355 protein-coding genes, 9 pseudogenes and 1 riboswitch (2 of these 365 only partly in view) are annotated in these 461,373 nt (G+C 74.5%); of the genes and pseudogenes, 195 read left to right on the forward strand and 169 right to left on the reverse strand.

Going from position 1 to position 461,373, the window contains the following annotated elements:
* A protein-coding gene (locus ACH4PU_RS04620; RefSeq protein ID WP_398265896.1) for an SMP-30/gluconolactonase/LRE family protein crosses the window boundary here: on the forward strand, window positions 1–29 show its end. Its footprint begins 985 nt before the window's first position; 29 of the gene's 1,014 nt are visible here — the last part of the coding sequence; its start codon lies beyond the left edge, outside the window; its stop codon occupies window positions 27–29.
* Between the two features lie 14 nt (window positions 30–43).
* Here the strand turns inward: ACH4PU_RS04620 and ACH4PU_RS04625 are convergent, their stop codons facing one another.
* Entirely contained in the window at window positions 44–367 is a 324-nt protein-coding gene (locus ACH4PU_RS04625) for a plasmid stabilization protein (RefSeq protein WP_398265899.1), read from the reverse strand.
* 134 nt (window positions 368–501) lie between these two features.
* Complete coding sequence (locus ACH4PU_RS04630) at window positions 502–1,038, reverse strand: DUF6328 family protein (RefSeq protein WP_398265902.1); 537 nt, start codon at window positions 1,036–1,038, stop codon at window positions 502–504.
* 213 nt (window positions 1,039–1,251) lie between these two features.
* Between ACH4PU_RS04630 and ACH4PU_RS04635 the strand changes: the two genes are divergently transcribed.
* On the forward strand, window positions 1,252–1,407 hold the full coding sequence (locus tag ACH4PU_RS04635) for a hypothetical protein (protein WP_004955622.1): 156 nt from the start codon (window positions 1,252–1,254) through the stop codon (window positions 1,405–1,407).
* Window positions 1,408–1,459: 52 nt separating this feature from the next.
* Here ACH4PU_RS04635 and ACH4PU_RS04640 read toward each other — a convergent pair whose 3' ends face one another.
* Complete coding sequence (locus ACH4PU_RS04640) at window positions 1,460–2,140, reverse strand: HAD family hydrolase (protein ID WP_398265905.1); 681 nt, start codon at window positions 2,138–2,140, stop codon at window positions 1,460–1,462.
* Window positions 2,137–3,342 (reverse strand): zinc-dependent alcohol dehydrogenase, encoded by a 1,206-nt coding sequence (locus tag ACH4PU_RS04645; RefSeq protein WP_398265908.1) that lies wholly within the window; start codon window positions 3,340–3,342, stop codon window positions 2,137–2,139. Before ACH4PU_RS04645 ends, ACH4PU_RS04640 begins: the two co-directional genes overlap by 4 nt.
* A gap of 184 nt (window positions 3,343–3,526) precedes the next feature.
* Here ACH4PU_RS04645 and ACH4PU_RS04650 point away from each other — a divergent pair, with 184 nt between their 5' ends.
* Together ACH4PU_RS04650 and ACH4PU_RS04655 are read left to right on the forward strand one after the other, a co-directional pair.
* Window positions 3,527–5,092 (forward strand): FAD-dependent oxidoreductase, encoded by a 1,566-nt coding sequence (locus ACH4PU_RS04650; protein ID WP_398265911.1) that lies wholly within the window; start codon window positions 3,527–3,529, stop codon window positions 5,090–5,092.
* Between the two features lie 277 nt (window positions 5,093–5,369).
* The gene (locus ACH4PU_RS04655; RefSeq protein ID WP_398265913.1) at window positions 5,370–6,335 is read left to right on the forward strand and encodes a glycosyltransferase family 2 protein; all 966 of its coding nucleotides are present in this window, start codon (window positions 5,370–5,372) and stop codon (window positions 6,333–6,335) included.
* Between the two features lie 61 nt (window positions 6,336–6,396).
* Here the strand turns inward: ACH4PU_RS04655 and ACH4PU_RS04660 are convergent, their stop codons facing one another.
* From ACH4PU_RS04660 to ACH4PU_RS04675, 4 genes are all read right to left on the reverse strand, one after another.
* Complete coding sequence (locus ACH4PU_RS04660; protein ID WP_398265916.1) at window positions 6,397–7,647, reverse strand: serine hydrolase domain-containing protein; 1,251 nt, start codon at window positions 7,645–7,647, stop codon at window positions 6,397–6,399.
* 121 nt (window positions 7,648–7,768) lie between these two features.
* The gene (locus ACH4PU_RS04665; protein ID WP_398265919.1) at window positions 7,769–8,548 is read right to left on the reverse strand and encodes an SDR family NAD(P)-dependent oxidoreductase; all 780 of its coding nucleotides are present in this window, start codon (window positions 8,546–8,548) and stop codon (window positions 7,769–7,771) included.
* 57 nt (window positions 8,549–8,605) lie between these two features.
* A complete protein-coding gene (locus ACH4PU_RS04670) occupies window positions 8,606–10,993 on the reverse strand; it encodes a glycoside hydrolase family 65 protein (RefSeq protein WP_398265922.1) in 2,388 nt (795 codons plus the stop codon).
* The gene (locus tag ACH4PU_RS04675) at window positions 10,990–11,745 is read right to left on the reverse strand and encodes an HAD family hydrolase (RefSeq protein WP_398265925.1); all 756 of its coding nucleotides are present in this window, start codon (window positions 11,743–11,745) and stop codon (window positions 10,990–10,992) included. The genes ACH4PU_RS04670 and ACH4PU_RS04675 overlap by 4 nt, the downstream gene beginning before the upstream one ends.
* A 673-nt stretch (window positions 11,746–12,418) precedes the next feature.
* Between ACH4PU_RS04675 and ACH4PU_RS04680 the strand changes: the two genes are divergently transcribed.
* The 8 genes from ACH4PU_RS04680 to ACH4PU_RS04715 all read left to right on the forward strand — a co-directional run bounded on the left by ACH4PU_RS04680 (window position 12,419) and on the right by ACH4PU_RS04715 (window position 20,259).
* A complete protein-coding gene (locus ACH4PU_RS04680; RefSeq protein ID WP_398265928.1) occupies window positions 12,419–13,258 on the forward strand; it encodes an SDR family oxidoreductase in 840 nt (279 codons plus the stop codon).
* Window positions 13,255–14,352: a class I mannose-6-phosphate isomerase gene (locus ACH4PU_RS04685; RefSeq protein WP_398265931.1), complete on the forward strand. Its 1,098-nt coding sequence runs from the start codon at window positions 13,255–13,257 to the stop codon at window positions 14,350–14,352. Before ACH4PU_RS04680 ends, ACH4PU_RS04685 begins: the two co-directional genes overlap by 4 nt.
* 130 nt (window positions 14,353–14,482) lie before the next feature.
* Window positions 14,483–15,280 carry a class I SAM-dependent methyltransferase gene (locus ACH4PU_RS04690; protein WP_398265934.1) on the forward strand — a complete coding sequence of 266 codons (798 nt, stop codon included), beginning with the start codon at window positions 14,483–14,485 and terminating at the stop codon, window positions 15,278–15,280.
* Between the two features lie 92 nt (window positions 15,281–15,372).
* Entirely contained in the window at window positions 15,373–16,461 is a 1,089-nt protein-coding gene (locus ACH4PU_RS04695) for a glutamate--cysteine ligase (RefSeq protein ID WP_398265937.1), read from the forward strand.
* Between the two features lie 157 nt (window positions 16,462–16,618).
* Window positions 16,619–17,488, forward strand: coding sequence for a MetQ/NlpA family ABC transporter substrate-binding protein (locus ACH4PU_RS04700; protein WP_398265940.1), 870 nt, complete (start codon window positions 16,619–16,621; stop codon window positions 17,486–17,488).
* Window positions 17,489–17,493: 5 nt separating this feature from the next.
* Window positions 17,494–18,522 carry a methionine ABC transporter ATP-binding protein gene (locus ACH4PU_RS04705; protein WP_398265945.1) on the forward strand — a complete coding sequence of 343 codons (1,029 nt, stop codon included), beginning with the start codon at window positions 17,494–17,496 and terminating at the stop codon, window positions 18,520–18,522.
* The gene (locus ACH4PU_RS04710) at window positions 18,512–19,174 is read left to right on the forward strand and encodes a methionine ABC transporter permease (RefSeq protein WP_398265949.1); all 663 of its coding nucleotides are present in this window, start codon (window positions 18,512–18,514) and stop codon (window positions 19,172–19,174) included. Before ACH4PU_RS04705 ends, ACH4PU_RS04710 begins: the two co-directional genes overlap by 11 nt.
* A gap of 71 nt (window positions 19,175–19,245) precedes the next feature.
* Entirely contained in the window at window positions 19,246–20,259 is a 1,014-nt protein-coding gene (locus tag ACH4PU_RS04715) for a CapA family protein (protein ID WP_398265952.1), read from the forward strand.
* An 80-nt stretch (window positions 20,260–20,339) separates the two neighbouring features.
* Here the strand turns inward: ACH4PU_RS04715 and ACH4PU_RS04720 are convergent, their stop codons facing one another.
* Window positions 20,340–21,929, reverse strand: a complete 1,590-nt coding sequence (locus tag ACH4PU_RS04720; RefSeq protein ID WP_398265955.1) for an adenosine deaminase — start codon at window positions 21,927–21,929, stop codon at window positions 20,340–20,342.
* Window positions 21,930–22,254: 325 nt separating this feature from the next.
* On the opposite strand from ACH4PU_RS04720, the gene ACH4PU_RS04725 reads away from it, so the two are divergent.
* Window positions 22,255–22,542: a DUF1876 domain-containing protein gene (locus tag ACH4PU_RS04725; RefSeq protein ID WP_185944736.1), complete on the forward strand. Its 288-nt coding sequence runs from the start codon at window positions 22,255–22,257 to the stop codon at window positions 22,540–22,542.
* A 28-nt stretch (window positions 22,543–22,570) separates the two neighbouring features.
* On the opposite strand, the gene ftsH is transcribed toward ACH4PU_RS04725, so the two are convergent.
* Window positions 22,571–24,478 (reverse strand): ATP-dependent zinc metalloprotease FtsH, encoded by a 1,908-nt coding sequence (ftsH, locus tag ACH4PU_RS04730; protein ID WP_398265959.1) that lies wholly within the window; start codon window positions 24,476–24,478, stop codon window positions 22,571–22,573.
* Window positions 24,479–24,784: 306 nt separating this feature from the next.
* On the opposite strand from ftsH, the gene ACH4PU_RS04735 reads away from it, so the two are divergent.
* From ACH4PU_RS04735 to ACH4PU_RS04745, 3 genes are all read left to right on the forward strand, one after another.
* Window positions 24,785–25,177 carry a hypothetical protein gene (locus ACH4PU_RS04735; protein ID WP_398265962.1) on the forward strand — a complete coding sequence of 131 codons (393 nt, stop codon included), beginning with the start codon at window positions 24,785–24,787 and terminating at the stop codon, window positions 25,175–25,177.
* 36 nt (window positions 25,178–25,213) lie between these two features.
* Window positions 25,214–25,741, forward strand: a complete 528-nt coding sequence (locus tag ACH4PU_RS04740) for a hypothetical protein (RefSeq protein WP_398265965.1) — start codon at window positions 25,214–25,216, stop codon at window positions 25,739–25,741.
* Window positions 25,742–25,952: 211 nt separating this feature from the next.
* Complete coding sequence (locus ACH4PU_RS04745) at window positions 25,953–26,126, forward strand: ATP-binding protein (RefSeq protein WP_398266953.1); 174 nt, start codon at window positions 25,953–25,955, stop codon at window positions 26,124–26,126.
* 3 nt (window positions 26,127–26,129) lie between these two features.
* Here the strand turns inward: ACH4PU_RS04745 and ACH4PU_RS04750 are convergent, their stop codons facing one another.
* A complete protein-coding gene (locus tag ACH4PU_RS04750) occupies window positions 26,130–27,215 on the reverse strand; it encodes a branched-chain amino acid aminotransferase (RefSeq protein ID WP_398265968.1) in 1,086 nt (361 codons plus the stop codon).
* Window positions 27,216–27,270: 55 nt separating this feature from the next.
* Window positions 27,271–28,881 (reverse strand): M28 family peptidase, encoded by a 1,611-nt coding sequence (locus tag ACH4PU_RS04755; RefSeq protein WP_398265970.1) that lies wholly within the window; start codon window positions 28,879–28,881, stop codon window positions 27,271–27,273.
* Window positions 28,882–29,295: 414 nt separating this feature from the next.
* On the opposite strand from ACH4PU_RS04755, the gene ACH4PU_RS04760 reads away from it, so the two are divergent.
* Window positions 29,296–29,835 (forward strand): DUF4232 domain-containing protein, encoded by a 540-nt coding sequence (locus tag ACH4PU_RS04760; protein WP_398265973.1) that lies wholly within the window; start codon window positions 29,296–29,298, stop codon window positions 29,833–29,835.
* Window positions 29,836–30,161: 326 nt separating this feature from the next.
* Entirely contained in the window at window positions 30,162–31,022 is an 861-nt protein-coding gene (locus ACH4PU_RS04765; protein ID WP_398265976.1) for an oxaloacetate decarboxylase, read from the forward strand.
* A gap of 43 nt (window positions 31,023–31,065) precedes the next feature.
* On the opposite strand, the gene ACH4PU_RS04770 is transcribed toward ACH4PU_RS04765, so the two are convergent.
* The gene (locus tag ACH4PU_RS04770) at window positions 31,066–32,292 is read right to left on the reverse strand and encodes an aromatic acid exporter family protein (protein WP_398265979.1); all 1,227 of its coding nucleotides are present in this window, start codon (window positions 32,290–32,292) and stop codon (window positions 31,066–31,068) included.
* A 459-nt stretch (window positions 32,293–32,751) separates the two neighbouring features.
* On the reverse strand, window positions 32,752–34,353 hold the full coding sequence (locus tag ACH4PU_RS04775) for a hypothetical protein (protein WP_398265982.1): 1,602 nt from the start codon (window positions 34,351–34,353) through the stop codon (window positions 32,752–32,754).
* Window positions 34,354–34,666: 313 nt separating this feature from the next.
* On the opposite strand from ACH4PU_RS04775, the gene ACH4PU_RS04780 reads away from it, so the two are divergent.
* The 7 genes from ACH4PU_RS04780 to ACH4PU_RS04810 all read left to right on the forward strand — a co-directional run bounded on the left by ACH4PU_RS04780 (window position 34,667) and on the right by ACH4PU_RS04810 (window position 41,535).
* A complete protein-coding gene (locus ACH4PU_RS04780) occupies window positions 34,667–35,782 on the forward strand; it encodes an HpcH/HpaI aldolase/citrate lyase family protein (RefSeq protein ID WP_398265986.1) in 1,116 nt (371 codons plus the stop codon).
* On the forward strand, window positions 35,779–37,023 hold the full coding sequence (locus tag ACH4PU_RS04785; protein WP_398265989.1) for an aminotransferase class I/II-fold pyridoxal phosphate-dependent enzyme: 1,245 nt from the start codon (window positions 35,779–35,781) through the stop codon (window positions 37,021–37,023). Before ACH4PU_RS04780 ends, ACH4PU_RS04785 begins: the two co-directional genes overlap by 4 nt.
* A gap of 19 nt (window positions 37,024–37,042) precedes the next feature.
* Complete coding sequence (locus ACH4PU_RS04790; protein ID WP_398265992.1) at window positions 37,043–37,591, forward strand: MaoC family dehydratase; 549 nt, start codon at window positions 37,043–37,045, stop codon at window positions 37,589–37,591.
* Window positions 37,588–38,904, forward strand: a complete 1,317-nt coding sequence (locus tag ACH4PU_RS04795; protein ID WP_398265995.1) for a peptide ligase PGM1-related protein — start codon at window positions 37,588–37,590, stop codon at window positions 38,902–38,904. The genes ACH4PU_RS04790 and ACH4PU_RS04795 overlap by 4 nt, the downstream gene beginning before the upstream one ends.
* Before the next feature lie 14 nt (window positions 38,905–38,918).
* Window positions 38,919–40,073, forward strand: coding sequence for a glycine amidinotransferase (locus ACH4PU_RS04800; RefSeq protein WP_398265998.1), 1,155 nt, complete (start codon window positions 38,919–38,921; stop codon window positions 40,071–40,073).
* Between the two features lie 5 nt (window positions 40,074–40,078).
* Window positions 40,079–41,020 (forward strand): zinc-binding alcohol dehydrogenase family protein, encoded by a 942-nt coding sequence (locus ACH4PU_RS04805; protein ID WP_398266001.1) that lies wholly within the window; start codon window positions 40,079–40,081, stop codon window positions 41,018–41,020.
* A 95-nt stretch (window positions 41,021–41,115) separates the two neighbouring features.
* Window positions 41,116–41,535: a cold-shock protein gene (locus ACH4PU_RS04810; protein ID WP_398266004.1), complete on the forward strand. Its 420-nt coding sequence runs from the start codon at window positions 41,116–41,118 to the stop codon at window positions 41,533–41,535.
* Window positions 41,536–41,885: 350 nt separating this feature from the next.
* On the opposite strand, the gene ACH4PU_RS04815 is transcribed toward ACH4PU_RS04810, so the two are convergent.
* Entirely contained in the window at window positions 41,886–43,085 is a 1,200-nt protein-coding gene (locus ACH4PU_RS04815; RefSeq protein WP_398266007.1) for an FAD-dependent monooxygenase, read from the reverse strand.
* Window positions 43,086–43,279: 194 nt separating this feature from the next.
* On the opposite strand from ACH4PU_RS04815, the gene ACH4PU_RS04820 reads away from it, so the two are divergent.
* The 4 genes from ACH4PU_RS04820 to ACH4PU_RS04835 all read left to right on the forward strand — a co-directional run bounded on the left by ACH4PU_RS04820 (window position 43,280) and on the right by ACH4PU_RS04835 (window position 47,037).
* Window positions 43,280–44,509 (forward strand): MFS transporter, encoded by a 1,230-nt coding sequence (locus ACH4PU_RS04820; RefSeq protein WP_398266010.1) that lies wholly within the window; start codon window positions 43,280–43,282, stop codon window positions 44,507–44,509.
* 76 nt (window positions 44,510–44,585) lie between these two features.
* Window positions 44,586–45,671, forward strand: coding sequence for an S-(hydroxymethyl)mycothiol dehydrogenase (locus ACH4PU_RS04825; RefSeq protein WP_398266013.1), 1,086 nt, complete (start codon window positions 44,586–44,588; stop codon window positions 45,669–45,671).
* Window positions 45,671–46,300 carry an MBL fold metallo-hydrolase gene (locus ACH4PU_RS04830; RefSeq protein WP_398266016.1) on the forward strand — a complete coding sequence of 210 codons (630 nt, stop codon included), beginning with the start codon at window positions 45,671–45,673 and terminating at the stop codon, window positions 46,298–46,300. Before ACH4PU_RS04825 ends, ACH4PU_RS04830 begins: the two co-directional genes overlap by 1 nt.
* Before the next feature lie 104 nt (window positions 46,301–46,404).
* Window positions 46,405–47,037, forward strand: coding sequence for a pyridoxamine 5'-phosphate oxidase family protein (locus ACH4PU_RS04835; protein ID WP_398266019.1), 633 nt, complete (start codon window positions 46,405–46,407; stop codon window positions 47,035–47,037).
* A 211-nt stretch (window positions 47,038–47,248) separates the two neighbouring features.
* Here the strand turns inward: ACH4PU_RS04835 and ACH4PU_RS04840 are convergent, their stop codons facing one another.
* A complete protein-coding gene (locus ACH4PU_RS04840; RefSeq protein WP_398266021.1) occupies window positions 47,249–48,817 on the reverse strand; it encodes a long-chain-fatty-acid--CoA ligase in 1,569 nt (522 codons plus the stop codon).
* A gap of 150 nt (window positions 48,818–48,967) precedes the next feature.
* Window positions 48,968–49,432 (reverse strand): annotated as a pseudogene (locus ACH4PU_RS04845) (L,D-transpeptidase); the annotation flags it as partial.
* A gap of 456 nt (window positions 49,433–49,888) precedes the next feature.
* On the opposite strand from ACH4PU_RS04845, the gene ACH4PU_RS04850 reads away from it, so the two are divergent.
* Complete coding sequence (locus tag ACH4PU_RS04850) at window positions 49,889–50,923, forward strand: hypothetical protein (protein WP_398266024.1); 1,035 nt, start codon at window positions 49,889–49,891, stop codon at window positions 50,921–50,923.
* Between the two features lie 78 nt (window positions 50,924–51,001).
* Window positions 51,002–51,526, forward strand: a complete 525-nt coding sequence (locus tag ACH4PU_RS04855) for a GNAT family N-acetyltransferase (protein ID WP_398266027.1) — start codon at window positions 51,002–51,004, stop codon at window positions 51,524–51,526.
* A gap of 14 nt (window positions 51,527–51,540) precedes the next feature.
* Here ACH4PU_RS04855 and ACH4PU_RS04860 read toward each other — a convergent pair whose 3' ends face one another.
* Both ACH4PU_RS04860 and ACH4PU_RS04865 read right to left on the reverse strand, forming a co-directional pair.
* Window positions 51,541–51,858 carry a hypothetical protein gene (locus tag ACH4PU_RS04860; RefSeq protein WP_004942040.1) on the reverse strand — a complete coding sequence of 106 codons (318 nt, stop codon included), beginning with the start codon at window positions 51,856–51,858 and terminating at the stop codon, window positions 51,541–51,543.
* A 129-nt stretch (window positions 51,859–51,987) separates the two neighbouring features.
* Window positions 51,988–53,739: a pentapeptide repeat-containing protein gene (locus tag ACH4PU_RS04865; RefSeq protein ID WP_398266030.1), complete on the reverse strand. Its 1,752-nt coding sequence runs from the start codon at window positions 53,737–53,739 to the stop codon at window positions 51,988–51,990.
* Between the two features lie 171 nt (window positions 53,740–53,910).
* On the opposite strand from ACH4PU_RS04865, the gene ACH4PU_RS04870 reads away from it, so the two are divergent.
* The 3 genes from ACH4PU_RS04870 (at window position 53,911) to ACH4PU_RS04880 (ending at window position 55,421) form a co-directional block, all read left to right on the forward strand.
* On the forward strand, window positions 53,911–54,489 hold the full coding sequence (locus tag ACH4PU_RS04870) for a gluconokinase (RefSeq protein ID WP_398266033.1): 579 nt from the start codon (window positions 53,911–53,913) through the stop codon (window positions 54,487–54,489).
* Window positions 54,490–54,565: 76 nt separating this feature from the next.
* A complete protein-coding gene (locus ACH4PU_RS04875; RefSeq protein ID WP_398266037.1) occupies window positions 54,566–54,970 on the forward strand; it encodes a tautomerase family protein in 405 nt (134 codons plus the stop codon).
* A gap of 55 nt (window positions 54,971–55,025) precedes the next feature.
* Window positions 55,026–55,421, forward strand: coding sequence for an NUDIX domain-containing protein (locus ACH4PU_RS04880; RefSeq protein WP_398266040.1), 396 nt, complete (start codon window positions 55,026–55,028; stop codon window positions 55,419–55,421).
* 65 nt (window positions 55,422–55,486) lie between these two features.
* Here the strand turns inward: ACH4PU_RS04880 and ACH4PU_RS04885 are convergent, their stop codons facing one another.
* The gene (locus ACH4PU_RS04885; protein WP_398266043.1) at window positions 55,487–56,464 is read right to left on the reverse strand and encodes a sporulation protein; all 978 of its coding nucleotides are present in this window, start codon (window positions 56,462–56,464) and stop codon (window positions 55,487–55,489) included.
* A gap of 96 nt (window positions 56,465–56,560) precedes the next feature.
* On the opposite strand from ACH4PU_RS04885, the gene ACH4PU_RS04890 reads away from it, so the two are divergent.
* The 3 genes from ACH4PU_RS04890 to ACH4PU_RS04900 all read left to right on the forward strand — a co-directional run bounded on the left by ACH4PU_RS04890 (window position 56,561) and on the right by ACH4PU_RS04900 (window position 60,207).
* Complete coding sequence (locus ACH4PU_RS04890; RefSeq protein WP_398266046.1) at window positions 56,561–57,001, forward strand: hypothetical protein; 441 nt, start codon at window positions 56,561–56,563, stop codon at window positions 56,999–57,001.
* Between the two features lie 121 nt (window positions 57,002–57,122).
* Window positions 57,123–58,403: a wax ester/triacylglycerol synthase domain-containing protein gene (locus tag ACH4PU_RS04895; protein WP_398266049.1), complete on the forward strand. Its 1,281-nt coding sequence runs from the start codon at window positions 57,123–57,125 to the stop codon at window positions 58,401–58,403.
* A 238-nt stretch (window positions 58,404–58,641) separates the two neighbouring features.
* Window positions 58,642–60,207 carry a GMC oxidoreductase gene (locus tag ACH4PU_RS04900; RefSeq protein ID WP_398266052.1) on the forward strand — a complete coding sequence of 522 codons (1,566 nt, stop codon included), beginning with the start codon at window positions 58,642–58,644 and terminating at the stop codon, window positions 60,205–60,207.
* Here ACH4PU_RS04900 and ACH4PU_RS04905 read toward each other — a convergent pair.
* A complete protein-coding gene (locus ACH4PU_RS04905) occupies window positions 60,155–60,970 on the reverse strand; it encodes a DUF72 domain-containing protein (protein ID WP_398266055.1) in 816 nt (271 codons plus the stop codon). The two genes, ACH4PU_RS04900 and ACH4PU_RS04905, sit on opposite strands and share 53 nt — an antisense overlap.
* Before the next feature lie 510 nt (window positions 60,971–61,480).
* Complete coding sequence (locus tag ACH4PU_RS04910; RefSeq protein WP_398266058.1) at window positions 61,481–62,587, reverse strand: hypothetical protein; 1,107 nt, start codon at window positions 62,585–62,587, stop codon at window positions 61,481–61,483.
* A gap of 452 nt (window positions 62,588–63,039) precedes the next feature.
* Here ACH4PU_RS04910 and ACH4PU_RS04915 point away from each other — a divergent pair, with 452 nt between their 5' ends.
* The 3 genes from ACH4PU_RS04915 to ACH4PU_RS04925 all read left to right on the forward strand — a co-directional run bounded on the left by ACH4PU_RS04915 (window position 63,040) and on the right by ACH4PU_RS04925 (window position 65,694).
* Window positions 63,040–63,750 (forward strand): restriction endonuclease, encoded by a 711-nt coding sequence (locus ACH4PU_RS04915; protein WP_398266061.1) that lies wholly within the window; start codon window positions 63,040–63,042, stop codon window positions 63,748–63,750.
* Window positions 63,751–63,848: 98 nt separating this feature from the next.
* A complete protein-coding gene (locus tag ACH4PU_RS04920; RefSeq protein ID WP_398266064.1) occupies window positions 63,849–64,298 on the forward strand; it encodes an HIT family protein in 450 nt (149 codons plus the stop codon).
* A gap of 97 nt (window positions 64,299–64,395) precedes the next feature.
* Complete coding sequence (locus tag ACH4PU_RS04925; protein WP_398266067.1) at window positions 64,396–65,694, forward strand: phosphoribosyltransferase; 1,299 nt, start codon at window positions 64,396–64,398, stop codon at window positions 65,692–65,694.
* 152 nt (window positions 65,695–65,846) lie between these two features.
* On the opposite strand, the gene ACH4PU_RS04930 is transcribed toward ACH4PU_RS04925, so the two are convergent.
* The 4 genes from ACH4PU_RS04930 to ACH4PU_RS04945 all read right to left on the reverse strand — a co-directional run bounded on the left by ACH4PU_RS04930 (window position 65,847) and on the right by ACH4PU_RS04945 (window position 70,422).
* Window positions 65,847–66,701: a hypothetical protein gene (locus tag ACH4PU_RS04930; RefSeq protein WP_398266070.1), complete on the reverse strand. Its 855-nt coding sequence runs from the start codon at window positions 66,699–66,701 to the stop codon at window positions 65,847–65,849.
* 9 nt (window positions 66,702–66,710) lie between these two features.
* A complete protein-coding gene (locus ACH4PU_RS04935) occupies window positions 66,711–67,271 on the reverse strand; it encodes a papain-like cysteine protease family protein (protein WP_398266073.1) in 561 nt (186 codons plus the stop codon).
* Between the two features lie 624 nt (window positions 67,272–67,895).
* On the reverse strand, window positions 67,896–68,906 hold the full coding sequence (locus ACH4PU_RS04940; RefSeq protein WP_398266075.1) for a hypothetical protein: 1,011 nt from the start codon (window positions 68,904–68,906) through the stop codon (window positions 67,896–67,898).
* Between the two features lie 631 nt (window positions 68,907–69,537).
* Window positions 69,538–70,422 (reverse strand): helix-turn-helix domain-containing protein, encoded by an 885-nt coding sequence (locus tag ACH4PU_RS04945; protein ID WP_398266078.1) that lies wholly within the window; start codon window positions 70,420–70,422, stop codon window positions 69,538–69,540.
* 112 nt (window positions 70,423–70,534) lie between these two features.
* Between ACH4PU_RS04945 and ACH4PU_RS04950 the strand changes: the two genes are divergently transcribed.
* Window positions 70,535–71,332, forward strand: a complete 798-nt coding sequence (locus ACH4PU_RS04950) for an alpha/beta fold hydrolase (RefSeq protein WP_398266081.1) — start codon at window positions 70,535–70,537, stop codon at window positions 71,330–71,332.
* Window positions 71,333–71,370: 38 nt separating this feature from the next.
* Here the strand turns inward: ACH4PU_RS04950 and ACH4PU_RS04955 are convergent, their stop codons facing one another.
* The gene (locus tag ACH4PU_RS04955) at window positions 71,371–71,661 is read right to left on the reverse strand and encodes a hypothetical protein (protein WP_398266084.1); all 291 of its coding nucleotides are present in this window, start codon (window positions 71,659–71,661) and stop codon (window positions 71,371–71,373) included.
* 6 nt (window positions 71,662–71,667) lie between these two features.
* On the opposite strand from ACH4PU_RS04955, the gene ACH4PU_RS04960 reads away from it, so the two are divergent.
* Both ACH4PU_RS04960 and ACH4PU_RS04965 read left to right on the forward strand, forming a co-directional pair.
* A complete protein-coding gene (locus ACH4PU_RS04960) occupies window positions 71,668–72,048 on the forward strand; it encodes a zinc-binding dehydrogenase (RefSeq protein WP_398266087.1) in 381 nt (126 codons plus the stop codon).
* Window positions 72,049–72,202: 154 nt separating this feature from the next.
* A complete protein-coding gene (locus ACH4PU_RS04965) occupies window positions 72,203–72,985 on the forward strand; it encodes a hypothetical protein (protein WP_398266090.1) in 783 nt (260 codons plus the stop codon).
* Window positions 72,986–73,187: 202 nt separating this feature from the next.
* On the opposite strand, the gene ACH4PU_RS04970 is transcribed toward ACH4PU_RS04965, so the two are convergent.
* Window positions 73,188–73,406 (reverse strand): hypothetical protein, encoded by a 219-nt coding sequence (locus ACH4PU_RS04970; RefSeq protein WP_185944789.1) that lies wholly within the window; start codon window positions 73,404–73,406, stop codon window positions 73,188–73,190.
* Window positions 73,407–73,589: 183 nt separating this feature from the next.
* On the opposite strand from ACH4PU_RS04970, the gene ACH4PU_RS04975 reads away from it, so the two are divergent.
* Together ACH4PU_RS04975 and ACH4PU_RS04980 are read left to right on the forward strand one after the other, a co-directional pair.
* Window positions 73,590–74,954 (forward strand): cryptochrome/photolyase family protein, encoded by a 1,365-nt coding sequence (locus ACH4PU_RS04975; RefSeq protein ID WP_398266094.1) that lies wholly within the window; start codon window positions 73,590–73,592, stop codon window positions 74,952–74,954.
* Window positions 74,955–75,098: 144 nt separating this feature from the next.
* A complete protein-coding gene (locus tag ACH4PU_RS04980) occupies window positions 75,099–76,841 on the forward strand; it encodes a pyruvate dehydrogenase (RefSeq protein WP_398266097.1) in 1,743 nt (580 codons plus the stop codon).
* Between the two features lie 243 nt (window positions 76,842–77,084).
* On the opposite strand, the gene ACH4PU_RS04985 is transcribed toward ACH4PU_RS04980, so the two are convergent.
* Together ACH4PU_RS04985 and ACH4PU_RS04990 are read right to left on the reverse strand one after the other, a co-directional pair.
* The gene (locus ACH4PU_RS04985; protein WP_398266100.1) at window positions 77,085–77,309 is read right to left on the reverse strand and encodes a hypothetical protein; all 225 of its coding nucleotides are present in this window, start codon (window positions 77,307–77,309) and stop codon (window positions 77,085–77,087) included.
* 20 nt (window positions 77,310–77,329) lie between these two features.
* The gene (locus ACH4PU_RS04990) at window positions 77,330–77,608 is read right to left on the reverse strand and encodes a hypothetical protein (RefSeq protein ID WP_398266103.1); all 279 of its coding nucleotides are present in this window, start codon (window positions 77,606–77,608) and stop codon (window positions 77,330–77,332) included.
* 270 nt (window positions 77,609–77,878) lie between these two features.
* On the opposite strand from ACH4PU_RS04990, the gene ACH4PU_RS04995 reads away from it, so the two are divergent.
* A complete protein-coding gene (locus tag ACH4PU_RS04995; RefSeq protein WP_398266106.1) occupies window positions 77,879–78,559 on the forward strand; it encodes a response regulator in 681 nt (226 codons plus the stop codon).
* 10 nt (window positions 78,560–78,569) lie between these two features.
* Here ACH4PU_RS04995 and ACH4PU_RS05000 read toward each other — a convergent pair whose 3' ends face one another.
* The 4 genes from ACH4PU_RS05000 to ACH4PU_RS05015 form a co-directional block, all read right to left on the reverse strand.
* Entirely contained in the window at window positions 78,570–80,969 is a 2,400-nt protein-coding gene (locus tag ACH4PU_RS05000) for a phosphoketolase (RefSeq protein WP_398266109.1), read from the reverse strand.
* 464 nt (window positions 80,970–81,433) lie between these two features.
* Entirely contained in the window at window positions 81,434–81,904 is a 471-nt protein-coding gene (locus ACH4PU_RS05005; protein WP_398266112.1) for a hypothetical protein, read from the reverse strand.
* A 23-nt stretch (window positions 81,905–81,927) separates the two neighbouring features.
* On the reverse strand, window positions 81,928–88,467 hold the full coding sequence (locus tag ACH4PU_RS05010; protein WP_398266115.1) for a polymorphic toxin-type HINT domain-containing protein: 6,540 nt from the start codon (window positions 88,465–88,467) through the stop codon (window positions 81,928–81,930).
* A gap of 555 nt (window positions 88,468–89,022) precedes the next feature.
* Window positions 89,023–93,336: a LamG-like jellyroll fold domain-containing protein gene (locus ACH4PU_RS05015; RefSeq protein WP_398266118.1), complete on the reverse strand. Its 4,314-nt coding sequence runs from the start codon at window positions 93,334–93,336 to the stop codon at window positions 89,023–89,025.
* Window positions 93,337–93,396: 60 nt separating this feature from the next.
* Between ACH4PU_RS05015 and ACH4PU_RS05020 the strand changes: the two genes are divergently transcribed.
* A complete protein-coding gene (locus ACH4PU_RS05020) occupies window positions 93,397–94,131 on the forward strand; it encodes an NUDIX domain-containing protein (protein ID WP_398266121.1) in 735 nt (244 codons plus the stop codon).
* 39 nt (window positions 94,132–94,170) lie between these two features.
* On the opposite strand, the gene ACH4PU_RS05025 is transcribed toward ACH4PU_RS05020, so the two are convergent.
* Both ACH4PU_RS05025 and ACH4PU_RS05030 read right to left on the reverse strand, forming a co-directional pair.
* Window positions 94,171–94,509: an NIPSNAP family protein gene (locus ACH4PU_RS05025; protein WP_398266124.1), complete on the reverse strand. Its 339-nt coding sequence runs from the start codon at window positions 94,507–94,509 to the stop codon at window positions 94,171–94,173.
* A gap of 40 nt (window positions 94,510–94,549) precedes the next feature.
* On the reverse strand, window positions 94,550–96,301 hold the full coding sequence (locus ACH4PU_RS05030; protein ID WP_398266127.1) for a GAF domain-containing protein: 1,752 nt from the start codon (window positions 96,299–96,301) through the stop codon (window positions 94,550–94,552).
* Between the two features lie 303 nt (window positions 96,302–96,604).
* Here ACH4PU_RS05030 and ACH4PU_RS05035 point away from each other — a divergent pair, with 303 nt between their 5' ends.
* The 3 genes from ACH4PU_RS05035 (at window position 96,605) to ACH4PU_RS05045 (ending at window position 101,387) form a co-directional block, all read left to right on the forward strand.
* Window positions 96,605–97,249, forward strand: coding sequence for a vitamin K epoxide reductase family protein (locus tag ACH4PU_RS05035; RefSeq protein ID WP_398266130.1), 645 nt, complete (start codon window positions 96,605–96,607; stop codon window positions 97,247–97,249).
* Window positions 97,250–97,451: 202 nt separating this feature from the next.
* On the forward strand, window positions 97,452–99,134 hold the full coding sequence (gene ctaD, locus ACH4PU_RS05040) for a cytochrome c oxidase subunit I (RefSeq protein ID WP_398266956.1): 1,683 nt from the start codon (window positions 97,452–97,454) through the stop codon (window positions 99,132–99,134).
* 267 nt (window positions 99,135–99,401) lie between these two features.
* Window positions 99,402–101,387: an ABC transporter ATP-binding protein gene (locus tag ACH4PU_RS05045; RefSeq protein ID WP_398266134.1), complete on the forward strand. Its 1,986-nt coding sequence runs from the start codon at window positions 99,402–99,404 to the stop codon at window positions 101,385–101,387.
* 82 nt (window positions 101,388–101,469) lie between these two features.
* Here ACH4PU_RS05045 and lepB read toward each other — a convergent pair whose 3' ends face one another.
* Complete coding sequence (gene lepB / locus ACH4PU_RS05050; protein WP_398266137.1) at window positions 101,470–102,372, reverse strand: signal peptidase I; 903 nt, start codon at window positions 102,370–102,372, stop codon at window positions 101,470–101,472.
* A 328-nt stretch (window positions 102,373–102,700) separates the two neighbouring features.
* Between lepB and ACH4PU_RS05055 the strand changes: the two genes are divergently transcribed.
* Complete coding sequence (locus ACH4PU_RS05055) at window positions 102,701–103,765, forward strand: methyltransferase (protein ID WP_398266140.1); 1,065 nt, start codon at window positions 102,701–102,703, stop codon at window positions 103,763–103,765.
* A gap of 316 nt (window positions 103,766–104,081) precedes the next feature.
* Here the strand turns inward: ACH4PU_RS05055 and ACH4PU_RS05060 are convergent, their stop codons facing one another.
* On the reverse strand, window positions 104,082–104,654 hold the full coding sequence (locus ACH4PU_RS05060) for an NUDIX domain-containing protein (protein ID WP_398266143.1): 573 nt from the start codon (window positions 104,652–104,654) through the stop codon (window positions 104,082–104,084).
* Between the two features lie 158 nt (window positions 104,655–104,812).
* Here ACH4PU_RS05060 and ACH4PU_RS05065 point away from each other — a divergent pair, with 158 nt between their 5' ends.
* The 4 genes from ACH4PU_RS05065 (at window position 104,813) to ACH4PU_RS05080 (ending at window position 106,547) form a co-directional block, all read left to right on the forward strand.
* Window positions 104,813–105,322 carry a DinB family protein gene (locus tag ACH4PU_RS05065; RefSeq protein WP_398266145.1) on the forward strand — a complete coding sequence of 170 codons (510 nt, stop codon included), beginning with the start codon at window positions 104,813–104,815 and terminating at the stop codon, window positions 105,320–105,322.
* Between the two features lie 34 nt (window positions 105,323–105,356).
* Window positions 105,357–105,806, forward strand: a complete 450-nt coding sequence (locus tag ACH4PU_RS05070) for a DUF523 domain-containing protein (protein ID WP_398266148.1) — start codon at window positions 105,357–105,359, stop codon at window positions 105,804–105,806.
* 94 nt (window positions 105,807–105,900) lie between these two features.
* Window positions 105,901–106,239, forward strand: coding sequence for a DUF3140 domain-containing protein (locus tag ACH4PU_RS05075; protein ID WP_398266151.1), 339 nt, complete (start codon window positions 105,901–105,903; stop codon window positions 106,237–106,239).
* Between the two features lie 116 nt (window positions 106,240–106,355).
* The gene (locus tag ACH4PU_RS05080) at window positions 106,356–106,547 is read left to right on the forward strand and encodes a CsbD family protein (RefSeq protein WP_398266154.1); all 192 of its coding nucleotides are present in this window, start codon (window positions 106,356–106,358) and stop codon (window positions 106,545–106,547) included.
* A 147-nt stretch (window positions 106,548–106,694) separates the two neighbouring features.
* On the opposite strand, the gene ACH4PU_RS05085 is transcribed toward ACH4PU_RS05080, so the two are convergent.
* The 3 genes from ACH4PU_RS05085 to ACH4PU_RS05095 all read right to left on the reverse strand — a co-directional run bounded on the left by ACH4PU_RS05085 (window position 106,695) and on the right by ACH4PU_RS05095 (window position 109,014).
* Window positions 106,695–107,669: a zinc-binding alcohol dehydrogenase family protein gene (locus ACH4PU_RS05085; protein ID WP_398266157.1), complete on the reverse strand. Its 975-nt coding sequence runs from the start codon at window positions 107,667–107,669 to the stop codon at window positions 106,695–106,697.
* 100 nt (window positions 107,670–107,769) lie between these two features.
* Window positions 107,770–108,240 carry a cyanase gene (gene cynS, locus ACH4PU_RS05090; protein ID WP_398266160.1) on the reverse strand — a complete coding sequence of 157 codons (471 nt, stop codon included), beginning with the start codon at window positions 108,238–108,240 and terminating at the stop codon, window positions 107,770–107,772.
* A 147-nt stretch (window positions 108,241–108,387) separates the two neighbouring features.
* A complete protein-coding gene (locus ACH4PU_RS05095) occupies window positions 108,388–109,014 on the reverse strand; it encodes a carbonic anhydrase (protein WP_398266163.1) in 627 nt (208 codons plus the stop codon).
* A gap of 125 nt (window positions 109,015–109,139) precedes the next feature.
* Here ACH4PU_RS05095 and cynR point away from each other — a divergent pair, with 125 nt between their 5' ends.
* On the forward strand, window positions 109,140–110,048 hold the full coding sequence (cynR, locus tag ACH4PU_RS05100; RefSeq protein WP_398266166.1) for a transcriptional regulator CynR: 909 nt from the start codon (window positions 109,140–109,142) through the stop codon (window positions 110,046–110,048).
* A gap of 47 nt (window positions 110,049–110,095) precedes the next feature.
* Entirely contained in the window at window positions 110,096–110,563 is a 468-nt protein-coding gene (locus ACH4PU_RS05105; RefSeq protein ID WP_398266169.1) for a hypothetical protein, read from the forward strand.
* On the opposite strand, the gene ACH4PU_RS05110 is transcribed toward ACH4PU_RS05105, so the two are convergent.
* A complete protein-coding gene (locus tag ACH4PU_RS05110; protein ID WP_398266172.1) occupies window positions 110,535–111,257 on the reverse strand; it encodes an alpha/beta fold hydrolase in 723 nt (240 codons plus the stop codon). The genes ACH4PU_RS05105 and ACH4PU_RS05110 overlap by 29 nt on opposite strands.
* Before the next feature lie 71 nt (window positions 111,258–111,328).
* On the reverse strand, window positions 111,329–111,835 hold the full coding sequence (locus ACH4PU_RS05115) for a hypothetical protein (RefSeq protein ID WP_398266175.1): 507 nt from the start codon (window positions 111,833–111,835) through the stop codon (window positions 111,329–111,331).
* 94 nt (window positions 111,836–111,929) lie between these two features.
* Between ACH4PU_RS05115 and ACH4PU_RS05120 the strand changes: the two genes are divergently transcribed.
* Complete coding sequence (locus ACH4PU_RS05120; protein WP_398266178.1) at window positions 111,930–112,421, forward strand: hypothetical protein; 492 nt, start codon at window positions 111,930–111,932, stop codon at window positions 112,419–112,421.
* A gap of 20 nt (window positions 112,422–112,441) precedes the next feature.
* Here the strand turns inward: ACH4PU_RS05120 and ACH4PU_RS05125 are convergent, their stop codons facing one another.
* The 3 genes from ACH4PU_RS05125 to ACH4PU_RS05135 form a co-directional block, all read right to left on the reverse strand.
* Window positions 112,442–113,044: a GTP-binding protein gene (locus ACH4PU_RS05125; protein ID WP_398266180.1), complete on the reverse strand. Its 603-nt coding sequence runs from the start codon at window positions 113,042–113,044 to the stop codon at window positions 112,442–112,444.
* A gap of 281 nt (window positions 113,045–113,325) precedes the next feature.
* Window positions 113,326–113,949 carry a DUF4232 domain-containing protein gene (locus ACH4PU_RS05130; RefSeq protein WP_398266183.1) on the reverse strand — a complete coding sequence of 208 codons (624 nt, stop codon included), beginning with the start codon at window positions 113,947–113,949 and terminating at the stop codon, window positions 113,326–113,328.
* A 37-nt stretch (window positions 113,950–113,986) separates the two neighbouring features.
* The gene (locus ACH4PU_RS05135; RefSeq protein WP_398266186.1) at window positions 113,987–115,228 is read right to left on the reverse strand and encodes a 4-hydroxybenzoate 3-monooxygenase; all 1,242 of its coding nucleotides are present in this window, start codon (window positions 115,226–115,228) and stop codon (window positions 113,987–113,989) included.
* Window positions 115,229–115,678: 450 nt separating this feature from the next.
* Here ACH4PU_RS05135 and ACH4PU_RS05140 point away from each other — a divergent pair, with 450 nt between their 5' ends.
* From ACH4PU_RS05140 to ACH4PU_RS05215, 16 genes are all read left to right on the forward strand, one after another.
* Entirely contained in the window at window positions 115,679–116,278 is a 600-nt protein-coding gene (locus ACH4PU_RS05140; protein WP_398266189.1) for a hypothetical protein, read from the forward strand.
* A complete protein-coding gene (gene gmd / locus ACH4PU_RS05145; RefSeq protein ID WP_398266192.1) occupies window positions 116,275–117,363 on the forward strand; it encodes a GDP-mannose 4,6-dehydratase in 1,089 nt (362 codons plus the stop codon). The genes ACH4PU_RS05140 and gmd overlap by 4 nt, the downstream gene beginning before the upstream one ends.
* The gene (locus ACH4PU_RS05150) at window positions 117,360–118,304 is read left to right on the forward strand and encodes an FkbM family methyltransferase (RefSeq protein WP_398266195.1); all 945 of its coding nucleotides are present in this window, start codon (window positions 117,360–117,362) and stop codon (window positions 118,302–118,304) included. Before gmd ends, ACH4PU_RS05150 begins: the two co-directional genes overlap by 4 nt.
* A complete protein-coding gene (locus tag ACH4PU_RS05155; protein WP_398266198.1) occupies window positions 118,292–120,031 on the forward strand; it encodes an amidohydrolase family protein in 1,740 nt (579 codons plus the stop codon). Before ACH4PU_RS05150 ends, ACH4PU_RS05155 begins: the two co-directional genes overlap by 13 nt.
* Before the next feature lie 134 nt (window positions 120,032–120,165).
* Window positions 120,166–121,554, forward strand: coding sequence for an aspartate aminotransferase family protein (locus tag ACH4PU_RS05160; protein ID WP_398266201.1), 1,389 nt, complete (start codon window positions 120,166–120,168; stop codon window positions 121,552–121,554).
* Entirely contained in the window at window positions 121,551–121,856 is a 306-nt protein-coding gene (locus ACH4PU_RS05165) for an acyl carrier protein (RefSeq protein WP_398266204.1), read from the forward strand. Before ACH4PU_RS05160 ends, ACH4PU_RS05165 begins: the two co-directional genes overlap by 4 nt.
* Window positions 121,853–122,983 carry a beta-ketoacyl synthase N-terminal-like domain-containing protein gene (locus ACH4PU_RS05170; RefSeq protein ID WP_398266207.1) on the forward strand — a complete coding sequence of 377 codons (1,131 nt, stop codon included), beginning with the start codon at window positions 121,853–121,855 and terminating at the stop codon, window positions 122,981–122,983. The genes ACH4PU_RS05165 and ACH4PU_RS05170 overlap by 4 nt, the downstream gene beginning before the upstream one ends.
* Window positions 122,983–124,071 carry a 3-oxoacyl-ACP synthase gene (locus ACH4PU_RS05175; RefSeq protein ID WP_398266210.1) on the forward strand — a complete coding sequence of 363 codons (1,089 nt, stop codon included), beginning with the start codon at window positions 122,983–122,985 and terminating at the stop codon, window positions 124,069–124,071. The genes ACH4PU_RS05170 and ACH4PU_RS05175 overlap by 1 nt, the downstream gene beginning before the upstream one ends.
* 2 nt (window positions 124,072–124,073) lie before the next feature.
* Window positions 124,074–125,438, forward strand: a complete 1,365-nt coding sequence (locus tag ACH4PU_RS05180) for a class I adenylate-forming enzyme family protein (RefSeq protein ID WP_398266213.1) — start codon at window positions 124,074–124,076, stop codon at window positions 125,436–125,438.
* A gap of 47 nt (window positions 125,439–125,485) precedes the next feature.
* Window positions 125,486–125,776: a phosphopantetheine-binding protein gene (locus tag ACH4PU_RS05185; RefSeq protein WP_398266216.1), complete on the forward strand. Its 291-nt coding sequence runs from the start codon at window positions 125,486–125,488 to the stop codon at window positions 125,774–125,776.
* The gene (locus tag ACH4PU_RS05190; protein ID WP_398266219.1) at window positions 125,773–126,804 is read left to right on the forward strand and encodes a BtrH N-terminal domain-containing protein; all 1,032 of its coding nucleotides are present in this window, start codon (window positions 125,773–125,775) and stop codon (window positions 126,802–126,804) included. Before ACH4PU_RS05185 ends, ACH4PU_RS05190 begins: the two co-directional genes overlap by 4 nt.
* Window positions 126,801–127,541: a 3-oxoacyl-ACP reductase FabG gene (gene fabG / locus ACH4PU_RS05195; RefSeq protein WP_398266222.1), complete on the forward strand. Its 741-nt coding sequence runs from the start codon at window positions 126,801–126,803 to the stop codon at window positions 127,539–127,541. The genes ACH4PU_RS05190 and fabG overlap by 4 nt, the downstream gene beginning before the upstream one ends.
* A 34-nt stretch (window positions 127,542–127,575) precedes the next feature.
* Window positions 127,576–128,865, forward strand: coding sequence for a glycosyltransferase (locus tag ACH4PU_RS05200; RefSeq protein WP_398266225.1), 1,290 nt, complete (start codon window positions 127,576–127,578; stop codon window positions 128,863–128,865).
* Window positions 128,862–129,854: a Gfo/Idh/MocA family oxidoreductase gene (locus ACH4PU_RS05205; protein WP_398266228.1), complete on the forward strand. Its 993-nt coding sequence runs from the start codon at window positions 128,862–128,864 to the stop codon at window positions 129,852–129,854. The genes ACH4PU_RS05200 and ACH4PU_RS05205 overlap by 4 nt, the downstream gene beginning before the upstream one ends.
* 777 nt (window positions 129,855–130,631) lie before the next feature.
* Window positions 130,632–131,888 (forward strand): MFS transporter, encoded by a 1,257-nt coding sequence (locus tag ACH4PU_RS05210; protein WP_398266231.1) that lies wholly within the window; start codon window positions 130,632–130,634, stop codon window positions 131,886–131,888.
* A 20-nt stretch (window positions 131,889–131,908) separates the two neighbouring features.
* On the forward strand, window positions 131,909–133,024 hold the full coding sequence (locus ACH4PU_RS05215; RefSeq protein ID WP_398266234.1) for a hypothetical protein: 1,116 nt from the start codon (window positions 131,909–131,911) through the stop codon (window positions 133,022–133,024).
* Window positions 133,025–133,074: 50 nt separating this feature from the next.
* Here the strand turns inward: ACH4PU_RS05215 and ACH4PU_RS05220 are convergent, their stop codons facing one another.
* Complete coding sequence (locus tag ACH4PU_RS05220; RefSeq protein ID WP_398266237.1) at window positions 133,075–133,626, reverse strand: AAA family ATPase; 552 nt, start codon at window positions 133,624–133,626, stop codon at window positions 133,075–133,077.
* A 280-nt stretch (window positions 133,627–133,906) separates the two neighbouring features.
* Here ACH4PU_RS05220 and ACH4PU_RS05225 point away from each other — a divergent pair, with 280 nt between their 5' ends.
* Both ACH4PU_RS05225 and ACH4PU_RS05230 read left to right on the forward strand, forming a co-directional pair.
* On the forward strand, window positions 133,907–135,169 hold the full coding sequence (locus ACH4PU_RS05225) for an acyltransferase domain-containing protein (RefSeq protein WP_398266240.1): 1,263 nt from the start codon (window positions 133,907–133,909) through the stop codon (window positions 135,167–135,169).
* Window positions 135,166–136,161, forward strand: a complete 996-nt coding sequence (locus tag ACH4PU_RS05230) for a GDP-L-fucose synthase family protein (RefSeq protein ID WP_398266243.1) — start codon at window positions 135,166–135,168, stop codon at window positions 136,159–136,161. Before ACH4PU_RS05225 ends, ACH4PU_RS05230 begins: the two co-directional genes overlap by 4 nt.
* A gap of 3 nt (window positions 136,162–136,164) precedes the next feature.
* Here the strand turns inward: ACH4PU_RS05230 and ACH4PU_RS05235 are convergent, their stop codons facing one another.
* Both ACH4PU_RS05235 and ACH4PU_RS05240 read right to left on the reverse strand, forming a co-directional pair.
* Window positions 136,165–137,013, reverse strand: coding sequence for a MaoC/PaaZ C-terminal domain-containing protein (locus ACH4PU_RS05235; protein WP_398266246.1), 849 nt, complete (start codon window positions 137,011–137,013; stop codon window positions 136,165–136,167).
* Window positions 137,014–137,078: 65 nt separating this feature from the next.
* Window positions 137,079–137,894, reverse strand: coding sequence for a mycofactocin-coupled SDR family oxidoreductase (locus tag ACH4PU_RS05240; protein WP_398266249.1), 816 nt, complete (start codon window positions 137,892–137,894; stop codon window positions 137,079–137,081).
* Between the two features lie 393 nt (window positions 137,895–138,287).
* Between ACH4PU_RS05240 and ACH4PU_RS05245 the strand changes: the two genes are divergently transcribed.
* Complete coding sequence (locus ACH4PU_RS05245; protein WP_398266252.1) at window positions 138,288–140,768, forward strand: SpoIIE family protein phosphatase; 2,481 nt, start codon at window positions 138,288–138,290, stop codon at window positions 140,766–140,768.
* Window positions 140,769–141,110: 342 nt separating this feature from the next.
* A complete protein-coding gene (locus ACH4PU_RS05250; protein ID WP_398266255.1) occupies window positions 141,111–141,542 on the forward strand; it encodes a cysteine/serine endopeptidase inhibitor in 432 nt (143 codons plus the stop codon).
* A 141-nt stretch (window positions 141,543–141,683) separates the two neighbouring features.
* Here ACH4PU_RS05250 and ACH4PU_RS05255 read toward each other — a convergent pair whose 3' ends face one another.
* The gene (locus ACH4PU_RS05255; RefSeq protein ID WP_398266258.1) at window positions 141,684–142,625 is read right to left on the reverse strand and encodes an NAD-dependent epimerase/dehydratase family protein; all 942 of its coding nucleotides are present in this window, start codon (window positions 142,623–142,625) and stop codon (window positions 141,684–141,686) included.
* A 276-nt stretch (window positions 142,626–142,901) separates the two neighbouring features.
* Between ACH4PU_RS05255 and ACH4PU_RS05260 the strand changes: the two genes are divergently transcribed.
* Entirely contained in the window at window positions 142,902–143,321 is a 420-nt protein-coding gene (locus ACH4PU_RS05260) for a hypothetical protein (protein WP_398266261.1), read from the forward strand.
* Between the two features lie 33 nt (window positions 143,322–143,354).
* Here the strand turns inward: ACH4PU_RS05260 and ACH4PU_RS05265 are convergent, their stop codons facing one another.
* Window positions 143,355–143,756: a hypothetical protein gene (locus ACH4PU_RS05265; protein ID WP_398266264.1), complete on the reverse strand. Its 402-nt coding sequence runs from the start codon at window positions 143,754–143,756 to the stop codon at window positions 143,355–143,357.
* Window positions 143,757–144,032: 276 nt separating this feature from the next.
* Here ACH4PU_RS05265 and ACH4PU_RS05270 point away from each other — a divergent pair, with 276 nt between their 5' ends.
* The gene (locus ACH4PU_RS05270) at window positions 144,033–144,671 is read left to right on the forward strand and encodes a DUF6545 domain-containing protein (protein WP_398266267.1); all 639 of its coding nucleotides are present in this window, start codon (window positions 144,033–144,035) and stop codon (window positions 144,669–144,671) included.
* Between the two features lie 366 nt (window positions 144,672–145,037).
* Window positions 145,038–146,207, forward strand: coding sequence for a PfkB family carbohydrate kinase (locus tag ACH4PU_RS05275; protein WP_398266270.1), 1,170 nt, complete (start codon window positions 145,038–145,040; stop codon window positions 146,205–146,207).
* A 423-nt stretch (window positions 146,208–146,630) separates the two neighbouring features.
* Here ACH4PU_RS05275 and ACH4PU_RS05280 read toward each other — a convergent pair whose 3' ends face one another.
* From ACH4PU_RS05280 to ACH4PU_RS05290, 3 genes are all read right to left on the reverse strand, one after another.
* Window positions 146,631–147,584, reverse strand: a complete 954-nt coding sequence (locus ACH4PU_RS05280; protein ID WP_398266959.1) for a hypothetical protein — start codon at window positions 147,582–147,584, stop codon at window positions 146,631–146,633.
* Between the two features lie 75 nt (window positions 147,585–147,659).
* A complete protein-coding gene (locus ACH4PU_RS05285) occupies window positions 147,660–148,550 on the reverse strand; it encodes a fumarylacetoacetate hydrolase family protein (RefSeq protein ID WP_398266273.1) in 891 nt (296 codons plus the stop codon).
* A 109-nt stretch (window positions 148,551–148,659) separates the two neighbouring features.
* On the reverse strand, window positions 148,660–149,769 hold the full coding sequence (locus ACH4PU_RS05290) for an epoxide hydrolase family protein (protein WP_398266276.1): 1,110 nt from the start codon (window positions 149,767–149,769) through the stop codon (window positions 148,660–148,662).
* Between the two features lie 94 nt (window positions 149,770–149,863).
* Here ACH4PU_RS05290 and ACH4PU_RS05295 point away from each other — a divergent pair, with 94 nt between their 5' ends.
* On the forward strand, window positions 149,864–150,790 hold the full coding sequence (locus tag ACH4PU_RS05295; RefSeq protein WP_398266279.1) for a LysR family transcriptional regulator: 927 nt from the start codon (window positions 149,864–149,866) through the stop codon (window positions 150,788–150,790).
* Between the two features lie 121 nt (window positions 150,791–150,911).
* Here ACH4PU_RS05295 and ACH4PU_RS05300 read toward each other — a convergent pair whose 3' ends face one another.
* The gene (locus ACH4PU_RS05300; protein ID WP_398266962.1) at window positions 150,912–151,478 is read right to left on the reverse strand and encodes a TetR/AcrR family transcriptional regulator; all 567 of its coding nucleotides are present in this window, start codon (window positions 151,476–151,478) and stop codon (window positions 150,912–150,914) included.
* 101 nt (window positions 151,479–151,579) lie between these two features.
* Between ACH4PU_RS05300 and ACH4PU_RS05305 the strand changes: the two genes are divergently transcribed.
* A complete protein-coding gene (locus ACH4PU_RS05305; RefSeq protein WP_398266282.1) occupies window positions 151,580–152,512 on the forward strand; it encodes a DMT family transporter in 933 nt (310 codons plus the stop codon).
* A 376-nt stretch (window positions 152,513–152,888) separates the two neighbouring features.
* On the opposite strand, the gene ACH4PU_RS05310 is transcribed toward ACH4PU_RS05305, so the two are convergent.
* A complete protein-coding gene (locus ACH4PU_RS05310; protein WP_398266285.1) occupies window positions 152,889–153,323 on the reverse strand; it encodes an Rrf2 family transcriptional regulator in 435 nt (144 codons plus the stop codon).
* 129 nt (window positions 153,324–153,452) lie between these two features.
* Between ACH4PU_RS05310 and ACH4PU_RS05315 the strand changes: the two genes are divergently transcribed.
* A complete protein-coding gene (locus ACH4PU_RS05315) occupies window positions 153,453–154,208 on the forward strand; it encodes an SDR family NAD(P)-dependent oxidoreductase (protein ID WP_398266288.1) in 756 nt (251 codons plus the stop codon).
* On the opposite strand, the gene ACH4PU_RS05320 is transcribed toward ACH4PU_RS05315, so the two are convergent.
* A complete protein-coding gene (locus tag ACH4PU_RS05320) occupies window positions 154,158–154,391 on the reverse strand; it encodes a DUF6192 family protein (protein WP_398266965.1) in 234 nt (77 codons plus the stop codon). The two genes, ACH4PU_RS05315 and ACH4PU_RS05320, sit on opposite strands and share 51 nt — an antisense overlap.
* 312 nt (window positions 154,392–154,703) lie before the next feature.
* Window positions 154,704–156,329: an MFS transporter gene (locus ACH4PU_RS05325; RefSeq protein ID WP_398266291.1), complete on the reverse strand. Its 1,626-nt coding sequence runs from the start codon at window positions 156,327–156,329 to the stop codon at window positions 154,704–154,706.
* 178 nt (window positions 156,330–156,507) lie between these two features.
* Here ACH4PU_RS05325 and ACH4PU_RS05330 point away from each other — a divergent pair, with 178 nt between their 5' ends.
* Window positions 156,508–157,059, forward strand: a complete 552-nt coding sequence (locus ACH4PU_RS05330) for a MarR family winged helix-turn-helix transcriptional regulator (RefSeq protein WP_398266294.1) — start codon at window positions 156,508–156,510, stop codon at window positions 157,057–157,059.
* A gap of 201 nt (window positions 157,060–157,260) precedes the next feature.
* On the opposite strand, the gene ACH4PU_RS05335 is transcribed toward ACH4PU_RS05330, so the two are convergent.
* Window positions 157,261–157,872 (reverse strand): TetR/AcrR family transcriptional regulator, encoded by a 612-nt coding sequence (locus ACH4PU_RS05335; protein ID WP_398266297.1) that lies wholly within the window; start codon window positions 157,870–157,872, stop codon window positions 157,261–157,263.
* Window positions 157,850–159,367 carry an MFS transporter gene (locus ACH4PU_RS05340; RefSeq protein WP_398266300.1) on the reverse strand — a complete coding sequence of 506 codons (1,518 nt, stop codon included), beginning with the start codon at window positions 159,365–159,367 and terminating at the stop codon, window positions 157,850–157,852. Before ACH4PU_RS05340 ends, ACH4PU_RS05335 begins: the two co-directional genes overlap by 23 nt.
* Window positions 159,368–159,585: 218 nt before the next feature.
* On the opposite strand from ACH4PU_RS05340, the gene ACH4PU_RS05345 reads away from it, so the two are divergent.
* Together ACH4PU_RS05345 and ACH4PU_RS05350 are read left to right on the forward strand one after the other, a co-directional pair.
* On the forward strand, window positions 159,586–160,785 hold the full coding sequence (locus ACH4PU_RS05345; RefSeq protein ID WP_398266303.1) for a MalY/PatB family protein: 1,200 nt from the start codon (window positions 159,586–159,588) through the stop codon (window positions 160,783–160,785).
* A gap of 165 nt (window positions 160,786–160,950) precedes the next feature.
* On the forward strand, window positions 160,951–161,592 hold the full coding sequence (locus ACH4PU_RS05350; RefSeq protein WP_398266306.1) for a 50S ribosomal protein L25/general stress protein Ctc: 642 nt from the start codon (window positions 160,951–160,953) through the stop codon (window positions 161,590–161,592).
* A gap of 65 nt (window positions 161,593–161,657) precedes the next feature.
* On the opposite strand, the gene ACH4PU_RS05355 is transcribed toward ACH4PU_RS05350, so the two are convergent.
* A complete protein-coding gene (locus ACH4PU_RS05355) occupies window positions 161,658–161,945 on the reverse strand; it encodes a helix-turn-helix domain-containing protein (RefSeq protein ID WP_398266309.1) in 288 nt (95 codons plus the stop codon).
* Window positions 161,946–162,026: 81 nt separating this feature from the next.
* On the opposite strand from ACH4PU_RS05355, the gene map reads away from it, so the two are divergent.
* On the forward strand, window positions 162,027–162,794 hold the full coding sequence (map, locus tag ACH4PU_RS05360; protein ID WP_398266967.1) for a type I methionyl aminopeptidase: 768 nt from the start codon (window positions 162,027–162,029) through the stop codon (window positions 162,792–162,794).
* On the opposite strand, the gene ACH4PU_RS05365 is transcribed toward map, so the two are convergent.
* Window positions 162,781–163,548 (reverse strand): Mut7-C RNAse domain-containing protein, encoded by a 768-nt coding sequence (locus ACH4PU_RS05365; RefSeq protein ID WP_398266311.1) that lies wholly within the window; start codon window positions 163,546–163,548, stop codon window positions 162,781–162,783. The genes map and ACH4PU_RS05365 overlap by 14 nt on opposite strands.
* A gap of 113 nt (window positions 163,549–163,661) precedes the next feature.
* On the opposite strand from ACH4PU_RS05365, the gene ACH4PU_RS05370 reads away from it, so the two are divergent.
* Entirely contained in the window at window positions 163,662–164,339 is a 678-nt protein-coding gene (locus ACH4PU_RS05370) for a lytic transglycosylase domain-containing protein (protein ID WP_398266314.1), read from the forward strand.
* Window positions 164,340–164,478: 139 nt separating this feature from the next.
* Complete coding sequence (locus ACH4PU_RS05375; RefSeq protein WP_398266317.1) at window positions 164,479–165,303, forward strand: Tellurium resistance; 825 nt, start codon at window positions 164,479–164,481, stop codon at window positions 165,301–165,303.
* A 39-nt stretch (window positions 165,304–165,342) separates the two neighbouring features.
* Here the strand turns inward: ACH4PU_RS05375 and ACH4PU_RS05380 are convergent, their stop codons facing one another.
* Together ACH4PU_RS05380 and ACH4PU_RS05385 are read right to left on the reverse strand one after the other, a co-directional pair.
* The gene (locus ACH4PU_RS05380; RefSeq protein ID WP_398266320.1) at window positions 165,343–166,086 is read right to left on the reverse strand and encodes a tyrosine-protein phosphatase; all 744 of its coding nucleotides are present in this window, start codon (window positions 166,084–166,086) and stop codon (window positions 165,343–165,345) included.
* 82 nt (window positions 166,087–166,168) lie between these two features.
* Window positions 166,169–166,732, reverse strand: a complete 564-nt coding sequence (locus ACH4PU_RS05385; RefSeq protein WP_398266323.1) for a CGNR zinc finger domain-containing protein — start codon at window positions 166,730–166,732, stop codon at window positions 166,169–166,171.
* Between the two features lie 90 nt (window positions 166,733–166,822).
* Between ACH4PU_RS05385 and ACH4PU_RS05390 the strand changes: the two genes are divergently transcribed.
* The 7 genes from ACH4PU_RS05390 (at window position 166,823) to ACH4PU_RS05420 (ending at window position 172,856) form a co-directional block, all read left to right on the forward strand.
* The gene (locus ACH4PU_RS05390; protein ID WP_398266326.1) at window positions 166,823–167,329 is read left to right on the forward strand and encodes a carboxymuconolactone decarboxylase family protein; all 507 of its coding nucleotides are present in this window, start codon (window positions 166,823–166,825) and stop codon (window positions 167,327–167,329) included.
* Window positions 167,326–168,255, forward strand: coding sequence for a phosphotriesterase (locus tag ACH4PU_RS05395; protein ID WP_398266329.1), 930 nt, complete (start codon window positions 167,326–167,328; stop codon window positions 168,253–168,255). Before ACH4PU_RS05390 ends, ACH4PU_RS05395 begins: the two co-directional genes overlap by 4 nt.
* A gap of 256 nt (window positions 168,256–168,511) precedes the next feature.
* The gene (locus tag ACH4PU_RS05400) at window positions 168,512–169,816 is read left to right on the forward strand and encodes a sensor histidine kinase (RefSeq protein ID WP_398266332.1); all 1,305 of its coding nucleotides are present in this window, start codon (window positions 168,512–168,514) and stop codon (window positions 169,814–169,816) included.
* Entirely contained in the window at window positions 169,804–170,460 is a 657-nt protein-coding gene (locus ACH4PU_RS05405) for a LuxR C-terminal-related transcriptional regulator (protein ID WP_398266335.1), read from the forward strand. The genes ACH4PU_RS05400 and ACH4PU_RS05405 overlap by 13 nt, the downstream gene beginning before the upstream one ends.
* A 275-nt stretch (window positions 170,461–170,735) precedes the next feature.
* Window positions 170,736–171,296, forward strand: a complete 561-nt coding sequence (locus tag ACH4PU_RS05410) for an SMI1/KNR4 family protein (protein ID WP_398266338.1) — start codon at window positions 170,736–170,738, stop codon at window positions 171,294–171,296.
* Window positions 171,297–171,505: 209 nt separating this feature from the next.
* Window positions 171,506–172,120, forward strand: a complete 615-nt coding sequence (locus ACH4PU_RS05415; RefSeq protein ID WP_398266341.1) for a hypothetical protein — start codon at window positions 171,506–171,508, stop codon at window positions 172,118–172,120.
* Between the two features lie 208 nt (window positions 172,121–172,328).
* On the forward strand, window positions 172,329–172,856 hold the full coding sequence (locus tag ACH4PU_RS05420) for a DUF4142 domain-containing protein (protein ID WP_398266344.1): 528 nt from the start codon (window positions 172,329–172,331) through the stop codon (window positions 172,854–172,856).
* Window positions 172,857–172,955: 99 nt separating this feature from the next.
* Here ACH4PU_RS05420 and ACH4PU_RS05425 read toward each other — a convergent pair whose 3' ends face one another.
* A complete protein-coding gene (locus ACH4PU_RS05425) occupies window positions 172,956–174,527 on the reverse strand; it encodes an LCP family protein (RefSeq protein WP_398266347.1) in 1,572 nt (523 codons plus the stop codon).
* Between the two features lie 271 nt (window positions 174,528–174,798).
* Here ACH4PU_RS05425 and ACH4PU_RS05430 point away from each other — a divergent pair, with 271 nt between their 5' ends.
* Entirely contained in the window at window positions 174,799–176,214 is a 1,416-nt protein-coding gene (locus ACH4PU_RS05430; protein ID WP_398266350.1) for an MFS transporter, read from the forward strand.
* Window positions 176,215–176,316: 102 nt separating this feature from the next.
* Here the strand turns inward: ACH4PU_RS05430 and ACH4PU_RS05435 are convergent, their stop codons facing one another.
* Together ACH4PU_RS05435 and ACH4PU_RS05440 are read right to left on the reverse strand one after the other, a co-directional pair.
* On the reverse strand, window positions 176,317–176,697 hold the full coding sequence (locus ACH4PU_RS05435) for an RNA-binding S4 domain-containing protein (protein WP_398266353.1): 381 nt from the start codon (window positions 176,695–176,697) through the stop codon (window positions 176,317–176,319).
* A gap of 56 nt (window positions 176,698–176,753) precedes the next feature.
* Window positions 176,754–177,029 carry a hypothetical protein gene (locus tag ACH4PU_RS05440; protein ID WP_398266356.1) on the reverse strand — a complete coding sequence of 92 codons (276 nt, stop codon included), beginning with the start codon at window positions 177,027–177,029 and terminating at the stop codon, window positions 176,754–176,756.
* A gap of 158 nt (window positions 177,030–177,187) precedes the next feature.
* On the opposite strand from ACH4PU_RS05440, the gene ACH4PU_RS05445 reads away from it, so the two are divergent.
* The 6 genes from ACH4PU_RS05445 (at window position 177,188) to ACH4PU_RS05470 (ending at window position 183,310) form a co-directional block, all read left to right on the forward strand.
* A complete protein-coding gene (locus tag ACH4PU_RS05445; protein ID WP_398266359.1) occupies window positions 177,188–177,673 on the forward strand; it encodes a DUF1453 domain-containing protein in 486 nt (161 codons plus the stop codon).
* Window positions 177,674–177,887: 214 nt separating this feature from the next.
* Complete coding sequence (locus tag ACH4PU_RS05450; RefSeq protein WP_398266362.1) at window positions 177,888–178,601, forward strand: IclR family transcriptional regulator; 714 nt, start codon at window positions 177,888–177,890, stop codon at window positions 178,599–178,601.
* 619 nt (window positions 178,602–179,220) lie between these two features.
* Window positions 179,221–180,315 carry a PP2C family protein-serine/threonine phosphatase gene (locus tag ACH4PU_RS05455; RefSeq protein WP_398266365.1) on the forward strand — a complete coding sequence of 365 codons (1,095 nt, stop codon included), beginning with the start codon at window positions 179,221–179,223 and terminating at the stop codon, window positions 180,313–180,315.
* 104 nt (window positions 180,316–180,419) lie between these two features.
* Window positions 180,420–181,877, forward strand: coding sequence for an MFS transporter (locus ACH4PU_RS05460; protein ID WP_398266368.1), 1,458 nt, complete (start codon window positions 180,420–180,422; stop codon window positions 181,875–181,877).
* Between the two features lie 59 nt (window positions 181,878–181,936).
* Window positions 181,937–182,413, forward strand: a complete 477-nt coding sequence (locus ACH4PU_RS05465) for a MarR family winged helix-turn-helix transcriptional regulator (RefSeq protein ID WP_398266371.1) — start codon at window positions 181,937–181,939, stop codon at window positions 182,411–182,413.
* Window positions 182,414–182,611: 198 nt separating this feature from the next.
* On the forward strand, window positions 182,612–183,310 hold the full coding sequence (locus ACH4PU_RS05470) for a DUF4232 domain-containing protein (RefSeq protein ID WP_398266374.1): 699 nt from the start codon (window positions 182,612–182,614) through the stop codon (window positions 183,308–183,310).
* Between the two features lie 494 nt (window positions 183,311–183,804).
* Here the strand turns inward: ACH4PU_RS05470 and ACH4PU_RS05475 are convergent, their stop codons facing one another.
* From ACH4PU_RS05475 to ACH4PU_RS05485, 3 genes are all read right to left on the reverse strand, one after another.
* Complete coding sequence (locus ACH4PU_RS05475; RefSeq protein WP_398266377.1) at window positions 183,805–185,307, reverse strand: FAD-dependent monooxygenase; 1,503 nt, start codon at window positions 185,305–185,307, stop codon at window positions 183,805–183,807.
* Entirely contained in the window at window positions 185,300–185,962 is a 663-nt protein-coding gene (locus ACH4PU_RS05480) for a PadR family transcriptional regulator (protein ID WP_398266380.1), read from the reverse strand. Before ACH4PU_RS05480 ends, ACH4PU_RS05475 begins: the two co-directional genes overlap by 8 nt.
* Before the next feature lie 499 nt (window positions 185,963–186,461).
* Complete coding sequence (locus ACH4PU_RS05485; RefSeq protein ID WP_398266383.1) at window positions 186,462–187,331, reverse strand: SDR family oxidoreductase; 870 nt, start codon at window positions 187,329–187,331, stop codon at window positions 186,462–186,464.
* A gap of 138 nt (window positions 187,332–187,469) precedes the next feature.
* On the opposite strand from ACH4PU_RS05485, the gene ACH4PU_RS05490 reads away from it, so the two are divergent.
* Window positions 187,470–187,808: a transposase gene (locus ACH4PU_RS05490; RefSeq protein ID WP_398266386.1), complete on the forward strand. Its 339-nt coding sequence runs from the start codon at window positions 187,470–187,472 to the stop codon at window positions 187,806–187,808.
* Between the two features lie 534 nt (window positions 187,809–188,342).
* Here the strand turns inward: ACH4PU_RS05490 and ACH4PU_RS05495 are convergent.
* A complete protein-coding gene (locus tag ACH4PU_RS05495) occupies window positions 188,343–189,326 on the reverse strand; it encodes an NAD-dependent epimerase/dehydratase family protein (RefSeq protein ID WP_398266388.1) in 984 nt (327 codons plus the stop codon).
* 119 nt (window positions 189,327–189,445) lie between these two features.
* Here ACH4PU_RS05495 and ACH4PU_RS05500 point away from each other — a divergent pair, with 119 nt between their 5' ends.
* The 3 genes from ACH4PU_RS05500 to ACH4PU_RS05510 all read left to right on the forward strand — a co-directional run bounded on the left by ACH4PU_RS05500 (window position 189,446) and on the right by ACH4PU_RS05510 (window position 192,579).
* Entirely contained in the window at window positions 189,446–190,945 is a 1,500-nt protein-coding gene (locus tag ACH4PU_RS05500) for an FAD/NAD(P)-binding protein (RefSeq protein ID WP_398266391.1), read from the forward strand.
* 145 nt (window positions 190,946–191,090) lie between these two features.
* Window positions 191,091–192,053: a hypothetical protein gene (locus ACH4PU_RS05505; RefSeq protein WP_398266394.1), complete on the forward strand. Its 963-nt coding sequence runs from the start codon at window positions 191,091–191,093 to the stop codon at window positions 192,051–192,053.
* Window positions 192,054–192,186: 133 nt separating this feature from the next.
* Window positions 192,187–192,579 (forward strand): nuclear transport factor 2 family protein, encoded by a 393-nt coding sequence (locus tag ACH4PU_RS05510; protein WP_398266397.1) that lies wholly within the window; start codon window positions 192,187–192,189, stop codon window positions 192,577–192,579.
* 620 nt (window positions 192,580–193,199) lie between these two features.
* On the opposite strand, the gene ACH4PU_RS05515 is transcribed toward ACH4PU_RS05510, so the two are convergent.
* Window positions 193,200–193,880 carry an adenosylcobinamide amidohydrolase gene (locus ACH4PU_RS05515; protein ID WP_398266400.1) on the reverse strand — a complete coding sequence of 227 codons (681 nt, stop codon included), beginning with the start codon at window positions 193,878–193,880 and terminating at the stop codon, window positions 193,200–193,202.
* Window positions 193,881–194,105: 225 nt separating this feature from the next.
* On the opposite strand from ACH4PU_RS05515, the gene ACH4PU_RS05520 reads away from it, so the two are divergent.
* From ACH4PU_RS05520 to ACH4PU_RS05530, 3 genes are all read left to right on the forward strand, one after another.
* Complete coding sequence (locus ACH4PU_RS05520) at window positions 194,106–194,465, forward strand: hypothetical protein (protein WP_398266403.1); 360 nt, start codon at window positions 194,106–194,108, stop codon at window positions 194,463–194,465.
* Window positions 194,462–195,391, forward strand: coding sequence for an anti-sigma factor RsbA family regulatory protein (locus ACH4PU_RS05525; RefSeq protein WP_398266406.1), 930 nt, complete (start codon window positions 194,462–194,464; stop codon window positions 195,389–195,391). The genes ACH4PU_RS05520 and ACH4PU_RS05525 overlap by 4 nt, the downstream gene beginning before the upstream one ends.
* Before the next feature lie 618 nt (window positions 195,392–196,009).
* Window positions 196,010–196,501, forward strand: a complete 492-nt coding sequence (locus ACH4PU_RS05530; protein WP_398266409.1) for a hypothetical protein — start codon at window positions 196,010–196,012, stop codon at window positions 196,499–196,501.
* Window positions 196,502–196,874: 373 nt separating this feature from the next.
* Here ACH4PU_RS05530 and ACH4PU_RS05535 read toward each other — a convergent pair whose 3' ends face one another.
* Entirely contained in the window at window positions 196,875–197,732 is an 858-nt protein-coding gene (locus ACH4PU_RS05535) for an alpha/beta fold hydrolase (RefSeq protein ID WP_398266412.1), read from the reverse strand.
* Between the two features lie 99 nt (window positions 197,733–197,831).
* Between ACH4PU_RS05535 and ACH4PU_RS05540 the strand changes: the two genes are divergently transcribed.
* Window positions 197,832–198,242: a winged helix-turn-helix transcriptional regulator gene (locus tag ACH4PU_RS05540; protein ID WP_398266415.1), complete on the forward strand. Its 411-nt coding sequence runs from the start codon at window positions 197,832–197,834 to the stop codon at window positions 198,240–198,242.
* A gap of 52 nt (window positions 198,243–198,294) precedes the next feature.
* Here ACH4PU_RS05540 and ACH4PU_RS05545 read toward each other — a convergent pair whose 3' ends face one another.
* Entirely contained in the window at window positions 198,295–199,182 is an 888-nt protein-coding gene (locus ACH4PU_RS05545; protein WP_398266418.1) for an aldo/keto reductase, read from the reverse strand.
* 1 nt (window position 199,183) lies between these two features.
* Window positions 199,184–200,107 (reverse strand): NAD-dependent epimerase/dehydratase family protein, encoded by a 924-nt coding sequence (locus ACH4PU_RS05550; RefSeq protein WP_398266421.1) that lies wholly within the window; start codon window positions 200,105–200,107, stop codon window positions 199,184–199,186.
* Between the two features lie 115 nt (window positions 200,108–200,222).
* On the opposite strand from ACH4PU_RS05550, the gene ACH4PU_RS05555 reads away from it, so the two are divergent.
* Complete coding sequence (locus ACH4PU_RS05555; protein ID WP_398266424.1) at window positions 200,223–200,753, forward strand: Lrp/AsnC family transcriptional regulator; 531 nt, start codon at window positions 200,223–200,225, stop codon at window positions 200,751–200,753.
* Between the two features lie 293 nt (window positions 200,754–201,046).
* Here ACH4PU_RS05555 and ACH4PU_RS05560 read toward each other — a convergent pair whose 3' ends face one another.
* From ACH4PU_RS05560 to ACH4PU_RS05570, 3 genes are read right to left on the reverse strand one after another with little or no spacing between them, the layout of a single operon-like run.
* A complete protein-coding gene (locus tag ACH4PU_RS05560) occupies window positions 201,047–201,511 on the reverse strand; it encodes a hypothetical protein (RefSeq protein ID WP_398266427.1) in 465 nt (154 codons plus the stop codon).
* 35 nt (window positions 201,512–201,546) lie between these two features.
* Window positions 201,547–203,109 carry an MFS transporter gene (locus ACH4PU_RS05565; RefSeq protein WP_398266430.1) on the reverse strand — a complete coding sequence of 521 codons (1,563 nt, stop codon included), beginning with the start codon at window positions 203,107–203,109 and terminating at the stop codon, window positions 201,547–201,549.
* Window positions 203,106–203,756 (reverse strand): response regulator, encoded by a 651-nt coding sequence (locus ACH4PU_RS05570; protein ID WP_398266433.1) that lies wholly within the window; start codon window positions 203,754–203,756, stop codon window positions 203,106–203,108. The genes ACH4PU_RS05565 and ACH4PU_RS05570 overlap by 4 nt, the downstream gene beginning before the upstream one ends.
* A 239-nt stretch (window positions 203,757–203,995) precedes the next feature.
* Here ACH4PU_RS05570 and ACH4PU_RS05575 point away from each other — a divergent pair, with 239 nt between their 5' ends.
* From ACH4PU_RS05575 to ACH4PU_RS05585, 3 genes are all read left to right on the forward strand, one after another.
* Complete coding sequence (locus ACH4PU_RS05575) at window positions 203,996–204,577, forward strand: universal stress protein (RefSeq protein ID WP_398266436.1); 582 nt, start codon at window positions 203,996–203,998, stop codon at window positions 204,575–204,577.
* A 229-nt stretch (window positions 204,578–204,806) separates the two neighbouring features.
* Window positions 204,807–206,066, forward strand: coding sequence for a glutamate--cysteine ligase (locus ACH4PU_RS05580; protein WP_398266438.1), 1,260 nt, complete (start codon window positions 204,807–204,809; stop codon window positions 206,064–206,066).
* A gap of 124 nt (window positions 206,067–206,190) precedes the next feature.
* Window positions 206,191–206,970 carry an alpha/beta fold hydrolase gene (locus tag ACH4PU_RS05585; protein ID WP_398266441.1) on the forward strand — a complete coding sequence of 260 codons (780 nt, stop codon included), beginning with the start codon at window positions 206,191–206,193 and terminating at the stop codon, window positions 206,968–206,970.
* A 4-nt stretch (window positions 206,971–206,974) separates the two neighbouring features.
* Here ACH4PU_RS05585 and ACH4PU_RS05590 read toward each other — a convergent pair whose 3' ends face one another.
* Window positions 206,975–207,829, reverse strand: coding sequence for an arylamine N-acetyltransferase (locus ACH4PU_RS05590; protein ID WP_398266444.1), 855 nt, complete (start codon window positions 207,827–207,829; stop codon window positions 206,975–206,977).
* 301 nt (window positions 207,830–208,130) lie between these two features.
* Between ACH4PU_RS05590 and ACH4PU_RS05595 the strand changes: the two genes are divergently transcribed.
* Entirely contained in the window at window positions 208,131–208,670 is a 540-nt protein-coding gene (locus tag ACH4PU_RS05595; protein ID WP_398266447.1) for a hypothetical protein, read from the forward strand.
* 216 nt (window positions 208,671–208,886) lie between these two features.
* Here ACH4PU_RS05595 and ACH4PU_RS05600 read toward each other — a convergent pair whose 3' ends face one another.
* Window positions 208,887–209,744 (reverse strand): DUF5995 family protein, encoded by an 858-nt coding sequence (locus tag ACH4PU_RS05600; RefSeq protein WP_398266450.1) that lies wholly within the window; start codon window positions 209,742–209,744, stop codon window positions 208,887–208,889.
* A 414-nt stretch (window positions 209,745–210,158) separates the two neighbouring features.
* Between ACH4PU_RS05600 and ACH4PU_RS05605 the strand changes: the two genes are divergently transcribed.
* On the forward strand, window positions 210,159–212,309 hold the full coding sequence (locus ACH4PU_RS05605) for a hypothetical protein (RefSeq protein ID WP_398266453.1): 2,151 nt from the start codon (window positions 210,159–210,161) through the stop codon (window positions 212,307–212,309).
* Here ACH4PU_RS05605 and ACH4PU_RS05610 read toward each other — a convergent pair.
* The 4 genes from ACH4PU_RS05610 to ACH4PU_RS05625 form a co-directional block, all read right to left on the reverse strand.
* Window positions 212,283–213,173: a helix-turn-helix domain-containing protein gene (locus ACH4PU_RS05610; RefSeq protein ID WP_398266456.1), complete on the reverse strand. Its 891-nt coding sequence runs from the start codon at window positions 213,171–213,173 to the stop codon at window positions 212,283–212,285. The two genes, ACH4PU_RS05605 and ACH4PU_RS05610, sit on opposite strands and share 27 nt — an antisense overlap.
* A gap of 492 nt (window positions 213,174–213,665) precedes the next feature.
* Window positions 213,666–214,721: a hypothetical protein gene (locus tag ACH4PU_RS05615; protein WP_398266459.1), complete on the reverse strand. Its 1,056-nt coding sequence runs from the start codon at window positions 214,719–214,721 to the stop codon at window positions 213,666–213,668.
* Between the two features lie 95 nt (window positions 214,722–214,816).
* Window positions 214,817–215,476 carry a pentapeptide repeat-containing protein gene (locus tag ACH4PU_RS05620; RefSeq protein WP_398266462.1) on the reverse strand — a complete coding sequence of 220 codons (660 nt, stop codon included), beginning with the start codon at window positions 215,474–215,476 and terminating at the stop codon, window positions 214,817–214,819.
* Window positions 215,477–215,527: 51 nt separating this feature from the next.
* Window positions 215,528–216,103 (reverse strand): hypothetical protein, encoded by a 576-nt coding sequence (locus ACH4PU_RS05625; protein WP_398266465.1) that lies wholly within the window; start codon window positions 216,101–216,103, stop codon window positions 215,528–215,530.
* A gap of 325 nt (window positions 216,104–216,428) precedes the next feature.
* Here ACH4PU_RS05625 and ACH4PU_RS05630 point away from each other — a divergent pair, with 325 nt between their 5' ends.
* Complete coding sequence (locus tag ACH4PU_RS05630; protein ID WP_398266468.1) at window positions 216,429–216,833, forward strand: YchJ family protein; 405 nt, start codon at window positions 216,429–216,431, stop codon at window positions 216,831–216,833.
* Here ACH4PU_RS05630 and ACH4PU_RS05635 read toward each other — a convergent pair.
* The 10 genes from ACH4PU_RS05635 to ACH4PU_RS05680 form a co-directional block, all read right to left on the reverse strand.
* Entirely contained in the window at window positions 216,815–217,330 is a 516-nt protein-coding gene (locus tag ACH4PU_RS05635) for a GNAT family N-acetyltransferase (protein WP_398266471.1), read from the reverse strand. The genes ACH4PU_RS05630 and ACH4PU_RS05635 overlap by 19 nt on opposite strands.
* Window positions 217,331–217,484: 154 nt before the next feature.
* Window positions 217,485–217,958, reverse strand: coding sequence for a C40 family peptidase (locus tag ACH4PU_RS05640; RefSeq protein WP_398266474.1), 474 nt, complete (start codon window positions 217,956–217,958; stop codon window positions 217,485–217,487).
* 6 nt (window positions 217,959–217,964) lie between these two features.
* A riboswitch (cyclic di-AMP (ydaO/yuaA leader) is annotated at window positions 217,965–218,116 on the reverse strand.
* Window positions 218,117–218,296: 180 nt separating this feature from the next.
* Window positions 218,297–219,379, reverse strand: coding sequence for an endo alpha-1,4 polygalactosaminidase (locus ACH4PU_RS05645; protein WP_398266477.1), 1,083 nt, complete (start codon window positions 219,377–219,379; stop codon window positions 218,297–218,299).
* The gene (locus tag ACH4PU_RS05650) at window positions 219,349–220,017 is read right to left on the reverse strand and encodes a spherulation-specific family 4 protein (RefSeq protein WP_398266480.1); all 669 of its coding nucleotides are present in this window, start codon (window positions 220,015–220,017) and stop codon (window positions 219,349–219,351) included. Before ACH4PU_RS05650 ends, ACH4PU_RS05645 begins: the two co-directional genes overlap by 31 nt.
* Window positions 220,014–220,919: an NAD-dependent epimerase/dehydratase family protein gene (locus ACH4PU_RS05655; protein WP_398266483.1), complete on the reverse strand. Its 906-nt coding sequence runs from the start codon at window positions 220,917–220,919 to the stop codon at window positions 220,014–220,016. Before ACH4PU_RS05655 ends, ACH4PU_RS05650 begins: the two co-directional genes overlap by 4 nt.
* 9 nt (window positions 220,920–220,928) lie before the next feature.
* Window positions 220,929–221,642 (reverse strand): sugar phosphate nucleotidyltransferase, encoded by a 714-nt coding sequence (locus ACH4PU_RS05660; RefSeq protein ID WP_185940993.1) that lies wholly within the window; start codon window positions 221,640–221,642, stop codon window positions 220,929–220,931.
* A 131-nt stretch (window positions 221,643–221,773) separates the two neighbouring features.
* Window positions 221,774–222,820, reverse strand: a complete 1,047-nt coding sequence (locus ACH4PU_RS05665) for an SDR family NAD(P)-dependent oxidoreductase (RefSeq protein WP_398266486.1) — start codon at window positions 222,818–222,820, stop codon at window positions 221,774–221,776.
* Window positions 222,821–223,211: 391 nt separating this feature from the next.
* Window positions 223,212–224,651: a hypothetical protein gene (locus ACH4PU_RS05670; protein WP_398266489.1), complete on the reverse strand. Its 1,440-nt coding sequence runs from the start codon at window positions 224,649–224,651 to the stop codon at window positions 223,212–223,214.
* The gene (pelF, locus tag ACH4PU_RS05675; protein ID WP_398266492.1) at window positions 224,648–226,177 is read right to left on the reverse strand and encodes a GT4 family glycosyltransferase PelF; all 1,530 of its coding nucleotides are present in this window, start codon (window positions 226,175–226,177) and stop codon (window positions 224,648–224,650) included. The genes ACH4PU_RS05670 and pelF overlap by 4 nt, the downstream gene beginning before the upstream one ends.
* Window positions 226,178–226,243: 66 nt before the next feature.
* Entirely contained in the window at window positions 226,244–228,421 is a 2,178-nt protein-coding gene (locus ACH4PU_RS05680) for a hypothetical protein (RefSeq protein WP_398266495.1), read from the reverse strand.
* Between the two features lie 668 nt (window positions 228,422–229,089).
* On the opposite strand from ACH4PU_RS05680, the gene ACH4PU_RS05685 reads away from it, so the two are divergent.
* Window positions 229,090–230,205 (forward strand): carbohydrate-binding protein, encoded by a 1,116-nt coding sequence (locus ACH4PU_RS05685; RefSeq protein WP_398266498.1) that lies wholly within the window; start codon window positions 229,090–229,092, stop codon window positions 230,203–230,205.
* Between the two features lie 67 nt (window positions 230,206–230,272).
* Here ACH4PU_RS05685 and ACH4PU_RS05690 read toward each other — a convergent pair whose 3' ends face one another.
* Window positions 230,273–231,004 (reverse strand): 2OG-Fe dioxygenase family protein, encoded by a 732-nt coding sequence (locus tag ACH4PU_RS05690; protein WP_398266501.1) that lies wholly within the window; start codon window positions 231,002–231,004, stop codon window positions 230,273–230,275.
* Window positions 231,005–231,145: 141 nt separating this feature from the next.
* A complete protein-coding gene (locus ACH4PU_RS05695) occupies window positions 231,146–232,036 on the reverse strand; it encodes an alpha/beta fold hydrolase (protein WP_398266504.1) in 891 nt (296 codons plus the stop codon).
* Between the two features lie 335 nt (window positions 232,037–232,371).
* On the opposite strand from ACH4PU_RS05695, the gene ACH4PU_RS05700 reads away from it, so the two are divergent.
* The 3 genes from ACH4PU_RS05700 to ACH4PU_RS05710 all read left to right on the forward strand — a co-directional run bounded on the left by ACH4PU_RS05700 (window position 232,372) and on the right by ACH4PU_RS05710 (window position 237,070).
* A complete protein-coding gene (locus tag ACH4PU_RS05700; protein ID WP_398266970.1) occupies window positions 232,372–233,454 on the forward strand; it encodes an alpha/beta hydrolase in 1,083 nt (360 codons plus the stop codon).
* Window positions 233,455–233,785: 331 nt separating this feature from the next.
* Entirely contained in the window at window positions 233,786–235,591 is a 1,806-nt protein-coding gene (locus ACH4PU_RS05705) for a protein kinase (RefSeq protein ID WP_398266509.1), read from the forward strand.
* 117 nt (window positions 235,592–235,708) lie between these two features.
* A complete protein-coding gene (locus ACH4PU_RS05710; RefSeq protein ID WP_398266512.1) occupies window positions 235,709–237,070 on the forward strand; it encodes a DUF6777 domain-containing protein in 1,362 nt (453 codons plus the stop codon).
* Here the strand turns inward: ACH4PU_RS05710 and ACH4PU_RS05715 are convergent.
* A complete protein-coding gene (locus ACH4PU_RS05715) occupies window positions 236,987–237,592 on the reverse strand; it encodes a LysE family translocator (RefSeq protein WP_398266515.1) in 606 nt (201 codons plus the stop codon). The genes ACH4PU_RS05710 and ACH4PU_RS05715 overlap by 84 nt on opposite strands.
* Before the next feature lie 82 nt (window positions 237,593–237,674).
* Here ACH4PU_RS05715 and ACH4PU_RS05720 point away from each other — a divergent pair, with 82 nt between their 5' ends.
* A complete protein-coding gene (locus ACH4PU_RS05720; RefSeq protein WP_398266518.1) occupies window positions 237,675–239,294 on the forward strand; it encodes a PLP-dependent aminotransferase family protein in 1,620 nt (539 codons plus the stop codon).
* Window positions 239,295–239,319: 25 nt separating this feature from the next.
* On the opposite strand, the gene ACH4PU_RS05725 is transcribed toward ACH4PU_RS05720, so the two are convergent.
* Window positions 239,320–239,901, reverse strand: a complete 582-nt coding sequence (locus tag ACH4PU_RS05725; protein ID WP_398266973.1) for a TetR/AcrR family transcriptional regulator — start codon at window positions 239,899–239,901, stop codon at window positions 239,320–239,322.
* Between the two features lie 108 nt (window positions 239,902–240,009).
* Between ACH4PU_RS05725 and ACH4PU_RS05730 the strand changes: the two genes are divergently transcribed.
* The 4 genes from ACH4PU_RS05730 (at window position 240,010) to ACH4PU_RS05745 (ending at window position 244,324) form a co-directional block, all read left to right on the forward strand.
* Window positions 240,010–240,453, forward strand: a complete 444-nt coding sequence (locus ACH4PU_RS05730; protein ID WP_398266521.1) for a nuclear transport factor 2 family protein — start codon at window positions 240,010–240,012, stop codon at window positions 240,451–240,453.
* Between the two features lie 163 nt (window positions 240,454–240,616).
* Entirely contained in the window at window positions 240,617–241,741 is a 1,125-nt protein-coding gene (locus tag ACH4PU_RS05735) for a serine hydrolase domain-containing protein (RefSeq protein WP_398266524.1), read from the forward strand.
* A 228-nt stretch (window positions 241,742–241,969) separates the two neighbouring features.
* The gene (locus ACH4PU_RS05740; protein ID WP_398266527.1) at window positions 241,970–242,947 is read left to right on the forward strand and encodes a DUF6528 family protein; all 978 of its coding nucleotides are present in this window, start codon (window positions 241,970–241,972) and stop codon (window positions 242,945–242,947) included.
* Window positions 242,948–243,067: 120 nt separating this feature from the next.
* Window positions 243,068–244,324 (forward strand): SLC13 family permease, encoded by a 1,257-nt coding sequence (locus ACH4PU_RS05745; RefSeq protein ID WP_398266530.1) that lies wholly within the window; start codon window positions 243,068–243,070, stop codon window positions 244,322–244,324.
* A 285-nt stretch (window positions 244,325–244,609) separates the two neighbouring features.
* Here ACH4PU_RS05745 and ACH4PU_RS05750 read toward each other — a convergent pair whose 3' ends face one another.
* The 3 genes from ACH4PU_RS05750 to ligD form a co-directional block, all read right to left on the reverse strand.
* Window positions 244,610–245,809: a hypothetical protein gene (locus ACH4PU_RS05750; protein ID WP_398266533.1), complete on the reverse strand. Its 1,200-nt coding sequence runs from the start codon at window positions 245,807–245,809 to the stop codon at window positions 244,610–244,612.
* A 224-nt stretch (window positions 245,810–246,033) separates the two neighbouring features.
* A complete protein-coding gene (locus ACH4PU_RS05755; protein ID WP_398266536.1) occupies window positions 246,034–246,438 on the reverse strand; it encodes an SH3 domain-containing protein in 405 nt (134 codons plus the stop codon).
* A 103-nt stretch (window positions 246,439–246,541) separates the two neighbouring features.
* The gene (ligD, locus tag ACH4PU_RS05760; protein WP_398266539.1) at window positions 246,542–247,591 is read right to left on the reverse strand and encodes a non-homologous end-joining DNA ligase; all 1,050 of its coding nucleotides are present in this window, start codon (window positions 247,589–247,591) and stop codon (window positions 246,542–246,544) included.
* Window positions 247,592–247,669: 78 nt separating this feature from the next.
* On the opposite strand from ligD, the gene ACH4PU_RS05765 reads away from it, so the two are divergent.
* From ACH4PU_RS05765 to ACH4PU_RS05775, 3 genes and pseudogenes are all read left to right on the forward strand, one after another.
* Window positions 247,670–248,731, forward strand: a complete 1,062-nt coding sequence (locus ACH4PU_RS05765) for an ATP-dependent DNA ligase (protein WP_398266542.1) — start codon at window positions 247,670–247,672, stop codon at window positions 248,729–248,731.
* Between the two features lie 138 nt (window positions 248,732–248,869).
* The gene (locus ACH4PU_RS05770; RefSeq protein ID WP_398266545.1) at window positions 248,870–249,253 is read left to right on the forward strand and encodes a hypothetical protein; all 384 of its coding nucleotides are present in this window, start codon (window positions 248,870–248,872) and stop codon (window positions 249,251–249,253) included.
* Window positions 249,254–250,152: 899 nt separating this feature from the next.
* Window positions 250,153–251,166: pseudogene (locus ACH4PU_RS05775) on the forward strand (glycoside hydrolase family 6 protein); the annotation flags it as partial.
* A gap of 330 nt (window positions 251,167–251,496) precedes the next feature.
* On the opposite strand, the gene ACH4PU_RS05780 reads toward ACH4PU_RS05775, so the two are convergent.
* Together ACH4PU_RS05780 and ACH4PU_RS05785 are read right to left on the reverse strand one after the other, a co-directional pair.
* On the reverse strand, window positions 251,497–252,573 hold the full coding sequence (locus ACH4PU_RS05780) for a hypothetical protein (RefSeq protein ID WP_398266547.1): 1,077 nt from the start codon (window positions 252,571–252,573) through the stop codon (window positions 251,497–251,499).
* A gap of 213 nt (window positions 252,574–252,786) precedes the next feature.
* Entirely contained in the window at window positions 252,787–254,754 is a 1,968-nt protein-coding gene (locus tag ACH4PU_RS05785; RefSeq protein ID WP_398266550.1) for a glycosyltransferase family 2 protein, read from the reverse strand.
* 248 nt (window positions 254,755–255,002) lie between these two features.
* Here ACH4PU_RS05785 and ACH4PU_RS05790 point away from each other — a divergent pair, with 248 nt between their 5' ends.
* The 4 genes from ACH4PU_RS05790 to ACH4PU_RS05805 all read left to right on the forward strand — a co-directional run bounded on the left by ACH4PU_RS05790 (window position 255,003) and on the right by ACH4PU_RS05805 (window position 257,364).
* On the forward strand, window positions 255,003–255,131 hold the full coding sequence (locus tag ACH4PU_RS05790; RefSeq protein ID WP_221902538.1) for a DUF6126 family protein: 129 nt from the start codon (window positions 255,003–255,005) through the stop codon (window positions 255,129–255,131).
* A gap of 276 nt (window positions 255,132–255,407) precedes the next feature.
* Window positions 255,408–255,770, forward strand: a complete 363-nt coding sequence (locus ACH4PU_RS05795; RefSeq protein WP_398266554.1) for a DUF6233 domain-containing protein — start codon at window positions 255,408–255,410, stop codon at window positions 255,768–255,770.
* Window positions 255,771–255,930: 160 nt separating this feature from the next.
* Entirely contained in the window at window positions 255,931–256,896 is a 966-nt protein-coding gene (locus ACH4PU_RS05800) for a hypothetical protein (protein WP_398266557.1), read from the forward strand.
* Window positions 256,897–256,974: 78 nt separating this feature from the next.
* Window positions 256,975–257,364, forward strand: a complete 390-nt coding sequence (locus ACH4PU_RS05805; protein ID WP_398266560.1) for a hypothetical protein — start codon at window positions 256,975–256,977, stop codon at window positions 257,362–257,364.
* An 85-nt stretch (window positions 257,365–257,449) separates the two neighbouring features.
* Here ACH4PU_RS05805 and ACH4PU_RS05810 read toward each other — a convergent pair whose 3' ends face one another.
* Entirely contained in the window at window positions 257,450–257,863 is a 414-nt protein-coding gene (locus ACH4PU_RS05810) for a hypothetical protein (protein ID WP_398266563.1), read from the reverse strand.
* A gap of 285 nt (window positions 257,864–258,148) precedes the next feature.
* Here ACH4PU_RS05810 and ACH4PU_RS05815 point away from each other — a divergent pair, with 285 nt between their 5' ends.
* Window positions 258,149–258,427 carry an acyl carrier protein gene (locus ACH4PU_RS05815; protein WP_398266566.1) on the forward strand — a complete coding sequence of 93 codons (279 nt, stop codon included), beginning with the start codon at window positions 258,149–258,151 and terminating at the stop codon, window positions 258,425–258,427.
* Window positions 258,424–259,647, forward strand: a complete 1,224-nt coding sequence (locus ACH4PU_RS05820; protein WP_398266569.1) for a beta-ketoacyl-[acyl-carrier-protein] synthase family protein — start codon at window positions 258,424–258,426, stop codon at window positions 259,645–259,647. The genes ACH4PU_RS05815 and ACH4PU_RS05820 overlap by 4 nt, the downstream gene beginning before the upstream one ends.
* A gap of 64 nt (window positions 259,648–259,711) precedes the next feature.
* Here ACH4PU_RS05820 and ACH4PU_RS05825 read toward each other — a convergent pair whose 3' ends face one another.
* Both ACH4PU_RS05825 and ACH4PU_RS05830 read right to left on the reverse strand, forming a co-directional pair.
* A complete protein-coding gene (locus ACH4PU_RS05825; RefSeq protein ID WP_398266572.1) occupies window positions 259,712–259,924 on the reverse strand; it encodes a DUF5302 domain-containing protein in 213 nt (70 codons plus the stop codon).
* Window positions 259,925–260,046: 122 nt separating this feature from the next.
* The gene (locus tag ACH4PU_RS05830) at window positions 260,047–261,474 is read right to left on the reverse strand and encodes a HEAT repeat domain-containing protein (protein WP_398266575.1); all 1,428 of its coding nucleotides are present in this window, start codon (window positions 261,472–261,474) and stop codon (window positions 260,047–260,049) included.
* A 347-nt stretch (window positions 261,475–261,821) separates the two neighbouring features.
* On the opposite strand from ACH4PU_RS05830, the gene ACH4PU_RS05835 reads away from it, so the two are divergent.
* Complete coding sequence (locus ACH4PU_RS05835) at window positions 261,822–263,264, forward strand: PP2C family protein-serine/threonine phosphatase (RefSeq protein WP_398266578.1); 1,443 nt, start codon at window positions 261,822–261,824, stop codon at window positions 263,262–263,264.
* A gap of 37 nt (window positions 263,265–263,301) precedes the next feature.
* Here the strand turns inward: ACH4PU_RS05835 and ACH4PU_RS05840 are convergent, their stop codons facing one another.
* A complete protein-coding gene (locus ACH4PU_RS05840; RefSeq protein WP_398266581.1) occupies window positions 263,302–264,801 on the reverse strand; it encodes a hypothetical protein in 1,500 nt (499 codons plus the stop codon).
* A 354-nt stretch (window positions 264,802–265,155) separates the two neighbouring features.
* Between ACH4PU_RS05840 and ACH4PU_RS05845 the strand changes: the two genes are divergently transcribed.
* Both ACH4PU_RS05845 and ACH4PU_RS05850 read left to right on the forward strand, forming a co-directional pair.
* The gene (locus ACH4PU_RS05845; RefSeq protein ID WP_398266584.1) at window positions 265,156–266,271 is read left to right on the forward strand and encodes an aminoglycoside phosphotransferase family protein; all 1,116 of its coding nucleotides are present in this window, start codon (window positions 265,156–265,158) and stop codon (window positions 266,269–266,271) included.
* Window positions 266,272–266,497: 226 nt separating this feature from the next.
* Window positions 266,498–268,549, forward strand: a complete 2,052-nt coding sequence (locus ACH4PU_RS05850) for an N-acetylmuramoyl-L-alanine amidase (protein ID WP_398266587.1) — start codon at window positions 266,498–266,500, stop codon at window positions 268,547–268,549.
* A gap of 61 nt (window positions 268,550–268,610) precedes the next feature.
* Here the strand turns inward: ACH4PU_RS05850 and ACH4PU_RS05855 are convergent, their stop codons facing one another.
* The gene (locus ACH4PU_RS05855) at window positions 268,611–269,111 is read right to left on the reverse strand and encodes a hypothetical protein (protein ID WP_004942599.1); all 501 of its coding nucleotides are present in this window, start codon (window positions 269,109–269,111) and stop codon (window positions 268,611–268,613) included.
* A 127-nt stretch (window positions 269,112–269,238) separates the two neighbouring features.
* On the opposite strand from ACH4PU_RS05855, the gene ACH4PU_RS05860 reads away from it, so the two are divergent.
* Entirely contained in the window at window positions 269,239–269,970 is a 732-nt protein-coding gene (locus ACH4PU_RS05860) for a leucine-rich repeat domain-containing protein (RefSeq protein ID WP_398266591.1), read from the forward strand.
* A 191-nt stretch (window positions 269,971–270,161) separates the two neighbouring features.
* Here ACH4PU_RS05860 and ACH4PU_RS05865 read toward each other — a convergent pair whose 3' ends face one another.
* Window positions 270,162–270,398 (reverse strand): DUF397 domain-containing protein, encoded by a 237-nt coding sequence (locus ACH4PU_RS05865; RefSeq protein WP_398266594.1) that lies wholly within the window; start codon window positions 270,396–270,398, stop codon window positions 270,162–270,164.
* Between the two features lie 210 nt (window positions 270,399–270,608).
* On the opposite strand from ACH4PU_RS05865, the gene paaK reads away from it, so the two are divergent.
* From paaK to ACH4PU_RS05880, 3 genes and pseudogenes are all read left to right on the forward strand, one after another.
* Window positions 270,609–271,895: a phenylacetate--CoA ligase PaaK gene (gene paaK / locus ACH4PU_RS05870; protein WP_398266598.1), complete on the forward strand. Its 1,287-nt coding sequence runs from the start codon at window positions 270,609–270,611 to the stop codon at window positions 271,893–271,895.
* A gap of 166 nt (window positions 271,896–272,061) precedes the next feature.
* Window positions 272,062–272,406: pseudogene (locus ACH4PU_RS05875) on the forward strand (penicillin acylase family protein); the annotation flags it as partial.
* A gap of 66 nt (window positions 272,407–272,472) precedes the next feature.
* On the forward strand, window positions 272,473–272,781 hold the full coding sequence (locus ACH4PU_RS05880) for a penicillin acylase family protein (protein ID WP_398266976.1): 309 nt from the start codon (window positions 272,473–272,475) through the stop codon (window positions 272,779–272,781).
* 84 nt (window positions 272,782–272,865) lie between these two features.
* Here the strand turns inward: ACH4PU_RS05880 and ACH4PU_RS05885 are convergent, their stop codons facing one another.
* Window positions 272,866–273,450 carry a CGNR zinc finger domain-containing protein gene (locus tag ACH4PU_RS05885; protein ID WP_398266601.1) on the reverse strand — a complete coding sequence of 195 codons (585 nt, stop codon included), beginning with the start codon at window positions 273,448–273,450 and terminating at the stop codon, window positions 272,866–272,868.
* Between the two features lie 95 nt (window positions 273,451–273,545).
* Between ACH4PU_RS05885 and ACH4PU_RS05890 the strand changes: the two genes are divergently transcribed.
* Window positions 273,546–274,814, forward strand: a complete 1,269-nt coding sequence (locus ACH4PU_RS05890; RefSeq protein WP_398266604.1) for an MFS transporter — start codon at window positions 273,546–273,548, stop codon at window positions 274,812–274,814.
* 576 nt (window positions 274,815–275,390) lie between these two features.
* Here ACH4PU_RS05890 and ACH4PU_RS05895 read toward each other — a convergent pair.
* Complete coding sequence (locus tag ACH4PU_RS05895; RefSeq protein WP_398266607.1) at window positions 275,391–276,350, reverse strand: hypothetical protein; 960 nt, start codon at window positions 276,348–276,350, stop codon at window positions 275,391–275,393.
* A 189-nt stretch (window positions 276,351–276,539) separates the two neighbouring features.
* On the reverse strand, window positions 276,540–276,842 hold the full coding sequence (locus ACH4PU_RS05900) for a hypothetical protein (RefSeq protein WP_398266610.1): 303 nt from the start codon (window positions 276,840–276,842) through the stop codon (window positions 276,540–276,542).
* Between the two features lie 1,374 nt (window positions 276,843–278,216).
* On the opposite strand from ACH4PU_RS05900, the gene ACH4PU_RS05905 reads away from it, so the two are divergent.
* The 5 genes from ACH4PU_RS05905 (at window position 278,217) to ACH4PU_RS05925 (ending at window position 282,669) form a co-directional block, all read left to right on the forward strand.
* Complete coding sequence (locus tag ACH4PU_RS05905) at window positions 278,217–278,906, forward strand: rhodanese-like domain-containing protein (RefSeq protein ID WP_398266613.1); 690 nt, start codon at window positions 278,217–278,219, stop codon at window positions 278,904–278,906.
* 251 nt (window positions 278,907–279,157) lie between these two features.
* Window positions 279,158–280,522, forward strand: a complete 1,365-nt coding sequence (locus ACH4PU_RS05910; RefSeq protein WP_398266616.1) for a rhodanese-like domain-containing protein — start codon at window positions 279,158–279,160, stop codon at window positions 280,520–280,522.
* Between the two features lie 145 nt (window positions 280,523–280,667).
* Complete coding sequence (locus ACH4PU_RS05915; protein WP_398266619.1) at window positions 280,668–281,417, forward strand: sulfite exporter TauE/SafE family protein; 750 nt, start codon at window positions 280,668–280,670, stop codon at window positions 281,415–281,417.
* A gap of 193 nt (window positions 281,418–281,610) precedes the next feature.
* Window positions 281,611–281,970: a hypothetical protein gene (locus ACH4PU_RS05920; protein WP_398266622.1), complete on the forward strand. Its 360-nt coding sequence runs from the start codon at window positions 281,611–281,613 to the stop codon at window positions 281,968–281,970.
* Window positions 281,971–282,213: 243 nt separating this feature from the next.
* Window positions 282,214–282,669, forward strand: coding sequence for a nuclear transport factor 2 family protein (locus ACH4PU_RS05925; protein WP_398266625.1), 456 nt, complete (start codon window positions 282,214–282,216; stop codon window positions 282,667–282,669).
* Here the strand turns inward: ACH4PU_RS05925 and ACH4PU_RS05930 are convergent.
* Window positions 282,659–285,202, reverse strand: a complete 2,544-nt coding sequence (locus ACH4PU_RS05930; RefSeq protein WP_398266628.1) for a tetratricopeptide repeat protein — start codon at window positions 285,200–285,202, stop codon at window positions 282,659–282,661. The genes ACH4PU_RS05925 and ACH4PU_RS05930 overlap by 11 nt on opposite strands.
* Window positions 285,203–285,539: 337 nt before the next feature.
* Window positions 285,540–286,307 (reverse strand): phosphatase PAP2 family protein, encoded by a 768-nt coding sequence (locus tag ACH4PU_RS05935; RefSeq protein WP_398266631.1) that lies wholly within the window; start codon window positions 286,305–286,307, stop codon window positions 285,540–285,542.
* Window positions 286,308–286,574: 267 nt separating this feature from the next.
* Between ACH4PU_RS05935 and ACH4PU_RS05940 the strand changes: the two genes are divergently transcribed.
* Window positions 286,575–287,897 (forward strand): sensor histidine kinase, encoded by a 1,323-nt coding sequence (locus ACH4PU_RS05940; RefSeq protein WP_398266634.1) that lies wholly within the window; start codon window positions 286,575–286,577, stop codon window positions 287,895–287,897.
* A 419-nt stretch (window positions 287,898–288,316) separates the two neighbouring features.
* On the opposite strand, the gene ACH4PU_RS05945 is transcribed toward ACH4PU_RS05940, so the two are convergent.
* Window positions 288,317–289,432: an NYN domain-containing protein gene (locus ACH4PU_RS05945; protein WP_398266637.1), complete on the reverse strand. Its 1,116-nt coding sequence runs from the start codon at window positions 289,430–289,432 to the stop codon at window positions 288,317–288,319.
* A gap of 162 nt (window positions 289,433–289,594) precedes the next feature.
* On the opposite strand from ACH4PU_RS05945, the gene ACH4PU_RS05950 reads away from it, so the two are divergent.
* Window positions 289,595–290,245 (forward strand): response regulator, encoded by a 651-nt coding sequence (locus ACH4PU_RS05950; protein ID WP_398266640.1) that lies wholly within the window; start codon window positions 289,595–289,597, stop codon window positions 290,243–290,245.
* A gap of 39 nt (window positions 290,246–290,284) precedes the next feature.
* Here ACH4PU_RS05950 and ACH4PU_RS05955 read toward each other — a convergent pair.
* The 12 genes and pseudogenes from ACH4PU_RS05955 to ACH4PU_RS06010 all read right to left on the reverse strand — a co-directional run bounded on the left by ACH4PU_RS05955 (window position 290,285) and on the right by ACH4PU_RS06010 (window position 342,412).
* Window positions 290,285–291,437, reverse strand: a pseudogene (locus ACH4PU_RS05955) (serine hydrolase domain-containing protein).
* Between the two features lie 143 nt (window positions 291,438–291,580).
* Window positions 291,581–293,368 (reverse strand): FAD-dependent monooxygenase, encoded by a 1,788-nt coding sequence (locus ACH4PU_RS05960; RefSeq protein ID WP_398266643.1) that lies wholly within the window; start codon window positions 293,366–293,368, stop codon window positions 291,581–291,583.
* Window positions 293,355–294,164, reverse strand: a complete 810-nt coding sequence (gene ubiG, locus ACH4PU_RS05965) for a bifunctional 2-polyprenyl-6-hydroxyphenol methylase/3-demethylubiquinol 3-O-methyltransferase UbiG (RefSeq protein WP_398266646.1) — start codon at window positions 294,162–294,164, stop codon at window positions 293,355–293,357. Before ubiG ends, ACH4PU_RS05960 begins: the two co-directional genes overlap by 14 nt.
* A gap of 42 nt (window positions 294,165–294,206) precedes the next feature.
* Entirely contained in the window at window positions 294,207–296,048 is a 1,842-nt protein-coding gene (gene asnB, locus ACH4PU_RS05970) for an asparagine synthase (glutamine-hydrolyzing) (protein ID WP_398266649.1), read from the reverse strand.
* 111 nt (window positions 296,049–296,159) lie between these two features.
* The gene (locus ACH4PU_RS05975) at window positions 296,160–296,663 is read right to left on the reverse strand and encodes an SRPBCC family protein (RefSeq protein ID WP_398266652.1); all 504 of its coding nucleotides are present in this window, start codon (window positions 296,661–296,663) and stop codon (window positions 296,160–296,162) included.
* A gap of 17 nt (window positions 296,664–296,680) precedes the next feature.
* Window positions 296,681–297,370: a class I SAM-dependent methyltransferase gene (locus ACH4PU_RS05980; RefSeq protein WP_398266655.1), complete on the reverse strand. Its 690-nt coding sequence runs from the start codon at window positions 297,368–297,370 to the stop codon at window positions 296,681–296,683.
* A 127-nt stretch (window positions 297,371–297,497) separates the two neighbouring features.
* A complete protein-coding gene (locus tag ACH4PU_RS05985) occupies window positions 297,498–305,183 on the reverse strand; it encodes a beta-ketoacyl synthase N-terminal-like domain-containing protein (RefSeq protein WP_398266658.1) in 7,686 nt (2,561 codons plus the stop codon).
* 50 nt (window positions 305,184–305,233) lie between these two features.
* The gene (locus ACH4PU_RS05990; protein ID WP_398266979.1) at window positions 305,234–310,996 is read right to left on the reverse strand and encodes an SDR family NAD(P)-dependent oxidoreductase; all 5,763 of its coding nucleotides are present in this window, start codon (window positions 310,994–310,996) and stop codon (window positions 305,234–305,236) included.
* Entirely contained in the window at window positions 310,993–317,523 is a 6,531-nt protein-coding gene (locus ACH4PU_RS05995; protein ID WP_398266661.1) for an SDR family NAD(P)-dependent oxidoreductase, read from the reverse strand. The genes ACH4PU_RS05990 and ACH4PU_RS05995 overlap by 4 nt, the downstream gene beginning before the upstream one ends.
* 37 nt (window positions 317,524–317,560) lie before the next feature.
* The gene (locus tag ACH4PU_RS06000) at window positions 317,561–323,512 is read right to left on the reverse strand and encodes a type I polyketide synthase (protein ID WP_398266982.1); all 5,952 of its coding nucleotides are present in this window, start codon (window positions 323,510–323,512) and stop codon (window positions 317,561–317,563) included.
* Window positions 323,513–323,617: 105 nt separating this feature from the next.
* Window positions 323,618–334,024: an SDR family NAD(P)-dependent oxidoreductase gene (locus ACH4PU_RS06005; RefSeq protein ID WP_398266664.1), complete on the reverse strand. Its 10,407-nt coding sequence runs from the start codon at window positions 334,022–334,024 to the stop codon at window positions 323,618–323,620.
* Window positions 334,025–334,129: 105 nt separating this feature from the next.
* The gene (locus tag ACH4PU_RS06010) at window positions 334,130–342,412 is read right to left on the reverse strand and encodes an SDR family NAD(P)-dependent oxidoreductase (protein WP_398266668.1); all 8,283 of its coding nucleotides are present in this window, start codon (window positions 342,410–342,412) and stop codon (window positions 334,130–334,132) included.
* A gap of 680 nt (window positions 342,413–343,092) precedes the next feature.
* Between ACH4PU_RS06010 and ACH4PU_RS06015 the strand changes: the two are divergent.
* The 3 genes and pseudogenes from ACH4PU_RS06015 to ACH4PU_RS06025 form a co-directional block, all read left to right on the forward strand.
* Window positions 343,093–343,383 (forward strand): annotated as a pseudogene (locus ACH4PU_RS06015) (winged helix-turn-helix domain-containing protein); the annotation flags it as partial.
* Window positions 343,384–343,398: 15 nt separating this feature from the next.
* Window positions 343,399–343,902 (forward strand): BTAD domain-containing putative transcriptional regulator, encoded by a 504-nt coding sequence (locus ACH4PU_RS06020; RefSeq protein WP_398266985.1) that lies wholly within the window; start codon window positions 343,399–343,401, stop codon window positions 343,900–343,902.
* Window positions 343,903–344,337: 435 nt separating this feature from the next.
* A complete protein-coding gene (locus tag ACH4PU_RS06025) occupies window positions 344,338–344,838 on the forward strand; it encodes an NUDIX domain-containing protein (protein WP_398266671.1) in 501 nt (166 codons plus the stop codon).
* 37 nt (window positions 344,839–344,875) lie between these two features.
* Here ACH4PU_RS06025 and ACH4PU_RS06030 read toward each other — a convergent pair whose 3' ends face one another.
* Window positions 344,876–345,478, reverse strand: coding sequence for an HD domain-containing protein (locus ACH4PU_RS06030; protein WP_398266674.1), 603 nt, complete (start codon window positions 345,476–345,478; stop codon window positions 344,876–344,878).
* 711 nt (window positions 345,479–346,189) lie between these two features.
* Here ACH4PU_RS06030 and ACH4PU_RS06035 point away from each other — a divergent pair.
* A complete protein-coding gene (locus ACH4PU_RS06035) occupies window positions 346,190–347,515 on the forward strand; it encodes a CAP domain-containing protein (RefSeq protein ID WP_398266677.1) in 1,326 nt (441 codons plus the stop codon).
* 81 nt (window positions 347,516–347,596) lie between these two features.
* Window positions 347,597–347,764 (forward strand): annotated as a pseudogene (locus ACH4PU_RS06040) (helix-turn-helix domain-containing protein); the annotation flags it as partial.
* A 210-nt stretch (window positions 347,765–347,974) separates the two neighbouring features.
* On the opposite strand, the gene ACH4PU_RS06045 reads toward ACH4PU_RS06040, so the two are convergent.
* On the reverse strand, window positions 347,975–348,154 hold the full coding sequence (locus ACH4PU_RS06045; protein ID WP_398266680.1) for a hypothetical protein: 180 nt from the start codon (window positions 348,152–348,154) through the stop codon (window positions 347,975–347,977).
* 654 nt (window positions 348,155–348,808) lie between these two features.
* Here ACH4PU_RS06045 and ACH4PU_RS06050 point away from each other — a divergent pair.
* Window positions 348,809–350,386, forward strand: a complete 1,578-nt coding sequence (locus ACH4PU_RS06050; protein WP_398266684.1) for a BTAD domain-containing putative transcriptional regulator — start codon at window positions 348,809–348,811, stop codon at window positions 350,384–350,386.
* A 60-nt stretch (window positions 350,387–350,446) separates the two neighbouring features.
* Here the strand turns inward: ACH4PU_RS06050 and ACH4PU_RS06055 are convergent.
* The 3 genes and pseudogenes from ACH4PU_RS06055 to ACH4PU_RS06065 form a co-directional block, all read right to left on the reverse strand.
* Window positions 350,447–351,592: pseudogene (locus ACH4PU_RS06055) on the reverse strand (MalY/PatB family protein); the annotation flags it as partial.
* The gene (locus ACH4PU_RS06060; protein ID WP_398266687.1) at window positions 351,589–352,023 is read right to left on the reverse strand and encodes a GFA family protein; all 435 of its coding nucleotides are present in this window, start codon (window positions 352,021–352,023) and stop codon (window positions 351,589–351,591) included. The pseudogene ACH4PU_RS06055 and the gene ACH4PU_RS06060, both read right to left, overlap by 4 nt.
* Entirely contained in the window at window positions 352,013–352,969 is a 957-nt protein-coding gene (locus ACH4PU_RS06065; protein WP_398266690.1) for a 2OG-Fe dioxygenase family protein, read from the reverse strand. The genes ACH4PU_RS06060 and ACH4PU_RS06065 overlap by 11 nt, the downstream gene beginning before the upstream one ends.
* A 267-nt stretch (window positions 352,970–353,236) precedes the next feature.
* Here ACH4PU_RS06065 and ACH4PU_RS06070 point away from each other — a divergent pair, with 267 nt between their 5' ends.
* From ACH4PU_RS06070 to ACH4PU_RS06130, 13 genes are all read left to right on the forward strand, one after another.
* A complete protein-coding gene (locus ACH4PU_RS06070) occupies window positions 353,237–354,553 on the forward strand; it encodes a trans-sulfuration enzyme family protein (protein WP_398266693.1) in 1,317 nt (438 codons plus the stop codon).
* On the forward strand, window positions 354,550–355,572 hold the full coding sequence (locus ACH4PU_RS06075) for an OsmC family protein (protein WP_398266696.1): 1,023 nt from the start codon (window positions 354,550–354,552) through the stop codon (window positions 355,570–355,572). The genes ACH4PU_RS06070 and ACH4PU_RS06075 overlap by 4 nt, the downstream gene beginning before the upstream one ends.
* Window positions 355,569–356,855 (forward strand): lysine N(6)-hydroxylase/L-ornithine N(5)-oxygenase family protein, encoded by a 1,287-nt coding sequence (locus ACH4PU_RS06080; protein ID WP_398266699.1) that lies wholly within the window; start codon window positions 355,569–355,571, stop codon window positions 356,853–356,855. Before ACH4PU_RS06075 ends, ACH4PU_RS06080 begins: the two co-directional genes overlap by 4 nt.
* Window positions 356,852–358,099: an MFS transporter gene (locus ACH4PU_RS06085; protein ID WP_398266702.1), complete on the forward strand. Its 1,248-nt coding sequence runs from the start codon at window positions 356,852–356,854 to the stop codon at window positions 358,097–358,099. The genes ACH4PU_RS06080 and ACH4PU_RS06085 overlap by 4 nt, the downstream gene beginning before the upstream one ends.
* 5 nt (window positions 358,100–358,104) lie before the next feature.
* Entirely contained in the window at window positions 358,105–359,115 is a 1,011-nt protein-coding gene (locus ACH4PU_RS06090; protein ID WP_398266705.1) for a class I SAM-dependent methyltransferase, read from the forward strand.
* An 85-nt stretch (window positions 359,116–359,200) separates the two neighbouring features.
* Window positions 359,201–367,996, forward strand: a complete 8,796-nt coding sequence (locus tag ACH4PU_RS06095) for an amino acid adenylation domain-containing protein (RefSeq protein WP_398266709.1) — start codon at window positions 359,201–359,203, stop codon at window positions 367,994–367,996.
* Window positions 367,993–368,475 (forward strand): VOC family protein, encoded by a 483-nt coding sequence (locus tag ACH4PU_RS06100; RefSeq protein ID WP_398266711.1) that lies wholly within the window; start codon window positions 367,993–367,995, stop codon window positions 368,473–368,475. Before ACH4PU_RS06095 ends, ACH4PU_RS06100 begins: the two co-directional genes overlap by 4 nt.
* A complete protein-coding gene (locus ACH4PU_RS06105; RefSeq protein WP_398266713.1) occupies window positions 368,472–369,446 on the forward strand; it encodes a hypothetical protein in 975 nt (324 codons plus the stop codon). The genes ACH4PU_RS06100 and ACH4PU_RS06105 overlap by 4 nt, the downstream gene beginning before the upstream one ends.
* A 4-nt stretch (window positions 369,447–369,450) precedes the next feature.
* On the forward strand, window positions 369,451–370,356 hold the full coding sequence (locus ACH4PU_RS06110; protein WP_398266715.1) for an LLM class flavin-dependent oxidoreductase: 906 nt from the start codon (window positions 369,451–369,453) through the stop codon (window positions 370,354–370,356).
* Window positions 370,357–370,406: 50 nt separating this feature from the next.
* Complete coding sequence (locus ACH4PU_RS06115) at window positions 370,407–372,206, forward strand: gamma-glutamyltransferase family protein (RefSeq protein WP_398266717.1); 1,800 nt, start codon at window positions 370,407–370,409, stop codon at window positions 372,204–372,206.
* Window positions 372,207–372,240: 34 nt separating this feature from the next.
* On the forward strand, window positions 372,241–373,521 hold the full coding sequence (locus tag ACH4PU_RS06120) for a peptide ligase PGM1-related protein (RefSeq protein ID WP_398266720.1): 1,281 nt from the start codon (window positions 372,241–372,243) through the stop codon (window positions 373,519–373,521).
* Window positions 373,518–374,471: a fatty acid desaturase family protein gene (locus ACH4PU_RS06125; protein WP_398266723.1), complete on the forward strand. Its 954-nt coding sequence runs from the start codon at window positions 373,518–373,520 to the stop codon at window positions 374,469–374,471. Before ACH4PU_RS06120 ends, ACH4PU_RS06125 begins: the two co-directional genes overlap by 4 nt.
* 44 nt (window positions 374,472–374,515) lie before the next feature.
* Entirely contained in the window at window positions 374,516–374,728 is a 213-nt protein-coding gene (locus tag ACH4PU_RS06130; protein WP_185940916.1) for an MbtH family protein, read from the forward strand.
* On the opposite strand, the gene ACH4PU_RS06135 is transcribed toward ACH4PU_RS06130, so the two are convergent.
* Window positions 374,662–376,353: a BTAD domain-containing putative transcriptional regulator gene (locus ACH4PU_RS06135; protein ID WP_398266727.1), complete on the reverse strand. Its 1,692-nt coding sequence runs from the start codon at window positions 376,351–376,353 to the stop codon at window positions 374,662–374,664. The genes ACH4PU_RS06130 and ACH4PU_RS06135 overlap by 67 nt on opposite strands.
* A gap of 301 nt (window positions 376,354–376,654) precedes the next feature.
* On the opposite strand from ACH4PU_RS06135, the gene ACH4PU_RS06140 reads away from it, so the two are divergent.
* Complete coding sequence (locus tag ACH4PU_RS06140) at window positions 376,655–377,728, forward strand: cation diffusion facilitator family transporter (RefSeq protein ID WP_398266730.1); 1,074 nt, start codon at window positions 376,655–376,657, stop codon at window positions 377,726–377,728.
* Window positions 377,729–377,804: 76 nt separating this feature from the next.
* On the opposite strand, the gene ACH4PU_RS06145 is transcribed toward ACH4PU_RS06140, so the two are convergent.
* From ACH4PU_RS06145 to ACH4PU_RS06185, 9 genes are all read right to left on the reverse strand, one after another.
* Complete coding sequence (locus ACH4PU_RS06145) at window positions 377,805–378,890, reverse strand: acyltransferase family protein (RefSeq protein ID WP_398266733.1); 1,086 nt, start codon at window positions 378,888–378,890, stop codon at window positions 377,805–377,807.
* A 238-nt stretch (window positions 378,891–379,128) separates the two neighbouring features.
* Window positions 379,129–380,181, reverse strand: coding sequence for an NAD-dependent epimerase/dehydratase family protein (locus ACH4PU_RS06150; RefSeq protein WP_398266736.1), 1,053 nt, complete (start codon window positions 380,179–380,181; stop codon window positions 379,129–379,131).
* Between the two features lie 47 nt (window positions 380,182–380,228).
* The gene (locus tag ACH4PU_RS06155) at window positions 380,229–381,803 is read right to left on the reverse strand and encodes an MFS transporter (RefSeq protein WP_398266739.1); all 1,575 of its coding nucleotides are present in this window, start codon (window positions 381,801–381,803) and stop codon (window positions 380,229–380,231) included.
* Between the two features lie 224 nt (window positions 381,804–382,027).
* Entirely contained in the window at window positions 382,028–383,518 is a 1,491-nt protein-coding gene (locus ACH4PU_RS06160; RefSeq protein WP_398266742.1) for an amino acid adenylation domain-containing protein, read from the reverse strand.
* A 2-nt stretch (window positions 383,519–383,520) separates the two neighbouring features.
* A complete protein-coding gene (locus tag ACH4PU_RS06165) occupies window positions 383,521–389,259 on the reverse strand; it encodes an amino acid adenylation domain-containing protein (RefSeq protein WP_398266745.1) in 5,739 nt (1,912 codons plus the stop codon).
* Complete coding sequence (locus tag ACH4PU_RS06170) at window positions 389,256–392,246, reverse strand: thioester reductase domain-containing protein (RefSeq protein WP_398266748.1); 2,991 nt, start codon at window positions 392,244–392,246, stop codon at window positions 389,256–389,258. The genes ACH4PU_RS06165 and ACH4PU_RS06170 overlap by 4 nt, the downstream gene beginning before the upstream one ends.
* 36 nt (window positions 392,247–392,282) lie before the next feature.
* Window positions 392,283–395,357 (reverse strand): type I polyketide synthase, encoded by a 3,075-nt coding sequence (locus tag ACH4PU_RS06175; protein WP_398266756.1) that lies wholly within the window; start codon window positions 395,355–395,357, stop codon window positions 392,283–392,285.
* Window positions 395,358–395,359: 2 nt separating this feature from the next.
* The gene (locus ACH4PU_RS06180) at window positions 395,360–395,584 is read right to left on the reverse strand and encodes an MbtH family protein (RefSeq protein WP_398266759.1); all 225 of its coding nucleotides are present in this window, start codon (window positions 395,582–395,584) and stop codon (window positions 395,360–395,362) included.
* 91 nt (window positions 395,585–395,675) lie between these two features.
* Entirely contained in the window at window positions 395,676–397,082 is a 1,407-nt protein-coding gene (locus ACH4PU_RS06185) for a hypothetical protein (RefSeq protein ID WP_398266762.1), read from the reverse strand.
* Between the two features lie 280 nt (window positions 397,083–397,362).
* Between ACH4PU_RS06185 and ACH4PU_RS06190 the strand changes: the two genes are divergently transcribed.
* Window positions 397,363–398,601, forward strand: a complete 1,239-nt coding sequence (locus ACH4PU_RS06190; RefSeq protein ID WP_398266766.1) for a cytochrome P450 — start codon at window positions 397,363–397,365, stop codon at window positions 398,599–398,601.
* On the opposite strand, the gene ACH4PU_RS06195 is transcribed toward ACH4PU_RS06190, so the two are convergent.
* Window positions 398,541–399,425 carry a YqcI/YcgG family protein gene (locus ACH4PU_RS06195; protein WP_398266769.1) on the reverse strand — a complete coding sequence of 295 codons (885 nt, stop codon included), beginning with the start codon at window positions 399,423–399,425 and terminating at the stop codon, window positions 398,541–398,543. The genes ACH4PU_RS06190 and ACH4PU_RS06195 overlap by 61 nt on opposite strands.
* 304 nt (window positions 399,426–399,729) lie before the next feature.
* Here ACH4PU_RS06195 and ACH4PU_RS06200 point away from each other — a divergent pair, with 304 nt between their 5' ends.
* Window positions 399,730–401,319 carry a methyltransferase gene (locus ACH4PU_RS06200; protein ID WP_398266772.1) on the forward strand — a complete coding sequence of 530 codons (1,590 nt, stop codon included), beginning with the start codon at window positions 399,730–399,732 and terminating at the stop codon, window positions 401,317–401,319.
* Window positions 401,320–401,802: 483 nt separating this feature from the next.
* Window positions 401,803–402,570, forward strand: a complete 768-nt coding sequence (locus tag ACH4PU_RS06205; RefSeq protein WP_398266775.1) for a LuxR C-terminal-related transcriptional regulator — start codon at window positions 401,803–401,805, stop codon at window positions 402,568–402,570.
* A 65-nt stretch (window positions 402,571–402,635) separates the two neighbouring features.
* On the opposite strand, the gene ACH4PU_RS06210 is transcribed toward ACH4PU_RS06205, so the two are convergent.
* Window positions 402,636–403,409, reverse strand: coding sequence for a thioesterase II family protein (locus ACH4PU_RS06210; RefSeq protein ID WP_398266778.1), 774 nt, complete (start codon window positions 403,407–403,409; stop codon window positions 402,636–402,638).
* A 389-nt stretch (window positions 403,410–403,798) separates the two neighbouring features.
* Here ACH4PU_RS06210 and ACH4PU_RS06215 point away from each other — a divergent pair, with 389 nt between their 5' ends.
* Genes ACH4PU_RS06215 through ACH4PU_RS06225 form a run of 3 tightly spaced genes read left to right on the forward strand, consistent with a single transcriptional unit; the run spans window position 403,799 to window position 418,253 of the window.
* Window positions 403,799–407,227, forward strand: coding sequence for an amino acid adenylation domain-containing protein (locus tag ACH4PU_RS06215; protein WP_398266781.1), 3,429 nt, complete (start codon window positions 403,799–403,801; stop codon window positions 407,225–407,227).
* Between the two features lie 5 nt (window positions 407,228–407,232).
* Window positions 407,233–411,453: a type I polyketide synthase gene (locus ACH4PU_RS06220; protein WP_398266784.1), complete on the forward strand. Its 4,221-nt coding sequence runs from the start codon at window positions 407,233–407,235 to the stop codon at window positions 411,451–411,453.
* Between the two features lie 2 nt (window positions 411,454–411,455).
* Window positions 411,456–418,253: an SDR family NAD(P)-dependent oxidoreductase gene (locus ACH4PU_RS06225; protein ID WP_398266787.1), complete on the forward strand. Its 6,798-nt coding sequence runs from the start codon at window positions 411,456–411,458 to the stop codon at window positions 418,251–418,253.
* 128 nt (window positions 418,254–418,381) lie between these two features.
* Here ACH4PU_RS06225 and ACH4PU_RS06230 read toward each other — a convergent pair whose 3' ends face one another.
* From ACH4PU_RS06230 to ACH4PU_RS06245, 4 genes and pseudogenes are all read right to left on the reverse strand, one after another.
* Entirely contained in the window at window positions 418,382–419,056 is a 675-nt protein-coding gene (locus tag ACH4PU_RS06230; RefSeq protein WP_398266988.1) for an HNH endonuclease family protein, read from the reverse strand.
* A 174-nt stretch (window positions 419,057–419,230) separates the two neighbouring features.
* The gene (locus ACH4PU_RS06235; protein ID WP_398266790.1) at window positions 419,231–419,611 is read right to left on the reverse strand and encodes a hypothetical protein; all 381 of its coding nucleotides are present in this window, start codon (window positions 419,609–419,611) and stop codon (window positions 419,231–419,233) included.
* 148 nt (window positions 419,612–419,759) lie between these two features.
* Entirely contained in the window at window positions 419,760–419,990 is a 231-nt protein-coding gene (locus ACH4PU_RS06240; protein WP_398266793.1) for a hypothetical protein, read from the reverse strand.
* Between the two features lie 713 nt (window positions 419,991–420,703).
* Window positions 420,704–421,270 (reverse strand): annotated as a pseudogene (locus ACH4PU_RS06245) (TerD family protein); the annotation flags it as partial.
* A gap of 306 nt (window positions 421,271–421,576) precedes the next feature.
* On the opposite strand from ACH4PU_RS06245, the gene ACH4PU_RS06250 reads away from it, so the two are divergent.
* A complete protein-coding gene (locus tag ACH4PU_RS06250; protein ID WP_004940892.1) occupies window positions 421,577–421,843 on the forward strand; it encodes a GlsB/YeaQ/YmgE family stress response membrane protein in 267 nt (88 codons plus the stop codon).
* Window positions 421,844–421,877: 34 nt separating this feature from the next.
* Here the strand turns inward: ACH4PU_RS06250 and ACH4PU_RS06255 are convergent, their stop codons facing one another.
* On the reverse strand, window positions 421,878–422,276 hold the full coding sequence (locus ACH4PU_RS06255) for a YciI-like protein (RefSeq protein ID WP_398266797.1): 399 nt from the start codon (window positions 422,274–422,276) through the stop codon (window positions 421,878–421,880).
* Window positions 422,277–422,873: 597 nt separating this feature from the next.
* Here ACH4PU_RS06255 and ACH4PU_RS06260 point away from each other — a divergent pair.
* The gene (locus tag ACH4PU_RS06260) at window positions 422,874–424,298 is read left to right on the forward strand and encodes a glutamate decarboxylase (RefSeq protein WP_398266800.1); all 1,425 of its coding nucleotides are present in this window, start codon (window positions 422,874–422,876) and stop codon (window positions 424,296–424,298) included.
* Between the two features lie 73 nt (window positions 424,299–424,371).
* The gene (locus tag ACH4PU_RS06265) at window positions 424,372–425,241 is read left to right on the forward strand and encodes a class II glutamine amidotransferase (RefSeq protein WP_398266803.1); all 870 of its coding nucleotides are present in this window, start codon (window positions 424,372–424,374) and stop codon (window positions 425,239–425,241) included.
* A 25-nt stretch (window positions 425,242–425,266) separates the two neighbouring features.
* Here ACH4PU_RS06265 and ACH4PU_RS06270 read toward each other — a convergent pair.
* Window positions 425,267–425,398 (reverse strand): annotated as a pseudogene (locus ACH4PU_RS06270) (alpha/beta hydrolase); the annotation flags it as partial.
* Between the two features lie 67 nt (window positions 425,399–425,465).
* Here ACH4PU_RS06270 and ACH4PU_RS06275 point away from each other — a divergent pair.
* Window positions 425,466–426,119 (forward strand): TetR/AcrR family transcriptional regulator, encoded by a 654-nt coding sequence (locus ACH4PU_RS06275; RefSeq protein ID WP_398266806.1) that lies wholly within the window; start codon window positions 425,466–425,468, stop codon window positions 426,117–426,119.
* 266 nt (window positions 426,120–426,385) lie between these two features.
* Here the strand turns inward: ACH4PU_RS06275 and ACH4PU_RS06280 are convergent, their stop codons facing one another.
* The 8 genes from ACH4PU_RS06280 to ACH4PU_RS06315 all read right to left on the reverse strand — a co-directional run bounded on the left by ACH4PU_RS06280 (window position 426,386) and on the right by ACH4PU_RS06315 (window position 434,326).
* Entirely contained in the window at window positions 426,386–427,435 is a 1,050-nt protein-coding gene (locus ACH4PU_RS06280; protein WP_398266809.1) for a 2-aminoethylphosphonate ABC transporter substrate-binding protein, read from the reverse strand.
* Between the two features lie 25 nt (window positions 427,436–427,460).
* Window positions 427,461–428,252 carry an ABC transporter permease gene (locus tag ACH4PU_RS06285; RefSeq protein ID WP_398266812.1) on the reverse strand — a complete coding sequence of 264 codons (792 nt, stop codon included), beginning with the start codon at window positions 428,250–428,252 and terminating at the stop codon, window positions 427,461–427,463.
* On the reverse strand, window positions 428,239–429,126 hold the full coding sequence (locus ACH4PU_RS06290) for a 2-aminoethylphosphonate ABC transporter permease subunit (protein WP_398266815.1): 888 nt from the start codon (window positions 429,124–429,126) through the stop codon (window positions 428,239–428,241). The genes ACH4PU_RS06285 and ACH4PU_RS06290 overlap by 14 nt, the downstream gene beginning before the upstream one ends.
* Entirely contained in the window at window positions 429,119–430,183 is a 1,065-nt protein-coding gene (locus ACH4PU_RS06295) for an ABC transporter ATP-binding protein (protein ID WP_398266818.1), read from the reverse strand. Before ACH4PU_RS06295 ends, ACH4PU_RS06290 begins: the two co-directional genes overlap by 8 nt.
* Window positions 430,180–430,881, reverse strand: coding sequence for a phosphonatase-like hydrolase (locus ACH4PU_RS06300; RefSeq protein WP_398266821.1), 702 nt, complete (start codon window positions 430,879–430,881; stop codon window positions 430,180–430,182). Before ACH4PU_RS06300 ends, ACH4PU_RS06295 begins: the two co-directional genes overlap by 4 nt.
* A gap of 5 nt (window positions 430,882–430,886) precedes the next feature.
* Window positions 430,887–432,017 carry a TIGR03364 family FAD-dependent oxidoreductase gene (locus ACH4PU_RS06305; protein WP_398266823.1) on the reverse strand — a complete coding sequence of 377 codons (1,131 nt, stop codon included), beginning with the start codon at window positions 432,015–432,017 and terminating at the stop codon, window positions 430,887–430,889.
* A gap of 132 nt (window positions 432,018–432,149) precedes the next feature.
* Window positions 432,150–432,926 carry a GntR family transcriptional regulator gene (locus ACH4PU_RS06310; protein ID WP_398266826.1) on the reverse strand — a complete coding sequence of 259 codons (777 nt, stop codon included), beginning with the start codon at window positions 432,924–432,926 and terminating at the stop codon, window positions 432,150–432,152.
* A 302-nt stretch (window positions 432,927–433,228) separates the two neighbouring features.
* A complete protein-coding gene (locus ACH4PU_RS06315; protein ID WP_398266991.1) occupies window positions 433,229–434,326 on the reverse strand; it encodes a bile acid:sodium symporter family protein in 1,098 nt (365 codons plus the stop codon).
* Between the two features lie 468 nt (window positions 434,327–434,794).
* Here ACH4PU_RS06315 and ACH4PU_RS06320 point away from each other — a divergent pair, with 468 nt between their 5' ends.
* Window positions 434,795–438,859: a Pls/PosA family non-ribosomal peptide synthetase gene (locus ACH4PU_RS06320; RefSeq protein ID WP_398266829.1), complete on the forward strand. Its 4,065-nt coding sequence runs from the start codon at window positions 434,795–434,797 to the stop codon at window positions 438,857–438,859.
* Entirely contained in the window at window positions 438,856–439,551 is a 696-nt protein-coding gene (locus tag ACH4PU_RS06325) for a BPL-N domain-containing protein (RefSeq protein WP_398266832.1), read from the forward strand. Before ACH4PU_RS06320 ends, ACH4PU_RS06325 begins: the two co-directional genes overlap by 4 nt.
* Window positions 439,552–439,839: 288 nt before the next feature.
* Here the strand turns inward: ACH4PU_RS06325 and ACH4PU_RS06330 are convergent, their stop codons facing one another.
* On the reverse strand, window positions 439,840–440,532 hold the full coding sequence (locus ACH4PU_RS06330; protein WP_398266835.1) for a phosphatase PAP2 family protein: 693 nt from the start codon (window positions 440,530–440,532) through the stop codon (window positions 439,840–439,842).
* A complete protein-coding gene (locus ACH4PU_RS06335) occupies window positions 440,532–441,209 on the reverse strand; it encodes a DedA family protein (RefSeq protein WP_398266838.1) in 678 nt (225 codons plus the stop codon). The genes ACH4PU_RS06330 and ACH4PU_RS06335 overlap by 1 nt, the downstream gene beginning before the upstream one ends.
* Before the next feature lie 115 nt (window positions 441,210–441,324).
* Between ACH4PU_RS06335 and ACH4PU_RS06340 the strand changes: the two genes are divergently transcribed.
* The 3 genes from ACH4PU_RS06340 to ACH4PU_RS06350 all read left to right on the forward strand — a co-directional run bounded on the left by ACH4PU_RS06340 (window position 441,325) and on the right by ACH4PU_RS06350 (window position 443,399).
* Window positions 441,325–441,696: a BlaI/MecI/CopY family transcriptional regulator gene (locus tag ACH4PU_RS06340; RefSeq protein ID WP_398266841.1), complete on the forward strand. Its 372-nt coding sequence runs from the start codon at window positions 441,325–441,327 to the stop codon at window positions 441,694–441,696.
* The gene (locus ACH4PU_RS06345) at window positions 441,693–442,625 is read left to right on the forward strand and encodes a M48 family metalloprotease (protein WP_398266844.1); all 933 of its coding nucleotides are present in this window, start codon (window positions 441,693–441,695) and stop codon (window positions 442,623–442,625) included. Before ACH4PU_RS06340 ends, ACH4PU_RS06345 begins: the two co-directional genes overlap by 4 nt.
* Window positions 442,626–442,778: 153 nt before the next feature.
* Window positions 442,779–443,399 (forward strand): phosphatase PAP2 family protein, encoded by a 621-nt coding sequence (locus ACH4PU_RS06350; protein ID WP_398266847.1) that lies wholly within the window; start codon window positions 442,779–442,781, stop codon window positions 443,397–443,399.
* A gap of 308 nt (window positions 443,400–443,707) precedes the next feature.
* Here the strand turns inward: ACH4PU_RS06350 and ACH4PU_RS06355 are convergent, their stop codons facing one another.
* The 3 genes from ACH4PU_RS06355 to ACH4PU_RS06365 all read right to left on the reverse strand — a co-directional run bounded on the left by ACH4PU_RS06355 (window position 443,708) and on the right by ACH4PU_RS06365 (window position 447,322).
* The gene (locus ACH4PU_RS06355) at window positions 443,708–444,847 is read right to left on the reverse strand and encodes a HoxN/HupN/NixA family nickel/cobalt transporter (protein WP_398266850.1); all 1,140 of its coding nucleotides are present in this window, start codon (window positions 444,845–444,847) and stop codon (window positions 443,708–443,710) included.
* Window positions 444,848–445,248: 401 nt separating this feature from the next.
* Entirely contained in the window at window positions 445,249–446,640 is a 1,392-nt protein-coding gene (locus ACH4PU_RS06360; RefSeq protein WP_398266853.1) for an ATP-binding protein, read from the reverse strand.
* 4 nt (window positions 446,641–446,644) lie between these two features.
* A complete protein-coding gene (locus tag ACH4PU_RS06365; protein ID WP_398266856.1) occupies window positions 446,645–447,322 on the reverse strand; it encodes a response regulator transcription factor in 678 nt (225 codons plus the stop codon).
* A 258-nt stretch (window positions 447,323–447,580) separates the two neighbouring features.
* On the opposite strand from ACH4PU_RS06365, the gene ACH4PU_RS06370 reads away from it, so the two are divergent.
* A complete protein-coding gene (locus ACH4PU_RS06370) occupies window positions 447,581–448,141 on the forward strand; it encodes a hypothetical protein (protein ID WP_398266859.1) in 561 nt (186 codons plus the stop codon).
* A gap of 29 nt (window positions 448,142–448,170) precedes the next feature.
* The gene (locus ACH4PU_RS06375) at window positions 448,171–448,680 is read left to right on the forward strand and encodes a hypothetical protein (protein WP_398266862.1); all 510 of its coding nucleotides are present in this window, start codon (window positions 448,171–448,173) and stop codon (window positions 448,678–448,680) included.
* An 88-nt stretch (window positions 448,681–448,768) separates the two neighbouring features.
* Here the strand turns inward: ACH4PU_RS06375 and ACH4PU_RS06380 are convergent, their stop codons facing one another.
* Window positions 448,769–449,032: a hypothetical protein gene (locus ACH4PU_RS06380; protein WP_398266865.1), complete on the reverse strand. Its 264-nt coding sequence runs from the start codon at window positions 449,030–449,032 to the stop codon at window positions 448,769–448,771.
* Between the two features lie 268 nt (window positions 449,033–449,300).
* Here ACH4PU_RS06380 and dhaK point away from each other — a divergent pair, with 268 nt between their 5' ends.
* On the forward strand, window positions 449,301–450,293 hold the full coding sequence (gene dhaK / locus ACH4PU_RS06385) for a dihydroxyacetone kinase subunit DhaK (protein ID WP_398266868.1): 993 nt from the start codon (window positions 449,301–449,303) through the stop codon (window positions 450,291–450,293).
* Window positions 450,294–450,305: 12 nt separating this feature from the next.
* Here dhaK and ACH4PU_RS06390 read toward each other — a convergent pair whose 3' ends face one another.
* The 4 genes from ACH4PU_RS06390 to ACH4PU_RS06405 all read right to left on the reverse strand — a co-directional run bounded on the left by ACH4PU_RS06390 (window position 450,306) and on the right by ACH4PU_RS06405 (window position 455,663).
* Window positions 450,306–451,724, reverse strand: a complete 1,419-nt coding sequence (locus tag ACH4PU_RS06390; protein ID WP_398266871.1) for an NADP-dependent succinic semialdehyde dehydrogenase — start codon at window positions 451,722–451,724, stop codon at window positions 450,306–450,308.
* A gap of 505 nt (window positions 451,725–452,229) precedes the next feature.
* Complete coding sequence (locus tag ACH4PU_RS06395) at window positions 452,230–453,723, reverse strand: MFS transporter (RefSeq protein WP_398266874.1); 1,494 nt, start codon at window positions 453,721–453,723, stop codon at window positions 452,230–452,232.
* A 495-nt stretch (window positions 453,724–454,218) separates the two neighbouring features.
* Window positions 454,219–454,776: a hypothetical protein gene (locus tag ACH4PU_RS06400; protein WP_185940874.1), complete on the reverse strand. Its 558-nt coding sequence runs from the start codon at window positions 454,774–454,776 to the stop codon at window positions 454,219–454,221.
* Window positions 454,777–454,874: 98 nt separating this feature from the next.
* The gene (locus ACH4PU_RS06405) at window positions 454,875–455,663 is read right to left on the reverse strand and encodes a glutamate racemase (protein WP_398266878.1); all 789 of its coding nucleotides are present in this window, start codon (window positions 455,661–455,663) and stop codon (window positions 454,875–454,877) included.
* A gap of 176 nt (window positions 455,664–455,839) precedes the next feature.
* Here ACH4PU_RS06405 and ACH4PU_RS06410 point away from each other — a divergent pair, with 176 nt between their 5' ends.
* Window positions 455,840–457,000, forward strand: a complete 1,161-nt coding sequence (locus ACH4PU_RS06410; protein WP_398266994.1) for a glycosyltransferase — start codon at window positions 455,840–455,842, stop codon at window positions 456,998–457,000.
* 31 nt (window positions 457,001–457,031) lie between these two features.
* Here ACH4PU_RS06410 and ACH4PU_RS06415 read toward each other — a convergent pair whose 3' ends face one another.
* Window positions 457,032–458,297 (reverse strand): TerD family protein, encoded by a 1,266-nt coding sequence (locus tag ACH4PU_RS06415; RefSeq protein WP_398266997.1) that lies wholly within the window; start codon window positions 458,295–458,297, stop codon window positions 457,032–457,034.
* Window positions 458,298–458,504: 207 nt separating this feature from the next.
* Between ACH4PU_RS06415 and ACH4PU_RS06420 the strand changes: the two genes are divergently transcribed.
* From ACH4PU_RS06420 to ACH4PU_RS06435, 4 genes are all read left to right on the forward strand, one after another.
* Window positions 458,505–459,029, forward strand: a complete 525-nt coding sequence (locus ACH4PU_RS06420; RefSeq protein WP_398266881.1) for a DUF6643 family protein — start codon at window positions 458,505–458,507, stop codon at window positions 459,027–459,029.
* 203 nt (window positions 459,030–459,232) lie between these two features.
* Entirely contained in the window at window positions 459,233–460,054 is an 822-nt protein-coding gene (locus ACH4PU_RS06425; RefSeq protein WP_398267000.1) for an MOSC domain-containing protein, read from the forward strand.
* 273 nt (window positions 460,055–460,327) lie between these two features.
* A complete protein-coding gene (locus ACH4PU_RS06430) occupies window positions 460,328–460,954 on the forward strand; it encodes a hypothetical protein (RefSeq protein WP_398266884.1) in 627 nt (208 codons plus the stop codon).
* A gap of 146 nt (window positions 460,955–461,100) precedes the next feature.
* Window positions 461,101–461,373: the 5' portion of a right-handed parallel beta-helix repeat-containing protein gene (locus ACH4PU_RS06435; RefSeq protein ID WP_398266887.1), read on the forward strand. Its footprint extends 2,151 nt past the window's final position; 273 of the gene's 2,424 nt are visible here — the first part of the coding sequence; its start codon is at window positions 461,101–461,103; the stop codon falls past the right edge of the window.

Here is a 461,373-nt window from a genome sequence, read left to right on the forward strand (position 1 = left end):
CGGCGGTGGGGGTGGTGGAACTGCCGTGACCCTTGGGGCGGTCTCAGCGGCCGAGGGCGCGCTTCAGCTCGTCCTTGTTCATCTGCGACCGGCCCTCGACGTTCTTCTTCTTGGCCTCTTCGTAGAGCTGGTCCCTGGTCGGGCCCTTGGCCCCGGAGTGCGACCGCTGACCGCCCCGCTTGGAGGACGACATGTCCTGGAGGGAGGTGCGGCTGGCCGTCCTGGACTCGCCGGCGCGGGCGCGTTCCTTGTTGACCGTGCGGCTCGCGATCTCCTTGGCGCGCTTCTCGCTCGCGCCGCGCGACTCCGCGCTGTCCTTGATGTGCTCGTACTGCCGCTCGCGCTTGGGGCTGGATCCTGCGGGCATGGTGGTGCTCCTTCGCTCGCTGCGCTCGTTCCCCCCTGGGCTCGTCTGCCCTCACCGTGACACGCCATGCGGGGCGCCGCCGGGGGAACGGGACCGATCGGGGGCGGGACGGCGGACCCGCCGGGCGGCGGGTGTCACTTGCGGGCGCGGTAGCGGAACAGGGCCCAGCACGGCAGGGCGAACCAGCAGAACACGAACCACACGACGATCCCGGCGACCACCCACGGCACCGCCGGGCCGCGCAGGGCGACCCGCAGGATGAGCAGCAGCGCCGAGGCCACGGTGGCGAGCAGGAGCATCAGGCCGACGACGGTCAGCCGGGACACCCACACCACCGTCTCGGGCTTCAGCCGCCGGCCGGTGACGATCCGGTGGAAGGAGACGGGCCCGACCAGGGAGCCGGTGGTGGCGGCCCCGAGCAGCACCGTGACGACGTAGATGGTGCGGTCGGTCGGGGCGAGGGTGGTGAAGCGCGGGGTGAAGGCGACGGTCAGCAGGAAGCCGAAGAGGATCTGCACACCGGTCTGGGCGACGCGCACCTCCTGGAGGAGTTCGGTCCAGCGCCGGTCGGCGCGCTCCTCCGGCGTCTCGTGGCGCCCCTCCATCTCGTGCCGCTCGGTCTCGTCCTCCCCCCTCCGCGCGCGGTGGTCGCGTTCTCCGGGCGTGGGCATGGGGCGTCCTCCTCTGGCCGGGGCGGGTACCCCCGCGCATACCCGGCCATGCACGCCCCGGGGCGGCGCCGGAGCCCCCGCCGACGGGAGGGCGGGCTCCCGGTCGCCGGAATCCGGGGGCGGACGACCAGGACAAAACGGATCAGGCGGAGGACACTGGAGATGCACAGGCCGTCCCCACGGCGGGTGGGCGACCGACAGGAGGTGATCACTGTGGTGCCGCTGCTGCTGGTCCTGATCCTCGCGATCATCCTCTTCGGCGCGGGTTTCGCGGTGAAGATTTTGTGGTGGATCGCGCTGGCCGTGCTGGTCATCTGGCTGCTCGGCTTCCTCGTCCGCTCCGGCGGAGGCCGGTGGTACCGCTGGTAGCGCGGGCCCGCGCCCGGCGAGCCGCCGGGCGCGGGTCACCGGCCGCGCCTGCTCAGGCCTTCTCCAGACGGGCGAAGGGGCTGTCGTCCAGCCCCGCCAGCAGGTCGGCGGGGTCGCGGTAGACCGCGACCGCGCCGGCCTCCTCCAGTTCGGCGCGCGCGATGCCGCCGGACAGCAGGGCGACGCAGTCCACTCCGGCCTTGCGCGCCGCGTGGACGTCCCAGACGGTGTCGCCCAAGAACAGCGCGCGCCCGGGCTCCGTCCCGGCCTGTTCCAGGGCCTGCCGCACGGGGTCGGGGGCGGGCTTGCTCGCCTCGACGTCGTCGGCGCTCGTCGCGGCCAGGATCGCGTCGTCCGCCCCGATCGCCTCCCGCAGCGCGGCCAGTTCGGAGCCCTGGGCCGACGTGGCGAGGACGACGCGCCAGCCGCGCCCGGCGAGGGTCCGCACCAGTTCCCGGGCGCCCTCGACCACCGGCAGCCGTTCGAACCAGGTGGCGTAGAGCGTCTTGTGCGCGGCGCTGATGTCTTCGTCGGCGTCGCGGTCGCGGTCCTCGCCCAGCAGCCGGTCGAGGAGCCTTCCGGAGCCCATGCCGATGGTGTGGTGGATGTCCGTCATCGCGACCCGGTGCCCGGCCTGGCGGAGCGCCTCGAACCAGCAGACGGTGTGCAGGTAGTTGGTGTCGACGAGGGTGCCGTCGACGTCGAGGAGGGCCGCGAGCGGCCGGCCGGTCACGCGGCGGCTCCGGGCTTCAGCAGGGTCTTGACCATGCCGTCCTCCTTGGCCTGGAAGGTCCGGTAGGCGTTCGGGCCCTCCTCCAGCGGCAGCGTGTGGGTGGCGAAGCCCTCGACGCCCAGCGGGTCGGCGTCGTCGAGCAGCGGCAGGATGTCGTCCACCCAGCGGCGGACGTTGGCCTGGCCCATGCGCAGCTGGATCTGCTTGTCGAACATGGTCATCATCGGCATCGGGTCGAGCATCCCGCCGTAGACGCCGGAGAGGGAGACGGTCCCGCCGCGGCGCACCGCCTCGATCGCCGTGTGCAGCGCCGACAGCCGGTCCACACCGGCCCGCTCCATCAGCTTCCGCGCCCACGCGTCCGGCAGCATGCCGACGAGCTGGTGGGCGGTCTTCCCCGCCGGCGCGCCGTGCGCCTCCATGCCGACGGCGTCGATGACGGCGTCGGTCCCGCGCCCCTGGGTGAGGTCCCGGATGGCGGTGACGACGTCGTCGCCGGGTTCGGTGTGGGCGCGCAGGTCGAGGACGGTGACACCGCGTGCGGCGGCCCGGGCCAGCCGCTCGGGCACCAGGTCGACACCGATGACCAGGCTCGCGCCGCGGTGCAGGGCGATCCGGGCGGCCATGTCGCCGATCGGTCCGAGGCCGAGCACGGTGACGGTTCCGCCGGGCGGGATCGCGGCGTACTCGACGGCCTGCCAGGCGGTGGGCAGGACGTCGGAGAGGTAGACGTACCGCTCGTCGGGCGGCCCGTCCGGCACCTTGACCGGCAGCGTGTTGCCGAACGGGACCCGCAGGAACTCGGCCTGCCCGCCGGGCACTTGGCCGTAGAGTTTGCTGTAGCCGAACAGGGCGGCGCCCATGCCGCGCTCGCGCACCTGGGTGGTCTCGCACTGCGACTGCAGGCCCTGGTTGCACATGTGGCAAGCGCCGCAGGAGACGTTGAAGGGCACCACGACACGGTCGCCGGGCGCCAGGGCGGTGACGTCCGGGCCGGTCTCCTCGACGACGCCCATCGCCTCGTGGCCGAGGATGTCGCCCGGGTCCAGGAACGGTCCCAGGACTTCGTAGAGGTGGAGGTCCGATCCGCAGATGCCGGTGGAGGTGACGCGGACGATGACGTCCGTGGGCTCCTCCAGCCGGGGGTCGGGGACCGTCTCCACCCGGACGTCCCGCTTTCCGTGCCAGGTCAGGGCCCGCATGCCGTCTCCCTCGTGCCGCTCGTCATCGCTCCGTGCCTGTCGCCCCGGCTCCGGGAGGCCGGATTCCGGATCCCGGGTTCCCCGGCGGCGTCCGCCGAAACCGGGACGCGGGCGGGTCGGCCGAACGGACGAACCGCGGGCGCGCACCCGGGTACGTCCGCCGCGCGGGGGAATCCGTTCCTCCATGGCGCACCCTTCCGGCCCCTCCGGCCCGCTCCTGCACGGTGACCCCGAGTCGTACTGGCTGTCCACCGCTCCCGCCTCCCCCGACTCCGCGTACCCCCCGCTCACCGGCACCGGGACCGACGTCGACGTGGCCGTGATCGGCGGCGGCGTCGCCGGGCTCAGCACCGCGTGGGAACTGGTGCGCGCCGGACGGTCCGTGGCCGTCCTGGAGGCGGACCGGATCGCCGCCGGGGTGACGGGCCACACCACCGCCAAGGTCACCGCCCTGCACGGCCTGGTCTACGCCCGGCTGCGGCGCACCCGCGGCCCGGAGGGCGCGCGGCTGTACGCGCGGTCGCAGGGCGAGGCGGTCGAGCGCGTCGCGGAGGTGGCGGCGCTGCTGGAGGCCGACTGCGAGCTGGAACGACGGCCGGCCTTCACGTACGTCACCCGCCCGGAGGGCCGCGGCGAGGTCCGCGAGGAGGTCAACGCGGCGGCCCAGGCCGGGCTCGACGCGACGTACGTGGAGCGGACCGGCCTGCCCTACCGGGTGGAGGCGGCCGTGCGCCTCGACGACCAGCTCCAGTTCCACCCGCGCAAATACCTGCTCGCCCTCGCCCGGGACCTGGTCGCGCGCGGCGGCGCCATCCACGAGCACACCCGGGTCACCGGCCTGGACGAGGGCACGCCCTGCCGGGTGACGACCGCGGACGGCGCCGTGCTCACCGCGCGGGACGTGGTGGTCGCCACCCACTACCCGGTCTTCGACCGGGCCCTGCTGTTCGCCCGCCTCTCGCCGCGCCGGGAACTGGTGGTCACCGGCACCGTGCCCGCCGACCAGGACCCGGGCGGGATGTACATCACCTCCGAGGGCGGTACGCGGTCCGTCCGCAGCGCGCCGCACGAGGACGGGCGGCGGCTGCTCATCGTCACCGGGGAGAGCTTCAAGCCCGGCACCGCCGACGTCGCCGCCCGCTTCGAGCGGCTGGCCGCCTGGGCCCGCGAGCGCTTTCCCGCCCTCGTGTTCGACCGGCACTGGGCGACCCAGGACAACGACTCCACCGACACCGTCCCCCTGGTCGGCGCCTTCCACCCGCGCGCCCGCCACACCTGGGTCGCCACCGGCTTCGGCGGCTGGGGCATGAGCGGCGGCGTCATGGCGGGCCGGCTGCTCACGGAACTGATCGACGACCGGCGCCCGCCGTGGGCCGACCTGTACGACCCGCGCCGGCTGTGGCCCCAGGTCCGCGAGGTTCCCGCCTTCCTCCGGCACCAGGCCGAGGTCGCCCGCCACTTCGTCGGCGACCGCCTCCGGCCGGGCGGCGCGGACGCCGTAGCCGGCATCGCCCCCGGGACCGGCGAGGTGGTGCGCGTCAACGGCCGGCACTGCGCCGTGTACCGCGACGAGGACGGTACCGCGCACGCGGTGTCGGCCCGCTGTACGCATCTGGGGTGCCTGGTCGCCTTCAACGCGGCGGAACGGGCGTGGGAGTGCCCCTGCCACGGGTCGCGGTTCGCGCCCGACGGGTCGGTGCTTCAGGGGCCGGCGGTACGGCCCCTGAAGCGGCGGGAGGTCGGGGGGTGAGGGTGCCCCGGTCCCTCCCTTTCACCGCTTCCTGGGGCTGCGCCCCAGACCCCCTTGTCGCGGCTTCGCCGCTCGTCCTCAATCGCCGGACAGGCTGGATTTCGCGGCCGGGCGCACGATTCAGCCCGTCCGGCGATTGAGGACAACCGCGCGAAGCGCGGTTTCGGGGGTGCGGGGGCCTGCCCCCGCAAGAAACGGTGAAATGGGGGTCCCTCCTCCGGGGGGGACCGGGGCACCCCCACCGTTTGCGCCCCCGCGCAACGGTTACCCAGGGACCGTGCCCCCCGCCCCCACCCCCCGCGTAGGCGTCGTCCTCATCACCCGCAACCGCCGCCCCCGCCTCCTCCACACCCTCCGCCACCTCACCGAACTCCCCGAGCACCCCCCGATCCTCGTCGTCGACAACGGCTCCCGCGACGGCACCCCCGCCGCCGTGCGCGACCTCCATCCACGCGTCCGTCTCCTGGAGACGGGACGCAACCTCGGCGCCGTGGGCCGCAACCTCGGCGCGGCAGCCCTGGACACGCCTTACGTCGCGTTCGCCGACGACGACTCCTGGTGGGAGCCCGGCTCCCTCGCCGCGGCGGCCGAGCTGTTCGACGCCCACGCGCGCCTCGCCCTGATCGCCGCCACCACCCGGGTGGGCGCCGAGGGCCGTCCCGATCCCATCAACCGCGTCCTCGCGGCCTCCCCTCTCGGCCGGGCGCCCGATCTGCCCGGCCCGTCCATCCTCGGCTTCCTCGCCTGCTCGGCCGTCGTCCGGCGGGAGCCCTTCCTCGAAGCGGGCGGTTTCGACCCGCTGCTGCACTTCGGGGGCGAGGAGACCCTGCTCGCCCTCGAACTGGCCCGGAGGGGCTGGGGGCTGGTCCACTGCCCCGCCCTCGTCGCCCGGCACGTCCCCGACCCGGCGCCGCGCGCCGGCCGGCCCGCGCGGGCGCGGCGCAACGAGCTGCTGACGGCCTGGCTGGTCCGTCCCCTGCCGTACGCCCTCTCCCGCACCTGGTCGCTGGCGCGGGACTGCTCCGGCGACCGGGAGGCCCGGCGCGCGCTGGCCGGGGTCCTGCGCCGGCTCCCCGCCGCCCTGGCCCGCCGGCGCCCCCTGCCGCCGGCCGTCGAACGCGGCGCGCGGCTCGTCGAGTCGGCGCCCTGCCGGAACGGCCGCCCGTCATCGTCGTCGACAACGCCTCGTCCGACGGCACGACCCGGGCCGTCCGCGAACTCCGCCCCGGGGTCCGGCTGCTGACCCCCGGCCGCGACCTGGGCGCCGTCGGCTCGCGACCTCCGCTGCGTCGGCTGAGCCGCCGCTAGCCCTTCCCCTTCGTGGCCGCTTCCGCTATGCGGAGGGTCATCTTCATCTGGGACTGGTCGCGGTGGGTGGGGTTGAAGGAGTACACGAGCCGGCGCTGCTGATCGCGGGTGGCGACCATCGCCGAGTTGTAGCCGTACCGCTCACCGGTCTTGCCCCAGAACGTCACCCCGTTCACCGTGACCGTCTGCAGCCCGGCGCCGTAGCGGGCCGGATTGCCGTCCACCATGCGGACGTTCGCGGGCGGCAGCGTGAACATCTTCTCCAGCTGTGCCGCCGGCAGCAGCCGGCCGGAGAAGAGCGCGGAGAGGAAGCGGTCCAGGTCCCCGGTCGTGGAGATCATCTCTCCTTCGCCCCAGGCTTCCGTCTGGTCGTACACCGTGGCGTCCCGCAGGGTGCCGTCGGACATCGCCAAGTAGCCGTGCACGTGCGGCCCGTGGATCGTGACGTCCTTGCCGGGCACGGACGTCCGGGTGAGGTGGAGGGGGCGGATGACCCGCTTGCCTATCTCCTGCCCGTAGGCGTGGCCGGTCACCTTCTCGATCACCATGGCGGCCAGCACGTAATTGATTCCTCTGTACTCCTGCTTGGTTCCCGGGGCGAATCTCATCGGTCCATGGCTCACCAGGGACACCATCTCCCGCGGCGTCCAACGGTCGTAGCGGTGCTGGAGGACCTTCTCGGGGGTGGAGACATCGGGGGTGCCCTTCTCCGCCGGCAGGCCGCTGGTGTGGTTCAGCAACTGGGTGATCGTGATCGGCGGGAAACCGGCGGGCAGCACACCCGGCAGGTAGCGCTGGACGGGGGCGTCGAGGTCCACCTTGTGCTCCGCGGCCAGTTGCAGCACCACGGTGGCGACGAACACCTTGGTGATGCTGCCGATCCGGAACGCGTCCTCCTGCCGTACGGGACGCTTCGTCCGGAGGTCCGCGACGCCCGACGTGCCGTACCAGCGCCCGGCCGAGCCGTCGACTCTCACCTGCGCGGCCGTGGCCTGCGGGTCGCCGAGGTTCGCGAGGGCCGCACGGAGGGCCTGGATGTCCAGCGGGGGTACCGCCTGCCCCCGGGCGGTGGCGGGGGTCGAGGCGCCCCCCGTGTCGGCCGCGGCCAGGGCGGTCGGCGCCCCCGCGGTCAGGAGCAGCGAACCGGCCAGCGCGGCCCCGGCGAGGGCCCGTCGGCCGCGCCGGGCAGCGGAGGGCGCGGACGCGCCGGTAGAAGACGAAGTGGACTTCGGAGAAGAGGAATTCATGGGCTCCATGCTTCTCCGCCGGCAGCGGCCCGGCATCCGGGCCTTCCCCCACTTCACCCCTGACCCCACCCTGAGAAAATGCCGACGTCCCCTCAGGGTCGCCCCGTGGGAGGGACTCCGCTCAGTGCACCGAGAACCCTCCGTCCACGAACACCGACTGCCCCGTCACATACGCCGAAGCCCGGCTCGCCAGGAAGACCGCCGCCCCCGCGAAGTCCTCGGCGATCCCGTTCCGTCCGACGAGGGTGCGGGCGGCGAGCGCGGCGACCTTCTCCGGGTCGGAGGAGAGGCGTGCGTTGAGCGGGGTCATGACGAAGCCGGGGACGAGGGTGTTGCAGGTGACACCGTACGGTGACCAGGCCTCGGCCTGGGAGCGGGCGAGGGATTCCAGGGCGCCCTTGGAGACGCCGTACGCGCCGCTCTGCACGAACGCCCGGTGCGCCTGCTGCGAGGTGACGTGGATGATCCGCCCGTATCCGCGCTCGGCCATGCCGGGCCCGAACCGCTGCCCGAGCAGGAAGGGGGCCTCCAGGTTGACGGACAGGGTGGCGTCCCACACGTCGTCCCCCAGCTCGCCCATCGGCGGACGCAGGTTGATGCCCGCGCTGTTGACGAGGATGTCGGGCTCGCCGAACGCCCGGACGGCCTCCTCCGCGGCGGCGCGGACGCCGTCCCGGGTGCCGAGGTCGGCGCTGACCCGCGCCGCCCGGCCGCCGTGTGCCGCTATCTCGCGGACGGTGTCGTCGAGTTCGGCTTCTCTGCGGGCCACCACGACGACGCTCGCCCCGGCCCGGGCGAGGGCCACCGCCATCGCCCGGCCGATGCCGGAGCTGCCGCCCGTGACGACGGCGACCCGCCCGTGCAGCGAGAACAGGTCGGAGAGGTAATCGGTTGCACTCATGACCGCACCCTAGGGCGCGTCCCAATGGTCACACCAGCCTCACCGACCCCACCTGAATCATCGATGTCCCGGAGGCGCCTCTGACTCGGCGTGGGCGACCGCCCGGCGCCGCGCCGGGCTGCGCCCCGCGGGCTGTTCCGGCGCGGGCCGGGCCGGAAGCTTCGGCACCTCGCGGGACTCCGGCGCGGCGGGCGTGACCGTCAGTCGCTCGCCGCAGTGCCAAATGTCCAGGGCCTCCCCTTCCAGGAGGGTGTACGTGGCCGTGGTGCCCGTGATCTCCACCCGCAGCCTGCGCCCCCTGACCTGGAGGGTGAAGGCGAGCCTGCCGAGCTGTTCGGGCAGCCGGGGCGCGAAGGCGAGCGCGTCGCCATGGTCGCGCATCCCGCCGAACCCCATGACCAGGGCGAACCAGGTGCCGGCGAGGGAGGCGATGTGTATCCCGTCGCGGGTGTTCCCCTCCAGGTCGGAGAGGTCCATCATGGCCGCCTCGCCCAGGTAGTCGTAGGCGAGCCGCATATGGCCCACCTCGGCGGCCATGACCGCCTGCCCGCAGGCGGAGAGCGAGGAGTCGCGGACGGTCAGCGCCTCGTAGTAGGCGAAGTTGCGCGCCTTCTGCTCGGCGGTGAAGGCGTCACCGCGCAGGCACATGGCGAGGACGAGGTCCGCCTGTTTGACGACCTGCTTGCGGTAGAGGTCGAAGTAGGGGAAGTGCAGCATCAGCGGGTACTGGTCCTCGCCCGTCCGCGCGAAGTCCCACATCTGGTGGCCGGTGAACCCCGCCGACTGTTCGTGGACGCCCAGTTCCTCGTTGTACGGCAGCGTCATCCGGTGGGCCGCGTCGCGCCAGGCGGCGGTCTCCTCGTCGTCGACGCCGAGGGTGCCGGCCGTGTCGGGGTGGCGCTCGGCCGCGTGCGCCGCCGCACGCAGGTTCTGCTGTGCCATCAGGTTGGTGTACAGGTTGTCGTCGCAGACGGCGCTGTACTCGTCGGGGCCGGTCACACCGTCGATGTGGAAGTCGCCGTGGTGGTCGTGGTGGCCCAGCGACCGCCAGAGCCGGGCGGTCTCGACGAGCAGCGGCAGCCCGATCTCCCGCTCGAAGTCCTCGTCGTCGGTGGCGGAGACATAGCGCACCACCGCGTCCGCGATGTCGGCGTTGACGTGGAACGCGGCCGTGCCGGCCGGCCAGTAGGCCGAGCACTCGTCGCCGTTGATGGTCCGCCAGGGGAACGCGGCACCGCGCAGCCCCAGTTGGCGGGCGCGTTCCTGGGCGGCGGGCATGGTGCTGTGGCGCCAGCGCAGCGCCTGTTCGACGGCCTGGGGGGCGGTGTAGGTGAGCGCCGGGAGGACGAAGGACTCGGTGTCCCAGAAGCAGTGGCCGTCGTAGCCGGGTCCGGTGAGGCCCTTGGCGGGCAGGGCGCGGGCCTCGCCGCGGGCGCCCGCCTGGAGGACGTGGAACAGGGCGAACCGGACGGCCTGCTGGATCTCGGCGTCCCCGTCCACCTCGACGTCGGCGCGGGCCCAGAAGTGGTCGAGGTAGGTGCGCTGTTCCTGGAGCAGCCCGCGCCAGCCGGTGCTGGTGGCGCCGGCGAGGGCGGCGTCCACCTGGTCGTGCAGGGCGGAGACGGAGCGGACGGCCGACCAGCCGTGGGAGACGAACTTCTCCACCCGCAGCCGCTGTCCCGAGCCGAGCCGCGCGGCCACGGTGAGCCGGCTGAGGTTCTCGCTGCTCTCCGACGACATCTCGGTCTTCTCGGGCCCGTCCACGACGTGGTCCGCCGAAACGGCGACCTTCAGGTCGCTGCGGGCCGTTCGGTGCAGCAGCCGCAGCCGGGAGCCGTGGGCGGCGGCCTGCTCCGGGACGAGCGGGTCCTTGAGCTGGGACGCCGTCCGCGGGTCGCCGCCCAGGTCGGGCATCTCCTCGTTGGCCACCAGCTCCGACTGGACGACGATCCGCACGTCGCCGTCGAGGGGTTCCACCTCGAACGCCACCGCCGCCACCGCGCGCTGGGCGAAGGAGACCAGCCGGGTGGAGCGGACGCGGACGCTCCGGCCGCTGGGCGACGTCCACTCGGCGGTGCGGTGCAGCAGGCCGGTGCGGAAGTCCAGCACCCGTTCGTGCCGGTGCAGCCGGCCGTAGCGGAGGTCGAACGGCTCGTCGTCGACGAGCAGCCGGATCACCTTGCCGTTGGTGACGTTGATGACCGTCTGGCCGGATTCCGGGTAGCCGTAGCCGGCCTCGGCGTAGGGCAGCGGGCGGAACTCGAAGACGCCGTTGAGGTAGCTGCCCGGCAGCCCGTGCGGCTCGCCCTCGTCCAGGTTGCCGCGCCAGCCGATGTGGCCGTTGGACAGCGCGAAGACCGACTCGCTCTGGGACAGCACCCCCAGGTTGAGCTCGGTCTCGCGGAGGCACCAGGGCTCGACGAGGTAGGCCGGATGAGTAATCACGCTGTCTCCCCCAGATGATCCGAAAGAAGGTCCGAAAGGTCGTCCACGACGACGTCCGCACCGTGTTGGCGCAGCGCGTCGGCCTGGTCCGCCCGGTTGACGCCCACGACGTGGCCGAACTTCCCGGAGCGCCCGGCCTCCATGCCGGCCAGGGCGTCCTCGAAGACCGCGGCCTCGGCCGGCGTCACACCGAGCGCCTCGGCGGCGGCGAGGAACGTGTCGGGGTGCGGTTTGCCCGGCAGGTGCCGTTCGGTGGCGACCAGGCCGTCGATCCGTACCTCGAACAGGTCCTCGATGCCCGCCGCGACGAGGACGTCGCGGCAGTTGGCGCTGGACGAGACGACGGCCCGGCGCAGCCCGGCCGCCCGGACGGCCTCGACGTACCGCACCGAGCCGGGGTAGGGCTGGACGCCCTCCTTCTTGATCTTCGCCAGGACCAGGGCGTTCTTGCGGTTGCCGAGGCCGTGCACGGTCTCCCGGTCCGGCGGATCGTCGTCGTCCCCTTCGGGGAGGGTGATGTCGCGCGAGGCCAGGAAGGTCCGGACGCCGTCGGCCCTGGGCATGCCGTCGACGTACGCGTCGTAGTCGGCCACCGGGTCGAACGGGCGGAAGTCCGGCCCGTCGCGCTGGGCGAGGAAGGCGTCGAACATCTCCTTCCAGGCCGCGGCGTGGACGGTCGCCGTCCGGGTGAGGACGCCGTCCAGGTCGAACAGGCAGGCGCGGACGGTGGCGGGCAGGCCGAGAGCGGTCACGGTGTTTCCCCTTTCCCTGGTCGCGGCACCGCCTGCCCACGGAGGGGGCGAATCACTCGTTCGCCCGCACGGGGCAGCGGTCCCGTCGAGGCGGTCTGCCCGGCCGGGGGGCCGTTGACGCCCGAGGGCGCCGCCGCCGGTCCCTCACGCGCGCGGACCCGGGAGCGCCCACGGCCGTACCCGGGTCCGCACACGGGCGTACCCGGGTCCGCGCACGCCCGCGTGAGATCCCCGCGCCCAGCGGGACGGTGAACCTCACGAGCGCCGGTCCGCGCCCTCCCGCGCGCGGCTCCCGAGTGCGGCGGTACGGCTTCTCCGCTCCCACCCGGGTCCGCGCACGCCCGCGTGGCGCCCCCGCCGCCGGGGGTCCCCACACGCTTCCTCGCGAGGCCGCCGTCACCGGCGCTCTCCCGCGCGGCCGCGCGCCGTGCGCCATCCGGCCACACCGCCCGGCACGGGCGGCCCGCCTCTCCCCGCCGCGGCGGCGGACCGGCGAGGCTGGGCGCCGGTGCCGACCGTCGGCGGGGTGCCGCCCCGCGGTGCGCATCCGGCCCGTCCGGCCGGGTACGCGGAGCCGGTACCGAGAAGACCCCCAGGGAAGATCCCCCACGGAGGATCCCCAGACATCCCCGCGCGCCCTCCCCGAGGGCCGAGCGCGGAGCGAGGAGGCACCATGACCCGGCCGGCACAGCAGCAGGAGGTCCCGGGCGTCGAGAAGGAACTGCGGCCCCGGGCCGACCACGGCGAGGAGAGCTACCAGGGGTCGGGGCGGCTGAAGGGCAAGGTGGCGGTGGTCACCGGCGGGGACAGCGGCATCGGCAAGGCCGTGGCCATCGCCTACGCCCGGGAGGGCGCCGACGTCCTGATCTCCTACCTGGACGAGGAGGAGGACGCCCGGGACACCGCCCGCTGGGTGGAGCGGGCCGGGCGGCGGGCCGTGCTCGTTCCCGGCGACCTCGCCCGGCCGGAGCACTGCCGGGCGGTGATCGCCAAGGCCGTCGAGGAGTTCGGCCGGATCGACGTGCTGGTCTCCAACGCCGCGTTCCAGATGACCCACGGGACGCTGGAGGAGGTCACGGACGAGGAGTGGGACCGCACCCTCGCCACCAACCTCAGCGCCATGTTCCACCTCTGCAAGGCCGCGCTGCCGCACATGGGCGCCGGGGCCTCGATCATCGGCAGCAGCTCGGTGAACTCCGACATGCCCGTGCCGACGCTGCTGCCGTACGACGTCACCAAGGCGGGCGTCGCCAACTTCTGCGCCGCCCTCGCCCAGCTCGTCGGCGAGCGCGGCATCCGCGTCAACAGCGTGGCCCCGGGCCCCATCTGGACGCCGCTGATCCCCTCCACCATGCCGCCCGAGCAGGTGGAGCACTTCGGCGAGCAGACCCCGCTGGGCCGTCCCGGCCAGCCCGCCGAGGTGGCGCCCGTCTACGTCCTGCTCGCCTCCGACGAGGGCAGCTACATCTCCGGCGCCCGCGTCGCGGTGACCGGCGGGAAGCCCATCCTGTGAGCGCGGCGCCCGGCGTCCCCTGGTACCCGCTGGAGCTGACGACGCCCGTACGGCAGCACGTCTTCGGCGGCCGGGCCATCGCGGACCGGCTGGGCCGCACCGGGCTGCCGGCGGGCCGGGTCGCGGAGACCTGGGAGGTCAGCGACGTGGACGGGGACATCGCCCGGGTGACCGACGGGCTGCTGGCCGGGCGGACGCTGCGCGAGCTGTTCCTCGGGCACCCGGACGAGCTCGCCGGGCCGGGCCGGCGCGGCCCGCACTTCCCGCTCCTCACGAAGTTCATCGACGCCCACGGCGCGCTCCCCGTCCACCTGCACGCCGACGACCGCACCGCCCGGCGGCTGGAGAACCAGCCGCACGGCAAGACCGAGGCGTGGCACATCCTGCACGCCGCCCCGGGCGCCACCGCGTACGCCGGAGTGCGGGAGGGCGTCGGCCGGGACGCCCTGCGCCGGGCACTGCTGCGGCAGGACTTCGACGCGGTGCTGCGCCGGATCCCCGTCCGCGCCGGGGAGACGGTCTACGTGCCGGGCGGCACCGTGCACAGCTTCGGGCCGGACACGCTCGTCTACGAGATCGAGCAGACCTCGGACGTCCAGCAGCACGCCATGCGGCACCGGATGGAGGACGGCTCGCCGCTCTCGGACGACGAGTGGCACGCCAACGTCGGGCGGCTGCTGGAGCAATGGGACCCCGCGCCGCGGCCCCGGTGCCTGCCCGGCCTGGCGCTGCCCGCTCCCGGCGGGACGCGGACGCTGCTGACTGCGGGACCGTACTTCGCGCTCGAACGCTGGACGGTCCCCGCAGGGGAGACGCTGCGGCACTCCTTCACCGGCGCCCTCGTCGTCACCGTCCTCGACGGCCCGGCGGAACTGAGCTACGCCGGCGGCACGCTGACTGTGGGACGGGCCCGGACGGTCCTGCTGCCGGCGGCGCTCGGCGAGGTGGAGCTCACCGGTCCCTGCTCGGCCCTCGCCGGCCGGGTGCCGGACGATCTCGACCGGGACGTCCGCGCGCCCCTGCGGGCGGCGGGCCACGCGCCGGAGGCGGTGGCCGCGCTGGTGGCGTCCAATCCGGACCCCGCGGCGGACTGAGGGGCGCCGGACGGGTTCCGTACGCGCGTACCGCGCGCGACACGCGGGCAGGAACGTGCCTGCGCGGCGCGGGCCGTGGAACGCGGTGCCATGGCCGAGGGGGACGGGACAGGGAAAGGGGTGGTGCCGGATGCCCGTGCCGTTCGCCGGGTCCGGCCTGGTGCGCGTACTGGAGGTCGAAAGCGCCGCCTACCGGCGGGCGTTCGAGCTCTTCCTGGCCGGGACGGACGAGAAGGAGGACATCGAGGCGCGCCTGGTCGGCCTCGTCGAGGGGCTCGGGCGGCGCCGGGTGTTCCTGGACGTCGGCGCGGGCGAGGGGCGGACCACCGCCCGCCTGGCGCCGTACTTCGGGCGGACGGTCGCCGTCGAGCCCAGCGCGGCGATGCGGGAGGCGCTGCGCCGCGCGTGCCCCGGTGCCACCGTGGTGGCGGAGCCCGTCGACCGTGCCGAGCCCGGGGTCCGGGCGGATCTGGTCCTCCTCTCGCACGTGCTGTACTACCTGCCCGGGGAGGAGTGGGCCGGCGCCCTCGACCGGGTCTTCGACTGGACCGCGCCCGGCGGCACCCTCCTCGTCCTGCTGCAGAATCCGGACAACGCGTGCATGCGCATGGTCCGGCACTTCACCGGGGCCCGGTTCGACGTGCGGACCGCCACCCGGCGGCTGGTGGAGCGGCAGGCGGGGCGGGTCGCCGACTGGTCCGTGGAGACGGTGGACAACGCGTACCGGACGGCCGATCCGGGCGAGGCCCTGGACACCGCCGAGTTCATGATCAATGTGCCCGGTCTGAAGGACCTGGACCCGCTTCCCTCCCGGGCCGGTCTCGCCGCCTACGTGGAGGAGCACTTCGCCCGGCCGGACGGCACGTATGTCATCGGTCACGCCCACGACGTCGTGCGGGTCCGCCGCGCGCCGGATCCGCCCGGCTGAGAGCGGTTGCGTTTCGTCGGCGCAACCCAGCCCGACCTGGGTATACGGGCTGCGAACTGCAAGCGGAACCCTGGGAAGGGGCGGATGGCGGCATGCGAAGCGTCGGAGTGGAAGAGGAGCTCCTCCTGGTGGATCCGGACAGCGGGGAACCGCGGGCCGTGGCCGGGACGGTGCTGGCACTGGAAGACCTGGCCCGGGGGGACGATCCGGAGCTGGAGAAGGAGCTCCAGCGGGAGCAGCTGGAGACGGCCACCCGGCCGACGGCGGACATGACGGATCTGGCGGCGGAGGTTCGGCGGCGGCGCGCCACGGCGATCGAGCGGGCGGGGGCCGTCGGCGCCGCGGTGGCGGCCCTGGCCACCTCGCCGCTGCCGGTGGCCCCGTCGCTGAGCGCGGGCCGGCGCTACCGGCAGGTGGCCGAGGAGTTCGGGCTCACGGCCCAGGAGCAGCTCACCTGCGGGTGCCATGTGCATGTGAGCGTCGCGTCGGACGAGGAGGGGGTGGCGGTCCTGGACCGGATCCGCCCCTGGCTGGCCCCTCTGCTCGCGGTGAGCGCCAACTCCCCCTTCTGGCAGGGCCACGACAGTGGTTACAGCAGCTACCGGAGCCAGGTGTGGGGCCGCTGGCCGTCGGCCGGACCGGTGGAGGTGTTCGGCGGTCCGGAGCGGTACCACGCCCACGTACGGCAGTTGCTCGACACGCGGACGCTGCTCGACAAGGGCATGATCTATTTCGACGCGCGGCTGTCGCGGAACTACCCCACCGTGGAGATCCGGGTGTCCGACGTCTGCCTGGACCCGGACGACACGGTGCTGGTGGCGGCGCTGGCCCGGGGGCTGGTGGACACGGCGGCCCGCGACTGGCGGGCCGGCCGGCCGCCGGAGCCGGTGTCCGTGGGTCTGCTGCGGCTGGCGTCGTGGCGGGCGGCGAAGTCCGGCGTCACGGACGGGCTGGTGCACCCGCTGGAGTGGACCCCGGCCCCGGCGGAGACGGTGGTGCGGGCGCTGGTGGACCACGTCCGCGACGCGCTCTCGGACGCCGGCGACCTGGCCCTGGTGGAGGAGTCGGTGGCACGGCTGTTCGCCCGGGGCGGCGGCGCGGACCTCCAGCGCGCGGCCCTGGCCCGTACGGGCGAGCTGCCGGCGGTCGTCAAGGAGGCGGTCGAGCGCACGGCCTCCTGAGGGCCACCCTCCCTGACATCCTTTGTTTCATTTCAAGGAAGTGAACCCTTCCTTTCATCGCCAGGCCATTCCAGGTTTCGCTCCTACGATCTCCAGCAACCGCCGGTGATCGTCTTCCGCACCGGCCCTGTGTCGGCACCACCCGGAATGAGCCCTCATGAAACACGTACTCCGCCGCGCCGCGGCGACGTCCGCCGCAGCCGCCCTCGCCGCCCTGCTGTCGGCCTGCGGGATGTCCGGCTCGGCCGCCGACGGACAGGTGCGGATCGGGGTGAACGGGTCCGACCCGGAGTGGGACGTGCTCGCCGAGGAGGCCAAGAAGGAGGGCATCGACGTCACGATCGTCAACTTCGACGACTACCAACTGCCCAACCGGGCCCTGGCGGACGGTGACATCGAGCTCAACGCCTTCCAGCACCTGGCGTTCCTCGGCAAGTTCAACCAGCAGAACGGCACCGACATCGTGCCGCTCGCCTCCACCTCCGTCGCCCCCATGGGCCTGTACTCGCTCAAGCACAAGTCGGTGGACGACATCCCCGACGGCGCCCGGATCGCGATCCCCAACGACCCGTCCAACCAGGGCAGGGCGCTGCTCGTGCTCCGCGAGGCCAAGCTGATCGGGCTCAAGGAGAAGGCCGGCATCTACGGCACGCCGGACGACGTCACCGACAACCCCAGGCACCTCAAGCTCACCCCGGTCGACGCCCAGCAGACGCCGCGCGCGCTCAAGGACACCGCGGCCTCCGTCATCAACGCGGGCGTCGCCGAGCAGGCCGGCTACCGCGTCGGGCAGGCCGTCTTCCGGGACGACCCGGAGAGCGCCGCCACCCGCCCGTACGTCAACGTCATCGCGGCGCGGGCGAAGGACAAGGACGACGCGACACTGCGCAAGGTCGTCCGGCTCTACCGGTCGGCCAAGGTCCAGGCGGCCGTGCGGAAGTCCGGCAAGGGCGCGCGCTACGTGGTGGACATCCCGCCCGCCGCGCTGGAGAAGGAGCTCGACCGCCTCACCAAGCAGGGGAGCTGACGGCCGTGATCGAACTGCGGGACGTCCGCAAGACCTACCCCGGCAAGCACGGCACGGAGTTCACCGCGGTCGACGGGGTGTCCCTGACGGTCGCCGAGGGCGCCGTCCTGGGCGTCGTCGGGCACAGCGGCGCCGGGAAGAGCACCCTGCTGCGGCTCGTCAACCATCTCGAAGTCCCCACCGCGGGGCGCGTGCTGGTCGGTGGCCGGGACCTCACGGCCCTCGACGAGCGGGGGCGGCGGGCCGTCCGGCGCTCCATCGGGATGGTCTTCCAGCACGTCAACCTGTTCCGTTCGCGCACGGTCCTCGGCAACGTCGCCTATCCGCTGCGGCTGGCCGGCACCCCGCGTGCCGAGGCCCGACGGCGGGCCCTGGAGGTGCTGCGCTTCGTCGGCCTGGAGGACCGCGCCCGGCACTGGCCGGAGCAGCTGTCGGGCGGCCAGCGGCAGCGCGTCGGCGTCGCCCGGGCCCTGGCCACGTCGCCGAAGGTGCTGCTGTGCGACGAGGCGACCTCGGCCCTGGACCCGCAGACCACCCGGGAGGTGCTGGAACTGCTGCGGCGCGTCAACGCCGAGCTGGGCATCACCATCGTCCTCATCACGCATGAGATGGACGTGGTCCGCTTCCTGTGCGACCAGGTGGCCGTGATGTCGGAGGGCCGGGTGGTGGAGAGCGGCGAGGTGTACGAGGTGTTCGCCCGGCCGCGGCACCCGGTCACCAAGGTGTTCGTCCGCTCCGCGCTCGGGGACCCGCCCGAGGGCGAGGCGCTGGAACGGCTGCGCGGCCGGCACGCCGGGCGGCTGGTCACCGTCCCGGTGACGCGGGACGCGCCGGGCGCGGCGCACCTTTCGCGGCTGCTGCGCGAGCACCGGGTGGACTTCACGATCGCCCACGCGGGCGTCGGCGAGGTGCGCGACGCCGCGCTCGGCAGCGTGACGCTCGAACTGCGGGGCGAGGAAGGGGACGTGGACGCGTTCGTGGCGGCGCTGGACGCCGTCCGGACCACGACGGAGGTGGGCGCCGGTGCACGCTGACTGGAGCGTTTTCTGGCCCAAGGTGGTCGACGCGACCGGCGAGACGGTCTACATGGTGCTGGTCACCCTGGCGCTGTCGGCGGTGCTCGGCATGGCCGTCGGCCTCGCCCTCTACGCCACGCGCAAGGGCGGGGTGCTGCCGAACCGGCTGGTCTTCGCCGTGCTCAACACGCTGGTGAACGTCGTCCGGCCGGTGCCGTTCGTCATCGCCATCGTCGCGCTCTCCCCCGTGACGCGCGAGGTGGTGGGCACGATGATCGGAACGGACGCGGCGGTCTTCCCGATGGTCGTCGTGGCCACCTTCGGCGTCGCCCGGATCGTCGAGACGAACCTGCTGTCCGTCGAGTCCGGGGTGATCGAGGCCGCCCGGTCGATGGGCGCCGGCCCGCTGCGGATCCTGCTCACCGTGCTGGTGCCCGAGGCCCTCGGGCCGCTCGTCCTCGGCTTCACGTTCATGCTCGTCGCGCTGATCGACTTCTCGGCGGTGGCCGGGACGGTGGGCGGCGGCGGGGTGGGCAATCTGGCCATGTCCTACGGCTATCTGCGGTTCGACACCTCGGTGATGGTCGTGGCGGTGGCGGTGCTGATCGTTCTCGTGCAGATCGCGCAGCTGCTGGGAAACGCGCTGGCCCGCAAGGTGCTCCGCCGCTGATCCCCGCCGCTTGCGCGGCCGCCGGGCCACGGCCGAGACTGAAGGGAGCGGCAGGCGGGAGGTAAGCGCCGGTGACCGTGACCGTGGCCCTGGCCGGGGACACCATGCTGGGACGCGGCGCCGCTGAGCGGCTGGCGGCGGCGCCCGCGCCGGACACCCTGGTCTCCCCCGGAGTGCGGGAGGCCCTGGCCGAGGCCGATCTCTTCGTCCTCAACCTGGAGTGCTGCGTGTCCGCGCGCGGCGAGCCGTGGCCGGCCCCCGGCAAGCCCTTCTTCTTCCGGGCGCCGCCGGTGGCCGCGCGGATCCTCGCCCGCCTCGGCGTGGACTGCGTGAACCTGGCCAACAACCACGCCCTCGACTACGGCGCCGACGCGCTCGCGGACACGCTGGACCTGCTCGGCGAGGCCGGGATCGCGGTGGTCGGTGCCGGTGCCGACGCGGCCGGAGCCCGGACGGCCGCCCTGCTGGAGGCGCGCGGCCTGCGGCTCGCGGTACTCGGCGCCACCGATCACCCCGAGGACTTCGCCGCCGCCGCGGACCGCCCCGGCGTGGCCTGGGCCGACCTCCATCACGGCCTGCCGGACTGGCTCCACGACGCGGTCGCGGTCGCGGCCGGGGCCGCCGACGCGGTGCTCGTCACCCCGCACTGGGGCCCCAACATGACCTCCGCCCCTCCCGGCTACGTCCGCGAGGCCGCCACCCGGCTGCACACGGCGGGCGCCGCACTCGTCGCCGGCCACTCGGCCCACGTCTTCCACGGCGCCGGCCGGCGGACCCTGTACGACATGGGCGACTTCGTCGACGACTACGCCGTGGACCCCGTCCTCCGCAACGACCTCGGCCTCCTGTTCCTCGTCACCTTCGACGGCACCGCCCCGACCCGCCTGGAGGCCGTTCCCCTCCAACTCGGCTACGGCCACACGGAACTCGCCTCGGAACACGCCCGCGCCTGGATCCGGCACCGCTTCTCCCGCGCGTCGGCGGACCTGGGCACGGCGGTGGCCGTCGGGGAGGGCGGAAGACTGACTGCGGACTGGCGGGAGCCATTCGGCCCGTCCGGCCGGTCCAGCCCGTCCGGCGTTTGAGGACCTCGCGGCGAAGCCGTGCGACGCAGGGGGTCCGGGGCCTTCCCGGGAAACGGGGAAAGGGCGGGGCCGGGGCACCCTCACCCCACCGGCGGAGCCGCGGGCACGCCCCGGGCCCGCCCCCCGAACCGCTCCTCGAAGCGGCCGAAGGCCGCCTCCTGCTTCCACTCCACCGCCGCCTTGGGACTGCCCCCCAGAAGCGCCGCACAGGCCGGCCGAGGCCGCCCCGCCCCGGCCCGGTCATGGGCACAGGGCGCCGCGGGGACGAAGCCGCCCCGATCCCGCCACAGGCTCCGCCCGGGCAGGAACCCGTACTCCAACGACGTCCGGGCGAGATCCTTGAGCGCCCGGTAGCCAAGCCGGTGGGCGGTGACCGCCCGCTCGTACTCGGTCGTGATGTCGCTCCGCTCCACCCCCGCGTCATCCGTCGCGAGCGCGACGGGCACCCCGTGCTCCCGGTAGAGCGCGAAAGGGTGCCGACGCCCCGCCACCCCCAGGATCTGGGCGTTGCTGACCAGCGGGATCTCCACCAGGACCCGCCGCTCCGCCATCACCGCCAGCAACTCGCGGGAGGCGTCCTCCCACCCGATGTCCACCCCGTGCCCGATCCGCCGGGCGTGCCCGGTCAGCACAGCCTGGCGAATGTGCGACCGCAGGGCCTCCGGCCCGACCAGCCCGGGCGCCAGCTCGCCGGCGTGCAGGGTGACGGGAACGCGCGGGTACCAGGCGTGCAGCCGGTGCAGTATGCGCATGTGCAGCCCGTAGTCCCGCAGGGCGACGGCGCCGTCCTCGGGCGAGACCAGGTTGACGGAGACGAACCGCCGGTCGGACCGGGCGAGTTCGAAGCCGAGGAGCAGCTCGGTGAAGACCTGCTCGGGGGCGGCGGAACGGTCGACCTGGGTGATGAAGCGGATCTCCAGCCCGCACCCGGGGCGGGGCCGCCGCGTCCCGCAGCGGGAGGCGGCGCGGAATTCGGCGGCGGCCCGGTCCATGGCGGCCCGGGCCCGGACGACCAGCCGGCCGAGCCCGTCCCCGGCGAGCAGCCGGCCGCGCAGCCGGCGGAGGTCCGGGTCGAAGCCGACCCGCGCGGCGAGCGCGGCCACCCCGGCGGTGGCGTGGGTGACCATGGTCTCCAGGTAGAACTGGTGCTGTGCGGCGGCCCGGTCGGCGACCTCGCTCAGCAGCCGGCCCATGTGCCCGATCTCCACCGGCTCGAACTTCTCGAAGGTGGCGAAGAAGTGGTCGTGCCCGGACTCGCGGCCGGGACGGAAGTCCTGCATGGACCAGGCGCGGACGAGGTGCCGGTGGAAGGCCCGGTCGGCGTGGACGTCGGCGGCCGGTCTGCCGCCGGCCGGGCAGGGCGGCGGCACGGCGCGCAGCCGTTCCTTCTCGATGCACAGCCCGTCCCGCGCGGCGAGGTCGACGAGCAGCTCGGTGCTGGCGGCGCCGCCGAGGTGGTTGTGCAGGTCGGCGCCTTTGGGCAGGGCGTGGAGGAAGGCGCGGAGGGCGCGCCGGTCGGTGCGGACGGCTTCCATGTAGGCGGCGGTGGCGGCCTCCGCCCCGGGCGCGGGGCTCCGCCGGTCGCGGCCGGGGGTGCCCCAGGCGGGCAGGACGGCGGCGCAGAGGACCGCGGCCAGGGTGCCGCGCAGCAGCGTGCGTCGTGGGCTCACGGAACCTCCTGGCGACGGCCGTTGTCCGGGGTGACGACACTGGTCTACCGCCCGGCCACCGCCGTTCACCACGGCAACGCGACATCACACGCACAACGGGCTTGTCCACTCTGCGCAGTTGACGCCCCGGGTCCACGGCGTTCCACCTGAACGACGCGCCTCAGGGAAGGGTCACGGCCCGCCACGGAACGGTCCGCTCCGCACAACGGGCAACTGCGCTGCGTACGGGAATCGCCACACTCCGCACCCGGACCGGTCGTGGACGGTCGCCCGGACGCCGGCGGCGGCAGAATGGAGGCGGGGACACCCGAGCGAGGAGTGAGCCATGGAGCACACGACCGAGTGGAGGATCCGGCTGGACCTCACCGAGGACGGCGGCACCACGAAGGCCCGCGCGGTCCTCGACACCGGCGCCACCACCGTCACGGGGCAGGGCGTCGCCCGGTGCGCGCCGGGCGACCAGGACGTCCCGGTGATCGGTGACGAGTTCGCCGCGGGCCGCGCCCTGCGCGAGCTCGGGGACCGGCTGATCGGCACGGCGGAGCGGGACGTGGCGACGCGCGGGGCGGGGCCGGAGCCACGGCGGTCGCCGATGTACGGCTGGGAGCTCTGAACGGCGGGCCGCCCCCCGCCCACGCCGGTCACACGCCCTCCCGCCGCAGCACGTCCAGGACCACCGCGCCGTCCACCGTCTCCTTGGCGACCAGCAGGTCCGCCAGCCGGTCGAGGGCGGTTCGGTGTTCGCGGAGCAGGCCCAGCGCGCGTTCCTCGGCCTGCCCCAGCAGCCGGGCCACTTCCTGGTCGACGATCCGCTGGGTCTGCTCCGAGTAGGGCCGCCGTTGCAGTTCCTCGGCCGTCTCGCCGAGCAGTTGCTGTCCGGGCGCGGCGTACCCGACGGGTCCCAGCACGCTCGACAGGCCGAACTCCCGGACCATCCGGGTGGCGATGAGGGTGGCGCCCGCCAGGTCGTTGGCGGCGCCGGTCGAGCCCTCGCCGAAGACGACCAGTTCGGCGGCCCGGCCGCCGAGCCGGACGGCGAGCAGGTCGGTGAGGTAGCCCTCGCTGTACAGGTGCCGTTCCGCCTCGGGGAGTTGCTCGGTGACGCCGAGGGACACCCCGGCGGGCAGGATAGTGACCTTGGCGACGGGGTCGGCGTGCTCGCACAGGGCGGCGACGAGGGCGTGGCCCGACTCGTGGACGGCCACCGAGCGGCGTTCCTCCGGCAGCAGGGCGTTGGAGGTCTCGCGGCGGCCGAGGAGCACCCGGTCGCGGGCGGTGTCGAGGTCGTGCGCGGTGAGGACGGCGCGGTCGGCGCGGACGGCGTTGATGGCGGCCTCGTTGACGAGGTTGGCGAGGTCGGCGCCGGAGAAGCCGGGGGTGGCGCGGGCGACGGTGGCGAGGTCGACCCCGGGGTCGAGGGTCTTGCCGCGCGCGTGCACGGCGAGGATGGCCGCCCGTTCGGCCTGGTTGGGCAGCGGCACGGTGACCTGCCGGTCGAAGCGGCCGGGGCGCAGCAGGGCGGGGTCGAGGGCGTCGGGCCGGTTGGTCGCGGCGACGACGACGATGCCGCTGCTCTGGTCGAAGCCGTCCATCTCGGCGAGGAGCTGGTTGAGGGTCTGCTCGCGCTCGTCGTTGCCGCCGAGCCGGGTGCCTCCGCCGCGCCGGCCGCCGACGGCGTCGATCTCGTCGATGAAGATGATCGAGGGCGCCCGTTTGCGGGCCTCTTCGAAGAGGTCGCGGACCCGGGACGCGCCGACGCCGACGAACATCTCGACGAACGCGGAGCCGGTCACGGACAGGAACGGCACGTCGGCCTCGCCGGCGACGGCCCGGGCGAGGAGGGTCTTGCCGGTGCCGGGCGGCCCGACCATGATCACGCCGCGGGGTCCCTTGGCCCCGGCCCGGGCGTACCGCTCGGGGCTGCGCAGGAAGTCGACGACCTCGCCGATCTCCTGTTTGACGCCTTCGTAGCCGGCGACGTCGGCGAAGCCGGTGGTGGGCCGCTCGGCCTCGATGATCTTCGCGCGGGAGCGGCCGATGGCGCTGATGCCGCCGGACAGCGAGCCGGCGGCGCGGCGGGCGCCCCAGAGGAAGAAGGCGCCCAGGAACAGCAGGGGCAGGAAGGCCAGCAGGACGGAGAGCCAGGGGCTGCCCTGGCCGCTGCGGGAGGCGGTGATCTCCACGTGCTGCGCCTGGAGCCGCTGTTCGAGCTGTCCGGCGCCGAGGGCGGTCGGCAGCTGGGTGGTGAACTCGGTGCCGTCCTTGAGCCGGCCGGTCACGGTGCCCTTGTCGCCGATGTCGACGCTGCGCACCTGCCCGGCGTCCACCTTGGCGACGAAGTCGCTGTACGACTGCTCGTGCGTCTCGCCGCCGGGCAGGCCGCGGGCGAGCAGGATGACGATCACGAACAGCACCAGCACGAGGGCCAGCACCCAGCGGCCCCAGCCGGGCTTGGGCTGCGGCGGGGGGCGCCGGGGCGGCTCGGGCGGGGGCCCGGGGCGCCCCGGCGGCGCCAGGTGCCGGTGCGGCAGGCGAATGCGTGTGATCACGGACCGTTCTCCCTCGCGGGGCGGCGCGGTGGCACCGCCCCCGTTGTCCCAGTCGACCCAATCCTCCTGGTCATCCCCTTCGTCCAGGATCGGGGATCAGGGCCCCACCCGGCAGAGCCGAACGGGGTCGCACTGGGCCACCCGGGGCATGCGCCCCTGCTCAGCGGGTACGCGGCCGGACACCCCGGGTGGTCCGCCACGGACGGACCCGCCCCAGGTGCCGCCCGCCCGGCCGGCCCGTACGGTCGAGCCGGGGGACGGCGCGGCGGCAGCGGCCGACGACGGCACGACGCAAAGGAGCCCCCGGTGACCAACCCGGACAGCGCGGATCACGTCAGCGTCCATCTGACCGGCTGCGGCCGGGAGACCGCCGACGCGGTCATCGCCGCCCTGGACGCCGTCTTCCCCACCTCCCCCGGCACCGTCGTCGCCGAGCGGAGCGAGGGCCGGGGGACGGCGCCGGGCAAGCCCGTCGTCTGGTGCACGGTGGTCGACACCCGGACCCGCCGCCCGCGCACCGGCCCCGGTCCCGTACCGCTCGACGCCCCCGTCACCGTCGACCTGTTCGGCGCCGCGCAGCCGGTGCGCCAGGTGCACGACGAGCTGGCCGGGGCCTTCGGGGTGGAGGAGCACGGCACCGTGCCGGGCGAGCACGAGCTGGAGGTCCGCCTCGTCCTGACGCCGGCCACGGGCGCCTGAGCGCCGGGGGCCCCGGACCCCGTACCGTACGGTCGTATGGCACAGCAGACGGTTCCCGACGCCCACCCCCCGGCCCCTCCCGCCCGGCGCCCCCGCCGGGCCCTGCCCGTTCTCCTCGTGTCGGCGGCCGCCTGCTCCGTCCTCCTGACGTCCTGCGGCACCGACCCCGGCCCCCGCGACGACCACCGCCGCCCGGGCACGGCGAGCGACGCGGCCCCCGGCGATGACGAGGCACGTGACGAGGACGGCGCCTACGACGAGGACGACGATGCCGACGGCGCCGCCGCGGAAGCCGGGGACGACGAGGCGGCGGACCCGGACGGCGAGAACGCGGAGGACGACGAGGACGACCAGGGCGACGACGAGGAGGAGACCTCCGAATCCGCCTACGACGACGGCTTCGCCACCGGCCAGGACGTCCTCGAGGCCGGCGGCAAGGGCTCGGCCGTCCGCGAGGTCGTCTGGGGCGGCTGCGAGAACCGCGCCCACGAGGCCGGCACCGCCCACCCGGAGGCCTGGACCCGCGGCTGCCGCGAGGGGGTCCAGACCTTCCGCGACCGGTGACCTGACGAGCCGGTGACACGGCGACGGCTCCGCAGCGTGATCACCGTCGCCCGCCCCAGCGCTCCCCGGGCCCTCGTCACCCGGACGGTGACGTCACGGCCCCCGACCAGCTCCGCGAGCCGCGCCCGCCCGGGCCGGAGCCGCCCCCGCTCGTAGAGGACGAAGCTGGTGCGGACCCGGGCCGGCGGCCGGGGCCGGTCCCTGTAGCCGGCTGGAGGACGGGCGTGCCAGGTCGTCCGGCGGTGCCGGGCTCGGGCTGGCCATCTCCCGCGAGATCGCGCTGCTGCACGGCGGGGCCCTGTGGCTGGCCGACGCGGACCCGGGGGCGCGGTTCGTGGGCCGGTTCCCGTCGGCCGGCGAGCCGGTCGCGGCAGGGGCACGCTGAGGGTCAGAGCACCCGCCGCAGCCACCCGTGCTTGTCCTCCGCGCGGCCGAACTGGATGTCCAGGACGCGCTCGCGGAGGGCCAGGGTCTTCTTGCCGGGGGTGCCGTCGGCGATGGGGAAGGCGTGGGCGTCGCTCCTGAAGCCGGTGACCGGGGTGATGACGGCGGCCGTTCCGGCGGCGAAGACCTCGGTGACGCGGCCGTCGGCGGCGGAGGTGCGGAGTTCGTCGAAGGTGACGGTCCGTTCGACGGGAGTGAGGCCGAGGTCGGGGGCGAGGGTGAGGACGGTGTCGCGGGTGACGCCCTCCAGGATGGTGCCGAGGGACGGGGTGACGAGCTCGTCGTCGGAGGTGATCAGGCAGAGGTTCATGGTGCCGGATTCCTCCAGGGTGCCCCGGCCCGCGCTGTCCAGGTACAGCACCTGGTCGCAGCCGTGGTTCCGGGCCTCGATCTGGGCGGCCAGGCCGGCGGCGTAGTTGCCGCCGCACTTGGCGGCTCCGGTGCCGCCCGGGGCGGCGCGGGTGTAGCGGCCGCTGATCCAGAGGGTGACGCCGGTGACGCCGGAGGGGAAGTACGGGCCGGCCGGGCTGGCGATCACCGAGTAGCGCGCCTCGGCGGCGGGCCGTACGCCGAGGAACGCCTCGGAGGCGAACATGAAGGGCCGCAGGTAGAGGCTCTCCTCGCCGGTGGGGACGGGGACCCAGGCCGCGTCGGCCCGGACCAGTTCCCCGATGCTCGCGAGGAAGTCCTCCTCGGGCAGTTCGGGCAGGGCCAGCCGCCGGGCGGACCGGATGAAGCGGCGGGCGTTGGCCTCCGGGCGGAACAGCCAGACGCTGCCGTCGGAGTGCCGGTACGCCTTCAGCCCCTCGAAGATCTCCTGGGCGTAGTGCAGGACGGCGGCGCTGGGGTGCAGGGTGAACGGGGCGATCGGGCCGATGCCGCGGTCGTGCCAGCCCTCGTCCGCCGTCCAGGTGGCGGTGGCCATGTGGTCCGTGAAGTACCGGCCGAAGCCCGGCGCCGCGAGCCGCGCGGCGCGTTCGGCCTCGGGGACGGGGCGGGTGGTCCGGGTCAGGGGGAAGGCGGTGCTCATGGCCGGCTCCTCACGCTGGGCGGTCCCGTCATCGTAAGCGCCCGGGACTCGGGGCTCACCGGCCGCGGGCGGTGCCGACGTCGGAGACGTCGACGGCGAAACGGGCGGTCGCCCAGGCCATCGCGTCGCCGAACTGGCCGAGGATGGTCCGGTCGAGGTGGGAGAGCGTGTCGCAGGCCTGGTGGTAGCAGGGGTCGGTGAGTTCGCCCGCGGTGCCGCCGAACAGCCGCTGCCACTCGGGGGTCTTGAGGTGGTTGTAGCCGGCGGAGCCGCCCCCGGCGGGGATGCCGGCGGCCATGAACGCCGCGAAGTCGGACCGGCCGTCGAACTCCAGCGGGACGGTGGGCAGTCCCCGCCGGGCGAAGCGGTCGGTGAAGACCTTCTCGACGGTGTCGGTGCCGGGCGGTACGGCGCCGGTGCCGTGGTAGACCATGCGGGCGTAGTTGGGCGAGGCGATGGTCTCGAAGTTGAGGACGAGCGCGGTCTCCCGGCGCTCCCGGTCGCCGAGCTGCCCGACGTAGTACCCGGAGCCGATCATGCCCTCCTCCTCGGCGCCCCAGAAGGCGAAGCGCACCCGGTTGCGGACCTGGTCCCGGTGCGGGGCGAGCCGCAGGGCGGTCTCCAGGACCATGGCCGCGCTGCTGCCGTTGTCGTTGAGGCCGGGACCCTCGGTGGCGCTGTCCAGGTGCGAGCCGAGGACCACGGTGCGGTCGGGGCGGCCCTCCGGGGTGTCGGCGAGCAGGTTGTACGAGTCGGTGGTGACGGCCCGGCCGCGCAGGTCGAGGAAGAGGTCGACGGGGCCGCGGGCGGCGTCGGCGGCGAGCCGTTCGGCCTCGCCGCGCGGCAGGTTGGCGGTGGGGACGCGGGCGACGGCGGGCGGGCGGACGGTGGAGCGGATGTTCATGTCCGCCGGCTGCTGGTCGACGTTCACCAGCAGGGCGGCGACGCCCGCCGCGGCGGCCAGTTCGGTCTTGCGGGGCAGGTCGCAGCCGCCGTAGCGGGCGAGGACGGCCTGGCCTCGGACGTCCCCGGCGTAGTCGGCGGCGTCGCAGCCGTACGCGTTCCGCGGCAGGACGGCCAGGCGTCCGCGCCATCCGCCGTCCGGGGTGGCGGGCGAGAACCGGGCGAGCAGCGGGTGCAGGACGCGCGGGTCGGGCGCGGTGACCTGGGCGGTCTGGGCCACGGGCACGCTGTCGGGGAAGGAGAAGCGCTGGACGCGGACCTGGTAGCCGGCCTCGGTCAGCCGCCGGGTGACGTAGCGCGCCGAGGCGTCGTACCCCGCGGTGCCGGCGGCGCGGATGCCGCCGTGTTCGTCGGCCGCGCGCTGGAACGCCTCCAGGTGGCGCCAGGCACCGGCGGCGGTGACCTCCGAGGCCAGCCGGCCGGCCAGCCGCTCGGCGTCCGCCCGGCCGGCGCCCGCCCGCACGGAGGGCGCGGGAGTGGCTCCGGGGGCGGGGGCGGCCGTGGCCACGAGGAGCGCGGCGCAGGCCAGGGCGCAGGCCGGCGCCGCCGTCCGGAAGGGCGTCCGGGCCAGGGCCACGCGCCACCGGGCGCGCGCCGGGCGGCCGGCGGCGGGGCAGGTGGCGGCCGGCTCGGGGGAGGACGAGGGAGGCGCTCCCTGAAGAGCACGCCGAGCCGTCCGTCGCATCATCCGTCGCAAGAGCATCTGGAGTCCCCCGAGTACTCGTCCGGCCTGAACCGCGTGTGGCGGGGCAGCCTAACGTGCCCGCTGGGGCGCGCAAGAGGCCGGGCGGTGGTTTCGGGCCGATGTCCGGCCCGGCCGAACTTCCCCCGAGCGCCCTCCATTTCGCCGATTGACCGCCCCCGAGGGGGCCATGAGAATCGGAACGCCCTGTCCACCTGGCGCCCGACCGGGCGCGACCGGGTCTTTCCGGGAGGGGAAGCAGGCGGGAACGATGAGGGAACCCGGGGGAAATCCTAAGAAAGGAAAGGGAATTCCGGCCGCCGGGGTGGCGCGTTCTCTACGCTCCGGCGCGTTCGAGGGCGCATGCGACGGGTAGGCGCAGCGAGCATGACAGCACGTGAAACCCAGGGGAAAACTCAAGGAAAGGGACTGCTCGTGACACGCCTCACCGTCACACGCCTCGTGAGTGTCGCCGCCGCCGCGGGGATCGCGCTCGCCGCCGCGTCCGGGACGGCGGGCGCCGCCCAGGACGGGCCGGAGACCGCGCCGGGTACCCCGACGTGCGGCACCTCCGACCTGCGGATCTCGTTCGCCGAGCGGCTGGGCGGCGGAATGAACCACGCGGGCGGCACACTGGAGTTGAAGAACACCACCCAGCGGACGTGCGCGCTGCGCGGGTACCCGGGCCTGGGCCTGGCGGACTCCCAGCGCAAGGATCTGCCCTCGCGCACGGTGCGGGGCAGCACCTGGTACGCGGACGACCCGGGCAACAAGCTCATATACCTCAAGCCCGGCGAGGCCGCGCAGGCCAACGTGGCCTGGACGCACTCCGGCACGGCGGCCCGCAAGGGCACATACCTGCTGGTGACGCCGCCCGCCGCGCGGACGCACCAGGCGATCCCGCTCGACGATCTGGTGGACAACGGCGAGCTGCACGTCACCGCGGTGGCGCACAAGGTGCCGGTCCGCGGCTGACGTCCGGCACGGCGGGGGGACCGGGCCGTCCCGAGCGGTGCGGGCGCCATTCGGCGCAAAAGCACCGCACCGCCCGGGACTTTACCCTCCCCTGATTGCCCCATGACCAAGACTTGACTAACCTCCGGACCGGAAGTGAGGGGCGCCACTCCGCACCCAGCGGACCCGGGCCCACGTGCACGGCAGAGCACCGCACACAGCACAGAACCCGGGGCACGCCGTTCCCCACGGCGGACACCCGGGTCCTGGTCAGCAGCGCGCGGCCGGTCCTCGGCTTGGCGGCAGCGGTCGGCGCGCGCGTCGCCCAACTCACCCCGGAGGGTACCGTGAACCACCCGAATCGGCTACGCGCCGCGATAGCGGACACCGGCACCACCCCGCTCATCGGCGTCTTCGACATGTTCTCCGCCTCCGTGGCGGCCCGGCACTACGACGGCATGTTCGTCTCCGGCTTCGGCTTCGCCGCGTCCCACTACGGCCTGCCCGACATCGGCTTCATCGCCTGGCCCGACCTCGTCGGCTTCGTCCAGCGGCTGCGCCAGGCGTTCCCCGCGCAGCACCTGCTCGTCGACATCGACGACGGCTACGTCGACCCCGAGACGGCCTGCCATGTGGTGCGGTCGCTGGAGCAGGTCGGCGCGTCCGGCGTGATCCTGGAGGACCAGAAGCGGCCGCGGCGCTGCGGGCACGTGGACGGCAAGCTGATCCTGCCGCTGGAGGAGTACCTGGAGAAGCTCGACATGGTGCTCCGGGCGCGCCGCGACATGGTGGTCGTGGCGCGCACCGACGCCACGGACGAGCCCGAGATCCTGCGCCGCGCCAAGGCGTTGGCGGCGACGGACTGCGATGTGGTCCTCGTCGACGGGGTGCGCAGCGTCGACCGGATCCGCAAGGTGCGGGACGTCATCGGCGACAAGCCGCTGCTGTTCAACCAGATCGCGGGCGGCAAGTCGCCCCGGCTCTCACTGCCCGAGCTGTCGGAGCTGGGCGTGGACGTCGCCATCTACAGCACCCCGTGCCTGTTCGCGGCGCAGACCGCGATGGACGAGGCGCTGGCCGGGCTGAAGCGGGACGACGGGCGGCTGCCCGCGTTCACGCCGGCGTCCGTGGGGGTGGCGGACTGCCTGACGCTGCTGGAGAGGAACATCTCCCGCCACCACGACCGCGAGCCGGTGGCCGCGGGCTGACGCGAGCCCGGGGCGCCGCGTGTCGCGCGGCGCCCCGGGACCGTCAGGCGCGGGTGCTCCGGCTGCCGAACCGGCTGCGGACCACCCGCCGCCTGAGCCGGTGGAGGAGCGGCCAGCGCTCCCGGGACGCCCGGGAGTGCCGGTCCAGCTCCTCCGTCAGCCGCTCGGTGCGCTTCTCGACGTCGAGTTCGTCGAGGATGCGGTCGATCTCGGCGAGCAGCGAGCCGTGCAGCTGCCACTGTCCGGGGTGCTCGCGGACCTTGTCCAGCAGCAGGTGGGCGGCCCGGTCGCGGCTCTCCCGGCCGATGGCCAGGTCCTCGACCAGCCGGGACTCGGCCTCCTCGGCGTTGGCGCTCACCTGGCTGGTGATCAGCACGGCGAAGCTCTCGAGGGCGCGGGCGAGGTGGTGTATGACGTCGGTGAGCGCGGCGGCGACGTCCTCGGGGAAGAGGGGCTCGTCGGTGCGCTCGCGCGCCAGGTCGGTCAGGGAGCGGCACATCACCCGGACCACGACGGCGGAGATCTCCAGCGCGTCCAGCCCGGTGCGCAGCACGATCCGGGAGAGCAGGCCCTCCTTGACCCGGGGGTTGAGCCGGAGGCTGTCCTCGGCCTGCCGGAGCGAGACGTCCACCTCGGCGACGTCGTGGTCCAGCCGGCGCGCCTCGTGCAGCCGGGCGGCGGCCTCCGCGACGGGGGTGGGCCGGCCGACCTCGGAACCGAGGTGGCGGAGGAGTCCGCTTATCCGGCGCGCCAGGTCCTGGATGGCGTCGCCGGCCGGCTCCACCCAGACGGGCGGTACGAGCAGCACGTTGAAGAGGAGTCCGACGACGGCTCCGATCAGGGTCTCCAGGACCCGGTCCCAGGCGGTCTCCGTCACCCGGGTGACGCCGAGGACGAGCATGGCGCTGATCGCCACCTCGGGGACGAACTCCCCTACGTGGACGAAGCGCCCGATGACCAGCGACGCCAGGATGATCAGTCCCAGGCTCCACCAGGTGAGGCCGACCAGGACGCTGAAGCCGATGGCGATCAGGACGCCCGCGACGACGGAGTTCACCCGGCGGATGCCGGTGGTCAGGGTGGAGTACAGGGTCACCTGGACGACGAGCAGGGCGGTCAGCGGCGCGGTGAGCGGCGCCGGTTCCTTGCTGAGCGTCAGCGCCACGGCGTACGCGATGACGGCGGCGGCCGTGGACCGCACCGTCTGCGCGACCGCGGGCTCTCTGCCGCGTCGGACCAGGGTCGTCAGGGGTTCGGGAAGATCACGCACCGTAGACGCTTTCCCGATCACTCGCGCGGCAGACCCCGAGGTGAGGCACGCCACCCGGGTGGTCGCGGGGCCTTCTGCCGCCGCGCGGTGACGGCTCACCGGCGGAAGCGGGGGCCCGGCCGGGGCCGGCCGGCGCGGCGGTACGGCCGGGCGACGGGCAGGCCCACCACCAGGCAGGCCGGACGACGGCACGCCGACCGCCGGGCAGGCCGCGCGACGGCAGCCGGGCGCGCCCGCGCCGGACGGGACGGACCGTCCGGCGGCCTCCGGGACCGGCCGGCCGTCGACGGCCGGCCGACGGGCCGACGCCCGCCACCGCCGACGCGCGGGCCCGTTCGGCGGACGGCGTCCGGCCGGCGGTCCGTGGACGGACGGCGGCGGACGACGACGGCCATAGGCGGCGAGGCAGCCGGCGACGACGGCCGTAGGCGGCTCCGCCCGCCCGGCCGCGGCCTCTCCTCAGCGCACCGCGAACGGGACCGTCGCCGCCGCCAGGGCGGAGACCGAGATCAGGAGGCCGGCCAGGAAGGCGATCAGGCGGCGCTGGGCGCGGAGCCGGGCGTCGCGGACGGCGTCCTGTACGCGCCGGGCGCGTTCGGCCGTCGCGCAGGCGGCGAGGAACTCCCGCTCCGGGCCGCCGGGCGGGTACGCCGCGGCCGGGCGGCCCGGGGCGGGGGGCGCGGCCTCCGCCTCCGCCTCGGCGAGCCGGCGGCCGCGCCAGAGCGCCGCCGGGTCGCGGCCGGACTCCTCCCAGGCGCGGGCCGCCCGGGTGAGCCGCCGGCGGCGGCGCAGCGCGTCCGGGTCCTCGGTCGTCCAGGCGGCGAGCCGGGGCCAGCCGTGGGCGACGGCGCCGTGGGCGAGGACGGCCCGGTCGTGGTCGAGGGTGAGCACCCGGGCGGCGGCGAGGCGTTCGAGGACGGCGGCCGTGCCGGGGTCGTCGCCGAGTTCGCGGCGGTCGAGGGCGCGCGGCGCCCCGTCGTCGCCGGTCTCGGTCAGGCGGAGCAGGATGTCCCGGGCGCGGTTCCGCGGGCCGTCGGCGAGTTCGTCCCAGACCGCCTCGGCGCCCCGGGTGACGGCGCCCTCGAACCCGCCGGCGGCGCGGAAGCCGGCGAGGGTGAGCCGGTTGCCGTCGCGGTGCCGCCAGGTGGCGAGGAGGGTGGCGGAGAGCAGGGGGAGGCCGCCGGGCTGCCGGTGGGCGCCGGCGACGAGGACGGCGAGCAGCCGGTCCTCGACCGTGCAGTCGGCCGCGGCGGCCGGATCGGTGACGACGCGGGTGAGGTCCTCGGGGGCCGGCGGCGGCACGGTCAGCGGTGCGCCGGCGAGCAGGGGGTGGCCGGCGAACCGGTCGTGGAGGTCGGTGCGCAGGCCCAGCACCAGCCGGCAGGGCGCGGCGCGCAGCACGTCCAGGAGGCCTGGCAGGTCCGGCGGGCCCGCGGAACGGCCGCGTCCGGCCGGGGCCGGCCCCTGTGCCTGGAGCCGTTCCACCTGGTCGACGACGAGGACGGAGTCGGGGTCCGGGAGCCGGGCGAGGCAGCGGGCGAGTTCGGCGACGGGGTCGGGCCCCGGGACGAACGTGCCGACGGCGGGCGGGTCCCCGGCGGTGAGGAGCCGGTGGACGACGCCGGCCTGGAGGAGCGAGGTGGTCCCGGCTCCGGAGGCGCCGGTGACGACGACGAGCCGGTCCCCGCGTAACCGCTCGACCGCCTCCTCCACCAGGCGTTCCCGGCCGAAGAAGCGGTCGCCGTCGGCCGCCGTGTACGCGGCGGGGCCGGCGTAGGGCGGAGGCCGGCGGCGGGCGAGGGCGGAGGCCACGGCGTGCCAGCGGTCCGCCCACTCCCCCACGTCGCCGCCGCAGGCGCGGACGTAGGCGCTGGTGACGGCGAGGGTCGGGAACCTGCGGCCGCCCGCGGCGACCGAGAGGCTGGCCGCCGAGGAGTGGGCGCGGAGGGCGAGTTGGCGGTACGTGGGGCTGCCCGCCCGTTCGCGCAGGGCGCGCAGGTCCGCGGCGAAGCGCAGCAGGGGGCTGTCGCCCGGGTCCAGGGGCCGTTCACGGCGTGCCACTGCCCTGCCTTTCCAGCCGTGCCGCACGGCGCCGGGCCAGGGGTGGGGCGGCGGCGCGAGCGAGCCGAACGTAGCGGTGGTCCTTACGGTAACGGTCAGGCAATGGCCAACAACACTATGATTTCCGTCAATTCGACAATGACAGTTCGGTCATGAATGACCAATCCCGATTGTTCGGCGTTGTTCGGAGTTGCTTGTTCGCGGCACGCGGAGCGGTCTCGAACAGCCTGGGTGCGGTAGGCATGGAACCGCGGGGGCGGATCACGACGCCACCGCGCCCTGCTCTCTTCCGCCGGCCCTCGTCGGAGATCCCATGAAGTACTCGCGGTACTGCCGGTCCCTGCTGTCCACCCCCGCCACCGCCGTCCATCGCTACGCCGCCGGCCACCGCTCGGGGGCCGACATCTCCATGGTCGATCTGGAGGATTCCGTTCCGCCGGCGCGGAAGGAGGAGGCGCGCAGACGGGCCGAAGGCTTCTTCACCCTGCCCACCGCCGCCACGACCCGCTGCGCGGTGCGCATCAACACCATCAGCGGGCCGGACGGCCTGCGCGACCTGCTGGCCCTGCGCCAGTACGCGGTCAAGCCGCCGCTCGTCCTGATCCCCATGGTGGAGTCGCGCCGCGACGTCGAGATCGTGGAGCACGTGCTGGGCCCGGAGTGCCCGGACACCGAGTTCATCGCCGTCGTCGAGACCCCGCGCGGTCTGCAGCACGCGCCCGGCATCGCCTCGTCCTCCCGCAGGCTGCGGGCCCTGGTCTTCGGTTCGGCCGACTACGCGTTCGCCACCGGCGCCCGGATCACCTGGGACGCCCTGGCCTACGCGCGCGGCGTGCTGGTCAACAGCGCGCGGGCGGCCGGGGTGGAGGTGATGGACGCGCCCTTCTTCGAGGTGCACGACGACGGCGCGCTGCGCTGCGAGGCGGCCCTCGCCAAGGACATGGGCTTCAGCGGCAAGATCGCCGTGCACCCCCGCCAAGTGCCCTTGATCAACGAGGCGTTCTCCCCGGACGACGACACGCTCGGCCGCGCCCGCCGGATCGTCGCCGCCGGACGGGAGAACGGCCGGGACATCACCGTGGTCGACGGCGTGATGATCGGCATCCCGTTCTTCGAGGCGTCCCAGCGGCTGATCGAGGAGTTCGGCGACGGGCTCCCGGCACCGTCCCGGGAGTTCGGCGACGGGCCTCCCGGCCGCTCCGAGGAGTTCGGCACAGGACTGCCCGACACCTCCGGGGAGTTCGGCACGGGACTCCCGGGAACCTCCGGCGACGGACGCGCGGGACCGTCCGCGCCGCCCCGGAGAGGCGAAGGAGCACCGCCCCCGAGACCCGCGGCCCCGCCGCACCGGCACCAGACCCCCGCCGCGCCCCACCCGTACCCCGACGCCCCGCGCTCCACCACCGCCACGCAGGAGAGGGAACAGTGAACGAGACCCCCCCGAACCCCACGGACGTCACCGGACCGCACCGCTACCGCAACAGCGCCACCATGATCCGCACGGCCGACCCGGCCTGGCTGGGTGCCGCGCAGGCCGGGCTGATCGGCGTGGTGGCCGACTCCCCCGACGCGAACAACCGGCTCGTCACCCCGGACGGGCACGAGTTCGTCAACATGTGCTCCTGCTCGTACCTGGGCCTCAACCACCACCCCGCCGTGGTGGAGGGCGCGATCGAGGCGCTCCGGGAGACCGGCGCCACCTCCCTGGTGATGCCGACCACCCGGGTCCGGCACCGGCTGCTGGCCCGGCTGGAGGAGGAGCTCGGCGACCTCTTCGGCTGCCACGCCCTGCCCGGCGCCTCGTGCAGCGCGCTCACCGCCGGCATCCTGCCGCTGATCGCGTCGGGCCACCTGTCCGACGGGCAGCCGCGCGTGATGGTCTTCGACCGGTTCTGCCACTTCTGCATGTCGTACATGAAGCCCGTCTGCGGTGACGAGAGCCTCGTCCTCACCTGTGACCACAACGACCTCGACCGGCTGGAGGAGATCTGCCGGACGTATCCGCGGGTCGCCTACGTCGCCGACGGCGCCTACTCCATGGGCGGCGCGGCGGCCCTGGACGGGCTGCGGCGGCTCCAGGAGCGGTACGGCCTCTTCCTCTATCTGGACGACTCGCACTCGCTCTCCATCCTCGGCGAGCACGGCGAGGGTTTCGCCCGCTCGCAGTTGGAGATGAACGAGCTGACCGTCATCACCGCCAGCCTGGGCAAGGCGTTCGGCACCGCCGGCGGCATCGCGATGCTCGGCAGCCGGGAGAAGTTCGAGTTCCTGCACCGCCACGCGGGCCCGGTCGGCTGGTCGCAGAACATCTCCTTCCCGGTCGTCGGCGCCTCCCTCGCCTCGGCCGCCATCCACCGCTCCCCCGAGTTCGGGGAACTCCAGCGCAAGCTCCAGGAGAACATCGCCTACTTCGACGCCGCCTTCCCCACCGCCTTCGCCGGAAACGGCCTGCCCGTGCGCCGCATCACCGTCGGCGACCCGGAGGCGGCCGTCAAGCTCTCCGCCGACATGTTCCAGCGGGGCTTCTACTGCTCGGCGGTCTTCTTCCCCATCGTCCCCAAGGGCGAGGCGGGCCTGCGCATCATGATCCGCGCCGATCTGTCCCGGGAGAAGCTCGACGAGTTCATCGGCCACATCAAGGACCTCTCCCCCACGTCCCCCGCACACTGAGAACGGACGGTACGGATCCATGGCGGACGACGCCCCGCCCAGCGGCTACGAGCGGCTGGGACCGCAGCACTACCGGGAAGTGGTGGGCTTCCTGTACGAGGAGTTCACCGTCGGCGACGTGATCGAGCACCGGCCCGGCCGGACCATCACCGAGATGGACAACGTCCTCATGAGCACGTTGTCGATGAACGACGCGCCCCTGCACATCGACGCCGCGTTCTGCGCGGACACCCCCTGGGGCCGGCCGCTGGTCTCCAGCCTGGTCACCCTGAGCATCGTCGGCGGCATGACGGCCCGCAGCACCAGCGGCAAGGCCCTGGCCAACCTGGGCTGGGACCGCATCCGGCTGCCCAACCCGGTGTTCACCGGCGACACCCTCTACGCCAGCACCGAGATCCTCGGCAAACGGCTCTCCCGCAGCCGCCCGGGCGAGGGCATCGTCTCCTGCCGGACCACCGGCACCAAGTCCACCGGCGAGGTCGTGCTCGTCTTCGAGCGCAGCTTCCTGGTGCCCTGCCGCGACCCCGAGCCCGGCGGCCCGGCCGCCGCGCCGCGGGGGGACGGATGACGGCGCTCCTGATCGGCAACAACCGGGCCGCGGAGATGGCCGGCGTCCCGGACGGCACCCCGGACGAGCGGCGGCGGGCGGCCCGGGGCGCCCAGCGGCTGCTGTGGTGGGCCCGGGACGGCGACGTCCTGCTGCTGCCGGAGGCGCCCGACGACGCCTTCGCCGACCACGTCACCGGCCTCACCGGCACCCGCCGCGCCTCGCTCACCGTCGTCACCGCCGGCCTCCCGCCCACCGGGGCCCTGCCGGACGCGGCGGTCGCGGCCGTCCGCGCCGCCCTGGCCGGCCGGACCGTCGACCGGGTGATGCCGGTGTACGCCGACACCTGCGTCACGGACCTCGTCCGGCGGCTGGGCGCCGAACGGGCGCTGCCGGGCTGGGCGTTCCACGCCCAGGGCGGCAGCGCCCTGGTCAACAGCAAGGCCGCCTTCCGCGCGGTGGCGGCGGGCACCGGGACGCCCGTCGCCACCGGCACGGTGGCCGGCACCCCGGACGCGGCGGGCGCCGCCGCGGCAGAGCTGCTCGCCGCCGGGCACTCCGCCGTCCTCAAGGCCGCGTTCCACTCGGGCGGCCTCGGCAACGAGGTCCTCACCACCGACCCGGCCGTCCGTCCGCTCGGGGCGCACCGCGCCGTCGTCCTCCCCGGGCCGGACGCCGCCCGGGAGTACACGGCCCGGCACTGGTCCGGGCTGTCGTCCGGTGGGCGGCACCCCGTGGTCGTCGAGCGGTACCATCCCGAATCCGTCCCCGTGTACGCCGAGTTCGAGATCGGTGACGCGGGGGTCGTGCTGTCGGGTCACGGCGAGATGCTGATGGACCCGATGCTGGACGGCGAGACCGTGCCCGCCGCCCTGCCGCCGGACCTCCTGGACCGGCTGGTCGGGGGCGGGCGGCGGCTGTGCGAGGCGTACCACGCCCTCGGCTACCGGGGGACGCTCAGCGCCGACGCGATCGTCACCCCCGCCGGGGAGCTGCTGTTCACCGAGGCCAACGGCCGGCTCACCGGCTCGTCGCACCTGCACTCCGTGCTCGCGGCGCGGCTGGTGGGCGAACCCCTGCGGTCCCGGCGGGTGTTCCTGGAGCAGGGCGCCTGGCGGGTCCCCTCCTTCGGCGCGGCCCTCGCCGCGCTGGAGCGGTCCGGGCTCGCCTTCGACCCCGCGACGCGCACGGGCGTCGTCCTCGTCGGCGACCGCGTCCCGGTGGACGGCACGGTGGTCCCCTGTGTGATCGCCCCCGACCGGCCCGCCGCCCACGCCGTGCGGCGCTCCCTCCCCGTGTTCGCCGCCGAGCCCGCCTCCGCCCCCGGCTCCTAACGAAAGGCCGCCGCATGTCCCTGAACAGTTACGACAGTTGGTCCCCCTTGCGTGAAGTGGTCGTCGGCTCGGCCGAGAACTACTCCTCCCACGAGCGGGAGCTGTCCTTCGACCTGTTCTTCCACGACGAGATGCCGTACAGCCGCATGTACTACCCGCGCCACCGGGCGCCGGGGGAACAGGAAGGAACCGACACCGGGGCCCGGCAAAGCCCCATCAAGAAGCGCTACGTCGAGGAGCTCCAGGAGGACGTCGAGGGGATGGTCGAGACCCTCACCTCCCTCGGCGTCACCGTGCACCGGCCCGCGCCGCTCGCCGAGCACATAGAGGTCCGCACGCCGACCTTCCGGGCCGCCGTCATCCCGGCCCTCAACGTCCGCGACAACAGCATCGTCCTCGGCGACGAGGTCATCGAGACGGCCCCGCAGGTGCGCGCCCGCTACTTCGAGACGCAGCTCCTCAAGCCGGTGTTCGCCGACTACTTCCGGCGCGGCGCGCGCTGGACGGTCATGCCCCGGCCGCTGATGACCGACGCCTCCTTCGACCTGTCCTACGTCACGGCGCACACCGCCCCCGGCGAGCTGATGGAGCCGATCACCGATCCCCGGCCGTCGCCGTACGACGTCGGGCACGAGATGATGATCGACGGGGCGCAGTGCCTGCGGCTGGGCCGGGACGTCTTCGTCAACGTCTCCACCGCCAACCACGCCCTCGGCTGCGACTGGCTGGAGCGCCATCTGGACGGGCGGTTCCGGGTGCACCGGCTGGACTCGCTGTCCGACAGCCACATCGACAGCACCGTGCTGGCGCTCCGCCCCGGGCTGCTGCTGGTGCGCACCCCGCAGATCGCCGAGCGGCTGCCCAAGCGGCTCCGCTCCTGGGACATGATCTTCCCGCCGGAGCCGGAGGACAACCAGTTCCCGGTGTACGACGATGACGACCTGCTCCTGACCAGCCGCTACATCGACCTGAACGTGCTGTCCGTCGCCCCCGACACCGTGCTCGTCAACTCCGCCTGCCCGGAGCTGATCCGGACGCTGGAGAAGCACCGCTTCACCGTGGTGCCGGTGCGCCACCGCCACCGCCGCCTCTTCGGCGGCGGCCTGCACTGCTTCACCCTCGACACGGTCCGGGAGGGCTCCGCGCCCGAGGACTACCTGGGGGGCTGAGCGGCATGCGAGCGGTGGTGATACGCCGGTTCGGCGGTCCTGAGGTGCTGGAGACGGCGGAGCTCCCGGAACCGGTCGCCGGTCCGGGCGAGTCCGTCGTCGACGTGGTGCTGGCGGGCGTCAACTACGGTGACCTGGAGGTACGGGCGGGCGTCTATCAGCCGCCGCGGCTGCCGGCGGTCCTCGGCGCGGAGATCGTCGGCGTCCGGCGGCGGGACGGCCGGCGGGTGGCCGCGCTGCTGCGCGACGGGGGCGGCTACGCGGAGGTGGCCGTCGCCCGGGACGCGTACACCGTGGAACTCCCCGACGGCATCGACGACCCCTCGGGCGCCGCCCTGGTCGAGCAGGGCTGCACGGCGTACGCCGCCCTGGTCACGGCCGGCCGGCTGCGGGCGGGGGAACGGGTGGCGGTCGCCTCCGCCGCCGGCGGTGTCGGCCACCTGGCGGTGCAACTGGCCCGCGCCCTCGGGGCGTCCGTGGTCGCGGGGACGGCCTCGTCGCCGGCCAAGCGGGAGTTCGTCCGCCGGCTCGGCGCGGACCACGCGGCCGAGGGGCCCGAGGAGCTGCCGGCGCTGCTCCCGGACGGCGTGGACCTCTACCTGGACTCGCTGGGCGGCCCGCGCGTCGAGGCCGCGCTCGCCGCCCTGGCCCCCTTCGGCCGGCTCGTCTCCATCGGCCACCGCGAGGAACCGGCCGTCGTCGCCGTCGACGCGCTCACCCGGCGCTCGCTCGGCGTGGTGACGCTGTGGATGCGGCAAGTCCTGGAAGCGGACGGCCTGTTCGCGGAGGTGGCCGGCCGGGTCCTGGCGCTCGCCGGCGAGGGGCGGCTCGTCCCGCACGTCGACCGGATCGTCGCGCTGGACGGCGTCGCCGGCGCGCACGAGGCCGTCGCCGCCCGGGAGACGTGCGGCAAGCTGCTGGTGGACGTCCGGGCGGCGGGGTGTTGACACGGGGATTGTGCCGGGCGGCGGCGGCTGGATAAGGTCCCGACGGGCCCGCGACAGGGCCGTTGCTGGCACGCGGTGGTAGGTGGGGAATGTCTGTGGTCACGGGTAAGATAATTCGCTTCGACGAATTCCGGGGGTATGGGTTCGTCGCCCCGGACACCGGCGGCGAGGATGTGTTCGTCCACGTCAACGACGTCCAGGCGGACAAGCGCCTGATCGTCCCCGGCGCTTTCGTCGAGTTCTCCGTGGAGGAGGGCGAGCGGGGCCTCAAGGCGTCCCACGTCCGCCTGCTGGACCGGACGTCGGCCCGGCCCGTGGAGGTCCCGGCGGAGGGCTACGTGCCCGGCCCGTCGGGCGACGACGGCGACTGCGACGTGCTGTCCGCCAAGGAGTTCACGGACGAGGTCACCGAACTCCTCCTCGGCGCGGCGCCCACCATGACGGCGGAGCAGATCCTCCTGGTCCGCCAGCGCCTCGTCCGCCTGGCCGTCAACCACGGCTGGGTCGAGGCCTAGAACGCCAGGCGGTGCGCCGCGCTCCCGGGCGCGGGGCACCGGACGATCGGAGAGGTCCGGAACCATCAGTTCCCCGCACGCCCCCGGCCGGCCGGCCGCGCACTACACCGTCACCGCCTACCCGAAGGACTCCGACTTCCCAGCGAGCGAGACGGAGCTGACGGACGCCGACCCGGCTTTCCTCGCCGGGCTGTTCGGCATCCCGGTCGAGCGGTTCGTGGACGTCTACCCCATGGACGCCGAGCACATGGCGGTGCTGGAGCGGACGGCCGGCCTCGCCTTCGACCCGGCCGCCTACGACTACTTCCTCGAGGTCACGGCCGGCTGACGGCGGACGGGCGTCCGCCCGCTCACCCCCGCGCCGGCGTCGCGAGCGCCCCCACCGGATCGTGCCCGTGGATCCAGGCCAGCCGGTCCGGGAGCGTGGTGAGGTGCGCGTCGCGGGCCGTGGCCTGGGGGCCGTCGGGAAGGTGGAGGCAGGTGGCGTTCTGCCGGGAGCCGGCCTGGATGGCGCGGGTTCTGGGGCGGCGCGTCAGCTCGTAGCGGCGCAGGGCGGCGGGGACGTCGGCCGGCGCGGCGCCGGCGAGCAGGGCGGCGAGGACGGCCGCGTCCTCCAGCGCCTGGTTCGCCCCCTGTCCGTGGTGCGGCAGCATGGGGTGCGCGGCGTCGCCCAGCAGGGTCACCCGGCCGCGCGTCCAGACGCGCCGGGGCTCGCGGTCGTACAGCGCCCAGCGGCCGGGGCGCTCGACGGCGGCCAGCAGGCCGGTGAGGGCCGGATGCCAGCCGTCGAACGCGGCCAGCAGGTCGGACGTCCGGCCTTCCGTGACCCAGGACTCGACGGTCCACGCGGGGTCCGGGACGACGGCCAGGAGGTTGAGCAGGCGGCCGCCCGCGACCGGGTAGACCACCACGTGCCGGCCGGGGCCGACCCACAGCCACAGGACGGGCTCGGCGAGTTCGGGCAGGTCCGGCAGCCGGTCGAGGGGGACGAGGGCGCGGTAGCCGCTGGTGCCGGAGAAGACCGCCTCGTCGGGGCCGAAGACGGCGCCGCGGACGGCGGAGTGGATGCCGTCCGCGCCGACCACCGCGTCCGCCTCGGCCGCCGAGCCGTCGGCGAAGCGGACGACGGCGCCGTCGGGGGTCTGCTCCACGCCGGTGCAGCGGGCGCCGAAGCGCACCGGTATCCCGTCGGCGGCGGCGAGCAGCGCGTCCTGCAGGGCGGAGCGTTCGAGGTGCCAGAAGGGGGCGCCGAACCGCCGCTCGTAGCCGTCGCCGATCCCGAGCCCGGCCACCGTCCGGCCCGTGCGCCAGTGCCGGAAGTCGACGCGCAGCGGGGCGACGGACGTCGCCGCGAGCCGCCGGTCGACCCCCAGGGAGCGCAGCACCCGGTGGCCGTTGGCGCCGATGGCGACGCCCGCGCCGGTGGCCGTCGGCTCCGGCGCCTGTTCGTGGACGACGGCGTCGAGGCCGCTCCGCCGCAGCGCGACGGCGGTGGCCAGTCCGCCGATGCCCCCGCCGACGACCGCGATGCTGGGCCGTCTTCCGGCCATGGTCCGCTCCCTCCCGCCCGGCGGTCCGGTCCGCGTCCCGCCCGGACGCCGAGCCTACCCACGGGTCGACGGGCCGCGCACGGGTTCGGTTCCGGACGATCGGCCGACGTGCCGACCGGCGGGTGGCGGGTTTCCGACAGGAGTTGGCACATTATCGGAAGCGGGACGCGCGAGGGAGCCGTCACGATCGGGGGGTGCCGAAGAACCGATCCCTCACTTTCCGCGACCGCCCGATCGCGCTGCTGTCCTCGGGACATGCCTGCGTGGACGTCTACCAGGGAGCCGTCGCCGCCCTGGTCCCGTTCTTCGTCTCGGAGCGGGCCTACACCTACGCCGCCGCCTCGGGCGTCGTCCTGGCCGCCTCGCTGCTGTCGTCGGTGGTGCAGCCGCTGTTCGGGGCGCTCACCGACCGGTGGGCGATGCCGTGGCTGCTGCCGGTGAGCACGCTGGTGGCCGGGGTGGGCGTCGCCCTCAGCGGGCTCGGCGGCTCGTACGCGCTGACGCTGGCCGCCGTCGCCGTGTCCGGGATCGGGGTGGCCGCGTACCATCCCGAATCCGCACGGGTGGCGCGCCGGGCGAGCCGGGGCAGCCATGTGGCGATGGGCTGGTTCTCCCTCGGCGGCAACCTCGGCTTCGCCGCGGCGCCGCTGCTGGTCTCCGCCGTCGTCGCCACCGGCGGTCTGCGGGCGACGCCGCTGCTGGTGCTCCCGGCCGTCGCGGGCGCGGCCCTGTGCGCCGCGGCGCTGCGCGGAGTCCGCGCGCCGGGGGACGCGGCGGGCCCGAAGACCACGCCCCGCCCGGCCGGACGGGACGACTGGGCGTCGTTCCGCCGGCTGACCGGGGCCATCATGTGCCGTTCGGTCGTCTTCGTCGGCCTGAGCGCGTTCGTGTCGCTGCACGTCCGCCAGCGCACCGGCTGGGGGCAACTGGCCGGTACGGCGGCCCTGTTCGTGCTGTACGTCGGCGGCGCGGCGGGCACGGTGGCGGGCGGGAAGCTGGCCGGGCGGTACGGGCGGACGACGGTCGTCCGCTGGTCGTACGCCCTGGCGGTGCCGGCGGTCGCGGGCGTGGTCCTCGTCCCCGGCCCGGCGCTCTACCTGTTCGTGGCCCTGACCTCGGCCGCGCTGTACGTGCCGTTCTCCCTGCACGTCACGCTCGGCCAGGACTACCTGCCGCGCCGGGTGGGCACCGCGAGCGGCGTCACCCTCGGTCTGGCGGTCAGCGTCGGCGGCGTCGCGAGCCCGCTGATCGGCGCCCTCGCCGACGTCTCGTCGCTGCGGGTCGCTCTCGCGCCGCTGATCGCCCTGCCCGCCGTCGGCTGGCTGCTGCTGCGCCCGCTGCGCGAGCCCGACGCGCCGGTGGCGCCCCGCGTGTCCGGCGCGGCGCCGGCGGCCGATGCCCCGAGCGCGCCCCGCGAGGCGTGAGCCGCGTCGTTGGACGCCGGGTGCCGTGGTGCGCGAGAGTGGCCCGAGACGTAATGATCAAGGAAGGGACAGTGCCGTGGCACAGGAAGTCCGGGGCGTGGTGGCGCCGGGGAAGAACCAGCCGGTGCGGGTCGAGACCATCGTGGTGCCGGACCCGGGGCCCGGCGAGGCCGTGGTGAAGGTGCAGGCGTGCGGCGTCTGCCACACCGACCTGCACTACAAGCAGGGCGGCATCAACGACGACTTCCCGTTCCTGCTGGGCCACGAGGCGGCCGGCGTGGTCGAGGCGGTCGGCGAGGGCGTGACCGAGGTGGCGCCCGGCGACTTCGTCGTCCTCAACTGGCGTGCCGTCTGCGGCCAGTGCCGGGCCTGTCTGCGCGGCCGCCCGCAGTACTGCTTCGCCACGCACAACGCCCGGCAGAAGATGACCCTGGCCGACGGCACCGAGCTGACGCCCGCGCTGGGCATCGGCGCGTTCGCGGAGAAGACGCTGGTCGCCGCCGGCCAGTGCACCAAGGTCGACCCCGAGGTCTCCCCCGCCGTCGCCGGGCTGCTCGGCTGCGGCGTGATGGCGGGCATCGGCGCCGCGATCAACACCGGCGGAGTGGGCCGCGGCGACTCGGTGGCCGTCATCGGCTGCGGCGGCGTCGGCGACGCGGCGATCGCCGGGTCGCGGCTCGCGGGCGCGGCCCGGATCATCGCCGTCGACATCGACGACCGCAAGCTGGAGACCGCCCGCCGGATGGGCGCCACCCACACGGTGAACTCGCGGTCCACCGACCCGGTCGAGGCGATCCGCGAGCTGACCGGCGGCTTCGGCGCCGACGTGGTCATCGAGGCGGTCGGCCGCCCGGAGACGTACGAGCAGGCGTTCTACGCCCGCGACCTGGCCGGGACCGTCGTCCTGGTCGGCGTCCCCACCCCGGACATGCGGATCGACCTGCCGCTGCTCGACGTCTTCGGCCGCGGCGGCGCCCTGAAGTCCTCCTGGTACGGCGACTGCCTGCCCTCCCGTGACTTCCCGATGCTCGTCGACCTGCACCTCCAGGGCCGGCTCGACCTGGCGGCGTTCGTCACCGAGACCATCGGCCTGGGCGACGTCGAGGCGGCCTTCGACCGGATGCACCAGGGCGACGTGCTGCGCTCGGTGGTGGTGTTCTGATGCCGGCCCGGATCGACCACCTCGTCACCTCGGGCACGTTCTCCCTCGACGGGGGCACGTGGGAGGTCGACAACAACGTCTGGATCGTGGGCGACGCCCAAGAGGCGATCGTCATCGACGCGGCGCACGACGCGGACGCCATCACGCGGGCGCTCGGCGACCGCCGACTGCTGGCCGTCGTCTGCACCCACGCGCACGACGACCACGTCAACGCGGCCCCCGCCCTGGCCGAGCGCACCGGCGCGCCGGTCCTGCTGCACCCCGCCGACCGGCCCCTGTGGGACCGCACCCACCCGGACCGCGCGCCGGACGGCGAGCTGGCGGACGGGCAGGTGCTGCGGGTGGCCGGCACGGAGCTGACCGTGCTGCACACGCCGGGGCACGCGCCGGGCGCGGTCTGCCTGCACGCCCCGGAGCTGGGCACGGTGTTCACCGGGGACACCCTGTTCCAGGGCGGCCCGGGCGCCACCGGGCGGTCGTTCTCCGACTTCCCGACCATCGTCGCGTCGATCCGTGACCGGCTGCTGACCCTCGACGCCGCGACGGTCGTCCGGACGGGCCACGGCGAGCCGACGACGATCGGCGCGGAGGCACCGCACCTGGAGGAGTGGATCGCCCGCGGCCACTGAGCCGCGCGGGCCTTCGGGCGCGCCGGCCGGCCGGTGACCGGACCGGCCGGCGCGCCTAGGATCGACAGCGTCACGGAGCACACCGCACGACGGGGGGAACCACCATGGACATGACGGACCTGGTCGAGATCACCGAGCCCGGCGAACTGACGGAACTCCTCGGGGAACCCGTCCCCCGCCTCCGCGACAAGACCCGTGCCCGGCTGGGCGAGCTGGACCGGCAGTGGCTGGAGCGCTCGCCGTTCTGCCTGGTGGCGACCTCGGACGCGGACGGCAACTGCGACGTCTCCCCCAAGGGCGACCCGGCCGGCGGCCTGGCGCTCGTCCTGGACGACACCACCCTCGCCATCGCCGAACGCCCGGGCAACCGGCGGGCGGACGGCTTCCACAACGTCCTCTCCAACCCCCACGTCGGCCTGGTCTTCCTGGTGCCCGGCCGCGGTGACACCCTGCGCGTCAACGGCCGGGCCCGGCTGGTGCGCGAGGCGCCGTTCCTCGACCGGATGACCGTCAAGGGCCACCGCCCGCTCCTCGCTCTGCTGGTCGAGGTCGAGGAGGTCTTCTACCACTGCTCGAAGGCGTTCCTCCGCTCCGATCTCTGGAAGCCGGAGACCTGGCGGCCGGACGAGGTCCCGTCCCGGGCGCGCATCGCCAAGATCCTGGAGCGGCCCGAGGACTCCATGGAGGAGCTGGAGCGCTATTACGGGGCGCGGTACGCGGAGCGCCTGTACGGCTGAGGGGGGTTGCCCCGGTCCCGCCCTTTCACCGTTTCTTGCGGGGAGGGCCCCGCACCCCCTGAAACCGCGCTCCGCGCGGTTGTCCTCAATCGCCGGACGGGCTGATTTCAGCCCGCCCGGCGATTGAGGACGAGCGGCGAAGCCGCGAAAAAGGGGGTCTGGGGCGCAGCCCCAGGAAACGGTGAAAGGGCGGGACCGGGGCACCCCGCCGTCAGCCGACGGCCGCGCCCCGCAACACGTTCTTGTCCACCTTGCCCGTGGCGTTGCGCGGCAGCGCCGCCACCACCTCCACCGACGTGGGGCACTTGAACCCGGCGAGCCGCTCGCGGCAGAACGCCCGCAGCTCCGCCGGATCGACCGGCACCCCGTCGGCCGTCACCAGGACGGCCCGTACCGCCTCGCCCCACTTCTCGTCGGGCACCCCGACCACGGCCGCCTCGAGGACGGCGGGGTGCTCGGCCAGCACCCGTTCGACCTCGGCGGGGCAGACGTTCTCGCCGCCGGTGATGATCAGGTCCTTGAGCCGGTCCTCGACGAAGACGTAGCCGTCCTCGTCGATCCGGGCCAGGTCCCCGGTGCGCAGCCAGCCGTCGTCGGTGACGGTCTCCGCCGTCGCGGCGGGGTTGCCGAGGTAGCCCTTCATCCGCCCGGGGGACCGGATCCACAGTTCGCCCCGGTGGCCCGGCGGCAGCTCGGCGCGGGTGGCGGGGTCGACGACACGGGCCTCGACGCCCGGCATCGGACGGCCGGCGGAGACGAGGCGGTGGGTCCGGCCGGGGTCGCGGTGGGCCTCGGGGGCCAGGGCCGTGGCGGCGCCGGAGAGTTCGGTCATGCCGTAGAGCTGGAGGAACCGGACCTCGGGGAACAGCGCGAGCGCCCGCCGCAGCACCGGGAGCGGCATGGGCGAGGCGCCGTAGAGGCAGTACCGCAGCCCGGCGAAGGCGGCGACCGCGTCCGGGCCGCCGGAGAGGATGCCGGGCAGCAGGGCCGGCACCAGCAGCAGGTGGGTGGCGCCGTCGGCGACGGCCCGGCAGATCGCCTCGGGGTCGGCTTCACGCAGGACGACGGTGGCGGCCCCGGCGAGCAGTGCGGTGACGGCGTAGCAGACGCCGCCGACGTGGAAGAACGGGAGGACGGCGAGGCTGCGGTCGGCCGGGCCCATGGGGAGGACGGCGAGCAGCGAGGCGCTCTGCTCCAGGATGCCCCGGTGGGTCAGTTCGGCGCCCTTGGGGGTTCCGGTGGTGCCGGAGGTGTAGAGGACGACGCAGGTGTCGTCGGGGTCGAGGTCGTCGCGGGCGGCGAGCGGTTCGGCGCCTGCCAGCAGCGAGGCGTAGGTCTCGGCGCCGTCGCCCGGTTCGGCTCCGTCGCCGGTGACGACGAGGCGGGGCGGGGCGTCCAGCGCGCCGAGGGCCGTCCGTACGGTGTCCAGCACCTCCGCGTCGGCGAAGAGGACCGTGGCGCCGGAGTCGGCGATGACGTGGGCGAGTTCGGGCGGGGCGAGGCGCCAGTTGAGGATGGCGGTGGCCGCGCCGGTGCCGGCGGCGGCGAGGACGGTCTCCAGGCAGGCGAGGCCGTTCCGGCCGACGACGGCGACCCGGCTCCCCCGGGCCGCACCGAGGGCGTGGAGGGCGCCGCGCAGCAGGTCGGCGCGGGAGCGGAGGGCGCTCCAGGTGAGGCGGAGACGGCCGCAGACGAGTGCTTCGGCGTCGGGCGCGCGGGCCGCCCAGTGGGCCGGCAACTCGTGCAGCAGGCACGGGCGTTGTACGAGCGGTGTGGGCATCCGTTCCCCCCGGTCGGCGCTCCGGGCAGCGTACCCGCGCACCGGTCGGTCCGCTACCGGCGGACCGGCGGGGAGCACAGCGGCGGGCCGGGGGGGAGCACACCGGCGGGCCGAGGCGTCGAAGGCCCGGCCCGCCGGCGCGCGGCCCGGTCAGGTGCCGGGCTTGCGGCCGTAGATGAAGACGTCGTCGCCCTTGTGCAGCAGGTTCCAGTACGCCTGGGCGTCCTTCATCCGCATGTTGACGCAGCCGTGGGAGCCGGGCGGCGAGTAGACGCTGCCGCCGATGGCGTGGAACGCCTGCCCCCCGTCGAAGAACTGGCTGTACGGCATGCTCACGTCGTACAGCGACGAACGGTGGTCCTTGTCGCGCCAGTAGACCTTCTTGAGGCCGGTGCGCGTGGCGAAGCCCTTTCTGCCCGAGCGTATGTGGACCGGGCCGTACTTGATCTTCTTGCCGTCCTGTATCCAGCTCACCTGGCGGGTGAGGTCGACACAGGCGATGCGGCCCTTGTCCGTCGGGCAGGAGACCTTGGCGGGCGCCTTGGCCGGGGCCTTGGCGGGGGCCGCCTCGGCGGTCCCACCGGCCGTCACGGCCAGGGGGACGGCCAGTCCGGCGGCGCCCAGGACGATGCCCAGCCGGGTCCGCAGAGGGGTGCGTTTCATTGTCATGAACGGTAAGACCATCGAAATCCCCACTTGGTTGCATACCGCACCCGCCGCTTCGGATACCGCTTCCGGCGGAATCCGATCTTCCTCCGGCTCCCGGTCGACCAGCCGCCCACCTGGGGTTAGGCTCGTCCGGGCGGCGGGGCGAACTCCCTTGCGTGCCACGGCCCTTGCCACGGCACCCGCCTCGTCCTCCGCCTGCCCCCGTCGGCCCCGCCGACTCCTCGGCCCCGGGAACACCGGCCCGCCGACCCGTCCCCCCGTTCCCCAGCACCAGGACCTCCTCGTGACCCTCCCCCCGCCCGCCGCCGGCCCGCCGGCCGTCCGCTCCGCCCGCGTCCGCGCCCGGACCACCGCCCACCGCCCGCCCGCCACCCGGCCGGCCCTGCACGACGGGGTGGGCTGATGGCCAGGGAGACGACGGCCCCCGCCGCCGACGGCTTCCGCCCGGTCCACCATCCGGCCGGACTCGACGACGCCCTGCGGATCGCGGTCGAGGAGGTGTGGGCGGGCCGCTGGATGGCCATGCGGGACCTGCTGGAGCGCACCGGCGCCGACTGGGCACTGCGCACGGCCCGTACCCAGGTCCTCGGCGCGGTGGCCGCCGGTTCGACGATCGTCGAGGCGTGGGCCGCGGAGGAGGGCCACAGCGTGGACGCCCGGGTGATGTGGGCCCGGGTGGTGGTGCAGCGGGCGCAGCGCGCGCACCGGCAGCGGCACCCGGAGGCCGTCCACCTGGAGCACCAGGCCCGTGAGGCGTGCCGGCTGGCGGTCGAGGCCGCGCCCGGCGACCCGGTGCCGTGGATCTGCCTGCTGACGCTGGCCTCGCTGGACGAGCGCCAGGAGCGGCCCGAACACCAGCTCCAGCCCTGGGAGATCATGCTGCCGCCGGGCCCGTGGGGACTGCTCTCCCGGATCTGGGAGCGCGACCAGTGCAACCGCGAGGCGTTCCACCGGATGCTGCAGTTCTTCCAGGCGTGCACGACGGGCGCGGCGGCCTCCGTGTCGGCGGTCGACTTCGCCCGCTGGGTGGCGTCGTGGGCGCCGGCCGGGTCGGCGCTGCTGACGCTGCCGCTGTTCGCCTACGCCGATCTGCACCGGCGGCAGGCCGCGGATCCGCGGGGGCAGGGCAGGTCGGACGCGCTGCTGCGCTCGCAGTGGTCGGTGGACCCGATCCGCTCCGAGACGCTGCGGGCGTACCAGGGCTGGTTCGCCGCCCTGGGCCGCGGCGGGCCGGCGCCGCTGTCCGTGGCCGATCTGTCGCACCTGGCCTTCGCGATGTGGTCGGCCCGGCACTACGCGGAGGCGGCGGAGGTGTTCGCGGCCATGGGCGCGCACACCTCCGTCCAGCCGTGGGCGTCGTTCACCGCCGACCCGAGCCGGCCGGACCTGGCGACCGAGGAGTTCCTGCGGGCGCGGCGGCACTGCCTGGGCGCGTGACGGGCGGACGCGGCCGCCGCCGCCCGGGAGTGACCCGGATCACGGCCGGGCGGCGGGGAGTTGTGCGATGTTGCCCGGATGAGCGCTTCCGCGGATCCGTCCGGACCGGTCACCGTCCGTCTCACCGACTACTCCGCCACCGACATCTTCGGCGACGCCGCCGACCCGTCCGGCGTCGGGCACTTGGGGTTGACCTGGCGGCCCAAGGACGAGCACTTCGGCGTCCGCTGGGACGGCCGCCTGGTGGCCCACGCGGGGCTGGTGGACCTGCCGTTGACGGCCGGCGGCGTCCGGATGGACGTGGCCGGGCTCGGCGGGGTCGCCGTGGCGCCCGGGATGCGGGGCCGCGGCCTCGCCCGGCGGGCCGTCACCGCCGCCATGGACGACGCCCGGTCCCGGGGCTTCTCCTTCGGCCTCCTCTTCTGCCTGCCGGACCGGGTGGGTCTCTACGAGCGGCTCGGCTGGCACCTGGTGACGGACGAGGTGGAGGTGGAGCAGCCCGACGGCCCGCGCGTCATGCCGCTGCGGACCCTGTGGACCGGGCTGCGGGCGGGGGCCGCCTGGCCCCCGGGGCCGGTACGCGTGCACTCGCTGCCGATGTGACGGAGCGTCGGTGTTCAGTGCCCCCCGAAGCGGACGCTGGAGAACGCCGCGTCGCGCGGCGCCCGCTGCCCGGGGGCCACGCGCACGGCCGTGCCCGAGCACTTCTTGCCGCTGAAGATCGTGGCCGGGGAGTCCGTCCCGTTGTGGGCGCCGTGCGCTTCCTGGCTCATGGTGAAGCAGCGGTTGTCCGGCGGGTTCTCGACGAAGAACGGCTTGTTCTTGGGGCCGAGGAAGCCGAACGGGCCCTTCGCGGCCACCGCCGCGTCCACGGGTCCGGCCATGGCCAGCGCGAGCCCGGCGAGTACGACGACGATCGGACGGAAGAGACGCATCTGCGGTCCTTTTCCCGGTGATGGGCGATGAGCCCGGAATGAGTTCATCGCCCTCAACGACGCCGCCCCCGCGCACGACACGTGCGGTGTCAACTCCCCGCCGGGGGCGGACGCCCGCCCGGGTTCCGTTCACCGCCGCACCCGGTTGCGGACGGCGACCGCGGTGACGCCCAGCAGGACGGGCGCGACCAGCCGGAACGTCCCGTCCACGCAGGTGCCGGCGAGGGTGAGTTCCGGGGTGCCGGAGCGGAGGCCGACGGCGCTCAGGACCGTCCGTACGGAGGTCTCCAGCCGGCCGCCGGCCGTCCCCCGCTCCGGCTGCGCCCGGGCCGGGGACGCGGCCGGTACGGGCCGGTGCGGCTCCGGCGGCAGGCCCCACAGGGCCACCGCCGCGACGGTGGCCAGGGTCGTGGCCAGCAGCCACAGCAGGGTGCGGCCGACGCGCAGCGCGTAGCCGGAGACCGCCCAGTAAAGGAGGAGCAGGGTGCGCCGGCCGTCCGTCCGCTCGCCGCTGTGGCGGCGCATCTCCATCTCGCCGTAGTGGAAGTCGCCGGCGCCGGGGTGGTTCCTGCCGTTCTCCAGCGAGGTGCGCAGCTGCCGGTAGGTGGAGGCGAGCGCCGCGGGCGGGCGGACCTCGACGCCCTCCGGCGCGGGCGTCCAGCCGCGGGAGCCGCGGGCGGCGCGCCAGTGGTGCTCCTCGGCCAGCACCTGGCGCGGGGCCCACCGCCGGACGGGCAGGAGGGGCACGCGGAGGCCGGGGGTGCGGGCGAAGACGCAGCATCCCTCCAGGCCGAGCCGGTCGAGGTGGAGGGCGCCGCCGAACAGGCAGGAGGAGAGGTCGAGGTCGTTGAGGGCGAGGTTGCCCGCGTCGGAGCCGCTGAGCGAGCGGACGCGGACGCCCGGATCGCCGGACGCGACCACCTCTTCGAACGGCCGGCAGCCGGCCGCCCCGGACAGGAACGGCCGGGGGTGCGCGGTGACGCTCAAGGACCGTTCGGCGATGACGTCGACGAGGTCCACCGTGGCGTACCGCAGCCGCAGCGCGGCGCCGGAGGCCCAGGAGGACTTGCGGCAGTCGACGGACCCGGCCGCGGCCTCCAGGGTGGTGGTGCCGAGGAACCGCGTCCAGGAGAGGTCGAGGGTGCCCCGGCAGGCCAGCGGCCCCAGGGCGGGGGCGGTCCGGAAGGTGGCGCCGCGGAAGGTGGCGCCGGCGTGGAAGACGGTCGCGCCGAAGTAGCAGTCGCCGTGGAAGTCGGCCTCGCGGAAGCAGACTTCGCCGGCGAGGCGGGCCGCGCTGAAGTGGGCGCTGTCCTGGAACGCGGCCCGGGCGAAGCCGGCTCCCGCCGGGAACCGCGCCCGGCTGAACCCCGCGTCGCGGCGGAAGCACGCCTCGCCGAATCCGGCGTGCCCCGCGAACCGCGCGTCATGGAACCACGCGTGGTCAAGGAACGACGCCTTCCGGAACGATGTCTCGTCGCCGAAGGCGGTGTCGTTGAAGTCGGCGCGGCCGAGGAACGCGGCGCCGTCGAAGCAGGCTCCGTCGGGGAACGCCGCCCGGGTGAAGCGCGCCTCCGCGAGGAAGAGGGCCTCCTCGAACGCCGCGTGGCCGACGACGGCGCGGCCGGGACCCTCGTCGTACAGGGCGTCGAGGAGCGCGTCGAGCAGGTCGTCGGTGAAGGTGGTGCCACGGTGGTCGACGCGGGCGCCGGGGCGCAGCCCGGCGAGGTACGCCGCCCGGCCGGGCCCGTCCAGGTGGGCGAGGCAGGCGCGGGGCCCGCCGCCGGGCCGCGGCACCGCGCGCCCACGGCAGCCGACGGGGTCGTCCGGCCCGGCTCCGCGTCCGCAGCGCGGCCAGACCGGCGGCCGGGGTGCGCGTGTCATGCCGGGCGGGACGCGGCGGCCGGGCGGCCCGGTTCCCGGCGGCGGGCCGCAGGGCATGCGCACCCTCACCTTCCGAAACCACCCGAAAGAGAAGCGACTTAAAAGCAAAAAGAGACGAATAAAGATGAAAACCGCCGAAGCGGAACGATCCCACCGACCTACCGTCCCGCCATGACGCGACCTGCTGCCTCCACCGCCCATCCCTCCCGTCCGTCCTTCGCCCGCCCCCTGCCGCTCGTCGTGGTCATGGGCGTCTCCGGGGCGGGCAAGACGACGGTCGGCCGGCTGGTCGCGGACCGCCTCGGCGCCCCCTTCGCCGACGCGGACGCCTTCCACCCGGCGTCCAACAAGGCCCTGATGGCGGCCGGCATCCCGCTCGGCGACACCGAACGCGCCCCCTGGCTCGCCACCATCGCGGACTGGCTGACCGCCCACGCCGCCGGGGGCGGGGTCGTCACCTGCTCGGCGCTCAAACGCCGCTACCGGGACGCCCTGGCCCGGACGGCCCGGCGCGCCCTCTTCGTCCACCTGGACGGCCCCGCGGAGGTCATCGCCGACCGGCTCGCCCACCGCACCGGCCACTTCATGCCGGCCTGCATGCTGGGCTCGCAACTGGCCGACCTGGAACCCCTCGCACCGGACGAACACGGCGTCCGCGTCCCCGTCGACCGCCCCGCGCGGCAGGTCGCCGACCTGGCCCTCGCCCGTCTGCCCTGCCCGCACGGCACCGGGGCCGCCTGCCCGCGCTGATACCCCGTCACCTTTCTGTACCTACTGGTATGTACACTCGTCGTGCAGGAACGTTCCCGGCAAGAGGAGCCCCGCCATGCCCCTGGTCCGCATCGACACCCTGGGAGCCGGCCGCGACCGGCTGGACGCGCTCGGCCGCGCCGTCCACGACGCGCTCCAGGAAACCCTCGGCATCCCTGCCGACGACCTCTTCCAGATCCTCACCGACCACGACGGCACCACCGGCACCCTCCGCTACGGCGGTTACCTCGGCGTGGACCGGGACGAGGGCATCGCGTACATCGCGATCACGATGCGCGCGGGCCGCCCCGCCGAGCGGAAGCGGGCCCTGTACCGGCGCATCGCCGAACTCGCGCACGCCTACGCCGGCGCCGAACCGCGGAACGTCTTCGTCACCGTCACCGAGAACGCCTCGGCCGACTGGTCGCTGGGGCACGGAGAGGCGCAGTACGCCCCCGGTCCCGGCCCTGTGATTGCATGACTCCTCCCGCGCGGCACACCGGCCGCCGGAGAGGACCGGAGAAGGAGCGGAACCCGTGCTGATCGACACGGTGGCCTGGGTGCGGGTCGAGGACGGGCGGGTCCTCTGCGCGAGGCCGAAGGGGAAGGACGTGTTCTATGTGCCCGGCGGGAAGCGGGAGGGCGCGGAGAGCGACCTGGAAACCCTGCTGCGCGAGGTCGAGGAGGAGCTGACGGTCCTCCTCGACCCCGGGACGGTCGCCCACGTGGGCACCTACGAGGCGCCGGTACCGGAGCTGCCGGACGGCACGGTGGTCCGGATGAGCTGCTACACGGGCGAGTACGGCGGGACGCTGACGGCCAGTGCGGAGATCGAGGAAGTGGCCTGGTTCTCGTACGCGGACCGCCCGCTCGTCCCGCCGGTCGACCGGCTGCTGTTCGACGACCTCAGGGCGGCGGGCCTGCTGCGCTGACGCCGACGCGGGACGGGTGCCGGCCGTACGGAAGCCGCCGCGCTGTCCTGATCCCGGCCGTCGTCCTAGTCGTCGTCCCCGCCCTCGTCCTCGAAGAAGTCGCCGATCTCGTCGACGACTTCGGCCGCCACCAGCCCGCCGACCACACCGGCCGCCACACCCGCCGCACCGGCGGCGACGACGGTGCCCATGCCGGGGCCGGACCGGTGGCCGCCGTCGTGGAGCCGGCCCTCGCGGTGGATCCCGTGGTGCGGCTCCTGGTGCGCCCGGCGGGCGCCGTGGTGCTCGACCAGCCGCTGCACCCAGGACTCGACCTCCGCCGACCAGTCGCGTCCCGCCGTGTCGTGGCCGACGTGGAAGCGGGTGGCGACGTCGTGCCCGCCGGAGAGGAAGCCGCCGCGCTTGTCGGCCTCCAGCACGACCTCCATGCCGTCGGGCGCGGCCAGGAAGGTCACCTCGATCTCGTGGACGGCGTACGCGTACTGCGGCGCCGGGGCGAACTCGATCTCCTGGTAGAAGGGCAGCCGCTGGCCGCTGCCACGGATGTGGCCGAGCTCCAGGTCGGCGGAGCGCAGGCCGAAACCGAGCCGGCCGAACGCGTCCAGGACCGCCTCCTGCGCGGGCAGCGGGCGGACGGTCAGCGGGTCGAGGTCGCCCTTGTCCCGCGCCCCGGCGACGGCCAGTTCGGTGCGGACGCCCAGGACGGTGCCCAGCGGCCGCCCGTACAGCTCGGTCACCGGTGTCTCCCACGGCACCGGCACCGCGAACGGGATGTCGCGCTCCTCGCCGGCCGCGAGCCGGAAGCCGCCGGCGACCGTGTGCCGGTCGAAGACGACGGTGCCGTGGTGCTCCTCGTCGCCGCGCTCGGCCTCGACCCGGGCCTCGAACTCCAGCGTGACGTGCTCGACGTCGAAGTCCGCCTTGCCGCCGCGCAGCCGGACGTGACCGGTCAGGGCGCCGCCGGGCGGCACCGGGCCGTCCAGGACCGTGTCGACCGTGGGGCCGCCCACGCCGAGCGCACCGAGCAGCTTCTTGAACACCATCGCGGCGTCCCCCGCCTTCTTTTCCCTCTGTGTTCCGTACCGTGTACGGCACCACCTTGCCCTGCCCGGGCGGCCCGCGGAAATTCCCCTGATCAGATGACCTTCCCCGGGAAGGGCCCGCGTCCCCGCCCGCCGGCCGGTCTACTGACCGCCGACGGCCGCGCCACCCGGGTGCGGCACTTGGAGACGGGGAAGACATTGGGCATCAGGAAGAAGACCGGGACCGTGCTCGCCGCCCTCGCCCTCGGCCTGGTGGCGGCGGCGCCCGCGCAGGCGGGGGTCGACGGGCACTGCGGCAAGTACCTGTGTGTGATGACGGCCCATCACAACCGGTTCGTGCAGGACATCACGGTGGAGACGAAGGACGGCCTGCCCGGCACCCTCCGCGCCTACTGGGGCGACTACCACTCGCCGAAGGCGCACGCCGCCTCCCACCGCTGGGAGGTGGGCCGGGAGCAGAAGGGCGCCAAGCTGGTCTGCGGCGGGCTGGAGCGCGACGGCCGGACCATCGAGGACGGCGTCTGCGTCACCATCTGACGGCCGGGCCTCCGCCGGCTGTGTCCCTGCCGGTCCGCGGCCGGGCCGGGCGCCATAGTGGCTGTCTGACGGGCGGCGCCCCCGCCCGTCGGTCAGCCACAGCGCAGGAAGGGTCCCGGCAATGCTCGTGCTTCCCACGGACCGCGGCCACGCCCCCGTCCCGTTCGGCCCGTCGGACAGGTACCAGTACCTGCGCGCCCGGACGGCGGCGGACCCGGCCCGCACCCACGTCTGCATCGCGGCGCGGATGACGGGACCGCCGCCCGGCCGCGAGGAGGTGGAGCGGCTGGTGGCGGACGCGGTCGCGCGGGTGCCGGCGCTCGGGTACCGGGTGGCCGGTACGGGCCGCCGGGCACGGTTCGAGCCGGCGGGCGCGCTGGACGTCTCGCTGCACGTCGAGGAGGTCGAGGTACCCGCCGGACGGTCCCTGGGCCGGTGCGCGCTGGACGCGCTCGCCGCGCCCCTGCCGGCGGACCGGCCGCTGTGGGGCGTCCGGCTGATCCGGGGCCACCGCCCGGACGAGTACCTGCTGGCCTACCGGGCGGCCCACCTCTTCCAGGACGGCCTGGCGATGGCGCAGGCCATGGGCGCCGCCCTGTCCGGCGCCCGGCTGCCCGCACCCGCGCCCCGGCCCGCGCCCCGGACGCCGTCGCCGCGGACGGTGCGCGCCTGCGCGCGGTTCCTCCCGCACCTGTTCGGGCGCACGGCGCACTGGCTGCCGCCGGGCTCCGCCGTCACCGGCGGGCGGACGCTGCACACCGCCACCCTGGACCGGTCGGTGTTCGACGAGGTCACCCGCCGCACCGGCGCGTCCGCCGCCCAAGTGGCGCTCGCCGCGCTGGCCGGCGCCCTCCGGGCGTGGACGCCCGAGCACTGGTGCGGCGCGGGCGGCCGGCGGCAGCGCCGGGGCCTGCGGGTCTATCTGCCCGTCAGCCTCCGGCACCCCGGAGACCGCGCGGCCCTGGGCAGCGCACTGGGCGTCATGCCGCTCACCCTCCCCTGCGCCGAGCCCTCCCCCGCGCGGCGGCTGACGGACGTCGTCCGGGACACCGGGCCGATGACGCTGTACCGGTTCCGCGAGCTCTTCGGCTGCCTCCTGCGGGCCCCGGGGCCGGTGGCCTGGCTCGCCCACCGCGCCGTACACCACTGCTCGCCGCCCCGGCTGGGCGTCACCGTCATCCCGGCGGACGCCCACGCCGCCGTCCCGGGCATCGCGGGCCTCATCCCGGTGTCCCCACCGCTCGGCTCCTCTCCGGGCGGCTGCGTCTTCGTCCTGGAGAAGACCCGGGTGTCCGTGTCGTTCCTGTTCGACGCGGGCGTGCCGGGCACGGAGCGGCTGCCGGGTCTATTGGGGGCGGCACTGGAGGAGCTACGGGGGGCGCATAGCCCGTCCGGCGTTTGAGGACCTCGCGGCGAAGCCACGGTGCCGGGGTTCGGGGCAGCGCCCCGGAGGAAACGGTGAAATGGGGGTGCCCCCTCTGGGGGAGGGACTGGGGCACACCCGAAAGCCCGGCGCCAGGAAGGGGATGCCACTCCGCCGGACAGGTCGTCCCCCCGCACGCGACCGGGCGCGTCCCGTGACGGCTGGTGCGGCACAACCGATGGTGTGGGCGGAGCACGCGCACGATCAGGAGGCAAGAATGCCAGGACGAAGCCGCCGCGAGGCACTGAGCCTCGCGGCCGGAACCGGCCTCGCAGCCCTGAGCGCGGCAACCCTGGGAAGCCGCGCCGCCGCAGCGGCGACCCGCACGGACTTCCGCGCCCTGGTGGTCGGTTCGGGCTTCGGCGGAGCGGTCGCGGCGCTGCGCCTCGGGCAGGCGGGGGTGGACACGGTCGTGCTGGAACGCGGCCGGGAGTGGCCGGTCGCCCCGGCCCGCCCGCTGTTCGGATCGGTCAACGGGGTGACGGACACGATGTTCTGGTTCCGCCGCACCGCCCGCTATCCGGGCCTGCTGCCCGTGCCGGTGCGCCCGGGCCCGGGAATCCTGGAGGTGGCGGAGGAGCCGGGACTGGACATCTGGTGCGGGGCGGGCGTCGGCGGCGGGTCGCTGGTCTACACGGGGGTGACGGTGGCTCCGCCGCGCCGCTGCTTCGAGCGGCTGTACCCGTCGGGGCTGCGCTACGAGGAGTTCGCCCGCGTCTGGTTCCCGCGGGCGCGGGCGATGCTGGGCGCCTCGCCGATGCCGCGCGACGTCTACGCGTCCGGTCCGTTCCTCCACTCCCAGGTGTGGGACCGGCAGGTGACCCGGGCGGGTTTCCGGCCGGTGCTCCTCGACTCGACGTTCGACTGGGGAGTGGTGCGCGGTGAGCTGGCGCACCGGGTGCCGCTGTCCGCGACGGCCGGCGACTCGGACTTCGGCTGCGGCAACGGCGCGAAGAAGTCCCTGACACGCAACTACCTGCCCGCCGCCCTGGCCACGGGCCGGGTACAGCTGCGCCCGCTGCACGAGGTCCGTTCGGTGGGCCGGCGGCGGGACGGCCGCTTCCGGCTGGAGGTCCGCCGGCTGACGCCCGGCGGGGCGGTGCTGGGCACCGAGGAGTTCACCTGCGACCTGCTGTTCCTGGCCGCCGGCACGCTCAACACCAACCGGCTGCTGGTCGCCGCCCGCGACCGGGGCACCCTGCCCGATCTGCCGGCCGCCGTGGGCGAGGGCTTCGGCGACAACGGCGACCAGGTGACGCTCCGTTCGCAGCCGCTCGTCCAGCACGGGGCGACGCAGGGGTCGCCGTGCGCGTCGGGCGTGTTCGTCCCGGACGGCCTCGGGCTGCCGCTGCGCGCGGAGAGCTGGGTGCTGCCCGGGTTCCACGGGCTGCCGGCGGTCGTCACCCTGAGCATGACGGCGGACGGCGACCACCGGGGCGCGTTCCGCTCCGACCCGCGGACCGGCCGGGTCCGGCTGACGGGCTGGGGTGACGGGTCGGCGGCCGCGGCCCGCGCCGCCCAGGCGTTCAGCCGGCGCGTCATCGCCGCCAACCCCGGCACCCTGCCGCTGACCGTGCCGCTCCCGCCGTACACGGCGCACCCGGTGGGCGGGTGCGCGATCGGCCGGGTGACGGACCCGGAGGGGCGGGTCCGGGGCGTGCCGGGGCTGTACGTCGTCGACGGCTCGCTGCTGCCGGGGACGGTGGGCGGCGCCAACCCGTCGCTGACCATCACGGCGCTCGCCGAGCGCGCGCTGGCGGGGATCGTCGCGCGGGCGGGGTGACGGCCGGGGCGGGCGGAGCGCTCACCACGTCCAGCCCGGCGCGTACGGCCGCCCGCGCGAAGACCGCCGCGTCGGCGACGGCGGCTCCGCCCGGATCGTTGTTGAAGTATGCGTGGACGTCGGCCTGTCGGGGCCAGGTGTCCGCCACCCGTGCGGCCCACGTGGCGAGCGCCTGGCGGCCGTAGCGCGGCCAGGGCCGGGCCCGGCCGCCGTGGAAGCGCAGATAGCCCCAGCCGGCGGTGCGCCACAGCGGCCCGGCGGGCCGGGAACCGGCGTCGGCCCAGCACAGGGCCGCGCCGCGGTGTTCGAGGACGGCCCGTACCTCGTCCGTCCACCAGGAGGGGTGGCGGGGCTCGACGGCCACCCGGACGCCGGGCGGGAACTCGGCGAGGGCGGCGTCCAGCGTCGCGGGGTCGGCGCGCAGGGTGGGCGGCAGTTGGAGCAGGACGGGCCCGAGCCGGTCGCCGAGGCCCGCGGCGTGCCGCATCAGCCGGGCGACGGGCTCGGCCGGGTCGCGGAGCCGCTTGATGTGGGTGAGGAAGCGGCTCGCCTTGACGGCCATCACGAACCCGTCGGGCGTGCGGTCGCGCCAGTCGGCGAAGGTGTCCGGGGAGGGCAGGCGGTAGAAGGCGTTGTTGTTCTCGACGGTGGCGAAGTGGCGGACGTACTCCTCCAGCCACAGCCGCTGGGGCAGTCCGTCCGGGTAGAGGCCGCCGCGCCAGTCGGCGTATTGCCAGCCGGAGGTTCCGACGAGGAGGGGCATGGGGGGATGCCTGCCCGGGCGGGCGGGCCGTCTCACGGTCCGCCGCCTTTCGGGTGGTGTCCGGCGAGACGGGCGGGGGCCGGGGCGGTGGGCACGGGGGGCGAGGGCCCGTCGGGTGCCGCCCTTCGCGGTCGGCGAGCGGCGGGGGAAGCGATCCGGGGCGGGCACCGGAGCGCGCCGTGGGAGGACGGGTCCGTCAGGCGGCGGCCGCGCAGGTGAGCCACCGGTCCTTCTGGCGCGTTACGGCCGGGAGGGCCGGCCGGGGGACTCGGGGCCCCGGCCGTCAGGAGCCTGCGGTGGCTCGCGATCCGTCCGGCGGGAGGCGGCTGCGGCGCCCGCGCCTTCGACGTCGATGAGACCCACCCCTTCGGCCCCGGTGGTGCGCCGCGTCCACGGGGCTCCTCCTCGAGCGCGGCACGCCGGGAGCGCCGGTCCCGCGCACGCGGTCCGGTCGCCGGCCCGCGCACCCGCCGGGCCGGTACTCCCACACGGGCCACGCTTCCGTGGTGGCTACTTCTCCAGCCAAGTGATCATGATGCCGCCGCTCGTGCCGTCATGCCCGCGGTGCCCGCCGGCTCCGGTCGCACCGGGTACGCCACGGTTGCCGTAGAGGCCCCCGTGGCCGCCGTCGCCACCGCGTCCGCCGGCGCCGCCCTTGCCACCGCTGCCTCCGTCGCCACCCGCACCGTAGTGGTGTCCGGCGTACGCGACCGCCGCTCCACCCGTGCCTTCGTTGCTGTGGTAGGGGAAGATGCGGTATCCGCCCCCCTCGCCGCCGGTGTGGGCTCCGCCGCTCTCGCCCCGGTCCCCGTCGGCGCCCTCGTGCCCGTCACCGCCCGCACCGCCGCCGTGTCCGGGCGCTGCGGCCAGCGTCTTCCCCCCGCACTCGCCGGCCGTGCCGGGGGTGGTAGCGCCTCCGTGGCTCCGAGCGGGGCCGCCCTTCCCGCCGGGGGATCCGTATCCGCCGAAGGCCGCGCGGTAGCCGCCGGTGCCGCCGGCGGCCACCGCGTCGTTCGGCGAGGCACCGCGCCCTCCCCTGCCGCCGTCCGCGGTGAGCCAGGGGCCCAGGATGCCGATGTGGGTGGGTCCTCCGGACTGGCCGGGCTGCCCCGGGTCGTTGCCGTGTCCGGCCCCTCCGTTGGAGTTGATGTCTCCCGCCGAGCCGCCGTGGCCCTGGCCGGTCCCGCCCCCGCCGCCCTTGCCCCCGCGCCCGACGTGGACGTCCAGGTGGCCTTCCGGCGGCAGCCGGAGCCGGCAGCTGACCACGCCGCCCGCGGCCCCTCCGCTCCCGCCCCCGCCGGCGGCCCCGCTGCCGCCGGCACCGCCTCCGCCGCCGCCCGCGGCGGCGTGCGCGTCGCTGCCGTTTCCACCGTTCCCACCGCCGCCTCCTCCGCCGCCGCCTTGGCCGCCGGCGCCACCGCCGCCTCCTCCGCCGCCGCCCCAGGCGGTCACCCGCATGAACTTGGCCCCCTGCGGGATCATCACCTGCGAATCCCCCGGCGTGGTGATCACGTGTGGGGCCGGCAGCACGGGGTCCGCGTCCGCCGCCGGCATGGCCGTGAGACTCGCCGCGGCGACCACCAGAGCCCCCGGCCACGCCCGCTTGCTCGGTACCACTGAGAAACCTCCCCTTGAGTCGTCCCGCGACGCGAACCGGTCTTGGCGGTCCGAGCACGTCACCGGGGCGGGCCCTTTGCTAGTGGTCACCGCGCGAACCGGTCAAACAATTCGATGAGCCGGCCCGACCGCGCCCCACACACACGTTCGCTCTTCGCCGGAACGGTCGTGGATCTCGGGTCGTCCTCGCCCCTCCCCTCCCTTTGCACGTCACTTCAAACACGCCGGCGGTCACCGGTTGCGATGAACGCGCGATGTCCGCGTGGCCGGTACGGCAAGCCCCGGACCGTCCGCACACCGACAGGGTGACGGCGTCCTTCTCCGGCCGTTCCCGCACCCGAACGGGGGCCGTGGCCCCCGGCGAAGGCCGCCCGGCCGCCTTGAACCCGCCGGAAGGGGGCACACGCACCACACCGGATGATCTTGAAGTCTTCGCAGGGGGGAGCCGCAGAATGTCGATGACCGAACCCTCCGTCTCCCGGCGGGGCCCCGCCGGACGCCGGGCGGCCCCCGGCTTCCGCCGGACCGCGTTCGCGCTCGCGCTGCTCGCCATCCTGGTCTGCGGCGCCGGGCTGACCCTGCGGACGGCCGCCGGTCACGCCGCCGGGGATCCGGCCGGGGCCGTGTGCGGCGTCCTCGTGCTGGGCGCCGCCGGGGTGGTGGGCTTCCGGGGACGACACCGGCTGCGGCGCGCCTTCGGGGCGGCGGCCGCGGACGCGCGCCCCTCCCCCGTCGCGGCCCCCGCCCCGCCGGTGGACTACGCGGCCCTGGACGCCGCGGAGTTCGAGGAGGCGGTCGCCCGGCTCTGCGAACGGGACGGCTGTACGGACGTACGGGTGGTCGGCGGGGCCGGCGACCTGGGGGCCGACGTGCTCGCCACGGCGCCCGACGGGCGGCGGATCGTCGTCCAGTGCAAGCGGTACGGGCCGGACCACAAGGTCGGTTCGCAGGACCTCCAGCGTTTCGGCGGCACCTGTTTCACCATCCACGCCGCCCAGGTGGCGGCCGTCGTGACCACGAGCGACTTCACCGGGCCCGCCTTGGAGTACGCCGCCCGCAGCGGCATCCTCTGCCTCGACGAGCGGGCGCTCGCCGGGTGGGACACGGGGAGCGCCCCGCCGCCCTGGCGGTGCGCGGGCGATCTCACCGAGCCGTGTCCGTGAACCCTTGAGGAGCCGGGCGTGCCCAAAGGGCGCCCGGAGCGCATCGTCCGGGGGGGCCGCGGGGTGCGCCGCCGGTGCTCCGCGGGAAGGCTGGGGTCATGCGCGAGGAACTGGACTCTTCGGCGGCGGACTGCGCGTTCTGCGCGATCGTGACGGGCGGGGCGTCCGCGCACCGGGTGCTGGTGGACGAGGTGGCGGTGGCGTTCCTGGACGCACGGCCGCTGTTTCCCGGGCACGTGCTGGTGGTGCCCCGGCGGCACGTGGTGACCCTGACCGACCTGCCGGAGGCGGACGTGGGTCCGTTCTTCGCGCGGGTGCGGCGGGTCGCCGGGGCGGTGGAGCACGGGATGGGCGCGGCCGGTTCGTTCGTCGCGGCGAACAACAAGGTGAGCCAGTCGGTGCCGCATTTCCATGTGCACGTCGTGCCGCGCGACCGGAAGGACGGGCTGCGGGGCTTCTTCTGGCCGCGTACGCGGTACGCGTCGGAGGACGAGGCGGCGGAGGCGGCGGCGCGGATCACGGCGGCCCTGGCGGACGGGAACGGCTGAGCGTTCCGGCCGGGTTGGTGCGCACCGGCGGGGGTCGCATAGTGGAAGGGAGACCTTTCCCGCCGGCCGGGCGTACCCCGGCTGCCGGAGGTGGACGATGCGATTCGACGACCGAGTGGACGCGGGCCGGCGGCTGGCCGAGCGGCTGGAGCATTTGCGCGGAGACGATCCCGTCGTGCTGGGCCTTCCGCGCGGCGGCGTGCCGGTGGCCTACCAGGTGGCCCGGGCGCTGCGGGCCCCGCTGGACGTGATCCTGGTGCGCAAACTGGGTGTTCCCTCGCACCGCGAGCTGGGGTTCGGGGCGCTCGGCGAGGGCGGGGTGCGGGTGGTGCGCGACGACATCATGCGGCTGGGCCGGGTGGACGAGGACGATCTGATGGAGGTCCAGCGGGCCGAGGAGCACCACCTGCGGGAGCAGGCCGACCGCTTCCGCGGCGGGCGGCCGCGGGTGCCGCTGGAGGGCCGGACGGCGGTGGTGGTGGACGACGGGATCGCCACCGGATCCACGGCCGCCGCGGCCTGCAAGGTGGCGCGGGCCCAGGGTGCCCGGCGGGTGGTCCTGGCGGTGCCCGTGACCTCGCCGGACGCGGTGGAGTCACTGCGCGGCGAGGCGGACGAGCTGGTGTATCTGTCGGCGCCGGCCGGGTTCTCGGCGGTGGGCGAGTGGTACCGGGACTTCTCCCAGACGGAGGACGACGAGGTCGTCGCCCTGCTGCGGCACGACACGTCCGCGCCGCCCCGCACCGGGGCGCACATCCACGGCCCGGCCCCGGTGAAGCTGCCGGTGGACGACCGCACGGTCACCCTGGACGGCGACCTGACGATGCCGCCGGGCGCGCCGGCGGTCGTGCTGTTCGCGCACGGCAGCGGCAGCGGCCGGCACAGTCCGCGCAACCGTGCCGTGGCCGGGGTGCTCAACCGGGCGGGCCTGGGGACGCTGCTGTTCGACCTGCTGACGCCGGAGGAGGCGGAGGACCGGGCGAAGGTCTTCGACATCGGTCTGCTGGCCGGCCGGCTCGGGCAGGTGACGGAGTGGATGCGCCGCGAGTCCGTCCCGCTGTGCTACTTCGGCGCGAGCACGGGCGCGGCGGCGGCCTTGTGGGCGGCGGCGGAGGAGGGCCGGGAGGGACCGGCGGCCGTGGTGTCCCGGGGCGGCCGGCCGGACCTGGCCATGGACCGGCTGGAGGCCGTGCGGGCGCCGACGCTGTTCCTGGTGGGCGGCCTGGACGAGACCGTCCTGGACCTCAACCGGCGGGCGGCGGCCCGGTTGCGGTGCGAGAACCGGCTGGTGGTCGTGGACGGCGCCACCCACCTGTTCGAGGAGCCGGGTGCCCTGGACACGGTGGCCGAGCTGGCGTGCGAGTGGTTCACGGACCACCTCGGCACGGCCCCCTGACGGCCACACCCGGCATCCCCGCCCTCTCGTCGGGGCGATGTCCGCGTCCGGGCCGTCCGGGCAGGACTTCGCCCCGGTGCGAGGCCGTGGACGGCCCGGGACCGGGGCGAAGCCTGGAGGGGAAGTACGGGTCGTTCGGTCGTTCGCGTGCGTCAGCCGAGACGCGCGCGCTTGCGGCGGCGGAGGCCCGCGGCTCCGACGGCGAGGGCGAGCGCGGCGCCCGATCCGCCGACGATCAGCGGGGTCGAGGACGTCGACGAGTGCGGCCGGCCGGTGCCGAAGCCGCTGGAGTAGCCCTTGGTGTCGTACTGCGAGCCGGGCTGCTTGTCGGCGTAGCGGGCCTTGACCAGCTTCTGGTAGTCGGCGAGCGACACCGACGACTGGCCGTTCAGCCCCTGCCGGGCGGCGTCGTTCAGCGGTTCGACGGTGGTGAGCTTCACCTGGTAGTAGCCGTGGATCTGCGGCTCGCTGAACACCGTCGTCGTGAGGTCGGCCTTGCCGGCGTAGGTGGCGTCCGTGTCGCCCTCGCGCACGGCGGCCAGGTGCCAGCCGGTGGTGCCGGTCGGGGCGAGCAGGACGGTGGCGGTGCGGCCGGCCGAGGTGGTCACCCCGGCGACGGCGTAGGCGAGTTTGACCGCGTCGGTGAGGGTGGGCTGGGAGGTCCCGGCGGCGAAGGCGGGTGCGAGCTCGTTCAGCGCCAGCGGGTCCTTGATGGTGAAGGACGGCACGCCCTCGCACGGATCGGCCTTCGCGGGGAGCGTGACCGCCGCGCCGGGCGACCCGCTGGGCACCGGTGCGCTGAGGAAGCGGCAGACGGCGTCGTGGGTGGCGGTCGACTTCAGCGTGTCCAGGGCCGCCTGGAGGTTGGGGAGGTCGGCCGGGCCCTTGGCGGCGCCGGCCGGGCCGGCTCCCACCGACAGCAGGACGGACGCGCCGAGTGCCAGGGTGACGGGGAGGCGGGGGAATCGGGCGCCCCGCCGCGTCGCGGACGTTCTCTGGTCGCGCATGTCACTCTCCTAGCCTGAGATGCCGGTGCGGGAGTGGGTCCACTTGAACGAGCTGTTGCTCACGTAGTCGTTGTAGTTCCACCACGTGTAGGTGGTCGTGTCCGGCCAGGGGTCGCCCACGCCGATGGTGTTGTTCGACGTGTCGTAGCCGTAGACGACGTTCATGTGCCCGCCGCCGGAGGTCCAGCCGATGCGTGCTCCGACGGGCCGGGGGCCCCGCACCTCGGTCTGGATCTCGCTGAACGTGGCCGCCCTGCTCAGGCCCGTGCCCGTGTGGGACATGCCGAGGCTGGCCCAGCCCCTGGCCATGTCGTCGAGCGTCGCCGGCTGGTTGTTGCAGCCGTAGGCCGGGTTGGCGCGGGTGCAGAAGTCGGTCTGGGTCGAGCCGTAGCCCTGGAACTTGGCGATCGTCAGACCGGAGGCCACCCAGCACCACTGGGTTTTCTCCTGCTTCAGCATGGTGATTTGGTCGTACGCGGCGTCCGCGTGTGCCGTGGTGGCGGCTCCGAGGAGCCCGGACACCGCCAGTGCCAGGGCCGTTGCCGTGGTCGTGTGCTTGAGTCTGCTCATTTTCCTGCCTTCCCGTCGTCGGGTGCGACGAGCAGATGGCCGGATCATCCGACCCCCTCGTTGGAGGGCAGTCATATGACAGCTCGCGTTGCCAGGGCTGACTAGCATCTGTCGATAACTTCAACACCAAAGAGTGCTATATGTGCTTATCACTCTTACTTGTGATCTTTGCTTTCTTTTACACCACGTTTCGCCACCGGTAGGCAATCAGCCCCTTTGGGAGGCTCGCACCACCACGCACTCAAGCGGCCTCGTTTCGGGCGCGAATGAAGCAGAAGACAATGGGGGCCCGCTCGTGACGGGTGTTGTCGAAAACCCGTCATGTGTCATGCCGCAGGTGATCGGGAGATTGAGCGAGCAGCGCGCAAGTAGTGATCAGGTAATGATCAGTTAGTGATCGGTCGGAAAATCCGCGGATCGCCGATTCCCGCTCGGAGCGGTCGCGGCGCCATGGAGCGGGTGGCCGGTTCCTCGCCGCCGCGAGAGCGCGCTTTCCCCGGCGTTCCGGGCCGCGGACGCGCTGGGGCGCGCGCGGTCGCTCCGCCTCGGCCGGGGCCCCGCGCGGACACGCGAGCCCCGGCCGAGGAGATCCACGGCCGACGGGGATACGCCCCCGCCTCCGGGTTACCAGGTGACGATCATGTACCCCTTGCCGCCGGACCCGCCACGGACCCCGTCGCCGCCGTTGCCGCCGGGGTCGGCGGGCGAGTGGTGCAGCACCGCACCCGAGCCCGAGGTCCCACTGCGCCCTCCGCGCCCACCGGGTCCGCCGGCGCCGATGCCCTCGGGCAGCCTCATCCCTCCGGGCCCCACGTTCTTGGCGGGTTCCCCGCCGGCCCCCGGAAAGTACTGCTGCGTCCCCTGCTTGCCGGCGCCGCCCTGGAGGGATTCCGTCACCGTGCCGCCGGGGCACCTTCCCGGCCACGCCTTGCGCGTGACCCCGCCGGCGGCACCGTCCTTGCCGTCGTGGGCGCGGTTACCGCTCCTGCCGCCGCCCTCACCGCCGGTTCCCTCCAGTCCACGGTGACCGGCGGGCCCTTGGTCGACATTGGCCACCTGCACGCCTTTCGCCGCGTCGAACAGCTCGGTCCGGCGCTGGGTCTCATTGCCGTTGTTGCCGGGCCGGCCCGACCGCCCGTTCTGCCCGTCCTGTCCGGAATTACCGGAACCGGCCGCACCGCCCTGGCCCTTGAGGCCGCCTTCACCCCCGCTGCCGCCTCCGGCGATCGTCACCCGGTAGGTGTGGGAGGCGTCCAGTGCGATGTGGCAGACCAGGTAGGAGCCACCACCGCCGCCACCGCCGGCCCCGCCCGCTCCACCCGAGCCGCCCCTGCGCCCGTCGGCTCCGGTGTTGGGGTCCAGGACGTCCTTCACGGGGGCCTCACCACCGCCGCCACCACCACCGGCCCCTCCCCCGCCACCCGTGCCGCCGGCACCCCAGATGTAGACGGTCGCCTTGCCCACCCCCGCCGGGGGCTTCCACGTCGTGGACGCGTCGAAGGCCTTCCGCCGCTCGGCGGGCGCGGCCTCGGCACCGGGGCTCAGGGAGACCGCCAGCAGGTGGGCGACGACCAGCGCGGCAGTGGCTCCCCATGCCGCGCGGTGTCTCACCGAGGGCACTCGCACGTGCTTCATCCGCATGTTCTCCTCATCCGTCCGACCACTCGTCCGACCATCCGTTCGGCCACCTGCTCGATCGTTCATTCGACGTGCTCCTTCAGGAAGAACCGGGGGCGCCGCGGAATCCGCCCGAACATCGGCTGCGAGCGGCCGGAAAGGCGGGCACCGCCGTCGCCGCAGGCCGTCCGGCGGCAGGTCTGTTTCCTACGGTCACAGCGCAAGCCGGTCAAACCATCGGATGAGCAGGCCGAAAGCGATCCCTTACACATGTATGGAGTTCGACCTGCCGTGCTGGTGCGGTTTCGCCCCGACGTCGCCCGCCGGCCGGCCGGAGAGCCACCTCAAACACTCCGCCGACGTACCGAAGGAGTGAACCCGGGCCCTGCGGATAACCCCGGGCGTCCGCCGACGGCACATCGTCCCCGTCGGAATGACCCCGGTCCACTCCACACGGCCGTCTCACCGGTACGGGGGATCGGGCACGACCCGGCCTCCGACGGGACGGGTGGAACGCGCTCGCCGCGTACAGGGCGAGGGCGCCGGGACGGCACCCGTCGCGGCCCTCGCACCCGGCTCGCCTCGGCACCACGCCGAACGACGCGGCGAGGTCCCGCGCTGCCCGTGACCGGACCGCGCACGGAGGACCTCAGGCCCCGCCGCCGGCCGCCGCGTAGGCGGCACGCCACGCGGCCGGAGGTACGGCGGCCTGGCGCCGGAAGAAGGTCGTGAAGGCGGCGGCGTCCCCGAAGCCGAGCCGTCGGGCGCAGCCGGCGACCGGCAGATCGGTGTGCGCGAGCAGTCTCTTGGCCTCCAGCAGGACGCGCTGATCGAGGAAGACCTTGGCGCCCGTGCCCGTGGCGGCGCGTGTGGCCCGGGTGAGGGTGCGCACGTCGTAACCCAGCGCCCGTGCGTAGTCGGCCACGTGGTGCCAGTCGGTGAAGTGCTCCTCCACGGCGGCCCGGTAGCGGCGGAACACGTCCGCGGACCGGTGGCCGGCCGCGGCCGTGTCCGTACGGGCGGGTGCGTCGGGGAGCGCGCGCAGGAGCAGCGCCGCCAGCAGGTGGGAGAGCAGCGCGGGAGACGCCAGGTGCGGAGTGCGCACGGCCGCGTCGTGTTCGCGGGCGAGGTGCCGGGCCGCGAAGAGGGCGAGGTCCAGGCGCTGTCGGTCCAGGTGCCAGCATGCCGGCGTGGCGGCCTCCGCCGCGGTGAAGCCGGGCAGGAAACCGGGCCGGAAGAGGACCAGCGGGCCGTCGCAGGTGTCGGTGTCGCTCCAGCGGTGCACCATGCCGGGCCGTATCCATACGGCGCTGCCCTCCGTCAACCGGTAGGCGCCGAAGTCCGCTTCGTGGCCGCCGGTGCCGGAGGCGATCAGGGCGAGGACGTGGAAGTCGGGGCGCTGGGGCAGTACGCGGTGGCGGCGGACGTCCATCCGCCGCAGCGCGGCGAAGTCCAGGACCTCCACGCCGTGGGACGAGCCGACGGCAGGTGAGTAGCGCAACTGCCGCACCGGCGCCGGGTGTCCGTTTTCCACAACGACCGAGTTCCTTTCCACCGGGCGGCGGTTCTCGCCGCTCGTACGGTCGAGCATGTGCCTGGCAGTGAGGTCAGGCCCCCGCAGATTACGTGTTCGAGGTGTGGTGACGATGGAAACGACAAGGCCGGTGCCGGTGCCGGGCGGGACCCTGGACGTACGGGTGGCAGGCCGTACCGGACCGGCGCTGGTGTTCGTCCACTACTGGGGCGGCTCCGCCGACACGTGGGACGGTGTGATCGCCCGTCTCCCGTCCGGGCAGGCGACGGTCCGTTTCGACCAGCGCGGCTGGGGCACCTCCCGGCCGCTGCCGGGCCCCTACCGCCTCGACCGGCTCGCCGACGACCTCGCCCGCGTACTCGCCGCGTGCGGAGCGGGGCCCTACGTCCTCGTGGGTCACTCCATGGGTGCCAAGGTGAGCCAGCTCCTCGCGGCCCGCGGGCCCGCCGGCCTGGCCGGCCTGGTGCTCGTCGCGCCCGCGCCGCCCGAGCCACCCGTCACGGTGACCGAGGAGTACCGGCGGGGACTCTCCCACGCCTACGACTCACCCGCCGCGGTACGGCACGCCCTCGACCATGTCCTGACCGCCACACCGCTGCCCGGGCCGGTGCGGGACACCGCGGTGCGCGACAGCCTCGCCGCGGGGCCCGAGGCCCGGCGGGAGTGGCCGTTGCGCGGCATCGCCGAGGACATCACGGGCGCCGTCCGCCGCATCACGGTTCCGATGACCGTACTGACCGCGGAGAACGACGTGGTGGAACCGCCGCGCGTCCTGCGGGAGTTCCTGCTGCCGCACATTCCGCACGCGACCCTGACGACCGTCCCCGACGCCGGTCACCTGCTCCCCCTGGAACGCCCCGGCGCCGTCGCGGCGGCCATCGGCGACTTCCTCGCGGTTCTCCGGTCCTGACCGGTCCCCGGCCCTGTCCTGAGTGGCTGTACCGGCGCCTACGCCGACCGGCCCCGGCCGGCCGCCTGCGCGGTCCTCGGCTCCGCCGGGAAATCCGACGCGTCCGGGACCACGTCGAAGACGCACCGCAGTTCGGCCGCCAGGGCGTCGCGGCCCGGGGCGCCGGGGAGGGCCACCCACGCCTCCAGGGCGTGCCGGTGGGCGGCGACGAAGAAGTCGAGCACGAGGCGGAGGCGGAGGACGTCCCCGGGGTCGTCGACGCGCAGCCGGCGCGTCAGGATCTCGGCCGCCGCGCGCACGGCGACGGCCTGCGGGCACTCGGCGCACACGAGGTCGTGACCGGCCCGGAAGCCCTCACCGACCCGGTGCACGGCATCGTCGACATGGTCGGCGGACGGCACCTCGTCGAGGGATACGCCCGGCTCGCCGAACACGGCACCCTCGTCAGCGTGGGCCGTGCGGCAACGGAGCCCGACACCTTCCCGCCCGGCGCCTTCTCCGGCGTCCCGGAGGCCCACGACCGGGCACTGGTCAGCTTCTTCCTCCTGCGGTGCACCGGACTCGACGAGGACCTGACCCTCCTGGCCGGCCTGGTGGCGTCCGGGGAACTGGACGCCCGGATCTCCTGGCGGGGCACGTGGGACAAGGCGGCGGACGCCATCGGCCTCCTCGTCGGACGGCGCCTGCACGGCAAGGCGGTACTGGACCTGTCCTGAGCGCGGTCCAGGCCCGTGTGGGACGCCCGTGTGGGAGGCCCCGTTTGGGAGGCCCGTGCGGGATCCACCGCCACCGGCAGCGTTGATCATTTGAGTACGGAAACTGAGTACGAACGCTCAGGTCCGACCACCAGCCGGGCGGCAGGCTGGAGTCATGACCACGCCGCTCACCGGACCCCAGCCGCACTCCTCGCGCCCGCCGTTCCCCGCCTTCCCGCCGCCCCTGCCGCCCGTCCCGCCCGCGCGGCCGCGGCGGCGGGCGGTGGTGGCCGGGGCCGTCGCCCTGGCCGTGCTGGCCGGTGGTTCGGCCGGGGCCTGGTGGCTGACGCGGGACACGGACGGGTCCCCGCTGGCCGGGCGCCCGCGGGTGACGGACCGCGCGGCCGGGCTGTCGTACGCCATCCCCAAGGGCTGGGAGCAGGACCGGAAGGAGAAGCTCATCGACGCCTTCACCACGGCGATCGGCCGGAAGAAGCAGGACGACCACCACATGGCCGTCGTGCTGACCGGTCGCTCGGGCGCGATCGCCCAGGACCGGCTGCGGATGTGGGCCGAGCGGTCCGCCCGTTCGAACGCGGAGTTCTTCTACCCCGACCGGCCCGTCGCGGCCGAGGAGTCCCGGCCGGCCTCGGTGGACGGGCACCCCGCCCACACCGTGACCCTGCGGGTGGACGCCGAGGAGGGCGGCCCCGCCCGGCTGCGGATGACGCTCCTGCGCGTGGACGACAGCCGGGCCGCCTTCCTCCTGGGCATCGACCAGCCGGCCGGTGGGCCGGTGCAGGAGGAGGTCGACCAGGTGCTGGAGAGCGCCACCGTGCCGGGAGGACACCCGAGCCCCGACTCCGGCTCCCGGACGGGGGCGCTTTCACAGCCCGGCCCCCGGGTCGCGGAAGCCGCCGCGGCACCGGCGGCCGTCACTGACCGCCGCCGCCCCTGACCCGCCGGCGTACCCGACGGCGGTCGGCCCGACGGCTCAGTCGCTCCACGCGCTCCACGCTTCAGGTCGTCACCCCCGGCCGCCGCCGGAGCCGACGGGTGCGCCGACGGCCGTCGCTCCCGCCCGGCTGTCCCCGGCTGCCCCGGACGTTCGGGCCCCCGAGTCCGGCCACCACCGGACCCCGAGCCCCTTCACCCCCACCTCACTCCTCGAAGAACTCCCGCACCACCCGCTCCGCCGCCTCGTCCGCCGCCGCGGCGGGTGAGAGTTCGCTCAGGGTGTCCAGGTCGGTGTCCTCGCTGAGTTCCGCCTCCCAGGCGGCGGCCAGTTGCTCCTGCCGTTCGGGCGGCTGGCTCTCGACCTTCTTCCGGCTCGCGGGGCTCAGGGCCGCCAGGAAGCGGGGCAGTTCGTCGGCGGGCATACGGGCCTCTCTCGTCGCGGTCGCTCCTCCCCCGCCGCACCCGGGGTGCGTGGGGGTTCCTGATCAGGTGTTCCAGGCCCCGGCCCGGCATCCCTGCGCGGGGCCGCCCGCTCACCCGAACGGCCCCCGCGCCGCGGCCCGGCGCGTCCCCGGCCGCCGCGGAACGCGCCGTAGCCTGGCGCCATGCCCGTCGCCCTCGCCCTGTTCACCTCCGACCTGCGGCTGCACGACAACCCCGTGCTGCGGGCGGCCCTCCGCGCGGGCGACCGCGTCGTCCCGCTGTTCGTCGTCGACAGCGGCGTCGCCGCCGCCGGCTTCGCCGCGCCGAACCGGTCCGCGTTCCTCGCCGGCTGCCTGGCCGACCTCGACGAGGGGCTGCGGGCGCGCGGCGGCCGGCTGGTCGTCCGCCGGGGCGACGTGGTCGAGGAGACCTGCCGGGTGGCCGCCGCGACGGACGCGGCGGAGGTGCACGTAGCCGCCGGGGTGAGCGGCTACGCGCACCGCCGCGAGGAGCGGCTGCGCGCCGCCCTGGAGGCGGACGGGCGGCGGCTGCGCGTGCACGACGCGGTGGTCACGGTGGTGGCCCCGGGCGAGGTGACGCCCACCGGGAAGGACCACTTCGCGGTGTTCACGCCGTACTTCCGCCGCTGGTCGGCGGAGCCGCCCCGGGCGGTCGCGGCCCCGCCCCGGCGCGTCGACGTCCCGGAGGTGGACGGGCTGCCGGTGCCCTCGGCCGCGGACCTCGGGGCCGGCGGCGCGGCGCCCGCCCTGCCCGGGGGCGGCGAGCGCGAGGGCCGGCGGCGGCTGACGGCCTGGCTGCGCGACGGCGTCGAGCGCTACGCCGAGTTCCACGACGACCTGGCCGCCGACGCCACGTCCCGCCTCTCCGCGTACCTCCACTTCGGCTGCCTGTCACCGCGCGAAGTGGTGACGCGGGCGCGCGGGGACTCGCCCGGCGCCGAGGCGTTCGTCCGCCAGCTGGCCTGGCGGGACTTCCACCACCAGGTGCTGGCCGCCCGCCCCCGGGCCGCCTCCGCCGACTACCGGACGCGCCACGACCGCTGGCGGCGGGACGCCGGCGAGTTCGACGCCTGGCGGGCCGGGCACACCGGTTACCCGGTCGTCGACGCGGCGATGCGCCAGCTCGCCCACGAGGGCTGGGTGCACAACCGGGCCCGGATGATCGTCGCCTCCTTCCTCGCCAAGACCCTCCACCACGACTGGCGGGAGGGCGCCCGGCACTTCCTCCACCACCTCGTCGACGGCGACCTGGCGAACAACCAGCTCAACTGGCAGTGGATGGCCGGCACGGGCACCGACACCCGCCCCAACCGCGTCCTCAATCCCGTCGTCCAGGGCCGCCGCTTCGACCCCGACGGCGTCTATATCCGCCGCTGGGTGCCCGAACTCGCCGACGTCCCCGGGCCCGCCGTCCACGAGCCGTGGAAACTGCCCGCCGCCGTCCGCTCCGGGCTGCGCTACCCGGAGCCGCTCGTCGACCTCGCCGAGGCCCTGGCCCGCTTCCGGGCGGCACGCGGCCTGGTCTGAGCGGGCCTACTGAGCGGCCCCGGAGCGCGGCCGGCCCGCACGAAGATGCATGACCAGGTGTTCCGTGGGTGGATGGGGGCAGGGGCGCGAGTGACCGGCCGCGCGCCGGTCGCGTACGACACGGCGGAACGGAGGAGCGTTCTCATGGCCAAGCAGACGGTGGCGGAGCAGTTCGTCGACATCCTGGCGCGGGCCGGGGTGCGGCGGCTCTACGGAGTCGTCGGCGACAGCCTCAACCCGGTGGTGGACGCGGTGCGCCGCAACGCGGCCATCGACTGGGTGCACGTCCGCCACGAGGAGGCCGCCGCGTTCGCCGCGGGCGCGGAGGCACAGCTCACCGGCAAACTGGCGGCCTGCGCGGGCTCCTGCGGCCCCGGAAACCTGCACCTGATCAACGGTCTGTACGACGCCCACCGTTCCATGGCCCCCGTGCTCGCGCTGGCCTCGCACATCCCGAGCGGCGAGATCGGCACCGGCTTCTTCCAGGAGACCCACCCGGACCGGCTGTTCCAGGAGTGCAGCCACTACTGCGAGCTGGTGTCCACCCCGCAGCAGATGCCGCGCGTGCTGCGCACCGGCATCCAGAACGCGATCGGGCGCGGCGGCGTCGGCGTCATCGTGCTGCCCGGGGACGTCGCCGGGGAGCCGGCCGCCGCGCCCACCGGGGACCACGCGCTGGTCACCACCCGGCCGTCGGTGCGTCCCGGGGACGCGGAGATCGACGCGCTGGCGCGGATGGTCGACGAGGCCGGCAAGGTGACGCTGTTCTGCGGCGCCGGCACGGCGGGGGCGCACGACGAGGTGATGCGGTTCGCCGAACGGGTCAAGGCGCCCGTCGGCCACGCGCTGCGCGGCAAGGAGTGGATCCAGTACGACAACCCGTACGACGTCGGCATGAGCGGCCTGCTCGGCTACGGCGCCGCCTATGAGGCCACCCACGAGTGCGACCTGCTGATCCTGCTGGGCACCGACTTCCCGTACACCGCGTTCCTGCCGGACGATGTGAAGATCGCCCAGGTGGACGTGCGGCCCGAGCGCCTGGGCCGGCGGTCCGCGCTGGACCTCGCGGTGTGGGGCGACGTCCGCGAGACGCTGCGCTGCCTCACGCCGAAGGTGCAGGTCAAGAGCGGCCGGAAGTTCCTCGACAAGATGCTGAAGAAGCACGCGGACGCCCTGGAGGGCGTCGTCAAGGCGTACACGCGGAAGGTGGAGAAGCACACGCCGATCCACCCGGAGTACGTGGCGTCGGTGCTGGACGAGGAGGCGGCGGACGACGCGGTCTTCACCGTGGACACCGGCATGAACAACGTCTGGGCCGCCCGCTACCTCACCCCCAACGGCCGGCGGCGCGTCATCGGCTCGTTCACCCACGGCTCGATGGCCAACGCGCTGCCGCAGGCGATCGGGGCGCAGTTCCTCGACCCGGACCGGCAGGTGGTGTCGATGTCCGGGGACGGCGGGTTCTCCATGCTGATGGGCGACTTCCTGACGCTGGTGCAGTACGGGCTGCCGGTGAAGGTGGTGCTGTTCAACAACTCGTCGCTGGGGATGGTGGAGCTGGAGATGATGGTGGGCGGCCTGCCGTCGTACGGCACGGCCAACCGCAACCCGGACTTCGCGGCGCTAGCGACGGCGGCCGGGGCGTACGGGGTGCGGGTGGAGAAGCCCAAGCACGTGCGGGGCGCGCTGCGGGACGCGTTCCGGCACAAGGGCCCGGCGCTGGTGGACATCGTGACCGATCCCAACGCGCTCTCGATGCCGCCGAAGATCAGCGCGGACATGGTGAGCGGGTTCGCTCTGTCGGCGGGGAAGATGGTGCTGGACGGGGGTGTGGGGCGGATGGTGCAGATGGCGCGCTCGAATCTGCGGAACATCCCGCGGCCCTGACGGTTCCGGCCCTGATCGTCATCGTCCCGGTGACCCGCCCGGCGGCCCGTGCGCATCCGCCGGACGGGCCGGTCCACTGCCGCTTCGCGTCCGCGCCCGCCGCTTGCCCGTCCGCCGCCGCTGAACGCTCGCTGCCGCCGACCGTGCGCTACCGCCGGGCCACGGCGACCGCTGACGTCGGGTCGGCGGGTCGCCGGACCGCCGGGTCGCCCGGTCGTCGGGCCGCCGGGTCGCCGGCGACCGCTAACGCCGGGTCAGCCGAGGCCCGCCGGACGCGTCCTCCACCCGGTAGCGGTCGGCCAGCGTCGCGAGGGGTTTCCCCACGCACTCGTCGGGGACCGCGAATTCCGCCGTCTTGCGGTCGTCACCGGGTACCGGGCGGACCCCGATGCGATCGTCGCCCTCCTCCACGACCTCCGCCAGGGCGAGGATGTCCCCGTTCTCGTCGAATACCGCGTGCACGCGCATGAGCGAACCGTCCGTTCCCGTCACGGGGTCACAAGGACGAGGGTGAAAATGAACTCGGAGCTCCCGGTCGCCCGGAGGGTCACTCCCCAGAACGGCGGGATCGGGTCGTTGAAGTCCCAGAACGAGAACTCGGACACGTACTCCAGCTGCGCGTTCCGGTCGCTGAACGACGTGTGGTTCACACAGGGCCGGATCCATGAGCTGCCGGGCGGGACCTTGCCGAAGTCAAAGGCGAAATTGTTCTGTTGACCGTTGCCGAGGAACAGCAGCCCGCTGCTCTTGACTTCCAGACCGGCCATGTTCCACCGCCTTTCCGAAATCGCCGTGCGCGAAAGGGGCGCTGTGGGCACAGCGTGCGCCCGGGCCACGGACACCGTGAACCGCCGTGACGCGAACACCACCCGTTCGGCTCCGCAGGACGGGACGGTGGTGGCCGGTGCGCCGCGCGGGCCCCGGGGGCGCCGTCCGGAGGTGGGGCCGTTCGGCCCATGGCACCACCCCGTACGATCGACCACGATCGACACCAAGCGTGACCGGTGCGACCGGCGCGGACGGTGACAGGAGGGGCAGTGGAACAGGCAAGGGTCTTCTCTGCGGAGAAGCCGATCCGGGTGTTCCTCCTGGACGACCACGAGGTCGTCCGGCGGGGCATCCAGGACCTGCTGGACGCCGAGGACGACATCACGGTGGCCGGCGAGGCCGGCACGATCGGCCAGGCCCTCGCCCGGGGTCCCGCGCTGCGCCCGGACGTCGCCGTGCTGGACGTCCGGCTGCCCGACGGCGACGGCATCTCGGTCTGCCGGGAACTGCGGTCGCGGATGCCGGACCTGGCCTGTCTGATGCTCACGTCGTTCGACGACGACGACGCGCTGCTGGACGCCATCATGGCGGGGGCGGCGGGTTACGTCCTCAAGCAGATCAAGGGCTCCGACCTGGTGGCGGCGATCCGCACGGTCGCCTCCGGGCAGTCCATGCTCGACCCGGCCACCACCGCCCGGCTGATGAGCAGCCTGCGCGGCGACGAGGGCGCCCACCCGGAGGACGACCGGCTGGCGGGCCTGTCGCCGCGCGAGCGCGACATCCTCGCGCTCATCGGCGAGGGCATGACCAACCGGCAGATCGGCCGGCAGCTCTTCCTCTCCGAGAAGACCGTCAAGAACCACATCTCGCGGCTGCTCGCCAAGCTGGGTGTGGAGCGCCGCATCCAGGCGGCGGTGATCGCCTCGGAGGCGGCCCGGGCGGGCGGCTGAGCCACCGCGCTCACCCGTCCCAGCTCCACTCCTCCACCTCGGGCAGGTCCGTGCCGTGCTCGCGGATCCAGGCGTGGTGGCGGGTCCGGACGTCCTCCATCGCCTGCCGCACGGCGGCCGCGCGGACGGCGAGCCCGGGGACGCGGTCGATGACGTCCATGACGAGCCGGTAGCGGTCGAGGTCGTTGCTGACGACCATGTCGAAGGGCGTGGTCGTGGTACCGGACTCCTTGTAGCCGCGGACGTGGAAGTTCGGGTGGCCGGCCCGCCGGTAGGCGAGGCGGTGGATGAGCCACGGGTAGCCGTGGTACGCGAAGACGACGGGCCGGTCGGTGGTGAAGAGGGCGTCGAACTCGTGGTCCGGCATGCCGTGCGGGTGCTCACCGTGCGGCGTCAGCCGGGCGATGTCGACGACGTTGACGACGCGGACGGCCAGGTCGGGCAGGTGCCGCCGGAGCAGGCTCGCTGCCGCGAGGACCTCCTGTGTCGGTACGTCCCCGGCACAGGCCAGCACCACGTCCGGCTCCCGTCGTCCGTCCTCGGTGCCGGCCCACTCCCAGACGCCCGCGCCGCGGGCGCAGTGGGCGCGGGCCTGCTCCAGGGTGAGCCAGTCGAAGCATGGCTGCTTGCCGGCGACGATGACGTTGACGTAGTCGCGGCTGCGCAGGGCGTGGTCGGCGACGGAGAGCAGGGTGTTGGCGTCCGGTGGCAGATACACCCGCACGACTTCCGGACTCTTGTTGAGGACGTGATCGACGAAGCCGGGATCCTGGTGCGAGAACCCATTGTGGTCCTGCCGCCACACATGGGACGTGAGCAGGTAGTTGAGGGAGGCGATGGGCCGCCGCCAGGGGAGCCTCCGGGAGACCCGCAGCCACTTGATGTGCTGGTTGACCATCGAGTCGACGATGTGCACGAACGCCTCGTAACAGGAGAACAGCCCGTGCCGCCCGGTCAGGAGGTACCCCTCCAACCACCCCTGGCAGGTGTGCTCGGACAGGATCTCCATCACGCGCCCGTGCCGGTCGAGATGCTCGTCGGTGGGCAGAGTGCCCGCCTGCCACGCCTTGCCGCTCGCGCCGTAGACCGCCTGCAGCCGATTCGAAGCGGTCTCATCAGGCCCCACGAGACGGAAGTCGCGACGGTCGGAAGTGGCCGCCATGACGTCGGCGAGCAGCCCGCCGAGAACGGCGGTCGGCTCGTGCCGCCCGGCGCCCGGCCGGTCCACGGCGACCGCGTGCCGCTCCAGGGGCGGGACGGGCAGGTCGTGGAGGAGCAGCCCGCCGTTGGCGTACGGGGTGGCGCCGAGCCGCCGCGTCCCCTCGGGCACGCACTCCAGCACGTCCGGGCGCGGGCGTCCGCGCTCGTCGAACAGCTCCTCCGGCCGGTACGACCGCAGCCACGCCTCCAGCTGCCGCAGGTGCTCGGGATTGTCCCGGACCCCGGACAGCGGCACCTGATGGGACCGCCAGGTGCCCTCGACGGGCAGCCCGTCGACCTCGCCGGGCCCGGTCCACCCCTTGGGCGTCCGCAGCACGATGACGGGCCAGGAGGGCCGGTCCGCGATGCCCTCCTCCCGGGCGGTACGCCGGATGGCGGCGATGTGGTCCAGCGCGGTGTCCATGGCGACGGCCATGGCGCGATGGACGGTCATCGGATCGTCTCCGGTCACGTGCAGGACATGATGCCCGTACCCGTGCAGCAGCCGGTCGAGCTCGTGCTCGGGCAGCCGGGCGAGGACGGTGGGGTTCGCAATCTTGTACCCATTGAGATGGAGAATGGGCAGCACGGCGCCATCGCGCACAGGATCGAGGAACTTGTTGGAATGCCACGAGGCGGCCAACGGCCCGGTCTCGGCCTCCCCGTCCCCGATGACACAGGCCACGAGCAGCTCGGGCCGGTCGAACGCGGCCCCGTAAGCATGCGAGAGCGAGTACCCGAGCTCCCCGCCCTCGTGAATCGACCCGGGCGTCTCAGGCGCCACATGACTGGGCACCCCACCGGGAAACGAGAACTGCCGGAACAGCCGCCCCATCCCGTCCGCGTCCTGCGTGACGTCGGGATACGTCTCGCTGTAGCTCCCCTCCAGCCACGAGTTGGCCACCACAGCCGGCCCGCCATGCCCGGGCCCCCACACACAGAGCGCCTCGATCCCCCGCTGCTTGATCACCCGGTTGAGATGGGTGTACACGAGGTTCAGCCCGGGCGAGGTCCCCCAGTGCCCCAGCAGCCGCGGCTTGATGTGCTGCGGCCGCAACGGCTCCGCCAGCAGCGGGTTCCCCATCAGATAGATCTGCCCGGCGGCCAGATAATTGGCGGCCCGCCAGTGCGCGTCCAGCGCGACGATCTCGGGGTCGGACGGAGGCCGCGCATCGTCGGCGCGCTCCTGAGACTGCTTGGGCTCCGGCATGCTCCCACGGTTCCACTTCCCGGGGCGCGACGCCATGGGAGCAGGCGGCGCGCGGGGGCGGCACACGGATCGTCGGATTCTTGGGACGCCGGAAATGTGCCCCCCGGGCCTCGCAGGACGACCACGCCGACCTGGACAAGCGCAGGTTCGCCTTCTGCGGAGATGACCACGCTGAGGCGAACGCGCACTGTTAAGCGCCTGCTGGAGCTGCGCAGGCGGCGCTCGGCACCCGGAGACGCCGAGGCATCACGCTTTGGCAGCGACGAACTGTCATCCTGCGCCGCCTTCGTCCACTGCCCGTGAACTGCTGCCGGCACCCCGTGCCGAAGCCCCGCCAGGATGCACGTGACGGAGCTTCGGATTCACAGATCTTTACCCGTCGCAATAGAACTGAATTCCAACGGGTCGGAAATCCGGGGAACGCAAAGCTCGGCTCTTTTTTACCACCGAGAGCTACGCGCCAATCATGACAACTTACCGCCATGACTTTCGGCGAAACTGCGAGAAGCTTCCCGAATTTCGGGATCGTCACTCTCGGCAGCTTTACCGATCACGGCGGCCAGAGCCTCCCACGCTTCAACCTCGACCAGCACGTCAGCCAGCCGGAGGTAGTCGTCGACTTCACCGCCAGATAGGCACTCTAGCGCTACCCGCACGAATCGCGATTGATCAATTTCTTGCCGAGCTGCCCGGATCGTCTCACAAGCCGGCACTGTCCACCCGGTCGACATGGAAACGTCAACCAGGAGATCGAGCAGCTTCGGAACATCGTCAGGGAAGAGATGGAGGAAATCCAGGGCGACAGCTCGATCCCACGCTGAACCGCTCGAAAGCGCCTTCGCCAGCAAGTCCACACGTGAGGGCAGCTGGTTCACCTCGGCCCGACATCGAGCGACCTCTTGCTCAGCTGCTACCAAAGCACGCCACTCCTCCATCCCCAGGGCGTCTCTTTCTGGACTCACAACTTCTTCCCTATGTTCTGCCATTTCATCCCTTTGATGAGGTCCACATACTCATCAAACGACATGCGACGCGTTGGGTAAATGGTGTGGTGACCAAGTGCGCGCGGACCTCCGACCCCTTTACCGTCGGCGATCACACCCAGCCCGTCGGGAAGTGGACCCGTAGGAGTACGAAGCTGCCCCTTCAGTCCGACACGACTTGCGTTCGCTACCGAATCAAACGTGGAGAGCCCCTGCACGTCCAAAGATTTCAGCTGCTCAGCAGTAGGCCCATTCACGAAGCCAGCCGCATCCACATCGATATCTTTCCCGGGGCGAACCCTCGGCCCACCCACTGTGTACAGAGAGCAGTTGCTGTTGTGAACGAGTACCGGAGCCTTACCCGCCAGCACATAGTACGCGTGCACGCCGCTGACTGTCAGGTCATGTGTGTGCTGCTGCTTGACGAAGTGTCGGGTTCCCTTGACCCGGAGCGTTTCGCCCTTGGGGCTGAGAAGGTAGGAACCGGGGCTCAGTTCATCGGCATTGACCCACTTCTTGCCGACAGCCTCCCAGAACGGGTGGGTATCCGTAGCGATGATGCTCGCAGCGCCCCGCTCCGTTTCGACCGTCAGATCGGTGAAGTCCTTGTCGTGCTCGGTGTCGAACGTGGCGACGACCTCGCGTGGTGTCTCCTTGCCCGTTTCCGGATCTGTCGCCAGGACTCTGTCGCCCGTCCTGACGTCTTCGATCGGCTTGCTGCTGCCGTCTTCGAGCAGGACTTCGGTCCCGGGCGTGAAGCTGTGGAGGCAGGAACCCTTTCCTGAGCCCCGTCCGCCGGACCGGGACCCGCCGCCCAGTCCACGCCCCGACTCACCTTCCACGCCGGGGATACCCCACAGCGCCGCTCCGGCCAGGAAGCCGTTTTTCCAAGATCCCATGCCTCTGGGGCAACTGAGACCAGTGCAGGAGAGGTACGCAAGGTACCGGACTCGGTTCAGCGCCGTATCCGCCTCCGGACCACCCCGGTTGATGGCGTCGCTCCAGCAGTTGATCGATTCGCCCATGCAGGAGCGAATGATCTCCTGATAGAGCGTCTCCTGGAATTTCTTCTTGTCCTTCCAGTTGATGGGGACCTCGACGCCCGCGTAAATCTCTTCCATGCCTCGGCTGGCCGGGTGTTCGTACCCACCGGATTCACCGCCCCCGTACCCGCCACCGTCGTAGCCACCGCCGTCATCACCGCCCTCGTCGCCGGACGAGGACTCTCCCGGCATCCGCTGGTCCCAGCCGCCGTCCGAGCGCCTGGTGCACTGCATCCCCGGCATGGTCCAGCAGTCCGCCGGCTGCAGACCCGAAGGGTCGGAAAGGGTCGCCGGGTTGTTGTGGGCGTAGGTGTAGCCGTGGTTCTGCTGGGGGTCGCCCAGGTCCATCACCGGGTCCACGCTGATGAATCGGCCGATACCGGGGTCGTATTCGCGGGCGCCGAGGTGAGTCAGACCCGTCGTCGTGTCGTTCGTGCCACCGACGAAGCCCTTGGTGCCCGGCCAGTTCTTCGGCTGTTCACCTCGTGGGTTGCCGAAGGGGGTGGTGCGTCGCTGAGTTGCCGAAGCGCCCTTCGCGTCGATGGCGAGTTGGCCCGTACCGAGGTGGTCCGCGACGACGAACGAGCCGCTGCCGTCGTCGTTCTGGACGGCCTGGACACCGTTGCCCAGGTCGAGGTAGCGGGTGGCCTTCGGTGTCTTGGCGCCCTTGGCGAGGGTGATCTCCGTGGCGCCGAGGTAGAGCGTGGTCTCGGTATCCGTGCGGCCGATGAGACGTTGGCCGTCGGCGTCGTAGACGTAGGAGGCGCTGTCGGCGGCCTTGTCGTTCCGGAACTGGACGGCCTTCGCCAGGCGCCCTTCGACGTCCCAGTCCAAGGTCTGCTTGTCACCGGCGATCGTCCGGGTCGTGGTGTTGCCGATGGAGTCGTAGGCGTAGGAGTCCTTGGCCGTGCCTGTCGGCGCGGTCGTGTCCACCGCCGTCAGCGTGTGCGGCTGCGGGCCGCCTGCCGGCGGGTAGGAGTAGGTGCGCTTGGTGTCCTTGGCGCTGTCGCCGCCAGTGTCGTGGCGGGTTTCCGTGAGACGGTTGCCGGTCTTGTCGTAGGTGTAGGAGTTCCAGTACGGGGCCGGACCGCCGATGGACTTGCCGTCCGGGGCGTTGGAGCAGGACGGCGTGGGCTGGGTCCATTCGTCCGTGACGCGCCGCAGGTAGTCGTAGGTGAAGCACTGGGTGTCCAGGCCACCCGACGCGGCGTCGGAGACCGCGCGGACGTTGCCGGTCTCGTCGTACGTGTACGTGGCGGCCTTGTCCGCGGTGGGCGCGTTCTCACGATCGACGCGGGTGGTGGCCAGCCGCTGTGTGCCCCACTCGTAACCGTTGGTGAGCTGGGTGAACTTGCCGCCCCCGGTCATCTTCGCCTGGAGCGGCTTGCCCGTGAGGCTGTAGCTGGTGACGCTCGCCTTCAAACCGCCGGAGCCGATGACCTCCGTGGGGCGCAGCAGCTTGTCGTAGCTGTAGACGATGCCGTCGCCCGACAGGGAGCCCGCCTTCGGGAGCATCACGCCCTGGACGCTGCCGGAGGGGTTGTAGGTGGTGCCGAAGTAGTACTCCCCGGCCAGGGCGCCTTCGTTGGCGGGGATCGCCACTCGTGACCGCGTGGCGCGGTACAGCGAGTCGTACTCGTCGATGCGGTTGGTGTAGGCGTTGCCGTTCTCGAAGCGGGTCGAGGTAGCGGGTTGGCCCTTGCCCCGGTTGACCGTGTCGTAGGTCCACTCGGCGAGCTTCGTGCCGTTGGCCGAGCCCTCGCGGAGCTCGGTCTTGCGGCCGAGGTTGTCGTAGGCGTAGTAGAGCGTGTTCTTGCTCTTGCGCGAGTTGGTGACGCTGATCAACTGACCGCGGTCGTCGTACGTGCTGGTCACCGGGCCCTTGTCCGGGTCCTCGGAGGAGATCGCACGGCCAAGTTGGTCGTAGGCGTACGTCCAGGCGTTCCCCGCCGGATCGGTGAACTTGGTCAGTTTGCCCGTCGGACCGTACGTATACCGAGTGACGTCCGCTTCCCCGTCGGCGCCGCGGTCGTGGTGCTGGCGGAGTTCCGTGGTCTGGCCCCGCGCGTCGATCACCGTGGTCGTGGCCGTGGATCCGACCGGCGGGATCACCGTTGTGCGGTCGCCGCCGTAGATGGTGCGGGTCGTGGACAGCACCTTGCCGGCGTCGCTGTTGCCGGCGATCTGCTTCGTTTCGGTGGCCCGACCCAGTCCGTCGTAGGCGGTCCAGGTCTGGGACTCCACCTTCAGGGCATCGTCCGGTGCGAAGAGGGTCGTCGCGGGAGCGCCGAGGGCGTAGTACGTCGCGAAGGACTTTGTGGCCAGTCCGCGCTCGTCGTAGAACGTGTCGGTGAGCAACCGGCCGCCGTCGGGGCCCGGTGCCTGGGTCTGGCGGGGGCGAAGAAGTCCGTCGTAGATCGTGTACGACGTCAATTGGCCGTAGTTGTCGTTGAGGGTCCGGGTGGCGACAGCTGCCGGCTTGCCCTCGGCTATGTAGTAGGCGAATTCGAGGCTGGGCGCTCCGCCCGCCCCCTTCGCCTTGTTGGGGAGCCACACCTTGGTGCTGCGGCCGAGCGCGTCGTAGTCGAAGTCCGTGCGCCGGTCGTTGGCGTCCGTCTTGCTGAGCGGCTGGCCGCGCAGCGGGTCGAGCGTGGTCGTGCTCGTCCAGGCGGTCGACGGGTCTCCCGCCTTGGCCGGCGGGGCAGTCGCGGTGACGGTGTCGGGGAAGCCCGTGGCGGGCGAGTAGGCGGTCGTGGTGGTGCGGCCGTCCGTCCGCTTGGTGGTCGAGCGGCGCTCGCCGGACCGGTCGAAGACCACGTCGGCCGTGAGGTCGGTGGACGACAGTTCCCGTCCGTAGCCGTCGAAGGTCTTGCCGGACTCCAGGTAGACCGCCTGCTGTCCGTCGTCCTTCTTCAGCGTGGCAACGCTGGTCGCGTCGCCCTTGGTGGGAGCCGCTCCGTAGGTCCCGCCGTCGTACGCCGTGCGGACGTCGGCGACGACCGCCTTGGTCCGGTCGACCGACGACGCCTTGTCACAGGAGGCGGCGACGGTCACGGCACGCGACGGCAGGCTGAAGATGTTGGCGTCGGGGTTGTCCGCGTACGTGGTCTGAGTACACCGGTCGTCGGCATCGGTTTCGGTGTCGCCGAAGTCGTCCGTTTGTTTGGCGCGGCCCGTCTTCGTGTCGTACTCCGTCGCCGTACGGGTCTGCCGCCATTTCTCACCCGCGCCGCCGTCCAGCGAAGTGAAGGTGCGGGACGACTCCGTGCCGGTGAAGTTCGCGGTGACCGTGCCCCAGGAGCGTTCGCGTTTGCCGGTCTCGTGGTGCCAGGGCCGGCTGACGGTTTTCGACAGAACCTTGCCGCCGGGGCCCGAGTAGGTCTCGGTGCGGTACGTGAAGCCGGCCGAGGACTCGTGGTCGGCGATCGGGCCGCCCTCTTCCTCGCTCAGGAGGATGCTGACGCTCTTCTTGCCTCCGTCGGAGTCCTTCCGGTCGCCATCCATGCCACGGAGGAAGTAGGTGTCCTCCTGGGACTTCATCGCGTCCGAGCCCTGGCCTCCCTTTTGGACCCGGACGTGTCCGTATCCGCGCCACTGGGACCAGGTCTTGAACTTCTCCTTGGTCAGCCCGTCGTCATCGTCGTAGTGCCAGGCGGCACCGTCGAGGTAGTCGTAGCGCGTGACCTGGTCGGGCGCCCCGCCCGTGCGGTCGGTGGCCGCCACGGCTTCGACCACGTACTTGTTGAACCACTGCTTGGTCGGGTCGTCACTGCTGCTCCCGCCGATGAACTGAGGAAAGCAGCGTGTGGTATTGGATTCGGGTGTGGGAAGTTTCGCCCAGTCGCAGGCCGGTTGTGAGTAGACGACGTCCGTCTGTCCGCCGAACTCGTCCGCGATCGTGGCGAGGCGCTCCTTGATGAAGGGCGCTTTGCCGTCCCCGGTCTTGTCCAGGCGGTTGGTCCGCTGGATGTAGGCGAAGGTCGTCTTCGGCAGAGTGATGGCGGGGCTCGCGGACTGACCGGTGTGCTGGACGGAGTCCAACAGGAGCTGGTAGTCGATGTCCGCCGTGCCCCAGCGGTGGTTCAGCTTCCACGAGTCGACGGGCGCGTACTTGCCGTCACTCTTGAGGACGCTGGTGGAGACCTCCGTCAGGCGCTTCCGTGTCCAGAAGGACGGAGAGAAGCGGCCCTTGTCGCACTCGGTTCCCTCCTTGCAGTTCAGGTCCCACGGAGTGTCGTACCAGTACGCTTTCTTGTCGTCGATGGTGTTCTCCGCACAGGTCACCTTGTCCTTGTCCTGCGGGAGGCACCGCTCGGCGTTGGTGAAGTCGACCTTGGCCAGCGGCTTGGCATACAGGTCCGCGGACTTCAGTCCGTACTCAATACGCTTGAGGTAGCCTCCGCGCGCGTACGGGGTGTCGTCCTTCTTCTCCAGGTCGCGGCCGTAGGAGTTGGTCTCCTTGCCGTAGTAGTAACCGACCGCGTTGCCGTGCCGGTCGACGGCGTAGTCAAGGTTCCAGCGCCAGGCCTGCTGGCACCACGAGTCCTTGAAGCCGGTCTTGTGACAGGGCTCGCCCGAGTTGTTCCCGTAGACGGGGACGGTCCAGGTGGAGTCGGTGGTGTCCTTGCCCTTCGCCCAGCCGTTGAGCTTGTGGTAGCCGAAGTAGTAGCGGGTGCCGCCCGGAGTGGTCAGCCGCCAGTACTCGTTGTCGTTGTCGCCGTTGTCGTGCTCGCTGCCGGAGAGCCGGGCGATCCTGGTGCCGTCGTCGCTCTTCAGCTTGAATTCGTTGCCGCCGGCCGGGACGAGTTCTCCCGCCTTGCCGTTGAAGGAGATGAAGGCGTTGTCATAGGCCCAGCAGAGATCACCGGGCTTGTTGCCGTCGTCGTGCTTCTCCCCGTCGTCGTAGCACGGCTTGTAGCGGCGCTCGATGAATCCGGGCCACATGTCGAAGCCGTCGCCCACCCAGGACGACTGGTTGTTGGTGTTGCCCGTGCGGCCGTCGATCGTCGAAGACGAATAGCTGAGCCCGATGTTGGGCTTCATGCTGCCGGGTACGTCCGGCACCGGAATGTCGTAGGACCAGCTGAAGGCACCGCTGTTCAGGTCGGTCTTCCAGGTCGCCGACGGTGACAGGGGCGTGGCCTTGTAGTCGCCCTTCTCGCCCGATGCGGCCGGGGCGGCGGCAAGGACGGTCGCACTCCCAGGCCGGAGACCGATGCGATCGGCGGTCAGCACCTGCTTTTCGGTGTCGTTCTTCGTGGCGAGGGGCTTTGCGGTCCGGCAGGCGGCCTTGTCGGGAGAAGTGACCGCGCAGGAAGGGAGTTCGACGAGCCGCAGCCGCGACGCGTACCCGCCGCCGAAAGCCTGCGCATAGCCGGAATAGTCGATCCGTACGCCCGCGCTCGTGGGCGCCGTGGGCTTTGCGGTGCTCTTGCCGGACGCCGGGGTGATGACGAACAGTGGCCCGTCCACCTGGGCCCGGCGGCTCGCCTCCGGTTCCAGAACGCGGACTTCGGCTTTGTCAGGTGACGTATCCGGCTTGCCCGGCCCCTTCGAAGGCGCGAAGAGACTGAGCGGGACGCTTCCCGCCTTCTCCCGCCCTCCCGCCGCGGTCGGCGCACCTGTCAGTTCGACCAGGGCTCTCCCGCTCGGGCTCCACGAGGCGCGGGGCGCCTGCCCGGGAACCCTCGGAGCTGGATCGACCTTGCGTGGTTTGCTCCCGATTGCCTTACCCGCTACCGGCTTTCCCGGTGATGGTGTGCCGGGCAGGTTGCCGGCGGCGTCGGCCGCCGATGCGGCCACGCCCTGCAGCAGTGCCCCCACCAAGACCGTGGACACTCCGAGTGCCACACGTCTGTGCCAGGGGGCTATTCGTACTCCGGACTTGCCTTTCATCTCTCGTCATCCCTCGCTGAGGCAGCGCGAACACGCCGTGCGCGCTGCGAGTGCTGCGGAATCCATCTGCGACGGCACTGCACGAATCCAGTGGGGAGCCCGACCGTCGCGGGCTCCCCACGCGTGCGCGGGTCAGCCGTGGGGAATCCGGGTGGGCAGGTCGCGCTCTCCGATCGCGAGCTGCTTGATCTGGGCGTCGCTCAGCGCCCCCTGGAAGGCCCACACGTCGTCGATCTGCCCCGACCAGTACTCGGTGCCGGTTCCCTTCGCCATCGTTCGCCCCAAGTGCAAGGACTTGGTGGCACCGAAGGAGACGGCGTTGCCCACCCGGGAAGACCGGTCGGAACACCCGGCGGCCTTCGCGGCATCGGGATCCGCGGGGCACGAGAACTCCTCCAGTACGCCGTTCGCGTACAGCCGGAGCTCGTCCGAGAAGCCGTCGTAGACCAGAGCGAGGTGGTTCCACTCCCCCGCGTCCTGGTAGGCCTTGTGGTCCACCGTCGTGACCGTGACGTCCTTCTCCGCGTCCTTGCCGGGCAGTGTCACCTGCCAGCGCCCGTGTCCTTCACCCGAGCTCTTGTCGCCCGGGAGGTACCGGACGGCGAACGCGCTCTGCGACGCGCCCTCCGCGCTCATCACCGTCATGGCGCGGCCCGGCTTGTCCGCCACGCGTTGCGCCCACGCGGTCATGGTGAAACTGCCACTGGTGTCGACGGGAACTCCGTTGGTGAAGGCCGCGGCATTCACGCCGTTGAGCTTCAGGCCGCTCTTGTCCACATGCCCCTCGCCGATGGCGGCGCCACCGGTGAGCGTCATGTCGTGCCGCGCCGCCCGCTGATCCGGAAGGGCGTCCGGTGAGACGGCCGGGCTGCCCGACGCCGCCTCGAATTGCCAACGGCCCTTCACCAGGGGACGCTGCTTCACGAGCTGGCGCACTTCGTGGACCGAGACAGGGCGATCGTAGATGCGGAGTTCATCGATCTCGCCGGGAAAGAAGTTGTCCTGCTTGCCCGAATAGGCGCCGGCGCCGATCTGCAGTTGCTTGTCGGCGTACCAGGAGGCGGCCAAGGGTTCGCTGCCGGCTTCCACCCCGTTGACGTAGAGGGTGAGAGTGCCGGCGACGATGTCCCGGACGCCTGTCAGGTGCGTCCACTCACCGCCCTGCGGTCGTGCGCCCGCGCTCTGGACCACTTTGTTGGACGTGGCATCGGTGGTGTCCTGCGTGTGCTGGTTCAGCACCCACTTGTCGTAGGAGGGCGAGTAATAGAGCTCGACACCACTCGCATGGGATCCGGCCTGGGTGACGACCACAGCCGTGTGCGTCGGCTTGTCCTTTGGCAGACGGACCCAGGCGGAGACGGCGAAGGCACCCATGGTGTTGAAGTGGGGGGCGTCCACGGTGGCGTAATCGTGCACGCCGTCAAGAGAGAGCGCCTTGCCGTCGACGCCATCGGAGCCGGGCTGGGGGCTACCGTGGAAAACCGCCGGCATGACGTCGGCGCGCCCGGTCACTTCCTTGGCACCGGGTTCCTCGTCCAACGGGAAGACCGCACGGGCCGGGCGTCCCGGACCGCGAATGTGTTCCTTGGCGTAGAGCCGGGAGACCTCGTTCGCGGAAGCGGGCTTGTTGAAGATCTCCAACTCGTCGAGCTGTCCGGGGAAGAACGCGTTCGGCTTGCCATTGGACGATGAGGCGCCGATCAGCAGACCGCGACGAGCGTCCCAGGGTGTCTTGTACGAAACGGCGCCTTCCTGTCGGCCGTTGACGAACAGCCGCAGTTCGTCGTCACCGCTGTCGTAGACGCCGACCAGATGCGTCCATTCCCCCGGCTTCACACCGCCGGGTTTCTGCTGCATGACCCGGACGGGCAGTGCGCCGTCCGTGTCCGAGGCGAACTGGCTGAACGCCCACCGGTCATAGTCCTTGGAGTAGTACAGCGAGAATCCGGGCGAGTGGTTGCCGGGCTGGGTGGCGACGGCCGCCGGTTCCGACGGCATCTTCGACAGCTTCGCCCAGGCGGAAACCGTGAATCCGCCGGAGGTGTCCACGATGGGCACGTCGGTGCCGGCGTACGCGTCCGTCCCGTTCAGCGTCAGGGATTTGCCCATGACGCCATCGGTCCCGGTGACCGCGCCCCCGTGCAGCTCCGCCGTCCGGGCCGGGGTGCTGCCCTCGGCCTGCTTGGCGTCCGGCCCTTCGTCCATCGCCCACGTGGCCCGTTCCGGCTGGCCGGCACGCACCTTGTAGCGATAGGTGTACGGCTCGCTCATATTGCCGACGGCGTCGAGCGCCTGAACAGTGATGAAGTTCAGGCCCGCGTCACCGGGAAGGGCCTTGATGGTCCTCGCGGCTCCCTCCGTGGTGCCGAGCGTGTTCTTCGGAGTGGCGTCCCCGTTGATGCCGTAGATGTACTTGGTGATGTCCTTGCCGGCAGGGCCGACGGTGAAGGAGCCGTAGCGGCCTGTCCCGTCGTACCAGGGATCGTCGTCGTCACCGGACGAGCCCGGCTTCGACTCGGGATAGTCGGCGGATGTCATCTTGGGCGCGGGCAGGACCTTGGGGTCACGGACGAAGTAGCAGCCACTGGGCGAACCTGCGTACGACCAGGGCGAGTATCCGCGTCCGTCGTAGGAGCGCGCGTACCAGTTCACCGGGGTGTTCACGGCGATGTTGGACGGCAGGGTGACGTGGAAGTCGGAGCCGGACTTCTTGAACGAGGTCAGCCCCGGCTTCCAGCGCGCGATGGTTCCCTTGCCGTCACCCGCGTCCCACTCGGCCTGGAACTCGACCGCGACGTCGTCGCCGTCCGGATCGGTGACGTGGTCGGCGTGGATCACTCCCAGGCTGCGTACGTGAACCGCCTTCTCCGGGATCCTGCATTTCCCGCCGTACTCCATCGACAACTGGGACATGGAGATCTGCGGCGGCGTCTGGTTGTACTGGACGCGCAGGTATGCCCGGTCGGCGAACCGCTTCCAGGCGTAGGTGTCGCTCTCGTCCGATGCCCGCAGGCCGAACGTCACCGAAGACCACGACTTGCCCGCGGCCTCTTTGACCGTGTCGAGAACCTTGAACTCCGCGTCCGCACTGGCGCAGCCCTCGAAGCCGTACGCGAAGTCGTACTCGCCCAGCTTCTTGATCCAGAAATCGGAGGAGTCCTGGGAGTTCCACGTGGTCGAGGAATCGATGCCCTTGGTCCGCCACAGCTGGACCCCCTTCTTCGTACACGAGGCCGCCCAGGTCTCGGGCACCACGAACTCGGCCGAGAGGATGGTCTTCCCCGCGAACCTGGAGGTCGGTATCTCGTAGAAGAGACGCTTGGTGTCACCCGGGTTGCAGTGGTTCCAGTCGCAGTAGCCCATGCCGGCGTCGGTCTTGCCGTTGAACTTCCACTGCGGCTCGTTGGCCCAGTACTTGGAGGCCATGGTCCACGCCGACGAACGAGGCGAATACCACTGCGGATCGATGTACACCGGGTACACGGTGTCGGGACCGGTCAGCACCTTCTTGTCGGGGGTCAGAACCAGTTCCCGCCCACCGTCCGGCACGTCGACCGCCACGCGGGCGAGTTGCCCGGACTCTGCCGGACCGGAAACCTCGCGCCGGTTCGCGGTGACAGACGGGACCTTCCTGGAGTCAGGTCTGCGAAGTGCTGCTCCGGACCGGTTCGGGGCGGACGAACCGGGGCTGGAGTCCCACATCATCGGGGTGGGTGCTTCGAAGACCGTGCCTCCTGCTCCCTGGTCGATCGCGTTGAGACCTCCCTGAGCCGTCTCCTGGACCGCGACTCCCTCCCCGGCGATCTTCAGACGGAGGTGCGCGAGCTCCGGATTGGCCGCCGCCTTCGCCGACTTCACCACCAGCAGTTGCGTGAATCCGTCCACTTGGGCGGTGAGCCGGAGATCGACGTCCGGCAGGACATCGGGATACGTCGCCGTATCCCCCTCCAGCCGCGGACTCGGAAGCCTGGTCGGCCAGTCGAGAGCCAGCTTGCGGCCCGCCTTGTCGAGCTTGACCAAAGAAGTGTCGCCACCTCCGGAGAACGAGACTCCGACGGTGGCGACGTGCGGCGAGACCGACCCCTCGGGCGTTCTTTCCAACGCGACGTCCGTGGGCCGCCATTCACCGCCCACACGCGCCCTGACCGGCCTCAGGTACTCCCGCGTCTCCAACGTGCCGTCCGGCTTGGCGACGACATCCCAGCTCTCACCACGCTGAGAGGCCACCTCCACGTTCTTGCCCGACCGCTTCGCCTGGGCGAGTGCATCGGCTTCCGACGCTGCCCTCCCGGAATCGCCCCCGCCCTCATAGCGCGGTGCGGGGTTCCTGGCCGAAGCCGCACCTGCCGCGGACGCGGCATCCGGCAGCACACCCGTGATCAAGGCCAGGCCGAGACCACAGGCGACCGCGACACCTGAGGCACGTGCCCGTGCACGACAAAACATCCCCCAAGCCCTCCCCAAAGCTTCTCCACATCAAGCAACGGGAAGTGACCATAGAGACACATGGAGCGTTGGTCTACACCTAGAGATGTGCTCCACATCTGGTCGTTCTGCGCGATTCTTGACAATCTCCAATGTGTCAAGCATCACAGGCGCGTAAAGCCGCCTCTCCCGGCGAAGACGGACGATCACCCACGACCAGCCGGTTCACTCAAGCGGCTGAACCCTCGCCCCCGGGCCGCCCGGCGACAGTACGCTGACGGGCCAGCGGTCCGTGAAAGTCGTTGCGAGGGCAAGCAGTTGACCAGACATCCGCGGTTCCCCCGAGCCGAGTGGCTCGCCCGGCGAGCGCGCATCCTGGGGTGTGCCGCCTCCCTTGTCCACGAAGACGAGAGGCGGATCATGCTGCTGCACACCTCCTGGGGCGATGCGTGGCAGCTGCCGGGCGGCGGCCACGACGACGGGGAGGATCTGTGGCGGACGGCCGTGCGGGAGACGTTCGAGGAGACGGGGCTGGCCATGCCGGAGGTGCCCGAGCTGCCGGCCGTGGACTGGGGTGTGCACCCCGAGGGCGTTCCCGAGGTCTTCGCCCTGTTCAAGGGGCCGCTCGTCGACGCAGGCAGCGTCGAGGTGCGGCTGTCCGACGAGCACGACGCCTGGCGCATGCTCACCGCCGACGAGTGGGCGCCGTTGGTACCCCCGCGGCAGGCCCGTGTCCTGGCCGCCGCGACCGGGGTGCTGCTCGGGGGACGGTGCCCGTACCTCCGTGAGGCCGGGCACCTGGCCGACGTGCCGTAGGGGTTGCCCCCGCCGTCCGCCCGGACGAGCGGCGCTCCGCTACGCGGACGCCACCGCCGCCGCGCCCTCCGTCCCGCCGTCGAGCGGGCGCAGGAAGCGGCGTTCGTAGCGCTTGATACAGCGGGTGGTGCGGGCCAGTTCCCAGGTGGCCTGGCATTCCGGGTCGGTCATGCTGTCCGTGCGGTAGCGCTCGTACGCGGCCATGCTCGGGAAGGAGAAGAGGGCGTACGCGATGTCGCTGTCGCCCTCGCTCGGCAGGAAGTAGCCGTGGTGTGTGCCGCCGAAGCGGTTGACGAGCCGGACCCAGCGGCGGCCGTACTCCTCGAAGTCCGCGAGCTTGTCGGCGTCGATCTCGTACTTCAGGTGAATACTGATCATGCCCCGCATGATGCGGGATGTGCCGCGAGGACAAAAGCGGTTATCGGGGGGCGGCTTCTCCTGCGTCCGCCGGCCCGTGCCCCATCGGGCACCCGCCGCCCGTCAGGGGGATGCGCCACTCCAGGTGGGTGCCGGTGCCGCCCGGTGGGGTGGTGAGGGTGAGGGTGCCACCGTGGCGTTCGGCGCGTTCGGTGAGGTTGCGGAGGCCGCTGCGACGGGTGGCGGTGGGGGGCATGCCGATGCCGTCGTCCGTGACCGTCAGGACGAGGGCCCCGCCCTCGTTGACGACGGCGACGTCCACCGTGCCGGCCTCCGCGTGCCGGGCGACGTTGGCCAGGGCCTCGGCGAGGACGGCGACGGCGTCGTCGGCGGCCTCGCGGGGCACCTGGGTGTCCAGCAGGCCCTCCATGCGCAGGCTGGGCGCGAAGCCGAGGGACGTGCCGGCCTCGGCGACGGCGCGGACGGCACGGGTGCGGAGGCCGTGCTGGGGGGCGGTCTCGCGGGAGCGGAGGCCGAAGATGGTGGAGCGGATGATCTTTATGGTCTCGTCGAGGTCACCGACGGCGCGGCGGACACGTTCGGCGGCCTCGGGGTGGTCGATGAAGCGGTCGGCGCTCTGCAGGGTCATGCCGGTGGCGAACAGCCGCTGGATGGCGAGGTCGTGGAGATCGCGGGCGATCCGGTCGCGGTCCTCCAGGAGAGCCAACTGGGCGGTGTCCGCGCGGCGTTCGGCCAGTTCCATGGCAAGGCCGGTCTGGCCGGCGAAGGCCAGCAGCGGTTCGGCCTCCCATTCGGGGAAGTCGCCGGCGCCCGCGGCCCGGACGAGCAGCAGGACGCCGTGCACGACGTCGTCGCCGGAGGTGACGGGGACGGCCAGGGCGGGGCCCGGGCCCGCCGGGCCGGCCGGCGCCTCGACGGCGGAGCCCCGGGCGGGGCGTCCGTCGGTGAACGCGGCGCCGCTGAGGGTGCCTTGGAGCGGCAGGACCAGGTGGCGGAGCCCGTCGGCGCCCGTCCCCGTCGCCGCTTCCACGGTCAGCGCGCCGTCCCCGGCCTCCGGCAGGGAGAACACGGCGAGGTCGGATCCGGTGATCTCGCGGGCGAGTGCGGTGATGCGGGCGGTGACCTCGGCGCGCGGCCGGTCGGACATCAGGGCGGTCGTCACCTCGGCGCCGGCCCGCAGCCACCGTTCGCGCCGGGTGGACTCCTCGTACAGGCGGGCGTTCTCGATGGCGATGCCGGCGGCGACGGCGAGGGTGGCCAGCACCTCCTCGTCCTCGTCCTCGAAGTCCGCTCCCCCGCGCTTCTCCGTCAGGTAGAGGTTGCCGAAGACGTGGTCGCGGACCCGGATGGGCACCCCGAGGAAGGTGTTCATCGGCGGGTGGCCGGGCGGGAAGCCGTACGAGGCCGGGTGGTCGCAGATCTTCGGCAGCCGCAGCGGTTCCGGACGGCGGATCAGCTCGCCCAGGATGCCGTGGCCGCAGGGGTACGGGCCGATGGCAGCGATCTCCTCGTCGGTGAGCCCGACGGTGAGGAACTGGGACAGCCGCCGGCCGTCCGGCCCGATGACGCCGAGGGCGCCGTAGCGGGCGTCGACCAGCACCACGGCCGCCTCGATGATGCCGCGCAGCACCTGTTCCAGCTCCAGGCCGCGGCCGACCGACAGGACGGCCTCCAGCAGCTTGTGCACGCGGTCGCGGGTGCCGCGGGCGGCGTCGAGCCGGGCCTGGACCTCGTCCAGCAGTTCGTCCAGTCTCAACTGCGGCAGCCGTACCGCCGACCCGGTGTTCTCCACGCCTCTCCTCGCCTCTTCCGGGCCCCGCCGGTACCGCGCGCCGGCCGGGACGTCCGGATACGGCCCCTGACGGCCGATCAGCCCTGTTCAGGACCCCGCCCACCGTATCGCCGCGCCTTCCGGTGGGGCCGACCGGCCCCTGTCCCCCGCCGCCGCGGGCCCGTTCAATGGGGGCGACGGGTCCGCCGCCGAGTGGCGCGGCGGCGGGCCCGCTCCGCCCTGCCCGGCGGCCCGTCGTCCCGCCGGGAGGGCGGGTCCCGCCGGCACGGACGCCCGAGTGCCCAGGGACCAGGAGGGACAGCCATGACCGAGACCGCGCTCGACCGGCCCGCCGACGGAGGCGCCAGGGAGGCGCGGGACGCCCGCGGCGCCCGGAACGCCGCCGGAGCCGGCCGGGCCCTGGCCTGGCTGCTGGTCGTCGCCGGGGCGCTGGGGCTGCTCGCCTCCTTCCAGATCACCGTCGACAAGATCCGGCTGGCGGAGAACCCGGGGTTCCGGCCCGCGTGCAGCCTCAACGCCGTCGTCTCGTGCACCCATGTGATGCTGAGCGACCAGGCGTCGGTGTTCGGCTTCCCCAACCCGCTGATCGGCCTGGTCGCCTACGCGGTCGTCGTCGCGCTCGGCGTCGTCCTGCTGACGGGCGCCCGGCTGCCGCGCTGGTGCTGGCTGGGGCTGAACCTGGGGACTCTGGCCGGGGCGGTGTTCTGCATGTGGCTGATGTCCCAGGCGCTCTACGTGATCGGGGCGCTGTGCCTGTGGTGCTGTCTGGCGTGGGCCGTGACGATCGCCCTGTTCTGGTACACGACCGCGCACAACCTCCGGCACCGGTTCCTGCCCGCGCCGTGCGGGCTGGTGCTGGGGGTGCTGGAGTTCCACTGGGCCGTGCCCGCCGCCTGGTATGGGGTGATCGCGCTGCTGGTCGTGGAGCGGTTCTGGGCGCCGTGGTGAGCCCGGCCCCGGAGAGGGCCGTTCGGCCCTGCACCTGGCCCCGCCCGGCCCCTGCCTCGACCCCCGGCCGCCGCCGATCATGAACGAGGCCGGAGGGGCCCGTGACCCCCGCGTGCGCCCCTCCGGTCCGTGAAGAACTTTCGGCAGATGCGGAGCAGGTGTGCCAGTGGACGGCGTCGAGGTGCGGAGCGGGCGGAAACCCCTGACGGAACGCCCCATCGGGGAGGCGGCCGCGGGTCCCCGGCCGAGGAGTTCACCCGTCGAGTGGCTGACGACCACCGACCACAAACGGATCGGGACCCTCTATCTCGTCTCCGCCTTCGCCTTCTTCATCATCGGCGGGATCCTGGCCCTGCTGATGCGCGCCGAACTGGCCCGCCCCGGCTCGCAGATCATGTCGAACGAGCAGTTCAACCAGGCGTTCACGATGCACGGCTCGATCATGCTGCTGCTGTTCGCGATGCCGCTGTTCACCGGCTTCGCCAACTGGATCATGCCGCTGCAGATCGGCGCGCCCGACGTGGCGTTCCCGCGCCTGAACATGCTGTCGTACTGGCTGTTCCTCTTCGGCTCGCTGATCGCCGCCGCCGGCTTCCTCACCCCGCAGGGGGCCGCCGACTTCGGCTGGTTCGCCTACACGCCGCTGTCCGACGCGTCCCACTCCCCCGGCGTCGGCGCCGACCTGTGGATCATGGGCGTGGCGCTGTCGGGCTTCGGCAGCATTCTGGGCGCCGTCAACTTCATCACCACCATCATCTGTATGCGCGCCCCCGGCATGACGATGTTCCGGATGCCGATCTTCACCTGGAACGTCCTGCTCACCGCGCTGCTCATCCTGCTGGTGTTCCCGGTGCTGGCCGCCGCGCTGTTCGCGCTGGAGATGGACCGCAAGTTCGGCTCGCACATCTTCGACCCGGCCAACGGCGGGGCGCTGCTGTGGCAGCATCTGTTCTGGTTCTTCGGCCACCCCGAGGTGTACGTCCTGGCGCTGCCGTTCTTCGGGATCGTCTCCGAGGTCATCCCGGTCTTCTCCCGCAAGCCGATGTTCGGTTACTGGGGTCTGATCGCCGCGACGATCTCCATCGCCGGCCTGTCGGTGACGGTGTGGGCGCACCACATGTACGTCACGGGCGGGGTGCTGCTGCCGTTCTTCGCCTTCATGACCTTCCTGATCGCGGTCCCGACCGGGGTGAAGTTCTTCAACTGGATCGGCACCATGTGGAAGGGCTCGCTGTCCTTCGAGACACCGATGCTCTGGGCCACCGGCTTCCTGATGACCTTCGTCTTCGGCGGTCTGACGGGTGTGCTGCTGGCCGCCCCGCCGCTCGACTTCCACACCTCCGACTCGTACTTCGTCGTCGCCCACTTCCACTACACGCTCTTCGGCACGGTCGTCTACGCGATGTTCGCCGGATTCCACTTCTGGTGGCCGAAGTTCACGGGCAAGATGCTGGACGAGCGGCTGGGCAAGGTCACGTTCTGGACGCTCACGGTGGGCTTCCACCTGACGTTCCTGGTCCAGCACTGGCTGGGCGCGGAGGGCATGCCCCGCCGGTACGCGGACTACCTGGCGGCGGACGGCTGGACGGCGCTCAACACGCTGTCGACCATCGGCTCGTTCCTGCTCGGGCTGTCGTTCCTGCCGTTCTTCTACAACATCTGGAAGACGGCCAAGTACGGCGAGAAGGTGGAGGTCGACGATCCGTGGGGCTGGGGCCGGTCGCTGGAGTGGGCGACCTCCTGCCCGCCGCCGCGGCACAACTTCCCGTCCCTGCCGAAGATCCGTTCCGAGTCCCCGGCGCTCGACCTGCACCGTCCGGGCCTGGAGTCGGGTGACGCGCGGACGGCGGCGGAGCGCGAGCCGGCGGTGACGTCGGGCGGCTGACAGGCGCGTGCACCACCGGGGCCCGGGGACGCGGGAACAGCGTCCCCGGGCCCCTTCGTGTCGCGGCCGCAACCGCTCCCTCACCCTTTCGTGTGAGTTAGTCCGGAGAACGGCCGTCATCGTCAACGGTCCGCCCACTCACGGCGCATTGAGGCGCTTCGCGGCGCTTGCCCGCTTTCGGGCGCTGCCGTGTCCTTCCCCCATTTGGCGCAGTTGGTCACGGGACCGCCGGAAACGGCACCCGAACGAGTGGAGGGAGCACCAATCGTGACGACCGACCACGAACTCAAACCGACGGCGCACCCGCCCGGCCCTCCGGAGACACCCGAGAGGACCGAGACGACCGAGACCACCGAGACGCCCAAGGCGACCGAGACGGCCGAAGCGACCGCACCACCCCGCCCGCCCCTGCCCGAACCGAAGGAAGTGCGATGTCGCGACGCCGGGCTACGGAACGCGTTCGAGACCGCGTCCTTCCTCCAGCTCTGCTCCCGCATCCCCGCCCTGCTGGCCCAGATCGCCCGCATGGCCTGGGAGGTCGACCGCCGGGACGTCCTGGTCCTGGTGGGCTGCCAGTTGCTCTCCGGCACGGCGGCGGCCGTCGGCCTCGCGGCGACCGCGCGGGCCATGACACCCGTGCTGGGCGGCGGTCTGGTGCCCGACCGCATCCGCGAGGCCCTCCCGGCCCTGATCGTCGTGGCGGTGGCCGCGGCCGTCGCCCGCGTCACGTACGGAGTGGCGTCCTGGGCCGTGAGCCGGCTCAAACCCCGGCTGATGACGGCCGCCGACGTCGCCCTCGTCGAGGCGGTCGTCTCGGTGGAACTGGCCGCGCTCAACCGCGCCGACTTCGCCGACGAGCACGAGGCGGCCGAGACGGGAGCGATCCGCTGCGACCGGATGCTCCACGACGCGCAGGCGTTCATGTCCGCCCTCATCCGGCTCGTCGCCGCCTGCGGAGTGCTGACCGTCCTGCACCCGCTGATGCTTCCGGTGCTGGTGCTGGCGGTGCTGCCGTCCGGGGCGGGCGCGGTCGCCGAGGCGAAGATCGAGCACCGCACCCACTACGCCAACGTCTCCCGCCGCAACGTCAAGGGGATGATGCGCTGGCACGTCACCACACCGCGGCTGGCGGACGAGGTGCGGGCCAACAGCATGCGCGAGTACCTGATGTTCTGGTACCGGACGGTCTCCCACCGCATCGACGCGCGCATCGTCGAGGCGGCCGGCCTGGGGCTGCGCGTCAACCTGCTCGCGGCGGTCGCCGGCGGCGCCTGCCTGACGCTGGCCTGGACGACGCTGCTGTGGCTGACCGTCACCGGCCGCGTCTCGTTCGCCGTCTCCGCCACGGCCGTCGTCGCCGTCCGCGCCGCCCTGGGCAACCTCACCAACGTCGTGCACTACTGCACCAGCCTCTTCCACTCCACCCTCTACCTCGGCGACTGGAAGCGGTTCGTCGACCGCACCCGGGCCCTCGCCCCCAACCGCGGCCGGGAGGCGGCCCCCGCCCACCCGGAGACGATCCGCTTCGAGAAGGTCACCTACTCCTACCCGAACAAGGCCCGGCCCGCCGTCGACGGCCTCGACCTGACGCTGCGCCGGGGCGAACTCGTCGCGGTGGTCGGCGAGAACGGCTCCGGGAAGTCCACCCTGATGCGGCTGGTGACCGGGCTGTTCACCGCCGACAAGGGGACGGTGTCCTGGGACGGCGTCGACCTGGCGAACGCCGATCCGGACACGGTCTGGGCCCGCACCGGCCTCGTCCCGCAGTTCTTCGCCTACTGGCCGCTCACCGCCCGCGAGAACATCACCCTGGGCCAGCCCCTCACCTGGGACGACGACCGGGTCTGGGAGACCGTCGACCTGGTCGGACTGCGCCCGACCGTCGAGGAGTTCCCCGAGGGGCTCGACATGCTGCTCGCCCGCGAGCTGTGGGGCGGCGTCAACCTCTCCGGCGGCCAGTGGCAGCGCATCGCCTGCGCCCGAGCCCTGTACCGCAGGCCCCCGGTACTCATCCTGGACGAGCCGACCAGCGAACTCGACGCCCGCGGCGAGCACATGATCTTCCAGGCGCTCAAGGACATGGCCAAGGACCGCATCACCATCGTCGTCACCCACCGCCTGGACAACACCCGGATCGCGGACCGGATCGTGGTGATGGAACACGGCCGGATCACCGAACAGGGGCCGTTCGACCGGCTGGTGACGGCCGGCGGCCTCTTCCAGGAGCTGTACGCGCTCTCACAGGACCGCTGAGCGGCCGGGGACGACACGAAGGCGCCCGGCCGCCGGACCGGGAAGTCCGGCGGCCGGGCGCCCGCCCGGTTCGCGATCTCCGCTACCCGCGCCGCTCCGCGCGGCGGACGGCCACGCGCCGGCGCAGCAGCACCAGCGGTACGGCGCCGACGAAGGCCACGGCGGTGGGCGCCGTGGCGGCCGCCTTGTCGATGCCCTTCTGGTCGAAGGTGTCGGGCACCGGCAGGGTGGACCAACGGTCGATCGGCCAGGCCACGACGATCGCCCGGCCGACGACGTTGCCGACGGGCACGAAGCCGTTGCCCGGCTCGTCCTGGTGGTAGCGGGAGTCCGCGGAGTTCTGCCGGTGGTCGCCCATCACCCAGAGCCGGTCCTTGGGCACGGTGACCTTGAACTGGCCTTCGGTACCCAGGCTGCACGGCGTGTTCCCGGGGAAGACGTACGGCTCTTGGAGCGGCTTGCCGTTGACCTTCAGGGGGCCGGTCCCCTTGCACTCCACGGTGTCACCGGCGACCCCGATGACCCGCTTGATCAGGTCCTTCTCGTTGGCCGACGGCATCAGCCCGACGAAGCTCAGCGCCTTCTGCACCAGGTTGGGCTCCGGCGTCGGCTCGTCCCTCAGCCAGGTGCCGGGATCGTGGAAGACGATGACCTCGCCGCGCTCGGGCTCCGCACCGAACCACGGGGTCAGCTTGTCGACCAGCACCCGGTCGCCCCGCTGGAGGGTGTTCTGCATGGAGTCCGAGGGGATGGAGAACGCCTGCACCAGGAACGTCTTGATCAGCAGCGCCAGCACCAGGGCGACCACGATGAGGAGGGGCAGCTCCTTCCAGAACGGCCGCTGCTGTCCGGCCTTCTTCTTCGCCTTCCCCGGCTTCCCGGCCTGCTCGGCCCCATCGGCCCGCTCGGTCGCGCCGGCCGCCCCCACGGGCTCCTCCTCCGGCCCGCCCTGCTCCGAACGCGCGCCCACCGCCACGTCCCCCACATCCACTCCTCACTTCGACCACCGCCCGTTCCGTGCGCGGCCCGGGCCCCGGCGTTCCCGTCGAGCGGGAGATTCCGGCGGGGTCAGCCTATGCGAAGCGGGGATGCGGACGTTCCGGGCGGCGGCCGTGCGCGCCGTGACGGGCCGTCGGCGGCGCGGCGGATTCCTCCGTACGGGTCGCCGGATCCGTACCGTCCCCCATTGCCGGGACCGATCACCGCGACCTAGGGTTGCCTCGCCTCCGCGCCGCGGACCACGCGTACACCGTTCACCCCGTCGTCGCGGCCTCCCCGGACAGCCGACGGCGGCCTGCCGAAAGGAACCAGGGATGGCAACGGAACCGGACCGGACGAACGGCGGCCCCGCCGGCCCCCCGCCGCAGGCGGTCGTCCAGCGGCTGATGTGGGGTCACGCGCTCTCCTACCTGCTGGACACGGTGCTGCGGCTGGGCGTGGCCGACCGGCTCGGCGACGGGGAGGCCACCGCCGAGGAGCTCGCCGCCCACTGCGGCACCCTGCCCGACCCGACCGTGCGGACCCTGCGGGCGATGGTCCCGCTCGGCCTGCTCGACGAGGTCCGGCCCGGCGTCTTCCGGCTCACCCCGGCCGGCGCGCTGCTGCGCGAGGACCACCCGGAGAGCATGGCCGCCGTCCTCCGCGTCTTCACCAACCCGGCCATGGTCGGCGCCTGGGAGCACCTGGCCGACGGGCTGCGGACCGGCCTGCCCACCTTCGACGCGCTGCACGGCCACGACTACTTCACCCACATCCGGAAGGACCCGGAGCTGTCGGCCGACTTCAACACGGCCATGAGCCAGGCCACCCGGACGACCGCCGAGGTCCTGCCCGGCCACTACGGCTTCGGGCGCTTCGGCACCCTCGTGGACGTGGGCGGGGGCGACGGCACGCTGCTGGCGGCCGTCCTCGCCCGGCACCCGGGGCTCCGCGGCGTCCTCTACGACTCCGCGGAGGGGCTCGCCGAGGCCGCGCCCCGGCTGGAGCGTGCGGGACTGTCCGGCCGGTGCGTCCTGGAGGCCGGCGACTTCTTCGTCTCCGCCCCGGCCGGCGGCGACCTGTACCTGCTCAAGAGCGTGCTGCACGACTGGAGCGACGAGCGGTGCGGGGCGATCCTCGACGGGATACGCCGGGTGGTACCGGACGACGGCCGGCTGCTGATCGTCGAGCCGGTGCTGCCCGCGCCGGGGACCGCCCGGGCCGACACGGACCCCGGCCCCTATCTGAGCGACCTCACCATGATGCTCGGCCTGGGCGGCAGGGAGCGCACGGCCGAGGACTTCACGGCGCTGTGCGCGGCGTCGGGGTTCGCGGTGACGTCCGTGAGTCCGCTGCCGGCGCCGAGCGCGTTCTCGCTCGTGGAGGCGGTGCCGGTGTGAGAGTGCCCGTGCGACGGGCCCGTGTGACGGGCGGACGCCGGTGGTGCCGGCCGCCGCGGCGGCCGGACCGGGCGGGTGGACCGGGCGGGTGGACCGGGCGGGTGGACCGGGCGGGTGGACGGCCGTACCGGCCACCCGCCCGGAAGCGGCGGGGCGGGCCGGGCGTGCCGCGTGGCGGGACGGGCCGCCGCCGGGCGCGCGCGGCGGAGCGCATCGTCCGGGCGTACGGGGGTTCGCGGTGCGGGGCCGCGTACGGCCGGGTGGCCGCCGGGGCCGGCCCGCCGCTCCCCCGTACCCCCGCCGGACGAGACGAAGCTCACCCTCGGCCGGCGGGCGTCACCGGCAGCAGCCGTGCCGCCAGGAGCAGCCCCATCACCGTCCCCGCCTCCGTCAGTTCCCCGCTCCCGGCCATGCGGACCGCGTCGTCGAGCGGCAGCCAGCGCACCCGCATGCCGGCCTCGGTCGGATCCCGCCGGAGGGTGCCCCGGCGCAGGGCGGTGCCCAGGTAGAGGTGGGTGACGGCCGGCGTCCGGGACGGGAGCGGGTGGAAGACGCCCAGCGGCCGGAGCTCGCCGGGGCGCCGGCCCGTCTCCTCTTCGCATTCGCGCGCCGCCGCGGCCTCCGGGTCCTCCCCCGCGGCGACGGCCCCGCCCGGGATGTGGGGCAGCCGCCGGCCGATCGGGGCGAAGGCGTCCTCGACCAGGGCCACGCGGCCTTCGTCGTCGACGGCGACGACCCGGGCGCCGTCCGCCATCGTGAGGCGCTCGTACGTTCCCTCGGTGCCGTCCGGCTGGACGACGCGGTCGCGGTGGAGCGTCAGGTGCCGCCCGCGGTACAGCACTTCGGTGCCGAGCCGGTCCCAGCCGGGGCACCCGTGGTCGTCGGACATGGCTCGGTGTTCCCCCTGGACCGGTGACGGCGACATGGCGCCCTGAGAACGACCCGGCCGCCCGGCGGTTCCGGGGGCGCGGGGGCCAGGGGCTTGTGCGCCCCGGCGCTCCGGGATACACCTGCCCTCACCACCGGAAGCGAGCAGGAGTACGGCACATGGCCCCCGACGAGCGCGTCCCTCCTCCCACCACCGGCGGCGAGCGGGAGACGCTGCGGGCCTACCTCGACTACCACCGCGCCACCCTGGCCCGGAAGTGCGAGGGGCTCACCGACGACGAGCTGCGCCGCCGTTCGATGCCGCCGTCGACGCTGACCCTGCTCGGCCTGGTCCGCCACCTCGCCGAGGTGGAACGCACGTGGTTCCGCCGGGTGTTCGAGGACAACGCCCTGCCCCTCGTCTGGTCCGACCGCATGGACTTCCAGGTGGCGTACGACGCGTCCGCCTCGACCCGCGCCGAGGCGTTCGCCGCATGGGACGCCGAGGTCGCCCGCTCCCGCCGCGTCGAGGCCGCGTCGGCGTCCCTCGACACGACGGGCCTCCAGCCGCGGTGGGGGCGGCGGGTCTCGCTGCGCATGGCGATGGTCCACGTCCTCCTCGAATACGCCCGCCACAACGGCCACGCGGACCTCCTCCGCGAGGGCGTCGACGGCACGGTGGGGGCCTGAACCGGGGCGCCCTCCGGCCGGTTAGCCTGGCGGCATGGAAGCGATCCTGGTCAGCGCGTGTCTACGGGGAGTGCCCTGCCGGTTCGACGGGCGAGACAAGGCGTCGTCGGAGGTCGCGGAGGCGGTGGCCGGACGCGCGGTGGTCCCGTTCTGCCCGGAGGTCGCGGGCGGGCTCGCGACGCCGCGGCGGCCCGCGGAGCTGGTGGGCGGTGACGGGCACGACGTGCTCGACGGGACGGCGCGCGTCGTCGAGGACACCGGGCGGGACGTGACGGTGGAATTCGTGGCCGGGGCGCGGCGCGCGCTCGCGGCGGCGCGGCGGGCGGGGTGCTCGGAGGCGCTGCTGATGCCGCGCAGCCCGTCGTGCGGGCGGGGCGCGGTGTACGACGGCTCGTTCGGCGGGGAGCTGGTGCCGGGGGACGGGGTGACGGCGGCGCTGCTGGAGCGGAACGGGATCACCGTGCGCCCCGCGCCGGGAGTGTGAGCCGCCCGCCCGATCGCGTCCGGGCCCGTTTACCGTCCCGGCGATCGGCAACGCGTGCCCCGACGGCAGTTTCCGGCCATGAGGAGGCAGCACAGTGGCAGCGTCCGGCAAGGTGAGCACCGAGCTGTGGGACGAGTTCCATACGGCGGTGAACATGACATCGCGCGAGCTCCAGGACTGGCTGAGCGTCCAGGCGGCGGGCGAACGGGCCGAGGAGGTCCCCGACCGCGGCGGGCCGCCCACCGGGCGGCAGGTCCTCGACATCCTGGCCAAGCGCCGCACCGACCTCACCGAGGACGACGCCCGCGTCATGCGGCGCGTCTGCGACGTCGTCCGCTCCCAGCGGAGCCCGGACCGGGAACCGGAGGCCGGCGGGACGCAGTGGCGGCACGGCCTGATGAACATCGGCCACGACCCGCTGAAGCCGTCCTGACCCCGCGCGCCACGGCCACGGCGTGCGCGCCGGGCCATGGCGATCGACACTGGAAGCCGGGGAGCGGGCGCCGTCCGCCCCCGGCCCCTGCAAGCGAAGCGAAGGGCATCGCCGACATGAGCGCCAAGGACAGGACGAAGGCCAAGGCCGATCAGACGAAGGGCCGCCTGAAGGAGACCCTGGGCCGGATGACCGGCGACCGCCGGACCCAGAGCGAGGGTCACCTCCAGAAGGTCAAGGGCGAGCTCCACGACGCGGTCGCGAAGGCCCGGCACGCGGCGGAGCGGAAGCAGCACAAGGGCAAGTGACGCCGCGCGCCCGGCGGCGGGCGGGTGCGGGGCACCGGCCCGCCGCCGCGGGCACCCGGCGGCACGTGGACCGGCCGTGCGGTACGACGACGGCCCGGCCGCCGGCATGCGGAGGCCGGGCCGCGCCGCTTGCCGGCCGGCCCGTCCTCAGCCGGCCACTCGCAGGAGCAGCTTGCCCGTGGTCGTGCGCGTCTCCATCAGCCGGTGCGCGTCCGCCGCCTCCGCGAGGGCGAACTCCGCCGTGACGGGCAGGCGCACGGACCCCTCGGCGACCGTGCGGAAGGCCCGCGCCGCGATCGCGCGTACGGCCTCCGGCTCGGTCGCCACGAGCGTGAGGAGCGAGAAGCCCGCGACGGAGACCGCTCCGGGGAACAGCTCCTGCTGCCCCAGCCGCCACGGTTCCGCCGCGCTCGCGTTGCCGTAGGAGACGAGGCGGCCGAAGGGCGCGAGCGCCTCCAGGCTCCGCCGGAACGTCTCGCCGCCGACCGGGTCCAGCGCGAGGTCCACGCCCCGGCCGCCGGTGGCGGCGCGCACCTCGTCCGCGAAGTCCCCCACGAAGACCTCGTCGTACCCGTGGGCAAGCGCGTACTCGGCCTTCGCCGCCCCCGACACCACGCCGAACACCCGCCCCGCGCCCGCGGCCTCGGCCAACTGGCCGAGCACCGTGCCGACACCGCCCGCCGCTCCCTGCACGAGCACGGTCTCGCCCGCACGCAGCCGGCCCACCTCATGGAGGAGCGCGTGCGCGGTCGGCAGGACGGTGGGGAGCGTGGCGGCGGTGCGCAGGTCGATGCTGTCCGGCAGGGTGAAGACCGTCGCGGCGTCGACGACTACGGTCTCCGCGTAGCCACCGCCCGGGGTGAACGCCGCCACCGGCCGGCCGGCTTCCAGTCCCGTGACGCCGTCGCCGACCGCACGGATCCACCCGGACACCTCGAGGCCCGGCACGAAGGGAAGCGACGGCACGCGGTAGCCGTCGCTCCGCGACTTGACGTCGGCGAAGTTCACCCCGGCGTACGCGACGTCGATGGCGACCTGCCCCGGGCCCGGCCGGGGGGCCGGGACCCGGGTCTCCGTCAGGACCTCCGGGCCACCGAACTTCTCGAACCGGACAACACGCATGACAGCCACCCCTCATCGAGTGTTCAACGCCAATCAAACACTCGGGAGTGTACGCCCATCGTCGAACACTCTACAATCGATGACGGCCGGGGCCCGTGGGTCAGAAGGGCTTCGTGGGAAGGTACTTGCCGTCGAGCGTGATGACCGCGCGCTCCCCGCCCTCCGGGTCGGCCACCTTCTTCACGTCGAGCCGGAAGTTGATGGCGCTGATGATGCCGTCGCCGAACTGCTCGTGGATCAGGGCCTTCAGGGTCGTGCCGTAGACCTGGAGCATCTCGTAGAAGCGGTAGATGGTCGGGTCGGTCGGGACGCCGGTGCCGAGGGAGCCGCGGGTCGGGATGGTCCGCAGCAGCGTCACCGCGTCCTCGTCCAGGCCGAGCAGCTCGGCGACGGACCGCGCGGACTCCTCCGGCAGGGCGTGCTGGCCGAGGACGGCGGCGGTGACGAAGGCGACCGAGAGGCCGGCCGCGTCGGCTATCCGCTGCCAGGTCAGATCGCGGCGGATCTTGGCCGCCACGGCGGCTTCGGCGAGCCGCAGGCGGGCGGCGGGGTCGAACTGGGCGTGCTGCACGGGTGGTTCCTTTCAGGGGTGCCGGTCCGCGGGTGCGGCGGCTTGGTGTGAGGGCTTGATGTGGGCATGGCCTGGCAGGGGGCCTGGTCGGCGACGCGAGATCCGCGCCCGCGGCCGGGAAGCCGGGCCCGGGTGGCGGTCGGATGCTCAGGCCGGCAGCGTGGCGCGCGAGGGGACGGATCCGGTCGCGGATCCGGTCGCGGGCAGTTCCTCGACGGTGCCGGTCGCGATGTCGAAGACCCAGCCGCGCAGGGTGAGCGTGCCTCGGGCCAGCGCTCCGGCGACGCACGGGTGGGTGGCCAGGTTCGCCAGCTGCGTGTGGACGTTGGCGCGCACCAGCGCGTCCACGGACTCCGCCGCGGGCGCCTCGGCGGAGACCCGCGCCCGGGCGGCGTCCGCGTGGCGCAGCCAGTCCGCGACGGCCGGGGTGCCGCTCAGGTCGCGGTCCTCCGCCAGCGCGGTCATCGCCCCGCAGTACGAGTGTCCGCAGACGACGACCTCGGTCACGCCGAGCACGCCGACGGCGTACTCGATGCTCGCCGCCACGCCGTCCGCGCCGGGAGCGTACGCCGGGACGATGTTGCCCGCGGTCCGGACGACGAAGAGTTCGCCCGGTTCGCCCTGCGTGATCAGCTCGGGCGGGACCCGGGCGTCGGAACAGCCGATGAACAGGACTTCCGGTGCGTGGCGGCCGGCCAGCCGGGCGAAGAGGCGCGCCTTGGCCGGGAAGACGTCGCGTCGGAAACGGGCGACGCCCCGGGCGAGGTCGTGCATGGTCGCTCCCTTCGGTGGGGTCAGCCTCGGGGGCGGGCTGACGTTCCTCACCCTGCACGACCAGCACCCATAGCGTCCAAGAGCTGCTGCCCATGTGTCCCATTGATGTCATCTATGGTGGGTCCATGGCCCTGGAACTGCGCCACCTGCGTTATCTGCTCGCGGTGGCCGAGCACCGCAACTTCACCCGCGCCGCCGAAGACCTGCACATCTCCCAGCCGACCCTCTCCCAGCAGGTCAAGCAGCTGGAGCGGACGGTGGGCGCCCAGCTGCTGGACCGCACGGGCCGCGCCGTCCGGCTGACCGACGCCGGGGAGGTCTACGTCCGGCACGCCCGGCGCGCGCTGCGCGATCTCGCCGCCGCCGAGCGGGCCGTCCGGGACGTCCGGGACCTGTCCGAGGGGCGGCTGCGGCTGGCGGCGACCCCGACGTTCACCGCGTACCTCATCGGCCCCCTCACCGCCGAGCTCCGCACCCGCCACCCGGGCATCACCCTCACCTTCCGGGAGATGGCCCAGGACGAGCTGGAGGCGGCCCTGCTCGCCGACGACCTCGACGTGGGCATCGCCTTCGACGGACCGCACCAGCCGGGCATCGCGGCGGCCCCGCTCTTCACCGAGACGCTGAGCCTCGTCACGGGCCCCCGGACCGACGGGCCGGCCGCCGCCCCTCCCCTCTCGCCGCACGACCTCGCCCGCGTCGAACTCGCCCTCCTCAGCGCCGACTTCACGACGCGCGGGCACGTCGACGCCTACTTCGCCCTCCACCGGGTGAGCCCGCGCATCGCGGTCGAGGCCAACTCCCTCCAGGCGCTCACCGAGATCGTCCGGCGCACCGGGCTGGCCACCGTGCTCCCCGACGCCATCGCGGAGGACGATCCCCGGCTGATCCCCGTCGCCGTCCGGCCACCCCTCCCCTCCCGCACGGTCGCCCTGCTGCGCCGGGAGGCCGCGTACCACAGCGCCGCCGCCCACGCGTTCACCCGCCTCGCCCACGATCACGTCCGCACCGCCGGCCACGCTCCCCCGCCATGAGGGTCCCCCCGTGGCCACACCGGCCCCTCACGTGATCAGCTGACGCCATGGAAGCGATCTGGACGAGTGCCGTGGCGGTCGTGGGAACGCTGCTCGGCTCGGTGGTCACGCATGTCCTCCAGCGCCGGGTGTCGGAGCGCGGCGAGTCGTTCGCCCGGTCCGAGGCGCTCCGGCGCGAACGCATGACGACCTACAGCGCGTTCGCCGAGGCGATGGAGGACTACCGGCACGGCCAGGCGGACCGCTGGTACAGCGGCCGGGACGCCCCGGGCACCGAGGCGTACGTCGCGGCGCGGGACGAGGCCCACCGCCGCCGCACGGCGGCCCGGCAGGCGCTCTACCGGGTCCGGCTCCTCACCGACGACCCCGGGGTGAACACCGCCGCCGAGCGCGCCTACGCGAGCACGTGGGAGATCTCGACCGCCCGGGACCAGAGCGCCCGGGACGCCCTCGACGCCCGGTCGCGGCGGGCCATAGAGGAGTTCGTCAGCAAGGCCGCGCCGCTGGTCCGTTGAGACGGGCCTCGTCGAGCAGGATGTCCGCCAGCTCGCGGGGCCGGGAGAACATCGGCCAGTGGCCGGTGTCGAGGTCGACCCGCCGCCAGAGCGGTCCGGTCGGCAACCCCCGCACGGCATCGCCCGGTTCGTCGCCGGCGAGGCGGCAGAGGACGTACGTCGCCGGCAGCTCGTCGAGGGGCCGGGCCAGGACGGCGGGCTCGGTGAGCGTGGCGCCGGGGTGCGGAGTCGCGCCGGCCACGATGCGTGCGATCTGCTCCTCGGTGAGCCCGTGCCCCGCGTAGTGGGCGGCGGGCACGGCCGGCCAGAAGCCGCCGTGCCCGTCGATCTCCGCCGTCACCGCCGCCCCGCCGTCCGGCCAGACGGAGACGAACGACGCGCCGTCGGACGGCACTTCGGCGTCGACGAACACGACGCGCCGCAGCCGGTCGCCGATCCGCCCGGCGGCCTGGCCCGCCGGGATCCCCGCGTAGCTGTGGCCCACGAGGACGACGTCGCGCAGCTCCCGCCACTCGACCGCGTCGACGATGTCCCGGACATGGGTCCGCTGCCCGGCGGGCACACCGCGCCTCTCGGCCAGCCCGGACAGCGTCAGCGGATGGACGCCGTGCCCGGCCGCGCGGAGGCGCGGCACCACGTCGTCCCACGCCCACGCGCCGAGCCGGGCGCCTGCGACCAGTACGAAGTTCACCATAAACGCACGGTAGTTGCAGCGGTCCGCGCACCGCGCGTGATTTTTCCGGGCACGCGGCACGAGCCGCGGCCTCACCCCTCCGGGGTGACGAGGTCGAACCTGCCGGGGTCCACCAGCACCCGCACCCGGTCGGCCGCGGGGTCGTAGCCGAGCACCGGGTTCGCGTAGTCGCCCCCGAAGCTCATGCCTACCGGCTTGCCCAGCCGGCGGCCGACGGTGCGGAGGAAGGCGCACAGGGTGTCGACTCCCCGCTGCCCCTGGAGCTCCCGGAGGTCGACGTCGAAGTCGATCTCGTCGGCGGACCTCAGCCAGAAGATCACGGTGACGCCGGGAACCGGCTGGACGCGCAGGTCGGCCGTGTCCGCGTCCGGGGGACGCGACAGGACGTCGGCGGCGGGCGGCAGCGGCGCGGTGACGCCGCCCACCCGGAACTCCCACTCCCACCCGCTCGACCGGACCAGGTCGAACACCGCCTGCCAGTCCTCGGCCGAGGAGCCCGGCACGGTGAGGTCCGGGAGCTCTCCCATCAGGTCGGGGTCGAAGAGATTCCTGACGTCGTTCCACAGCAGATCCGGCATCCCGCCATGGTGCCCGTACGGCTGCCCGGGCGCAGCCGGGTTACGGCCGCCGCCCGGCGCGGCCCGCCCCGCGCGCCGGTCGTAGGGTGAGGGGATGGGCAACACCTTCTTCGCCGGTGACGACGGCCTGTACCTCACCAACGGGGGCACGGCGGTCTTCGTCGACGTGCTCACGCTGGCGGTGTCCGCACTGGCGGAACGGCCGTGGGACTACCGGTTCGCCGCCCTGTTGGCCCGGCAGGACCAGTCCGTGATGGGCCGGGGCGCCGTCGGCTTCGACCTGGCGGACCTCGACTGGGGGCGGACCGGCCGCGAGCGGGCGGCGGCCAAGGACTTCGTGCTGCGGGTCACCGACCTGGCGCTGCGGCGGCACCGCTGGGACGAGCTGGACTACTTCCCGCCGTTCGCGGAGAAGTACCTGCGCCGGTTCCGGGAGTTGGTCGAGGCGTTCGACCCGGCCGCGGCCCGGGACGACGGGGACACCTTCCCCGGGCCGGACGAGGCGGCGGCGGCCTCGTGCGTACGGCACCGGGTGCTGAGCTCGCTGCCCCTGCTGGAGGGCTGCGTCTTCTGCTTCGCCGGCTGACGGCCGCGAGCGCGGTCGCGTCAGACGTGCATGCGGGCGTCCAGGGTCTCCATCAGCTCGATGACGGACGCCTCCCAGAACATGTCGCCGGCCAGGGCCTGCAGGGCGGAGCCGCGGACGATGGGCACCCGTTCGTCGTCGAGCCCCTGTTCGCGGAGGAGCGCGCGGACCGCTTGCTCCGCCTCTCCGGCCGCCTCGGGGTCGGCGACCGCGTCGCACTTGTTGAGGAAGACCGCGAGCCGGCGCACCCCGGCGCCACGGGCGAGCCGCAGGTGTTCACGCGCCTGCGAGGGCACGGTGCCGAGCGCCGAGACCACGAGCACGACCCCGTCCAGCGGCGCGTGGCCGAGCAGGTCGCCGACGTGGCGGGCCTCCGTGTCGAAGTGGGTGTAGTGGCACCCGGGTGTGGCGTAGGTGCTGTGGGTGCTGTACGGGGCGAGCGCGACGCGGGTGCTGCCCGCGGCCTCCACGATCCGCTCGACGGCGCCGGCGTCCTGCTGGTACGCCTTCGCGGCGGCCTTCCCGGCCGCGATGGCCAGCGTGGTCTTGCCGTGCCCCCGGTGCCCGATCGTCCCGATGGTCCTGTGCTTCCTGCGACGTGGTCGTCCGCGTTCCCCGGCCATGACCCGGCCTCCTTCCTCCCGGCCCTTCCGGGCCCGTCCTTCGGTGGCGTACCGCGCGGGTGCCCCGGGCCTGTGGCCGGATGCGGGGGCGTGCGGGGTACGGAAGGTCGCGGACGGAGCGGAATCGTTCCGGTGGCGGACGGTGGCGCGCGCCCGGCCGGGGGTTCGGCTCCCCGTAGGAGGTCAACTGGCCCTGAATCTGCCGCGGTTGTGCCACCAGGCCGCTCACCCGCCCACCGGTACTGTCGTTCGACGTCCGTACGCACCCGCGCCCGAGGGCGTCAGCCCACCGGCTTCCACGCGCCGACCGCCAGCTTGCCCGTGCTGCCGAGGTCCAGGCCGCCCTCCGGTGCGACCGTCTGGGCGCGGACGCCCGGGCCCGGGGTCACCTCCAGGTGGCGGCCGAGCAGCGGGGGCCGGCGGGTGTCGTCGTATGTGTTGCGCCACAGGACCACGGCCACCGCCGCCGCGCCGGGGCGCAGGGTGACCGGACGGGCCGGGGTGTCCGGCACGCCCGAGTGGGCGACGGCCGTGAGGTCGTCGTGCACGGCGACGTCCAGCGTCTCCCCCTTCTCCCCCAGGACGCGCAGGCGCGGGTGGCCTTCGACGGTGCGGGGCACGGTGCCGCAGTTGTCCAGCCGTACGCCCATACTGCGCAGGCCCATGGCGCCGTCGACGGGTTCGGCCGTGACCCGCAGGCCATCGTGCGGGCAGGCGGCGGCGGACGGTCCCGGCACGGCGGGGGTGGTCCGCGAGGGCCCGCCGGAGGGGGTGCGCGGACCCGGCCGGATCCCGGGCTCGTCCCGGACGGTGGGCGCGGGGGCCGGCCGGGCGCACGCGAGCGGCGCGGCCGTGCAGAGGATCAGCAGCGCGGCCAGGGAGAGCGTGCGCGGTGTCCGGTTCATCCGTCGATCGTCTCACGGGGGTGCGCGCGGCCGGTGTTCAGCGGGGGCTCGGCCGCTCGCGCGTCGCCCGGGGATTCCGTGGCCGCCGAGCGGACACCACTCGCCCCGTGTACCCCTCTGCCAGGTGGGTCGAGGCGGCCGTGGATCCCACGAGGGCGGCGAGTTCGCCGAGTTGACGGCGTTCGTCGAAGGCGGTGGCGCCGGGGAGGCGGTGCAGCAGGTTCGTCATCCAGTAGGAGAAGTGCTGGGCCCGCCAGGTGCGGCGCAGGGCGCGGGGGCCGTAGGCGTCGAGGTGCCGGAAGTTGCGGCCGGTGACGGCGTGTTCGACCGCCTCGGCGAGGAGGCGGGCGTCGGAGAGGGCGAGGTTGAGGCCCTTGGCGCCGGTGGGCGGGACGGTGTGCGCGGCGTCGCCGGCGAGCAGCAGGTTGCCGTACCGGAGGGGTTCGCAGACGAAGCTGCGGAACCGCAGTACCGAGCGGTCGAGCACCGGCCCCTCGGCGAGGGCGAACCCGTCGGCGCCGCGCACCCGCGCCTGGAGTTCCGCCCAGATCCTGTCGTCGGGCCAGTCGGCGGGGTTTTCGTCCGGGTCGCACTGGAAGTAGAGGCGTTGGACGGACTCCGTGCGCCGGCTGACGAGCGCGAAGCCGCGCGCGGAGTGGGTGTAGACGAGTTCGTCGGCGCTGGGCGGGGCCTGGACGAGGACGCCGAACCAGGCGAAGGGGTACGTGCGGACGAAGTGGGTGCGCGCCGCCTCCGGGACGGCAGGCCGGCACACTCCCCGCGAGCCGTCCGCGCCGACGAGGACGGCGCAGCGCACCTCGCGGGGCACGCCCCCGGCGTCGGTGAACAGGATGCCGGGGCGGTCCGTGGCGAGGTCGGTGACGCGGGTACCGGTCACGCCGTAGCGGACGTCTCCCCCGTCGCGTTCGCGGGCGGCGGCGAGGTCGGCGAACACGTCGGTCTGCGGGTAGAGCCACACGTTCTCGCCGACGAGGTCCCGGAAGTCGACGCGGTGGCTCTCGCCGCCGAAGCGCAGGGTGATCCCGGCGTGCGGCCGGCCCTCGCGGCGCACCCGGTCGGAGACGCCGCTGTCAGCCAGAAGGCGGGCGCTGTCCGCCTCCAGGATGCCGGCCCGCTGGGTGCCGCCGATCTCGGCCCGGGTGCGATGGTCGACCACCACCGAGTCGATGCCCGCCCGGGCCAGCAGGTGGGACACCATGAGGCCGGCCGGGCCGGCGCCGACGATGCCGACGGTGGTCCGGATGGGGGCCGGGGGCATGGGACGTCCTTTCCGGTGCCGGCCGGGTGGCTTTCCGCGAACGGTGGTACGCGGAACCGCTTTCCCCTACCACCTTGATTGATCGGCCAAACGCACAAGACGACCGCGCACGTTTCCTTCCCCCCGATAATGCCCTGGCAGCGCCCCGATGGCACCCCCATGGCACCGGCTCTCCCCCGCCATCCCGACAGGACCCGCGGCGCTCCGCGAACTCCCTTTCCAGGGAAGCAGAACCGGACACCTCCGGGAAAGACGGAGCGACCGGAGCGAATGCGCACCGCCGTCGCCCCGGGGGCGTGCGACCGCACAAGTTTGCGCGATCGGGCGCCGCTTGACCGTCCACTTCCCGGCCTCATAGCCTGCTTGGCACCTGATTGTCCGAAGATGCATTCTTCGGCCGGCATACCCGGGTTCCAGTCTTTTATATGTATGTCATGAAGCGGTGGTGAGATGACCGAACGGCTCGGGGAATTCTCCTCGGCACCACCGCAGACACGGATGCTCGTATGCGCGGACGGCTCCACGACGGTGCTGCTCGACGCCCTCGTCGGCGAACGGCTGCGCGTACGCGTCGACCATCAGCGGCAGGTGCGCGCCGCCCGCGTCCGGCACATCGGGTGCGACGTCCTGGGGGCCGCGCCCGACGCCCTGGTGATCGACCGACGGTCGCGGATCCTCACCCCGGCCCTGGACGTCATCAGCGTCAACCACGTGGTGATCGCGGCCCGGATGTGCGGCCAACTCGTGCCGCCCGCCGACGAGTTACTGGGCCCTTACCTGAAGGCCATGGGCCTGTCGCTGACCCGGGAGCCGATCGCCGTGTCGCGCGGCGTCTGGCCGCTCGGCGGGGCGGCGCCCGCGTGCGTCAGCAAGGAGTACGTCATCGAGTGCGGCGGCGCCGGACGGGTGTACGTCCACGAGCGGTTCAACCCCCGGTACGTGCCCCTGGAGCCCGTACCCCCCGGAGAAGGACGGAGCGGCGACATGACGGATCCGGCGGCCGGACGCGGCACGCCGCCCGGCCGGCAGGCCCCGGGGGGAACGCCGTGAAGCGGGCACTGATCACCGGCATCACCGGCCAGGACGGTTCGTACCTCGCCGACCTGCTGCTGGACAAGGGCTACGAGGTCCACGGCATCGTCCGCCGCAGCTCGACCTTCAACACCCGCCGCCTGGACCACATCTACCGCGACCCGCACGACGCCGGGCGGCGGCTGATCCTGCACTACGGCGATGTGCGCGACGCCAGCCGCCTGGTGACGCTGCTCGGCCGGATCCGGCCCGACGAGGTGTACCACCTGGCCGCCCAGTCGCACGTCCGCGTCAGCTTCGACGAACCCGAGAACACCGGCGACATCACCGGCATGGGCACCACCCGGCTACTGGAGGCCGTCCTCATGACCTCCCGGGACCGGGACATCCGCTACTACCAGGCGTCGTCGTCCGAGATCTTCGGCGCCGCGCCGCCCCCGCAGGACGAGCGGACCGCCTTCCGGCCGCGCAGCCCGTACGCCGCCGCCAAGCTCTACGGCTACTGGATGACCCGCAACTACCGTGAAGCGTACGGGCTGTTCGCCGTCAACGGCATCCTCTTCAACCACGAGTCGCCCCGCCGGGGCGAGACCTTCGTGACCCGCAAGATCGCCCGGGCCGCGGCCCGCATCAAGGCCGGCCTGGAGAAGCACCTCTACCTCGGCAACCTCGACGCCGTCCGCGACTGGGGGTACGCCCCCGAGTACGTCGAGGGCATGTGGCGGATGCTCCAGCTCGACCGCCCGGACGACTACGTGCTGGCCACCGGGGTCGGCTCGACCGTGCGGGACTTCGCCGGGCACTGCTTCTCCCACGTCGGCCTCGACTGGCACCGCCATGTGCGCCACGACGAGGCGTACCTGCGGCCGACGGAGGTCGACGCCCTGGTCGGCGACGCGGGCAAGGCGCGCCGGGCGTTCGGCTGGACCGCGCGGACGCCGGTGCGCCGACTCGCCCAGATCATGGTGGACGCCGAGCTGGCCCGGCTGGCCGCGGACGGCCGCGAGCCCGGGACGCCGATACCGGTGGCCGAGCCCCCGGACCACCACGAACGGCCGGAACCCCCGGCATTCGCCCAGGACTTGGAGCGGCCAGGCCCATGACCACCACCGACCGGACCGCCTGGCGGGCCGCCCTCGACCGGCGCGCGCGCACGACCGGACTCCGCGGGCTCGCGCAGCGCCTGCGCCACCCGGTCCGGACCTGCTACCCGAGCAGCCGCGCGCTGCGCCGGCGGCGGCACCGCGGCGAGGGGCGGCCCTCGGCCGCCCGCACCTTCTGGGGCCAGGAGATGACGATCGCGCTCCCCGAGGAGGTGTCCGTCGCCCTCCACCGCCGCGGCTTCGTCGACTACGACCTCACCGCCTTCCTCCTGTCCCATCTGCGCCCCGGCGCGACGGTGCTCGACGTCGGCGCGCACATCGGCTACTACACCGTGCTCGCCGCCGCCCTGGTCGGCCCCGGCGGGACGGTCCGGGCCTTCGAGCCGACGCCGTCCACGCTCACCGTCCTGCGGCGGAACGCCGGCCGCTTCCCGCAGGCCCGGGTGGTGCCGGCGGCGGTCTGGTCGCGCCGCGACGAACTGGTCCTCTACGACCACGGCCTCGGCTACAGCGCCTACAACTCGGCGTTCGAGGCCCGGCTGCCGGAGGCCGTCCGGTCCCGGATCCCGTCCGACCCGTTCACGGCCGAGACGGTCGCCCTCGACGACTACATCCGCGCCGAGGGCCTCGCCCCGGACCTGGTGAAGATCGACGCGGAGAGCGCGGAGGCACACGTCCTGGCCGGGATGCGCGGCCTGCTGACCGGGCCACGGCCCGTCGTCTCGCTGGAGGTCGGCGACCTGGGGGTGGCGGGCGCGCCGGCCGGCCGCACGCTCGTCGACACCCTGACGGCCGCCGGCTACGAGCCGTGGGAGCTGCGCGCCGGCACCCCGGTGCCGCACCGGCCGCGGGACCACTACGCGTACGAGAACCTGCTGTTCGCCCCCGCGGGCCACCGGCTCGCACCGCACGAGGAGGCCGGCCCCCCATGCACGACCTGATCGTCCGCGACGGCACGCTGTACGACGGATCCGGCATCCCCGCCCGCCGCGGCGACGTCGCCGTCGACGGGGGTGTGATCACCCGGGTCGGCCGGGTGCCGGACCCGGGCCGGACGGAGCTCGACGCCGGCGGCCGGATCGTCACCCCCGGCTTCGTCGACATCCACACCCACTTCGACGGGCAGGTCAGCTGGGACCCGCTGCTCACGCCCAGCTGCTGGCACGGCGTCACCTCGGTGGTGATGGGCAACTGCGGGGTCGGCTTCGCGCCCGCCCGCCCGGACCGGCACGACTGGCTCGTCGGGCTGATGGAGGGCGTCGAGGACATCCCGGGCGCCTCGCTGTCCGAGGGCATCACCTGGGAGTGGGAGACGTTCCCCGAGTACCTCGACGCGGTGGAGCGCGTCCCGCGCGTGCTGGACGTCGCCGCGCAGGTCCCGCACGGCGCGCTGCGGGCGTACGTGATGGGCGACCGGGGTGCCGCGAACGAGCCGCCGACCGAGGACGACCTGCGGCGGATGTGCGCGCTCGCCCGCGAGGGCGTCGAGGCCGGCGCCCTCGGCCTCTCCACCTCCCGCACCCTCACCCACCTCGCCATCACCGGCGACCCGGTGCCCGGCACCTTCGCCGCCGAGGAGGAGCTGTTCGCCCTGGGCGGGGTGCTCGGCGCGGCCGGCACCGGCGTCTTCCAGCTCGTACCGCTGGGCGCGGGCGGCGAGCAGGTCGAGGACCCGCTCGGCGAGATCACCTGGATGCGCCGGCTGTCGGCGGCGGTCGGCCGGCCGGTGACGTTCGGCCTCTTCCAGAACGACAACGACCCCGACGGATGGCGGGAGTTGCTCCAGATCGCGGAGGACGCGGTACGGGACGGCGCGGACCTCCACCCGCAGGTGGCCGGGCGCCCGTTCGGCGTCGTCATTAGCCTGGACTCCACCCACCCGTTCCATAAACGCCCGTCCTACAAGCGGATCGCGCACCTGCCCGCGCCGGAGCGCCGGGCGGCGATGCGCGACGCGGCGCTGCGGGAGCGGATCCTCGGCGAGTCGCCGGAGAACGCCGATCCCCGCTCGGCGCTGTTCCCCCGGGGGTACGCGCGGCACTTCCCGATGGACGCGACCGGGCCGGACTACGAGCCCGCCGCCGACCGGTCGTTCGACGCCCTCGCCCGCCGCACCGGGCGCGACCCCGAGGCGCTGATCTACGACTTCCTCGCCTCCGGGAAGACCAGTGGCATGATCTTCCGGCCGCTGCTGGGCTACGCCGAGTACACGCTCGAACCGATCCGCGAGATGCTGCTCCACCCCCAGGCCGTCCTCGGCCTGAGCGACGCCGGGGCGCACTGCCGGCTCATCTGTGACGCCAGCACCCCCACGTCGATGCTCACGCACTGGGCGCGCGACCGCCAACGGGGGGAACGGCTGCCACTGGAGTTCGTCGTCCGGAAGCAGACGTGGGAGCCCGCGCGGCTGTACGGGCTGCGGGACCGCGGGCTGCTGCGGCCCGGCTACCGGGCGGACCTCAACGTCATCGACTTCGACCGGCTCGCGCTGCGCTCGCCGGAGTTCGTCCACGACCTTCCGGCGGGCGGCGGGCGCCTGATCCAGAAGGCGGACGGGTACGCGGCGACGGTCGTCGCGGGCGAGATCACGTTCCGCGACGGGGAGCCGACCGGCGCGCTGCCCGGCCGGCTGGTCCGCGGCGCCCGGCCCGGGCCGGGCCGCCGGTGAGCGCGGCGGGGCCGGCGGACACGACGGACGCGGCGGACGCGGCGGACGGACGCGACGGCACAACGAACGGACCAGGCGACACGACGAGCGGGCCGGACGGACAGCGGACGACCGGCCGCGGAGGGGACCACGCCGTGACCGACCCGAACGAGCCGACTCATCGGACCGCGCCGACCCACCTGGCAGACGGGACTCACTCGGCAGACGCGACTCGCCCGGCCGAGCCGACTCACCCGGCAGACGGGGCTCACCCGACCGAGCGGGCCCGCCCGGCAGACGGGACAGACCCGGCCGTCCCGGCCGGACCGCTCCGGCTCGACAACTCGACGAAGCTGCTGGCCCGCGGCCGGCTCGTGGACGCGACGCTGTCGGAGAAGGACTACGTCATCGAACGCGACCGGCTGGTCGACGGGGCCTACCCCGTCTACGGCGAACGGGCGCGGGGCGCCCGCGTCTGGGACGCCGACGGCAACGAGTACCTGGACTACATCCTCGCCTACGGCACGATCATCCTCGGCCACGCCGACCCGGCGGTGACCGAGGCCGCGCTCCGGGAGATCGAGGAGGGCTTCTCGATCACCCTCCGGAAACGGACGCAGATCGAGCTGGCCGAGCGGCTGGTCCAGGTGATCCCGGGCGCGGAGCGGGTGTTCCTGCTCAAGACCGGCTCCGACGCCACCAGCGCGGCCGTGCGCCTGTCCCGCGCGTTCACCGGCCGGGACCGGGTGGTGCGCTGGGGCTACAACGGGTGGCACGACTGGGCGGCACAGCGGCCGGGAGGCATCCCGGACACCGTACGGACGCAGGTCGACACCTTCCGGTACAACGACCTGGACAGCCTCCGGGAGGTCTTCCGGCGCCATCCCGGCGAGGTGGCGTGCCTGCTGCTGATGCCGTTCGAACTCGACGCCCCCGAGCCGGGTTTCCTCCAGGGGGCCGTCGATCTCGCGCACGAGCACGGCGCGCTGGCGGTCTTCGACGAGATGCGGTCCGGGTTCCGGGTGGCCCTCGGCGGGGCGCAGGAGCTGTTCGGCGTCCGGGCCGATCTGGCGACGTTCAGCAAGGCGATGGCGAACGGCTGGGCGGTGTCCGCGCTGACCGGCCGGGCCGAGGTGATGGCGATGGTCGGCCGGACCCACATCTCGTCCACGTTCTACTCCAACACCGTGGCGATGGCGGCCGCGTTGGCGACGATGGACCGGCTGGCGGACGGGACGCCGCTGGAGCGGGTGCGGACGCTCGGGACGCGGCTGCAGGAGGGGCTGGCCGGGCTGGCGGGGCGGCACGGGGTGCCGGCCCGGGTGCGCGGGGTGCCGCAGATGCCGTTCCTGACCTTCGAGCATCCGGATCCCGGCCGGTCCCGGGTGCTCCAGGACGCGTTCTTCACGGAGACGACCCGCCGGGGCGTGCTGCTGCACCCCACCCACCACTGGTTCGTCTGCGCCGCCACCACGGACGCGGACCTCGACCACACCCTGGCCGCCTGCGACGAGGCGTTCCGGGTCGCGGCGGAGGCGGCGTGACGGCGGACGACACCACGGCGGACGACCTGGGGGCGGGCGGCGCGGCGGCGGGCGACACGCACCGGGCGATGCTGGCGCGGGTACGGGCCGGGCTCGCGCGCCGGCTGGACGAGGAGCCGGACCTGCCGTGGCTGGGCGACACCGAGCCGCTGGCGGCCGCGGGCGTCGACTCCGTGCTCCTCATCTCGGTGATCGGGGAACTGGAACAGGAGTTGGACGTGTCCCTGCCGGACGACACCGTCCTGGAGTCGGCGAGCCTCAGCTCGCTGGCCCGGGCGCTGAGCCGGGGCGGCCGGCGGTGACCGGCGCGGACCGGCGGCCGGTCGCCGTCACCGGGCTGGGCTCGTGCGGGCCCGGCGGGGTCGGGGTGCCGGCGCTGTGGAAGGCACTGGGCAGCGGGCGGGCGCACCGGCCGCCCGTCACGGAGTTCGACGTGGCCGGTGCGACGCTGCGGGCGGCGGGCCAGGTGCCGTCGGCCGTCGAGGGGGACGGGGAGTGGCGGGCGCTCGACCTCGCCGGAACCGCCGTCCGGGAGGCCGTCGACGGGCTGGACGCCGGCGGGCTCGGGCGCGTCGCGCTCGTCCTCGGCACCACGGACCCGGGCGCGGTCCCGCCCCTGCCGGGCCGCTTCCCCGGCGACCTGGCGGCGGCCTGCGCCGAGCGGACCGGGCTGGGCGGCGAGGCCGTGACCGTCGCCAACGCCTCGGCGTCCGGCGCCGCGGCCGTGGCCGTGGCCCGGGACCTGGTGGCCGCCGGGGACGCCCCGGCGGCGGTGGCGGGCGGCGCGGACGCCGTGACGGACCTGGCCCTGCTGGGCCTCAACTCGCTGCGGACGCTGGGCTCGGAGGGCTGCCGGCCGTTCAGCGCCCGGCGGCGGGGCATCGGCCTCTCCGAGGGCGCGGCCGTACTCCGGCTCCAGCCCCTGGACGCGGCGGCGCCCGGGACGGTCCTGGCGGTGCTGGCCGGCTGCGGTCTGACCAACGCCACCGGCCACCTCGCCGCCCCGGACCCCGCCGGCATCGAACTGGCCGTCCGCCTGGCGCTGACGGACGCTCATCTCGGCCCCGGCGACGTGGACTTCGTCAACGCCCACGGGCCGGGCACCCGGCGCGGCGACACGGCGGAAGTGGCCGCGCTGCGCGCGGTGTTCGGCGACCGGCTGCCCTCGGTCCCGGTCAACAGCGTCAAGGGCGTGCTCTGGCACCTCCAGGGCGGTGCGGGCGCCGTCGAGGCCGTGGCGTGCGTGCTGTCGCTGGTCCACCGCGCGGTCACCCCGACGTGGGGCGCGGCGCCCGTCGACCCGGCGTTCGACGACCTCGACCTGGTCCTGGAGGACCGCCCCCGGCCCGTACCGGGCCTGCGGACCGCGCTGAGCGTGTCGTGCGGCCTGGGCGGGATGAACACCGCGCTCGTCTTCCGGAGGCCCTGATGGAGTCCCCGAGCGATGTCGTGATCACCGCCGCGGTCTCGGACGACATCGACACCGCCGAGCTCTGGCGCGCTCACGCGGCGGGCGCAGGGGGCCGCCGGGACGTGAACAAGTGGACGGGCGAACTCCCGGAGCGCATCGCCGCCACGGCGGGCCGCGCGCTGGCCCGGGCGGGCGGACTCCCGCCCGCCACCGGCTGCTTCGTCGGCTCCCTCTACGGCTCGGGCCACGTCGCGGAGTCCATCCGGGCCCGCCTGGACGCGGACGCGCGGTCCGCGCTGGCCCCCGAGTCGTTCGTCTACTTCAACGCACACGGCGTCACGTCCCTGATCTGCCTCCGCCACGGCCTGCGCGGCCCCTCCGTCACCCTCGCCGGCCCGGGCGCGGGCCTCCAGGCCCTCGCGGCGGCCCGCCGCCGCCTCGCGCTCGCGGGCGACGCCCCGGCCCTGTGCGGCGCCTACGACCTCCTCAGCCCGGCCGCCGCGCGGGCCCGGGGCGGAGCGCCGGTGACGGGCGCGGCGGTGTTCCTCGTCCTGGAGACGGCGGCGGGGGCGCGGGCGCGGGGGGCGCGGGTGCTGGGGCGGCTGGGGCCGGTGGAGGCGTTCCGGTGGGAGGGCGCGGGGGTGGGATCCGGGTGGGCGGAAGAGGGCTCCGTGGCAGACGGTGGCGCGACGAGTGGTCGGGCGCCGGGCGGTCCCACGGCGGGTGACCGGCCGGGGATCGATCCGGCACCGGACGGCGAGACGGGCCGCGCCCTGTCAGCGGACGATCCCGTGGGAGGCAGGCCGTCGACGGGCGTCAGGGCGGGGCACGGCCCGACGGGAGACGGCTCGGCGGGCGGTGGTCCGGCGGCGTACGGCCGGGTGGGACACGGCCGGCCGGAAGGCGCCCCGGCAACCGGCGTCCCGGCCGGGGCGGGCGACCGGACGGGCGGCGCCCAGTCCGCGGACGTACGGGCGACCGCCCCGCTCGCCGCGCTGGTCGCCGCGCTCGCGGATGACGGCCCGGCCGCCGCGGGACCGGCCCTCACCGTGACCGCCGCGGGCCGGCGGCACGCGTACCGCTGCACCGTGTACCGGGAGGCCTGACCGTGGACGACGCACCGGACACCCCGCTGGACGTCCTCGCCGGGCACCGCCGCGCCGGGCGGGGGGACCGGCCGGCCCTGGCGGACCGGCGGCGGTCGGTGACCTACGCCGAGCTGGAGCGGGAAGTCGGGGCCAGGATGCGGGAGTTGAGGGAGGCCGGCGTCGGGGCCGGGGTGCCCGTCGGCGTCGTCCTCACCTGCCTGCTGGAGTCCGTGGCCGACTTCGCCGCCGCGCTGTCGCTGGGGGCCGCCGTACTGGTGCTGCAAGAGCGCGCCGGCGGCGCCGAGCGGGCGGCGGCGCTGGACGACTTCGCCGCCGAACTGCTCGTCGCCGAACGGGGGGTGGCGCGGCTGCGGCCGGCCGGGCGGGGTACGGACGCCCCGGCGTTCGCCGTCACCAGCTCGGGGACCGGCGGCCGGCCGAAGGTGATCTCCCGCGAGTGGCCCGGCACGTTCCGCAACTCGTCCGTGTTCGCCGCCGAGTCGGGCCTGGACGCCGACGACGTCGTGCTCACCACCAGCCCGCTCGGCCACAGTTACGCGATCGAGGCGGGCACCCTCGCCGTCCTGGCGGCGGGGGCCTGCCAGGTGGTGCCGTCCGGCCCGCTGACCCCGGCCCGGGCCGCCGCCCTGGCCGGGCGGCACCGGCCGACCGTGCTGCAGACGGTCCCGCTCGTCCTCGACTGGTGGGGGCGGGGCGGCGTGCCGCGCGCGGGCCACTGGAAGCGGTGCGTCAGCGCGGGCGAGGCCCTGCCGGCCGCCGCGGCCGGGCCCTGGCACGACGCCGGGGTCCCCGTCCTCGACCACTACGGCAACTCCGAGCTGGGCCAGCTGACCCTCGGCCCGGCCGGCGGCGGGGGCGTCGGCCGTCCGCTGCCCGGCGTCGGGCTGCGGGCCGGCACCGGCGGGCCGGGGCCGGTGACCGCGCGCTTCCACGGCCTCTCCCCCGTCCGCGTGCGGCAAGGACGCGCCACACCGCTCGCCGACGCGGACGGCTGGGTCGCCACGGGCGACCTCGGCGTCCTCGACGCCGGCGGCGGGCTCCGGCTGACCGGCCGCGCCGACGCGCTCATCAACGTCGCGGGCAACAAGGTCTCGCCCACCGAGGTGGAGGCCGTCCTGCGCGGCCTGCCCGGGGTGGGCGACTGCGCCGTCGTGGGGCGGCCGGGCCCGGCGGGCGGGACGCAGGTGTGGGCGTTCGTCGAGGCCGACGCCCGCGACTTCGACGCGGCGGCCCTGCGCCGCCGGGCGGGCGAGCTGCTGACGCCCGTGAAGGTGCCCGCGGTCATCCGCCGCGTCGACGCGCTGCCCAGAACGCCCACCGGCAAGATCCGCCGCGGCCCGCTCCTGACGGACGACGGCGGCTGACCCCGTCCGTCCCGTACGACACCCCCACCGGCGAAAGGGAACCGAAGATGACCGACGCCGCCACTCCCCGGCTGCCCGACCGCGACGATGTGATGAAGCTCGTCACGACCGTCCTCGCGGAACGCCCCCACCTGCCCGACCGGCTCGACGAGAGCACCACCCTGGACGAGATCGGGATGGACTCCCTCGACCTGATCGTGGTGTTCTCCCGCTTCGAGGACGCGTGGGGCGTGCCCTACAGCGAGGAGGAGACCGACTGGACGGTCTTCGACAACCTGGGACACCTGGCCGACACCCTGGTCGCCCGCGCCCGGGCCGCCGCGCGGGAGCCGCGGTGACGGGGACGGCCGCCGCCCCGCGGTTCGACCCGGGCGCGGCGCTGGGCTGGGGGGACCGCGCGCTGGACGGGCTGAACTGCGTGCTCCGCTGCGTCGAGGCGGTGCTGCGGTTCCGGGGCCTGGGCCCGCTGGCGGTCGCGCGGGCGCTCAACGGCCCGCTGGACCCGGTGGGCCGGGACCTGGCCCAGGACTTCGACGGCTGCCGGGTGGCGTACCGGACGGCGTTCGACGACGGCGCCCGCAACGTGCCGTTCGTGCTGGAGCGGCTGGCCGCCGGCGAGCCGGTGATGGTGCTGCCGGACCGCTACCACCTGCCCGGCGACGTGTACGAGGGCCGCTTCCACTTCCACGACCACGCCGTGCTGGCGGTCGGCTGGTCCCCGGCCGACGGCGTCGTCACCGTGCTGGACACCGACGCCGACCCGGCCGACGGCTTCCGGCGGCGGTGGGCGCTGACGCCCGCGCTGCGGGCGCTGTTCACCTGGGTGGGCACGGTGACGCCCACCGGCCCGCCGGACGAACGGGACGCGGCGGAGTACCTGGCCGGGCGGCTGGACCGGGACACCCCGCTGCTGGCCGCCGGCGCGCGGGCCCTGCGCGACCTCCTCGACGAGCTCGACGGGCTCGCCGCGCACGGCCTGGACCCGGTGCCGGCCCGGGCGCTGCACGTGCTCGTCCTGGGCGATCTCCAGCCCCAGTTGTTCCTCTACGCGCACGCCCTGGGCCCGCCGGACGGCCTCTCCCCCGCCGCGGCCGCGGTGCGGACCGCCGCGCTGGACGCCCGGCTGCGGGCCAAGCGGCTCGGCACCGCCCTGATCGCGGCGCACGAGCAGCCGGATCCGCCGGCGGTGTACCCGCGCGTGCTGGCGCTGGGGCGCCCGCTGCTGGCCGCGCTGGACCGGCTGCGGGAGGCGATGGTCGCCGCGGGCGGGCGGGAAGGGACCCCGGATCCCGGGGCGGCGGCCCGGCTGCGCGCCCGGTTCGCGCACATCGAGGACACCTGCTTCCCGCTCCGGGAGGCGCGGTGAACGGCCGGGCCGCCCTGGTGACCGGCGGTTCCGGGCCCCTGGGCCGGGCCGTCGCCCAGGCGCTGGCCGCCGCCGGCCACGCGGTCGCGGTGCACGCGCACCGCGACGTGAAGGCCGCGACGGACACGGCCGGCGCACTGCGGGCGGCGGGCACGGCCGCCGTGGCGGTGACGGCCGACCTCTCCCGGCCGGACGGCGGGAAGCAGGCGGTCGACGCGACCGTGGCGGAGTTCGGCCGGCTGGACGCGCTCGTCGTCAACTCCGGTATCCACCGGGACCGGCTGCTGCTCGACGTGCCGGACGAGGAGTGGGAGGAACAGCTGGCGGTCAACCTCGGCGGCGCGTTCCGCTGTCTGCGGGCCGGGGTGCGGGCCATGCTGCGACGGCCCGGTGGGCGGGTGGTGCTGGTGTCGTCGGTGGCCGGGCTGCGCGGGCGGCCGGGCCAGGCGGCGTACGCGGCGGGCAAGTCGGGGCTGCACGGGCTGGCGTGGACGGTCGCCCGGGAGTACGGGCGGTACGGCCTCACCTGCAACTGCGTGGCCCCCGGCCTGGTCGCCGGGACGCCCGCGCACGACGCCCTTCCGGAGCGGGCGCGCGAGGACGTCGTACGCCGCACCCCGCTCGGCCGGCCGGCCCGGCCCGAGGAGGTCGCCGCGGTCGTGGCCTTCCTGTGCTCCCCGGCCGCGTCGTACGTGACCGGGCAAGTGATCGCGGTGGACGGCGGGCTGACGGTGTGAAGCGGCATCAGTTGGTTGTCGAACAGGAGGACGTGTGACCGGACGAATGCTGTTCTTCCCCTGGGGCTGGGGCGGCGGCGCGGCCTACACCGGCCGGTGCCTGGCCCTGGCGGCGGAACTGGCCGCGGCGGGCGCCGAGGTGGCGTTCGCGGACTGCGGCATCCCCGCGATGGTGCGGGAGGCCGGGTTCCCGGTGCTGGACTCCGGGCCCGGCGCGCCCCGGCCGCCGGCCCGGCACCCGACGCCGCCGTACCTGCCGTTCGCCGACGTGGAGCGGGTGTTCACCGTCGCGGCGGCGTTCCACCGGATCGAACGCGTCCGGCGGCGGCTGGCCGCGGACGCCCGGCTGATCGAGGAGTTCCGGCCGACGGCGGTCGTCGTCGACATGTACCCCACCGCCGCGCTCGCCGCCCGTGCGGCCGGCGTGCCGGTGGTCTCGCTCGCCGACGCGGACTTCGTCACCCCGCGCGCGAACGGCTGGATGCCGTGGTCGACCGTCGCGCCGCGCGATCTGCTGCCGCACCCGGCCGGCCTGCCCGTCTGGGACGAGGTGTCGCGCGAGCTCGGCCTGGGCCCGGTGGCGCGGACGGAGCATCTGCTGTGGGGGGACGTCACGTTGGTGTCGAGCGACCCCGGCCTGGAGCCCCTGGACGGGCCGCCGCACCGGGGCGCGCTGCACTACGTCGGCCCGATGTACTGGAACCCGGCCGGCGCCGCCCCGGAGCCGCCGCGCACGGACCGGCCGCGGGTGTACGTCACCATCGGCAGCGGCGGCAACATGGCCCGGCGGGCGCTCCAGAACGTCCTCGACGCCTGCGCGGAGCGGCCCTGGACCGTGTACGTGTCGAGCGGCTTCGCCTTCCAGGGCGGCCTGGTGGTGCCGGACAACGTGGTGGTGGCGGGCTTCACCGGCCTGGACGCGCCGCTGGCCTGGGCGGACGTGGTGGTGAGCCACGGCGGTTCGGCGACGGTGCTGGCCGCGCTGCTGCACGGCAAGCCGTCGGTCGTCATGCCGTTCATGTCCGAACAGGAGCTGAACGGGCGGCAGTTGGCCGAGGCGACCGGTGCGGGAGTGCTGCTGCGGACCAGCGCGACGCTCCCCCACGGGCGGCTCGCCTTCACCGACCGCACCTCCGGCCCGGCCGACGGCCCGTATGTGCCGGCCGACGACATCCGGCGGGGTGTCGAGGACGTCCTCGCCGATCCCGGATACACCGAACGGGCGGCCGCATGGGGTGCCCGGCTGCGTGCCCGCCGGGAGTCGGCGGACCTCGTCGGCCTGGCCCGGTCCGCCGTCGCGCCGGCCGCGGGGGTACGGCGATGAGCGCCGGCCCGGTCGTCGGCCTGCTGGGCTGCGGGCGGATCGGCGCGCTGTACGCCGAGCACCTTGCCGCGCTGGGCCCGCACCGGCTGGTGTGCGTGGACGTCGTCCCGGACCGCGCCGAGGCGCTGGCCCGGAAGGCGGCCCGCGGGTCCGTCGCGGACTCGGTCGAGGTCCTGCTGTCCCGGGGCTGCGACGCGGCGCTGGTGACGGCGGCCACCACCAGCCACCCCGAACTGGTCGCGGAGCTGGTCGGCGCGGGGATACCGACGCTGTGCGAGAAGCCATTGGCCGTGGATCCGACGACGACGGAGGCGCTGGGCCGGGCGGCCGACCGGCGGGGCGTGCCCCTGTGGGTGGGGTTCCAGCGCCGCTTCGACCCCGGCTTCGCCGGCCTGCGCGCCCGGGTGGCCGCCGGCGACCTGGGCCGGCCGCACGTGCTCCGGCTGGTCTCGCACGACATGGCCCCGCCCCCGCTCGCCCGCCTCCGCGAGAGCGGCTCGGTCTTCACCGACCTGATGCTGCACGACTTCGACCTGGCCCGGTGGCTCACCGGCCGGACGGTCGTCCGGGTGACCGCCGACGGGGCGGCGCTGTCCTGTCCCGAACTGGCGGACCTCGGCGACTTCGACACGGTCACGGCCATGCTCCGGCTCGACGACGGCACCCTCGCGGTCCTCACCGCCGGCCGCCGGCAGCCGCTGGGGTACGACGTGCGGGCCGAACTGCTGGGCGAACGGGGCAACCTGGAGGCGGGCCCCACGGGCGCGGCCGAGCCCGGCGCGGGCGGCGCGCCGGCCCCGCGCCACCAGGGCTACTGGGACCGCTTCGGCACCGCCTACCGCACCCAGCTGCGCGCCTTCCTCACCACCGCGACCGGCGGCCCGCCCGACCCGGCGGCGGGCGGCTGGCGCGACTCCCACGCGGCCCTGCGCTGCGCGCTGGCCGCGGAGCGGTCGGTGGCGGGGGGATCGGTTCCGGTGACGCTATGAGGGGGGTGAGGGGGGTGTGCGGGACGGCCGCGGCGGCCCGGACGCGCCCAGCGGCCGGGGCCAGGGCCGGGGCCAGGGCCGGGGCCAGGGCCGGGGCCAGGGCCGGGGCCGGGGCCAGGGCCGGGGCCAGGGCCGGGGCCAGGGCCGGGGCCGGGGCCAGGGCCGGGGCCAGGGCCAGGGCCAGGGCCGGGGCCAGGGCCGGGGCCGGGGCCGGCGGGGCCATGAGGACGGCCACATCCGCCGCGACGATCGCGACCGTCGGAACACTCGGGACGGCCGGCATCGCCGGGACCGTCCGACCGGGCGGGGCCGCTGGGGCCGCCGTCAAGACCCCTGTGGCCGACACCGCCGGAACCCCCGGGGCCGTCCAAGTCAGCCGACCCACCGCGGAAACCGAGGCCACCGGGCGCGGCACACCCGCCGCCCGGGACGCGCCGAGGGGGCCGGGGGGCGTGGCGGGTGCCGTGCGCGCCGCCAGGATGGGGCCCGGCCGGGGAAGCGGCGGCCGGCCGTCGGGCCCACCGCGGGGGCCGTCGTCGTATCCGCCGTGGACGTCACCGCCGGGCCCGCCGCCGGACGCGCCGCCGGACCCGCCGTCGGGCCCGCCGTCGGGCCCGCCCCGGCGCGGCCGGTCGCCGCCGCTCGGGCGGTGCCGTGGGCCGGACGCCGTCGGGGCGTCCGCCACCGCGGCGTCCGCGGAAGTTGCACGTCCGCGCGCACCGGGGCGAACGCCGTCCCGGGGAACCGCGGCGCACCGACAGAAAGAGAGCGCCTGCCATGTCCGATCTCGCCACGTTGCCCACCACCCCCGCCCGCGCCCTCGAACGGGACTTCCGCCTGCTGTGGATCGGCAGCGGTATCAGCCAGCTCTGCGGGATGGCGACGGTGGTCGCCTTCCCACTGCTGGCCGCCCGGACGCTGGGGGCGACGGTCGGTGAGGTCGGCCTGATCACCGCGGCGGGCTATCTGCCGTGGCTGGTGCTGACGCTGCCCGCCGGCGTGTACGGCGCACGGCTGCGCCCGCGGACGCTGCTGCTGCTCGCCGATCTCGGCCGTGCGGTGATCGTCACCATGGTGCCGGTGCTGGCGGCGACGGGGCACCTGGCGCTGTGGCATCTCTACCTCTCCAATGTGCTGGTCAGTTGCGCGACGGTGTTCTACGAGATCGTGTACCTGTCCATGCCGCCGCGGATGCTGCCCAAGGACCGGCTCGTGCACGGCAACGTCCGGCTGCAGATGGCACGCGCGGTGTCGCTGGCCTTCGGCCCGGCGGTGGCCGGGTTCACGGTGCAGGTGCTGGGGCCCGAGCGCGCCCCGCTGCTCAACGTGGGCGGTTTCGCGGCCTCCGCCGCCTGCAATCTGCTGATGCGGACGCACATCGGGGCACCGGGCGCGGCGTCCCGCGCGACCGGCCTGGGGGCGGAACTCGCCGAGGCGTTCCGGTTCGTGGCGCGGCGGCCCGTCATCCTCGCGTCGATCGCGGGTTCCGCCCTGGGGAACTGCTGCTTCGCCGCGTACGAGGCGCTGGTCGTCCTCTTCCTGGCCGACGACGTCGGGGTCGCCCCCGGCACCCTGGGCCTGCTGATCGGCTCGGTGGGCGTCGGCGGGCTGATCGGGGCGTTCGGCGCGGGCCGTGTGGCGCGGCGGCTGGGCACGGCCCGCGCGGTCTGGATCCCCGCGGCGGTGTTCGCCCCGGCGGGGCTGCTGCTGCCGCTGACCCGGCCGGGGTCCGGGCTGTTCCTGTTCCTGTGCGGCGCGCTGCTGTTCCACGCCGGGTACGCCGTGTTCACGGTCGGCCAGGCCACCCTCGTTCAACTCCTCACCCCCTCCGAGCTGTTGCAGCGGACGGTGGCCTGCGTCCGGTTCGTCAGCCGCGGCATGCTCTTCGTCGGCGGGCTGGTCGGCGGTGCGCTCGGCAGCCTGTTCGGCCCGCGGCTCGGGCTGGCCGTCGTCATGCTCCTCTGGATCGGCGCCCCTCTCGTCACCGCCTCCTCCCGGCTGCGGTTCTGGCGGGACATTCCCCCTGCGGAGTGACCACACTGCGGAGTGACCTCATGTCCGAAACGATCGACATCGTCATCACGACCATCGGCTCCGGGGAGTTCCTGGAGCACTACGCCGACACCCTCGCGGAGGGCGGCGCCCGGCTCGTCGTCATCCCCGACCGCCGGACGCCCGCCGCCTTCCACGCGGCCTGCGACCGGGCCCGCGCCCGCGGCGCCGCGATCGTCTCCCCCGACGTGGCGGAGCAGGACCGGCTGCTGGCGAAGCTGGGCGTGCCGGAGCTCGTGCCGTACGACTCCGACAACCGGCGCAACATCGGCTATCTGCTCTCGTACCTCAACGGCAGCGCGTGCGCCGTGTCCATGGACGACGACAACCTGCCCGCCGTGAGCCCGTTCCTGGACGAGCACCGGGTGGTGCTGGAGGGGCCGGCGCGGCACCGTACGGTGTCGTCGCCGTCGGGCTGGTTCAACGCCTGCGACCTGCTGGACGTGACCCCCTGCCGGGTGCACCCCCGGGGCTTCCCCTACGGGCCGCGCACGGACACCGACGCGCCGGCGTGGACGGAGGGGACGGCCGACGTACGGGTCAACGCCGGCCTGTGGCTCGGCGATCCGGACGTGGACGCGGTGACCCGGCTCGCCGTCCGCCCCACGGTGACCGCCTACCGGGGGCCGGCCGCCGTCCTGGCGCCGGACACCTGGTGTCCCGTCAACTCGCAGAACACGGCGGTGCACCGGACCGCGCTGCCCGCCTACTACTTCCTGCGGATGGGGCAGCCGGTCGGCGGCGCGCCCCTGGAGCGCTTCGGGGACATCTTCAGCGGGTACTTCGTCGCGGCGTGCGCCAAACACCTCGGCCACGCCGTCCGCTTCGGCGGCCCACCGGTCCACCACGAGCGCAACGCGCACGACCTCTTCGCCGACCTGACGGGCGAACTGCCGGCGATCCGCTTCATGGACGAACTCCTGAACTGGCTACGGGCGTTCCGCCTCGAGGGGAGCACCTACCCGGAGGCGTACGCCTCGCTGGCGCACGGCCTGCGGGAGTTCGCCGAGCAGGCGCGCGGCCCGGCCTGGGCACAGGACGCGCGGGCGTTCCTGCACCGGAGCGCCCACCTGATGCTCACGTGGCTGACCGCGGTCCGCCGGATCGACGGCGGATGAGGGCGCCGGGCTCCGCGGGAAGCACCGGCGCCGGTCCGCGGGACGGAGGTTCAGCCCTTGGCGAGGACCGCGTCGACGGTCTCGCCGAGGGTCATCTCGGAGCTGTCGAACCACGTTCCCCGGCCGTCGAGTTCGGAGCGCATCGCCTCGTCGAGGAACGACCAGTCGTCGGCCAGTACCTTGTCCCGTTCGGCGACCCGCCGGGCGACGACGTCCGGGGTGGGCGCGAGGACGATGAGGTGCAGCGGCAGGCCCTTCAGCTGCTCCAGGTAGTACTCGAGGTGCGCGCGCCGGACGACCACGTCGTCGATGACGGGGACGACGCCGGCGGCGTGGAAACTGCGGGCGAGCACCGAGGCGTTGCGGGCGCGCAGCAGCAGCTGGCGGTCGGCCTCCAGGTCCTCCTCCGGGGAGGGCAGGTGCCCGCCGGAGACGATGAGTTCCTGGATGTGGTCGCCCTCGATGTGCGCGCCGAGGGGAAAGCGGCGGGCGAGGGCGGCGGACACCGAGCTTTTTCCGGACCCGGGAATGCCGATGACGAGATAGGCGTCGGACGCGGGTTCGGTATCGACGACCAGGCCCTGGAAGGAGTTCTCCGGCATTCTTCCTCTACTCCTTTGTCGAAGGTGTCGCTTTCCGCATCGAAAGCGTCGAGCAGCGGTGCGCGCGGCGGCGCCGACCGGCCGGTGCGGCGATCGTAGCAACCACCGGCCTGCCACCCGATCCGATGCGGCGGAACACGAGGGGCTTATGACATTCGACAGTGTGCAGCCGTCTCCGCCACCGTGGCTGCTGGTGTTTTCGGCCGCCACGCGCACGGAGTTGACGGTGGAGGCGAAAAGGGCGGCAGAATTGTTGGCCAATGGTTCTCGGCCCGATGAGATGTCTTTCCGTCCCACCCGTCCGGGACTCGAACGCCTGGCGGTGTCCGCGCCGGACGTTCCGGGGCTCGTCGAGGGGCTGTCGTGCTTCGCCGACGGCCTGCCGAGCCCGCGCTGGACGGCGGGCCGGGCCGACGGCGCGGCCGGCCGGACCGCCTGGTGCTTCGGCGGCCACGGCAGCCAGTGGACGGGCATGGGCCGCGCCCTGCCGGCCTGGTCGCCCGTGGCGGCCGGGGTGTTGGCCGAACTCGACGGGCTGCTGCCCGGCGGCGTCACCGGACCGCTCGCGCGTCCGCCGGGTGCGGGGGCCGACGGCCCCGGCACGGCACAGCCGCTCATCTTCGCGCTGCAGGTGGCCACCGCCCGCTGGCTGCTGTCGCTGGGGCTGCGGCCGGACGCCGTGGTGGGGCACAGCCTGGGCGAGGTCGCCGCCGCGCACATCGCGGGTGTCCTCACGCTCCCCGAGGCGGCCCGGGTCGTCGCGACCCGCTCGCGGCTGCTCGCCCGGGCCCGTCAGACCGGAGTCGGCGGCGCGATGGCCACGATCGGCCTGGACCGGCACACCGTCGAGCGGCACTGCGCGCGGACGCCGGGGACGGTGGTCGTCGCCGCGCACAGCGCGCCCCGGGAGACGGTGATCACCGGGGCGGCCGACGCGGTGGGGGCACTCGTCGGCCTCCTGCAGGCGGAGGGGGTGCGGTGCAGGACGATCCGGATCGACGCGGCGTCGCACAGCCCGTACGTCGACGGGGTCCTGCCCGAACTCCGCGCGGAACTGGCCGGCCTGGCCCCGGCCACGCCGCGCGTGCCCTGGGTGTCGACCGTCGACGCGGCCCGGGATCCGGCCGCCGGCCCCGGCCTGGGGTCGGCGGCCGAGGCCGGATCGCAGCCGGCCGGTCCCGACCCGGAGCCCGCCGGTTCCGGACCGGCTCCCTCCGGCCTCGGCACCCCGGACTACTGGGCACGCAACCTCCGGCAGCCCGTGCGGTTCACCCAGGCCGTGTCCGCTCTGGCCGGCCGGGGCGTCCGGGCGTTCGTGGAGATCGGCCCGCACCCGGTGCTGGCCCGGCCGATCCGGGACACGCTGCGGGACGAGGGGGTCGCGGCCCCGCTCGTGGCGGCCTCAGGACACCGCGGGACCCCCGAACCGGTCGCCCTCCTGCGCCTGCTGGGCGCCCTGTACTGCCGGGGCCTGGACCTCCCCGGCCTCACAGATCACCCCACGCCTCACCCGCCCGTCCCCCCGAACGAGAGGCAGCCGTGACCCCGTCCCCTTCCCCGCGCCCCCTCCTTCAGCCTTCCTCGACCGTGCTGGTGGCCGGCTCGACCGGACTCGTGGGCTCGGCCCTGCTCCGCCGGCTGGCGGCCGAGGGGTTCACGTCGGTCGTCGGCGTCGCCTCCGCCGACGTGGACCTGACCGACGCCCGGGCCGCGTCCGCCCTCCTCGCCGCGCTCCGCCCGGATGTGGTGATCGATGCCGCCGCCCGGGTCGGCGGCATCGCCGCCAACGACGCCGAACCGGTCGAGTTCCTCACCGACAACCTCAGGATCCAGACCAATCTGTTCACGTCCGCGCACGCCGCCGGTGTCGACCGGCTGCTGTTCCTGGGTTCCTCGTGCGTCTACCCGAAGCACAGTCCGCAGCCCATCCCCGAGTCCGCGCTGCTCACCGGGGCGCTGGAGGAGACCAACGACGCGTACGCCATCGCCAAGATCGCGGGGTTGATCGCGGTGCGCTCGTACCGCAGGCAGTACGGCCGGCGCTGGATCTCGGTCATGCCGACGAACCTCTACGGCCCCGGGGACAACTTCCACCCCACCCGCTCCCATGTCCTCCCCGGGCTCGTCCGCCGCTTCCACGAGGCGGCGCGGACCGGTGCCGGGGAGGTCACCGTCTGGGGGACGGGCACGCCGCGCCGGGAGTTCCTGCACGCCGACGACCTCGCGGCGGCCTGTCTTCACCTGCTGCGGCACTACGACGACCCGTCCCCGGTCAACGTCGGCACCGGCCGGGACGTGTCCGTAGCGGAGCTGGCCCGGATGGTGGCCGAGGCGGTCGGCTACACCGGACGGATCGGCTGGGACCCGAGCCGGCCGGACGGGACGCCGCGCAAACTCCTCGACGTCTCGCGGCTGTTCGCCACCGGATGGCGGCCGGCGATCGCGCTGCCGGACGGGCTGCGGAGCACGGCCCGCTGGTACGCCGAGCGGTCCGCCGCCGATCCGGACGGCGTCCGGTGCCCGGCCGCCGGCTGACCGTCACACCGGCCGCGGGACGAACCGCCCCCGGCCCAGCACCACCCGCCCGTGCGAGCGGACCTCGAACAGTGCCACGTCCGCCCCCGCCCAGATCCGCACGGTGAGGTCCCGCCCGGGCAGCACGGGCGCGGTGAAGTCGGCGGACATGGTCCCGAACCGGGCCGGGTCGCACCCGCACAGCGCGCGCAGCAGCGCCCTCCCGGCGAACCCGAAGGTGCACAGCCCGTGCAGCGGCGGCCTGGGCAGACCCAGCCGCGCGGCGACGGCGGGGTCGGAGTGCAGCGGGTTGCGGTCGCCGCAGAGCCGGTAGAGCAGCGCCTGGTGAGGGGCGGTGGGGTAGCCGGCGGTGTGGTCCGGCTCCCGCGCCGGGCGCTCCCACGGTTCGTCCTCGGCCGTTTCCCCGCCGAAGCCGCCCGCGTACCGGACGGTCAGCCCGGTGCGGAGGCCGGCGAGGGGCCGGCCGGTGGCCGCGTCCGTACACCGGGAGTCGATCACGGCGAGCGCGGCGCGCCCCCGGTCGTACAGCCCGGTGAGCCGGGACACCGTGACCGCCGCGCCCTCGACGGGCAGCGGGCCGTGGAGCGTCACGGACTGGTGGCTGTGCAGGAGCCGCGTCACGTCGAAGTCGCCGAGGGCGGGGTGCTCCCCGGGCGGGACGAGGGTGGTGGCGAAGGTGGGCAGTACCGACGGGGTGACGCCCGTGGAGTTCTCCGTGGTGAACTCCCGTTCCCGCGATGGGTCGCCGGCCCCGGCCCCGACGCCGAGCGCGTACAGGGCCGTGTCGGCGAACGTCCACCGCAGGGGCCCGAGGGCCCAGGTGTGTCCGACGAGGTGGTGGTGGAGGGGCATGGGGAACCGGCCCGTCTGTGGCGGAGAGCGGGGGCAGAGGGAAGGGGGGACGGCGGCCCGCGGCCTCAGAACTCGCTGACGCCCGCGTCCACGGCCAGGGCGTGCGCGGTCACGTGCCGGGACGCGTCCGACACCAGGAACAGCACGGCCTCGGCCACGTCCTCCGCCGAGATCCCGTCCACCGGCTGCATGTTCACCAGCATCCCGCGCAGCCGCGGGTCGGCCATGCTCGCCTCGGCGACGCGGGTGAGCATCGCCCGGCCGCCCATGACGGTGTCGACGCCCGTCGGGTGCACGCTGTTGACCCGGACGCCGAAGCGGGCCAGCTCGGCGGCGAACGCCTTCGCCATCCCGCGCACCGCGAACTTGCTGGTGGTGTAAGGGATCATGAACGGCTGGACCTTGAGCCCCGCCGACGAGCTCATCAGCACGACGGACCCGCCGCCCGCCGCCACCAGGTGCGGCGCGGTCGCCATCACCGTGTTCCAGGTGCCGCGGACGTTGACGTCCATGGTGTCCCGGAAGATCTCCTCGGTGACCCGGTCCCAGGCACACGGAACGCAGATGCCCGCGTTGGCCACCACGGCGTCCAGCCGGCCCAGGGTCTCCACGGCCCCGTCCACGGCCTTCCGGAGCCCGGCGAGGTCGCGGACGTCGGCCACCAGCGGGACGACCCGCCGGCCGTGCGCCTCTCCCAGGGCGACGGTCTCGTCGAGGTCCTCCGGCACCGGGGAGGCGTAGGCGACGCCGGGCAGCCGGCCGCACAGGTCGACGGCGATAACGTCGGCGCCCTCGCCGGCCAGCCGCACGACGTGCGCGCGGCCCTGGCCGCGGGCCGCGCCGGTCACGAGGACGACCTTGTCCCGCATGGATCCGTTCACCGTTTCGTGTCCTCTCCCGGCGTGTCCCGGACATGTTCCCGGCGCGCCGGACGGGCTCGTGGGCCGCCGTGTGCGGGGCCCGGAGTGAAGGCAATGGTGTGGGGGTGTCCCGGAAGGGCGAAGTGGCCGTCATGCGGGCCTTGTAGCGGTTCGCCCCCTCCACGGTAGCGAAGCGGCCGGCGGTGTTCACCCGGTTCCGCCGACCTCGGGCGGACTCTCCGCCTGCCCGCCGCCGTCGGCCGCCGGATCGTGAACTCCCTTCCGCGCCATCATGGTTCCTGGGACCATGAGAGAGGGAAGGGAAAACGGAACACCATCCGAACGTCCGGCCGAGCGCCCGCCCTGATGTGCGGAAACGGGCCGGGCGGCGGCCGACTGTGCCATGCTCGGGGCGTGACGAGCGAGTCTGTCCAGGACGAGAAGTCCGGCGTCGAACCCGACGTCGCCGCACTGGCGAAGGTGGTGGCCAAGCTACGGGCGGAGAACGAGCGGCTGGAGCACCTGGCGTCCACCACGGCCGTGCTGGAACGCGCCAAGGGTGTGCTGATGGCACGCTCCGACTGCTCCGCGGCGGCGGCTTACGAGCACCTGACGCGGCGCGCGCGCACCGCCGGCCGGACGCTGGCTGAGGAGTGCTGGATCGTCCTGGGCGACCTGCCGCAGGGCGGCGCCGTCCCCGCCGCCCGCAAGCCTTCCGGACCGCGCGGACCGGCCGCACCCGGCGGACCGGACGGAACGGAGGGCGGCGGCTCGGTGTTCGACTCCACGCGCTACACCCGCCACGCCCCGCCGGGAACCGCCGGGCACCGGACGCACGCGGAGGTCCTGGGCGCCGTCGGCGAGGCCCTGGCCCGCGTCTCGGGCCTGCAGGAGCTCGCCGGGACGCTGCTGGACCACCTGGCCGGGCCGCCGGTCCACGCCGACGCCGTGATGATCTTCCTCAGCGCCCCGAACGGCGTGCTGGAGCTCGGCGGCCACGCCGGCACCGGGGCCGCCGTCGCCGCCCAGTGGCGGTCCGTACCGCCCGTCAGCGGCATCGCCGCGCAGGACGTCGTCCGCCGGGGCGAGGCCGTCTGGCTGGAGGACCCCGAGCGGGACGCGCTGCACTACCACCTGATCGGCGAGCAGGGCCACCGGTGGCTGACGCGGGCCTGGCTCCCCGTGGTCACCGGCGGTACGGTCACCGCCGCCCTGGGCGTCCTCCGCACCGTCGACGCCCCCTTCGATCCGGCCGTCCGTGAGCTGCTGCGGGCGGTCGCCCGACTGTGCGCGGGGAGTCTGCGGATGTGCGACGCACCGGCCGGCCGGACCGGCCCGCCCCTCACCGAATCCGTGCAGGCGGTCTTCGACGCCCTGATGGGCCCGGCGGCCCTGCTCACGCCCCTGCGGTCGGCGACGGGCGAGGTCGAGGACTTCCGGATCGACGCCGCCGCGCCGCAGTCCGCCGACATCGCCGGGCGGCGGGGGCGCCAACTCGTCGGCCTGCGCGTCCTGGAGTGCTATCCGACCATGGCCGGATCCTCCGCCTGGCACGGCTACCTCCACACCCTGGAGACCGGACAGCCGTACCAGAGCGAGCCGTTCGCCTACGAGGAGGTCGTCGCCGGCGTCCGCAAACAGTCCGTCTACTCGCTGCGGGTGGCGCGCCTCGGTGGCTCCCTCGTCGTCTGCTGGACCGGCCACGACACCGAGACCCGGCAGCGGGAGCTGCTCGCCGACCTCCAGCGGCTGGGCAACCTCGGCTGGACGGACTGGAACCTGGCCACCGACGCCGTCACCTGGTCGCCGCAGGTCTACGAGATCCTGGACCGCGACCGCTCGCTGGGGCCGATGCGCCTCGACGAACTGCCGCGCCACCTGCTGCCCGAGGACCTGCCCGAGTTCGCCCGGGCCGTCCAGTCCCTTCTGGCCGACGGCACGCCCATGGACCACCTGGTCCGGTTCGCCAGCGCCTCCGGCGTCAAGCACCTGCGGGTCGTCGCCGAGACCGTGCCGGACGCCGACGGCACACCCGTCGAGGTGCACAGCGTCATCATGGACCTCACCGCCCGGCGGCGCGCCGAACTGGCCCTGCTGGAGTCCCAGCAGGCGGTGCTCGCCCAGCGCAACGTGCTGCAGACGGAACGCCTGGTGGCGGCGCGGCTCCAGCACGCGCTGCTGCCGCTGCCCACCCAGTCGCTGAACCTCGCGGACCTCCGCGTCGACGTCGCCTACCTGCCGTCGCACGACGACCTCAGCGTGGGCGGCGACTGGTACAGCGCCGTCGAGATGCCCGACGGCTGCGTCCTGTTCGCCGTCGGGGACGTCGCCGGGCACGGCATCGACGCGGTGGCCACCATGGCGCAACTGCGCTTCACCGCCAAGGGGATGGTGTTCACCGGCTCCTCCCTGACCGGCGCCCTGCACCGGCTCAACACTCTGCTGCTGCACACCCCGGACGGGCACGCCACGGCCACCATGGTCCTCGGCCGCTACGACCCCACCGAGCGCTGCCTGACCTGGGCCCAGGCCGGCCACCCGCCGCCCCTGCTCGTCCGGCAGGGCAAGGCGGAGTACCTGACCCCGCCCGAGGGCGTCCTGCTCGGCGCGACCCTGCGGCCCTCCTACGGGCAGGCCACCTGCCGGATCGAGCCCGGCGACCATCTGCTGATGTACACCGACGGGCTGATCGAGCGCCCCGGCGAGCACCTCGACGCCGGCCTGGACCGGCTCAGCGAGGCCGTACGCAGCGTGCCGCCACGCGGCGGCAACGGCTCCCTCGACGCGCTCCTCGCGCGGCTGCTCCCCGACGAGCAGCGCGACGACGTGTGCCTGCTGTCCGTCCACCTTCCTCCGGAGCCCGCGCTCCGGGACGCGCGGACGCGGGGCGTGTAGGTCTTCACCAGCCGGCGCCCGCCTTCGGGGTCGTCACCGGCCCTCTCCTGAACGGCCCGGCACCCGTGGCCCTCAAGCGCCCGGCGTGCCCGGACGTTTCACCGTACCCGGGTGTTTGGCCGCACCCGGGTGTTCCGGTGTGTTTTCGGACGGACCGACGGTGTTCCGGCCCAACTGAGTTCATAGACCACTCAGTTCCGGACAACTGGGGCCGACGGGGGTTGCGGGGACACCGGGGACCGTGAAATCCATGGGTCCCGAAGCCGGAGGCCAAGTCGACGAACGCCTTTCCGCCCCCGGCTCCGCGTGTCGTATTCCCCTGCCTCAGGAGGAGACATCACCATGCGTGAATTCAGGCGAGTGCGCCGAGTTCGTTTCGCCGCCTGCGCTCTGGTCGCCGCCGCCACGGGTATCGCCCTCGCCGCGGGACCGGCGTCGGCCGACATTCCGATCGGCCAGAACATGACCGGGAAGATGACCTACTACAACGACAAGGGCTACGGCGCCTGCGGAACGCCGATCGACGCCTCGTCGCAGGACCTGGTCGCGGTACCCGCCGCCTGGTGGACCTCCCCGAACCCGAACAACGACCCGCTGTGCAGAGGCGTTTCGGTGGAGGTCTCCTACAACGGCAAGACCATACGGGTCCCGGTCCGGGACAAGTGTCCGTCCTGCGACCGGACGCACATAGATCTCAGCCAGACGGCTTTCCGCAAGCTCGCGCCGCTGGACCGGGGCGTGGTCAACGGAATCACCTGGAAGTTCGTCCGCTGACGTCCTCCGGGATGTGACGGGCCCCCCTTCCCGAGTGGGAAAGGGGGCCCGAGCGGAAAGGGGCCTGCGCGGGTAAGCGGGCCCGCCGCCGCGGATTCCACGACGGAATTCCCGCCGGTACCCCGGGCCGCCGCGCGGGATTCACCCGCCGGCGGCCAGGCGCTCCCGCCACCACGCGACCGTGGCCCCGACCTGTTCGTCGACGGGCGTCGAACGGACCGTGAAAGCGGACCGGTAGGCGCTGGAGTCGACGACGAAGGGGCGGTCGAACTGGTAGCGGATCTCCTTCAGCTCGCGCAGCAGCGGGGAGAACAGCGACGCCACGCCCAGGACGGCCGACGGCGTCGGCCGGACGGCGACCGGTGCCGTTCCGGCCGCGGCGGAGAGACGGTCCGCCATCTCCCGGACGGAGAGCGGCGGTTCCGTGGGAACGTGCCACGCGCGGCCCCAGGCGCGTTCCTCCCCCGCGGCCTCCACGAGGGCCGCGGCCACGTCGGGAAGGTAGCTCCAGCTGTGCGGGGCGTCCGGGTCGCCGAGCGCGGTGACCGCCTTGCCGCGCAGCAGCGGGGGCATGAAGCGCCCGGCCAGATGGCCGCCGTCGGTCACGCCGGGCCCGAAGAAGTCGGAGGCCCGTACCTCGACCGCCCTGACGCGCCCCTGCTCGTGCAGGGTCCGCACCCGCTCCCACGCGGCGGCGCGCACCCGCCCCTTGGGGCCGGTCGCCGCGAGCGGCAGGTCCTCGGTCAGGGGCCCGTCCACCGGGCCGTAGCCGTACAGATTGCCCAGCATGACCAGGACGGCGCCGGTCGCCTCCGCCGCCTCGGCGAGCGACGCGGCCAGCGGCGGCCACTCCTTCGTCCAGCGGTGGTAGGGCGGCGCGGCGCAGCCGAGGATCGCGCCGGCGCCCCGCGCGGCTCCGGTCAGCCGCGCCGCGTCCGTCGCGTCCAGGGCGACGTGCTCGATGCCGGGCTCGGGGGCCCGTCCCGACCTGGTGACGACGCGTACCGTATGGCCCTGTCCGGCCAGGAGCCGGGCGGCGGCCGCACCGGCGGGCCCGTATCCGACGACGATGTAAAGACTCACCGGCGCACCCTAGCGCGAGCGGCCGGCGTCGTCGCAGGTGGAGGCTGCTTCCAAGGCCGAGGTGCGATCAACAGCGCGGCGTGGTGAGGATGGAACGAGCGGTCTCCGTCGGTCGCCCCACCCCGTGCGGCAAGGGCGCGGGGTGGAGAACGACCCCCCGGGAGGGCCACATCCGGCCTGCCGGGCACGTTCGTTCCCGGCAGTGCGGCGGCGCGCTCTTCCCGGGCTCTCGGACTCGCCGGCTTCGGGAGGCCGATCCGGACTAGGAGAGAGACCATGTCGCACTCCTCGCAGCCACACCCCACGCATCACCACGGCGAGAGGTCCCTGGCGGCCGCCGCCGGGCTGACGGTCTTCGCTGCCGTGATGCTGTTGATCGACGGCTTCCTGAACGTACTCAGGGGCATATCGGCGATCGTCCACGACACCGTGTTCGTCAACGCGCCGAACTACGTCTACAAGTTCAACGTGGCGGGCTGGGGATGGGTGCACCTCTTCCTCGGCATCGCGGCCATCATGGTGGGCGTCGGCCTGTTCAAGGTCTCCGCCTGGGCGCGGGTGCTGGGCATCGTCATCGCGTCGCTCATCCTGATCGCCAATTTCCTGTCCCTGCCGTACTTCCCGCTGTGGTCGGTCGTCGCCATGGCGACGTGCGCGTTCGTCATCTGGGCGCTCTGCGTCGTCCGCCACGACTGACCGCGGCCGACCGGTCACGGAACGGACGGCCGGTCACACCCCCGACGCGGCCAGCTCCGCCAGCACCCGTTCCACGGCTTCCGCGGAGGAGCGCCGCGCGGCGCGCGAGGCGGAGCGCCGCAGGCGGGTGAGGCCGACGGCGGCGCCGGCGTAGCCGGCCGCCAGGGCCCAGGCCGCCCGGGGCGGTGGCATGATCCGCTCGGTGGTCCGCAGCAGAGCCTGGTGTGCGGAGACGAGGGAGAGCGCGCCCAGGGCGCCGCTGAGCGCCATCGCGGTCCCGGCGAGGCGCGCCCGGCCGACCGCCGTGGTCAGCGGGCCGGCGGGGCCGCCGGCCTCCGCGCGCACCAGCCCGGACACGTCCCGCCAGAGCCGTCCCGCCGCCTCGGGCCACGGCCCGTCCAGTGGCGATCCGTTCGTCCCCGCCTTCACCGTCATGACGTCCTCCGTTCCTCCCGTCCGCCGCGGCCGCCACTGCCGTACGCCGCGACCGCCGGCAAGACACGGGTGCCACGGATCCGTGCGGCGAAACCGGGCGGACGGGCGGGAGGGGCTGGCTGGGGCGCCGGGAGCCCGTCAGGACGGACGAGGAGACGTGAGCGGAACGGGCCCGGGATCCCGCGCCGCCCCCCTTGCCCGGCGCGGAACCCCGAACCCGTCCGATCGGACGCCTCACTCCTGACGGATCGTCAGGGCGTCAGCACCCACTTCTGGTTGGCGAGCCCGTTGCCCATGCTGCTGGGGGACGGCCTGGGGGCTCGACGACGTCCGGCTGGCCCTGCTGGCCGGCCGGCAGACAACGGTGACGACACGGTCTCCACGGCCCTGGCCCTGGTGTGCGCGGCCCTGGTGGCGGCCGGCGGCAGTGCGGCGGTCCGGCCTGCGCTGCGCCACTGGTGGTGGTTCCTGCGCACGTACCGGGCCCTGACGCCGCTGTGGTCCGCCTTCCACCGCGCCTTCCCGACGACGCCGCTGCCCGCCCGCCGGCACCCGTTCGCCGTCCCGGCCGGCCTGTCCCCCCGCCGGCTCCGCTTCGCCCTCTACCGCCGTGTGATCGAGATCCACGACGGCCTCCTCCTGCTCCGGCCCCACCTCCCGGCGGCCCCCGAAGCGGGCCCGGGCACCGCAGGCGCCGCCGTCGCCGGCCCTGGGAACGACGACGCCCACACCGCGGCGACCCGTATCGCCCACGCCCTCCGCGACCGCACTCCCCCGCCGGGCCCTCCGCCCGGCCCCCTCCCCCTTCGCCCCACGACCGGCACGGACCCCGCGGCCGCCCAACTCGCCGCGGTATCCCGCGCCTTCGCCCGGCTGCCGGCCGCGCCCGCGCCGGGCGGCTCCGGGGGGAGGTGAGGTGGGCCCGGCCGCACGGGCTCCGTCGAACGGCTGCCGCTCGCTTCCGCAGCGGCCGTCGACGCCGCCCGTAGACACCGCCGACACCGCCGCCCAGCCCCCGCGAACTCGCCGCCCCCCCCCGGCCGAGCGCGGCTTGCCGAGCCCCGGCCGGCCACGGCCGGCAGGCCGATGGGCGAGATCGGGGCGCCGGCCGTCGCATTCCCGCCCGGCCGGTTCGCCGAGTCCGCCCGCGCCTCGCGCACCTCCGGCAGGGTGCGCCTTCGTCCGCCGCGGCTCTCGCGGCTACCGACCGCCTCCGCCCGTACCATCGGCACCGCCGGTCACTCCGCACCCCATCGTCCGTACCGAAAGGCCCCTCTCCTTATGATCATCGTCGCCGGGGAAGCCCTGATCGACCTTGTCCCCGCGGAGCCCGCCCGCGACGCGCCGACGACCGGCGATCGGCTCTCCGGCCCGGGGGCGCGGTCCGGTACACGCCCCGGCGCGGAGCCCGGCGCTCGACCCGGCGCCGACGCGGGGAGGTCCGGCCGGCGGCGCCCGGACGACGCGACGCGCACAGGCACCGGGCCCGCCGCCGGCGCCGGCCCCGAAGAGTCCACCGCGCGGCACCCCGACACCGTTCCACACGCCGACGCCCCGGCCTCGTCCGCCCCCGAACTGCCCGCCCTGCGGCCCAAGCGCGGCGGCGGCCCGTACAACACCGCCGTCGCCCTGGCCCGCCTCGGCTCCCCGGCCGCGTTCTGCTCGCGGCTGTCCACCGACCACTTCGGCGAGGCGCTGCTCGACGGCCTGGCGGCGGACGGGGTGGACACCTCGCTCGTCCAGCGGGGTCCCGAGCCCACCACCCTGGCGGTCGCGCACATCGGCGCCGACGGCTCCGCGGCGTACTCCTTCCACGTCGAGGGCACCGCCGACCGCCTCTTCCGGACCCCGGGGACGCTGCCGGCGGCGGCCCGCGCGATCTCGTTCGGCACCTGCTCCCTCGTCCTGGAACCGGGGGCCTCGGCGTTCGAGGAGCTGCTGCGCCGCGCGTCGGACGGCGGCCTGTTCACCGCCCTCGACCCCAACATCCGGCCGGGCCTGATCCCCGACGCCGACGCCTACCGGGCCCGCTTCCGCTCCTGGCTGCCGTACGTCACCCTGCTCAAGCTCTCGGAGGAGGACGCGGCCTGGCTCGCCGGGCCCGCCGACCCGGCGACGGCCGTCCGGCGGTGGCTCGCGGCCGGCCCGTACGCCGTCGTGCTCACCCGCGGCGGCGCGGGCCTGACCGTCCTCACCCGGGACGGCCTCGAACTCTCCGTCCCCGGCGAGAAGGTGGCCGTCGTCGACACCATCGGCGCCGGCGACACGGTCAACGCCGCGCTGCTCCACCGCCTCGACGGCCACGCCGCGCTCACCCCGTCCCCGTCACTCACCGCGGAGCAGTGGCGGGACACCCTCACCTTCGCCGCCCGCGCCGCCGCCGCGACGTGCTCCCGCGCCGGGGCCCAGCCCCCGTACGCGGCCGAACTCGCGGTGCCGGCAGCGCTCTGACCGAGTGTTCCGTCCGGTGATTCGTGTGGGGTTCCGGGTGAGGTTCCGCGCCGGTCGGGGGTGACTTCACCGGTGAGTCCGCGGGCCATGAGGTCGGTCATCGCGAGGTGGATCACGGCTTCGGAGTGGTGCGGGTACCGCTCGTAGCAGCGGGCCAAGTGGGTGGGCCGGCAGCGGGTGTCCTCCTCGAAGGTCTCCTCAGCCCGGCGGTAGGAGAGCCAGGCATGCCGGCCCTGGCGGCCGTATGGGCCCGCCGCAGGTCGCTGTGATCGCGATGGGGACTCCGCCGCAGTGAATCCTGCATGTGCCGCGGCGCCGCCCTGGCGAACCGTCAGGTGCGCCGGGAGGGCGGTAAACGGAATCACTGCTACCGCCGATCGCCGGACCGTCGCCTCTCGCGCCCGGTCCAGCCCCCCTCCAGCGTCACCCTGCGCTGCGTGCCCGTTCGTCGCGGCTGCACGAGAACCGGGCCTGCCCGACGGCCTCCGGATCGGCGGACCGCGTGTCTCCCGTCTCCACGCGGAAGGGGTAGGTCCCGGCCGCGGTGAACGCGTCGTGGATCGGCACGATGAGCGAGGTGAGGCGACGGACGCCGGCGTCACCGATCGGCGTCCACAGCGCGGCGCAGTGCTCGTCGGTCTCGGCCTCGATCCGCTCGCGCGCCGCGATGCCGAGGTCGGTCGCGGTGCCGTCGGCGTCGAGCCAGCCGCGTGCGACGAGGCGCGTCGTCGCCGCGGCCACCTCCTCGTCGTCCCACAGCCGGGTGGCACGCGCGATCGCCGCCGGGAAGTGACCTGTCGCGGTTTGCAGAACGTTGCAGTCGCACGGCCCGAGGCCGTTGGCGGCGAGCACGGTGATATGCGCGTCACCGCGCCACTCGCGCAGCACCGTGATCTGCTGCCACAGCGCGACGAGCGGATCGGCTGGGAGAGGGACCGAGGCGTTGGCGGCGGCCATCGTCTTCCCGGCGTAGTCGGCGCTCGCGACGACCGGGTCGATCAGCGATCGCGCCTCGGCGATCCGGTCGGCGGTGAGGCTCACGCCGACGCGTCGCACCGCACGATCGACGGCTGCGAAGCGAGCGGCCTGCCACTCCTCCGGCGTCGCCGCGTCCCACACGCCCGCCATGGCCCGCACCGACCGCGGGCTGAAGTTGTAGAAGGCCGCGAGTGTGACCTGCCACGGGACCGCGCCCATCGGGGCCGCCCGGAACGCGAAGTACGCCGGTCCGTACTCGGTCACGCCCAGCTTGGCGGCCTCTTCCGGTGCCTCGGGGATGAAGTAGACGAACAGGTGGGTGGCGTTGATGGTGAGGCTGACCTCGCGGACGGCATGCGGGTCCATGGCGGTGCGAGCGAAGGTGCCGGCGGGATGCATCGCGGTGGTCTCCTGGCAAGTGGGAAGGGTCAAGGTCGTCTTGGTGCATCCGGCGCATCCGGTGCATCCCGTGCGTCAGGGCGGCTCTGGTGCGGTGATCCGTGCGGAGATCGCGCCGAGTTCCCGCACTTCGATCCGGACCGTGTCCCCCGGTGACAGGTAGGGGCGGTGGCCACACAGTTCCTGGATGCAGCCGGTGCCCACGGGACCGCTGGCGAGGATGTCACCGGCTCGCAGGGTGGTGCCGCGCGACGCGTGCGCCAGCATCTCGCCGAACGACCAGTGGATCTCCTCCCAGCTGCCGCCGCCGTAGTGCTCGTCGTTGACGTACCCGTCCATCCGCAGCGCGTAGCCGTTGCCCGAGCGGTGGGGTTCGAGTTCGTCGGGGGTGACGAGGAACGGGCCGAGGCTGGTCGAGGCGTCCTTGCTCTTGGACGGGCCGTACACGAACCCCGTCTCGCTCGCGGAGATATCGCGTGCGCTCCAGTCGCAGTAGACCAGGTAGCCGGCGATGTGCTGCTCCGCCGTGGCGGCGTCGAGGTCCGAGCAGTCCCCGGCGATCACCGCGGCGACCTCGACCTCGTAGTCCCACCACCGAGCGCCCGGGGCGATGGGGACTTCGTCGTGCGGTCCCTTGATCGCCGCCGGGTTGGAGAAGAAGAAGAGCGGATGTTCGTACCAGACCGGGCTGACCCTGCCGTCGCCGACGGCCGCCTTACCCGCGTTACTGATGTGACGTTCGAACGCGGCGAAGTTGCGGACCGCCGGTGGCACCGGGATCGGCGCCAGCAGGTCGGCCGTGGCCAGCTCGACGATCTCGGTCGGTGCCCTGGACGCGGCGGCCTCCAGCCCGCCTTCGGCGCGCAACAGCTCCAACAGGCCCATGCCCACGGCGCGGATGGTGTTGTCGTGCACCACGCCGCAGCGCCTGGAGCCGTCGGCGGAGCGGTAGCTGACCCACTTCATCGGGCAAGCACCTCCCGGGTGCGGTCGTGGGAACGTCGTGCGTCGGCAGGGGCGGATGCCTGAGGGTCCAGCCCGATGCCGCCCATGCCTCCGTTGATCACGACCGTCTTCACGCGGCCACCGTCCGCGCGAACTTGACGATCTCCCCGGCGAACAGCTCAGGCTGCTCCAGGGCGGCGAAGTGGCCGCCCGCGGGGATGTCGTCGTTGAAGTAGCGCAGGTCGTGATAGGCCCGCTCGGCCCAGATACGCGGGGTACGCGTCAGTTCGTCCGGGAAGACACTGACCCCGACCGGAAGGTCCAGCTCGGTCGGAGCCGACGGCTGCCGGGCGCACTCCCAGTACAGGCGGGCAGAGGAAGCAGCGGTGCCGGTGAACCAGTACAGGGAGACGTGGTCGAGGATCTCGTCGGGGGTGAGGGCGCCGGGCCGGGACCAGTCGAGGAATTTTTCGTAGATCCAGGCGGCCTGCCCGGCCGGGGAGTCGGTCAGGGCGTAGCCGATGGTCTGCGGCCGGGTGCGCTGCACGACGTGGTATCCGGAATGGACGGCGAGGAAGCGGCTGCCCTGTTCGAGTGCGGCCTTCTCCTCAGGGGTCGGGTCGTCGCCGACCGGTGGAGCGGCGAGGAACTCGGGGAAGTTGACGTGAATCGCCCGTAGGCCCGTCAGGCGCTGCGCCCCCATGCGGGTCGCGACGACACCGCCCCAGTCGCCTCCCTGGGCCAGATAGGAGTCATAGCCGAGGCGCCGCATGAGCACGCCGTACGCGCGGGCGATCCGGTCCGGGTCCCAGCCGGTCGAGGCGGGCTGGTCGGAGAAACCGTAGCCGGGCATCGAGGGGACGACGAGGTCGAAGCCGTGCCCGGTGAGCGGGCCGACGGTCCCCAGGAACTCCAGGAACGAGCCCGGCCACCCGTGCAGCAGCAACAGGGGGGTGGCGTCGGGGCGGGGCGAGCGCACGTGCATGAAGTGGAGGCCGAGACCGTCGATGGTCGTACGGAACTGGCCCAGCTCGTTGAGCCGCCGCTCCAGACCGCGCCAGTCGTATCCGGTGGCCCAGTACTCCAGCAGTTCCTCAAGACGCTCCCGCCGCACCCCCTGGCTGCTGTCCGGCACCGTCTCCCGGCCGGCGAGGCGTACCCGGTGCAGCCGGTCCTTCAGATCCTTGAGGGCGCTGTCCGGAATGTCGATTCGAAACGGTGTCACGCTGTCCGACGTCATGGTCACCACGGTGCGGTCGCGACGAGCACGCAGTCCAATGATTGTTCCGGAACATGTAATACGGCCTGCGTATAAGGCCAGTTAGGGTGAGGGGGTGTCCGAACGCTTCCCCGCGCCCGTGGACCTCGACCTCCGGCTGGTGCAGTGCTTCGCGGTGGTCGCCGAGTACCGGCACTTCGGCCGTGCCGCCGAGGCGCTGCACACCACCCAGCCGTCGCTGAGCCGGCAGATCGGCCGCCTCGAACGGCAAGTGGGCGTCCGCCTGCTCGACCGCACCACGCGCGGCACCCGGCTCAGCGAGGCCGGCGAGGTCTTCCTGCCCCAGGCCAAGGAGTTGCTGCGCGCCGCGGTCAAGGCGATGGCCCAGACCCGGGCCTCGGCCCGGCCCGGCAGTATCACCGTCGGCTACACCAGGGGGCTGGTCGTCACCGCGGCCGTGCGGGCCCTGCGCGACCGCGATCCCGACGCCGAGGTCCACACCCGCCTGCTCGACTGGAACGACTCGCGCGGCGCGCTGCTGGAGCACCGCGTCGACGCGGTGGTGACACGCCTGCCGTTCCCCACCGACCGGCTGCGTGTCACCGTCCTCTACGACGAACCGCGCGTGCTGGTCGTGCCCCGGGACCACCGTCTGGCCGGCAGGGAGTCCGTCACCCTCGACGACATCGCCGACGAGCCGATCCCCCACGTACGCCAGTCCGACCCGTCGCTGAACGCCTACTGGCGGCTCGACCCCCGGCCCGACGGGCGCCCCGCACCCGACGGCCCCCTGGTCGAGGCCCTCGAGGACAAACACGAACTCATCGCCGCCGGGCAGGCCGTGGCCATCGGGCCGCCCCTCGACCACGCGACCGGCCTGCATCCCAGCCTCACCACCGTCCCGTTGCACGGGGTCGAACCGAGCCAGGTCGTCCTCGCCACGCGTACCGGCGACCGCAGCCGTCTGGTCACCGCTTTCCGCAAGCATGCCGAAGCTCTGCTGACCGGAACCCACCGTGCGGGACCGGTCAGCACGACATGACCGGCGGCGATGCGCACCCGGTGCGGCACGCTCGCCCGGTGCGCATGATGCGGTGCGCTCCCTCATGCGGTGCTCGGCGAGGTGAGCAATACGGGCGAACGGCAAGGGTTGTCAAGGGAATTCACCCGCACTCCCCCGTAGCCGCAAGGAGAGCTTGCGCCTGTTGACGGGCATGGCCGATGGGATCCGCGATGACGTGCAGACCGTGGGCGACGAGTGCTCCTTCGTGAAGCAGCAGGAGCGTCCGGCCCAGACGGTCGGCTCCGTCCGGGGCGATGTCCCTGGCGAGGCCGGTGAACAACGCGAGCATCCACTGCTTCTGCCCAGTGATGATCGGGTACGCCGGGTGGGACGGGTCGCTGATCTCGGCGTGGGCGTTGACCATGCCGCATCCCTTGGAGTTGTTCTTCGCCGACCATGCGCGTGAGGCGTCGAAGACAGCCAGGACGCGTGCCGCCGGCGCCGGCCGCGCGGCGTCGAGGTGCTGGGCGAGGAAGGCGCGCCAGCGTTCGTCGCGATCCGCGAGGTACTCCACGACGATCTGCTCTTTGGAGCCGAACCGGTCATAGAGGGTCTTCTTCGTCACCCCGGCCTCGGAGGCGATCAGATCCACCCCGACGGCATGGATGCCGCGCTCGTAGAACAGCCTCGCGGCGGCCTCCAGGACGCGCCGTGCGGCAGGCGTCATCGTGATCCGCCGCGGCCTCTCGGTAGTGCTCACACCGGGGAAGTATACCGATCTGTTTAGCGGGAAGTGAGTATACCGATCTGTATCGTGAAGGGGGAGACATGAACTTCCTGCTTTCCATCGCCTTCGTGCTCTGCTGGAGTTCCGGGTTCATCGGGGCGAAGCTCGGCGCGGGCAGTGCGTCCGCGGTCACGATCCTGATGTGGCGGTTCCTGCCGCTGGCCATCGCCCTGATCGTCGCCGCCACCGTTTCCGGAACGTCGTGGCGGGGCCTCGCGGTGCGGGATGTCGCCCGGCAGGCCCTGATCGGCGTGCTCTCGCAGAGCGGCTATCTGCTCACCGTCTACTACGCGATCCAGCTCGGCGTCTCCAGCGGCACCACAGCCCTGATCGACGGTGTCCAGCCCCTCGTCGCCGGAGCACTCGCCGGACCGCTGCTGCGTCAATACGTCTCGCGCAAGCAGTGGCTCGGCCTGTGCCTGGGGATGGGCGGCGTCGCCATCGTCACCATGGCCGATGCCACGGCCGGCTCCGGTGTGGCCTGGTGGGCCTATTTCATTCCCTTCCTCGGCATGTTCTCGCTGGTGGCGGCCACGTTCCTGGAAGGCCGTTCCCGCGCGCAGGTCGCTCCCGCGGTGTCGATGACCGTCCACTGCGCCACCAGTGCCGTCATCTTCACCGCCCTTGCCCTGAGTGCCGGAGTCGCGAAGCCGCCCGCTGAGCTCTCCTTCTGGGCCGCGATCACCTGGCTCGTAGCCTTGTCGACCTTCGGCGGATACGGGCTGTACTGGCTCATCCTGAGGCGCTCCGGAGTCACCAAGGTCAACACGCTCATGTTTCTCATGGCTCCGGTTACGGCGGTCTGGGGAGCCCTCATGGTCGGTGAACCGTTCGGTCCGCAGACCGCCGCCGGTCTTGCCGTCGGTCTCGTGGCGGTCTTCATCGTCTATCGCGGTGACACCCGGTCCACCAGGGCGTTCGCGCGGGATACGGACACGGCCGAGGCCGTGGAGCCGGCCAAGCACGGCGCCTGATGCCCCCGCCCCGCCAGAGAGTGTTGTTTGCGGCACGGGCCACCGGACATCCGGCCCAGTCGCTCCTGGCGTAGGCGACCCAGCGGAGCACGGTGTGGCGGCGCACCCAGGTCACGCCGGCGAGGACCGGGCCAGGCGCACCCTCATTCCCTCATTCTCATCCGCATCGGGCGGCAGCAGCCGGAACCAGTCGGTGTACCCGCGTAGCACGGTGGAGTCCGACGGCCGTCAGAGAGCCCCGGTTCCCCGCCCGGCGGCCGGTTCGGCCGGATGGACCGGCCCGGACGCCGTAGTGCACGGGCTGACGGCCACCATGACGAGGGCCCTTTGGTGGGCGAAGCCGGGTTCGGCGGATGCGCGGCCGATGGCGGAGATGCTAGCGAGGTGCCGCGAGTACGTCCCGGAGTACGTTCTCGAGCGTGACGCGGGCCAGCTCGCGTCTCAGCGTCTCCTCGATGCCCTCGTAGATGCCCTGCATCGCCGGCTGAATGCCGTGACCCACCACGCACCCCTGGTCCGGGGTGGCCCGGTGCAGGGCGAACAGCGGGCCGGGCTCCACTGCCTCGTACACGTCGAGCAGAGTCATCGACTCCAGCTCGCGCGCCAGCGACCAGCCCGCGCCCGCCCCCCGCCGGGACTCCACGAGCCCGGCCCTGCGCAGCTCGCCCAGCAGCCGCCTGATCACCACGGGGTTCGTGTTCGCGCTGGTCGCGATCTGCTCGGAGGTGGCGACCTCGTGGCCTCGGCGCTGGTAGAGACCGATCCAGGCCAGGGCGTGGGCGGCAAGGGTCAGCCTGCTGTTGGCACTCATGCACCCCTCCTCGCGGCCGCAACGCTTGATGTTACGACAACCCGGTCGTAACAGCGAAGGTTGCATCCACCTGTCGTAACAATTAGCGTTACAACTATCGGGAAGGGCCCATCAACGAGGGGAAGAAGAATGAGCAAGCCACTCACGGGCAAGGTCGCCCTGGTCACCGGGGGGTCGCGTGGGCTGGGAGCCGCGACCGTACGGCTGCTGGCCGAGCAGGGCGCCGACGTCGCCTTCACCTACGTCAGCTCCGAGAAGCAGGCGCAGGCCGTCGTCGACGAGGTGCACGGCAAGGGAGCCAAGGCCGTCGCCTTCCGGTCCGACCAGGCGGACACGAGCCGGGCGCCGGCGCTGATCGACGACGTGGTCGCACACTTCGGCGGCCTGGACATCCTCGTCAACAACGCGGCGATCTCGGTGGAGCAGGGCCGCAGGGTGGACGACCCGGACGCCGACACCGCCGCACTGGACCGCATGCACGCCACCAACTACCTCGGCGTCATCGCCGTCATCCGGGCCGCCTCCCGAGTGCTGCGCGCTGGCGGCCGCATCATCACGGTGAGTTCCGGACTGGGCTCCCGGGTCGGCGCCCCGGGCCTTGCCGACTACGCGGCGACCAAGTCAGGGATCGAGAGGTACACCATGGGGGTCGCACGGGACCTCGGGCCCCGGAACATCACGGCCAACGTCGTGGAGGCCGGACTGATGGAGGGCGGCATGGAAGGGCCGGACCCCGAGACCCTCAAGGCCCTAGTCGGCTCGCTGTCCCTGCAACGCATGGGGCACCCCGACGAAATCGCCGCGGCGATCGCCTTTCTCGCGAGCCCCGCCGCGTCATACGTCACGGGCGCGGTACTGGACGCCCACGGCGGCTACAACGCCTGAACCGGAACCCTGCCGCGCGCCCCGAAGGACATCGCACCTTCGGGGCGCGCACCGCCTCTTGCCTTCCGGCGACGTCAGGATCGTGGCGAACCGCTCGGCCTCGTCCTCGATGGCGGCCAGGATGCGGTGGACGGTCCAGGGCTCGCCTGCCAGGCGGCGTCCCTTCGGCCGGCGCGAGGCCACCCGGCGTGCCGTCGTGACGTTGCCGACCAGCAGGCCGATGTCGTCGGCCAACCGCTTCGTCGGCCGCTCGACCGTCCAGGCCGACCCCGCGTCGACGAACCCGCCGTGCGGGACCGTTCACGACGTCGCGCACCACCCGGCCCACCGGCCGCTGTTCGACGGGGCGTTCGCGCCTCCGCGGCCGAGGCGGGTGGCGTCCTCCGACGAGGGCTCCCCCGGGCCGGGCCCAGGCGCCGCGCCCGCGTGTCCGACGCGGCGCCCCGGCTCCGGACCGGCCGGGACGGCGCGGCCCCGACCCCCGACCCCGGCGCGTCAGCCCGGCCGGACCCCCTGCCCGTCCTCCTCGACCACGTCCGCCGCCACGGGCGTCGTCCTCCTGACGAACAGCGTGGCCGCGAGCGCCAGGACGAGCAACGCGGCGCAGATGTAGCTCGTCAGTTCCAGGCCGTGGGCCATGGCCTCCCGCGCGGGCTCGGCCGCGCCGGCGGTGCCGGGATCGTCGGCGAGTGACGGAATCACCGAGCCGGCGCTCTCGGTGACCATGCCACTCACCCGCTCGGCCTGCCCGCCGGGGAATCCGGCGTCGTCCAGCCGCTCCTTCAGGTCGGAGGCGAGGGTGCTGAAGAAGAGGGTGGTGAGGAGGGCGATGCCGAGGGCGGAGCCCAGTTCCCGGGCCGCGCTCTGGATGCCGGAGCCCTGCCCGGCGCTGTGTGCGGGCACGTCGGCGAGGACGATGTTGGTGACCTGCGCCGTGGCGAAGCCGACGCCGACGCCGTACACGAAGAGGGCGAGGGCGATCGGCCACCAGGCGCTGTCCGTGCCGGCGATCAGCCCCAGCAGCACCAGGCCGGCGGATTCCAGCACCAGCCCGATGCGTACCTGCAGCAGGGCCGGGACCGAGGCGGCCATGGAGAATCCGGCGCCGCTGGCGACGAAGCTGCCTCCGGCGAGGGCGACGAGGGCGAGGCCCGTCTCGAACGCGCTGTAGCCGAGGGCGGATTGGAGCCACAGCGGCAGCACCGCGATGATGCCGAACTCCCCGACGCCCACCAGCAGGGTGACGAGGTTGCCGCTGCGGAAGGAGCCGATGGAGAACAGCCGTACGTCCACCAGCGGTTCGCCTCCGGCGGCACCCAGGGCCTTCTGCCGGCGCCAGAAAAGGCCGAGGGAGACGGCCGCCACGACGAAGGCGGCGAAGACTGGCGACGGGTTCGCGCTCCAGGTGAACGCGCCCAGGTCGAGCGGCTCAGCGGTCTCGAACCAGCCGTAGGCGCGCCCCTCGATGAGGGCGAAGGCGAGCAGTCCGAGGCCGGCGACCGAGAGCGCGCCGCCCACCCCGTCGATCCGGGCCCGGACGCGCGGCGAGGCGTCGAGGTGCACGAGCACGCCGACGGCGATCAGGACCACCAGGGGGATGTTGACGCCGAAGGCCCAGCGCCAGGAGAGGTCGGCCAGCCGGCCGCCGAGCAGCGGCCCGACCGCGGCGGCGGCGCCGATGGTGGAGCCCCAGACCGCGAAGGCCCGCCCCCGCGCCCGGCCGGTGAACGACGCGTTCACCAGGGCGAGGGAGCTGGGCAGGATGGCGGCGGCGCCGAACCCCTGGAGGAAGCGGGCCAGGATCAGGAGGCCGCCGTCCGGCGCCACCGCGGCCGACAGGCTCGTCGCGCCGAAGACGGCCAGGCCCAGGAGGAACACCTTGCGCGCGCCGAGCGCGTCGGAGAGGCGTCCGGTCAGCAGGAGGAGCGCGGCGAAGGAGATCGCGTAGGACTCCTGGACCCATTGGGCCTCGACGGAACCGATCCCCAGGTCGTCGATGACCGGGGCCAGGATCACGTTCACGATCGTGACGTCCACCACGATCAGGGCCACGCCCAGCGACACGGCGAGCAGGCCGAGCCATGGGCGTGGGGTGGGAGGGGGTTGCACGGCGCCGTTCACGGTACCTCCACTCTGAAGTATTTCCACCGTGAAGCTATTTTGCGGCCGTGCTCACTGTCAACCGCCGCAGCACTGCGGCACCTTGGGGCGATACCGGACGAAATCCCCTCTCCGGTGACTCCATGGCGGAAAAACTTTACGATGAAGCAAAGAAGCCGAAAGGACGTGAAGAGGAACCATGGCAGAGCGCGCGGCGGCAGACAGCGGCTCCGACCCCCACCGCCTCCTCGAGGGGCTGCGCACCTTCGGCGCCAACTACACGGAGTTCACCAGGCGGTTCGCCGGCTGGCTGGGCCTCCACTCCACGGACGCCGTGGCGCTCACCGAGATCCTGTACGCCGAGGACCAGGGGACCCCGCTGTCCCCCGCCCGTCTGAGCGAGCGCATCTCCCTCTCCTCGGGAGCCACCACGGCGCTGCTCAACCGGCTGGAGAAGGCGGGCTACGTGGAGCGCAGGCGGGAGAACCCCGACCGCCGGGTCGTCACCCTGCGCAGCAGCCCCGACGTCCGGCCGCACGCCATGCGGTTCTTCGGCCCGTACACGGCCGGGATGGAAGAGGTCATGTCCCCGCACACGGGCGCGCGGCTGGAGGAGTTCCGGAGGTTCGTGGCGCAACTGAACGACGCGATGGACTCCTTGCTGGCGCACGAGTACCACGCCCTGGAGCCCGGCACCACTCCGGGGAGCCGGCCGGCCCCCGACGGGACGTCCCGGGACGGGGTGAGATGACGGCCACGGCTGTCACCCCGCCCGCGTCGCCCCGCTCGCCCGCGACACCCCGCCCGCGCGGCCGTGTCGGCTGACGGCGTCGCGCCGTCCCGGCCACCGGCGACGGCCACCGGCCACCGGCTCCCGGCAGAGGGCGGTCGGGCGGCCGCCGGGGGCCGAAGCCGTGGACCCGGCCGACCGGAGCGGCGTCGGCGGCCGCGGTCAGGGCCGCAGGTCCTCCAGGAACAGCAGGGCTTCGTCGAGGGCCGCGGCGAAGTCCAGTTCCGGGTCCTTCGCCCACTCCAGGGAGACCTGGAGCATCACGCCGAAGACCGCCCCGGCGTAGGCGCGGACCGAGGCGTCGCCCGGGTCGCGGCCCGCGCGCCGGGCGACCTGCTCGGACATGATCCGGAGGGTCCGGCTCAGGTTGCCCAGGCCGGCCCCCCACAGCTCCGGCTCGGAGGTGATGAGGACCCAGCGCTCGCGCTGGAGGGCCAGTTCCTCGGGAGGGATGCCGTCGAGCATCGACCTGATGGTCCGGCGCTCCGCCTGGATCGGCGTGAGGTCGGGCGACTGCGCCTGGAGCATCATCGCGAAGGGCAGATCGTAGTCGTGCGAGAAGACCAGGTCCTGCTTGGTCGGGAAGTAGCGGAAGACGGTGCTGGGGGCGACCTCGGCGGCCTCGGCGATCTGCTCGACGGTCGTGGCCGTATAGCCCTGTTCCCTGAACATCCGCACCGCCTCCCGCTGGATGGCGGCCTTGGTCCTGGCCTTTTTGCGTTCTCTCAGGCCGGTCACCGGTTCGGCCCGGTCAGGCTGCGTCTGCGGGTTCATGGTCAGATTTTGCGGGCTTGCCGGCGCGATCACCAACCTGCCGGGCGTGGTCACCGACACGCCGGGGCAGCAGTACCGCGGCGAGCAGTGCGCCGAGCAGGCCGAGGCCGGCGGAGACCGCCAGGACGACGTCCAGGCCGTGGACGAAGGCGGAGCCGACCCTGTCCGCGAGCTCGGGGGACTTCACCGCTCGGGCGACCGCCAGGCCGCCGAAGACGGAGTCCTGGGCCGCGTCCTGTGCTCGTGGGGGCAGGTCGCCGACGTCGAGCCCGCCGCGATAGCGGGAGTTGAGGACGGAGCCGAGGACGGCCGCGCCGAAGCTTCCGCCGAGGGTGCGGACCGACTGGTTGACCGCCGAGCCGACGCCCGCGCTCTCCGCCGACAGTTCGCCGAGCGCCGCGTCCATGGCGGTGGGCAGGGCGAAGCCGAGGCCCAGTCCGTAGGCGGCGGTCCAGGCGGCCGCGAGGCCGGTGCCGCTGCCGGTGTCCGTGGTGGCTCCGTAGAACAGGGCGGCGGCCAGGAGGGCGAAGCCCAGGGCGACCGCGGCCTTCGGCCCCATGGCCCGGGCGATCCGGCCGGCGAGGGAGACGCCGAGGAGCAGGCCGCCGACCATCGGCAGCAGCCGGAAGCCGCTGCCCATCGCGTCGGCGCCCAGGATCGCCTGGTAGTACTGCGGCATCGTGAACAGCACGCCGAACATGGTGAAGTTGACGACCGTGCCGAGCAGGGTGCCCGCGGTGAACCGGGCCGAGCGGAATAGCGACAGGTCGACCAGCGGGCCGGCCGCCCGCTTCTCCCAGAGCACGAAGACGACGACGGCGAGCAGGCCGCCGAGCAGCGGCGCCAGCGTGCTGACGTCCGTCCAGCCCTTCTCGCCGCCCTGGATCACGCCGTAGGTCATCGCGGCCAGACCGGCGCTGGAGAACACCAGGCCGCCCACGTCGAACCGCTCGGCCCGCGCCGCCCGCGGCGCCTTCGACTCCGGCAGCCAGGCGGAGACCGCGAGGAAGGCGAGGACCACCACCGGCACGTTGATCAGGAACACCGCTCCCCACCAGAAGTGGTGAAGAAGGTAGCCGCCCAGGATGGGGCCGAGCGGGTAGGCCAGCATCGCCGCGCCCGCCACCGCGCCGATCGCCTTGGGGCGCTCCTCCTCGGAGAACATCACCGGCAGCAGCGACAGCGTCGTCGGCATGATCAGGGCGGCGCCCAGGCCGAGCACCGCCCGCGCGGCGATGAACATGCCCGACGACGTGGAGCAGGCGCAGGCCAGCGAGGCCAAGCCGAAGATCACCAGGGCGGCGAGCAGCGTCTTCTTGCGCCCGTGGCGGTCCCCGAGCACGCCGGCCGGGATCATCCCGGCGGCGAAGACCAGGGTGTACGACGTGACGAACCACTGCAGTTGGGCGTTGCCCGCGCCCAGGTCGTCGGCCATGGCCGGCAGGGCCAGGCTCAGGATCGTCACATCGAAGCCCACGACCAGGGACGCGAGCACGAGAGCTCCGACGGCCCACCACCGGCGCGCACCGGGATCCGCTGACACGAGAGTCCACCCCCTGATGAGAGTTGAATAGCTAATGGGAGCGTACTCTCATTTTTTCGGCCGGAGCAATGCCCGTCACCGGCCGGACCGCCTCGGGGCCGGCAGCCGGGCCCCCTCCGCAGCCTGCTGACGCATCGTCAGAACACCGGTACGGCGCGCACAATGACTCCATGTCGTCGAACGAGCACACCGACCCGCTGCGCGAGCTCTCCCTCGACCGGCTGCGCCGCCGTACGAGCGCCAAGTGGCGGACGTACCCGCCGGACGTCCTGCCGTTGTGGGTCGCGGAGATGGACGTGCCGCTCCCCGGACCCGTGGCCCGGGTGCTGACCGAGGCCGTGGCCCTGGGTGACACCGGGTACGCGACGGGCGCGGGCTACGCCGAGGCGCTGGCGGGGTTCGCGCGGGAGCGGTGGGGGTGGGACGGCGTCGCACCGGACCGCACGGCGGTGGTGGCGGACGTGATGCGGGGCGTCGTCGAAGTGCTGCGGCTGGTGACCGGGCCGGGCGACGCGGTGGTGCTCACCCCGCCCGTCTACCCGCCGTTCCACGCCTTCGTCGCGCACGAGGGACGGCGGGTCGTGGCGGCGCCGCTGGACGGCGCCGGGCGGCTGGACGCCGGCGCCCTGGAGGCGGCCTTCCGGGAGGCCGTGGCGGGCGGGCGGCGCACCGCCCTGCTGCTGAGCAGTCCGCACAACCCGACGGGAACGGTCCACGCGCGGCCGGAGCTCACGACCGTCGCGGAGCTGGCGCGGCGGTACGGGGTGCGGGTCGTCGCCGACGAGGTCCACGCCCCGCTGGTGCTGCCGGGGGCCGCGTTCGTGCCCTACCTGTCGGTGCCGGGGGCGGAGGACGCCTTCTCGGTCGTGTCCGCGTCCAAGGCGTGGAACCTGGCGGGCCTCAAGGCCGCGCTGGTCGTGGCTGGGCAGGAGGCCGCCGGCGACCTGCGCCGGATGCCGCCCGAGGCGAGCCACGGCCCCAGCCATCTGGGCGTGCTGGCCCACACCGCCGCCCTGCGGCACGCCGGCGGCTGGCTCGACGCCCTGCTCGGCGGGCTGGACGCGAACCGCCGGCTGCTCGGCGGCCTGCTCGCGCGGCACCTGCCCGAGGCGGGGTACCTCCGCCCGCAGGGCGGCTACCTGGTGTGGCTGGACTGCGGGTCCGCCGGCCTGGGCGACGACCCGGCCGCCGCCTTCCTGGAGCGCGGGCGCGTCGCGCTGACCCCGGGCCCGCCCTTCGGCGCGGGCGGCACCGGTCACGTCCGACTGAACCTCGCCACCTCGCCGGAGGTGCTGGAGGAGGCGGTCCGCCGGATGGCCCGCACGGTGGGGCGACGGCGCGGTGCGCCATCCGGCGCACAAAGCGGATGATGCGCCTCCGCCGCTGGGTACACTCGCCGCGCGTTGCTCGGCGAGGGAGGCCGTACTCATGGGGTGCGGCGATCCGTCCCGTCGCGCTCTCTTCGTACGGGTCGCCGGGGTCCGGGTGACGCTCACCGGACGGTCCGGAGACGACGACACACGAGGAGAGCAGTCATGGCCGAGGTCAAGCTGGCCGCCGAAACGCGCACCGATTTCGGCAAGGGCGCCGCCCGTCGCATCCGCCGGGAGGACAAGGTACCGGGAGTCATCTACGGCCACGGCGCCGATCCGAAGCACGTCACGCTCGACGGGCATGCCCTGATGATGGCGCTGAAGACGCCGAACGTGCTACTCCGCCTCCAACTCGGCGGTAAAGGCGGCGAGTTGGTGATCCCCAAGGAGGTGCAGCGCGACCCGCTGAAGGGCTTCCTCGTCCACGCGGACTTCCTGGCCGTCAAGAAGGGCGAGAAGGTCACCGTCGAGGTGCCGGTGCACACCGAGGGCGAACTGGCCCCCGGCGGCAACCTGTTGGAGCACATGCTCAACGCGCTGCCCGTCGAGGCGGAGGCCACGCACATCCCGGAGGGGCTGACGGTGTCGATCGAGGGCCTGGAGGCCGGGCACACCGTCCGGGCGGGGGACGTCCCGCTGCCGCGCGGCACGTCGCTGGCCGTCGACGAGAGCACGGCCGTGCTCCAGGTCGTCGCCGCGCAGACCGAGGCGCCGACCGAGGAGGAGGAAGCCGAGGAGAAGGAGGGGGAGGCACCCGCCGAGGCCGCGGCGGCGGAGGCCGCCGCTCCGGCCGAGGAGTCCTGAGCCCGCTCACCTCCGGACGCCGGACGGGCCGCACCGGCCCGTCCGGCGTTCCCCGTGCCGCGCGCCTACGCCGACAGCGCCGCCCCGCCCTCCCCCGCGGCGGCGTCCTCCTCCGGCGCGGACGCGGCGGCCAGCGCGTCGAGGGAGACGCCGAGGGCCCCGGCCAGGGCCGCCACCGTGAAGAAGGCCGGGGTCGGGGCCCGGCCCGTCTCGATCTTGCGCAGGGTCTCCGCGGAGACGCCGGCCGCCGCGGCGACCTCCACCATGCTGCGGTCGCCCCGGGCCTGCCGGACCAGCGCACCGAAGATCTCGCCGCGTCGGCGTTCCCAGGGGGTCAGAGGAGTTCTCACCATGACGGCAATACTAATACCGTGATATCAATACCGGGATACCAATACCGGTATGAGAATCGGATGAGGGGAGTGGCGGAGGACATGGTCGAGATCAAGAGCGACGGCCAGCTGGAGGCGATGCGCGAGGCGGGCCGGGTGGTGGCCCGCGCGCTGGCCGCCGTGCGGGAGTCGGCGGCCGTCGGGGTGAGCCTCCGGGAGCTGGACGAGGTGGCCCGCGGGGTGCTGGCGGAGGCGGGCGCGGAGTCGCCGTTCCTCGGCTACCGGCCGTCCTTCGCGCCGGTGCCGTTCCCCGGCGTGATCTGCACCTCCGTCAACGACGCCGTGGCGCACGGCATACCGACCGGCTACCGGCTGCGCGACGGCGACCTGCTCAGCGTCGACTGCGGGGCCCTGCTGGACGGCTGGGCGGGCGACGCGGCCGTCAGCTTCACCGTCGGGACGGCCCGGCCGGCCGACACCGAGCTGATCGCCCGCACCCAGGAGGCCCTGGACGCCGGCATCGCCGCCGCCCGCGCCGGCGGGCGCGTGGGCGACATCTCGCACGCCGTCGGCACCGTCGCGACGAAGGCGCGGTGCGGCATGCCGGCCGACTTCGGCGGCCACGGCATCGGCCGGGAGATGCACGAGGACCCCCACGTGCCCAACCGCGGCCGCCCGCGCCGGGGTTACCCGCTGCGGCACGGGCTGGTGCTCGCGATCGAGCCGATGCTGATGGCCGGCGGACGCGACGCCTACCGCACCGCCGACGACGGGTGGACGATGGTGACCACCGACGGCAGCCGGGCGGCCCACATCGAGCACACGGTGGCCGTCACGGACGACGGCCCCCGCATCCTCACCCTGCCGTGAGCGAACCCGCCTCGACCCCGGCCGCCGCGGCCCCGCCGAACTCCCGCAGCGCGTCCCGCACAATCGCCTCCAGCCGGGCGTGGTGCGCGCCGCGCCAGTACACGCGCTCGCAGGCCGCGCACTGCGCGAAGACGTCGTAGGTGCGGCGCGTGCCGTGCTCCAGGAGTTCGCCGACGGAGTCCTTGTCGGCGTCCCGGAGCTCCCCGTTGCAGGCGGTGCAGCGGGTCCACGGCGCGAGCGGCGGGGCGAACCGGCCCAGGACGTCGCGCAGTTGGTCGTCCGGCCGGTCGCTGTAGACATACGCGCCGGCCCACAGCTCCCGGCGGCGCAGCAGGCCGCGGTCGCGGGAGAGCATCACCCGGCGCTCGGCGGCGGAGCGGGCGGCGAGCGCGGGGTCGCCGATGTCCTCGCTCTCGTAGGCGGCGTCGACGCCCAGCAGGCGCAGCCGCCGGGCCAGCGTCCCGAGGTGGACGTCGAGCAGGAAGCGCAGGGGCGCCCCGGGGACCCGCTGCGGGCGTTCGACCGCCCGTACCTCCACCGACTCGCCCACCGCCGGTACGTGGGACACGGACACCTCGCGGCCGTCGACGAACAGCCGGCCGGCCTCGGTGAGGGGCATGCCCAGCGACTCGATCACATGCCCGAGGGACGACGATCCGTCGGTGACGACGGTCATCCGCTCGGCCCGGCGTTCGGCGGGGACGAAGAGCCGCAGTCCGGGGGCGAAGGTCACGGTGATCTCGGGTCGGTTCACGGCTTCAGCATGCCATGGGCGCCCCGTACGGCCGTACGCGGCCGACCACGGCCGCCCGGCCGGCTGTGTACGGTCGTGGCGGAGGCACGCAGCGACGCGTCAGGAGGAAGAACGTGAGGAAGCACCGCAGGCTCCGGTCGTCGTTGGCCGCCGTGGCCGTCCTGGCGGCCGTCGCCGGTGGGGCGACGGCGTGCGGCGGCGGGGACGACGGGAAGTCCCGGGACCGTACGGCGGCGTCGGGCCGCCCGTCGCCGGCGGACACCCCGATCGACCAGAAGTCCCCGGAGAAACCGGGCGGCGACCAGGACCCCGCCCGCTATGCCCCCCAGGTGAAGCGGTACGCCAAGGAGGCGGGCGTGAGCGCGCAACTGGTGATGGCGATCCTCTACAACGAGGCGTACAAACCGCACGACCCGGAGTTCGAGAAGTCCTGGCAGAAGATGAAGCCGGACTCGGCGTTCGGGGTGGCCAACATGCACCGGGCCGCCTACGACGAGACGAAGCAGGGGCGCCCGTTCGCGGACCGCAGCTGGTTCGATCTGCCGGACGACCCGGCGCTGGCCATCCGGGCGGAGTCCTGGCACCTGCGCGACCTGGCCGCGCAGCTCCCGGGGTCCTGGCCGGGGTCGTACACCAAGGAGGAGCTGATGGCCCTCGGGTACAACGCGGGCGCGGGCAACATGGCGGCGTTCGCGCGCGGGGTCAAGCCCGGGCCGCAAGCCGGTTCGTACCTCGCGAACCTGCGCGGGAACTGGCCCAAGGCCGCGGCCGCGCTGCGGGGTTCCGGCTGAGCCGACGGGCGGCCCGCGCTCCGGTCGGTTCGCGGGCCGCCCATGTCCCCTGGCGGCCCTCTCGCGTTGCTCAGGGTGCGCGTCCCCGAACGGGCGCGTACCGAGCGTCGTCGAGAGGTCGAGAGGGAGTCCGCCAGTCATGCGCCCACGTCCGCACCGGTTCCGCCGCCCCGCCCCGGACGGCAAGGAGCCGTCCGCCCGGAAGGCCGCTTCGTCCGCGGAGGAGGACGGCAGCCTATGGGCCTATCTGCGCGGCGGCGCACTCCGCCGGGAGGAGGCGCGGCACGGCTTCGAGTGGGCCGCGCCGCACCACAAGCGCCTCTCCAAAACCCACCCCACCGACTGGCTCACCCACCACGGCACCACCGGGGGCACCCTCCGCGTCAATCTCACCTGGAGCATGCACACCGGCCCGAGCGGGGACGGCCCCACCGGGCTGCTGCGCGGCCTGTTCGCCCCGCTCGGCGCGTCGGTGCAGGTGCACGGCCCGGCCGTGGTCTCCGCCGACCTCGACCTGGCCTGTCTGTACGAACTCACCGACGGCACCAAGGGCGTGGTGCAGCCGCTGGGCGGCTTTCACGGCGATCTGTACCGGCCGCCGTACATCTCGCTCAGCGCGGACAGCCGGTTCGGCGGCCCGATGGGCGAGACGCTGTACATCAACCTGGACAAGCGGGACGAGTTCCGGCGGATGCTGGTCTTCGTCTACAACTACGACTGCACGCCCGTCTTCGGCCGGGTGGACAGCGTGCTCACGTTCTACCTGCCGGACGGGCACCAGTTCGCCGTGGAGCTGAGGGAAAGGGTTCCACAGGCCCGGTCCTGCGCCGTGGCGCTGATCGAGAACCGGCAGGGGCACCTGACGGTGCGTCGGGAGGCCACGTACGTGTACGGGTTCCAGTCGGACCTCGACCGGTTGTACGGGTGGGGGATGCGGTGGGCCCGGGGGCACAAGCGGCCGTGAGGGAGCCGGACGGGCCTCGTACCCCGCCCCGCCCTTCGGCTACGGTACGGGCACCGGTTCGAGCAGACGCCGCCGCAGGGCCGTGACCAGGGCGTCGTCCACGCCGAGCACCCCGGCGGCGTACGCGTGCACGGATCCGTGCCGCCGGGCCAGGCCGTCCAGGGAGAGGCGCATCACGTCGGCTGGTGCCGTGCCGTAGCCGGGCCAGGTGAGTTCGCGTCCCGGGTGGCCGGCGCGCCAGTCGGCGACGAGCCGCTCGGTGGCGCGTGCGGTGAGGGTGAAGTCCTCGACCGCGTCGGCCTCTTCGACGCCCAGCAGGATCAGGAGGAGGGCGGCGAGCAGCCCGGTGCGGTCCTTGCCGGAGGCGCAGTGGAAGACCACCGCCCCCTCCCCCGGCTCGGCGATCACGTCGAGGGCGCGGCGCAGTTCGGCGGCTCCGTCGTGGGCGACCTCCAGGTAGCGCTCGGCGAGGTAGGGGCCGGGGGCGACGTCGGGGCCGAGGGCGGCCTGGTCGTAGGGCCGGTGTTCGATGCTGAGGTTGTGCCAGGTGTAGGACGGGTGCTCGGGCGCCCGTCCGGCGGCGTCGATCTCCCAGGGGTAGCGCAGGTCGATGACGGTGCCGACCCCCAGTTCCAGGAAGCGCTCCAGGTCCGCCCCGGCGAGCTTGCCGAGCGAGTCGGAGCGGTACAGCCGGCCCCAGCGCACCACGGCTCCGTCCCGGGTGGGGTAGCCGCCCAGGTCACGGAAGTTGTGCAGGCGCTCGAACGTCAAGTGTCTGTCCATGGGCGGACCTTAGAGGCTCGGGCGCGGGGACCGCCGCGACGTGGATCACTCCCCGTCGTTTCCCTGCCGCACGTTCCCCGCTTCACGTCTCCGCGCGGCGGCGTTCGCGGAGGGCGCGGACGCGGCCCCGGCTGGCGCAGGCCGGCGCGGGGCACCAGCGACGGCGGCCGGAGGGGTTGGTGAAGAGGCCCCGGCAGTCGTGCTCCGGGCAGACGGCGAGCGTGCCGCGCTGCGGGCCGGTGAGGTGGTCGACGGCCTGGCGGGCGATCCGGGCGAGGGCGGCGCCGGTGTCCGCCGGGGGTTCGCGGCGCAGCCGGCCGGCGACGGTGAGATGGACGGGGTCGGGCTGGTCCGCGAGGAAGCGGGCGGTCTCCTCGACCGCGCCGGCGGGCGGGGTGCCGCCCTCGACGACGGGCAGGGCGAGGAGCCGCAGGTTCTCGCGTAAAACCTGGGCCCGGGCCACGTCGGCCGGCTCCGGGGGCCGGACGGGGGCGAGTTCCACGCGCTCGAACCACTCCCCCAGCCGCTCGGCGGTGGCGATGCGTTCGACCGGCCGGGCGCCGAACGTGCGCCCCTTGGTCGCGAGGAAGTCGAGCCAGGTCGCGCCGAGGTCGAACCGGAAGGCCGGGTGCTCTTCTGCGTGCATGTCCCGATCGTAACGGCTGATGCGTTACATTGATCGAGATCAACGATGTAACGGTTCATCCGTTACGTTTTCAGGGGTGGGAGGAACGGAATGACGGAGGACATCGGTACGGAGCCGCGGGGGGCGGCGTTCGACCGTGCCGCGGGATACCGGCTGCTGGAGGTGCTCCAGGACGAACGGACGCGGGAGGCGACGCTCCCCGCGCTGGAGGCGGTGGCACCCGGATTCGCAGACTGGATCGTCACCAGCCTCTTCGGCGGCACGTACCAGCGCGGCGGACTCTCCCTGCGCGACCGGCAGATCGCCAACCTGGCCGCGCTCACCGCGCTGGGCGGCGTCGAGCCGCAGCTCGCCGGGCACGTCACCACGGGCCTGCGGGTGGGGCTGACGGCGGAGGAGATCGTCGAGGTCTTCGTCCACCTGGCCCCCTACATCGGGGTGCCGAAGGCGCTGGCCGGACTGCGCGCCGCCGCACCGGCCCTGGCGGCCGCCGAGGCCGCCGAGGCCGCCGAGGCCGCCGAGGCCGCCGAGGCCGCCGAGGCCGCCGAGGCCGCCGAGAACCCGAACGCCCGGCCCGTGGCGGGGGGTGCCGCGTGAACGCCGTCGTCCGGACGGTGCTCGGCGACGTCCCCGCGGACACGCTGGGCACGGTCGACGCCCACGACCACCTCTTCCTGCGCAGCCCGCTGCTGCCCGGCCAGGAGCTCGACGACCCGGCGGCGGCCGAGGCCGAACTGCGCGCCTTCGCCGCGGCGGGCGGCGACACGGTGGTGCAGTGGACGCCGCGCGGCATGGGGCGCCGGGCGGCCGACGTCGTGGCGGCGTCCCGCGCCGCGGGCGTGCACGTCGTGATGGCGACCGGCATGCACCAGGCGGTGCACTACGCGCCCCCGCCGACACCCGCCGAACTCGACGCCCTGGCGGGCAGGTTCATCGCCGATCTGACGTCGGCCCCGGTCCGAGCCGGGCTGGTCAAGGTCGCCGGAGGCTTCCACGGACTCGACGAGCACGCCCGGCGCACCATGACCGCCGCGGCCGAGGCGCACCACGCGACCGGCGCGCCTGTGGCCGTCCACCTGGAGCTGGGCACCGCGCCGCTGGAGGTGCTCGACCTGCTCTGCGGCACGCTCGGCATGCCGCCCGCGGCCGTCGTCCTCGGCCATCTGGGCCGCTGCCCCGACCTCCGCGTCCAGCGGGAGGCCGCCCGGGCGGGCGCGTTCCTGGCCTTCGACGGACCCTCGCGCGCCCACCACGCCACCGACTGGCGGCTGTTCGACCAGCTCGCCGCCCTGGCCGACGCCGGGCACGCGGGGCAACTGCTCCTGGGCGGCGACACCACGACGGCCGCCGCCCGGTCGGTCGACGGGGGCCCGGGCATGCCGTACCTGCTGCGGGTGCTCCGGCCGCGGCTGACACGGGAGTTCGGGGAGGAGTTCGCCGGCCGGGTGTTCACCCGCAACCCGGCCCGGGCCTTCACGCTGCGTCGCCCGGGGACGGGCGCGGGCCGCTCCGGCGGCGCGTGAGGGCGGATGCCTGGGCGGGGGCCACGGACGGACGGCCACGAACGGACGGGGTGCCCCCTGCCCGTCCGCGGCCCCCGCCGGGGACCCGGCACTCCGCGAACCCGCCCGCCCGGCAGGCGTTTCCGCCGGTGATAGCGTTGCGGACCGCGTACGCGGCATGGCGCGGCGCGGCGCGACAGGGCGTACGGATGGGCGGAGGGGACGTCGGCGTTCTCGGTGCGCGCCTCTTCCGTACGCGGAGCGCGCGGGGAACGGTGTGGACGACGCGACGGAGCGGGGACCTGTGGGCGCGGCGGTACGAGGGCGGTTCCGGACGGCCGGCCGGGAGGGCCGGGAGGCGTGGCGGGCGTTCGTCCGTCGGCTCACCGCGTCCCTCCGCTACACGCTCTCCGCCGGGGCGACGGGCCTGCTCGCCCTGTTGTGCTGCGGCCCGTTGCTCGCCGTCGGCGCCCTGAGCCTGGCCGGGCCCGGGCTGTTCGTCCTGCCCGCCGTCCTGCGCGGGACGCGCCGGTTCGCCGACGTCCACCGCCGGCGGGCGGCGGCCTGGTTGGGCGCCGACATCCCGTCGGCCGGCGGGACGCCGACCCGACCGCGGACCCTCCTGACGGACCGCGCGACCTGGTCCGGCCTCGGCTGGCTGCTCCTGCACGCGCTCACCGGGACGGCCGCCGGCGCGCTCGCGCTGGGCCTGTGCGGCGGCGTGCTGAGCTGGCTGACGACGCCGCTGTGGTGGTGGGCCGTGCCCCACGCGGAGTTCGCGGTGTGGGAGATCGCCTCCTGGCCGGCGGCGCTGGCCGCCGTCGCCCTCGCCCCGGTGTACGCGGGCCTCGCCGGTCTGCTGCTGCCGGTGCTGGCCCGGGGCCACGCCGGGATGACCCGCGCGCTGCTCGGGCCGCGGCGCGGCCGGGCGTCGCTGGCCCGCCGGGTCGAGGAACTGACCGTCTCCCGGGCCGAGGCCCTGGACGCGCACGCCGCCGAACTTCGCCGCATCGAGCGGGACTTGCACGACGGGGCACAGGCCGGCCTGGTCGCCGTCTCGCTGCGGCTGGGCCTGATCCGCCGCGCCCTGGACGGCCGGCCGGAGGCGCTGCCCGAACTGGTCGACGCCACCCAGCGGTTGGCGGAGCAGACGCTGTCGTCGCTGCGGGCGACCGTACGGGCCATCCACCCGCCCGTACTCGACGACCACGGGCTGGCCGAGGCGGCCCGCGGCCTGGCCGCGGCCTGCCCGGTGCCCACGGACCTCGACGTGGAGACCGTACCGCCGGGCACCCGGGCGCCGGCGGCCGTCGAGGCCGCCGCCTATTTCGTGCTCGCCGAGGCCCTCACCAACGTCGCCCGGCACAGCGGGGCCACCCGCGGCGCCGTGCGGCTGGCCGTCACCCCGCGCGCGATCCGCGTGAGCGTCCGGGACGACGGCCGGGGCGGCGCGGCGGAGGGCCCGGGCACTGGGCTGCGCGGCATCCGGCGCCGCGTCGCCGCCCTCGACGGCGTCACCGAACTGTCCAGCCCGCCCGGCGGGCCGACCCTGCTGCAAGTGGAGCTGCCGTGCGGATCCTGATCGCCGAGGACAACGTCCTGCTGCGGGAGGGGATTTCCCTCCTGCTGACCGGCGCCGGCCACGAGGTCTGCGCGTCCGTCGAGGACGGCGAGGCACTGCTGCCCGCACTGTTGCGCCACCGCCCGGACGTCGCCGTCCTGGACGTCCGGCTGCCGCCCGGCTTCCGCGACGAGGGGCTGCGCGCCGCCGTCGCGGCCCGGGAGCGGATCCCCGGCCTGCCGGTGCTCGTCCTCTCGCAGTACGTGGAACAGGCGTACGCCTCACGGCTGCTCGCCGCCGGCGCGGGCGGCGTCGGCTATCTGCTCAAGGACCGGATCGGCCGGGTGGACGAGTTCCTGGACGCGCTGGACCGGGTCGCGGCCGGCCAGGCGGCGATGGACCCGGAGGTGATCTCGCAGCTGATGGTGCGGAGCGCCCGGGCCGACCCGCTGGCGGCGCTGAGCCCCCGGGAGCGGGAGGTGCTGGCGCTGATGGCCGAGGGGCACGGCAACGCGGCCATCGGGGAGCGGCTGTTCATCGCCGAGACCTCGGTGAACAAGCACATCGGCAACATCTTCACCAAGCTCGGCCTGCCCACGGCGGACGGCGGCCACCGCCGCGTCCGGGCGGTCCTCACCTGGCTCCAGGCGGAGGCGCGGCGGTGAGCGGCGACGTGCGTCGCGGCCGCCTGGCCGCCGGCCCCGCTCCCCCAGCCGTCAGCCGTCAGCCGTCAGCCGTCAGCCGTCCGTGATCGGCGGATCCTGTCCGACGGCCACCACCAGGCGACGACCGTGACCGCCGCCGGCCGAACGGCGACCGGGCCGGACGGGCCCGCGGAAGACCCTGCGACCGGCCCGTCACGCGGCGCCCTCGAAGTCCGTGGGGCACTGCCCCCACCGCCACCCCCGCTCGATCACCCGTCACACCGCCCGGAGGACCCGTGCTCCCCGCCGTCGCCCGCCTCGCCCGGCTCGTCCCGCCCCCTGCCCCGCCGCGCCCGCACGACTGGTCAGCGGTCGAGGCACGGCTGGGCAGCGCCCTCCCCGCCGACTACCGGCAGCTCGTCGACCTCTACGGAGGCGGCTTCTTCACGTTCCCGGGCGACTGCCGCGACCAGGAGATCCGGTTCCTGGTCCCCAGCCGGGAAGAGCCCTACGACGACCTCGTCGCCCAGTTTGCGGAGCGCGCCGAGATCCACGCCGAGCTGTGGGAGCTCGGCGAACCCCGGCCGGCCGAGCTGCGGGCGGCGGGCAGCGGCGTCCTGCCGTTCGCCTACGTGGAGGGCAACGGCCACTTCCTCTACTGGCTCGTCCGGCCCGGCACCGCGCCGCGCGACTGGACGGTCATCCTCAACGAGGGCCGGGGTCCGGAGTGGGAGCATTACGGCGTCCCGGCCGCCGAGTTCCTCCTCGGCGTCCTCACCGGCGCGATCGACTCCCCGTACTTCGACCCTCCGACGCGGGCCCCCCGGTTCCTCCCCGACGACGCTCTCCGTCACTGACGGGTCGTCATGGCAGATGTGCCCCGTTCAGCCCATGCGCAGTCGACGAACTCACGTTACGTCAGCTGACGGTCCACCACCTGATGGAGCGTCGCTTTACGGACCGACGAGCCATCAGCTGACACACCGTCGCATCGATTTCTCCGTTTGCGGCCCTCCGTGACCGGTCGCAGGGTGGCGCCAGGATCCCCTCTCCGAAGGAGCACCCGATGGACGCCCTCCGCAGAACCGGTCTTCTCACGGCGGCGGCCCTGTGCGCGGTCCTCGCCGCCGTCCCCGCCCTCGCCCTCGCCGATGCCCCGCCCACCGTCGCCGTCCCCGCGGGCGCGCCCGTGCCGTCCGGAAGTCCGGCACCCGGCGCCGTCGTGCTGTCCACGGCGCCGCTGCCGGTCGCCGAGGCGGGGGCCGCCGGCGGTCCTGACGCGCTGCGCCGGGTCGCGGCGGACGCCCTGCGGGTGCTGGACCAGGACGCCATCGGGCAGCGCGCCGCGGAGGCCGCCGCCGCGTGCGGGGCCGTGCGGAGCCCGTCGGCCGAGCAGCGCCGGGCCTGCGACGCGGTGCGGGAACGGCTCGACGTGCTGATCGCGGCCCGTACCGGGCTGCGGGAGCAGGCCGCGGCGGCGGCCCCGGACCGGGCCGCCGTCGCCCGGATCGTGGCGGACGCCCAGCGGGTACGGGACGAGCTCGCCCCGCACGCCGCCGACGGCGCCGGGGACACCGGCGGCCTGCTGTCCCTGGTCACCAAGCTGCTGGGCACCTTCGCCGATCTGACGGCCGGTCTCCTCGGCACGCTGACCGGCCTGGTGACGGGCCTCTTCGGCTGACCGCCCCGGCCCGGCGGGCCGGACCCCGTACCCCCGATCGCCCGAAAAGAACGCCGCCAAATGGCGGGACTGACTGCGTCCGGCAGGTCAACGGCCCTGTGCCGGGTGCATTGTTCAGCTCCGTGAGGGGCCGCGACGGGCGGCCCTCGGCCGGACGGGCCCGCGCGCGCGGTGTGCCGCGGGCCGACGACGAACGGAGCAGCGAACGATGCGTATGCGACACCGGGCCACGACGGCGCTGGCGGTCCTCACCCTCGCCATGGGGCCGGCCGGTACGGCCCTCGCCACGGACGCCCTCGACGACGCCTTCCTCGGCGCGGTGCACCAGGGCAACATGGCCGAGATCGCCGCCGGCGGCGACGCGCAGAAGAACGCCGTGTCGATGTGCGTGCGGGAGACCGGGAAGGTGCTGGTCCGCGACCACACGCTGCTGGACAAGGGGGTCGAGGAGCTCAGCCGCAAGCTGAAGGTGGCGCTGCCCCGCTCGGTCACCCCGAGGCAGGAGCAGGAGCTGAAGGAGATCCGGAAGAAGGCGCGGACCCGCGCCTACGACAACCTCTGGCTGCGGGCCCAGGACACCGCGCACGTCCAGACGCTGGACCTGCTGGACGCCGAGGCGGCGCGCGGCAAGGACGCGACGGTCCGGGAGGCGGCCAAGAAGGCGCGGCCCATCGTCGCCAAGCACCTGGACATGGTGCGCGACTGCATGATGCACATGCCGCCGCGGCACCGGTAGCCGATACGGCCGGTACCTCCGGTACGTCCGGCGACACCCCCTGACGACCGCGGGGCCCGCGAGGGCGGCCCCGCGGTCGTCGCGTTCCGCCGGTCTCCGTCAGTCGACGCAGGTGACGCCGCCCATCCGCACGGACCGGCCGTGGAACGCGTCGTCCGGCATCCGGCCGTTCGCGTCGTGGAGGACCGGCCGGGCGGAGGTGTCGCCCTCCGGCCGCGGGGTGCGGGGGGCTGTGCCGAGGGTGACGACGACGTGCCGTGCCGGGACCGCGGAGTCGCGGAGCGGGTCGGCGCCGAGGCGGGCGGCGATGTGGCGGGCGGCGGCGTCCGCACGGTCGCCGTAGGTGACGGTGGTGGCGGTGGCGCCGGGGGCGTTGGCGATCCGCCCGGGGGTGTAGCCGAGGGCGGCCAGGGCCCGGGACTCGGCGGCCGCGGCGCCCGGCACCCCGGAGGCGTTGCGCACCTCGACGGTGGTCGAGGACGCGTCGGCCGGGAGGGTGGGGGCGGGAGCGGCGGAGGGGGCGGGCTCGGGGGGCCGCCGGTGGTCGGTCATGGCCCGGACGATGCCGCGGATCCGCTCGGGGTCGACGAGGTTGACGGCCTCCCCCTTGCGGCTGGCGAACCCGGCGATGGGCAGGGTGTGGAACTCGGCGTTGCCGCCGGTGAGGTTGGGGACCTGCTGGGCGAAGTCGAGGAGGTCCCACTGGTCGTCGAGGACGACGTCCTTCTTGACGACGTCGAGGAGCCCTTCGAGCTTGTCCAGGTCCCCCCAGGCGCCCTGGGAGGTGAGCTTGTGCATCACGGAGGAGAGGAACGCCTGCTGCCGGTGGGTGCGGTCGAGGTCGCCGTTGACCAGGCCGTGCCGCTGCCGGACGAAGGCGAGGGACTGGCGGGCGTCGAGCTCCTGGCGCCCGGCCGGGAAGTCCGCGCCGGAGTAGTGGTCGTGGACGGCGTGGCGCAGGCACACCGGGATCGGCCGCAGCACCTTGGCGATGTCGTAGAAGCCGAGCAGGTTGACCTCGGCGAAGTGGTCGATGGGGACCCCGAGGAAGTCCTGGACCGTCGCGAGGGTCGTCTCCCGGCCCGCCTCGCGGCTGCGGTGCTCCAGCTCGGCGCCCCTGACGCCCTCGGCGGCCAGCCGGTCCTCGGCCTCGGCCTTGGCGATCCCGTACGCCTCCTTGATCTTGTGCTCGCCGCGTCCGCCGGCGACCGTGACGTAGTCGTCGCGGGGGATGGAGAACGCCGTGACACGGCCGCCGCCGGCCGGGATGTGCATCAGGATCAGGGTGTTGGTGTTGTAGCCGCCGATGGCGCTGGAGCCGGCGTGCAGTTCGTCCTGGACGAACTGCCGGGGCAGGTCGCGGCCGTTCATGTCCTTGCGGCTGTCGAGGCCGATCAGCAGGACGTTGACGGAGTCGTCGAGCTTGCGCGGTGCCTTCTCGCGCAGGGCGTCGAGCGCCCGGGAGGTGGTCAGGCCGTCGCCGATCCAGTGGCCGGCGAGCCAGCCGGTGCCGGCGACCGCGAGGACGGCGGCCGAGGCCAGGCAGACGCCGATCCGGGCGGCGTGGCCCGGACTGCGAGCGGGGCCGCGGGCGGGTCTCGCCCGGCCGTCGGTTCCCCGGTGCCCGTTCCTGCCCCCGCTGGGTTCGCGGTTGCCGCGGGGGTCGCGCATCGCCCGCCCTTCCTGCCGTGCCGTCGCCGGCGGGCGGTCATCGGCGACCCGTACCCGCCCGTCCGCTCAACGAGCCAGGCGGGGGTCCGGTGACGGTCGCGGCCGGAGCGGCGTTTTCCGGAGGCCGTACGTCCGACGGGCGAGCGGCCGTACGTCCGACAGGCGCCCGCCGAACCCCCGTTCGCGGTGGGGGCGGGAGCGGGGCTAGCGTCGGAGGTGGTCGGACACCGCCGCCCGGGGAGGGCCGGCGCGGCGCGGAGGAGGAACAGGCATGGACGGTCGTCCCGCCCCGCGGGTGCCGCAGCGGCGGCGGCTCCCGGCGGTGCTGTCCGAGGAGCGGCCGAGGCCGCGGCGGATACGGGAGCGGCCGGGGGCCTGGCGGCTGGCGGTGGCGACGGTGTGTTTCGGCGCGTTCATGGGGCAGTTGGACGCGAGCGTGGTCACCCTCACGTACCGCGGTCTGAGCGCCGAGTTCCACGCCTCGACGGCCGCGGTGGAGTGGGTGTCGCTCGCCTATCTGCTGACGTTGGTGGCGCTGCTGGTGCCGGTGGGGCGGCTGGCCGACGTCCACGGCCGCAAGCTGTTCTACCTGCACGGGTTCGCGCTGTTCACCGTGGCCTCGGCCGGCTGCGGGCTGGCACCGTCGCTGGCCGTGCTGGTCGGGGCGCGGGTGGCGCAGGCCGCGGGGGCGGCGATGATGCAGGCGAACAGCGTGGCCCTGGTGACCACCAGCGCGCCGCGCGGCCGGTTGCGGGCGGCGCTGGGCGTGCAGGCGGCGGCCCAGGCGCTGGGGCTGGCCCTGGGGCCGACGATCGGCGGGGCGCTGGTGTCGGCGGTCGGCTGGCGCTGGGTGTTCGCGGTGAACGTGCCGGTGGGCGTCGTCGCGCTGGTGGCCGGGCGGTACCTGCTGCCCCGGACCCGCGGCCGCGCCCCGTCCGGCGGCTTCGACCCGCTGGGCCCGGTGCTGCTGGCCGCCTCCACGACCGCGCTGCTGCTGGGTCTGTCCGCCGCCTCCGGGCTGCCGTTCCCCGGCTGGTCGGTGGCCGTGCTGCTGGTCCTGTCGGTGGTCGCCGGCTGGGCGTTCCTGTCGCGCTCGCGCTCCCGGCCCCGGCCGTTGCTGGACCCGGCGCTGCTGCGCTCGCGGACGGTCGCGGCGGGGCTCGCGGGAGCGCTGTGCGACTACCTGGTGCTGTTCGGACCGCTGGTGCTGGTGCCCGCGGCCCTCACGGCCGCGGGGGCGTCGGAGCTCCTGGCCGGTCTGGTGCTGACCGCCCTCCCGGCGGGCTTCGCCCTGGCCGCGACCTGCGCGGAGCGCGTGCTGCCGGCCGGGCTGTCGGACCGGGTGCGCTGTGTGCTGGGCGCACTCGTCTGCCTCACGGCGCTGGCGGTGATGGCCGTCCTGCCGCTGACCGCGTTCCCCCTGGTGCCACTGCTGGCGCTGCTCGGCCTGGGACTGGGCGTCTACACCCCGGCCAACAACGCGACGGTGATGGCGGCGCTCCCCACGCACTCCGCCGGCACCGGCGGCGGCCTGATCAACATGGCCCGGGGGCTGGGCACGGCCCTCGGCATCGCCCTGGTCACCCTGACCCTCCACCTCGCCGGCGACGCGGGGGCCCGGTGGGCCGTCGTGGCGCTGCTGCCTTTCGCGGGGCTGGCGTTGGCGGCGTCACGCCGGGCGGGCTGAATATCAGCCCGCCCGGCATTCGAGGACCTCGCGGCGAAGCCGCGATGCCGGGGGTCCGGGGTTCTCCCCGGGAAACGGCGAAGGGGCGGGACCGGGGCACCCCTAAGGACGGCCCCGCAACTGCTCCATCTCGCGACGCTCCCGCTTCGTCGGCCGCCCCGCGCCGCGGTCCCGCACGCCCATCGCGGCGATCACCTCGCGCGGCGGCGCCGGCGGGCTGTTGTCGACGTAGCACTCGACGGCCACCGGGGCACCGACCCGCTTGCGCACCAGCCGGGAGACGACGACGATCCGCTCCCGTCCGGCGTGGAAGAGCCGTACCTCGTCACCGGTCTTCAGCGGCTGGGCGGGCTTGGCGCGCTCCCCGTTGATCTTGACGTGTCCGGCCCGGCAGGCCGTGGCGGCCAGCGAGCGGGTCTTGGTGAGCCGTACCGACCAGATCCAGCTGTCGACGCGTACGGGGCCCTCGTCTCCTGCAACCATGCCCCCGACTCTATGCCAGCGGCCTGCGGGACGAACGGCCGGACCGGAGGGGCGCGTCAGAGGGACAACGACACGGCCTGCACCGCCAGAACCACGTGCAACAGCAGACACGTCGCCCAGTCCCGGGCCCGCCGTATGCCGCCGCGGACCACGCTCACCCAGCCCGCCACCGTCAGCGCGGCGGCCAGCCCCCAGACCGTCCAGGCCGCGGCGAGCCAGGGTGCCGAGCGGTCGGACATGATCCGGATGAGCAGGGCGGGTGCGAGGACGAGCAGGGGGACGGACCACGTCGCCTCGGTGGCCCTGTCGTCACGGATGTCGCCGACCGTCATCGCAGCTCTTCCTTCCGTCCGGACACGCGAGGGGCTTCGCCTGAGAGTGCGTCCATGCATACACGGCGTGACCGGCGGGGCGCCACGCGGGGTCCGGTTGTTTTGGTAGCACAGTCGCGCTACATTTTTTGGCATCGCTGCGCTAAATAGGAGGTCCTGTGCACGGCTGGCCGCTCGCAGCCCTCGTCGCCGTCGTCGTCGTGATCGTCGTCGTCCGGCGACTGAAGGGCGAACCGCTCAACGCGCGGGACCTGGCGGTCCCGCCGGTGATCCTGCTGACGATCGGCATCATGACGCTGGCCAGGGCGGATGCGGTGACCGCGGCCGACTACGCCTGGGTGGTGCCGGGCGCCCTGCTCGGCGCCGGGCTCGGCGCGCTGCGCGCGTCCACCGTGCGGATCTTCGAACGGGACGGGGTGCTCTGGCAGCGCTACACCGGCCGCACCTTCCTCGTACTGGCCGGCTCCCTGGCCGTCATGGCGGCCTACGGCTTCCTGGCCGCACGGGGCGGCATGCACCCGGAGGCGCGGCCGGCCCAGCTGACGGTGGGGGTGAGCTTCCTCGGGGAGTCGCTGGTGCTGGGCTGCCGGGGGCTGCGGTCGGGGATCCCGTTCGCCCCGGAGAAGGAGCGCCGCGCGCGCTGAGCGGCTCCCCGGTCCGCCGGCCGGGGGACGGCGGGTTCCCCCTGCCGGTCCCCCGGTCGGCGGGCCGGCCCGCGAGCGGCCCCCGCCTAGCCTGGACGGTCCCGGTGGCGCGACGGCCCCGGTCCCCGGCGGCGCGGACGCCGCGCCGGGCGACTCCCGGCCGTCCCACCACCGGAGCCGATCCCGCGACCCCCGCACGGAACGGAGAATTCCGATGCCCCAGACGCCTCATACACCCCAGGACCGTCATACGGCCGGGCACCGAGCCCCCGTCGGCACCACCGCCGCCGTGCTCGAGCTCCTGGCCCGCGAGCCCGAACGAGGGGTCTCCTTCCGCCGGCTCACCGCCTCCCTCGGTCTGCCGGACCACACCGTCGGCGACGTGATCAGCGGACTGCGCGCGGAGGGGCTGGTCGAGTACGACGCCGGCTCGGGCACCTGCCGGCCCTGCGAACCGTTCCGCCGCGCCACCGGCGCGGCGGCCGCGGCCCGGCCGGACGTCAACGACGTCCGCGCCGCGGCCATGACCTGGGCCGACGGCCTCGCCGCCCGCACCGGCACGAGCGTTCTGCTCGCGGTCGCGCACCCCGAGGGCGCGCAGGTCATCCACCATGTCTTCCGGCCGGACAACCGGCCGCAGCGGCTGGCGACCGGAGACATCCTGCCGCACACGAGCGCCCCGGCCCGGGTGCTGGCCGGCCCGTGCGACGACCGCTGCGCCTACGAGGAGGGGACCGGCCCGGAAGAGGCCCGGCTGGCCACGTCCATCCCCTGCCCCGACGGCGTCCGGCACGCGGCGGCGCTGTGCCTGACCGGCCCGCGGCGGCTGCTGGATCCGGAGGGTACGGGGGCGCGGCGCTGCGAAGAAGCGCTGCGGGACGCCGCGCGGACGGTCTCCTCCGCGCTGGTCGGGGCACCGGCTCGGTGACCGCCCGGCCGGTCGGCCGATCAGTGGCGCAAGGTGCGCTTCCGGCTTCCGCTCCGCAGCGTCCGGTCGTTCACCATGGGCGAGTAGGCGGGGGTCCCGGAGGCGACAGCGCGGCGCCGCGTCTCGCCGACGCGCTCTGGACGGGGACGTCGTCCCCGGAACCCGCGCCGTCAGTTCACCCCAGGCCGCCTCGCACGCCCGGCTCCGGCGGAGGCCGACGGTACGGCCCTGGAGCTCCTGGTGTTCGAGGACCAGTACGTCACGGGCCCTGACCGACAACACGAGGGTCCCTGGCAGCCGGCGGTGGACACGGCCCGCGCGGCCGGCACGGCGAAGGCGGAGGGCGGGGGCATCGCCGAGGAGGACGGTGCCGCCCAGCCGGCCGTGGCGCACCCGGGGGCGGCGGCGAGGACGGCCGCCTTGGCATCCTTCCCGAGGTTCATCGACGCTCCTCCCTTTTACGGAGGCCATGGCGGGATCGCCGGACCGCACCACGCGTGGTGGGGGTTCGACGCCCGTGGGCGCCAGAGCCCGTTCGGCGTACCGGAATCGGCGGGCCCGCCGGGGCCCGGGCGCCCGGGTTGCGGGCGGACCGGCGGCACCTAGGGTGGAGACAGCCATGAAGCGAGCCCCCGGTCCCGTCGGCCCGTACCCGGCCCCGGCCCTTCCGCGGCCGGCGCGCCTGCTCGTCGTCGCCGCGTACGTCCTGCTGGCCGCGGCGGTGGGCGTCGACCTCGCCTCGGACCCCCGGCTGACGTTCTCACCCGTACTGGGCACGGCCCCCGTGCTGGCCAGCATCGGCACGCGGCGCGCCCGGGTCCCGTTGCTGACCGGGGCGGTGGCGCTGCTGCTGGTGGCCCCGCTGACGCTCGCGGACCCCGAAGTGCCCATCACCCTGCATCTCACGGCGGCGTTCACGGTGCTCGCCCTCACCTGCATCAGCGCGGCGAACGTGGTGCTGGTGGCCACGCGGGAACGGGAGTTGCTGCGGTCGCGCTCGGTCGCCTCGGCGGCGCAGCAGGCGCTGTTGCGGCCGGTGCCGGAGCGGGTGGACGGGCTGCGGGTCGCGGTGCGTTATCTGGCGGCCGCGGCGGACGCGCAGGTGGGCGGTGATCTGTACGAGGTGCTGACGACACCGTTCGGCGTGCGGCTGCTCATCGGGGACGTCCGGGGCAAGGGGCTGGGCGCGGTCGAGACGGCGGCGGACGTGCTGGGGACGTTCCGGGAGGCCGCGCAGGTGGAGCCGGAGCTGGGCGCGGTGGCCCGGCGGCTGGACGCGGCGGTGCGGCGGCGCGGGGTGGGCGAGGAGTTCGTGACCGCCGCGCTGCTGACCGTGCCGCGCTCCGGGGAGACGGTGGAGCTGGTGAACTGCGGCCATCTCCCGCCGCTGGTGCGCCGGCACGGGCGGGTGAGCGCGGTGGGGACAGGGGACGCCGAAGCGGATCCGCCGCTGGCCCTGCGCGAGCTGGCGGAGGGCTCGTACCGGTCGGCCGCCTTCGCCTTCGGCAAGGGCGACCTGTTGCTGCTGTATACGGACGGTGTGACGGAGGCGCGGGACGCGGGGGGCCGGTTCTATCCGCTGGAGCGCCGGCTGGCCGCGCTGCCCGAGCACGCACCGGGCGTGCTGGCGGACCGCCTGGTGGCGGATCTGCTGGCGTACGCGGGCGGGGAACTGGCGGACGACGCGGCGCTGTTGGCCGTCCGGCGGGAGTAGCCTCCAAACAAATAAGGCAACCTTGCCAGTTTTACTGATCAACAGATAACCTTCCTTTCTCTTCGGTGCGCGCCACCGCGCGCCGGGATGGAGGGAGGTTCGCCATGCGATTCGCCGTGCGGTCCGCCATACGCACATCCGGCGGGGACACCGGGAGGCCCGTCCGGCCACCGGAACGGGGCAACGGCGCGGAGGCCGCGCCCCCGGCGCTCGGCGGCCGGTTCGTCGCGGCGGTGACGGTCGGCTCGATGCTCAACCCGGTCAACTCCAGCATGATCTCGACGGCGCTCGTCCCCATCGGCCGGAGCTTCGGAGCCGGCCCGGCCGCCACGGTGTGGCTGGTCGCGGGGCTCTACCTGGCGAGCGCGGTCGCCCAGCCGGTGATGGGCCGGGTCGCCGACCACCTCGGCGCGCGGCGGGTCTACCTGGCGGGGCTGGTGCTCGTCGGGCTGTCGGGGGTGGCCGGGCTGGTGGCGGGCTCCCTGGGGGAGCTGGTCGCCGTCCGGGTGCTGACGGGCGTGGGCACGTCGGCGGCGTACCCGGCGGCCATGGCGATGATCCGTCGACGGTCGGCGCGGGCGCCCGGTGGGCCGCCCTCCGGCGCCCTCGGCGCGCTGACCATCGCCGCCCTCGCCAGCGCGGCACTCGGCCCGGCGCTGGGCGGGCTGCTCACCGGGCTGGCCGGCTGGCGGGCGGTCTTCGCGGTGAACATCCCGCTCGCGCTGGCCGGCCTGGCCCTCGCCCTGGCCTGGCTGCCCCGGGACGAGCCCCGGCCGCGCGCGGGAAGGGCGCGCGGCGCGTGGTCGGAACTGGACCCCGCGGGTGTTCTGCTGTTCGCCGGCACCCTGCTGCCGCTGATGTTCTTCCTCACCGACCTCACCCACCCGCGGTGGCCGCTACTCGCCGTCGGCGGCATCGCCGCGGGCGCGCTGGCGGCCTGGGAACTCCGGGCGGCCCGGCACCCGTTCCTGGACCTGCGCATGCTGGCGGCGAACCGGCCGCTGGTCCGCACCTACGTCCGCTACGGGGCGTCGTTCCTCGTCGTCTACTGCGTGCTGTACGGCTACACCCAGTGGCTGGAGGAGGTGCGCGGGTACTCCGCCACCCTCACCGGGGTGATCATGCTGCCGATGTGTGCGGTGGCGGCGCTGTGCTCGTGGGCGGGCGCGCGCCGGGCGACCGCACGAGGGCCGCTGCTCGTCGGCACGGTCGCGATGGTGGCGGCCTCGGCGGCGCTGGCGTTCACCGGGCCGGGGACGCCGATGGCCGTGCTGGTGCTGGTCGGCGTCGTGTTCGGGCTGCCCAACGGGCTGAACGCGGTGGGAAACCAGACCGCGCTGTACGCGCAGGCGCCGGCCGGGGGGACGGGCACGGCCGCCGGGCTGTTCCGCACCGCCCAGTACGTCGGCGCGGTCGCGTCCACCAGCGTGATCGGCCTGGTCTACGGCGACCGCGCGACGACCGGCGGGCTGCACACGGCGGCCGTCGTCCTCTCCGTCCTCGGTGCGCTGCTGCTGCCGGCCACGCTGTGCGACCGGGCCCTGCGCGGGCGGGGCCGCTGACCGGCCGGGGCCCGGCGGACCCGGACCGACGCTCCGGGCACTCCGGGTACGCTGGCCCGGTGAAGGCCCACGACCAGCAGTCCCCCGTTCCGGCCGGCGCCCCCGAGCTCTCCGAGCTGCACGAGACGGCGTCCCGGATCCGCGTCCTCACCGGGCAGTTGGCCCGCCGACTGCGCGCGGCGGGGGAACGTACGGACCTGACCCTCTCCCAGTCCGCCGTCCTCAGCCGGCTGGACCGCCGGGGCCCGGCCACCACGGTGGAGCTGGCCCGCGCCGAGGGCGTCCGGCCGCAGTCCATGGGCACCACGCTGGCCGGCCTGGAGGAAGCGGGCCTGATCGAGCGAACGCCGCACCCCAGCGACCGGCGACAGATCGTCATCTCCCTCAGCCCGGAAGGCCTGCGGCGGCTCGGCGAGGCACGCGAGGTGCGCGAGGGGTGGATCGCACGGGCCCTGGAGGAGCGCTTCGACGCGAGGGAACGGGCGGTCGTGGTGGAGGCGATCGGCCTGCTGGAGCGACTGACGGACGGCGATTAGGAAGCTGTCGGGGTGTCAGGAGACCCGGCCGGCCCTGTAACAGACATGTACTCATGTAACAGACATGTACTAGGGAACGATCGGGCGGAACGATTCACCGGATCGGGCGCATCCTGGTGATCAGAAACGCTCGCTCGTACCGACTCGTCCCGACTCGTCCCGAGCGACCGGCGTCCCCGATCGATTGAGGCAGAAACGATGCGTGTTCACAAGCTCACCTTCGCCGCCCTGGCCGTCGCCGCGAGCCTCTCGCTGACGGCCTGTCAGAATGACGACGGCAAGGCCCAGAGCGACCCGTCGTCCGCCTCCTCCGCGTCGTCCGCCAAGGGAGGCGGTACGGGGTCGGGGGGCTCGGACCAGGGCGGTTCGGAGCAGAGCGGCGGGAAGGACTCCTCGGGCAAGGGTTCCGGCGGCTCCGGTGGGAAGGGCTCCGGCGAGAAGGGCACGGCCGCCGGAGCCGGCTCCCACGAGAACGGCAAGACCGCCAAGTGCCGCACCGCCGACCTGACGGTCACGGCGCAGGACCACACCATCGACGGTGACCCCGACGGCACCGTCGCGGTGGAGTTCAAGAACCACGGCGGCCACGACTGCACCGTCACCGGGTACGCGGGCGTCGACCTGAAGACCACCGCCGGGTCGCTGTCCGCACGGCGCACGGGTGAGCAGGCCCCGCGGGTCGTCCTCAAGAACGGGCAGTCGGTGGCCTTCGGCATCTCCTACCCGGTCAACAAGTCGGGCGGCTCCGGCGTCCGCGTCACCGGCCTGCTGGTGACCCCGCCCGGCGAGACGCACACGGTCACCCTCCGCTGGCCGGGCGGTGCCACGCTGCCCGTCACCGAGGGCGGCTCGGCGGTGAAGGTGGGCCCGATCGGGAGCGCGGGCCAGGGCGGCTGATCCGCGGGCCCCTTCGCGGCCCCGCGCTCCTGCCTGCTCCCGCACTCGGGCGGTGACCCGTCACTGGGTCACCGCCCGCGAGCAGGCATGGCCTTTCACGAGGGGCGGCGCACTCCGTCTCCGGGCGACGGCCTCGGTCGCTCCGTCAGCCTGGGCGCGGAAAACGGTTTCGGCGTCGCCGTCCGGTGTGGTCCGGCCGGACTCGCGGTGGAGCACGGTGGCGTCGTGGCGTCGGCGGCCGTGGGCACACTCCCCACCCGCCGTTTCTACGCGGTGCGCCATGCGGTGAGCCGGACGGAGACCTCGTCGCCCTTCTTCACCCGGAAGAGCCCGTGGGACTGGTTCGTGAGAATCGTTCCTGCTCCACAGGGCGGCGGGCTCCGGCGGTGCCGGCACGAGCCGCCGTCACCCCTCGTCCCTGCCCGCCGATGCCAACGCCCCCCTTCTCCGAGGGAACGGTCGGCACCGTGAACAAACGTCGGCGGGCGGCGAGTTCAGCGAGCGGCGGGGAGGCGAGCCGGCGGGCCGAACCACCGCTCCAAGGCGGACCGGACCGCGTCCCCGGCCGCTTCCGGCCCCGTGCCCGGCCCGGCCACCCAGCCGACGTGGCCGTCCGGGCGGACCAGGACCGCGTACGTGCCGGGCAGCCGGCCGGAGGGGACGGTGGCGACCGTGACCCGGCCGGCCCAGGGCGCGGCGGCCTCGCGGACGGCGGCCGGTGCCTCGGCCGGCGCGGCGTCGTCCAGCAGCAGCACTCCGCCGCCGCTTCGGGCGGCCGGCGGGAGGAGTTCGCCGGCGGGGAGCATCCGGCCCTCCCATGGGTGGCCGTGCGCATCGTGGGCCGGGTAGCGGGTATTGACCCCGGTGACCGTCTCGGCGACGTGGCCCGCGGTGCCCTCCGCCGTGGCCAGTTCGCCCAGGAGGTCGCGCAGGGGCGCCAGCCGCTCCCCTTCGGCGGCGATCAGCGCCTGCGCTCGGGTGTCGCGCAGCAAGCGGGTGCCGGCCGCGTGACGTTCGGTGTGGTAGCTGTCCAACAGGCTTTCGGGGGCCAGGTCGCGAGCCACGAGCGCGAGCTTCCAGCCGAGGTTCATCGCGTCGTCGATCGCCGCGTTGACGCCGACCGCCCCGGCCGGCGGATGGATGTGCGCGGCGTCACCCACGAGCAACACCCGTCCGGCGCGCAGGCGTTCGGCCAGCCGTGCGGCGTCGCCGAACCGGGTGAGCCAGCGGACCTCGGCGATCTCGACGTGCCGGCCCAGCGCCCGGTCCAGTACCTCCTGGAAGCGGGCGTGCGTCACCGGCTCGTCGCGGTCCTCCGGCGGGTCCGGCTCGGCCGTCACCAGACGGACGTAGCCGGGGCGCGGGATGGTGAACACGGATCCGCCGCCGGGTCCGGCCGTCGTGCCGAAGGGCAGCGCCCCCGGGTCGGCCAGGACGACGTCACCGAGCAGGGCGAAGCGGCGGGCAGGGGTGCCGGGGAAGGCGATTCCGGCCGCCTTCCGGACCGTGCTGCGTCCGCCGTCGCAGCCGGCGAGCCAGTGGCAGCGCAGTCGGAGCGGACCGTCGGGGGTCGTGACGTCCGCGGTGACCCCCTCGTCGTCCTCCTCGAACCCGGTGAGCCGGTGGCCGCGGAGGAGGCGTACGCCGAGTTCCACGGCCCGCTCGGCCAGCAGTTCCTCGACGCGGGTCTGAGGGATGCCCAGGATGTACGGGTGGCGGGCGCGCATGGCGGCCAGGTCGAGGGCGGCCGTCCCGACGAACGCCGTGGCCGGCAGGGTCGGGCCCTCGGCGAGGAAGCGGTCCGCCAGGCCGCGGTGGTCCAGCAGGTCGAGGCTGCGGGCGTTGAGGTTGAAGCCGCGGCAGAAGCCGGGCGGGGCGGGGTTCCGTTCGAGGACCGTCGTCCGGACGCCGGCCAGGCCGAGTTCGCAGGCCAGCATGAGCCCGGCGGGGCCGGCGCCGGCGACGAGGACGTCCGAGTGGGTGTGAGTGTCAGGCATCGGTGTCCTCCCCCGGCCACGGCAGTGCGCCGCGCTCGATCTCGTCAGCGGTTTCCCGCACCCAGCGCAGCTCCGCCTCGGCCATCGCGCGGGCGTACTCGGCCTCGATGACGAACAGCCGGGGCGCCCGGTGCTCTTCCCGTGCCGCCCGGTACGCGTCCGCGTCGGCCGCCACGCGGGCCTCCAGGGCCGCGGCCCGTTCGCGCAGCGCCTCCGCGGCGCGCCGGGGGCCCAGGGCACCGAGGTAGCTGAGGGCGGACACGAATTTGGGGAATTCGCGGGCGGGTTCGCGGATCAGTTCGTCGAGCCAGGCGGTGAAGCGGGTGCGGCCCTCGGGGGTGTGGCGGTAGACGGTGCGCGCGGGGCGGCCGCCCACCCGCTCGGTGCCGTCCTCCTCGATCCAGCCGTCGCGGGCCAGCGCCCGGACGGTGTCGTAGAGGGATCCGGTGGTGAGCTTGAAGGTCAGGTCGAGCTGGCGCTCGCGCAGGGTGGCGGCCATCGCGTGCGGGTGCAGGGGCTGTTCCAGCAGGAGGCCCAGGACGGCGAGGGCCAGGGGGTTGGCGGGTCTCTTGCCGGCGGGTCGTCCGCCTGCGGCGGTTGTGTCCGTGGCCGGGGTGTGCGCGGCCGGTTCGTCTGCAGGATTTTCGACGGGCATCTCACTCCACGCTTCTCACGGCATGCCGTTTGCTCGGATCCAAATGCTCGGATCCGAGCATAGCCGGTCGGCGCGGTACGGTCGAGCGCCGTCGGGGAGGAGACGCCGCATGTTCGCGAGGCGGGAGCGGGAGCGAGAGCGGCGCGCGGCCCGCCGTCGACCCGGCGCGCGCAGGGGACCGTGTCCGGGATGCATTCCGCCGGCGGCAAGGGGCCGGCGCCGCCCGGACCGTCGCCGTCGCCGTCGCCGCATCGCACGCCGAAACCATGGCCGGGCTGCTCCGCCTCCCCGGCGGCCCTTAAGTGGACGCGTCCGCGATGCGGTCGGCCGTCTCCGCATGCACGGGATGACTCGACCGGCGGGGCGGCCGGCGCCCGGCGGTCGCCGCCGCGGCCGGAGGGGCCTGCCGGCGAAGGGCCGGCGGGGGGACGGCACATCGCCTCCGGGTCAGGCCGTGACCGCGCCGGCCGCTTCCCCCTCCCTCCTGCTCCTACCACTCCTACCGCATGGGGTCCTCGGCAAGGTCGGACGCGTGATCCGCGGCCCACTGGGCCAGCGTGCGGCCCGGCCTGCCCAGGACCCGTTCGACGTCGGGCCGGACCTCGGGCGGCTCCTGCGCGTACTCGGCCTGGTATCCGAGCAGGTACTCGGCGATGTCCCACGCCATTCCGGCCTCGATGTACGCGGCGCGGGCCTGGCCGTACGTCACCGTCTCGAAACGCAGCGGTCTGCCCAACCCCCGCTCGATGGCCGCGGCTTGTTCCCGCTGTGTGAGGCGCTGGGGCCCGCTGAGCGAGTACGCGCGCCCGGCGTGGCCGTCCGAAAGGAGCGCGGCGGCGGCCACTTCGGCGATGTCCGCCTCGTGGACGGGGACGCCGAGCGCGGCGGGGAACGCGCTGCGCACCGTGTTCTCCGCGCGGATCGACGGGCCCCACATGTCCAGCTTGTTGCCGGCGAACTCGCCGGGCCGCACATGCGTCCACGGCAGGCCGGAGGCTTCGATGACCTCCTCGACGTCGCGCAGCGTCTCGTAGCTGCCCCGCCGGCGCACGGTCACGGCGAGGCCGGACAGGTCGACGATCCGCCTGACCCCGGCGTGCGTGGCGAGTTCCACGAAGGCGCGGGCCTGCCGTACCGCGTGCCGCGGGTCGAGCATCCCGGACATGTAGTAAACGGCGTCCACCCCGTCGAGCGCCGCGGCGACTCCCGCGAGCTCGGTGAGGCTGCCCGCCGCCACCTCGACGGCAGCGGGCAGCCGGGCTTCTTCCGGCTTCCTGGTCAGGGCCCGTACGCGCCGTCCGGCCTCCAGCAGCCGGTCGACCAGGACGCGGCCGACCTTTCCGGTCGCGCCGGTCACGAGAATGGTCATGGGTTCTCCTCCTTGGCTGGTGCCCAAGTCGTCGGCGGGCGGCCGACGATAGGTCCGCGGGGCTCGCCCGCGCACATGAGCCCATGTCTCGTTTGGCGGATCGGCGCAGGGCCGTCACGAGTGCGTACGATCACGCGAATGGAGGCACTCGCTCAGCGCCTGGTCCCCGACGAGATGTGGGAAGCGGCGCGTCCGCTCCTGCCGGACATGCCGCCGAGGCCCCAGGGCGGTGGCAGGGCCCCGGCCGACGCGCGCAGGGTCATGGTCGCCGTCGTCTACGTGGTCACCAGCGGCTGCGCGTGGCAGCAGCTCCCGTCCTCGTTCGGGGTCAGCGTGCCCACGGCCCACCGCTGGTTCACCCGCTGGAGCAGCGCGGACCTGTGGCGGAACCTGAGCGAGACGACGTCCCGCACGCCGGCCCTCGCCGCCTGGACCAGGGCGGTCCACGAGTGCGCGGCGCGCCGCGTGTACCCCTGAGAAATTCACCATCCGAGACATGGCACCGCTGCCGCCTGCCCGCGCCCGTCGGAGCGGGGGGCCGGCAACCGCACCGGCCTCCCGCACTGGCTGGCCGGCCGGCTGCACACCTGGCACATCGTGCGCCGCGACGTCCCGCACCGCGCCGCGCACCGGCCGAGGAGCAGCTTCCCGCCGTGACACGCTTCATCGCATCAGCGACCACCACGGTGGCGGCAACGACGGCCGTTCCTACGGCGGTTGCCACCGTTCCCGCGCTCACCACTCCCGCACCCACCGCCACGCACCGTCCCGCCACGGTCGCGGCCTCCCGCCCGGGAGCGTCTCGCCGACGTCGACCGCCGCGCCCCACGGACCCCGCCGCCCGGCCCGCCCCACCTCCCCCGAGCCGATGCCCGCCGCGATGCCTCCGGCGGCTCCGGCGGTTCACGCCTCGGCGTGCTCTTGGGCCGGACCGGGGAGCGACGACGGCGAGGAAGGACACCCGCGGAGTCGTCGGGCCCCGGGCAGGGCGCGACGGCGCGGGACGGGAGTTCAGTCCCCCAGCAGCTTCGCCTCCGTCTCCGGGTCCAGGCCGACCGGCGGGCGGTCCGGGCGCAGCGGCGGTACGCCGCCCAGGGACTCCAGCCAGGTCCAGGTGTCGGCGACGGTCTCCTCGACGGGCCGGCAGCGCAGTCCGGCGGCCAGGGCCTTGCCGACCCCGGCCGCGAAGATCGTGGTGTGGTCCTCGCCCGGCGGCAGCCAGATCGGCAGGTCGGTCCAGGGGGCGACCCCTGCCGCGAGGATCGGTTCGGGGTCCGTCCAGCACAGTTCGGCGTCGGAGCCGGTGACGCGGACGCAGGTTTCCAGGAGTTCGCCCATGGTGGTGTGGCCGGGTGGGCTGACGAGGTTGTAGGGGCCGCCGAGGCCGCGCGCGGCGGCGTCCAGGGTCCAGGCCGCCAGATCACGGGCGTCGATGTACTGGATCGGCGACGCGGCCGGGCCGGGGGCCAGGACGCGGCCGCCGCGCGCGACGCGCAGCAGCCACCAGGGCAGCCGGCCGATGTTCTCCCCCGGGCCGAGGACCAGCCCGGCCCTGGCCAGCAGCGCCCGGTCGCCGAAGGCGCCGCACGCCGCCAGTTCCCCGCCGCGTTTGGCCTCCGGGTACGGGACCTCGCCGGCGTCCGGGGAGCCGTCCACCAGCGGGCCGTCCTCCGCGAGGCCGGCCGGGCAGGGGTGCCGGTGGACGGAGCGGCTGGAGATGTAGGCGTAGCCCTCGGCCCGGCCGGCCAGCAGCCGGGCGGTGTCGCGGACCGCCGAGGGCGCGCCCGACCAGGTGTCGGCGACCAGGTCCCACGCGCCGCGCTCCAGCGCCGCCAGGCCGCCCTCCGCCCGGCGGTCGCCGTGCAGCACCGTCGCACCGGGCGGCGCCGGGTGCCGGCCGCGGTGGAAGACCGTCACCTCCCAGCCGCGGGCCAGGGCCTCGTCCGTCAGGGCGCGGCCGACGAATTCCGTTCCTCCGAGTATCAGCAGTCTCATGATCGTGACCCTGCCCGTGCCGGGGGCCGGGCGGAACCCCCGCATGCTCTGGGCGTAATCCGGGGAGTGTCGGATTCCGGAGGGCGGGCGGGGACGCTCGCGGGAAGGCGGGTACGGACGTGACGCGACGGGACGACGCCAGCGGCGGCGACGGCGACGGCGACGGCCGCACGGTGGCGATCGTGGGGGCGGGGGCCGCCGGGACGAGCGTGTTCGCTCATCTGGTGGCGGCCCTGCCGCGCGCGGGCGGCAGGCCCGTCGGATCGGTGCTGGTGGTGGACCCGTCGCCGCCCGGCTGGGGACTCGCCTTCGGGGACGACGACCCCCTGCTGATGTGCAACAGCGCCGCGGACGTCAATTCCCTGCTGCCCGACCGGCCGGACGACTTCGTCGCCCACCTCCGCGCCCGGGGCTGGACGGGCGCCCACGACACCTGCGTGCCCCGCGCCGCCATGGCCGCGTACTGCGCGGACCGCTGGGCGGACGCCCGGGACACGGCCGAGCGAGCGGGTGTGACGGTACGTCATATCCCGTGCCGTGCCCTGTCCGTGGGGCTCACCGGCGGCCCTCCCCGGCTGCGGCTGGACGACGGTGCGGAGCTCGTGGCCGACGACGTCGTCCTGGCCACCGGGGTGCACCGGCCGCGCGTGCCACGGGGGTTCGCCGCGTTCACCGGTCACTCCCGCTACGTGGACAGCCCGTACCCCTCCGCCCGGCTGCGCGCCGCGCTCGGTACCGGGCGGCGGCGCGTCCTCGTGCTCGGTTCGCGGCAGTCCGCGGTGGACGCCGCGCTGCTGCTGTGCCGGGACGGCCACCGGACCACGCTGACCTCGCCGTCCGGGTCCCTGCCCGCGGTACGGCTCTCGCTGCACGCCCCGCCCCGGGACTTCCCGCCGCTGGAGCGGATGGCCCGGCTGGACCCGGACGACCCGCTGCTGGAGCGGCGGTTGACGCGCTGCGTGGTGGAGGCCGTCCGGCTGCTGGGCGACCGCCCGCTGCGCGCGCAGACGTCCCTGGCCGCCGATCCCGTCCGGCGCCTGGCGGAGGAGACGGCGCTGGCCGAGGCGGGGGTGTGCCTGTGGCCCGGGGTGGCGGTGGCCGTGATCGAGGCGCTGACCGCCTTCGCCGACGGCCTGCCGGCCGAGCGTACGCTATCGCTGATGCGGCGCTTCGACTGGTTCACCGGCCGCTACCTGACCGCACTCACGGTCGTCAACGCCCGCCGCCTGCTGGAGCATTGCGCGTCGGGCGCGCTGCGGGTGGCCCCCTCATACCCGGAATCCGTCGCCTTCGCGGACGGGGTGTGGCGAGTGTCCGCGCCGGGCTCCGGCCCGCCCGAGACCTACGACCACGTCGTCAACGCGACCGGCTTCCAGCCGCCGGAGGTGAGCTGGCGGGCGGACGGTACGGAGCTCCTCCTCGCCCCCGGCGACCCCGTCGGCAACGTCGTCGACCGCTTGGAGGCGGACCTGCGGGTGCGCCGGGCCCCCGGCGCACCGCCGGAGCGCGTCTGGCTGGCCGGGACCGGCACACACGTCCGCATCCCGTTCGCCAACCACCTGCGGACGGTGACCCGGCAGGCCCGGTGGGTCGCCGGGCAGGTGGCGGCCCGCGGCTGAACGGGGTGGCGGGATCGCGTCCTTGCCCGCCGGGCCCCCGGCCGGTGGATACTGGCCGCGGCCGGCGCCCGGCCCGCCGGAACGAAACGTTCCGAGCGGCGGGCCGTCGACGCGCCGGGGCGCTGTCCGTCGGGAGGGATGACTCATGGCGATGGTCCGGACACGGCGCGGCGAGGACGGCGTTCTCAACCTTCCCCGGACGGCGACGGGTGTCGACCAGTTCTTCCACGCGGTCCGCGCCCGCCGACCGCGCCGGCCACCGGGGATGCCCGGGGAGCCGCGCTGGCGCGGCGAGTTCGTCGTCCCGGACACGGACGGGCCGCGCGTCACGCTCCAGGAGTTCGGCTACGCGAGCCGCGAACTCGCCCGCCACGGCGACACGGTGGACGACACCGCGCTCGTCGGCCCGTTCCGCGTCCTCACGGCGGAGGGGCTGGACCGGCTCGCCGAGGTGTGCGACCGGCTGGAACCGGCCGCCGGCTCCAGCCGGTTCATCGCCACCCGCCGGCTGCGCGGCGCCGACCTCGTGTCGCCGTTCCTCCACAACATGATCCGCGACCGCGGTTTCCTGCTCGCCTGCTCACGGATCGCCGGCGTCCCGCTGATCCCGCACCCGCTGCGGCTGCCGACCGCGCAGATCAACTACTTCGAGGGCCGCGGCCGTCCGGAGATCGTCCGGTGGCACCGGGACGGCATGGACTACGTCTTCACGATCCAGCTCAGCGACGGCGCCGACTACGAGGGCGGCCGGTTCACCTACTTCCAGGGCCGCACCGGCGAGTTCGACGACGTGGCCGCCGACGATCCGCGCATCCGCGAGGCGGACTGCGGGGCCCGCGGCGCGGCGCTCTTCCTCCACGGCAGCCGCATCTTCCACGCGGTGACACCCGTGACGCGGGGCCGCCGCGTCACCCTGGTCGTCTCCCTGTTCTGCCCGTACTTCGCCCGGCGCGACTCCAACACCTTCTGGCACCTGGCCGGCGACGACGGCATCCTCGCCACCGTACCCGGCTGGCTTCGCCTCAAGTGGCCCGTCCGGGACCCGGCCCTGGACTTCGGCCTGCGGGCGGGGAGTCCAGTGGTGACGTGGGAGGATCTGCGCCGCTGAGACGCGGCACGCGGACGGGGTGCGGCCGGCGGGTGCCGAGACGCACGGTGAACGACGCCTTCCTCGCGACCCGCACCGCCGCCTCATCCGGCGGTGCGAGAGGATCGGAGGGTTCGGAGGAAGGAGAAGAACGATGACGCAGCCCGCCGCCCCCGTCCCGGTGCCGCGATGGGTCGGACAACTCCTGCGCGAGATCGACGCCCTCGATTTCGGCGCGGGCTTCGCGCGGATGACCGACGACACCGAGATGTTCTTCGGCACTGCCCACGTGGTGGGCGCCGAGGCCATCAAAGCGTTCTTCGTCACGATCGACGGACCCTTGCACATCGATCACACCGTCCTGGAGTGCTGGGAGGCTCCCGACGGCGTCCTGTTCCTGCGAGGGGAGGCCACCATGGCGAAGAAGACCGACCCGGGAACCGTCGTACGGGCTCCGTTCATGCACCTGTACCGCCTTGACGACGGCGGGCGGATCCGCACCGTCCACATCACCGCCGGCCCGCTGCGCACCGATGCCGTGATGTGAGGTGAGTGGCTGTTTTCCATCCCCGGCCCGGGGCGGGTAGGCGGCCTACGCTGGGCCCGTGCCGGAGAACGCGGGGCGGGCCGGGGAGAGGGTCTGCCGGGTGCGTGGCGAACGGCTGCGGCCGGGGGTCCGACCGGAGGCGGTGTTCTGCTCGTCGGCGTGTCGTTCACGGCAGTGGCGGGCGGAGCGGCGGCTGCGGAACGCCAGCTCGTCCGCGCGACCGACCTGTCTCCCCACCAGACCCGCGACGGGCTTGCCGCCTCGCGCGACCAGGCCGCGGAGTCCAGGAACGCTCCCGGCCAGGACCATCAGCGATGGGCCCGAGCAGCAATCGACGAGTCAGGGCGGCACCCCGGCCCCCAACGAGCAGGGACAGGGAGCTGTGCTTTCGAGGCACGCGCGGCGTCTCCTCCTCGACGGGCGGCTGCGGTCGCCTGACGCTCGGCCCAGAGACCGGCGCGCCGGCCCTACTCGGACCGCGAGCAGCATGTGAAGGAAATCGGGGTGGGGCGTGTGAGAAGCTGCAGGTCAGGAAGTGTCTTCCCCGCACGTGCGGGGGTGGTCCGACGGACGCCCCGGCACCACCAGCAGCGAGGGCGGACATGGGCAATGGCCCGGTGTCAGTGCGCCCCGGCCGCGTCCCGGACGGCGGTGTGGACGGCTCGGGCGAGGCGGGAGCCCCACAGGGAGCGGGGGCCGGCGAAGGCGTGGGGCTCCTCGCCGGGGCGCGGAGCGTGCGCGGCGACGCAGACCGCGTCGGTGGGGGTGCCGGAGCAGTCGAAGCCGGCGTCGAGCAGGGCCTGCACCTTGGCCTCGGTGGCCGTGGCCACGGCGTTGACCAGTGCCGCGTCGGTCAGCGGGGCCGGGACGGCGAGGACGATGTTGATGGTGCCGGGCCGGGGGGCCGCGGCCGTGCCGTCGGCGGGTGAGGCGGCCCAGCCACGCACTCCGAGCCCCGCGGTGACGACTGCCTCGGCCCCGCCGTCGCGCGCGTGGCCGTGGGCCCGGACGTCCGCGGCCGTGAGCAGACCCACGCCCGGCCCGCGCACGCCCGCCCCGGTGGCCAGGGCGGCGAGGTGCCGGTCCGGGTCGGTGCGCCGGTAGCCGTGCGGCACCTGGGAGTTGAGGACCCAGGACCGTTCGCCGATGCCGCCGCCGAGCACCGCGCTGCTGACCATCCGCCACCCGGGACCCGCCCGCCACAGCAGGGCGTGCAGCCGCTCACCGTCCTCTACGCGGGACAGGCATTCCACCGGCAGCAGGCCGCCGACGGTGCGGGGTGAGGGGACGACGGCGTTCACCGGAAGGCACTCCTTTTCGGACGGAATCAGGCGATCGTATGCCGGGGTCCGCACCCCATTTCCGTCGGCCGGCCCGCGGTCGTTCCCCGTCCGGTTCCGGGGCGGCCGTTCCGTCCGGTGGGCCGCTGCATAGACTCCCTGGGTGAGGGGACCTTCCCCTTCGCCCGCGCCGTGTCGGGGCCGGGGGACGGCAGGCGGCCGGCGGACGTCGTAAGGAGACCGAGGGTGGAAACCCCACACGCGGTGGGCGGGCCCGGTGGCCCGGCGGGGCCCGTGCGGGCCGCATTGGAGGTGGGCCCGTTGCCCGGCCGCCCCGGTATTCGCGCCAGAGGCGAGATCAGCGTGGTCACCCGCCCGTCCTGGGAGGCGGCCCTGACCGAGCTGGCCCGGCGGCACGGCGACGTGTCGTATGTGGAGCTGTCAGGGGCGGAGTTCCTCGACGTGGGCGGGGTGACGGCGCTCGCGGTCACGGCCCTGCGCCTGCCCGCCGGAAGGATCGTGGTGGAGCACCCGCCACCCCACGTGCCACGGGTGCTGGAGATGTTCTGGCCGGGACTGCGGCGGATCGAGGTGGTACCGCGATGAGCACGGCGGCCGTCGATGAGGCGTTCGAGCACCCGGCGCTGTTCTACCGCACGGAGGAGGAGTACACCGAGCAGACGCTCTCCTTCGTGCGTGAGGGACTGGCCGCGGGTGAACCGGTGGCGGTCGCCGTCCCCGGCCCCAACCTGGAACTGATCAGGACGGGACTGGGGGCGGACGGCGAGGGCCTGCTGTTCCTGGACATGACCGAGGCCGGGCGCAACCCCGGCCGGATCATCCCGCGCGTGCTGCGGGGATTCGCCGACGCCCACCCCACCGGACGGGTGCGGATCATCGGCGAGCCGATCTGGGCGGGACGCAGCGCGGTGGAGTACCCGGCGTGCGCGCAGCACGAGGCGTTGATCAACGCCGCGTTCGCGGGCAGGGCGGTGACGATCCTGTGTCCCTACGACGAGGCGCGGCTGGACGAGGACGTCCTGGCCGACGCGCGGGTCACCCACCCCACCGTCATCACCGGCGGCCGTACCCGGGTCAGCGCCGCCTACGACTGGGAGGCGGTCGTCGCCCGGTACAACGAGGAACTGCCGGCCGTGCCGCACGCCGCGGTCTTCTCCTTCGGTGCCGAGGAGCTGTCCGCCGTCCGGACGTTCGCCGTCGCCGAGGCGGCGCGGTGGGGGCTGGCGGGCCAGCGGCTGATGGACGCGGAGCTGGCCGTCGCCGAGCTGACGACCAACAGCGTGATCCACGGCGGCGGCCGGGGAACACTGGCGGTCTGGTCCGAGGCGGGACAGGTCGTGTGCGAGGTCCGCGACGCCGGACGGCTGACCGATCCCCTCGCCGGCCGCAGGCCGCCGGAGCCCGGGCAGCTCGGTGGGCGGGGGCTGATGCTGGTCCACTACGTGTCGGACCTCGTGCGGCTGTACACCGGTGACGACGGCACCACCGTGCGGTTCTACCTCGGTCTGTGAGGCACCAGTGAGAGCCGGGCCGGCCGTTCCTGCGGACAGCCGCCCCCGCCGGGCAACGCCGTGTTGACGCCGCGGTTGGTGACCGTCGTCGACGGCCATGGACCAGGCAGGTTCGCCGGCGGCCGCGGGCGGGCCGGTCGGGAGCCCGGTGGGGGCAGCTTGGCGCGCGCCTCGTGGGGGTGGCAGCCCAGGCTGGCCCCGGCCACACGGATCTGATGTTCCAGGCCGCTCCCATGGATGGTCACCAAGCCCATGGCGGGCCCGGGCGGAACGTTCCGCACCCCCGGCACACCCGCCTCTGCCACCGCAGCCTCCGGCACGGATGCGGGCCCGGCCACCACGGCCGGGCCCGCTCCCCCACGCGGTTCTTCAGAGGACGAGTACGTGAGACACGATCGCGTGACCCGGAATGTGACAGCCTCTGGAGGGCCCAGGTCATTGCACCCAACGGGACGTTCCACATGAGTCCGCTTCGGCGGGGTCGGCTTGGCGCGGGTACGGCCGTGATCAGTACTCGCTTTCGAGCGGATCAAGCCAAATTCCGGCCCCTATGGTGACAATCGCCGCTCTCCGGGGATGGGATGACATTTCCCAGGCTCATGATCGGAATGGAGCACCATGTCGCATCACAGCACCGCACTCCGCCGCCTCGGCAAGGCGACTGCCGCCATGGCGATCGCTGCCGCAGCATGCGGTCTCGCCGTGAGCCCCGCCGACGCGGCCCCCCAGCAGACGGCCTCGGCCCCCTCGGCCCTCGACGACGGCGGCCTCCTCCCCGGTGACGCACTGACCGCGCACAATTTCTTTGTCAACGTCGCCGGTCGCCCCGCGGAGTGGGTTCAGCAGGTCTCTGGCAGGGACCATGAAATCAGCTTCCTCCGGGGACTCAACCCTCCTCAGGACGATGTTGACCAGTGGCTCAAGGGGAACGGGATGTTCTGGAAGCCGGCGTTCATCACCATCGAGTTGCGGGACTACCAAGGCGCCGTCGCCCACCGCTATACCTGTGTACGCCCTGGCCTCAAGCGGATCGACAACCCGCCGGGGGGAAACGGCAGGTCCAATACTTGGATCACCGCCTCCTGCGAGAGCGTGAACCGCGATCGGTGAACCAGGCGTCTGCGAGCGCTCCTTGAACGCCGCTTCGGCGTCGGAACGGTCCAGGGCCTCGCCGACTGCCTTCAGGTCGCGGTCGAGGCCGGTGTCCGTACGCTGGTCGATCGGGTCACTGGTCACGACGCTCCTCTGAAAGGACGAAGCCCGGTCGCCGTTGATGGTGCCCGGGCCGGTGCTCGGCTTCCGTTCCGCCAGTGCGGAGGAACGGCGATGTCGGCAACCAACGGCGTCAACGGTGGACTACTCCTCCCGCAGGTGGCACCTGCGGGAGGCGAGTGAAGTGATCACGAGCTCACAGACACTGAGAGCCACGGGCGATCGATCCGGTGGCCGGTCCTTCGGTCCCGCCTCGGTCACCTGGGCTCGGTCACATGGGCAGGTCGGCGGAGAGGAAGGGGGCGAGAAGCGCGGACAACGCGTCGGGGCGGTCGAGGGGGATGATGTGCCCGCAGTCCCGGAGGTGGTGTCCGACGAGGTCGTCGGCGAAGGGCCGGAGTTGGCGTTCGAGCCCGGTGCCGACGGGGTGGGAGCCGACGGCCATGGTGGGCATGGTCAGCCGGGCCGTCGCGACGGCGTCCTCGATCTGCCGCGCGCTGGTGGGCAGGGCCCGGTAGTAGGAGAACGCACAGCGCAGGGCCTCGGCCCCGGTGTACGCGTGGACGAAGGCCGTCCGGATGTCGTCGGGGACTCCGCGCCCGAGCGTTCCCGAGTCGAGGAACCAGTCGATGTACGGGGCCTCGTTGCCCGTCAGGACGGTCTCGGCGAGGCCGGGAACGGCGTGGAAGCCGAACCACCACGGGACACCGCCCGCGGCGACGTGCTCCGCTCCGGGCAGGCGGCCGAGCAGGGCCTCCATCACGACCAGGCGCCGGACGAGGTCGGGCCGGCGCAGCGCGAGCAGGACGGCGGGGGCGGTGCCCGCGTCGATGCCGACCACCGCCGCCGAGGGCTCGCCGAGCGCGTCGAGCAGCCCTTCGGCGTCGGCGGCGAGGGTACCCGCGTCGTACCCGTCGACGGCACGCGCACTGGCGCCGAAGCCTCGCAGGTCGGGGGCGATGACCCGGTAGTGCCCGGCCAGTCGGTCCATGATGCCGCTCCAGACCCGCCAGGTGTGCGGGAAGCCGTGCAGCAGGAGGACCGCGGGTCCGTCCCCGGCGATCGCGACGTTGAGCCGGACGCCGTTCGTCGTGACGCGGCGCAGGTGGTGTGCGGTGGTGGCGGGCATGACGGCTCCCTGTGCGGTTACGATTGGTGACCAGAGAACGATAGGTAACCGCTCGGCCGCTTCCTAGACGGCACTTTCAGGGAAGGTGGTGAGCTCCAGGTGACCACCCGGGGAGCCCGGGCCGCCGGTCGCGGGGGGCGCGGCGATCTGTTCGATCCGCAGTGCCCGACGCGGCGGTTGCTCGACCGCATCGGTACGAAGTGGACGTCCATGGCCGTCAAGACGCTCGCCGACGCGGCGCCGGACGAGGTGCGCTTCGCGGACCTGAGACGCCGGATGCCCGGCGTCTCGCAGAAGATGCTGTCCGTGACGCTGCGGAACCTGACCCGCGACGGCCTGGTGTCACGCCGGGTCGAACCGGCTGTGCCGCCGCGGGTCTTCTACCGGCTCACCGGACTCGGGCTGTCCCTGGAAGTCGCGCTCGCGGGGCTGCGGACCTGGGCGGAGGAGCACATGGCCGAGATCGACCGCGCCAACGAGGCGGCCGCCCGGGAGGCCGACGAGGGGTGAGGCGGGCCGGTTCCGCGCTGCGTCCCGGGCACCGCGCCGGCCCCCGGAGCGGTCACACCCCGTGCGCGCCCAGCCGCGCCAGTTCCTCCTCCGTCAGGACGAGGTCGGCCGCCGCCGCCGAGTCGCGGACGGTCTGCGGGCGGGTGGCGCCGGGGATGGGGACGACCGTCGGGGAGGCGGCCAGCAGCCAGGCGAGGCAGACCCGTTGGGGGCTGACGCCGCGTTCGGCGGCGACGGTGTGGAAGGCGGCGTGGGCGTCGTCCGCGGCGACGCCGGAGGTGCCGTCGAGGGAGCTGCGGGAGATGCCGCCGAGAGGGCTCCACGGGAGGAAGGCGATGCCCAGGTCGGCGCAGAGGCGCAGTTCCGGCGCGCTGTCCCGGACGGCGGGCGAGTAGCGGTTCTGTACGGAGACCAGCCGGTCGCCCAGGATGTCGCGGGCCAGCCGGATCTGTGCCGTGTCGACGTTGGAGATGCCGGCGAGGCGGACGGTGCCCGCGTCGAGGAGCTCGCGGAGGGCGCCGAGGGAGTCGGCGAACGGCACGTCAGGGTCGGGCTTGTGGAGCTGGTAGAGGCCGATCGCCTCGGTGCCGAGGCGGCGCAGCGACTCCTCGCAGACGCGCTTGAGGCGGCGCGGGTCGCCGTCGACCGTCCAGCCGCCGTCGGGGGTGCGGCCCCGGCCGCCCTTGGTGGCGACGAGGACGGCGTCGCGGTCGCCGCCGTACGTGGCGAGGGCACGGGCGATGAGCAGTTCGTTGTGGCCGGGTTCGCCGTCGGGGGTGTGATAGGAGTCGGCCGTGTCGATCAGGGTGATGCCGGCGTCGAGCGCGGCGTGCACGGTGGCGACGGCACGGGCCTCGTCGGGGCGGCCCTCGATGGACAGGGGCATCGCCCCGTAGCCGATCGCTCCGACGCGGACGTCGCCGAGTGGGCGGTGGCGCATGTCAGTGGTCTCCCTGGATGGCGTGGGGTGCGGTGGCGGCCGCGGCGACGACGTCGGGCAGCCATGCGGCGGTGTCGCGGAAAGCGAATCCGAGCGCGGTGGCCCGGGAGTTGTCCATGGCGTAGAAGCGGTCGAAGGCGAAGGGCGAGTACGGGCCCTCGGGCGCGGCCTTCAGGACCGCGCGCCCGCCGGGAATGCGTTCGGCGAGCAGCCGGCACAGCTCGGCGGCGTCGACGAGCCCGTGCGAGCAGGCGTTCACGGGTCCGGTGAATTCCTGTCCGGCCGTCCAGAAAAGGAAGTCCGCTATTTCGTCGACGTGAATGAACGTCGACGGATGGACGGCCGGCGGGACGGCGATCGGGGCGCCCGTCCGGATGCGGTCGGCGTAGTGCGCGAGGCGTCCGGTGAAGTCGTCGGCGCCGCCCAGCACATGGGCCGTGCGCACGGCGACGGACGGGAAGGCGGGGTCGGCCGCGAACACGGCCTCGGCCTGGCGCTTGCCCTCGCCGTAGCTCCACGGCTCCGCCGGGGCGCGGTCCACCGGCCGGGAGGCGGCGTCGAAGGCGGTCTCCGGCAGGAGGTCCGAGGCGTCGGCCACACCGTCGTACACCTCGATCGTCGAGGTCATCACATAGCGCCGGGTGCGGCCGGTGAAGACGCGGCGGGCGATGTCCGCCTGGACGGGCGTGTAGCAGACCTGGTCGAGGACGACGTCGAAGGTGCGGTCGCCGAGGGCCGTCCGCAGGGCCGCCTCGTCGTCGCGGTCGGCGATGACGTGGGCGGCGCCGGGCGGGGGTGCGGCGGAGCCGCGGTTCACGACGGTGACCGAAGCGCCCGCGTCGAGCAGCCGGGAAATCAGCCGTTTTCCGAAATAGCGATTCCCGCCGATGACGCAGACGTCTCGCGGTACACCGTCGTGTGGCATGGCCGAAGTCCTCCCGTTCCGGGGCCGGTCCGGGGCGGATTCCCCGCCCGTTCCCCGCCCGTTTTCCGACGCGGACCAGTGTTACCGTGACGGACCGTTTCCTGAAGGGGGAGTCATGGGAGATCCGGCCGTCCTGCCGAAAGAACCTCGGTATCCGCGCGGCGCGGCCAAGGATTCGTCGGCGGCTTTCGACGCGGTCGACCGGCGCCTGATCGGCCTGCTCCAGGCCGAGGGCCGGATCACCCTCAGCGAACTGGGCCGGCGGGTGCGGCTGAGCCCGGCCGCGGTCGCCGAGCGGGTCCGCCGGCTGGAGGGCGGCGGGGTGATCACCGGATACGCGGCCGAGGTGTCGCCGGCCCGGCTGGGGTACGGGGTCCAGGCGTTCGTCCGCGTGAACCCGTACCCCGGTTACACGCTGCGCCACCCGGCGGTCACCGTGCTCACGGACCGCCCGGAGGTGCTGGAGGCGCATCACGTCGTCGGCGAGGACTGCTGGATGCTGAAGGTCGCCGTGGTGGACACCGGGCATCTGGAGGAAGTGCTGGAGCGCGTCTCGGCGTTCGGGCGGACGACGACGTCGGTGGTGCTGTCGTCGCCCGTCCCGCGCAAGACGCTGCTGCCGGCCGAGCCGCGGCCGGTCTGCTGACGCCGCGGCGGCCGGTGTCGGTCGCCCGTGGCCGGGCACGCCGGGTGTGCCACGTTCCGGAACGGTCGGCGGGGGCGGCCGCCCGCGCCGACCGGCTGCGGACGACGCGCTCGCACGTGCGGCGCTCGGGGAACCCGGGCCGGTCGCGGTAGGTGGAGGTGTCCTGCCCCGGTCTGCGAGGCAAGCCGCCGGGCCGCAAGCGCCGCCGGCCTGAGGGCCTATCCGACGACCGGACCGGTCGGCAGGTGATCGGATGTCCCGCACATCGGTGCGGTGGGCTCGCCGTGTGGACGTCAGCGGTTGCCGCTGCGCTGCGCCTGCTGCGTCCGCCAGTACAGGACGAGGAACAGGGCGAGCAGCAGATCGCCGGGGAGCGCGTCCCCGTCGGCGTCCTCCAGCCGCACCACGTGCGCCCGGCTGCCGAGCTTGTCGTAGGAGATTTCCAGGGGGCCCACCGTCCGTACCCGGCTGCCGAGTTGGTCGTAGTCGAGGGTGTACGGGCCGATGCGCCGGAGCCTGCTGTTGAGCTTGTCGTAGGTCAGCTCCCAGGTGCCGACGGCGGTGGGCCGGCCGGTCCACTTGGTGTAGGCGATCTCGGCGGTGCCGACGTGGCGGAGGCGGGTGCCCATGGTGTCGTAGTCGAGCTCCCAGGGGCCGACGCGGTTCGGGTGGCCGGTCCACTTGGCGTAGGTGATCTCGGCGGTGCCGATGCGGCGCAGCCGCGTCCCCAGCGTGTCGTAGTCGAGTGTGATCTCCATGGCTCCCTCTCCCCGGCGTTCCGCCACTTCCCCGGTCAGTGCCCGCCCGTGACCTTGAACCCGCGCGGTACCAGCCACACCGTCAGGACGGTGACGGCCGCCACGATGCCGGCGGACACGTACGCGGTCGTGGTCAGCGCGTCGTCGAAGGCGGTGTGCGCCGCGTCCAGGATCCGCCGGCCGGTCTCGCCGCCGGTGCGCCGGGCGACGTCCGCGGCGCCGCCGACCGAGCCGCGGGCCTCGTCCAGGTCGGCGCCGCGGAGCGGCAGTCCGGTCATGTGCCCGGTGAAGACGGCGCCGTGGATGCTGCCGAGGAGGGCCACGCCCAGGCCGACGCCGAGTTCGTAGGCGGTCTCGGAGACGGCGCCCGCCTGCCCGGCGCGGTGCGGCGGCACGGCGGAGACCAGGACGGCGGCCGCCGCGGTCATCGCCAGCCCGTCGCCGAGGCCGAGCAGGGCCAGGACCCCGGCGACGACCGGGTACTCGTTGGGCACGGGGGTCAGGGCGAGCAGCAGGAAGCCCGCGACCAGCGCGCCGAGGCCGGCGGCGAGGACCGTGCGGACGCCGGCGCGGTGCATGACCCAGGGCGACGCGAGCGAGCCCGCGAGCATGGCCCCGGCCGACGGCAGCGTGCGCAGCCCGGCCTGCGACGGCGAGTAGCCGTGGACGTACTGGAGCCACAGCGAGATCAGGAACAGCGCGGCGCCGATCGCGAGCATGGCGAGCAGGGTGGCCAGCGCGGCGGCCAGGAAGGGGCCGTTCCGGAACAGCCGTACGTCCAGCAGCGGATCGTGGGAGGCGAGCTGCCGCCGGGCGAAGAGGGCGAGCAGCAGCACGCCCAGAAGGAGCACCCCGATGTCGGCCGGGGCGAGGCTGCCCTTGGCGACGTGTTTGACGCCCCAGGCGAGGGCCACGACGCCGGCGACGGAGAGCAGGGCGCCGAGCCGGTCGAGCGGCCCGTGCTGGGGCGCGCGGTACTCGGGGAGCAGGCGCAGGCCCGCCGCCACCGTCACGACGACGATGGGGACGTTCACCCAGAACGCCGCCGACCAGCCGTACCGTTCGACGAGGAACCCGCCGATGAGCGGCCCGAGGCAGGCGCCCGCGCCGGCCACCGCCGCCCAGATGCCGATGGCGAGCGCCCGCTCGTGGTCGTCGGTGAAGACCGCCCGGATCAGCGACAGGGTCGACGGCATCACCATGGCGCCGCCGAAGCCCAGCAGCACGCGGCCGAGGATGAGCTGCCAGGAGCTGTCCGCCGTGGCGGCGACCACGGAGGCGAGGCCGAAGAGGACGAAACCGGTCAGGAACAGCCGTTTGCGGCCGAAGCGGTCGCCGACCGCGCCGCTGGTGACCAGCAGCCCGCCGAGGACCAGGCCGTAGATGTCGATGATCCAGAGTTGCGCGAGGGGGCCGGGGTGCAGATGGTCGACGAGCGACGGCAGGGCGACGTTGAGGATGGTGGCGTCCATGGCCACCAGCAGCAGGCTGGCGCACAGCACCGCGAGGACCGCCCAGCGGTCCGCCCTCTTGCCCGTCGCGGGAGCCCTTTCGCCCGGCGCGGGGGCGGCGGCCCGGCGCGGGTGGTCGCCGGTCATTCGAGGAGGCCCCGGCGCATCGCCTCGGCGACGGCGGCGGCGCGGTCGGACACCCCGAGCTTCTCGTAGAGCCGTTGGGTGTGCGTCTTGACGGTGCTCGCCCCCAGGTAGAGCTCGCCGGCGAGCTGCGGGATGCTCTTGCCCTCCGCGAAGCCCCTGAGCACCTGCCGTTCGCGGTCGGAGAGGACCGTCTCGTCGCGGTCGGCGCGCAGCCGGATCTGGTCGACCAGGCCGCCGGAGAGGTCCTCGGAGACGACCTGCCCGCCGCGGGCTACCTTCAGGACGGCGTCCACGATCTCGGAGCGCTTGGCGTCCTTGGCGAGATAGCCCGCGGCGCCCTCCCGGACCGCCCGGTAGACGACCGCGCCGTCGGTGGTCGCGGACAGCAGGAGGGCGCGGGTGGGCAGCCGGTCGCGGACGATGGCGTGCAGCACGGCGAGGCCGTCCAGGCCGGGGAGCCGGTAGTCGATCAGCGCCACCCGCGGTTCCAGCCGGCGGACGGCGTCGAGGGCGGCGGGCCCGTCGCCCACCTCGGCGACCACGTCGATCCGGCCGTCGAGCCGGAGGCCGCGGGTGATGCCCTCGCGGTAGACCGGGTGGTCGTCGGCGACCACCACCGTCACCTGTGTACCGGAATCGGACTCCATGGGCTCGCCACCACTTCCGTGCTCGCGGTCGCCGCCGTCCGGGCCACACCTCCGAGGCCCGGACTGCCCCTTTCGTCCACGATAAGCGGGGTGCCGCCCGTCGGCCGCTCCAGCCGGCCGGCCGCCGATCGGGGGACCCCCGGCTCCCCCGCCCCGCCGTCCGTCCGACGGATCCCGGGCGGGCGAGGCGTCCCGCAGCCTGGAGGGGAAGCGACGGAAGAGCGGAAGGAGCGAGCGGCATGGCCACGGAGACGGATCGGGAGACACGGGCGATCGAGCGGGTCGTCGTCGGAGTGGACGGTTCCGCGGGCAGCGTGGCGGCCCTCCGGCAGGGCGCCCGGGAGGCGGCCCGGCACGGCGCGGTCCTCTGCCCGGTGTACGCCTGGGCACCGCCCGGCGGCGAGGCGGCCGACGCGGTCAGCCCCGCCCCGGCCGACGTGCGCGCGCACTGGGAGCGCGCGGCGGCGACGGTGGTGCGGGAGACGTGCGAGGCGGCGTTCGGCCCGGCCCCGCCGGGCACGGTCCTCCGCCCGCGCACGGTGCGCGCCGCCCCCGGCCCCGCGCTCGTGGCCCTGGCCCGCGACCCCGGCGCCCTCCTCGTCATCGGCACCGGCGAACACGGCCCGCTCCACCGCGTCCTGCACGGCTCGGTCAGCCGGCACTGCCTCCGGCACGCCCGCTGCCCGGTCCTCGTCGTCCACCCGACCCCGGCGGACGGCCGCGCCGCACCGGTCCCGAACGGCAGGCCGCACATGGACGCGCCGGTCCGCGGGCCGGACGAGGCGCCGACGGGCCCGGCTCCCGTGGCGGCGGAACGCTGAGCGGGGCACCGGGCGTCCGGCGTCCCGCCCGTGCACCCGTCGCCCCGCCGCCCCGTCGCGGAGCGGAATGGCCCAGAACCAGCCGTGTTCCGGCGGCACCACGGCGCCGATGGCGCCTCCCGGCGCCCCATGGCACCCGGGAGGCCACCGCCGACGGCCGGAGCCGGCGCCTGTTCGACCTTGGCTCACTCCTGGAACCCGCGCTCACCAAGGGTGACATCATGACTACATGACCAGTAGAGGGTGGTGGGCGGCACTTCCGGAAGAGCACCGCGCGCCGGGTTCCGCCGAGGGCGCGCCGCGCGCCGACCGGGGCCCCGGATCCCTGACCCTGGGGGCCGAGGAGGAGTACCTGCTCGTCGACCCGGTCTCCCGGCGGCTGCGGCCGGACGCGGAGAAGGTGGTGGCCGAGGCCGCCGCGGAGCTCGGCGGGCGGGTCACGCACGAACTCACGCGCTACCAGGTCGAGGTGCGCACGGAACCGCACCGCGACCTCGCCGGATTCGCCGACGAGATCCGGTCGCTGCGCAGCACGGTGGCCCGGGCGGCCGCGCGCCACGGGCTGGCCGTCGTCTCCAGCGGTACGCCCGTGGCGGCACAGCCGGGGCCGACGGTGTTCAGCGACGGGGCGCGTTACGCGCGGAGCGTCGCGGAGTTCGGCGCCCTGGACGACGAACAGAACGTCTGCGCCTGCCATGTGCACCTCGGCATCCCCGACCCGGACCTTGCCCTCCGCGTGTCCAACCACCTCCGTGCCCGGCTGCCCGTCCTGATCGCGCTGGCGGCCAACTCCCCCTTCTGGCAAGGGCGCGACACCGGTTACGCGGGCTGGCGCACGATGACGTGGGCCCGCTGGCCGGCCGCCGGCCCGCCGCCGTACCTCGCGTCCCGGGCCCACTTCGAGGACCTCGTCGCGGAGCTCGCCGCGACCGGGGCGATCATGGACCGCTCCGGCCTGTACTGGGACATCAGGCCCTCGCACCACGTGCCGACGCTGGAGATCAGGGCCGCCGACGCCGCGTCCTCCGCCGCGGACACCGTCCTGCTGGCGGCGCTCGTCAGGGCGGCGGCCGCCACGGCCCTGGCCGACATCGAGGCCGGGAAGCCCCCGCTCCGGCCGTCGGACGAACTCCTCCGCGCCGCGTACTGGCGTGCGGCGCGCGACGGACTCTCCGGTGCGGGCGTCGACTTGGAGACCGGACGGCTCGTCCCCGCCACTGCGCTCGTGGAGCGCTTCCTGGCCGGCCTCCGCCCCGACGTGCTGCGCCGCGACGACATGGCGGCGATCCGCGCCGGCTGGGCGCGGCTGCGCGCCCACGGCAACGGCGCGGACCGGCAGCGCGCCGCGTACCGGGTCCGCCGCAGCCTCACCGACGTCGTCGATCACCTGATCGCGGACGCGTCCGGCCCCGGGCCGGAGGATCCGCTTCCGGAAGGTTCACTTCCGGAGAGTTCACTTCCGAAGGGTCCGCTTCCGGACGGTCCGTGAGGCCAGCGGGTCCGTGAGACCGGACGGTCCGTGAGACCGGAGGATTCGTGAGACCGGACGGTCCGTGAGACCGGACCCCCGCCCCCGGCGCGGAGCCGCCGCCCGCGCATGATCGACTGTCCCCATGCCGCACGCCATCACCGCCGACGGAACCCGGATCGCCTACCAGGTGCGGGGCTCCGGAGCCCCCCTCGTCCTGCTCGCCGGGCAGGCCAACTCCCACCACTGGTGGGACGCCGTCCGCTCCGACTTCCACCCGGCCCGCAGCACCATCACCCTCGACCACCGGGGCACCGGCGACAGCGACAAGCCCGAACGCCCTTACAGCACCGAGGAGTTCGCCGACGACGTCGCGGCGGTCCTCGACGACCTGGGCATCGGGCGGGCGGACGTCTACGGGACGTCGATGGGCGGCCGGGTCGCGCAGTGGGTGGCGATCCGGCATCCGCACCGGGTGCGCCGGCTGGTGCTGGGCTGTACGTCCCCCGGCGTCCGGGGCGTGGCGGCCGGCGAGGCGGTCCGCACGGCCCTGGCCGATCCGGACCCGGCGGCGGTCGAACGGACGCTGCTGGACCTGATGTACACCCCCGGCTGGCGGGCCGCGCACCCCGGCCCGTACGCCGTTCTCGGGGACCCGGCCATGCCGGGCCACGCGCGGCGGCGGCACCGCCTGGCCAGCGCGCGGCATGACACCTGGGACGCCCTGCCGCGCGTCACCGCGCCCACCCTCGTCGTCCACGGCACCGACGACCTCTTCAACCCCACCGAGAACGCGCACCTCCTCGCCGGCCGGATCCCGGACGCCCGGACGCACCTCGTCCGAGGCGGCCGCCACGCCTACTTCGAGGAGTTCCGGGCGGAAACGAGCCCGCTGGTGCTCGACTTCCTGACCGCGGGGCCCTGAAGGGTCAGGCCGTGTCGAGCCGGGCGGCGAGACGCGCGACGTCCTCCGCGGGCAGGGTGATGCCGAACTCCTCGGCGAGGCACGCCCCGAACCCGTCGGCCTCCACCTTGCGCTCGGTGCGGGAGCCGTCCGTGCGGACGGTGGTCACGGCGGCGGCGTCGAGCACGATCAGCCGGTCGGCGGCGAACCGCTGGGCGAAGGGGCGCCGGACGAACGGGGAGCGGGGGTGGGTGGAGACGTAGTGGTTGCCGACGACGTAGTCGATGGTGTGGTGCGGGGCCAGGGTGAAGGTGTGGCGGTCGAGCCAGCCGTCGGAGCGGTGCTCGTGCAGCCACCAGTCGTCGATCCCCCGCTCCCCCGGGCGCCGTTCCACCCGGAACCGCCGGCCCTCGAAGTCCGCTTCCACGCCGTCGGCCAGCTCGATCGGCTCCAGGGGACCGGACCCGAAGCCGACGTCGCAGAGCCACGTCCGCCCGTCGTCCTCGGCCTCGACGGCCAGCAGGGCGTGGGTGGCGGGGAGCAGCTTGCCCGCACCGAGCGTGACCCGGCCCAGCAGACCGGTGAAGCGGAAGCCGAGTCTTTCGAGCGCGGCGGCGAACAGGACGACGTGCTCGAAGCAGTAACCGCCGCGGCGCCGCCGCACCAGCTTCTCCTGGACCGACTCCACGTCCAGCTGGATCGGGACCCCGAGGATCACGTCGAAGTTCTCGAACGGGATCGACGTGACGTGTGCCCGGTGCAGCGCCCGCAGCGCCTCCCGGGTGGGCCGGCGCTCGCCCGCGTACCCGGTCCGCTCCAGATAGGCGTCCAGGTCCAGCAGGTCGCCGTGCCATTCCTGGCCGGTCCTCGACGAGGTCATGACTCCACCCTTCCGGACCGTGGGGGTCCGCTGTCGTACGTGCTCGGTGCGTATAGCGGTAGTCGCCTCTTCAACGACCGGGTCCGACCCTACGCGCCGCGGCCCGCGAGATCATCCGCCGTCGGACGGGGAGGGCGGCCCGGACCCCGGCCCCGGGCAGAAGGGCCCGGGTCCTAGGACCGGCCTACGCCCTCCGGCCGGGGGACGGACGGATCCCCCGCCCTCTCCCCCGGCCGGCCGGGGCCCGGCGGGCGGGCCGCCGCCTAGCGTGGGCGTCAGGGCAAGGAACGGAGGAGAGTCCATGACGAGGATCAGGACACCAGTCGTCGGCACCGGCAAGGCCGTACGGCACGCCTCGGGCGGCCCCCGCCCGCACCTCCGCGACGGTACGGCCGCGCTCTTCGTCGCCGCCCTGGTGGTGCTGGAGGCGCTGGCCCTCCGGCTGACGCCGGTGGCCGACTGGCCGCTGGCCACGGTCGCCCTCGGGGCCGCCCTCACCGCGGTCGCCGTGACGGCCGGCGTCCTGTGCCACGGCCGCCGGGTGGGCCACCGCGTGGGCCGCGGCCGCCGCTCCCCGGTGCCGGGCGACGCCCTGTTCGACGCCGCCACCCGCCGGAGCTGCCCGCTCGCCGCCCTGCGCCCCGCCCTCCCGGCGTCGGACCCGATGGCCGAGAACCGGCTCTGCGCGGCCTGGGTCCTCGCCCGGCACGGTCGCGACGCGGCCTGGCTGAGCGCCCACCTGGACCTGCCGTCCGGGGTGGCGGACACCCTCGTCCGCGCGGCGGACGCGGAACGGGCCGGAAACGGAGACGGGCACGGAAATGGAAACGGGCACCGGTGAACAGAACCCCCGGTGGGCCCCGCACCGGGCGCTTCCCACCCCGCCCCGGTGACCGACGACTCAGGGGAGCGACGACGCGCCCCGACCACCACGGCGCTGACGATTCCCACGTCGGACGGCAGGGCCGACGCCTTCGACCCCTCCGGGCTGCGGCGCCACTGGGACCGCCTGCTGCCGCTGCTCGGCCGCACCTCTCCCCCGGCTGACGGCCCGCCGCTACCGTCTCCCGCCCCCGTGCGTCCGGCAGTAGGCGTCGCGCCCCGCCCGGTACCCCGGGAGGCCGGGGACGCCCAGCAGCACCGCCCAGCGCGCGGCGTTCGACTCGATCGCGTCCTCGGCCCGCCGCCGGGCGGCGGGGCTTCCGGCGGCGGCCAGCCGGCGGGCGTGCTCCCAGGCGGTCGCGCGCCACAGGTGGAACAGCTCGTGCGCGGTGGGCCGGGCGATCGGGTTCCAGCGGGCGTCGCCGAGGGCGAGGAGGGGGTCGTAGCGCCGGGCGACGTCCTCGACGGCGGGCTGGTAGGCACGGTCGAGGACGGCCTGGACGCGCTCGTAGTCCGGTTCGCGCGCGTCGCTCGGGCCGAGCGCGGCCAGGACGTACGGCATGTCGCGCTGGATGTGGGCGTTCGCGGCGAGCAGCACGTCCTGGCCGCCGTTGAGGTCGCCCGCGCGGGCGGCGTCGAAGGCGGCGCGCCAGGCGGCCGGGACCGGGCGGCCGGCCCGGTCCGCGTGGTAGGCGGCCAGATAGCGGTTGAGGAAGCCGGTGTTGAGGCTGCCGGCCGCCCAGGCGGGTTCCTCGAACGCGCCCGCGCGCACGGCCGCCCCCAGCGACTCCTCCAGCCGCGTGTAGACGGCGGCGAAGGGTGCCCGGTGGTCGCAGCCGAGGCCGTCGCGGAGCCGGCGGAGCACGCCGGTCGCCTCGTCCACGCAGCCGGCCGGCGGCCCGGCGCAGTGGAGTGCGCGCGGTACGGCGCCGGCCGGGGCCGCCCCGGCGGGGTCCGCGGCCGACGGGCCGAGCAGGAGGAGCAGCGAGGCGGCGAGGACGACCGCCCGCCGCGCCGTTCCGGATCCGGTCACCGCGACCACTCCCCGTTCCACGACCACGTCGACGTCACGCCGTGTCAACGACGGCGCGGGGCGGGCGTTGCGGCACGAAGGCGAACGTCCCGGCGCTCAGGGGCGGTCGGGGACCGCCGGCAGCGCGACTCCGAACTTTTTCCGCATGCCGCCGCATACCCGGGCGTCCCACCCGTCACCGCCGCGCGTCCGAAAACCTTCCCTCCCGGCGTCCCGCCTCTCGCAAGGGCCTTCCTCCCGGCCGCTTTCCCGACAGAATCTCTGGGCACTGCCTGACCATCCGAACCGGCCGACGGGCCCGGGTGCCATCCGGCGCCCGCGGCCCTTTCGCACCGTCGGACCGGTGCGCATCGTCGGACCGACCGGCCGGCCATTCCCGAGACACCAGGGGGGAACGTGCATCGCATGCGGGGCATGAGCCGTAGAGGACTGTTACGGGCGGGGCTGGGCGCCGGGGGCGCGGCCTGGGCGGCGGCGCACGCGCTGCCGGGGACGGCGTCGGCGGCGACCGGGCCGGGCGCGCCGATGAGGGTGGACTCCGCGCCGTGGGCCGCGCCGGCCGTGCGCCAGGGCGTGTTCCCCGAGTGGGCGCGGTACGCCCGGGTCGCGGACGGCACCTTCGACGAGGACGCCGATCCCGTCCGCGACATGAAGCCCGTGATCAACGCCCTCAAGGCGCAGAACGTCAGCGTGATCGAGCTGGACACCATCCTGTCGAACTGGCTGACCCAGGCCGACTTCGACTTCCACGTCAAGCAGGTCGGCCGGTTCACCGAGCAGGCCCACGCCGCGGGGATCCGGGTGGTCATGTACTACCCGTCGCTGGAGCTGATCAGCGTCGGCGGCGAGAAGGGCCGCTCGTTCTACAAGGACGACCGGGGCAAGGAGTGGGTGCAGCTCTCCCTGGACGGGCAGCCGAACGTCTTCTACGGCAGCCTCGTCGTCTGGGTGGACCCGGGCGACGAGAGCTGCTGGCTCAGTCCCAACTCGCCGTGGCGCGACTACTACCTGACGCGGGTCAAGGCGCTGGCCGGCTCGGGCCTGGACGCGATCTGGCCGGACGTGCCCATCTACTTCGACGGCAAGGCGAGCTGGTGCGACGCCTCGCCCTGGGCGGCGGCGGCCTTCAAGGCCGACACCGGGCTGCCGCTGCCGAAGAAGGCGGACTTCGGGGACACCACGTTCCGCCGGTTCGTCGAGTGGCGCCACCGCAACCTGCTCCAGTGGCAGCTCGACATCGCCGCCGCGGGCAAGTCGGCCAACAAGGACCTGGTCACCTTCGTCGAGACGGTGAGCATGGACTACCAGTACGCCACCTCCATCGGCCTGGACGGCGCGTACCTGCGGCAGGCCGAGGGCGTCAGCCACGCCTGGGAGGTGGACATCCTCGGCAACTACGACGGCATGCGGCACGCCACCGCGTCCGACTGGACCTGTCTGATCTCCATGTACAAGTACGCCCGCGCGGCCAGCGGCGCCAAGCCGGCCTGGGCGTTCTCATACGGGTGGAAGGCCGACGACGCCTCGCTGGTGATGGCCGAGCTGCTGGCGGCCGGCTGCAACCCGTACGAGGTGAAGAGCCCGTTCAAGAACGCCACCACCGACGCGAGGATGCGCACCCGGATGTACGGGTTCGTGGCGGCGCACCAGCAGCGGCTCTACGACGCCGTCCCGGCCGCCGAGGTGGGCGTCTACCACTCCACCGCCTCCCGGGACTACGTCAGCCCCTCGGTCGGCACCGGCATGTACGTCAACGCCAAGAAGCCGTCCGGGGTCAAGGAGTGGTGGAGCGAGGGCACCCCGGAGGACAGCTGCGCCACGATGCCGTGGCTCGGCGAGTTCCGGGGCACGGTCAAGGCCCTGGTGTACGGGCACGTGCCGTTCGACACCGTGCCGAGCCAGGGGGTGACGGCGGCGGACCTGTCCCGCTTCAAAGTGCTGATGCTGCCCAACCTCCAGGCCGTCTCGGACGCCGAGGCGGAGGTGCTGCGCGGCTGGGTGGCGGCCGGCGGCACGGCGGTGATCACCGGTCCGGCGCCGACCGCGCTCACCGAACTGGGCGCGGCGCGGGACGAGTTCGCCCTGGCCGACGTGCTGGGGTTCCGGAAGCGGGACCCGCTCCCGGCCACTCGGGAGAACCGTTTCGGCGCCGGGACCTGCCACTACGTCAAGGACCTGCCCGGCCGGACGTTCCTGTCGGCCACCGGGCAGGCCGACCCCGGACCGCTCCTGGCGCCGGTGCTCGCGGCGGCCCCGCCGGCGGTCACGTACAGCGGCGACCGGCGCGTCCACCTGGAGCTGAGCAGGCTCGGTGACGACACGGTGGTCCAACTGGTCAACTTCACCTGCTTCGACGACAAGCCGGCCGCCTTCGGTGTGAAACCGGCGGCCTGCTCCGTGACCGTCGCCGTGCCGGAGGGCAAGCGGGTGACGGCCGCCGCGGTGAGCTCCCCGGACGCGGCCTCGCCCGCGCCGCAGCCGGTGACCTGGACGACGTCCGGGACGACGGCCACGGTCGCGCTCACGGTGGCGCAGTACTCACTGCTGACCGTCACCATGGCCTGACGGGCGGTCTGCCCGGGCCAGTTCGCGCAGCACCGCGGCGGTGGGCGAGCCCTCCGCCGCGGTGTACGCCACCATGATCTCCTCGGGGTTGTCGGTGAGCTGGAAGGTCTCCCAGGAGAGCTCCAGCGTCGTCCCGGCCGCCGGGCCGCGGAGCCGGCAGGTGGCGTGGGTGGTGTCGAGGACCGGCAGCTCGGTCCAGATCCGGTCGAAGTCGGGGCTGGCGGCGCGGAGTTCGGCGACGTGCCGGGCGAGGTCCCGGTCGTAGGGCCACCGGCCGGTCACCGAGCGCAGGTAGGCCACCGTCTCGCGAGCCTTGGACTCCCAGTCGAGGTAGAGCGTCCGGGCCCGCGGGTCGGTGAAGACGATCCAGCCGATGGTCCGCCGTTCCGCCGGGAACTCGGCGAAGTCGACGAACACCCGGGTCGCCAGCCGATTCCAGGCGAGGATGGCGCCGTCGCGGCCGACGAGGTAGGCGGGGCTGCCGTCCAGGGTGTCGAGCAGCCGGCGGACGCTGGCCCGCACCCGGGGCGCGGCCTGCGGTTCGGGGCCCTCCGCGGGGGCCGGCCCGGCGGGCGCCGGTTCGTGGCGCTCCGGCCGCGCCAGGTCGCGCAGGTACCGCCGCTCGCCGGGGCTGAGCCGCAGCGCGTCGGCGACGGCGTGCAGCACGGCGTCGGAGACCAGGGACGCGTTGCCGCGCTCCAGCCGGATGTAGTGGTCGACGCTCACCGCGGCGAGAGCGGCCACCTCCTCGCGGCGCAGGCCGGGCACCCGGCGCGGGCCGTGCGCGGGCAGGCCCACGTCGCCGGGGTGCAGCCGGGTGCGGCGGGAGACGAGGAAGTCCCGGAGGGCGATCTTGGCGTCCACTCCCGCATTCTGCGCACGCGGCGGGGTCGCGGAAGAGGCGGCAACCGGCCACTTTCCCTGGCCTCGGGCGCGGTGCCAACCCCGCTGCCAGGGCGAGTCCTGCCCTCCCTCGCGGCGCGCCGGCGGGGGATGCTGGTTCCGCTTTCCCCGTACGTCCCGCTGTACCTGTACGGCCCGCTGTACCTGTACGGCCCGCTGTGCCGGGACGTTCCGCCTCGCCGGTACGTCCCGTGCTCCCCGCTCGTCCGGTGCCGGGCCGCGGGTCCGGTGTACCGGCGGCACCGCGCCCGGCCTCGGCGCGAGTGCCGCCGGTACGCCGGAACGGCCCCGCGGCCCGGCACCGGCCGGTCCGCTCCCTGCAGGAGGAGTCGACATGCCCAGCCCCATCCCCGCGTTCAGGATCCGGGTCTTACGGGACCGCCCCGCCGGCGTCGGCGGGCCTCGGCGCACGGGATGGCGGGCCGGGCCCGCCCCACCAGGCGGTGGCGCGGCTCAGCCGCGCGGCGCGGGGACGCGCCACAGGGCGGACGGCCGGTCCTCGCCGCCCGGATGGGACTCGAACGCGATCCACTTCCCGTCCGGCGACCAGCTCGGGGCGCCGTCGTACGAGGAGTCGTGGCGGGTGACGCGGACCGGCCGGCCGCCCGTCACCGGGACCGCGAAGATCTGCGGCAGCTCCAGCCCGCCGGCGGTGGAGGAGAACACCACCCACTTCCCGTCGGGCGACCAGCTGGGGTCGGTGTGCTCGCCGTCCCCCTGGACGGGCAGCTCGCGGAGCCCGCCGCCGTCCGCGTCCATGACGTACAGGCGCCACTCGTCGCTGCCCTGCCGGCGGCGCTGGAAGACCAGCCGGTCGCCGGCGGGTGACCAGTTGGGCTGCCGGTTGTCCGTGTGCGTGCCCGGTCCGTCGACGAGCCGGGTGCGTCCGGTGCCGTCGCGCCGGACCTTCCAGAGGGAGCCGTCGCCGCCGGAGCCGTCCTCGCGCTCGGTGCTCTTCTGGCTCTCCTTGCTCTCCTGAAAGGCGATCCAGCGGCCGTCCGGGGAGAAGCTGGGTTCCAGGTAGCCGGTGTCGCCGTCGTGTTCCGTCACCCGCTCGGGGCGGCCGCCGGGGCGCAGCACCCACACCTCGTCGCGGCCCGCGCGGTCGGAGGCGAAGGTGACGCCGGCGGACGGGTTCCAGCTCGTACCCGGCAGGTTGACGGCGGCGCGGTCGGACTCGTCCAGCAGCGTCCGGGGGGCCGCCTGCCGCCGGGCGCCGCCGAGGGGGAGGGTGCGCAGGGCGGCGGCGCCGGCGTTGTAGCCGTCGTGGAAGACCGTGAAGAGGAGGGACGAGCCGTCCGGCGAGAAGGCGGGGTTCTGGGCGCTGGCCCGGCCGCCGGGGCGGTGGAGGAGCTCGGCGCCGTCGCGGCGGGTCTCCTCGCGCGGACCGGCGGACCGTGGGGAACGGGGGTTCCCACGGTCGTCGGGCCCGGAGTCGGAGCCCGACTCGCAGGCCGTCAGCAGAACGGCGGCGGCGAGCAGGGCGGCGGCGAGCGGTCGTCTGCGCACCGGGCGACGGTAGCGCAGGCCGGTGTGCGGGGTCCGCCGGAGGGCGGGTTGCCCGGGTTCGTCGCCTTCTCCGGGTGTGTTGGGGGGTGGCCGAATCAGTCGTCTTTCACGGTGAGTCCGATGTGCCGGGCCAGGGCCGGGGCCAGATCGAAGAGCTGCGGCGTGCTGATCGTCGCGCCGCCCAGGTCGCCCAGCCCGGCGGTGATGCCCAGGGCGACGGCGTCGCGCAGGTCCACCTGGGCCAGTCGGGCCCGTTCGAAGCGGGCGCGGTCCAGGGTGGAGCCGGGGAAGCGGACGTCGGTCAGCGTCGCCCCGCCGAAGTCCACGTCCCGCAGCAGGCAGTCGACGAACACCACTTCGCGCAGGGTGGCCGCGCGCAGGTTGACCGAGTCGAGCTTGCACTGGTGGAAGACGACGCGGCGCAGCTCGGCGCCGTGCATCTCGGTGCCGGCCAGGACGCCGGCGGTGAACTCGGCGTCCAGCCAGGTGGTGTCCGCCAGGTTGGTGCCGACCACGCGGACGGCGTGCAGCCACACGTCGTCGAACCGGGAGCGCCGGAAGCCGCCGCGCTCGAAGACCGCCGAGGAGAACGCCGCCTCGCTGAAGAGGGAGCTGCCGCCCTGCGCCTCCTCGAAGACGGAGCCGTCGAAGTGGACGCTCTCGTAACTGCCGCCCCGTTCCATCGGGCCCGTGAACGGCTCCAGGCGGTGGGCGTAGGGCAGTTCGGTCAGTTCTCGGGAGGCGGGGATGCGCATGCGCCGCAGCCTACGCGGTACGGCCGGCCCGCCCGCGTGCTCGCCGGCCGTCTAGGACGCGGGGGCCGCGGTGGCGGGGGCGGCGGCGGGTGCGCCGAGTGCCGACAGCAGGACGCCGAGGAGCTGCTGGAGGTCGCCGAGGATCTTGGTCACGTCGGCGGCGAGGCCGAGGACGTTGGCCGCGGCCAGGTCCACCAGGGCCTGGTTGACATCCTTGATGAGCTGGTCCACCACTTTCTGGATGTCCGCGGCGAGGTCCCGCTGGGCGGTTCCCGGCTGACCCGGCTGGGGCTGTGGGACATGCGCCTTGACGGAGGCGCGCAGCCGCGCGGCCTGCTCCGTGAGCTGCCGCTGCATCTCCCGCAGCTTGGCGAGGTCCGGCTTGGCCGCCTGGAGCTCCTTGCCGATCCGGGCGCCCAGCGAGAGGACGTCGCCCAGGCTTCCGACCGTGGTCAGCCGGTCGGCGGTGTCCGAGGCGGGCACCGTTTCCGCCCTCTCCGCCGTATCCACCGTCTCCGCCGCCGGGCGCTCCGGCGCCGGGTCCGCCGCGAGGGCCGGCCCGGCGACGGCCAGGACCAGCGAGCAGCAGGCCGCTAGGGCGATGGTGGTCGTTCTGCTGATGCGCATGCGGGCAACTCCCTCCAGGAACGTCCCTCATGGGGACGAGGCCCACGGTGTGCCGCGGCGCGGGGCCCCGCAACCGCTCGCCGGGACGGGGCGGGGCGCTTCCGCTGCGGCCCGCACCCGCTCTGACCTGCTCTCTTGACGCGGTCGGCCATTCTTGCCGGGGCCGGCGGGGCGTTCGGCCGGGAGGGTGCCCCGGTCCCGCCCCTTCCCGTTTCCTCCAGGGCTGCGCCCCGGACCCCCTTGTCGCGGCTCCGCGGGCGCGGGGGCTGGCCCCCGCAAGAAACGGGAAGGGGCGGGACCGGGGCACCCTCCCCGCCGGGGCACAATGCATCACGTGCCCCGAAACACCATCACCCCCACCACCCCCTGCCCCTGCGGCCTCCCCGCCGCCTACGGCGACTGCTGCGGCGCCTTCCACGAAGGCGCGAAGCAAGCCCCCACCGCCGAACGCCTCATGCGCTCCCGCTACAGCGCCTTCGTCGTGGGCGACGCCGCGTACCTCCTCCGCACCTGGCACTCCGCCACCCGCCCGCCGTCCCTCGACCTCGACCCGAAGGTCCGCTGGACGGGCCTGGAGATCCTGGCGACCTCGGCGGGCACCGCGTTCCACCAGGAGGGCACGGTGGAGTTCCGCGCCCACTGCGTGGTGCGGGGACAGGAGGACGCGCAGCACGAGCTGAGCCGCTTCGTCCGGGAGAACGGCGCCTGGGTCTACGTGGACGCCGCCTGAAGACGCTCCGGCTCCCAGTCGGTCTCGTAGAACCTCACCCGCTCGTCTTCCCCCGCGAGCCGCATCCCCGCCGCCGTCATGACGCGGTGGGACGGGACGTTGTCGTGGTCGGCGTCGCCCTTCACCCGCCGGACGCCCCGCGTCCGCGCCGACGCCAGGGCGGCGCGGAGCGCTTCGGAGGCGTACCCCTTCCCGCGCTCGGCGGGCAGCAGCCCGTAGCCGACGGTCACGGCCCCGTCCTCGTCGGCGGGCCCGTGGAAGTCCAGCCCGCCGACCACGCGCCCGTCCTCCCGGCGCCGTATCTCGTAGGCTCCCGGATGCCGCCCGGGCCCCTCCCGTTCCGCCGTCAGGAACCGCCGCGCGGCCTTCACGTCGTCGTCCTCCGGATACCCGGGTACCCAGTGCGGCAGCAGCTCCGGGTCCTCGGCGGCGATGTTCTCCGCCTCGGCGACGGTGAGGCGGTGCAGGATGAGCCGGGCTGTCACAAGGTCGTCCATGGCCCGACGGCTATCACCCGCCGACACGGGCCCGCATCGGTTTTTCGCCGTCCCCGCACCGGGACGTCGTCCCTCCGGGCGGCTCTCACCTGAAGGAGACGGGCCGGCGCCGCCGATGAGGCGCCGGCCCGAATGAGACATCAGGTGTCAGACGTCAGCGCACGCGGCCGTACCAGACGCTGTTGGACCAGATCTTCTCCAGGCGGACCTTCTTGCCGGTGCCGGGAGCGTGCCAGATCTTGTTTCCACCCGCGTAGATGCCCACGTGGTAGACGTTGCTGCCGGAGTGGAAGAACACCAGGTCGCCGACGGAGCGGGAGCCGCGCGAGATGTGCCGCGTGGCGTTGTACTGGTCGGCGGCGACGCGGGGGAGCTTCTTGCCGGCCTTCTTGAACGAGTAGAGCGTCAGGCCCGAGCAGTCGAAGCGGTTGGGGCCGGTGGCGCCCCACTGGTACGGGGAGCCGCTCTTGGACGCCGCGACCTTGACGGCCTGGGAGCCCGGGGTGGCCGCCTGGGCGTCCCCGGCCATGCCGGGGAGCAGGACGGACGCCGCGACAGTGGCGGCGGTGAGGGCCGATGCGGTTCCGGCCCGGGAGATGAGCGCGGGTATGCGAGGCAGCGCAGACATGCCGAGTAAGCCCTTCGTCATCCGCCTGCGAAAGATGACCTGTCGGGTTCGGGCTGACAAAGTTGCCCGGCCACCATGTGGCTTCACCCCTAGGACCACCGCCATCGTGGTCCGTCGTGCCTGGGTCTCCCGCTCCTGCCGATCCGCGTGTATCCGGTCCGCACCCGGAGCGGCGGCAGGACTCGGCGTCCGCCCGGGTGGCCCGCCTCTGTGACGGGTTCTTGGTTGTTCGGTGCATGATCCTGCACCATCCACCGGCGAAATCCGGTGCCGAAACGGCCGTCTGTGAGGTTCTTCACGCCGGCCGGAAGGTTTCATTCCGGCGGCTTGACCCCTTCTCAGCAGGGACGACGCCAGGAATTGAGACCGAGTTTCTTCTGCATGGAACTGAGCCCCAGATCCTTGGTCCGACCGCAGAACTCCCCCGGATCCAGCTTGTATTCGACGTGGAACACCGCCTTGCCGCGCTTCACGAAGGGCGACAGTTTGTCGCATTCGCGGAACTCGGCGCACTGTTCGTTCACGGCGAAGTCGAAGTCGCCGACGAGGTCCGGGATCTGGTCGAGGTCGTTCTTGAGACCGACGGACATTCCGCGGTCATGGGCGAGCCGTGCGATCAGGCGGTTGAACGCCAATTGGTGGGCGGCGGTGAGGGGGAAGCCCGTCTCGTTCCGGAACCCCTCGGTCAGGTCCGGTTCGACGGCGTCGAAGCCCTTCTTCCGGCACATGTCGAAACGTTCCGCCATGATCGGTTCGAGGACGTCGAGCCGCCGGATGTCCAGCCACTTCTCGCCCTTCCAGCCGTCGTTGTCCGCGCCGAGCACCGCCTCCGGGAACTTCTTCGCGTCGGGCCGCCAGTCCTCGTACGCGCCCACGTTGACGTAGCAGACGACCTTGCGGCCGTCGGCGTGCAGCCGTTCCACGGTCGCCGCGTCGTTCTCGAAGCCGTCGATGTCGTAGACGGGGACGTCCACCGAGGTGTCGACCTTCCCGTCGAGCTGCCACTGCCAGCGGGTGCCGGGGCGCGGCTGCCAGCGCGCCGCCCGGTCGGCGGGCTTCCCCGACGACGGGGCGGCGGATTCCGGTGTGGACGGGCCGGCGGACGGGGTGTCCCGGGACGGCGCCGGGCTCGTGCCGCGCCGGGGTTTCCCGGGCGCCGTGTCCCGGTGGCCGGGCCGGGGTTGCGCCGACGCGCTGGGCCTGCCGTCCCGCTCGGGCCCGTCGGCCTGGTCCTCGTCCTCCGAGCCCGACCCCGAGCAGCCGGCGGCGACGAGCAGGGCCGCGGCCGTCAACGCCCCGGCGCCCAGGGCCCGGCGGGCCCCGCGGCGCCGGGGGCCGCCCGGTTCCGGGCGTGCGGCTCCCAGACGGGTGGATGTCAGACGTGCGGATTTCAGGCGCTCGTCGGTGGTGCGGTCTGCCATGGGTTCTCTCCTGTTCCCGGCACCGCGCAGTGCACTCCCGCGCCGCGCAGTCCGGCCGTGCGGGACACATGACCGGCCCGCTCCTGGGGCACACCGTAGACCAAGTGGCAGAAGAGCGAGGGGAGATGGCCCTTGGTCCAGTCCGGGACCCCGGCCGTCCGGTACGCCTCCCAGTCGCCCTCGAAGGTCACGAGCAGATCGGCGATCCGCGCGTACCCGGGGTCCGGGTGCGTCCCGTGGTTGAACACGACCGTACGTCCCCCCAACGCCCGCGCGCACGCGGCGAGTCGGCGGTAACGGGCGAGGAACTCGGGGGCCGTGGGCACCTGGTCGAGGAATACCCCGTCGACGCCGTACCAGCCGCGGTGCCTGCGGACGTCCGCCAGTACCGCGCGCGGCGGCCGGCGCCCGTAGCCGGTGTCCACGTACCCCAGCACCGGGACCCCCGCGTCCCGGAGCCGGCCGGCGGCGGTGCGGAAGGCCGGGTCGGGCCGGCGCCCCGGGCCGTCGGCGGCGTTGAGCACCACGCCGCGCAGCGCGGGGGCGGCCCGCAGCAGGGCCGCCCACGCGCCGGGGTCCACCGCCGGGTGGACGTACAGCGGTACGAGCAGCCGCCGGTCCCCGGGCGGCGCCGTCACCGTGGCGCCCGCGCCGGCCGGAGCCGGGCGTCGGCCCACAGGTCGGCGAGGGTGGTGTCGAACGCGTACTCCGGCCGCCAGCCGAGCGCCCGTTCGGCGGCCGTGACGTCGGCCTGCTGCCAGGGCAGCGCCGCCGAGCGCGGCGAGCCGTCGCCGGTCTCGTCGACGCGCCCCCGGAAGCCGGCGGCCCGCGCCAGCCCCTCGGCGACCTCCCGGGCCGTGTGCGCCGTCCCGCTGCCGATGTTGAGCACGCCGGTGACCGGCTCGGGGGCGGTGACGGCGAGCACGACCGCCCGGGCCACGTCCCGCGCGTCGACGAAGTCGCGGTGCGCGGAGAGGTCCCCGGTGCGGACGATCCCGTCGGGGCCGGCCTCCCGGATCCCCTCGGCGAGCCGGCCGGGCAGCGACGTGGGCGGCGAGCCGGGGCCCAGCGGGTTGAACACCCGCAGCACGAGCGCGTCCAGCCCCGAGCCGGTGACCGCCAGCGTGCCCGCCAGCTTGGCGGCGCCGTAGAGGCCCAGTGGGGCGGTGGGGGCGGACTCGGTGAGCGAACGGGCGCCGCCCCCCGCCCCGTACTCGGCGGCCGACCCGAGGTGCACCAGCCGGGCGGCGGGCGCGGCCAGCCGCAGCGCCTCGCACAGCACCGCCGGGCCGCGCGCGTTGACGGCGGTCAGGGCGGTGGCGCCGCCGCCGGTGACCCCTGCGCAGTTGACGACGGCGTCGGGGGCCGCGCCGCGCAGGGCGACGGCCAGGTCGGCGGGGTCGGCGCCGGCCAGGTCGCAGGGGAGGGCGGCGCCCGGCGACCGGCCGCCGTCGAGCACCCGCGCGCCGGGGAGGGCGCGCAGCCGCTCGGCGGCGTGCCGGCCCAGGAAGCCGGTCGCGCCCAGGACGAGGATCCGCATGCGGGTCGTTCACGCTCCTTTGATCAGCAGGTCGCGGCGGTGGGAGAACTCCGCGTTGGCCCGGTCGTAGTCGTCGGGGCGCCCGATGTCCAGCCAGTAGCCGTCGAACTCGTAGGCGTTCGGCGGTGTCCCGGCGGCGAGCAGGTCGAGGACCAGCTCGTCGAAGCCGAGCGGCAGGCCGGGCGTGTAGCGGGCCAGGGCGTCGCGGGTGACTCCGTAAACGCCCATCGAGACGCGGTAGTCGATGCTGGGCTTCTCGGAGAACCCGGTGACGCGGCCGGACTCGGTGGTCAGCACGCCGAAGTCGATGCTGACCTTGCGGGCGTAGGTGGCGATGGTGAGCGGGGCGCCGGAGGCGCGGTGGTCGCGCAGGACGTCGGCGAAGTCGAGGTCGGTGAGGACGTCGCCGTTCATCACCAGGAAGTGCTCGGGCAGCCGGTCCGCCATGGTGAGCAGCGGGCCCATGGTGCCCAGCGGGCTCTCCTCGGTGGTGTAGTCGACGCGCAGGCCCCACTGGGAACCGTCGCCGACGTAGGCGCGGATGATGTGCCCGAGGTGGCCGATGGCCAGGGTGCAGCTGGTGAAGCCGGCGCCGGCCAGCTGCCGCATCACGATCTCCAGGATGGCGTGCTGGTCGCCGATGGGGACGAGGGGCTTGGGCAGGGCGGTGGTGTAGGGGCGCAGCCGGATGCCCTTGCCTCCGGCCAGGATCACTGCGTGCATGGGTGCCGTTCCTCTCGGGTGAGGTGACTGGCGTACGGGGACGGACCGAACGGATCGAGCTCGCGGGCGTGGACCGGGGGAAGCGGTCGCACGGTGTGCGGTCGTGCGTGGCGCGGTCGTGCGTGGTGCGGTCACACGTTGTAGATGCCGGTCTTGTAGCGGGCCAGGTTGGCCGGGTCGCGGAAGAACTCCACGGTGGCGGCGAGGCCGTCCTCCAGGCTGTGCGCGGGCGCCCAGCCGGTGGCGGCCCGCAGCCGGGAGGCGTCGCAGACGAGGCGCATGACCTCGGAGGCGGCGGGCCGGACGCGGGCGGTGTCCTCGCGGACGTCGAGGTCGGTGCCCATGATCTTGCCGATCAGGCCGACCAGGTCGCCGACCGAGATCTCCTGTCCGGTACCGGAGTTGAAGGTACGGCCGACGACACGCTCGGCGGGCGCGGTGCCGACGGCGCGGAAGGCGGCCACCGTGTCCTTGACGAAGCTGAAGTCCCGGGTGGGACGCAGGTCGCCCAGGGTGATGGTCCGCTCCCCCGCCGCGACCTGCCCGATCACCGTGGGGATCACGGCACGCATGGACTGGCGCGGGCCGAAGGTGTTGAAGGGCCGCAGGGTGACGACGGGCAGCTCGAAGCTGGCGTGGTAGCTGTCGGCGAGCCGGTCGCCGCCCGCCTTCGAAGCGGCGTAGGGGGACTGGGTGTTGATCGGGTGGTCCTCGGTGATCGGCACGGTCTGCGCGGTGCCGTAGGTCTCGCTGGTGGAGGTATGGACCAGGCGGCCGATCTCCAAGTGACGGACGGCCTCCAGCACGTTGAGGGTGCCGGTGACGTTCGTCTCCACGTAGCTGTGCGGGGCGCGGTACGAGTACGGGATCGCGATCAGCGCGGCCAGGTGGTAGACGGTGTCCGCGCCCTTGACCAGGTCCTGGACGGAACCGGGGTCGCGGACGTCGCCGAGGACGATCTCGACGGAGTCGAGCACCTCGGCGGGCAGCACCTCCAGCCAGCCGTAGGACGAGAAGGAGTTGTACTGCACCATCGCCCGCACCCGGTGGCCGTCGGCGACGAGCGCCTCGACCAGGTGCGAGCCGATGAAGCCTTCGGCGCCGGTGACGGCGACGCGACCGGCCGCGGTCGCGGAGCCGGTTGTGGATGCGGTGGGGGACGGGGACTGCGGGGTCATGCGGAGTGCTCCTTCGGTGGGTTGCCGCGGTGGGTGGGGCGGGCGGGGTCGTGGTAGCGGGCGGACGTGGTTCGGGGACGTGCTCGGACGTGCGGGGGGACGAGGTGCGGTGGCACGGTGCGCGGTGGGCCGACGCGCGCTGCGGCGCTGTGCGGTCCTGTGGTACCCGGAACGGCCGGGCTCCGGGACCCGGGGCCCCAGGACCACCGGTACTCGGTGAAGCGGGGCGCGGTCGGCGGGCCGACGCGCGTCGGGCCGGTGCCCGTACCGCCCCGCCGGCCGGCGGGCGTTCCGGCGCCGGGCGCGCTCGGCCCATGGCCCCGGGCGCGCTCGGCCGGCGGAGCCGGGCCGCCCTCGCCGCCCCGGACCGGGCGTCTCCGCCCGGATGGCCTCAGCGGTGCGCCGTGACCCGTCCGAGCCGCCCGATCGCCGTGGCCGCCAGGGCGGCCGACGTACAGGCGCAGACGACGAGTTGGACGGCGGCCGGCGACGGGAGCCGGGCCGCCAGGGCGGCGGCCTCCGCCGCGCCGGCCGCGAGGCAGAGCAGGGCCGGGGCCCAGGCGATGCCGTACGCCTGGAGCAGCAGTCCGGTCCAGAGCACCGCGCCGAGGGCCAGCAGGGCCGACGTGCGCAGCGGCGTCGGTGGCGGGCCGCCGGGCCAGACGGCGTCGGCGGCGAGGACCAGCACCGCGAGGGCCGCGAGGTAGGCGGCGAGACACAGGCCGAGGACCCGGGCGACGCCGGCCGGCAGGCCGCGGAGCGTGGTGGCGCGGGCGAGGACTTTCAGGGCCCGGCTGCGGAACCGGTAGAGCAGCCATTCGGCGGCTCCCATGCTGAGGGTGAGGGCGATGACGGCGGGGCCCGCGGGGTCGGCGTGACTGCCGTGGCGCAGCACGTCCCCGAGCGCGGCGACGCCGGTGAGGACGCCGCAGCCGAGCCCGAAGAGCCCGTAGGGGGCGGAGGCGAGCGGGGGGAGGCCGGGCGGTGGCGTGCCCTCCTCCCGTACGGCGAGGACGTTCTGGTACGCCGCGGTGCCGGTGACCCCGGCCAGGGTGGCGAGCAGCAGGCCGAAGGCCAGGGCGCGGGGCGGTTCGGCGACGAGGACGGCCGCTCCCCCGGCGGCGACGGGCAACAGCGTGTACAGCAGGAGGCGTTCGCGGCCCAGGACGAGCAGGACGGTGGCGGCGCACAGGTAGAGCGCCTGACCGACGGCGAACGAGGCGGCTCCTGGGGGCCCGTGGAAGGCGAGGGCCGCCGCGGTGGCGAGGAGCGCGCCGAGCGGGGCGCCGGTGCGGAGGCAGCGGCCGGCTGCGGCCCGGCCGCCGGCGGCGAGCCGGAGGTAGGCGCGGTGGGCGAGGGCCTGATTCCACGCCCAGGCGGTCAGCGCGGCGGCGACCAGCCCGGCGGTGCCGTCGGGCAGCCCGCCGGCGCCCCGGCCGCCGGTGAGCAGCGGCGCCCCGAGCGCGTACCCGAAGCCGGGGAGGGTGAAGACGAGGGAGCGGAGCAGGACCAGGGCGGGCTTGACCTGCCAGGGGTCGGGGGCGGGCGGAGGTTCGGGGTGGGCGCGGGGGACGCGGGCGAACAGGTCGGCGGCCAGCTCGAAGGCGTCGCGCCGGCCGTAGCGTCCGGCGATCTGTTCGCTGGTCAGGCCGTCGGCCTCCAGGACGGCGGCGATCTCGTCGGGGTGGACGGCGGCGGCGCAGACGTCGTGCAGGTCGCGGGCGAGCTCGCCGATCGGGTCGGGGCCGTTCCCCGGCCGGGGCCGGGGGACGGCGGTGAGGTCGGGGACGGTCTCGGGGTCGGGCGGTACGAGCCGCAGCGGGCCGCTCATCGGACACCGCCGGCGGCCAGGGCCATGGCGGCCAGGGTGGGCTGCCCGAAGGGGACGGCCGGGGCGAAGAAGACCGAGCGCCGCCGGGAGGCGTCGAGGTCGTGGTAGATCTCGCGGAAGGCGTTGATGGTCTGCCGGAGGGTGAACTGCTCGATGACCCGCAGCCGTGCCGACTCCCCCATGCGCGCCCGCAGGTCGCGGTCGCCGAGCAGGGTGAGGGCGGCCTCGGCCATGCTCTCCGGGTCGCGCGGCGGGACGACGAGCCCGCTGTCGCCGACGGCCTCCCGTACGCCGCCCACGTCCGTCGAGACCGTGGCCCGGCCGCAGGACATGGCCTCGATGAGGGTGAACGGGAAGCCCTCGCTGATGCTGGAGAGCATCACGACGTTGCCGGCCGCGTAGGCGTCGCGGATGTCCTCGACGCGCCCCTCGAAGGTGACGGAGTCCCCCACCCCGAGTTCGGCCGCCAGCTTCTCGCAGGCGGTCCGGTAGCCCTCGCCGCCGCGCGGGGTGCCGCCGAAGAGCCGCAGCCGGGCGGCGGGGACGCGCTGTTTGACGAGGGCGAAGGCGCGGATGAGGGTGTCGAGGCCCTTGATGGGGTCGACGCGCCCGGCCCAGCTGAGGGTCGGCACCTCCGGTTCCGGCCCGGCGGGCGGGAACGCGGCGGGGTCCACGCCGTTGTAGACGGTCCGGATGCGGTCGGGCGGGGTGCCGCCGTGCTCCTCCCAGCGGCGGTTGTAGCGGTTGCCGGGGGTGACGAGGGCGGCGCACCGGTAGGACTCGACGGCGAGCTGCCGGAACAGGCCCAGCATCAGCGCCTTGACGGGCCAGCGGTAGGGCTCGGTACGGAATCCGAGGTAGCGCTCGCGCAGGTAGATGCCGTGCTCGGTGAGGAGGAAGGGGGTGCCGTGGCGGTGGTGGGCGATCAGGCCGGGGACGGCCGCGAGGCCGCCGCTGACGGCGTGCGTGATGCCGTCGGCGGGGACGTCGGCGGCCAGCGGGCGCAGCGCGTGTTCCAGCAGGTCGGTGGCGGTGAGGGCGTCGTGGAGGGTGGGCCGGGCGGCGGCGGTGGGCAGCGCGGGCCGGTTCCAGACGCGGACGAGGGCGCGGACGGCGTCCTCGCCCTGGAGGAGGGCCGGCAGGGTGCCGGCGGCGGCGTGGTCGGCGAGCCGGTGGAAGGCGGGGGCGAAGTCGTCCTCGTGCGCCGGGTCGAGGAGGGAGAGCAGGAAGCGCTCGTAGCCGGCGAGGAAGGTGCGCAGCGCCCGGCCGCGGGGTGCCCGCCCGGCGGGCGTGGTGCCCCACAGCGGGAGGGCGTCCACCCGCCGGACGTTGGCGGGGAGCTGCCAGGCGAGCCCTTCCCGCCCGGTGCCCGTGACGGCGATGATCCGGAAGGGGATGTCGGGCATGCCCTGCACCAGCTGGTCGCACCAGACGCTGACCCCGCCATGGCTGTGGGGGTAGGTCCCCTCGGTGAGCAGCGTCACCGAGGGGACGTCGGCCGCGGGTGCGGCAAGGGGTCCGTGCATGGGTATTCGGTTTCTCCGCGAGAGACGGTGTGGCGTGAGGAGGTGCGCACGGAGGTACGGCGGTGCTCAGCGCCGGGGGCCGTCACCGGTGCCGTACGGGACCCGGTGGCCGGCGCCCGGCGGTACGGGCAGGGCGGGGGCGGGCGCCTGGACGCGGGCGGCCTTGCCGGTGGCGTGCGGTGCGGCCGGGGCACCGGCGGCGGGCAGGGTGAAGACGGCCGCGCTCTGGCCGGCCGCCGGGGTGGCCCAGCCGGAGCGCTGCCCGGCGTAGGCGTCGCCGAACGGCGCCGACGTCCCGTTCTTCACCTGGGTGGTGCCGGTGGGCAGGGTGAGGGTGGCCTCGACCCCGGCGGGCGCGCTGACGGTGATCTGGCCGCCGATGCGGTAGGCGGTGACCTTGCCGGCGTCCACGGCGGCGGACCAGGCGGCGCGCTTGCGCATCTCGTTGCCGATGTCGCTCATGCGGAGGCTGACCAGCGGGGTGTTGTCGGCGAAGAGGGCGGCGTGGTCGGCGAGGACCTTCTCCAGGACCTGGTAGCCGATCCGCTCCTCGGCGAGGTTGGACTGGTGCATGAAGTGCGGGCGCGGGTCGTTGGAGAGGACGTGCCCGAGGGCGATCCGGGCCTCCAGGGGCGCGATGTAGGAGGCGAAGCCGGTCTTGGTGTCGAGCGGGGCCTTCAGGCAGGTGGTGACGGTGGAGTTCTCGCAGATGCCGCTGCCGCCGTCGGCCTTCTTCGTGTAGAGCCAGTTGTACTCGTCGGTCTGCTCGGCGGCCTTGCCCACGTTGTAGTAGACGTTCATCGGGTAGCGCGAGACGGTCAGCGCGGGGCCGGCCTGGCGCTGCTGCGGTTCCCGTGAGCTGTCGCTGGCCAGCCACTTGACGCCGGTGACGGTCAGGGCGGCGGCCAGGTTGGGGTTGTCGTCCTTCTGCTGCGGCAGGGTGCGCAGGCCGGAGTGCTCGCCGGTGACGAGCTCGTCGGGGTCGACCTTCAGTCCCCGTGCGGCGGCCCAGGCCAGGTTCTGGGCGATCTCCTGGGTGACCTTCTGGCCGTCGACCCAGCGGATGCGGCCGAGGAGGTCGGTGGAGCACTTCCAGGGGACGACGGCGGTGTTCTGCACGCAGCCGAGGAAGGCGTGGGTGTAGGTGTGGTTGAGCCAGCGGAAGGACTGCTGGTCGGCGACGAAGCGGTCGAGGAGGGGGTCGGGGGCGCCGTCGTGGGAGGACCGGTACTCCTCGCTGCCGACGCCGTTGAAGGCGAAGTCCAGCGGCAGGTTGTGGCTCTTCGACCACTCCTTGGCGTACGTGGCGTCGGCGGCCGTCATCCGGATCGGCGGGGCGTCGGGGGACGGGTTGCCGGGGCAGTCGACGTCGCCGGGGGTGCACTTGCGCTTGCTGTCCCAGCGGTCGTCGGAGGCGAACAGGTCGTCGACGTGGACGCCGAGGTAGTTCCGCGAGGCGCCGAGGTGGACGCCCTGGGTGAGCCATTCGACGATGCCGCGGGAGACCAGCCGGAACTGCGTCTGGTACTGGTTGGCGACGAAGGTGACGACGAGTTCGCTGCGGCCGTCGTGGGCGTACTGGCCGATCAGCGAGCCGCGCGAGGAGGTGCCGGGAATGGGCGCGTCGACGTAGGTGGTGAAGGTGGCGCCGTCGTCCTGCTTCTCCAGCGGGGTGGAGAGGTAGCCGTAACTCTCGTTGACGTCGGGAGCGTTGTCCTCGAAGGGGACGTTCTTCTTCAGGTAGCCGAAGGGTCCGCCGGCGCCCTCGGCGGTGACCGTCGCGGTCTTGCCGTCCAGGGGGCCGCTCCAGCCGTGCTCCTGGGCGGCGTTGAGGCCGACGGCGGGACGGGCGTAGGTGTAGGCGTCCACCTGGCGGACGCCGAATCGTTTCTCGTAACCGGCCAGGGCGGCCATCTCCGGCGAACCGTCGCCGAACGGGTTGTCGTTGGGCAGGACGACGCCCTGGAACTTGGCGCGCGGTCTGCCGTCCACGGTGTCGCTGAGGTAGGCCGCGTCGATCTTCGGCCGGCCGGCGTCCTTGAGGTCGACCTTGGTGTACGGCGTTCCCGCGGTGGCGAGTTCGGCGGCTATCGCCTCGACGGCGGGGCCGCCGTCGTCGACGAGCAGGACCCGCAGGTCGACGCGGGGCGCCGGATCGTCGGCGTGGGCGCCGGCGGCGGGCAGCGCCAGCGCCGTCAGTGTCGCGGCGGCCCAGGCCGCGAGCAGACGTGTGGTACGTGACATGGTGCAACTCCCCCCTGCTGGGACGGCGATGGTCGGCGGCGCCGTCCTCTTGGTGAAGATGTCCGCGCGGGGTGGCCGGGCCCCGGCGCGCACGGGTGGTCGAACCCCCGGCTGTTCGGTCGCGCTCGGCCGGCTCCCCACGCCGGCCGTACTGGTCTCCCCGGCGCCCTTGGTCGAGGGCGTGGGAGCGGGGGACCATCGGGAGGCTCAACCGCCCCTCGATCGCCCAGCCATATAGTGCGCCATGCCGGAACGCGGCGTATGTCGCACGGCGCAGGAGGCCACCGGCGTTTACCTGTGCCTGGCCGGAATCCGCCGTAGCGCGGCGGGCCCGGGACGGGACGGCCGCCTTCCGCTCGTCCGCCCGGCCCTCCGGGATGACCTGCCGCGACGCCGCGAAGCCCGCGTTCCGGACCCGCGTCCCCCGAACATCAGTCCACACCGTCGGCGAGGCTGCGTGTGCCGCGAGATCGGCCTGATGACAACTGTCGGAATTGCCGCATGTGTTCGGCCTCGCGCGGTACCGCACCGGAACCCGGCCGTCCGACACCGGAGGGGCGCCTGCGGCCGCCCGGATCCGCAGGGGCCGCTGCGGCCCTTGACGCCGGGATGGTTGTCATGGACATTACGCCTGCTTGGCATGGACCAACCCCACCGGAAGGCATCCCATGCGCAGACACCCCCACCCCCTCGCCACCGGCTGCCGCACGCTCCTCGCGGCGGCCCTCCTCCTCGCGTCCGCCGCGCTGACGACGGGCACCGCACAGGGCAGTGCCGCGCAGAGCAGTGCCGGACACGGCAGTGCCGAGCACAGCGGTGCCGCCGCGGAACCCGGCGCCCGGCTCGCGGGCACCGCCACGGCGTCCGACGCACGGCCCGGCGCCGCCGCCGCGTCCGGCATGAACCCCGCTCGCGACACCGCCCGCCCCATCGGCACCACGACCGCCCACGCCCCCGACCCCGCCGCGCCCCACCGCGGCCGGGTGACCGGAGCCCGTACGCCCGACCGCTCCCCCGCCCGCGACCGGGCCGTCCGCGCCTTCGCCGAGGGCCGCCGCGCCGCCGCCCGCGAGGGCGGGCCGGACCGGTTCCACCGGCCGGCGCGCCCGGACGCCGACCTCACCCACGACTGGTGGGGTGTCTTCCCGCAGCCCGGCACCCACGACGGCATCACGGCCACCCACACCGTCGACCCCGCGTACCACGTCCGGGACTCCGAGAACTTCACCTACGCGCCCACCACCAAGGCGCAGAACTCGTGCATGGAAGTGGTCACGGCCTACTGGCAGAGCGGCCCCGAACTGTGGGCCTGGGACTGGTGCGGGGCGGGCGGCCCCGCCAAGACGCTGCCCGTCGACGCGGCGTTCCTCGCGAAGTACACCCCCGGCGGCGGCGCCCCGGCCGCCTACAGCGTCCAGTTGGTGCGCGAGGGCGGCTCGGGCAACACCTGGGGCGCCTACCTGTACAACCACCGTACGGCGAACTGGGAGCTGCTCTACCGCCAGTCCGGGAAGGATCAGAGCGGGCTCGACCACGGCTGGGACATGTTCGAGATCTACGCGAGCGTCAACCCCGCCACCGGCGTGGGCTGGTACTGCACCGAGGCCCGGAACACCGTCTTCGACAGCTCCGCGATCAAGCTCCGCCGCGACGGCGCCTGGAACCCCGCGAGCCCGGCGGACTCCCCCTGGACCGACCCCGCGCCCGACGGCCGGGACTTCCTCTGCCCGGGGCTGAGGTTCCTCCGCGCGGGGGCCGACGACCACTGGACCGTCCGGCAGTGACGCGGCCCCCGGGTGGTGGAGATGCGGTGACGCGGCCCCGGAGGGGCGATCGGCCCCCGGACGGGAATCAGCCCTCGAAGGGGAAGTAGTCGACCAGCAGCATGTCCCGCACGCCCCGTCCGGCCCCCGCGGCCGGACGGATGGGCGTGACGCCATGGAAGACCCGGCGGTCGTCGAGGACGATGGTCTCGAACGGCGTGGTCAGCAGCGCCTCGTGGACGGGCACCCGGTCCAGGCCGTAGAGGCGCGAGTCGGCCCCCTCCACGTTCTCGCGCCGGATCAGCACCTGGGCGACGTAACAGTGCCCGTCCTGGTGGACGCCCTCCGGGGCGGGGTGCCCCTCGGCGTCCGTCGTGGCGACGACGCGTATCTGGTGCACCCCGCAGGCGTCCATCCCGTCGCGCGGCCCGGGCAGCCGCTCCCGGAGCGTGCGGACGACCGTGGCCAGCGCGGCCCCCGCGGCCACGCCGTCCGACAGCGGGGCGAACATGCGGTCCACGCCGCCGTTCACCCGGTTCACGGCCGCGTCCTGGAAGAAGGCCGTGTGCGGCAGCCGCTCCAGGCCGTCCGGAAGGATCCGGAACCTGCTGTACCGGCGGAAGCGGTACGGGGTGCCGGCGCCCAGGTGGGCGTCGGCGGGCAGGTCGTTCCAGGACTCGGTGAACAGGGTCACCGCCGCCGGCGGCAGGGCCGCGAGGGCGCCCGCCAGCAGGTCGGCGGAGAAGTGGGCGAACGGCGGCGGAAGTTGCCCGCCGTCCGTCCCGGGATGCTCGGAGACGCGCAGGGACGCAGGGGTCATCGGTCTGCCTCAGCCTTCCGTGAGCCTTCGTGTGGGCCGGATACCGGTGACCGAGCCTACGCAGGAGCGGGGCCGAAGGGCAGCGTCCGACAACTTCCGTCACGTGCGTCACACTTGACACACTAGCCACACAGTGTCGCCTCAGACCTCCTTGGCCAGGAAGGCGAGGACACGCTCCGTGTACTCGGCCGGCTTCTCGGCGGGCACCAGATGCCCCGCACCCACGATGAAGGCCGCCTCCGACCCCTTCGACAGCGAGGCCCCGATCCTCGCCAGCCCGGCCTCGTCCAGGACGACGCTCTTGTCCTCGGTGCCGTGGAGGTACAGGGTCGGCTGGACCGGGACCTCACCCCAGAGGGCGGCGTGCCGGGCGGCCCATTCCGGGGTTCCCATCTCCTTCGGCGCGAAGTTCACGCGGTAGAGGTCGATGGCTGCGCGCAGCCGGGCCGGCTCGCCGAGCGCCTTGCGGACGGCCTCGAAATCCGCCGTGGCGTCGTAAGAGTCCGCGGTCCACTTCTCCTGCATGACCTGGCGCACCCACACCATGTCGTCGGCGGCGAGGACCTCGTCCGCCATGTCCATCTGGAAGAACCAGAAGTGGTTCAGCCGCTCGATGCCCTCGTAGGTGTTCGCGTATTCGCCGAAGAAGGCGAGCGGCGGGACGTCACTCGCCACCACGCGGGACCAGCGCTCCGGTGCGGTGTGGGCCACCGCCCACGCCGTGGCCGCGCCCCAGTCGTGGCCGATGACGACCGCGTCCCGGCCACCGCCCAGCGCTTCGTGCAGCGCGTTGGCGTCCGCGACCAGGTCGGCGAGGTGCATGCTGCCGTCCGCGGGCAGGGCCGAGGGGGCGAACCCCCGGATGTTCGGCGCGACGGCGCGATAGCCGGCGGCCGCGAGGGCCGGTATGACATGGCGGTACGTGGCCTCCCCGGACTCGGGGAATCCGTGGAGGAGCAGCGCGAGGGGGCCTTCACCCTCCTCCGCAAAAGAAATCTCGACATCGTTGACGACAACGCTGTTGCGCTTCATACGGGAATTACCTCATTGCCTGATTGCCGGGCCGATGCGTTCCTCCGGCTATTCCGCCGGAGTGGTTCCCAGCCTCCGGCCCGGGCCTTTTGCGCACAAGTACCCACTTATTGGTAAGCCCTTACCGCGTGGTAATCTCCCCGGGCGCCGACTTCGGCGCCTTCCCCGCGGCGGCCGTGAGCGGATGTGCGTGCCGTCAGTGACCGCTATAACATGAGATCGCGGCGTATATGCGGAACCGCCCCCGGTCGCCCTCCCTCTCTCTCAGGTGAAAGCACCCTCCAGGAGGAGTTACCACCGTGGGTCTCACGTCCCAGAATCTACTGTTGCTCTTGGTGTTCATCGCGGTCGCGGTGTGCGCCCTGGTTCTGTGGCTGTGGCCGCGCGCCGCCCGCAAGGGGGTGCTGTCCTGGGCCTCGCGCCTGGGCATGCTCGTCGTCTCCCAGGTGAGCGTCCTCGCCGTGCTGCTCGTCGCCGCCAACAACGAGTTCGGCTTCTACTCCACCTGGAAGGAGCTGTTCGGGCAGAACTCCAGCCACCAGGAGCTCCAGCCCGGCAAGGAGGGCGAGAAGCGGGCGCCCGCGCTCGTGGTGAAGGGCCAGGAGTCGGTGGGGCTCGGCCCGCGCGAGAAGGGCGGGCAGGTGGACCGGATATCGATCCACGGGCCGGTCACCGGCCTGAGCATGGACGGGTACGCGTACCTGCCGCCGCAGTACTTCCAGAAGGGCCACGAGAAGGACCGCTTCCCGGTGATCGTCGCGGTCACCGGCCAGCCCGGCGTCTCCAGAAACCTGATCACCCAGATCAAGGTCCCCCAGGCCGCGTCCAAGCTCGTCAAGGAGCGCAAGATGCGGCCGACGATCGTCCTGATGGTCCGCCCGTCGGTCGTCGCCGACCGCGACACCAACTGCACCGACGTCCCGGGCGGCCCGCAGGCGATGACCTTCTTCAACCAGGACCTGCCGATCGCCGTCAACGACAAGTACCGGGCCGACAACTCGCGCGGCGGCTGGGGCGCCGTCGGCAACTCCACCGGCGGCTACTGCGCGTTGAAGATGGCCATGACCAACCCGGCCCGCTACGGCGCCGGCGCCGGCCTCTCCGCCGACTTCTTCGCCCGCCAGGACCGCGAGACCGGCGACCTCTACGCCGGCAGCAAGCAGCTGAAGAACGAGGCCGACCTGGTCTGGCGCCTGACCCACCTGCCCGCGCCGCCGGTGTCGCTGCTGGTCGGCGTCAGCAAGAAGGGCGAGGAGAAGTACCTCACGCAGGCCACGCACTTCGCCGAGAAGGCCAAGTGGCCGACGAAGGTCGACAAGCTGGTCCGCGACGAGGGCGGCCACAACTTCCAGACGTGGCGCGAGGAGTACCCCGAGGTGCTCCGCTGGCTCGACCGGCAGCTCGCCGACCCGCGCTGACCGGGGGGTGCCCCGGCCCCGCCCCTTCGCCGCTTCCTGGGGCTGCGCCCCAGACCCTTGTCGCGGCTGCGCCGCTCGTCCTCAATCGCCGGACGGGCTGAGTAGGGCGCCCACTCCAGCCCGTCCGGCGATTGAGGACAACCGCGCGGAGCGCGGTTTCAGGGGGTGCGGGGGGCTCCCCCTGCAAGAAACGGTGAAAGGGAGGGACCGGGGCACCGAAACCCCTCCCCCCGGGAACGGAACGGCACGCCGTCGCGTCCCAGCCGGTGTGGCCCGATTGCGCGGGTGCCCGGAGCGGCCCGGGCCCCCACGGGGGAGGGGGCGGGACGGCATGGACGCCAACGGCGGCGACGAGCGGTTTCCCCTGCTGGCCGGGCGGTACCGGCTGCTGGGCAGGCTCGGCAGCGGCGGCATGGGCGTGGTGTGGCGCGCCTACGACGAGGTGCTGGGCCGCGAAGTGGCCGTCAAGGAGGTCCGGGCCCCCGAGCACCTGCGCGAGGCCGACGTCCGGGTGCTGCACGCCCGGCTGGTCCAGGAGGCCCGGGCCGCGGCCCGGATCAGCCACCCCTACGTGATCACCGTGCACGACGTGGTCGAGGAGCACGGCCGCCCGTGGATCGTCATGGAACTGGTCCGCGGCCGGTCGCTCGCCGACGTCCTGGAGGCCGACGGCCTCCTCTCGCCCAAGGAGGCGGCACGCGTGGGGTCCGCGGTGCTCCTGGCGCTTCGCAGCGCGCACGCCGCCGGCGTCCTGCACCGCGACGTCAAGCCCGCCAACGTCCTGCTCCAGGACGACGGCCGGGTGGTGCTGACCGACTTCGGCATCGCCCTCGTCGAGGGCACGGGCACCCTCACCCGCACCGGTGACGTCATCGGTTCGCCCGACTACCTGGCCCCCGAGCGGGCGCTCGGCAAGCACCCCGGTACCCCCTCGGACCTGTGGTCGCTGGGCGCCACGCTGTACGCGGCCGTCGAGGGGATGTCGCCGTTCCGCCGCGCCTCGGCGCTGGGCACGCTCCAGGCCGTCGTGCACGAGGACCCGCCCGCGCCCCGCCGCGCCGGCCCGCTCGCGCCGCTCCTGCTCGGCCTGCTCCGCAAGGACCCGAGCGCGCGCATGGGTTCGGTGGAGGCGCAGCGACTGCTGGACGCGGCGGCGGTCGCGCCGGCGGCGGGCGGACGGGCGGGGACGGGTGCGGGGGCCGCCTTCCCGGATCCGGGACGGTCGGGCGGCGGCCCCGGCGAACGCGACGAGCACGGCACCGGCGGGGGCACGGGCTCCGCTTCCGCAGCCCCGGGAGAGCGGGACCCGGACGGGACCACGGAGGAACGGCCGGGGGCGCGGGCGGCCGCCGATCCGCGTACGGGGACGCGTACGGAGACGGGGACGGGTCCGGGGGCGCCCCGGCCGCGGCCGGGCACCGGCACGGCGACGGAGCCCTGGAGCACCGGGCCGGGGGCACCGGCCGGATCCGGGGCACCCGCCGGGGCGGCCACGGCGCCGCCCTCCGCCTCCGCGAGCCGCGGAACACCCGCGGGCCCGGGAGCGTCCGGGGACCGGAGCGCGCCCGTCACCCCCCGCACGCCGGACGGCAACCCGCCCGCGCCCCCGTACCGCGACCCCGGCACCCCGTCCGGGCACCTCCCGACGTACATCCCCACCTCGCCCGACGTCCGCCCCTACACTCCCGCCCCCGCCCCCGGCACCGGGACGCCCCCCACCCCGTACGCCCCCTACGGCCCTGTCCCCACCCCCGGCTTCCCGGCCATGCTGCGGTCGGCGGGGACGCCGGGGCTCGTCGCCGGCGGTGGCGGAGCGGGGCCGGCCCGCGGTGGCCGGTGGTCCGCGCGCAGGCTGGCCGCTCCCCTGCTGGCCCTGCTCATCGCGGGCGGCGGCGTCTCGGCCGTCCTGTTCCTCCACGACGGCAAGGGCCCGGGGACGAGCCCTTCGGGCGGGACGTCGACCCCGTCCTCGGCGCCGGTGCGGCAGCCGGAGCCCCCCGCCGAGACGAACGGCGACCGTTCGTCGGCGCCCGCGCCGACCGACGACAGCCGCTCCGGCGGCCCGGCGGAATCCACGCCCGGCCCCACGACGACCTGTCCGCCCGGCAGCTGGGTGACGACCTGCCGCCCTTACTGACCGTCAGCAAGCCGACCACACAGCGCCATCGGCGTCCCGGTCCGCCCACCGGTTCGCCCGCGAGAAGTCCACCGGCAGTCATCGGCAGTGCAAGAACCGGCAATCGGGGGTGCGCACATGTGGCTGATACCCGTCCCCATCGACACGGCGAACAGGCGGAAACGACGGCGGCTCCGGACCGTCGCCGTGCTGACGGTCCCCGTCCTCGCCATCGGCCCGGCCCTGGCGGCGTGTTCGTCGGACGGGTCCGGCGGCGGCGACCGGAAGAAGACGATCGCCCTGGAGGCGGTCGGGCAGACCGGTGACGCGCCGTTCGTCTCCGACCCGCACAGCGACGTCCAGGGCGTCAGTTCGACGGACGGCGGAGGTACGGCGATCGGCGACGCGCCGGGCGCCTTCGGCGGCACCCGGCAGATCTCCCGTTGCGACAAGGCCCAGTTGCTCAAGGACCTGGCGGGGGACCCGGTCAAGGCGAAGGCGTGGGCCGAGGCCCGGGGCATCGCGGAGCCGGAGATCCCGGCGCACGTCGACGGCCTGACGCCGGCGGTCCTGATGCACGACACGCTCGTCACCAACCACGACTACGACGGCGAGGGCCGGGCGCGGGCCTATCCGGCCGTGCTGCAGGCCGGCGTGGCCGTGCTCGTCGACGCCTACGCGAAGCCGGCGGTCAAGTGCAACTGCGGCAACCCGCTGGGGGAGCCGGACTCCTCGGTGAACGTGCGCGACGCGGCGTTCGACGGGCGGCGCTGGGAGGGCTTCGCGGTGGCGACGGTCACGGTCATCCTGCCGCGGCCCGTCGAGAAGGGCCCGCTGAAGGCGATCCCGCTGGTCGACACCGAGCGGAAGGACCGGATGTTCCACCGCGAGGTCGGCGACGACGGCTCGCACGACTCGGCGCCGACGGCCCGGCCGCCGACGCCGTCCCACACCCCCGGCACCCCGGGAACCCCCGGTACGGGTACGGGCTCGCCCTCGCCGGACGGCTCCGGCGCGCCTTCGGGCCCGTCTTCCGACGCGTCCGGTTCGTCGGCCTCCTCGGGCGCTCCCTCGGGTACTTCCCCCCACCCGCCCTCCGACCGGCCGTCCCCGTCCGCCCACGACTCCGCGCCGAGCGGCTCCTCCCCCCACGCCGCCTCGTCCCGCCCGCCGTCGACGCCGCACGTCCCCTCCCCACCGCACGTCCCGACGGCTCCCCACCCGCCGTCGAAACGTCCCACGGTCGCCCCGCCCACCCACGCGGCCCCGACGACGGCTTCGCACGAGTCCGCGGTCAAGCCCTCGGCGCCGCTGATGGCCACGCCGCCGCGGCCGCCGCGGACGGTGTCGCCACCGGCGGCCCGGCCGGCCGAACCGCCCTCCTCGGGCGGCGGGTACTCCGCGCCGCGGGCGCCGTCAGAGGAACGCCAGCCCGATCCCCAGCGCCGCGAAACCGCCCGCGAAGGCGCGGCGAACCCACAGCGTGGCACGGGGACTTGAGACCACGCGGTCCCGGAAGGCCGCCGCGAACCGCCCGTAGGCGACGAACACCAGGAAGGTGAGGAGGATGAAGACGGCGCTCAGCTCGACCATGCGCAGCAGGACGTGCGGCTCGTCCTCGCTCACGAACTGCGGGAGGAAGGCGAAGAAGAAGAGGGTCAGCTTGGGGTTGAGGATGTTGATCAGCACACCGTCGAGGATCGTCCGCGCCGCGGACCGGGGCGCGGCGTCCTCGTCGGCGGCGAGCGACCCCTTGTCGCGGAGCGTCGCCCAGGCCATGAACAACAGGTAGGCGACACCGGCGTACTTGAGGACCTGGAAGGCCAGGGCGCTGGTGTGCAGCAGGGCGGCCAGGCCGGTGACGGCCGCCGCCATGTGCGGCAGCGTGCCGAGCGTGCAGCCGATCGCGGCGACGAGGCTCGCCCGGGCGCCGCGCGAGAGGCCGGCGGCCATGGTGTAGAGCACGCCGGTGCCGGGGGTGGCCACGACGATCAGTGAGGTCAGCAGGAATTCGATGCTCAAGGTGCTCCGTCCGGGACGCGCGTGCCGGGTCCTGTCCACCCCGGCGTCTTCTCATCTCCGACCCTGCCGTCACAATGGCCCGATGGACAGGTCCAATGAGCGTGCTGCCAAAGGGTCCATAGCGCCGGGCGCCCCCGGCTCGTGGCCGAGTTCCTCCCGTCCGGAAGGGGATGCCCGCGATGCGGAGCCGAATGTCTCCGGTCCGGAGCCGGATGCCTCCGATGCGGAGCCGGGTGCCTCCGGTTCGGACTTCCTCCAGCTCGACGTCGGCGACGCGCCGCCGGGCGGGCTGGCCGACTGGCTGACCCGGCGGCTCCGGGAGGCGATCGCCGACGGGCGGCTGCCGGTGGGCAGCCGGCTGCCGCCCAGCCGGCTGCTGGCCGGTGAACTGCGGCTGTCGCGCGGGGTGGTGATCGAGGCGTACCGCCGGCTGACGGAGGACGGGCACGCGGCCGGGCGCGGCCGGCACGGCACGTTCGTGGTCGCGGCGCCGGCCGTGGCGCGCCCGCCGTCCGGCCGGGCGCCGGCCCCGGCACCGGCACTGTCCGCCCGTCCGGCCGGGCCCGACGGGCTGTTCACGGCCCCCGGCGCGGACGCGTTCGACGCGCTGCGGGCCGCTCCCGCCCGGATCGACCTGTCGCCCGGGCTGCCCGACCTCACGGCGTTCCCGCGGGCGGCCTGGCTGGGCACCGAGCGCGCCGTCCTCGGTTCCCTCACCTCCTCGGCGTTCGGCTACGGCGACCCGCGCGGGACGCCGGAGCTGCGGCTGGCCCTGGTCCGCTGGCTCGCCCGGACGCGGGGGATCGTGGCGGACCCGGACGAGGTGATCGTCGTCGGCGGGGTCGCCCAGGCGATGGGGCTGGTGGCCCAGGTGCTGGTCCGGGCGGGGATCGGCGAGGTGGCGGTGGAGGACCCGGGTTCGCTGGGCGCCCGGCAGCACTTCGCGTACTGGGGCGCGGCGACGCCGCCGGTGCCGGTGGACGCCGAGGGCGTCCGCGTCGACGCGCTGCGGGCCACCGGCGCGCGGGCCGTCCTGCTCACCCCCGCGCACCAGTTCCCGACCGGGGTGGTCCTCGGGGGCGCCCGGCGGCGGGCGTTGATGGACTGGGTCGCGGACGGCGGTCTGGTCCTCGAGGACGACTACGACGCGGAACACCGCTACGACCGGCCTCCGGTGGCGGCGCTGCGGTCGATGCTCACGGACGGCGTCTGCTACATGGGCAGCATCTCGAAGCTGTTCGCCCCCGCGCTGCGCGTGGGCTGGCTGCTCGCGCCCGCGCGGTACCGGGAGGCGCTGGTGGACGCGAAGCGGTTCACGGACCTGGGCAACGCGGCGCTGCCGCAGCTGGTGCTGGCCCGGCTGCTGGAGTCGGGGGAAATGGAGCGCCACCTGCGGCAGTTGCGGCGGCGGCACCGGAGGCGGCGGGACGCGATGATCGAGGCGATCGGCGCCCGGCTGCCGGGCGCGGTGGTGCACGGCGCCGCCGCCGGCCTGCACCTGATGGTCACCTTCGACGGCGGTCCGGACGACGCGGCCGTGGCCGCGGCGGCCCTGGAGCGGGGCGTGAAGGTGCAGCCGCTGTCCTGGCACAGCCTCCGGTCCCGGCGGCCCGGCCTGGTGCTGGGGTACGCGGCGCCGCCCGCGTCCGACATCGCGGAGGGCGTGGCGACGATCGCGGAGGTGATCCGCGACCTGTCCTGAGAGCCACGCCCGTCCTGACGCTCCGTCAACTCCCGTCGGCCATCAGGGCCCGCGCCGCCTCCCGCGCGTGCAGCGCGGGTTCGGCGCTCCCGGAGAGGGCCGCCGTGGTGATGGCGCCCTCCGCGAGGAGGAGGAGCTGGTCGGCCAGCGCCTCGGAGCCGCCCGCGGCGGCGGCCAGCCCCGCCAGGTACCGCCGGAAGGCGTCCTTGTGCCGCCGCGCGGCGGCGGCGACGCCGGGGTGGGTGGCGCCCAGTTCCCCGTAGGAGTTGACGAAGGCGCATCCCCGGAAGTCCGGCTCCCCGAACCACGTGTGGAGCCAGTCGAAGACGGCCAGCACCCGGTCGGCCCCGGCCGGGCGCGCGTCGGCGAACCGCTCCAGTGAGGCGCGCCAGCGCTCGTCCCGGCGGCTCAGGTACGCCTCGACGAGAGAGTCCTTCGAGGGGAAGAGCCCGTACAGCCGCTTGAGCGACACCCCGGACGCGGCCCGGATCGCGTCCATGCCCACCGCCTGCAGCCCACGGCCGTAGAACAGTTCCTCGGCCGCGTCCAGCACCTTGCCCTCCGGGCTCTCCGACAGCTCCGGCCCCGCCTGCGCCACGGACTCCACCACCCTCTCCCCTTGCACGAGAACCACCGTTCTCCTACGCTACCGCACACCCCGGAGAACGATCGTTCTCCACCGGTCCGAAGCCAACAGCCGCACAAGGAGACCGCCATGCCCGAAACCCCGAGGCCCCCGCTGCCGCCGTTCACCGCCGAGACCGCCCTGGAGAAGGTGCGCGCCGCCGAGGCGGCCTGGAACAGCCGCGACCCGGAGCGGGTCGCGCTCGCGTACACCGAGGACTCGGAGTGGCGCGACCGCGACGTCTTCCTCACCGGCCGCGCCGAGATCACCGCCTTCCTCCGCGACAAGTGGCGCCGCGAACTCGACTACCGCCTCCGCAAGGAGCTCTGGGCGTACACCGACGACCGGATCGCCGTGCGCTTCGCGTACGAGTGGCACGACGCGGCGGGTCGCTGGTACCGCTCGTACGGCAACGAGAACTGGGAGTTCGCCGCCGACGGTCTGATGCGGCGCCGCTTCGCGAGCGTCAACGACGTCCCCATCCGACAGCACGAACGCCGCCTGGCCGCACCGCCCTCCGACCGGGGCGTCTGAGCGCGGGCCCTCCCGATGCACTCATCGATGCACGCACTGCGTGCATAATGGCGGCACGAGCGCGCCGGACCACCGGTCACCGACTGTCCGGCGCGCCCCCATGCCTTGTTCCCCGGGCCGGGCGACCGCCATGGAGTCCGGCCCGCGGCCGACGGAAGGACGCATGACCGTGAGCAATCCGCTGGACACCACGGCGCTCGACGCCGCCCTGGAGAACGTCCACCGCGCCGGAATCCCGGGCCTGTTCGCCGAGGTGCGCGACGGCGACCGGATCTGGCGTGGCGCCACGGGCGTCGCCGACGTCACCACCGGCCGCCCCGTCACCGCCGACATGCGGCACCGCGTCGGCAGCATCACCAAGACCTTCACCGCCGCCGCCGTCCTGCGACAGGTCGAGAGCGGGACGATCGGCCTCGACACACCGATCGGCCGGTACCTCCCGGAGCTGGTCCCGGGGGAACGCGGCCGGGCGATCACGGTCCGGATGCTGATCAACCACACCGGCGGCCTGGCCGAGTACCTGCCCTACGCCTACCCGTCCCTCAAGGCGTTCCCCGACCTCGCGGCCACCGGCCCCGAGAGCCTGGACGACCACCGGTTCACCCGCTTCGACCCCGCCGACCTGATCGGGATGGGCGTCGCCGCCCCTCCCGTCGGCGCCCCGGGCGGCACTCCGGGCTTCTACTCCAACACCAACTACCTGCTCCTCGGCGCCCTCCTGGAGCGCGTCACCGGCACCACGGCCGAGCGGTGCGTCACCCGCGACGTCATCGAACGCGCCGGGCTCCGGGACACCGAACTCCCCACGGAACCGCACATCCAGGGCCCGCACCCGCGGATGTACGAGGCGTGGTTCGGCATGATCGACCCGCCGCGCGACTACAGCGCCTACGACATGTCCTGGGTGGGTCCGGCGGGCGCTCTGATATCGACCGTCGCGGACCTCAACCGCTTCTACCGCCTGCTGCTCGCCGGTGAGATCGTCACCCCGTCCTCACTGGCGGAGATGCGGCGCACGGTGCCGGTCGTCTCCCAGGAGGGCAGGACGATCCCCTACGGCCTCGGCCTGCACCCGCTGGAGACCCCCGGCCGGGACACCTTCTGGGGCCACGGTGGCACGGTCTGGGGTGCCGGAGCGCTGTCCGCGATCCGCGCCGACGGCGGCCGGCAGGTGTCCGTCGCGGTCAACCTCCAGCGGTGGAGCGCGTTCGACGCCTCGGGCAGGCCGCGGCCCCACCCGATCGACGACGCGCTGGCGGCGTTCCACCGGCTGGCGATGTACGGCTGACACGCGGGTACGGGGGCGGGCGGTGCCGAACGGGGGCGCGCCTCCGTCCGCCCGCTCCACCCGCTCCGGCGGCGACGAGTACCGAACGCCGCACCGCCACCCCGTCACCGCCGCGCCCGGCGGGCACTCCCCGGGGCGAACTCCCGGCCCCGCCGGGCGTGGCGCCGCGCCGCCCCCCGCCGTCCGGCCCATTCTGGCCCTCGTGCGCACCCCTGACCCGGACCGCCCGTGCGGCGCCTGCTGACGGCCGCCCTCCTGGCCACCGTCGCGCTGACCGGCCCCGCCGCCGGCGCGCAGCCGCGGGCGGGCGGGGGCCGGGGCGCGGCGGGGACGCCCATCGTCGCGGCCGATCAGGCGAGCCGGGCCGTGTACGTCCTCCGGTCCGAGCCGCGGAGCTGGGACGTGGGCCGGGGCACGGGCGTCCTGTGGTCGTGGAGCGCCGACGGCCAGGCGGGCCTCGCCGATCTGGACCCCGGCGCGTCGTGGAGCAACCCGAGCGAGGCCAAGCTCCGCGAACTCGGCGGCCGCCGCTATCTGCTGGCCACCGCCTCCGGCGGGCTGGCGGCGGTGGTCGGGTACCCCGGGCGGGACGTGTACTGGGCCGCCCACACCGGGCCGGGCAACGCGCACAGCATCGACCTGCTGCCCGACGGCAACGTCGCCGTCGCGGCCAGCACCGGCGGCTTCGTCCGCGTCTACGCGGCCTCGGCCGGCTCCCGCGCCACCCGCCACGCGGAGGTGCCGCTGCGGGGCGCGCACGGCGTCCACTGGGACCCCCGGACCCGGCTGCTGTGGGCGCTCGGGAGCCGGGAGCTCGTCGCCCTGCGGGTGGAGGGGCCGGCCGACGATCCCGGCCTGGTCGTCGTCCACCGCAGCGCCCTGCCGACCCGCGACGGCCACGACCTGGCCCCCGTCCTCGGCACGAAGGGCCGCCTCTGGGTGACCACCGGCACGGCCGTCCACCAGTACGCGACGGGCCGGCACCGCTTCGTGGACTACCCGCTGAGCTCCCGTATCAGCGCCCCCGGCGTCAAGAGCATCGGCGACGACCCCGCCACCGGCCGGATCCTGATGGCCCGGCCCGAACCGGGGCACGCCTGCGTCTGGTGCACGTCCGTCCTGACGTTCCACCAGCCGGACGGCACCAAGCGGATGGTGCGGGGCGCGATGTACAAGGCCCGCTGGTGGACCTCGCGCCGGGACTGACGCCCCCGCCCCCGCACGGCGGGGACCCGCGGCCGTCCTGCACACTTTCCCGGTGACAAGACGCCCGACCGCACCGCCCCGGCCGACGCCCGCCCGCGTACCCCGCACGGGAACCGTCCGATGAGCGCTCCCCTGGCCGAGTCCCTCTCCGTCGTTCTGCTCCTGGCGGTGCTGGCCTGCACGGTGGTCCGTCCCTGGGGGCGGTCCGAGGCGGTGTTCGCCGTTCCGGCGGCCGCTCTGGTGGTCCTCGCCGGGGCGGTCTCCCCGGAACACGCCCGCGCCGAGGCCGGGCGGCTCGGGCCGGTGATCGGTTTCCTGGCGGCCGTCCTGGTCCTCGCCCGGCTGTGCGACGACGAGGGGCTGTTCCGGGCCTGTGGGGCCTGGATGGCCCGTACCGCCGCCGGACGGCCGCGCAGGCTCCTCGCGCAGGTCTTCGCCGTGGCCTCGCTGATCACCGCGGTGCTCAGCCTGGACGCCACGATCGTGCTGCTGACGCCGGTGGTGTTCGCCACCGCCGCCCGGCTCGGCGCCCGGCCGGGTCCGCACATACACGCCTGCGCCCACCTGTCGAACACCGCCTCGCTCCTCCTCCCCGTCTCCAACCTCACCAACCTCCTGGCGTTCGACGCGACCGGTCTGGACTTCACCCGGTTCGCCGCCTTGATGGCACTGCCCTGGCTGGTCGCCATCGGGACGGAGTACCTGGTGTTCCGGCGGTACTTCGCCGCCGACCTGGCGGCCGGTGCCGGGACGCCACCCTCCGCCGGGCGGGACGAGGTGCCGGTGTTCGCCCTGGCCACGGTGGCGGGTACGCTCGCGGGCTTCGTCGTCACCTCCGCGTTCGGTGTCGAGCCCGCCTGGGCCGCCCTCGCCGGGGCGTCGGTGCTCGCGGTCCGCGCCCTGGCCCGGCGCCGTACGACGCCCGGCGCCCTGCTCCGGGCCGCGTCGGTACCGTTCCTCGCCTTCGTCCTGGCCCTGGGCGTCCTGGTCCGCGCGGTCGTCGACAACGGGCTCGCCACCGGCCTCGGCCGGCTGGTCCCGGACGGCACCGGGCTGTGGGCCCTGCTCGCCCTCGCGGCCCTGGCCGCGCTGCTGGCGAACCTCGTCAACAACCTCCCCGCCGTGCTGGTGCTGCTGCCGCTGACCGCCTCCGCCGGTCCCGGCGCGGTCCTCGCGGTACTGCTGGGGGTCAACATCGGCCCCAATCTCACCTACACCGGGTCCCTGGCCACGCTGCTGTGGCGGCGCATCGTGCACGAGCACGACGAGGAGGTCGCGCTGGGCGAGTTCACCCGGCTCGGACTGCTCACCGTGCCCGCCTCCCTGGTGCTGTCGGTGGTGGCGCTGTGGGCGTCGCTCGCCCTCATCGGAGCCTGACACCGCCCGCCGACGGGCGGGGGAAGGAGGCCGGGCACGGGAGGCCGGGACCATCGTCCTGACCCGTCATCGTCCCGATTCCGGAGGGCCGGCCCGTCCGCGTCGGCTCCGTCCGCTCGCACGCCCCCGGGGCCGCCGACGTCGTCCTGCCGCACACCACCGGCCCGGGGGCGGCCGACACCGCGCCCGGCGCCCACGCCGGGCCGCTCGGCCCGGCCGGGGCCGACGGGCCCTGAGTACCGCGGGGGCCATGGCCGCACCCCCGCCCGGACGTTCGGCCACCCCTCACCGAGAGACCGGACGCGGTCCCTCCGCCAGCCGGGCGCGGACGTCCGCGGCGGCGTCGAGGCTGCCGGGCACCTGCTCCCACAGGGCGAGCAGGGCGGGCGCGAGCAGCGACGCCCGGTCCCCGCTGTGCTGCCAGCAGTAGTGGGCGCGTTTGAGGGCCGCGACCGCCTCGGCGTCCGTCGGGCCGCCGCGGGCCAGCCGGTTGGCGGCGGCGGACATCCACAGTTCGGCCGCGCGCGGGTGGTCGCCGGCCAGCCGGGCGAGGTCGGCGCGGACCTCGATCCACAGTCCGGCCTCGGCGCTCTGCGGCCCGTGCCGGCGCAGCACCTGCTGCTCCCAGGCGGCGGCCATGGCGGCGGCCTCGTTGTGCCGGCCGGCGTTGGCGGCGGCCAGGATCCGCGGCAGCGCGTCCTCCTCACGGGCCGGCGCCGGTTCCTGCCGCGGGGGTTCGGCCGGGAGAGCGGCCGCCGGAGCGGCGGGCGCGGGGACGGCCCCGGCCGGCGCCGGGGCGGCGTGCGCGGGGTTGGCGAGGACGGGCCCGGGCGTGCCGTGCCGCAGGACCAGCCGGCCGTCCGGCAGTCCCGCCTGGTCCAGGGCGAGTTGGTGCAGCAGGGCCGGGTCGAGAACGGGCCCGGCCGTGGGGTGCCCGAGGTCGAGAGCGGTGAGGAAGGCCCGGGTGTAGGGCGAGGCGTCGGCGGGGGCGCGGTCCGGACTGGGGATGACGACGCCGCACACCGCCGGCCCCGCGGTCAGCCGGCCGTCCCGGACGGCGGCGGCGACGTGCGGCCAGGATCTCTGGTCGGCCTCGACGTCGACCACCAGCAGGGTGGGTCCGGCGTGTTCGCCGAGGGTGCGGGTCAGCCACTCCCAGGGCAGTCCGGTGTAGCGGACCGTGCCGGGGGTGCTGTCGCGGAGCGCGAGGTGGACCTCGCCGCCCTTGCGGGCCGGCACCATCAGGTGGCCGGTGACCCACACCAGCAGGGGCCCGGGGACGGTGGCGGCGTCACGGAGGTAGGCCAGGACGCTCTGCGGCCCGGCCATCGCCGGGAGCTGGACCACGTCCGCGGTCGGGGCGGCGAGGAAACCGCGCGGCCCGGCCCCGGCGACGGCGTGCGCGGTCGGGTTCGGCACCAGGCCCCGCCGCCGGTCGGGGGTGCCGTCCAGCAGCAGAACACAGCCATGGGTCAGGTGGTCCAACGCGTTCTTCCTTCCGGCCGATACGGAGACTCGTGGCCCGGTGCGGCGCCCGGTGCCGGACGCCGGGCCCGGTGCCGGATCCCGCGTCCGTGCAAGACGTTCCGTGCAGTACGTGAGGCAACTGTAGGCGCCACCACTCGTATCGGCTCCGGCAATCACCCCGTGCGCGCGGGGTGGCGGGTCCCGTCCGCGCGCGGACGGGACCCGGTGCGCCCTGCGGCGCGTCAGCCCATGGCGTTGCGCGACTGGGTGCTGTCGTCCATGGCGCTGCGGTTGAGCATCCTGCAGTAGGGGACGTTGGCGGCCTTGTCGTCGATGTACTTGGCCGCGACCCAGGTCTGGCGGTCCCTCAGCTGGTACCAGACGTTGTTGCCGCCGATGTCCTGGGCGCGGACCTTGCACCGCAGCCCGATCTGGATCCGGTGGCGCAGGATGCCGCGCACGGAGGCGTCGGTGCTGGGCAGGGCGCGCTCGTTGACGCCGGTGCGGGCGCTGACCGTGCCGTACGCCCGGGCGGCGCCGTCGGGCGTCGCCTCGGCCGGAACGGCGAGCAGCGCGGTACCCGCCGCGGTCGCCGCCAGCACGCCGGCGGTGAGCCGGCCGGCACGGGTCGCGAGTCTCCTGGACATGGAACTCCTCTGGTACGAGGTGGGAAACAGAGCATTGCCCAGGTTCCACACGTGATGTCCGGTTAAACGCTGACAATGGGTGATAGGGCCGACTGGCACGCCGTCAGATGGCGGTACCGTTCCCGCCCTTCCCGGCCTGGCCCTCCTCTTTCTTCTTCGCCCGGCTGGGCTGGACGCGCTTGGGCTCGCCCTTCATCTTGGGGTGCTCCGGCGGGTACGGCAGGTCGCCGAGCCCGTGCTCGCGCTCGTCACGGGCGGCGAGCTCCAGGGCGGCGTCCAGGGCGCAGGGGTGGTCCTCCATGCCCGCGTGCACGTCGCCGAGTTCGGCGTAGCGGGCCGGCATGGTGGTGATGTCGAAGTCCTCGGGAACGGCGCTCTCCAGCTCGTCCCAGCGGAGCGGCGCGGAGACGGGGGCGTGCGGGCGGGGCCGGACGGAGTAGGCACCGGCGATGGTGCGGTCGCGGGCGGTCTGGTTGTAGTCGACGAAGACCTTGGCCCCGCGCTCCTCCTTCCACCAGGCGGAGGTGACGTGCTCGGGCATCCGCCGCTCCAGCTCCCGGGCGACGGCGATGGCGGCCCGCCGCACCTGGACGAAGGTCCAGCGCGGGGCGATCGGCACGAAGACGTGCAGGCCCCGGCCGCCGGAGGTCTTGGGCCAGCCGGTCAGCCCCAGCTCGTCGAGGAGCCCGCGCAGGGCGAGGGCGGCGCGCACGGCGTCGGCGTACCCGGTGCCGGGCTGCGGGTCGAGGTCGATGCGCAGCTCGTCGGGGTGGTCGGTGTCGTCCCGCCGGACGGGCCAGGGGTGGAAGGTGAGGCAGCCGAGGTTGGCGGCCCAGAGGACGGCGGCGGTCTCGGTGGGGCAGATCTCGTCGGCGTACCGGCCGCTGGGAAAGGCGATCCGGCCGGTGGGGATCCAGTCGGGGAGGTTCTTGGGCGCCCGCTTCTGGAAGAACGACTCGCCCTCGACGCCGTCGGGGTAGCGCTCCAGGGTGGTCGGGCGGTCCCGCAGGGCGCGCAGCACGCCGTCGCCGACGCTCAGGTAGTACCGGGCGACGTCGTACTTGGTGTAGCCGCGCTCCGGGAAGTAGACCTTCTGCGGGTTGGACAGCCGTACCGTCCGCTCGCCGACGGTGAGCTCCAGCGTCTCTGCCATGCGGCCACGCTAAGGCGTCCGGGGGCCCGGGCGCCTGTCGGCGGGCGGGCCGGCGCCGCCGCCCGCACAATCGGGATCATGGACCTTCCGGTGATGCCGCCCGTGGAGCCGATGCTGGCCAAGCCCGCGGCGACGATCCCTCCGGGCATGCAGTACGAGGCCAAGTGGGACGGTTTCCGGGCCGTCGTCTTCCGGGACGGCGACGAGCTGGAGTTGGGCAGCCGCTCGGGCCGCCCGCTGACCCGCTACTTCCCGGAGCTGGTCGCGGCCCTGAAGGACAACGTGCCGGAACGCTGTGTGCTGGACGGCGAGATCGTCGTCGCCCGGGGCGGCCGCCTGGACTTCGACGCCCTGCTGGAGCGCATCCACCCGGCCGCCTCGCGGGTACGCCATCTGGCCGAGACCACCCCCGCCGCGTTCGTCGCCTTCGACCTGCTGGCCCTCGGCGACGCGTCGCTGCTCGCCACCCCGCAGCGCGAGCGCCGCCGGGCGCTGGAGGACGCCCTCCGGGACGCCGGCGACCCGGTCTTCACCGCGCCCGTCACCTACGAACTCGACGTCGCGCACGGCTGGTTCGAGCGGTTCGAGGGCGCCGGCCTGGACGGGGTGATCGCCAAGCCGCCGGACCTGCCGTACCGGCCCGGCGAGCGTGCCATGGTCAAGGTCAAGCACGAGCGGACGGCCGACTGCGTCGTCGCGGGCCTGCGCCCGCACAAGAGCGGACCGGTGGTCGGCTCGCTGCTGCTGGGCCTGTACGACGCCGCGGGCCGGCTCCAGCACGTCGGCGTGTGCGGCGCGTTCACCATGAAGCGGCGCCAGGAGCTGATGGCGGAGCTGGAACCGCTGCGCATGCCCACCGCCGAGGGCCACCCGTGGCAGGACTGGGCGGACGCCGACGCCCAGGCCACCGACCGCCTCCCGGGCGGCCCCAGCCGCTGGACGGGCAAGAAGGACCTCTCCTGGGCCCCGCTGCGCCCGGAGCGCGTCTGCGAGGTCGCCTACGACCACATGCAGGGCGACCGCTTCCGGCACACCGCCCGCTTCCGCCGCTGGCGCCCGGACCGCGAGCCGGACGGGTGCACGTACGCGCAGCTGGAGGAGCCGGTGTCGTACGACTTGGCGGAGGTGCTGGGGGGTTAGCGCCGGGGGCTCCCTCAACACTCGTACGCCCATACCGAGATATGCGGTGACATTCACCTGAAGGGCCTATTCCGGCGGAACAAGGGTAGTTCGTTAGCAAGAGAGCGATCTGAACCACCGTGTATCTGGGGGGAGTTCATGTCGGACGAACAGGCGGGCAACCCCGTGCGCGAGGGGAGCCCCGACTCGGCCGCCGACCGGGTGGCCGACTTCTACGGCGCGTACATCGACGCCGTCGACGACGGGATCGACGACCTGGGCTCGGAGCTCCGCGCCCACTACCTCACGGAGGACCTCCGGCAGCGGCTGGCCGCCTGGGAGGAGGCCAACCACGCCGACGGCGTCCTGCGCGCCCAGGACGTGCCCACCCACTGGGAGGTCCGCTACCACGACTCCGGCGCGGGGCACCTGTTCACCACGGTCACCCTCACCTGGGGCACCGGCCCGGACGCCGGGCACACCCGGCTGGCGGTGCAGAGCGATCTGAGCACGAAGCTCATCTCGGACATCGAGGACGGCTGACGGGCTCTCCGGCCGGACGAGGCCCCGGCCGATGCCGCGTGCGGCCGGCGAAGCGTCGCGCGAGGTCTGCCGGGCGCCCTGTGCGGCCGCCAGGGCGCCCCATTAGGTCGGCCTGCGCCGTACAGGGCCGACCTCGTCGAGCGCCCGGTGGGCGCACAAGAGGTCGCCGGGCACCGCGTGCGCTTGACAGCGTCGTGTGAAGTCGCCCGACGCCGCGCGAGGTCGGCCCAGCACCGGGCGAGGGCGACCGGGGGCGCTGCCGAGCCAGGCCGGCCGGGCGCCAGTTGCGGCCGTTGGGCGCTCGCGCGGCCGGCCGGCCGCAGGGCCCCGGGGGGCCCGCACCGCTCGCGGGCCGCCCGGCCCGCCACCGGCGGAGACGTGCGCGCCGGCCCGGAACCGTCCTTCACCTCAGGCCCGATCCGGCACGATGCCGTGAACGGTTCGGGCGCCGCGCGAGGCCGGCCGCAGCCCCTCGGAGCCCGCGCCGCTCGCCGCCCGCCCAGCCCGCCATCGGCGAAGGCGTGCGTGCCGGCCGGGAACCGTCCTTCACCTCCGGCGCCGACCCGACACGGTGCCATGAACGGATTGGGCGCCGCGCGAGGCCGGCCGGCCGCAGACCCCCGGAGCCCGCGCCGCTCGCCGCCCGCCCAGCCCGCCACCGGCGGAGACGTGCGCGCCGGCCCGGAACCGTCCTTCACCTCCGGCGCCGACCGGGCACGATGCCGCGAACGGCGACCGGAAGCGGGAGCCCCGCACCCGTACCCGACCCCGCGGCGCGAGCCGCCCCCTCACCCGGCCGGCCCAGCGGCCGACCCACACGGCGCAAGCCCGCGCGACCTGACGGCCCGCCACCTTACAGCCTGGTACGACCACGGTTGCCCAGGTGAAGGGTGGAGCCCATGCGCACCACGAGTCCGGCCCGCGTTCTCGTGCACGCCCGTCGGGGTGCCGTTCTGCTGGCGAGCGCGGGGGCGGTGTGCCTGCCGCTGTGCCCGGGGCAGGCGGGAGCCGCGGACGGGGTGACGGCCGGGGCCTCCCCGTTCTGGGTGGAGCCCGCCGGTCCGGCCGCGCGTCAGGTACGGGTCTGGCAGGAGCGCGGGCGGGAGGGCGACGCGGAGGCGCTGCGGCGCATCGCCGACCGCCCCGCGGCCGTCTGGCTGCCGGGGGACGATCCCCGGGCGGTGGCGGAGCGGGTGACGCGCGCGGCGGCCGCCGCCGGACGCGTACCACTGCTGGTGGCGTACAACATCCCGCACCGCGACTGCGGCCAGTACTCCTCGGGCGGGGCGCCCGACGCGGCGGCGTACCGCCGGTGGGTGGCCCGGGCCGCGGAGGGCATCGGCGACCGCCGCGCCTGGGTGGTGCTCGAACCGGACGCCCTCGCCCACCTGGCCACGGGCTGCTCGTCCCCGCCGGAGGCGCCGGCCGAGCGGCCGGCTCTGCTCGCCGAGGCCGTACGGGCCTTCAAGGCGCTGCCCCGGACGTCGGTGTACCTGGACGCGGGCAACGCGGGCTGGGTCTCCGACCAGCCGCGGCTGGCGGACCTGCTGCGCCGGTCGGGGCTGGAGCACGCGGACGGCTTCGCGCTGAACGTCTCCAACTTCCACACCACGTCCGTCACCCGCGCCTACGGCGACCGGCTGTCCGCCCTCCTCGGCGGGGCCCACTACATCATCGACACCAGCCGCAACGGCAACGGTCCGCTGCCCCGGCAGGAGGGCAAGGAGGACGCCGGCGACGAGACGTGGTGCAATCCGCCAGGGCGCGCCCTGGGCACACCCCCCACCACGGTGACGGGCGCCCCGCTGGTGGACGCCCTGGTGTGGGTGAAGCGGCCCGGTGAGTCGGACGGCGCCTGCCGGGGCGCGCCGCCCGCCGGGCACTGGTGGGCGGAGTACGCGCTGGGCCTGGCGACGACGGAGCCGACGCTGCCGGAGGCGCCACCGGAGGCATCGCCGGAGGCCGCCGTGCCACCACCGGCCACGGCGGCCCCACCGGTGTCCCCGGCGCCGCCCCCCGCACCCCCGGCCCAGCCCTCGCCTCCCGCCCAGCAGACGCCTGTCGCACAGACGCCTGTCGCACAGCAAACGGGCCCCGCTCCGGCACCGGCGGCGGGCCCGGGCGCGGCGCCCGTACCGCCCGCCGGGCCCCCGGCGGCCCCACCGCCCGCGCCGGCCGCCGCGCCACCGCCCCTGGCACGCCCCCTGCCCGCGACGCCGGGCGGCTGACGCCGCCGTTGCGCCTCAGAGGCCCCGGTCGGCCCCGCCGAGCCTGTCCGCGTCGGCCCCCACCATCCGCATCAGCGCCTCGGTCACCTCGCGCGCCGAGAGCTTCCGCGCGCCGGAGGGCGCGTCGACCGTCACGGACGTGCTGTCGAAGCCGACCTTCAGTGGCAGCGGGGCCCGTACCTCCTTGTCCAGCGCGGCCATGTCGACGGTGACGGCGGACAGCCGGCCGCCCTTCAAGGCGACCTCGAAGACGACGTCCTTGTCCGGTGCCTTCTCCAGGGCGCCCAGGTCCTTGCCCTTGCCCGCCGCGCGGAGCTGCTTCTCCAGCGGCTTGAGGGCCTCGGACAGCTGCCCGGCGGCCTTGCGGGCGGGGACGGTGACCTTTACGTGCTCGGCGCCGTTCCTGGTGCCGGCCTCCTTGACCGTGGAGTTGTCGGTGAGCGTCTTCCGGAAGGCGTCGGTGACCCGCTTGCGCGTCTTCGCGTCCAGTTCGCCGGAGGAGCCCGTACCGCCGTCCCGCTCGCTCTTCTTCTTCGCGAGCTCCTCGAACTCCCGTGCGTCGAGGACGACCCACTCCCCCTTGAGGGCGTTCCTGACCGCGGCCAGCGAGTCCGGCATCCGGTCGATCCTCTTCAACGCCTCGTCGAAGTCCCGGTGTTCGGACCGCTCCTCGGCGTTCTTGGGCTTCACCATCCCGGCGAACGCCTTGAGGTCGCCGCGGAGGTACATCTTCCGGTCGACCGACCGCAGCTCCGCCAGGACCGTGCCGTCCTTCTTGGCCAGTTGCCCGGCGGCGGACGCCCGGTGCGCACCCTTGCCGTCGTCCTGCTCCTTCAGCGGCCTGTCGGACACGACGGCGTACCTCACCTTCAGGCCGGCGAGGATGCCGGCCGCCTCGCGGTCGACCCCGTCTTTCCCGTCCTTCCCGTCCTTCCCGTCCTTCAGCGCGTCGTGGACGGCGTCGGCGTTCGCGTCGAGCGCGAACTCCATGGCGACGGCTCTCTCCTCCCCCAGCCGATCGAACGCTCTCTCCACCTTGGCCCCGGCGTCGAGCTTCTCCTCCGTGCCACAGGCCACCGCGGTGCTCGCCACGACGAGCGCACAGCAGGCGACGGCCAGGCCGGTGTGTTTGGCAGCGATGATGATCCCCCCAGATCGAAATACACGTAATCGAATACACGTATGAGTACACTCAATTACACACAGTGAAAGTCTGTCAACGGGTTTCCGGGCACGACGCCCGGTTCACCCCGCGCCGCGCGACCCCGCCGCGCCGTACCGGCCCGCCGGTTCCGTCCCGCCCGGCTACACCGGCGTCCGCTGCCCCACCGGCCGGGCGGACTCCGGTTCCTGGCCGCCGTCCGCCAGGGCGGGCAGCGGCCCGTGGCGGCGCTGCGCCCGCAGGCCCGCCTGCCATACGCCCAGCGGGATGAGCGTCGTCAGCAGCCCCAGGAAGGCCCAGACGCGCATCGCCGTGTGGGCGTGGCTGAGCACGACCGAGGCGAGGAGCGCGAACGCGAGGACGGCGGCCCACGTCAGGTGGGTGCGGAAGGTCAGCACCCGGTCGGGGCTGGCGGAGTCGCCCTTCGGCGTCACGACGAACCGGGAGCGGCGGCGCAGCAGCGCCTCGCCCAGCGACCGGGCGTACAGCGGCGCCGAGAGGGCGGACATCAGCATGCCCGCGGTGCCGGACGAGCCGGCGGGTTCGTGAGGGCTGACGTTGTGGCGGCGGTTCCAGACGTAGAGGCCGACCTGGAGGGCCGCCGCGTCGCCGTAGAGCATCAGCCAGACCTGGGACTCGACGTTGATGCCGGAGGCGCCGAGGGCCAGGAAGAGGACGCAGGAGACGGCACCGAGCACCCAGTTGAGGGCCGCCATCGGGTAATAGGCCACCATCAGCGAGTAGTTGACCACTCTTCCGGGGGACATCGTCCAGACGGCGCGCCAGAACTGGCGGAGCAGGGTCTCGTAGGTGCCGCGGGACCAGCGGAGTTGCTGGGAGAAGAAGTCGGTCCAGGAGGAGGGCCCCTCGCCGACGGCGAGCACGTCGGGGGTGTAGACGGAGCGCCAGCGGCGTCCGGTGCCGGGGTTGCGGCGGCGGTGGATCTCCAGGCCGGTGGCCATGTCCTCGGTGATGGAGTCGTAGAGGCCGCCGATCTGGCGGAGCACGCTGACGCGGACGCAGTTGCTGGTGCCGACGAACATGGGGGCGCCGTACGCGTTTCCGGCCCGCTGGATGAGGGCGTGGAAGAGGAACTGCTGGCTCTCGGCGGCCTTGGTGACGGCCGTGGTGTAGTTGCCGTAGACCTGCGGGCCGACCACGAAGGCGACGTCGGGGTCGCGGAAGTAGCCCATCATCCGTTCCAGGAAGTTGGGCAGCGGTACGTGGTCGGTGTCCACGCAGGCCATGAACTCGTAGTCGTCGCCGTGCGCGTCGAGCCAGGCGTTGTAGTTGCCGTGCTTGGTGCGGGCCCGGAAGCTGCCCGAGGGCTGGTTCCAGCGCTCGACGCCCTTGCGGGTGAAGTGCCGTACGCCGAGCCGCTCGCAGAGCCGCTTCACCTCGGGGTCGTCGCCCTCGTCGAGCAGCCAGACGTCCAGCACGCCGTCGTGCCGGACGCGGACCGCGCCCTCCAGGGTGGCGCGGACCATGGACAGCGGCTCCTTGCCCGGGACGAAGCTGGTGAGGAACGCGACCCGGGTGCCCGGCTGGGCGCGGACCGGGACGGGGTCGCGGGCCACCCAGGTGGCGTGGGCGTTGGAGACCACGTTGACGAGGCGGAAGGTCTCGATGAGGCCGATGGAGAGCGTCATCACGGCGTCGGCGGCGCGCTCCCAGCCGTCGATGAACGGGCGCTCGACCCAGTGGTCCGGCTGCATCAGCCACACCAGCAGGGCGAGGGAGACCAGGGGGGCCGCCGTCACCAGCAGCAGCGCCCCGAGCCGGCCGCGGAAGCCGCCGGCGACCAGGCGCCGGTAGCGGACCCGGTAGACGCCGGCGGGGGGTTCGGTCAACTCGCCCGCCAGTCTGCTGAATCCGTCGTAGTCGTAGTCCGGCGGGGGTTCGGACGGCGCGGGGGCGACCGGCCCACCGCCGCCCGGACCGCCCGGAGTGCCGCCGCCGCCCGGTCCGGGGGTGCCGGGTCCGCCGGGGGCGGAGCCGCCGCGGCCGCCCAGGGCGGGTACGACGTCGGCCGGGCCCCCGTCGAACGGCAGGCCCCCGGCGGCGATCCCGCCCGCCGGGAGGCCGGCGGCGGCCGCCCCCTCGCCGGACATGTTCGCGGCCTTCCCCCGGGCCGCCGCAAGCCGGGCCTCTCGCGCAGAAACCGCCACCACCACACCCCCAGCCGTATAAACGGACAGACGGGACTAAGAGGCCTCAAACTAACAAACCGACCCTATGATCATGTGACAAACACACCGGACATGCCCCGCACTCCCCCACATGGCCCCGGACCGATGACGCCGGGCCACCCCCGCACCGTGACCTACGATGGTCGAACGGTGTTCGACGGGAGCGGGGCATGGCAGACAGCGAGAAGTACGCCGAGAAGGCGATCGGCTGGCGCGTGCTGATCTACATCGTCCTCGGCCACCTGCTGGCCGGTTTCATCTGGCTGCTCTTCTACCTCGGGTCGCACGCCTCGCACTGATCCGCGCGCGGCGCCGGGCGGCCGGGTGTTCACAAGGACAGGTGATTTCCGAACGTACGGAATCCGCTCTTCCCCAACTGTCCGATGCACCATGAATAAACGCTTGTCCTATGCCCGGCCGGAACGCCGCAGCCACGGCCGTCCGGCGGCGGCCACAGGGCCGCGGGCACATGCCGAAGCGAACCGTACACCCTGGTCAACCCGCAGGTGGGCGCAGTGAGATCATCCTTCGGATCGGGGGCCGGGAGGGCTTCCGCGCTGCTACTGTCCCCCGTCATGGAGGAGCTCTTCAGCCCAGACGAACTCGACCGTATCGAGGCCGCGGCGCATCGAGTCGGCCGCTCCCCGCACGACTGGATCCGGGAGATCGTGCTCAAACGTCTCTCCGGGGACTCCGATCAGACGCACATCTCCCAGCGCCGGACCCTGCGCCCCGATTTCGAGGACGCGGTCTGGCCCATCACCCTCTACCGGCGTTCCGGCGGCGTGCTCCAGGAGCTGCACCACGCCGGGTGCTGGGTGCCGAAGGGCGGCGAGGACACCCTGACGACCGCCGAGGCACGGGCCCAGATGGCCACCCACGACGTCCGCCCCTGCGACGCCTGCCAGCCCGAGCGGTTCCTCACCCCGTACGCCTGAGCCTCGCGGACCCCTCGTGGGCCCGGCCCCCGCACCCCGAGCCCCGCCGCGCCCGGGCTCCCGCGCCGCCCCGGCGCCCGGGTACTCGTACATCCGCGCGAGCACACCAACTACGCTGTCCACGTCAAGATCATCAGATGGCTGGGCGGGGTTGTTGGGCATGAGGGCAGGGACACGGCTCACCGGGTGGGCGACCGTGCTCGTCGGGTACGCCACCGCGCTGCTCGCCGTGCTCCCGTACGGCACCGTTTCCTTCGCCGAACAGCCGCCCAAGCGCCACCTGCTCTGGATGATGGGCGCCACGGCGGCCTGCGCCCTCTGCTGGATCGCGGCCTCCCTGGTGGACCGCGCGCGCCGGCGGGCCGCACTGCGCCGCGAGGCCTCCCGCCGGCGGGCCGCGCGCGGCCGGGCGGCACGCCGCCGCGCCTCCCGCCGGGGTTACGGGGCCCGGCCCGAGCCGCCCCGGTCGCGCACCCTCTCCTGGGTGCTGGGCCTCGGCATCGCCCTCACCAGCGCCGCCGCGCTCAGCCAGGCGGTCGGTCCGGACGGTGCGCACGGCCTGTGGCTCGCCGAGGTGAACCGGGCCGGCGGGCGCACCCACCAGCTCACGGTCGCGAAGGTGGTCGGCACGCCGCAGGCCACCGGCGCGGCGGAGCGGAACGTCGAGGAGTTCAGCTCGACGATCGTCGTCACCGTCCCCTTCGACTCCGGCCCGCGCCAGGTGACCGTCGACGGCGTGCGGACCCAGGGGGAGCTGGAGCAGGGCCGCTCGATCAAGCTGCTGTACGCCCCGAGCCGCCCCGAACTGGGCGTGCGCCCCGCCGGGGACGACGACCTCTCGTCCACCGTCGGCCGTGTCGTGGTCCGGCCGATGATCTGGATCCTCGCCCTCGTCGCCGGGCTGAGCACCGCCGTCGCCATGCACCGGCGGGAGGCGGGGGTGGCCCGGGCCCGGCGCTTCGAGCCCTGGGTGCACCTGCCCGCCGCGGCGTTCCTGGCCGGCGGGGCGGTGCTCATCGTCCCGCTGCTCACCGGCTTCCCGGCCACCGCGACGGGCTGGGGCCTCGCCGCCGGCGCGGCGGCCGCCCCGTGGCTCGCGCTGGCCTGGGTCGTCCGGACCAGCTGAGCGGGAGCGCCCCCGGCGGCGCAGGCCAACTCGCGTGGCCGGGCTAGGATTTGACGTGATCTTGAGGAAGGGGCGCCGATGGGTACCAGGTTTATCGAGGTGGACGAGTCACGGCGGGGCGAGCCGGGAGTGCGGAAGGGGGGCAGGACGCTGACGGTCGGGGACCAGTCCATCACCCAGGAGACATGGGTGAAGGTCGAGGCGTACGACGACCTGGATCCGGCCGTGACCGAGGACGTCCACCTCCACACCTTCGCGGTCCCGGGCATGGACGTGCGGGTGGGGGCCTCGGAGGGCGACGGTGACGGCGGCGACTTCGAGACCAGACTCGTCCCGTCCGTCCAGTACTACCGGATAGAGCTGGGGCCCGAATCCCTGAACAGGCTCCACGACGCGCTGGAGCCCTTCATCGCGGCCGCCCGGGAGTGCGAACCGCCGAAGCCGCGCAGGGCCCGCGGCGCGAAGTAGCCGGGGGCGGCGGCGGAGGGCGGGGGCCCCTTCCGGAAGGCTCCCGGGGACGTCCCGGCAGCCCCCCGGAAGGGAAAGCCCACCGTCAGGAGCGCCGCCGGCGGAACGCCTTGCGCACGAAGTGGACGATCAGCCAGATCGCGACGATCACCAGGATGATCACGACGATCAGGATGATCAGCAGGGCGATGCCCAGCTTCGCGAAGAAGCCCTTCTTCTTCTTTTTCTTCTCCTTGGCCAGGACCTGGTCCCCGGCGTCGGCCCGCCGGTCCCGCGCCACCGGCGCGGCCTCGGACCGCGTCCCCGCGTCCGCCGCGGCGGCCGGAGCGGCGGCGGCCACCGTCCGTACCTGCTGTGCCGTCCGGGCCTCGGGCCGGCCGCCGGCCGCCATCGCGGGCGTGGCCAGCAGAGCGGTGCCCAGCGCCAGCGCGACGACAGCGGACAACCGGCGGGCGAGACGCCCCCGGTACCGCTTCCCGTGCCGCTGTTCGCTCTTCATCGACGCCCCCATCTTTCGGTGCTGATTCTCTGTCGGACATCCGCCGTCCGGCCGACACCGTCGTCGGCCGTCCTCGCGGAACCCCCCATTATCCGCACATCGCCGGGGGCCGAGCAGAGGGCGTACGACGAGGGGCGGTCCGAGTGCGGCGGCCCGGCGTGTTGCTCCGGACAGGTGTCATCGCGCCGGCCGTCCCGCGCGCGTCGGCGATCGTCATACAGCCTGCTTGTTAGGTTGCCGACGCCCCTCCCTTCGGCCCCCGGCCCTCGGCAGTGAGGAACAGGCATGACGTCTCTGTACGAGCCCATCAGGTCCTGCTTGGGCCGGTACTTCGACATCCCGACGGAGAGCATCCACCCCGACAGCACCATGGAAGACCTCGGCATGGACTCGCTCGCCCTGGTGGAGTTGATGTGCGTACTGAAGGACGACCTGGGTCTGCGGATCCCGTCCGGTGACGACCCGCTCTCCCTGCGCACCACGTTTGCCGAGGCGGTGGCCGCGGTGGAGGCGGCCCAGCGGGCGCCCGAGTCGGTCGCCGGACCCGCGGGCCCGTCCGCGTGAGCGCCGGTCCGGTCGCGGTCACCGGCCTGGGGCTGGTCACACCCGCCGGAGTGGGGACCGAGGCGACCTGGCGGGGCGTGTGCTCGGGGAAGCCGACCGCCGCCCTCGACCCCGAACTCGCGGGCATGCCGGTGCCGATCAGCTGCCGGGTCCCCGCCTACGACGTCCGGGCCGTGGTCGGCCGCCAGACGTGGCGCATGGACCGCTTCGCCCACCTGGCCCTGACCGCGGCCCGGGAGGCCGTCGCCGACGCCGGCCTCGATCCGGCGACGTGGGACGGCGCCCGCGTCGGCGTCGTCGTGGGTGTCGGGACGGAGAGCAAGGAGACGGCGGCGCGGGGCTTCACCAAGCTGCTGCGGGGCGACTTCGAGGGCGTCTCACCGCTCACCGTCCCCCGGGTCACCGTGAACGCGGCGGCGGGCGAGATCGGCATCGCCCTCCAGGCGCTCGGGCCCAGCATGGCGGTGACCACGGCCTGCGCCTCGGGGACCACCGCCCTGGGCGCGGCCCGGGACCTGCTGCTGGCGGGCCGCTGCGACGTGGTGCTCGCCGGCGGCGCCGAGGCCCCCTGCCACCCCATGGCGTCGATCTCGTTCTCGCAGATGAGGGCGCTCTCCACCCGGCTGCACGACCCGGCCGGGGCCAGCCGGCCGTTCGACGCCGACCGGGACGGGTTCGTCCTCGCCGAGGGGGCCGGGATCCTCGTCCTCGAACGGCTCTCCGACGCCCGCGCCCGGCGCGCCCCGGTGCGGGCGCTGCTGGCCGGGCACGGCACCTCCACCGACGGCTACCACCACGCCGCCGCGCACCCCGAGGGAGCCGGGTTGGAAAGGGCGTTCAGGGCCGCGCTCGCGGACGCCGGGCTGGAGCCGGCGGACATCGGACACGTCAACGCGCACGGCACCTCGACCCCGATGAACGACCGGATCGAGGGACACACGCTCAGCCGGGTGTTCGGCCGCCGTCCGCCGCCGGTGACCTCCGCGAAGGGCGTGACCGGGCACATGCTCGGGGCCGCCGGGGCCGTCGAGGCGGCGCTGGGCGTGCTGACGCTGGAGCACCAGCTCGTCCCGCCCACCGCCAACCTCGAACGCCTCGATCCGGAACTGGACCTGGACGTGGTGGCGAAGGAGGCGCGGCCGTGCCGCGTCGAGGCCGTGGTCAGCGACTCGTGCGGGTTCGGCGGGCACAACGCCGTCGTGGTGCTGCGACGGGTGTGACGCGCGGGGCCCGGGTGCTCCCCGGGCCCGCCCGCGCGTCGACCGCCCCGGGCCGTCCCGCCCGTCAGCCGCTCTTGCGGCGGAACGACCGCTGGCCGCCGGCCTTCCCGTGGGTGCCGTGGACCTTCGAGCCGTCCTGGGCGCGGGCGCCGGCGGCCCCTTCGGCCGTCTTGCCCCGCTTGCGATCCAGCGCCTCGCGGAACCGGCGCTTCACATCGTCCTCCGCGGCCCCGCCTGTGTCGGCGCCGCCCTGCTCTCCCGCTGGTGATTCGGGCATCAATACCTCCTGAAGACACGGGTGTTCGCCACAGCTTCGCACAAAAGGGGCGCGGCGGGGCCTGTCGGGCGCGGATCGCCACCGGAACAGGCGCGCCCCGCCCGCCGGGGAGCCGCCTCCGGTCAGACCGGGGTCGCGTCCGGGCCGAAGCGGTCGCAGGCCGCGGTCTGGACCTCGGCCTCCTCGGCCGGATCGGCGGCGAGCCGGCGGAGCTGGTCCACCACCCGGGAGTCCGCCGTGGCCGCGTGGCGCGCCGCGAGCTCGCGGGTGGTCTCCTCGCAGTCCCACAGGCACTCGACGGCGAACCCGGCGGCGAACGAGGGGTCCGTCGCGGCGAGCGCCCGGGCGGCCCGGCCGCGCAGATGGGAGGAGGACGTCTCGCGGTAGAGGTGGCGCAGGACGGGCGCGGCGCAGCCGATCACGAGGCGGCCCGCACCGTCGACGAGGTCCCAGAGCACGGGGGCGTCGGGGCCCTCGGTGCGGACCACCCGGCGCAGGGCGCCCAGCACGAGCGACGCGTCGTAGGCGGCGCCCCGGCAGGCGAGCATGCCCGCGGCGGCGGCGCCCAGCGCGTCGGTCCGGTGCACCCAGACGCGGGCGCGCTCCAGGGCGGCGGGGCCGCGCATGCGTTCGAAGGCGGTGACGGCGGCGTCCGCCACGGCGCCGGACGGGTCCGCCGCGGCGGCCTCGATGAGCTCCAGGGCCTGCGGGTCGTCGTGTTCGGCGAGGTAGCGCAGCGCGGTGGCGCGGGCGGCCTCGGGACCGAAGGCGGCCGCCTCGATGATCTCCAGGCGGTCCTCGGGTCCCGCCACGGCATTGAGGCAGCGGGTCGCGGGGACGTGGCGCTGCTGGGGCGGGTGGAGAGCCAGGCCCTCCTGGGCCCAGTCGAGCACCTCGCGCACGCTCCAGCCGGGCCGGGGGCCGGCCGGGCGGAGCTGCCGCTGCCAGCGGTCGAAGGAGCCCTGCTCCCGCGCGGCGCGCACCCGGGCGGCGGTGGCGGGGGCGTGCGGATCCTCGGCCCAGATGCGCCAGGGGCGGGGCTCGAAGGCGTCCCGTACGGCGGCGGCCAGGGCGGCCTCGCCCTCGGGGGTCTCCGGGAAGCGGGCGACGACGGCCTCGCCGAGGGCGGCCAGGGCGGCGTCGTCGTCGCGTACGGCCAGCTCGTCCAGGGCCCAGCTCCAGTTGCCGCCCGTGGCGGCGTAGCGGCGGAGCAGCGCCAGGGCGTCGTCGCGTCCGTACGAGGCGAGGTGGCCGAGGACGGCCAGGGCCAGGCCGGTGCGCTCCTCCGCGGGGTCGAGGAGGTCGTCCGGGTGGAAGAGGTGCTCCTCGATCTCCGCCAGGTCGCCGTCGAGATCCAGGTAGAGCCGCGCGTAGTACAGGGACCGGTTCTCGACCTGCCAGTCGCGCCGGGGGTCGCGGAGCACGCACTGGTTCAGCACCGCGAGGGCCTCGGCCCGCGGCGCCGCGAGGGCGTGCAGGGTCCCGTCGCCGCGGCCTCGCTGGAGGAGGCCGAGCAGGGTGCCGCTGGGCGCTATGTCTGGATCGAACATGAGGTCAGCATCCGGTGCGGGGGGTCGGCTGGCAACGGGATTTCCGTCGTCCGGCATTCTTGCCGGTGTCCACCCGGGCTATGCCTGGTGAACTGTGGGGACTCGGGGACCGAGCGCCCGCAGCCTACCCGGAGTCGGGCGTTCCGCCGACCCTCTGTCCGATTTACTCCGTCACGCCCCTGGCATATGCCGGAGTCACCACCGGATCGGGTATGGCCAAACGGCTTACGGGCCCTCGCCCGCTGTGCAAGAGTCGTCACGCAGTCTTCCGGAGTCGTCACGCGGTCTTCCGGCCGCTCTCGCGGACCACGCCGGCGTCGGCCGCGCCCGCCCCATCGGAGTACCTGATGCCGTCCCCTTCTTCAGCCTCACCCGCGGAGCACCCGGCGGGCAGCACGCCGGGCGGGCCGTCCGCCCCCGGCGCGGTCGACGCCCTCATCTCGCAGACGCGCCGGCTGAGAGGCGGCCTCGACGCGGTCCGCCGCGAGACGGCCGGCGAGGAGTTCTCCGACGACCCGCTCGGACGCTGGCGGCGCGCGCTCTGCGAGCTGGCCGCCCACCAGCTGGACGACCTCGGCACCCACCTCGGCCGGCTGCGGGACGGGAACCCCGGCCCCGGCCACACCGCGGGAGACGAACCCGCGGCGTTATCGCCGGCACCGGCGTCCCCGGCACCGGCGGGCAGCGCCGAGTGGAACCTCCTGACCGACGAGGTGACCTGGTCCGACGAGCTGTTCCGGATCCTCGGGCGGCACCCGGAGGACGGCGCCCTCACCCTGGACGAGTTCCCCTCCTTGCTGGTCGAGGACGACCGCGAGCTGCTGACCGCGCTGGTCACCGACTGCCTGGTGGACGGCAAGCCCATCGACGGCGAGTTCCGCATCGTCCACCCCGACGGCTCCCCCCGCACCCTGCACATGCTGGGCGAGCCCGTCCTCGACGACGACGGCTGCACCGCCGCCATGTGGGCCGTCCTGCGGGACGTCACCGCGCTGCGGCGCAGCCGGGACGCCGTGGACGCGACCGGGGACTCGCTCCGGGCGCACACCCGGCGGGCCGTCGCCGAACGGCGGCTGGCGGCCGAACTCCAGGAGGCCGTGCTCCCGCCCTGGCGGGAGCCGCTGCGGGCCGACGCCGGCGGGACGCTCGACGTGGCCGCCCGCTACCTCCCCGCCACGGATCCCGTCGCCGTCGGCGGCGACTGGTTCGACGCCCTGCCGCTGCCCGACGGCCGCACCCTGCTGAGCGCGGGCGGACTGACCGGCCGCGGAGTGGCCGCGGCCTCCGCCATGGCCGTCCTGCTGGGCGCCGTCCGGGGCATGGCGGTGGCCGGCACCGAGCCCGGCCCGCTGCTCGGCTGCCTCAACCACCTGGCCGGCGTCTCGGACCGGCCCGCCCTGGGCAGCGCGGTCTGCTGCCGCTACGACGCCGCGACCCGCACCCTGCTGTGGGCGCGGGCGGGCCACCCCGCCCCCCTGCTGTTCCGCGAGGGGCGGGTACGGGCACTGCGACCGCCGGCGGCGGGCCTGGTCCTCGGGGCCGTCACCGGGGCCGGCTACGCCCAGGCCGAGGTGCGGCTGCTGCCCGGGGACGTCCTCGTCCTGCACACCGGCGGCCTGTCGCCCCACGGCGCGGACGCCGACGGGGGGACGGGCCTGCTGCCCGGGCTGGCGGCCCGGTTCACCGCGGCCCGTAGCGCGCAGGAGTGCGTCCGCACCGTCCTGGAGGAGTGGAGCGGGGCGGTACGGGAGGACGACGCGTGCGTGCTCGTCGCCCGGGTCGCTTCCTGAAGCCCTCTCGCCCGCCTCGGAAGGTACGCGCCCGGGCTCAGGCCGTGGCCGTCCGGCCCCGGCCGCCCGGCGCCTTGGGCAGCGCCCGCTCGATCTCCTGCCGCAGCTCGGCGATCTTCGGGAACCCGGAGTACCTGCCGGTGAGCCGGTACATCTCCCGCAGCCGGTCCCAGGTGCGGTGGGAGGAGTTCTCCCCGATGGAATCCAGCGCCTGCTGAGCGTAGGCGCGGCCCTGCTCGGGATCATCGTCGATGAAGCAGGCGGAGGCCATCGAGATGTAGTCGAAGATGAGCGACCGTTTCTGGTTGGTCCCCTCGCGGAGCCGCAGGGCCTCCAGGGCATGGCGCTGCGCCACGGCCGCGGCGGACGGGTCGTGCTCGGCGAGGGTGCGGTACGCCAGGGCCTGCATGCCGTGCAGGTCCGCCTCGTTGAACATCTGCATCCAGCTCGGCGGGGGCACGTCCCCCTTGTCCGCGACGAACAGGTCCTCGGCCCGGCCCAGGGTCCGCCGCACGGCCTGGCCCCGGCCCATCGACGCCTGCGCCCACGCCTCGATGGTGCAGAGCATCGCCCGGGTGCGCGGCAGTGCCTCCTCGCCCGAGCCGGAGGTGGCGAGCTTCATCAGGTCGAGCGCGTCGGCCGGACGGCCGAGGTGCACCATCTGCCGGGCGGCCCGGGACAGCGCCTCGCCGGCCCGGGGCCGGTCGCCGCCCTCCCGGGCCGCGTGCGCCGCGATCACGAAGTACTTCTGCGCGGTGGGCTCGAGCCCCACGTCGTGGGACATCCAGCCGGCCAGCACCGCCAGGTTGGCCGCCACCCCCCAGAGCCTGCGCTGGAGGTGCTCGGGGTGGCGGTACGCGAGCATCCCGCCCACCTCGTTGAGCTGGCCGACGACGGCCTTGCGCTGGAGCCCGCCGCCGCGGGCCGCGTCCCACGCGCGGAAGATGTCGACCGAGCGCTCCAGCTCGTCGATCTCGGACGAGCCCACGGGGGCCGCCTCGTACCGGTCGAACCCCGCCTGCTCGGCGTGGCCGGGGTAGGAGGCACGGTGCAGAGGGTCGTCGAAACGGGGGGCGTCCGAGGCGAGCGCCGGATCGGAGTGCAGCCAGTCGTGCATCGCCCCGCTGAGTGCTGAGCCTGCGGCGAGCGCGGCGCCCGCGCCCACCAAGCCGCGTCGGTTGAGCATGAGGTCCATTCCCGTGAATTCGGTGAGGACCGCGGCGGTCCGCTCGGGCGGCCAGGGGAGTCCGTCCTGCGACTGTCCCTTGCCCGCTCGCCCGCGCCGGCCGAACCCGAGGTCCTCGATGGTCACGACACGACCGAGACGCTCGGTGAAGAGGGCGGCCAGCACCCGGGGCACGGGATCGCGCGGGGACTCCCCCATGTCGATCCAACGCCGCACCCGTGAGGTGTCGGTCGCCAGCTGCGGATGTCCCATGACCGCCGCCTGCCGGTTGACCAGCCTCGCGAGCTCGCCCTTGGACCATCCGGCCAGTCCGAACAGGTCCGCAAGGCGGGTGTTGGGTTCCCTCGTCACGTCAAGCCCCCAGGTTCCTCGGCTGACTTGAAGGTAGCGGTCCCTCAGATGCCAGGCGACTATTCGCCAGGGTTCGCCAGGGTCCGCCAGATGGTGTGCCACCCATCGACGGGTGTGATGTAGGAACGCGCCACCCCGACCACCCGGCGCGCATTCCCCAGGGTGCGCGACGGCCGGGACCCGGCCCCGGTTCGTACCGTTCCACCGCGAATGCGACGCGCATTCGGAAGCGGAGCGGCCGTTCCGGTCCGGGCCCGGCCTCCGGGCGGCGGGGCCGGAAGCGTCCCCGCGTCGGCGGGGGCGGTCCGGGGGCGCGCCGCAACTCGCCGGCACACGAAGGGATCTGTTCCGCCCATGTATGCAGCATCGGCCTCCGTGTCCGCTCCGCTCCGGCCCCCGTGGCCGCAGCAGATCCGCCCGCCACAGGGCGGCGGACCGTACCTCGACCCCTCCCACGCCGTGGGAGCCGCGTTCGGGGACGGACGGGCGCGGAGGGGCTCGGGGCTCGGCACACCGCCGGTCGGCGGGAGAATCGACCTGTCCGGCCCCGACGGCCCCGAGCTGCGCGCGCTGATCGCCTCGGTGCACCACGTCTGCCCGGAGTTCACTCCGAGCCAGGTGCTGCGCCGGAGCGGGCGCTCCGTGCTGCTGGTCGGCACCGCCGGCCGCACCGGCGCCGTGGCGAAGTGTTTACTCGACCGCTCCCCCGCGGGTGCCGAGCGGTTCCGTCAGGAGATAGCGGCGTACCGCACGTTCGTGCGGCACCGTCCGCCGGTCCGGGTGCCGCGGATGATCGCCGCGGACCCCGAGCAGGGCATCCTGGTCGCCGAGCGCATGCCGGGCCGTCCGGCCGCCGTCCGGCGGCATCCTTCGGACACCCCGCCGCGCGCCGACGTACGGGTGGCGCTCGGCGCGGTCTGCCGGGTCAACCTCTGGCAGCCGCCGGTCGGCATGTTCGACATGCCGCTCGACTACGCCAAGCACATCACCCGCTTCCACGAGCTCGGCCTGCTCACCGACCGGGACATGGGCGACCTGCAGAAGCTGCTGCACGGACTGGCGCACGTCCAGGGCCAGTTCTGCCATGGCGACGCGCAGCTCGCCAATATGCTCCTCTCCCCCGCCGGCCCGGTGCTGGTCGACTGGGGGCAGGCGGGCTGGTACCTGCCGGGGTACGACCTCGCGACCCTGTGGACGGTGCTCGGGGACGCTCCGCTGGCCCGCCGGCAGATCGCCCAGCACGCACAGGCGCCGGGTACGCCGTTCCGTGACGCCTTTCTGGTGAATCTGATGCTCGTCCTCACCCGCGAGATCCGGACGTACGAGCTGGCCGTCCAGCGGGCCCAGCAGGAGCCGCTCCCGCCGGGCACCCCGGACACCGGTGAGGAGCAGCGGCTCCTGCTCCGGCGGCTGCACGACGACTGCGCGATGGCCCGACGGGCCGTCCGAGCCGCGGTGGGCACCCGCTGAGGCCCGCCGCCCCCAGCCGACACGCCGTGCCCCGAGCGCGGCGTGTCGGCGTTCACCCCTCCGGCTCAGGGGTCCGGCAGGTTCCCGCAGCCCAGGCGTTGACGTGCCCATAACACCCGCTCCAGTCTGATGAACGGATCGTCTGCTCGGCATCGCCGCTTGGTAGGTTCGGGTCGCCACCACTCCGGCGCACGGTACGGCCCGGCCCGTCCTCGAGGAGGCTGCCTTGCGAGCTGTTTCCCCCAGTCCAGAGCACACGCCACCACCGAGACCCCCGCACAGAGCCCGGGAACACCGGACAGGCAGTCATGCCCGCAGGGCGGCCGGCGCGCTCGCGTCGGCCGCCCTGTTGCTCCCCCTCGTCTCCGGCCTGCCGACCGCCGATGCCGCAGCCGGCGGCGCGGGCACGGCAGCCGCCGCGAGCGGCCCGGACACGCTCCAGCGGGACTTCGCCCGGGCGGCGGCCGAGTACCACGTGCCGTCGAGCGTCCTGCTCGCCGTCTCCTACCTCCAGTCGCGCTGGGACGCCCACGCGGGAGCGCCCAGCGTCACCGGCGGCTACGGCCCGATGCACCTCACCGACGCGGCCGGAGCCCTCGCCGCCTCCGCCGGAACCGCGCACCACAGCGCGCCCGGCGAGGACGCCCGGGGCGACACCGCCCGCCCGCACCGGGCCGACGACCGCGCCCTGCCCGCGGCCGGCGCGCTCCCCGAGCGGCTCCGCACCCTGGACCGGGCCGCCGGCCTCACCGGGCTGCGGCCGGAGGCGCTGCGCACGGACCCCGCCGCCAATGTGCGCGGCGGCGCGGCCCTGCTCGCCGACGCCCAGCTGCGGCTGGGCCTGCCGGCCGGGGGTGACGCCGCCGACTGGTACGGGGCGGTGGCGCGCTGGTCGGGCGCTTCGGACGCGGCGACCGCGCGGACCTTCGCCGACGACGTCTTCGAGGTGATCCGGACCGGCGCCCGGCGGACGACCGACGCCGGGCAGCGGGTGGCACTGGCCGCCGCACCGCGCGTGGTCCCGCACCGCGAGCAGGCGGATCGCCTGGGGCGGGCGGTGCCCCCGGCCGAGGGCACCGAGTGCCCCGAGAGCGTCGCGTGCGAGTCCGTCCCCGCCCCCTACCAGCGGCTGGAGGGGTCGGACTACGGCAACCACGACGTGTCCGACCGGCCGCGCTCGCAGAAGGCGGACTTCATCGTCATCCATGACACGGAGGCCACCTGGGAGAAGACCCTCCAGCTGATAAAGGATCCGGCGTACGTCTCGTGGCACTACACGGTTCGCTCGACCGACGGCCACATCGCCCAGCACGTGCCGGTCAAGGACGTGGCCTGGCACGCGGGCAACTGGTACATGAACGCCAAGTCGGTGGGCATCGAACACGAGGGCTTCCTGGCCCGCCCGGACGCCTGGTACACGGAGGAGATGTACCGCACGTCGGCCCGGCTGGTCCGCCATCTGGCGCGGAAGCTCGACATCCCGCTGGACCGGCAGCACATCCTCGGCCACGACAACGTCCCCGGCACCGTCCCCTCGACGATCAAGGGCATGCACACCGACCCCGGCCCCTACTGGGACTGGGCGCACTACTTCGAACTGATGGGCCGGCCCTTCCATCCGACGGCGAGCCCGTTCAGCGGCATGGTGACGATCGCCCCCGACTACGACGACAACGAGCCCGTCTACACCGGCTGCGAGAAGCCGGGCCAGGAGTGCGCACCGCACGGTTCCGGCGCGGTCCGGCTGCGGGTGGCGCCGCGGGACGACGCGCCGCTGGTCAGGGACGTCGGGCTGCGGCCGGACGGCGGCGCGTCGACCACCGACGTCAACGACACCGGGGCCCGGGCCTCGACCGGCCAGCAGTTCGCGGTCGCCGACCGGCTGCCGGGCTGGACGGCCGTGTGGTACCTGGGGCAGCGGGCGTGGTTCCGCGACCCCTGGTGGGAGCCGGTGGCGGTCGGGGCGCGCGGGAAGCTGGTGACGCCGCGTGAGGGGCTGAAGGAGATCCCGGTGTACGGGCGGGCGTACCCGGAGAAGGCCGCGTACCCGGCGGGGGTGCCGGTCCAGGCGGTGACGCCGCTGCCGTACAAGCTGCTCGCCGGGCAGGCGTACGTGCTGGGCCAGACGAGTCCCGCGGAGTATCTGTACGCGAACGACTTCGACCCCGCGAAGCATGTGGTGGTGCGGGGGAAGGACCGGTACTACGAGATCCAGTTCGGCCACCGGGTGGCCTTCGTCCGGGCGGACGACGTGACGGTCCGCCCGTCGAACCACTGACGGACGCGGAGCTCCCCGGGCCCGGCGCGAAGGGCCGGCCCGGGGAGGCGCGCGATCGGGCTCAGCCCGCCTGGAACATCTCGGCCGGGAGCGGCTTGAGCAGCTGGTAGAGGTCGTCCGTGATCGGGCGGTCCCAGCTGGCGATGGTGACGAGGACGCCGTCGCTGCGGTCGAACTGGGTACAGGAGACGCGGCTCTCCGAGCACTTCAGGCGGCGCACGATCAGCAGGTTGTCCTCGTGCATGACCGGGGTGTCCTCGGTCTCCAGCACGGTGACCGGCTCGTCGTTGCCGAGCGCGGCCAGCAGCTGCGCCACCTCGAAGGGCACCTGGCCCTCCTCCAGCTCCCGGGCCGGGGAGCCCTCGGGCAGATTCCCGATGATCATCGCCGGGCCGCGCCCGCCGAACAGGTCGTACCGGAGGAAGACGCCCTGGCAGCTGCCGTCGGGCGCGGGCAGCAGCCCGGCTCCGAGGTCGCCCGGCCAGTCACCGGGGTCCATGGCGAGGACGTCGAAGTCCGGCCCCGTAGGGGTGGCGGCGCTGCGGCGGCGGAGGAAGGACATGCCCACATCGTACGTGCCCGACGAGGCACGGCGCCCCCGGGGCGACCCCGACCGGCGGGGCATGGGCGGCTCCTTGGTACCGTCACCGCCCCCCAGGAAGACGGGGGCGGGGGACGGGGGACCGACGATGCGGACGACACGGAACGGCACGCTCGACTACTGGCGGCGCGGGCTCGGGCACGTACCCGAGGAGGTCTGGCGGACGGAGGGCCTCCGGACGCTGATTCTCGCGGAGAACGGGCTGACGGAGCTCCCGGCCCGGATCGGTCGGCTGGCAAGCCTGCGCACCCTCGACCTCGGGCACAACGCCCTGGTCTCGCTGCCGCCAGAGCTGGGCGCGCTGACCGGGCTCGACGGCTGCCTCTACCTGCACGAGAACGCGCTCACCGCGTTGCCCGCCACGCTGGGCCGGCTGTCCCGGGTGCGCTACCTCAACGTGAGCGGCAACCGGCTGGCGGAACTGCCGGAGGAGATCGGCGGGATGACGGCTCTCGTGGAACTGCGGGCCCGGCACGCCCGCCTGACCCGCCTGCCGGACGGCGTCGGACGGCTCACGGCGCTGCGCGAGCTGTGGCTGCGCGGCAACTCCCTGACGGAGCTGCCCTGTTCCCTGACGGGCCTGGGCGAGCTGCGGGAACTGGAGCTCCGCGAGAACGCGTTCACCGCCGTGCCCGGCGCGCTGCGCGGGCTGCCCGCGCTGCGCCGGCTCGACCTGCGGGCCAACCATCTGACGGAGCTGCCCGGCTGGCTGGCCGAGCTGCCGTCGCTGGAGAAGCTGGACCTGCGGTGGAACGCGCTCGATCCGGCGCCGCGCCTGCTGGACGCGCTGGCCCGGCGCGGGTGTGTGGTGCTGGCCTGAGCCGGACCGCTCGTCCCGCGCGGCCGCCTGCCCGGACACCCCGTCCCGCTGTGTGCGGCCGGACCGCCACGTGAGACCGGGCCGGTATGTGAGAACGGGCCGCCATGTACGCCGGACTGCCGCGTGCGGCCGCACCGTTGTGTGCGGCCGGATCCCTACGTGAGGTCGGATCCCTGCGCGAGGCCGGATCCCTACGTGAGGTCGAACTCCCCGTCGCGCGCGAGGCCGACGAAGGCGCGCCACTCCTCCGGGGAGAAGATCACGGCCGGGACGTCGGGAGTGCGCCGGTCGCGCAGGGCGACGTAGCCGTCGATGAAGCCGATCTGGACGTCCCCCGTGCCCGGAACGCCCGACTGCCAGGTGGCGTTGGCCAGGTCCAGGCGCTGCCGCCGGTCGTCCGCCAGGTGCTCGGTCGCGCTCTTCGCCACGTGCCGTTCCCCTCCCCGTCGCGGGTGTTCCGTCCCGCCACCCTAGCGATCCGGCGGCGTCCGGGACAGGCCGCCGACGGCCGTGGAGGCGGATCGCCCGGACGGGTGAGGGGAATTCCGAGGCCGCCTCTTGACGTCCACGGCCGGTGGCTGGTTCTTTTGCCCGGAAGGAAGCTACCGAATGATCGGTCGGGACAGTGGGGGTGGGTCATGACGGCAGCCGCGGCGCTCGACGCGGGAGAGCGCCTGTCGCACGACGGGCTGGCGACGCTGCAACGGGAGCGGCTGCGGGCGACGTTGCGGCACGCCTACGACAACGTCGCCTTCTACCGCCGGGCGTTCGACGAGGCGGGGGTACGGCCGGAGGATTGCCATACGCCCGCCGACCTTCCCCGCTTCCCGTTCACCACCAAGGCGGACCTGCGCGCCCACTACCCGTACGGCATGTTCGCCGTGCCCCGCGAGCGGATCCGGCGCCTGCACGCCTCCAGCGGTACGACGGGCGAGCCCACCGTCGTCGGCTATACCGAGCGGGATCTGGACACGTGGGCCGACCTCGTCGCCCGCAGCCTCCGCGCGGCGGGGGCCCGGCCCGGCGACACGGTCCATGTGGCCTACGGGTACGGGCTGTTCACCGGCGGCCTGGGCGCGCACTACGGCGCCGAGCGGCTCGGCTGCACGGTGGTCCCCGCCTCCGGCGGTATGACGGCCCGTCAAGTGCGTCTCATCCGGGACCTCCGGCCGGACGTCATCATGGTGACGCCCTCCTACATGCTCACCCTGCTCGACGAGTTGGAGCGGCAGGGCGTCGACCCGCGCGCCACCTCCCTGCGCGTCGGCGTCTTCGGCGCGGAGCCGTGGACGGCGGAGATGCGCCGCGAGATCGAGGAGCGGTGCGGCCTCGACGCCGTCGACATCTACGGCCTCTCCGAGGTGATGGGTCCGGGCGTCGCGCAGGAGTGCGTGGAGACCAAGGACGGCCCGCACCTGTGGGAGGACCACTTCTACCCGGAGATCGTCGACCCGGTCACGGGTGAGCCGCTGCCCGACGGGGAGCCCGGGGAGCTCGTCCTCACCTCGCTCACCAAGGAGGCCATGCCGGTCGTGCGGTACCGCACCCGCGACCTCACCCGGCTGCTGCCGGGCACCGCCCGGGTGTTCCGCCGGATGGACCGGATCACCGGCCGCAGCGACGACCTGATCATCGTCCGCGGGGTGAACCTGTTCCCCGGGCAGATCGAGGCGGTCCTGCTGCGGGTCCCCGGCGTCGCGCCCCACTTCCAGCTCCGCCTCACCCGGGAGGGCCGGATGGACCGGCTGACCGTGCGGGCGGAGGCCCGTCCGGGGGCGACGCCGGAGCAGCGCGCGGCGGCCGTGGAGACGATCGTCCGGCGGGTGAAGGACGACGTGGGCGTCTCGGTGGCCGTCGAGATCGTGCCGCCGGAGACGCTGGAGCGGTCGGTGGGCAAGATCCGGCGCCTCGTAGACGAGCGCTGACGAGCTCCGGTGCCCCCCCCTGAGCGCAAGGGCGTTCGCCTCAACCGTCACTCCATCGTGGGAGTCTTTCGAGTCGTCCCTCAACGAGGGAAGCATGTTGCGCTTTGCGCCACTCGCTCCACGCCCTGGCCGTCGGCGGGCTCGTCCCGCTGACCGGTGCCGGGCCCTGCCCGCCGCCGCGGCGGCGGCACCGGGCACCACTCGCGGTGAACGGCCGTCCGCCGGCGGGCTGTCGGCGGTGATCCGCGACACCGAGTACGGCATCCCGCACATCCTGGCCGACGACTGCGCGGACCTCGGGTTCGGCGACGGCTGAGCGCAGGCCGCCGACGCGGTCTGCACCCTGGCCGACGGCTTCGTCACCGTACGCGGGGAGCGCGCCCGGCACTTCGGGCCGGACGCGACCTCGGACCGCTCGCTCTCCGACGCCTCGACCGACCTCTCCAGCGACCTCTTCTTCCGGGGCGTCTGCGACGCCCGGACCGTCGAGAAGCTGCTCGACCGGCCGGCGGGCATCGCGCTCGACGCGCTTTTGGGCGAGCACCGGTTCATGGTGCGGAAGGGGAAGAGGATCCCCGTGCCGGGCGGTACGGAGGCGCTGGGCGCCTGGAACAAGGGCGGGGCCCGCTGGGACGGGCCGCGCAGCGTCTACCCCGAGGTGTCCATGGGCACCAGCTACGTCCAGGCGGTGGGTTTCGACGGCGGCTCCTGCCCGGTGACGGCGCGGACGCTGCTGACGTACTCCCAGTCCGACGACCCCGCGTCGGCCCACGCGAGCGACCAGACCGGGCTGTTCTCGAACGGCCGGATGATCCGCGGCCGGTTCTGCGAGCGGGACGTCCTCGCGTCGCCGGGGCTGCGGGTGGTGCGGGTCGCCCAACGGTGAGGTGATCCCAACGGTGAGGTGACTCGGGCCCGTTGACGCGGCGCGCCGCGTCGTCGTGGCGCGCCCCGTGCGCGTCGGGGACGCTCAGGCGCGCGCCCGGCGGTGCTGCGCGGCCTTGGCGCGGTTGCCACAGGCCGCCATCGAGCACCAACGCCGCTTGCGCGCGGCCGAATTGTCGTAGAAGCGGGCGCCGCACCGCTCGCCCGCGCAGACGCGCAGCCGGTCGCGGTCCGCGCCGCCGAACATCTCCGCCGCGTCCACGGCGATCCGGCTGAGCGCGCCGCGCCCGTCCACCGGCGGGACGCCGGCCGTCAGCACGGGGACGCCGTCGCGGACGTCGAGGCGGGGCGGGTTCTCGACGGCGCGGGCGAGCCACGCGTTGAGGACCCGCTGGGAGGCGGCGGGGAAGGCCGTCCCCTCGACGACGGCGAGCAGCCCGGCGTCGACGGCCTCCCGCAGCTCGACGGCCTGCGCCAGCAGGGGCCCGTCGACGGGGATGCAGGCGGGGCCGATCGCGGCCGCCTCGAACCAGGCCGTGAGGTCGGCCGGTTCGCGCAGGAGTTCCCGGCCGCCCGCCCAGCGGTCGCGGCGGGTGTTGACGAAGTCGACGCTGATCCGGGTGCCGTACCAGACCCAGTCGCGGTCCTGACGCTCTTGCTCCGCACTCATAACCCCATGTGAGGTTACCGGCCACAAACGAAGTAACCACACAACCGGTTACTCCGGTGGGTGGGGTACGGAGAGGGGTGGGCGCGATGATGGCCGTGGCGGAAGGAACGTCGAAGGACAGGGGCGGGGGCGGGGCCCGGATCTGGCTGCTGGCGCTGGGCATGTTCGCCATCGGGACGGACCTGTTCATCGTCTCGGGGCTGCTGCCCTCGATGGCCGGCGACCTGGGCCTGTCCACGGCGGCGGCCGGCCAGTCGGTGACGGTGTTCGCCCTCACCTACGCCGTCGCCGCGCCGGTGCTGGCGGGTCTGACGTCGACCGTCGACCGGAGGACGCTGCTGGTGGCGGTGCTGATCGTGTTCGCGGCCGGGAACGCCCTGTCCGCCTTCGCGACGTCCTACGCCGTGTTGCTGCTCAGCCGGGCCGTCGCGGGCGCCGGTGCGACGATCTACGCCTCGACCGCGTCGGCGGTGGCCGCCGGGATCACCTCGCCCGAGCGGCGGGGACGCTCCCTGGCCCTCGTCTACGCGGGCATGACCACGGCGATCGCCCTGGGCGTGCCGCTGGGCAGCGCGATCGGCGACTTCTCGTCCTGGCGCTGGGCGTTCGGCTTCGTCGCCCTGCTGGCCCTGGTCGCGCTGGCCGGACTCTGGCCCGCCCTGCCGTCGGTACCGGGCCCGGGCGGGTCGGGGGTACGGCAGCGACTGGCCGTGTTCCGCGTCCGCCACGCGCCCTCGGCGCTGCTCGTCACGGCGTTCTGGGTGGTCGGGACCTTCGTCGTCTACACCTACCTCGGCGCCCTGTTCGACCGCGCTGGGCACGTGGGGACGGGCCTGCGGCCGTGGCTGCTGCTGCTCTTCGGCGTCGGCGGATTCGCCGGCGTGATGGCCAGCGGCCGGCTCGCCGACCGTGTCGATCCGCGTGCCGCCCTCGCGACGTCCGTCGCCCTGCTCGCCGTCGTCCTCGCCGTCCTCTCCCCCGCCCTGCGTTCCACCGCGGGCACGGCGGTGGCGCTCACCGCGTGGGGGTTCGCCCACTGGTGTGCCTTCCCGCTCATCCAGCACCGCCTGCTGCACATCGGCGGCCGGCACGGCGACATGCTCCTCGCCCTCAACCAGAGCGCCCTCTACCTGGGCCAGACCCTGGCAGGCGCCCTCGGCGGCCTCATCGTGGGCGCGGGCCGGCTGGGGTCGCTGCCGTGGGCGGGTGCGGCGTTCGAGCTGCTGGCGCTGCTGGTGCTGGTGGTGGGGGCGACCCGGGCCCGAGGAGGTGGCGGAGGACGCGGGAACGGCCCGGCCGCGCGCGAACGCGGCGGCCCCGCCGAACGCCGGGCGGACGCGGAATCCTGCCCGTCCGGCGTGTGAGGACAAGCGGCGGGGCCGCTTATCGTGTCCGCCCGGCGGGCCTTCCCCGCGGGGTGCGGGGAAGACACGGGAGCGCGCCCTCCGACCGAGCCGCGGGGGCCGACCCCGTATGCGCGGGGAAGACAGCGCGGGCACCGCCACGTGGACGCTGCCTTCCGGACCACCCCCGCCCGCGCGGGGAAGACCGCAGCCCGTCGCCCACGCCACGGGCGGGAGTCGGACCACCCCCGCCCGCGCGGGGAAGACATCAAATACGCCTACACATGGTGGCGATACGGCGGACCACCCCCGCTCGCGCGGGGAAGACCCTTCGTGAGCTGCGCTGTTGCCCGGTCAGGGTAGCGTTTTCCTTCGCCTCCGTGGCGCGGCGTTTCACAGCCCGCCGCATGGCAGCGCACCGGCCCCCCGACCGTGAGCACGGACACGCGCGTCGCGCCGGACAGCCTGCGCTCGGTGCCTCCTGTGTACTCATCCGTCGCGCTGCCGGCCGATGCCCGCCGCTGCCCATCGGCGCGAAGCCGCATGGCATACGGCGGCAACGGCCTTCCACGCGCGGGACCGTGCGCGTTCGTCCGGTCAGCCCTCCTTGGTGCGCGGGAGGCCGTCGTCGAGGACGATGCGGATGGTTTCGCCCCGGCCGGAGACGGTGGCGAGTTCGGAGGCGATGCGGTGGTAGGCGGTCGCCGCGAGGGCCCAGTCGGCGTCCAGGGAGGCGACTGTGGAACGTGCGTTCCACAGTTCGATGAGCAAAGCGATGAGGGAGCGGCCGGACAGCACCGTCTGGATACGGCCGTCCTTGGCGTCCTCCACCGCCGGCGGGGTACGGAAGTGGCTGTGGCGGACGGCCAGGGCGCAGAGCCATTCCCAGGTGTCGCGATGAGCGACGAGCTCGGTGGACGCCACACCGGCGGCTTTCAGGAGCAGCACGCCGTGCTCGACACGCGGGTCCTCGGAGCGGTGCTCCGGTGGCCGGAGCGCGGCGGGTGGCGTCCCGGCCGGCCCGCCGGTCTCCGCGCCGTGGTAGGCGGTCTCGATCGCGCGTTTGAGGGCGGAAGCCTCGTCGGTCTCCTCGCCGTGAGGCTGCGGTCGCTGTCCGGTGTTCTCCACGGTCTCCCCCTGCCGGTCGATGTCGGGCGTGGTGTCCACGTGCGGTGCGGCGGCCGGGTCCCCCGGGTGCGGCTCCGGAGCGGCGGCCGGAGGGGCCGCGGCGCGCAGCAGGTCGGCGAGCTCCCCCAGTTGCCGGAACAGTTCGGCCCGGGTCCCGTTCAGGTCACCGGTCATCCGGTCCTGCCGTCGGCGTACTTCCCGGTTCTCCTCGCGCAGTCCGGTGACGCCCGTCTGTACGGCTTCCTGGATCTTCAGGCGGCTCTGTGTGACGCCCCCGTGCAGCGCGGCCAGCCCGACCGTCGGGTCGTCGAGCCGCTCCAGCCTCTCGCGGATCTCCCGCAGCTCGTTCATCGCGTCGTCGAATGCCTGTTTCCACCCCAAGGCGACCCCCACATTGCCCAGTTCGAGCGACCGCTCGTATCTCCCCACCGGGGCGTCGTATGACGCGGTCGTTTCCGGCCTTCGGCGTCAGCCGCCGGGGTACGCCGCTCCGCGCTCACCCGTGAGGGACGTGTTGTGTCGCGGCGCCGTGGGGTCGGTGTGACGCTGTGCGCGGGGCCGGCGGCTCCGGCCTCGGGAAGGACGAGAGCCGTGATCGATCCCGTACAGGTTCTGTGGTCACCCGCCGGGGAGTCCATGCCCTCCCTGGGCTCCGACGCTCTGGTCGACGTCCACGACGGCGATACACCGAACATCCGTATGCCCGTCCGCATGCTGTCCGTCGACGGGGCGCAGGACGCGGCGCACGGTGGAGGAGCGGCCGTCCGCGCCGGCCACGAGCCCGGCGGTCACCGCCTCTCGGGTGGCGCGGGCGCGGCCTGCCGTCCTGACGGCCGTGCCCCGTTCTCCCTGGCGGAACGTGATGCCGGGGGTGGCGCGCACCGTGCGTAGCAGCAACGCGGCGAGGACATGGTGGTACATGCTCACATCGGTGCCGTAGGGATAGGGGCGGTGCGGCGGAGGTTTCCCGTCAGGTGCGTGCAGCCGGAACCCGCGGGTGCGGTGCGTTCCCGGCCTGAGGTGATGATTCCCATCCGGTGCGGTGCGCTCACCCCCGCCGGGTGGAGCCACTCTCCGGCCAGTTGGCGGACGGGGGCCGGGCAGGGGCCCACGGCGAGGGCGGTGGCGCCCCACCGGGCGAGGCGCTGTGCTGTCATGCCCCCGCTGGCCCGGCTCTCGCGACCAGCACATCCACGGTCCGCACGAACTCCCCCTCGGCGTCTCCCAAGAGGGCGGCCGCGACGACCTGCACCGGGAGAACCCGGAGGCGTCCACCTGGAGTTGCTCCCCCAGGCCCATGGGGTGTTCCTGCATCGTCACGCCCAGCTCGCGCAGGAAACCCGCGCGCGAGGAACCGTGGGGGGCGGGCCGGCACCCCCTTCCCGATGCCGGCCGCATGCCCGCCAGATGGTCCTGGCTGTCGGCCTCGAGCCCGGTGGCCTCACCGTCGACCACGTCGACGCCGAGAGCAGCCGGCTTCTCCCCCTGCTCGTCGGTCAGTTCCGTCGCGGTGTGCAGCAACAGCGTGACGTCCGTGGACACTTGACGGAACAACAGCGCATGGTGGAAGTCGCCGAGCACCCCGCTGACCTTGCCCCGGACTTCCCAGCCGTGGCAGTACACGCAGTGCGGCACGCCCCGACCCCACCGTTCGGCCAGGCCTGGCACGTCCGGCAGCACATCGACCAAACCAGTGGTCACCAGCACTCTGTGTGTCCGTAGGTGCTGCCCTTCCTCGGTGACAACCCGGAAGCCCGCGCCGTCCCGGGAGATCCGCGTGACCTGCCCCGCAACGACATGACCGCCGTACGACGCGACCTCCTCGCGCCCGAGCCGCAATAGCCCCGGAGGAGAGATACCCTCGCGGCCGAGCACACCATGGGCACCGGCAGCCGGAGCATTGCGGGGGTTCCCCCTTGTCGATCACCGGAACCGGCCGGCGCACCCGGGCCGGATTCAAAGCCCCGGAAAGGCCGGCGGTCCCACCCCCGGCCACCACGACGTCCCAGGCCTGTTCATCCACTCGTATCGGCTCGAACTCGCTCATGCCATCAGCGTGCGACGGCGCCACGGACGCCGCAAAGGCTCTCGCGAACTGGCAAGGCGCGCCGGTACCTCGCCGTCGGCGGTGGCCCGCCGGCCGGCTGAGGGCCGGGCCCACGCCGACCATCTTGCCGGTTCGGCAAGAGGATTCGTCACCTGCGGACCCGTGTGTGCAGGGTGTGTCCCGACGGTTCCGGCTCACCACCGACACGAGCGGCATGTCGGTGGTCGAAGTACGTGAGGAAGCAGCGGATGGAAAGTCGCCACGTCGTGATCATTCCGATCGAGATCGATGAGGAAAAGGAAGCCGATTATCTCGCCGCATGGCAGGATGCCGCGAAGGTGATGGCGGCGCAGCCCGGTTTCATCCGGACGTACATGTTCCGCACGATCGTTCCGGGAAGCAGATTCCCTCTCGTCAACGTGGCGGAATGGGAATCCACCCGCCACTGGGAAGAGGCAATGAATGTCTGCCCGATGATGGGACAGCGGATAGCCGTCGCCCATGCCTCGAACTACGAGGCGATCCGGACGGTCCTGCCTCCGCAGAGCCCGAGTTCCGGCGACGGTCGCGTGCCCGCTGACCTGTCTCCTGTTGAGGCACGTCGCCGCGCCGAGGAGGGGCGACTCACGCTGGTCGATGTCCGTGCAGACGATGAATGGGCAGCGCGTCGCCCGGCCGGCGCCGTCCACGCCGCGCTCAGCACATTGCCGGCGTCGCTGTCGGATCTGCCTGACGGCCCACTGGCCTTCGTCTGCCGCACGGGCGACCGCAGCGCGCAGGGCGGCGTGCAGGCGATCCGCGCGGGCCGGTCTTCCGTCTACAGCGTGGCGGGCGGCCTTGAGGCGTGGGAAGCAGCGGGGCTGCCGGTCGTCCTTCCCGGGAGCGAAAGCGCACAGAACAACGGCGATCGCGTCGCAGATGCGGTGCGCGAGAGCTGACGAAAGCAAACCCGGCAGACAACCGTCGCATACGTCCGCCGGTATGAGGCCGGCCGGATACGCCGTCCGCCCGCAGTCTTCGGAAAATTCGCTACCGTCATTCCAGACGGCGACCGTTTGCGCGATGACCCAGAAAATGAGAACCGCGGATATGGCGAGCGGTTCGGAGTGGCGCAACGGTTCCGGAGCTTCGGCGGCGGCTTCCCGAAACGGAACTACCCGGGTACACCAGCCCGGAGAGGAGTCACGCCATGTTTTTCGTCGACACCCTGGAGTTCGAGGGGCTGGGCAACCGTAGCTATCTGGCAGGGGGTCGGAGGGCTGCGGTCGTGGTCGACCCGCCGCGGGACGTGGATCAGGTGATCGCCCTCGCTGCGCGGCGAGGAGTGCGCATCGCCTACGTGGCGGAGACGCACTTGCACAACGACTACGTCTCCGGCGGGCTGGAACTGGCCCGCCTCACCGGCGCCCGCTACCTCGTCCCGGTCGGGGCCCGCGTCTCCTTCCCTCGCGTTCCTGTCGCGGACGGGGACGTGTCCGAGGTGGACGAGTGCCTGGTGCTGCGCGCGATAGCCACCCCGGGTCACACCCCGCACCACACCTCGTACGTCCTGGAGGAGGAGGGAAGCCCGGTGGCTGCTTTCACGGGCGGCTCGCTGCTGATCGGCTCCGTGGGACGACCGGACCTGGTGGACCCGCGGCTGACCGAGCAACTGGCCCGTGCCCAGCACGCTTCCGTCCACCGGCTGGCGGCGACACTCGACGACGAGGTGCCGGTGCTGCCCACGCACGGTTTCGGCAGCTTCTGCTCCTCCTCCCAGGCCGAGGGCGATGCCAGCACGATCGGCCAGGAACGCGCCGGCAACGACGCGTTCACCCTGGATGTCGACGACTTCGTGAAGCGGGTCCTGGACGGGCTGGAGAACGTGCCCGCCTACTACACGCACATGGGCCCGGCCAACGCCGCCGGACCCGGGCCCGTCGACCTGACCCCGCCCGAGCCCGCCGACGCCGCACAGATCGCCGAACGGCTGGCGGCGGGTGAGTGGGTGGTGGACCTGCGCAGCCGGGTCGCCTTCGCCGACGGCCATGTGGCCGGATCGTTCAACTTCGAAGGCACAGGCAAGCCGGCCACCTATCTGGCCTGGCTGATCCCGTGGGGCAAGCCGGTCACCCTGCTCGGCGACACCCCGGCGCAGATTGCCGAGGCGCAGCGGGAGCTGGCCCGGGTCGGTATCGACCGCCCGGCCGCCGCCGCCACCGGTGATCCAGCCGCCTGGGTCCGTCAGGGGGAACGGCTCGCTGTCTTCCCCCGCGCCGGCTTCGCCGGCCTCGCCGCCGCACACAAGCGCGGCGAGGACGTGGTGGTGCTGGATGTGCGCCGGGATTCCGAACGTGCGAACGGCTTCATCGAGGGCTCCGCGCACATTCCGCTCCACGAACTGCACGGCCGGGTCGGCGACGTGCCGGACGGCACGGTGTGGGTGCACTGCGCCGGCGGGATGCGCGCGGCGATCGCCGCTTCTCTCCTGGACGCGGCCGGACGACAGGTCGTCGCCGTCGATGACGGCTTCGAGGCGGCCGCCGACGCGGGCCTGAACCTCATCCGGTCATGAATCCCTTGCTCCACCCGCACAGAAGGTACGTGATGTTCCTCTACCGCCAGGCTCTTGGCTGTCTCGGCCCCGTACCGGCCCACCCCCGCGTCACCGGTACCGCGATGCCCTCGTCCGGCGACAGCGAACACAGTGGGCGAATAGCGTGACCGCCCTGATCCTGGCCCTGGTTGCAGGAGCCGTTGTCGGCCTGATGCTCGGCGCCCTCGGCGGCGGCGGCAGCGTCCTGGCGGTGCCCGCCCTGATCTACCTGCTCGGCTTCACCCCCGCCTCAGCCACCACGGCCAGCCTGATCATCGTCACCACCACGTCTCTGACCGCCCTGTACGCGCACGCCCGGGCCGGGCGGGTGCGGTGGAAGGCCGGAGCGGCATTCGCAGCCGCCGGGATTCTTCCGGCGGCTGTCGCCGGGGCCGCCTCCGCTCACCTGCCTCAAGCCGTCCTCACCCTCGCCTTCGCCGCCATAGCCGCCCTCTCCGCCATCAAGATGCTCCGGCCCGCTGACACCGCCCGCCCCAAAGACGGAGGTGTACGGCCAGGCAAGGCAGCCGGGGCCGGTGCCGCACTCGGCACGCTGACCGGACTGCTCGGTGTGGGTGGCGGCTTTCTCGCCGTCCCCGCCCTGGTCACCGTCCTGGCCTTCGAGATGGATGCCGCGGTCGGCACCAGTCTGCTGATCATCACGGCCAACTCGCTGGCCTCCCTGGCCACTCGCTCCGGCACCGCTGCCTCGGTCGACTGGGCGCTGATCGGCCCGTTCACCGGAACCGCGATCCTGGGCGCCTGGGACGGCAGGCGCATGGCCGCGAAGGTCTCCGCGCCCCACTTGCAGCGCGTCTTCGCCGTGGTCCTGCTGGCCGTGGCCGCCTTCATGCTCGCCGACGCCGTGACGTGACAGCAGCCCAGACCGGCGACAGACTTCTCCAGGCGGGCCCGCATCCGCCCGGTTTCCCCGGTACATCGCCCCCGACTACTCGAAGGCGGAGCGGGCCGCCCTCACCCGGCGACAGCGCTCCACCTTCGACTTCGACCTCATCGGGTCCGGCTGGGCCGCGACGTTCATCATTTACCCCTCCTTTCCCGGGGAGTTGGACCTACCGCTGACCCTGGAGGCCGCCGACAAGACCGTGAAGGGGAAGAAGAGCGTCCGGAAGGAGCCCGCCACCCTGCTGGGGTACGAGCACCGGGCCCTGGAAAGGCTGCACGACGTCACTCAGAAGGTCGTCGACGGCACGCCGCTGCTCCCCGGCGAGTCCTTCTCCTGGCGCCAGCGCTACCGCGCCGACCTGCGCACCCGCGAACTCTTCGGCCCCGGGGACTACTTCCGGGTGCCGCCGGTGTACCGGTTGTGGGGCTGGCCGAAGGGCGTCAACGAGGTGATCGGGCGGCTGAATCCGATTCCGTCCCGGGAGCGGGTGATGGAAGGCGGGGCGGTGGTGGCTGAGTGACCGCTGTCTGAGCCATGCCCGCGGGCCGATGCCCCCCGCACGCGCGGGGACCATGCCAGCCACCGAAGCGGCGTCACCGACCCCGCCGGGCCACCCCCGCACGCGCGGGGACCACCCTGATCACCTGGCCACCTGACCGCACCCTCCTTACCCCATAGGTAATCGCTCTCCCCCAGCCTCCCGAGCCACACTGATGCACGACCGCCCCACCGCAGCCCGCATCACAGAGAGCAGGAGAGCATCATGAGCACCGTCACCCCCGCCACCACCCCCGCCACCACCGACACCACCCGGGCCGTCGTCGATGAGCTGCTCCGGCGGATCGCCGACGGAGACCCGGAGCGCATCGCGGAGTTGTACGCGGACGGGGCGGACTGGGCGCTGGACTGGCCGGCGGAGGACCTGGGGCGGGCGAAGACGCCGTGGATCCGGGAGCGGTCGAGCCGGGCGGACGCGGCGGCGCACTACCGGGAGATCGGGGCGCACCACGTGCCCGAGGAGGCGGACACACGGATCGAGCGGGTGCTCGTCGACGGGGCGGACGCGGTCGTAACCGGCGAGTTGCGGCTGACGGCCCGGCCTACGGGGCGGCGCTACCGGGCGCGGTTCGCGCTGCATCTGACGGTCGAGGACGGGCTGGTGACGCGGCATCACGTCTACGAGGACAGCCTGGCCGTCGCCCGGGCGTTCACCGCCTGAGGCGGGCCGCCCGGGTCCGCTGCAGGGCCGCGACCTGGCGGTACAGCTCCGCCGCCTCCGCCGTGCGGCCGAGCTGCTGGAGGCAGCGGGCCTCGTCGTTGCGGCTGGCGAGCGCGTCGGGGTGGTCCGCGCCCAGGACGCGCTGGCGCGCCTGGGCGACGTCGCGGTAGACGGCCAGGGCGTCCGTCCAGCGGCCGAGCCAGCCGAGGCCGACGGCCACCTCGCGGCGGCTGACGAGGGTGTCGGGATGGTCGGCGCCGAGCACGCGGGCGCGGATGGCGCAGACGTCGCGGGCCTCGGCGAGGGCCTCCTCCCACCGGCCGAGGCGCCCGAGGTTGACGCCCATGCCGTGCCGGGCGCGGAGGGTGTCGGGGTGGGCGGGGCCCTGGACGCGGGTGCGGTCCTCGATCAGCGCGCGGTACAGCTCCAGCGCCTCCGTGCTGCGCCCGAGGCGGCCCAGGCAGATGCCCGCCTCGTAGCGGGCGGCCAGGGTGTCCGGGTGGTCCGGGCCGAGGACGCGGGTGCGGGCCGCCGCCACCTCGCGGTACGTGCGGAGGGCGTCGCTCCACCGGTCGAGCTGGCCGAGCGTGTAGGCGACCTCGTAGCGGGTGACGAGGGTGTCGGGATGGTCCCCGCCCAGCACCCGGGCCCGCGCGGCGGCCACGTCGTGCGCCATGCGGTACGCCTCCTCCAGCAGGCCCAGTCTGCCGAGGCTGAAGGCGAGGTTGTGGCCGCAGCGGAGGGTGTCGGGGTGGTCGGGGCCCATGATGCGTTCGCGGGCCGCCAGGACGTCCGCGTACACCTCCCGGGCTTCGAAGTGGCGGCCGAGCCGGCCGAGGACGTACGCCGTCTCCTGCCGGGCCGCGAGCGTGTCGGGGTGGTCGGGGCCGAGGGTGCGGGAGCGGGCGGAGGCGGTACGGGCGAACTCGCGGAGCGCCTCCTCCGGGCGGCCGAGCCGGCTGAGCGAGAACGCGACCTCGTAGCGGCTGGCGAGCGTGTCGGGGTGGTCGGGGCCGAGCAGCCGCTCGCGTTCGGCGAGCACGGCGCGGTGCGTCTCGTCCGCCTCCGCCCAGCGTCCGGCGCGGCCGAGGCGGAGGCCGCCGCTGTGCCGGGCGGCGAGTTCGTCCAGCACGTCCGGGGGGACGGGGACGGGTGCCGTCGGGGACGGGCGTTCCGTCCCGGCGGAACCCGTGGTGCCGTCGGCGGAGAGGAACGCTCCCGAGCCGGCGGAGGACCGGCGCGGGTCGGCGCCCGGCTCCCACGCCGGAGCGGTGGGCCCGCGACGGCCCGTGCCGCCCGCTCCGCCCTTCCGGCCGCTCCCGGGGACCGTCCAGGCGCCGGTCAGCACGGCGGAGGGGTCCGGCGGGAGCGCCGTGGCACCGGTGCCGGCGGCCTTCGAGCCGGTGGTCATGTGCCGCGCCCAGGCCGGGAGCCGGGGCGGCGGTTCGGACAGGAGGCGCGGGTGGGAGGGGGAGGGGGCAGCGCCGAGGGTGGAGGAAGTGCCGCGCGTGGGGACGGCGCCAGGAGTGGAGGAAGTGCCGCGAGCGGAGGAAGCGCTGCCGCCGGTGTACGAGGTGTCGGCGGTGTACGAGGGGGCTGCGGTGTACGGGGTGTCAGCGGTGTACGAAGGGGCGGCCGGGTACGAGGCGTCGGCGACGTACGCGATGCCGCCCGCGCGCGGTCCGGGCCGCGCGCCGGTCAGCCGCCGGACCAGCTCCGCCGCGTCGTCGGGACGGTCGTCGGGCTCCTTGGCGAGCAGGTCGAGGACGACGTCCTCGAACGCCGGCGGCAGCTCCGGGCGGAGGTCGCGCGGGGGCGTGGGCGGGGTGTCGCGGTGGCCGACGAGGACCGCCCAGGCGTCGTCCATGTCGAACGGCGGGGTGCCGGTGGCGATCTCGTACAGCACGCAGCCCAGCGAGTACAGGTCGCTCCGGTGGTCGACGCCGCCTCCGCCGATCTGCTCGGGCGACATGTAGTGCGGGGTGCCCATGGCGATGCCGGTCCCCGTCAGCCGGGCCGTGAAGCCGATGTCGTGGCCCAGGCGCGCTATGCCGAAGTCGCATATCTTCACCGTGCCGTCGGTCAGCCGCATGATGTTGGCCGGTTTGAGGTCGCGGTGGACGATGCCCTGCCGGTGGGTGTACGCGAGGGCGGCGCCGACCTGTTCGGCGATGTCGACGACCTCGGGGACGGGGAGCGGGTGCTGCTTGTTGTCCTCCAGGAGCTGGCTGAGGTTGCGCCCGTCGAGGAGCTCCATCACCAGGTACAGGACGCCGTCGCTCTCGCCGAAATCGTGGACGACGGTGATGCCGCGGTGCTGGAGCGCCGCCGCGACGCGGGCCTCGCGGCGGAAGCGCTCCCGGAGCACCCGAAGGTAGGACGGTTCGTGCCGCGGTCCCAGCGGTTTGAGGCATTTGACGGCCACGTGCCGGCCCAGGGACTCGTCACGGGCGCGCCACACCTCTCCCATGCCGCCCCGCCCGATCCGGTCGAGCAGCTGGTACCGGCCCTGGATCAGCCTGGTCTCCGCCATCCCCGCCCCGCCGCCCCCGTCGTTGCCTCCGCGCCGCCCCCGGCCTCCTCCAAGTATGGCGGGCTCCCCCAGCCGCTTGTAGGGCGACGGCACCGGGGCGGTGCCGCCGCCGTGGGGAACCGGCTCACCCGGCCCGGCTCTCCGCGCCCTCGGGCAGCGGGAACATCGGGGCCCACATCGTCGCGAGGGTGCCGCCGGTCCACCAGAGGACGCCGGTGAACGCCTCCACCGAACGGCCCGGCCCGTCCCTCCCGGGCTCGCGGGGGCCGGGAAAGACCGAGGGCCCGCCGGCTCCGGGAAGGAGCGGGCGGGCCCTCGGGGGCTCGGCGGGTGGCGGTCAGCGCGCCGCGTGCCTGCGGTGCCGGCCGGGGCGGCGCGGGCCGCCCGGGCCCGGTACGGCGGCGTGGCCGCCCTCGCGGGCCTCCAGCTCGGCGCGCTCCTGCTCCAGGCCGAAGCGGCCGAGCAGCGGCAGCCGGTCCACCCGCGGGAGGATCCAGACGTGCCAGATGCCCGTCACGAAGAAGATCGCCGACCCGGCGACCAGGACCGAGCCGAAGGTGTCGGTCGGGTAGTGGGCGCCGATGTACATCCGGGAGAAGGCGACCAGCAGCACCGCGAGGGCGCCGCAGACCGCGACGGTGCGGCGGTGGCGGGACTCGCGGAAGAGGAAGTACACGGCGACGGCCACCGCGACGGTGAAGGCCGTGTGGCCGCTGGGGAAGCTGTTGGAGCCGATCTCCGGGTCGAGGGAGAACTGCCGCGGCGGCCGGTCGCGGGCCACGAGGGCCTTGGCGATCTGGGTGCTGTTCCAGCCGACCGCCACCACGAGGAACGTGGCGACGGCCTGGATCGGCCGCCGCCGGGCGATCAGCAGCCAGCCGGTCCACAGCGCGAGGATGATCACGCCCGCGACGGGCGAGGCGAGGTAGCTCACGCCCTCCATCACGTCGTTCAGCCAGCCGGTGCGGGTGTTCGTCTGGATGGTGCGGTCCAGGTCCAGGTCGTGCGGCTGGATCAGCGACGTGTGCGCGGCGGTCAGGCCGAGCACGATCGCTGCCACGAACAACAGGACGGAATTGCGCAACCAGTGGCGCACGTAGGGCATGGGTGGGGCGTCCTTCGTATCGGCATGGCGGCGCCGGGGGCGGCAGCACGCGCTTGATGACGAGTACGTGCCGCATGCTCCGGGATGACCGGTGCGGCCGTACTACAAAAACTACACGTGCGGACGGGTGTCTCCCCAAGCGCGGCCGTCACACCGGGGTTCGTCGACCGCCGTGTGTGACCGGCGCGTCGCCCTGCGCTGTCGGACCGCCTGGCCCCGCGCGCCGCCCCGGCGACAGTGGATCATGGTCGGCCTAGACTCCCGCGGATGGAGCGCACGAGGAAGTGGCGGCCCGGCCGCCGGGCGGTCGTCCGGGCCGGCTGCGGTGCTGCCGGGGCGGGAGTGGTGGCGGCGGGGGCCGCGGCGCTGCCGGGCGCCGGGGGGACGGCGGTCGCCACGATGGCCGTGTCGGCCCTGCTCACCCTGGCGGCGACGGGCTGGTGGCCCCGCGACGCGCGCCGGCTGGCCCGGACGGCGGTGGCCGTGGCGGCGGTGTGCGGACTGGGCACCGTATGCGCCGGGCCCGGTGCGGCCGTCGAAGGGTCCGTCGCGATCGAGCTGGCGCTCGTCGAGTACGTGTCCGGGACCTGGCTCGTCCTCCTCGTCACCCGGGCGCTTCCGCTCCGGCGGTCGGCCGGGCTCTGGCTGCTACTGGGGGCGGCCGTGTCCACGCTGCTGCTGCGGGTGGGCGCCTACGACGGGGCGCTGGAGGCCGCCGGGCAGTCCGTGTTCCTGTCGGCCGGCCCGCTGACCGCCGGCGCGCTCGGCACCGCCCTGTACACCGCGCGGGAGCGGCGGGCGTACGGCATACGGGAGGCCCGGCGGGCCCAGCGGCTCGAACTCGCCGCCGATCTCCACGACTTCGTGGCCCACGACGTCTCCGGCATCGTCGCCCTCACGCAGGCCGCGCGGGTCGTGCACGAGGCGCGGCCGGATCAGGTCCCGGCGCTGCTCCGGCAGATCGAGGAGGCCGGGGTGCGGGCGTTGGGAGCCATGGACCGTACGGTGCACATGCTGCGCGACGGGGACGGGCGGCTTTCCGCCGCCGGCCCCGGCGTGGACGCGCCGGTGGCCGACGACGCCGGTGCCCGGGCGGCCGCGTACGGGCTGGACGACGTGCCGGGGGTCGTGGACCGGTTCCGGGCGTCCGGCACGGCGGATGTCCGGCTGACCGACCGACTGCCGCCCGGGCGGCGGGCGGACGTGCCGCGCGAGGTCGCGGCGACCGTGCACCGCGTCGTCGTCGAGGCGCTGACCAATGTGCGGCGGCACGCTCCCGGTGCGGAGCGGGTGCGGGTCGTCCTGTCCTGCGGGGACGGCGGGTCCCGCGGGTCCGCCGGGTCCCGCGGGTCCGCCGGGTCCCGCGAGGACGGCATGGCGGGGCCGTCACTGTCCGTCGCGGTGACGGACTCCGGGCGCGGCGCGGCCGGGGCACGTGCGGGCCGGCCGTTGGCCGGTGAGCGGCGGGGTGGGTTGGGGCTGGCGGGGCTTGCCGAGCGGGTGGAGGCGTTGGGTGGGGTGTTGACGGCGGGGGCTTGCGGTGAGGGTGAGGGATGGGAGGTGCGGGCGGAGTTTCCGTTGCGGCGGTGAACGGGTTGTGGTGTGGCGGGTTTGCAGTGTGGAGGGGGTTGCCCCGGTACCTCCCCCAGGGGGCACCCCCATTCACCGCTTCTCGCGGGGCCGGGCCCGCACCCCGTGCGTCCGGCGGCCCATGTGATGCGCCGGGCGCCCGCGCGGGCGCGGCCGGGCGCGGGGGCCGCTCTTGTCCCCGTCCCTCCCCGGCGCCGTCACCCGCCGGGCCGGGCCCCACGCCCTCGTACGGCCACCGCCCTGGAGCGACGCGCCAGGCGCACGCACGGCCGCGCCGCGCCGGGGACGCTCCCGCCCCCTGCCAGGCCGGGCCGCTCGTCGCCCCGAGCGCCCGCCGCGTGCGGACGCGCGACACACGAGGGCGGCTCCCACCAGGGGAGCCGCCCGCCGCGTGTCGTCGCCTTCCGGTCGGCGCTCGTTCAGGCGCGTGCGCAGTGGGCGCACGCCCCGCGGCGGCGGAGGTGGTAGGCGAGGGTCGCGGCGCCGAGGGCCAGGCCCCAGACCGTCCAGAGGATGCCGGGACCGTTGGCACCCCACATCTCGGCGGTGACGGTACGGGCGTTCATCAGGCCGCCGGGCACGAGGACGAGGGCCACGACGGTGGCGGGGACGACGGCCGTGAGGGGGTGGACGCGCTTGCCCGCCTTCCACCACACCCAGCGGGGCCAGACCTCGCCCCAGCGGCTGACGAGGCCGTGGGTGAGGAGGCCGCCGGCGGTGGAGAGGAGGCCGAGGCCGAGGCCGATCTCCAGCATGCCGGGGGTGTCCCGCATGTCCTCCAGGAACTCCCGGGTGATGCCGAGGGGCCAGCCGAAGTACCAGGCGAGGCGGGTGAAGTCGTAGGGGACGGAGGACAGGGCGGCCGTGTACACCGCCCACCGGCCCCAGCGGCGCGTGGCCTCCGGTGTCGTCCAGCGGGCGGCGCCGTGCCGGCCCCGGCCGCAGGCCGTGCAGCGGTGCGCGGTGCGCCACTGGTAGGCGAGGGTGGCGGCGGCCCACAGCAGGCCCCCGACGAAGACGATGATCAGGTTGCCCCGGTGCCAGTAGAGGATGTCACCGATCCCGTCCTGCGGGCCGGGGACGCCCGTGAAGGCGAACACCACCAGCAGCGGCGCGAAGACCAGCAGTCCCAGGAGGGAGTAGTCGGGGACGGCGAAGGCCAGCACGCAGGCGGACGTCCACCCGTAGGCGAGCAGCCAGGTCCTGGCCCGGCCCTTGCCCACGCCCCGGGCCATCAGGACGCCCGCGACGACGCCCGCCGCCCCGACCGCCGCGATCACCGGTCCGACGGTCTCCGCCCGGCTGGGTTCCAGCAGGGAGGCGGAGGCGCGGTCGTTCACGACCTTGGCGAAGGGGTAACCGGCGCCGCCCGCCGCCCAGTAGAGGCCCGCGGCGCCGTACAGCAGGGACCACAGGGCCGCCAGGCAGCCGGACCAGACCGGCCACCGCGTCCGCCACCGGCCCCGGGATGCCCCCGGCGGCGGCGCGGTCACGCCGTCCCGGACCGGTTCCGTGGTGGTCATCCGTGTGCTCATGGCGGTCCGTCTCCTCATCCCGGCCGGTGGTCCCGTCCACCGGCGCGGTGACCACCCTCCCGTCCGGGGCCGCCCCGCCACATCTGCCGATCGGCAGACTCCGGGCGCCCGCCGCCCGGCCCGGGGTATGCCGCGCGGCGGAGGGCCGCTACCGTGACGATCATGAGCACCCGCATACTCCTCGCCGACGACCAGGAAGCGGTCCGCATCGGCTTCCGGCTGATCCTCGACTCGCAGCCGGACATGGAGGTCGTCGGTGAGGCCGCGGACGGGCGGCAGGCCGTCGAACTGGCCGGCCGGCTGCGGCCGGACGTCGTCCTGGCGGACATCCGGATGCCGCGGCTGGACGGCCTGGAGGTCACCCGGCTGCTGGCGGGCCCGGACGTGCCGGATCCGCTGCGGGTGGTCGTAGTGACGACGTTCGACCTCGACGAGTACGTCCACACCGCCCTCCGCAACGGGGCCTGCGGCTTCCTGCTCAAGCGGTCGAGCCCGGCGCTGCTGGTGGAGGCCGTCCGGGCGGCGATGGCCGGGGACGCCATGGTCAGCCCGTCGGTGACGGTCCGTCTGCTGCGGCAGCTGCGGGCGCCCGAGCCGCCGCGCGCGGAGCCGCCCGCCGAGCCGCTGACCGAACGCGAGGCGGAGATCGCCCGGTTCGTGGCCAAGGGCCTGACGAACGCCGAGATCGGCGCCGAACTCTTCATCTCCCCCGGCACGGTGAAGACACACCTCGCCCATGTCCAGCGCAAGCTCGGCGTCCGCAACCGGGTCGGGATCGCCGCCTGGGCGTGGGACAACCGGGCGGCTTCCTGACCGTCCCGGCCGTCCGCGCACCCAGGCCAGGAGCGGGGTTCAGTCCGTCGCGGCCGCGGCCCGCAGGACGCTCGCCCCGAGCCGGTGGTTCTCCGGCGCTCCTCCGCCGCCCCCGAAGGCGAACCGCCGCCGGGTGTAGGCGTACGCGATGCCGCTGCCCGGGTCGGCGAAGGACTGGGCGCCCACGGCGCCGCTGTGCCCGAAGGCGTCCGCCCCGAGGAACGGGTACCGGCGGCCCTGCGCCTCGAAGCCGAGCCCGAAGTGGTCGCGTTCCCCGGTCACCAGGTCGACGCCCGGCGTGTGCAGCCGGGCGAACTCGGCGACGGTCTCCGGCCGCAGGAGCGGCGGACGGTCGTCCAGGACGCCGATGGCCGCCGCGTACATCGCCGCCAGTCCGCGGGCCGAGCCCACGCCACCGGTCGAGGCCGGGCCCAGCGCCCGCACGGCGCGGGTGTTGGCGAAGTCCACCAGGTCCGTCGGGGGGTCGGCGTCGAGGTTGAACGCGACGGCGGCGACGCTCCCGGGCGCGGGGGCCGGCGCCTCGTCCTGGCCCGGGGTGCGGCGCACCGGCTGGACCGGGAGGTAGCGCGGTTCCAGGGCCTCGGGCAGGCCCAGGTGGAAGTCCAGCCCGAACGGGACGCGCACCCACTCCTCGTAGAGCTCCTGGATCGACCGTCCGGTGGTCCGGCGCACCACCTCGCCGGTGAGCGCGCCGATCACGAAGCCGTGGTAGCCGTAGGCCGTACCGGGCGTACGGTTTCTGGCCCGCCAGCCGCGCGGCGAGCAGCCGGTCGTCGGCCAGTTCGGCGAGGGTGAGGCCGCCGTCCACGCCGACGACCCCGGCCTGGTGGGCGAGGAGCCGGCGCAGGGTGACGGACTCCTTGCCCGCGGCGCCGAATTCGGGCCAGTAGTGGGCGACCGTGCGGTCGAGGTCCAGGACACCGTCCTGCACCAGCATGGCGACGATCAGGTGGGCCGCGCCCTTGGCCGAGGAGTACAGGCCGAACAGCGAGTCCCCCGACGCCTCCGGCCCGCCCCACAGGTCGACGACGCGGTGTCCTCGCCGGTGGACGGTCAACTGGGCGTCGAGCCCGGCGGGTTCGCCGGCCAGGACGGCGGCGAACTCGTCCCGGACCTCCTCGTAGCCTTGCGCGACCGTTCCCCGTACGTCGATCCCGCCGGTCACCGGCATGGCTGTCCTCCTTGTGTCCGCATGCCCGCGGACGACCCGCGGCGGTCCCAGCATCACCGAGCGGGAGGAAAAACAGGCAACCATGCCGGTTTTTATGTCAGAGAGCGGTGCGCCGCGGGGTGCGCGTCGCTCCGGACGGGCCGTCAGCTGTCGACGGTCGCCTTCGCTCCCGCGATGCGGAGCAGCCGTGCCATGACCCCGGGCAGCTCCTCCGCCCGGCCGCTGCCGGCGGCCCGCCAGGCGACGTGGGCGTCGGGGCGGACGAGGACGCAGCCGTCCGGGCCGACCTCCCGGACGCGCGCCCACTGGCCGTACGGGTCGCGCAGGTCCTCCGGGGAGCCGATGACGCGGACCGTCACCTCGGCGCCCGTCAGGCGCGCGGCCTCGCGGGCGGCGGCGTGCCAGCGTTTGCCGCCGGGGCCCGTGAGCAGGACGAAAGCGCCGCGCCCCACGACGTCGAGGGTGGAGAGGGCCCGCCGGCCGTCCTCCAGCCAGGCATGCGGGAGGTGTGCGCCGGGCCAGGTGGTGGGCCGGTAGTAGAGCTCGGGATCGCGGTCGGCGTCCGGTTCGGGGGTGTCCGGGACGGTGGCGCCGTCCCGGTAGCGGTAGCCGAGTTCGACGCCGTGCGCGTTGACCTGGTAGTTCATCCGGCGGGTGGCGGCGGTCAGGGCCGCCGTGCGGGCCCGGGCCTCCTCCGTGTCGTCGTGCAGCGACTCCAGGATGCGCCGCTGCTCGTCCGCGCTCTGCCCCTCGGCGAAGCCCAGCGCCTCGGGGACGGCCAGCAGGTCGGCCATGCTGCGGAAGGCGCGGTCGACGACCTGCTGTCCGACCGGGTGCCGTTCGCTGTGGTACGTGTCCAGCAGCCCGGGTCCGGCCGGTCCGTCGAGGACGAGTTTGAGCTTCCAGCAGAGGTTGAACGAGTCGGCGACCGCCGAGTTGAGGCCGAGCCCGTTGGTGGGCGGCCCCTGGTGGACGGCGTCGCCGACGCAGAACACCCGCCCGGCTCCGTACCGTTCGGCGACCGTGCCGTTGACGTCCCAGGGCGAGACGTCCTTGATGCGGACGGTGACGGAGTCGTCGCCGATGCTCTCCAGGATCCGGGCCCGGATCGCCTCGTGGTCGCCGGGGTCGAGGGGCGCGTCCGGGTGCGGGAAGGTGAGGAAGACCCACTCGTCCCAGGGGCGGACGCTGACGAAGACGCGGCCGTCGGTCGGGGGCCGGCCGGGGACGGCGCCGACGTAGAGGATGCCGGGCCGGTGGGCGGCGTAGCGGCTCAGGTCGGCCTCGAACCAGACGGAGACGGCCCGGGCGACGCCCTGCGCGCCGGTGAGGCCGAGGTCGAGCTGCCGCAGGACGCCGCTGCGGGCGCCGTCCGCGCCGATGAGGTAGTCGGCGCGGACGGTGTACTCGCGGCCGGTCCCCCGGTCGCGGACGAGGGCGGTGACGCCCTTCTCGTCCTGCGTCAGGGACAGGAACTCCTGCCCGAACCGGAGCTCGCCGACGCCGGCCTCCTCGACCGCCTCGACGAGGATCGGTTCCAGCAGGTGCTGCGGCAGGTTGCACATCAGGGCGGGGCTGGCCGCCCGGTAGTCCCCGATCCGGTCCGGCCCGTTGCCGTACGCGTCGAGCCGGGCGACCTCGGGGCCGGTGAAGGTGGACATGAACACGTGGTTGGCGAGGAGTTCGGGCGGGGTGGCCCGGTCCAGGACCCGCCGTTCGACGCCGAGGTCGCGGAAGATCTCGCCGGTGCGCTGGTTGAGCAGGTGGGCGCGGGGCGTGTGCGCGGTGCCGCGGTGCTTGTTGACGAGGAGGTGGCGGACGCCGTACCGGGAGAGCGCGAGGGACGCGGCGAGGCCGGCCGGGCCGCCGCCCACGACCAGGACCGGCACCCGGACGTCGGCGGCGTCCCCGCCGGGGTCAGAGGCCGGCATCCGTGCTCCCTCCGGCCTTGCGGGCGTACCCGGCGTAGATGACGGAGATGTCGGTGCTGGTGCCGAGCCGGAACTCGCGGCCGAGTTCGCCGTACGAGATGTGACCGCGCGCCCGGCGGCGGAGCAGCCGCAGCACCTCCAGCCGGCCGCGGCTGGAGGAGAAGCCGACCTGGCCCTTGTTGCGCAGGCCGTGCCGGCCGAAGATCCGGTAGAGCTCGTCGGGCTTGATGAACTGCCGCCAGACGTGCAGGTCCTTCTCGGCCCAGCTGACGGACGGCCAGTCCTGAGCCATCTTCACCATGACCAGCCAGGAGGCGAAGGTCCGGTTGATGGTGTCGTAGAGGTAGTGGCCGCCGGGCCGCAGCACGCGGGACGCCTCGGCGACCGCGCGGTCGACGTCGGTGACGTGCTCCAGGGTGTCACAGCAGTAGACGAGGTCGAAACTCCCGTCGGGGAAGGGCAGTTCCTCGGCCGTGCCCTGCCGGTAGGTGATGTCCAGGCCCTGCTCCTTCGCGTGCCGGGCGGCCGCGTCCAAGGACGGCTGGGACGGGTCGATGCCGGTGACGCGACAGCCGGCCCGGGTGAACTCCTCGGCGAGCAGGCCGCCGCCGCAGCCGATGTCGAGGACGTTCAGCCCGTCGAGGTCCATCCGCAGCCGGCGCGTGAGGACGTCGTGGAAATAGGCGAAGCGGGCGGGGGTGAACTCCTGGAGGGTGGCGAACGGGCGGTCGTCGCGCCACCAGGAGTCCGGGCGGTCGTAGACCGCGTTGTTGACCTTCACGGGTGCGTCCTTCATGGGGCTTCCTTACGGGTCGGGGGGGGTGACGGTCGGGAGGGGTCAGGTCAGCTTGACGACCGGGCGCCGGACGTCCAGCCAGACGGCCAGGTCGAGGACGCGCTCGAACGCGTCGCGCGCGTCGCGCCGGACGGCCTCGGGCGCGCCGTGGGCGGCCTCGCGGAGGGCGGCGCCGTCGAAGAAGCCGACGGCCTGGTGGTCCTCGGCCAGCAGCTCGGAGACCTGCGCCTGGAGGGCGGAGACGTAGCCGAGCTCCTGCGTCCGGGGGTAGAGGGCCTTGACGCGCTCGACGACGGAGCGCGGCAGGACGTCGGCGGTGGCGGCTCGGAGCAGGCTCTTCTCGCGGCCGTCGTGGGTCTTCATGGCCCACGGGGTGTTGTAGACGTACTCGACGATCCGATGGTCGCAGAAGGGGACGCGGACCTCCAGGCCGACGGCCATGCTCATGCGGTCCTTGCGGTCCAGGAGCATGGGCAGCAGGCTCGTCAGGTGCACGTGGCAGAACTCGCGCATGCGGCGCTCGTGCGCGTCCTCCCCCGGCACCTCCGGGACCGCGGCCACGGAGTCGGCGTACCGCTGGGCCCAGTAGCCGGGCACGTCCAGGGTGTGCAGCAGCAGATCGGGGTCGATGAGCTTGGTGGGGTGGCCGGAGGGGTCGAGGGAGGAGGCCGTGACCCAGGGGAACATGGGCTGTTCCTGGACGGCCGGGATGTGGAACCAGGGGTAGCCGCCGAAGACCTCGTCGGCGGACTCGCCGGAGAGGGCGACGGTGGAGTGCTCGCGGATCGCCTTGAACAGCAGGTAGAGGGAGTTGTCGGCCTCCCCGAAGCCGAACGGCAGGTCGCGGGCGGCGACGACGGCCCGGCGCACGGCGGGGTCGGCGAGCTGCCGGTGGTCGAGGCGGATGTCCTGGTGGACGGTGCCGACGTGGCGGACGACGTCCCGGGCGAAGGGGGCGTCCTGGGTGTCGTGGAGGTCGTCGGGGGCGAACTCCGCGCTCTGGACGAAGTCGACGGTGAAGGTGCGGGCCTGCTTGCCCCGCGTGGCGAGGTGGCGGCCGGCCAGGGCGGTGAGCGCGCTGGAGTCGAGGCCGCCGGAGAGCAGGACGCACTGCGGCACGTCGGCGACGAGCTGGCGGGCGACGGTGTCGTCCAGCAGTTCGCGGATCCGGCGGACGGTGGTCTCCGTGTCGTCCTGGTGCTCCTTCGCCTCCAGCGTCCAGTAGACGTGCTCGCGCACGCCGCCGCGGTCGACGGTGACGACGGTGCCGGGGCGCACCTCGCGCAGGTTCGCCCAGACCGACCGGCCGGGGGTCTTGACGAAGCCGAACAGCTCGCGGAAGCCGTCGGTGTCGACGACTGGTTCGACGAGCGGGTGCGCGAGCACGGTCTTGGCCTCGGAGCCGAAGACCACGCCGTCCTTGGTGAGGTGGTAGTGGAGCGGCTTGATGCCGAGCCGGTCGCGGAGCAGGACGAGCCGTTCGGTGCGTCCGTCCCAAATGCCCAGGGCGTACATGCCGTTGAGCCGGTCGGCGACGCCGGGGCCCCACTCCAGGTAGCCGCGGAGGACCACCTCGGTGTCGCTGGCCGTGCGGAACTCATGGCCCCGGCGCCGGAGTTCGTCGCGGAGCTCGGTGTAGTTGTACGCCTCGCCGCTGTAGGTGAGGACGACCGGGCCGTCGTCCGTCTCGGCGACCATGGGCTGGACGCCGCCCTCCAGGTCGATGACGGACAGCCGGCGGTGGCCGAGCGCGGCGTGCCGGGACAGCCAGGCGCCCTCGGCGTCGGGGCCGCGGCAGACCATCGTGTCGTTCATGGCCCGCAGCACGGGCCCTTCGCCCTCCAGGTCGCGCTGGAAGGAGATCCAGCCTGCGATACCGCACATGGTTGCCCAGCCCTCGTTTCCGGTCGTTCGGTGTCGGTTTTCGGTCTTCGGTTGTCGTTCGGTGCGGGTGCCGGAGCCCTGCTTCCCGTGCCGGGCTCCGGCGGGCCCGGCTCAGCGCCGGGTGGTCATGTACGTGCGCAGTCCGTCGATGTGCGACCGGCCCGTCGGCGCGAAGAAGAACCGGTCGAGTGCGTGCCGTACGAGCGGGAGGCTCCAGGGGGCGCGCAGTTCGGCGGCCCACCGCCAGCGCAGCCGGGAGCCGTGCGGGGTGGGCTCGACCTCGTAGTCCTCGACCAGCCGCCGGAAGATCGGACGGGAGGCCGCGGTCCCGGTGAAGGTCTTGCGGCGGCCGTCCTCCCAGCGGTAGAAGCGCTCCTTGAGGACGAAGTCGCCGCTCATGCTGATCTCGCGGGTGGTGCCGACGCCGAAGGGCCGTTCGGAGGTCCAGGTCAGCTTCTCCATGCCCCGGGTCCAGCTCGACGCCTCGTCGCCGGTCAGCACCGCCCAGGTTTCCTCGGGCGGGAAGGGCAGGTCGACGGTGCGGGTGTGGCGCATGGGCGCCGAGGTGAGGAAGGCGTCGCCCGCCTCCAGGATGGGGTACCAGCGGTGTGCCATGGCCGTGTCCCCCGCGCTCAGGCGGTCGTGCGGGCGCGCCAGAGGCCGACGCAGCCGCGCACGACGAGGTCGTGGTCGGTGAAGTGCTCGGTGAGCTGGTCGCGCAGATCCTCCAGGCTGTCCTCCTGGTTGTGGAAGACCCCCTTGGCGTTGAGCTTGTCCATCAGCGAGCGGCCGGCGCGGGTGACCGGGACGCCCTGGGAGAGGATCGTGCTGCCGAACACGTACCCGCCGGGCTTCACGGCCCGCGCCGCGTGGCGGAACGCTATGCCCTTCTCGCGCAGGCTGCCGGGGATGCAGTGCAGCAGGAAGCTGAGGGCGACCGAGTCGTAGGAGGCGTCGGGCACGGGCAGCGGTTCGAGGGCGTTGCCCTGGATCTGGGTGACGCGGTAGCGCTTCAGACGGCGGGCGGTGAAGGCGAGGGTGCTGGGGTTGAGGTCGACGAGGGTGATGTCCGGGTCGGAGGTGGGGAACGGGCAGTTGTCGAGCAGGTAGCCGGTGCCGACCCCGACCTCCAGGTGCTTCTCGCCGGCGCAGGTGGCGTACATCCGGTGGAAGTTGCGCGGCGAGCAGCGCCAGAACAGGGGCGCGCTGCCGCGGAAGACGACCAGGTCGTAGAAGGTGAGCGCGCGCCGGTGGTAGGCGGACTGGCCGTCGAGGACGTCCTGGTCGACGGGTTCCGGCCGGCGGACCTGATCGATGCTCATGGGTGCGGTGTCCTTCGCTGTTGTCGGTGGTGCGGGTGTGTGGTGGTCGTGGGGTGTGCGGGGTGGTCGTACGCCGGACACGGTGCGTCCCGTGGGGCGACGCCGCCGTGCGGTGTGGCGCGGCGGCTCAGCGGCGCTGCGGTGGCTCGGCGGCGTTCGGACCGGTCGCGTTCGGGCCGGTGCCGCTGGGACCGGCGGCGCCCGGCCCGGCGCCGGCCAGTCCGGCGGCGTTCGGACCGATGCCGGTCGGACCGGCGGTGTACGAGCCGACGGCGTCCGCGTCGGCGAGCCGATCCAGGACGGTACGCACGGTGCCGGCGGCATGCTCGCCGATCAGGCCGAAGTGGTCGCCGGGTACCTCGGCGGTGGCGTCCGCCGCGGGCCAGGCGGCCTGCCACCGGCCCTCCGGGAAGGCGGCCAGCGGCGCGGCGGCCCGCAGGTGCAGGACCGGAGTGGCGAGCGGCTCCGGCCGCCAGTCGGTGAACAGCCGGTCGTAGCCGCCCATGGCCGTCAGGCAGGTGTCGTCCCAGCGGTCCTCGCCGGGGCCGAGGGAGCCGCCGCCGTCGCGCAGCCGCCGGCCGATCTCCTCCTGGATCGCGGACAGCGCCGGGCTGCCGGGGAGGTAGCTGTCGAGCAGGACGACGGCGCGGGCCGGGGTGCCGAGCGCCTCCAGCCGGGCGGCGACGGCGTGGGCGATCCACCCGCCCGCGGAGTGCCCGAGGAGGGCGAACGGGCCGTCGGGGGCGCGGCGTCGGACGTCCTCGGCGTGGTGGCCGGCGAGCGCCGCCAGGGTGTCGGGGAGGTCCTCGCCCGGGGTGAAGCCCGGAGCAGGCAGGGCCCACAGCTCGGCCGTGTCGTGGGCCGCCGCGGCGAGCCGGGCGTACTGGTGGGCCCCGGAGCGGCCGGCGAACGACGGGAAGCAGAGCAGGCGGGTGCCGGCCGGGCCCCTGGAGAGCCGCACCGGTTCCGGGCTCGCGGCCGGGCGCTCGCCGGCACCGAAGACCGGGCGGTAGCGGGAGGCGGTCCGCAGCAGCTCCTGGAAGGCCGCGAACTCGCCGAGTTCCCCGGCGCGCAGGGCCAGCGCGGCGAGGGTGCCGTCGCCGGTCTCCTGCTCGGTGGCGGCCGGCTCGTCCTCCAGGGCGGCCAGCAGGTGGGCGGCGAGCGCCTTGAGGGTGGGGTGGTCGAAGACCAGCGAGGTGGACAGGGTGAGGCCGGTGGCCGTCTGGAGGGCGGCGCGGAGCTCGGCGGCGGCGAGCGAGTCGAAGCCCAGCTCGGGCAGGCCGACGCTCGCCTCCACGGCCTCCGTCGTCGGGTGGCCGAGCACGGCGGCGATGTGCGCGGCCGCCAACTCGGTGACCAGGCGTTCCCGTTCGCCGCCGGGGAGGGCCAGAAGGCGGTCCCGCAGGGACGGGCCCTCGGCGGCAGGTCCGGCGACGGCTTCGGCCGCCGCCGGAACACGGCTGCCGGTGACGGGGGTTCCCGGCATGGCGGGGGCGACGACGTCCGGCCAGTAGCGCTGCCGCTGGAACGCGTAGGTGGGCAGCTCGACGCGGCGGGCGCCGCGTGCGGCGTGGAAGCGTGCCCAGCCGGGTCCGGCCGCGCCGCGGGTCCGGGCCCGGGCCAGGGCGGTGACCAGGCTCGTCTCCTCGTCCTGGCCGCGGCGGAGCAGCGGTACGGCGGCGGTGTCACCGCCTTCGTCGCCCAGGGCGTCCCGGACCAGCGCCGAGAGGACGCCGCCGGGGCCGAGTTCGAGGAACGTCGTCACGCCGTCGGCGGCCAGCCGCCGGACGCCGTCGTGGAACCGCACCGGGCGGCGGATGTGCCGCACCCAGTAGTCCGGGGTGCACACCTCCTCCGGCTCCAGGATCTCTCCGGTCACGTTGGACACGAGGGTGACGCGGGGGGCACGGTAGTCGAGCTCGGCCGCGACGGAACGGAAGGCGTCCAGTACGTCGTCCATCAGCGGCGAGTGGAACCCGCGCGTCACGCGCAGCCGCTTGGTGCGGCGGCCTTGGGCGGCGAGCAGGTCCGCCACCCGCTCGACGGCTTCGCGCCGGCCCGATATGACGGTCGCCCGGGGCCCGTTGACGGCCGCGATCCCCACGCTTTCGTCACCGGCCAGGGCGGCGGCCACCTCGTCCTCGGCGGCCTCGACCGCGACCATGATCCCGTCCGGTGAGGAGGCCGCCATCAGCCGCCCGCGGGCGGCGACCAGGGCGCAGGCGTCCTCCAGGGAGAGCACGCCGGCCACGTGGGCGGCGGTCAGCTCGCCGATCGAATGCCCGCCGAGCCGGTCCGGGACGACGCCCCAGCCCTCCAGCAGGCGGGCGAGCGCGACGCCCGTCGCGAACAGGGCGGGCTGGGTGTACGCGGTGTCGTCGAGCAGCGCGGCGGCGGGCGCCCCCTCGTCCGCGAACAGCACGTCCCTGAGGGGCCGTTCGAGGTGCGCGTCCAGTCGGCCGCAGACCTCGTCCAGCGCCTCCGCGTAGGCCGGGAACGCCGCGTACAGCGCACGGCCGGCGCCCGGCCGCTGGCTGCCCTGCCCGGGGAAGAGGAAGGCCGTCCGGCCACCGGCGGCGACGTCGCGGACGACGTGCGGCGCCGGCGTACCGGCGGCCAGTGCCGCCAGCCCGGCGAGCAGGCCGTCGCGGTCGGCCGCGAGCACGGCGGCCCGGTGCTCCAGCGCTCCGCGCGTGGTGGCCAGGGAGTACCCGACGTCCAGGGGCGTCAGCCCCGGACGCTCGGCGACGTACGCGCGCAGCCGCTCGGCCTGGGCCCGCAGGGCCTGTTCGCCGCGGCCGGAGAGGACGCAGGGGATGGGGGCGGGTCCGTTCCCGCGCGCGTCGCGGTCAGCCGCTGTGTCCTTCGCGGGCGCGGACACACGGTCCGAGAGCACCGCTTCACCGCCGCCAGGCGCGGACGGGCCCTCGGCGGGCGCGGACACGTCCGTCGCGCGTGCGGACGCGCCATCGGCCGGCGCCGACCCGCCCCTGACGGGCGCGGACTCGTCCTGCGCGAGCACGAGCGCGTCCCCCACGGACACGGACAGACCCTCCGCACCTGCGGACGCACCATCGCCCGGCGCCGACCCGCCCACCGCGTGCGCGGTCACACCCTCTGCCGGCGCCGACCCGCCCTCCGCATACACGGACACGTCAGCCCCGGGCGCGAGCGCGCCCTCCGCCCGCTCCGGCTCCCCCACGCTGGGCGCCTGTTCCAGGATGACGTGGGCGTTGGTGCCGCTGATGCCGAAGGAGGAGACGGCCGCCCGGCGGGGGCGTCCGGGTTCGGGCCACTCCCGGGCCTCCGTGAGCAGGGCCACCGCGCCGGAGGACCAGTCCACGTGCGGGGTGGGCTCTTCGGCGTGGAGTGTTCGGGGCAGGGTGCCGTGTTCCATCGCCTTGATCATTTTGATGATGCCGGCCAGGCCCGCCGCGGCGGCGGTGTGGCCGATGTTGGACTTCACCGAGCCGAGCCAGAGCGGCCGGCCGGCGGGCCGTTCCTTGCCGTAGGCGGCGATCAGTGCCTGGGCCTCGATGGGGTCGCCGAGCGGGGTGCCGGTGCCGTGGGCGTCGACGGCGTCCACGTCGGCCGGGCCGAGGCCCGCGTTGGCCAGGGCCTGGGTGATGACGCGCTGCTGGGAGGGGCCGTTGGGGGCGGCGAGGCCGTTGCTGGCGCCGTCCTGGTTGGTGGCGGTGCCCCGGACCAGGGCGAGGACGGGATGGCCGTTGCGGCGCGCGTCGGACAGCCGCTCGACGAGGAGCAGGCCGGCGCCCTCGCCCCAGGAGGTGCCGTCGGCGGCGGCCGAGAACGCCTTGCAGCGGCCGTCGGGCGCCAGCCCGCGCTGCCGGGAGAACCCGACGAACGCCTGCGGCGTGGACAGCACGGTCACGCCGCCCGCGAGAGCCAGCGTCGACTCGCCCGAGCGCAGCGACTGGCAGGCCAGGTGCAGGGCCACCAGGGAGGAGGAGCAGGCGGTGTCCACCGTGACGGCCGGGCCCTCCAGGCCGAACGCGTAGGCCAGGCGGCCGGAGATGACGCTGGCGGCGTTGCCCGTGAGGACGTACCCCTCCAGGCCCTCCGCCGCTCCGGCGGCCAGCGCGGTGTAGTCCTGGCCGCTGGAGCCGGCGAACACGCCGGTGCGGCTGCCGCGCAGCGACGTCGGGTCGATGCCGGCCCGTTCGAACGCCTCCCAGGCGGTCTCCAGGAGCAGCCGCTGCTGGGGGTCCATGGCCAGGGCCTCGCGGGGGCTGATGCCGAACAGCGCGGGGTCGAACCGGTCGGCGCCCTCGATGAAGCCGCCTTCGCGGGTGTAGGTGGTGCCGGGGTGGGCGGGGTCGGGGTGGTAGAGGGCTTCGAGGTCCCAGCCCCGGTTGCCGGGGAACGTGGTGATCGCGTCGCGCCCGTCGGCCACCAGCCGCCACAGGTCGTCCGGGCCGGTGACGCCGCCCGGGAAGCGGCAGGCCATGCCGACGACGGCGATCGGGTCGTCGTCGGCCGCGGTGGCCGTGGCGGACGGGGCGTCCGGCGCGCCCTCGCCGAGGAGTTCGGCGAGGATCCTGCGGCTCAGCGCCTCCGGGGTCGGGTGGTCGAAGACCACCGTCGCCGGGAGCGGCAGACCCGTCGCCGCGCGCAGCCGGTTGCGGAGCTCCACGGCGGTGAGCGAGACGAAACCAATCTCGTTGAACGGCCGTCCGGGCTCGACCCGTACGTCCTGCCCGAGTACGGCGACGGCGTGCGCGGCCACCAAGTCGACGAGGACCCGGACCCGTTCGGCCTCGGGCAGTCCTTCCAGCCGCCGGCGGAGCGCGGTCGCGGCCGTGTCGGGCTCTTCCTCCGGCTCGTCCCGTGCCCCGCCCGCGCGTTCGCCGCGCTGGGACCACCAGGCCGACAGGGTCGGCAACAGCGCGTCCAGCCGGGCCAGTTCATCCGGGTCGGCGAGTTCGAGGAGGGCGGCGAGCCCGTCGTGGTCCTCGTCGGCGACGGCCGTCCAGAACCGCTCCTCCAGCGGGTCCCGGTCGCCGGGGCGCGTCTCGACCCAGTAGCCGCGCCGCTGGAAGGCGTAGGTGGGCAGCTCGGTGAGGCGGCGGGCGGCGGGCGGGAAGGCCGGGGTCCAGTCGACGGCGAGGCCGCGGGTGTGCGCCTCGGCCAGGGAGGTGAGGAAGCGGCGCCAGTCGCCCTCGTCGCGGCGGAGCGAGCCGACGGCGACGGCGGGGACGTCCGCGTCCTGCGCGGCCTCCTCGATGCCGACGGTGAGGACGGGGTGCGGGCTGCACTCGACGAACGCGCCCTGTCCCTGGGCGAGCAGGTCGCGGACGACGGGCTCGAAGCGGACGGTCTCGCGGAGGTTGCGGTACCAGTAGTCGGCGTCCAGCCCGGCGGTGTCGACGACCTCCCCGGTGAGCGTGGAGTGGAAGGGGACGGTCCCGGTGCGCGGCCGGATGCCGGCCAGGTCGGCGAGGACGCGCTCGCGGACGCGCTCGACCTGCGCGGAGTGGGAGGCGTAGTCGACGGGGACGCGCCGGGCGCGGATCTCCCGCGCCTCGCAGCGGGCCAACAGCTCGTCCAGGGCGGCGGGTTCGCCGGAGACGACGGTGGACAGCGGCCCGTTGACGGCGGCGACGGACGCCCGGTCGCCGAGGCCGTCCAGCAGCTCGGCGACGGCGTCGGCGCCGAGGGTGACGGCCACCATGCCGCCGGTGCCGGACAGGATCTCGCCGATGGCCCGGGAGCGCAGCGCGGCCACCCGGGCGCCGTCCTCCAGTGACAGCCCGCCCGCGACGCAGGCGGCCGCGATCTCGCCCTGGGAGTGCCCGACGACGCCGGCGGGCTCGACGCCCATCGACCGCCACAGCGCCGCGAGCGACACCATCACGGCCCACAGCACCGGCTGGACGACGTCGACGCGCTCCAGCCCGGGGGCGCCGGGCGCCCCGCGCAGGACGTCCGTCAGCGACCAGTCGACGAACGGCGCCAGGGCGCGCTCGCACGCCTCGGCGCTCTCCCGGAAGACCTCGCTGGTGTCGAGGAGGCCGACGGCCATGCCGGCCCACTGGGAGCCCTGGCCGGGGAAGACGAAGACCGCGCCGTCATACGTGGCGGCGGCCTCGCCGGTGACCAGGCCGGGCGCGACGCCGTCGGCCGCCAGGTCCCGTACGCCGGCGGCGAGTTCGCCGGGGCCGCCGATGACGACGGCCCGGTGGGTGAAGGCGGTCCGGCCGGTGGCCAGCGTCCAGCCGACGGCCGCCGGGTCGGCGTCCGGCCGGGCGTCGAGGTGCGCGGCGAGCCGCCCGGCCTGGGCGCGGAGGGCGCCCGCGCTCTTGGCGGACAGCGGCCAGGGCAGCACCTCCGCGTCCCCGGCGGGCGCGGCGGGCTCTTCTTCCGGCGCCTGTTCGAGGATGACGTGGGCGTTGGTGCCGCTGACCCCGAAGGAGGACACGCCGGCCCGCCGGGGGCGGCCGGTGTCCGGCCACTCCCGGCGCTCGGTCAGCAGCTCGACGGCGCCGGCCGACCAGTCGACGTGCGGCGTCGGCTCGTCGACGTGCAGGGTCCGCGGGAGGACGGCGTGCCGCAGCGCCAGCACGGTCTTGATGACGCCGGCGACGCCCGCCGCTGCCTGCGTGTGGCCGATGTTGGACTTCAACGAGCCGAGCAGGAGCGGCTGTTCGGCGGGCCGGTCCTGCCCGTACGTCGCGAGGAGCGCCTGGGCCTCGATGGGGTCGCCGAGCTTCGTGCCCGTCCCGTGCGCCTCGACGGCGTCCACGTCGCGGGCGGAGAGCCGGGCGTCGGCGAGGGCCTGCCAGATGACGCGCTGCTGGGACGGGCCGTTGGGCGCGGTGAGCCCGTTGGAGGCGCCGTCCTGGTTGACGGCCGAGCCCCGGACGAGGGCGAGGACGGGGTGCCCGTTGCGGCGCGCGTCGGAGAGCCGTTCGAGGACGAGCATGCCGACGCCCTCGCCCCAGCCCGTCCCGTCGGCGCCGGCGGCGAACGCCTTGCACCGGCCGTCGGGGGCCATCCCCCGCTGCCGGCTGAACTCGACGAACATGCCCGGCGAGGCCATGACGGCCGCGCCGCCGGCCAGGGCCACGGTGGACTCGCCGCGCCGCAGCGACTGGCAGGCCAGGTGCAGGGTCACCAGCGACGACGAGCACGCGGTGTCGACGGTGACGGCCGGGCCCTCCAGGCCGAGGACGTACGAGAGCCGGCCGGAGAGGACGCTGGCCGCGCTGCCGGAGAGCAGGTAGCCCTCGAAGTTCTCGGTGGCGCGCTGGAGGAGGGCGCCGTACTCCTGGTGGCCGGTGCCGACGAAGACGCCCGCGCGGCTGCCGCGCAGCGTCTCCGGGTCGATCCCGGCGCGTTCCAGCGCCTCCCAGGAGGTCTCCAGGAGCAGCCGCTGCTGCGGGTCCATGGCGAGGGCCTCCCGGGGGCCGATGCCGAAGAAGCCGGCGTCGAACCGGTCGGCGTCGCGCAGGAAGCCGCCTTCGCGGGCGTAGCAGGTGCCCGGGTGGTCGGGGTCCGGGTGGTAGAGCGCGTCGAGGTCCCAGCCGCGGTCGGCGGGGAACGGCTCGACGGCGTCCCGCCCCTCGTCGACCAGCCGCCACAGCTCCTCGGGGCTGCCGACGCCGCCCGGGAAGCGGCAGGCCATGCCGACGACGGCGATCGGCTCGCCGGCGACGGCCTCCAGCTCCTCCAGCCGGCGCCGGGTCTCCCCCAGGTCGGCGGTGACGCGCTTGAGGTAGTAGCGCAGTTTGTCCTCGGTGCGCTGTGGCACTCCACCACCACCGGCGGCGACGGTCTTCTCCTCGGTCCCCATGGACGCAACACCTTTCACGGTTCGACTTCGACGGCACGGTTTCCGAGCGGTCAGGAGATTCCGAGTTCCTTCTCGATGTAGTCGAAGACCTCGTCGTCGTCGGCGGCGGCGAGATCGGTGACGGCCCCCGGTTCGTCGTCGGCCGGGGCCGGCCGGTCGTCGTCCCAGCGGGCGGCGACGGCCCGCAGCCGGGTGGCGACGCGGACCCGGTCCGGGTCGTCCGGCGGCAGCGCGGCCAAGGCGGCCTCCAGCCGGTCGAGTTCGTCGAGGACGGACCGGGCGGCGGGCGCGCCCTCGGCGGGCAGCGCCTCGCGGAGGTGCCGGGCCAGGGCGGCGGCCGTCGGATAGTCGAAGACGAGGGTGGCGGAGAGCCGGGTGCCGGTGGCGGCGGTGAGCCGGTTGCGGAGTTCGACGGCGGTCAGCGAGTCGAAGCCCAGCTCCTCGAACGGCTGGTCGGGGGCGACCGCGGCGGCGCCGGCGTGGCCGAGCACCTGGGCGGCCTGGGTGCGGACGAGGTCGAGCAGGACCCGGTCGCGGCCGGCGGCGTCGAGCCCGGCGAGGCGCTGCCGCAGGTCCCCGGCGGCGTCCGGCCCGGCGTTCCCGGCCGCCCGGACGGGCGGCGGGACGAGGCCGTGGAAGAGGGGCGGCAGTCGGTCGGAGGCGGCGCGCAGGGCGGCGGTCTCCAGCCGGACGGGCAGCAGCACCGGGCGGTCCCCGGCGAGGGCGGCGTCGAAGAGGGCCAGCCCCTCGTCGGCGGAGAGCGGTAGGACGCCGGAGCGGCGCATCCGCCGCCGGCCGGCCTCGTCGAGGGCGTCGGCCATGCCGCCGGTGCCCTCCCAGGGCCCCCAGGCCAGGGAGAGGGCGGGCAGCCCGGCGGCGGCCCGGTGCGCGGCGAGGGCGTCGAGGCAGGCGTTGGCCGCCGCGTAACCGCCCTGCCCGGCGCCGCCGAGGGTGGCGGTGGCGGAGGAGAACAGCACGAACGCGGCGAGCGGCAGGTCGCGGGTGAGCTCGTGCAGGTGGTGCGCGGCGTCGGCCTTGGGGGCGAGGACGGCGGCGGCGCGCTCGGCGGTGAGCGCGGGGACGACGGCGTCGTCGACCACGCCCGCCGCGTGCACGACGGCGGTCAGCGGGCGGTCGCCGGGCACGGCGGCGAGAGCGGCGGCCAGGGCCGTACGGTCGGACACGTCGCAGGCCCGGACGTCCACCCGGGCGCCGAGGCCCTCCAGTTCGGCCACCAGGTCCTTGACGCCGTCGGCGTCCGGCCCGCGCCGACCGAGCAGCAACAGGCCGCGCACGCCGTGCCGTTCGACCAGATGTCGGGCGACGAGGGCGCCCAGGGCGCCGGTGCCGCCGGTGACGAGGACGGTCCCGTCGGGGTCGAGTACGGGCGGTACGGCGTCGGCCGAGAGCCGGGCCGGTGCCAGCCGGGGGACGCGCACGGCACTGTCGCGCAGGGCGAGTTGCGGCTCGCCCGCGAGGAGTTCCTTCAGCAGTTCCGGTGTCGCTCCGGTGTCCGGCGGGAGGTCGGCCAGGACGAACCGGCCCGGGTTCTCGGCCTGCGCGGCGCCCACCAGGCCCCAGACGGCGGCCAGTTCGGGGTGCGGGACGGTGTCGCCGGGGCCGGCGGCCACGGCGCCGCGGGTGAGGACGGCGAGGACGGACGACGTGGTGCGCTCGTCGGCGAGCCACCGCTGGAGCAGGGCCAGCGTCTCGGCGACGGTCTCCCGCACGGGCCGGCCGGGCGCCGGGGCGATCAGCGCCACGTCGGGCACGCCGGCGTCGGCGGTATGTGCGAGGAGCCGGTTGTCGGCGGGCAGGGCCTCGGCGGCATCCCCCACCGGCCGCCCGGGCGCCGGGACGGTCGGCGCCAGGTCGGATACACCGGCGTCGGCGGCATCTGCGACAGACCGACCATCAGCGGGCAGGGCCTCGGCGTCGGCGTCCCCCGCCGGCTGCCCTGGCACCGGGACGGTCGGCGCCGCACCGGGCACGCCGGCACCAGGGGCGTACCCGACGAGCCGGTCGCCGGCGGGCAGGGCCTCGGCGAGGCCCGGCACGTCGTCGCCGAGCACCGCCCAGGTACGGGCCCGGGCCTCGGGCTCGGCGCCCGGGGCGGCGGTCCAGCGGAGCTCGTGGAGGGCGTCGTCCCGGCGGGCGGCGCGGAGTTGGCCGAGGGAGACCGGGCGGGCCTGGAGGGAGTCGGCGGTGAGGACGGGGGTGCCGTCGGCGTCGGCGACGGTGAGCCGCATGGCGTCGGGACCGGCGGGGGCGAGGTGGACGCGGAGCGCGGTGGCGCCGGTGGTGTGCAGGCCGACGCGGTTCCAGCAGAAGGGCAGCCGGACGGTGTCCCCGGTGTTGCCGACGAGCCCGGCGTGCAGGGCCGCGTCCAGCAGCGCGGGGTGCACCCCGTAGCCGGCCGCGTCGGAGCGTGCCTCCTCGGGGAGGTCCACCTCGCCGAACACCTCGTCGCCGGACCGCCAGAGCGCGCGCAGGCCGCGGAACGTCGGCCCGTAGGCGAAGCCGTCGGCGACGACGGACGGGTAGAAGTCGGCGAGGTCGACGGGGACCGCGTCGGCCGGGAGCCAGTCGCCGGCCAGGTCGCGGGCGGGCTCCGAAGGCGAAGGGGTGCCGGGGGCGAGGGTGCCGTGGGCGTGCCGGGTCCACTCCGCGCCGTCGTCGGGCCGCGAGTGGACGGCGACGGCGCGCCGGCCGCCGGCGTCGGGGGCGCCGACGGTGAGCTGGACGTCGGCCGGGCGGGTGCCGGTGAGGATCAGCGGCGCCTCCTGGTTGAGCTCCTCGACCGTGCCGCAGCCGACGCGGCGGGCCGCGTCGAGGACGAGGTCGAGGTAGGCGGTGCCGGGGACGATGACCGTGCCGAGGACGACGTGGTCGGCGATCCAGGGGTGGCTGCGGGTGGAGATCCGGCCGGTGAGGACGAGCCGGTCGTCGTCGGCCGGCCGTACGGCGGCGGTGAGCAGCGGGTGGCCGGCGGCGTCGAGGCCGAGCGCGGCGGGTCCCGCCGTGCCGTCGCCGGTGTCGGCGGGCCGCAGCCAGTGGCGTTCGCCCTGGAAGGCGTAGGTGGGCAGGTCCAGGTGCGGGGTGGGTCCGGCGGGCAGGGCGGCGGCGAGGCCGGTGCGGGCGCCGCGCGCCCAGGCGTGGGCGAAGGCCGTGCGGACGGTCTCGGGCTCGGGCCGGTCCCGGCGCAGCAGGGGGACGGCGATGAGGTCGGCGCCGTCGTCGGCGGCGGCGGTGTCCTGGGCGAGGGCGGACAGCACGCCGGCGGGCCCGAGTTCGAGGCAGGTGCGCACGCCCTGGGCGAGGAGCCGGCGGACGCCGTCCCGGAACCGGATGGTCTCGCGGACGTGCCGCACCCAGTACCCGGGGTCGCGGGCCTCGTCGGCGGTGAGGGTCCGGCCGGTGAGGTCGGAGACGACCGGGAGGGCGGGCGCGTGGAAGGTGACGCGGTCGAGGACGGCGCGGAAGTCGTCCAGCATGCCGTCCATGCGCGGGGAGTGGAAGGCGTGGCTGACATCGAGGCGCTTGGTGCGGCGGCCGTCGGCGGCGAAGCGTCCGGCGATCTCCCGGACGGTGTCCTCGTCGCCGGAGACGACGACGGCGCGGGGGCCGTTGACGGCGGCGACGGCCGCGAGGCGGGCCCGGTCCGCCAGCAGCGGCAGCACCTCTTCCTCGTCCGCCTGGACGGCCATCATGGCGCCACCGGGCGGGAGTTGGGCCATGAGACGGCCGCGGGCCGCGACGACGGCGGCCGCGTCCTCCAGGGAGAACACCCCGGCGGCGTGCGCGGCGGCCAGCTCGCCGATGGAGTGGCCGAGGACGGCGTCCGGGCGCAGCTCCCACGACTCCAGGAGCCGGAAGAGGGCGGTCTCCAGGGCGAACAGAGTGGTCTGGGCGTGCAGGGTGCCGCGGAGGAGGGCGGGGTCGCCGGTGCCGAGGACGAGGGAGCGGGTCTCGGCGCCGAGGCCGTCGCCCAGGGCCTCGCACACGGCGTCGAGGGCGCGGGCGAAGGCCGGGTGTCCGGCGTACAGCTCCGCGCCGGCGCCGGCGCGCTGGGCGCCCTGGCCGGTGAAGAGGAACGCGGTCTTGCCGGCGCGCCGGACGGTGTCGTGGACGAGGCGCGGCGCGGAGGCGCCGTCGCGCAGCGCGTCGAGGCCGGCGAGCAGGTCGTCGCGGGTGGTGCCGGTGACGGCGGCGCGGTGCTCCAGGGCGGCGCGGGAGCGGACGAGGACGCGGGCGAGGTCGCCGGGGCGCCACTCGGGGTGGGTGCGGACGGCGTCGCCGAGCCGGGCGGCCTGGGCACGCAGCGCCTCGGGGCTCCGGGCGGACACGGCCCACAGCAACGGGCCGTCGCCGTCCGGCAGTTCCGTTTGCGAGGCCGGGCCGTCGCCCTGTTCGAGGACGACGTGGGCGTTGGTGCCGCTGATGCCGAACGACGAGACGGCGGCGCGGCGCGGACGTCCGGTCTCCGGCCAGGCGACCGGTTCGGTGAGCAGGGACACCGCGCCGGAGGACCAGTCGACGTGCGGGGTGGGCTCGTCGACGTGCAGGGTGCGCGGGAGGGTGCCGTGGCGCATGGCGAGGACGGTCTTGATGACGCCGGCGACGCCGGCGGCGAGCTGGGTGTGGCCGATGTTGGACTTCACCGAGCCGAGCCACAACGGCCGGTCGGCGGGCCGCCCTTGGCCGTAGGTGGCGAGCAGCGCCTGGGCCTCGATGGGGTCGCCGAGGGAGGTGCCGGTGCCGTGCGCCTCGACGGCGTCGACCTGGTCGGGCGTGAGCCCGGCGTCGGCGAGGGCCTCGCGGACGACGCGCTGCTGGGAGGGGCCGCTGGGGGCGGTGAGCCCGTTGGAGGCGCCGTCCTGGTTGACGGCCGAGCCGCGGACGACGGCGAGGACGGGGTGCCCGTTGCGGCGGGCGTCGGAGAGGCGTTCGAGCAGGAGGACGCCGCCGCCCTCGCCCCAGGCGGTGCCGTCGGCGCCGGCGGCGAACGCCTTGCACCGCCCGTCGGGGGCGAGCCCGCGCTGCCGGCTGAACTCGACGAACATGCGCGGCTCGGCCATCACGGCCATCCCGCCGGCCAGCGCGAGGGTGGACTCGCCGCGCCGCAGCGACTGGCAGGCGAGGTGCAGGGCGACCAGCGACGACGAGCACGCGGTGTCGATGGTGACGGCCGGGCCCTCCAGGCCGAGGACGTAGGCGAGCCGGCCGGAGGCGACGCTGACGGTGGTGCCGGTCAGCAGGTAGCCCTCGGCGCCGTCGGAGCCCTGCCGGGCGCCGGTGGCGTAGCCGAGCGGCGCGGTGCCGACGAAGACGCCGGTGCGGCTGCCGCGGACGGACTCCGGGTCGATGCCGGCCCGTTCGAACGCCTCCCAGGCGGTCTCCAACAGCAGCCGCTGCTGGGGGTCCATGGCGACGGCCTCGCGGGGGCTGATGCCGAAGAACGCGGCGTCGAACCGGTCCGCGCCGCGCACGAACGCACCGTGCCGCACATAGCTCTTGCCGACCCGGTCGGGGTCGGGGTCGTACAGCTCGTCGGTGTCCCAGCCGCGGTCCTCGGGGAACGGGCCGACGGCGTCGGTGCCGTCGGCGAGGAGCCGCCAGAAGTCCTCGGGGGAGCGTACGTCCCCGGGGAAGCGGCAGGCCATGCCGACGATCGCGACGGGTTCGCGGGCGGCGTCGGCGAGCCGCTGGTTCTCCTGCTTGAGCCGGGTCGCCTCCTTGACGGACGCGCGCAGCGCTTCCAGGACCTTCTCGTACGTTGCAGCCATCGTGGTTCTCCGCCGTCCGGGCGCTATCGGATGTCCGTCATGTCCAGGGCCATGTCCACCAGACTGTCGGCGTCCATGGTGTCGATCGATTCGGTGCCGGTGTCCTCCGGGCCGCCGCCGTCGGGCGGCAACGCGCCGGATTCCGCGGCGAGTCGGAGGAGCGGGTCGAGGAGCCCGGCCGCCCGGAGGCGGGCGAGCGGGATGCCGGCGAGCAGCGCCCGTACGTCGGTCCCGTCGGCCGTGCCGCCCGGGCCGGCCGCGCCGTCCGGAGCGTCGCCGTCGTCGGGCAGCAGCAGGGTCCGCAGGTGGGCGGCGAGGTCGCCGGGGGTCGGGTGGTCGAAGACGAGGGTGGCCGGGAGCCGCAGGCCGGTGGCGGCGTTCAGGCGGTTGCGCAGCTCGACGGAGGTGAGGGAGTCGAAGCCGAGCGCCTTGAACGGCTGCCGGTCGTGCACGTCCTCGCCCGAGGCGTGCCCGAGGACGGTCGCCGCGTGACCGCGGACCAGGTCCAGCAGGGCGCCGTCGCGTTCGGCGGCGGGCAGGGCGGCCAGCCGCGCCCGGAGGGCGTCCCGCCCCTCCCCCGCCCCGGCCTCGGCGGTCCGCCGGGCGGGCCCGCCGGCCAGGGCGCGGAGCAGCGGCGGGACGCCCCCGGGCCCGGCGGCGGTACGCAGGGCCGCGGTGTCGAGCCGCAGGGCGACGGGCAGCGGCCGGTCCCCGGCGAGGGCGGCGGCGAACAGGTCGAGCCCCTCCGCGTCGGTGAGCGGGGCGACGCCGGAGCGCCGCATCCGGGTGTGGTCGGCGGCGTCCAGGTGGCCGGTCATGCCGCTGGCCGTCTCCCACAGGCCCCAGGCGACCGCCAGGCCGGGCAGGCCGTCGGCCCGCCGCCGCCGGGCGAGCGCGTCGAGGAACGCGTTGGCGGCGGCGTAGTTGCCCTGGCCGGGGCCGCCGAGGGTGGCGGCGGCCGACGAGAACAGGACGAACGCGCCGAGCGGGGTGTCGCGGGTGAGCTCGTGGAGGTTCCAGGCGGCCCGTACCTTGGGCCGCAGGACGGCGTCGACCTGCGCGGGGGTGAGGGCGGTGACGACGGCGTCGTCGAGCACGCCGGCGGCGTGGACGACGCCGGTGAGCGGGCGGTCGGCGGGGATCGCGGCGAGCACGGCGGCCAGGGCGTCCCGGTCGGCGGCGTCACAGGCGGCGACGGTCGCCTCGGCGCCCGACTCGTGCAGCTCTTCGACGAGTTCCGCGACACCGGGGGCGTCGGCGCCCCGCCGGCCGAGCAGCAGCAGGTGCCGTACGCCGTGCCGGGCGGCGAGGTCGCGGGCGACGAGCCCGCCGAGGACGCCCGTGCCGCCGGTGATCAGGACGGTGCCGGCGGGGTCGAGGGCGCCCGGCATGGAGAGGACGACCTTGCCGGTGTGCCGGGCCCGGCTCATGAAGCGGAACGCCTCGGGGGCGCGGCGGACGTCCCAGGTGGCCGCCGGGAGCGGCCGGAGCACGCCGCGCCCGAAGAGCTCCATCAGCTCGCCCATCATCGCGCCGATGCGCTCGTGCCCGGCGTCGATGAGGTCGAAGTACCGGTAGGTGGTGCCCGGGTGGGCGGCCTCCTCGGTCTCCGCGTCGCGGATGTCGGTCTTGCCCATCTCGACGAACCGGCCGCCGGGGGCGAGGAGCCGCAGGGAGGCGTCGACGTACTCGTGGGCGAGGGAGTTGAGGACGACGTCCACGCCGCGTCCGCCGGTCGCCGTCCGGAAGGCGGCCTCGAAGTCCAGGTCGCGGGAGGAGGCGATGCGCTCCTCGGGCACGCCGAGGGCGCGCAGCGTGTCCCACTTGGCGGGGCTCGCGGTGGCGTACACCTCGGCGCCGAGGTGGCGGGCGATCTGGAGGGCGGCGATCCCGACGCCGCCGGTGGCGGCGTGCACCAGCAGGGTCTCGCCGGGGCGGACGGCGGCGAGGTCGACCAGCCCGTACCAGGCGGTGAGGAACGCGATGGGGACGGTGGCGGCCTCGGTGTACGTCCAGCCGTCGGGCATCCGGGCCAGCAGCCGCCGGTCGACGACGGCGTGCGGCCCGAACGCGCCGGGAACCATGCCGAACACCCGGTCGCCGGGCGCGAATTCGGTGACGTCGGGCCCGGTCTCCAGGACGACGCCGGCGGCCTCGCCGCCCATGACGTCCTGGTCGACCATGCCGAGCCCGAGGACGACGTCGCGGAAGTTCATGCCGGCGGCGCGCACGGCGATCCGCACCCGGCCCGGCCCGGGCGGGCCGGCCGCCTCGGGGGCGGGGACGAGGGCGAGGTTCTCCAGGGTGCCCTTGCTGGTGACGTCGAGCCGCCAGCCGGACCCGTCGCGCGGCGGCTCCAACGACCTTCCGGAGGCGGCCCGGGCGAGCCGCGGGATCAGCAACCGGCCGTTGCGTAGGGCGGCTTCGGGCTCGTCGGAGGCGAGGGCGGCGGGCAGGGCGTCCCGGGAGCCGGGCAGCCCGTCGACGTCCAGCAGCGCGAACCGGCCCGGGTGCTCGGTGCGGGCCGAGCGGACCATGCCCCAGACGGCGGCGTGCGCGAGGTCGTGGACGGTCTCCCCGGGGGCGGCCGGGACGGCGCCGGAGGTGACGAGGACCAGCCGCGACGCGGCGCAGCGCTCCTCGTTCAGCCAGTCCCGCAGCAGGGCCAGGAGCCGGTGCGTCACCGCCGTGGCGGCCTCGTCGGCGGGGAGGCCGGCGGTGTCGAAGCGGCAGGGGACGACGACGGTGCCGGGGACGGCCGGGGCGGCGGCGAGCGCCGCGAGACCGGCGTGGACGGGCACGCCCGGCCGCCCGTCGGCCAGCCCGAGGACGTCCTCGCCCAGCACGGCCCAGTCGGACGCGCCGTCGGCCGGCGGGGTTTCGTTCCACTCGGCTTCGTTCCACTCGACGTGGAAGAGGGAGTCGTGGTGCCGGGCGGTACGGGCGGACTCCAGCTGGTCCCGGGTGACGCTCCGGCTGACCAGGGACGCGACGGTGACGACGGGCGCGCCGGAGCCGTCGGCCGCGCGGAGCGTCAGGCCGTCGTCGCCGGCGGGCGCGAGGTGGACGCGGAGGGCGGTGGCACCGGTGGCGTGCACGGTGACGCCGGTCCAGGCGAACGGCAGCCGGACGTCGCCCGCGGAGCGGGTGGCGGCGGGGTGCAGGGCCGCGTCGAGGAGGGCCGGGTGGAGGGCGAACGCGGCCGCGGCGTCGTGCTGTTCGCGGGGCAGCCGGACCTCCGCGTAGAGGTCGTCGCCGCGCTCCCAGAGGGCGTGCAGCCCCTGGAAGGCCGGCCCGTAGCCGAGGCCGTCGTCGGCCAGGCGCTCGTACAGCCTGTCGACGGGTACGGGGGTGGCGCCCGGGGGTGGCCACGCGGCCAGGTCCCACGTCGGGGCGGGGGCGGTGTCGGGGGCCAGGAAGCCGGTGGCGTGGGCGGTCCAGGCGGCGTCGGGGGCGGCGCCCTCGGGGCGGGAGTGCAGGGCGAGCGGCCGTCGGCCGTCCTCGTCGGCGGCGCCGACGGACAGCTGGGCGTGGACACCGCCGCGCTCGGGCAGGACGAGCGGTGCCTGGAGCGTCAGCTCCTCAAGGTTCCCATGGCCCGTCAGGTCCCCTGCCCGGACGGCGAGTTCGGCGAGGGCCGCGCCGGGAACGAGGGTGGTACCCCAGACGGCGTGGTCGGCGAGCCAGGGGTGGGTGTCGAGGGATATCCGGCCGGTGAGCAGCAGCCCGTCCCCGCCGGCCACCGGCACGGCCGCGCCGAGCAGCGGGTGTCCGGTGGCGCGCAGGCCGACGGCGGTGATGTCGCCACCGGTGGCGTCGCCTTCCAGCCAGTAGCGCTCGCGCTGGAAGGCGTAGGTGGGCAGGTCGACGCGGTGGCGGGCGCCGGCCGGGAAGACGGTGGTCCAGTCGACGGCCACGCCCTGGGTGTACGCCTCGGCCAGGGAGGTCAGGAAGCGCCGCCGGTCGCCCTCGTCACGGCGGAGGGAACCGACGACCACGGCCGGCACGTCCGCCTCCTGCGCGGTCTCCTCGACGCCCACGGTGAGGACGGGATGGGCGCTGCACTCGACGAACGCCCGCTGCCCGGAGGTCAGCAGAGCGTCGATGACGGACTGGAAGCGGACCGTGTTGCGCAGGTTGCGGTACCAGTAGTCCGCGTCGAGTCCGGCGGTGTCGAAGACGTCACCGGTGAGCGTGGAATGGAAGGGCACCGACCCGGAGCGGGGACGGATACCGGCCAGCTCCTGGCGGATCCGCTCCCGGATGCGCTCGACGTGCGCGGAGTGGGAGGCGTAGTCCACCGGCACGCGGCGGGCGCGGACGTCGTGGGCTTCACAGTGGGCGAGGAGCTCGTCCAGCGCGCCCGCGTCTCCGCAGACGACGGTGGAGCGGGGGCCGTTGAGGGCGGCGACGGATATCCGGCCGTCCCACGACTCCAGCAGCGCCTCGGTCTCGGCGGCGGGCAACGCGACGGACACCATCCCGCCCTCCCCCGCGATCTCCAGCAACGCCCGGGAGCGCAGCGCGACGACGCGAGCACCGTCCTCCAGCGACAGACCACCCGCCACACACGCGGCCGCGATCTCGCCCTGCGAATGCCCGACCACGGCGACGGGCTCGACCCCGGCGGACCGCCACAGCGCGGCCAGCGACACCATCACCGCCCACAACACCGGCTGCACGACATCGACACGCTCCAGCCCCGGAGCCCCCGGCACCTGCCGCAGCACATCGGTGAGCGACCAGTCGACGAACGGCTCCAGCGCCCGCTCGCACTCGGCGATCCGTTCGGCGAACTCATCCGAGGATTCGAGCAGTTCGACGCCCATGCCGGTCCACTGCGACCCCTGCCCCGGGAACACGAACACCGGACCGTCGGCCTCACCCGAGGCCACCCCGTGGACGACACCGGGGGCGGGCTCGCCGGCGGCCAACGCGCGGATTCCGTCGAGCAGTTCGCTCCGGCCGTCGCCGATCACCACCGCCCGGTGCTCGAACACCGACCGCCCCGAGGCCAGCGACCAGCCCGCCCGCGCCGGGTCGGCGTCCTCGACGGCGTCGGCGAGCCGTGCGGCCTGCGCCCGCAGGGCGTCGGGGGTACGGGCGGAGACCACCCAGGGCAGGACGTCCGTGCCGCTCTCGGGAACGGTGGCGGGCTCGCCCTCGGGTGCCTGTTCCAGGATGACGTGGGCGTTGGTGCCGCTGACGCCGAAGGAGGAGACGCCGGCCCGGCGCGGGCGGCCGGTCTCCGGCCAGTCGCGGCGCTCGGTGAGCAGCTCGACGGCGCCGGAGGACCAGTCGACGTGCGGCGTCCGCTCCTCGGCGTGCAGGGTCTGCGGCAGCACGCCGTGGCGCAGGGCCATGACGGTCTTGATGACTCCGGCGGCCCCGGCGGCGGCCTGCGTGTGGCCGATGTTGGACTTCAGCGAGCCCAGCCACAGCGGCCGGTCCGCCGGGCGGCCCTTGCCGTACGTGGCGAGGAGCGCCTGGGCCTCGATCGGGTCGCCGAGCTTCGTCCCCGTGCCGTGCGCCTCCACGGCGTCCACGTCGGCGGCGGTGAGTCCGGCGTCCTCCAGGGCGCGGCGGATGACGCGCTGCTGGGCCGGTCCGTTGGGGGCGGCGAGGGCGCTGCTGGCGCCGTCCTGGTTGACGGCGGAGCCGCGCAGGACGGCGAGGACGGGGTGGCCGTTGCGGCGGGCGTCCGACAGCCGTTCGACCAGCAGCATGGCGACGCCCTCGCCCCACGCGGTGCCGTCGGCGCCGGCCGCGAAGGACTTGCACCGGCCGTCCGGGGCCAGTCCGCGCTGCCGGCTGAATTCGACGAAGGTGTTGGGGGTGACCATGACGGTGACGCCGCCGGCCAGGGCGAGCGTGCAGTCGCCGCGGCGCAGCGCCTGCGCGGCCAGGTGGAGGGTGACGAGCGACGAGGAGCAGGCCGTGTCGACGGTGACGGCCGGGCCCTCGAAGCCGTAGGTGTAGGCGATCCGGCCGGAGGCGACGCTGCCGGACGTGCCGCTGCCGAGGAACCCGGCGACGGCCTCGGGCACCTCGATGCCGCGGTTGCCGTACTCGTGGTACATGAGCCCGGCGTAGACGCCGACGCGTTCGCCGCGCAGGCGGCGGGGGTCCACCCCGGCGCGTTCGACGGCCTCCCAGGCGGCTTCCAGCAGCAGCCGCTGCTGCGGGTCCATGGCGACGGCCTCGCGCGGGCTGATGCCGAAGAAGGCCGGGTCGAAGCCGTCGGCGCCGTCGATGAACCCGCCCTCGCGGACGTAGGTGGTGCCGGGGCGGCCCGACTCGGGGTCGGGGTCGTAGAGGTCGTCGATCCGCCAGCCGCGGTCGGCGGGCGGCGCGCCGATGGCGTCACCGCCCTTGACCACCAACTGCCACAGTTCTTCCGGCGAGTTGACGCCGCCGGGCAGCCGGCAGCTCATGCCGACGACGGCGATGGGCTCGTGGCCGCCGTCCTCCAGCTCCTTGACGCGGCGGCGGGACTCCTTGAGCTCGGCGGTCGCCCATCGCAGGTGTTCGCGCAGCTTCTCTTCGTTGCTCACTTCGAGCCAGCTCCTCGGGGGGTGTGCGGTGCGGTGGTCAGCCGCGGTCTGCGGTGCGCAGCTCTCGAAGCGCTTCGAAGAGCTCGTCGTCGGTGGCGGTGGCGAAGTCGTCGTGCGGACGGGCGTCCTGGCCGGTGTCCGGGGCGGGGTGGCCGGAGCCGTGGCCGGGTCCTTCCGGGCCGGCCGTGCCCCAGCGGGACAGCAGGTCCTTCAGGCGGCGGGTCACGAGGTCCCTGGCCCCGTCGTCGGCGGCGTAGGGGGCCAGGGCGGCCTCCAGCCGGTCGAGTTCCCCGGCGACCGGGCTGTCCGGGTCGTCGGCGGGTGCCGCGGCGGCGAACTCGGCGCAGAGGTGGTCGGCGAGGACGGCCGCCGTGGGGTAGTCGAAGATCAGGGTGGTGGGGAGGTCCAGCCCGGTGGCCTCGTGCAGCCGGTCGCGGAGTTCGAGGTCGGCGAGGGAGTCCAGGCCGAGGTCGACGAAACCGCGGTCGGGGGCGATGTCGGCGGGCGTCGCCTCGCCGAGGACGGCGGCGGCGTGCGTCCGGACGAGTCCGAGCAGGGCGCGGCGGCGCTCGGGCTCGGGGAGGACGGCGTAGCGGTGGCCAGGCGAGGCGGCTTCCTGAGCGGCGGCCGGCTCGGCCGTCGGTTCCGCCGTGGATTCCGTCGCGGGTTCCGTCGCGGTGAGCGCCCGGAGCAGCGCCGGGGGCCTCCCCTGTGCCGCCACCCGCGCGGGGTCGAGCCGGAGCGGCAGCAGGACGGGCTCGCCGTGGGCGCCGGCGGCGTCGAGGAGCGCGAGGGCGTCGTCCGTCGCCAGCGGCAGGACACCCGTCCGGCCGAGCCGGGCCCGGCCGGCCGCGTCGAGCGCGTCGGTGAGCGTGCTGCTCCGGGCCCACAGCCCCCAGGCCAGGGACCGGGCGGGCAGGCCGCGGGAGCGGCGGTGGTGGGCGAGGGCGTCCAGGTAGGCGTTGGCGGCGGCGTAGCCGCCCTGCCCGGCGGAGCCGAACGCCCCGGCGGCCGAGGAGAACATCACGAACGCCGCCAGGTCGTGGTCCTCGGTCAGCTCGTGCAGGTGCCAGGCGGCGTCGGCCTTGGGACGGAGGACGGCGTCGAGGCGCTCGGGCGTCTGCGCGTCCAGGACGCCGTCGTCGGTCACGCCGGCGACGTGGTACACGGCCGTCAGCGGGTGCTCCTCCGGTATGCCGGCGAGCAGCGCGGCGAGCGCGGCGCGGTCGGAGACGTCGCAGGCGGCGACGGTCGCCTCGGCACCGAGCCCGGCCAGCTCCGCCGTCAACTCCGCAGCACCGGGGGCATCCTGGCCCCTGCGGGCGGCGAGCAGCAGCCTGCGCGCCCCGGCGCGGGCCAGGTGGCGGGCGACCTCGCCGCCGAGGGCGCCGGTGCCGCCGGTGAGCAGCACGGTGCCGCGCGGGTCGAGCGGACGGGAGCCCGCTCCCTCCGCCCCGGCCGCCACCAGCCGCGGAACCAGGACCTCCCCGTCCCGCACGGCCGCCTGCGGCTCGCCGGCGCCCAGGACGGCCGCGAGCACGCGCCCGTCCACGGGGGTGTCGGCGTCGGTGTCGACCAGGACGATCCGGTCCGGGTGCTCGGACTGCGCCGTCCGCAGCAGCCCGAGGGCCGCCGCGGCGGCCGGGTCCGGCACGTCCTCACCGGACTTGACGGCCAGGGCGCCGCGCGTGACGACGACGAGCGTCGCACCGGCGAAGCGGGGGTCCGCCGACCAGTCGCGGGCGAGGCCGAGGGCGGCCCGGGTGGCGGCGCGCAGCCCGTCGGGGCCGGGGGGGCCGGCGGGCAGGACGTGAACCGCCGTACGGGGACGGGCCGTTACTCCGTCGACGGCCGCGCCGAGGGAGGCGAGGTCCGCGTGACGGATGACGGTCCCGGGCAGGTCGACCACCGGCGCGTCCTCGGGGCCGGGGGTGCCGATCAGGGCGATGGACGCGCTGAGGGCAGGAACCCCCTGCCCGGCGGTGGAGGGCGCGTGGGCATCGGGCACGTCGTGACCGACCGGCGCGGGGGACGCGGTGGGCGTGACGGGCACGCCCTGCCCCCGCACACCGGGCGTACCGGCGGCACCGGACGCGGTGGCCGCGCCGGTGTCGGCGGCGGAAGGCGAAGAGGCCGACGCCGCGGGCGCGTCGTGACCGAGGCCGGCGGGTGCGGGAGCCGAGGAGGATACGCCGAGCGTGCGAGCCGGGACGTCGGGAGCCTCCTGCCCCTCGACACCGGGCGTACCGGCGACACCGGACGCGGTGGCCGCGCCCGCCGGAAGCGGAGTCCACGCCACGCGGTACAGGGCCGCCGGGGCGCCCTCCGCGTCCCGCCCGCTCGCTTCGATCGGTGCGCCGGTGGCGGCCTGTCCGTCCCGAACGGTCCGCAGGACGACCGCGCCCGCCGAGGCGACGGGGGTGCCGGCCGGGTCGGCGAGGTCCAGGGTGACGGTGTCCGGGCCGGTGCGGGTGAGGTGGACGCGCAGGGCGCCCGCGCCCGGGGTGTGTACGGCCATGTTCCGCCAGGCGAAGGGGAGTCGCGCCGCGTCGTCCTCCTCCACGAGTACGCCGAGGGCCTGCAGGGCGGCGTCGGCGAGGGCCGGGTGGAGGCGGTAGCGGGCGGCCTCGGCCTGTCGGTCGCGGTCGAGGGCGGCCTCGGCGAACACCTCGTCGCCGAGCCGGCGGAGGGAGCGCAGGCCGCGGAAGGCGGGCCCGTAGGCGTAACCGCGTGCGGCGGCACACTCGTAGAAGGCGGTGACGTCCGTCACGGCGGCGGTCTCCGGGGCCGGGTCCGTCAGGTCGTACCCGGGCCGCGGCGCGTCCTCGGCCAGGGTGCCGCTCGCGTGGCGGGTCCAGTCGGTGCCGTGGGCGCACGCGTCGAGGGTGAGGCGACGGCGGCCGGACGCGTCCGGGCCGGTGACGGCCAGCCGGAGGCGGGCGCCGGAGTCGCCGACGACGAGCGGGGCGTGCAGGGTGAGTTCCTCGACCAGGCCGCAGCCGGCGCGGTCGGCGGCCCACAGCGCGAGCTCCAGGCAGGCCGTGCCGGGCAGCAGCGTCCGGCCGAGGACGGTGTGGTCGGCGAGCCACGGGTGTGTCCGGGCGGACAGCCGGCCGGAGTACAGCACCCCGTCGCCGTCGGGGAGTTCGACGGCGGCGGCCAGCAGCGGGTGGTCGACGGCGCCGAGTCCGGCGGAGGCGACGTCCCCGGCGGCCGGGGCGTCGTCGAGCCAGTAGCGGCGGCGCTGGAACGGGTACGTCGGCAGGTCGACGCGGCGGAGCCCGGTGGCCGGCAGGGCGGCGGACCAGTCCACGGCGGCGGCACGGACGTGCACGTCGGCGAGCGAGGCCAGCAGCCCCCGGGCACCGCCGTCCGCGCCCAGCGCGGGGACGGCGAACGCGTCCGGCCCGGCGGCTTCGGCGAGGGCGCCGGGGTCCGTGCCCATGACGACGAACGCCGTCCGCCCGCGCCCGGCCGACTCGCGGACGGCGGAGCCGAGTCCGCGCGGTGCGCGGTCGGCGTCGGGCCGCCAGTCGCCGTCGCCGGAGGTCACACGGAACGGCGCCTCCGCCGGGCGCGGCGCCACGGCGCCACCCGCCGCACCGAGCACCGCACGGGCACCGTCCTCCAGCGACAGCACCCCCGCCGCACAGGCCGCCGCGATCTCGCCGATCCCGTCACCGACGACCGTCGACGGCCGGACGCCGTGATGCCGCCAGAGCGCGGCGAGGGAGACGGCGACGGCCCAGCGGGCGGCGCGGGCGCCGACGGTGGCGGCACCATCGGACGCGTGATCCTCCTCGGCCCGGCCGCCCGTACCGGGCGTCGTGCCTGCACCGGCCGCTTCGGAACGGCCCACTCCGGCCACGTCGGCGCCGTGCCGTGTGGTGGCTCCACCGTCCTCGCCGGTCTCTCCGACCGCACCGGTCGCGCTCGTCACGTCGGATGCCGCGGCCGCACCGGACGGCCGGTTCCGGCCGCCCTCCACCGCCGGGACGCCCGCGCCGTCCCCGGCCGGCCCATCGGCCGCCGTGGGCGCGCCGATCGCGTCCGTCAGGTCCCGGAGCACATCCGCCCCGGCCCGGCCGGTGACGGTGGCGAGCGCACCGGCGCACTCCTCAAGGTGCCGGGCGAACACCGGGGACTCGTCCAGCAGGCGGCGCACCGCGGCGCCCCCGGTTCCGATGCCGTCGTCCGGGAAGAGGAAGGCGACCTTGGTCGCGCCGTGTGCCGCGCCTGTCGCCGTTCCGGTAGCGGGCTTTCCGGAGGCCAACGCCGCGACGACCGCCCGGAGTTCGTCACGGTCCGCGCCGACGGGCACCGCTCGGTGCTCGAAGACCGAGCGGCCGCGGGCGAGGGCCGCGCCGATGTCGGCGGCCGTCTCGTCGGGGTGGGCGTCGAGGTGGGCGAGGAGGCGCGCGGCCTGGTCGCGGAGGGCTTCCGGGGTCTTGGCGGACAGGGGCCAGGGAACGGCCGACGCGACGGACGGTACGAAATCGGCGTACACGTTCTCAGTGACATCGGCGGCCGCGGCCGCGGCTTCCTCCGGCGGAACCTCGCCGGAGCGCGCGGCCTCGCCGGAGGGCACGGCCGCACCGGACGGCGCACCCTTGCCGGACGGCGCCGACGGCGACGTCGCAGCCTCCTCCGGCGCCTCCTCCAGCACCACATGCGCGTTCGTCCCGCTCACGCCGAACGACGACACGCCCGCCCGCCTGGGCCGCTCCGACGCCGGCCATGGTGCCGGCTCGGTGAGCAGGGCGAGGGCGCCCGCCGACCACTCCACGTGTGGCGACGGCTCGTCGACGTGCAGGGTGCGCGGGAGGGTGCCGTTGCGCAGCGCCATCACCATCTTGATGACGCCGGCGACGCCCGCCGCGGCTTGCGCGTGGCCGATGTTGGACTTCACGGAGCCGACCCGTACGGGCCGGTCGGCCGGCCGGTCCTGGCCGTAGGTCTCCAGCAGGGCCTGGGCCTCGATGGGGTCGCCGAGGGTGGTGCCCGTGCCGTGGGCCTCCACCGCGTCCACGTCGGCGGCCGCGATCCGCGCGTGGGCGAGGGCGTCGCGGATGACGCGCTGCTGGGCCGGGCCGCTGGGGGCGGTGAGGCCGCTGCTGGCGCCGTCCTGGTTGACGGCGCTGCCGCGGATGACGGCGAGGACGGGGTGGCCGTTGCGGCGGGCGTCCGACAGGCGTTCGAGGACGAGCATGCCGGCGCCCTCGCCGAGGGCGGTGCCGTCGGCCGCGGCGGCGAACGCCTTGCAGCGGGCGTCGGGGGCCAGTCCGCGCTGCCGGCTGAACTCGACTAGGGCCATCGGGGAAGCCATGACGGTGACGCCGCCCGCCAGCGCGACGCGGCTCTCGCTGAGCCGCAGCGACTGGCAGGCGAGGTGCAGGGCGACCAGCGACGACGAGCAGGCGGTGTCGACGGTGACGGCCGGGCCCTCCAGGCCGAGGGTGTAGGCGACCCGGCCGGACGCGACGCTGGCGGCGCTGCCGTTGCCGATGTAGCCCTCGAACTCCGGTGGCACGCGCCGCAGTCGGGACGCGTAGTCCTGGTAGATGACGCCGGCGAAGACGCCGGTGCGGCTGCCGGCGAGCCCGGCCGGGTCGATGCCGGCGCGTTCCAGGGCCTCCCAGGACGTCTCCAGCAGCAGCCGCTGCTGCGGGTCCATGGCCAGCGCCTCGCGTCCGCTGATGCCGAAGAAGCCGGCGTCGAACCGGTCGGCGCCGTCCAGGAAGCCGCCCTCGCGGACGTACACCCGGCCGTGCCGGGCCGGGTCCGGGTCGTACAGCTCCGGATCCCAGCCCCGGTCGGCGGGCAGCGGGGTGATCGCGTCCGTGCCGGCCGCGACCAGGTCCCAGAGGTCCTCGGGCGAGCGAACGCCGCCGGGGTAGCGGCAGGCCATGCCGACGACGGCGATCGGCTCGCGGGCGCCGGCCTCGGCCTCGTGCAGCCGCTGCCGGGTCCTGCGCAGGTCGACGGTCAGGCGCTTGAGGTAGTCGAGAACCTTTTCGTCACTGGTCATGTCGCTTGTGGCCCTTCTCTGGCACGAACAGTTCCCGGGTGCCGGGCGGGTGGCCCCGCCCGGCGGTCAGGACCTGCGCAGTTCGTCGTCGACGATGTCGAGGAGCTCGTCGAGGGTCGCCGCGGTCACCGCGTCGTCGTCCCCGGCGGCGGGCTCCGCGTCGTTCTTCAGCTCGGTCAGCAGGTCGCGCAGCCGGGCCGCGATCCCGGCGCGGCCGGGGTCGCCGGCCGGCAGGGCCCGGACGGCTGCCTCCAGGCCGTCGAGTTCCGCGAACCCGGCTGCGGGCGCCGCCTGTTCGTCCGTCACCAGCCGGGACCGCAGGTGCCGGGCGAGCGCGTCCGGGCTGGGGTGGTCGAAGGTGAGCGTGGCCGGCAGCCGCAGTCCGGTGACCGCGGCGAGCCGGTTGCGCAGTTCGACGGCGCGCAGCGAGTCGAAGCCCGCTTCGAGGAAGCCCCGGCCGGTGTCGACCTCGTCCGGCGAGCCGTAGCCGAGGACGGTCGCCACATGGGCGCGGACCAGGTCGAGCAGCACGCTCCCGCGCTCGGCGGGCGGCAGCGCCGCCAGCCGGGCGGCGAACCCGGCGTCGCCCGAGGAGGCGTCCGGTTCGGCGGCCACCGCCCGGCGCCCGGCCGGCGCCGCCAGCGTCCGCAGCAGCGGCGGCGGGGTGCCGGTCCCGGCCCGAAGGGCGGCGAGGTCGAGCCGGGCCGGGAGGACGAACGCCCGGTCCTGCCCGAGGGCCGCGTCGAATAGGGCGAGCCCCTCGGCGGCGGACAGCGGCAGGACGCCTGAGCGCCGCATCCTGGCCCGGTCGGCGTCGTCCAGCGCGCCGGTCATGGCGCTGGTGTCGGCCCAGTGGCCCCACGCCATCGACACGGCCGGCAGGCCGAGCGCCCGCCGGTGGGCGGCCAGGCCGTCCAGGAAGGCGTTGGCGGCACCGTAGTTGGCCTGCCCGCCGTTACCGAGGGTGCTGCCGGCGCCGGAGAACAGGACGAACATCGACAGCCCCGCCTCCCGCGTCAGCTCGTGCAGGTGCCAGGCCGCGTCGGCCTTCGGCCGCAGGGCCGCGCTCATCCGGTCCGGGGTCAGGGCGGTGACGACGCCGTCGTCCAGGACGCCGGCCGCGTGGACGACGCCGGTCAGCGGCGGTTCGGCCGCGGCCACGACCCGCGCCAGCGCGTCCCGGTCGGCGACGTCGCAGGCCACGGCCGTCACCCGGGCGCCCAAGGCGGTGAGTTCGTCGACCAGTTCGGCGGTGCCCGGCGCGTCCGGTCCGCGCCGGCCGGCCAGCAGCAGGTTCCGTACGCCGTGGACGGTCACCAGGTGCCGGGCCAGCAGGCCGCCCAGCGTGCCGGTGCCGCCGGTGATCAGCACGGTCCCGTCCCCGGGTACGACGGTCTCCGCGCCGCCGGGTCCTCCCGCACGGGACAGCCGGGGGACGAGCACCCGGCCGGCCCGCACGGCCGTCCACGGCTCGTCGGCGAACGGCACCGCGGGCAGGGCGCGGACGGACGCGGCGTCCCCGTCGAGGTCCACGGCGGCGAACCGGCCCGGGTGCTCCACCCGCGCGGACCGCAGCGCGCCGTGCACGGCGGCGGCCGGCAGGTCGGTGACGTCCTCGCCGTCGACGACGCTCACCGCGCCGCGCGTGACCCACACCACGCGGGAGTTCTCCAGGGTGGGGGCGGCGAGGCAGTCCTGGAGGACGGCCAGGGCGCGGTGGACGGCGGTGTGGGTCGCGGCGGGGGCGGGCCCGGCGTCCGCTTCCGTCCAGGGGAGCAGCAGGACGTCCGGAGCCGGAGCCGCTTCAGCGAGCAGGGACGCGACGTCGGCGTGGACGGTGACGGAGGAGCCCGCGTCCGTCAGGGCCGCCGCGAGGGCGTCGGCCTCGGGCGAGGAGCCCAGCACGGCCCAGGTGCCGCCCTGTCCCCCACCCTGTTCGGTCCGCTCGGTCCAGTCGAGGCGGAACAGCGCGTCTCCTACGCCCGCCGCCGCGTTCCGCAGCTGCTCGGGCCGGACGGGCCGGACGGCGAGCGACGCGACGGAGGCCACCGGCCGGCCGGTGGTGTCGGTCGTGGTCAGCGACACCGTGTCCGGGCCGGTCCGGGCGAGCCGGACGCGCAGCGCCGTCGCGCCGGTGGCGTGCACCTCGACGCCCGTCCAGGCGAACGGCAGCCGCACCTGGTCCACACCGTCCAGGAGGGTGGTGTGGAGGGCGGCGTCGAGCAGCGCCGGGTGGACGCCGAACCGGGCGGCGTCCGCCTGCTGTTCGGGGGCCAGCCGGACCTCGGCGAGGAACGCGTCCTCGGTCCGCCACGCCGCGCGCAGTCCCTGGAAGGCCGGGCCGTACCCGAAGCCGTCGTCCGCCAGGCGCTCGTAGAGCCCGTCGAGGTCCACGGGGACGGCCGCGGCGGGCGGCCAGGCGCCGGCGGGCGGGACGGCCGGCTCCGCCGCGGGGGCGGCGGCGAGCGTGCCGGTGGCGTGGCAGACCCAGCCGTCGTCGGTGAACTCCCGCGCGGACCCGGCGGGTCGGGAGTGAATGCCGACCGGCCGCCGCCCGTCCGCGTCGGGCGCGCCGAGCCGTACCTGTACGTCGACCGCGCCGGTGCCGGGCAGGACGAGCGGCGCCTGGAGCGTCAGTTCCTCCAGGGTGCCGCAGCCGGCCTGGTCGCCCGCGTAAGCGGCGAGTTCGACCAGCCCGGTGCCGGGCAGCAGGGCCGTGCCCCAGACGGCGTGGTCGGCGAGCCACGGGTGGCTCTCCGTCGACAACCGCCCGGTGAACAGCAGCCCTTCGCCCCCGGCCAGGGCCACGGCCGCGCCCAGCAGCGGGTGTCCGGCGTCGGCCAGCCCGGCCTGCCCGACGTCCCCGGCGGGACGTGGGGCGTCCACCCAGAACCGCTCGCGCTGGAAGGCGTAGGTGGGCAGGTCGACGCGGTGGCGGGCGCCGGCCGGGAAGACGGTGGTCCAGTCGACGGCCACGCCCTGGGTGTACGCCTCGGCCAGGGAGGTCAGGAAGCGCCGCCGGTCGCCCTCGTCACGGCGGAGGGAACCGACGACCACGGCCGGCACGTCGGCGTCCTGCGCGGTCTCCTCGACGCCGACGGTGAGGACGGGATGGGCGCTGCACTCGACGAACGCCCGCTGCCCGGAGGTCAGCAGATCACCGATCACCGACTGGAAGCGGACGGTGCTGCGCAGGTTGCGGTACCAGTAGTCCGCGTCCAGCCCGGCCGTGTCGAGCACCTCGCCGGTGAGGGTGGAATGGAAGGGCACCGACCCGGAGCGGGGGCTGATGCCCGCCAGCTCCTGGCGGATCCGCTCCCGGATGCGCTCGACGTGGACGGAGTGCGAGGCGTAGTCCACCGGCACCCGTCGCGCCCGGATCTCCTGAGCCTCGCAGTGCGCCAGCAGCTCCTCCAGCGCACCGGCCTCGCCGGATACCACCGTCGAACGCGGGCCGTTGAGGGCGGCGACGGATATTCGCCCGCTCCACGACTCCAGCAGCGCCTCGGCCTCGGCGGCGGGAAGGGCGACAGACACCATGCCCCCCTCCCCCGCGATCTCCAGCAACGCCCGGGACCGCAGCGCGACGACGCGAGCACCGTCCTCCAGCGACAGACCACCCGCCACACACGCGGCCGCGATCTCGCCCTGCGAATGCCCGACCACGGCGACGGGCTCGACCCCGGCGGACCGCCACAGCGCGGCCAGCGACACCATCACCGCCCACAACACCGGCTGCACGACATCGACACGCTCCAGCCCCGGAGCCCCCGGCACCTGCCGCAGCACATCGGTCAGCGACCAGTCCACGTACGGCTCCAGCGCCCGCTCGCACTCGGCGATCCGCTCGGCGAACTCATCGGAGGAGTCGAGCAGTTCGACGCCCATACCGGCCCACTGCGACCCCTGCCCCGGGAACACGAACACCGGACCGTCGGCCTCACCCGAGGCCACCCCGCTCACCACACCGGCGTCGACCTCGCCTTCCACCAACGCCCGCAGGCCGTCACGCAGTTCGCCGAGGCCGTCCCCGACGACCACCGCCCGGTGCTCGAACACCGACCGCCCCGACGCCAGCGTCCACCCCACCCGGCCCGGGTCGGCGTCCTCGACGGCGTCGGCGAGCCGTGCGGCCTGCGCCCGCAGGGCCTGCGGGGAGCGGGCGGAGACCACCCAGGGCAGGACACCCGTGCCGCCCTCGGGAACGGTGGCGGGCTCGTCCTCGGGTGCCTGTTCCAGGATGACGTGGGCGTTGGTGCCGCTGATGCCGAAGGCCGAGACGCCGGCGCGGCGCGGCCGGCCGTGCGTGTCCGGCCAGGCGCGGTGCTCGGTCAGCACCTCGACGCCGCCCGCCGACCAGTCGATGTGGCTGGACAGCCGGCTGACGTGCAGGGTCCGCGGGAGGACGCCGTTCCGCAGCGCCAGCACGGTCTTGATGACGCCCGCGACGCCGGCGGCGGCCTGGGTGTGGCCGATGTTGGACTTCACCGTGCCGAGCCAGAGCGGCCGGTCGGCCGGCCGGTCCTGGCCGTAGGTGGCGAGGAGTGCCTGGGCCTCGATCGGGTCGCCGAGCTTGGTGCCCGTCCCGTGCGCCTCGACCGTGTCGACGTCGGCCGCCGCCACCCGGGCGTTGGCCAGGGCCTCGCGGATGACGCGCTGCTGGGAGGGGCCGTTGGGGGCGGCGAGCCCGTTGGAGGCGCCGTCCTGGTTGACGGCGGAGCCGCGGACGACGGCGAGCACCTGGTGGCCGTTGCGGCGCGCCTCGGAGAGGCGTTCGAGCAGGACGACGCCGGCTCCCTCGGAGAGGCCGAAGCCGTCGGCGTCGTCGGAGAACGCCTTGCAGCGGCCGTCCCGCGCCAGTCCCCGGAGCCGGCTGAAGCCGACGAACGCGTCCGGGGTGGGCATGACGACGCTGCCGCCGGCGAGCGCCATCGAGCAGTCGCCGGCGCGCAGGGCCTGGCAGGCGAGGTGCAGGGCGACGAGGGACGACGAGCAGGCCGTCTCGACGGTGACCGCCGGACCCTCCAGGCCGAACGCGTAGGCGAGGCGGCCGGAGACGACGCTGGTGACGCTGCCCGTCACCACGTAGTCGCCGATCTCGCGCGGCGCGTCCTGGGGGCGCGGCCCGTAGCCGTTGGTCATGGCGCCGATGAACGAGCCGGTGGCGCTGGAACGCAGGGCCTCGCGGCCGATGCCGGCCCGCTCGAACGCCTCCCAGGCGGTCTCCAGCAGCAGCCGCTGCTGCGGGTCCATGGCGAGGGCCTCGCGGGGGCTGATGCCGAAGAAGCCGGCGTCGAAGCGGTCGGCTCCGTGGACGAAGCCGCCCTCCCGGACGTAGCTGGTGCCGAGCCGGTCGGGGTCGGGGTCGTAGAGGTCGTCGAGGCGCCAGCCGCGGTCGGTGGGGAAGCCGGACACGGCGTCGCCGCCGGTGGCGACGAGCCGCCAGAGGTCCTCGGGGGTCTCGACGCCGCCGGGGAACCGGCAGGCCATGCCGACGATCGCGATCGGGTCGTCGTCGGCCGCCGGGAGGGCGGGGGCCGGGGCCGCGGGCGCGGCGGGGGCCGGGGTGTCGCCGAGGATCAGGCCGGCGAGGTGGCCGGCGAGGGCGAGGGGGGTCGGGTAGTCGAAGACGAGGGTGGCGGGGAGCCGCAGTCCGGTGGCGGTGGCCAGCCGGTTGCGCAGCCCGACGGCCGTCAGCGACTCGAACCCGAGCTCCTTGAAGGCGCGTTCGGCGCCGATGGCGTCGGGCGCGGAGTGGCCGAGGACGGCCACGGCGTGCGTCCGGACGAGGTCGAGCAGGGCGCGCCGGCGGTCGGCCGGCGACAACCCGGCGAGGCGGTCGCGCAGTTCGGCGCCCTCGCCGGCGGGCGCGGCGGGGGCCTTCCCGTCGTCCTTGGCCGGGCGGGCCTGCGGTAGGTCGCGCAGCAGGGCGCTGGGGCGGGCCGAGGTGAAGAGGGGGACGAAGCGGTCCCAGTCGATGTCGGCGACGGCGACGAAGGTGTCGCGGTGGTCGAGGACCTGCTGGAGGGCGGCGAGGGCGAGGTCGGTGCGCATCAGGGGCAGGCCCTGTTCGCGGACGCGGCGGCGCCGGTCGGCCACGTCCAGGCCGTGGTCCTCCCAGGTGCGCACGGCGTCCTCCCAGACGCCCCAGGCCACGGTGGTCAACGGGAGGCCACGGGCCCTGCCGTGCTCGGCGAACGCGTCGAGGGCGGCGTTGGCGGCGGCGTACGCGGCGTGCTCGCCGCTGCCCCAGACGCCGGCGATCGACGAGAACATGACGAAGGCGTCGACCTCGGCCGGGTCGAGGAGGTCGGCCAGGTGCCGGGCGCCGGCCATCTTGGCGCCGACGGCGTCGGCGAGGGCGTCGTAGGTGGTGGTGTCGACGCGGTCCAGTTCGATGTGGGCGGCCGTGTGCAGCACGGTACGGACGGTGCGGCCGTCCTCCGCGAGCCCGGCGAGCAGGGCGGCGACGGCGTCCCGGTCGGCGAGGTCGCAGGCGGCGAGGGTGACCTCGGCGCCCGACTCCGCGATCTCGTCCCGGAGTTCGCGTGCGCCCGGGGCGTCGGCCCCGCGACGGCTGACGAGGACGAGGTGCTCGGCCCCGGAGGCGGCCAGCCACTGGGCGAGCCGCCGGCCGAGGACGCCGGTGCCGCCGGTCACCAGGACGGTGCCGCGCGGCTTCCAGTCCCGGGCCGGCCGGGCGTCGCCCAGCGGCGCGGCGAGCATCCGCCGCGCGAACAGCCCGGCGGGGCGGACGGCGAGCTGGTCTTCGGTGCCTTCGGTGGTCCCGGTGGCCGGTCCGGCGGTCGCCGCGCCGAGTCCGGCGGTCACGGTGACGGAACCGGCGTCCGCGCCGCCCGGCCCGGTGCCCCCTGCGACCGTTCCGGCGGTCCCGACACCCAGTCCGGCGGTCCCGACGAGCGGGGCCGCCGTCCTGGCTCCGGGCCCGGCGGTGGCCGCGAGCGCCGCGCAGAGCCGGTCGAGCGTCCGGTCGTCCGGGTCCGTGCCACCCGGCAGGTCCAGCAGGCCGCCCCAGCGCTCCGAGTGCTCCACCGCGACGACCCGGCCGAGGCCCCAGACCTGGGCCTGGACCGGATCGGCCGGCGGGTCGGACGGGCCGGTGGCGACCGCGCCGCGCGTGGCGCACCACAGGGGCGCGGCCACGCCCGCGTCGCCCAGGGCCTGGACCAGGCCGAGCGTCAGGAAGACGCCGGTTCCCGTGTCGGGGCGGCCGGCCCACGGCCGGGTGTCCAGGGCGAGGAAGGACAGCACGCCCGCCGGTTCCGCGCCCGCCAGGGCGGTGCGGACGGAGTCGGCGAGGGACCGCCGGCCGGCGTCCGCCGCGGGCGGCGAGACGGTGACGACGGAGACGCCGCGGGCCGTCAGGGCGTCCACGACCGCCGCCGGCCACGGGTCGTCCCCGAGCCCCTCGGGCAGGATCACGAGCCAGGTGCCGGCGGGTCCGGCGCCCACGGCGCCGACGGCGCCGACGGGCTTCCAGCCGATCCGGTAGCGCCATCCGTCCACGGCGTCGCGCTCGCGGCTCCGCCGCCGCCAGGAGGACAGGACGGGGAGGAGGGAGGCCACGGAGGTGCGCTGCGCGTCGTCCTCCACCCGCAGGGCGGCGGCGAGGGCGTCGGCGTCCCCGTCCTCGACCGCGCTCCAGAAGCCGGCCTCCGGCCCGTCGGCGGACCCGGCCTGCTCCGGCGCGGTCTCCTCCAGCCAGTAACGGCGGTGCTGGAAGGCGTAGGTGGGCAGGTCGACGAGGCGGCGGGCGCCGCCCGAGAAGAGCGAGGGCCAGTCGACGGCGAGGCCCTGGGTGTACGCCTCGGCCATGGAGGTCAGGAAGCGCCGCCAGTCGCCCTCGTCGCGGCGCAGCGAGCCGACGACCACCGCCGGGACGTCCGCCTCCTGCGCGGTCTCCTCGACCCCCACGGTGAGGACGGGGTGGGCGCTGCACTCCACGAACGCCCGGTGCCCTGCGGCCAGCAGCCCCTCGACCACCGACTGGAAGCGGACGGTGCCGCGCAGGTTGCGGTACCAGTAGTCCGCGTCCAGCCCGGCCGTGTCGAACACCTCGCCGGTGAGCGTGGAGTGGAACGGCACCGGCCCCGAAGACGGCCGGATGTCGGCCAGTTCCTCCCGGATCCGCTCGCGGATGCGCTCGACGTGAGCCGAGTGCGACGCGTAGTCCACCGGCACCCGCCGCGCCCGGACGTCATCGGCCTCGCACTGGGCCATGAGCTCGTCCAGCGCGCCCGCGTCCCCGCAGACGACCGTGGAGCGGGGGCCGTTGAGGGCGGCGACGGATATGCGGCCGTCCCAGGCCGCGATCAGCGCCTCCGTCTCGGCGGCGGGCAGCGCGACGGACATCATCCCGCCCTCGCCGGCGATCTCCAGCAGCGCCCGCGACCGCAGCGCCACCACCCGGGCGCCGTCCTCCAGCGAGAGCCCGCCCGCCACGCACGCGGCCGCGATCTCGCCCTGCGAGTGCCCCACCACGGCGGCGGGTTCCACGCCCACGGACCGCCAGAGTTCGGCGAGCGACACCATCACCGCCCACAGCGCCGGCTGCACGACGTCCACCCGGTCGAGCCCGGGGGCGCCTTCCGCGCCGCGCAGCACGTCCACCAGGGACCAGTCCACGAACGGTGCGAGCGCCCGCTCGCAGTCGGCCATCCGCCCGGCGAACACCTCGCTGGAGCCGAGGAGTTCGACGGCCATGCCGAGCCACTGCGAGCCCTGGCCGGGGAAGACGAAGACGGGCCGGCCGAGGGAGCCGCCGCCGGTCGCCCCGGTCACCAGGGTGGGGGCGGCGTCGCCGGTGGTGAGGGCGGCGAGGCCGGTGAGGAGTTCCTCGCGGTCGCCGCCGATGACGACGGCCCGCTGTTCGAGGGCGGCGCGCCCGGTGGCGAGCGACCAGCCGACCTCGCCGGCGGGCCACTCGGCGTGCCCGGTGACGTCGGTGCGCAGCCGGGCCGCCTGCTCGCGCAGGGCCTCGGGCGTACGGGCAGAGAGCAGCCAGGGCAGGACGCCGGAGCCGTCGGCCACCGCGCCGGAGCCGGTGGGCTCGTCGGTGCCGTCGGCGGGCGCCTGTTCGAGGATGACGTGGGCGTTGGTGCCGCTGATGCCGAAGGAGGAGACGGCGGCCCGGCGCGGCCGGGCGGCCTCGGGCCAGGCCCGCTCTTCGGTGAGCAGGGCGACACCGCCGGCCTCCCAGTCGACGTGCGGGGTGGGCGCGTCGACGTGGAGGGTGCGCGGGAGGACGCCGTTGCGCAGCGCCATCACCATCTTGATGACGCCGGCGACGCCCGCGGCGGCCTGGGTGTGGCCGAGGTTGGACTTGAGCGAGCCGAGCCACAGCGGCCGGTCCGCCGCACGTCCCTTGCCGTAGGTGGCGAGCAGCGCCTGGGCCTCGATCGGGTCGCCGAGCTTCGTCCCCGTGCCGTGCGCCTCCACGGCGTCCACGTCGGCCGGGGTCAGCCGGGCGCCGGCGAGGGCGTCGCGGATGACGCGCTGCTGGGCGGGGCCGTTGGGGGCGGAGAAGCCGCTGCTGCCGCCGTCCTGGTTGACGGCGGAGCCGCGCAGGACGGCGAGGATCCGGTGGCCGTTGCGGCGGGCGTCGGAGAGCCGTTCCAGGAGCAGGACGCCGGCGCCCTCGGCCCAGCCGGTGCCTTCCGCTCCGGCGGCGAACGAGCGGCAGCGGCCGTCCGGGGACAGCGCGCGCTGCCGGCTGAACTCGACGAAGCCGAGGGTGTCGGCCATGACGGTGACGCCGCCGGCCAGGGCGAGGGTGCACTCCTGGCGCCGGAGGGACTGGCAGGCGAGGTGGGCGGCCACCAGGGAGGAGGAGCAGGCGGTGTCGACGGTGACGGCGGGGCCTTCGAGGCCGAGGGTGTAGGCGATGCGGCCGGAGACGACGCTGCCCTGCCCGCCGGTCATCAGATAGCCCTCGAGGTCCTCGGGGGCCTTGCGCAGCCGGGACGCGTAGTCCATCTGCATCACGCCGGCGAACACGCCGGTGCGCGTGCCGCGGACGGACGACGGGTCGATGCCGGCCCGCTCGAACGCCTCCCAGGCGGTCTCCAGCAGCAGCCGCTGCTGCGGGTGCATGGCCGTGGCCTCGCGCGGGCTGATGCCGAAGAAGTCGGCGTCGAAGCGGCCGGCGTCGTGGACGAAGCCGCCCTCCCGGACGTAGGTGCGGCCGGGTGTGTCGGGGTCCGGGTCGTAGAGGGCGTCGACGTCCCAGCCACGGTCCTCGGGGAACGGGGTGATGGCGTCGGTGCCGGTGGCGACGAGCCGCCACAGGTCTTCGGGGGACCGGACGTCACCGGGCAGGCGGCAGGCCATGCCGACGATGGCGATGGGCTCGGACTGCGCCTCGGTCAGCTTGCGGTTCTGCTGCCGGAGCTGTTCCGCCTCCTTGAGGGAAACCCTCAATGCCTTGATGACTTCTTCGCTGGATGCGGTCACAGCTCACTCCGAAGGTCTGTTCCGTGCCGGTCGGTTGTCGTCGAGTCGGTGGTCATCAAGCCGGATGTCATCACGTCGGTTGCCGCCGCGTCGGCCGTCGGCAGGTCAGTTGTCACCGAGCGCCACCCGTACGAGGCTCTGGAGGTCCATGCTGTCCAGGTCGTCCCCGTCGCTCCCGCCGTCGCCCTCGCCGTCGGACGTGCCGCTCTCCCCGCCGACGGGGACTCCGGTGGCCTCGGCGAGCCGCAGAAGTTCCGGCAGCAGGCCGGCTTCCCGGAAGCGGGCCAGCGGGACGGCCGCGAGGGCGCGGCGGAACTCCCGCTCGTCGGGAAGGCTTTCGGACGGGCCGTCGGTGGGGTCGTCGGGGCCCGCGGGGCGGAGTTCCGCGTGCAGGTAGCGGCCGACCGCGGCCGGGGTGGGATGGTCGAAGATCAGGGTGGGGGGCAGCCGGCGGCCGGCGGCGGCGCCGAGCCGGTTGCGGAACTCCAGGGCCGTGAGGGAGTCCAGGCCGAGCTCCAGGAAGCCCCGGTCGAGGTCGAGGGTGTGCGGGGCGGAGTGGCCGAGGACGTCGGCGAGCCGGCCGCGGACGAGTTCGAGGAGGACGCGTTCGCGTTCGGCGTCGGGGAGCCCGGTGAGCCGCTGCTCCAGGGGCTCCTCCCGGACCGTCTCGGCGGGCCGCCGGGCGGGGAGCCGGACGAGGCCGCGCAGCAGGGCGGGCACCTCGGCCCGGGCCCTCGCGCCGGCGGTGTCCAGCCGGGCGGGCACGAGCAGGGCGCGGCCCTCGTTCCCGCCGGCCGCGAGGGCGGCGTCGAAGAGGGCGAGACCCTGGTCGACGGCCATGGGCAGCAGCCCGGCGCGGCTCAGCCGGCGGACGTCGGCGTCGTCCAGGTGACCGGTCATGCCGCTCGCCTCCGCCCACAGGCCCCAGGCGAGGGAGAGGGCGGGCAGGCCCTGGGCGCGCCGGTGGTGGGCGAGGGCGTCCAGGAAGGTGTTGGCGGCGGCGTAGTTGGCCTGTCCGGCGGTGCCGAGGAGTCCCGCCGCCGAGGAGAACAGCACGAAGGCGTCAAGCTGCTGATGCTTCGTCAGTTCGTGGAGGTGCCAGGCGGCGTCCGCCTTGGGGCGGGTGACGGCGTCCATCCGGTCGGGCGTCAGGGAGGCGACGACGCCGTCGTCCAGGACGCCGGCGAGGTGCACGACGGCCGTCAGCGGCGGCTCGGCGGCGGCCACAACCTCGGCCAGGGCGTCCCGGTCGGCCACGTCGCAGGCCGCCACGGCCACCCGGGCGCCCAGGGCGGTCAGTTCGTCCGTCAGCTCCGTCGCGCCGTCGGCGGCGGGGCCGCGCCGGCTGACGAGCAGCAGGTCGCGGACGCCGTGGGCGGTGACCAGGTGGCGGGCGAGCGTCCCGCCGAGGAGGCCGGTGCCGCCGGTGAGGAGGACGGTGCCTCCGCCGCCGAAACCGGACGCGCCGTCGGCGGCGGTGGCCCTGGCCAGCCGGGGCACCCGCATCTCGCCCGCGCGGACGGCGAGTTGGGGCTCGTCGTCGGCGGCCAGGGCACGCAGCAGGGCGGGTGCGGCGGCCGGGCCGGTGTCGTCGGTGTCCAGCAGGGTGAGGCGGCCGGGGTTCTCGGTCTGCGCCGAGCGGGCCAGGCCCCAGACGGGGGCGTGCGCCAGGTCGGGGACGTCCTCGTCGGGGGCGGCGGCGACCGCGCCCCGGGTGAGCAGGACCAGGCGGGAGGCGGCGAACCGCTCGTCGGCGAGCCAGGACCGCACCAGGTGCAGGGCGTGGTGACCGGCCGTGCGCGCCGCCCCGGCGGCGTCCTCGCGCCCCGTCGTGCCGGGCTCGGGGAGCAGCGGGACGAGGACGACGCGGGGGGCCGGGGCGCCGTCGGCGACGGCCCGCGTGAGGGCCGCGAGGTCCGGGTGGGCGGCGGCGCGGGCGCCGGCGGCGGTCAGGGTGCCGGCGAGGGCGTCGGCCCCGGGTCCGGCCACGGCGAGGGGCGCGGCGGGGGCCGGCGAGGCGTCGTCGGGCAGGGCGGTCCAGGTGAGTTCGTGGAGCGGCGGGCGGGTGCCGCGGGCGGCGGCGCGCAGCTGCTCCGGGGTGACGGGCCGGAGCGTCAGCGAGGCGACGCGGGCGGCCGGGCGGCCGCCGGCGTCGGTCGCCTCCAGGGACAGGGTGTCGGTTCCGGTGCGGGAGAGGCGGACGCGGAGTGTGGTGGCCCCGGCGGCCGCCGCCGTCACGCCCGTCCAGGCGAAGGGCAGGCGGACGCCGTCGGTGCCGTCGAGCAGGCTCGCGTGCAGGGCCGCGTCGAGGAGGGCGGGGTGGACGGCGTAGGCGCCGGCGTCCCCGTGCGCGTCGTCGGGGAGGCGGACCTCGGCGAGGAGGTCGTCACCGTGCCGCCAGGCGGCGGTCAGGCCCTGGAAGACCGGGCCGTACTCGAACCCGGTGGCGGCGAGCCGGTCGTAGGCGCCGTCCAGGTCGACGGGGGCGGCGCCGGGCGGCGGCCAGGCGGCGGGGCGGGGTTCGGGGACGGTCCTGGAGGGGACGGCGGAGGCGTCGGTGGCACCGGTGGCGTCCCGGGTCCACGCCTCACCCTCACCCGCGACGGGCGCCCCGGACGTACCGGCGCCGCCGCCCTCCGGCGCGGCTGCGGCAGGCGCACCTGCGGCGCCCCCGGCCCATGCCTCCCCCGCGCCGTACTCCGGCGACTCGCCGGCAGGGGCGAGCACGCCCGAGGCGTTCCGCGTCCACGGTTCGCCCGCCTCGTCCGACTCACCGGAATTGCCGGGCACGCTGGACGCACCGGAGACACCGGAGGCGCCGCGCTCCGGGCGCGAGTGGACCGTGACGGGCCGGCGGCCCCGCTCGTCTGCCGCCCCGGCCCTGATCTGGACGGTCACCGCCGCGTCCGCCGGGTCCGCCGGCAGGACCAGCGGCGCCTCCAGCGTCAGTTCCTCGACGGTGTCGCAACCGCTGCGGGCGCCTGCCCGCAGGGCCAGTTCCACGAGAGCGGTACCGGGGAGCAGGACGGTGCCCCGGACGGCGTGGTCGGCGAGCCAGGGGTGGGTGGCGAGGGAGAGCCGCCCGGTGAGGACGGTCTCGTCGCCGCCGGCGAGGGTGAGGCCGGCGCCGAGCAGGGGGTGGCCGGCGTCGGCGAGTCCGGCCTCCCGGAGGTCGCCGGCGGGCCGGGGCGCGGTGGCCCAGAACCGTTCGCCCCGGAACGGGTACGTGGGCAGCTCGGGGGTGAAGCGGCGGGCGTGCTCCGGGAACAGCCCGGCCCAGTCCACCGGCAGCCCGCGGGTGTACGCCTCGGCGAGCGAGGTGAGGAACCGGCGCGGACCGCCCTCGTCGCGGCGCAGCGAGCCGGTGACGACGGCCGGCCGCCCGGCCTCCTCGGCGGTCTCCTCGACGCTCACGGTGAGGACGGGGTGCGGGCTGCACTCGACGAACGCGTGCCGGCCGCGCGCGGCGAGCTCCCGGACGACGGGCGCGAACCGCACGGTGGTCCGCAGGTTGGTGTACCAGTACGCGGCGTCGAGCCGGGCGGTGTCGGTGACCTCGCCGGTGACGGTGGAGTGGAAGGGGACCGTCCCGGTGCGGGGCCGGAGTTCCGCCAGGTCGGCGAGGATCCGGTCGCGGATGCGTTCGACCTGGGCGGAGTGGGAGGCGTAGTCGACGGGGATGCGCCGCGCCCGGATCCCCCGTTCCTCGCAGCGGGCCAACAGGTCGTCCAGAGGGGCGGGTTCGCCGGAGACGACGGTGGACAGCGGCCCGTTGAGCGCGGCCACCGACACCCGTCCCCCGTAGGCGGCGATGAGCTCGGCGGTGGCGTCGGCGCCGAGGGAGACGGCCACCATGCCGCCGTCGCCCGCCAGTTCCTCGCGGATGACCCGGGAGCGCAGGGCGACGACGCGGGCGCCGTCCTCCAGGGACAGGCCCCCGGCGACGCAGGCGGCGGCGATCTCGCCCTGGGAGTGCCCGACGACGGCGACCGGTTCCACGCCCGCCGAGCGCCACAGCCCGGCCAGCGAGACCATGACCGCCCACAGGACGGGCTGGACGACGTCCACCCGGTCGAGGCCGGGGGCTCCGGGCCGCTGTCGCAGCACGTCGGTCAGCGACCAGTCGACGAACGGGTCGAGCGCGCGTTCGCAGTCGGCGATCCGGTCGGCGAACTCGACCTCGGTGTCCAGCAGTTCGACGGCCATGCCCGCCCACTGGGAACCCTGTCCGGGGAAGACGAACACGGCCCCGGCGAGCGGCGCCGCCGCACCGGTGACGGCCTCGGGGGCCTCCTCGCCCCGGGCGACGGCCTCCAGGCCGCGCAGCAGCTCGTCGTGGCCGTCGCCGACGACCACCGCGCGGTGCGCGAACGCCGACCGTCCGGCCGCCAGCGACCAGCCGGCCGCCGCCGGGTCGTCCGGGGCGCCGGCCGCGAGGCGTCCGGCCTGCTCGCGCAGGGCCTCCGGGGTGCGGGCGGAGAGCACCCACGGCACGACGCCGGGATCCTCCCCGCCCAGGGCGTGCGTCCCGTCCTCCGGCGCCTGCTCGACGATGAGGTGGGCGTTGGTGCCGCTGATGCCGAATCCGGAGACGCCCGCGCGGCGCGGCCGCCCGGTCTCGGGCCAGGGCCGTTCCTCGGTCAGCACCTCGACCGCGCCCGCCGACCAGTCGACGCCCGGCGACGGCTCGTCGACGTGCAGGGTACGCGGCAGGACGCCGTGCCGCAGGGCCATCACCATCTTGATGACGCCGGCCACGCCGGCCGCCGCCTGGGTGTGGCCGATGTTGGACTTGAGCGAGCCGAGCCACAACGGCCGGTCGGCGGGCCGCCCTTGACCGTAGGTGGCGAGCAGCGCCTCCGCCTCGATCGGGTCGCCGAGCCTGGTGCCCGTCCCGTGCGCCTCGACGGCGTCGACCTCATCGGCGTCCAGCCCCGCGTCGGCGAGGGCCTCCCGGACCAGGCGCTGCTGAGCACGGCCGCTGGGGGCGGTGAGGCCGTTGGAGGCACCGTCCTGATTGACGGCGGACCCCCGGAGGACGGCGAGCACGGGGTGGCCGTTGCGGCGCGCCTCGGAGAGGGGTTCCAGCAGCAGGAGCCCGACGCCCTCGCCCCACGCCGTGCCGTCCGCCGCCGCGGCGAACGCCTTGCACCGCCCGTCGGGCGCCAGCCCGCGCTGCCGGCTGAACTGGACGAACAGGCCGGGCGCCGACATCACCGTCGCCCCGCCGGCCAGGGCGAGCGAGCACTCGCCGCGCCGCAGCGACTGGCAGGCGAGGTGCAGGGCGACCAGCGACGACGAGCAGGCGGTGTCCACGGTGAGGGCGGGCCCGTCCAGCCCGAGCACGTACGACAGCCGCCCGGAGAGGACGCTGCCCTCGGTGCCGGTGAGCAGGTGGCCCTCGATGCCCTCGGCCGGTTCGTACAGGCGGGGGCCGTACTCCTGCCGCATGGCGCCGACGAACACGCCGGTCGCGGAGGAGCGCAGCCCGGCCGGGTCGATCCCGGCGCGTTCGCAGGCCTCCCACGCGGTCTCCAGCAGCAGCCGCTGCTGTGGCTCCATGGCCAGGGCCTCGCGGGGGCTGATGCCGAAGAAGTCGGCGTCGAAACGGTCGGCGTCGTGCAGGAACGAGCCGTGCCGGACGTAGGTGGTGCCGGGCCGGTCGGGGTCGGGGTGCTGGAGGGCGGCGAGGTCCCAGCCGCGTCCGGTGGGGAACTCCGAGCGGGTCTCCCGGCCCTCCGCGACCAGCCGCCACAGGTCCTCGGGCGTGCGGACACCCCCGGGGAAGCGGCAGCCGATGCCGACGACGGCGATGGGCTCGTCGGCGGCCGGGCGGCCGGCGGTCCGGCGGGCGGCGGGCTCGGGGCGCGGGTCGAGCAGCAGGGCGCGCAGGTGCTCGGCGAGGGCGGCGGGCGTCGGGTGGTCGTAGAGCAGGCCGGTGGGCAGCGGGAGTCCGGTGGCGTCCCGGAGCCGGTTGCGGAGGGCGACGCCGGCGGCGGAGTCGAGGCCGAGCTCGCGGAAGGTGCGGTCGTCCCCGGCGCCCGACGCGGCCTCGGACCCGGCTTCGGCTCCGGCCTCGCCGAGGAAGGCGGACGTGTGCGCACGCACCAACTCTTCGAGCGCGAGCCGCTGTTCGGTCACGGGCAGGGGCGCGAGGCGGCGGGCGAGGGCGGAGCCGGAGTCCGGCTCGGGGGCGGCGCACCGGAAGGGGTACGAGGGGAGTTCCACGCGCCGCGCCCCGGCGAGGGCGGGCAGGGCCGTCCAGTCGGCGTCCACGCCGTGCGCGTGGAGTTCGGCGAGGGCGGTGAGGAAGCGGCCGGGGCCGCCGTGGTCCCGGCGCAGCGTCTCCACGACCACGCCGTCCGCGCCCGCCCCGGCGTCGTCGAGCGTGTCCTGGAGGCCGACGGTGAGGACGGGGTGCGGGGAGACCTCGGCGAACGCCCGGTGGCCGTCCCGGACGAGCGAGCGGGCCGCCGCGTCGAAGCGGATCGGTTCGGTGATGTTGCGGCACCAGTAGGCGCCGTCCAGCTCGCGGGTGTCGAGGCGGTCGCCGGTGAGGGACGAGTAGAACGGTATGCGGGACGGTCCCGGGGCGAGGCCCCGCAGGTCGGCGAGCAACCGCTCGTGCTGCGACAGCAGTTGGGGCGAGTGGGCGGCGAGCCCGTTGCTCAGCCTGCGGGCGCGGACGCCGTCCGCCGCGAGTTCGTCCAGCAGCTCGGCGACGGCCGGGCGCTCCCCCGAGACCAGGGTGGCGCGCGGGCCGTTCGCGCCGGCGAACACCAGCCGGTCGCCGAACCGGGACAGCCGGGGCGTCAGTTCGTCCGGCGCCAGGAGGACGGAGGCCATGTCCCCGCGCCCGGCCAGGCGGGCCTGCGCCGCGCTCCAGGGCACGACGACGCGGGCCGCGTCCTCCAGGCTCAGCGCCCCGGCGACGTGCGCGGCGGCGATCTCCCCCAGGCTGGCGCCGACGACGGCGGCGGGCTCCACGCCGTGGGCGCGCCAGAGGGCGGCGAGGGAGACCATGACGGCGAACAGCACCGGCTGGACGACGTCGACCCGCCCGGTGTCGGGGCCGCCTTCCGCGCCGCGCAGGACGTCCAGGAGGGACCAGCCGGTCAGCGGGTCGAGCACGGCGGCGCAGGCGTGCAGCCGGTCGCGGAACTCCGGGGATCCGTCGAGGAGTTCGCGTGCCATGCCGGGCCACTGGGTGCCCTGCCCCGGGAAGACGAACACGGCCCGGCCACCGTCCGTCCCGCCGGGCGCGGCCGTGCCCCGGACGATCCCGGGGTCGCCGTCGCCCGCCGCCAGGGCGGTCAGGGCCCGCACGGCGTCGGCACGGTCGGCGACGAGCAGGACGGCGCGGTGCGGGAGCAGCGGGCGGGTGGCGGCCAGCGAGAGGCCGATGTCGCCGAGCCCGTCCTCGGGGTGCTCCTCGACATGCCGCAGCAGCCGCCCCGCCTGGGCCCGCAACGCGCCTTCGCCGCGCGCGGAGATCCGCCAGGGGGTGAGGGCGGCAGAGCCGGCGGCGGGCGCCCGGCCGCTCGCGGGCTCCGAGCCGCCCGTCCGGGCAGCCGCAGCCGCGAAGCCGTCCGGCACCTCCAGCCGGACGCCGTCGACGGTCACGCCGTTCCGGTCACCGCCGGCCACGCCGGTCAGTGCGGCGAGGAAGTCGACGACATGGGCGCCCTCCGCACCGGCCCCGTCCGACGGAGCGCCACCCGCGGGCCCTCCCCCGGCGGCGAGCCGCAGCACGCGGTGGATCCGGTCCCCGTCCCGCACCGCGTGCGGCCACGGCTTGAGGACGACGGCGAAAGCGCCGGACGCGGCGGACGGGCCGAGGCGCGCGGCCCCGGCCACGGCGAGGCCGTACCGGCCGGCGCCCAGCGCACGGACCGCCCGGGCGACGGCGGCACCAGGCTCCTGGTCCGGCGGCGTCACGGCGCCGGGCCCGGCCAGGCCGAGAGCGGAGGCGACGACGTCCGTCGCCCCACCGGACGGAACGGCAGCGGATGCGCCATCGGGGACGCCGAGGAAGTCGGGCGCGTCAAGGAAAAGGCCGGCCGGTACGCCGCCCGCCCCCGGCGCGATGCCGGCGTTCTCCAGCGCCGCCCAGCCGAGTTCCGTCAACAGGCGTGATTCCGCGCCGAGCCGGTCCGCCTCTTCTTCGGAAAGGCCGAAGAATTCCGCGTCGAACAATGCCGGGTCGCACCAGGAAACGGCGTGCGGAGCCGGCTCCCCGGCTATTCCGCCGCCCGGCCCGCCGGCGAGCGTCCGCCGCATGTCCGCCGGGTCCAGGGCCCACGGTGTGCGCCCGGCCATTCCGATGACGGCCACCGCCTCACCCGGGGCGAAGGGCGGTTCCGGCGCATGGCGTTCGGAATTGCTCATCGGTCTGCTCCCCGTTACCCGGCTGCGCTCTCGGTCATGAATGGGACGCGGCCCTTCACCGCTTTCTTTCCGGACTTCTCCGGACGACTCCGGGCACCCTAGCGCGGCCGTCTTGGCGGCCACTTGAAGCCGTCTTGGATCGCTCTTGGACGACGAACGGGTGATGCGGGAAACAAGAAAGAAACAATGGGGTTCACGGAATTACGTCGTCGAAATCCACCGCGTACCGTCGTCGGCGTGAACCTTTTCCGAACGAGGGCCGACGGAAGCGTCGCGCCCACCGCCGCCGGGAAGGTGCCGGACGGCTTTCCGGAAGGGGTCCGACCGGAGGGGCGGGGTCCGGCACCGCTGCCGGTTCCCGTGCGCCGCACCAGCGGTCTTACGTCCCGCACGTGTTGTTCGTCACGTTTATCCGAGGTCATTCTGTGTCAATGGGACCCCTCTCGACGATCATGCCCGGAAGACACTGGTGCGTACGGAGGCGTCCTGTTGGATCATCTGCCGTCCGGGAACGGAAGCCCGACTGCCCACGTCAGGAAAAAAGGGGCACACTTGGCGGCGGAGGTGCGAACGAACGTGCGCCTCCGATCGTCATGCACGGAAACGGTCCCGGAGCCGGCGGGGGCGACCATTCCCGGGTGCCGGCCGCCGTCAGGAGTCGTGACAGGAGGAAAGCGTCGATGTCCATAACTGCCGGGTTACAGATCAGCGTTCTGGGTCCGCTGGAGGTCCGGGCCGGAGGGCGGCCGGTGGACCTGGGGCCGGCCCGCCAACGCGCCGTGCTGGCCGCCCTTTTGTTGACACCGGGTGAAGCGGTTACCACCGAACGGCTGACCGAGGCCGTATGGCCGCGCAACCCGCCCAGTGCCGTGATGACGACTCTGCACAGCTATGTGTCCAATCTGCGGAGGAAATTGGAACCAAGCAGTCCACCACGGTGCCGTAACAGGATTCTGCGCCGGGAGGCTTCCGGATACGTCCTCGCCGTGGAACCCGAACGCATCGATGTCTGCCGTTTCGAACAGCTGCTCCGCGACGGCCGCCGCCTGCTCCTGGAGGGACGCCACCAGGCCGCCGGCCACACCCTGGAGTCCTGCCTGGCCCTGTGGCGCGGCACGCCCTACCCGGAGATGTGCGACGACGCGCTGGGCACGCAGGCCGCGGCCCGTCTGGAGGAGCTGCGGCTGCTGGCCCTGGAGAGCCGATGGGAGGCCGAACTGGCCCAGGAGCAGGACTACTCCGTGATCGCCGCCGATCTGGCGACGCTCAGCATGAAGTTCCCAACCCGGGAACGCCTGAGCTGGCTGCACATGCAGGCCCTCTACCGGGCGGGCCGCCAGGCGGAGGCGCTCAAGGTCTACCACCAGACGCGGCGCCTGCTGGCGGACGAGTACGGCGTCGACCCGTGCCCGGAGCTGCAGGACCTGTTCGGCTCCATCCTCCGGGGCGCCTCATCCGTCGGGCGGGCGCGCCCGGGCGCGATGCTCTAGCGGCCGCCGCCACGCGCGGTCCGGCCCGACCGGCCCGCGACGCCCCTGCCACCGGCGGGCGTTCCCCCTGCCGGCCGTACCGGCTGCCTTCTCCCCACGTATCCGTCGCGCCCCTCGCCTCAGGAGGCCCCCGATGCCCCGTCGCGGCGCCGCCGCCGCTCGCGCTCCTTCCCCGGCACTCGTTCACGGTGATCGGGCATGCGCACCGGCATGTCGGTCCGGGCGCGCCCGCGCGGCGGAACGGGACACCGGGCCCGGGGAGCGCGGCGGCCGGCCGCCGCCGTGCGCGGACCGGGGCACGGGTGGTCACGCGGGGGCGCGCCGCCGGATTCCGCGCGCCGGGCGGATCCGGCCGTTTCGCGCAACGTCCCACGTGACCCGTCCTGTTGCCGCATCCTGGAGTCCGGACTTCCGGCCGGGAGCGAAGGAGTTCAGGTGGGGAAACCGCGACTGCCGCTCGCCGAGTACGTCGCCGGCCTGCCCAAGGCGGCCGTGTACGGGGCACTGTTCTTCACCGACACCGAGGAACGCCCGCTGCAGCTGCGGTCCTCGGTGAAACAGGGGCTGTGGCAGTTCCCGGGCGGGGACATGGACCCCGGCGAGACGCCGTTCGGCACGGCCGTGCGGGAGTGCCGGGAGGAGACGGGCATCGTCTTCACCGGCCGGCCGCGGCTGCTCGCCGTGGACTTCGCCCCGCCGGGGCCGTGGCCGGTGGCGAAGACGGGGTTCGTCTTCGACGGCGGCCGCCTCGGCCGGGACGCCCTCTCCCGCATCGTCCTGGACCCCGGCGAGCACGACGCCTGGGAGGTGCGGCCGATGGACGACTGGGCCCGGACCATGGACAGCCGCTCCTGGCGGCGGCTCGCGGCCGTCAGCCGGGCGCGGCGCACCGGCACCACGGTCTACCTGGAGACCGTCCCGGACCCCGCCTGCTGACGCGCCGTCCCCGGCGGTTCCGGCGGGGGCCGTGCCGTCAGCGGCGTACGTGCCCGTACCGGGCGGCGGGCCCGTCGAGTTCGGGCTCGCCGAACCGCTCCCGCAGCGCCTGGAACACGCCGGCCTTCTCCGGCCCGAACAGCCGGGCGAGACCGGCGGCGTAGGTCTCGGCGGAGAGGAACGCCGGCGGGTCGCTCTTGGTGTGGAACTTGTCGGCGTACATGACCAGTTGCTCCTCGACCGTCGACGCGACGTAGTCCGCCTCCGGCAGCGGCAGCCCTTGCCGGCGGATGTCCTCCCGGGTGAGGCCGACGCCGGTGTGGCACGAGCAGAAGCGGCACAGCCGCTCCGGGAACCCCTCCCGGCGCAGGATCTCGTGCCCGATCACCCCGTGCCGGATGTACTCCCCGTGCCGCGGCCGGCCGTCCGCGTCCACCAGCTCGTAGACGCCGATGTCGTGCAGCAGCGCCCCCGCCCGCACCAGCTCCGCGTCCGCCTCCGGCGCCGCCTCGTCCCGCAGCCGCTCGGCGAGTTCCGCCACGATGAGGCAGTGGGTGTACACGAGCTCGAACGCCTCGGGGGTGGGCGCGTACTTCTCGTGGAGGGCGCGGATGTCGTCGGGCGTCGGCAGGGAGGACATCCCCGCAGCGTAACAATCCGGCTGGAACCGGGCGACGGGCACGGGACGGCGTGCGGGGCGCGGGCGGATACGGGACGGGCCCCGCCCGCACGCCCGCGCGGCCGCCCCGGCGGATCGGGCGCGAGGGCGCGGACGGGTGTGGTGAGGGAGAGGGTCGAGCCCGAACGCGGGCGGGCCGGGCACCTCGCCGGGAGCCCCACGCCGGGAACCGGGAGCGCCACGCCCGGAAGGCGCCCACGCGCGGCGGACGTCACCGGTCGTACGGTGTCGCACTCCCGGCGCCGCTGACACGCGGCGCCCGCACGCGGGCCCGCTCTCCCCGCGCGACGCGACGGCTCCGCCTCCGCCGACCGGACGACCGAGACGCGGACGGGCGAAGTCCGCGAGCGGTGACAAGCGGGGCGTCAGACAGTCGTGGCGACGGCCTGCGCCGCGCGGTCGGCCTGCCGCGCGCGGCGTGCATGGCCTGCTCGACCGCGGCGTCGAACTGCCCGGGGAGGCTATGGACGTAGGCCGGGACGTACGCGCTCGCCCCTGCGCGGTGCCCTCGCGCGCCGGGCGGCAGCGGAAGCCGCGCCGGCCGCCCACCCCCGGCGGCCGCCCGGGAACCGCCCCACCCCCGCCCGGCGTTCTCAGGAGCGGGACGTGGGGGCCGGTACGGGTCCGGTGCGGGCGGCGTCCCGTTCCCGTACGGCGAGGACGTGATGACCGATGAGCACGCTGGTCCCCGGAGCCACCCTGGAGCTGCCCGACGGCGCCCTGACCGTGGAGGTGACGGGCCCCTACGACGTGTCGGTGCTGATCACCGGCGCGGACGGGAAGGTGGCGGGCGACGCCGACTTCGTCTTCTACAACCAGCCGTCGGCGCCCGGCGTCCGGCTCGGTTCCGGCCGGGTCGTGGTGGACCGTTCGGCCCTGCGCCCGGGGGTGAGCCGGCTGACGGTGGTCGTCAGCCCCGAGGACCCCGGGGCCCGGCCGGCCGCGCTGCCCGTCCCGGGCCTGCGGGTCACCGGGCCGGGCGGCCGGGCCCTCGCCCGGTTCGCGCCGCCGCGGCCGACGGACGAGACGGTGCTGCTGCTCGCCGAGGTCTACCGCCGCGGTCCGGGCTGGAAGCTGCGCGCCCTGGGCCAGGGGTACGCGGACGGCCTGGCGGGCGTGGCGCGGGACTTCGGCGTCGAGGTGGCGGACGAGCCCGGCTCCCCCGCCACGACGACCGCCCGCGACCCCGGTCCCGGCCCGGGTTCCGCACCGGACGACGCGCGCGCGTTCGCCGCCCTCGTCAACGCGGAGCGCGCCCGGACCGGTGTGCCGCCGGTGGCCGCGGACGCGCGGCTCGCCGAGGCCGCGCGCCGGCACGCCGACGGCATGGCCCGGCAGGGCCGGCTGGGCTCCGAGGGCCCGTCCGGCATCTCGGTGTTCCAGCAGGTCACGGCGTGCGGTTACGCGTACCTCGGGCTGGCGGAGCAGCTGGTGTCGGGGCCGCTGTCGCCCGCCGGGTTCCTGGAGTTCTGCCTGGGGGACGCCCGTTCGTCGGACCCGGTGCGGGACCCCGCCCTCACGGCGGTGGGGCTGGCCCGCGCGGTGGACGGGCGCTCGGGCGACACGTTCTGGACGGCGCTGTGGGCCCGGCCGTTCACGCCCGACGGGCTGGCGCGCACGGCCGCCGACGTCCTCGCCCTCACCAACGCCCACCGGACCGCCGCCGGCCTGCGCCCTCTGTCCGGCGACCCGCGGCTCACGGCGGCGGCCCAGGCGCACAGCGCGGACATGGCGGCGCGCGGCTACCACGCCCACGTCTCCCCGGACGGCGGCCGCCCCTGGGACCGCGCCGTCGCGGCGGGCTGCGTCCACCGCTCCATAGGCGAGAACATCGCATGCGGCCAGCGCTCGCCCGCCGAGGTCGTCGAGGGCTGGATGAACAGCCCCGGCCACCGCGCCAACATCCTCACCCCCTCCTTCACCCACCTGGGCGCAGGCTTCGCGGGCGGCGGCCCGGCGGGCAGCTACTGGACCCAGCTCTTCGGCGGCGCCGCCTGACCGGCCGTACGGCCACGAGCGACGATCTCCGCCTCGGCCGCGGCGGTCCGCGCCTGGGCCGCCGCCCGGCTCCACCTGCCGCTGCCCCTCGCGGAGCCGTCCCGGCAGGCGGGCACGAGCACCCGTACGTTCTGCCGCCGGTTCCGCGACGAGGTGGGCGTACCACCCGGGCAGCGGCTCACCCGGCAGCACGTCCGGCACGCGCGCCGGCTGCCGGAGACCACCGGTCCGCCGGTGGACCGGATCGCCGCCGCGTCCGGTCCCGGTACCGGCGCCGCCTCCCTCCGCCTGCGTCTGTCCGCCGAGGCGGAGGTGTCCCCGGCGGCCTGCCTTCGGACGTTCCGGGCGCCGGCCGGGCCGGACGCGTGGGGACCTGAGGAACAAACCGTCACCGCGATGCGGCATTTGAGACGACCACAGCGTGACTTTCCGTCACCGGCCGTTCACCGCCGCGCCGCTTCACCGCCGCGGACGCCGCCGGACGAGGATGCGGAGGGTGGCCCGGGCGTCCCGGCGGCGTTGGGGGCTGCGGGCGGCGACCGAGGCGACGACGACCGCCAGCAAGGTGACGGCGCCCGTGAGTCCCGTGGCGGCGGCCAGCACGGCCGCGCTGTTCAGTACGGGGGGAAGCAAGGACATGGCAGAACCTCCTGGGCGGACGGCCCGATGGTCCGGGTCACCGGTCCGTGCTCCCTCGGGAACCTCTACGCCGGATTTCCAGCGACCTCCGGGCGATTGAGGAGCCCGTCGTTACGCTGATACGAAGCATCGGAAAAAGTGTCCGGCGAAGTCTCGCGTCACGTACGGCGTGAACCGATTCACCACGCGGATGGCGGAACGTTCGCGCCCCACAAGCACACCGACGGACCTGTCCGGGGAAGAAGAGGACCGGAAAGGCCCCGTCTGTCGTCCCCGTCGGCATAACACCGGAAAAACGCCGGAAAGACACGTTCGCGGCCGCCGCGAGAACGGCCCCGCCGCGCAGCCCTTCGCATCCTTCGCGTACTTGAGCGAGAGCACGCGGAATCCGCAGCGGGCACACCGCCGATGAGTCCGTGGACCGCACGCATTTCGTCGCCCGGTTCAAGTCGCCCACCCGTTCGCCCGGTTCTCCGCCCGCCGGAGAACCCGTCCCCGAAGTCCCGTGCACGGCCGCCCGCCTCCGCCGGGGGACGCCTCCCTTCCGCTCACCCCTGGGCATCGGACGTCCCATATGCCAAGATCACCCGACGAAGAGACGCATGTCGCGAAGTACCGGCATGCGGCCGAGCACTGCTCTGGGAACGGTGACCCATGTCCGTGCAGATGGTGACGGGGCTCGCGGCCCGTGACGAGGAAGCCGGTTTCCGGGAACGGGCGGCGGCGGACGACACGGCCGCGCTGCGGCTGCGGGTCCTCGGGCCGATGTCGGCCCAGTACGACGGCGCCGAGCGGGCCCTCGGCCCGCGGCGCCACCGCGCGCTGCTGGCCCTGCTCCTGCTCCGGCTCGGCCGGGTCGTGCCCACGGGAGTGCTCGTCGACGATCTGTGGGGCTACGCTCCCCCGCGCCGCGCGGTGGCCACCCTGCAGTCCTACGTCTGCCATCTCCGCCGCGCCCTGGACTCCCCGGCCGGCCGCACCGGCCCGTCCCTGCTGCACTACCGCGCGCCCGGCTACGTCCTGCGGCTGGCTCCGGAACAGGTGGACGTCCAGCGTTTCGAACTGACCGTGGCCGCCGGCAACCGGCTGCTGGACCGCCGGAACCTGCCGGGCGCGCGGGACGTCTTCACGGAGGCGCTCGGCCTCTGGCAGGGCTCCCCCTACCAGGAGTTCGAGGAGATCGGCGCGCTGGCCGACGAGAGCGGGCGGCTGGAGCAGATACGCCTGACGGCCGTCGAAGGGCTGGCCGAGGCCCGGCTGGCGCTCGGCGAGGAGGCCCTCGTCGCCGCCGAACTCGCCCCCGAGGCACGGCGGCACCCGACCCGCGAGCGGCTGGTCGGCCATCTGATGACCGCGCTGTCCGCGCTCGGGCGGCAGGCCGAGGCGCTGCGCGTGCACGAACGGACCCGGGCCTGCCTCGCCGAGGAGTTCGGCGTGGACATCGGCGCGGAGCTGCGGCGCGTCCACGCGGCCGTCCTGCGGCAGGAACCGCTGGAGAGACCGCCTGCACCACCGGCGCCCCTCGCTCCCCCGGCTCCCGCCGCCGGCCCCGGACTGCTTCTCGGCCCGGGCCCCTGGCCCCCGGAGGCATGGCCCGCGGGCACCGCCCCGCGCGTCCCGGGCGAACTGCGCGTCGCCACCCTCCAGTCGATCAGCATCGGCGTCATCCCGCCCGCGCTGCGCGTCTGGTACCAGGAGAACCCGGCCTCACAGGTCGTCCTCACCGAGTACATGAACGCCGCCGAACTCCAGGCGGCCGTCACCTCGGGAGCGGCCGACGTGGCCGTCGGCCCGCTCCCCGACGCATGGCCACACCCGGTACGCCTGCTGGGCACCGAGGAGTTCGCCATCGTCCTGCCGCCCGACGACCCGGCCGCCGCCGCTTCCGGCCCCCGGTTGCCGTTCACCGCCCTGCGCGACCGCGCCTGGGTGCGCCTGGCGCCCCGCAACGGCCTCGCCCGGTTCCTCGACGAGGGCTGCGCCGCGGCCGGCTTCCACCCGCGGACGGCGATGCTCACCGAACTGAGCGCCGCCGCCCCGATGCTCACCCACTCCGGGCTGGGACCCGCCCTCATCCCCGCGAACATGGTCCCCCGGCACTTCGCCGGCCGGGTGATCCTCCCGGACCCGCCCATCCGCCGCACCCTGGCCGCCTACGCGAACGGTCCGCTCGACACGGTGGCCGCCTCCTTCGTGGAGACCCTCGCCGCCCGGGCCAGCGTCGGCCCGTGACGCCGCGCGGGGCCCGCCCCGCCGGTACGCGGCGACGGCCGCGGCCATCCGCTCCACGACCCGGGTCAGGATCGCCTCCGTGGTGGCGAAGTTGATCCGGACGAACCCCTCGCCCGCCGTGCCGCAGTCGCGCCCGTCGACGAGCGTCACCCCGGCCTGGTCCGCGAAGAAGCCCGCGAGGTCCGCCCCGGGCAGGCCGAGGCCGCGGAGATCGGCCCAGCCGAGGTACGTGCCCTCGGGCGGGACGTATCCGGCCTCGGGCAGGTGGGCGGCCAGCAGCTCGCCGAGCAGCCGCCGGTTGCGGTCCAGCCGGGCGAGCACCGCGTCGAGCCACGGGCGTCCCTCCCGGTAGGCGGCGACGGCGGCCACCGCGCCCGGGGTGGCCGTCCCGTCGGTGGCCAGCCGGCCGAGCCGCGCCCACCGCTCCCGGTCGGCGTCGTTGTGGAGCAGCATCTGGGCGCACTTCAGGCCGGCGAGGTTCCACGCCTTGGACGCCGAGGTGGCCGTCAGGGTGTGCAGCGCGGCGGCCTCCGACAGGGAGGCGTACGGGGTGTGCCGCCGCCCGGCGAGCACCAGCGGGGAGTGCACCTCGTCGGAGAAGACCCGGCCCTGACGGCTCGTCACCAGCTGGCAGACGGCGTGGAGTTCGGCGGGCTCCATGACCCGTCCCGTCGGGTTGTGCGGGTTGCACAGCAGGAGCAGGTGCCCGCCTGCGGCGAAGGCGGCGTCCAGCGCGTCGAGGTCGAGGGCGTACCGGCCGCCGGCCGTCCGGGCCATGGGGACCTGGAGGACGTCGCGGCCCAGCAGCCGCGGGACGACCAGGAACGGCGTGTAGGCGGGCACCGGCACGATCACCGGGGAGCCGGGGCGGGAGAAGTGCTCGACGGCGACGTGCAGCGCCCGGACCACGTCGGGCAGCAGCCGGACGTCGCCCCCGTCCACGTCCCAGCCGTGGCTCTCCCGCTGCCAGGCGGCGCAGGCCGCGCCCGCCTCGGCGGCCAGGGACGGGGTGAGGTAGCCGAGCACGTCCCGGTCGACGGCGGCGCGCAGCGCGGCGAGGACCGGCGGGGCGGTGCCGTAGTCGGTCTCGGCGGCGCAGGCGCCGAGACCGTCCGGTCCGGCCGTCTCCCACTTGAGCCGGCCCGGGCGGCGGAGCGCGTCGGCATCCGCGTCGGCGTCGGCTCCGGCCGCGTACCGGACGCTCATTCGGTCAGGACGTGCTGTCCGGCGGCCATGCTCGCCTCCCAGTTGCGCCCGTCGAACTCCACGAACTCGATGTGCTCGGCGGCCTCCAGGTCCAGGCAGCGCGCGTTGACGCTGAAGTAGCCGGTGGGGTGCGAGCGGGGGCGGTAGAAGGGCATGATGCCGCAGACCGCGCAGAAGGTGTGGTCCGCGATCCGGTTGCCGAACCGGTACGGCTTGAGGAACTCCTGCCCCCGGTGCAGCTCGAACCGCTCCTCCGGGACCATCAGTTCCTGGTGCCCGGACTTGTAGCAGATGCCGCAGTTGCACAGGGTGATGGTGAGGTTGCGGCTGGCGGCGGCGGAGAACGCCACGCCCCCGCAGTGGCAGGAGCCCTCGTACCAGACGCGCTCGATCTCGCGCGCGGCGTCGGTCCCGTCGTGGTCAGCCGGCACGGTGGTCCACCCCCGCCAGGGCGTGCGCGCCGGTGCTCCCGGCCAGGCCGTCGAGCGAGGGCAGGGCCGTGGTCATCGGCAGGTCCGGGTGCGGGCGCAGCGAGTCGTGGGCGTGCGAGACGTGCCCCGGCCCGGCGGGCTTGCGGGTGAAGAAGATCAGCATGTCCCGGGTCGCGGGGAGTTCGGGGTCGACGGCGATCACGGGCGAGACGCTGTGCTTCCGCTCGTGGTCGACGAGCAGGAGGGTGTCGAGGAAGTGGCGGTGCCGCTCCTCGCCGAGCAGCAGCCCGGGGTCGGCCTCGTGCCAGCGGGCGGCGTTGGCCTCGCGCATGTCGTGGATGAACGTCGCCGCGCTGTCGTCGGTCATATTGGTGCTGCCGAGCAGGGTGGTCATGGTGTGGTCCACGCCGTCGCTGTGCACCCCCTCCAGCGCCGGCTCGCCCTGGAGCCGGGCGTCGGTGATGGTGCGCAGGTTGAACAGGGTGCAGATCCACTGCGGCGACGCGTAGTCGAGGTACGGGCGGTGGGCCATCGCGACGTCCTCGATCACCAGGAACTTGAAGGCGAGCAGCGCCTGGAAGGCGGTGTTCTGCTGGAGGTCGTCGCGCACCTCCTCGAAGACCCGCAGTTCGCCCGAGTCGTGCCGGACGAAGTCCTCCTCCTTGGAGAGGACGAACGGCTGGAACTCCAACCGGCGCGCCCGCCGTTCCACCGGGTCGAGGCAGAACCGGCCGTTGCGCGACTTGCGGAACGGCAGGGTGGGGTCGTCCCGCAGGCCGTCGCTCACGTGCTTCAGCCGTTCCAGGTCCGCGTCGGAGGCGCCCAGGAACCTGAGGATCTCCGTCATCCGCGCGCCCTCGACGAAGACCGCCCGGTCGCGTACGTACCGGGATCTGACGTCCGCTATTTCGGAGACGGCGTCGACTGTGAATTCCGAGGTTGTCACTCGACCTCCATGGTGATGGGTCGGACGAGGGCAGGCCGTCACCATGACCGCGGCCCCGCATTCCGCGGTCAACGTAGGGAGGGCGGGAATGCCGTGTCAAGTGTCGTCATATTCCGCACGGTTATCGGGAAGGGGCCGTGAAACGACGTCGACGAGCGCGTCGACACCGCGTCCACAACGCGTTGACGTTTCGTCGACGGACCGCTGCTAGCTTTTCGGCCCGACAGCGAAATTGCCGTCCGTACCGGAGAAAAGCTAGGGGTGCTCGTGGCGAAAGAGAGCCGTACGGCGATCGGCTTCGAAGAGGGCCGCAACGACGGCGCCAAGTGGTTCGGCGACCTCACCCGCTCGCGGTTCGCGGGGCCCGTCACGCCGCACCACCGGGTGCTGTCCCGGGAGGTCTCGCCGGAGACGCTCGCCGTGCACGCGGGGACGTACGAGGACCCGGTGACGGGCGCGGTGGGCACCCCGGTCTTCCAGACCAGCACCTTCCTGCTGGACGACGCCAGCTACGCGGCCTTCTCCGACGGAACCTCCCGCGACGTCCCCATCTACACCCGGTACGGCAACCCCTCGCAGTGGTCCGTGCAGGAGAAGATCGCCGCCCTGGAGGGCAGCCGCAGCGCGCTGGTGACGTCCTCCGGGATGAGCGCCACGGCCAGCACGATCTACGCCCTGACCAACGCGGGCAGCCACATCGTCTCGGCCTACGACGTCTACGGCGGCACCTACAACCTGCTGCGCGAGGACATGCCGTCGGCCGGCCGCGAGGTGACGTTCGTCGACCCCTGCGACCTGGACGCGGTCCGCGCGGCGATCCGCCCGGAGACCCAGCTGCTGTTCTTCGAGACGCTGACCAACCCGCTGCTGAAGGCGCCGTCGGTGCGCGGCCTCGCGGAGATCGCGAAGGAGGCCAACGCCCTCCTCGTGGTGGACAACACCTTCCTCACCCCGGTCAACATGCGCCCCCTGGAGCTCGGCGCGGACGTCGTCGTGCACAGCGCCACCAAGTACCTCGCCGGCCACAGCGACCTGACCGCCGGCGCGGTCGTCGGCCGGCGCAAGTTCCTGGACCGCATCTGGGCGCAGGCGCTGCGCTTCGGCGGCACCCTGGAACCGCTCGCCGCCTTCCTCCTCGAAAGGGGAATGAAGACCCTTCCGCTGCGCGTCCGCGCGCAGAACGCCAACGCCCGGGAAGTGGCGCGTTTCCTGGCCGGGCACGAACGCGTCGCGGCCGTTCACCACCCGGAACTCGGCGGCCCCCGCTATGCCGGCCTGGAACACGCGGACTACGGCGGTTTCGGCGGCATGGTGAGTTTCGAGGTGCGCGGTGGTGACGAGGCCGCACTGGAATTCATGAAGAAACTCCGGATTCCCTATGTGGCGACGAGCCTGGGCGGCGTCGAATCCCTGGTGAGCATGCCGAGCAATACCTCGCACAGTTCGCTCACCGCCCGCCAGCGGTCCCGGATCGGCATCAATCCCGGCCTGGTCCGGTTCTCGGTGGGCATCGAGAACGTCCGCGATCTGGTCCGGGACCTGGACGAGGCGCTCGGCGCTCCGGCAGAGGAGGACATGCGATGAGGAACAGCTTCAACACGGCCGGCTTCAGCGAAGTGGTCCACGAGATCCGCAACGACCCCGCCGAGGCGGCGTTCCGCTACTCGGCCGAGGCGCAGTCCTCGCCGTACCGGGGGCTGTCGGCGAAGATCGGTCCCGCGCTGTTCGGCACGGTGAAGTCGGCGCGCCGCTTCTCGGTGGAGCTCCGGGACGTCTCCGACGCGCCCGGCGCCGAGGGTCCGCTGCCGATGCACCTGGCCCTCACCGGCGTCGCCTCCTGCGCGCTGACCACGCTGGTCGGCGGCGGCAGCGCCCAGTCGGTGGTCTTCGAGAGCGCCGACATGGACATCGCCTGGGACGGCGGCGCGGTGACGAGCCGGATCGACGTCGGCGGGGTGCCGGACGACGAGACGGTCGCCGAACTCGTCGGCCAGGTCGAGCAGTTCAGCCCCAACTACACCACCCTGACCCGCCCGGTCCCGGTCGCCCTGCGGTACGGGCCGGACGCCGCCCCGGCGCACACCGCCACGACGGAGGGCGCGCCGGCCACCGGCCGCCCGGCCGCCTGCCGGGTCCGCTGGATCAGCGGCACCCAGCTCGCGTCCGTCCCGCTGGACCAGGAGCCGGGCGACCAAGCGCCGGGCGATCAGGAGCCGGGCGGCGAACTGCGTGTGGACGCGCCCAAGCAGCTGACCGGCGTCGACTGGGGTCCGAACCCGCAGGAGTACCTGCTGATGGGCCTCGCCGCCGACGTCGCCTCGCACCTGGGCCGGATCGCCCGTGAGCTCACCGGCCGGGCCGTGACGTGGCGGGTCACCGTCCGCGGCACGGAGGACGTCGGAGGGCTGCTCCAGGCGGACCCGTCGGCCGTCGTCCAGCTCCAGGACATGGAGTGCGCCGTGTCGGACGCGGCGGGGCTCTCCGGCGCGGAGCTGGAGAAGGCCGCCGCGGCGGCGTGGGCCGCGTCCGAGGTGCGGTACCTGATCGAGGCAGCCCCGGCCGTCCGGCTGGCCTCGCACCGGGTGGAGTCGTGTCCGGCATGAACCGAGACGGCGCCCTCCGCGTCCTCGCCGTCGGCGCGGGACCGGCCAACCTGAGCCTGGCCGCCCTGGCCGAGCCGGTCGACGGCCTCCGCGTCACCGCCCTGGAGGCCCGCGACTCCGTCGCCTGGCACCCCGGCCTGCTCTGGACCGACTCCCGGCTCCAGGTCAGCGCGGTGAAGGACCTGGTCACCCTGGTCGATCCGCGCAGCCGCTTCGGCTTCCTGAGCTTCCTGCACGAGCGGGGCCGGCTGTACCGGCACCTGATCGCCGCCGCCGACCACGTCAGCCGCAAGGAGTTCGACCAGTACTTCACCTGGGCCGCCCAGCAGTTGGACGTCCGGCTCGGCGAGCGGGTCGAGGCGGTGGAGCACGACGGCGACGGGTTCGCCGTCCGCACCGGCCGCCGCGTCCACCGGGCCGACCACGTGGTCCTCGGCGTCGGCCGGACCCCGTACGTCCCCGACTTCGCCCGCGGCGTCACCGGCCGCCGCCTGTGGCACGCCGCCGACCACCTCGGCCGGGAGGACCGGCTGGACGGCCGGGACGTGCTGCTGGTCGGCGGCGGGCAGAGCGCGGCGGAGGTGGCGCTCGACCTGATGTCCGGCCGGGCCGGGCTGCCGCGCCGGCTGACCTGGGTCACCGGGCGCGAGGGCTTCGCCCCGCTGGACGACTCGCCGTTCGCCGACGAGTGGTTCAACCCGCGCTACGTCGAGTACTTCCGCGAGCTCCCGGCCGGCCGGCGCGCCGCCCTGCTGGAGCGGCAGCGGTCCGCCGGCACCGGGATCACCCGCGAGCTGCTGGCCCGGGTGTACGAGCGGCTGTACGCGCTCGACTACCTCACCGACGGTCCGTTCACCCACGACCTGCTGGCCGGGGTGCGGCTCACCGGGCTCGCGGACGCCGACGGCGGGTTCCGCGCCGAGCTGGAGGACACCGTCACCGGCGGCCGGCGCGCCCTGTCCTGCGACACGGTCGTCCTGGCCACCGGCTACCGCACCGAAATCCCGTCCTGCATGGACGGATTGCGCGACCGGATGCCCGTCACCGACGACGGCTACGCGGTCGAGGCCGACTACCGGGTGCGCTGGGAAGGACCCGACCGGCACCGGATCTACGTCCAGGGCGCGGCGCGGCACACCCACGGCGTGGCCGACCCCAACCTGTCGCTGGCCGCCTGGCGTTCGGCCGTGATCCTCAACAGCCTGCTGGGCCGGGAGCACTACGACCTCAAGGCGGACGAGTCGGCCCTCGGGCCCCGGGACCGCGTGGGGGACCGCCCGTGACCGCCGAAGCGCGCCCGCGCCTCTACCGCGAGGTGTTCGCCGTCCCGGGCATGACCCGCTCGGTGCTGCTGATGTTCGTGGCCCGGCTGCCGGTCACGGCGATGGGGCTGACTCTGACCCTGCACGTGGTCAACGGGCTGCACCGGGGCTATGTGGCCGCCGGTCTCGTCGCGACCTCCACCACCGTCGGCACGATGGTCGGCGCGCCGGCGGTCGGCCGGGCCCTGGACCGGCACGGCCTGCGGCCGGTGGTCGCGGTCTGCGCCACGGTCGCCACCGCGTACTGGATCGGCGTCCCCTGGCTGCCGTACGAGGCCCTGCTGGTCGCCGCGTTCCCGGCGGGCGCGCTGGTGATCCCGGTGAGTTCGCTCTCCCGGCAGGTCATCACGGCGCTGGTGCCGGAGGACCGGCGGCGGACGGCGTTCTCGGTGGACGCCGTCGCGATGGAGACGTCCTTCATCGTCGGCCCGGCCGTCGGCATCTACCTGGCCACCCAGTTCTCCAGCCGGCTCGCCCTGACGGTGATCGGCGCGGTCGTCGCCGTGACGGCGGTGCTGCTGTACGTGCAGAATCCGCCTCTGCGCGGCAAGAAGGAGGCGGCGGCGGCCGCCCCGGACGGCCCGCGGACCTGGCTCGACGGGCGCATGACGGCCACGCTGCTGATCTCCATGGGCGTGCTGTTCGTGCTCGGCGGGACGGAACTGGCCCTGGTGGCCGTGCTCCGGGCCGGCGGCGAGACCGCCTGGACCGGGGTGGCGGTCGCCATCCTGGCCCTGGGGTCCATCGTCGGCGGCGTCGTCCACGGCGCCCTGCCCCGCTCGCTGCCGCAGTCCGCGCTGATGGCGCTGCTGTCCCTGCTGGTGATCCCCGCCGGCCTGGTCTCCGGACCGTGGTGGCTGCTCGGACTGGCCCTGGTGCCCATGCAGTTGGTGTGCGCGCCGACGCTGGCGGCCATCGCCGAGAGCGTCAGCCGGCTCGCGCCGCCGCACGCCCGCGGCATGGCCATGGGCCTCCAGGACTCGGCGACCCGGCTCGGCGGCGCCCTGAGCTCCCCCGCGATCGGCTTCGTCATGGACCGCTCGTCGCCCGGCTGGGGCTTCGCGGCCTCCGGCGCCGGCGGGCTGCTGCTCGTGGCCGCCGCCGGGGTGTGCGCGGGCGGCGCGCGGATCCGTACCCGGCCGGCGGCCGAGCGGCCGCCCACAGACCTCCCCACCACTGAACCCTCCATCGGAATGGACAGGTGACGACAATGACGACGACGGACACGGACGCCGCGTCCTGGGCGGCCTCCGCCCGCATCTACAACTCTGCCGTCGCCGCGTGGGCGATCGGCGCGGCCTGGGAGGTGGGCGCGCTCGACGAGCTCCAGGAGCGCGGCTCCCTGGACACGGCCGACTTCGCCGCCCGCCACGACCTCGACCCGGCGTCCACGCTGGGCATGTTCCGGGCGCTCGCCTCGGTCGGCGTCGTCCGCCGGGACGGCACCCGGGTGGTGCCGGCGGAGGACTTCGCCGAGATCCAGCGCACCCGCTCCCTCTTCCACTGGCTGGTGCGCGGCAGCGGCGAGCTGTTCCGCCAGATGCCGTCGGTGCTCCGCAACGAGAACCGCGTCGGCACCTTCTACCAGCGCGATCCCGTCGCCATCGCCCGCTCCTGCAAGGAGATCAGCGTCTTCTGCTACGACCCGTGGTTCTGGCGGGCGATGGAGGGCCTGGACTTCGACGTCCGGGTGGCGGCCGACCTGGGCTGCGGCAGCGGCGAGCGGCTGATGCAGATTCTGCGCCGGCACCCCGACGCCCGCGGCCTGGGCGTGGACATCGCCGGGGACTCGCTGAAGGTGGCGGCGGCCGACGCGGCGGACGCCGGTCTCGCCGGCCGGCTGTCCTTCGTCGAGGCGGACATGCTGACCATGGACCCGCGCCCCGAGTTCACCGAGGTGGACCTGCTGACCTGCTTCATGGCCGGGCACGACTTCTGGCCCCGCGAGCAGTGCGTGGCGACCCTCACCAGGCTCCGCGAACTCTTCCCGAACGCCCGCCGGTTCCTGCTCGGCGACGCCACCCGCTCGGTGGGCGTGCCCGACGCGGAGATGCCGGTGTTCATGCTCGGCTTCGAGGTGGCGCACGACCTGATGGGCACCTTCATGCCCACCATGGCCGACTGGGAGGGCGTCTTCGCGGAGAGCGGCTGGCGGCTGCGGCACAAGCACGACATCGGCATGGTCGCCAACGAGGTCATCTTCGAACTCGAACCCCGGTGACCGCCGGGGCGACCACGGCATGACGGGACGACGGCCGGCGGGCCACCAGAGTGAACAGGCGTGAACAGGCGTGAAGCGAGGGCCGATGACGGCGAAGAGTGACGGGACGGAGGGCGGCGAGATGCGCGAAGTACCGCTCGTGCACGAGGTGTTCGAGGAGCGGGCCCGCCGGTACCCGGACGAGCGGGCCGTGGTCTGCGGCACCGACGCGCTCAGCCGGGCGGAGCTCGACGCCCGGGCCAACCGGCTGGCCCGGTACCTCATCGCCCGGGGCGTCGGACCGGAGACGCGGGTGGCGGTGGTGCTGCCCCGCTCGGCGGACGCGCTGGTGGCGCTGTTCGCGGTGCTCAAGGCCGGCGGCACGTACGTCCCGGTGGACCCCGCCCAGCCGGCCGGCCGGATCGCGTCCGTGGTCCGGGCGGCGGACTGCGCGGTGGTGCTGGACGGTCCACTGAACCAGACCGGCCTCTCCGGCCTCCCGGACACCCCCGTCACCGACGCCGACCGTCGCGCGCCCCTGGACCCCGCCCACGCCGCGTACGTCGTCCACACCTCGGGCTCGACCGGCACGCCCAAGGGCGTCGTCGTCGAACACCGCGCCCTGGCCGCCCTGTTGCACCACCACGTCGCCCCGCAGTACGCGAAGGTGGCGGCCGGCGACCGGCTGCGGGTCGCCCTGGTCTCCCCGCTCGCCTTCGACGCGTCCTGGGACCCGGTGCTGGCCATGGTCGCCGGCCACGAGCTGCACCTGCTGGACGACGACACCCGCCGCGACCCGGCCGCGCTCACCGCGTACGTGACCCGGCACGGCGTGGACGTCGTCGACCTCACCCCGTCCCACCTGGAGCAGCTGCTGCCGCACGGCCTGGTCCGCGACCCGGCCGCCCGGCCCCGGCTCGTCGTTCTCGGCGGCGAGGCGCTGCCCGAACCGCTGTGGCGCGAGCTGCGCGCCACCTCCGGCATCACCGCGCACAACCTGTACGGCCCCACCGAGTGCGTGGTGGACGCGCTGTGGGCGGCGTCCGACGCGGCGGAGGACGTGGTGATCGGCCGGCCGGTCGCACACGGCGACGCCTACGTGCTGGACGGCCGCCTGCGGCCGGTCCCGGACGGCGAGGCGGGCGAACTGTACGTCTCCGGAGCCGGGTTGGCGCGTGGCTACCTGGGCCGGCCCGGCGCGACGGCGGCCCGGTTCGTGGCCGACCCGTTCGCGCCCGGACGGATGTACCGGACCGGCGACCTCGTCCGGCGGGGCGCCGACGGCCTGGTGCGCTACGTGGGCCGGGCCGACGACCAGGTGAAGGTCCGGGGCTTCCGGATCGAGCCGGGCGAGGTGGAGGCGGTCCTCCGCGAGCACCCGGCGGTGGCGGCGGCGGCCGTGCGCGCGCACCGGTTCGGGGAGGGCGACCGCCGGCTGGTCGCGTACGTCGTGCCGGCCGGCGAGGTCACCCCGTCCGACGTGCGGCGGTTCGCGGCCGACCGGCTGCCGGAGCACCTCGTCCCGGCCTCGGTCACCCTGCTGGACGCGCTGCCGCTGACCCCCAACGGCAAGCTCGACCGCGCGGCGCTCCCCGACCCCGGTCCGGTGGCGGCGGCCACCGGCGGCCGGGAGGCGCGCACCGACGCCGAGCGGGTGCTGTGCGCGCACTTCGCGGCGGTGCTGGGGGTGGAGCGGGTGGGTGCCGACGCCTCGTTCTTCGAGCTGGGCGGCGACTCGCTGCTGGCGATGCGGCTGGTCGGCCGGGTCGGCGCCGCCCTCGGGGCGCGCCCGTCCGTCCGGGACGTCTTCGACGCCCCGACGCCGGCCGCGCTCGCCGCACGGCTCGCGGACGCTCCCGAGCGGCCCGCCGCCCCGCTGACGGCCGGCCCCCGCCCGGATCCCGTCCCGCTGTCGTCCGCGCAGCGGCGGCTGTGGTTCCTCGACCGCCTGGAGGGCCCGAGCCCGACGTACAACGTCCCGCTGGTCTCCCGGCTTTCGGGTCCCCTGGACGCCGGCGCCCTGCGGGCGGCGCTGCGGGACGTGGTGGCGCGGCACGAGAGCCTGCGGACGGTCTTCCCGGAGCTCGACGGGCAGCCCGTGCAGCACGTCGTGCCGGTCGACGAGGCGGTCCCCGAGCTGGAGACCGTACACCTCGGCGCCTCCGCCCTCGACGCGCGGCTGGAGGAGGACGCCCGGCGGACGTTCGACCTCTCCCGCGAACTCCCGGTACGGGCGTGGCTGTACGGAGTCGGGCCCGGCGAGCACACGTTGCTGCTGCTGGTGCACCACATCGCCACGGACGGCTGGTCGCTGGACCCGCTCGTCCGGGACCTGGGCGAGGCGTACGCCGCCCGCGTCCGGGGTGAGGCACCGGGCCGGGCCCCACTGCCCGTCCAGTACGCCGACTACACCCTCTGGCACCGCGACCTGCTCGGCGACCCCGCCGACCCCGACAGCCCGGCCGCCCGCCAACAGGCATTCTGGACCCAGGCGTTGGAGGGCATACCCGACGAGCTCGGCCTCCCCTTCGACCGGCCGCGCCCGGCCGTCGCCTCCTACCGGGGCGGGACGGCCGACTTCCACCTGGACGCGGAGGTCCACCGGCGGCTCGCCGGGCTGGCGCGGCGGCGCGGGGTGACGACGTTCATGGTGTTCCAGGCGGCCCTGGCCCTGCTGCTGGCGAAGCTCAGCGGCGGCACGGACATCCCCGTCGGCACGCCCGTCGCCGGACGCTCGGACGAAGCCCTCGACGATCTCGTCGGCTTCTTCGTCAACACCCTCGTCCTCCGCACCGACCTGAGCGGCGACCCGACCTTCGACGAGCTCCTCGCCCGCGTCCGCGACACCGACCTCGCGGCCTTCGCCCACCAGGACATCCCCTTCGAGCAGGTCGTGGAGGCGGTCAACCCGGTGCGCTCGCTGGCCCGGAACCCGCTGTTCCAGGTGTCGCTGACGATGAACGAGCCGGACACCGCGCTGTCCCTGCCGGGGCTCGCGGTGACCGGGCGGCGGCCGGTGCTGGGCGTGGCCCGGTTCGACCTGAACGTCAACTTCCATGAGCGGAAGGACCATCAGGGGGTCGACGGGCAGATCGAGTACAACGCCGACCTCTTCGACGCGTCCACGGTCGAAGCCATGGCAGCCCGGCTCGTCCGCGTCCTGGCGGCGGTGACGGCGGAGCCCGGCCGGCCGTGCGGCGCGGTCGACGTCCTCTCACCCGAGGAGCGCACGCGGATCCTCGTCGAGTGGAACGCGACCGCGCTCGACGTGCCGGACACCACCCTCCCCGCGCTGCTGGAGGCCCAGACGGCCCGCACCCCCGACGCGCCGGCCGTCCAGGCCGCCACCGGCACCCTGACGTACGCCGAGCTCAACGCCCGGGCCAACCGGCTCGCCCGGCACCTCGTCGGCCTCGGCGTCGGCCCGGAGGCGCTGGTCGCGCTGCGGCTGCCGCGCTCGGCGGACCTCGTGGTCGCCGTCTGGGCGGTCCTGAAGGCCGGTGGCGCCTATCTGCCGATCGACGGGGAGTACCCGGCCGAGCGGAACGCGTTCATGCTGGAGGACGCCCGCCCGACGACGGTCCTCTCCGAGCTGCCCGACGTGTCCCACCTGCCGTCCGGCGACCTCACGGACGCCGAGCGGACCGCCCCGCTGCTGCCCGCGCACCCCTGCTACGTCATCTACACCTCCGGCTCCACCGGCGTGCCGAAGGCCGTGTCGATGCCCGGTGGCGCCCTCGTCAACCTGGTCACCTGGTGGGCGACGATCGAACCGCCCGCCCGCATCGCCCTGTTCTCGGCGACCAGCTTCGACGTCTCGCCGATGGAGCTCCTCATCGCCACCACCTCCGGCGGGTGCGTGCTCGTCCCGGACGACGCGATCCGCAAGGACGCCGAGAAGCTGGTGGCCTGGCTCGCCGAGCACGAGGTGAGCGACCTGACCGTGGTGCCGAACCTGGTGCTGAACTCGGTGTGCGAGGCGGCCCGCGCCGCCGGCACCCGTCTCCCGGCGCTGCGCCACGTCGGCCAGGGGGGCGAGGCCCTCGTCCTCTCGTCGGCCGTCAAGGACCTCTTCGCCGAGGCGGGCGGGCGGCGCCTGGACAACTGCTATGGTCCCACCGAGACGCACATGGCCACCGGCTACCGGATGCCCGCCGACCCGGCGGACTGGCCGGCGGACCCGCCGATCGGCCGGCCCATCGGCAACACCACGGTGTACGTCCTCGACCGGTGGCTCCAGCCCGTCGCCCCGGGCGTGATCGGCGAACTGTACATCGGCGGCGCCCAGCTGGCGCGCGGCTACCTCAACCGGCCCGCGCAGACCGCCGGGCGGTTCGTGGCCGACCCGTTCGGCCCGCCCGGCTCCCGCCTCTACCGCACCGGCGACCTGGTGCGCTGGCGGGCCGACGGGGAGCTGCTGTTCACCGGTCGGGCCGACCACCAGGTGAAGATCCGCGGCTTCCGGATCGAGCTGGGCGAGATCGAGGCGCTGCTGCGGCGCCACCCGGACGTCGCCCAGGTGGCGGTCCTGGCGGTGGCGGACCGGCCGTCGGTCAAGCGGCTCGTCGCGTACGTCGTCCCGAACGGCCCGGCCGCCGGGCCGGAGGCGCTGCGCCGGTACGTCGCCGCGTCCCTGCCGGACTACATGGTGCCGTCGGCGTTCGTCACCCTGGACCGGATGCCGCTGAGCCCCAACGGCAAGCTGGAGCGCCGGCACCTGCCCGCGCCCGCCGCCGAGGCGTCGCGGCGGCCCCGCACCTGGGTGGAGAAGGTGTTGTGCGAGATCTGGTCCGAGGTGCTGGACGCGCCGGGGGCCGGGATCGACGACGACTTCTTCGCGCTGGGCGGGCACTCGCTGACCGCGACCAAGGTGATGAGCCGGGTCCGCGGCAGGCTCCGCGCCGATCTGCCGGTCCGCGCCCTCTTCGAGCGGCCGACGCCGGCCGGGCTCGCCGAGATCGTCGGCACGGCGGGCGCCGCCGGGCACGCCCTGGCGGCGGGGCCGCGCCCGGAGCGCGTCCCGCTGTCGTCCGCGCAGCAGCGGCTGTGGTTCCTCGACCGGCTGGAGGGCCCGAGTCCGACGTACAACAACCCGCTGGTCTCCCGGCTTTCGGGCCCGCTGGACGCCGACGCCCTGCGGGCGGCGCTGCGGGACGTGGTGGCGCGGCACGAGAGCCTGCGGACGGTCTACCCGGAGGCCGACGGACAGCCCGTCCAGCGGATCCTGCCGCCGGACGAGGCGGTCCCGGCGCTGGAGGCCGTACGCCTCGACGCCGCCGCGCTCGACGGGCGACTGCGGGAGGACGCCCGGCGGACGTTCGACCTGACGCGGGAGATCCCGCTGCGGGCGTGGCTGTACGCGCTCGGCCCGGACGAGCACGTGCTGATGGTCGTGGTGCACCACATCGCCTCCGACGGCTGGTCGCTGGAGCCGCTCGTCCGCGACCTCGGCGCGGCGTACACCGCGCGCCGCCGGGGCGAGGCGCCGGAGTGGGCGCCGCTGCCCGTCCAGTACGCCGATTACACCCTTTGGCAGCGCGACCTGCTCGGCGACCCCGCCGACCCCGAGAGCCGGGCCGCCGCGCAACTCGCCTTTTGGAAGGGTGCGTTGCTGGGCATACCCGACGAGATGGGACTCCCCTTCGACCGGCCGCGCCCGGCCGCCGCCTCCTACCGGGGCGGAACCGTCGACCTGTTCGTGGAGGCCGGCGCGCACGCGGGCCTGGCGGAGCTGGCGCGGCGGCGCGGGGTGACGACGTTCATGGTGTTCCAGGCGGCCCTGGCCGTCCTGCTGGGGAAGCTGACCGGCGGTACGGACATCCCCGTCGGCACCCCGGTCGCCGGACGCTCCGACGAGGCCCTCGACGACCTGGTCGGCTTCTTCGTCAACACCGTCGTCCTCCGCAACGACCTGGGCGGCGACCCCACGTTCGACGAGCTCCTCACCCGCGTCCGCGACACCGGTCTCGCCGCCTTCGCCCACCAGGACGTCCCCTTCGAGCAGTTGGTCAGGGAGCTCAACCCGGCGCGTTCGGCGGGGCGGCACCCGCTGTTCCAGGTGATGATGCCGTTCAACAGCAACCTGGCCGACACGGCGGTCCGGCTGCCCGGCCTGGCCGCCGAGCCGCTCGACGAGCCGCTGGAGGTCGCCAAGTTCGACCTCTCGGTGAACCTGCGCGAGGAGTTCGGGCCGGACGGCGAGCCGCTCGGGGTGCGGGGGAACATCGACTACAGCACCGACCTGTTCGACCACGGGACGGTCGTCGCCGTCGCCGAGCGCCTGCATCGCGTCCTGGCCGCCGTCCTCGCCGACCCCGGCGCCCGGCTGTCGGAGATCGACGTGGTCGGGCCGGAGGAGCGGCATCGGCTGCTGACCGGGTGGAACGGCGCCCCGGCCCCCGAACCGGCCGGTGAGGGCGAGCTGTTCGCGCACCGGATGATCGAGGAGCGGGCCGACGGGAATCCCGGCGCGCCGGCCGTCGTCCACCGCGACGCGTCCCTCACCTACGCCGAGCTCAACCGCCGCGCCAACCGGCTGGGCCGGTACCTGATCGCCCGGGGCGCCGGCCCGGAGGACCGGGTGGCGGTGGTGCTCCCCCGCTCGATCGACCTGGTCGTGGCCCTGCTCGCGGTGTGGAAGGCCGGGGCGGCGTACGTGCCGGTGGACCCGGCGTACCCGGCCGAGCGGATCGCCTACCTGCTCGCCGACGCGGCGCCGCGCGTCGTCCTCGACGGGCCGGTGGACACCGGCGCGTACGCCGACGGCGACGTCACCGACGCCGAGCGGACGGCCGCCCTGGACCCGGCCCACCCCGCGTACGTCATCCACACCTCCGGCTCGACCGGCCGCCCGAAGGGCGTCGTCGTCGAACACCGGGCGCTGGCCGCCTACTTGCGCTATCTCCGCACGGCCTACCCGGGCGTCCCGGGGACGAGCACCGTGCACTCGTCGGTGGCCTTCGACCTGACGGTGACGGCGCTGTACGGCCAGCTCGTCAGCGGCGGCCGCGTCCACCTGGCCGAGCTGGGCGAAGACGACGCGCCGCGGCCCGACTTCCTCAAGGCCACCCCCAGCCACCTGGAGCTGCTGGCGTCCCTGCCCGAGCAGGCGTCCCCGGGCGCCTGCCTGGTGATCGGCGGCGAGGCGCTGCACGGCAGGGCGCTCCAGGGGTGGCGGGAGCGGCACCCGGGCGCCTGGGTGGTGAACGCGTACGGGCCGACCGAGTCGACCGTCAACTGCTGCGACCACCGGCTGCCGCCGGGCGCGCCGGCGCCGTCCGGGCCGGTGCCGATCGGCCGGCCGTTCCCCGGCGTCCGGGCGTACGTCCTGGACGGCCGGCTGCGGCCGGCGCCCACCGGCACGGTCGGCGAACTGTACATCGCAGGCGCGCAGTTGGCCCGTGGTTACCTGGACCGGCCCGCGCTGACCGCCGGACGCTTCGTCGCCGACCCGTTCGGCCCGCCCGGCTCCCGCCTGTACCGCACCGGCGACCTGGCGCGGTGGCGGACCGACGGCGTGCTGGAGTTCGCCGGGCGCGCCGACGGCCAGGTGAAGGTGCGCGGGCACCGGATCGAGCTCGGCGAGATCGAGGGCGTGCTCCGCGAGCGGCCGGGCGTGGCCCGGGCCGCGGCGGCGGTGCACCAATCAGGGGACGGCGGCCGGCGGCTGGTCGGCTATGTGGTGCCCGCGCCGGGCGCCGCCCTCGACCAGGAGGAGGTGCGGCGCGACGCCGCGCGGTTCCTGCCCGCCCCGCTGGTCCCGGCCGCCGTGGTCGTCCTCGGCGCACTGCCGCTGACGCCCAACGGCAAGCTCGACCGGGCCGCGCTCCCGGCGCCCGACTTCGCCGGGGCGGCCCGGGGCGGCGCACCGCGCACCGCGCGCGAGGAGCTGCTGTGCGCGCTGTTCACCGAGGTGCTGGAGGTGGAACGGGTGGGTCCTGACGACTCGTTCTTCGACCTGGGCGGGCACTCGCTGCTCGTCGTCCGCCTCGCCGACCGGCTCCGGGCGGCGTGCGGCGTCCACGTCACCATCCGGGACCTGCTGGACGCCCCGACGCCGGCCGCGCTCGCCCGGCGGACGGCCGCCGGCGAGGCCGGCGCGGCGGACCCGCTGGCGCCGCTGCTGCGGCTGCGCGGCGGCACCGGTACCCCGCTGTTCTGCGTCCACCCGGCGGCCGGCACCGGCTGGGTCTACACCGGCCTGCTCCGCTTCCTGGCCCCCGGCCGGCCGGTGTACGCCCTCCAGGCGCCCGGCCTGGGCACGCCGGAGCACACGGCGGGCACGCCGGACGACGTGGTGAAGGACTACCTGGCCCGGATCCGCGAGGTGTGCCCGGACGGGCCGTACGCCCTGCTGGGCTGGTCCGTCGGCGGGCTGATCGCGCACATGCTGGCGGTGCGGCTCCGGGAGGAGGGCGCGGAGGTCCCGCTGCTGGCCCTGCTGGACGCCTACCCCCGCACCCCGGAGGACGCGGGCGGGGAGCAGGACGCCGACGAGGCCTCGGCGCTCCGGGCGCTGGCTTCCTCGCTGGGGCAGGACCTCGCCCCGGACGGCACCCTCGCGGGCACGGCGGACGTGGACGTGGCGTCGCTGGTCCGGGTCTACCGGGAGATGAGCCGCGTGTACGCCGACCCGGTCCTGGGCCGGTTCGACGGTGACGCGGTGCTGTTCCGGGCGGCGGCGGACAAGCCGGACGGCTCGCCGTACACCCCGGAGCTGTGGCGCCCGTACCTGGCCGGGCGGCTCGACGTCCACGCCGTGGACTGCGACCACGGCGGCATGACCCGGCCGGCGCCGCTCGCCGCGATCGGTCCGGAGCTCGACCGGCGGCTGGCCGCTTTGACCCCACACGGCGCGACCGACGCGACCGACCGGAACGACCACCGCGGAGGAATCCGGTGACGACACCCACCGTGCCCACGGCACACCTGCACCACGTCGGGGTCCAGACCTTCGACCTGGACAACTCCCTCGCCTGGTACCGGGACTTCCTCGGCTGCCGGCCGACCTGGACCGCCGAGACCTTCTCGGAGCTGACGCTCAGCCGGCTGCCCGGGGTGTCCCGGATCACCGAGATCGTCGCCGGGGGCGTCCGGCTGCACCTGATCGAGCGCACCACCCGCGTACGGGAGCGCGGGCCCGAGGACCGCGTCCAGTTCCAGCACGTCTGCCTCGCCGTGGACACGCCGGAGGAGCTCGCCCGCCGCCGGGAGCTGTGGCAGGAGCTGTACGCGTCCGGGCGGTACGACTTCCTGCTGCCCGACCCGCCGTCCGGGATCGTCACCGACGCCGAGGGAGTGCGGAGCTTCTACTGCCTCGACGTCAACGGCCTGGAAATCGAGTTCACCTACGTCCCCTCCGTCCCGGGAAGCACCCGATGAGCCGCAACGCGACCGCGGTCGCCCTCTCCCTGCCCGGCGCGCGCGGCTGGGACTTCGGCGACTACCCCTACGCACTCGAACCGCTGACCCTGCCGCACCCCGGCGACCCGTGGCCGCTCGCCCCGGACGCGGGGCCGGAACTCCGGGCGGCCTGCCGGGAGTTGCTGGCCGCCGCCGACGAGGGGGCCCTGCTCACCGAACCGGTGACGGAGGAGGGGCTGGAACGCCTCTTCTGGTTCCGGTGGATCACCGGGCACCACATCTCGTTCGTCCTCTGGCGGCTCGTCGCCGCCGCCCTCGACCGGCTCGGCGCGGGCGAGGAGGAGGACCTGGCGACGGCCCGGGAGATCCACCACCACGTCCGGGCGTACAGCGCCATGATGCTGTACACCGGATCCAGCACTCCCGCCGTCTACAACGCGGTCATCCGGCCGAGCATGTACCGGCTGCACAGCACGTTCAGCGGCACCTGGGCGGCCGACTTCCCGGCCGTGCGCAGCCTGTTCCGCGGCCGGAAGGTGCCGCCGGTGCCGGCGGGCGAGGCCGGCGCCCTGGTGCGGGAGGTGGCGCTCGGCCACCGGATCCACCTGGGGACCGCCGCCAAGCTGGTCGCCGACGGTCGGTCGCTGCTCCAGCACCTGGTCGACAACCCGCCCGAGCGGCAGCCCCGGATGTGGACGAGCGTCTTCGACTGCTACTTCCTCACCCTGCGCGCCCCGGTCGCCGGCCAGGAGGTGCTGGCCCAGCTCCTGCGCCGCTGCAAGGCGGTGGCGATGGACCTGACGACGAACGGGCTCTACCCGTCCGTCGCCCACTACCCCGGGCCCGCCCCGGACGAGCTGTGCACGCCGGACGTCCTGGCCTGCGAGAACGAGCTCACCGACATCGTGCTCCGCACGGCCGCGCTGGCCACCGCCGCCGGCGCCGAGCCCACGGGCACCGGACCGACGAGCCCCCGAAGGAACGGCTGAGAACATGGCTGAGACGATGCGACACGGAATCATCATCCTGCCCGAGCAGCGCTGGCAGCAGGCCCGGGAGCGCTGGGTGACGGCGGAGCGGCTGGGCTTCGACCACGCCTGGACCTACGACCACCTGATGTGGCGCTGGTTCCGCGAGAAGCCGTGGTTCGCGACCATGCCCACCCTGACGGCCGCCGCCACGGCGACCTCCCGCATCGGCATCGGCACGATGGTGGCCAGCCCCGGCATCCGCCACCCCGTCGCCTTCGCCAAGGAGATCATGACGCTGGACGACATCTCCGGCGGCCGGGCGATCTGCGGGGTCGGCGCCGGGGCGGGCGGGTTCGACGACGAGGCCCTCGGACTGCGCCGGCTCGACCCGCGCGAACGGGCGGACCGCTTCGCCGAGTTCGTCGACCTGACCGACCAGCTGCTGCGCGAGCCGGAGACCACGTACCGGGGCGACTGGTTCACCACGACCGGCGCCCGACTGCACCCCGGCTGCGTCCAGCGCCCACGCGCGCCCCTCGCCGTCGCCGCCACCGGACCGCGGGGCATCCGGCTGGCCGCCTGCCACGCCGACATCTGGGTCACCATCGCCTGGCCGGGACACGGCGAACCGGTCCGCTACGACCAGGCGCTCCCGGTGCTCCGCGAACAGTCGGCGCTGCTGGACAAGGAGTGCGAGGCGATCGGCCGCGACCCCGCCTCCGTCCGCCGGCTGGTGGTCACCGGCGCGATGATCGACGGCGTCCTGGAGTCCGTCGAGACCTACCGCGACGCCTGCGGCCTCCTCGGCGGCATCGGGATCACCGACCTCGTCGTGCACTGGCCGCGCCCCGACTTCCCGTACCAGGGCGACTTCTCCGTGCTGGAGGACGTCGCGAACGAGGTCCTGCTGCCCGGCCGCGCCGCGTAACCCCTTCCCCTCCCCGGCCGTCCGGCCCGTCCCGAAAGGGTTCTCCTCCTGTGCTGTTCCGTCCCGAGCTCCACGGCACGCAGGGCGCCGTCTCCTCCACCCACTGGCTCGCGTCCGCCGCGGGGCACGCGATGTTCGACCGCGGCGGCAACGCCTTCGACGCCGCGGTGGCCGCCGCGTTCGTGATCCAGGTCGTCGAGCCCCACCTCAACGGCCCGGCCGGCGACGTACCGATCATGGTGCACGACGGCGCGACCGGCGAGGTCACGGTCGTCTGTGGACAGGGCCCGATGCCCGAGGCCGCCACCGTCGACGCCGTCCGCGCCCTCGGCCTGGACGCGATCCCCGGCTCCGGCCTCGTCGCGGCCTGCGTCCCCGGCGCCTTCGGCGCGTGGATGCGCGTCCTGCGCGACCACGGCCGGCTGCGCGTCGCCGACGTCCTCGAACCGGCCATCGGCTACGCCGAGCACGGCTACCCGCTGCTCCCCCGCGCCGCCCTGATGATCGAGGCGCTGGCGCCGCTGTTCCGCGACCACTGGACCGCGTCCGGGGCCGCCTACCTGCGGAACGGCGAGGTCCCCAAGGCCGGTTCCCGGATGCGCAACCCGGACCTGGCCCGCACCTACCGCCGGCTCGTCGCCGAGGCCGAGGCCGCCGGGTCCGGCCGCGAGGCCCAGGCGGACGGCGCGACCAAGGCGTTCTACGAGGGCTTCGTCGCCGAGGCGATCGACACGTTCGTCACCACCACCGAGGTCATCGACTCCACCGGCGTCCCGCACAAGGGCCTGCTCACCGGCGCCGACCTGGCCCGCTGGCGGCCCGGCGTCGAGCGGGCCGCCACCCTCGACTACCGGGGCATGCTGGTGCACAAGCCCGGCCCCTGGTCCCAGGGCCCGGTCTTCCTCCAGCAGCTGTCCCTGCTGGCCGGTTACGACCTGGGCGCGATGGGCTTCGGCAGCGCCGACCACCTCCACACCGTCATCGAGTCCGCCAAGCTGGCGTTCGCCGACCGCGAGGCCTGGTACGGCGACCCGGAGCACGCCGACGTCCCGCTCGCCGCGCTCCTCGACCCCGCCTACGCCGACGCCCGCCGGGCGCTCATCGGCCCCGAGGCGTCGGCCGTCCTCCGGCCCGGCGCCCCCGGCGGCCGCGAGCCGTGGATCCCGCCCGTCCTCGACGCCACGGACGGCCCGGTCGAGCCCGAATGGCGGGCCGAGCTCCACAACGGCATCCCCACCGTCGTCCGCAAGACCGCCGGCAAGGGCGACACCACCTGCGTCAGCGCCACCGACAAGGACGGCAACATGGTGGTCGCCACCCCCAGCGGCGGCTGGCTCAAGAGCTCGCCCGTCGTGCCGGGGCTCGGCTTCCCGCTCGGCACGCGCGGGCAGATGGCCTGGCTCGCCGAGGGCCACATCAACCAGCTCGCTCCCGGCAAGCGGCCGCGCACCACGCTCAGCCCCACCATCGTCCGCACGGACGACGGCCGGCCGCACCTCGCCTTCGGCACGCCCGGCGGCGACCAGCAGGACCAGTGGACGCTCAACTTCTTCGTCAACCACGTGGACTTCGGCATGTCCCCGCAGGAGGCCGTCGAGGCGGCCACCTTCCACACCGAGCACGTGCCCACCTCGTTCCACCCCCGCCAGGCCCGCCCGCTCGGCGTGGTCGTCGAGGAGGGCGGATTCCCGGACGCCACCATCACCGAACTGGAGCGCCGGGGGCACGAGATCAGGAAGGCGCCCGCGCTGAGCCTCGGCAAGGTCTGCGCCACCGGCCCCGACGGTGACGGCGGCGTGCTCGCCGCCGCCAGCCCGCGCGGCGGCCAGGCGTACGGCGTGGTGCGGTGACCGGATGACCACCCGACACTCAGGAGGACCGGCCGTGCCGAGGATCGTGCTGCTCAACGTCGGGACCGCGGCCCCGCGCGCCGTCCACCGCCAGCTGTGGCTGCTCCGCGAGGGCGACGTCGTGGTCAGCCCCTTCGTGCCGGACGAGGGCTTCCTCCGGTACGTCTGCGGCGAACTCGGCGTCGACCGGGCCGCGTTGCGCTTCGTGTCCGCCGGGGAGAACCTGACGGACGAGGCCCTGACCGCGCCCGCGCTGATTGGCGAGGTCCGCGCGCTGCTCGCGGAGCACGACGCCTGGGAGCTGCTGCCGGCCCACCACACCGAGGGCGTCGCCGCCTTCGCCGATCTCTGCGGCCTGCCGGGCGGCACCGGGCTGCGGTTCGCGGCCCAGCGCGGACCGGTGCTGCTCAACCGCAAGTCGCACTTCCGGCAGCTGGCCGTGGGCGCGGACGTCCCGGTGCCGGACGGCACCGTCGTCACCGGGCCCGCCGCCCTCGCGGCGGCCGTCGAGCGGTACCTGCCGCGCACCGGCACGGTGGTGGTGAAGCGGGACGACGACCTGGGCGGCCAGGGGAACGTGGCCCTCACCCTCAAGGAGACCCGGCCGCTCCCCGGCACCCGCGCGACCCTCGCCGCCCACGCGCCGGAAGCGGCGGCGGACGTCCTGTGGGAGGAGCTGACGGACTCGGACAACCGCGTGCTCGCCGTGGAGTCGTACCACCGGTCCACGCACAGCTTCTACGCCGAGTACCTGATCGGCCCGGCCGGGGACGTCACGTTCCTCAACAGCGGGACGATCCGGCGGCGCGCCGACACCGACCCGGCCGCCCCCGAACTCGTGTGGGTGGGCCTGGAGCTGCCCGCCGAACTGCCGCCGGGCGCCGGCGCCCGGGCCCTGACCGCGTCGGCCCGGATGGTCGCGCTCGCGGCGGCGATCGGCTACCGCGGGCACATCAACGTCGACGGCATCGTCACCGACACCGGCGAGGTCCTCTTCAACGAGGCCAACGCCCGGTGGGGCGGCAGCCTCGCGCTGCACGCCGCCGGGGAACGGCTGCTGGGGCCGGCCTACCTGGACACGCACGTGCTGTCCGGACTGCGGGACGTGCCCGCGCTGCCGCTGCCGGCCGCGCTCGACGCCCTCCGCCGGCACGGGCTCGCCTTCTCGCCGGAGACCGGGGAGGGGGCGGTCGTCCTGGGCTACGACCCGTCCGGTGAACGGCCGTTGGAGTGCGTGGTCCTGGCCCCCACGCGGGAGCGGGCGCGCGCCGTCGAGGCGGCGGTCCGCGACGCGGTCGGGGAGGTACGGCCGTGAGCGACCCACAGGGTGTACGGCAGGAGACCGGCGACCGCCCGTACCGCCAGGGGCTCGACAAGGCCCTGCTGATGAACCTGGCCCGGGCGGACCGGCGGCGGGTCGCCGCGCGCACGGCGGTGCTCGGCGTCGTCTACGCCGCCACGGTGACCGTGGCGCTCCGGCCGGGCGTCGGCTGGTGGGGCCTGCTGGCCTCCGCGTTCCTGGGGTTCGTCCTCGCCGGCTTCATCAACGCCGCCCACGACTGCGTCCACGGCACCCACCTGGGATCCAGGAAGGCCAACCGGATCGCGGGCGCGGCCTGGTCGACGCCGATCCTCCTCAACTACACCATCTACCGCCACCAGCACCTCGTCCACCACCGCTACACCGGGGTGGAGGGCGACAGCGAGCCCGCCGAGCACTACGCGACGCTGCGCGCCTACCTCTACAACCTCTCCGGGCTGCCGTTCTGGCCGGGCTTCCCGCGCCGGATCGTGAAGACCTGGCGCGGCGACTTCCCGGCGAGCGTCCGGACCGACGACCGCCGGCGCGACGCCAAGCGGGACAACTGGGCGATCTTCGCCTGGATCGTCCTGATGGCCGTCCTCACGGCCCTCTTCCCGTTCGCGCTGCTGATCGCCTACTGGGTGCCGCTGGTGCTCTCGCTGCCCGCGAGCGTCTTCCTCAGCCTGCCCGAGCACTACGGGCTGTGGGGCGTGCCGGAGGTGTCGCGCAACACCCGGACGGTCCGGTCCAACCGCTTCGTCCGCTACTTCATGTGGAACGCCAACTACCACGCGGAGCACCACCATTACCCGGCGGTCTCCTCGCTCAACCTGCACCGGCTGCACCGGTCCATGCCCGTCCCGCACCCGATCCAGGAGAAGTCCTACCTTCGCTTCCACGCGGGCCTGGTGGGGGCGCTGCGCAAGGGCAGACAGGACTACGGGCGGGCGGCCGGCAGATGAGCGCCTTTCTTTCGAACGATCCCAAGACGACCGGGAGGTCACCGATGAGCAACCCGTTCGAGGACGAGACCGGGACGTACCGCGTCCTCGTCAACGACGAGAACCAGCACTCCCTCTGGCCGGACTTCGCCGAGGTGCCCGCCGGGTGGGCCGTGGCCCACGGCCCGGCCCCCCACGGCGAGTGCGTCGACTACGTCGAGCGCCACTGGACGGACATGCGGCCGGCGTCGCTGTCCCGGCGGGCGTCCGCCGCGTGAGCTCCGGCGGCTACGGCGCGCGGGCACACGCCGTGGGCCGGGTGTCCGCCGCGCGCCGGCGGCCGGCCGAGTCGGAGCTCCACGGGCCCGGGTCCCGCGCCGGTGCGCAGTTCCCGTTCGACGTCGCGGACGCTGCGGCGCGGGTCGGCCAGCAGCCGGGCCGCCGCGGCCCGCAGTGCCCCCGGCCGGTACTCGCAGGTGGAGACCAGCCGGGCGGACGGCTCGGCCTCGTACCGCAGCCGCTCGTGGCCCACGACCGCGCCCAGCAGCTGGAGCGCGTCCGCCAGGGTGAGGCCGTCCAGCACGAACCCCTGGCACGGCGGCGGGAGTTCACCCGGCGGGCGGCGGCCCACCAGCAAGGCCGCACTGCCAGGTGACACCGGGAGCAGCGACTCCGGCCGGGCGCCGGCCACGGCGTCGTCCAGGACGAGCAGCAGCCGCCGGCCGTCCGTCATCCGCCGCCAGAGCGCGGCACGTCCGGACGCCGGTCCGGGGACGGCGGCGGCCGGGACGCCGAGGGCCGTCAGCAGCTCCCCCAGCACGTCCTCCGGCGGCCGTGGTGTGCCGTCGGGCGCGCCGAGACGCGCGTAGAGCCGGCCGTCGGGGAAGTGCGACCGCAGGCCGTGCGCCGCGCGGAGGGCCAGGGCGGTCTTGCCGATCCCGGCCGGACCGGTCAGAGACATGACAACCGACGCGCCGGGGGCGGTCAGCCGCTCGGTGAGGTCGGCCAGTTCGGCGGTCCGGCCCACGAAGTCCGCCGGGGGCCGGGGCGGTTCCTCGGGGCGTACCGCCGGGCGGACTTCCGGGGCCGGTGGTTCCAGGGCGAGGATGCCGCGGTGCAGCTCGCGCAGGCCGGGGCCGGGTTCCAGGCCGAGCTCGGCGTGCAGCAGGCGGCGGGCGTCCTGGTAGGCGGCGAGGGCGTCGGCCCGGCGGCCGAGTCCGGCGAGCGCCCGGATCCGGAGCTCCCACAGTTTTTCCCACAACGGCCGCCCGGCGAGCGCCGTTTCGAGCATCGCCACGGCCTCGGCGTACCGGCCGAGCCCGATCTGGACGGCGGCCAGCTCCTCGGTGGCGGCGGACCGCAACTGCTCCCAGCGCTCCCGTTCGGCGGCGAAGTACGGGGTGTCCGCCTCCCCGAAGGGGGTGCCGCGCCACAGTGCGAGGGCGTCCCGGAGGTGTGCGAGGGCGGTGCCGGGGTCCGTCCGGTCCCGGGCCTCGCGCCCCCGCGCCAGGAGGTCCCGGAAGAGTTCGGTGTCGAGCGTCGCGCCGCCTGCGGTGAGCAGGTAACCGCCGCCCTGCTTGCGGATCTCCGGGGCGTCGCCGGCGAGGTCGCCGAGGAGCCGGCGCAGCCGGTATATGTAGGTGCGTACGGTGGTGTCGGCCGACCGGGGGGCGGTGTCGCCCCACAGCGCGCGGACGGCGTGTTCGCACGGGACGGGTTGGTCCCGCCGTAACAGGAGGATCGCGAGCAAGGCGCGCTGTTGCGGGGAGCCGAGGTCGATCTCGGCCGTCCCCGACCATGCGCGGACCGGGCCCAGCAGGGAGAACCGGGGGGCCGTGGCCGCGGTGGCGGCGGGGGCGTCCGGTGCCGGCCAACGTCCTGGGAAGGTGTTCTCGGGCGTCACGCGCACAGAGTCGACGGCTCCGCTTGCAGTTCGTTTGACGACTCGCTTGCGCCGCCTCCACGGGCCCCGGGGCCTGGATCTGTCCGGATACCGCCGTCCCGGCGGCGCTTCCTGGTGTTCTCCACCCCCTTCCGGCGTTTTCCGGCCATCGGCAGGGCTACCCGCACAGGAATGACGGCGAAAGAAATCGGGAAATTACCGCACCGGGGCGCGCTTTTGATAACCGTCTCCATTACAGCCTTTGAAATCGCGGAAACAATGCGCTTCACTTTCCCTGCCCAGCCCGGAACGAGGGGGTTTCATGCAGCAGGCGCACCGACACGCCGGGGACACGCAGGCGGACGGGGAGGGACACCGCCACGATTCCCACGACGGTCACGGCCACGGCCACGGCCACGGGCATCACCACGGCCACGGTCACGGCGGGCACAGCCACGGGGTGGCCGCCGACGCGGACCGCCGCTGGCTGAGCATCGCGCTCGGGCTGATCCTCGCCTATATGGCGGTGGAAGTCGTCGTCGCTTTCCTCGCCCATTCCCTGGCCCTGATTTCCGATGCCGCGCACATGCTGTCGGACGCCGGTTCGATCGTGCTGGCCCTGGTCGCGATGCGGCTGGCGGCCCGCCCCGCCAAGGGCGGCTACACGTACGGTCTGAAGCGGGCGGAGATCCTCTCGGCCCAGGGCAACGGGCTGACGCTGCTGCTGCTGTCCGCCTGGCTGGCGTACGAGAGCGTGGAGCGGCTGATCGACCCGCCGGAGGTCGGCGGCGGGCTGGTGCTGGGCACGGCCGTGTCGGGGGTGGTGGTGAACATCGCCGCCGCCTGGTGCATGTCGAAGGCCAACCGCTCCTCGCTCAACGTGGAGGGCGCCTTCCAGCACATCATCACCGACCTGTACGGCTTCGTCGCCACGGCGGTGGCCGGCGCGGTGGTCATGCTGACCGGGTTCACCCGCGCCGACTCCATCGCCACCCTGGTCGTCGTGGCCCTGATGCTGCGGTCCGGGATCTCCCTGGTCCGCGCCTCGGGCCGGATCTTCCTGGAGGCCGCGCCCCCCGGTATGGAGCCGGACGAGGTGGGGGCCCGGATGGCGCGTCAGAACGGTGTGGTGGAGGTCCACGACCTGCACATCTGGGAGATCACCTCGGGTGAGGTGGCGCTCTCGGCACACGTCCTGGTCGAGCCGGGCGGCGACTGCCACGCGGTGCGGACCGCCGTCCAGGCCGACCTCCGCGCGGGGTACGGCATCACCCACGCGACGCTGGAGGTCTGCGAGGCCCCCGGCGAGCTGGTGAGCGTCGGCTCCGGCGAGGGCGGGCGGCACTGCGAGGACCCGCACGGCACGGTCCACCGGCGCGCGCCGGAGGCCGGCTGAACGCGGCCGGCCCGTCCCATGAACAGGAACCGCCCCCGCCCCCGTAGGGGGCGGTTCCTCATTTTCCGGGGGCCCCTTACGGCTTGGGACGCCGCCCCGGTCCCAGCAGCCGGGTCAGCGGCCGCTCCACCCCCGCGTACATCGCCCAGGACACCGCCACCGAGACGGCGAGGAGGGCGACGGCGCAGAGCGCCCGGAAGCCGTCACCGCCCGTGCGGTCCTCGTCCACCAGCCGGTATCCGTAGGTGAGGACGAGCATGTGGACCATGTAGAAGGCGAACGAGATGTCGCCCAGCCACACCGCCGTCCGGTTCCGCAGCGGCGAGCGGGACGCCCGGACGTCCGCGCCGGCGCCCGCGAGGACCAGCAGCGCCATCGGGATCACCAGGACGGCCGTGATCGCGTACAGGAACGGCACGTACATCGCCAGCGGGTAGCCCACCGCCAGGGCGGGCAGGGCGTGCCGGAACCGGACGCGGGTGCTGCCCGCCTCCGCCAGCGCCCGGGCGAGCAGCATGCCGAGGACAAACTCCAGCAGGCGGGCCGGCGGGAAGGTGTAGACGGCCCAGTACCGGTGGAGCGTCGTGGGCAGCCCGTAGAACGAGGGCTGCGCCGAGGTCACCGCGGTGACCAGCGCGGGCAGCAGGATCACGGCGAGGGCCGCGGCGCCGGCGCAGGCCCCCAGCCGGGCGGCGGGGATGCGCCGGACGAGCGGGATGAGCAGCGGGAACGCCAGGTAGAAGAACGCCTCGCAGGACAGCGACCAGGACACGCCGTTGACGCTGTCGTAGACGTCGAAGACCGGCCACCAGGACTGGACGAGGAACAGGTTGGGCAGGGCCTGGCGGGCGGTGGTCTGCCCGCCCGCCCAGGCGATCAGCAGCAGGGCGGCGAGCCAGGTGACGGCGTGCGTCGGGTAGATCTTGGCCGCGCGGCGCCGCCAGAAGGCGCCCGCCCGGTCGCCCGGCCGCGCCGACCAGGCCAGGACGAACCCGCTGAGCAGGAAGAAGAAGGCGACGCCCGACCGGGCGAGGATCAGCGCGAAGGTGGCCGCGGAGTTGCCCTCCCAGACGCCGTCGAACCAGAAGGTGAAGTAGGCGTGCGCGGCGAACACCGCGAAGGCGGCGGCGAATCGCAGCCCGGTGAGCGAGGGGAGCCTCACGGGGAGCGGTCGGTCCGGTGCGGGTGCCGCCGGGGCGGGGCCCGTCGAGGCGGGTATGGGCTGGGCTGCCGGGGCCACGGCGTCTCCTGAGGGAGAAGGGGCGTCTAAGGGAGAAGAGCCCCTGAGGGGCGTCGAAATCGCGCCCGAACGTATCAACGCCGATGGCCGGATGTATGCCAACCGAGGATGGCATTCGGCCCCTGCAACCGGGGTTGCAGGGGCCGGATTCAGAACGGGTTCACCACCCCATGACGCGGAGCAGGGCAGCCTCCTCGACGGGGGTCATGCCCGCCGGCGGCCGGCGGCCGGCGGCCCGGCCGAGCCGGTCCTCCAGGACCGCGCGGGCGGTGTCGGCGGCCGGCCGGGCGCGCAGCCCGGCGTCGGCGGAGGGGCCGGCGGCCCGGGCGAGCGCGCCGTACAGCTCCCGCGGCGGCCACAGCGGCAGCGAGTGCGGCCCGGTCCACGGCCGGACACCGGCCTCGGCCAGGACGGGCTCGGGCACCGGGACGAGTTCGGGCTCCCGGCCCACGGCGTCGGCGACCTCCGCCAGCAGCTCCGCCAGGGCGGCCGCCGGGCCGACCGCGTCGAACGTCCCGGCCGTCCGCTCCTCGGCCGCGTCGACGATCCACGCGGCCAGGTCGCGGACGTCCAACAGCTGCGCGGGCAGCGGAAGTCCGGCCTCCCCGACGGCGGGCGGTACGGCCGTGGGGCCGCCGCGCGCCATCCGCAGCGGCCAGTAGCCGAACGGGCCGACGTCGTCCCCGGGGCCGGTGAGCAGCCCGGGGCGGACCACGAACGCCCGGTCGCCGACCGCCTCCCGCACTGCGTCCTCGCAGGCCAGCTTGACGCCGCCGTACCGCGCCTGGGACGGCTCGGGGTCGCGGGCCGGGTCGTAGGCGGCGGTGTCGCCGGGCAGGGCGGGCCGCAGCCGGGCGGTGCGGGCGTCCTGCCCGGGGGTGTGGGTGTCGGCGTAGACGCTGATGGAGGAGACGAACGTCCAGTGGGCGGCGGTCACCGCGGCCAGCGCCTCCCGCACCCAGGGCAGGGCGAGGGTGGCGGTCTCGACGGCGGCGTCGAACGGGGTGCCGCGCAGGGCGTCGAGGGCGCCGGCCGCGGCCCGGTCGGCGCGCAGCAGGCGGGCCCCGGCGGGCGGTCCGCCGCCGGTGCCGCGGGCCACGCAGGTGACGTCGTGGCCGCGGGCGACGGCCTCGCGGGCGACGGCGCCGGAGACGAAGCCGGTGCCGCCCAGGACCAGGAGGCGCAGCGGGGCGGTGCGGCCGGACGGGGTCATGCGGGCTCCTGGCGTGGGCGGGACGGGCTTTCGCGGACGACGCGGGGTCAGGCCGGTTCGGGTTCGGCCTTGTCCGGGGTCTTCTCCGGTTCGGGGGCGCCGGTGAGCAGGTCCTTCTTGTGGACCAGGGTCAGCGCGACGGCCGCGGTGCCCACGCAGATGATCGCGGCCCAGGTCATCACGTTGGACGCGCCGTCGGACACGGCCGTCTCCAGCGTGCGGCGGACCTGGCCGGTCACGGCGTCGGGGACGTGCTCCAGGGCACGGGAGATGTCGCCCTGCGCGGCGGCGGAGACGATCTCGTCGTGGTCGGCGCCGGCCAGCACGGCCTCGCCGCCGGCCTTGTCGGAGATGCGGTCGCGGAAGAGGATGCCGAAGATCGCGGCGCCGGCGCCGGCGCCGAACATGAAGAGGCTGTTGATGGCCCCGGACGCCATGCCGGCGCGCTGCTTGGGCACCACGTTCACGGCGAGGGACATCGACGGGCTGCCGGCCAGTCCGCCGCCGACGCCCCAGAGGAGCAGACCGGGCAGGGCGGCCCAGATGGTGGTGTCGCGGTCGAAGGACCAGGCCATGGCGAGGCCGCCGATCGCGAGGATGCCGAAGCCCGCGGCGATGATGTGCGACGGCGAGTACTTGGCCTGGAGCTTGCCGGCCACCAGGCCCATGCCCAGCTGCGGCGCGAAGATGGCCATCATCAGCAGGCCGTTCTGCAGCGGGCTGAGCCCCCGGGCGCTCTGGAAGTACAGGATGTAGTACACCGAGCCGCCGACGGTGGCGAAGCGGGAGAAGAAGGCGATCAGGGTGGCCGCCACGAAGGTGGGCACCTTGAACAGCGACAGGTCGAGCGTGGGCGCCTTCACCCGCCGTTCCAGGGCCAGGAATCCGGCGAGCAGCACCACGCCCACCCCGAGCTGGACGAGGGTCGCGGCGCTCCCCCAGCCCTGGTCCTCGCCCTGGGTCAGGCCGAAGTTGATGATTCCGAGGGTGAGGACGAGCAGTCCCGCGCCGGTCCAGTCGATGCCGGCCAGGGAGGTGCGCGGCGGGTCGGCGGGCAGCCGGGTGCGGCAGAGGAACAGGGCTATCGCGCCGATGGGCACGTTGATCAGGAACAGGTAGCGCCACTGGGTGAGGTCGACCAGCAGACCGCCGATGACGGGCGCGACCGCGCCGCAGGCGCCGAGGGTGGTGCCCCAGACGGCGATGGCCATGTTGCGGGCCTGGCCCTCGTAGACCTGGGCGATCAGCGGCATCGCGTTGGCGAGGACGAAGGCCGCGCCGACGCCCTGCACGCCGCGGGCCAGGTCCAGCGTCAGCGCGTTGGGGGCGACGCCGCAGGCGAGGGACGAGAGGGTGAACAGGGCGATGCCGCTCATGAACATCGCCCGGCGGCCCAGCCGGTCGGACAGGGAACCGGCCGCCTGCTGGAAGGCGCCGAACGTGACCGTGTAGCCGATGATGATCCACTGCAGCGCGGCCAGTGAACCGCCGAGGTCCGACTGGATCGAGGGCAGCGCCACGGAAACGATAGTGATATCGATGACCAATAGCGCCGAGGCGACGACGGTGATGATGAGCACGATGCGGGCCTGCCGGCCCACCGCGGTATCCGTGGCGCTCACTAAAGCCTCTCCGTTGGGTTGCTGCGGCGGCCGGCGGGGCCATGGGCGGTGCATTGACAATCGTTTCCGAATTCATTTCCGGCGTACCGCCGCCTCATCGAGTAAGGGTTACCTTACCGCGCATGGTGGCCGCGAGTTTAGCACTCGATTTCCGGTTATTCGGAGGGCGGCCGAGAATTTCGGCCGCCCTCCGATACCGGGGAATTCCCCGCCCCGACGGCATGTCAGCCGGGCGGCTCGGGGAGGGCGTTGAGGTCGGTTTTCCCGGTGACGGTGAGCGGCAGGGAGGCCATCGGGACGAAGACGGCCGGGACCATGTAGGACGGCAGCCGGTCGCCCAGGTGCTTCCGGAGCACGGCGGGGTCCGGGGCACCGTCGCACTCGATGTACGCGACCAGCCCGGCCGTGTCGACCCCGCCGCCGCGGGCGACGACGGCGGCCCGCCGGACCTCGGGCCGTTCCAGCAGGACGCCCTCGATCTCCCCCGGCTCGATGCGCAGCCCCCGCACCTTCACCTGCTGGTCCGCCCGGCCCAGGTAGTCGAGTTCGCCCGAGGGCAGCCGCCGGGCCAGGTCGCCGGTCCGGTACATCCGGGCCCCGGGCTCCCCCGAGAACGGGTCCGGGAGGAACCGCTCGGCCGTGAGCCCCGGCCGGCCCAGGTAGCCGCGGGCCAGACCGGCCCCGGCGAGGAAGAGTTCGCCGGCCTCACCGTCCGGCACCGGCCGCCCGGCGGCGTCCAGGACGTACGCGGACGTCCCCGCCACCGGCCGCCCGATCAGCGGCTTGGCGCAGCCCCGGGGCACCCGGCTCCAGGTGGAGTACGTGGTGTCCTCGGTCGGGCCGTACAGGTTGTGCACGCGCTCCACGGTCCCGGTGCCGTACAGCTTCTGCGCCAGGGTGGCCGGAAGCGCCTCCCCCGCCAGATTGACCGTCAGCACCGAGGCGGGCAGCGGCCCGGAGGCCAGCAGGTCGAGGAGGAGGCTGGGGACGGTGTTGACGAGGGTGACGGGACGCCGGGCGGCGGCCACCGGCAGGTGGAACACCGTCTCCGCCAGCACCACCGTGCCACCGCACGCGAGCGGCGTGAACAGCTCGAAGACCGACAGGTCGAAGCAGAGCGAGGTGGAGGCCAGGGTGTACCGCAGCTCCCGGGGCGTGAACTCGGCCAGCGCCCAGTCCACGAAGGCCGCCGCGCTGCGGTGTTCGACGGCCACGCCCTTCGGCCGGCCCGTGGAGCCGGAGGTGTAGAGGACGTAGGCGAGGTTCCCGGCGACGGGGCCCGGGGCGGGTGCCGGGTCGGCGGCGGCGATGCGGGACCAGTCGCGGTCCAGCGACACCACCGTGCCGGGGGCGCCCTCCAGCCGGCCGCGGTACGCGTCCTCGGTGACGGCCAGCCGCGCGCCGCTGTCTTGCAGCATGAACTCCATGCGGTCGGCGGGGAACGCCGGGTCGAGCGGCACGTACGCCGCCCCGGCCTTGAGCACGCCGAGCACGGCGACCACGAGCCAGGGGGTGCGGCCCAGGCAGACACCGACGGGCGTCTCGGGCCCGGCGCCGAGCCGCCGCAGATGGGCGGCCAGCGCCTCGGCGGACTCCTCCAGCTCCCGGTAGGTAAGCCGCTCCCGGCCGGCCGTCACCGCCTCGGCGTCGGGAGTCACCGCCGCCTGGAGGGCGACGCGTTCGTGCAGCAGGGGCCCGGCCTGACGGTCGTTCACCTTCACGCTCCCGCACCGTCCTTCACCACGGCCCGGCGGGCGGACAGCTCGCGGGCGACCTCCTCCGGGGTCATCCGGGAGACGCGCAGATGGATCCCGGCGACCGCCTCCGAGCGGCCGGGGACGCCCTCCCCCGCCGTGATCGCCTCGGCGAGCCCGGCGACCGTCGGCGACAGGAACAGCGTCCGCAGCGAGATCCCGTCGGAGGTGAACACCTGCCGGAGGCGGGTGACGATCCGGGTGGCGAGCACCGAATCCCCGCCCAGGGCGAAGAAGTTCTCATGCTCGCCGACCGCCGGGCGGCCCAGCACATCGGCCCAGACGCCGGCGCAGACCTCGGCCACCGCCGAGCGCGGCGCGTCCGGGGAGCCGGTGGGTTCGGCGGCGGGTTCGGGCAGGGCCGCCCGGTCCACCTTGCCGTTGGCGTTGAGCGGCAGCGCGTCGAGGACGGCGAACGCGGACGGCACCATGTGGCCGGGCAGGGTGGAGCGCAGGTGCTCGCGCAGCCGGCCCGGCAGGCCGTCCCGGTCCGCGCCTGCGGCCGGGACGACGTACCCGGTCAGGCCCCGGTGACCGGGCCCGGCGGCCGCCCGGCGGCCGGTGACCACGGCGGCGGTCACGTCCGGGTGGGCCAGGAGCGCCGCCTCCACCTCGCCGGGCTCGATCCGGTGGCCGCCCACCTGGATCTGGAAGTCGGCGCGGCCGACGAACTCGATCGTGCCGTCCGGCAGGAAGCGGCCCAAGTCACCGGTACGGTACAGGCGTTCGCCGGTCTCCGGGTGGGTGACGAAGGCGGCGGCGGTGCGCTCGGGGTCGTCCCAGTAGCCGCGCGCGAGGCCGACACCGGCGACGTACATCTCGCCCGTCGCCCAGACCGGCCGGTCGCGCATCCGCTCGTCGAGGATCCGGTAGCGGGTGTTGGCGATCGGCGTGCCGTACGGGACGGTCCGCCGGCCCGGCTCCAGCCGGCGGACGCGGTGCCGGATGTTCCACAGTGTGGTCTCGGTGGGGCCGCCGACGCTGACCACCTCGACGTCCGCCTCCTCGGTGAGCCGGCGGACGGCGGGCACGGACAGCCAGTCGCCGCCGAGGAAGGCCAGCCGCAGCGGCTCCAGCACCCCGAGGTCCGGCCCCAGGTGCTCCAGCAGCATCTCCATCATCGCGGGGACGGAGTTCCAGAGGGTGATCCGGTGGTCGGCCAGCAGCCGCGCCCAGTGCGCGGCCTCACGGCGCTGCGCGGCCTCGGGCATCACCAGCGCCCCGCCGGCGCCGAGCACCCCGAACACGTCGAAGACGGACATGTCGTGGTGGAGCGCGGTCAGCGCGAGCACCCGGTCGCCGGGGCCGACGCCGAACTCCTCGACGGTCTCCCGCAGGGCGTTGACGACGCCGCGGTGCGCGGTCATCACCCCCTTCGGGCGACCGGAGGAGCCGGAGGTGAACAGGACGTACGCCAGGTCGGCCGGGGTCGCGGCGGACGCGGGCGGCTCGTCCGTGTCCGGTACGTCCGCCGGGAGCGGCTCGTCGAGGCAGAGCGACTCCCGCTCGCCTCCGGCCCGGTCGGCCAGGCCGCGCCGGGTGAGGACGAGGCCGGCGCCGCACCGGTCGAGCAGGGCGCGCGTCCGCTCGGCCGGGGCGTCCGGGTCGACGGGCAGGTAGGGGGCGCCCGCGTAGAGGACGGCGTAGGCGGCGACGATCTGTGCCCAGCCCTTGTCGAGGACGATGCCGACGGGCCGGCCGGGGGCCGCGCCCCGGGCGCGCAGCCAGTGGGCGACACGGGCGGCCTCGCGGTGCAGCTCGGCGTAGGTGAGGGTGCGGTCGGCGGCGATGACGGCCGGGGCGTCCGGCCGCAGGGCCGCCTGCTCGCGGAAGGCGTCGTGGACGAGGCGGTCGGGCAGGTCGCGGGTGCCACCGTCGCCGAGGCCGGCCGGGGAGAGGCGGCCGGCCGGCGGGAGGGGGTCCGGCGCGGTCCAGGCGCTGTCGTCGTCGGCGTCGGCCAGCCGCTCCAGCAGCCCGCCGAGCCCGGCGAACACCGCGTCGACCAGCTCGGGGTCGAACAGGGCCTCCTGGACGTCCCAGTTGACGACGAGGTCGCCGTCCTGGACCTCGGTCAGCAGGTCCATCCACACCTGCGGGGTCTGCGTGATGCCGCCGACCTGGCGGAGCAGTCCGCCCAGCAGCCCGGCGGTGCCGCCGGCCAGCGGTACGGCGCTGGTGAACACCATGGGCATCAGGGCGCCGTCGAACCCGCCGCGCTGCCGCATGAGTTCGCGCAGCAGGTGGACGCCGCTGACGTAGGAATGGCTGAGGTCGCTCCACAGCCGCTCCTGGATCCGGCGGGCGCGCACGGCGAAGCCGTCGCCGCCTCCGGCGTCCACCTCGACGAGGGCGAAGGACGCGAACTCGCCGACGGTACCGTCCACTTCCGGGTGGACCGGCAGCCGGTTGAGGTTGGTGACGTTGAGGGTGAAGCGGGGCTCCTGGGCCCAGGGGGCCAGGGCCTCGGCGTAGCCGGCGAGCAGCAGCCCGGCCGGCGTCAGCCCTGCCTCGCCGGCGCGCGCGACCAGCCGGTCCCAGCGCGCGGCGGGGATCCGTACCGAGCGGCGGACGAACCGGGGTTCGGTCACCGACTCGGGGCTGCGGAGCATGGGCAGGCGCGGGGCCGGCGGCAGCGTCCGGAGCCGCTCCTCCCAGTAGGCGGCCGACCGCCGGTGCTGTTCGGTGCGGTCGAGACCGGCGGTGGCCAGGACGTAGTCCCGGTAGGTCATGGGCGGCGGGGCGAGCTCCGCGCCCGGGTCGGCGTAGGCGCGCGACAGGTCGTCGAAGAGGACGCGGATGCTGGCGAAGTCGCAGCACAGGGCGTCGACGCTGAGGTGCACCCGGTACCGGTCGGCGGGCAGTTCGGCCACCACGACGTCGAACAGCGGCCAGGTGTCCACCGGCCGGACCTCGTGCGAGTAGCGCTCCCGGATCGCGGCCAGCCCGTCCCGTACGCCGTCCTCGTCGGCGGCGCGGAGGTCCACCACCGGCATCTCGTACGGCGGTACGGACTCCAGGACGCGCTGTTCCATGGTGTCGGGCAGGACGACGGCCCGCAGCATGGGGTGGCGGTCGATCACCCGCCGCCAGGCCCGCTCGAACCGCTCGCGGTCCAGGCCCTCGCCCTCGAGCTCCAGGTACATGTGGGCCGAGACGTTGCCGGAGGACAGGGCGCCGGTGCGGCCGACGCAGTACGCCTGCTGCTGGTCGGTGAGCCGGAACGGCTCGTGCGCGGCGCCGGGTTCGGGACGGACGGGGGGAAGCCCGGTGTGCCCGCCGGCGCCGCCCCGCTCGCCCTCGACGGCCCGGGCCAGTTCGGCGACCGTGCGGTGGCGGAAGATGCTGTGCGGGTCGGCGTCGACGCCCAGCCGCTCGCGCAGCCGGTTCATCACCCGGATGCCCAGCAGCGAGTTGCCGCCCAGCTCGAAGAAGGTGTCGTGCACGCCGACCCGGTCGACGCCGAGGATCTCCGACCAGAGACCGGCGAGTTGGGTCTCCAGCGGGGTGCGCGGGGCGTCGGCCTCGGTGCCGGCCGGCTGCTCGCCGGGGGCGGGCAGCGCCGTGCGGTCCACCTTGCCGTGGGCCGTCAGCGGCAGCGTGTCCAGGACGGTGAGGTGGGCGGGGCACAGGTAGGACGGCAGCCGTTCGGCGAGGTGGGCGCGGAGCGCGCCGGGCTCGGGGCGGGCCGCGCCGGCGGGGGTGACGTATCCGGCGAGCGCCCGGTGGCCGGGCTCGCCGTCGAGCCGGGGCAGCGCGACGACGACGGCCGCGTCCACGGCCGGGTGGGTGCGCAGCGCCGTCTCGATCTCGCCGAGTTCGATGCGGTGGCCGTCCACCTTCACCTGGAAGTCCTCCCGGCCCAGGAACTCGACGTTCCCGTCCGGCAGGAACCGCCCCACGTCGCCTGTGCGGTAGAGGCGTTCGCCGGTGTCGGGGTGGGTGAGGAAGGCGGCGGCGGTGCGCTCGGGGTCGCGCCAGTAGCCGAGCGCCACGCCGGTGCCGCCGATGTACAGGTCGCCGGGGACGCCGACGGGCCGGGGGCGGAGCGCCGCGTCGAGGACGTGCACGGTCTGGTTGGTGAGCGGCTTGCCGTACGGGATGCTGGTCCAGGCCGGGTCGACGGCGTCCACGTCGTAGGTGGTGGACAGGACGGACGCCTCGGTGTTGCCGCCGAGGCCGACGAAGCGCACGTCGGGGGCGATGTCCCGGGCGCGGGCGGGCAGGGAGAGCGGGATCCAGTCGCCGCCGAGGATGAGCAGCCGCAGGGAGTCGGCCCACGGCTCGTCGTCCTGCTCGACCTGTTCGCAGAACAGCTCGAAGAGGGCGGGCGCGCCCATCCAGGTGGTGACGCGCTCCCGGCGGACGAGGTCGAGCCAGTGGGCGGGGTTCCGTTCGGAGCCAGGGTCGGGGAGGACGAGGGCGGCGCCCGCGCAGAGCGCGCCGAACATGTCCCAGACGGACAGGTCGAAGCTCATGGCGGAGAGGCCGATGAAGCGGTCCTCGCAGGTGACGCCGTAGCGGTCGTTGACGTCGAGGACGGTGTTGAGGGCGCCGCGGTGCGGGACCACCACGCCCTTGGGGCGGCCGGTGGAGCCGGAGGTGAACAGCACGTACGCCGGGTCGGCGGGGGTCTGGGCGGACTCCAGCGGGCCGTCGTCGACGCCGTCCCACGCGGAGTCGTCGTCGACGGCGAGCACGGTGACGCCGGCGGGCCACTCCCAGCGGCCGGCCACCGAGCGCTGGGTGAGGACGATCCGGGCCTCGGTCGTCTCCAGGACGTACTCCCGGCGCTCGGCCGGCAGGTTGGGGTCGAGCGGCACCCAGGCGGCGCCGGACTCCAGGGCGCCGAGGATGCCGACGGGCTGTTCCCAGCCCTTCTCCATGCAGACGGCCACCAACCCGCCGGTTGGTGCGCCGAGTTCGCGGAGGCGGCGGCCGATGCGCCGGGTGCGGGACGTGAGTTCGGCGTAGGTCAGCCGGCGGCCGCCCGCGACGACGGCCGTACGGCCGGGGTGGCGGGCGGCGGCGCGGGCCACGGCCTCGTGGAGCAGGCCCTCGGGGACGGGCGCGGCCGTCGCGTTGACCTCGGCGCGGGCGCGCTCCTGGGCGGCGGGCAGCCGGACCGGGGAACCGGGGGCCGTCCAGGCGTCCGCGTCCTCCTCCAGCACGGCGAGCAGCGCGGACCAGGAGTGGGCCATATCCTCCGCCGTGCCGGCGGGCAGGACGCCGGGGGCGGTCTCCCAGACGGCGGTCACGCCGTCGTCGGCGGCCGGCCGCAGCCGCACGGCGAGGACGGGCGGCGCGGCGGCCGGGGGGTGCGCGGCCAGGCCGTCGAGCTCGTCGGCGAACTCCACGGCAGGTGACGGCGTTTGCGCGGTCGCCGGGGCCGTGTGGCAATGCCGGGCCCGGTCGAGGAAGGAGCCCTCGGGGGTGGCGTCCACGGTGACGGCCCGGCGGCCGTCTCCGTCCCGCCACCACAGGGTGAACCGCGGCTCCTTGGACCACAGGGCCAGGACCTCGGTGAACGCGGCGGCGAGCAGGGCGGCCAGGGGGATCCCGTGCGCGGCGGCGCGCTCGGCGAGCCGCCGCGCGCGGGATCCGTCGAGGGTCAGCGGGACCGTCCCGGGGGCGCCGGCGGGTCCGCCCGGCAGCAGGGGCAGCCGCGGGCCCGCCACCGTGGCCTCGGCGTTCTCGGCGCTCATATGACGATCTCCGATCCGGGGGTGCGGGAGCCGGCGGGCGACGGCAGCGGGCCCGCGGCGGCGAGGTGGTCGAGGTAGCGGTCGAGCAGCGGCCCGTCCACGGGCGGGCAGGGGACGGCGCCGTCGAGCGCCCGGAGCGTGCCGGTGACGTCCAGGCGGAGGCTGCCGAAGCCGGGCATGCCCCGGGAGGCGCCGGCCAGGGCGGCCACGGAGGCGACGGACTCGTCGCCGTCTGCACCCGGGTCCAGGACGTCGGCGGTGACCGCGCGCGACCACTCTTCGGGGTCGGTCTCCGTCAGCGGGTGCCCGGCCGCGCGCAGCCGTTCGACGACGTCCGCGAACCGGGTGCGGACCGGGTGGGCGAGATGGTAGGTGCCACCCAACGCCTGTGATTTCACGGATAGTTCGGTGAGCGCTGCGGCCGCGTAGTCGACGGGGACGAGGTCGAAGTCGGCGTCCGGCCCGAAGGCGGGAACGGCGCCGAGCCGGATGCAGGCGCCGAGGAACCGGCCGAAGGCGAAGTCGGGGTCTCCGACGCCCGTCGCCGAGTCACCGCCGAGCCGGCCGGGCCGGTAGACGGAGACGGGCACGCCGCGTTCGCGGGCCGCGTCGACGAGTTCCTCGGCGGCCCAGCGGGTGCGGACGTAGCCGGAGGGCAGGACGCGGTCCGCCGGTACGCGGCCGTCCGGGGCCAGGGTGCCCGGCTCGGCGTCGCGGTCGAAGAGGACGCCGGGGGACGAGACGTAGTGCACGGCCTTGACCCGCTCGCGGGCCGCCAGCCGCAGCACCTCGGTGGTGCCGCCGACGTTGGCCGCCCGCAACTCGGCATACGGCAAGGCCAGGTTGGCGTCGCAGCCGGTGTGGTGGATGACGTCGATCGTGGCGGCGAGCCGGGCGAAGGCGATCGGCGACAGGCCGAGGCGGGGTTCGCGGAGGCTGCCGGGGAGGGGTGCGACCCGCTCCCAGGGCACGGTGACGCCGTACCGGGCCAGGGCCTGCCGCAGGACGTCGGCGGCCTCGGCCGGGTCGTCGGCCTCGACGAGGCAGTGGACGCGGGCGGTGGTGCGGTCCAGCAGCCGGGCGAGCAGGTGGGCGCCGAGGAAGCTCGTCGCGCCGGTGAGCAGGACGTGCTCGGGGTCGGCCGTGCGGCGGGGGTCGTGCGGGGCGCTGTCGGCGCGGGTCACGTCCGGGGCGAGGACGGCGTCGGCGGTGAGTACCGCGAGGTCGTCGCCCGTCGCGGCCGGCTCGGGGGCGGTGCCGCGGGTCCGGTCGAAGACGGCGGCCAGCGCCGAGACCGTACGCGCCTCGAAGAAGACCTGCACCGGCAGGTCCACGCCCAGCCGTTCGCGCAGCCGCAGCAGGACCCGGACGGCGCGCAGGGAGTGCCCGCCGGCCTCGAAGAAGTCCTCGTCGGGGTCGATCTCGCGCAGGCCGAGGACCTCCCGCCAGACGGCGGCCACCTCGCGCTCGGTGGGGGTGAGGTCCGACGGTCCGCCGGGAGCCGTCTCCGCCGCGGCCGCGGGCTCCGGCTCGGGCGGCGCGGGGGCCGCCGGGACCGCGGGGAGCGGCAGCGCGGAGACCGGGCGGCCGGGGCCGGCCAGGACGGCGGCGAACAGGGCCTCCAGCTCGGCCGTGAACCGGTCCACCGACGCCGGGTCGAACAGGTCCGCGCTGGCCCGGACGCCGCCCTCGACGCGCCCGTCCGTCTCCCAGTAGTGCAGCACCAGGTCGAACTCCGAGGTGTCCAGGCCGAAGTCGAAGGCGCCCACCTCCAGGTCGCCCATCCGCGCCTCGCCGGCCACGTTCTCCTCCACGACGGCCGCCTGGAACAGCGGGTTGTCGCCGTGGTTGCGGCCCGGGCGGAGCTCGGCCGCCAGCACCTCGATGGGGGTGTCGCGGTGCGCGTACGCCTCCAGGCACATCCGCCGCACCCGGTCCAGGACCTCGGTGAACGAGGGGTCGCCGGACAGGTCGGCGCGCAGGGCGAGGGTGTTGGCGAAGAAGCCGACGAGGTTCTCGGTCTCGGGCAGGTCGCGGCCGTGCACGACGGATCCGGTGACGATGTCGGTGCCGCCCGTGCGCCGGTGCATCAGGGTCTTGAAGCCGGCCAGCAGGACCATGAACAGCGTCGCCTGGTGCTCGCGGCCGAGGGCGCGGAGCCCGTCGGAGACCTCGGCCGAGAGGCGGAAGGCGCGGCTGACGGCCTGGAGGCTGGTGGCCCCGCGGCGCGGCCGGTCGGCGAGCCGGTCCAGGTTCGGCAGCGGCTCGCGGAGGACGTCCCGCCAGTGCGCGAGCCGCCGCTCCAGCTCCGCGCCGCGCAGCAGGCCGCGCTGCCACTCGGCGAAGTCCCCGTAGCTGACGGGTGGTTCGGACAGCTGGGGGAACGGGCGGCCGGCGGTGGCGGCCTCGTAGCAGGCGTAGAGCTCGCGGAAGAGGATGCCCATGGACATGCCGTCGCCGACGAGGTGATGCATCGTCACCATCAGGACGTGCTCGTCCTGTCCCAGCGGCGTGAGGTCGAAGCGGATCAGCGGTCCCCGGGTCAGGTCGAACGGCCGCTGGGACACCTCCCGCAGCCGCTCCGCCACGTCCTCGCCGGGCGCCGGCGGCGCGCCCTCGGCGAGGGCGAGCGGCTGCCGGGCGGGGAACAGCTGCCGCGGTTCGCCGTCGTGGACGTCGAAGACCGTGCGCAGGGCCTCGTGCCGGTCCAGCAGGTGCTCCAGGGAGCGGCGCAGGGTGTCCCGGTCGAGGGGGCCACGCAGCCGGATCGCCTCGACCATGTTGTGGTAGGGGTTTCCGGGGTGCAACTGGGCCAGGAACCACAGGCGTTCCTGCGCGAACGACAGCACGGCGGTGTCCGGCCGGGCGCGCCGGGGGACGGTGGGGCCGGCCGTCCGGCCGCCGCCGGCCAGCCACTTCTCCAGCAGGCGCTGCTTGGTCGCGGACAGCTTCGCCGCGTCGTCGGCGAGGGGGCCGGATGGGGGCATGTGAGCGTCAACCTCCGCTGGGTTCCGGGATGTCCGCTATTCCGACAGGAGCCGGGCGGCGTCGTCGTCCGACATGGCGGCGAGCTTCTCGTGCAGCCGCCGTTCGACGGTCGCGGCCGTGCCGGCCACCGTCTGGGTCTCCGCTAGCAGGTCGGTCACCGTGAGGGTGACCGGCAGGACGGCCTGGAGCCGGGCCACGACCTGGGCGGCCATCAGGGAGTGCCCGCCCAGGTCGAAGAAGTTGTCGTGCGCGCCGACCGGGGTGACGCCCATGACCTCCTGCCAGACGCCGGCGACCGTCTCCTCCAGGGGGGTGCGGGGGGCGGTGTAGGGGGTGGGCAGGTCGGGGCGGGCGTACCCGGTGAGCGCGGGCGCCTCCTCGGCCGGCGGGGTCCCGGCGGCCGGCTCCTGCGCGGGGGCCGCTGGTACGGCCGCCTGCGCCGCCGGGAGGTCGACGAAGAAGCGCTGCCGTTCGAAGGGGTACGTGGGCAGCGGCACCCGGCGGCGGTCCCCGGCGGCCGTCGGGGCGGCCGCGTCGAGGGGTACGCCGCGCGTCCACAGGTGGCCGACGGCCGCCAGGACGGGCGCGGCGTCCGGGGCGTCGTGACGCGTGCCGAGGGTGGGGATCACCGGGGGCTGTCCGGGGGCGGCGTCGCGGGAGGCGAGGGCGCGCAGGGTGTTGCCGGCGCCCACCTCCAGCAGCAGCCGGCCGGGTTCCCGGCGCAGGGCCCGCAGGGCGTCGGCGAACAGGACGGGTGCGCGCAGCTGGCGGCCCCAGTAGGCGGGGTCGGTGGCCTGCTCGGGGGTGATCCAGGTGCCGGTGACGCAGGAGAGGAAGGGGACGGCGGGCGGGTTGAGCCGGACGCCGGCGACGGTGGCGGTGAACTCGGCCACGGCCGGGTCCATCGCCGGGGAGTGGAAGGCGTGCGAGGTGTGCAGCGTCCGGGCGTCGGTCCCGTCGGCGGTCAGCCGGGCGACGAGCGCCTCGACGGCGTCCGCGGGGCCGGAGACCACGGTCTGGTCGGCGGCGTTGACGACGGCTACCACCAACTTTGGCTCATGCGCGATGAGTTCACCGACCCTGTCGGCGGGGAGCGGCACGGCGGCCATCGCGCCGGGGGCGCACCGGTCGACGAGTTCACCGCGGCGGGCCACCACCCGGAGGGCGTCGGGCAGGGTCAGCACCCCGGCCAGGCAGGCGGCGGTGAACTCGCCGATGCTGTGGCCGAGCATGGCCGCCGGGCGCACGCCCCACGACTCCAGCAGCCGGGCGAGCGCGTACTGGGTGACGAAGAGGGCGGGCTGGGCGAGCCGGGTCCTGGTCAGGCGTTCGGCGGCGGCCTCCTGGCCGGCGTCGGGGAACAACACGGTGCGGAGGTCCTCGCCGAGCAGCGGGGCGAGGAGTTCGGCGCATTCGTCGACGACGGCCCGGTAGCCGGGTTCGGTGGCGTACGGGCCGCGGCCCATGCCGGCGCGCTGGCTGCCCTGCCCGGGGAAGAGGAAGGCGAGGGCGGGGGCGGCGGACGGGTCGGCGTGGCCGACGGTCACGGGGGTGATGCCGGTGCCGTCGAGGGCCGCCGCCGCTTCGCTCCGGTCGCGGGCGACGACGGCCAGCCGGTGGGGGAAGATCCGGCGGCCGGCGCGCAGGGTGTGGGCGGCGTCGGCGAGGGCGGGGGCGTCGTCGGCGCGCAGCGCTTCGGCCAGGGCCTCGGCGGAGCGCTGGAGGGCGGTGGGCGTCCGGGCGGAGAGGACGAGGAGCTCGGGCCCCTCGGGGGTGTCCGCCGGTTCGGGCGCCGGGGGCGGTTCCTCCAGGATGACGTGCGCGTTGGTGCCGCCGACGCTGAAGGAGCTGACGCCGGCCCGGCGCGGTTCGCCGGTCCCGGGCCAGGGCGTGGCGCGGGGGCTGACCCGGAAGGGAGTGGAGGGGAAGTCGATGTCCGGGTGCGGGGTGCCGCTGTGCAGGGCCGGCGGGATCTCCTCGTGCCGGAACGCGAGGAGCACCTTGATCAGCCCGAGCACGCCGGCGGCGGTGTCGGTGTGGCCGATGTTGGGCTTGAGGGTGCCGAGGGTACAGTAGCCGCGCTTCTCGGAGCCGAACGCCTCGGTGAGGGCGGCGACCTCGATGCCGTCGCCGAGCGGGGTGCCGGTGCCGTGGGTCTCCACGTACGAGACGGTCTCGGGCTCGGCGCCGGCGACGGCCAGGGCCTCGACGATGACGTCGGCCTGGCCGCGCACGCTGGGCGCGGTGAAGCCGGCCTTGAGGGCGCCGTCGTTGTTGACGGCCGTGCCCAGCAGGACGCCGTGCACCCGGTCGCCGTCGGCCAGGGCGTCCTCCAGCCGCTTGAGGAGGACGACACCGGCGCCGTCGCCTGGCACGGTGCCGGCGGCGTCCGCGGCGAACGCCCGACAGTGCCCGTCGGGCGAGTTGACCCCGCCGGGGGTGTGGACGTAGCCGGCGTGTTGAGGGAAGTAGACGGTGGCGCCGCCGGCCAGCGCCATGTCCGACTCGCCGTCGAGCAGGCTCTGCACGGCGAGGTGGACGGCGACGAGGGACGAGGAGCAGCCGCTGAGCACGCTGACGCTCGGGCCGCGCAGGTCGAGCTTGTACGAGACGCGGGGGGCCGTGAAGTCCTTCTCGTTGCCCAGCAGCGCCTGGAACTCGCCCACTTCGCGGAGGTAGCGGGGGTCGGCGGACAGGTGGCGCTGCCAGTACGAGGTGGGTCCGCCGCCGCCGAAGACGCCGACGGCGCCGTCGAAGCGGGTGGTGTCCCAGCCCGCCGACTCCAGGGCCTCCCAGGAGCACTCCAGAAACAACCGCTGCTGCGGGTCGAGGAGTTCGGCCTCGCGGGGGGTGTAGCCGAAGAAGGCGGCGTCGAACCGCTCGACGCCGTCGAGCACGGGCCGGCGGCGGACGAGCCGGGGATCGGCGAGCAGGTCCTCGGGGACGCCCGCCGCCCGCAGCCGCTCCGGGGTGAACTCGGTGTGCGCCTCGCGCCCTTCGCACAGCAGCTGCCAGAACTCCTCGGCGGTGTCCGCGCCGGGGAAGCGGCCGGCGAAGCCGATGACGGCGATCCGGTCGCGGTCCGGGCCTGAGGTGGTGTCCAGGGTCACCGTCACACCGTCCCGTCCGCCGCCGTACCGTCCATGCGCCGGCGCAGCGACGCCGGCCGCATGTCGGTCCAGACTTCCTCGACGCGGCGGAGGCAGGTCTCCCGGGTGCCGGTGGTGCCCTCGTCGTGCCAGCCGGGCGCGTTGTCGCGGTCCGCCGGCCACAGCGCGTACTGCTCCTCGTCGTTGACGACGACGCGGTAGTGGTCGCCGCCCTGTTTCTCAGTCACCGAGTCTTCTGTCACCGGAAGTGTCACCGGAAGTCCTTCGCGCTGTGCCGGGCGGGGGCCGGACGGACGGGGGCTGGTCGGGCGGGGGTCGTCAGACCTGGGCGAGCAGGTCGTCGGAGATGACGGGCTGGTGGTAGGTGCAGGTCCCGGAGAGGACCATCGAGCCGTGCAGGCGCTCGGCCGGGATGAGGAGCTTGTCGCCCTCGTTCATGGGGATCTGCTGGTCGACGTTGTTCCAGAAGTGCATCTGGCCGACCTCGACGACGACGAGCCGGTGGTCGTCGTGGACGTGGGTGGTGGAGGTCTCCTCGTGCGACTCGACGAAGGTCTCCAGGTCGACCTCGATGTCCCGCTCGCGGATGAGGGCGTCGAGCTTCTCGGCCTTGACCCGGTACTCGTCGAGGCGGTCGGCCCAATCGAGCTGGACGGCGAGGTCCTCGTCGTGGACGGCGGCGAGCCGGCGGGCGTCCTCGAAGCCGCGGTGGAAGGCGGTGACGGCCTCCTCGCCGAACCGGTCCGCGAGCGGGCCCACCAGGGCGGTGACGAGGGCGGCCAGGTCGTCGGCGGACGGGCGGGGGGCGTCGGCGAAGTACGCGGGGTGCTCGATGCCGAGGCCCTCGCGGACGAGGTCGGCGCGGGCGGGGGCGGTGACGGCCTCGTCGAGGCGGTGGTGGGTCCAGGCGCCGAGGAACTCGCCGAACCGCCCGTGGTCGTGGGCGACCCGGTGGAGGTGGTTGGCGGTGCCGAGCGCCGAGGAGAGGAGGAACTGCCAGTAGGCGTAGGGCTCGGCGCTGAGGTCGGCCGCCGCGAGCAGCCGCCGGTAGAGGGGTGCGCGGCCGGCGCGGTCGCGGTAGTCGTCGAGGAGCAGTCCGCGCAGGGCGGGGTGGGCGGTGTCGTAGTCGCCGAGCAGGTTGCGGCCGACCGCGCTGAGCGCGGCGGGGTGCACGGCCGTGAGCTGGACGAGCGAGAAGAGGGCGGCCTCGCGCCGGTGGCGGCAGCCCGCGGCGGCCTTCAGGGCGCGGCCGGGGAGGGCGCGCCGCTCCTCCAGGACGCCCTGGACGTGCCGGACGAGGGCGTCGACGCCGGTACCGGCGGGCTCGGGGCGGTCCTCGTCCAGCCAGGAGAAGAGGTGGTCCTCCAGGACCACGGCGGCCTTGCGGCCGAGGATACGGTTCTCCGCGCTCCGGAAGGCCGCGGCGTCCTGCCGGCTGGGGTGGTCCTCCCCGCCGGTGGGCAGGAAGAGGAGGTCGGCGTCGTAGACGGTGCGGAGCATGCGGTGGCCGAGGAGTCCGCGCAGGCGCAGTGCCTCGTCGGCGGGCAGCGGTTGGCCGTAGTCCAGGAATCCGAGGTCGTGCGGCCGGACCGGTCGGCGGAAGGGATTGTCGTGGTTGACCATTTCCTCCGACGTCGCGCTGCGGAACGGGGTGTTCGCCGCGTATTGGCGGACTATTCCATTGGGGTCGTCCGGTGTGCTCCTGATGCGCGAGACGGGGCTCATGCGTTTTCCCTTTCGTGGTCCATCTACCGGGGACACGGGCTTCGGCACCGGTGGGCGGCACCGGTGGGGGCGGCGCACCGCTCGCGCGCGGCCTCAAGCGCCGGAAATTCAACCAGCATTGTGGATCGGCGTCGTCCAACCAGGGTTGGAAGCCCTTGTCTCCACCCGGAGTTGACGCCTTGCGATGGTGTGCCGGGGTGCGGTCGGCGGTTATGGTGGCTGCGCCGGCCGGGAACCTGAACCGGGCGCGCGGGAATCGCAGAGGAAAGGTGTGGAACGCATGACCGAGACCGTGACCGGCCCACCGCCCGGAACCGCGGACGGCGGACGGGCGCTGCGCGGCTGGCTGGCCGCGAACCGCCGGGAGAATATGGTGCTGCGGGACGAGGCGACCGGGACGTACCAGGTTTTCGGATATGCCGAGACGCAGCGGATGCTGAAGGACGCGGAAACCTTTTCCTCGGATTTCGGCCGGCTGGTTCCGGCGAATCCGGTCACCGTGCGGACGCCGGAGGGCGAGCGGACGGTGCCCAGCCTCCTCCAGGGGCATCTGAGCGTGACCGACCCGCCGCGCCACGGCAAGCTGCGCAAGCTGGTCTCCCAGGCGCTGACACCGCGCGCGGTGCTGGCGCTGGAGGGGAAGATCGAGGAGATCACGGCCGGGCTGCTGGACGCGATGGCGGGCCGTGACGAGGTCGAGATGGTGGAGGCGTTCTTCAACCCGCTGCCGGTCACGGTGATCGCCGAGCTGCTGGGCGTGCCGGCCGCGGACCACGCCATGTTCCGGGGCTGGGCGGACGCGCTGGTCTCCGCGCACCACGACACGGGCGCGGTGGACTCGGCCCGCCTCCAGGTGCCGGACGCGATGAACCACCTGCTGCTGGAGATGGAGTCGTACGTCCTCGGCCACGCGGCGCACCGCCGCCGGAACCCGTCGGACGACGTGCTCAGCCGGCTGGTGGCCGCCGAGGTCGAGGGTGAACGGCTCAGTGAGAGCGAGGTGTTCACCATCACGCTGATGCTGCTGCTGGCCGGGCACATCAGCACCACCCTGCTCCTGGGCAACAGCCTGATCTGTCTGAACGACAATCCGGACGCCCTGGCCGCGCTGCGGGCGGACCCGAAGCGGGTGCCCGCCGCCCTGGAGGAGGTGCTGCGCTTCAGCCCGCCGGCTCCGCTGGCGTACCGGCTGACCACCCGGGAGACCACCCTCGGCGGGGTGGACATCCCGGCGGACACCATGGTCGCCTCCTGGGTGCTGTCCGCGAACCACGACGAGCGGCAGTTCACGGCCCCGGAGACGTTCGACGTCACGCGCAGCCCCAACCCCCATCTGTCCTTCGGTCACGGCATCCACTTCTGCATCGGGGCGCCGCTGGGCCGGATGGAGGCCAGGATCGCGCTGTCCCGGCTGCTGGAGCGCTGCCCGGAGCCCCGGTTCGCCGAGGCCCCGGTGCCCTACGAGTCGCCGACCATCTTCGGCGTCAAGCGGCTGGTGCTGTCGAAGCCGGTGGCCTGACCGGCGCCCGCGGACCGGCCCGCGGGGACCTCGGGCCCGCCGCCGTGCCGGAACGGGCAGCGGGCCGCCGCGGGGCCCCCGCCCGGCTCCGTCTCGTCCTCCGGCTCGTCGGCCAGGAAGTACTGCCGCCACTCGCGGTTGTCCGGGTCGCCGTAGGAGCCGAGTTCGGGGGCCGCCTCGACGGCGTCGTAGCGGCTCAGCCGCTTGCGGATGGTCCGCCGCGCCGCCCTGCCGGGCGGGGTGTCGGCACCCAGTTCCTCGAAGACCCAGCGCGGCTGGAAGGTGATGAAGAACGCGGGGCTGTGCCGGCTGCGGCGCAGCACGTGCGCCGGGGTGTTGCAGACCACGAAGAGGGACGTGCCGCCGAAGCCGAACTCCCACCAGGGGTCCTCGGTGTCCTGCGGCACGTCCGCCGGCCAGGGCGCGCGGTCGTGGTCGTGCAGGTGCTGCAGAACCGCCCAGAACCGCTCGCGGTACTGCTCCAGCGTCCGGGTCACGCCGTCCGGCCGGAAGAAGACGATCAGCGAGGTCTCGCGGCCGAGTTCGCGGTACTGCTCCAGGTACGCGGCGAGCAGGTCGCCCAGCGGCGCCCAGCTCTCCTCGTCGTCGAGCGATTCGACGAAACCGTAGCGCAGGGTGTCCTTCTTCGTTCCCGCCACGGCGAAGGTGCAGGGAAAGGGCGATGTTTCCGACAGCAGTGTCCGCTGCAATTCCTCTATGTGTGCGGGACCCCAGGCCGGGGTTTCGCCAATGACGTTGTCCGACAATTCAGTCTCACCCCGACGGTCGTGATTCCGCGGCAGGCTGCCCCTCACCCAGGGCATCGGTCGGCGTGGACGCTACCAGCGCCGCCGGGGCCCGGTCGTCCAACCTGGGTACGCATTGGCCCGTGCAACCAGGAGTGGAAATAAGGATGTTGTCCGGAGTCCGGACGAACTCCCCGGTGCGCCGGGAACGTTCCGGAACTCCTTCCGGGCGGGAAATCCGCCGGTTAGCATGTGCGCCCGTCCTGTCGGCCGGCGTTTTACCGGTCCTTCCGACCGGGAACTCGCCGCCCGGGAACCCACCGCCACCTGTATTCGCCGGGGCACCCGCAGCGGGCCCGCCCGGCCGGAAATGGAGAAGCACATGTCCGCTCCCGCCCCGGAGACGCCGACCGCGCGGAACTCCGACGCCCCCGAGGGGATCACCGACGAGAGCCTGCGCGCGCTGGAGCGGGCTCTGGACGCCCACCCCGGCGTGGCCCGTTCCGCCGTCCTGGCCGACGAGCACGCCGACGGCACCCGGACCCGTACCGCCTATGTGATGCCGCGCCGCAACGAGGCCGTGGCCGCCGACGGCGCGGAGCTCGGCCGGCAGTACGTGGCGGAGTGGCAGGGCGTCTACGACCACGTGTACGCCCAGCCGGAGCCCGAGGACCCGACGTTCGACATCCGCGGCTGGCTGAGCAGTTACACCGGCGCCGAGCTGTCCGAGGACGACATGCGCGACTGGGTGGACGGCACGGTGCGCAGGATCCGGGGCCTCGGGGCCCGTCGGCTGCTCGAAGTGGGCTGCGGGACGGGCCTGTTGCTGCACCGGCTGGTCGAGGGCACCGACCGCTATCTGGCCAGTGACATCTCGGCGGGCGCCGTCGAGCGCATCCGGGCCTCGTTCGGCGGCCGGCCGCCGGCGGGTCTGGAGCTGTTCCAGGCGCCCGCCGACGACCTGTCGGCGGTGGCGCCGGGGTCCGTCGACGGCTTCGTCGTCAACTCGGTGTCGCAGTACTTCCCGGACGAGCAGTACCTGGACCGCGTGGTGCGCGGGGCGGTGGACGCGGTCGCCGAGGGCGGGTACCTGTTCGTCGGCGACATCCGTTCACCCGCCGTGAACCGGGCGTTCTGCGCCGGCCTGGAGCTCGGCCGGGCCCCGGAGCGGGCGCCGGCCGAGAAGGTGCAGGCGCTCGTCGAGCGGCGCTGCTGCACCGGCACCGAACTCCTCATCGACCCCTCGTACTTCACCGGGCTGGTCGGCCGGCTGCCGAGGGTCGCGCACGTGGCGGTGCTGCCCCGGCGCGGTCGGCGGGCCACGGAGATGAACCGGTACCGCTACGACGCGGTGATCCGGCTGGACGCGGTCCCGGGCGGCGAGGCGGCGGTGCCCGCCTGGGAGCCGTGGTCCGCCGCGGGGGGCGTGCCGGAGCTGCGCCGCCGCCTGGCCGAGGAGCGCCCGGAGGCGCTGGGCCTACTGGGCGTTCCCAACGCCCGTATCCTCGCCGACCGGTGGGCCGCGGAGCTGCTGTCCCGGCCCGGGCGCCCGGCGACGGCCGGGGAGGTGGTCCGGGCGGCGGCCGGGGCGGCGCGCGGCGGAGTGGAGCCGGAGGACCTGTGGGAGCTCGGGGAGGGCCCGTCCGCGCCGCCCTACACCGTCCGGCTGAGCTGGGCCCGTTCGCTGCCGGACGGCGCGTTCGACGTCGCTCTGATGCGGACGCCGGACGGCGGCGGGCCCGCGCCGGAGGTGCGCTTCCCGGCCGAGCCCGCTCCCCCGCGCCGGCCCGTCAGCCGGCCGTGGTACGGCAGGGTCGAGAACCTGCACCCGGCGAAGCTCCGCGCCCATGTGCGGGAGCGGCTGGCCGACGAGACGGCCGGACCCGGCCGGTTCGTCCTGCTGGAGGACTTCCCGCTCACCCCCGGCGGCGAGCCGGACCACGCGGCGCTGCGCTCGCTCCACTGGGCCTGATCCGGCCGCTCCGGGGCCGCCGCGCACCGGCCCCGGACGCCGCGCCGAAGTGATGGCGAGTCAGCTGACTTGAACGCCCTTGCGGGCATCCGGGCAGGTGGACGCCGTTTGCGGACATCTGTCCCGGTCGCCCACCTCAAGGGGGTTCGTCGACCGCCGACGGCGGGAACGGGCCGTCCGCCGGTGGCCGAATATCGATTACATGTAGACACCATTGGGAATGGTTATCATCTCGTAAAGAGCTTCCAAAGACAGCGTTTCGGCCAAAAGACGGCCATGAGGACCAGCAGGCCCCCACCAAGAGCAAATGGAATTCACGCCAATCTACGACCGCAATGATCCGGCCCCTTGGAACCCGCAAAAGCTCGCCTACGCTGTGACCGGTAATAGGTTTCCGGTTCCGCGCGGTGCACGCGCCGGTTTACCTGCGACGACGTCTGATGGGGGAACGTGACAATGGGGGGCGTTGGTGCCGTACGCGGTGTGGCCGAACGGACGGAGAGGTGCACGGCACGGCCGGGTGACCGCGCGCCGGGCGCGGGAAGCGGAGGCGGCGGCCCGCGCTTCGGACTGCTGCTGGGCGACGAACAGCCGCTGGTGCGCCGCGGACTGCGCGCCCTGTTCGAGGCCGACCCGGCGTTCCGGGTGCAGGGCGAGGCCGGCAACGGCGACAGCCTCCTGGAACTCGCCCGCCTCCACCGCCCCGACGTCGTCCTGATGGACGCCGACCTCCCCGGCCCCGACGTGCTCGGGGTGGCCCGCCGCCTCGTCGAGGACCACACCGGCCGCTGCGCCGGCGTCGTCCTCCTCACCTCCGCGACCGGGCTGACCGAGAGCCGGATCCTGGGGGCCGCCCGGGCCGGTGTCCGGGGCTTCCTGCACAAACGCGAGTCCTCGGAGGAGATCGTCTCCGGCGTGCGGTCCGTGGCCCGCGGCGGTGTCGCGATGAGCGAGCACATCGTCGGCCAGGTGCTGGCCGCGCTGCGCTGCGACCACCCGGCCGCGGCCTTCCGGCCCGCGGGCGAGCTCGCCTTACTCACCCCGCGCGAGCTGCAGATCTTCCGGCTGGTCGCCCAGGGGCTGACCAACCAGCAGATCGCCGACGTGCTGGTGCTGTCCGAGGCCACGGTGAAGTCGCACTTCAACCGCATCTGCCGCAAGCTCGCCCTGCGCAACCGGGTGGACGCGGTCATCCTCGCGTACGAGATCGGCGTCGCGGGCGGGGTGGCCGAGCAGCGCTCGTCCGCCTGAACGGGCCGACCGGGCGGGGCCCGGCGGTTCGTGAGCCTCCGGTCCCGGCCGGCCGGGGGCGGCGCTCACCCCGCGAGCGACGCCGCCCCCGCCGGCCCCAGCAGGCCCGCCACCTCGCCGACGATCCCGTCCAGGTGGTCCTGGAGGTAGAAGTGCCCGCCGGGGAACGTCCGCAGGGTGAAGCCGCCGGACGTCACCTCCCGCCAGCGCGGCATCTCCTCCGGCCGGACGTGCGGGTCATGGGTGCCGCAGAACGCCGACACGGGCGCCGCGATCCGCGCCCCCGGCTCCGGCCGGTACGTCTCGATCAGCCGGTAGTCGTTGCGGACGGCCGGCAGGAACAGGGCGCGGAACTCCGCGTCGTCCAGGATCGCCTCGGAGGTCCCGGCGAGCGCGCGCAGGTCCTCCACCAGGTCCTCGTCGGGCAGCAGGTGCACCTGTGACTCCGGGGCCGCGTGCGGGGCCGGACGGCCCGAGACGCACAGCCGGGCCAGCCCGCCCGGGCACGCGGCCTCGATCCGCCGCGCCACCTCGAAGGCGACCGCCGCGCCCATGCTGTGGCCGAACAGCGTCAGCGGCCGGTCCGCCGACAGCGGCAGCGCCGCGGTGACGCGGTCGGCGAGCGTCGCCATGTCGGGCACCAGCGGGTCCTCGAACCGGTCCTCGCGGCCCGGGTACCGCACCACCAGCACCTCGGCCTCCGGCGCCAGCCGGTCGGCCCAGCCCCGGTAGGCGCTCGCCCCGCCGCCCGCGTGCGGGAAGCAGACCAGGCGCGGGGCGCCCGGCAGCGCCGGATGCCGTCGCGTCCACCGTCGGTCCGCCGTCGTCCCGTCCGTCATGCTCGCTCTCCCGTGCTCCGGTGGCCGGGCGTCGCGGGGCGGTCCGCCCGACGGCCGCGGCCGTGCGTACCCCGTATCCCGTACCTCACGCCGTGTACCTCACGCCTCGTACTGCGGGAGGCGCGAGCGTACATATCCCGCCGAGCCCGCGGCAAGCGGATCGGGAGGAATCGGGAGGAGGGGAAACCACGGTTGGAGGCCGTAATGGCTACCCGGGTTGGACGACGCCCGCGGGCCCCGCTGTTACGTTCGGCCGAGGCCCACAGGAGTGGTACCGGGAACACCGGTGACCGCCTTTTCCCCGGAATTCCCCCGGAAATTCTCCCCGCGTCCGTCCGCGGGGTCCGGCCCGCCGTCCCGCGGCCCGGAGCGAGAAACAGAGGACCGCAGTGACGCGTACCGAGGACCAGTCCGACCCCACCGCCGAGACACAACGTCGGGAACTCGCCGAACTGCTGCTCGCCGAGGCCGGGCTGGCCGGCCGGGACCCGTCGTTCGCCCCGGTCGCGGTGAGCGACCCGGCGGCCCCCGCGCCCCTGTCGTCGGCCGAGCGGCGCATGTGGTTCCTGCGCCGGCTCCAGCCCGACGGCGTCGCCTACAACCTGTGCGGCGGCGTCCGGCTGACCGGGCCGCTGGACCCGGCCGCCCTCGGCACCGCCCTCACCGCGCTGGCGGGCGCCCACGACGTCCTGCGGACCGTCTACCCGGCGGGCCCCGACGGCTCCCCCGCCCGCCGGGTGCTGCCCCCGGCACCGGTCCCCCTGCCCCTGACGGACCTCGGGGACGTGCCCGCCGCCGAGCGCGCCGCACGGGCCCGGGCGGCCGTGTACGAGGAGGGGCGGCGCCCCTTCGACCTGGGCGGTGAACTGCCGGTGCGCTTCGGGCTGTTCCGGTTCGGCGCCGACGACCACGTGCTGTCGCTGACGGTGCATCACATCGTCTTCGACGACCTGTCGTGGGGCCGGGTGCTCGACGAACTCGCCCACCGCTACACCGAGGCCACCGGCGGCACGCCCGCGCCCTCCGCCCGGTCCCGCGTCCAGTACGCCGACTACGCCCGCTGGGAGGCGCGCCGGCTCGCCGAGGGTGCGTGGGACGGCCAACTCGCCCACTGGCGCGAGCGGCTGCTGCCCCACCCGCCGGCCCTCGCGCTCCCCGCCGACCTGGACCGCGGCGCCGCGCCGGGTGCCGCGGGCACCGACGGCGTACGGCGCGACGCCCGCCTCGGTGCCGACGCCGCCGGGGCGCTGCGCGCGCTGGCCCGGGAGTCCGGGGTCACCCTGTACACCGCGCTGCTGGCCGCGTACCAGACGGCGCTGCACCGCTGGACCGGCGAGCACGACATCGCCGTCGGCTCGCCGGTGGTCAACCGCGGCCGGGCCGAGTTCGAGGACGTCGTCGGGAACTTCGGCAACACCGTGGTGCTCCGCACCGACCTCGCCGGGGACCCCGCCTTCCGTACCCTGCTCGGCCGCGTCCGGGACGTCTGCGCCGACGCGTTCGCCCATCAGGACGTGCCGTTCGACCGCGTCACCGAGGCGCTGCGGCCTGCCGGTGCGGTGGGCCGGCAAGCACTGTTCGAGGCGGTGTTCTCGTTCGTCACGGCGGAGCCGAGCCGCGTCCGCACCCCTGACGTGCTGTTCGAGGAGCTGCCGCACCACAACGGCACCGCCCGCTTCCCGCTGGTCCTGGAGGCCCGCGAGGCCGGCGGGGACGTCGTCCTCGGACTGACGGCCCGCGCCGACCTGTTCTCCCCGGCCGCCGTCGAGCGGCTGCTCGGGCACCTCGTGGAGCTGTTCCGTGGCGCGGCGCTCGCCCCGGACCGGCGGCTGAGCGAACTGCCGCTGCTCACCGAGGAGGAGGAGCACCGGGCGCTGGCCGAGTGGAGCCGGACGGACGACGACCCGGCCGAGAGCCGGCCCCTCCACCGGCTGGTGGAGGAGCAGGCCGCCCGTACCCCGGACCTGGTCGCGGTGGTCGCGCGGGACGCCACACTGACGTACCGCGAGCTCGACGCGCGGGCCGATGAACTCGCGGTGAGGCTGCGCGCGTCGGGCGCCGGGCCGGAGCGCGTGGTGGGCGTCCACCTGACCCGCTCGCCCACCCTGGTGGTGGCCCTGCTGGCGGTGCTCAAGGCGGGGGCCGCGTTCATGCCGCTGGAGCCCTCCTGGCCGGCGCTGCGGCAGGCGGACGTGGCCCGCGCCTCCCGTCCCGTCCTGGTGCTCACCGACGCGGCCACCACCCCGGCGCCGCCGCCGCTGGACGTTCCGGTGCTCGACCTGGCCGACCCGTCCGCCCCCGTCCACGCTCAACCCTCCCCGGCCGTGGTGGACATGGAAAACATGGCCTATGTCATCCACACCTCGGGCTCCACCGGAACCCCCAAAGGCGTGATGATCCGTCACCAGGCCATCTCCAACCGCCTGGTGTGGCAGTCCCGGCTGCTCGGCATGACCACCGGGGACCGGGTGCTGCACAAGGCGCCGATGGGCTTCGACATCTCCGTCAACGAGATCTTCCTGCCGCTGGTCAACGGCGCCCGCCTGGTCCTGGCCGACCCGGACGCGCACGGCGACATCGCCCACCTCGCCGAGGTGATCGAGCGGGAGGGCGTCACCTTCCTCTACATCGTCGCCTCCATGCTCGACGTGCTGCTGGAACGGGACGACATCGCGCGGACCGCCCGCTCGATCCGCCACCTGTGGTGCGGCGGCGAGGCGCTCACCCCGGCGCTGTACCGGCGGTTCCGCGACCGGCTGGACGCGACGATGTACCACGGCTACGGGCCGGCCGAGGCCACCATCGGCGTCAGCTGCCACGTCTTCGACGAGCGGGCGGACGGCGCGACGGTCACCATCGGGCGCCCCAACCCCAACGCCCGCCTGTACCTGCTCGACCGGGCGCTGCGCCCGGTCCCCGTCGGAGTGCCCGGCGAGCTGTACCTCGGCGGGATGCCGCTGGCCCGGGGCTACTTGAACGACCCGCGCCGGACGGCCGAGGCGTTCGTCCCCGACCCGTTCGCCGACACCCCGGGCGGCCGGCTGTACCGCACCGGCGACCTGGGCCGCTACCGCCCGGACGGCGGGATCGAGTTCCTGGGCCGGGCCGACGACCAGGTCAAGGTGCGCGGCTTCCGCGTGGAGCTCGGCGAGGTGGAGGCGGCGCTCACCGCCCACCCGGCCGTCCGGCAGAGCGCGGTCCTGCTGCGGACCGGCGCGCCGGGCGGCGACCGGCTGGCCGCCTGGTGCGTCCCGGAGCCCGGGGCGGAGGCGCCCGCCGTCGCCGCGCTGCGCGACTGGCTCGCCGCCCGGCTCCCGCACTACGCGGTCCCCGGCGAGCTGCACGTCCTGCCGGCCCTGCCGCTGACCAGCGCGGGCAAGACGGACCGCAGGGCGCTCCTCGCCCTGACCCCGGTGGCCCCGGACGAGGCGGCGACCCCGTTCGTCCGGCCGCGCGACGCCCTGGAGCGGGACGTCGCGGCCGTCTGGGCCGAGCTGCTGGGCCGGGACGACATCGGCGTCCGGCACAACTTCTTCGACCTGGGCGGGCATTCGCTGCTCCTGGTCCGGGCCCAGGCCCTGTACCGGAGCCGGCTCGGCCACGACATCCCCCTGGTCGAGCTCTACGACCACCCCACCGTCGCCTCCCTCGCCGCCCGGATGTCCCGTGGCACGCCGGCGGAGGACGGGGAGACGCCGGAGCTGGACCGGATCCGGGCGCAGGCCGAGCGCCGGCGGCAGACAGCGGCACGGCGCGCGGCGGCCGCCGGCCGGACGGCGCGACAGCGGGCGCAGGCGCCCGGGGAAAGGACGCGGTGAGGACCGTGAACAGCGACATCGCAGCGGACGGGCCCGACGAAGGGACCGACATCGCGGTCGTCGGCATGGCGGGGCGCTTTCCGGGCGCCCCGGACCTGGACGCGTTCTGGGCCGGCCTGACCGAGGGCCGGGAGGCGGTCGCGCCCCTCGACGACGAGACGTACCTGGCGGCGGGCGGCGATCCGGCGCGGCTCGACGACCCGTATCTGGTCAAGGTGGCGTCGGTGGTGGACGGCATCGACGAGTTCGACGCAGAGTTCTTCGGATACCCGCCCTCGGAGGCCGAACTCCTGGACCCACAGCAGCGGTTGTTCCTCCAGTGCGCCCACCACGCCCTGGAGCACGCCGGTTACGGTCCGGGGACGACGACGGGTGCCGTCGGCGTCTACGCCGGTGCCGTGCAGAGCCGTTACTTCCTCGACCACGTCCACCCCCGGCTGCGCGGCGCGGACAGCGTCACCCTGCACCACGCCCAGCTCGGCAACGTCAACAGCACGCTGGCCACCCGCGTCTCGTACGAGCTGGGGCTCACCGGCCCCAGCCTGTCCGTGCAGACCGCCTGCTCCACCTCGCTGGTCGCGGTGCACCTGGCCTGCCAGGACCTGCTCTCGCACCAGTGCGACACGGCCCTGGCCGGCGGCGTCTCGCTCAACCCGGCGCTGCGGCAGGGCTACCGGTACGTCAAGGACGGCCCGTTCTCACACGACGGGCACTGCCGGCCCTTCGACGCCGACGCGACCGGCATGCTGGCGGGCGAGGGCCTCGGCGTCGTGGTGCTCAAGCGGCTGGCGGACGCCCTGGCCGACGGGGACCACATCCACGCCGTCGTCAAGGGCAGTGCGGTCAACAACGACGGCGGCCGCAAGGTCGGCTTCGCCGCGCCCAGCGCCGCCGGGCAGGCCGAGGTGATCGTCGCCGCGCAGGCGGTGGCCGGGGTCGACGCCGGCTCCATCGGCTACGTCGAGGCGCACGGCACCGGCACGCCGGTCGGCGATCCCATCGAAGTGGCCGCGCTCACCCGGGCGTTCGCGGCCTCCACCGACCGGCGCGGCTTCTGCGCGCTGGGCTCGGTCAAGGGCAACATCGGGCACACGGACGCGGCGGCGGGCATCGCCGGGTTCATCAAGACCGTCCTGGCGCTGGAGCACCGGACCATCCCGCCGACCCTGCACTTCCGCTCCCCCAACCCGCTGCTCGGCCTGGAGGACGGCCCCTTCCACGTCCCGACCGCCACCCGGCCGTGGGAGAGCGACGGCCGGCCGCGCCGGGCCGGCGTCAGTTCGCTGGGCATCGGCGGCACCAACGCCCACGTCGTCCTGGAGGAGGCACCCGCGCGCCCGACTCCTCGAACGGACGACGGAGAAGCGCTGTTGACGCTCTCCGCCCGCACCCCCGAGGACCTGACGGCCCTCGCCGGCGATCTCGGCCGGTACCTGCGGGACCACCCCGGCCTGCCGCTCGCCGACGTCGCCCACACCCTCGCCGCCGGCCGCCGCGCCCGCCCCCACCGCCTCGCCCTCACCGCGGCGGACACCGCCGACGCGGCCCGCCGGCTGCTCGCCGCGCCCCCGGCGGCCGGTCCCGCCGGCACCGACCGGCCCGTCGTCTTCCTGTTCCCGGGCGCCGGCTCCCAGCACCCCGGCATGGGCCGCGGCCTGTACGAGCGGGAGCCGGTCTACCGGCGGGAGATCGACCGCTGCGCCGGCGTGCTGCGGCCGCTGCTCGGCCGCGACCTGCGGGACATGCTGTACGGCGACGCCGGGTCCGTCGCCGCTCCCGGCGCCCCGGAAGGGGTCTTCCCGACCCTGGTCGCCACCGAGTACGCCCTGGCCACGCTGCTGATGTCGTGGGGAATCCGGCCCACCGCGCTGCTCGGGCACAGCCTCGGCGAGTACACGGCCGCCTGCGTGTCCGGCGTCCTCGCCCCCGAGGACCTGCTGCCGCTGGTGGTCCGCCGCGAGGAGCTGTTCGCCCGCGCGGCCGGCACCGGCGGGATGCTGGGCGTCGCCCTCGGCGAGGACGCCGTCGCCCCCTACCTGGACGGCGGCCTCTCGCTGGCCGCCGTCAACGGGCCCGGCGCCTGCGCGCTGGCCGGTCCGGAGGAGGCGCTGGCCGGCGCGGAGGAGCGGCTGACGCGCGACGGGGTACGGCACCGCCGCATCCGCTTCGGCGCCGCCGCCCACTCCGCGCTCCTCGACCCGGTCCTCGACACCTACGCCGAGGCCGTCGCCCGACTTCCGCTCAAGGCACCGGAGATCCCGTACGTCTCCAACCTCACCGGCACCTGGATCACACCCGGGCAGGCCACCGACCCGGCCGCCTGGGCGCGGCACACCCGCGAACCCGTCCGCTTCGGCGCCGGCCTCGACACCCTCCTCGCCGACGGCGACCCGGTGCTGCTGGAGGTGGGCCCCGGCCGCGCCCTCACCGGGCTGGTCCGCGCGCGCGGCGGCGACACCCCCGTCGTCCCCGTGATGCGGCACCCGCAGGCGGGGGAGCCCGACCACCGGACGCTGCTGGACGCGGTCGGGCGGCTGTGGACCCTCGGCGTACCGGCCGACGTCGCGGCCGTGCACGCCGGACGGTCGCCGCGCCGGGTCCCGCTGCCCGGCTACCCGTTCCGCCGCGCCCGGCACTGGATCGACGTCCACCGGCCGGCCGGCGATCCCGCTCCCGGCCCGCGGCCCGCCGCGTTCCCCGTCCCCTTGGCGGCGGAACTGCCCCGGATGACCCTCGCCGAGCAGCGGCTGCGCGCCGAACACCCGCCGCTGCGCGACCCGTCGGAGCTGACCGCCGCCCTCGACCGGCTGGCCGTCGCCCACGTGTGCGCGGTGCTCCGCGACGCCGGGCTGCCGCTCGCTCTGGGCGCCGTCCTGGAACGGGAGGGCGTCCACCGGGCGTTCGGCACCGTCCCCGCCTACCGGCGGTTCCTCGACGCCCTGCTGGCCATGCTCACCGACGACGGCATCCTCCGGGAGGACGGCGGACGCCTGCACGTCACCCCGGCCGCCGACGAGGTACCCCAACCGGCCGCCCTCACCCGCGAGATCCTCGCCGGCCACCCCGAACAGGCCGAGGACCTCGCGTTCCTGGAGCACTGCGTCCGGCACTACCCCCGGGTGCTCGACGGCACCACGGCCGGCACCGAGGTACTTCTGCCCGACGGCGACGACGCCCGCCAGCGCGCCCTCATCGACCGCCGCCTCGCCTACAGCGACATCCCCCTCTTCCGCCGGCTGATCGCCCGTACCGTCGCCCGGCTGGCCGGCGAGGCGGGCCGCCCGGTGCGGATCCTGGAGATCGGGGCCGGCCGCGGCTACCTCACCTGGGAGGTGGCGGAGGCGCTGCGCGAACTCCCGGACACCCAGTACCACTTCACCGACCTCGGCCGGTCGTTCGTCCTGGACGGACAGCGCCGGGCCCGGGAGGAGGGGCTCGCCGGGATGGAGTTCGGCGTCCTCGACATCACCAAGGACCCGGCCGCGCAGGGCTTCCCGCCCGGCGGGTTCGACATCGTCCTCGCCTTCAACGTCCTGCACGCCACCCCCGACCTGCGGCGGGCCGTGCGCAACGCGGGCGCGCTGCTCGTCCCGGACGGCGTCCTGATGCTGCTGGAGGCGTCGCGGCAGCAGCGCTGGTCGCTGATGACGACCGGCCTGTACGAGGGCTGGTGGTACTTCGACGACGATCTGCGCGAGGGTTCCCCCCTCGTCACGGCGGACCAGTGGACCGGGCTGCTGGCGGCCGAGGGCTTCGCCGACGTCACCGCCTTCCCCCGGGACGGCGGGGCGGACGGCGCCGACCACACGCTCGTGGCGGCCCGCCGCGCCGGTTCCACCGCGCCGGAGGCCCCCGCCGCCGCTCCGGCCGGCCGCTCCTTCAACCAGCGGCCCGCGCTCTCCGTCCCCTACGCCCCGCCCGGCACGGATCGGGAGAAGGACGTCGTCCGGCTGTGGGAGGACGTCCTGGGCATCGACGGCATCGGCGTGCACGACAACTTCTTCGACCTCGGCGGGGAATCGCTGCTGGCCATGCAGCTGTTCGCGCGGCTGCGCGACACCACGGGCGTCGAACTGTCGCTGCAACGGATCTTCGACGCGCCCACCGTCGCCCAGCTCGTCCCGCTGCTCGACGCGCCCACCGCCGGGGCCGCGCCCCGCATCCGGCCCAGCGCCCGCCGCGCCCGGGCCGCCGCCGGCACCACCCGCGACCACAGGACGGAGTAGCCGTGTCCCCGGCCGACACCAGCCAGCCCAGCACCGCCCCCACCACGCCGGAGGACCCGGACACCCTGCTCTTCCCGGCCTCCTACGCCCAGCAGCGGATGTGGTTCTTCCACCACCTCGACCGCGGCAACCCGTACTACAACATCCCCCTGGCACTGCGGCTCACCGGCGAGGCCGACCCCGCCGCCCTCCAGGCGGCGCTCGACGGCGTCGTCGCCCGCCACGAGATCCTGCGCACGACGTTCGCGGAGCGCGACGGCGAGCCGCACCAGCTGGTCGCGCCCACCGGCGCCGTCCGGCTGGAGACGGCGGAGTGTGCGGCCGAGGCCGAGCACGCGTGGGCCCTGGAGTGGGTGGGCCGGCCGTTCGACCTGACGGCCGGGCCGCTGTTCCGCGCCGCCCTGCTGACCACCGCCCCGGACCGGCACCTGCTGCTGCTCTGCCTCCACCACATCGTCACCGACGGCTGGTCGCTCAACATCCTGACGCGCGAACTCGCCGCCCTCTACCGCGAGCACCGCACCGGCGAGCCGGCGGGCCTGGAACCGCTGGAGATCCAGTACGCCGACTTCGCCGAGTGGCAGCGGGAACGGCTCGACGGCGCGGGGCTGGAGCGCCGCCTGGACTACTGGCGGGAGCGACTGGCCGGGATCCTGCCCCCGTTGGAGGTGCCGACGGACCGCCCCCGCCCCCCGGTCCAGTCCTTCCGCGGCGCCCGCGTCGACTTCGAGCTGCCCGACGACCTGACCCGCGCGCTGCGCGCCACCGGCCGCGCCCACGGCACCACCCTCTTCATGACGCTGCTGGCCGGGGTGACCGCCCTGCTGCACCGCTGGACCGGGCAGGACGACATCCTCGTCGGCTCCCCGATCGCCGGCCGCGACGTACCGGAGACCGAGCCGCTGCTCGGCCTGTTCGTCAACACCCTCGTGCTGCGGGGCGACTTGTCGGGCGCGCCGACCTTCGCCGAGCTGCTCGCCCGCACGCGGCGCGTCTGCACCGGCGCCTACGACCACCAGGACGTGCCGCTGGACAAGCTCGTCGAGGTGCTCCAGCCGGAGCGCGACCCCGGCCGCAACCCGCTGTTCCAGGTCATGTTCGCCCTCCAGAACCCGCCACGCCTCGACTTCCCCCTTCCGGGCGCCCGGTTGGGCGCCGAGCCCCTGCCGCGCCACTCCACCCGCTTCGACCTGGAGTTCCACCTCTGGGAGGACGGTGACCGGCTGCACGGGTCCCTGGTGTACGGCACCGACCTGTTCGACGACGAGACGGCCGTCCGTACGGCGTCCCGCCTGCGCCGCCTGCTGACGGCGGCCGTCCGGGCGCCGGAAACCCCGGTCGCCGACCTGCCGTTCACGGACGACGAGCCGGCGGACGACACGGCGACGGGTGCCGGGGCGACGGCCGCCGCGCGCGTCCCCGCCGACCCGGACACGACCGTGCCGGCCGTCTTCGCCGAGCGGGTCCGGCGGGAGCCGGGGGCTGTCGCGTTCGCGGGGGGTGCGCTCGGGGCCGAGCCGGGCCGGGGCATCCGGGACGCCACTCCCCGCACAGGCGGCGAGCCGGCCGCGACGGAGCTCGCCGAGCGGGACCGGCACACCCCGGATGCCCCTGCCGGCGCCGCCGACCCGGGGGGCCGCGCCTGTCCGACGACCATCGCGCGGCTCTCCGAGCGCGCCCACGCCCTCGCCGGCCGGCTCGCCGCCCGAGGCGTCGTCCGTGGTACGCGCGTCGGACTGCACCTCCCGCCGGGCCCCGACGCCGCGGCGGCGACGCTCGCGCTGCTGGCGCTGGGCGCGGTCTGCGTGCCCGTCGAGCCGGACCTGCCGGTCGCGGCCGCCCGCGCGTGGCTCGCCGAAACGGGTACGGGAACGGTCCTCACCGACCGCCCGGCGGCGCTCCCCGCGGCTGTCGGAGCCCTCGGCCTCGCCGCGCTCGACCGCGAGGCGCCCGGGACGCCCCCGGGCCCGGCGGACGGGCCGCGCGGCACCGATCCGGCGTTCGTCCTGCGCGGTGCCGCCGGGCCGGTGGAGTACGGGCACGCCGCGCTGTGCGCGACCCTGGCCCGGCTCCAGGAGCTGGGCCGCCTCGGTGCCGGCGACACGGTCCTGCACCACCGCACCGCACCGCTGCCCGACGCGGTGCACGCCCTGCTGTGGCCGCTGCTGTACGGCGCCGCCGTGCACCCCGCGCCGGACACCGGCCCGGAGCGGATCGCGGACGGCGGGGTCACCGTCGCCCTGCTGCCGCCCTCCGCGTTGAACGAACTCGCTTGCTCCACACGTCCGTTCAGGCTGCGCCTGGTGCTCACCGACGGCGGCCGGCTCACCGCCCGGCTCGCCGGCCGTTTCCTCGCCGCCCGCCCCGAGACCGTCCTGCACCGGGTGTGGGTACTGCCGGAGGCGGCCGGCTGCGTGGCCTCCCTGCACTGCCGCCCGGGCCTTACCGACGCCGAACTCGCCGCCGGGCAGGGCGACCACCGGCACGTCACCGTCACCGACGATCGCGGCCGGCCGCTGCCCGGCGGAGTCCCCGGCCTGCTGTCCGTCCACCGGCCGGGCGCCGCCGCCCCGGAGCCCACGCCCTGGCGCGGGCGCCGGCTCCACGACGGGCGGCTCGCCGTCGCCGACGACGCGCCACCGCGCCTGGACGGATACGCCGTCGACCTGCCGGCCGTCGAGAACGCCCTGCTCGCCGACGAGACCCTCGCCGCCTGCGCGGTCCTGCCCCGGACCACGGCCGAAGGGGTGGAGGAGCTCGTCGCGTACGCCGTGCCCACCGGCCCGTTCTCCGCCCGCCGGTCGCTCGAACGGGCCGCCGCGCTGCTGCCCGCTCCCCTCGCGCCGCGCACGGTGGTGCCCGTGACCACCCTCCCCCGCGACCGGTCCGGCCGGCTCGACACCGCCGCGCTCGCCGCGCTGCCCGTCGTGGACGAGGACGCCGCGCGGGCCTGGGAACGGGAGCTGACGGCGGCTCCCGGCGGTCCGGCCGCCGCCGTCCTCGTCGAGGAGGCGGCCCCGGAGCCGGAGGAGCGCGTCCACGTCCCGCTGCCCGCCGCCGAGGACCGGCGGGAGCCGGACCCCGACGAGGAGGCCTCGCGCCCGCCGGCCCCGGCGGACGGCGGGCGCCCGGCGGTGGCCGCCGGCCCCCCGGCCGTCGCGCCGTCCGTCCGGACCCTGCCGGAGGCCCTGCACCGCGCGGCACGCGAGGGCCGGGGCGGCATCGTGATCGTCGACCGGCACGGTGCCGAACACGAGCTGTCGTACGCGGAGTTGGCCGAGGAGGCGGCCCGTGTGCTCGGCGGCCTGCGCGCTCTCGGGCTGCGCCCGGGCGACCGCGCCGTCCTGCAGTGCCCCGGCCACCGCGACTTCCTCACCGCCTTCTGGGCCTGCCTCCTCGGCGGCTTCGTCCCCGTCCCGCTCGCCCCCTCCGACGGCTACACCGAGGACACCGCGTCCGTCGAACGCCTGGCCGGTGCCTGGGAGTTGCTCGACCGCCCTCCGATCCTCGCCGACGCCGCGACCGCCGGCGGCCTGCGCGGCCTCGCCGCCCGCCGCGGCTGGGGAGCCGCCCTGCGCCTCGGCGTCCTCGACGAGCTGCGCGGCCACGCTCCCGACCGGGCCGAGCACTCGTGCGCGTCCGACGACGTCGCCCTGCTGCTGCTCACCTCCGGCAGCACCGGCACCCCCAAGGCCGTGCCGCTGCGCCACCGCAACATCCTGGCGCGCTGCGCCGGCACCGCCGCCGCCAACGGTTTCGGGCCCGAGGACGTCACGTTCAACTGGATGCCGCTCGACCACGTCGGCGGGATCGTCATGTTCCACGTCCGCGACGTCTACCTGACGAACCGCCAGATACACGCCCCCACCGGCTGGGTGCTGGAGGACCCGCCGCGCTGGCTCGACGTCGTCCACCGCCACCGGGTGACCCTCACCTGGGCGCCGAACTTCGCCTTCGGCCTGGTCAACGACCGTGCGGCGGACGCGGCGGGGCGCGGCTGGGACCTGTCCTGTTTGCGCTACATCCAGAACGCGGGCGAGGCCATCATGCCGCGCGTCGCCCGCCGCTTCCTCCAGGCGCTCGCCCCGCTCGGCCTGCCCGCCACCGCCATGCGCCCCTCGTGGGGCATGTCCGAGACCTCGTCGGCGGTCACCTACTCCGACGCCTTCACCCTGGCGACGACGTCCGACACCGATCCGTTCACCGAGGTCGGCCGCCCGCTGCCGGGCACCACTCTGCGCATCGTCGACGACGCCGGGAAGACCGTGCCGGAGGGCGTGCCCGGCCGGCTCCAGGTCAGCGGCCCGACGGTCACCTCCGGCTACCACGACAACGAGGCGGAGAACCGGGCCTCCTTCACCCCCGACGGCTGGTTCGAGACCGGTGACCTGGGGGTCGTCCGGGACGGCGCGGTCACCATCACCGGCCGCGCCAAGGACGTCCTCATCATCAACGGCGTCAACCACTACTGCCACGAGATCGAGTCGGTGGTGGAGGAACTGGAGCGGGTCGAGAACTCGTTCACCGCCGCGTGCGCGGTCCGGGACGCCGGGGCGACGACGGACGGCCTGGCCGTGTTCTTCCACCCGGCGCCGGGCGCGGACGTCGCCGCGACGATCCGAGAGATCCGCTCCCTGCTGGTCCGGCGGACCGGCCTCAACCCGCGCCACGTCGTCCCCGTCCGCCGCGAGGACGTGCCCAAGACGGAGATCGGCAAGATCCAGCGGGCCGCGCTGCGCCGCCGCTTCCACTCCGGCGGCTTCGACGCCGTCCTCGCCGAGGTGGACCTGCTGCTGGGCAACGAGCGCACCACGCTGCCCAATTGGTTCCACGAGCGCGCCTGGCGGCCGGCCCGCCCGCTGCCCGCCCCCGCGCCGGACCCGGGCGGGACGCTGCTGGTGCTGGCCGACCCGCTGGGCCTGGCGGACCGCCTGCTGCCGGACCTCGCCGCGCGGGGCCCGCGCGTCGTCCGCGTCGACGCCGGGACGGAGTACGCGCGCGTCGCCGACGACCGCTTCCGCGTCCGCCTCGACCGCGCGGAGGACCACGGCCGCGCTCTGGACGCCCTGGCGGCCGACGGCCGTACGGTGACGGACGTCCTCGACCTCACCACGTACGCCCCGCCGGCTCCGCCCGGCAGCACGGTTCCGCCGGAGACGGCGGCGCTCGTCCACCTCGTCCAGGCCCTCGCCGCCCGGCGAGCCGGCGACGCCCGGGTGACCCTGCGCGTCGTCGGCCGGCACACCCAGCACGTGACACCGGGTGACGTGGTCGACTGCGAACGGGCGTCCAGGCTGGGCCTGTTGACGAGCCTCGGGCAGGAGCTGCCGTGGCTCGACGTCACCCACCTGGACCTTCAGGAAGCCCCGGCGGATGACCAACTGCCGTTTGTTCTGGCGGAACTGACCGCTCGTCGCGGCGACTCGGAGGCCGCCGTCCGGGACGGCGTCCGTACCGTGCCGCGCCTGGCGGCCCTCCGGCCCCCGGCCGGCACGCCGACCCCGGCGCCGTTCCGGCGCGGCGGGCTCGTCGTCGTCACCGGCGGACTGGGCGGACTGGGCACGGAGATCTGCGCGCACCTGCTGGACGCGTACGACGCCCGGCTGCTGATCCTCGGCCGTACCGGCCTCCCGCCGGAGGGCACGGCGGACGACCCCGCCGCTGCGGACACCACGGCCGGCCGGCGCCTGGCCGCGTACCGCGCGCTGCGCGCCAGGAGCGAGCACGTGCTGTACGCGACCGCCGACACCACCCGCGCCGACGAGATCCGCACGGCCCTCGGCAAGGCGGCCGACCGCTGGTCGCTCACGCCGACGGCGGTGCTGCACCTGGCGGGCACGTTCCGCCGACTCCCCTTTCTGGAGCAGTCGGTGGAGGAGCTGGCCGAGGTCCTGGCCCCCAAGACCCTCGGCACCCGCGCCCTGCTCGACGCGCTCGGCGACGCGGCGGAGGAGACCCCCCTCATCACCTTCTCGTCCGTGAACGGCACCTTCGGCGGCGCCATGGTCAGCGCCTACGCGGCGGCCAACGCCCACCTCGACGCACTGGCCCGCGCGGGCCGCGCACAGGGCCGGCGGTTCACCGCCGTCGCCTGGAGCCTCTGGGACGAGACCGGCATGAGCGCCGGCCGCGACCTGGCCGAGCCGGGCCGCGCCCGCGGCTACCGCCCGATCGGCCGCGCCGAGGGCGTACGGTCGTTCGTCCACGCGCTGCGCCTGGACCGGCCGCACGTCCTGGTCGGCCTGGACCCGGCCCGCCCGTGGATCCGCGGCACGCTGGACGCCCCGGCCCGCCCGGCGACGGCCCTCGCGGCCTACACGGAACCGCGCCCCACCACGCAACGCGCCCCTACCGACCGCTACGGCACCCTCCTCCCCACCCGTCAGGTGACCGTCGACTCTCTCCCCCGCACCCCGGACGGCTCCGTAGACCGCGCGGCCCTCCACCGCGCCGACCGCCCGGACCCGGGCGCGGTCCCGGCGGGGAAGACCCAGCGGCTGGTGGCCCGGGTGTGGTGCGAGGTCCTGGGCGTGGACCGGGTGGGCCCGGACGAGAACTTCTTCGACCTCGGCGGCCACTCCCTCCTCATGGCCCGCGTCCACGGCTCCCTCCAGGCGGCCCTGGACCGCGAGTTCTCCATGGTCGACCTCTTCCGCCACCCCACCGTCGCCACCCTGGCCACCTACCTCGACACCCCGGCCACCACGCCGGCCGACACTCCGGGCGCCCCCGCCACTCCCGCCTCGGACCGCGCCGCCCGCCGCCGGGCGGCCCGGTCCGCGGGGCGCAGACGGCGGTGACCCGGGCCCGGCACCGCGTCGATCCTGGTCGGCTTGGTGAACACCAACCGCGTCTTCGTGCGCACCGCCACCCCGTCGAGCGGGAGCGTGGACGACGACCAATGCTTCTCCGTCGTCATCGCCTGTCACTAGTGCTTCAGCGCGACCTCAGGGCTCTTCGCGGTGGGCACCGGGTGGGCGGGGCAGGTGCGGAGGACCTTGGTCATCGCGTCGTGCTCGGCGGGCGTCACCCACAGCTTGTACTGGCGCTTCACCGCGATCTGCCGGGCGACGTAGTCGCAGGCGTAGGTCTTGTTCGCGGGCAGCCAGTCGGCGGCGTCCTTGTCGCCCTTGCCCATGTTGGCCGGGCCGTCGGCGGCGACGAGGTTCAGCGGGTCGTTGGCGAGGGCCTCGCGCCGCGCCTGGGAGAGCTTCTGGGCGCCGGTCTGCCAGGCATCGGAGAGGGCGACGACGTGGTCGATCTGCACCGCCGAGGACCGGGCGCCGCGCTGGAAGCGGATGGTCTTGCCGGTGTAGGGGTCCGCGAGGGTGCCGGAGGTGACGGTGCATCGCGCGGAGCCGTCGAGCTTCGGGTTCTTCAGGTCGCGTCGCAGGATGTCGTTGCGGGTGTCGCAGCCGTTGCCGGAGCCGGGGGCGTCGGTCCGGTCCGACCAGGCCCGGCCGAAGTGCTTGTTCCGGTCGTAACCGGTCTTCGGCGCCGCCTTCTTCACCGGCAGTTCCGCCAGCGCCGCCTTCACCGAGCCCGGCTTGCCGTCGGAGGATGCGCCGGAGCCGTCGCCCCGGTCCTTTGAACACGCCGTCAGCAGCACCGGCAGCAGCAGGGCGGCGGCGACGGCGCCTATGCGTCGGGGGCTGGTCTGGTACGGCACCGGTGTCTCGTTTCGTCCGATAGGGGGCGTGGGTGATCAACTGTGGGAAACCGTAGATCATGAATGAAAGGGGTGCGCACCCGGACCCTCGCCCCTTGCCGTAAGCCCTCAGGAGGGGCGGTTGCCGGGCGACCCGGCCGACGACCGACGGCGGAGGATGCGTCTCCCGCGCCCCTCCCCGCCACCGCCGCCGCTCTCGCCGCCGCCCAGGACGAACGTCAGCCACATGTCGGCGCCACGGGCGGCCAGGAAGCGCCGGCGCTCCCGGCGCGAGCGCGGGCGTGCGGAACCGGCGCCCCGCGCGCCCTGCGGTGGGAGCGCGGCAGAGGCGAGGCGGTGGCCCGCCCGGGCGAGGTCGGCCAGGACGCGGTCCCGGGGCCGCTCGCCGCGCCCGCCGAGCAACTCCGTGTATAGCCCCTCGATTTCGGCCACGGCAGCACCGACGATCAGGTCGCCGCCGGCCGTCGGTGTCGTCCTGTCCCGCGCCATCCGCAGCCCCCTTCGGACGAGTCGTCGCGACGCGTGGTGGCGACGAGCGGTCGCCGGGTCGCGCACATGACTTGCCCAACTGCGCAACCGGGCAACCGCGCGAGCCGGAGATCGTCCTGCCGCACGGGCGGTCCGCGAGGGGGAGGGGTTACGGGCTGGCCGGGTCGAAACCGTAGCGGAGCGGCTCTTCGTCCACGCGCAGGTCGCGCCGGTAGACGTACAGCCCGTCCACGCGCACGTCACCGAAGGGGACTTCGACGACGCACGGACGGGTGACCTGCAGCACCGCCGGCCGGTCGGCCACCGTGATCCTCATGCCGTCGGCCGGCCCGCCGGCCAGCACCGCCGTCTCCTGCCCCCGCACGCCGTCTCCCGCCATGGGGACACTTTACGCATTGCGCAAGTGGGGAACAAACAGCGGTGGCAGGGCCGTCAGTCCTCGTAGTAGTTGTTGACGATCACGTCCGGCTCGTCGTCGTCGAACGCCTCGTTCAGCAGCGCACCGCCGACGAGACCGGCGGCACCGGCACCGATGAGCGCGCCCGCGCCGAACCGGCGCCCGCCCTGCTGCCCGCCGCCCTGCTGCGGGTCGGCGTGCGGGGCGGGGTAGCCCTGCTGCTGGGGCTGCGGGTAACCCTGCTGCTGCGGCTGGGGGTAGCCGGCCTGCGGGTAACCCGGCTGGGGGTAACCCTGCTGCTGCGGGGTGTAGTACGGGGGCGGCGTGGTCTGCACACGGTGCGCGCAGCCGCCGCACGCCTGGACCGGCCGGGGCACGCCCCACTGCGGCGACCAGGACACCGTCGTCATGCCGGGGCCATGGCTGGGGTCGAAGAAGCAGGTCACGGAAGAACTCCCTGGGGGTTGCTGGGGTGCCGCCGCAATCGTCGGCGCGCTGTGGGGCGTCGAGGGGACGACGACCGTCGGTGTCGGGGTGGACGCCGGGGCCGGGGGCGGCGTCGGGGCGGCCATCGCCGCCGGGGCCGGGGCACCGTCGGCTGCCTTGTGGATCCGCGCGGGCGCGGCGGACGCGGCGGGTTCGGCGGATGTCACGGGCGGAACCGACGTGGCAGGCGCCGCCGCCGCGTCCCGCAGCACGTCCACCCCGTAGTCCGCGGCGATCCCCGCGAGCCCCGAGGCGTACCCCTGCCCCACCGCCCGGAACTTCCATTCGGCGCCGTGGCGGTACAGCTCCCCGAAGACCATCGCGGTCTCGTCCCCGGCGTCCCCGGCCGCGAGCTCGTAGCGGGCCAGTTCGGCCCCGCCCTCCCCGTCGGTGACCCGGATGTGGGCGCCGCGGACCTGCCGGAAGTCCTGGCCGCGCGCCTCGGCCTCGTACAGGGACACCGGAAAGACGATCTTCATGACGTCCGCCGGGACCCGCCCGAGGTCGACGTGGATCCGCTGGGCGTCACCCGCCGGGCCGGCGCCGCCGGCGTCCCCGGCGTGCCGGACGGAACCGTCCGGGCTGGTCAGGTTGTTGAAGAAGACGAAGTGCCCGTCGGAGAGCACCTTCCCGGACCCGCCGCACAGCAGCGCGCTGGCGTCCAGGTCGCATCCCGGGGCCGCCTGCCAGCCCAGTCCGACCGTCACCGCGGTCAGCCCGGGGGCCTGCCTGCTCAGCGAGACGTTGCCGCCCTTGGTCAGGGCCACACCCGCCACACCCCTCTCCCTTCCCTCACAACCGCTCCGGCCCCGCGCGGCGCACCGCACCGGATGCGCTCGGGACCGGCTCGACCGTTTCCGTCGATTCCCTTGATTCCTGCTGACACGACGGCTCTCACCTGGGGGAACGTCATGTCGCCCCGGCACGTCGCCATGTCACCGCCTGACGCCCATACTTTAGCGCTTGCGCAACAGGGGAACCGTAGGGGTGGCTCCGACCGTTCTCCTACCCGACCGTTCTCACCATCGACGACCAACGGCGGCGCGTGCGCCGGCCACCCCGGAAAGGGCGGAGGAACACACATGGGCATCATCGGCTGGATCGTCCTGGGCCTGCTGGCCGGAGCGATCGCGAAGATCCTGCTCCCGGGCCGGGACCCGGGCGGCCTCATCGGCACCACCCTGATCGGCATCGCGGGCTCGTTCATCGGCGGCTGGCTGTCGGCGAAGTTCCTGCACCGGTCGGTCACCCACCACTTCTTCGACGCGGCCACCTGGGCCGCCGCCATCGGGGGCTCGCTCGTCCTGCTGATCGGATACCGCATCCTGTTCGGCAACTCGCGCGACTGAGCGCCGTCGACGCGCCCGGCGTCGCCTCACGGCGTCACCCGACGACGACGGTCCACGGCCGCACGGACCACCGTGTGACCAGTCCGTGCCGCACATAAGGGTCCCGATCGGCGAACTCCTCGACGACCGACGGGTCATCGACCCGCCACACCAGCAACGCCCGGTCCACGGGCCCGTCCAGGGCCCCGGCCAGGACCAGTGCGCCCTGCTCGTGCGCCTCCCGCGCGAGCCCCAGGTGCTCCTCGCGCAGGGGTGCCCGGCGCTCGACGTAGTCGTCGACGAGCGCGTATTCCAGCACGTAGTACGCCATGTTCATCCTCCGCCGTCCGGTGGCCGGGCTCTGAGGCCGCACCTTACTGCCCGGCCGGCGGCGGCCGGCCGCCGGGACGTCCCGCCCGCGGCCGGAGACGTCCAGGCGGACGAAGGTCGGCATGACCACCCTCCGCACCGGCCGCGATCGCTGCGCGAGGTGCAGGGGCGCGGACCGCCGCGGAACTCCCCCACGTGTAGGGGCCGATGGGACGCTCGGTCACCGCGTACCGGCCAGGCGCACCGGTCGACCAGTCCGACGGCGACGGGGTCGTCGAGGAGCGGGGGTTCCGGCGGGCGGCCGACGCCCGGTGGTGCAGCGTCCACAAGGACGTCAGGGCGACGGGCGGCAGGGCGAGCGGGCCCCGGGCTTCCTCGGAAGTCCCCATGGAGCGGGTCTACCCCTCGGCCGCGGCGGGCAGGGCGCGCCGGGGGACGGCCGTCCTCCCGGGGGAAGCGGCGTACGTCCGTGCGAGGCCGCGCCGGAGTTCGACGGCAGCCGGGCCGGGGAGCGGCCGCACGGATCCGCCGTCGGGACGGGGAGAGGAAGTCCCGCCCCGGCCGCGTCCCGCACGGAACCACCCGCCGCCTGAGGCCGGGCCGTACCGGCCGGGGAAGGACAACGGCCGCTACCATGGGAAGCCATGTGCATGCGATGCGTCATGACTGCCCGACGGTGACCGGCCACGTCCACCGGAGGGGCGGAGAGGACCGAGCGCGTATGGCGGCGAAGCGCGACGACCGCGGCGAGAGCAGGGACCTGGAGGTCAATCCGGTCTTCAGCCGGGAGCCCGTCCGGGTCCCGCGCTACACGCTGCCGGACGGGCAGATGCATCCGGAAACCGCCTACCAGGTGGTGCACGACGAGCTGATGCTCGACGGGAACGCCCGGCAGAATCTGGCGACGTTCGTCTCCACCTGGGCCGAACCCCAGGCGCGGCGCCTGATGGCGGAGTGCACCGAGAAGAACATGATCGACAAGGACGAGTACCCGCAGACCGCGGGGCTCGAGAACCGGTGCGTGCGCATGCTCGCCCGGCTCTGGCACGCCGAGGACCCCCACCACGCGATCGGCTGCTCGACCACCGGGTCGAGCGAGGCGGCGATGCTCGGCGGGCTGGCGCTCAAACGGCGCTGGCAGCACAGGCGCCGCGCCGAGGGCAGGCCCACCGACCGGCCCAACCTCGTCATGGGCATCAACGTGCAGATCTGCTGGGAGAAGTTCGCCGACTACTTCGAGGTGGAGGCCCGCTACGTGCCCATGGAGGGCGACCGCTACCACCTCACCCCCGAGACGGCGGTGGAGCTGTGCGACGAGAACACCATCGGCGTGGTCGCCGTCCTCGGCTCCACCTTCGACGGCAGCTACGAGCCCGTCGCCGGCATCGCGGCGGCGCTGGACGGCCTGCGGGACCGGACCGGCCTGGACATCCCCGTCCACGTCGACGCGGCGTCCGGCGGGATGATCGCGCCGTTCCTCGACCCGGACCTGGAGTGGGACTTCCGGCTGCCGCGGGTCGCCTCGATCAACACCTCCGGGCACAAGTTCGGCCTGGTCATGCCCGGGGTCGGGTGGGCGCTGTGGCGCGACCGGGAGGCCCTCCCCGACGACCTGGTCTTCCACGTCAACTACCTCGGCGGGGACATGCCCACGTTCGCGCTGAACTTCTCCCGCCCGGGCGCCCAGGTCGTCGCGCAGTACTACAACTTCCTCCGCCTCGGCTTCGAGGGCTACCGGCGGGTCCAGCTGACCTGCCGCGACGTCGCCACTCGCCTGGCCGCCGAGATCGCCGGGCTCGGGCCGTTCGAGCTGATCACCGACGGTGGTGACATCCCCGTCTTCGCCTTCCGGATCCGGGACGGCATCGACCACTTCAGCGTCTTCGACGTCTCCGCCGCCCTGCGCGAACGCGGCTGGCAGGTGCCCGCCTACACCTTCCCGAAGAACCGTACGGACCTCGCCGTCCTGCGCGTCGTGGTCCGCAACGGCTTCAGCCACGACCTGGCCGACCTGCTCCTGGACGACCTGGGCCGGGCCCTGACCCGGCTGGACAAGCAGCACGAGCCGCACCGCGACGCCGACGACGCCGGCGGCTTCGCCCACGGCGCCGAGACCAAGAACCCCCGCCGCCCCGGCCGTCACTGACCACCCACCACCGGACGGCCGTGCTCTCGCCTGCGGGCGCGGGCCGGCCGCCTGGCGACCAAGGAGAAGAACCATGTGTCGCCTGTTCGGTCTCAGCAGTGCCCCGCAGCGCGGTCCCGCGACGTTCTGGCTGCTGGACGCCCCCGACAGCCTCAGCCGGCAGAGCCGCAAGGACCCCGACGGCACCGGCCTGGGCCACTTCGCGGCGGACGGGACCCCGCGCGTCGACAAGGCACCCATCGCCGCCTACCGGGACCGCGCCTTCGCCGAAGAGGCCCGGCAGGTGCGGTCGGCCACCTTCGTCGCCCATGTGCGCTACGCCTCCACCGGCAGCCTGGACACCCGCAACACCCACCCCTTCGCACAGGACGGCCGGCTGTTCGCCCACAACGGCGTCATCGAGGGCCTCGACGCGCTCGACGCCCGTCTGGGCGAGGACCGCTCCCTCGTCAAGGGCGACACCGACTCCGAACGGTTCTTCGCCCTGATCACCCGCGAAACGAGGGAGAGGGGCGGCGACGTCGGCGCCGGCGTCGAGCACGCCGCCCGCTGGATCGCCCGCAACCTGCCCGTCTACGCCCTCAACCTCGTCCTCGTCACGTCCACGGACCTGTGGGCGCTGCGCTACCCGGACACCCACGAGCTGTACGTGCTGGAGCGCCCGGCGGGCGGTCCGCACGGCGGACGGCACCTCGACCACAGCGGCAGCCGGGGGCGCATGCGCGTCCACTCCGCGCACCTGGCCGGCCACCCGGCCGTCGTCATCGCCAGCGAGCGCATGGACGACAACCCCCACTGGCGCCTGATGGAGCCGGGCGAACTCCTCCACGTCGCCCCCGGCCCGCACACCACCCGCCGCGTGGTCCTCCCCGAGGCCCCGGCATACCGCCTGAGCCTCACCGACCTGAACCCGGACGCCGCCGCCTCCCAGAAGGCCGCCTAGCGCGGGCCCGGGCCCCGTTCCCCCTTCACCGGGCCAGGGCCGCGCGGAGGAACGCGAGGATCTCCGCCCGGGCGGCCCCGGCCTGCGGTTCCACGCCGGGCAGGGTGAGGAACGCGTGCCGCGCCCCCGGGTGTTCGGTGAGCCGCGCGGGGGTCCCCACTATGCACGCAATGCGTGCAACAGCAAGTGCATGAGTTAGGGTCAGTCCGGACGAGAGGGGCGTCATGACTGGCCGACGGCGATGGTCGACCGAGGAGATCCTGGACACGGCGGCGGAACTGCTGCGCACGGGCGACGCCGAGTCGTTCAGCGTGCGCCGGCTCGCCGCAGCGCTCGAAACCGATTCCTCCAGCCTCTACCGGCACTTCCGCAACAAGACCGAGCTGATGCGCGCGGTCGCCGACCGGATCCTGCTGGCCGCCATGGACGGCCACCGCCCCGAGGGCGACTGGAAGCAGCGCATCACCGCCCTGGCCCTGCGCCTGCGCGAGGCGTTCGGCGAGCAGCTCCAGATCGCCACGGTGTGGGGCCGCTACGGGTCCGGCGGCACCGGATCCCGGCTGGTCATGGAGGAACTGCTGCAGGCCCTGCGCGCGTCCGGCCTGCCCGACGACGAGATCCCGGGGCACTACCACCGCATCGTGATCCTCCTCTCCGCACTGATCACCTCCGAGGCCGGCATCAACGCCACCACCCCCAAGGAGCACGAACAGGCCATGGAACAGTTCCGCGTCGCCGTGCTCGGCGCCGACCCCGAACACTTCCCCGCCCTGGCCCACTTCGCCCGCGACATCCGCCCCCTCGGGGCGGACCGCCGCGCCGCGTTCGAGGAGCTCCTCGCCGCCCACCTCGCCCGGATCGAGGCCCGGATCCCCTGACGTCCCGGCCGTGCGTCCTCAGCCGAGGCCGGAGCCGCGCCCGGGAAGAAGGCGGCGCTCTGGGCGTACTCCATCGCCTCGGTGAACTCCCGGTCGCCGAGGCGGCGTTCGATCTCCCGCGGGCCCGGCTCCTCCACCCGCGTCCGGCGGATCGCGCACCCGTCCCACGCGGTCGCCGAAGAACACGTGGGTGACCTCGGCGACCGAGGTGCCGCCGGCCGCGACGGCCCGCCGGTGGACGGCGCCGGCGGGCCCGAGCGCCCCCGTCAGCTGCCGGTCGCCTCCCGCCACGCCGCGACGTAGGAGGCGAGGTTCCTGTCCAGGTCGGCCCAGTCGGGGCGGAAGACCTCCACGTCCTTCATGACGCGGGCGAGGGCGGCGGCGTTCGGGTCCGTCGCCTTGACGTCCGTACGGGCGGAGAAGCCGCCGCCGACGGCCGAGACGTCGCGCTGCGCCCGCTCGGTGAGGAGGTGGTCGAGGAACTTCTTGGCGTTCTCGGCGTGCGGAGCGTTCTTCACCAGCCCGGCCGCGTAGGGCAGGGCGAAGGTGGTGGGCTTTCCGTTGTCGCCGGCGGGGAAGAAGATGCCCTGGTTCGGCATCGTCTTCATGTTGGCGAAGTTCATCTGCACATCCCCGTTGGCGACGAGGAGTTCGCCCTTGTCGACCTTCGGGGCGAGCTGGCCGGTGGACTTGGAGGGGCCGACGTTGTTCTTCTGCAACTCCTTGAGGTAGGCCATGGCGGGTTCCCTGCCGCCGAGGTCGTGCATGGCCTTGATGAGGACGGCCGTGCCGTCGCCCGCGACTCCGGGCGTGGAGTACTGCAGCTTGCCCTGGAACCTGCCGTCCAGGAGGTCGCGCCAGGTCTTCGGCGGGCCGTCCTTCCGCTCCTTGGTGTGGTAGATGAAGCAGAAGTAGTTGTTGACGACCGCCGTCCACTTGCCGACCGGGTCCTTGTCGCCGTCCGCGACCTTGTCCGAGCCCGCGGGCCGGTAGGCGGCCAGCAGACCCTTGCCGTCGGCCTGCTGGACGAACGGCGGCAGGGTGACGACGACGTCGGCCTTGGTGTTGGACCTCTCGCGGGCCAGGCGCTGCACGATCTCGCCGGAACCACCCTCGACGTAACGGACCTTGATGCCGGTCTCCTTCGTGAAGTCCTTGAAGACCTTGTCGTAGAAGCCGGAGCCGTCGTCGGCCTTGAGGCCGTCGGCGCTGTAGACGGTGATCTCCTTCGCGCCGGCGTCGGCCGTCCCGCCGCACGCGGTGAGCGGGAGGAGGAGCAGGGGGACGAGCGGGAGCAGCGTACGGGGGCGGGGCACGGGCGGAACTCCTTCGGGCGGGAAGTCAGCGGTAGGAGGCTCGGGTGCGGACGCGGGAGACCGCGAGGAGCACGAGGAGCGTGGTCCCGACGAGGACGACGGCGAGCGCGGCGCCGGGGAAGAGGGCACCGCGGTCGGTGGCGGCGAAGACCTTGACGGGCAGCGGCAGCCAGTCGGGCGGGTAGAGCATCATGGTGGCGCTGAGCTCGCCCATCGACAGGGCGAAGCAGAGGCCCGCGGCCGCGGAGAGGGACGGCAGGAGGAGCGGCAGCCTCACCCCCAGCAGGACGCGCAGAGGGCCGGCGCCGAGGCTCGCGGCGGCCTGCTCGTAGGCGGGGTCGAGCCGGTCGAGGGCCGCCGCCACGGACTGGTAGGCGAAGGCCGTGACCAGGATCGTATGGGCCAGGACGACGATCGCGGGCGTCCCGTTGAGCAGGAACGGGGGCTGGGAGAAGGCGACCAGCAGGGCCAGCCCGACGACCACGGACGGCACGGCCACCGGCAGCATGAACAGCGGGCCGATCACACGGCGGGCGCGCGGGCCCCGGGCCGCGAGGGCCGCCCAGGTGCCGGTGGCGAGGGCGAGCGCCGAGGCCGCGAGGGCGGTGAGCACGCTGGTGGTCAGGGCGTCGAGCGCCTCTCCGTGGGCGACGGCCCGGTAGTGGTCCAGCGTCGCCCCGGAGGGGAGCGCGCCGCTCCAGCGGGTGGCCAGGGACGCGGCCACGACGACGAGGAACGGCAGCGCGAAGACCGGGAGGAACAGGGCGAGGAAGACGGCCTGGACCACCAGGCGGGCGCGGCGGCTATGCACGAGCACGGCGGGTTCCTTCCAGACGGGTGGTGAGCGTCCGGTAGAGCCCGTACAGCGCCAGGGAGAGGACGATGTTGACGACGGCGACCACGCAGGCGCCGGTCCAGTCGCCTTCGAGGACGGCCTTGCCGTAGACGAGGACGGGCAGGGTCGTCACGCCCTTCGCGCCGGTGAAGAGGACGATGCCGAACTCGTTGAGGCACATCACCAGGACGAGCGAGCCGCCGGCCGCGAGCGCGGGCAGGGCCTCGGGCAGGATCACCTGCCGGACGATCCGCGGGGCGCGGGCGCCGAGCGAGGCCGCGACGTCGAGTTGCGCGGTGTCGAGCTGCGAGAAGGCGGCGAGCAGCGGGCGCATCACGAACGGCGTGAAGTACGTGACCTCCGCGAGCAGGACGCCCCAGGGCGTGTGCAGGAAGTCGAACGGGCCGGACGCGGCCCCGGTCGCCCCGGTCCAGACGCCGTTGGCCAGACCGGCGCTGCCGTAGACGAACAGCAGCGCGAGGGTGATGAGGAAGGAGGGGAAGGACAGGAAGACGTCGACGAACCGTCCGATCGCCTTGCCGCCGGGCATCGGGACGAAGGCGATGACCAGGGCGAGGGCGAAGCCGAGGAGCAGGGCGCCGGCGGTGGCGCCGACGGCGATCAGCACCGTGGTGCGGAGGGCGTCGCGGAACGCGGTCTGGGCGAACACCTGGGTGTAGGCGGCGAATCCGTGCCCGCCGCCGTCCGGGGAAAGGGACTGCCACACGACGAGGGCGAGGGGGTGGAGGAAGAAGACGCCGAGGGCGGCGACGGGCGGGAGCGCCAGGGTCCAGGCCGGGATCCGCCGCCGCGCGGGGGCGGCCGCCGGCGCGGGCGGCAGCCGGACGCTAGCCATGGGCGGCACCTCCGGCCTCGCCCGCCGGCAGCAGCACCGCGTCGTCCGCGGCGAAGTGCAGGGTGATGCCGGTGCCGGGTGCCGGTGTCTCGCGCAGTTCCCGTACGTCCGCGGTGACGCGGTGCCCGGCGACGTCGACGCCCAGGCGGTGCGTGACACCGCGCCACTGCACCTCCGCGACGGTTCCGCGCAGGGCGTTGGGGCCGTCCCCCAGCCCGACCAGGTGCGGGCGGAGGCACAGCGTGGCCGGGTCACCATCGGCGGCGCCGCCGGTCGGCACGTCCAGGTCCGTGTCGCCGAGGCGGACGCCGCGGCCGGTGACCGTCACCGGCAGGAGGTTGGCGTCGCCGACGAAGGAGGCCGTGAACCCGGTGCGCGGCCGCCGGTAGAGGTCGCGCGGGGTGCCGCAGTCCCGCAGGCGGGCACGGTCCATGACGGCGACGCGGTCGGCGAGGGTGAGCGCCTCGGTCTGGTCGTGGGTGACGTAGAGCATGGTGACGTCCGGCAGGTCGCGGTGGAGGCGGGCGAGTTCGGCGAGCATGCCGGAGCGCAGCCGGGCGTCGAGGGCCGAGAGCGGCTCGTCGAAGAGGAGCACGCCGGGCCGGATGGCCAGCGCCCGGGCGATGGCGACGCGCTGCTGCTGGCCGCCGGAGAGTTCGCGCGGGTACCGCTTGGCGTAGCCGGTCATGCCGGTCGCCTCCAGTGCCTCCGCGACGCGCGCGGCGGTCTCGTCCCGCGGCGTCCTGCGCGCCTTGAGGCCGAACGCGACGTTGGCGTCGACGCGCAGGTGGGGGAAGAGCGCGTACTGCTGGACCACCATGCCGATGCCGCGCCGGTGCGGCGGCACGTCGGTGACGTCGTCACCCCCGATGAGGACCCGTCCGGAGACCGGCCGTACGAAGCCGGCGACCGCGCGGAGGGCGGTGGTCTTGCCGGAGCCGGACGGCCCGAGCAGCGCCATGACCTCGCCGGGCTCGACGGTGAGGTCGAACGCGTCGAGGACGACGTTCCCGCCGTAGGCGACCGTCACGCCGTCGAAACGGATGCCGGTGCTCAACGGACGCCCTCCAACCGCGCGAGCAGGTCCGGGAGTTCGGCCACCGAGCCGAGGACGTGGGTCGCCCCGGCGGCGCGGAGCGCGGCCTCGTCGTGGGCGCCGGTCAGCACGCCGGCGACGACGGCCGCCCCGGCCCGGGTGCCGGAGAGCATGTCGGACGAGGTGTCGCCCGCGACCGCGATCCGCCGTACGTCGTCCGCGGCGCGGGTGCGCAGCAGGGCGGTGAGCACCATGTCGGGGTACGGGCGGCCGCGCCCGCCGGCGTCGGCCGGGCAGAGGGTGAGGTCGGCGAGGTCCGTCCAGCCGAGGGCGGCCAGGATGGCGTCCTGGGTGACGCGGGCGAAGCCGGTGGTGAGGACCACGGTGCGGCCGTCGGCGCGGAGCCGTTCGATCGCCTCGCGGGCGCCGGGGAGGGGCTCGCAGCGGCCTTCGGCGACCGACTGTCCGTAGGCGGACTCGAAGGTGGCGTTGGCGCGCCGGGCCCGTTCCTCGTCGCCGCCGGCGAGCCGGCGGAAGACGGAGATCTTCGATTCGCCCATCGTCGCGCGGACGTGGGCGAGTTGCCCGTCGTGGCGGGCGCTGCCCGGCTCGGTGCCGAGGGTCCGTGCGGCGGCGGCGAAGGCCCGCTCGACCAGGCCGTCGTCGGCGACGGTGGTGCCCGCCATGTCCAGCACGACGAGGGTCGTACGCTCCGTCACCTTCCTCACCAGCCCATCTCGTTCGCGGTGGTCTCGGCGATCGCCGGGGAGCACGTCATGCCGCGCCCGCCGGGGCCGGTCACCAGCCGGGCGTCGTCACGCAGGCGTTCGCGGTGCACCACGCGGGTGGTGTCCGCGCACTGGGCGTAGACGCCGGCCCAGCGGCGCCGGACGGGCGGCAGGGGGCGGCCGAGCAGCGCCTCGGCGACGGAGGCGAGGTGCTCGTACGGGGCCTCGTCGACGTCGAACCCGAACGGCTCGGCGTACTCGTGGGTGTCGCCGATGGTCAGCCCGCCGTCCGCGCGCTGCACCATGAGGAGCTGCATCCGGTGCTCGGCGGCGGTCGGGGGCTGCGCCTGTGAGGCGGCCATCGCGTCGAGGGCGGGGCCGGCGTAGGCGGGGTAGTAGCGGAAGCTGTCGGCGTCGGCGACAGAGGTGGGGAGCGGCTCGCCCAGCGGCGCGGTCTGCATCATCTGCAGCCGTACGCGGCGGACGGGCAGCTCAGGGACGAGCTCACGGACGAGGCCGCCCAGCCAGGCGCCGGTGCAGAGCACGAGCGCGTCACCGCCGTGCACCGCGCCGCGGTCGTCACGGACGGCGGACCCGGAGGCGGTGTCCACGAGGTCGCGGACCTCGCGGCCGCCGAGGAAGGTGTAACGGCCGGAGCGGAACAGGACCTCCTTCAGGGCGCGTTGGGCCGTGCGGGGTTCCACGACGGCGTCACGGTCGCAGGCCAGGGCGCCGAGGAGAGTGCCGCGCAGGGCCGGGTTGGCGGCCCGCGCCTCGTCGGGGGTGAGGAGGCGCAGCCCCCGGGCGGCGGCGTCGGGCCGCGCCGACGTGGCGCGGGCTACGGCGAGTTCATCCTCGGTGGTGACGGCCGTCAGCGAACCGTTGGCGCGGAAGCCGATGCCGGGGACGGCGGCGCCGATCTCCTCCCACAGCTCGCGGGCCCGCAGGGCGGTGGCCAGCTCCTCTCCCGCGGCACGGCCGCCGACCCAGATCAGGCCGAAGTTCCGGACCGAGGCGCCCCGGGCCTCCGGCTCGCGCTCGATGTGCACGACCTCGTGGCCGCGTTGGACTGCCTGCCAGGCGTGCATGGTTCCCAGGACGCCGGCTCCGACGACTATGACTCGCATGACCCGAACGGTCGCCAGGGCGGGTGACGCGCGGGCGACCGGCCGGCGAACCGGTGGGAAACCGGGCATCAAACTTGGCCTAGACCCGTTACCTTTTCGTTATCGGAGCGGGCCGGTCGCCTCTCCCTTTCGTCAACTCCCCCCGCGCAGATGGGCGGTGAAGGAGAACCGGTCCCCCCGGTAGAGCGAGCGCACGCGCTCCAGCGGCCGGCCCTCCGTGTCCCGCGACACCCGGTGGATCAGCAGCATGGGCAGCGCGGGCGGCGTACCGATCAGCAGGGCCTCGCGCGGCGTGGCCAGGACGGTCTCCAGCCGCTCGTCCGCGTCCCCGAACCCGATGCCGAGCCGCTCGCGCAGGTAGCCGTAGAAGGAGGAGTCCGGCTCGAAGTCCCTGTCCAGGCGCGGCGCCCGATCCACCGCCACGTACGTGCTCTCCAACCCCACCCGTTCGTCATCGGCGAGCAGCACGCGCTCCAGGTGCCAGACGGGGGCGAGGGGCTGCACCCCGAGATCGGGGGCGAGGGCGGCCGGGCAGGCGAGCCGGTCCAGGCCGACGAGCGAACGCCCGGGGCGGCGGCCCTGGCGGCGGACGCCCTCCGTGTAACTGGCCAGGGAGAGCGGCTGCTCCAGCTTCGGCCCGGCGACCACCGTGCCGCGCCCCATCCGGCGCAGCCGCCCTTCCAGCAACAGCTCGCGGAGGGCCTGCCGGACGGTCTCCCGGGACACCTCGAAGCGCGCGGCCAACTCCCGTTCGGTGGGCAACAGGCCGCCCTCCCCCAGCTCGTCGAGCAGGCCGGCGATGTGCGTCTTGACCGCGTAGTACTTGGGAATCCGCCCGTGCTCGGGAATGCCGGCCCGGACCGGGGCGCCGGGCGGCCGTCCGGGCTCGTCGCGCGTATGCGTGTTCACGCCGCGATCTTCGCACCCGGGGCCGCGCCGTGGCGCCGCGCGTTCCGCACCCGCGCGGCCTCGGTTCCGAGCGCGCCGGCCCGGCCCCGGTCGGCCGGCCGCTCGCGCGCCGGGCCGCCACGTCCGGCCGGCCGGCCCGGGACGCGGCCTCGACCGGCTCGGCGCACGTCCGGCGGTGCACGACGAGGTCGTGGTACCCCGCCCCGGAGCGCCGCTTCCACAGCGAGCGGACGGTCGCCCAGGCCTTTGCGGAGCACGGCCCGCGCGCGCACGCCGCCATGAAAACGCAACGATCACGGGCCCTACGGGTGAGCGGCGGTACCGGAGGCATGCGCGCCGGGAGCAGGCCGCCGGTGGGCTTCCTTGCCCGGCCGCGAGCGGGGCGGCTTGCCCGCGACCCCGGCGACGATCTTCTGGAGCAGGCTGTAGGAGAGGATCGGCAGGAGTACCTCGGGGCGGTGGGAGAACCAGCAGGCGGCCAGCACGGCGGCGGCGCTGCTGTTGTTCATGCCGGTGGCGAAGGTGAGGGAGATGCCGTCCGGCTGGTCGCAGCGTGTCCAGCCGGACATCCAGCGGCCACAGCGGAAGGCCAGGAAGCACACCGCGCCGGACAGGCCGAGGGCAAGCACCAGCAGGTCCCAGTCCGGATGGGCCAGGGCCTGCCCGAGGGCACCGGCGGCGTTGATGTAGCACAGCAGCAGGATGTTCACGGCGTTGACCGCCTTGACCGAGGGAAGGACGCGGCGGACCCGTTCCTCACCGAGCAGCATCCGGGCAAGGACACCGGCCAGGCAGGGCAGCACCACCGCCACCAGAGCGAACACCCCGGCCCCGGTACCCGCGATCATGTCGACCTTGGTCGTGTCGTCCAGGACGCCGGCGCCGTGTGGGCCGACCAGTCGGCCGGCCACGCGCATCCCGAACGGGACGGTGAACGGGCTGAGCAGGGTGGAACCGATGACCATCGCGACGACCAGAGGCACGTTGCCGCCCGCGTTCTGCCCCCAGGAAGCGGCACCCCCCGCGATCGGCATCGCCAGCACGAGCATGAGCCCGACCACCAGCCCCTCCACCTCGGCCGGGTCGGGCCAGGTCCGCAGGACGAGGGCGATCACGGGAAGCACCAGCAAGGGCAACAGAGCGTTGGCGGCGATCCCTAGCATCAGCCGCACCGGCCGGCTCGCCACCCCCCGCAGTTCGGCGATACGAACCCCCAGACCGGCATTGAAGAGCATCACCGCCAACAGCACCATCGGCAGCGTCACCGTGCCCGCCACCGCGGGAACCGGGAGCGCCAGCGCCCGGAGCGCCTCGCCGGGCGCCGGGAGCACGCCGGCCAGCACGTAACAGGCCAGCATCATCACCAGCAGCCACCGCTGCACGAACCTCACGACAGTCATCACGTAGGGGAGTCTATTGACCACACAAGGCTACGAGACGCCAGTACTACCTTTGCTCCGCACTCGATACGTGCGTTTTCGGCGGCCATCCGCTGAGCCTCCGCACGGATTCGGCTCGACCGTCCTGCGGCCGGTATGTCAGCTGCCGCGCCGGACATGTGACGGGCCCTGGCCCGGTTCATCGTCGCGTTCCTCGGCCTGCCCTGCGGTAACGGCCACGAAGCGGCACTCTTCGCCGAGACGAGTGAACACGGAGCGACTCGCGGATCGAGCGGTCGGGGATACCGTCGCCGGCCGGTGCGAAGGGGTCCGTGGTCGGCGGGCGAGACGGGCGGGAGCGCGGACCGCGAGCAGCCGCAGGCGCGGCCTGCGCTTCTCAGCGTCTTCTCAGCACGCGCGTCACATGCTGGAAGAGTCACCGGGGATGACCGAGACCGAGGACCTTTCCCGCCGACGAGGGGTGATCCCATGGCCTCTCACGCCGCCGCGGAGCCCGTCGTCCCGGCCGGGGAGCGCACCGCCGCCCCCGGGCCCGCGAGCACCGTCGGCCTCCACCGCTTCTTCGAGGAGGCCTGCGACCGGTCGGCGTCGGCCCTCGCGCTGGAATGCGGTAGGCAGCGGCTGACGTACGCCGACCTCGACGCACGGGCCAACCGGGTCGCCCACCACCTGCGCCGTATCGGCATCGGGCCCGGCAGGCGCGCGGCCCTGCTGCTGCCCCGGTCCGTGGACATGTACGTATCCCTGCTCGGCGTCTGCAAGACGGGCGCGGCGTTCGTACCGATCGATCCCTGGGCGCCGCCCGACCGGGTCGCCTTCGTCCTGAGCGACGCCGGCGCCGACGTGGTGCTCACCACCTCTCAACTGGCCGCGGGCGCGGCTTGGGCGGGGCCGCACCGGGCGTGCCGGGTGATCGAGACCGACAGGTGGGCCGCGGACCTCTCCCGGCTGCCGTCCTCCCGGCCGCCCGTCGCGGACCGGGACACCGGCGACCCGCTCGCGTACATCATGTACACCTCGGGATCCAGTGGCCGGCCCAAAGGGGTGGAGATCGCCCAGTCGAGCATCGCCAACTTCCTGCGGGTCGTCCGCGGGATCTACGACATCCGGCCGCGGGACCGGGTGTACCAGGGCATGACCATCTCCTTCGACTTCTCCATCGAGGAGATCTGGCCCACCTGGTCGGCCGGCGCCGCCCTCGTCGCCGGACCGGCCGGCTCGGGCCGGCTCGGCGCCGAACTCGCCGACTTCCTCCAGGACCACGAGGTGACCGTCCTGTACTGCGTGCCGACGCTGCTGGCGACCATCCCGTGCGAGCTTCCTCGGGTCCGCAGCATCTTCGTGGGCGGTGAGGCGTGTCCCGCCTCGCTCGTCCGGCGGTGGAGCAGGCCGGGACGGCGCATCCTGAACACCTACGGGCCGACCGAGGCCACCGTCACGGCGACCTGTCAGGAACTCCTGCCGGGACGGCCGGTGACCATCGGCCGCCCGCTGCCGACGTACTCGGCCGTCCTCCTCGACGAGCGGCGCCGTCCCGTGCCCCCCGGCACCGTCGGTGAGATCTGTCTGGGCGGTCCCGGCCTCGCCCGCGGTTACGTGGGCCGGCCGGACCTCACCGCCGACCGCTTCGTCGAGCACCCCTTGTCGCCCGGCGACCGCCTGTACCGCACGGGAGACCTCGGCAGGATGACCGACGAGGGGGAGATCGAGTACCTCGGCCGGGCCGACGCGGAGGTGAAGATCCGCGGCTTCCGGGTGTCACTGGAGGAGATAGACACCGTCCTGCTGGAGGACCCCGCGGTGGCCCAGGCGGCAACCACCCTGGTGTCCGCGCGCGACGGGCAGGACGACGACCGCCTGCTCGCCGCCTACGTCGTGCGCGCCGATGACGGCACGACGGCCGACGACGTCCTCGCCGCCCGGCTGCACGAGCGTCTGCGCCGCGCACTGCCCGCCTACATGGTGCCCACGACGCTGGACTTCCTGGACCGGCTGCCGGTCATGCCGAGCGGCAAGGCCGACCGCGCGCGGCTGCCCGCACCGACCGGCCGCCGCCTGACCGGCGCGGGCCGCGTGGCACCGGTCCGCGGCGAACCGGAGAAGCGGGTGCGTGACGCCTGGGCACGGACGCTCGGCATCGCCCCCGAGGAGCTGTCGGCCGAGGCCGACTTCTTCACCGACCTCGGCGGTCACTCCCTGCTCGCCGCCCGCGCCGTGTCGCTGCTACGCGGCCAGGGCGGCGAGAGCGGCCCCACTCTGCGCGACCTGTACGAAAACCCGACGGTGCGCGCCTTCGCGGCCCGGCTGCGCGCCGCCCCGGACCGTCCCCGCCGGCCGGAGCCCGCTCGCTTCGCGCCCCTGCGGCACGGTCGCCCGCGGATCGCGCGCGCCGGCCTCGCCCAGGTGGCGGCCTTCTACGTACTGCTCCTGCTGCTCACCGGGCCGGTGGCCCTCTCCTACGCACTGCGCCGCGGCCAGGTGACGGGCTCGGGCGTCGCGGTACCGATGATCGCCGTGCTGGCCGGTTACACCGCCGTGCGCTGGCTCGTGCCCCTCGCCCTCGCACGGCCCCTGGCCGCGGGCATCCGGCCCGGCAGGTACCCGCTGTGGGGAGCCACCTATCTGCGGCTGTGGACGCTGGACGTGCTGGTGCTCGGCATCAGCCCCCTGCCGGTCCTCAGCGGTTCCCCGCTCATGGGCTGCTACCTGCGGCTCCTCGGCGCGCGCGTCGGCCGCCGCACCACCATCGCCACCAGCGTCGTCGGCCTGCCCGCGCTGCTGCGCGTCGATGGCGACGCCACCATCGGCTACGGCGCCACGCTGCGCTGCTGGCAGGTCGCCGACGGATGGGTCACGGTCGCCCCGATCACCATCGGCGAACGGGCGTACGTCGGCGCGCACGCCGTCTGCGAACCCGGCGCGGTCCTGGGCCCCCGGTCGGCACTCGGCGAGCAGTCCGTGGTGGGCTCGGACGACGTGGTCCCCGCCGGAGCGCGCCGCGCCGGATCCCCCGCACGCCCCGTCGAAGCGCTCTCCCCGTTCGTCGAGACGATGCTGCGCACCCGGGCCGACCCGGACCACTGGCCGCCCCGGCACCTGGCCGCCGTCCTGCTCGGCCTGGTCCTGCTCGAGGCCGCGGTCATCGCCGCGGTGCTGCCGGGCATCGCCTTGTTCTGGTGGGCCTGGCTGCACGGCGGCGCCACCGCCGGCCTGGGCGCTGCCGTCCTGTTCGGCCCGGTCTTCGTGGCCACGGCCTGCCTGATCGTCGCCGTCGGCAGACGAGCCGTCCTGCCGCGGACACCGCTCGGGGTCCACCCGACGCGCTCGGCCCTCGGCGTACGCAAGTGGATCGCCGACAAACTGCTGGAACACAGCCTGGCCTTCACCAACTCGCTGTACGCCACGCTCTACACGGTTCCCTGGCTGCGGCTGCTCGGCGCCCGTGTCGGGCGGAACGCCGAGGTCTCCACCGCCGCGCACATCGACCCGGACCTGCTCGCCCTCGGCGACGGCAGCTTCGTCGCCGACATGGCCGGCGTCGGCGTCGCCACCTTCGCCGCCGACCGCATGGAGCTGGCGCCCACCGAGGTCGGCGCACGCGCGTTCGTCGGCAACGCGGCCGTCGTCCCAGCGGGAACACGGCTCGGCCCGGGCAGCCTCATCGGCGTCGGCACGGTACCGTCCGCCGACAACGTGCCGTCCGGCAGTACCTGGCTCGGATCGCCCGCGCTGCGGCTGCCGGTCCGTCAGAGCAGCGGTCACTACCCCGAGGAGCTGACGTTCCGGCCGGCCCGCAAGGCCGTGCTCGGCCGCCTGGCCATCGAGTTCTTCCGCGCCACCATGCCCGCCTCGGTGCTCGCCACCGCCGCGTTCCTGTACCTGCTCGCCCTGACCGGCACCGCACGCCGCACCGGGCCGCCGGTGACGCTGCTGGTGTCGCCGTTCCTGACCATGGGCGCGGGACTGGCCGTCATCGGATACTGCGCGCTGGTCAAGTGGGTGGTGGCCGGAAGGTACCGGCCGCGGGTGGAGCCCCTGTGGAACCTGTTCGTGCGCCGGACGGAGTTCGTCACCGGGCTCTTCGAGGCGGCGGCGGTCCCGGCGGGCGCGGGTGGCCTGGTGGGGACGCCGTTCCTGCCGCCGGTGCTACGCCGCTTCGGTGCCCGCATCGGACGGCGCACCTGGCTCGGCACCACGTACCTCACCGAGTTCGACCTGGTCCGGGTGGGCGACGACGCCGCGATCGGCCAGCAGGTCTCACTGCAGACCCACCTCTTCGAGGACCGGGTGATGAAGATGTCGACGGTGACCGTCGGCCCCGGCGCGAGCATCGGCCCGCGGACGATCGTGCTCTACGACAGCGTGGTGGGTGCCGGCGTCAGGCTCGGGGCGCTGTCCCTGGTCATGAAGGGCGAGCGGCTGACGCCGGGAACGAGCTGGCGCGGGCTGCCGGCGGAAGGGCTCGACGGGACGGGCCGCCGCGAGGCCGGCACCGGTCGAAGGGGCCGAGCGCCGGGGGTGGGACGGTCATGACACACGCCGGCGCACGCTCCGAGACCACCGCCGGGCGGCGCCCGCTCGCCCTCGTCTACCGCGGGCCGGCCTCGGCGCCCGGCTGCCCCGAGGCGGTCGCCGCACTTCTCGCCGCCGGTCCCTGGGATCTGGACGTCCGCTTCACCGGCCCGAACGAGGCACTCCCGCTGTCGCCCCGGACGCTGTCCCAGGCGGCGCTGTACTCCCAGCCCGGCGGCGGCACCCTGTCCGCCGCCTACGGCAGACTGCGGCCGCAGCGCGGGGCGATCCGCGACTTCGTCCACGACGGCGGGCGCTACCTGGGGTTCTGCCTCGGCGGCTACCTCGCCGGGGCCACGCCGGGCTTCGGCCTCCTCCCCGGCGACACCGACCAGTACATCTCCTCCTCGGGTGCCACCGTCCACGACGAGCGCGACACACTCATCCAGGTGACGTGGCGCGGCCGCCCCCGCACCGTGTTCTTCCAGGACGGCCCGCACTTCGTCCTCGACGACGACGCCGACGCCACGGTCCTCGCCACCTACGACAACGGCACTGCCGCAGCCCTCGTGACCGGCTTCGGCCGCGGCCGCGTCGCGGTCTGCGGCCCCCACCCGGAAGCCACCGACGACTGGTACACCGACCAGGGCCTGCGGGTTCAGCACACTCTGGACCTGGCGATGGATCTGGTGGAGGCGGTGATACAGCGGTGACCTCGCTGCCCGCCCCGCCACCGCCTTGCCGGGCCGACGGACCGGTTGAGGAGTTCCGGGCAGGAGGTGACGTCCGTGCGGCCCGGTTTCGGTGCGGGCAGGCGTCCGTCGGCTGCTGCGAGGTCCCGCAGGGCGCGGTCCATGGCGTCCTGCGCGGCCAACAGGCACGGGGTGCTGTGGAGGGCGATGTCGACGCCGAGTTCGCCGAGTGCGGTCAGGGAGAGCCTGATCTCGCCGGTGGCGTCGGTGGTGCGGACGGGTCGACCTCCACGGCCGCACCTGTCTCCTTCACGTACGCGGGCGGGGCTCCGAGCGGTGCCCTGCGTCCGGACCGTCCTTTCGCGCAGGAGTGGTGACCGGAGGGAGCCACCGGGCGGCCGCCACGGCGCACGCCGCGTACCAGGCGAGAGCGAAGAGCCAGCCACCGACGACGTCGCTGAACCAGTGGACCCCGAGGTAGACGCGCGTCAGGCCGACCGCGGCGCCCCAGCAGCCGATGACCGCCGCGACGAGGAATCGGCCGGGGGGCGAGCGCAGAAGTACGGCCGTGATGAGCAGCGCGGCCGTGAGGGCCGCCGTGGTGGCGTGGCCGGAGGGGAACGACCATCCCGAGGCGTGCGTCGCCCACTCCGCGGCCGGCGGGCGGGGCCGGCCGATCAGGTACAGCACCGCCCGTCGCAGGAGCTGCCCCACTCCCAGGCACAGCAGGCTCGCGGCGGCCGCGTACGCCTTCCGGCGCTTCGTACGCCCCGCGATGACACCCGCCAAGGCGGCCAGGACGTAGGGGACCGCGCCTGTCCCGGTGTCGGTCAGCCCCCGTGTCGCGGTCACCGCCGCGGCCGGGCGGTGGCCGACGGCCCACGAGAGCAGGGCGCCGTCCCCCGCCACAGGGGCACCACCCCCCGCGGTGACGATGCCGGCCAGCAGCGTGAAGCCGGCCAGGGCCGTGAGGCCCACCACCATCGCTGTGCGGCGCTCCATCACTCGCCCGCCCCGCCCCGCCGCCCGGCCGCGGCGCGGCGTGAGCGAAGGACCTCGGCCAGGAGCGGCAGGAGCGACAGCGCGACGATCAGCGCGACGACGGGAAGGAGGTACTGGTCGACGTGGGGAATGGATGAGCCCAGCGCGTAGCCGCCCAGGGTCAGGCCCACCGTCCACAGCACCCCGCCGATCACCTGCCAGAGCGTGAACGAACGCGCCGGGACCCCGAGGGCCCCGGCCATGGGGTTGAGGACGGTGCGCACGACGGGCACGAACCGGGCCAGCACGATCGCCTTTGCGAAGCCATACCGGCCCAGCAGCTCCTCCGCCCGCCGCGCTCCCTCGTGGAGCCGGGCGGAGCGGCTCCGGGCGAGCAGGGCACCACCGGCCTTCCTGCCGATCAGGTAGCCGCACTGCGAACCCGCCAGCGTCCCGGCGACCGCCATGACCAGCAGGGGCGCCAGTGACAGGTGCACGCCGGTGGCCGACGAGCCGGTGCACAGCAGGCCGGCGGTGAAGAGCAGGGAGTCACCGGGCAGGAAGAAACCGACCAGCAGGCCCGTCTCGGCGAACAGCACCACGCCGACCCCGAGCACTCCGAAGGCTCCGAGAAGCGACTGGGCGTCCAGGACGTTGACGGCGAGCGGAGACGCCGTCGCGAACAAGGGTGCGGACATCGTCGCGTGCCCTTTCATAATGAGGGAGCGGGCGGCCTGCGGGGCACCCCGACTGACTACAAGCATATAGACGGTCTACTGACGTGTAGACGACGGCGGGGTGAAGGACGTTCCCATGACGAACGCGAAGGACGAACGGCGGCCGGCGGGCGAGCTCGAGGCCGGTGTGCTGGCCGTCCTGTGGGCGGCGGACGCCCCTCTGACCCCGGCCGAGGTTCAGGCGGCCCTCTCCCACGACCCGGCTCGCACGACCGTGACCACCACCTTGACGCGCCTGCACGAAAAGGGCATAGCGGGACGGCGACGGCAGGGCCGCGGCTACGCCTACTTCCCCGTCCAGGACGCTCCCGGTCTCACGGCTCTGCGGATGCACAGCGAACTCGAACGGGACACCGACCGCGAAACCGTCCTGGCCCGCTTCGTCGCCCGGCTCAGCCCCGACGACGAGCAGCTCCTGCGGGACCTCCTGGAACCGGAGGACCGATGACCGCCCTCCTCCTGCTCCCCCTCCTGCTCCCCCTCATCGCGCCCGCACTGGCGGAGCGCACCGCGCGGCGGCTCGCCCCCGTCGCCGCGGTGTGGGTGCTGGCCCTCGCCGCGCTCGCACTGGCCGGCGGCTCGGTGATCGCCCTGGGTGCCCTGGTCGTCACGGGCCTGCTGAAACTGCCCCTCTTCGCATCGCTGGGGGAGCTGGTCCACCCCCTGCGCACCCCCTGGGACGCCGTCGCCGTGCCGTCGGCCGCGGCCGCGGTCGGCCTGATCGCCGTCGGAGCCTGGGCACTGACCCGCTCCGCCGTCCGTCAGGCCAGGACGCTGCGGGCCGCCCACGCCGAGGCCGGCCGCCGCCCGGCGGCGGGGGATCTGTGCGTCGTCGATTCGCCGTACCCGGACGCCTACGCCCTGCCCGGCAGGCCCGGCCGCATCGTGATCACCACCGCGATGATCCGGAGCCTCGACGCGGCCGAGCGCGAGGTCCTCTTCGCCCACGAGCGTGCCCACAACGCGTACCACCATCACCTCTTCCTGGCCGCGGCCGAGCTGGCCGCGCACTGCCACCCGGCCCTGCGCGCCGTCCGCGACGCGACCCGATACGCCGCCGAGCGCGCCGCCGACGAAGCCGCTGCCGCCGTCGTCGGCGACCGGCGCCTGGCCGCCCGCGCGATCGCCCGCGCGGCCCTCGCCTCGGGCGGCCACCATCCCGACCGGCCGGCCGTCGCACCGGCGGCGACGACCGGCCCCGTCCCGCGTCGCGTCGCCGCTCTCCTCTCCGCCCCGGCGCCCCCGCACCGCCGGACCGCCCCGTGGGTCGCCGTCCTCCTGGCCGCGTGCGCCACCGCCTCGGTCTGCGCCTCGGCGACCGGCGCCATCGGCTTCCACCACAAGATCGAAGTCGCCCAGGGCGAAGTCGCTCACTGATCACCACCGCCCGGCCCGGGCGGAGGGAACCAGCCGGCCACCGCTATCGTCTATCGGCGTGTAGTCACCCGATGGGTGTCCGCACCCCGACGCATGCCGTCGGGCCGCGATCACGCGGGACCACGCCCTCCGCACGATGGGAACTCGCAGACGATGACGACCGCTTCCGGCGCGCCCGGCCTCGACGGGGCCGCGATAGACGGCGGCCTGTACACCGATGTCACCGATTTCGCGCACCGGACGCACTGGCTCAACGACGCGGTGTCGCTTTACACGACGTACGGCGTCGCCCTGTTCGGCCTGCTCCTGCTGGCCGGCTGGTGGCTGGCCCGCCGCCGTGACGCACGCACCATGGCCGCCGCACTGGTCACCCCGGTCGCCGTCGTCATCGCCTACCTCGTCGACGACGGCGTCAAGTCCCTCTTCCAGGAGGCACGCCCCTGCCGGGCCCTGCCGCACGACTTCCTCATCGAGGCCTGCCCGGCGGCGAACGACTACGCCTTCCCGAGCAACCACACCACCGTCGCCTTCGCCGTGGCGGCCGGACTTCTGCTGGTCGACCGGCGCCTCGCCGCACTCGCCTGGCCGGCGGCGATCCTGATGGCCGCGTCACGGGTCTACGTCGGTGCCCACTACCCCCACGACGTTCTCGTGGGAGCCCTCGTCGGCATCGTCCTCGGAGCCGCCACCGTCGTGGCCACGCGCCGTCCGGTCGCACACGCCGTCTCCAGGCTGCGCGGCGGCCCGGCACGTTCACTCCTCCAAGCCGCCTGACCTCGCGGTAGCCGCCGGCACGGGTCGACGTCGGGCGGCCGCGGCCTCCTTCTGGGCTTGCGCACCGAGGGGTGCGCCGGGTCGGGGAAGACGACGGAGCCGGCGCCGCCGGGCGCGGGGTGGGCGGCCTGACGCCAGGCGAGGCGGCGGTGGAAGCCGACGGCGGCTGTCGCGCGGGCGGAGGTGAGGAGCCGGCACCGGCCGTTCGCGGCCGGGGCGGCTGCCGCGGTGAGCAGGGCCGCGCCTCTTCCGCGACCGCGCGCCGCTGTGCGAGAAGCCCTCGGCTGGTGGACAGCGGGCCGACGTTGTCAGTCCGTGGTGGCCTCGCCGGGCTGGACGTGAGCGGTCCACTTCTCTTCGATGCGGGCGACCTTCCACACGATCAGGGCGACGGCCCAGGTCGCGACGAACAGTCCGACGACGGCGAAGCCGAGGGTGTTCAGGTCGAGGCCGCCGATCCAGTCCCAGAAGGCGCCGTGGAGACCTGCCTTGTCGGCGATCAGGGCGAGGAGTTCGACGGTACCGATGAGCAGGGCGACGGCCACGGACAGGCCGGTAATGGTGAGGTTGTAGTAGACCTTGCGGACCGGCTTGGAGAAGGCCCAGCCGTAGGCGAAGTTCATGAAGGTGCCGTCGATGGTGTCCAGCAGCGACATACCGGCCGCGAAGAGCACGGGCAGGCACAGGATGGCGTACCAGGGCAGACCGGAGGCGGCGCCGGAGCCGGCGAGGACGAGGAGGGCGACCTCGGTCGCGGTGTCGAAGCCCAGGCCGAACAGCAGACCCACCGGGTACATCTGCCAGGGGCGGGTGATGGACTTCATCACCCGCCCCAGCAGGCGGTTCATGAAACCGCGGTTGTTCAACTGCTCTTCCAGCGCGGCCTCGTCGAAGTGGCCGGCGCGCATCTGCCGGAAGACCTTCCAGATCCCGGCGAGGATCACCAGGTTGATGATGGCGATGGCGTAGAGGAAGGTGCCGGAGACGGTGGTGCCGATCCAGCCGGTGACGTTGTGCAGCGGCGAGTCGTCGTTCTCCACCGGCCCGGCCAGGCTCTTGATGCCCAAGGAGAGCAGGAGGGCGAGGATGAAGACCACGGAGGAGTGGCCGAGGGAGAACCAGAAGCCCACTGACAGCGGCCGCCGGCCGGAGTGCATCAGCTTGCGGGTGGTGTTGTCGATCGCCGCGATGTGATCGGCGTCGAAGGCGTGCCGCATGCCGAGCGTGTAGGCGGTCACCCCGATGCCGATCCCGAAGGATTTCGTGCCCAGACTGTAGTGCTCCGGCGCCACCAGGGCGATCAGCGTGAACCAGCCGATCACGTGCAGTGCCAGGATCACCACGGCCATGCCGGCCAGGTGCCGCCACTCACGGCCGGATATCGCCACCGCCGCCCGGCGCCACCGGGGTGCCCGTATGTCCGGGACGGTGGAAGAACCGCTGGTCATCGCAAGGACTCCTCTCCTTCGGTCACCGAAGACGGCACACCGTAGGCGCGGCTGGTTCTCACCTGCAATACCTATGCGATAACCCTCCGCAGTGCGCGGCAAAAGGGGGCGCGCGCTGAAGGTCACGCGCTGTCCGCCGACTCCGACACCACCCTCTGTCTCGTGGCGCCAGAGGTCTGTGAGGAGGGACGGGACGAGAACGCCGCGCCCCGCACCGTCGGCCGCTTGATCTCCGTGACCAGTGGAACCCTTGGCCTGAGGAACTGGGGGGAGACGCTTCCGCGGGAACGGCATCATGCTGGATGTGCGGGCACGGCCCGGCTCATACGTCCGAGCTCCGCGGCGGGATTCGGCAGGTCTGTGACGGCACCGGGCGGGCATCCGCCCAACCGGTCAGGACGTCAGGGCCCTCCATTGCCGTCGGCGGGGAGGCGGACGACGAGGCGGGCGCCGGGGGCGTTGTCCTCGATGTGGGTACTGCCGTGGTGGGCGGTGACGATGTCACGGACGATGGCCAGTCCGAGTCCGACACCGCCGGTGTCTCTGGCGCGCGCGTCGTCCAGGCGTGTGAAGCGGTCGAAGACGCGTTGCCGGTCGGGTCCGGGGATGCCGGGCCCGTCGTCGGCGATGACCAGCTGCGCGGTGCCGTCGTGGACGCCGAGGCTCACATCGATTCGTCGGGTGGCGTACCGGATGGCGTTGTCCAGCAGGTTGCGTACGACGCGGGCGAGGGCGTCGGTGTCGCCGCGCACGCGGGCCGCGCTGACGGCGTGTTGGTCGATGGTGAGTGGCGTGTGCCGGCGCGCGCGGCGGACTTCGGCAAAGACGATCTCGTCGAGGTCCACCGTGCGTTCGCGGAGTCGGGGGTGAGCGTCGAGACGGGCGAGCCGCACCAGGTCGTCGACGAGGCGGGAGAGGCGCTCGCTGTCCTCCATCAGGGCCGGAGTCAGGGTGCGCCAGTCGGCGGAGTCGGGGTGCCGGGCGGCGACCTCGAGTTGCGTGCGCAGGCTGCTGAGGGGGCTGCGCAGCTCGTGGGCGGCGTCGGCGATGAACCGGCTCTGCTTTTGTGTGGACGTTTCAAGCCGGGCGAGCAGATCGTTGAGCGTGGTGGCGAGTCGGCCCAGCGCGTCGGCCGATGGGGGGACATCGAGACGGCGGCTGAGGTCGGAGCCGGTGATCTCGGCGGTTTGGGCGCGCAGCACCTCCACAGGACGCAGCGCGCGTCCGGTGAGCAGCCACGCGACGCTGGTCAGCGCGGTGACGACCAGCGGCACGCCGATGGCCAGACCACCGGTGAGCTGGGCCAGGCTGGTGTCGACATCCTTGGCGGGCACGGCGGCGTATACGGTCATCGGGTCGTTTCGGCTGCCGGCGGGGACGGCGACGGCACGCCATGTCGTGTTCCCACCGAGGGGAAGGTCCTGCAGGCTGCGGGCATGCGGGTCGTCGTCGGAGGCGGCGGTCGCGGGGAAGGTGAACACCCTCGGCCGGCCTTGCAGATTGTGCGAGCCGGACCGCACTGTGCCTGTGCCGTCGACGACTTGGACGGCGATGTCACGCTCGCCGACGGAGGGCAGTGTGGCCGTGAGCCTTCCGGAGTCGACGACCTCCGCGACAGCCTGGGCGCGCTGCCAGGCGGCCTGGTCGAGCGAGCCGGTGAGGCTGGTGCGCAGCCAGGCGACCAGCACCACGGCAGCACCCACCAGCCCCACCGTGATCACGAGCGCCGCCGCCGCGGTCAGCCGCAGGCGCAGCGATCGGCGGGTCCACCAGGCCCGGAGGCGGCCACCCATCGCGTCACCCCCCGGCGCCGCGCAGCCGGTAGCCGGCCCCACGGACGGTCTCGATCGACCGGCGACCGAACGGGGTGTCGATCTTGCGCCGCAGGTAGCCGACGTAGACCTCGACGATGTTGGTGTCTCCGTCGAAGTTCTCATCCCATACGTGGGTGAGGATGTCGGTCTTGCTGACCACCTCGTCGCGATGGCGGAGGAGGAATTCCAGCAGCGCGAACTCCCGTGCCGTCAGCGTAAGTCCCCGTCCCGCGCGGCGGCACCGACGGGACGCGGGGTCCAGAGTGAGGTCGCCGGCCGCGAGCACCGCGGGCCGGGCCGGCGCCCCGCGCCGCAGCAGTGCCCGCAGATGTGCGACCAGCACGACGTAGGAGAACGGTTTGCTGAGGTAATCGTCGGCGCCGAGGTCGAGGGCGTCGGCCTCGTCGCACTCGCCGTCCTTGGCAGTGAGCATCAGCACCGGGGTCCACACGCCGGCCGCCCGCAGCCGCTTGAGGATCTCGTATCCGGACAGTCCAGGCAGCATGATGTCCAGCACGATGACGTCGTGCGGCTCGTGGACCGCATGCCAGAGCCCGTCCACACCGTCGTAGGCGACACCGGTGACGAAGCCCTCCTCGGCGAGCCCGTGAGCGAGCCCCGAGGCGAGTCCGCGTTCGTCCTCGACTACCAGCACCCGCATGATCGCCTCTCCCACCACTCTACGCCGCACCGTAGAGAGCGGCCTGCGGAGAGGAGACTGAGCATCAGGGCGGCCCTGAGCCTGCTCTCGGCAGGCCCGTCACAGCACCGCCGTCTCGACCGACAGGCTCGTCGGCGTCGCGTCGCATCCCACAGGGGTGTCGATCGGCTCTACAGCCAATCAAGACAAAAGAGGTAAAATTCTTTAATAGCGCATTTCAAGAAGTGCACGTCACTACACCGTGAGGAGCGTGTGCCCATGTCAACGGGAACGCTTCTGGCGATCATCATCCCCGTCGTCGTGGTGGCCGGCCTGGCCATCATGGCGGCCTCGATGCTGATGCGGCGCCGTCGCCTCCGTGCGCGCTTCGGTCCGGAGTACGACCGGACGGTCGAGGGCGCCGACAGCCGACTCGACGCCGAGCGCGAGCTCAGGGCTCGCGAGCGGCGGCACGACGCACTGGAGATCAAACCGCTGCCCCCGGCCTCCCGCGACCGGTACGCCCGGGAGTGGAGCAGCGTTCAGGAGGAATTCGTCGACCGGCCGGAGAACGCGGTGCACGACGCGGACCGGCTGGTGACGTCCCTCATGCGCGAGCGCGGATACCCGACCGAAGGGTTCGAACAACAGACGAAGGATCTGTCGGTGCGGCACGGTGCCACGCTGGAGCACTACAGGGCCGCACACGAGGTCGAAACCCTCTCCACGCGCAGCCGGGCCACGACCGAGCAGCTACGGGGTGCCATGGTGCACTACCGCACCCTGTTCGAGGAACTGCTCTCCGACGGCAACGGCCGGGCGCAACCCTCCCGCTCCTGATACCGATCCATGCCGCATGGAGGAACACCATGCACATCAACGAGGAACCGGACCGCACGAGCGGTCTGTCCACCGACGATCTCGCCCAGCCGGCCGGCACCGGGACGGAGAGGGAGGCCCCGCCCTCGGAGGCTCCCGTCTACCCGGGTGAAGGCGCGGTGCCGGAGGAGGTCGGCCCAGCCGACGACGAACCGGCCACCGACGCGACCACCACCGAGGACCGGGACGCAGCCGCGACGCCCGGTGCCGCCGGCGCCTCGGACGACGAGACTCCGCAACTGCTGACGGACGACGAGGAGCGCGGCTTCCGTGACCGCTGGCAGGACATCCAGACCAGGTTCGTGGACGACCCCCGCGAGGCGGTGCACGCGGCCGACGCCCTGGTCGCGGACGTCATGCAGACCTTGGCTGCCACCTTCGCCCAGCACAAGAAGGAACTCGAGGCCCAATGGGACCAAGGCGACCGGATCGACACGGAGGAACTGCGCGGAGCACTGCGGCGCTACCGTTCCTTCTTCAACCGGCTGCTGAGCACATGAGGAGGTGAAGAGCGCCGCCGGGCACGACCGCCGCCCGAGGAGTCGGGTGGGGCGCGACGGCGAAACATGTCACTTCAGGCGAGCGGCGCTACGCAGGCTGGGAACTGATGGCCTGGCGCAGCGCGTTGGTCAGCGCCCCCACCAGCGCCGTCAGCGCGGCGGCGCGCAGGGGGCGGGCGCCGTCCCGGAAAGCGGTCCGGGCCGCCAGGTACTGCATGGCGAAGAGGGCGAGGGCGACTCCGCACGTCACCCTCAGGAACGCGAACGGGTCCAGTTGCGGCCGGGGGGGCACCGCTTGGTGAAGCCCGTACCCCGACAGGGCGGCCAGGGCCGCGGCGAGGCTCCACACCACGGCCCGGTTCCAGGCACGGCCGAGCCAGGGAACCCACGGGTGGCTGCCGGCACGCTTGGTGCGAGCCGTCTCAGTCGGCTTCCGCCTGCTGTCACTCTTGGCTACCGTGCGTCTATTACGCTCAGTGACAAGCCAGGGAAGCTGACGCGCCATCAGCCAAGTCAGCGTCAGTACCGTCACAGACCGCGGACAACCACCGGAGTCCGCACGCCTGATCTGCGGAAATACAGGTCGGCGACCCAATCGTCCGTCACCGGAGGAGCCCGCCGTGAAAATGCTGATCAACGTCCCCGAGTCCGTCGTCCCCGACGCCCTGCGGGGCATGGCCGCCGTTCATCCCGAGCTGGTCGTGGATGTGGAGGGGCGGGTCGTGCGGCGGCGGGATGCGCCGGTGGGTGGGAAGGTGGGGCTGGTGTCGGGGGGTGGGTCGGGGCATGAGCCGTTGCACGGGGGGTTCGTGGGGTTGGGGATGCTGGATGCCGCGTGCCCCGGGGAGATTTTCACGAGTCCCGTGCCTGACCAGATGGTGCGGGCGGCGGCTGCCGTGGACAGCGGTGCGGGCGTGCTGTTCGTCGTGAAGAACTACACCGGTGACGTCCTGAACTTCAATATGGCCGCCGAGCTCGCCGAGGACGAGGGGATCCAGGTGGCCAGTGTGCTCGTCAACGACGATGTCGCGGTGACCGACAGCACGCACACGGCCGGCCGCAGGGGGACGGGGGCCACGCTGTTCGTGGAGAAGATCGCCGGGGCCGTGGCCGAGGCGGGGGCGCCGCTGGAGCGGGTCGAGGCGGTCGCCCGGCGGGTGAACGAGGCGTCGCGGAGCTTCGGTGTCGCGCTGTCGGCCTGTTCGACGCCGAGCAAGGGCGGCCCCACCTTCGACCTGCCGGCCGGTGAACTGGAGCTCGGAGTCGGCATCCACGGGGAGCCGGGCCGGGAGCGCCGGCCGATGATGACGTCCGGGGAGATCGCGGACTACGCCGTGCACGCGGTGCTGGACGACCTCCACCCCACCGGCCCGGTGCTCGCGCTCGTCAACGGGGCCGGCGGGACGCCGCTGCTGGAGCTGTACGGCTTCGCGGCGGAGGTGCACCGCGTGCTGCGCGAGCGGGGGGTGCCCGTCGCCCGGACGCTGGTGGGGAACTACATCACCTCCCTGGACATGGCCGGCGCGTCCGTGACGCTCTGTCAGGTGGACGACGAGATGCTGCGGTGGTGGGACGCCCCGGTGCGGACGCCCGCCCTGCGCTGGGGGTGCTGATCCCCCTTCGGGTCAGGCGTCGGCGGCCGGCTCCGCCCCGTACCACACCGTGGTGACGTTGCAGAACTCGCGGATGCCCTGCCCCGACAGCTCGCGGCCGTAGCCGGAACGCTTGACGCCGCCGAAGGGGAAGGCCGGGTGGGAGGCGGTCATGCCGTTGAAGAAGACGCCGCCCGCCTCCAGGTCCCGTACGAAGCGCCGCTGTTCGCCCTCGTCCCGGGTCCAGACGTTGGAACTGAGGCCGAACGGCGAGTCGTTGGCCACCTCGACCGCCTCGTCGAGGTCCGCGACGCGGTAGACGGTGGCGACCGGGCCGAACGCCTCCTCGCGGTGGATCCGCATCTCCGGGGTGACGTCGGAGAGCACGGTCGGCTCGTAGAACCAGCCGCCCGCCAGCTTCTCGGGCAGGGCGGGCCGGCCGCCGCCGCAGCGCGGCACCGCGCCCTGCCGTACCGCGTCGTCGACGAGTTCCTCGACGTCGGCGCGGCCCTGCTCGGTGGCGAGGGGGCCGACGTCGGTGGCCTCGTCCAGGGGGTCGCCGACGGTCAGGCCGTCCATGCGGGCGGTGAAGCGCTCCAGGAAGGTCTCGTACACGTCCGTGTGGACGATGAAGCGTTTCGCGGCGATGCAGGACTGGCCGTTGTTCTGGACCCGGGCCGTCACCGCCGTCCGGACGGCACGGGCCAGGTCGGCCGAGGGCATCACCACGTACGGGTCGCTGCCGCCCAGTTCCAGGACCGTCTTCTTGATCTCGTCCCCGGCGACGGACGCGACCGAACGGCCCGCCGGCTCGCTGCCGGTGAGGGTGGCGGCGGCCACCCGGGGGTCGCGCAGGACGGACTCGACGGCGCCGGAGCCGATGAGCAGCGTCTGGAAGCAGCCCTCGGGGTAGCCGGCCCGGCGGAAGAGGTCTTCCAGGTACAGGGCGGTCTGCGGCACGTTGGACGCGTGCTTGAGCAGCCCGACGTTGCCGGCCATCAGCGCGGGGGCGGCGAACCGGACGACCTGCCACAGCGGGAAGTTCCACGGCATGACGGCCAGCACGGGGCCCAGCGGGCGGTGGTGGACGCGGACGGCCGCCGCGCCCGAGTCGGCGACCGCGTCGGCCGGCGGGTGTTCGTCGGCGAGCAGCGCCTCGGCGTGCTCGGCGTACCAGCGCATGGCCTTCACGCACTTGGCCGCCTCCGCGCGGGCGGCGGCGAGCGGCTTGCCCATCTCCAGCGTCATGGTGCGGGCGATGTCGTCGCCGTCCTCCTCCAGGAGGTCGGCGGCGCGGCGGAGGAGCCGGGCCCGCTCGGCGAAGTCCCGGGTCCGGTGGTGCCGGAACGCGGCGGCCGCGGCGGCCACCCGGCGCTCGATCCCGTCCGGGGCCAGGGCCTCGAACGTCTTGAGGGTCTCGCCGGTCGCGGGGTTCACCGTGGCGATGGGCATGGGCGTCCTTCCTCAGCGGCGGCTCGGTGACCCGGCGACGGCACCCGGCGCCTCGCGCGGCGCGGGCCCGGCGGCCCTTCCCCGCCCGGCCGTACGCCGGGGCGGCACCGGCCGCGGTGCCGGGTCTCCTCGTCTCGACCTTGCGGCGCTCCGCCTGCCCGCGCAAGGCGGCCGTACGCACGGGGCCGGGCGGTCCCGTCGTCCGGAGCGGGCACGCACGCGCTCCCCCGCCTGGTGAGACGCGGCTCCCCTCCCCCGGCCCCGGCGCGGCCCGGCTCCCCTTCCCCCCGGCCCTGGACGCCGGAACGGCCGCTCCTCCCGGGCCGCGCGAGGCGGGCGGGCGGAGCGGCCGTCCGGTACGACGCGTGGCGGGTGCCGACGGCGGGCCCCTGCGGGCCCCCGGGCCACTCGGGCCGGTAGGGGCCCGGCACCGAGTCACCGCCGGCTACCGGGCCGGCCCCGCGGCACCCCCGGCAGCCCAGCCGGCGCGGCGCCCGAGCGCCGCTCAGCGCGGCGGCTTCTCCCGCGCCTCGTCCGCCGCCCGGCCCGGGCCCGGCAGGCGGGTCCGGCCGAGGAGGCCCGCCTCCCAGCGGCCGACGCTCTCCGCCGTCGGTCCGGCCGGGCCGGAGCTCGCCTCCGCGGCCATCGCGCCGCTCCGCTCGGGCAGGCCGGACGGGATGACGGTGCCCTGCATCGCGGAGACCTCCGGGCGGTCCGGGAGGAGCCGGGTGCGGTAGAGGAGGGTGACGGCGAGGGCGGAGGAGAGACCGAAGGCGACGCAGCCGATCCAGGGCAGCCACGGGCATTCGTACTGCTTGCCGATGTCCATCGTCCAGCCGACGACGGCGTTGCCGCCGGCGGCGGTCAGCCCGGCGAAGACGTAGAACAGCCCGAAGTAGGTGCCGGCGAGCGTCTCCCGGCCGAACCGGGGGATCATCTCCAGCACGGCCGGGTGGGCGACCATCGTGCCGACGAACAGCAGCAGCGACCCGATCAGCATGACGAGCATCCGCGGCACGACCTCCCGCAGCCCGTCGGGCGGCCCGTCGGCGCAGATCAGCAGCGGGGGGACGAAGCCGAGGCCCATGAGGACGAGTCCGCCGCCGACCCACCGGCTGCCGCCGCCGTGCCGTTCCAGGGCGCGGGTGATGGGCATCTGGAAGAGGTTGACGGCGGCACCGGCCCCGAGCAGCACCCCGGCCGCCCCCTCCCAGCCGGACGCCTGTTTCGCCCCGGCGGGCAGCAGCAGGCAGAGCTGGTTCTCCACGGTGAACATTCCGGTCGTGGCGAGGGAGAACAGCAGGAAGCGGCGGTTGCCGAAGACCTCCAGCCAGTCGCCGAGGACGGTGCTCCGGTCGGCGGCGGGGGCCGGCCGCTCCGGGATCACCATGGCCTGCGCGACGGTGAGCAGCGCGTAGACGACGGCGGCGGCCACGGCGCAGATCCGGAAGTCGGCGCGGATCAGCACGCTGCCGAGGAGCAGCCCGATCAGCGAGCCGATGGTCGCGTAGACGTTGAGCAGGGCGAACGCCTCCGCCTTGCGGTCCCCCGCCTCCAGGGCGACGTAGGCCCGGGCGGACGGGTAGAAGAGGCCGGCGGCCAGTCCGTTGAGCAGTGAGGCCCCGAGGACGACCGGCAGCGTGGTGCCGAAGGCGAAGAGGGAGAAGCCCAGGGTGCGCAGGGCGCATCCGGTGATGATGACCGCGCGTGGGCCGAGCCGGTCGGCGGCCGAGCCGCCGAGGAGGAACAGGCCCTGCTGGCCGAGGTTGCGCACGCCGAGCACCAGGCCGACGAGCGCGTCGGACATTCCGAGTTCCTGACCCAGATATGCCGCGAGAAACGGCACCAGGATATAGAACCCGATGTCGATGCCAAACTGGTTGATCAGTAGCAGTCGCAATGCGAGAGGAAACTCGCGAGTGACCCGAAAAGCTTTCATGCGCGTCCCTGCATTCAGCTCGAACAGGCGAGGAGAATCTCCCTGAACCGAGGTGGGCATGGGGGCCCGGAGGGTTTTGACAGTGCGCAAAGCGATAGGGACGGCTGCCGTCCTGACCTCGTGCTTCGTCCTGATCCACCGTGGTGATCAGAGGCAGCGGCACCCCGCCGTCCGGTTCGTCAGAATGCCCTTCCCACGGGTTGTCACCCGGCGGGAAAAGCCGCACTCACTGACGTGGGATCGAGCGGTCGATCATATGCTTTTGCGGTGCATCCTCAACGACTCCCGACTGCGCTCGGAAGAATACGCACCCCACACGTTAGCAAAGCAAACGGATCCCGGATAGAGCGGATGCCGGGGACTTCAAGTGACACGGCCGAGGAGTGGCCGAATTTGTTTCCGCCTTTTCCTTCGAACGCTGGAACTCGCGTACTGTGAACTGGCCTCCGACGGCCCGGGCGTCAGGCGGTGGCGGGCCCGGGGGCCCGGTGGACGTCACACGACGGGGGCATTCAGATTCGCGGAACGCCGGGAGGGGTCCGGAGGAGGCGTGTCTCAGACGGATGCGGGTCGCCCGCCGGCGAGGCCGAGCCGGTCGCGGATCACCCGCACGGCGGCCTCCGCGTCGTCCACCGTGACCGTGAACGAGCGCCCGTCGCCCAGCCGGAGCACGAAGCCCTCGCCGCGGCGCACCACGACCGCCGTCCCCTGCTCGGGCCGCCAGCGGTAGCCCCAGCCGCCCCACTGGCGGGGGGTGACCCGGGGCGCGAACGCGGCGTCGACCACCTGGGCGAGGGGGATACGGGTCCGGGGCAGCCCGATGTGGCCGCAGCGGACCTCCAGCGTCTCCTTGTCGACGCGCACCGCCACGTGCACGAACGCGACCGTGCCGTAGAGCATCAGCAGCCCGGCGGCGACGCAGCCGACGACGGACATCACCAGCGGGATGATCCCGGAGGTCCAGGGATGCGCGACGGCCAGGTCGATGCCCAGCGCCATGCAGGCGGCTCCGGCGGCGGCGAGCAGCCACTGCACGCGATTGGTGGCGCGGCCCGTCCAGACGGCGGACTCGCTGTCGTCGTGCCCCTTCGGGGCCTCCGGCTGGTCCCTCATACCAGGCAGCGTACCGAGGTTCCGGCCCGGCGGCAGGGGTCTCCACGGGGACGGCCCGGACGCGTACCGGTCTCCGCCCCCTCGGGGACTCCCGGCCCTTACGGGCGTCCGGCCCCCACCGTCGTCAGGGAACGGGCCTCCGGGTAGCTCAGCGAGGCCGCGTCGAGGACCCCTTCGCGCCCCCCGAGCAGCACCGTCAGGCGGCCCGTCGGTTCCGCGTCCGGCGCCGGGGCGGCGCCGATCCGGCGCAGCGCCTGGGCGGCCACCGCGCCGGCCGAGTCGTGCAGGACCAGCGGCGGTCCGGCGGGCGGCCGGACGGCGGCCCGGATGCGCTCGGCGACCAGCTCGTAGTGGGTGCAGCCGAGGACGACGGCGCGGACGTCGCGCGGGGTGCGGGCCGCGGCCGAGGCGATGGCGGCGTCGATGGCGGCGTCGTCGGCCCACTGGATCGCGTCGGCGAGCCCGGGACACGCCACCTCGGTGACCTCGACGCCGGCCGCGAACTCGCGGATGAGGCCGCGCTGGTAGGGGCTGCCGGTGGTGGCCGGGGTGGCCCAGATGGCGAACGGGCCGCCGCCCGCCGCGGCCGGCTTGATCGCGGGCACCGTGCCGATCACCGGAAGGCCCGGCTCCAGTTCGGCCCGGACGGCCGCCAGCGCATGGACCGAGGCGGTGTTGCAGGCGATGATCAGGGCGTCCGGCCGCTGCGCCGCGGCGGCGCGTGCGCAGCCCAGGGCGCGTTCGGTGACGTCCTGCGGGGTGCGGGGACCCCAGGGCATGCTGCCGGGGTCCGAGGAGAGGACCAGATCGGCGTCGGGCCGCAACCGGTGCACGGCGGCCGCCGCCGCGAGGAGGCCGTTGCCGGAGTCCATGAGCGCGATCTTCACCCGGTCACTTTAATGGATGGGCCGCACACGGGTTAATGGGCGGACGGCGGATGGGGCCGGGGAGCCCGCGCCGGCGCCCGTTTCGACCCGACTTCTCCCGCCCCCGCTCTGGATCGCCCGCGCTCCTGGCGCCCCGGCCCCGGCACCCGTCGGGCAGACTGCGGCGGGTGAACGCGCTGACATGGATCTCCGTCGGTTCCCTGGCCGCGTGGCTGTGGCTGCTGCTGGGCCAGGGCTTCTTCTGGCGCACGGACGTGCGCCTGCCGGACCGCCGGCCGCCGGACGACTGGCCGTCCGTGGCGATCGTGGTGCCCGCCCGGGACGAGGCGGAGGTGCTCCCGGAGAGCCTGCCGTCGCTGCTGGCCCAGGACTACCCGGGCCGGGCCGAGGTGTTCCTGGTCGACGACGGCAGCACGGACGGCACCGGTGAACTGGCCCGGTCGCTGGCCGCCGAACACGGCGGGCTTCCGCTGACCGTGGACTCCCCCGGCGAACCCGGGCCCGGGTGGACCGGCAAGCTGTGGGCGGTACGGCACGGCATGACGCTGGCCCGCGCCCGTACCGACGCCGAATACCTGCTGCTGACGGACGCCGACATCGCACACGCGCCCGGCAGCCTGCGCGAACTCGTCGCGGCGGCCCGGACCGCCGACCTCGACCTGGTGTCGCAGATGGCCCGGCTGCGGGTGGTCACCCCATGGGAGCGGCTGATCGTCCCGGCCTTCGTGTACTTCTTCTCGCAGCTCTACCCGTTCCGCTGGGTCAACCGGCCCGGCGGCCGGACCGCCGCCGCGGCCGGCGGCTGCGTCCTGCTGCGCCGGGAGGCGGCGGAGCGGGCGCGGATCCCGGACGCCATCCGCCACGCGGTCATCGACGACGTGACGCTGGCCCGCGCGGTCAAGCGCACCGGCGGCCGGATCTGGCTGGGCCTCGCCGAGCGGGTGGACAGCATCCGCCCCTACCCCCGGCTGGGGCAGTTGTGGCGGATGGTGTCCCGCAGCGCCTACGCGCAACTCCTGTACCAGCCGCTGCTGCTGCTCGCCACGGTGGCGGGCCTGGCCGTGGTCTACCTCGCCCCGCCGGCGGCCGTCGCGGCCGGCGCCGCCGCCGGGAACCTCCCGACGCTGGCCGCCGGGGCGGCGGCGTGGGCGGTGATGACGGGCACGTACCTGCCGATGCTGCGCTACTACCGGCAGCCGGCGTGGCTCGCGCCGCTGCTCCCGTTCACCGCCGCGCTGTACCTGCTGATGACCGTCGACTCGGCGGTCCAGCACTACCGGGGCCGGGGCGCGGCCTGGAAGGGGCGGACCTACGCCCGCCCCGAGGCCGCGCCCTAAGTCCTCCCGGCGCCTCCGCGTCCGGCCGGCGTCACTTCCGTCCGGGCGTCCAGTTCATCCCCCAGCCGTACGCGCGGTCCAGCGTGCGCTGCGGGCTGACGCCCCGGTCGGGGACCAGGTAGCGGGCCTCGCGCTGGACGACGAGGTCGCCGCCGTTGTTGGTGATGAGGGCCAGCGCGCAGACGTTGGACGGCACGGTGCACTCGTCGAGCGAGAAGTCGATGGGCGCGCCGTGCTGCGGCTGGAGGGTGACCGTGGCATGGAGGCCCGCGAAGCTGCTGGCCCCCTGGTAGATCGTGACGAAGACGAGGATGCGCCGGAAGTCACGGCTGTGGTCGAGGTTGATGGTGAGGTTCTCGCCCTGCGCCGCGGCGCCGGTGCGGTCGTCACCGTCGAGGTGGATGTAGGGCGGGCGCTGGAGCGAGCCGAAGGAGTTGCCGAGGGCCTGCACCACGCCCTTCGTCCCGTCGTTGAGCTCGAAGAGGCAGCCGAGGTCGAGGTCCAGGTCGCCCTGGAGCGCCCGGGTGAGGCGGCGGCCCCAGCCACCGCCCTTCGCCGGTTCCTGCTGCCGCATCTGCCAGTTGAGGTTGACGCGCAGCGCGCCGGAGGTGCCGCCCTGCTTGGTGAGCGAGACGGACGGGGCCTGCTTGGTGAGCGTGACCTTGCTCAGGCTCACGGGCCGGGCGGCGGGGGCCGCGGGGGGAGTCACCGGGGCCGGGGGCGCGGCAGGCGCCGCCACGGGCGCCGGGGGCGCCGGAGGCGCGACGGGAGCGGGCCCCGGATCGTCCACCGAGATGCCGAAGTCCGTCGCCAGGCCGGCGAGCCCTCTGTCGTACCCCTGGCCGACCGCCCGGAACTTCCACTCCCCCTGCCGCCGGTAGAGCTCGCCGAGCACGAAGGCCGTCTCGACCGTCGCGTCCTCGCTGTCGAAGCGCGCCAGCTCCGCGCCGCCCGCCGCGTCGAAGACCCGTACGTACAGCCCCGGCACCTGCCCGAACGTGCCGCCGTCGGCGGAGGCCGCGACCACGACGGTCTCCACCTCGGGCTCCACCGAGGCCAGGTCGACGGCCAGGGTGTCGGTCACCGCGCCGGCCGCCGGCACCTTGCCCTCGTGCCGTACCGCGCCGGAGGTGTGCACGGCCTGGTTGTAGAAGACGAAGTCCGCGTCGGAGCGGACCCGGCCCCCGGCGAGGAGCAGCGCGGAGGCGTCCACGTCCGGTACGCCGGGGCCGGTCCGCCAGCCCAGTTCTATCCGCACCGCCGGCGCCGGAATCCGGACGTTGGTGCCTTTCAGCATCCCCATCTGCCACCCCTGTAGAGCGATTCCCGGACGAGCCCCCTGGTCAGGCCCTGAACGATCCGGTTGCTTACACGGGTCCAACGTACCGTGGCCCCCGAATTCTCCGCCTTCGCCCCGATTGGTCGTCGGCGCCGCAGGGGCCTCCGGAACCAACCCGGGTACCTGACTCCCCAACCGGCACATCGTGGGCTTAACTTAAGGGCTATGACCTCCCCCCGCAGTGCCTACGGCAGCGGTTACTACTCCGCGTCGTCGTTCCCGGACACCCCCATCTACGACAGTCTCGTCGCCGAGCGGGGCACCCCGCAGATCGCCCCGATCCGGGTGTCGGCCCCCTTCGACGGCGGGAGTCAGCTGCCCGCGCTGCCCGCGCTGCCGTCCGGCCCCTCCGGCCACGGCCCGGGCCCGGCGCAGGCGGCCCACCCGGTGCAGCCGCTGCAGAGCGGGTACGCCCAGCATCCCCCGCAGTACGGGCAGGGCGGCCCGCAGCCGGCCGGGCTCCAGCAGGCGCCCGCGCCGTACATCCCGCAGCAGGCGTCGGCGCCGCGCGGCTACCCCGGGCCGCAGCAGTACCAGCAGCCGCAGGCCGGGCCCGCGGGCCCGGCGGGGTACGACGCGATGCGCCCGGTGGCGCCCCGCCCGGCACCCGGCCCGTCCGGCCAGCCCGGCCAGTCCGGGGGTTATGAAGGTCCGTACCAGCGCCCGTACTCGGGCCCGGGGAGCTACTGACCGACGGCGACGGGCGGCGGGCGACGGGGGCGCCCGCACTCGCCCGGAACCGCGGGTGCGCACCGGAGCCGGCCGGGCAGGATGACCCCATGGCTGCGTCTTCCGATCCCTCCGGTTCTTCGGGCACTTCGGGTCCTTCCGGCTCTTCGGATCCTTCCGGCTCGCCCGGTCCTTCGGGTTCGTCCGGTCCGTCGCCCTCGCTCCTGTCGCTCCACGTCCACCCGGTGAAGTCGATGGCGGGGGGCTCCCCCGGGTGGGCGGCCGTGGAGCCGTGGGGGCTCGCCGGGGACCGACGGTGGATGGTGACCGCGCCGGACGGCCGGTTCCTCACCCAACGGCAGCTCCCCCGGCTCGCGTTGGGGGCGGCACGCGGGCTGCCCGGGGGCGGGGTACGGATCTCCGGCCCGGGGGCCGCGCCCCTGGACGTACCGGTACCCGATCCCGGGCGGCGGGGCACGGTCACCGTGGAGGTGTTCCGGGACAAGGTCGAGGCGGTGCCCGCGGGCCCCGAGGCCGACGCCTGGCTGACCGCCTTCCTGGGCGTCGAGGCCCGGCTGGTGCACATGGACGACCCGGCGGTCCGGCGCCCGGTCGACCCCCGGTACGGGCGCCCGGAGGACCGGGTCGGCTTCGCCGACGGCTTCCCGCTGCTGCTCACCTCCGCCGCGTCGCTCGCGGCGCTCAACTCGCTGATCGCCGGAGGCGAGCACGCGGACGAGGGCCCGCTGCCGATGGACCGCTTCCGCCCGAACGTGGTGGTCGGCGGCACCGGCGCGTGGGAGGAGGACGGCTGGCGCCGGGTGCGGCTGGGCGACGTGACCTTCCGGGTCGCCAAACCCTGCGGGCGCTGCGTCGTCACCACCACCGACCAGCGTACGGCCGCGCGCGGCCGGGAGCCGCTGCACGCCCTGGCCCACCACCGGCGCGGTGCGACCGGGCTCGTCTTCGGGCAGAACCTCGTCCCGGAGCAGCCCGGAGTGCTGCGGGTCGGGGATCCGTTCGAGGTCCTCGACCGCCTTGCCTGAATCGCTGGAATCACCTGGTCATCTGGTCACCTGATGCCGGGAACCACCCTCATCGCCGCGGGTTTCCGTAAGGCCCGGGCTGAAAACCCGTCCTGGACACCGGCCTGAAGACCCGGCCTCAAGACCGTTCCGCGCGCCGGCGCGCCCCTGTGCGCCCCGGCGCGTCAACGCGCGTCCCCCCGCTCTCCACCGGGAGTGATTCCGCCCTCCGCGACGCCCTTTCCCGCATGCGCCGCCCCCTGTGAGGTAATGAGACGCAGGGGGGTGAGCTTCATGAACGCGACGTCCCGGATGCGGTCCTGGGCCCTGCGGTCCGCCTGGCGCTGGCGGCGGAACCCGCTGCGCCGTCCCACCGATGTCCTGGAGAGCTGGGTCGGGCTGACGGCGGTGGTCCTGATGCTCGTCGTCGGCCCGCTGGCGGGGCTGCTGGCGGGGTCGTCCGCCCACGCGGTGCTCCGGCAGACGGCCCGTGAACAACAGTCGCACCGGCACCTGGTGAGCGCGGTCGCGCTCCGCCCGGAGCCGGTGCGCGCCGCCGCGGGCGACCGCGAGGGCTCGCCGGGGCAGGACGGCTACCACCGGATCCTGGCCCGCTGGCCGGGCCCGGACGGCGGGCCGCGCACCGGCCTCGTACCGCTGCGGGGCGCCGAGATACCCGGCCGGCGGTTCCCGCTCTGGACGGACGACCAGGGCCGGCTCGCGGGCCGCCCGCTGGACGGCACCACGGCGTCCGTCCACGCCGTGCTCGCCGGCGTCGGGGCCGGCGTGGCCGCGGCGGGCGCGGTGCACGGGCTGCGCCGCCTGGTCATGTGGCGGATCGTCCGGCGGCGGTACGAGCGGTGGGACCGCGCGTGGGAGCGGGCCGGTCACACCTGGGGCCGGGCCGACGCGGGGAGCTGAGCGCCGGCGCGGCGAGCCGGGCGGTGCCGCGGGCGGTCAACTCCCGTGCCCGGCGCACGCTACGGTGGACCGGCCGGTACGCATCGGTCCCGGGCGGCTCATCCGTCCCGGGCGGCAGACGCACGAGGTGGGGGCGCGACAGCACCATGGCACAGGGCTCGGTCCAGGTGACGCACGGCGGCCCGTCGCGCTGGCGGCGGCGCACCGGGGAGTACGTATCGCTCGCGGCGGCCCTGGAGGCGGCGGCGGACGGGGACGTGCTGTCCGTCGCCCCCGGCACCTACCGGGAGAACCTGGTGGTCACCCGCGCGATCACCCTCAGGGGCGCGGACGGGGTGCCGGGTTCGGTGCGGATCGCCCCGCCGGAGGGCGTGGCGCTCACCGTCCGGGCGGCGGCCGCGCTGCGGGACCTCCAGGTG

Source organism: Streptomyces sp. NPDC021100 (assembly GCF_044333095.1).
Taxonomy (GTDB): Bacteria; Actinomycetota; Actinomycetes; order Streptomycetales; family Streptomycetaceae; genus Streptomyces.

Coding starts and splice junctions, on each gene's coding strand:
- ACH4PU_RS04625 (WP_398265899.1), bottom strand. CDS start 367: ATGCCCGCAGGATCCAGCCCCAAGCGCGAGCGGCAGTACGAGCACATC.
- ACH4PU_RS04630 (WP_398265902.1), bottom strand. CDS start 1,038: ATGCCCACGCCCGGAGAACGCGACCACCGCGCGCGGAGGGGGGAGGAC.
- ACH4PU_RS04645 (WP_398265908.1), bottom strand. CDS start 3,342: ATGCGGGCCCTGACCTGGCACGGAAAGCGGGACGTCCGGGTGGAGACG.
- ACH4PU_RS04650 (WP_398265911.1), top strand. CDS start 3,527: ATGGCGCACCCTTCCGGCCCCTCCGGCCCGCTCCTGCACGGTGACCCC.
- ACH4PU_RS04660 (WP_398265916.1), bottom strand. CDS start 7,647: ATGAATTCCTCTTCTCCGAAGTCCACTTCGTCTTCTACCGGCGCGTCC.
- ACH4PU_RS04665 (WP_398265919.1), bottom strand. CDS start 8,548: ATGAGTGCAACCGATTACCTCTCCGACCTGTTCTCGCTGCACGGGCGG.
- ACH4PU_RS04680 (WP_398265928.1), top strand. CDS start 12,419: ATGACCCGGCCGGCACAGCAGCAGGAGGTCCCGGGCGTCGAGAAGGAA.
- ACH4PU_RS04690 (WP_398265934.1), top strand. CDS start 14,483: ATGCCCGTGCCGTTCGCCGGGTCCGGCCTGGTGCGCGTACTGGAGGTC.
- ACH4PU_RS04695 (WP_398265937.1), top strand. CDS start 15,373: ATGCGAAGCGTCGGAGTGGAAGAGGAGCTCCTCCTGGTGGATCCGGAC.
- ACH4PU_RS04700 (WP_398265940.1), top strand. CDS start 16,619: ATGAAACACGTACTCCGCCGCGCCGCGGCGACGTCCGCCGCAGCCGCC.
- ACH4PU_RS04725 (WP_185944736.1), top strand. CDS start 22,255: ATGGAGCACACGACCGAGTGGAGGATCCGGCTGGACCTCACCGAGGAC.
- ACH4PU_RS04740 (WP_398265965.1), top strand. CDS start 25,214: ATGGCACAGCAGACGGTTCCCGACGCCCACCCCCCGGCCCCTCCCGCC.
- ACH4PU_RS04750 (WP_398265968.1), bottom strand. CDS start 27,215: ATGAGCACCGCCTTCCCCCTGACCCGGACCACCCGCCCCGTCCCCGAG.
- ACH4PU_RS04755 (WP_398265970.1), bottom strand. CDS start 28,881: ATGCTCTTGCGACGGATGATGCGACGGACGGCTCGGCGTGCTCTTCAG.
- ACH4PU_RS04780 (WP_398265986.1), top strand. CDS start 34,667: ATGAAGTACTCGCGGTACTGCCGGTCCCTGCTGTCCACCCCCGCCACC.
- ACH4PU_RS04790 (WP_398265992.1), top strand. CDS start 37,043: ATGGCGGACGACGCCCCGCCCAGCGGCTACGAGCGGCTGGGACCGCAG.
- ACH4PU_RS04795 (WP_398265995.1), top strand. CDS start 37,588: ATGACGGCGCTCCTGATCGGCAACAACCGGGCCGCGGAGATGGCCGGC.
- ACH4PU_RS04800 (WP_398265998.1), top strand. CDS start 38,919: ATGTCCCTGAACAGTTACGACAGTTGGTCCCCCTTGCGTGAAGTGGTC.
- ACH4PU_RS04805 (WP_398266001.1), top strand. CDS start 40,079: ATGCGAGCGGTGGTGATACGCCGGTTCGGCGGTCCTGAGGTGCTGGAG.
- ACH4PU_RS04815 (WP_398266007.1), bottom strand. CDS start 43,085: ATGGCCGGAAGACGGCCCAGCATCGCGGTCGTCGGCGGGGGCATCGGC.
- ACH4PU_RS04830 (WP_398266016.1), top strand. CDS start 45,671: ATGCCGGCCCGGATCGACCACCTCGTCACCTCGGGCACGTTCTCCCTC.
- ACH4PU_RS04835 (WP_398266019.1), top strand. CDS start 46,405: ATGGACATGACGGACCTGGTCGAGATCACCGAGCCCGGCGAACTGACG.
- ACH4PU_RS04840 (WP_398266021.1), bottom strand. CDS start 48,817: ATGCCCACACCGCTCGTACAACGCCCGTGCCTGCTGCACGAGTTGCCG.
- ACH4PU_RS04850 (WP_398266024.1), top strand. CDS start 49,889: ATGGCCAGGGAGACGACGGCCCCCGCCGCCGACGGCTTCCGCCCGGTC.
- ACH4PU_RS04855 (WP_398266027.1), top strand. CDS start 51,002: ATGAGCGCTTCCGCGGATCCGTCCGGACCGGTCACCGTCCGTCTCACC.
- ACH4PU_RS04860 (WP_004942040.1), bottom strand. CDS start 51,858: ATGCGTCTCTTCCGTCCGATCGTCGTCGTACTCGCCGGGCTCGCGCTG.
- ACH4PU_RS04865 (WP_398266030.1), bottom strand. CDS start 53,739: ATGACACGCGCACCCCGGCCGCCGGTCTGGCCGCGCTGCGGACGCGGA.
- ACH4PU_RS04870 (WP_398266033.1), top strand. CDS start 53,911: ATGACGCGACCTGCTGCCTCCACCGCCCATCCCTCCCGTCCGTCCTTC.
- ACH4PU_RS04875 (WP_398266037.1), top strand. CDS start 54,566: ATGCCCCTGGTCCGCATCGACACCCTGGGAGCCGGCCGCGACCGGCTG.
- ACH4PU_RS04885 (WP_398266043.1), bottom strand. CDS start 56,464: ATGGTGTTCAAGAAGCTGCTCGGTGCGCTCGGCGTGGGCGGCCCCACG.
- ACH4PU_RS04890 (WP_398266046.1), top strand. CDS start 56,561: ATGACCTTCCCCGGGAAGGGCCCGCGTCCCCGCCCGCCGGCCGGTCTA.
- ACH4PU_RS04895 (WP_398266049.1), top strand. CDS start 57,123: ATGCTCGTGCTTCCCACGGACCGCGGCCACGCCCCCGTCCCGTTCGGC.
- ACH4PU_RS04900 (WP_398266052.1), top strand. CDS start 58,642: ATGCCAGGACGAAGCCGCCGCGAGGCACTGAGCCTCGCGGCCGGAACC.
- ACH4PU_RS04905 (WP_398266055.1), bottom strand. CDS start 60,970: ATGCCCCTCCTCGTCGGAACCTCCGGCTGGCAATACGCCGACTGGCGC.
- ACH4PU_RS04915 (WP_398266061.1), top strand. CDS start 63,040: ATGTCGATGACCGAACCCTCCGTCTCCCGGCGGGGCCCCGCCGGACGC.
- ACH4PU_RS04920 (WP_398266064.1), top strand. CDS start 63,849: ATGCGCGAGGAACTGGACTCTTCGGCGGCGGACTGCGCGTTCTGCGCG.
- ACH4PU_RS04925 (WP_398266067.1), top strand. CDS start 64,396: ATGCGATTCGACGACCGAGTGGACGCGGGCCGGCGGCTGGCCGAGCGG.
- ACH4PU_RS04930 (WP_398266070.1), bottom strand. CDS start 66,701: ATGCGCGACCAGAGAACGTCCGCGACGCGGCGGGGCGCCCGATTCCCC.
- ACH4PU_RS04935 (WP_398266073.1), bottom strand. CDS start 67,271: ATGAGCAGACTCAAGCACACGACCACGGCAACGGCCCTGGCACTGGCG.
- ACH4PU_RS04940 (WP_398266075.1), bottom strand. CDS start 68,906: ATGAAGCACGTGCGAGTGCCCTCGGTGAGACACCGCGCGGCATGGGGA.
- ACH4PU_RS04950 (WP_398266081.1), top strand. CDS start 70,535: ATGGAAACGACAAGGCCGGTGCCGGTGCCGGGCGGGACCCTGGACGTA.
- ACH4PU_RS04965 (WP_398266090.1), top strand. CDS start 72,203: ATGACCACGCCGCTCACCGGACCCCAGCCGCACTCCTCGCGCCCGCCG.
- ACH4PU_RS04970 (WP_185944789.1), bottom strand. CDS start 73,406: ATGCCCGCCGACGAACTGCCCCGCTTCCTGGCGGCCCTGAGCCCCGCG.
- ACH4PU_RS04975 (WP_398266094.1), top strand. CDS start 73,590: ATGCCCGTCGCCCTCGCCCTGTTCACCTCCGACCTGCGGCTGCACGAC.
- ACH4PU_RS04980 (WP_398266097.1), top strand. CDS start 75,099: ATGGCCAAGCAGACGGTGGCGGAGCAGTTCGTCGACATCCTGGCGCGG.
- ACH4PU_RS04985 (WP_398266100.1), bottom strand. CDS start 77,309: ATGCGCGTGCACGCGGTATTCGACGAGAACGGGGACATCCTCGCCCTG.
- ACH4PU_RS04990 (WP_398266103.1), bottom strand. CDS start 77,608: ATGGCCGGTCTGGAAGTCAAGAGCAGCGGGCTGCTGTTCCTCGGCAAC.
- ACH4PU_RS05000 (WP_398266109.1), bottom strand. CDS start 80,969: ATGCCGGAGCCCAAGCAGTCTCAGGAGCGCGCCGACGATGCGCGGCCT.
- ACH4PU_RS05005 (WP_398266112.1), bottom strand. CDS start 81,904: ATGGAGGAGTGGCGTGCTTTGGTAGCAGCTGAGCAAGAGGTCGCTCGA.
- ACH4PU_RS05015 (WP_398266118.1), bottom strand. CDS start 93,336: ATGTTTTGTCGTGCACGGGCACGTGCCTCAGGTGTCGCGGTCGCCTGT.
- ACH4PU_RS05020 (WP_398266121.1), top strand. CDS start 93,397: ATGGAGCGTTGGTCTACACCTAGAGATGTGCTCCACATCTGGTCGTTC.
- ACH4PU_RS05025 (WP_398266124.1), bottom strand. CDS start 94,509: ATGATCAGTATTCACCTGAAGTACGAGATCGACGCCGACAAGCTCGCG.
- ACH4PU_RS05035 (WP_398266130.1), top strand. CDS start 96,605: ATGACCGAGACCGCGCTCGACCGGCCCGCCGACGGAGGCGCCAGGGAG.
- ACH4PU_RS05055 (WP_398266140.1), top strand. CDS start 102,701: ATGGCAACGGAACCGGACCGGACGAACGGCGGCCCCGCCGGCCCCCCG.
- ACH4PU_RS05060 (WP_398266143.1), bottom strand. CDS start 104,654: ATGTCCGACGACCACGGGTGCCCCGGCTGGGACCGGCTCGGCACCGAA.
- ACH4PU_RS05065 (WP_398266145.1), top strand. CDS start 104,813: ATGGCCCCCGACGAGCGCGTCCCTCCTCCCACCACCGGCGGCGAGCGG.
- ACH4PU_RS05070 (WP_398266148.1), top strand. CDS start 105,357: ATGGAAGCGATCCTGGTCAGCGCGTGTCTACGGGGAGTGCCCTGCCGG.
- ACH4PU_RS05080 (WP_398266154.1), top strand. CDS start 106,356: ATGAGCGCCAAGGACAGGACGAAGGCCAAGGCCGATCAGACGAAGGGC.
- ACH4PU_RS05085 (WP_398266157.1), bottom strand. CDS start 107,669: ATGCGTGTTGTCCGGTTCGAGAAGTTCGGTGGCCCGGAGGTCCTGACG.
- ACH4PU_RS05095 (WP_398266163.1), bottom strand. CDS start 109,014: ATGCACGACCTCGCCCGGGGCGTCGCCCGTTTCCGACGCGACGTCTTC.
- cynR (WP_398266166.1), top strand. CDS start 109,140: ATGGCCCTGGAACTGCGCCACCTGCGTTATCTGCTCGCGGTGGCCGAG.
- ACH4PU_RS05105 (WP_398266169.1), top strand. CDS start 110,096: ATGGAAGCGATCTGGACGAGTGCCGTGGCGGTCGTGGGAACGCTGCTC.
- ACH4PU_RS05110 (WP_398266172.1), bottom strand. CDS start 111,257: ATGGTGAACTTCGTACTGGTCGCAGGCGCCCGGCTCGGCGCGTGGGCG.
- ACH4PU_RS05115 (WP_398266175.1), bottom strand. CDS start 111,835: ATGCCGGATCTGCTGTGGAACGACGTCAGGAATCTCTTCGACCCCGAC.
- ACH4PU_RS05120 (WP_398266178.1), top strand. CDS start 111,930: ATGGGCAACACCTTCTTCGCCGGTGACGACGGCCTGTACCTCACCAAC.
- ACH4PU_RS05125 (WP_398266180.1), bottom strand. CDS start 113,044: ATGGCCGGGGAACGCGGACGACCACGTCGCAGGAAGCACAGGACCATC.
- ACH4PU_RS05130 (WP_398266183.1), bottom strand. CDS start 113,949: ATGAACCGGACACCGCGCACGCTCTCCCTGGCCGCGCTGCTGATCCTC.
- ACH4PU_RS05135 (WP_398266186.1), bottom strand. CDS start 115,228: ATGCCCCCGGCCCCCATCCGGACCACCGTCGGCATCGTCGGCGCCGGC.
- ACH4PU_RS05140 (WP_398266189.1), top strand. CDS start 115,679: ATGACCGAACGGCTCGGGGAATTCTCCTCGGCACCACCGCAGACACGG.
- ACH4PU_RS05150 (WP_398266195.1), top strand. CDS start 117,360: ATGACCACCACCGACCGGACCGCCTGGCGGGCCGCCCTCGACCGGCGC.
- ACH4PU_RS05155 (WP_398266198.1), top strand. CDS start 118,292: ATGCACGACCTGATCGTCCGCGACGGCACGCTGTACGACGGATCCGGC.
- ACH4PU_RS05175 (WP_398266210.1), top strand. CDS start 122,983: ATGGAGTCCCCGAGCGATGTCGTGATCACCGCCGCGGTCTCGGACGAC.
- ACH4PU_RS05185 (WP_398266216.1), top strand. CDS start 125,486: ATGACCGACGCCGCCACTCCCCGGCTGCCCGACCGCGACGATGTGATG.
- ACH4PU_RS05205 (WP_398266228.1), top strand. CDS start 128,862: ATGAGCGCCGGCCCGGTCGTCGGCCTGCTGGGCTGCGGGCGGATCGGC.
- ACH4PU_RS05210 (WP_398266231.1), top strand. CDS start 130,632: ATGTCCGATCTCGCCACGTTGCCCACCACCCCCGCCCGCGCCCTCGAA.
- ACH4PU_RS05215 (WP_398266234.1), top strand. CDS start 131,909: ATGTCCGAAACGATCGACATCGTCATCACGACCATCGGCTCCGGGGAG.
- ACH4PU_RS05220 (WP_398266237.1), bottom strand. CDS start 133,626: ATGCCGGAGAACTCCTTCCAGGGCCTGGTCGTCGATACCGAACCCGCG.
- ACH4PU_RS05225 (WP_398266240.1), top strand. CDS start 133,907: ATGTCTTTCCGTCCCACCCGTCCGGGACTCGAACGCCTGGCGGTGTCC.
- ACH4PU_RS05235 (WP_398266246.1), bottom strand. CDS start 137,013: ATGCCCCTCCACCACCACCTCGTCGGACACACCTGGGCCCTCGGGCCC.
- ACH4PU_RS05250 (WP_398266255.1), top strand. CDS start 141,111: ATGCGTGAATTCAGGCGAGTGCGCCGAGTTCGTTTCGCCGCCTGCGCT.
- ACH4PU_RS05260 (WP_398266261.1), top strand. CDS start 142,902: ATGTCGCACTCCTCGCAGCCACACCCCACGCATCACCACGGCGAGAGG.
- ACH4PU_RS05265 (WP_398266264.1), bottom strand. CDS start 143,756: ATGACGGTGAAGGCGGGGACGAACGGATCGCCACTGGACGGGCCGTGG.
- ACH4PU_RS05275 (WP_398266270.1), top strand. CDS start 145,038: ATGATCATCGTCGCCGGGGAAGCCCTGATCGACCTTGTCCCCGCGGAG.
- ACH4PU_RS05280 (WP_398266959.1), bottom strand. CDS start 147,584: ATGCATCCCGCCGGCACCTTCGCTCGCACCGCCATGGACCCGCATGCC.
- ACH4PU_RS05285 (WP_398266273.1), bottom strand. CDS start 148,550: ATGAAGTGGGTCAGCTACCGCTCCGCCGACGGCTCCAGGCGCTGCGGC.
- ACH4PU_RS05290 (WP_398266276.1), bottom strand. CDS start 149,769: ATGACGTCGGACAGCGTGACACCGTTTCGAATCGACATTCCGGACAGC.
- ACH4PU_RS05300 (WP_398266962.1), bottom strand. CDS start 151,478: ATGACGCCTGCCGCACGGCGCGTCCTGGAGGCCGCCGCGAGGCTGTTC.
- ACH4PU_RS05305 (WP_398266282.1), top strand. CDS start 151,580: ATGAACTTCCTGCTTTCCATCGCCTTCGTGCTCTGCTGGAGTTCCGGG.
- ACH4PU_RS05310 (WP_398266285.1), bottom strand. CDS start 153,323: ATGAGTGCCAACAGCAGGCTGACCCTTGCCGCCCACGCCCTGGCCTGG.
- ACH4PU_RS05315 (WP_398266288.1), top strand. CDS start 153,453: ATGAGCAAGCCACTCACGGGCAAGGTCGCCCTGGTCACCGGGGGGTCG.
- ACH4PU_RS05330 (WP_398266294.1), top strand. CDS start 156,508: ATGGCAGAGCGCGCGGCGGCAGACAGCGGCTCCGACCCCCACCGCCTC.
- ACH4PU_RS05335 (WP_398266297.1), bottom strand. CDS start 157,872: ATGAACCCGCAGACGCAGCCTGACCGGGCCGAACCGGTGACCGGCCTG.
- ACH4PU_RS05345 (WP_398266303.1), top strand. CDS start 159,586: ATGTCGTCGAACGAGCACACCGACCCGCTGCGCGAGCTCTCCCTCGAC.
- ACH4PU_RS05350 (WP_398266306.1), top strand. CDS start 160,951: ATGGCCGAGGTCAAGCTGGCCGCCGAAACGCGCACCGATTTCGGCAAG.
- ACH4PU_RS05355 (WP_398266309.1), bottom strand. CDS start 161,945: ATGGTGAGAACTCCTCTGACCCCCTGGGAACGCCGACGCGGCGAGATC.
- map (WP_398266967.1), top strand. CDS start 162,027: ATGGTCGAGATCAAGAGCGACGGCCAGCTGGAGGCGATGCGCGAGGCG.
- ACH4PU_RS05375 (WP_398266317.1), top strand. CDS start 164,479: ATGCGCCCACGTCCGCACCGGTTCCGCCGCCCCGCCCCGGACGGCAAG.
- ACH4PU_RS05380 (WP_398266320.1), bottom strand. CDS start 166,086: ATGGACAGACACTTGACGTTCGAGCGCCTGCACAACTTCCGTGACCTG.
- ACH4PU_RS05385 (WP_398266323.1), bottom strand. CDS start 166,732: ATGCACGCAGAAGAGCACCCGGCCTTCCGGTTCGACCTCGGCGCGACC.
- ACH4PU_RS05390 (WP_398266326.1), top strand. CDS start 166,823: ATGACGGAGGACATCGGTACGGAGCCGCGGGGGGCGGCGTTCGACCGT.
- ACH4PU_RS05415 (WP_398266341.1), top strand. CDS start 171,506: ATGGACGCCCTCCGCAGAACCGGTCTTCTCACGGCGGCGGCCCTGTGC.
- ACH4PU_RS05420 (WP_398266344.1), top strand. CDS start 172,329: ATGCGTATGCGACACCGGGCCACGACGGCGCTGGCGGTCCTCACCCTC.
- ACH4PU_RS05425 (WP_398266347.1), bottom strand. CDS start 174,527: ATGCGCGACCCCCGCGGCAACCGCGAACCCAGCGGGGGCAGGAACGGG.
- ACH4PU_RS05430 (WP_398266350.1), top strand. CDS start 174,799: ATGGACGGTCGTCCCGCCCCGCGGGTGCCGCAGCGGCGGCGGCTCCCG.
- ACH4PU_RS05435 (WP_398266353.1), bottom strand. CDS start 176,697: ATGGTTGCAGGAGACGAGGGCCCCGTACGCGTCGACAGCTGGATCTGG.
- ACH4PU_RS05440 (WP_398266356.1), bottom strand. CDS start 177,029: ATGACGGTCGGCGACATCCGTGACGACAGGGCCACCGAGGCGACGTGG.
- ACH4PU_RS05450 (WP_398266362.1), top strand. CDS start 177,888: ATGCCCCAGACGCCTCATACACCCCAGGACCGTCATACGGCCGGGCAC.
- ACH4PU_RS05455 (WP_398266365.1), top strand. CDS start 179,221: ATGAAGCGAGCCCCCGGTCCCGTCGGCCCGTACCCGGCCCCGGCCCTT.
- ACH4PU_RS05460 (WP_398266368.1), top strand. CDS start 180,420: ATGCGATTCGCCGTGCGGTCCGCCATACGCACATCCGGCGGGGACACC.
- ACH4PU_RS05470 (WP_398266374.1), top strand. CDS start 182,612: ATGCGTGTTCACAAGCTCACCTTCGCCGCCCTGGCCGTCGCCGCGAGC.
- ACH4PU_RS05475 (WP_398266377.1), bottom strand. CDS start 185,307: ATGCCTGACACTCACACCCACTCGGACGTCCTCGTCGCCGGCGCCGGC.
- ACH4PU_RS05480 (WP_398266380.1), bottom strand. CDS start 185,962: ATGCCCGTCGAAAATCCTGCAGACGAACCGGCCGCGCACACCCCGGCC.
- ACH4PU_RS05485 (WP_398266383.1), bottom strand. CDS start 187,331: ATGACCATTCTCGTGACCGGCGCGACCGGAAAGGTCGGCCGCGTCCTG.
- ACH4PU_RS05490 (WP_398266386.1), top strand. CDS start 187,470: ATGGAGGCACTCGCTCAGCGCCTGGTCCCCGACGAGATGTGGGAAGCG.
- ACH4PU_RS05495 (WP_398266388.1), bottom strand. CDS start 189,326: ATGAGACTGCTGATACTCGGAGGAACGGAATTCGTCGGCCGCGCCCTG.
- ACH4PU_RS05505 (WP_398266394.1), top strand. CDS start 191,091: ATGGCGATGGTCCGGACACGGCGCGGCGAGGACGGCGTTCTCAACCTT.
- ACH4PU_RS05510 (WP_398266397.1), top strand. CDS start 192,187: ATGACGCAGCCCGCCGCCCCCGTCCCGGTGCCGCGATGGGTCGGACAA.
- ACH4PU_RS05525 (WP_398266406.1), top strand. CDS start 194,462: ATGAGCACGGCGGCCGTCGATGAGGCGTTCGAGCACCCGGCGCTGTTC.
- ACH4PU_RS05530 (WP_398266409.1), top strand. CDS start 196,010: ATGTCGCATCACAGCACCGCACTCCGCCGCCTCGGCAAGGCGACTGCC.
- ACH4PU_RS05535 (WP_398266412.1), bottom strand. CDS start 197,732: ATGCCCGCCACCACCGCACACCACCTGCGCCGCGTCACGACGAACGGC.
- ACH4PU_RS05545 (WP_398266418.1), bottom strand. CDS start 199,182: ATGCGCCACCGCCCACTCGGCGACGTCCGCGTCGGAGCGATCGGCTAC.
- ACH4PU_RS05550 (WP_398266421.1), bottom strand. CDS start 200,107: ATGCCACACGACGGTGTACCGCGAGACGTCTGCGTCATCGGCGGGAAT.
- ACH4PU_RS05555 (WP_398266424.1), top strand. CDS start 200,223: ATGGGAGATCCGGCCGTCCTGCCGAAAGAACCTCGGTATCCGCGCGGC.
- ACH4PU_RS05560 (WP_398266427.1), bottom strand. CDS start 201,511: ATGGAGATCACACTCGACTACGACACGCTGGGGACGCGGCTGCGCCGC.
- ACH4PU_RS05565 (WP_398266430.1), bottom strand. CDS start 203,109: ATGACCGGCGACCACCCGCGCCGGGCCGCCGCCCCCGCGCCGGGCGAA.
- ACH4PU_RS05570 (WP_398266433.1), bottom strand. CDS start 203,756: ATGGAGTCCGATTCCGGTACACAGGTGACGGTGGTGGTCGCCGACGAC.
- ACH4PU_RS05575 (WP_398266436.1), top strand. CDS start 203,996: ATGGCCACGGAGACGGATCGGGAGACACGGGCGATCGAGCGGGTCGTC.
- ACH4PU_RS05580 (WP_398266438.1), top strand. CDS start 204,807: ATGACCAGTAGAGGGTGGTGGGCGGCACTTCCGGAAGAGCACCGCGCG.
- ACH4PU_RS05585 (WP_398266441.1), top strand. CDS start 206,191: ATGCCGCACGCCATCACCGCCGACGGAACCCGGATCGCCTACCAGGTG.
- ACH4PU_RS05590 (WP_398266444.1), bottom strand. CDS start 207,829: ATGACCTCGTCGAGGACCGGCCAGGAATGGCACGGCGACCTGCTGGAC.
- ACH4PU_RS05595 (WP_398266447.1), top strand. CDS start 208,131: ATGACGAGGATCAGGACACCAGTCGTCGGCACCGGCAAGGCCGTACGG.
- ACH4PU_RS05605 (WP_398266453.1), top strand. CDS start 210,159: ATGAGCCGTAGAGGACTGTTACGGGCGGGGCTGGGCGCCGGGGGCGCG.
- ACH4PU_RS05620 (WP_398266462.1), bottom strand. CDS start 215,476: ATGCGCATCCCCGCCTCCCGAGAACTGACCGAACTGCCCTACGCCCAC.
- ACH4PU_RS05625 (WP_398266465.1), bottom strand. CDS start 216,103: ATGCGCATCAGCAGAACGACCACCATCGCCCTAGCGGCCTGCTGCTCG.
- ACH4PU_RS05630 (WP_398266468.1), top strand. CDS start 216,429: ATGCATCACGTGCCCCGAAACACCATCACCCCCACCACCCCCTGCCCC.
- ACH4PU_RS05635 (WP_398266471.1), bottom strand. CDS start 217,330: ATGGACGACCTTGTGACAGCCCGGCTCATCCTGCACCGCCTCACCGTC.
- ACH4PU_RS05640 (WP_398266474.1), bottom strand. CDS start 217,958: ATGTCTGCGCTGCCTCGCATACCCGCGCTCATCTCCCGGGCCGGAACC.
- ACH4PU_RS05645 (WP_398266477.1), bottom strand. CDS start 219,379: ATGGCAGACCGCACCACCGACGAGCGCCTGAAATCCGCACGTCTGACA.
- ACH4PU_RS05655 (WP_398266483.1), bottom strand. CDS start 220,919: ATGCGGATCCTCGTCCTGGGCGCGACCGGCTTCCTGGGCCGGCACGCC.
- ACH4PU_RS05660 (WP_185940993.1), bottom strand. CDS start 221,642: ATGCACGCAGTGATCCTGGCCGGAGGCAAGGGCATCCGGCTGCGCCCC.
- ACH4PU_RS05665 (WP_398266486.1), bottom strand. CDS start 222,820: ATGACCCCGCAGTCCCCGTCCCCCACCGCATCCACAACCGGCTCCGCG.
- ACH4PU_RS05670 (WP_398266489.1), bottom strand. CDS start 224,651: ATGAGCGGCCCGCTGCGGCTCGTACCGCCCGACCCCGAGACCGTCCCC.
- pelF (WP_398266492.1), bottom strand. CDS start 226,177: ATGCACGGACCCCTTGCCGCACCCGCGGCCGACGTCCCCTCGGTGACG.
- ACH4PU_RS05680 (WP_398266495.1), bottom strand. CDS start 228,421: ATGTCACGTACCACACGTCTGCTCGCGGCCTGGGCCGCCGCGACACTG.
- ACH4PU_RS05685 (WP_398266498.1), top strand. CDS start 229,090: ATGCGCAGACACCCCCACCCCCTCGCCACCGGCTGCCGCACGCTCCTC.
- ACH4PU_RS05690 (WP_398266501.1), bottom strand. CDS start 231,004: ATGACCCCTGCGTCCCTGCGCGTCTCCGAGCATCCCGGGACGGACGGC.
- ACH4PU_RS05695 (WP_398266504.1), bottom strand. CDS start 232,036: ATGAAGCGCAACAGCGTTGTCGTCAACGATGTCGAGATTTCTTTTGCG.
- ACH4PU_RS05705 (WP_398266509.1), top strand. CDS start 233,786: ATGGACGCCAACGGCGGCGACGAGCGGTTTCCCCTGCTGGCCGGGCGG.
- ACH4PU_RS05710 (WP_398266512.1), top strand. CDS start 235,709: ATGTGGCTGATACCCGTCCCCATCGACACGGCGAACAGGCGGAAACGA.
- ACH4PU_RS05720 (WP_398266518.1), top strand. CDS start 237,675: ATGGACAGGTCCAATGAGCGTGCTGCCAAAGGGTCCATAGCGCCGGGC.
- ACH4PU_RS05730 (WP_398266521.1), top strand. CDS start 240,010: ATGCCCGAAACCCCGAGGCCCCCGCTGCCGCCGTTCACCGCCGAGACC.
- ACH4PU_RS05735 (WP_398266524.1), top strand. CDS start 240,617: ATGACCGTGAGCAATCCGCTGGACACCACGGCGCTCGACGCCGCCCTG.
- ACH4PU_RS05745 (WP_398266530.1), top strand. CDS start 243,068: ATGAGCGCTCCCCTGGCCGAGTCCCTCTCCGTCGTTCTGCTCCTGGCG.
- ACH4PU_RS05755 (WP_398266536.1), bottom strand. CDS start 246,438: ATGTCCAGGAGACTCGCGACCCGTGCCGGCCGGCTCACCGCCGGCGTG.
- ligD (WP_398266539.1), bottom strand. CDS start 247,591: ATGGCAGAGACGCTGGAGCTCACCGTCGGCGAGCGGACGGTACGGCTG.
- ACH4PU_RS05765 (WP_398266542.1), top strand. CDS start 247,670: ATGGACCTTCCGGTGATGCCGCCCGTGGAGCCGATGCTGGCCAAGCCC.
- ACH4PU_RS05770 (WP_398266545.1), top strand. CDS start 248,870: ATGTCGGACGAACAGGCGGGCAACCCCGTGCGCGAGGGGAGCCCCGAC.
- ACH4PU_RS05785 (WP_398266550.1), bottom strand. CDS start 254,754: ATGTCCGGCGAGGGGGCGGCCGCCGCCGGCCTCCCGGCGGGCGGGATC.
- ACH4PU_RS05790 (WP_221902538.1), top strand. CDS start 255,003: ATGGCAGACAGCGAGAAGTACGCCGAGAAGGCGATCGGCTGGCGCGTG.
- ACH4PU_RS05795 (WP_398266554.1), top strand. CDS start 255,408: ATGGAGGAGCTCTTCAGCCCAGACGAACTCGACCGTATCGAGGCCGCG.
- ACH4PU_RS05800 (WP_398266557.1), top strand. CDS start 255,931: ATGAGGGCAGGGACACGGCTCACCGGGTGGGCGACCGTGCTCGTCGGG.
- ACH4PU_RS05805 (WP_398266560.1), top strand. CDS start 256,975: ATGGGTACCAGGTTTATCGAGGTGGACGAGTCACGGCGGGGCGAGCCG.
- ACH4PU_RS05810 (WP_398266563.1), bottom strand. CDS start 257,863: ATGAAGAGCGAACAGCGGCACGGGAAGCGGTACCGGGGGCGTCTCGCC.
- ACH4PU_RS05815 (WP_398266566.1), top strand. CDS start 258,149: ATGACGTCTCTGTACGAGCCCATCAGGTCCTGCTTGGGCCGGTACTTC.
- ACH4PU_RS05825 (WP_398266572.1), bottom strand. CDS start 259,924: ATGCCCGAATCACCAGCGGGAGAGCAGGGCGGCGCCGACACAGGCGGG.
- ACH4PU_RS05830 (WP_398266575.1), bottom strand. CDS start 261,474: ATGTTCGATCCAGACATAGCGCCCAGCGGCACCCTGCTCGGCCTCCTC.
- ACH4PU_RS05835 (WP_398266578.1), top strand. CDS start 261,822: ATGCCGTCCCCTTCTTCAGCCTCACCCGCGGAGCACCCGGCGGGCAGC.
- ACH4PU_RS05845 (WP_398266584.1), top strand. CDS start 265,156: ATGTATGCAGCATCGGCCTCCGTGTCCGCTCCGCTCCGGCCCCCGTGG.
- ACH4PU_RS05855 (WP_004942599.1), bottom strand. CDS start 269,111: ATGTCCTTCCTCCGCCGCCGCAGCGCCGCCACCCCTACGGGGCCGGAC.
- ACH4PU_RS05860 (WP_398266591.1), top strand. CDS start 269,239: ATGCGGACGACACGGAACGGCACGCTCGACTACTGGCGGCGCGGGCTC.
- paaK (WP_398266598.1), top strand. CDS start 270,609: ATGACGGCAGCCGCGGCGCTCGACGCGGGAGAGCGCCTGTCGCACGAC.
- ACH4PU_RS05885 (WP_398266601.1), bottom strand. CDS start 273,450: ATGAGTGCGGAGCAAGAGCGTCAGGACCGCGACTGGGTCTGGTACGGC.
- ACH4PU_RS05900 (WP_398266610.1), bottom strand. CDS start 276,842: ATGTACCACCATGTCCTCGCCGCGTTGCTGCTACGCACGGTGCGCGCC.
- ACH4PU_RS05905 (WP_398266613.1), top strand. CDS start 278,217: ATGGAAAGTCGCCACGTCGTGATCATTCCGATCGAGATCGATGAGGAA.
- ACH4PU_RS05910 (WP_398266616.1), top strand. CDS start 279,158: ATGTTTTTCGTCGACACCCTGGAGTTCGAGGGGCTGGGCAACCGTAGC.
- ACH4PU_RS05925 (WP_398266625.1), top strand. CDS start 282,214: ATGAGCACCGTCACCCCCGCCACCACCCCCGCCACCACCGACACCACC.
- ACH4PU_RS05930 (WP_398266628.1), bottom strand. CDS start 285,202: ATGGCGGAGACCAGGCTGATCCAGGGCCGGTACCAGCTGCTCGACCGG.
- ACH4PU_RS05935 (WP_398266631.1), bottom strand. CDS start 286,307: ATGCCCTACGTGCGCCACTGGTTGCGCAATTCCGTCCTGTTGTTCGTG.
- ACH4PU_RS05940 (WP_398266634.1), top strand. CDS start 286,575: ATGGAGCGCACGAGGAAGTGGCGGCCCGGCCGCCGGGCGGTCGTCCGG.
- ACH4PU_RS05945 (WP_398266637.1), bottom strand. CDS start 289,432: ATGAGCACACGGATGACCACCACGGAACCGGTCCGGGACGGCGTGACC.
- ACH4PU_RS05950 (WP_398266640.1), top strand. CDS start 289,595: ATGAGCACCCGCATACTCCTCGCCGACGACCAGGAAGCGGTCCGCATC.
- ACH4PU_RS05960 (WP_398266643.1), bottom strand. CDS start 293,368: ATGCCGGCCTCTGACCCCGGCGGGGACGCCGCCGACGTCCGGGTGCCG.
- ubiG (WP_398266646.1), bottom strand. CDS start 294,164: ATGAAGGACGCACCCGTGAAGGTCAACAACGCGGTCTACGACCGCCCG.
- asnB (WP_398266649.1), bottom strand. CDS start 296,048: ATGTGCGGTATCGCAGGCTGGATCTCCTTCCAGCGCGACCTGGAGGGC.
- ACH4PU_RS05975 (WP_398266652.1), bottom strand. CDS start 296,663: ATGGCACACCGCTGGTACCCCATCCTGGAGGCGGGCGACGCCTTCCTC.
- ACH4PU_RS05980 (WP_398266655.1), bottom strand. CDS start 297,370: ATGAGCATCGATCAGGTCCGCCGGCCGGAACCCGTCGACCAGGACGTC.
- ACH4PU_RS05985 (WP_398266658.1), bottom strand. CDS start 305,183: ATGGGGACCGAGGAGAAGACCGTCGCCGCCGGTGGTGGTGGAGTGCCA.
- ACH4PU_RS06010 (WP_398266668.1), bottom strand. CDS start 342,412: ATGAGCAATTCCGAACGCCATGCGCCGGAACCGCCCTTCGCCCCGGGT.
- ACH4PU_RS06030 (WP_398266674.1), bottom strand. CDS start 345,478: ATGTCCTCCCTGCCGACGCCCGACGACATCCGCGCCCTCCACGAGAAG.
- ACH4PU_RS06035 (WP_398266677.1), top strand. CDS start 346,190: ATGAGCACGCTGGTCCCCGGAGCCACCCTGGAGCTGCCCGACGGCGCC.
- ACH4PU_RS06045 (WP_398266680.1), bottom strand. CDS start 348,154: ATGTCCTTGCTTCCCCCCGTACTGAACAGCGCGGCCGTGCTGGCCGCC.
- ACH4PU_RS06050 (WP_398266684.1), top strand. CDS start 348,809: ATGTCCGTGCAGATGGTGACGGGGCTCGCGGCCCGTGACGAGGAAGCC.
- ACH4PU_RS06075 (WP_398266696.1), top strand. CDS start 354,550: ATGAGGAACAGCTTCAACACGGCCGGCTTCAGCGAAGTGGTCCACGAG.
- ACH4PU_RS06080 (WP_398266699.1), top strand. CDS start 355,569: ATGAACCGAGACGGCGCCCTCCGCGTCCTCGCCGTCGGCGCGGGACCG.
- ACH4PU_RS06090 (WP_398266705.1), top strand. CDS start 358,105: ATGACGACGACGGACACGGACGCCGCGTCCTGGGCGGCCTCCGCCCGC.
- ACH4PU_RS06095 (WP_398266709.1), top strand. CDS start 359,201: ATGACGGCGAAGAGTGACGGGACGGAGGGCGGCGAGATGCGCGAAGTA.
- ACH4PU_RS06105 (WP_398266713.1), top strand. CDS start 368,472: ATGAGCCGCAACGCGACCGCGGTCGCCCTCTCCCTGCCCGGCGCGCGC.
- ACH4PU_RS06110 (WP_398266715.1), top strand. CDS start 369,451: ATGGCTGAGACGATGCGACACGGAATCATCATCCTGCCCGAGCAGCGC.
- ACH4PU_RS06130 (WP_185940916.1), top strand. CDS start 374,516: ATGAGCAACCCGTTCGAGGACGAGACCGGGACGTACCGCGTCCTCGTC.
- ACH4PU_RS06140 (WP_398266730.1), top strand. CDS start 376,655: ATGCAGCAGGCGCACCGACACGCCGGGGACACGCAGGCGGACGGGGAG.
- ACH4PU_RS06150 (WP_398266736.1), bottom strand. CDS start 380,181: ATGACCCCGTCCGGCCGCACCGCCCCGCTGCGCCTCCTGGTCCTGGGC.
- ACH4PU_RS06165 (WP_398266745.1), bottom strand. CDS start 389,259: ATGAGCGCCGAGAACGCCGAGGCCACGGTGGCGGGCCCGCGGCTGCCC.
- ACH4PU_RS06170 (WP_398266748.1), bottom strand. CDS start 392,246: ATGCCCCCATCCGGCCCCCTCGCCGACGACGCGGCGAAGCTGTCCGCG.
- ACH4PU_RS06185 (WP_398266762.1), bottom strand. CDS start 397,082: ATGAGCCCCGTCTCGCGCATCAGGAGCACACCGGACGACCCCAATGGA.
- ACH4PU_RS06190 (WP_398266766.1), top strand. CDS start 397,363: ATGACCGAGACCGTGACCGGCCCACCGCCCGGAACCGCGGACGGCGGA.
- ACH4PU_RS06195 (WP_398266769.1), bottom strand. CDS start 399,425: ATGCCCTGGGTGAGGGGCAGCCTGCCGCGGAATCACGACCGTCGGGGT.
- ACH4PU_RS06200 (WP_398266772.1), top strand. CDS start 399,730: ATGTCCGCTCCCGCCCCGGAGACGCCGACCGCGCGGAACTCCGACGCC.
- ACH4PU_RS06210 (WP_398266778.1), bottom strand. CDS start 403,409: ATGACGGACGGGACGACGGCGGACCGACGGTGGACGCGACGGCATCCG.
- ACH4PU_RS06235 (WP_398266790.1), bottom strand. CDS start 419,611: ATGGCGCGGGACAGGACGACACCGACGGCCGGCGGCGACCTGATCGTC.
- ACH4PU_RS06240 (WP_398266793.1), bottom strand. CDS start 419,990: ATGGCGGGAGACGGCGTGCGGGGGCAGGAGACGGCGGTGCTGGCCGGC.
- ACH4PU_RS06250 (WP_004940892.1), top strand. CDS start 421,577: ATGGGCATCATCGGCTGGATCGTCCTGGGCCTGCTGGCCGGAGCGATC.
- ACH4PU_RS06255 (WP_398266797.1), bottom strand. CDS start 422,276: ATGCCGACCTTCGTCCGCCTGGACGTCTCCGGCCGCGGGCGGGACGTC.
- ACH4PU_RS06260 (WP_398266800.1), top strand. CDS start 422,874: ATGGCGGCGAAGCGCGACGACCGCGGCGAGAGCAGGGACCTGGAGGTC.
- ACH4PU_RS06265 (WP_398266803.1), top strand. CDS start 424,372: ATGTGTCGCCTGTTCGGTCTCAGCAGTGCCCCGCAGCGCGGTCCCGCG.
- ACH4PU_RS06275 (WP_398266806.1), top strand. CDS start 425,466: ATGACTGGCCGACGGCGATGGTCGACCGAGGAGATCCTGGACACGGCG.
- ACH4PU_RS06290 (WP_398266815.1), bottom strand. CDS start 429,126: ATGGCTAGCGTCCGGCTGCCGCCCGCGCCGGCGGCCGCCCCCGCGCGG.
- ACH4PU_RS06305 (WP_398266823.1), bottom strand. CDS start 432,017: ATGCGAGTCATAGTCGTCGGAGCCGGCGTCCTGGGAACCATGCACGCC.
- ACH4PU_RS06315 (WP_398266991.1), bottom strand. CDS start 434,326: ATGACTGTCGTGAGGTTCGTGCAGCGGTGGCTGCTGGTGATGATGCTG.
- ACH4PU_RS06320 (WP_398266829.1), top strand. CDS start 434,795: ATGGCCTCTCACGCCGCCGCGGAGCCCGTCGTCCCGGCCGGGGAGCGC.
- ACH4PU_RS06325 (WP_398266832.1), top strand. CDS start 438,856: ATGACACACGCCGGCGCACGCTCCGAGACCACCGCCGGGCGGCGCCCG.
- ACH4PU_RS06330 (WP_398266835.1), bottom strand. CDS start 440,532: ATGGAGCGCCGCACAGCGATGGTGGTGGGCCTCACGGCCCTGGCCGGC.
- ACH4PU_RS06335 (WP_398266838.1), bottom strand. CDS start 441,209: ATGTCCGCACCCTTGTTCGCGACGGCGTCTCCGCTCGCCGTCAACGTC.
- ACH4PU_RS06340 (WP_398266841.1), top strand. CDS start 441,325: ATGACGAACGCGAAGGACGAACGGCGGCCGGCGGGCGAGCTCGAGGCC.
- ACH4PU_RS06345 (WP_398266844.1), top strand. CDS start 441,693: ATGACCGCCCTCCTCCTGCTCCCCCTCCTGCTCCCCCTCATCGCGCCC.
- ACH4PU_RS06350 (WP_398266847.1), top strand. CDS start 442,779: ATGACGACCGCTTCCGGCGCGCCCGGCCTCGACGGGGCCGCGATAGAC.
- ACH4PU_RS06355 (WP_398266850.1), bottom strand. CDS start 444,847: ATGACCAGCGGTTCTTCCACCGTCCCGGACATACGGGCACCCCGGTGG.
- ACH4PU_RS06360 (WP_398266853.1), bottom strand. CDS start 446,640: ATGGGTGGCCGCCTCCGGGCCTGGTGGACCCGCCGATCGCTGCGCCTG.
- ACH4PU_RS06365 (WP_398266856.1), bottom strand. CDS start 447,322: ATGCGGGTGCTGGTAGTCGAGGACGAACGCGGACTCGCCTCGGGGCTC.
- ACH4PU_RS06370 (WP_398266859.1), top strand. CDS start 447,581: ATGTCAACGGGAACGCTTCTGGCGATCATCATCCCCGTCGTCGTGGTG.
- ACH4PU_RS06375 (WP_398266862.1), top strand. CDS start 448,171: ATGCACATCAACGAGGAACCGGACCGCACGAGCGGTCTGTCCACCGAC.
- ACH4PU_RS06390 (WP_398266871.1), bottom strand. CDS start 451,724: ATGCCCATCGCCACGGTGAACCCCGCGACCGGCGAGACCCTCAAGACG.
- ACH4PU_RS06395 (WP_398266874.1), bottom strand. CDS start 453,723: ATGCCCACCTCGGTTCAGGGAGATTCTCCTCGCCTGTTCGAGCTGAAT.
- ACH4PU_RS06400 (WP_185940874.1), bottom strand. CDS start 454,776: ATGAGGGACCAGCCGGAGGCCCCGAAGGGGCACGACGACAGCGAGTCC.
- ACH4PU_RS06415 (WP_398266997.1), bottom strand. CDS start 458,297: ATGCTGAAAGGCACCAACGTCCGGATTCCGGCGCCGGCGGTGCGGATA.
- ACH4PU_RS06420 (WP_398266881.1), top strand. CDS start 458,505: ATGACCTCCCCCCGCAGTGCCTACGGCAGCGGTTACTACTCCGCGTCG.
- ACH4PU_RS06430 (WP_398266884.1), top strand. CDS start 460,328: ATGAACGCGACGTCCCGGATGCGGTCCTGGGCCCTGCGGTCCGCCTGG.